Annotated in this window: 376 protein-coding genes, 1 pseudogene and 3 riboswitches (2 of these 380 only partly in view); of the genes and pseudogenes, 189 read left to right on the top strand and 188 right to left on the bottom strand. The window is 66.2% G+C overall.

The window, feature by feature from the left end; genetic code table 11:
• The 8 genes from ACZ1J6_RS08395 to ACZ1J6_RS08360 all read left to right on the top strand — a co-directional run.
• Positions 1–1,567, top strand: partial view of a glycoside hydrolase family 3 N-terminal domain-containing protein gene (locus ACZ1J6_RS08395; protein WP_465127295.1) — the 3' portion only. 830 nt of this gene lie to the left of the window's left edge; only the last 1,567 of its 2,397 coding nucleotides appear in the window; its start codon lies off the left edge, out of view; it ends in the stop codon at positions 1,565–1,567.
• An 11-nt stretch (positions 1,568–1,578) separates the two neighbouring features.
• On the top strand, positions 1,579–2,790 hold the full coding sequence (manD, locus tag ACZ1J6_RS08390; protein ID WP_132267648.1) for a D-mannonate dehydratase ManD: 1,212 nt from the start codon (positions 1,579–1,581) through the stop codon (positions 2,788–2,790).
• Between the two features lie 14 nt (positions 2,791–2,804).
• Positions 2,805–4,106 (top strand): MFS transporter, encoded by a 1,302-nt coding sequence (locus tag ACZ1J6_RS08385; protein ID WP_431568828.1) that lies wholly within the window; start codon positions 2,805–2,807, stop codon positions 4,104–4,106.
• Positions 4,103–5,515: a glucuronate isomerase gene (gene uxaC / locus ACZ1J6_RS08380; RefSeq protein ID WP_465127294.1), complete on the top strand. Its 1,413-nt coding sequence runs from the start codon at positions 4,103–4,105 to the stop codon at positions 5,513–5,515. The genes ACZ1J6_RS08385 and uxaC overlap by 4 nt, the downstream gene beginning before the upstream one ends.
• Positions 5,512–6,972 (top strand): mannitol dehydrogenase family protein, encoded by a 1,461-nt coding sequence (locus ACZ1J6_RS08375; protein WP_465127293.1) that lies wholly within the window; start codon positions 5,512–5,514, stop codon positions 6,970–6,972. The genes uxaC and ACZ1J6_RS08375 overlap by 4 nt, the downstream gene beginning before the upstream one ends.
• Entirely contained in the window at positions 6,969–8,648 is a 1,680-nt protein-coding gene (locus ACZ1J6_RS08370) for a GH35 family beta-galactosidase (RefSeq protein WP_314467358.1), read from the top strand. Before ACZ1J6_RS08375 ends, ACZ1J6_RS08370 begins: the two co-directional genes overlap by 4 nt.
• Before the next feature lie 134 nt (positions 8,649–8,782).
• Positions 8,783–11,698: a TonB-dependent receptor gene (locus ACZ1J6_RS08365; protein WP_465127292.1), complete on the top strand. Its 2,916-nt coding sequence runs from the start codon at positions 8,783–8,785 to the stop codon at positions 11,696–11,698.
• Positions 11,699–11,827: 129 nt separating this feature from the next.
• Complete coding sequence (locus tag ACZ1J6_RS08360) at positions 11,828–13,084, top strand: SGNH/GDSL hydrolase family protein (protein ID WP_465127447.1); 1,257 nt, start codon at positions 11,828–11,830, stop codon at positions 13,082–13,084.
• A 50-nt stretch (positions 13,085–13,134) separates the two neighbouring features.
• Here the strand turns inward: ACZ1J6_RS08360 and ACZ1J6_RS08355 are convergent, their stop codons facing one another.
• The 3 genes from ACZ1J6_RS08355 to ACZ1J6_RS08345 all read right to left on the bottom strand — a co-directional run bounded on the left by ACZ1J6_RS08355 (position 13,135) and on the right by ACZ1J6_RS08345 (position 16,824).
• A complete protein-coding gene (locus tag ACZ1J6_RS08355) occupies positions 13,135–14,055 on the bottom strand; it encodes a polysaccharide deacetylase family protein (protein ID WP_465127291.1) in 921 nt (306 codons plus the stop codon).
• A gap of 298 nt (positions 14,056–14,353) precedes the next feature.
• Positions 14,354–15,415, bottom strand: a complete 1,062-nt coding sequence (locus ACZ1J6_RS08350) for a glycoside hydrolase family 43 protein (RefSeq protein WP_132267924.1) — start codon at positions 15,413–15,415, stop codon at positions 14,354–14,356.
• Positions 15,416–15,552: 137 nt separating this feature from the next.
• Positions 15,553–16,824, bottom strand: a complete 1,272-nt coding sequence (locus ACZ1J6_RS08345; RefSeq protein ID WP_431568834.1) for an MFS transporter — start codon at positions 16,822–16,824, stop codon at positions 15,553–15,555.
• A 105-nt stretch (positions 16,825–16,929) separates the two neighbouring features.
• Between ACZ1J6_RS08345 and ACZ1J6_RS08340 the strand changes: the two genes are divergently transcribed.
• Positions 16,930–17,838 (top strand): LysR substrate-binding domain-containing protein, encoded by a 909-nt coding sequence (locus ACZ1J6_RS08340; RefSeq protein ID WP_431568835.1) that lies wholly within the window; start codon positions 16,930–16,932, stop codon positions 17,836–17,838.
• 54 nt (positions 17,839–17,892) lie between these two features.
• Positions 17,893–18,102 (top strand): hypothetical protein, encoded by a 210-nt coding sequence (locus tag ACZ1J6_RS08335; protein WP_132267633.1) that lies wholly within the window; start codon positions 17,893–17,895, stop codon positions 18,100–18,102.
• A 27-nt stretch (positions 18,103–18,129) separates the two neighbouring features.
• On the opposite strand, the gene ACZ1J6_RS08330 is transcribed toward ACZ1J6_RS08335, so the two are convergent.
• On the bottom strand, positions 18,130–18,315 hold the full coding sequence (locus ACZ1J6_RS08330) for a YbdD/YjiX family protein (RefSeq protein ID WP_431568836.1): 186 nt from the start codon (positions 18,313–18,315) through the stop codon (positions 18,130–18,132).
• Positions 18,312–20,372 carry a carbon starvation CstA family protein gene (locus ACZ1J6_RS08325; protein WP_465127290.1) on the bottom strand — a complete coding sequence of 687 codons (2,061 nt, stop codon included), beginning with the start codon at positions 20,370–20,372 and terminating at the stop codon, positions 18,312–18,314. The genes ACZ1J6_RS08330 and ACZ1J6_RS08325 overlap by 4 nt, the downstream gene beginning before the upstream one ends.
• A 328-nt stretch (positions 20,373–20,700) precedes the next feature.
• Between ACZ1J6_RS08325 and ACZ1J6_RS08320 the strand changes: the two genes are divergently transcribed.
• The 5 genes from ACZ1J6_RS08320 to ACZ1J6_RS08300 all read left to right on the top strand — a co-directional run bounded on the left by ACZ1J6_RS08320 (position 20,701) and on the right by ACZ1J6_RS08300 (position 26,269).
• Positions 20,701–22,077 (top strand): ATP-grasp domain-containing protein, encoded by a 1,377-nt coding sequence (locus ACZ1J6_RS08320; protein WP_132267628.1) that lies wholly within the window; start codon positions 20,701–20,703, stop codon positions 22,075–22,077.
• A complete protein-coding gene (locus ACZ1J6_RS08315) occupies positions 22,074–22,862 on the top strand; it encodes a sulfite exporter TauE/SafE family protein (RefSeq protein ID WP_132267626.1) in 789 nt (262 codons plus the stop codon). The genes ACZ1J6_RS08320 and ACZ1J6_RS08315 overlap by 4 nt, the downstream gene beginning before the upstream one ends.
• A 280-nt stretch (positions 22,863–23,142) precedes the next feature.
• Positions 23,143–23,817 (top strand): CDP-alcohol phosphatidyltransferase family protein, encoded by a 675-nt coding sequence (locus ACZ1J6_RS08310; RefSeq protein ID WP_243654319.1) that lies wholly within the window; start codon positions 23,143–23,145, stop codon positions 23,815–23,817.
• Between the two features lie 170 nt (positions 23,818–23,987).
• Positions 23,988–25,262, top strand: a complete 1,275-nt coding sequence (locus tag ACZ1J6_RS08305) for an MFS transporter (RefSeq protein WP_465127289.1) — start codon at positions 23,988–23,990, stop codon at positions 25,260–25,262.
• A gap of 224 nt (positions 25,263–25,486) precedes the next feature.
• Positions 25,487–26,269: an IclR family transcriptional regulator gene (locus ACZ1J6_RS08300; protein WP_465127288.1), complete on the top strand. Its 783-nt coding sequence runs from the start codon at positions 25,487–25,489 to the stop codon at positions 26,267–26,269.
• Between the two features lie 16 nt (positions 26,270–26,285).
• Here ACZ1J6_RS08300 and ACZ1J6_RS08295 read toward each other — a convergent pair whose 3' ends face one another.
• From ACZ1J6_RS08295 to ACZ1J6_RS08260, 8 genes are all read right to left on the bottom strand, one after another.
• Positions 26,286–28,754, bottom strand: a complete 2,469-nt coding sequence (locus tag ACZ1J6_RS08295) for a beta-galactosidase (RefSeq protein WP_465127287.1) — start codon at positions 28,752–28,754, stop codon at positions 26,286–26,288.
• The gene (locus tag ACZ1J6_RS08290) at positions 28,741–30,300 is read right to left on the bottom strand and encodes an MFS transporter (protein WP_465127286.1); all 1,560 of its coding nucleotides are present in this window, start codon (positions 30,298–30,300) and stop codon (positions 28,741–28,743) included. The genes ACZ1J6_RS08295 and ACZ1J6_RS08290 overlap by 14 nt, the downstream gene beginning before the upstream one ends.
• 67 nt (positions 30,301–30,367) lie before the next feature.
• Positions 30,368–32,884: a glycosyl hydrolase 115 family protein gene (locus tag ACZ1J6_RS08285; protein WP_465127285.1), complete on the bottom strand. Its 2,517-nt coding sequence runs from the start codon at positions 32,882–32,884 to the stop codon at positions 30,368–30,370.
• 2 nt (positions 32,885–32,886) lie between these two features.
• The gene (bglB, locus tag ACZ1J6_RS08280; protein ID WP_465127284.1) at positions 32,887–34,002 is read right to left on the bottom strand and encodes a beta-galactosidase BglB; all 1,116 of its coding nucleotides are present in this window, start codon (positions 34,000–34,002) and stop codon (positions 32,887–32,889) included.
• Between the two features lie 44 nt (positions 34,003–34,046).
• Positions 34,047–35,264: a glycosyl hydrolase 53 family protein gene (locus ACZ1J6_RS08275; RefSeq protein ID WP_431568843.1), complete on the bottom strand. Its 1,218-nt coding sequence runs from the start codon at positions 35,262–35,264 to the stop codon at positions 34,047–34,049.
• A complete protein-coding gene (locus ACZ1J6_RS08270) occupies positions 35,261–38,275 on the bottom strand; it encodes a glycoside hydrolase family 35 protein (protein WP_465127283.1) in 3,015 nt (1,004 codons plus the stop codon). Before ACZ1J6_RS08270 ends, ACZ1J6_RS08275 begins: the two co-directional genes overlap by 4 nt.
• A gap of 5 nt (positions 38,276–38,280) precedes the next feature.
• Entirely contained in the window at positions 38,281–38,574 is a 294-nt protein-coding gene (locus ACZ1J6_RS08265) for an L-rhamnose mutarotase (RefSeq protein WP_431568965.1), read from the bottom strand.
• A 139-nt stretch (positions 38,575–38,713) separates the two neighbouring features.
• Positions 38,714–39,946, bottom strand: coding sequence for a rhamnogalacturonan acetylesterase (locus ACZ1J6_RS08260; RefSeq protein WP_431568845.1), 1,233 nt, complete (start codon positions 39,944–39,946; stop codon positions 38,714–38,716).
• A 274-nt stretch (positions 39,947–40,220) separates the two neighbouring features.
• Here ACZ1J6_RS08260 and ACZ1J6_RS08255 point away from each other — a divergent pair, with 274 nt between their 5' ends.
• Positions 40,221–43,223, top strand: a complete 3,003-nt coding sequence (locus ACZ1J6_RS08255) for a TonB-dependent receptor (RefSeq protein ID WP_431568846.1) — start codon at positions 40,221–40,223, stop codon at positions 43,221–43,223.
• 74 nt (positions 43,224–43,297) lie between these two features.
• Here the strand turns inward: ACZ1J6_RS08255 and ACZ1J6_RS08250 are convergent, their stop codons facing one another.
• Both ACZ1J6_RS08250 and ACZ1J6_RS08245 read right to left on the bottom strand, forming a co-directional pair.
• Positions 43,298–44,254, bottom strand: a complete 957-nt coding sequence (locus ACZ1J6_RS08250) for a glycoside hydrolase family 43 protein (RefSeq protein ID WP_431568847.1) — start codon at positions 44,252–44,254, stop codon at positions 43,298–43,300.
• Positions 44,251–45,267: a family 43 glycosylhydrolase gene (locus ACZ1J6_RS08245; protein WP_431568848.1), complete on the bottom strand. Its 1,017-nt coding sequence runs from the start codon at positions 45,265–45,267 to the stop codon at positions 44,251–44,253. Before ACZ1J6_RS08245 ends, ACZ1J6_RS08250 begins: the two co-directional genes overlap by 4 nt.
• Before the next feature lie 83 nt (positions 45,268–45,350).
• Between ACZ1J6_RS08245 and ACZ1J6_RS08240 the strand changes: the two genes are divergently transcribed.
• Positions 45,351–46,343, top strand: a complete 993-nt coding sequence (locus ACZ1J6_RS08240) for an alpha/beta hydrolase (RefSeq protein ID WP_431568849.1) — start codon at positions 45,351–45,353, stop codon at positions 46,341–46,343.
• A 176-nt stretch (positions 46,344–46,519) separates the two neighbouring features.
• On the opposite strand, the gene ACZ1J6_RS08235 is transcribed toward ACZ1J6_RS08240, so the two are convergent.
• The 3 genes from ACZ1J6_RS08235 to ACZ1J6_RS08225 form a co-directional block, all read right to left on the bottom strand.
• Positions 46,520–47,215, bottom strand: a complete 696-nt coding sequence (locus ACZ1J6_RS08235) for a DUF6250 domain-containing protein (protein WP_431568850.1) — start codon at positions 47,213–47,215, stop codon at positions 46,520–46,522.
• Positions 47,212–49,986 carry an exo-rhamnogalacturonan lyase family protein gene (locus ACZ1J6_RS08230; protein ID WP_465127282.1) on the bottom strand — a complete coding sequence of 925 codons (2,775 nt, stop codon included), beginning with the start codon at positions 49,984–49,986 and terminating at the stop codon, positions 47,212–47,214. The genes ACZ1J6_RS08235 and ACZ1J6_RS08230 overlap by 4 nt, the downstream gene beginning before the upstream one ends.
• Before the next feature lie 271 nt (positions 49,987–50,257).
• On the bottom strand, positions 50,258–52,171 hold the full coding sequence (locus ACZ1J6_RS08225) for a rhamnogalacturonan lyase (protein WP_465127281.1): 1,914 nt from the start codon (positions 52,169–52,171) through the stop codon (positions 50,258–50,260).
• 154 nt (positions 52,172–52,325) lie between these two features.
• Between ACZ1J6_RS08225 and ACZ1J6_RS08220 the strand changes: the two genes are divergently transcribed.
• Entirely contained in the window at positions 52,326–55,499 is a 3,174-nt protein-coding gene (locus ACZ1J6_RS08220) for a TonB-dependent receptor (RefSeq protein ID WP_431568853.1), read from the top strand.
• A 186-nt stretch (positions 55,500–55,685) separates the two neighbouring features.
• On the opposite strand, the gene ACZ1J6_RS08215 is transcribed toward ACZ1J6_RS08220, so the two are convergent.
• The 3 genes from ACZ1J6_RS08215 to ACZ1J6_RS08205 form a co-directional block, all read right to left on the bottom strand.
• The gene (locus tag ACZ1J6_RS08215; RefSeq protein ID WP_431568854.1) at positions 55,686–57,812 is read right to left on the bottom strand and encodes a TonB-dependent receptor domain-containing protein; all 2,127 of its coding nucleotides are present in this window, start codon (positions 57,810–57,812) and stop codon (positions 55,686–55,688) included.
• Positions 57,813–57,942: 130 nt separating this feature from the next.
• A complete protein-coding gene (locus ACZ1J6_RS08210; protein ID WP_465127280.1) occupies positions 57,943–58,458 on the bottom strand; it encodes a CHAP domain-containing protein in 516 nt (171 codons plus the stop codon).
• Between the two features lie 112 nt (positions 58,459–58,570).
• Positions 58,571–59,164: a DUF1826 domain-containing protein gene (locus tag ACZ1J6_RS08205; protein ID WP_431568856.1), complete on the bottom strand. Its 594-nt coding sequence runs from the start codon at positions 59,162–59,164 to the stop codon at positions 58,571–58,573.
• Between the two features lie 105 nt (positions 59,165–59,269).
• Here ACZ1J6_RS08205 and ACZ1J6_RS08200 point away from each other — a divergent pair, with 105 nt between their 5' ends.
• Positions 59,270–59,677, top strand: coding sequence for a MerC domain-containing protein (locus ACZ1J6_RS08200; protein WP_465127279.1), 408 nt, complete (start codon positions 59,270–59,272; stop codon positions 59,675–59,677).
• Between the two features lie 351 nt (positions 59,678–60,028).
• Here the strand turns inward: ACZ1J6_RS08200 and ACZ1J6_RS08195 are convergent, their stop codons facing one another.
• On the bottom strand, positions 60,029–61,408 hold the full coding sequence (locus ACZ1J6_RS08195) for a tetratricopeptide repeat protein (RefSeq protein WP_465127278.1): 1,380 nt from the start codon (positions 61,406–61,408) through the stop codon (positions 60,029–60,031).
• 153 nt (positions 61,409–61,561) lie between these two features.
• On the bottom strand, positions 61,562–62,020 hold the full coding sequence (locus ACZ1J6_RS08190) for a DinB family protein (protein ID WP_132267590.1): 459 nt from the start codon (positions 62,018–62,020) through the stop codon (positions 61,562–61,564).
• Between the two features lie 107 nt (positions 62,021–62,127).
• Between ACZ1J6_RS08190 and ACZ1J6_RS08185 the strand changes: the two genes are divergently transcribed.
• Complete coding sequence (locus ACZ1J6_RS08185) at positions 62,128–62,856, top strand: murein L,D-transpeptidase catalytic domain family protein (RefSeq protein WP_134093391.1); 729 nt, start codon at positions 62,128–62,130, stop codon at positions 62,854–62,856.
• Positions 62,857–62,908: 52 nt separating this feature from the next.
• Here the strand turns inward: ACZ1J6_RS08185 and ACZ1J6_RS08180 are convergent, their stop codons facing one another.
• Together ACZ1J6_RS08180 and ACZ1J6_RS08175 are read right to left on the bottom strand one after the other, a co-directional pair.
• Entirely contained in the window at positions 62,909–63,151 is a 243-nt protein-coding gene (locus ACZ1J6_RS08180; protein ID WP_465127277.1) for a hypothetical protein, read from the bottom strand.
• Positions 63,152–63,504: 353 nt separating this feature from the next.
• Positions 63,505–63,915, bottom strand: coding sequence for a nuclear transport factor 2 family protein (locus ACZ1J6_RS08175; protein ID WP_314467299.1), 411 nt, complete (start codon positions 63,913–63,915; stop codon positions 63,505–63,507).
• A gap of 119 nt (positions 63,916–64,034) precedes the next feature.
• On the opposite strand from ACZ1J6_RS08175, the gene ACZ1J6_RS08170 reads away from it, so the two are divergent.
• From ACZ1J6_RS08170 to pyrC, 4 genes are all read left to right on the top strand, one after another.
• Positions 64,035–65,042, top strand: a complete 1,008-nt coding sequence (locus ACZ1J6_RS08170) for an NADP-dependent oxidoreductase (RefSeq protein ID WP_465127276.1) — start codon at positions 64,035–64,037, stop codon at positions 65,040–65,042.
• A 4-nt stretch (positions 65,043–65,046) separates the two neighbouring features.
• Complete coding sequence (locus ACZ1J6_RS08165; RefSeq protein ID WP_465127275.1) at positions 65,047–65,397, top strand: Rieske (2Fe-2S) protein; 351 nt, start codon at positions 65,047–65,049, stop codon at positions 65,395–65,397.
• A 76-nt stretch (positions 65,398–65,473) separates the two neighbouring features.
• On the top strand, positions 65,474–65,902 hold the full coding sequence (locus ACZ1J6_RS08160; RefSeq protein WP_134093394.1) for a nuclear transport factor 2 family protein: 429 nt from the start codon (positions 65,474–65,476) through the stop codon (positions 65,900–65,902).
• Positions 65,903–66,014: 112 nt separating this feature from the next.
• Positions 66,015–67,052, top strand: a complete 1,038-nt coding sequence (gene pyrC / locus ACZ1J6_RS08155; protein WP_465127274.1) for a dihydroorotase — start codon at positions 66,015–66,017, stop codon at positions 67,050–67,052.
• Between the two features lie 104 nt (positions 67,053–67,156).
• On the opposite strand, the gene ACZ1J6_RS08150 is transcribed toward pyrC, so the two are convergent.
• A complete protein-coding gene (locus ACZ1J6_RS08150) occupies positions 67,157–69,676 on the bottom strand; it encodes a TonB-dependent receptor (RefSeq protein WP_431568862.1) in 2,520 nt (839 codons plus the stop codon).
• A 162-nt stretch (positions 69,677–69,838) separates the two neighbouring features.
• Between ACZ1J6_RS08150 and ACZ1J6_RS08145 the strand changes: the two genes are divergently transcribed.
• Complete coding sequence (locus tag ACZ1J6_RS08145) at positions 69,839–70,849, top strand: NADP-dependent oxidoreductase (protein WP_431568863.1); 1,011 nt, start codon at positions 69,839–69,841, stop codon at positions 70,847–70,849.
• An 87-nt stretch (positions 70,850–70,936) separates the two neighbouring features.
• On the opposite strand, the gene ACZ1J6_RS08140 is transcribed toward ACZ1J6_RS08145, so the two are convergent.
• The gene (locus ACZ1J6_RS08140; protein WP_431568864.1) at positions 70,937–71,701 is read right to left on the bottom strand and encodes an SDR family NAD(P)-dependent oxidoreductase; all 765 of its coding nucleotides are present in this window, start codon (positions 71,699–71,701) and stop codon (positions 70,937–70,939) included.
• Positions 71,702–71,744: 43 nt separating this feature from the next.
• The gene (locus tag ACZ1J6_RS08135) at positions 71,745–74,051 is read right to left on the bottom strand and encodes a TonB-dependent receptor (protein WP_431568865.1); all 2,307 of its coding nucleotides are present in this window, start codon (positions 74,049–74,051) and stop codon (positions 71,745–71,747) included.
• Between the two features lie 151 nt (positions 74,052–74,202).
• Here ACZ1J6_RS08135 and ACZ1J6_RS08130 point away from each other — a divergent pair, with 151 nt between their 5' ends.
• A complete protein-coding gene (locus ACZ1J6_RS08130) occupies positions 74,203–75,216 on the top strand; it encodes an NADP-dependent oxidoreductase (RefSeq protein ID WP_431568866.1) in 1,014 nt (337 codons plus the stop codon).
• A 114-nt stretch (positions 75,217–75,330) separates the two neighbouring features.
• Here ACZ1J6_RS08130 and ACZ1J6_RS08125 read toward each other — a convergent pair whose 3' ends face one another.
• Positions 75,331–76,089, bottom strand: coding sequence for an SDR family NAD(P)-dependent oxidoreductase (locus ACZ1J6_RS08125; RefSeq protein WP_465127273.1), 759 nt, complete (start codon positions 76,087–76,089; stop codon positions 75,331–75,333).
• A 138-nt stretch (positions 76,090–76,227) separates the two neighbouring features.
• On the opposite strand from ACZ1J6_RS08125, the gene ACZ1J6_RS08120 reads away from it, so the two are divergent.
• The gene (locus ACZ1J6_RS08120) at positions 76,228–77,031 is read left to right on the top strand and encodes an SDR family NAD(P)-dependent oxidoreductase (protein WP_465127272.1); all 804 of its coding nucleotides are present in this window, start codon (positions 76,228–76,230) and stop codon (positions 77,029–77,031) included.
• A 39-nt stretch (positions 77,032–77,070) separates the two neighbouring features.
• Here ACZ1J6_RS08120 and ACZ1J6_RS08115 read toward each other — a convergent pair whose 3' ends face one another.
• Entirely contained in the window at positions 77,071–78,699 is a 1,629-nt protein-coding gene (locus tag ACZ1J6_RS08115) for an AMP-binding protein (protein ID WP_465127271.1), read from the bottom strand.
• Between the two features lie 142 nt (positions 78,700–78,841).
• Here ACZ1J6_RS08115 and ACZ1J6_RS08110 point away from each other — a divergent pair, with 142 nt between their 5' ends.
• Genes ACZ1J6_RS08110 through ACZ1J6_RS08100 form a run of 3 tightly spaced genes read left to right on the top strand, consistent with a single transcriptional unit; the run spans position 78,842 to position 81,179 of the window.
• Positions 78,842–80,020 (top strand): aromatic ring-hydroxylating oxygenase subunit alpha, encoded by a 1,179-nt coding sequence (locus tag ACZ1J6_RS08110; protein WP_431568870.1) that lies wholly within the window; start codon positions 78,842–78,844, stop codon positions 80,018–80,020.
• A gap of 14 nt (positions 80,021–80,034) precedes the next feature.
• Positions 80,035–80,829 carry a sugar phosphate isomerase/epimerase family protein gene (locus ACZ1J6_RS08105; RefSeq protein WP_431568871.1) on the top strand — a complete coding sequence of 265 codons (795 nt, stop codon included), beginning with the start codon at positions 80,035–80,037 and terminating at the stop codon, positions 80,827–80,829.
• A complete protein-coding gene (locus ACZ1J6_RS08100; RefSeq protein WP_431568872.1) occupies positions 80,826–81,179 on the top strand; it encodes an EthD domain-containing protein in 354 nt (117 codons plus the stop codon). The genes ACZ1J6_RS08105 and ACZ1J6_RS08100 overlap by 4 nt, the downstream gene beginning before the upstream one ends.
• Here ACZ1J6_RS08100 and ACZ1J6_RS08095 read toward each other — a convergent pair.
• The 9 genes from ACZ1J6_RS08095 to ACZ1J6_RS08055 form a co-directional block, all read right to left on the bottom strand.
• Positions 81,176–81,304 (bottom strand): hypothetical protein, encoded by a 129-nt coding sequence (locus ACZ1J6_RS08095; RefSeq protein ID WP_465127270.1) that lies wholly within the window; start codon positions 81,302–81,304, stop codon positions 81,176–81,178. The two genes, ACZ1J6_RS08100 and ACZ1J6_RS08095, sit on opposite strands and share 4 nt — an antisense overlap.
• A gap of 64 nt (positions 81,305–81,368) precedes the next feature.
• On the bottom strand, positions 81,369–81,581 hold the full coding sequence (locus tag ACZ1J6_RS08090) for a GFA family protein (protein ID WP_465127269.1): 213 nt from the start codon (positions 81,579–81,581) through the stop codon (positions 81,369–81,371).
• 31 nt (positions 81,582–81,612) lie between these two features.
• Complete coding sequence (locus tag ACZ1J6_RS08085; protein WP_431568875.1) at positions 81,613–82,053, bottom strand: nuclear transport factor 2 family protein; 441 nt, start codon at positions 82,051–82,053, stop codon at positions 81,613–81,615.
• A gap of 16 nt (positions 82,054–82,069) precedes the next feature.
• Complete coding sequence (locus tag ACZ1J6_RS08080) at positions 82,070–82,756, bottom strand: SDR family oxidoreductase (protein WP_132267557.1); 687 nt, start codon at positions 82,754–82,756, stop codon at positions 82,070–82,072.
• Between the two features lie 137 nt (positions 82,757–82,893).
• Entirely contained in the window at positions 82,894–84,009 is a 1,116-nt protein-coding gene (locus tag ACZ1J6_RS08075; RefSeq protein ID WP_465127268.1) for an NAD(P)/FAD-dependent oxidoreductase, read from the bottom strand.
• Positions 84,003–84,713, bottom strand: a complete 711-nt coding sequence (locus ACZ1J6_RS08070) for a methyltransferase domain-containing protein (protein ID WP_431568877.1) — start codon at positions 84,711–84,713, stop codon at positions 84,003–84,005. Before ACZ1J6_RS08070 ends, ACZ1J6_RS08075 begins: the two co-directional genes overlap by 7 nt.
• 2 nt (positions 84,714–84,715) lie before the next feature.
• Positions 84,716–85,864: a type III polyketide synthase gene (locus ACZ1J6_RS08065; protein ID WP_431568878.1), complete on the bottom strand. Its 1,149-nt coding sequence runs from the start codon at positions 85,862–85,864 to the stop codon at positions 84,716–84,718.
• Positions 85,861–87,123, bottom strand: coding sequence for a beta-ketoacyl-[acyl-carrier-protein] synthase family protein (locus ACZ1J6_RS08060; RefSeq protein ID WP_431568879.1), 1,263 nt, complete (start codon positions 87,121–87,123; stop codon positions 85,861–85,863). The genes ACZ1J6_RS08065 and ACZ1J6_RS08060 overlap by 4 nt, the downstream gene beginning before the upstream one ends.
• Positions 87,120–87,356, bottom strand: coding sequence for an acyl carrier protein (locus ACZ1J6_RS08055; RefSeq protein ID WP_431568880.1), 237 nt, complete (start codon positions 87,354–87,356; stop codon positions 87,120–87,122). Before ACZ1J6_RS08055 ends, ACZ1J6_RS08060 begins: the two co-directional genes overlap by 4 nt.
• A 441-nt stretch (positions 87,357–87,797) precedes the next feature.
• Here ACZ1J6_RS08055 and ACZ1J6_RS08050 point away from each other — a divergent pair, with 441 nt between their 5' ends.
• Positions 87,798–88,139, top strand: coding sequence for a cupin domain-containing protein (locus ACZ1J6_RS08050; RefSeq protein ID WP_314467263.1), 342 nt, complete (start codon positions 87,798–87,800; stop codon positions 88,137–88,139).
• Positions 88,140–88,262: 123 nt separating this feature from the next.
• Here the strand turns inward: ACZ1J6_RS08050 and ACZ1J6_RS08045 are convergent, their stop codons facing one another.
• The 3 genes from ACZ1J6_RS08045 to ACZ1J6_RS08035 form a co-directional block, all read right to left on the bottom strand.
• Positions 88,263–89,843: a DUF4139 domain-containing protein gene (locus ACZ1J6_RS08045; protein WP_465127267.1), complete on the bottom strand. Its 1,581-nt coding sequence runs from the start codon at positions 89,841–89,843 to the stop codon at positions 88,263–88,265.
• A complete protein-coding gene (locus tag ACZ1J6_RS08040) occupies positions 89,843–91,237 on the bottom strand; it encodes a DUF4139 domain-containing protein (RefSeq protein ID WP_465127446.1) in 1,395 nt (464 codons plus the stop codon). Before ACZ1J6_RS08040 ends, ACZ1J6_RS08045 begins: the two co-directional genes overlap by 1 nt.
• Before the next feature lie 151 nt (positions 91,238–91,388).
• Entirely contained in the window at positions 91,389–92,093 is a 705-nt protein-coding gene (locus tag ACZ1J6_RS08035; RefSeq protein WP_132267545.1) for a TetR/AcrR family transcriptional regulator, read from the bottom strand.
• Positions 92,094–92,288: 195 nt separating this feature from the next.
• On the opposite strand from ACZ1J6_RS08035, the gene ACZ1J6_RS08030 reads away from it, so the two are divergent.
• Genes ACZ1J6_RS08030 through ACZ1J6_RS08020 form a run of 3 tightly spaced genes read left to right on the top strand, consistent with a single transcriptional unit; the run spans position 92,289 to position 94,617 of the window.
• Entirely contained in the window at positions 92,289–92,846 is a 558-nt protein-coding gene (locus ACZ1J6_RS08030; protein ID WP_465127266.1) for a nuclear transport factor 2 family protein, read from the top strand.
• Positions 92,843–94,159 carry an aromatic ring-hydroxylating oxygenase subunit alpha gene (locus ACZ1J6_RS08025; protein WP_465127265.1) on the top strand — a complete coding sequence of 439 codons (1,317 nt, stop codon included), beginning with the start codon at positions 92,843–92,845 and terminating at the stop codon, positions 94,157–94,159. Before ACZ1J6_RS08030 ends, ACZ1J6_RS08025 begins: the two co-directional genes overlap by 4 nt.
• Positions 94,156–94,617: a nuclear transport factor 2 family protein gene (locus ACZ1J6_RS08020; RefSeq protein WP_431568884.1), complete on the top strand. Its 462-nt coding sequence runs from the start codon at positions 94,156–94,158 to the stop codon at positions 94,615–94,617. The genes ACZ1J6_RS08025 and ACZ1J6_RS08020 overlap by 4 nt, the downstream gene beginning before the upstream one ends.
• A 28-nt stretch (positions 94,618–94,645) precedes the next feature.
• Here ACZ1J6_RS08020 and ACZ1J6_RS08015 read toward each other — a convergent pair whose 3' ends face one another.
• From ACZ1J6_RS08015 to ACZ1J6_RS07995, 5 genes are all read right to left on the bottom strand, one after another.
• Complete coding sequence (locus tag ACZ1J6_RS08015; RefSeq protein ID WP_314467249.1) at positions 94,646–95,017, bottom strand: putative quinol monooxygenase; 372 nt, start codon at positions 95,015–95,017, stop codon at positions 94,646–94,648.
• A gap of 11 nt (positions 95,018–95,028) precedes the next feature.
• Complete coding sequence (locus ACZ1J6_RS08010) at positions 95,029–95,544, bottom strand: VOC family protein (protein WP_132267539.1); 516 nt, start codon at positions 95,542–95,544, stop codon at positions 95,029–95,031.
• Positions 95,545–95,569: 25 nt separating this feature from the next.
• Complete coding sequence (locus ACZ1J6_RS08005) at positions 95,570–96,361, bottom strand: SDR family oxidoreductase (protein ID WP_465127264.1); 792 nt, start codon at positions 96,359–96,361, stop codon at positions 95,570–95,572.
• Positions 96,362–96,526: 165 nt separating this feature from the next.
• Positions 96,527–97,345 (bottom strand): glucose 1-dehydrogenase, encoded by an 819-nt coding sequence (locus tag ACZ1J6_RS08000; protein WP_431568886.1) that lies wholly within the window; start codon positions 97,343–97,345, stop codon positions 96,527–96,529.
• A complete protein-coding gene (locus ACZ1J6_RS07995) occupies positions 97,342–98,121 on the bottom strand; it encodes an SDR family NAD(P)-dependent oxidoreductase (RefSeq protein ID WP_431568887.1) in 780 nt (259 codons plus the stop codon). Before ACZ1J6_RS07995 ends, ACZ1J6_RS08000 begins: the two co-directional genes overlap by 4 nt.
• 149 nt (positions 98,122–98,270) lie before the next feature.
• Here ACZ1J6_RS07995 and ACZ1J6_RS07990 point away from each other — a divergent pair, with 149 nt between their 5' ends.
• From ACZ1J6_RS07990 to ACZ1J6_RS07980, 3 genes are read left to right on the top strand one after another with little or no spacing between them, the layout of a single operon-like run.
• Positions 98,271–99,713, top strand: coding sequence for an aromatic ring-hydroxylating oxygenase subunit alpha (locus tag ACZ1J6_RS07990; RefSeq protein ID WP_465127263.1), 1,443 nt, complete (start codon positions 98,271–98,273; stop codon positions 99,711–99,713).
• A gap of 4 nt (positions 99,714–99,717) precedes the next feature.
• Positions 99,718–100,494, top strand: a complete 777-nt coding sequence (locus tag ACZ1J6_RS07985) for a ThuA domain-containing protein (RefSeq protein WP_442045325.1) — start codon at positions 99,718–99,720, stop codon at positions 100,492–100,494.
• Positions 100,495–100,546: 52 nt separating this feature from the next.
• Positions 100,547–101,425 carry an exonuclease domain-containing protein gene (locus ACZ1J6_RS07980; RefSeq protein WP_465127262.1) on the top strand — a complete coding sequence of 293 codons (879 nt, stop codon included), beginning with the start codon at positions 100,547–100,549 and terminating at the stop codon, positions 101,423–101,425.
• Here the strand turns inward: ACZ1J6_RS07980 and ACZ1J6_RS07975 are convergent.
• The 4 genes from ACZ1J6_RS07975 to ACZ1J6_RS07960 all read right to left on the bottom strand — a co-directional run bounded on the left by ACZ1J6_RS07975 (position 101,422) and on the right by ACZ1J6_RS07960 (position 106,742).
• A complete protein-coding gene (locus ACZ1J6_RS07975; protein ID WP_465127261.1) occupies positions 101,422–102,207 on the bottom strand; it encodes a prephenate dehydrogenase/arogenate dehydrogenase family protein in 786 nt (261 codons plus the stop codon). The genes ACZ1J6_RS07980 and ACZ1J6_RS07975 overlap by 4 nt on opposite strands.
• Before the next feature lie 201 nt (positions 102,208–102,408).
• Positions 102,409–104,487 (bottom strand): TonB-dependent receptor plug domain-containing protein, encoded by a 2,079-nt coding sequence (locus ACZ1J6_RS07970; protein ID WP_465127260.1) that lies wholly within the window; start codon positions 104,485–104,487, stop codon positions 102,409–102,411.
• A gap of 156 nt (positions 104,488–104,643) precedes the next feature.
• Positions 104,644–106,041: a sensor histidine kinase gene (locus ACZ1J6_RS07965; RefSeq protein ID WP_465127259.1), complete on the bottom strand. Its 1,398-nt coding sequence runs from the start codon at positions 106,039–106,041 to the stop codon at positions 104,644–104,646.
• Between the two features lie 35 nt (positions 106,042–106,076).
• Entirely contained in the window at positions 106,077–106,742 is a 666-nt protein-coding gene (locus ACZ1J6_RS07960; RefSeq protein ID WP_207913035.1) for a response regulator, read from the bottom strand.
• 135 nt (positions 106,743–106,877) lie between these two features.
• Here ACZ1J6_RS07960 and ACZ1J6_RS07955 point away from each other — a divergent pair, with 135 nt between their 5' ends.
• The 6 genes from ACZ1J6_RS07955 (at position 106,878) to ACZ1J6_RS07930 (ending at position 114,037) form a co-directional block, all read left to right on the top strand.
• Positions 106,878–108,008 (top strand): ABC transporter substrate-binding protein, encoded by a 1,131-nt coding sequence (locus ACZ1J6_RS07955; protein ID WP_465127258.1) that lies wholly within the window; start codon positions 106,878–106,880, stop codon positions 108,006–108,008.
• A complete protein-coding gene (locus ACZ1J6_RS07950; RefSeq protein WP_465127257.1) occupies positions 108,005–109,498 on the top strand; it encodes an OprO/OprP family phosphate-selective porin in 1,494 nt (497 codons plus the stop codon). Before ACZ1J6_RS07955 ends, ACZ1J6_RS07950 begins: the two co-directional genes overlap by 4 nt.
• A 57-nt stretch (positions 109,499–109,555) precedes the next feature.
• The gene (locus ACZ1J6_RS07945) at positions 109,556–110,974 is read left to right on the top strand and encodes a CitMHS family transporter (RefSeq protein WP_465127256.1); all 1,419 of its coding nucleotides are present in this window, start codon (positions 109,556–109,558) and stop codon (positions 110,972–110,974) included.
• A 289-nt stretch (positions 110,975–111,263) separates the two neighbouring features.
• Positions 111,264–112,307, top strand: a complete 1,044-nt coding sequence (locus tag ACZ1J6_RS07940) for an AbrB family transcriptional regulator (RefSeq protein ID WP_465127255.1) — start codon at positions 111,264–111,266, stop codon at positions 112,305–112,307.
• Positions 112,304–113,383 (top strand): ATP-binding protein, encoded by a 1,080-nt coding sequence (locus ACZ1J6_RS07935; RefSeq protein ID WP_431568897.1) that lies wholly within the window; start codon positions 112,304–112,306, stop codon positions 113,381–113,383. Before ACZ1J6_RS07940 ends, ACZ1J6_RS07935 begins: the two co-directional genes overlap by 4 nt.
• Before the next feature lie 6 nt (positions 113,384–113,389).
• Entirely contained in the window at positions 113,390–114,037 is a 648-nt protein-coding gene (locus ACZ1J6_RS07930; RefSeq protein ID WP_132267520.1) for a YjbE family putative metal transport protein, read from the top strand.
• Positions 114,038–114,113: 76 nt separating this feature from the next.
• On the opposite strand, the gene epsC is transcribed toward ACZ1J6_RS07930, so the two are convergent.
• Positions 114,114–115,073 (bottom strand): serine O-acetyltransferase EpsC, encoded by a 960-nt coding sequence (gene epsC, locus ACZ1J6_RS07925; protein WP_465127445.1) that lies wholly within the window; start codon positions 115,071–115,073, stop codon positions 114,114–114,116.
• 417 nt (positions 115,074–115,490) lie between these two features.
• Positions 115,491–115,600: riboswitch (TPP riboswitch) on the top strand.
• A 104-nt stretch (positions 115,601–115,704) separates the two neighbouring features.
• Between epsC and ACZ1J6_RS07920 the strand changes: the two genes are divergently transcribed.
• Genes ACZ1J6_RS07920 through pnuC form a run of 3 tightly spaced genes read left to right on the top strand, consistent with a single transcriptional unit; the run spans position 115,705 to position 119,704 of the window.
• Entirely contained in the window at positions 115,705–117,960 is a 2,256-nt protein-coding gene (locus ACZ1J6_RS07920; RefSeq protein WP_465127444.1) for a TonB-dependent receptor, read from the top strand.
• Between the two features lie 2 nt (positions 117,961–117,962).
• Positions 117,963–119,144 (top strand): phosphotransferase enzyme family protein, encoded by a 1,182-nt coding sequence (locus ACZ1J6_RS07915; RefSeq protein ID WP_465127254.1) that lies wholly within the window; start codon positions 117,963–117,965, stop codon positions 119,142–119,144.
• Positions 119,144–119,704, top strand: a complete 561-nt coding sequence (gene pnuC, locus ACZ1J6_RS07910; protein WP_465127253.1) for a nicotinamide riboside transporter PnuC — start codon at positions 119,144–119,146, stop codon at positions 119,702–119,704. Before ACZ1J6_RS07915 ends, pnuC begins: the two co-directional genes overlap by 1 nt.
• A gap of 819 nt (positions 119,705–120,523) precedes the next feature.
• Here pnuC and ACZ1J6_RS07905 read toward each other — a convergent pair.
• Positions 120,524–120,742 carry a hypothetical protein gene (locus tag ACZ1J6_RS07905; protein ID WP_431568900.1) on the bottom strand — a complete coding sequence of 73 codons (219 nt, stop codon included), beginning with the start codon at positions 120,740–120,742 and terminating at the stop codon, positions 120,524–120,526.
• 97 nt (positions 120,743–120,839) lie between these two features.
• Between ACZ1J6_RS07905 and ACZ1J6_RS07900 the strand changes: the two genes are divergently transcribed.
• The gene (locus ACZ1J6_RS07900; RefSeq protein WP_431568901.1) at positions 120,840–121,262 is read left to right on the top strand and encodes a glycosyltransferase family 2 protein; all 423 of its coding nucleotides are present in this window, start codon (positions 120,840–120,842) and stop codon (positions 121,260–121,262) included.
• A 74-nt stretch (positions 121,263–121,336) separates the two neighbouring features.
• A complete protein-coding gene (locus ACZ1J6_RS07895) occupies positions 121,337–121,696 on the top strand; it encodes a hypothetical protein (protein ID WP_431568902.1) in 360 nt (119 codons plus the stop codon).
• Here ACZ1J6_RS07895 and ACZ1J6_RS07890 read toward each other — a convergent pair.
• From ACZ1J6_RS07890 to ACZ1J6_RS07860, 7 genes are all read right to left on the bottom strand, one after another.
• On the bottom strand, positions 121,693–122,049 hold the full coding sequence (locus ACZ1J6_RS07890) for a hypothetical protein (RefSeq protein ID WP_431568903.1): 357 nt from the start codon (positions 122,047–122,049) through the stop codon (positions 121,693–121,695). The genes ACZ1J6_RS07895 and ACZ1J6_RS07890 overlap by 4 nt on opposite strands.
• Positions 122,050–122,069: 20 nt before the next feature.
• Positions 122,070–122,360 carry a DUF3325 domain-containing protein gene (locus ACZ1J6_RS07885; RefSeq protein WP_465127252.1) on the bottom strand — a complete coding sequence of 97 codons (291 nt, stop codon included), beginning with the start codon at positions 122,358–122,360 and terminating at the stop codon, positions 122,070–122,072.
• Positions 122,357–123,928 (bottom strand): PepSY-associated TM helix domain-containing protein, encoded by a 1,572-nt coding sequence (locus tag ACZ1J6_RS07880; protein ID WP_465127251.1) that lies wholly within the window; start codon positions 123,926–123,928, stop codon positions 122,357–122,359. Before ACZ1J6_RS07880 ends, ACZ1J6_RS07885 begins: the two co-directional genes overlap by 4 nt.
• Before the next feature lie 142 nt (positions 123,929–124,070).
• The gene (locus ACZ1J6_RS07875; RefSeq protein WP_431568906.1) at positions 124,071–126,587 is read right to left on the bottom strand and encodes a TonB-dependent siderophore receptor; all 2,517 of its coding nucleotides are present in this window, start codon (positions 126,585–126,587) and stop codon (positions 124,071–124,073) included.
• A 174-nt stretch (positions 126,588–126,761) separates the two neighbouring features.
• Complete coding sequence (locus ACZ1J6_RS07870) at positions 126,762–127,817, bottom strand: FecR family protein (RefSeq protein WP_431568907.1); 1,056 nt, start codon at positions 127,815–127,817, stop codon at positions 126,762–126,764.
• Between the two features lie 91 nt (positions 127,818–127,908).
• Positions 127,909–128,418, bottom strand: coding sequence for an RNA polymerase sigma factor (locus ACZ1J6_RS07865; RefSeq protein WP_431568908.1), 510 nt, complete (start codon positions 128,416–128,418; stop codon positions 127,909–127,911).
• Positions 128,415–129,122: an energy transducer TonB gene (locus tag ACZ1J6_RS07860; RefSeq protein WP_431568909.1), complete on the bottom strand. Its 708-nt coding sequence runs from the start codon at positions 129,120–129,122 to the stop codon at positions 128,415–128,417. The genes ACZ1J6_RS07865 and ACZ1J6_RS07860 overlap by 4 nt, the downstream gene beginning before the upstream one ends.
• Positions 129,123–129,332: 210 nt before the next feature.
• Between ACZ1J6_RS07860 and ACZ1J6_RS07855 the strand changes: the two genes are divergently transcribed.
• A complete protein-coding gene (locus ACZ1J6_RS07855; protein ID WP_431568910.1) occupies positions 129,333–129,983 on the top strand; it encodes a DsbA family protein in 651 nt (216 codons plus the stop codon).
• 66 nt (positions 129,984–130,049) lie between these two features.
• On the opposite strand, the gene ACZ1J6_RS07850 is transcribed toward ACZ1J6_RS07855, so the two are convergent.
• A complete protein-coding gene (locus ACZ1J6_RS07850; RefSeq protein ID WP_431568911.1) occupies positions 130,050–130,577 on the bottom strand; it encodes a DUF6438 domain-containing protein in 528 nt (175 codons plus the stop codon).
• A gap of 275 nt (positions 130,578–130,852) precedes the next feature.
• Between ACZ1J6_RS07850 and ACZ1J6_RS07845 the strand changes: the two genes are divergently transcribed.
• Complete coding sequence (locus ACZ1J6_RS07845) at positions 130,853–131,809, top strand: response regulator (RefSeq protein ID WP_465127250.1); 957 nt, start codon at positions 130,853–130,855, stop codon at positions 131,807–131,809.
• 26 nt (positions 131,810–131,835) lie between these two features.
• Here the strand turns inward: ACZ1J6_RS07845 and ACZ1J6_RS07840 are convergent, their stop codons facing one another.
• Positions 131,836–133,947, bottom strand: coding sequence for a DNA/RNA non-specific endonuclease (locus ACZ1J6_RS07840; protein WP_431568913.1), 2,112 nt, complete (start codon positions 133,945–133,947; stop codon positions 131,836–131,838).
• Between the two features lie 628 nt (positions 133,948–134,575).
• Between ACZ1J6_RS07840 and ACZ1J6_RS07835 the strand changes: the two genes are divergently transcribed.
• Both ACZ1J6_RS07835 and ACZ1J6_RS07830 read left to right on the top strand, forming a co-directional pair.
• Complete coding sequence (locus ACZ1J6_RS07835; RefSeq protein ID WP_132267896.1) at positions 134,576–134,878, top strand: hypothetical protein; 303 nt, start codon at positions 134,576–134,578, stop codon at positions 134,876–134,878.
• A 92-nt stretch (positions 134,879–134,970) separates the two neighbouring features.
• Positions 134,971–135,681 carry a hypothetical protein gene (locus tag ACZ1J6_RS07830; RefSeq protein ID WP_465127249.1) on the top strand — a complete coding sequence of 237 codons (711 nt, stop codon included), beginning with the start codon at positions 134,971–134,973 and terminating at the stop codon, positions 135,679–135,681.
• A 156-nt stretch (positions 135,682–135,837) separates the two neighbouring features.
• Here the strand turns inward: ACZ1J6_RS07830 and ACZ1J6_RS07825 are convergent, their stop codons facing one another.
• Positions 135,838–136,320, bottom strand: coding sequence for a Ros/MucR family transcriptional regulator (locus tag ACZ1J6_RS07825; protein ID WP_132267893.1), 483 nt, complete (start codon positions 136,318–136,320; stop codon positions 135,838–135,840).
• A gap of 252 nt (positions 136,321–136,572) precedes the next feature.
• Here ACZ1J6_RS07825 and ACZ1J6_RS07820 point away from each other — a divergent pair, with 252 nt between their 5' ends.
• From ACZ1J6_RS07820 to ACZ1J6_RS07790, 7 genes are all read left to right on the top strand, one after another.
• Positions 136,573–137,271 (top strand): YceI family protein, encoded by a 699-nt coding sequence (locus ACZ1J6_RS07820; RefSeq protein ID WP_431568915.1) that lies wholly within the window; start codon positions 136,573–136,575, stop codon positions 137,269–137,271.
• A 207-nt stretch (positions 137,272–137,478) separates the two neighbouring features.
• Positions 137,479–139,548 (top strand): putative bifunctional diguanylate cyclase/phosphodiesterase, encoded by a 2,070-nt coding sequence (locus ACZ1J6_RS07815; RefSeq protein WP_465127248.1) that lies wholly within the window; start codon positions 137,479–137,481, stop codon positions 139,546–139,548.
• A gap of 495 nt (positions 139,549–140,043) precedes the next feature.
• Complete coding sequence (locus ACZ1J6_RS07810; protein WP_465127247.1) at positions 140,044–142,806, top strand: putative bifunctional diguanylate cyclase/phosphodiesterase; 2,763 nt, start codon at positions 140,044–140,046, stop codon at positions 142,804–142,806.
• A gap of 449 nt (positions 142,807–143,255) precedes the next feature.
• Positions 143,256–144,449 carry a winged helix-turn-helix domain-containing protein gene (locus ACZ1J6_RS07805; protein ID WP_431568918.1) on the top strand — a complete coding sequence of 398 codons (1,194 nt, stop codon included), beginning with the start codon at positions 143,256–143,258 and terminating at the stop codon, positions 144,447–144,449.
• Between the two features lie 118 nt (positions 144,450–144,567).
• On the top strand, positions 144,568–145,284 hold the full coding sequence (locus tag ACZ1J6_RS07800; protein ID WP_431568919.1) for a Crp/Fnr family transcriptional regulator: 717 nt from the start codon (positions 144,568–144,570) through the stop codon (positions 145,282–145,284).
• 61 nt (positions 145,285–145,345) lie between these two features.
• Positions 145,346–145,573 (top strand): DUF6894 family protein, encoded by a 228-nt coding sequence (locus ACZ1J6_RS07795; RefSeq protein WP_431568920.1) that lies wholly within the window; start codon positions 145,346–145,348, stop codon positions 145,571–145,573.
• Positions 145,574–145,672: 99 nt separating this feature from the next.
• Positions 145,673–145,885 (top strand): cold-shock protein, encoded by a 213-nt coding sequence (locus ACZ1J6_RS07790; protein ID WP_431568921.1) that lies wholly within the window; start codon positions 145,673–145,675, stop codon positions 145,883–145,885.
• Here ACZ1J6_RS07790 and ACZ1J6_RS07785 read toward each other — a convergent pair.
• Positions 145,875–146,264 carry a response regulator gene (locus ACZ1J6_RS07785; RefSeq protein WP_431568922.1) on the bottom strand — a complete coding sequence of 130 codons (390 nt, stop codon included), beginning with the start codon at positions 146,262–146,264 and terminating at the stop codon, positions 145,875–145,877. The genes ACZ1J6_RS07790 and ACZ1J6_RS07785 overlap by 11 nt on opposite strands.
• A gap of 292 nt (positions 146,265–146,556) precedes the next feature.
• Between ACZ1J6_RS07785 and ACZ1J6_RS07780 the strand changes: the two genes are divergently transcribed.
• Entirely contained in the window at positions 146,557–147,270 is a 714-nt protein-coding gene (locus ACZ1J6_RS07780) for a Crp/Fnr family transcriptional regulator (RefSeq protein ID WP_207913027.1), read from the top strand.
• Positions 147,271–147,319: 49 nt separating this feature from the next.
• On the opposite strand, the gene ACZ1J6_RS07775 is transcribed toward ACZ1J6_RS07780, so the two are convergent.
• The 4 genes from ACZ1J6_RS07775 to ACZ1J6_RS07760 form a co-directional block, all read right to left on the bottom strand.
• Positions 147,320–147,829, bottom strand: a complete 510-nt coding sequence (locus tag ACZ1J6_RS07775) for a GNAT family N-acetyltransferase (protein WP_465127246.1) — start codon at positions 147,827–147,829, stop codon at positions 147,320–147,322.
• Entirely contained in the window at positions 147,826–148,884 is a 1,059-nt protein-coding gene (locus ACZ1J6_RS07770; protein ID WP_134093454.1) for a LacI family DNA-binding transcriptional regulator, read from the bottom strand. The genes ACZ1J6_RS07775 and ACZ1J6_RS07770 overlap by 4 nt, the downstream gene beginning before the upstream one ends.
• 95 nt (positions 148,885–148,979) lie before the next feature.
• Entirely contained in the window at positions 148,980–149,642 is a 663-nt protein-coding gene (locus ACZ1J6_RS07765; RefSeq protein WP_465127245.1) for a pentapeptide repeat-containing protein, read from the bottom strand.
• A gap of 81 nt (positions 149,643–149,723) precedes the next feature.
• A complete protein-coding gene (locus tag ACZ1J6_RS07760; protein WP_431568924.1) occupies positions 149,724–151,484 on the bottom strand; it encodes a chloride channel protein in 1,761 nt (586 codons plus the stop codon).
• 74 nt (positions 151,485–151,558) lie between these two features.
• Between ACZ1J6_RS07760 and ACZ1J6_RS07755 the strand changes: the two genes are divergently transcribed.
• A complete protein-coding gene (locus ACZ1J6_RS07755) occupies positions 151,559–151,996 on the top strand; it encodes a MarR family winged helix-turn-helix transcriptional regulator (RefSeq protein WP_431568925.1) in 438 nt (145 codons plus the stop codon).
• A gap of 22 nt (positions 151,997–152,018) precedes the next feature.
• Here the strand turns inward: ACZ1J6_RS07755 and ACZ1J6_RS07750 are convergent, their stop codons facing one another.
• On the bottom strand, positions 152,019–153,152 hold the full coding sequence (locus ACZ1J6_RS07750) for a glycoside hydrolase family 43 protein (protein ID WP_465127244.1): 1,134 nt from the start codon (positions 153,150–153,152) through the stop codon (positions 152,019–152,021).
• 177 nt (positions 153,153–153,329) lie between these two features.
• On the opposite strand from ACZ1J6_RS07750, the gene ACZ1J6_RS07745 reads away from it, so the two are divergent.
• On the top strand, positions 153,330–154,709 hold the full coding sequence (locus tag ACZ1J6_RS07745) for an MFS transporter (RefSeq protein WP_431568927.1): 1,380 nt from the start codon (positions 153,330–153,332) through the stop codon (positions 154,707–154,709).
• A gap of 876 nt (positions 154,710–155,585) precedes the next feature.
• On the opposite strand, the gene ftsH is transcribed toward ACZ1J6_RS07745, so the two are convergent.
• Complete coding sequence (gene ftsH, locus ACZ1J6_RS07740; protein WP_431568928.1) at positions 155,586–157,517, bottom strand: ATP-dependent zinc metalloprotease FtsH; 1,932 nt, start codon at positions 157,515–157,517, stop codon at positions 155,586–155,588.
• A gap of 110 nt (positions 157,518–157,627) precedes the next feature.
• Positions 157,628–158,701 (bottom strand): sensor histidine kinase, encoded by a 1,074-nt coding sequence (locus ACZ1J6_RS07735; protein ID WP_431568929.1) that lies wholly within the window; start codon positions 158,699–158,701, stop codon positions 157,628–157,630.
• A gap of 290 nt (positions 158,702–158,991) precedes the next feature.
• Between ACZ1J6_RS07735 and ACZ1J6_RS07730 the strand changes: the two genes are divergently transcribed.
• Complete coding sequence (locus tag ACZ1J6_RS07730; RefSeq protein WP_431568930.1) at positions 158,992–160,170, top strand: aminotransferase; 1,179 nt, start codon at positions 158,992–158,994, stop codon at positions 160,168–160,170.
• A gap of 88 nt (positions 160,171–160,258) precedes the next feature.
• On the opposite strand, the gene ACZ1J6_RS07725 is transcribed toward ACZ1J6_RS07730, so the two are convergent.
• On the bottom strand, positions 160,259–160,999 hold the full coding sequence (locus tag ACZ1J6_RS07725; RefSeq protein ID WP_431568931.1) for an SDR family NAD(P)-dependent oxidoreductase: 741 nt from the start codon (positions 160,997–160,999) through the stop codon (positions 160,259–160,261).
• Between the two features lie 31 nt (positions 161,000–161,030).
• Positions 161,031–162,542, bottom strand: a complete 1,512-nt coding sequence (locus tag ACZ1J6_RS07720) for a replicative DNA helicase (protein ID WP_132267440.1) — start codon at positions 162,540–162,542, stop codon at positions 161,031–161,033.
• A 247-nt stretch (positions 162,543–162,789) separates the two neighbouring features.
• Here ACZ1J6_RS07720 and ACZ1J6_RS07715 point away from each other — a divergent pair, with 247 nt between their 5' ends.
• The 4 genes from ACZ1J6_RS07715 (at position 162,790) to ACZ1J6_RS07700 (ending at position 165,252) form a co-directional block, all read left to right on the top strand.
• Positions 162,790–163,272 (top strand): UPF0262 family protein, encoded by a 483-nt coding sequence (locus tag ACZ1J6_RS07715; protein WP_431568933.1) that lies wholly within the window; start codon positions 162,790–162,792, stop codon positions 163,270–163,272.
• 13 nt (positions 163,273–163,285) lie between these two features.
• Complete coding sequence (locus ACZ1J6_RS07710; protein WP_465127243.1) at positions 163,286–164,005, top strand: glycoside hydrolase family 25 protein; 720 nt, start codon at positions 163,286–163,288, stop codon at positions 164,003–164,005.
• The gene (locus ACZ1J6_RS07705) at positions 164,002–164,439 is read left to right on the top strand and encodes a cytidine deaminase (RefSeq protein ID WP_431568935.1); all 438 of its coding nucleotides are present in this window, start codon (positions 164,002–164,004) and stop codon (positions 164,437–164,439) included. The genes ACZ1J6_RS07710 and ACZ1J6_RS07705 overlap by 4 nt, the downstream gene beginning before the upstream one ends.
• 180 nt (positions 164,440–164,619) lie before the next feature.
• Entirely contained in the window at positions 164,620–165,252 is a 633-nt protein-coding gene (locus tag ACZ1J6_RS07700; RefSeq protein WP_132267434.1) for an RBBP9/YdeN family alpha/beta hydrolase, read from the top strand.
• Positions 165,253–165,333: 81 nt separating this feature from the next.
• On the opposite strand, the gene ACZ1J6_RS07695 is transcribed toward ACZ1J6_RS07700, so the two are convergent.
• From ACZ1J6_RS07695 to ACZ1J6_RS07685, 3 genes are all read right to left on the bottom strand, one after another.
• Positions 165,334–166,491, bottom strand: a complete 1,158-nt coding sequence (locus tag ACZ1J6_RS07695) for a M14 family metallopeptidase (protein ID WP_431568936.1) — start codon at positions 166,489–166,491, stop codon at positions 165,334–165,336.
• Complete coding sequence (locus tag ACZ1J6_RS07690) at positions 166,488–167,108, bottom strand: DUF4136 domain-containing protein (RefSeq protein ID WP_314467155.1); 621 nt, start codon at positions 167,106–167,108, stop codon at positions 166,488–166,490. The genes ACZ1J6_RS07695 and ACZ1J6_RS07690 overlap by 4 nt, the downstream gene beginning before the upstream one ends.
• A gap of 137 nt (positions 167,109–167,245) precedes the next feature.
• Entirely contained in the window at positions 167,246–167,962 is a 717-nt protein-coding gene (locus tag ACZ1J6_RS07685) for a DUF4136 domain-containing protein (RefSeq protein WP_243840903.1), read from the bottom strand.
• A gap of 274 nt (positions 167,963–168,236) precedes the next feature.
• Between ACZ1J6_RS07685 and ykgO the strand changes: the two genes are divergently transcribed.
• From ykgO to ACZ1J6_RS07655, 6 genes are all read left to right on the top strand, one after another.
• Positions 168,237–168,362 (top strand): type B 50S ribosomal protein L36, encoded by a 126-nt coding sequence (gene ykgO, locus ACZ1J6_RS07680; RefSeq protein ID WP_021235112.1) that lies wholly within the window; start codon positions 168,237–168,239, stop codon positions 168,360–168,362.
• A 98-nt stretch (positions 168,363–168,460) separates the two neighbouring features.
• On the top strand, positions 168,461–169,123 hold the full coding sequence (locus tag ACZ1J6_RS07675; RefSeq protein ID WP_431568937.1) for an HAD-IA family hydrolase: 663 nt from the start codon (positions 168,461–168,463) through the stop codon (positions 169,121–169,123).
• Positions 169,124–169,359: 236 nt separating this feature from the next.
• A complete protein-coding gene (locus tag ACZ1J6_RS07670) occupies positions 169,360–170,808 on the top strand; it encodes a circularly permuted type 2 ATP-grasp protein (RefSeq protein WP_431568938.1) in 1,449 nt (482 codons plus the stop codon).
• 28 nt (positions 170,809–170,836) lie between these two features.
• Complete coding sequence (locus ACZ1J6_RS07665) at positions 170,837–171,784, top strand: alpha-E domain-containing protein (protein WP_132267426.1); 948 nt, start codon at positions 170,837–170,839, stop codon at positions 171,782–171,784.
• Positions 171,785–171,797: 13 nt separating this feature from the next.
• Positions 171,798–172,661 carry a transglutaminase family protein gene (locus ACZ1J6_RS07660; protein WP_465127242.1) on the top strand — a complete coding sequence of 288 codons (864 nt, stop codon included), beginning with the start codon at positions 171,798–171,800 and terminating at the stop codon, positions 172,659–172,661.
• A 60-nt stretch (positions 172,662–172,721) separates the two neighbouring features.
• Positions 172,722–173,504, top strand: a complete 783-nt coding sequence (locus ACZ1J6_RS07655) for a proteasome-type protease (RefSeq protein WP_132267423.1) — start codon at positions 172,722–172,724, stop codon at positions 173,502–173,504.
• 36 nt (positions 173,505–173,540) lie between these two features.
• On the opposite strand, the gene ACZ1J6_RS07650 is transcribed toward ACZ1J6_RS07655, so the two are convergent.
• From ACZ1J6_RS07650 to ACZ1J6_RS07640, 3 genes are all read right to left on the bottom strand, one after another.
• Complete coding sequence (locus tag ACZ1J6_RS07650; protein ID WP_431568940.1) at positions 173,541–175,184, bottom strand: family 43 glycosylhydrolase; 1,644 nt, start codon at positions 175,182–175,184, stop codon at positions 173,541–173,543.
• Between the two features lie 62 nt (positions 175,185–175,246).
• Entirely contained in the window at positions 175,247–176,287 is a 1,041-nt protein-coding gene (locus tag ACZ1J6_RS07645; protein WP_431568941.1) for an alpha/beta hydrolase, read from the bottom strand.
• Between the two features lie 58 nt (positions 176,288–176,345).
• Positions 176,346–179,234, bottom strand: a complete 2,889-nt coding sequence (locus ACZ1J6_RS07640; RefSeq protein ID WP_431568942.1) for a TonB-dependent receptor — start codon at positions 179,232–179,234, stop codon at positions 176,346–176,348.
• Positions 179,235–179,585: 351 nt separating this feature from the next.
• Between ACZ1J6_RS07640 and ACZ1J6_RS07635 the strand changes: the two genes are divergently transcribed.
• Together ACZ1J6_RS07635 and ACZ1J6_RS07630 are read left to right on the top strand one after the other, a co-directional pair.
• Positions 179,586–180,896 (top strand): pectate lyase family protein, encoded by a 1,311-nt coding sequence (locus tag ACZ1J6_RS07635; protein WP_465127443.1) that lies wholly within the window; start codon positions 179,586–179,588, stop codon positions 180,894–180,896.
• Between the two features lie 17 nt (positions 180,897–180,913).
• Positions 180,914–181,333 carry a cupin domain-containing protein gene (locus tag ACZ1J6_RS07630; protein WP_132267882.1) on the top strand — a complete coding sequence of 140 codons (420 nt, stop codon included), beginning with the start codon at positions 180,914–180,916 and terminating at the stop codon, positions 181,331–181,333.
• Positions 181,334–181,439: 106 nt separating this feature from the next.
• On the opposite strand, the gene ACZ1J6_RS07625 is transcribed toward ACZ1J6_RS07630, so the two are convergent.
• The 5 genes from ACZ1J6_RS07625 to ACZ1J6_RS07605 all read right to left on the bottom strand — a co-directional run bounded on the left by ACZ1J6_RS07625 (position 181,440) and on the right by ACZ1J6_RS07605 (position 186,346).
• Complete coding sequence (locus ACZ1J6_RS07625; protein ID WP_465127241.1) at positions 181,440–182,297, bottom strand: acyl-CoA thioesterase; 858 nt, start codon at positions 182,295–182,297, stop codon at positions 181,440–181,442.
• On the bottom strand, positions 182,294–182,725 hold the full coding sequence (locus tag ACZ1J6_RS07620) for a MerR family transcriptional regulator (protein ID WP_132267880.1): 432 nt from the start codon (positions 182,723–182,725) through the stop codon (positions 182,294–182,296). The genes ACZ1J6_RS07625 and ACZ1J6_RS07620 overlap by 4 nt, the downstream gene beginning before the upstream one ends.
• A 107-nt stretch (positions 182,726–182,832) precedes the next feature.
• The gene (locus ACZ1J6_RS07615) at positions 182,833–184,530 is read right to left on the bottom strand and encodes a long-chain-fatty-acid--CoA ligase (RefSeq protein WP_465127240.1); all 1,698 of its coding nucleotides are present in this window, start codon (positions 184,528–184,530) and stop codon (positions 182,833–182,835) included.
• On the bottom strand, positions 184,530–185,828 hold the full coding sequence (locus ACZ1J6_RS07610) for an OmpP1/FadL family transporter (RefSeq protein ID WP_132267412.1): 1,299 nt from the start codon (positions 185,826–185,828) through the stop codon (positions 184,530–184,532). Before ACZ1J6_RS07610 ends, ACZ1J6_RS07615 begins: the two co-directional genes overlap by 1 nt.
• Positions 185,829–185,884: 56 nt before the next feature.
• A complete protein-coding gene (locus tag ACZ1J6_RS07605; protein WP_465127442.1) occupies positions 185,885–186,346 on the bottom strand; it encodes a DUF2147 domain-containing protein in 462 nt (153 codons plus the stop codon).
• 171 nt (positions 186,347–186,517) lie between these two features.
• On the opposite strand from ACZ1J6_RS07605, the gene ACZ1J6_RS07600 reads away from it, so the two are divergent.
• From ACZ1J6_RS07600 to ACZ1J6_RS07590, 3 genes are all read left to right on the top strand, one after another.
• Complete coding sequence (locus ACZ1J6_RS07600; protein ID WP_132267410.1) at positions 186,518–187,654, top strand: thiolase family protein; 1,137 nt, start codon at positions 186,518–186,520, stop codon at positions 187,652–187,654.
• Complete coding sequence (locus ACZ1J6_RS07595) at positions 187,651–189,978, top strand: 3-hydroxyacyl-CoA dehydrogenase/enoyl-CoA hydratase family protein (protein WP_431568944.1); 2,328 nt, start codon at positions 187,651–187,653, stop codon at positions 189,976–189,978. The genes ACZ1J6_RS07600 and ACZ1J6_RS07595 overlap by 4 nt, the downstream gene beginning before the upstream one ends.
• 218 nt (positions 189,979–190,196) lie before the next feature.
• Positions 190,197–191,987, top strand: coding sequence for an acyl-CoA dehydrogenase C-terminal domain-containing protein (locus ACZ1J6_RS07590; protein WP_132267407.1), 1,791 nt, complete (start codon positions 190,197–190,199; stop codon positions 191,985–191,987).
• 99 nt (positions 191,988–192,086) lie between these two features.
• On the opposite strand, the gene ACZ1J6_RS07585 is transcribed toward ACZ1J6_RS07590, so the two are convergent.
• The 4 genes from ACZ1J6_RS07585 to ACZ1J6_RS07570 all read right to left on the bottom strand — a co-directional run bounded on the left by ACZ1J6_RS07585 (position 192,087) and on the right by ACZ1J6_RS07570 (position 194,958).
• Positions 192,087–192,386 (bottom strand): GIY-YIG nuclease family protein, encoded by a 300-nt coding sequence (locus ACZ1J6_RS07585; protein ID WP_132267405.1) that lies wholly within the window; start codon positions 192,384–192,386, stop codon positions 192,087–192,089.
• Between the two features lie 203 nt (positions 192,387–192,589).
• Positions 192,590–193,261 carry a cytochrome b/b6 domain-containing protein gene (locus ACZ1J6_RS07580; RefSeq protein ID WP_243654305.1) on the bottom strand — a complete coding sequence of 224 codons (672 nt, stop codon included), beginning with the start codon at positions 193,259–193,261 and terminating at the stop codon, positions 192,590–192,592.
• Entirely contained in the window at positions 193,258–193,767 is a 510-nt protein-coding gene (locus tag ACZ1J6_RS07575; RefSeq protein ID WP_132267401.1) for a c-type cytochrome, read from the bottom strand. Before ACZ1J6_RS07575 ends, ACZ1J6_RS07580 begins: the two co-directional genes overlap by 4 nt.
• A gap of 117 nt (positions 193,768–193,884) precedes the next feature.
• Entirely contained in the window at positions 193,885–194,958 is a 1,074-nt protein-coding gene (locus tag ACZ1J6_RS07570; protein ID WP_165921450.1) for a 4-oxalomesaconate tautomerase, read from the bottom strand.
• A 101-nt stretch (positions 194,959–195,059) separates the two neighbouring features.
• Between ACZ1J6_RS07570 and ACZ1J6_RS07565 the strand changes: the two genes are divergently transcribed.
• The 14 genes from ACZ1J6_RS07565 to ACZ1J6_RS07500 all read left to right on the top strand — a co-directional run bounded on the left by ACZ1J6_RS07565 (position 195,060) and on the right by ACZ1J6_RS07500 (position 208,460).
• On the top strand, positions 195,060–196,214 hold the full coding sequence (locus tag ACZ1J6_RS07565; protein WP_132267400.1) for a LysR family transcriptional regulator: 1,155 nt from the start codon (positions 195,060–195,062) through the stop codon (positions 196,212–196,214).
• A 98-nt stretch (positions 196,215–196,312) separates the two neighbouring features.
• A complete protein-coding gene (locus ACZ1J6_RS07560) occupies positions 196,313–197,176 on the top strand; it encodes an NAD(P)-dependent oxidoreductase (RefSeq protein ID WP_132267398.1) in 864 nt (287 codons plus the stop codon).
• A gap of 2 nt (positions 197,177–197,178) precedes the next feature.
• Positions 197,179–198,204, top strand: a complete 1,026-nt coding sequence (locus ACZ1J6_RS07555; protein ID WP_132267397.1) for an amidohydrolase family protein — start codon at positions 197,179–197,181, stop codon at positions 198,202–198,204.
• Positions 198,201–198,614, top strand: coding sequence for a protocatechuate 4,5-dioxygenase subunit alpha (ligA, locus tag ACZ1J6_RS07550; RefSeq protein WP_243654304.1), 414 nt, complete (start codon positions 198,201–198,203; stop codon positions 198,612–198,614). Before ACZ1J6_RS07555 ends, ligA begins: the two co-directional genes overlap by 4 nt.
• A 1-nt stretch (position 198,615) precedes the next feature.
• Positions 198,616–199,521 (top strand): class III extradiol dioxygenase subunit beta, encoded by a 906-nt coding sequence (locus ACZ1J6_RS07545; RefSeq protein WP_132267395.1) that lies wholly within the window; start codon positions 198,616–198,618, stop codon positions 199,519–199,521.
• Between the two features lie 70 nt (positions 199,522–199,591).
• Complete coding sequence (locus tag ACZ1J6_RS07540; RefSeq protein ID WP_431568946.1) at positions 199,592–200,548, top strand: Gfo/Idh/MocA family oxidoreductase; 957 nt, start codon at positions 199,592–199,594, stop codon at positions 200,546–200,548.
• Positions 200,548–201,537 (top strand): aldo/keto reductase, encoded by a 990-nt coding sequence (locus tag ACZ1J6_RS07535; RefSeq protein ID WP_465127239.1) that lies wholly within the window; start codon positions 200,548–200,550, stop codon positions 201,535–201,537. Before ACZ1J6_RS07540 ends, ACZ1J6_RS07535 begins: the two co-directional genes overlap by 1 nt.
• Before the next feature lie 52 nt (positions 201,538–201,589).
• The gene (locus ACZ1J6_RS07530) at positions 201,590–202,543 is read left to right on the top strand and encodes a formate/nitrite transporter family protein (protein ID WP_465127238.1); all 954 of its coding nucleotides are present in this window, start codon (positions 201,590–201,592) and stop codon (positions 202,541–202,543) included.
• Positions 202,544–202,601: 58 nt separating this feature from the next.
• Complete coding sequence (gene fdhD / locus ACZ1J6_RS07525; RefSeq protein ID WP_207913023.1) at positions 202,602–203,450, top strand: formate dehydrogenase accessory sulfurtransferase FdhD; 849 nt, start codon at positions 202,602–202,604, stop codon at positions 203,448–203,450.
• A gap of 92 nt (positions 203,451–203,542) precedes the next feature.
• Positions 203,543–204,757 carry a toxic anion resistance protein gene (locus ACZ1J6_RS07520; protein ID WP_465127237.1) on the top strand — a complete coding sequence of 405 codons (1,215 nt, stop codon included), beginning with the start codon at positions 203,543–203,545 and terminating at the stop codon, positions 204,755–204,757.
• Between the two features lie 5 nt (positions 204,758–204,762).
• On the top strand, positions 204,763–205,482 hold the full coding sequence (locus ACZ1J6_RS07515) for a hypothetical protein (RefSeq protein ID WP_132267388.1): 720 nt from the start codon (positions 204,763–204,765) through the stop codon (positions 205,480–205,482).
• The gene (locus ACZ1J6_RS07510) at positions 205,475–206,137 is read left to right on the top strand and encodes a YqiJ family protein (protein ID WP_465127236.1); all 663 of its coding nucleotides are present in this window, start codon (positions 205,475–205,477) and stop codon (positions 206,135–206,137) included. Before ACZ1J6_RS07515 ends, ACZ1J6_RS07510 begins: the two co-directional genes overlap by 8 nt.
• A 167-nt stretch (positions 206,138–206,304) precedes the next feature.
• Positions 206,305–207,996 (top strand): flotillin family protein, encoded by a 1,692-nt coding sequence (locus tag ACZ1J6_RS07505; RefSeq protein ID WP_465127235.1) that lies wholly within the window; start codon positions 206,305–206,307, stop codon positions 207,994–207,996.
• Between the two features lie 107 nt (positions 207,997–208,103).
• Positions 208,104–208,460: an EthD domain-containing protein gene (locus ACZ1J6_RS07500; RefSeq protein ID WP_132267383.1), complete on the top strand. Its 357-nt coding sequence runs from the start codon at positions 208,104–208,106 to the stop codon at positions 208,458–208,460.
• 194 nt (positions 208,461–208,654) lie between these two features.
• On the opposite strand, the gene ACZ1J6_RS07495 is transcribed toward ACZ1J6_RS07500, so the two are convergent.
• Positions 208,655–209,446, bottom strand: a complete 792-nt coding sequence (locus ACZ1J6_RS07495) for an SDR family NAD(P)-dependent oxidoreductase (RefSeq protein WP_165921449.1) — start codon at positions 209,444–209,446, stop codon at positions 208,655–208,657.
• Between the two features lie 196 nt (positions 209,447–209,642).
• Between ACZ1J6_RS07495 and ACZ1J6_RS07490 the strand changes: the two genes are divergently transcribed.
• The 4 genes from ACZ1J6_RS07490 to ACZ1J6_RS07475 are packed head-to-tail and all read left to right on the top strand — an operon-like array spanning position 209,643 to position 214,505.
• Positions 209,643–210,362, top strand: a complete 720-nt coding sequence (locus ACZ1J6_RS07490) for a CoxG family protein (protein WP_132267380.1) — start codon at positions 209,643–209,645, stop codon at positions 210,360–210,362.
• On the top strand, positions 210,359–211,228 hold the full coding sequence (locus ACZ1J6_RS07485) for an FAD binding domain-containing protein (protein ID WP_132267378.1): 870 nt from the start codon (positions 210,359–210,361) through the stop codon (positions 211,226–211,228). Before ACZ1J6_RS07490 ends, ACZ1J6_RS07485 begins: the two co-directional genes overlap by 4 nt.
• Positions 211,225–211,767 (top strand): (2Fe-2S)-binding protein, encoded by a 543-nt coding sequence (locus ACZ1J6_RS07480; protein WP_132267376.1) that lies wholly within the window; start codon positions 211,225–211,227, stop codon positions 211,765–211,767. Before ACZ1J6_RS07485 ends, ACZ1J6_RS07480 begins: the two co-directional genes overlap by 4 nt.
• Positions 211,764–214,505, top strand: coding sequence for a xanthine dehydrogenase family protein molybdopterin-binding subunit (locus ACZ1J6_RS07475; RefSeq protein WP_465127234.1), 2,742 nt, complete (start codon positions 211,764–211,766; stop codon positions 214,503–214,505). Before ACZ1J6_RS07480 ends, ACZ1J6_RS07475 begins: the two co-directional genes overlap by 4 nt.
• Positions 214,506–214,533: 28 nt before the next feature.
• Here the strand turns inward: ACZ1J6_RS07475 and ACZ1J6_RS07470 are convergent, their stop codons facing one another.
• Positions 214,534–215,004, bottom strand: coding sequence for an Lrp/AsnC family transcriptional regulator (locus tag ACZ1J6_RS07470; RefSeq protein WP_132267373.1), 471 nt, complete (start codon positions 215,002–215,004; stop codon positions 214,534–214,536).
• Positions 215,005–215,102: 98 nt separating this feature from the next.
• Here ACZ1J6_RS07470 and putA point away from each other — a divergent pair, with 98 nt between their 5' ends.
• Positions 215,103–218,720 carry a trifunctional transcriptional regulator/proline dehydrogenase/L-glutamate gamma-semialdehyde dehydrogenase gene (gene putA, locus ACZ1J6_RS07465; protein ID WP_465127233.1) on the top strand — a complete coding sequence of 1,206 codons (3,618 nt, stop codon included), beginning with the start codon at positions 215,103–215,105 and terminating at the stop codon, positions 218,718–218,720.
• Between the two features lie 78 nt (positions 218,721–218,798).
• Here the strand turns inward: putA and ACZ1J6_RS07460 are convergent, their stop codons facing one another.
• The 7 genes from ACZ1J6_RS07460 to ACZ1J6_RS07430 all read right to left on the bottom strand — a co-directional run bounded on the left by ACZ1J6_RS07460 (position 218,799) and on the right by ACZ1J6_RS07430 (position 227,169).
• Positions 218,799–220,010, bottom strand: a complete 1,212-nt coding sequence (locus tag ACZ1J6_RS07460; protein ID WP_132267370.1) for an MFS transporter — start codon at positions 220,008–220,010, stop codon at positions 218,799–218,801.
• 216 nt (positions 220,011–220,226) lie between these two features.
• On the bottom strand, positions 220,227–221,027 hold the full coding sequence (locus ACZ1J6_RS07455) for a phosphoadenylyl-sulfate reductase (protein WP_132267368.1): 801 nt from the start codon (positions 221,025–221,027) through the stop codon (positions 220,227–220,229).
• A 22-nt stretch (positions 221,028–221,049) separates the two neighbouring features.
• Positions 221,050–221,484, bottom strand: a complete 435-nt coding sequence (locus ACZ1J6_RS07450) for a DUF934 domain-containing protein (RefSeq protein WP_132267366.1) — start codon at positions 221,482–221,484, stop codon at positions 221,050–221,052.
• A complete protein-coding gene (locus ACZ1J6_RS07445; protein ID WP_132267364.1) occupies positions 221,477–223,111 on the bottom strand; it encodes a nitrite/sulfite reductase in 1,635 nt (544 codons plus the stop codon). Before ACZ1J6_RS07445 ends, ACZ1J6_RS07450 begins: the two co-directional genes overlap by 8 nt.
• Positions 223,111–223,407, bottom strand: coding sequence for a DUF2849 domain-containing protein (locus ACZ1J6_RS07440; protein ID WP_132267362.1), 297 nt, complete (start codon positions 223,405–223,407; stop codon positions 223,111–223,113). Before ACZ1J6_RS07440 ends, ACZ1J6_RS07445 begins: the two co-directional genes overlap by 1 nt.
• Positions 223,404–224,174 carry a uroporphyrinogen-III C-methyltransferase gene (gene cobA / locus ACZ1J6_RS07435; protein ID WP_132267360.1) on the bottom strand — a complete coding sequence of 257 codons (771 nt, stop codon included), beginning with the start codon at positions 224,172–224,174 and terminating at the stop codon, positions 223,404–223,406. Before cobA ends, ACZ1J6_RS07440 begins: the two co-directional genes overlap by 4 nt.
• A 172-nt stretch (positions 224,175–224,346) precedes the next feature.
• Positions 224,347–227,169: a bifunctional diguanylate cyclase/phosphodiesterase gene (locus ACZ1J6_RS07430; RefSeq protein WP_465127232.1), complete on the bottom strand. Its 2,823-nt coding sequence runs from the start codon at positions 227,167–227,169 to the stop codon at positions 224,347–224,349.
• Between the two features lie 205 nt (positions 227,170–227,374).
• Between ACZ1J6_RS07430 and ACZ1J6_RS07425 the strand changes: the two genes are divergently transcribed.
• Complete coding sequence (locus ACZ1J6_RS07425; protein ID WP_134093497.1) at positions 227,375–228,064, top strand: helix-turn-helix domain-containing protein; 690 nt, start codon at positions 227,375–227,377, stop codon at positions 228,062–228,064.
• Between the two features lie 312 nt (positions 228,065–228,376).
• Positions 228,377–229,267 carry a GGDEF domain-containing protein gene (locus ACZ1J6_RS07420; protein WP_465127231.1) on the top strand — a complete coding sequence of 297 codons (891 nt, stop codon included), beginning with the start codon at positions 228,377–228,379 and terminating at the stop codon, positions 229,265–229,267.
• Between the two features lie 32 nt (positions 229,268–229,299).
• Here ACZ1J6_RS07420 and ACZ1J6_RS07415 read toward each other — a convergent pair whose 3' ends face one another.
• The 7 genes from ACZ1J6_RS07415 to ACZ1J6_RS07385 all read right to left on the bottom strand — a co-directional run bounded on the left by ACZ1J6_RS07415 (position 229,300) and on the right by ACZ1J6_RS07385 (position 239,514).
• Positions 229,300–229,776: a DUF3237 domain-containing protein gene (locus ACZ1J6_RS07415; protein ID WP_132267353.1), complete on the bottom strand. Its 477-nt coding sequence runs from the start codon at positions 229,774–229,776 to the stop codon at positions 229,300–229,302.
• Positions 229,773–231,692 (bottom strand): sulfatase-like hydrolase/transferase, encoded by a 1,920-nt coding sequence (locus ACZ1J6_RS07410; protein ID WP_465127230.1) that lies wholly within the window; start codon positions 231,690–231,692, stop codon positions 229,773–229,775. Before ACZ1J6_RS07410 ends, ACZ1J6_RS07415 begins: the two co-directional genes overlap by 4 nt.
• Positions 231,689–233,407, bottom strand: a complete 1,719-nt coding sequence (locus tag ACZ1J6_RS07405; RefSeq protein WP_465127229.1) for a sulfatase family protein — start codon at positions 233,405–233,407, stop codon at positions 231,689–231,691. Before ACZ1J6_RS07405 ends, ACZ1J6_RS07410 begins: the two co-directional genes overlap by 4 nt.
• Before the next feature lie 12 nt (positions 233,408–233,419).
• A complete protein-coding gene (locus ACZ1J6_RS07400; RefSeq protein ID WP_465127228.1) occupies positions 233,420–234,883 on the bottom strand; it encodes a sulfatase family protein in 1,464 nt (487 codons plus the stop codon).
• Positions 234,883–236,307 (bottom strand): sulfatase-like hydrolase/transferase, encoded by a 1,425-nt coding sequence (locus tag ACZ1J6_RS07395; RefSeq protein WP_465127227.1) that lies wholly within the window; start codon positions 236,305–236,307, stop codon positions 234,883–234,885. Before ACZ1J6_RS07395 ends, ACZ1J6_RS07400 begins: the two co-directional genes overlap by 1 nt.
• Positions 236,304–238,082 carry an arylsulfatase gene (locus tag ACZ1J6_RS07390; protein WP_465127226.1) on the bottom strand — a complete coding sequence of 593 codons (1,779 nt, stop codon included), beginning with the start codon at positions 238,080–238,082 and terminating at the stop codon, positions 236,304–236,306. The genes ACZ1J6_RS07395 and ACZ1J6_RS07390 overlap by 4 nt, the downstream gene beginning before the upstream one ends.
• 64 nt (positions 238,083–238,146) lie before the next feature.
• Positions 238,147–239,514 (bottom strand): spinster family MFS transporter, encoded by a 1,368-nt coding sequence (locus ACZ1J6_RS07385; RefSeq protein ID WP_465127225.1) that lies wholly within the window; start codon positions 239,512–239,514, stop codon positions 238,147–238,149.
• 362 nt (positions 239,515–239,876) lie between these two features.
• Between ACZ1J6_RS07385 and ACZ1J6_RS07380 the strand changes: the two genes are divergently transcribed.
• Genes ACZ1J6_RS07380 through maiA form a run of 6 tightly spaced genes read left to right on the top strand, consistent with a single transcriptional unit; the run spans position 239,877 to position 247,746 of the window.
• On the top strand, positions 239,877–242,258 hold the full coding sequence (locus tag ACZ1J6_RS07380) for a TonB-dependent receptor (protein ID WP_132267347.1): 2,382 nt from the start codon (positions 239,877–239,879) through the stop codon (positions 242,256–242,258).
• A gap of 53 nt (positions 242,259–242,311) precedes the next feature.
• Complete coding sequence (locus ACZ1J6_RS07375; RefSeq protein ID WP_243654299.1) at positions 242,312–243,658, top strand: sulfatase family protein; 1,347 nt, start codon at positions 242,312–242,314, stop codon at positions 243,656–243,658.
• Positions 243,651–245,348 (top strand): glycoside hydrolase family 3 protein, encoded by a 1,698-nt coding sequence (locus ACZ1J6_RS07370; protein ID WP_132267345.1) that lies wholly within the window; start codon positions 243,651–243,653, stop codon positions 245,346–245,348. The genes ACZ1J6_RS07375 and ACZ1J6_RS07370 overlap by 8 nt, the downstream gene beginning before the upstream one ends.
• A gap of 7 nt (positions 245,349–245,355) precedes the next feature.
• Entirely contained in the window at positions 245,356–246,420 is a 1,065-nt protein-coding gene (gene gtdA / locus ACZ1J6_RS07365) for a gentisate 1,2-dioxygenase (RefSeq protein WP_207913021.1), read from the top strand.
• The gene (locus ACZ1J6_RS07360; protein ID WP_132267344.1) at positions 246,417–247,115 is read left to right on the top strand and encodes a fumarylacetoacetate hydrolase family protein; all 699 of its coding nucleotides are present in this window, start codon (positions 246,417–246,419) and stop codon (positions 247,113–247,115) included. Before gtdA ends, ACZ1J6_RS07360 begins: the two co-directional genes overlap by 4 nt.
• Complete coding sequence (gene maiA, locus ACZ1J6_RS07355; protein ID WP_431568955.1) at positions 247,108–247,746, top strand: maleylacetoacetate isomerase; 639 nt, start codon at positions 247,108–247,110, stop codon at positions 247,744–247,746. The genes ACZ1J6_RS07360 and maiA overlap by 8 nt, the downstream gene beginning before the upstream one ends.
• Before the next feature lie 102 nt (positions 247,747–247,848).
• Here the strand turns inward: maiA and ACZ1J6_RS07350 are convergent, their stop codons facing one another.
• Entirely contained in the window at positions 247,849–248,907 is a 1,059-nt protein-coding gene (locus ACZ1J6_RS07350) for a LacI family DNA-binding transcriptional regulator (protein ID WP_431568956.1), read from the bottom strand.
• Positions 248,908–249,119: 212 nt separating this feature from the next.
• On the opposite strand from ACZ1J6_RS07350, the gene ACZ1J6_RS07345 reads away from it, so the two are divergent.
• From ACZ1J6_RS07345 to ACZ1J6_RS07330, 4 genes are read left to right on the top strand one after another with little or no spacing between them, the layout of a single operon-like run.
• Entirely contained in the window at positions 249,120–250,544 is a 1,425-nt protein-coding gene (locus ACZ1J6_RS07345) for an MFS transporter (RefSeq protein ID WP_465127224.1), read from the top strand.
• Positions 250,541–252,466 carry a glycoside hydrolase family 3 protein gene (locus tag ACZ1J6_RS07340; protein ID WP_465127223.1) on the top strand — a complete coding sequence of 642 codons (1,926 nt, stop codon included), beginning with the start codon at positions 250,541–250,543 and terminating at the stop codon, positions 252,464–252,466. The genes ACZ1J6_RS07345 and ACZ1J6_RS07340 overlap by 4 nt, the downstream gene beginning before the upstream one ends.
• Positions 252,467–252,509: 43 nt before the next feature.
• Positions 252,510–252,677: a hypothetical protein gene (locus ACZ1J6_RS07335; RefSeq protein ID WP_431568959.1), complete on the top strand. Its 168-nt coding sequence runs from the start codon at positions 252,510–252,512 to the stop codon at positions 252,675–252,677.
• The gene (locus tag ACZ1J6_RS07330) at positions 252,653–253,108 is read left to right on the top strand and encodes an HAD-IA family hydrolase (protein ID WP_165921447.1); all 456 of its coding nucleotides are present in this window, start codon (positions 252,653–252,655) and stop codon (positions 253,106–253,108) included. The genes ACZ1J6_RS07335 and ACZ1J6_RS07330 overlap by 25 nt, the downstream gene beginning before the upstream one ends.
• Before the next feature lie 28 nt (positions 253,109–253,136).
• On the opposite strand, the gene ACZ1J6_RS07325 is transcribed toward ACZ1J6_RS07330, so the two are convergent.
• From ACZ1J6_RS07325 to ACZ1J6_RS07300, 6 genes are all read right to left on the bottom strand, one after another.
• Positions 253,137–253,319: a hypothetical protein gene (locus tag ACZ1J6_RS07325; RefSeq protein WP_132267334.1), complete on the bottom strand. Its 183-nt coding sequence runs from the start codon at positions 253,317–253,319 to the stop codon at positions 253,137–253,139.
• A 94-nt stretch (positions 253,320–253,413) separates the two neighbouring features.
• Positions 253,414–256,416: a TonB-dependent receptor domain-containing protein gene (locus ACZ1J6_RS07320; RefSeq protein ID WP_431568960.1), complete on the bottom strand. Its 3,003-nt coding sequence runs from the start codon at positions 256,414–256,416 to the stop codon at positions 253,414–253,416.
• A 234-nt stretch (positions 256,417–256,650) separates the two neighbouring features.
• Complete coding sequence (locus tag ACZ1J6_RS07315) at positions 256,651–257,646, bottom strand: N(4)-(beta-N-acetylglucosaminyl)-L-asparaginase (protein WP_132267333.1); 996 nt, start codon at positions 257,644–257,646, stop codon at positions 256,651–256,653.
• Positions 257,647–257,743: 97 nt separating this feature from the next.
• On the bottom strand, positions 257,744–257,923 hold the full coding sequence (locus ACZ1J6_RS07310) for a hypothetical protein (RefSeq protein WP_132267331.1): 180 nt from the start codon (positions 257,921–257,923) through the stop codon (positions 257,744–257,746).
• Positions 257,924–258,013: 90 nt separating this feature from the next.
• Complete coding sequence (locus ACZ1J6_RS07305) at positions 258,014–260,344, bottom strand: GH92 family glycosyl hydrolase (RefSeq protein WP_465127222.1); 2,331 nt, start codon at positions 260,342–260,344, stop codon at positions 258,014–258,016.
• A gap of 146 nt (positions 260,345–260,490) precedes the next feature.
• Positions 260,491–263,178 carry a TonB-dependent receptor gene (locus ACZ1J6_RS07300; protein WP_132267327.1) on the bottom strand — a complete coding sequence of 896 codons (2,688 nt, stop codon included), beginning with the start codon at positions 263,176–263,178 and terminating at the stop codon, positions 260,491–260,493.
• Positions 263,179–263,536: 358 nt separating this feature from the next.
• On the opposite strand from ACZ1J6_RS07300, the gene ACZ1J6_RS07295 reads away from it, so the two are divergent.
• The 5 genes from ACZ1J6_RS07295 to nagE all read left to right on the top strand — a co-directional run bounded on the left by ACZ1J6_RS07295 (position 263,537) and on the right by nagE (position 271,011).
• Positions 263,537–264,274, top strand: coding sequence for a copper homeostasis protein CutC (locus ACZ1J6_RS07295; protein WP_465127221.1), 738 nt, complete (start codon positions 263,537–263,539; stop codon positions 264,272–264,274).
• A 190-nt stretch (positions 264,275–264,464) separates the two neighbouring features.
• Positions 264,465–265,511 (top strand): SIS domain-containing protein, encoded by a 1,047-nt coding sequence (locus ACZ1J6_RS07290; RefSeq protein WP_132267323.1) that lies wholly within the window; start codon positions 264,465–264,467, stop codon positions 265,509–265,511.
• Positions 265,508–266,650: an N-acetylglucosamine-6-phosphate deacetylase gene (nagA, locus tag ACZ1J6_RS07285; RefSeq protein ID WP_465127441.1), complete on the top strand. Its 1,143-nt coding sequence runs from the start codon at positions 265,508–265,510 to the stop codon at positions 266,648–266,650. Before ACZ1J6_RS07290 ends, nagA begins: the two co-directional genes overlap by 4 nt.
• A 27-nt stretch (positions 266,651–266,677) precedes the next feature.
• Positions 266,678–269,272: a phosphoenolpyruvate--protein phosphotransferase gene (gene ptsP, locus ACZ1J6_RS07280; protein ID WP_465127220.1), complete on the top strand. Its 2,595-nt coding sequence runs from the start codon at positions 266,678–266,680 to the stop codon at positions 269,270–269,272.
• Positions 269,269–271,011 carry an N-acetylglucosamine-specific PTS transporter subunit IIBC gene (gene nagE, locus ACZ1J6_RS07275; RefSeq protein WP_132267317.1) on the top strand — a complete coding sequence of 581 codons (1,743 nt, stop codon included), beginning with the start codon at positions 269,269–269,271 and terminating at the stop codon, positions 271,009–271,011. Before ptsP ends, nagE begins: the two co-directional genes overlap by 4 nt.
• Positions 271,012–271,084: 73 nt before the next feature.
• On the opposite strand, the gene galA is transcribed toward nagE, so the two are convergent.
• Positions 271,085–274,015: a beta-galactosidase GalA gene (galA, locus tag ACZ1J6_RS07270; RefSeq protein ID WP_465127219.1), complete on the bottom strand. Its 2,931-nt coding sequence runs from the start codon at positions 274,013–274,015 to the stop codon at positions 271,085–271,087.
• On the bottom strand, positions 274,012–274,752 hold the full coding sequence (locus ACZ1J6_RS07265; protein ID WP_132267313.1) for a GntR family transcriptional regulator: 741 nt from the start codon (positions 274,750–274,752) through the stop codon (positions 274,012–274,014). The genes galA and ACZ1J6_RS07265 overlap by 4 nt, the downstream gene beginning before the upstream one ends.
• 185 nt (positions 274,753–274,937) lie before the next feature.
• Between ACZ1J6_RS07265 and ACZ1J6_RS07260 the strand changes: the two genes are divergently transcribed.
• Genes ACZ1J6_RS07260 through ACZ1J6_RS07240 form a run of 5 tightly spaced genes read left to right on the top strand, consistent with a single transcriptional unit; the run spans position 274,938 to position 285,972 of the window.
• A complete protein-coding gene (locus ACZ1J6_RS07260; RefSeq protein WP_431568210.1) occupies positions 274,938–277,373 on the top strand; it encodes a beta-N-acetylhexosaminidase in 2,436 nt (811 codons plus the stop codon).
• Positions 277,374–277,375: 2 nt separating this feature from the next.
• Positions 277,376–279,982, top strand: a complete 2,607-nt coding sequence (locus tag ACZ1J6_RS07255) for a beta-mannosidase (RefSeq protein WP_465127218.1) — start codon at positions 277,376–277,378, stop codon at positions 279,980–279,982.
• Positions 279,982–282,570 carry a glycoside hydrolase family 3 C-terminal domain-containing protein gene (locus ACZ1J6_RS07250; protein ID WP_465127217.1) on the top strand — a complete coding sequence of 863 codons (2,589 nt, stop codon included), beginning with the start codon at positions 279,982–279,984 and terminating at the stop codon, positions 282,568–282,570. The genes ACZ1J6_RS07255 and ACZ1J6_RS07250 overlap by 1 nt, the downstream gene beginning before the upstream one ends.
• 5 nt (positions 282,571–282,575) lie before the next feature.
• A complete protein-coding gene (locus tag ACZ1J6_RS07245; protein WP_465127440.1) occupies positions 282,576–284,021 on the top strand; it encodes a glycoside hydrolase family 125 protein in 1,446 nt (481 codons plus the stop codon).
• Positions 284,022–284,052: 31 nt separating this feature from the next.
• Complete coding sequence (locus ACZ1J6_RS07240) at positions 284,053–285,972, top strand: alpha-L-fucosidase (protein WP_465127216.1); 1,920 nt, start codon at positions 284,053–284,055, stop codon at positions 285,970–285,972.
• A 6-nt stretch (positions 285,973–285,978) separates the two neighbouring features.
• On the opposite strand, the gene ACZ1J6_RS07235 is transcribed toward ACZ1J6_RS07240, so the two are convergent.
• Together ACZ1J6_RS07235 and ACZ1J6_RS07230 are read right to left on the bottom strand one after the other, a co-directional pair.
• On the bottom strand, positions 285,979–286,587 hold the full coding sequence (locus ACZ1J6_RS07235; protein WP_431568206.1) for a M17 family peptidase N-terminal domain-containing protein: 609 nt from the start codon (positions 286,585–286,587) through the stop codon (positions 285,979–285,981).
• Positions 286,588–286,645: 58 nt separating this feature from the next.
• The gene (locus ACZ1J6_RS07230; RefSeq protein ID WP_431568205.1) at positions 286,646–287,302 is read right to left on the bottom strand and encodes a response regulator transcription factor; all 657 of its coding nucleotides are present in this window, start codon (positions 287,300–287,302) and stop codon (positions 286,646–286,648) included.
• Between the two features lie 109 nt (positions 287,303–287,411).
• Between ACZ1J6_RS07230 and ACZ1J6_RS07225 the strand changes: the two genes are divergently transcribed.
• A complete protein-coding gene (locus ACZ1J6_RS07225; protein ID WP_465127215.1) occupies positions 287,412–288,044 on the top strand; it encodes a response regulator transcription factor in 633 nt (210 codons plus the stop codon).
• Between the two features lie 20 nt (positions 288,045–288,064).
• Here the strand turns inward: ACZ1J6_RS07225 and ACZ1J6_RS07220 are convergent, their stop codons facing one another.
• The 20 genes from ACZ1J6_RS07220 to ACZ1J6_RS07125 all read right to left on the bottom strand — a co-directional run bounded on the left by ACZ1J6_RS07220 (position 288,065) and on the right by ACZ1J6_RS07125 (position 314,517).
• Positions 288,065–291,040: a sensor histidine kinase gene (locus ACZ1J6_RS07220; RefSeq protein ID WP_465127214.1), complete on the bottom strand. Its 2,976-nt coding sequence runs from the start codon at positions 291,038–291,040 to the stop codon at positions 288,065–288,067.
• Between the two features lie 80 nt (positions 291,041–291,120).
• Positions 291,121–292,482 carry an alginate export family protein gene (locus tag ACZ1J6_RS07215; RefSeq protein WP_431568225.1) on the bottom strand — a complete coding sequence of 454 codons (1,362 nt, stop codon included), beginning with the start codon at positions 292,480–292,482 and terminating at the stop codon, positions 291,121–291,123.
• 106 nt (positions 292,483–292,588) lie between these two features.
• A complete protein-coding gene (locus ACZ1J6_RS07210) occupies positions 292,589–293,062 on the bottom strand; it encodes a DoxX family protein (protein ID WP_431568203.1) in 474 nt (157 codons plus the stop codon).
• A gap of 3 nt (positions 293,063–293,065) precedes the next feature.
• The gene (locus ACZ1J6_RS07205) at positions 293,066–293,953 is read right to left on the bottom strand and encodes a glyoxalase (protein WP_465127213.1); all 888 of its coding nucleotides are present in this window, start codon (positions 293,951–293,953) and stop codon (positions 293,066–293,068) included.
• Between the two features lie 197 nt (positions 293,954–294,150).
• A complete protein-coding gene (locus ACZ1J6_RS07200) occupies positions 294,151–295,998 on the bottom strand; it encodes an amidohydrolase (RefSeq protein WP_465127212.1) in 1,848 nt (615 codons plus the stop codon).
• A gap of 89 nt (positions 295,999–296,087) precedes the next feature.
• Entirely contained in the window at positions 296,088–296,360 is a 273-nt protein-coding gene (locus ACZ1J6_RS07195) for a DUF1427 family protein (RefSeq protein ID WP_132267293.1), read from the bottom strand.
• A 144-nt stretch (positions 296,361–296,504) separates the two neighbouring features.
• The gene (locus ACZ1J6_RS07190) at positions 296,505–297,341 is read right to left on the bottom strand and encodes an alpha/beta fold hydrolase (protein ID WP_132267291.1); all 837 of its coding nucleotides are present in this window, start codon (positions 297,339–297,341) and stop codon (positions 296,505–296,507) included.
• A 118-nt stretch (positions 297,342–297,459) separates the two neighbouring features.
• Positions 297,460–298,131, bottom strand: a complete 672-nt coding sequence (locus tag ACZ1J6_RS07185) for a hydrolase (RefSeq protein WP_132267289.1) — start codon at positions 298,129–298,131, stop codon at positions 297,460–297,462.
• A gap of 463 nt (positions 298,132–298,594) precedes the next feature.
• Positions 298,595–299,929 carry an aminotransferase class V-fold PLP-dependent enzyme gene (locus tag ACZ1J6_RS07180; protein WP_465127211.1) on the bottom strand — a complete coding sequence of 445 codons (1,335 nt, stop codon included), beginning with the start codon at positions 299,927–299,929 and terminating at the stop codon, positions 298,595–298,597.
• 17 nt (positions 299,930–299,946) lie between these two features.
• Positions 299,947–302,628 carry a TonB-dependent receptor domain-containing protein gene (locus ACZ1J6_RS07175; RefSeq protein ID WP_465127210.1) on the bottom strand — a complete coding sequence of 894 codons (2,682 nt, stop codon included), beginning with the start codon at positions 302,626–302,628 and terminating at the stop codon, positions 299,947–299,949.
• 94 nt (positions 302,629–302,722) lie between these two features.
• Positions 302,723–303,694, bottom strand: a complete 972-nt coding sequence (locus ACZ1J6_RS07170) for a FecR family protein (RefSeq protein WP_431568198.1) — start codon at positions 303,692–303,694, stop codon at positions 302,723–302,725.
• A gap of 94 nt (positions 303,695–303,788) precedes the next feature.
• Positions 303,789–304,358: an RNA polymerase sigma factor gene (locus tag ACZ1J6_RS07165; RefSeq protein ID WP_431568197.1), complete on the bottom strand. Its 570-nt coding sequence runs from the start codon at positions 304,356–304,358 to the stop codon at positions 303,789–303,791.
• 100 nt (positions 304,359–304,458) lie between these two features.
• Positions 304,459–305,598, bottom strand: a complete 1,140-nt coding sequence (locus ACZ1J6_RS07160; RefSeq protein WP_465127209.1) for a CapA family protein — start codon at positions 305,596–305,598, stop codon at positions 304,459–304,461.
• Complete coding sequence (locus ACZ1J6_RS07155) at positions 305,595–306,779, bottom strand: CaiB/BaiF CoA transferase family protein (RefSeq protein ID WP_465127208.1); 1,185 nt, start codon at positions 306,777–306,779, stop codon at positions 305,595–305,597. Before ACZ1J6_RS07155 ends, ACZ1J6_RS07160 begins: the two co-directional genes overlap by 4 nt.
• The gene (locus ACZ1J6_RS07150; protein WP_465127207.1) at positions 306,776–307,957 is read right to left on the bottom strand and encodes a CaiB/BaiF CoA transferase family protein; all 1,182 of its coding nucleotides are present in this window, start codon (positions 307,955–307,957) and stop codon (positions 306,776–306,778) included. Before ACZ1J6_RS07150 ends, ACZ1J6_RS07155 begins: the two co-directional genes overlap by 4 nt.
• A complete protein-coding gene (locus ACZ1J6_RS07145) occupies positions 307,954–310,389 on the bottom strand; it encodes a 2-hydroxyacyl-CoA dehydratase (RefSeq protein WP_465127206.1) in 2,436 nt (811 codons plus the stop codon). The genes ACZ1J6_RS07150 and ACZ1J6_RS07145 overlap by 4 nt, the downstream gene beginning before the upstream one ends.
• 1 nt (position 310,390) lies before the next feature.
• Positions 310,391–311,629 (bottom strand): CaiB/BaiF CoA transferase family protein, encoded by a 1,239-nt coding sequence (locus tag ACZ1J6_RS07140; RefSeq protein ID WP_465127205.1) that lies wholly within the window; start codon positions 311,627–311,629, stop codon positions 310,391–310,393.
• Positions 311,626–312,699, bottom strand: coding sequence for a TRAP transporter substrate-binding protein DctP (gene dctP, locus ACZ1J6_RS07135; RefSeq protein ID WP_465127204.1), 1,074 nt, complete (start codon positions 312,697–312,699; stop codon positions 311,626–311,628). Before dctP ends, ACZ1J6_RS07140 begins: the two co-directional genes overlap by 4 nt.
• Positions 312,700–312,703: 4 nt before the next feature.
• Positions 312,704–314,008 (bottom strand): TRAP transporter large permease, encoded by a 1,305-nt coding sequence (locus tag ACZ1J6_RS07130; RefSeq protein ID WP_243654293.1) that lies wholly within the window; start codon positions 314,006–314,008, stop codon positions 312,704–312,706.
• Positions 314,005–314,517 carry a TRAP transporter small permease subunit gene (locus ACZ1J6_RS07125; protein WP_465127203.1) on the bottom strand — a complete coding sequence of 171 codons (513 nt, stop codon included), beginning with the start codon at positions 314,515–314,517 and terminating at the stop codon, positions 314,005–314,007. Before ACZ1J6_RS07125 ends, ACZ1J6_RS07130 begins: the two co-directional genes overlap by 4 nt.
• A gap of 130 nt (positions 314,518–314,647) precedes the next feature.
• Here ACZ1J6_RS07125 and ACZ1J6_RS07120 point away from each other — a divergent pair, with 130 nt between their 5' ends.
• From ACZ1J6_RS07120 to ACZ1J6_RS07095, 6 genes are all read left to right on the top strand, one after another.
• Positions 314,648–315,145 carry a MarR family winged helix-turn-helix transcriptional regulator gene (locus tag ACZ1J6_RS07120; RefSeq protein WP_132267272.1) on the top strand — a complete coding sequence of 166 codons (498 nt, stop codon included), beginning with the start codon at positions 314,648–314,650 and terminating at the stop codon, positions 315,143–315,145.
• A 228-nt stretch (positions 315,146–315,373) separates the two neighbouring features.
• Positions 315,374–318,082: a TonB-dependent receptor domain-containing protein gene (locus tag ACZ1J6_RS07115; protein ID WP_465127202.1), complete on the top strand. Its 2,709-nt coding sequence runs from the start codon at positions 315,374–315,376 to the stop codon at positions 318,080–318,082.
• A complete protein-coding gene (locus ACZ1J6_RS07110; RefSeq protein ID WP_465127201.1) occupies positions 318,082–319,638 on the top strand; it encodes an alpha/beta hydrolase domain-containing protein in 1,557 nt (518 codons plus the stop codon). The genes ACZ1J6_RS07115 and ACZ1J6_RS07110 overlap by 1 nt, the downstream gene beginning before the upstream one ends.
• A 58-nt stretch (positions 319,639–319,696) precedes the next feature.
• A complete protein-coding gene (locus tag ACZ1J6_RS07105) occupies positions 319,697–321,442 on the top strand; it encodes a CocE/NonD family hydrolase (RefSeq protein WP_465127200.1) in 1,746 nt (581 codons plus the stop codon).
• A gap of 1 nt (position 321,443) precedes the next feature.
• Complete coding sequence (locus tag ACZ1J6_RS07100) at positions 321,444–322,961, top strand: tannase/feruloyl esterase family alpha/beta hydrolase (RefSeq protein ID WP_465127199.1); 1,518 nt, start codon at positions 321,444–321,446, stop codon at positions 322,959–322,961.
• A gap of 142 nt (positions 322,962–323,103) precedes the next feature.
• A complete protein-coding gene (locus tag ACZ1J6_RS07095) occupies positions 323,104–323,397 on the top strand; it encodes a hypothetical protein (RefSeq protein ID WP_465127198.1) in 294 nt (97 codons plus the stop codon).
• Between the two features lie 28 nt (positions 323,398–323,425).
• Here the strand turns inward: ACZ1J6_RS07095 and ACZ1J6_RS07090 are convergent, their stop codons facing one another.
• Both ACZ1J6_RS07090 and ACZ1J6_RS07085 read right to left on the bottom strand, forming a co-directional pair.
• The gene (locus tag ACZ1J6_RS07090; RefSeq protein ID WP_465127197.1) at positions 323,426–323,998 is read right to left on the bottom strand and encodes a PRC-barrel domain containing protein; all 573 of its coding nucleotides are present in this window, start codon (positions 323,996–323,998) and stop codon (positions 323,426–323,428) included.
• Positions 323,999–324,072: 74 nt separating this feature from the next.
• Entirely contained in the window at positions 324,073–324,375 is a 303-nt protein-coding gene (locus ACZ1J6_RS07085) for a UBP-type zinc finger domain-containing protein (RefSeq protein ID WP_134093543.1), read from the bottom strand.
• Between the two features lie 93 nt (positions 324,376–324,468).
• Here ACZ1J6_RS07085 and ACZ1J6_RS07080 point away from each other — a divergent pair, with 93 nt between their 5' ends.
• From ACZ1J6_RS07080 to ACZ1J6_RS07070, 3 genes are all read left to right on the top strand, one after another.
• Positions 324,469–324,945 (top strand): hypothetical protein, encoded by a 477-nt coding sequence (locus tag ACZ1J6_RS07080; RefSeq protein WP_465127196.1) that lies wholly within the window; start codon positions 324,469–324,471, stop codon positions 324,943–324,945.
• Between the two features lie 117 nt (positions 324,946–325,062).
• On the top strand, positions 325,063–325,965 hold the full coding sequence (locus ACZ1J6_RS07075; protein WP_465127195.1) for a sulfotransferase family protein: 903 nt from the start codon (positions 325,063–325,065) through the stop codon (positions 325,963–325,965).
• Positions 325,962–327,260, top strand: coding sequence for a polysaccharide pyruvyl transferase family protein (locus ACZ1J6_RS07070; RefSeq protein WP_465127194.1), 1,299 nt, complete (start codon positions 325,962–325,964; stop codon positions 327,258–327,260). Before ACZ1J6_RS07075 ends, ACZ1J6_RS07070 begins: the two co-directional genes overlap by 4 nt.
• Positions 327,261–327,413: 153 nt before the next feature.
• Here ACZ1J6_RS07070 and ACZ1J6_RS07065 read toward each other — a convergent pair whose 3' ends face one another.
• Positions 327,414–328,631, bottom strand: a complete 1,218-nt coding sequence (locus ACZ1J6_RS07065; RefSeq protein ID WP_465127193.1) for an amidohydrolase family protein — start codon at positions 328,629–328,631, stop codon at positions 327,414–327,416.
• Positions 328,632–329,032: 401 nt separating this feature from the next.
• On the opposite strand from ACZ1J6_RS07065, the gene ACZ1J6_RS07060 reads away from it, so the two are divergent.
• Together ACZ1J6_RS07060 and ACZ1J6_RS07055 are read left to right on the top strand one after the other, a co-directional pair.
• Positions 329,033–330,541 carry an alpha-N-arabinofuranosidase gene (locus ACZ1J6_RS07060; protein ID WP_465127192.1) on the top strand — a complete coding sequence of 503 codons (1,509 nt, stop codon included), beginning with the start codon at positions 329,033–329,035 and terminating at the stop codon, positions 330,539–330,541.
• 41 nt (positions 330,542–330,582) lie between these two features.
• Complete coding sequence (locus ACZ1J6_RS07055) at positions 330,583–331,704, top strand: glycoside hydrolase family 43 protein (protein ID WP_465127191.1); 1,122 nt, start codon at positions 330,583–330,585, stop codon at positions 331,702–331,704.
• A gap of 374 nt (positions 331,705–332,078) precedes the next feature.
• Here the strand turns inward: ACZ1J6_RS07055 and ACZ1J6_RS07050 are convergent, their stop codons facing one another.
• Positions 332,079–333,218 (bottom strand): IS110 family RNA-guided transposase, encoded by a 1,140-nt coding sequence (locus ACZ1J6_RS07050; RefSeq protein WP_465127190.1) that lies wholly within the window; start codon positions 333,216–333,218, stop codon positions 332,079–332,081.
• 146 nt (positions 333,219–333,364) lie between these two features.
• Here ACZ1J6_RS07050 and ACZ1J6_RS07045 point away from each other — a divergent pair, with 146 nt between their 5' ends.
• From ACZ1J6_RS07045 to ACZ1J6_RS07035, 3 genes are all read left to right on the top strand, one after another.
• A complete protein-coding gene (locus tag ACZ1J6_RS07045; RefSeq protein ID WP_465127189.1) occupies positions 333,365–333,967 on the top strand; it encodes a TetR/AcrR family transcriptional regulator in 603 nt (200 codons plus the stop codon).
• Positions 333,968–334,029: 62 nt separating this feature from the next.
• Complete coding sequence (locus tag ACZ1J6_RS07040) at positions 334,030–335,001, top strand: quinone oxidoreductase family protein (RefSeq protein WP_132270006.1); 972 nt, start codon at positions 334,030–334,032, stop codon at positions 334,999–335,001.
• 38 nt (positions 335,002–335,039) lie between these two features.
• The gene (locus ACZ1J6_RS07035) at positions 335,040–335,618 is read left to right on the top strand and encodes an SDR family NAD(P)-dependent oxidoreductase (RefSeq protein WP_132270071.1); all 579 of its coding nucleotides are present in this window, start codon (positions 335,040–335,042) and stop codon (positions 335,616–335,618) included.
• 176 nt (positions 335,619–335,794) lie between these two features.
• Here ACZ1J6_RS07035 and ACZ1J6_RS07030 read toward each other — a convergent pair whose 3' ends face one another.
• Positions 335,795–336,922 (bottom strand): IS5 family transposase, encoded by a 1,128-nt coding sequence (locus tag ACZ1J6_RS07030; protein ID WP_465127439.1) that lies wholly within the window; start codon positions 336,920–336,922, stop codon positions 335,795–335,797.
• 541 nt (positions 336,923–337,463) lie between these two features.
• Positions 337,464–337,772: a hypothetical protein gene (locus ACZ1J6_RS07025; RefSeq protein ID WP_132270008.1), complete on the bottom strand. Its 309-nt coding sequence runs from the start codon at positions 337,770–337,772 to the stop codon at positions 337,464–337,466.
• A 249-nt stretch (positions 337,773–338,021) separates the two neighbouring features.
• Here ACZ1J6_RS07025 and ACZ1J6_RS07020 point away from each other — a divergent pair, with 249 nt between their 5' ends.
• Positions 338,022–338,927: a HEPN domain-containing protein gene (locus ACZ1J6_RS07020; protein ID WP_132270010.1), complete on the top strand. Its 906-nt coding sequence runs from the start codon at positions 338,022–338,024 to the stop codon at positions 338,925–338,927.
• A gap of 198 nt (positions 338,928–339,125) precedes the next feature.
• Here ACZ1J6_RS07020 and ACZ1J6_RS07015 read toward each other — a convergent pair whose 3' ends face one another.
• The 3 genes from ACZ1J6_RS07015 to ACZ1J6_RS07005 all read right to left on the bottom strand — a co-directional run bounded on the left by ACZ1J6_RS07015 (position 339,126) and on the right by ACZ1J6_RS07005 (position 342,949).
• Positions 339,126–340,214: a mechanosensitive ion channel family protein gene (locus ACZ1J6_RS07015; RefSeq protein ID WP_132270029.1), complete on the bottom strand. Its 1,089-nt coding sequence runs from the start codon at positions 340,212–340,214 to the stop codon at positions 339,126–339,128.
• Complete coding sequence (gene metC, locus ACZ1J6_RS07010; protein WP_465127188.1) at positions 340,211–341,437, bottom strand: cystathionine beta-lyase; 1,227 nt, start codon at positions 341,435–341,437, stop codon at positions 340,211–340,213. The genes ACZ1J6_RS07015 and metC overlap by 4 nt, the downstream gene beginning before the upstream one ends.
• A 156-nt stretch (positions 341,438–341,593) precedes the next feature.
• Positions 341,594–342,949 carry a hypothetical protein gene (locus ACZ1J6_RS07005; RefSeq protein WP_465127187.1) on the bottom strand — a complete coding sequence of 452 codons (1,356 nt, stop codon included), beginning with the start codon at positions 342,947–342,949 and terminating at the stop codon, positions 341,594–341,596.
• A gap of 316 nt (positions 342,950–343,265) precedes the next feature.
• On the opposite strand from ACZ1J6_RS07005, the gene queF reads away from it, so the two are divergent.
• Positions 343,266–343,727, top strand: a complete 462-nt coding sequence (gene queF, locus ACZ1J6_RS07000; RefSeq protein WP_132270033.1) for a preQ(1) synthase — start codon at positions 343,266–343,268, stop codon at positions 343,725–343,727.
• A gap of 158 nt (positions 343,728–343,885) precedes the next feature.
• Here the strand turns inward: queF and ACZ1J6_RS06995 are convergent, their stop codons facing one another.
• Entirely contained in the window at positions 343,886–344,152 is a 267-nt protein-coding gene (locus ACZ1J6_RS06995) for a hypothetical protein (RefSeq protein ID WP_132270035.1), read from the bottom strand.
• 119 nt (positions 344,153–344,271) lie between these two features.
• On the opposite strand from ACZ1J6_RS06995, the gene ACZ1J6_RS06990 reads away from it, so the two are divergent.
• On the top strand, positions 344,272–345,831 hold the full coding sequence (locus tag ACZ1J6_RS06990) for a bifunctional GNAT family N-acetyltransferase/carbon-nitrogen hydrolase family protein (protein ID WP_134093641.1): 1,560 nt from the start codon (positions 344,272–344,274) through the stop codon (positions 345,829–345,831).
• A gap of 31 nt (positions 345,832–345,862) precedes the next feature.
• On the opposite strand, the gene ACZ1J6_RS06985 is transcribed toward ACZ1J6_RS06990, so the two are convergent.
• Positions 345,863–346,432, bottom strand: a complete 570-nt coding sequence (locus tag ACZ1J6_RS06985) for a nucleoside 2-deoxyribosyltransferase domain-containing protein (protein WP_465127186.1) — start codon at positions 346,430–346,432, stop codon at positions 345,863–345,865.
• Positions 346,433–346,526: 94 nt separating this feature from the next.
• A complete protein-coding gene (locus ACZ1J6_RS06980) occupies positions 346,527–348,218 on the bottom strand; it encodes an alpha-amylase family glycosyl hydrolase (RefSeq protein ID WP_465127185.1) in 1,692 nt (563 codons plus the stop codon).
• A 276-nt stretch (positions 348,219–348,494) separates the two neighbouring features.
• Here ACZ1J6_RS06980 and ACZ1J6_RS06975 point away from each other — a divergent pair, with 276 nt between their 5' ends.
• Genes ACZ1J6_RS06975 through glgX form a run of 5 tightly spaced genes read left to right on the top strand, consistent with a single transcriptional unit; the run spans position 348,495 to position 357,651 of the window.
• Positions 348,495–350,876, top strand: coding sequence for a glycogen/starch/alpha-glucan phosphorylase (locus ACZ1J6_RS06975; RefSeq protein ID WP_465127438.1), 2,382 nt, complete (start codon positions 348,495–348,497; stop codon positions 350,874–350,876).
• A complete protein-coding gene (gene glgB / locus ACZ1J6_RS06970) occupies positions 350,873–353,047 on the top strand; it encodes a 1,4-alpha-glucan branching protein GlgB (RefSeq protein ID WP_465127184.1) in 2,175 nt (724 codons plus the stop codon). The genes ACZ1J6_RS06975 and glgB overlap by 4 nt, the downstream gene beginning before the upstream one ends.
• Positions 353,048–353,076: 29 nt before the next feature.
• A complete protein-coding gene (gene glgC / locus ACZ1J6_RS06965; protein ID WP_465127183.1) occupies positions 353,077–354,339 on the top strand; it encodes a glucose-1-phosphate adenylyltransferase in 1,263 nt (420 codons plus the stop codon).
• Between the two features lie 46 nt (positions 354,340–354,385).
• Positions 354,386–355,849: a glycogen synthase GlgA gene (glgA, locus tag ACZ1J6_RS06960; RefSeq protein WP_465127437.1), complete on the top strand. Its 1,464-nt coding sequence runs from the start codon at positions 354,386–354,388 to the stop codon at positions 355,847–355,849.
• Positions 355,846–357,651 (top strand): glycogen debranching protein GlgX, encoded by a 1,806-nt coding sequence (glgX, locus tag ACZ1J6_RS06955; protein ID WP_465127182.1) that lies wholly within the window; start codon positions 355,846–355,848, stop codon positions 357,649–357,651. Before glgA ends, glgX begins: the two co-directional genes overlap by 4 nt.
• Before the next feature lie 73 nt (positions 357,652–357,724).
• On the opposite strand, the gene ACZ1J6_RS06950 is transcribed toward glgX, so the two are convergent.
• Positions 357,725–357,967 (bottom strand): glycosyltransferase, encoded by a 243-nt coding sequence (locus tag ACZ1J6_RS06950; RefSeq protein WP_465127181.1) that lies wholly within the window; start codon positions 357,965–357,967, stop codon positions 357,725–357,727.
• Between the two features lie 85 nt (positions 357,968–358,052).
• Between ACZ1J6_RS06950 and ACZ1J6_RS06945 the strand changes: the two genes are divergently transcribed.
• On the top strand, positions 358,053–358,253 hold the full coding sequence (locus ACZ1J6_RS06945; protein ID WP_465127436.1) for a sugar transferase: 201 nt from the start codon (positions 358,053–358,055) through the stop codon (positions 358,251–358,253).
• 547 nt (positions 358,254–358,800) lie between these two features.
• Here ACZ1J6_RS06945 and ACZ1J6_RS06940 read toward each other — a convergent pair.
• The 5 genes from ACZ1J6_RS06940 to ACZ1J6_RS06920 all read right to left on the bottom strand — a co-directional run bounded on the left by ACZ1J6_RS06940 (position 358,801) and on the right by ACZ1J6_RS06920 (position 364,025).
• A complete protein-coding gene (locus ACZ1J6_RS06940) occupies positions 358,801–360,948 on the bottom strand; it encodes a putative bifunctional diguanylate cyclase/phosphodiesterase (protein WP_431568239.1) in 2,148 nt (715 codons plus the stop codon).
• A gap of 206 nt (positions 360,949–361,154) precedes the next feature.
• Positions 361,155–361,343 carry a hypothetical protein gene (locus tag ACZ1J6_RS06935; protein ID WP_465127180.1) on the bottom strand — a complete coding sequence of 63 codons (189 nt, stop codon included), beginning with the start codon at positions 361,341–361,343 and terminating at the stop codon, positions 361,155–361,157.
• Positions 361,344–361,348: 5 nt separating this feature from the next.
• Complete coding sequence (locus tag ACZ1J6_RS06930) at positions 361,349–361,960, bottom strand: GAF domain-containing protein (protein ID WP_465127179.1); 612 nt, start codon at positions 361,958–361,960, stop codon at positions 361,349–361,351.
• A 129-nt stretch (positions 361,961–362,089) separates the two neighbouring features.
• Entirely contained in the window at positions 362,090–362,758 is a 669-nt protein-coding gene (locus tag ACZ1J6_RS06925) for a glutathione S-transferase family protein (RefSeq protein WP_465127178.1), read from the bottom strand.
• A gap of 94 nt (positions 362,759–362,852) precedes the next feature.
• The gene (locus tag ACZ1J6_RS06920) at positions 362,853–364,025 is read right to left on the bottom strand and encodes a glycerophosphodiester phosphodiesterase (RefSeq protein ID WP_132270056.1); all 1,173 of its coding nucleotides are present in this window, start codon (positions 364,023–364,025) and stop codon (positions 362,853–362,855) included.
• A 286-nt stretch (positions 364,026–364,311) separates the two neighbouring features.
• Here ACZ1J6_RS06920 and ACZ1J6_RS06915 point away from each other — a divergent pair, with 286 nt between their 5' ends.
• The 5 genes from ACZ1J6_RS06915 to cobJ all read left to right on the top strand — a co-directional run bounded on the left by ACZ1J6_RS06915 (position 364,312) and on the right by cobJ (position 368,813).
• Positions 364,312–365,031, top strand: coding sequence for a DUF899 family protein (locus tag ACZ1J6_RS06915; protein WP_132270057.1), 720 nt, complete (start codon positions 364,312–364,314; stop codon positions 365,029–365,031).
• Between the two features lie 122 nt (positions 365,032–365,153).
• A riboswitch (cobalamin riboswitch) is annotated at positions 365,154–365,381 on the top strand.
• Between the two features lie 176 nt (positions 365,382–365,557).
• Complete coding sequence (locus ACZ1J6_RS06910) at positions 365,558–366,691, top strand: cobalamin biosynthesis protein CobG (RefSeq protein WP_465127177.1); 1,134 nt, start codon at positions 365,558–365,560, stop codon at positions 366,689–366,691.
• Positions 366,692–367,321 (top strand): precorrin-8X methylmutase, encoded by a 630-nt coding sequence (locus ACZ1J6_RS06905; protein WP_431568233.1) that lies wholly within the window; start codon positions 366,692–366,694, stop codon positions 367,319–367,321.
• Positions 367,318–368,067, top strand: coding sequence for a precorrin-2 C(20)-methyltransferase (gene cobI, locus ACZ1J6_RS06900; protein WP_134093657.1), 750 nt, complete (start codon positions 367,318–367,320; stop codon positions 368,065–368,067). Before ACZ1J6_RS06905 ends, cobI begins: the two co-directional genes overlap by 4 nt.
• Positions 368,064–368,813 carry a precorrin-3B C(17)-methyltransferase gene (gene cobJ / locus ACZ1J6_RS06895; protein ID WP_431568232.1) on the top strand — a complete coding sequence of 250 codons (750 nt, stop codon included), beginning with the start codon at positions 368,064–368,066 and terminating at the stop codon, positions 368,811–368,813. The genes cobI and cobJ overlap by 4 nt, the downstream gene beginning before the upstream one ends.
• On the opposite strand, the gene ACZ1J6_RS06890 is transcribed toward cobJ, so the two are convergent.
• Positions 368,789–369,538 (bottom strand): cobalt-precorrin-6A reductase, encoded by a 750-nt coding sequence (locus ACZ1J6_RS06890; RefSeq protein ID WP_465127176.1) that lies wholly within the window; start codon positions 369,536–369,538, stop codon positions 368,789–368,791. The two genes, cobJ and ACZ1J6_RS06890, sit on opposite strands and share 25 nt — an antisense overlap.
• Between ACZ1J6_RS06890 and cbiE the strand changes: the two genes are divergently transcribed.
• From cbiE to ACZ1J6_RS06840, 10 genes are all read left to right on the top strand, one after another.
• The gene (gene cbiE, locus ACZ1J6_RS06885) at positions 369,537–370,742 is read left to right on the top strand and encodes a precorrin-6y C5,15-methyltransferase (decarboxylating) subunit CbiE (RefSeq protein WP_431568231.1); all 1,206 of its coding nucleotides are present in this window, start codon (positions 369,537–369,539) and stop codon (positions 370,740–370,742) included. The genes ACZ1J6_RS06890 and cbiE overlap by 2 nt on opposite strands.
• A complete protein-coding gene (locus ACZ1J6_RS06880; protein WP_431568230.1) occupies positions 370,724–371,104 on the top strand; it encodes a cobalamin biosynthesis protein in 381 nt (126 codons plus the stop codon). The genes cbiE and ACZ1J6_RS06880 overlap by 19 nt, the downstream gene beginning before the upstream one ends.
• Complete coding sequence (gene cobM, locus ACZ1J6_RS06875; protein ID WP_132270064.1) at positions 371,101–371,910, top strand: precorrin-4 C(11)-methyltransferase; 810 nt, start codon at positions 371,101–371,103, stop codon at positions 371,908–371,910. The genes ACZ1J6_RS06880 and cobM overlap by 4 nt, the downstream gene beginning before the upstream one ends.
• Complete coding sequence (gene cobF / locus ACZ1J6_RS06870) at positions 371,907–372,677, top strand: precorrin-6A synthase (deacetylating) (protein WP_132270065.1); 771 nt, start codon at positions 371,907–371,909, stop codon at positions 372,675–372,677. The genes cobM and cobF overlap by 4 nt, the downstream gene beginning before the upstream one ends.
• 91 nt (positions 372,678–372,768) lie before the next feature.
• The gene (locus ACZ1J6_RS06865; RefSeq protein ID WP_314468591.1) at positions 372,769–372,987 is read left to right on the top strand and encodes a ParD-like family protein; all 219 of its coding nucleotides are present in this window, start codon (positions 372,769–372,771) and stop codon (positions 372,985–372,987) included.
• Complete coding sequence (map, locus tag ACZ1J6_RS06860) at positions 372,984–373,784, top strand: type I methionyl aminopeptidase (protein ID WP_465127175.1); 801 nt, start codon at positions 372,984–372,986, stop codon at positions 373,782–373,784. Before ACZ1J6_RS06865 ends, map begins: the two co-directional genes overlap by 4 nt.
• A gap of 147 nt (positions 373,785–373,931) precedes the next feature.
• On the top strand, positions 373,932–376,172 hold the full coding sequence (locus tag ACZ1J6_RS06855; RefSeq protein WP_465127174.1) for a catalase: 2,241 nt from the start codon (positions 373,932–373,934) through the stop codon (positions 376,170–376,172).
• A 159-nt stretch (positions 376,173–376,331) separates the two neighbouring features.
• Positions 376,332–376,754, top strand: coding sequence for a hypothetical protein (locus ACZ1J6_RS06850; RefSeq protein WP_132269235.1), 423 nt, complete (start codon positions 376,332–376,334; stop codon positions 376,752–376,754).
• A 63-nt stretch (positions 376,755–376,817) separates the two neighbouring features.
• A complete protein-coding gene (gene yaaA, locus ACZ1J6_RS06845) occupies positions 376,818–377,570 on the top strand; it encodes a peroxide stress protein YaaA (RefSeq protein ID WP_132269236.1) in 753 nt (250 codons plus the stop codon).
• Entirely contained in the window at positions 377,567–378,310 is a 744-nt protein-coding gene (locus ACZ1J6_RS06840; RefSeq protein WP_431567709.1) for an SDR family NAD(P)-dependent oxidoreductase, read from the top strand. Before yaaA ends, ACZ1J6_RS06840 begins: the two co-directional genes overlap by 4 nt.
• Before the next feature lie 53 nt (positions 378,311–378,363).
• Here ACZ1J6_RS06840 and ACZ1J6_RS06835 read toward each other — a convergent pair whose 3' ends face one another.
• Positions 378,364–378,717 (bottom strand): VOC family protein, encoded by a 354-nt coding sequence (locus ACZ1J6_RS06835; protein WP_132269239.1) that lies wholly within the window; start codon positions 378,715–378,717, stop codon positions 378,364–378,366.
• A gap of 220 nt (positions 378,718–378,937) precedes the next feature.
• Between ACZ1J6_RS06835 and ACZ1J6_RS06830 the strand changes: the two genes are divergently transcribed.
• A complete protein-coding gene (locus ACZ1J6_RS06830) occupies positions 378,938–382,102 on the top strand; it encodes a glycoside hydrolase family 2 TIM barrel-domain containing protein (protein ID WP_431567710.1) in 3,165 nt (1,054 codons plus the stop codon).
• Between the two features lie 169 nt (positions 382,103–382,271).
• Here the strand turns inward: ACZ1J6_RS06830 and ACZ1J6_RS06825 are convergent, their stop codons facing one another.
• The 4 genes from ACZ1J6_RS06825 to ACZ1J6_RS06810 form a co-directional block, all read right to left on the bottom strand.
• Positions 382,272–382,652 carry a DUF779 domain-containing protein gene (locus ACZ1J6_RS06825; RefSeq protein ID WP_431567711.1) on the bottom strand — a complete coding sequence of 127 codons (381 nt, stop codon included), beginning with the start codon at positions 382,650–382,652 and terminating at the stop codon, positions 382,272–382,274.
• Between the two features lie 57 nt (positions 382,653–382,709).
• On the bottom strand, positions 382,710–383,741 hold the full coding sequence (gene adhP / locus ACZ1J6_RS06820; RefSeq protein ID WP_132269242.1) for an alcohol dehydrogenase AdhP: 1,032 nt from the start codon (positions 383,739–383,741) through the stop codon (positions 382,710–382,712).
• A gap of 97 nt (positions 383,742–383,838) precedes the next feature.
• Entirely contained in the window at positions 383,839–385,359 is a 1,521-nt protein-coding gene (gene adh / locus ACZ1J6_RS06815; RefSeq protein WP_132269244.1) for an aldehyde dehydrogenase, read from the bottom strand.
• A 166-nt stretch (positions 385,360–385,525) separates the two neighbouring features.
• Entirely contained in the window at positions 385,526–386,497 is a 972-nt protein-coding gene (locus ACZ1J6_RS06810; RefSeq protein WP_431567712.1) for a GAF domain-containing protein, read from the bottom strand.
• A 263-nt stretch (positions 386,498–386,760) separates the two neighbouring features.
• On the opposite strand from ACZ1J6_RS06810, the gene ACZ1J6_RS06805 reads away from it, so the two are divergent.
• The 3 genes from ACZ1J6_RS06805 to ACZ1J6_RS06795 all read left to right on the top strand — a co-directional run bounded on the left by ACZ1J6_RS06805 (position 386,761) and on the right by ACZ1J6_RS06795 (position 390,400).
• A complete protein-coding gene (locus tag ACZ1J6_RS06805; RefSeq protein ID WP_431567713.1) occupies positions 386,761–388,347 on the top strand; it encodes a toll/interleukin-1 receptor domain-containing protein in 1,587 nt (528 codons plus the stop codon).
• 73 nt (positions 388,348–388,420) lie between these two features.
• A complete protein-coding gene (locus ACZ1J6_RS06800; protein WP_431567714.1) occupies positions 388,421–388,900 on the top strand; it encodes a nucleotide synthetase in 480 nt (159 codons plus the stop codon).
• 27 nt (positions 388,901–388,927) lie between these two features.
• Positions 388,928–390,400: a TRAFs-binding domain-containing protein gene (locus tag ACZ1J6_RS06795; RefSeq protein ID WP_431567715.1), complete on the top strand. Its 1,473-nt coding sequence runs from the start codon at positions 388,928–388,930 to the stop codon at positions 390,398–390,400.
• 18 nt (positions 390,401–390,418) lie between these two features.
• On the opposite strand, the gene ACZ1J6_RS06790 is transcribed toward ACZ1J6_RS06795, so the two are convergent.
• The 4 genes from ACZ1J6_RS06790 to ACZ1J6_RS06775 all read right to left on the bottom strand — a co-directional run bounded on the left by ACZ1J6_RS06790 (position 390,419) and on the right by ACZ1J6_RS06775 (position 395,517).
• Complete coding sequence (locus ACZ1J6_RS06790; protein WP_243654419.1) at positions 390,419–391,078, bottom strand: Crp/Fnr family transcriptional regulator; 660 nt, start codon at positions 391,076–391,078, stop codon at positions 390,419–390,421.
• Between the two features lie 716 nt (positions 391,079–391,794).
• Positions 391,795–393,489, bottom strand: coding sequence for a M28 family metallopeptidase (locus ACZ1J6_RS06785; RefSeq protein ID WP_431567716.1), 1,695 nt, complete (start codon positions 393,487–393,489; stop codon positions 391,795–391,797).
• 162 nt (positions 393,490–393,651) lie between these two features.
• Positions 393,652–394,767, bottom strand: coding sequence for an aminotransferase class V-fold PLP-dependent enzyme (locus tag ACZ1J6_RS06780; protein ID WP_431567717.1), 1,116 nt, complete (start codon positions 394,765–394,767; stop codon positions 393,652–393,654).
• Positions 394,768–394,770: 3 nt separating this feature from the next.
• Entirely contained in the window at positions 394,771–395,517 is a 747-nt protein-coding gene (locus tag ACZ1J6_RS06775; RefSeq protein WP_134093678.1) for a tryptophan 2,3-dioxygenase family protein, read from the bottom strand.
• 146 nt (positions 395,518–395,663) lie between these two features.
• Between ACZ1J6_RS06775 and ACZ1J6_RS06770 the strand changes: the two genes are divergently transcribed.
• Positions 395,664–396,122 carry an Lrp/AsnC family transcriptional regulator gene (locus ACZ1J6_RS06770; RefSeq protein WP_465127173.1) on the top strand — a complete coding sequence of 153 codons (459 nt, stop codon included), beginning with the start codon at positions 395,664–395,666 and terminating at the stop codon, positions 396,120–396,122.
• A 36-nt stretch (positions 396,123–396,158) separates the two neighbouring features.
• On the opposite strand, the gene msrB is transcribed toward ACZ1J6_RS06770, so the two are convergent.
• The 5 genes from msrB to ACZ1J6_RS06745 all read right to left on the bottom strand — a co-directional run bounded on the left by msrB (position 396,159) and on the right by ACZ1J6_RS06745 (position 400,471).
• Complete coding sequence (msrB, locus tag ACZ1J6_RS06765) at positions 396,159–396,608, bottom strand: peptide-methionine (R)-S-oxide reductase MsrB (protein ID WP_314468572.1); 450 nt, start codon at positions 396,606–396,608, stop codon at positions 396,159–396,161.
• Between the two features lie 68 nt (positions 396,609–396,676).
• The gene (locus ACZ1J6_RS06760; protein ID WP_431567718.1) at positions 396,677–397,981 is read right to left on the bottom strand and encodes a glycoside hydrolase family 130 protein; all 1,305 of its coding nucleotides are present in this window, start codon (positions 397,979–397,981) and stop codon (positions 396,677–396,679) included.
• Positions 397,982–397,997: 16 nt separating this feature from the next.
• On the bottom strand, positions 397,998–398,726 hold the full coding sequence (locus ACZ1J6_RS06755; RefSeq protein ID WP_132269264.1) for a metallophosphoesterase family protein: 729 nt from the start codon (positions 398,724–398,726) through the stop codon (positions 397,998–398,000).
• Complete coding sequence (locus tag ACZ1J6_RS06750; RefSeq protein WP_431567719.1) at positions 398,710–399,498, bottom strand: nucleotidyltransferase family protein; 789 nt, start codon at positions 399,496–399,498, stop codon at positions 398,710–398,712. Before ACZ1J6_RS06750 ends, ACZ1J6_RS06755 begins: the two co-directional genes overlap by 17 nt.
• Positions 399,499–399,568: 70 nt before the next feature.
• Entirely contained in the window at positions 399,569–400,471 is a 903-nt protein-coding gene (locus ACZ1J6_RS06745) for a LysR substrate-binding domain-containing protein (protein ID WP_431567720.1), read from the bottom strand.
• Between the two features lie 147 nt (positions 400,472–400,618).
• On the opposite strand from ACZ1J6_RS06745, the gene ACZ1J6_RS06740 reads away from it, so the two are divergent.
• The gene (locus tag ACZ1J6_RS06740) at positions 400,619–401,923 is read left to right on the top strand and encodes an N-succinylarginine dihydrolase (protein ID WP_431567721.1); all 1,305 of its coding nucleotides are present in this window, start codon (positions 400,619–400,621) and stop codon (positions 401,921–401,923) included.
• Between the two features lie 69 nt (positions 401,924–401,992).
• On the opposite strand, the gene ACZ1J6_RS06735 is transcribed toward ACZ1J6_RS06740, so the two are convergent.
• The 3 genes from ACZ1J6_RS06735 to ACZ1J6_RS06725 form a co-directional block, all read right to left on the bottom strand.
• Positions 401,993–402,808 (bottom strand): universal stress protein, encoded by an 816-nt coding sequence (locus ACZ1J6_RS06735; protein WP_132269272.1) that lies wholly within the window; start codon positions 402,806–402,808, stop codon positions 401,993–401,995.
• Between the two features lie 67 nt (positions 402,809–402,875).
• Complete coding sequence (nhaA, locus tag ACZ1J6_RS06730; protein ID WP_431567722.1) at positions 402,876–404,063, bottom strand: Na+/H+ antiporter NhaA; 1,188 nt, start codon at positions 404,061–404,063, stop codon at positions 402,876–402,878.
• A 155-nt stretch (positions 404,064–404,218) separates the two neighbouring features.
• Entirely contained in the window at positions 404,219–405,457 is a 1,239-nt protein-coding gene (locus ACZ1J6_RS06725) for an MlaA family lipoprotein (protein ID WP_465127172.1), read from the bottom strand.
• A gap of 202 nt (positions 405,458–405,659) precedes the next feature.
• Positions 405,660–405,767, top strand: a riboswitch (SAM-I-IV-variant riboswitch).
• Positions 405,768–405,801: 34 nt separating this feature from the next.
• On the opposite strand from ACZ1J6_RS06725, the gene ACZ1J6_RS06720 reads away from it, so the two are divergent.
• The 4 genes from ACZ1J6_RS06720 to ACZ1J6_RS06705 all read left to right on the top strand — a co-directional run bounded on the left by ACZ1J6_RS06720 (position 405,802) and on the right by ACZ1J6_RS06705 (position 410,940).
• Positions 405,802–406,782: a homoserine O-succinyltransferase gene (locus ACZ1J6_RS06720; protein WP_431567724.1), complete on the top strand. Its 981-nt coding sequence runs from the start codon at positions 405,802–405,804 to the stop codon at positions 406,780–406,782.
• A gap of 168 nt (positions 406,783–406,950) precedes the next feature.
• Positions 406,951–407,676 carry a TorF family putative porin gene (locus ACZ1J6_RS06715; RefSeq protein ID WP_431567725.1) on the top strand — a complete coding sequence of 242 codons (726 nt, stop codon included), beginning with the start codon at positions 406,951–406,953 and terminating at the stop codon, positions 407,674–407,676.
• A 22-nt stretch (positions 407,677–407,698) separates the two neighbouring features.
• On the top strand, positions 407,699–409,846 hold the full coding sequence (locus ACZ1J6_RS06710) for a methyl-accepting chemotaxis protein (protein WP_465127171.1): 2,148 nt from the start codon (positions 407,699–407,701) through the stop codon (positions 409,844–409,846).
• A gap of 179 nt (positions 409,847–410,025) precedes the next feature.
• Positions 410,026–410,940, top strand: coding sequence for an ROK family protein (locus ACZ1J6_RS06705; protein ID WP_431567061.1), 915 nt, complete (start codon positions 410,026–410,028; stop codon positions 410,938–410,940).
• A gap of 34 nt (positions 410,941–410,974) precedes the next feature.
• On the opposite strand, the gene ACZ1J6_RS06700 is transcribed toward ACZ1J6_RS06705, so the two are convergent.
• Together ACZ1J6_RS06700 and ACZ1J6_RS06695 are read right to left on the bottom strand one after the other, a co-directional pair.
• On the bottom strand, positions 410,975–411,604 hold the full coding sequence (locus tag ACZ1J6_RS06700) for a LysE family translocator (protein WP_132269285.1): 630 nt from the start codon (positions 411,602–411,604) through the stop codon (positions 410,975–410,977).
• Between the two features lie 215 nt (positions 411,605–411,819).
• Positions 411,820–412,593, bottom strand: a complete 774-nt coding sequence (locus ACZ1J6_RS06695; protein WP_431567062.1) for a class I SAM-dependent methyltransferase — start codon at positions 412,591–412,593, stop codon at positions 411,820–411,822.
• A gap of 80 nt (positions 412,594–412,673) precedes the next feature.
• Between ACZ1J6_RS06695 and ACZ1J6_RS06690 the strand changes: the two genes are divergently transcribed.
• The 4 genes from ACZ1J6_RS06690 (at position 412,674) to ACZ1J6_RS06675 (ending at position 419,506) form a co-directional block, all read left to right on the top strand.
• Positions 412,674–413,456, top strand: a complete 783-nt coding sequence (locus ACZ1J6_RS06690) for a helix-turn-helix transcriptional regulator (RefSeq protein WP_431567063.1) — start codon at positions 412,674–412,676, stop codon at positions 413,454–413,456.
• A 261-nt stretch (positions 413,457–413,717) separates the two neighbouring features.
• Positions 413,718–416,915 carry an efflux RND transporter permease subunit gene (locus ACZ1J6_RS06685; RefSeq protein WP_132269291.1) on the top strand — a complete coding sequence of 1,066 codons (3,198 nt, stop codon included), beginning with the start codon at positions 413,718–413,720 and terminating at the stop codon, positions 416,913–416,915.
• A complete protein-coding gene (locus tag ACZ1J6_RS06680; RefSeq protein ID WP_465127170.1) occupies positions 416,908–418,113 on the top strand; it encodes an efflux RND transporter periplasmic adaptor subunit in 1,206 nt (401 codons plus the stop codon). The genes ACZ1J6_RS06685 and ACZ1J6_RS06680 overlap by 8 nt, the downstream gene beginning before the upstream one ends.
• Positions 418,103–419,506 carry an efflux transporter outer membrane subunit gene (locus ACZ1J6_RS06675; protein ID WP_132269294.1) on the top strand — a complete coding sequence of 468 codons (1,404 nt, stop codon included), beginning with the start codon at positions 418,103–418,105 and terminating at the stop codon, positions 419,504–419,506. Before ACZ1J6_RS06680 ends, ACZ1J6_RS06675 begins: the two co-directional genes overlap by 11 nt.
• A 77-nt stretch (positions 419,507–419,583) precedes the next feature.
• Here the strand turns inward: ACZ1J6_RS06675 and ACZ1J6_RS06670 are convergent, their stop codons facing one another.
• The gene (locus ACZ1J6_RS06670; RefSeq protein ID WP_465127169.1) at positions 419,584–420,813 is read right to left on the bottom strand and encodes a glycosyl transferase; all 1,230 of its coding nucleotides are present in this window, start codon (positions 420,811–420,813) and stop codon (positions 419,584–419,586) included.
• A 147-nt stretch (positions 420,814–420,960) separates the two neighbouring features.
• Here ACZ1J6_RS06670 and ACZ1J6_RS06665 point away from each other — a divergent pair, with 147 nt between their 5' ends.
• From ACZ1J6_RS06665 to ACZ1J6_RS06640, 6 genes are all read left to right on the top strand, one after another.
• Positions 420,961–421,638 (top strand): response regulator transcription factor, encoded by a 678-nt coding sequence (locus tag ACZ1J6_RS06665; protein WP_132269296.1) that lies wholly within the window; start codon positions 420,961–420,963, stop codon positions 421,636–421,638.
• Positions 421,639–421,667: 29 nt separating this feature from the next.
• Complete coding sequence (locus ACZ1J6_RS06660) at positions 421,668–423,047, top strand: sensor histidine kinase (protein WP_431567066.1); 1,380 nt, start codon at positions 421,668–421,670, stop codon at positions 423,045–423,047.
• Positions 423,048–423,213: 166 nt separating this feature from the next.
• Entirely contained in the window at positions 423,214–423,942 is a 729-nt protein-coding gene (locus ACZ1J6_RS06655; RefSeq protein WP_132269299.1) for a FadR/GntR family transcriptional regulator, read from the top strand.
• A 90-nt stretch (positions 423,943–424,032) separates the two neighbouring features.
• Complete coding sequence (locus ACZ1J6_RS06650; protein WP_314468537.1) at positions 424,033–426,393, top strand: glycoside hydrolase family 127 protein; 2,361 nt, start codon at positions 424,033–424,035, stop codon at positions 426,391–426,393.
• Between the two features lie 8 nt (positions 426,394–426,401).
• Entirely contained in the window at positions 426,402–429,209 is a 2,808-nt protein-coding gene (locus ACZ1J6_RS06645) for a DUF885 family protein (RefSeq protein WP_465127168.1), read from the top strand.
• A 452-nt stretch (positions 429,210–429,661) separates the two neighbouring features.
• A complete protein-coding gene (locus ACZ1J6_RS06640; protein WP_165921515.1) occupies positions 429,662–429,823 on the top strand; it encodes a hypothetical protein in 162 nt (53 codons plus the stop codon).
• 44 nt (positions 429,824–429,867) lie between these two features.
• Here the strand turns inward: ACZ1J6_RS06640 and ACZ1J6_RS06635 are convergent, their stop codons facing one another.
• The 3 genes from ACZ1J6_RS06635 to ACZ1J6_RS06625 all read right to left on the bottom strand — a co-directional run bounded on the left by ACZ1J6_RS06635 (position 429,868) and on the right by ACZ1J6_RS06625 (position 431,580).
• Positions 429,868–430,134 (bottom strand): DUF2171 domain-containing protein, encoded by a 267-nt coding sequence (locus tag ACZ1J6_RS06635; protein WP_431567068.1) that lies wholly within the window; start codon positions 430,132–430,134, stop codon positions 429,868–429,870.
• 146 nt (positions 430,135–430,280) lie between these two features.
• Positions 430,281–431,138, bottom strand: a complete 858-nt coding sequence (locus tag ACZ1J6_RS06630; RefSeq protein WP_431567069.1) for an oxygenase MpaB family protein — start codon at positions 431,136–431,138, stop codon at positions 430,281–430,283.
• A 40-nt stretch (positions 431,139–431,178) separates the two neighbouring features.
• Entirely contained in the window at positions 431,179–431,580 is a 402-nt protein-coding gene (locus ACZ1J6_RS06625; RefSeq protein ID WP_132269304.1) for a copper resistance protein CopC, read from the bottom strand.
• 174 nt (positions 431,581–431,754) lie between these two features.
• On the opposite strand from ACZ1J6_RS06625, the gene ACZ1J6_RS06620 reads away from it, so the two are divergent.
• The 7 genes from ACZ1J6_RS06620 (at position 431,755) to ACZ1J6_RS06590 (ending at position 438,748) form a co-directional block, all read left to right on the top strand.
• Positions 431,755–432,030 (top strand): hypothetical protein, encoded by a 276-nt coding sequence (locus tag ACZ1J6_RS06620; RefSeq protein WP_134096120.1) that lies wholly within the window; start codon positions 431,755–431,757, stop codon positions 432,028–432,030.
• Positions 432,031–432,032: 2 nt separating this feature from the next.
• Positions 432,033–432,473: a periplasmic heavy metal sensor gene (locus tag ACZ1J6_RS06615; RefSeq protein WP_132269308.1), complete on the top strand. Its 441-nt coding sequence runs from the start codon at positions 432,033–432,035 to the stop codon at positions 432,471–432,473.
• 6 nt (positions 432,474–432,479) lie between these two features.
• Positions 432,480–433,049 (top strand): RNA polymerase sigma factor, encoded by a 570-nt coding sequence (locus ACZ1J6_RS06610; RefSeq protein WP_431567070.1) that lies wholly within the window; start codon positions 432,480–432,482, stop codon positions 433,047–433,049.
• Positions 433,050–433,073: 24 nt separating this feature from the next.
• Positions 433,074–434,567 carry a copper resistance system multicopper oxidase gene (locus ACZ1J6_RS06605; RefSeq protein ID WP_465127167.1) on the top strand — a complete coding sequence of 498 codons (1,494 nt, stop codon included), beginning with the start codon at positions 433,074–433,076 and terminating at the stop codon, positions 434,565–434,567.
• Between the two features lie 143 nt (positions 434,568–434,710).
• On the top strand, positions 434,711–435,919 hold the full coding sequence (locus tag ACZ1J6_RS06600) for a tyrosine-type recombinase/integrase (protein WP_465127166.1): 1,209 nt from the start codon (positions 434,711–434,713) through the stop codon (positions 435,917–435,919).
• A gap of 85 nt (positions 435,920–436,004) precedes the next feature.
• Complete coding sequence (locus ACZ1J6_RS06595; RefSeq protein ID WP_465127165.1) at positions 436,005–437,777, top strand: copper resistance system multicopper oxidase; 1,773 nt, start codon at positions 436,005–436,007, stop codon at positions 437,775–437,777.
• A complete protein-coding gene (locus tag ACZ1J6_RS06590; RefSeq protein WP_465127164.1) occupies positions 437,777–438,748 on the top strand; it encodes a copper resistance protein B in 972 nt (323 codons plus the stop codon). Before ACZ1J6_RS06595 ends, ACZ1J6_RS06590 begins: the two co-directional genes overlap by 1 nt.
• A 178-nt stretch (positions 438,749–438,926) precedes the next feature.
• Here the strand turns inward: ACZ1J6_RS06590 and ACZ1J6_RS06585 are convergent.
• From ACZ1J6_RS06585 to ACZ1J6_RS06540, 10 genes and pseudogenes are all read right to left on the bottom strand, one after another.
• A pseudogene (locus tag ACZ1J6_RS06585) lies at positions 438,927–439,113 on the bottom strand (transposase); the annotation flags it as partial.
• 300 nt (positions 439,114–439,413) lie between these two features.
• Positions 439,414–441,708, bottom strand: a complete 2,295-nt coding sequence (locus ACZ1J6_RS06580; protein WP_465127163.1) for a heparinase II/III domain-containing protein — start codon at positions 441,706–441,708, stop codon at positions 439,414–439,416.
• Positions 441,709–441,766: 58 nt separating this feature from the next.
• A complete protein-coding gene (locus tag ACZ1J6_RS06575) occupies positions 441,767–443,737 on the bottom strand; it encodes a glycoside hydrolase family 97 protein (RefSeq protein ID WP_465127162.1) in 1,971 nt (656 codons plus the stop codon).
• 32 nt (positions 443,738–443,769) lie between these two features.
• Complete coding sequence (locus ACZ1J6_RS06570; protein WP_465127161.1) at positions 443,770–445,206, bottom strand: glycosyl hydrolase family 28 protein; 1,437 nt, start codon at positions 445,204–445,206, stop codon at positions 443,770–443,772.
• 77 nt (positions 445,207–445,283) lie between these two features.
• Positions 445,284–447,944 carry a TonB-dependent receptor gene (locus ACZ1J6_RS06565; protein WP_465127160.1) on the bottom strand — a complete coding sequence of 887 codons (2,661 nt, stop codon included), beginning with the start codon at positions 447,942–447,944 and terminating at the stop codon, positions 445,284–445,286.
• A 125-nt stretch (positions 447,945–448,069) separates the two neighbouring features.
• Positions 448,070–449,080, bottom strand: coding sequence for a sugar kinase (locus tag ACZ1J6_RS06560; RefSeq protein WP_465127159.1), 1,011 nt, complete (start codon positions 449,078–449,080; stop codon positions 448,070–448,072).
• Positions 449,081–449,089: 9 nt separating this feature from the next.
• Entirely contained in the window at positions 449,090–449,845 is a 756-nt protein-coding gene (gene kduD / locus ACZ1J6_RS06555; RefSeq protein WP_465127158.1) for a 2-dehydro-3-deoxy-D-gluconate 5-dehydrogenase KduD, read from the bottom strand.
• 205 nt (positions 449,846–450,050) lie between these two features.
• On the bottom strand, positions 450,051–450,887 hold the full coding sequence (gene kduI / locus ACZ1J6_RS06550; protein ID WP_465127157.1) for a 5-dehydro-4-deoxy-D-glucuronate isomerase: 837 nt from the start codon (positions 450,885–450,887) through the stop codon (positions 450,051–450,053).
• A 36-nt stretch (positions 450,888–450,923) separates the two neighbouring features.
• Positions 450,924–452,102: a glycoside hydrolase family 88 protein gene (locus tag ACZ1J6_RS06545; protein WP_465127156.1), complete on the bottom strand. Its 1,179-nt coding sequence runs from the start codon at positions 452,100–452,102 to the stop codon at positions 450,924–450,926.
• The gene (locus ACZ1J6_RS06540; RefSeq protein WP_465127155.1) at positions 452,102–453,394 is read right to left on the bottom strand and encodes an oligosaccharide MFS transporter; all 1,293 of its coding nucleotides are present in this window, start codon (positions 453,392–453,394) and stop codon (positions 452,102–452,104) included. The genes ACZ1J6_RS06545 and ACZ1J6_RS06540 overlap by 1 nt, the downstream gene beginning before the upstream one ends.
• Before the next feature lie 210 nt (positions 453,395–453,604).
• On the opposite strand from ACZ1J6_RS06540, the gene ACZ1J6_RS06535 reads away from it, so the two are divergent.
• Genes ACZ1J6_RS06535 through ACZ1J6_RS06520 form a run of 4 tightly spaced genes read left to right on the top strand, consistent with a single transcriptional unit; the run spans position 453,605 to position 458,741 of the window.
• Positions 453,605–454,669, top strand: a complete 1,065-nt coding sequence (locus ACZ1J6_RS06535) for a LacI family DNA-binding transcriptional regulator (RefSeq protein ID WP_465127154.1) — start codon at positions 453,605–453,607, stop codon at positions 454,667–454,669.
• 45 nt (positions 454,670–454,714) lie between these two features.
• On the top strand, positions 454,715–455,605 hold the full coding sequence (locus ACZ1J6_RS06530) for an ROK family protein (RefSeq protein ID WP_465127153.1): 891 nt from the start codon (positions 454,715–454,717) through the stop codon (positions 455,603–455,605).
• An 11-nt stretch (positions 455,606–455,616) separates the two neighbouring features.
• Complete coding sequence (locus tag ACZ1J6_RS06525) at positions 455,617–457,326, top strand: glycoside hydrolase family 43 protein (protein ID WP_465127152.1); 1,710 nt, start codon at positions 455,617–455,619, stop codon at positions 457,324–457,326.
• Positions 457,323–458,741: a glycosyl hydrolase family 28 protein gene (locus tag ACZ1J6_RS06520; protein WP_465127151.1), complete on the top strand. Its 1,419-nt coding sequence runs from the start codon at positions 457,323–457,325 to the stop codon at positions 458,739–458,741. Before ACZ1J6_RS06525 ends, ACZ1J6_RS06520 begins: the two co-directional genes overlap by 4 nt.
• Before the next feature lie 90 nt (positions 458,742–458,831).
• On the opposite strand, the gene ACZ1J6_RS06515 is transcribed toward ACZ1J6_RS06520, so the two are convergent.
• A protein-coding gene (locus ACZ1J6_RS06515) for a TonB-dependent receptor (RefSeq protein ID WP_465127150.1) crosses the window boundary here: on the bottom strand, positions 458,832–461,373 show its 3' portion. It continues 368 nt past the right edge of the window; 2,542 of the gene's 2,910 nt are visible here — the last part of the coding sequence; its start codon lies beyond the right edge, outside the window; the stop codon is at positions 458,832–458,834.

Below are 461,373 nucleotides of genomic sequence, written 5' to 3'. Positions count from 1 at the left end.
CGACAGCTTCTTCCCGCCGTTCCGCGAAGTGGTGCGCCGCACCGGCATCGCCGCGGTCATGCCTTCCTACAACGAGATCGACGGCATCCCCAGCCACGCCAACCGCTGGCTGCTGAACGATGTGCTGCGCGGCGAATGGGGCTTCGACGGTGCCATCGTCAGCGACTATGCCGCGATCGGCGAACTGGCGAGCTTCCACCACCTTGCCGCCGATATCCAGGGCGCGGCGCGCCTTGCCCTCCACGCGGGCGTCGATTGCGACCTGCCCGACGGCGAGGCCTATCGCACCCTGGCCGATCAGGTGCGCAAGGGGCTGGTGCCGCTTGCCGCCGTCGATACCGCCTGCCGCCACATGCTGACGCTGAAGTTCCGCGCCGGCATGTTCGAGGCCGGGCCGGTCGATCCCAAGGCTTCCGCAAAGCTCACCGCCAATGCCGAAGCCCGCGCGCTGGCGCTGGAAGCGGCGCGCAAGTCGATCTGCCTGCTCAAGAATACCCAAGGACCAAACGGGGGCGTCCTGCCGCTGACGGCAGGCGCGCAGAAGCGCATCGCCGTGATCGGGCCGAACGCCAATGTCACGCGCCTCGGCGGCTATTCGTCCGAGCCGCGTTCCAGCGTGAACCTTGTCGAAGGCATCAGGGCGCGCGTTGCGGGCAAGGCCGAAGTGGTCTTCGCGCAGGGCGTGTTCATCACGAAAAGCGAGGACCGCTCGGCCAACGAAGTGCTGCTGGCGGACCCCGCCAAGAACCGCGCCCTGATCGCGGAGGCGGCCGAGGTCGCGAACGCCAGCGACGTGATCGTGCTGGCCATCGGCGATACCGAGCAGACCAGCCGCGAAGGCTACGCGAAGAACCACCTCGGCGACCGTACCGACCTCGACCTCGTGGGCGAGCAGAACGAACTGTTCCGCGCCCTCAAGGCGACCGGCAAGCCGGTGATCGTCGTCGCGCTCAACGGCCGCCCGCCTTCATGGCCGACCGTGGCCGAGCAGGCCGACGCGATCCTCGAATGCTGGTATCTCGGCCAGGAAGGCGGCACCGCCATGGCCGAGGCGCTGTTCGGAGATGTCAATCCCGGCGCCAAGCTGCCGGTCACCGTGGTCAAGGACGTCGGGCAGGTGCCCTTCTTCTACAACCACAAGCCCTCGGCCAAGCGCGGCTACCTCTTCACCGAGGCGGCGCCGCTCTATCCGTTCGGCTTCGGCCTCAGCTACACCACCTTCACCGTGGGCGCGCCTAGCCTTTCGGCGCCGCGCATCGGCCTCTCGGGCAATGTCACCGTTTCGGTGGACGTGACCAACACCGGCCAGCGCGCCGGCGATGAAGTGGTGCAGCTCTATGTCCACGATCAGGCCGCGAGCGTAACCCGCCCGGTCATGGAACTGCGCGGTTTCCGCCGTGTCACGCTGAAGCCCGGCGAGACGCGCAGGATCGAATTCACCCTCGGCCCCGACGATTTCAGCCTCTGGAACGAGGATATGCGCGAAGTCGTCGAACCCGGCCTGTTCGATATCCTGGTCGGCGCCAGCAGCGCCGATCTCAAGACCACCACTCTCGAAATCGCCTGAGGATCCTCCCCATGCCCAAGATCGTCGATGCCAAAGTCATCATCACCTGCCCGGGTCGCAACTTCGTCACGCTGAAGATCACCTGCGACGACGGCACCACCGGCGTGGGTGACGCGACCCTCAACGGCCGCGAGCTGTCGGTGGCCAGCTACCTGACCGACCATGTCATCCCCTGCCTGATCGGCCGCGACGCGCACCGTATCGAGGACGTCTGGCAGTACCTCTACAAGGGTGCCTACTGGCGCCGCGGCCCGGTGACGATGACCGCCATCGCCGCCGTCGACATGGCGCTGTGGGACATCAAGGGCAAGATCGCCGGCCTGCCGGTGTACCAGCTGCTCGGCGGTGCGAGCCGTGAAGGCGTGATGGTCTACGGCCACGCCAACGGCACCACGATCGAGGACACGATCAACGTGGCGCTCGACTATCAGAAGCAGGGCTACAAGGCGATCCGCCTCCAGTGCGGCGTGCCGGGCATGGCTTCGACGTACGGCGTCTCCAAGGACAAGTACTTCTACGAGCCCGCCGACGCCGACCTGCCGACCGAGAACGTCTGGAACACCGCGAAGTACCTGCGCGTCGTGCCCGAACTGTTCAAGGCCGCGCGCGAGGCGCTGGGCTGGGACGTGCACCTGCTGCACGACATCCATCACCGCCTGACCCCAATCGAGGCCGGCCGCCTCGGCAAGGACCTAGAGCCCTACCGCCCGTTCTGGCTGGAAGACGCGACGCCTGCCGAAAACCAGGAAGCGTTCAAGCTCATCCGCCAGCACACCACCGCGCCGCTGGCCGTGGGCGAGATCTTCAACTCGATCTGGGACTGCAAGGACCTGATCCAGAACCAGCTGATCGACTACATCCGCGCCACCGTGGTCCATGCGGGCGGCATCACGCACCTTCGCCGCATCGCCGCGCTGGCCGATCTCTACCAGATCCGCACCGGCTGCCACGGCGCCACCGACCTCTCGCCGGTCTGCATGGCCGCCGCGCTGCACTTCGACCTCTCGGTGCCGAACTTCGGCGTGCAGGAATACATGCGCCACACGCCCGAGACCGACGCGGTCTTCCCCCATGCCTATACCTTCGAGAACGGCATGATGCATCCGGGCGAAGCACCGGGCCTGGGCGTGGACATCGATGAGGAACTGGCCGCCGGCTACGAATATAGCCGCGCCTTCCTGCCGGTGAACCGCCTCGAAGACGGCACGATGTACAACTGGTGAGCGTGGTGAACGGCGTGACGCCACTCAAGGCCGCGGCGACCGGCCCGGGGAAACCCGCGGGCCGGGTGCGCTGGATCGTCTGCGCGCTGCTGTTCGCGGCGGTGGTGCTGAGCTATGTGGACAGGCTGGTCCTGCCCACGCTCAAGCCCGAGCTTCAGGCCCGCTACGGCTGGAGCGAGAGCGGCTATGCCGACCTCGCGATCTGGTTCCAGGCGGGCTACGGCATTGCCTATGTCGTGTTCGGCAGGCTGATCGACCGGCTGGGCGCACGGGCGGGCTATGCCCTGGCCGTGACGCTCTGGACGGTGGGCCACATGGCGCACGCGCTATTCACGTCCACCAGCGGCATGCTCCTGGCGCGCATCCCGCTCGCCATCGGCGAGGCGGGGACATTCCCCGCCGCCATCGCCGCCACCAACGAATGGTTCCCCAAGCGCGAGCGCGCTTTCGCCATCGGCATCTTCAACGCCGGCTCCAACGTGGGCGCGATCCTGACGCCGTTGGTGGTGCCGGTGATCGCGCTGACGCTGGGCTGGCGCTGGGCGTTCATCCTCACCGGCCTGCTGACGGTGGTGTGGCTGGCGGCCTGGCTCGGCTTCTATCGCCGCCCGCGCGACAAGAAGAACCTCAGCGCCGAAGAACTGGCCTGGATCGAGGCCGATCCGGTGGAGAAGCCGCGCCCCGTCAAGTGGCGCGCGCTGTTCGGCTATCGCCAGACCTGGGCCTACATGATGGGCCGCTTCCTGATCGATCCGGTCTGGTGGACTTTCCTGTTCTGGCTGCCGGACTTCTTCAACAAGCAGTTCGGCGTGAAGATGCTGGACTTCGGCCCGCCGCTGATCGCGGTCTATATCCTGGCCGACATCGGTTCGGTGCTGGGCGGCTGGACTTCCTCGCGCTTCATCGGCCGGGGCTGGAGCGTCAACCGCTCGCGCAAAACGGCGATGTTCATGGCCGCGCTCTGCGCCGTGCCTATCGCCATGGCGCCGAATGCGCCGGGCCTGTGGACGGCCGTGGCCCTGGTGGGCCTCGCCTGCGCGGGGCACCAGGGCTTCTCCGCCAACCTCTACGCGCTTCCCGGCGATACGATGCCGCGCTGGATGACCGGATCGGTCGTCGGCCTCGGCGGGCTTTCCGGGGCGCTGGGCGGCATGCTCATGGCCAAGTTCGCCGGCGCCATCCTTGAAAGCGTGGGCAGCTACGAGCCGATCTTCGTCGTGGCCTCCTGCGCCTATCTCGTGGCGCTTGGCGTCATTCACCTGATCCTTCCCCGCTACCAGGTCGCCGATCCCGACGGCGAGAAAGTACCCGAATGACTCGTCCCCTCGTTCTCCACCCAGACCGCCTGTTTCCCGCCGATCCGGGCACCCGCGCCATCGCGCGCGCGCTCTACGAAGGCGTGAAGGACCTGCCGATCGTCAGCCCGCACGGTCATACCGACCCGTCCTGGTTCGCCTATGACCAGCCGTTCACCGACCCCGCGTCGCTGCTGATCGTGCCGGACCACTACGTGTTCCGCATGCTCTATTCGCAGGGCGTGGCGCTGGAATCGCTGGGCGTGCCCAGCGTGGACGGCAGCCCGGTGGAGCAGGACCCGCGCAAGATCTGGGCGATCTTCGCCAAGCACTACCACCTGTTCCGCGGCACCCCTTCACGCATGTGGCTGGACTGGGTCTTCGCGGAAGTGTTCGGCCTGGACGTGCTGCTGGATGAGAGCACGGCGGACCATTACTACGAGGTGATCGACGCCGCGCTCAAGACCGAGGCGTTCCGTCCCCGCGCGCTGTTCGAGGCCTTCAACATCGAACTGATCGCCACCACCGAAGGCCCCCTCGACCCGCTCGCCCATCACCGCGCGATCCGGGAAAGCGGCTGGAGCGGCCGCGTCGTCACCGCCTATCGCCCCGATCCGGTCGTCGATCCCGAAACGCCCGGCTTTGCCGCCAAAGTGGCGAAGTTCGGCGAGATGGCGGGCGAGGACGTCTCGACTTACGCGGGCTATCTCGCCGCGCACCGCTTCCACCGCGCCCGCTTCCGCGAGGCCGGAGCCACCTCGACCGACCACGGCCATCCCAGCGCCCGCACCGCCGATCTCTCGCTCGAGGATTGCGAGGCGCTTTACCAGCGTGTCCTGTCGGCACCGAGCAAGGATGACGCCGAACTGTTCCGCGCCCAGCTCCTCACCGAAATGGCCGGGATGAGCGTGGAGGACGGCATGGTCATGCAGCTTCACCCCGCCGTCCATCGCAGCCACAACCAAGCCGTGCTCGACCGCTTCGGGCGTGACAAGGGCGGCGACATTCCGCTGCCCGGCGAATTCGTGCAGGCGCTGAAGCCCCTGCTCGACCGCCATGGCAACGACCCGCGCCTGACCCTGATCCTCTTCACGCTGGACGAGGACGTCTATTCGCGCGAACTGGCGCCGCTCGCCGGGCACTATCCCTCGCTGCGCCTTGGGCCGCCCTGGTGGTTCCACGATTCCCCCGAAGGCATGCGCCGCTTCCGCGAGCGCACGACCGAGACCTCGGGCTTCTACAACACCGTCGGCTTCAACGACGATACCCGCGCCTTCCTCTCGATCCCCGCCCGGCACGACGTGGCCCGCCGCATGGACTGCGCCTGGCTGGCGCAGCTCGTGGCCGAGCACCGCCTGCCCGAGGATGAGGCGCACGAAGTCGCCCGCGCGCTCGCTTACGATCTCGTCAAGGCGGCGTACAAGCTGTGAGGCTTTCCGCAGAGACCCTCGGTCAGGTTCCGGCCTCCGTCGCCCGTCCCGCCTATGACCGCGCGGCGGTCAAGGCGGGGGTCGTCCACCTCGGCATCGGTGCCTTCCACCGCGCGCATCAGGCCGCCGTGTTCGAGGCGGCGCTGGCTTCGGGCGACTTGCGCTGGGGCGTGGTCGGCGTCTCTCTGCGCTCGGCCTCTGTGCGGGACCAGATGGCGCCGCAGGACGGGCTCTACACCCTGCTGGTGCGCGAAGGCGCGGTGCAGACCCCGCAGATCATCGGCGCCGTGCAGCGCGTGCTGGTCGCGCCGGAAGAGCCGGAAGCGGTAGTGGCCGCGCTGGCCTCGCCGGCCACCCACCTCGTCACGCTGACCGTGACCGAGAAAGGCTATTGCCTCGATCGCAGGACCGGCAAGCTCATGGCCGAGGACGCGGACGTCGCCGCCGATCTCGCCGGGCTGGAACGTCCGCGCACGGCGGCGGGCTTCCTTGTCGCGGCGCTCGGGCGCAGGCGGGCAGAGGGCCTTGCCCCGCTTTCGATCCTCTCCTGCGACAACCTGCCCCACAACGGCGCGCTGCTGAAAGGCGCGGTGCTCGCCATGGCCGAGGCGCACGATCCCGCGCTCGCCGCCTGGATCGCGCAAGGCTGCACGTTCCCGGCCACCATGGTCGACCGCATCGTGCCCGCCACCACGGACGACGACATCGCCGGTCTCGCCGCGCTGACCGGCGTGGAAGATCGGGCGATGGTTAAGGCCGAACCCTTCCTGCAATGGGTGATCGAGGACAGCTTCGCAGGCGAGCGGCCTGATTTCGCCGCGCTCGGCGTACAGCTGACCGATGCGGTGGCCCCGTGGGAGGAAGCCAAGCTGCGCCTGCTGAACGGCGCGCATTCGGCCATCGCCTATCTCGGCGGGCTGGCAGGCGATGCGTTCGTCCACGAGTTCGTCGGCACCGCGCAAGGCCGTGCTTTCGTCGAGCGGCTGTGGGACGAAGTGGTGCCCACGCTGAACCCGCCCGCCGGGCTCGACGTGCCGGCCTACCGGCAGGAACTGATGGCCCGCTTCGCCAACAGCGCCCTCCAGCACCGCACCCGCCAGATCGCCATGGACGGATCGCAGAAGCTGCCGCAGCGCCTGCTTGCGCCGCTGGCCGCTGTGGCGGAGCAGGGCGGTTCCTTCGCGGCCATCACGCTGGCCGTTGCCGCATGGGTACGCTGGCAGGCGGGCACGAGCGACGCGGGCGAGAGCTTCGCCATCGACGATCCCGCCGCTGCCGCCCTTGCCGATGCACTGCGCCTTGCGGCCACGCCGCGCGCCCGGGTCACCGCGGCCCTCGGCGTGCTGGGCCATGTGCCCGATGCCGCCGTGCTCGACGCCGTGGTCGCCCATCTCGGCCATCTCGAAACTTCCGGCGCCCGCGCCGTCATCACTGCATTCCTGGGAGAGAACGCATGACCCTCCGCACTGCCCTGCTGGCGGTCTCGGCCCTTGCGGCCAGCCTGAGCCTCGCCGCTCCCGCCCTTGCCGATGCGCCGCGTCTGGAGACCAAGGGCGATACGAAGCAGCTGATCGTGAACGGCAAGCCGATGCTGATGATCGCGGGCGAGCTGAGCAATTCGGCCTCCTCCAGCGCCGCCTACATGGCGCCGCACTGGAAGCGGTTGAAGGAGATGAACCTCGATACCGTGCTGACGCCGGTGTCGTGGGAACTGATCGAACCCACCGAGGGCACGTTCGACTGGTCCTCGGTCGATTCCCAGATCAAGGCGGCGCGCGCCAACAACCTCAAGCTGGTGGTGCTGTGGTTCGGGGCGTGGAAGAACTCCATGTCCACGTACATCCCGGCCTGGGTCAAGCGCGACCAGCAGCGCTTCCCGCGCGCGCAGCTTCCCAATGGTCAGGGCGTGGAGATCCTCTCGACGTTCGGCGCCGAGACGCTGAAGGCCGACGAGCGCGCCTATGCCGCGCTCATGGCGCACCTCAAGGCGGTGGATTCCACGCAGAATACCGTCGTCATGGTGCAAGTGGAGAACGAGATCGGCATGTTGCCGGTCGCGCGCGACTACAGCGCCGCCGCCAATGCCGCCTACCGCGAGCCGGTTCCGGCCGAACTGGTCAACTACCTCGTCGCTCACAAGGACTCGCTGGTTCCGGGCATGCGCCGGATGTGGCTCGAACGCGGCGCGCGTACCAGCGGTTCGTGGGACGAGCTGTTCGGCGGCGGCGATGCCGCGGCGGAGGTCTTCGCGGCCTGGCACTATGCCCGCTTCGCCGACCAGCTCGCCGCGGCGGGCAAGGCGGCTTATCCGATCCCGATGTACGTCAACGTCGCGCTCAACCGGCCGGGCCGCATCCCCGGCGAATACCCGAGCGGCGGCCCGCTGCCGCACTTGCTCGACGTCTGGAAGGCCGGAGGGCCGCACCTCGATTTCCTGGCGCCGGACATCTACTTTTCCAGCTTCGTGGACATCGTGAACGGCTACAAGCGCCCGGACAACGTGCTGTTCATTCCCGAGGCGCACAATTCCACCAATCCGGTGGCGCCCGCCAATGCGTTCTACGCCATCGGCCAGCTCGACGCGATCGGCTTCGGCCCCTTCTCCATCGACTCGGTGGACGAGGATCCCGGCGCGCTCAAGGATGCCTACGGCGTGCTCCAGCAGCTCAAGCCTTACATTCTCGATGCGCAGGGCACCGATCGCATGGTCGGCTTCAAGCCGCGCCAGCTCTATGACGAAACGCTGGTCTACGAGCCGGAAACCCGCGATGTCGGCCCCTATCGCTTCACCATCGCCTATGCCGATATCCAGCGGCCGGTGGCCAATCCCGGCGCCGACGCTTCGGTACCGGGCACCACTGCGGCGATCGCGGCGGCAGGCGGCATGATCATCCAGATCGGACCGGAAGAGTATCTGATCGCCGGGCAGGGCATTACCGTGACGTTCAAGCCCAGGACCGGCAAGGCCGCGCTGGCCGGGATCGATTCGGCGTTCGAGGGCGAATTCGATTCGACCGGCAAATGGGTGCCCGGCCGCCTGCTCAACGGCGACCAGACTCACCAGGGCCGCCACATCCGCCTGGAGTCCGGAAAGTGGCAGATTCAGCGGGTAAAACTCTATGATTACGATTGAAAGATACCGCTAACATAACTGTTGACGCGCGCCGGCACTGGGCATATTAAGGCTTCAATGATAGCGCTACCAGTGTTGGCGCAACCCACGATCCGCTCGGAAGCGGACGTGATTTAAATGGGAGGGGATATCCAATGCGATCCAACCGTATTTCCGTTCGTGCCGTTCTTCTGAGCGCCGCCGCGCTTTCAGGCCTTTCCGCGCCTGCCGCCTTCGCGCAGGACGCTGCGGGCACCACGGCCGCCGACACCGCCGATACGACCGCCGCCCCTCAGGACGATACGCCTTCCGCGGGCGACATCATCGTCACCGGCATCCGCGCCTCGCTGCAGAGCGCAACCAATGCCAAGCGCGATGCCGTGACCTTCGGCGATTCGATCTTCGCCGAAGACATCGGCAAGCTGCCCGCCACCAACCTGGCCGAAACGCTGAACCGCATGCCCGGCGTGCGCCTCAACCGCGACATCAACGGCGAAGGCACCCAGGTCGCCATCCGCGGCCTTGGCCCCAGCTTCACCCGCGTGCTGCTGAACGGCTCGCAGCTCCAGGTCGCGTCCGACGGCGGCACCAACGGCGGCAGCGCCAACCGCGAAGTCGATCTCGACTTCTTCCCGTCCGAACTCTTCACCCGTCTCGACCTTGCCAAGAGTCCTTCGCCCTCGACGCTTGAAGGCGGTATCGCCGGCACCGTCAACCTGCACAACGCCCGCCCCTTCGACAAGGAAGGCACGCACTTCACCGTCGTCGGCCAGGGCCAGTATACCGATAGCAACGGCAAGATCAGCCCGCGCGGCGCGGTCGTCGCCAGCCACACCACGGATACCTTCGGCATTCTCGTCGGCGTGGCCGGCGTGAAGACCAAGACCCGCGTCGATGGCTTCGAATCCGTGGGCTGGACCGACGGCAACCTCGGCGCCGGCGATCCGGGCGGCAACAACTTCTCCTGGGCCTCGGTGGTTCCGACCAATACCGGCCACGGCCTCGTCGCCGGCCAGCCGGTGGACGTGGTCGCCACTTCGGGTCTCACCCGCGACCAGCTCAGCACCGCGCTGATCCCGCGCCTCGGCCGCAACAGCCTGACCAACGGCGACCGTTCGCGCATCTCCGCGCTGGCATCGCTCGAATGGCGTCCCAGCGACGAGCTGCACTTCGCGATCGACGGTATCTGGGCCAAGTCCAAGCGCGACTACTACAAGGTCAACATGAACTGGCAGGTCCGTAACTCGGGCCCGGGCACCAGCGCGCAGTCGACCGGCGGCATGATCCCGATCGACCTTGCGGTCGACGACAACGGCGTGGTCACCAGCGGCACCTTCGCCAACTCCTCGTTCTTCCTCGAAGCGAGCCAGTTCAAGCAGACCACCAAGTTCTGGAACATCGCGCCGAGCGTCACCTGGCAGCCTTCCGGCCGCGTGAAGGTGGAAGCCAATGCCAACTGGTCGAAGAGCAAGTTCTTCCGCGAACAGCCGACCTGGGCCTTCCAGACCACCCCGGGTTCGGGCGTGGACGTCTATTACGACAACAGCGGCGGCAACCAGCCGATCATCACCACCAATGTCGATCTCAACGATCCGAACATGGGCTGGGAATGGTACCGCCAGAACGTGTCGCTGGTTCGCCGCGACACCGAGACCCGCGGTGCCCACCTCGACACCACCATCGGCGACAGCGACTTCAGCGTGAAGTTCGGCGGCGCCTATGACCGGGCCCAGCGTTCGATCCGCGCCTACGACAACAGCCCGGCCTACCAGCTCTCCGTCTGCGGCGCCGGCTGCACCGGCGATACCGGCTCGATCACCACCGGCCAGATCCCGCAGTACCTGACCCAGTTCCCGGTCAGCAACTTCGGCCATCTCGCCAGCGGCAGCGTGGGCTACAATGCCTTCGTCATCCCCGACTTCGATGCCATCAAGCAGGCCACCAACTACGCCAGCTACCGTGACAGCGCGCCGGAAACGCGCGGCGCGGTGACCGGCGGCGCCACGGGCGACATCGACGAGACGGTGCTGGGCGCCTACTTCGAACTGAACGGCACCACCGAACTGTTCGGCCGCGAACTGCACATGAACGGCGGCATGCGCTATGCCCATACCAAGCAGATCGTCGTCGGCCCGAGCCAGGTCGGCACCGCCATCATCGACATCACCTCGCGCTCGAACTACGACAACTTCCTGCCCTCGGTGAATTTCACGTACGATGTGCTGGACAACCTGAAGCTGCGCTTCTCGGCCTCGCGCACGATGACGCGTCCGAATGCCGACCAGATCCTGCCGGGCATCACGTTCTCGGATCCCTCGGCCCTCACGGCCAGCGCGGGCAATCCTGATCTGAAGCCCTACACTTCGGACAACTTCGATATCGGCGGTGAATTCTACACCGGCGGCATCGGTTATGTCGGTGTGTCGGCCTTCCAGAAGAACATCGCCGGCTTCACCGTCACCACGTCCTCGGAAGTGCCCTTCGGTTCGCTCAACATTCCGTACGACAGCCTGATCTCGACCCAGCAGAACGCCCTCAGCGACCGCTCGCTCCAGACCGGCGTGCCGATCGCGAACCTGCCGATCACGGTGACCCGCCCGATCAACCTCAGCGATCTGAAGATCAAGGGCATCGAGGCCACCTGGGTGCAGCCGCTCGACTTCCTGGTGCAGGGCCTGGGCTTCTCGGCCAACGGCACCTACCTGAAGCAGTCCTCGTCCTCGGGCCTCGTTGCCACCGGTGTTTCGCCCTACTCGTACAACCTCCAGGGCTTCTACGAGAACAACGGCCTGTCGGTCAGCGTGAACTACGTCTGGAACGACGCATCGATCGCCGTGAACGGTCCGCAGAACGGCATCCAGAACGCCGCCCTGCGCTCGGACGCCCGTGGCCAGCTCGACATGTCGGCCGGCTACCAGCTGCCCTTCCTGAACAACGCGGTGCGCCTGACGCTCGATGTGCTGAACATCACCAACGAGCCGATCCGCACCACCTTCGAATACGACAATGCCGCTTACTCGGTCTACTATCCAGGCCGTCAGGTCCTGCTGGGTCTGCGCGCCAACTTCTGATTGTTCTTGCAGGGAACTCCTCCTCCCTGAAAACTCCGAGCCGGCGTCCATTCCCTGGATGCCGGCTCATTTCTTTTTATGGGGTCCGCGATGCTGCCGAAGTTCCGTCACCTTGCCCTCACCGCCCGGATGTTGACGGGCCGCCCGTTCAGGCGCGCGCTGATCCCGGCTGCTCTTGTGACGGCCGGGCTGGGCGTCTCGGCGCCTGCGCTGGCGGCGGCCTGCCCCTGGGTTTCGGCCTGGGGATCCTCGCAGATGCTTCCCGATGCCGACAATGCCCTTCCGGCCGAGGCCACGCGCGATGTGACGCTGCGGCAGATCGTGCGGCCCTCGATCGGCGGCACCGGACTGCGCGTGCGCCTGTCCAATGCTTTCGGCGACACGCCGCTGGTGATCGAGGCCGCCACGCTGGCCCGCGCCCGGGCGGCGGACAAGGCAGGGATCGACGCCCGTTCGCTCACGCCGCTGCGCTTCTCCGGCAAGGCCCGCGTGGTGATCCCGCCGGGCGCGGACTGGCTTTCCGACCCCCTGGACCTGCCCGTCCGCGCTTTCGAGGACCTGGCCGTCTCGCTCCACGTCCAGGCCATGCCCCAGCGCCAGACCGCGCATCCCGGCTCGCGCGCGACTTCGTACTGGATCGCGGGCGACCATGTTGCCGATGCCGAACTGGCCGCGGCCAAGCCGATCGACCACTGGTATCTCCTCTCGGGAATCGAGGCGCGGGCCTGCGGGGCGGGCGCAGTGGTGGCGCTGGGCGATTCGATAACCGACGGGCGCGGCTCCACCACCAATGGCAATGACCGCTGGACCGACGTGCTCGCCCGGCGGCTGGCGGGCAGTTCGGCGGGGGTTGCGGCTGGCAGGCGCGCGGTGATCAACCAGGGCATCGGCGGCAACCGCGTGCTGCTTGACGGGCTCGGGCCCAATGCCATGGCCCGGCTCGACCGCGACGTACTGGCGCTGCCCGGCGTCACTCACCTCATCGTGCTGGAAGGCATCAACGACCTGGGCGTCCTTACGCGCGACCACCCGGTGAGCGCTGCGGAACACGCCGCCATGGTGGAGCAGATCACCGGCGCCTACGGCCAAATCGTTGCCCGCGCCCATGCGAAGGGGATCAAGGTCTACGGCGCGACATTGCTGCCGTTCATGGGCATGGACTACTACCATCCGGGCGCCGTCAACGAGGCCGACCGCCAGGCGATCAACGCTTGGATCCGGGCACCGGGCAATTTCGATGCGGTGATCGATTTCGACAAGGTCATGCGCGATCCCGCGCGGCCGGACCGGCTCAATCCCGCCTATGACGTGGGCGACGCGATCCATCCCAACCCGGCCGGCTACAAGGCCATGGGCGAGGCGATACCGCTGGACTTGCTGCGCTAGGAAAGAGCGAGGAGAGGTGCGTCTCCCGGATCAAGTCCGGGATGACGATCTCAGGCCGGGCAGACGTCGTCTCCGGGGCGCGGCAGCGGTGTCGTGCGCAGCAGGGCAGGCGTCGGGCCGGGTCTGGCCGGATCGGTGGCGGCATAGAACGGGTCGCGCTGGGCCTGTTCCAGAGTGACGAACCGAAAGCCCATGTCCCGGTAGAGCGCCAGGAGCCGCGGCATCATCCGCGCATCGAAAGCGCCGACGTGGAGCAGCAGCACATAAGGCACATCGCGGCGGAACCGGGCCTGCGAAGCGGCCCGCGCGGCCTCGGCATCGGCGCGGGCGGCGGAAAGGAAGCGCGCTTCGAGATCGGCGATCGCGGCGGTGTTCCCCTGGGCGGCGCAGCGGGCATAAGGCGCGTTCCAGGCCCAGTCATCGAAGGAAAGGCTGACCCCGGCGATACGATAGTGCCGCTGCGCCAGCGCCGCCCGTACGGCGTCGCGCATGGCCGGGTCCCTGCCCTCGGCGAGGAAGGGGTAGCGTAGCCAGGGCTTCATGCCGCGGGGTGCTAGTGCGGCCTGGTCGCGGTCCAGTTCGGCCACGAATTCCGCCGCGCCCACTTTGTCCAAATTGAGATGCCGGAAGCCGTGATTGCCGAAAGGCAGCCCGGCGGCGCGCCAATGGTCCAGCACGGTATCGAGATCGCCAGCCTCGCCCTTGCCGGCATTGACGAAGCCGAAAGCCGGGGCGCGGGCCTGTTTCAAGGCGGCCAGAATGGCGTCGGTCACCGAGAGCGGGGTATCGCCGCTGGGGTAAGGCGTGTGCAGGGGCAGGTCGTCGAACGTGAGCGCGATCTGCGGCGCGGGGGCGGCAAGCGCGGGATGCGGGGCGAGAACCAGCGCCAGTGCGGCGGCCAGCAGGCGCGTGGATTTTGCGGCTGGCGCCCTGGTTGCCGTTGCGACCTGCGTCGTTACTTCCGCCTGCACGCCCTCTTCCCCCACCTTTTCCTGAACCGTCCCTCCGCACTGCCCATCCCTTATTTCGTCATTGCGAGCGTAGCGAAGCAATCCAGAGTCGCGCAGAGCCGCCCTGGATTGCTTCGCTACGCTCGCAATGACGAGGTGTGTCGGGTGTCGGGTGTCGGATGTCTGTGTTTCCGTCTGTCGGCTGTGCGCGTGGTTCAAGAGACTGCGCGCCCCTTGGGCGATCTCGCATACCCGCACCCCCCACAGGAGCGCCCAAAGGGATGGCGAACCGCGTCTGGTTCGCCATCCCTTCGCCGTATTAGTGAACGAAGGGATCGATCGTCTTGATCGTGCCATCTTCGTTGTAGTGCAGTTCGGTGACCTTGACGTTGCGCAGGCGCGTCTGGCCGGAGAGCTGGCTGTCGGCATAGAACAGCCACCACTTGCCGTCCTTCTCGACGATCGAGTGATGCGAGGTCCAGCCTTCGACCGGGTTCAGGATGCGGCCCTTGTACGTGAAGGGACCGTAGGGGTTATCGCCGATACCGTAAGCGATGTAGTGCGTGTCGCCGGTCGAGTAGCTGAAGTAGTACTTGCCCTTGTACTTGTGCATCCACGAGGCTTCGAAGAACCGGCGGTCATGGTCGCCGCCGAGCAGGAGCTTGCCCTTCTCGTCGACGATCTTCACTTCACGCGGCGCCTCGGCGAATTCCAGCATGTCGCCGGTCATGCGCGCCACGCGCGGGAGCAGGGCGGGCTTGTCGTCGGCCTGGAGGTCGGTCTTCGAACCGTTCGGATCGTACTTGCCGTTCACGTTGCGCTGGAGCTGGCCGCCCCAGATGCCGCCGAAGTACATGTAGCTCTGGCCGTCGTCGTCAGTGAAGACGGCGGGATCCATCGAGTAGCTGCCCTTGATCGGCTGCGGTTCCGCCTTGAACGGGCCCATCGGGTCCTTCGAGGTGGCAACGCCGATGCGGAAGGCGCCCTGCTTGTCCTTGGCCGGGAAGTAGAGGTAGTACGTGCCGTTCTTGAAGGCGGCGTCGGGCGCCCACATCTGCTTCGAGGCCCAGGGCACCTGCTTCACGTCCAGCGCGAGAGGACCGATGGTGACCTTGTCGCCCACCTTGTCCATCGACAGGACGTGGTAGTCGCGCATTTCGAAGTGGCCGCCGAGATCGTCTTCCGGCGTCGGGCCGTCCACGTCGTGGCTGTTGTAGATGTAGAACTTGCCGTTCCAGACATGGGCGGAAGGATCGGCGGTGTACATCTCGCTGACCAGCGGCTGCGAAAGGTACTTCTTGCCCGAAGCGGCGCCGGCTTCGGTGGCATCGGCCGATGCGGCGGCGTCAGGCGCGCCTCCGGTACCATTGCAGGCGGCCATCAGGCCGCAGAAAGCTGTAGCCGCAAGGGCTGCGTAAATTCGCCTCGACACATCTATCTCCCGGTCGGTTTAAACCTTCTATCCGAAAGATAGCGCTAACATCCGTCAGGGGCAACCGGGATATTCTCGCCCCCCGATCAGGCGAATTCCGGCCGCCGAGCGGCGCGAACTCTGCCGATGCCCGCCACGAAAACGAGCGCGGCCACCACGGCGAACGCGCCGGCCAGGGCGAAGGCGGGCGTGTAGGAGCCGGTCAGCTCGCGGATCACCCCGGCGCCGAAAGCGGCCAGCGCGGCGCCCATCTGGTGCGCCACCATTACCCAGCCGAACACGATCGGCGCGTCGCGCTCTCCAAAGGAAAGGTTGGCGAGCTTGAGCGTCGGCGGCACCGTGGCGATCCAGTCCAGCCCGTAGAACACCGCGAAGATGGTCAGGCTGACCGTGCCGAAATCGATGAAGGGCAGGGCCAGCAGCGACAGTCCGCGCAGGCCGTAATAGACGGCCAGGAGGCGGCGCGGGTCGTGGCGATCGGACAGCCAGCCCGACGCGGTCGTGCCGATCAGGTCGAAGAAGCCCATCAGCGAAAGCAGCCCGGCGGCCGCGACCGGGGCGATGCCGTGGTCTCCGCAGAAGGCGATCATATGAGTGCCGACCAGGCCGTTGGTGGTGAGGCCGCAGACGAAGAAGCTTCCCGCCAGCAGCCAGAACACCGGCTTGCGGGCGGCGCGGACGAGCGCCTCGATGGCGAGCCAGGGCGTCGCCGCCTGCTTCATCGGCGGTGCGGGGGCAGTGCCTTCCTCTTCGCCGAAGCGCCGCACGCCGCGGGTCTCGGGACGTTCGGGGACGAACAGGGCCACCACGGGGATAAGCGCGGCGCAGCCCAGGCTGACGGCCAGTGCCACCGGCCGCCAGGCGCCGCCTTCCGACAGCCAGGCCAGGAAGGGCAGGAACACGAGCGCGCCGGTGGCCGTGCTGGCGCTCAGCATGCCCATGACCAGCCCTTGCCGCGAGGCGAACCAGCGGTTGACCACGGCCGCGCCCAGCACCGAGGCGACGGCACCCGAACCGATGCCCGACAGCACGCCCCAGCTCAGCACGAAATGCCAGGGCGCCGTCATCCAGCGGCTGGCGAAAGTGGACAGCGCCATGAGCACGAGGCCTGCCAGCATGGTGCGCTTGATCCCCACGCTCATCATCAGCGCCGCGGCGAAGGGGCCGACGAGGCCGTAGAGCAGGATGCCGATGGCCGCGGAGAACGAGATCGTCGCCCGGTCCCAGCCGAAGTGCAGTTCCAGGGGCAGCATCATCACGCCCGGCGCCGATCGCAGACCGGCCGAGAACAGCAGGGCGAAGAATGTCACGGCCACGACGATCCAGGCGGGGTGCGGGCGGCGGAGGGCAAGGGGCATGGGCAGGTTTCCCGAAAAGGTCGAAGCGGAGAGATAGCGGGAGTCCCGCCGCGATCCGAACGAGAAAGATTGGCGCGGGTTGTGAATTCCAGTAACAACCCGGGCATGTACCGCCCGCCCTCGCTCAACACGCTGCGTGCGCTGGTCGCCGCTGCCCGGCACCGCAGTTTCACGCGGGCGGCCGAGGAACTGGGCGTTACGCACGGCGCGATCAGCCACCGGGTCCGCGAAGTGGAGGAGCGGCTGGGAGAGCCGATGTTCGAGCGGCAGGGCAATTCCATGCAGCCGACCCTGGCGGCGCTGCGCATCCTGCCCACCGTGCGGCAGTCGCTGGAACTGATCGCCAGCGTATTCCCGGAACCGCCCGCGGCGGGGCATGTGGTGCTGAAAGTGGCGGTGCTCCCGTCATTCGCCTCGCACTGGCTGGTGCCGCGATTGGCGGAGTTCCACGAATCCCATCCCGGCATCGCCATCGCGCTCGATCCGCGCATGGACCTCAGCCCGGTCGGCCCGCAGGGGCTGGACGCCGCCATCCGCTATGGCAGCGGCGAGTGGCCGGGGCTGGTGGTCGAACGGCTGATGCAGGACACCGTGTTCCCCGCCTGCTCGCCCGCCTATCGCGAGCGGATGGGGATCGAGAGCGAGCAGGACCTCGGCCGCTGCCGGTTCCTGCGCAATTCCTGGCAGCCTTGGACGCCGTGGTTCCAGCGCGCCGGGCTGGCGCTGCCGGAGCCTACCGATTCGCAGCCCTACGACGATGCCGGTCTGCTGCTGGAAGCGACCGCGGCCGGCCATGGCGTGGCGCTCGTGCGCAAGGTGATCGCGCAGGACGCCATCGCCGCGGGGCGGCTGGTCCGTCTCTCCGCGGTCGAGCATCCCTTTGAAGGCGCCTATCATTTCGTTCGCCATCCCGGCAGTCCTCCGGCCAGGACCGCGGCGGTGCTGGCCTTCGCGGCGTGGCTGAAGCATCGCCTTGATGGTGAGTTTACCGGAGCGAAACTCCAACACCCGTAATTGCCATTGCCGGGACCGCGCCAAGCTGGCACGGGCAGGTCGAGGGCAATGCGAATGACCATCCTGCAAGATATCGAGAAACTCGTCGTCCGGCTCGCACCAGAGCCGGTCTGCGACGATTGCATCACGCAAAGGCTGGGCCTGAGCGTTCTTCACCATGCGGATGTCCAGACCCGCGAACTCGTTGGAACCAACGGTTTCGTGCGGAGCAAGGACGAATGCAGCCTTTGCGGCGAGACCAAGCTGGTGATTCGCCGGCACTGACGGCGCGGCTTGCGCCGCGTCAGTGCCTCAGCAGCACCGTCCGCCGTTCTTGCCGCCGTACCGCGCCTCCTGACGGTCCCGGAAGAACGCCTTGCGGTCCATCACCGGGCGGTCCGGGTGATGCGCGGCCATGTGCCGGACGTAATCGTCGTAGTCCGGCAGGCCCACCATGAGCCGGGCCGTGCGGCGCAGGGTTTGGATCAGGTCGCTCATGCCGGCACCGGCCGCGGGGAGGCCTCATGGGCGGGGATCTCGTTCACGGTCGGCACCGGGCTGCGGCGCGAGGCCATGCAGGTGCGCCAGGTGAAGACCATCAGGGAGAGCACCACCGCCAGGAACACCGCCACCAGCGCGGCGTCGACCCGGTCGTTGAAGACGATGCGCTCCATCTGTTCCAGGGACTTGGCGGGGTTCAGCAGTTCGCCCCGCTCCAGCGCGGCGGAGAACCTGGCGCCGTGCGCCAGGAAGCCGACGGCGGGATCGGCGGAGAACAGCTTCAGCCAGCCCGCCGAAAGCGTGCAGATCAGCAGCCACGCGGTCGGCAGCACGGTGACCCAGGCGTAGCGGTCGCGCTTCATGCGGAACAGCACGGCGGTCGCCAGCATGAGGGCGATGGCGGCGAGCATCTGGTTCGAAATGCCGAACACCGGCCAGAGCGTGTTCACCCCGCCCAGCGGATCGGTGACGCCCTGATAGAGGAAGAACCCCCAGGCCGCCACGCAAAGCGCCGTGGCGACGAGGCCGGGGACCTGGCTCCTGCTCTCGCCGAGGCGGGGCACGGCCAGCGCCATCAGATCCTGCAGCATGAAGCGTCCGGCGCGGGTGCCCGCGTCCACCGCGGTGAGGATGAACAGGGCCTCGAACAGGATCGCGAAATGGTACCAGAAGGCCTTCATCGCCGGCCCGCCAACGACGTGGGAGAAGATCTCCGCCATGGCCACGGCCAGGGTCGGCGCGCCGCCCGCGCGCGAGATGATGGTGTGCTCGCCCACGTCCCGGGCGGTCTGGGCGATGGTCTCGGGGGAGATCGCGAAGCCCATGGCCGTCACCGCGTGGGCGGCGCTGGCGGCGTCGGTTCCGATCAGCGCGGCGGGGCTGTTCATGGTGAAGTAGATGCCCGGATCGAGGATCGAGGCGCCCACCAGCGCCATGATCGCCACGAAGGCCTCCATCAGCATGGCGCCGTAGCCGATCAGCGGGGCATCGCTCTCGCTGGCGATCAGCTTGGGCGTGGTGCCGCTGGCGATCAGGGCGTGGAAGCCGGAGACCGCGCCGCAGGCGATGGTGATGAACAGGAAGGGGAACAGCCCGCCCGAGAAGACCGGCCCGCCGCCAGAGGCAAAGGCGGTGAGCGCGGGCATCCGCAGCGGCGGCGCCATGATGACGATGCCGATGGCGAGCGCGGCGATGGCGCCGATCTTGAGGAAAGTGGAAAGGTAGTCGCGCGGGGCCAGCAGCAGCCAGACCGGCAGGACCGAAGCGACCGCGCCGTAACCGATCAGGATCCAGCAGAGCTGCACTGGCGTGAACGTGAACAGCGGTCCCCACACCGGCGACTGGGCGATGGCCTGGCCATAGACGATGGCGGCCAGCAGCCCGACGAGGCCGAGGATGGAGACTTCCCCGATCCGGCCGGGCCGGATCCAGCGGGTATAAGCGCCCATCAGCATGGCCAGCGGCACGGTGGCGGCCACGGTGAACATCCCCCAGGGGCTCTCCGCCAGGGCCTTCACGACGATCAGCGCCAGCACGGCCAGGATGATGACCATGATCATGAAGGCGCCGAACAGCGCGATGGTCCCGGCCACCTGCCCCATTTCCATGCGGATCAGCTCGCCCAGCGAGCGCCCGTCGCGCCGCATCGAGATGAACAGGACCATGAAGTCCTGCACCGCCCCTGCCAGCACGACGCCGCCGATGATCCAGAGCGTGCCCGGCAGGTAGCCCATCTGCGCCGCCAGCACCGGCCCGACCAGCGGTCCGGCCCCGGCGATTGCGGCGAAATGGTGCCCGAACAGCACGGTGCGGTCGGTCGCGACATAGTCCAGCCCGTCGGCGCGGCGCAGGGCGGGCGTCGGCCGCGACGGGTCCAGCTTCATGACGTGGCGGGCGATGAACAGCGCATAATAGCGATAGGAGACGAGGAAGCAGCAGACGGCGGCCACCACGATCCACAGCGCGTTCACCGCCTCTCCACGCGAAACCGCGACGACGGCGAGCGAAATGGCGCCGACAAGGCCGGTGAGGAGCCAGGGCAAGTGGCGGATCATGGTGCTCTCCTTCTGGCGCCGTCTCCCCGCGCCGATCTCCCCGTGCATAAAGCCTTGGGCCGACGAGGGAACCGGGAAATCGCAACTCGTCGGCCGGGATGTCATCGGAGACCCGTTCGCCGACAGCGACCGGACCTTGGGCGGCGGCTGGCGTTCCGTGGCAATGTGTGACAGGCAACCAAAGAAGATTGGCGGGCGTTGAATTGCGTGGCACCACGGCGCCGCCGACGCGTTTCGGCCTAATCTGCTTTGTTTCTAATGCATTGGCACGCCGCACCTGGCACGGCGGATCGGTCCGCCGCCGTCTATCCTTGGGGGAAATGAAGCCTTGCGTGGCTGGATACTGTTTCATCGCGAGCTTGATCCCGCGAACTCGGAAGTGCCCGAGGTGCTGCGCTTCCAGGAAGCGGCCAGCGCCATGGGCATCGAGCTGCAAGTGCTCCATCCCCACAAGTTCGACCTGGTGGTCGGCTCCGAGGAAGGCTGGAGCACGACTTACCAGGGGCGGCTGGTGGAGCGCCCGGATTTCGTGATCTGCCGCACCGGCGCGGAGACGGACTATTTCACTCTGGCCCTGCTGCGCCATCTGGAGCGGCGCGGCGTGCGGCTGGTCAACGGCCCGGCGACGATCGAGCAGGTGGCGGACAAGCTGCACACCCTGCAGACGCTCAACCGCGCCGGTCTGCCGATCCCGCGCACGATCCTGGGCACTTTCCCCATCGACGTCGACCTCGTGGAGCGCGAACTGGGTTTTCCCGTGATCGTCAAGACGCTGAAGGGCACGCGCGGGGCCGGTGTGCTCAAGTGCGAGGATCGCAACCAGTTCGAGGATCTGGCCGGGCTGCTGGAAAGCGCCGATGCCCAGGCCGACTTCATCCTCCAGCATTACGTCCGCGCCAGCCATGGCCGCGATGTGCGCGTGCTGGTGGTGGGCGGCCGCGTGGTGGCGGCGATGGAGCGGCGCTCGCTGACCGGGGGCTTCAAGTCCAACGTCTCGCTCGGCGGCGTGGGGATCGCTTATAATCCGCCGCCGGAAATGGCCGAACTGGCGGTCCAGGCGGCCGACGTGCTGGGGCTGGACGTGACCGGGATCGACATCCTCTTCGACGAGGAAGGCTACCGGATCTGCGAGGCGAACTCGGCGCCGGGCTTCCAGGGGCTGGAGCGCGCCACCAGCTACGACGTGCCCTCGGCGATCCTCGAATGGGTGATCTCCACCCAGGACGCGGCGGAGCCTGTCACGGCCCCGGCGGCGGAAAGCAATGCCCTGGCCGAACTCGCTTTCGGAGGGCGCGCGGGCCTGCGCGTCCTCAGCGACCGCAACCCCGAATATCGCCGCTTCGCCAGCGCCGTCGGCCTGCGCATGGTCGGCGCCGGGCTGGGCTGCCTGGCCCATGCCAGCCTCCCGCCGATGCTGGTCGACCGCAAGAGCCGGGTCGGCACCGGCCTGCGCACCCTGTTCGACGGCCGGGTCAACGCCGATCTCTCGGCGCTCAACGACACCGAACAGGAAAGGACGCTGATGATCGTGCTGGTGGCGGCGATCTGGGCGGCGGTCCTGCCCTGGCTGGCGGGCGCGGACGTGGTTCCCGGCGCCGTGCTTTCGGTGATCGCCTTGTGCTTCCCCGTGCTGTTCATGACCACCGCGCCGACGGGACGGTTCGGCAGGTCCGCTTCCTCGCTGCGCCGAAGGACCGGCGGATGATCGATCCGGCGACCATTCCCTGGGCCGCGCTCGCCCCGTTCATCATTGCCGGCTTCCTCGCCCAATTGGTCGACGGCGGGTTGGGCATGGGCTTCGGCGTCCTGTCCAACTCGCTGCTGATGCTGCTCGGGGTGCCGCCGGGGGCGGCCTCGGCCGTGACGCACCGGGTGGAGAGCTTCACCAGCGGCGCATCGGGCATCGCCCATGCCTTGCAGCGCAATGTGGACTGGCCGCTGTTCGCGCGGCTGGTCGTGCCGGGCATCGCCGGAGGGCTGCTGGGCGTCTGGGTGCTCACCAGCGTCAGCATGGCGATCCTGCGCCCTGCCGTGCTGGTCTACCTCGCAGCCGTGGGGCTCTACCTGATCTGGCGGGGGCCGCGGCGGCCGCAGTCGTACCGGCGGATGAAGCTGGTCGGTCCGCTCGGCCTCATCGCGGGCTTCCTCGATGCCTCGGGCGGGGGCTGGGGACCGATGGTGACGGGCAACCTCATGGCCCAGGGCATGACCCCGCGCATGGCGATCGGCACGGCCAATGCCGCCGAGTTCTTCGTCACCGTCACCGTGCTCACCGCCTTCATCGGCAGGCTGGGCGTGGAATCGCTGACGATCGCCGCCAGCGGCCTGCTGATCGGCGGCGTGGTGGCCGCACCGTTCGGCGCCCTGCTCACCCGGCGCATTTCCCCGCGCCGGCTGATGGAACTGACCGGCGCGACGCTCGTGGCGCTGAGCCTGGGCGGACTGATCTCCATGATGTTCTCTCCGATCCCGCTGTTTTCGCGGCTTTAATCGGCGAGTGGTGGGCGTGGCGGGATCGCCAAGGGCCCCAAAACTGGCCAATCGGCGCATCGTCGGCTATGGAGGCCGGATCGCCGACTGGAATTTGCGCGCCGGCGACTGAGAGACCAACGAGCTCCCGCATAAAGGAGCCGCTCATGGAACTCTGTAAAATCCTGAGGATTCAAGTCTCGCGCGCCGCGCACGCGGGAAGCGGCTGGCTGTGCCCTGTCCCGATCGACATGGCTTCGACCTCCAGCAACTTCGCCCCCCGATAATCGAGAAGATCCGCATGAACGCCAAGACCACCGCCCATCCCGCCCCGCCGACCCGCATCCAGGAAAACCTGCTGGCACGGCGCGAGCGGCAGCTCCTGCAATGGCTCTGCGCCCGCATGCCCCGCTGGGTGACGCCGGACCTGCTGACCGCCGGGGGCCTGCTGGGCGCGTTCATGACTTTCGCGGGCTATACGGCCAGCAACCTGTCCCCGGGCTGGCTATGGCTGGCCATGGCCGGGTACGTGGTGCAGTGGTTCGGCGATTCCATGGACGGCAGCCTCGCCCGCTTCCGCAAGATCGAGCGTCCCTCCTACGGCTATTTCATCGACCATAGCTGCGACGGCCTGACCACCGCGCTGATCGTCTGGGGCATCGGCACCAGTCCCTATGTCACGATGGACGTGGCGATGGTGGCGCTCGTCGGCTACCTGCTGCTGTCGATCCACGCTTATCTCGCCGCCCGGGTCCTTGGCGAATTCAAGCTCTCGTATCTCCAGGCCGGCCCCACCGAACTGCGCTTCATGCTGATCGGTCTGACCGCGATGATGATGCTGCTGGGCACGGGACGCGGCCTGTTCGGCATGGTTTCGGGCTTCGACCTGTTCGTGGGCTCGGTCGGCGCGATCCTGATGGTGCTCTTCGTGGTGCAGACGCTGGTCACCGGCAAGCGCCTCGCCGCGGCGAGCTGATCCGCGTAATATTGTTGCGCGCATTTCGGCTGTAAACCGGCGAGGCTTGCTCTAAGGCGGGCCGCTTGAAACGAAGCGGCTCCTAGGGCGGAGCCTTGCAGGGGCGCCAAAGTGACGGTTGAAGAGTCGGGTGTGATCGGATGGTGCGGCACGAGCGCGGAGCCGCGGCGATGAACGTCTATCGCAGCAATTCCCGCGTCCTGGCCGCCAGCCTGGTCGGTACCGCCGTCGAATTCTACGACTTCTACATCTACGCCACCGCTGCGGCGCTGGTGTTCGGCCCGCTGTTCTTCCCGGGGGAATCGCCCTCGGTGCAGCGGCTGGCCGCCTATGCCAGCTTCGCGATCGCTTTCATCGCCCGGCCGGTGGGCGCCACGCTGTTCGGCCACTTCGGTGACAGGGTGGGGCGTAAGTCCACGCTGGTCGCCTCGCTGCTGCTGATGGGCGGCGCCACGGTGATCATCGGCCTCCTGCCCACTTACGAGAGCATCGGCTGGTTCGCGCCGCTGCTGCTGTGCCTCATGCGCTTCTCGCAGGGACTGGGCCTCGGCGGCGAGTGGGGTGGTGCCGCGCTGCTGGCGGTGGAGAATGCCCCGCCCGGCTACCGCGCGCGCTTCGGCATGTTTCCCCAGCTCGGCGCGCCGGTGGGCTTCATCGCCGCCAACGGGCTGTTCCTGGTCTTCAGCATGACCCTGAGCGACGCGGACTTCCTCGCCTGGGGCTGGCGCATTCCCTTCCTGCTGAGTTCGGTGCTGGTCGGCCTGGGCCTGTGGATCCGCCTGAAGCTGACGGAAACCCCGGCCTTCGAAGCCGTGCTGGAGGAAACCCCGCCCAAGTCGATCCCGATCGTCGAGCTGTTCCGCACGCATTTGCGCCAGACCCTGGCCGGCACTTTCGCGGTGATCGCCTGCTTCGCGCTTTACTACCTCACCACGACGTTCGCGCTGGGCTATGGCACCGAGACGCTGGGCTACGATCGCCGCAGCTTCCTGGGCGTGCAATTGTTCGCGATCCTGTTCATGGCGCTGGGCATCGTTCTCGCCGGCTATGCGGCGGACCGCTGGAGTTCGCGCGGCGTGCTGATCGCGGGCTGCCTGGGCGCCATGGGGGTGGGCCTGCTGATGGGGCCGATGTTCGCGGCCGGATCGCTCTCGGCCATCGCCGCCTTCCTGTGCCTGGGCCTGTTCACGATGGGCTTCGTCTACGGTCCGGTCGCCTCGCTCCTGCCGCAGCTGTTCGACGCGCGGGTCCGCTATACGGGATCGTCCATCGCCTTCAACGTCGGCGGCATCTTCGGCGGCGGCTTCGCGCCCGCTATCGCTCAGACGCTGGCCGACAAGGGCGGCGTGCTATATGTGGGCACGTATATCTCGGCGGCTGCGATCCTCAGCCTGATCGGCCTGCTGTCGATCCGGCGCAACACCGAGCGGACCTTCACCGCCTAGAACGTCTTCCCATCGGGTGGAATCGCCTGATGACGCGGCAAACCAGAAACCCGAAAGCGGTCGAGCCTCCGCAGCAGGATCGGATCCGCTCCAGACCCGCCCGTCCTGCGGGCGCCTCCGTCTCCGTCTTCTCCCATTGACCGCCGCGCCCGAGGGTATAGAGCAGGTGGAACAAATGGATTCGCGTCCCGCAAAGTGGACCGATCCGGAGAAAGACACGAACGATGACGGCACTTCGCGACGACAAGCCCGAAGTCGAGGTCAAGGGCACGCAAACGTTGATGCGTGCGCTCGACATCATGGACGAAGTGATTGGCGGCCCGATCCGCGCCGCCGATCTCGCCCGCAAGCTGGGCATGAGCAAGACTACCGCGCACCGCCTGGTGCAGGCGCTGAAGTCCCGCGGCTATCTCTCGGTGACGAGCGACGGCTTCGGTCTCGGCCCCAAGCTGCTGGAACTGGGCGTCATGGCCACCGAGCAGATCGACTATGTGCGGGTGGCCCGGCCGTTCATGGAAAAGCTCTCGGAAAAGACGGGTTTCTGCGTTTTCGTGGGCAAGCGCGAGGGGGACTGGTCCCGCCACCTCGACCGCGTGACCGGGCGCCAGCGTCTTCGCGTGGCGACCGCGCCGGGAGACCGCCGCCCCATCGCCGAAACCGGCCTGGGCAAGGCGCTGCTGCTGGACGAGGACGAGAAGGTTTGGGAAGACCTCTACCGTGAAGCCAATGGCGGCAAGGTCTCGGCCAAGGCGGTGAAGGAATACGTGGCGCTGATGCGGGAGCACAAGGCGCATGGCTACGTGCTGCACGACAGCGAGCTGGGCGACGGCGTGCGCTCGATCGCGGTGCCGATCCGCGATGCGCGCCGCGAAATCTGCATCGCCATCTCGATCGCCAGTGCGGCCCATTACCTGACGGACGACATCGTCGACGATCTGGTGGCGGCCATCGTCGCCACCGCGGGGCAGGTCGGCGAGGCCGTGGGCTACCGCGCGCCGCAGGGCTAGTCCGCGAACCGCCGGGTCATGGCCGGGGCGGCCGCACCCTTAGGCGGTGCTCCGGCACCACGCGCAGCGAATCCAGTGTCGCGACCTGCCCGGCAGCGGGCAGCGCGGCCCGCGCCTTGTCGTCCAGGTAGATCGGCGCATCGACGCGCAGCGGCATGATCGAGAGGCGCCAGGGCCGTCCGAGCCGCCCGGCAAAGCGCTTGAGGCCGATGCGCCATAGCTGGCCGTCCCAGAAAGTGTCGTCCAGCAAGTCCATGCCATCGTGCAGGCGCAGGATGTCGCCCTTGCAGGCGATCTCCAGGAAGGCGTCTCCGCCTTCGGGCAGCAGCGCGGGTGAGAGCGTGAATTCCCATGTCGCGGCGGCTTTCCAGGTTTCCGGCAGCGGTTGGAGCACCGTCTTCGCCGGGCCGCCGATCACGGGCGGCGGCGCTTCGCCCGCCGGGCGGATCTGCCGGGCCTCGACGGATGCCGCGAGGGGGCCGGAAACGCGCGCACCATTGTGGCCGCCGTGCCGGGTCAGGGCGGCGTCCGCTGTCATCCCGGGCTCCGGGGGGATCATGGCGAAAGCGAAGTCCCGGTTGCCGCGCTGACGCAGTTCCAGCTCGCCGCCCGCGAACATCACGTCGGCGTCCGTCAGAATCAGCCGTCGTTTACCGCCGAATGCACCTACCCATGTCTGCCCGGCCGAGGCGCGATCGAGCACCAGCAGCCGCACTGCCGCCCCTTGCGCGGTGACGAAGCGCAGCAGCCGTTCCCGTCCGGCCCGGACCTGCCCGATCCAGCGCCCCGCACCGTCGCGGCGGAAGCCCGCCGGCGGGCTCTGGAGGCTCGCGCCGTCGATGGCGAGTTCCACATCGTCGGCAATCGTCGCGGCCAGGACATGGATCGGGCCGTCACCGTCCTCCAGCTGCGTCACCGGCTGCGCGGTGGCCCAGGCGAGGCGCAGGCCGTCGAGGTCGAGGCCGATGGGCCAGGCGAAGCTGGCGCCGCTCGGGATCGTGACCGGCGCGGAGGGCAGCGTCACCGGGCCGCCGGGGAGGCGCACGGTGAACTGGGTGCCGGGATGGCCCGGCGTCGGATATTGGCGGACGTGGTTGTTGACGAAGAGGAAGCCGCTGCCGCCCGCGCTGCGCACCGACCAGCGCAAGGTGGCGAGGTCTGCCTTGTCGCGCGGCTGCACGGCCGGGGCATGGACCTGCATGGGCGAAAGTGCGGCGCCGTGGCTGTCGATCAGGTAGTGGAGCGGGCGCAGGGCGGCATGGGCGGGGCCGGGCAGGCCGTATTGCCCGATCGGCGCCTGGAAGTCGTAGCCGATCACCGGCACGTCGTTGTAGCCGCCCGAACGCTGCGTTTCCTCCAGCGCGCGACCATGGGCGAGCGGGTTTGAGCCGCCGTGGAACATGTAGTAGCCGAGCAGGTTCACGCCCGAGCCCAATTGCGTCAGCACTGCCGCCGCGATGTCGGCCGGGGCGATCAGCGGGCGGCGGCGGTACATGACCGGCACCCCGCCGCCATATTCGGCGCCGAGGAAAGGGGTATCTTCCATGTCGTCGTCGGCATCGCCACGGCCCTTGGCCCGGGTCTGCGCGCCCAGGTCTCCGCTCACGCGGCTGTCGAAGCGGAAGAGGTAGTTTTCCTTGGGCGGCAGGCGATTCGTGCTGGCGGACCAGGGCTCATCCGGATAGCCGCCATGAACGGGCACCACTTCGCCCCTGGGATAGACCGTGCGGTCCCAGCCGGTGACGGTGTAGAGCGGCACGTCGATCCCGATTTCGCGCGCCAGTCCTTTCAGCGCCGCGATATGGGCACGGCCCTGGCCGGGGCCGGAGAGGTTGTATTCGTTCTCCACCTGCATGCCGATCACCGGCCCGCCCTGCTTCCACAGCAGGCCGTCGATCTGCCCGGCCATCGCGCGCCAGAAGCGGGAGACTTCGGCCATGTAGGCAGGATCGTTGGAGCGCGGGTGCGTGGCGGAGACGACCCAGTCGGGTATACCGCCGAAGCGCACTTCGGCATGGCACCAGGGACCGGGGCGCAGGAAGAACAGCAGCCCGTGGCGCGCGCAGAGCGTGACGAAGCGCCGCAAGTCGCGGGTGCCGGTCCAGTCGAGGCGGCTCGGCTCCAGTTCGATATGGTTCCAGATCACGTAGCTGGCGATCACGCCGATCCCGGCGGCCTTCATCTTCGCCAGTTCCTCGTCCCAGTATTCGGCCGGGAAGCGGGTGAAGTGAAATTCGCCCATGATCGGCAGCCACGGCTTGCCGTCGCGGGTGAGGGTGAGGTTGTCGATGCCCAGTATGCCACCCGGCCCCTCGCCCGTGCCCATGCGCAAATGGCCGGATTTCAGCGGGCGGCCGGGGCGGGAAGCGTCGAGTTCCAAAGGCGCGGCCTGCGCGGCGGCGGCAAGGCTTCGGGCGGGCAGGGCCGCGGCAAAGGCGGCTGCGCTGCCCGCCCGAAGCAGGCCGCGGCGGTCAATGCCCGGCATTGACGGGCTTGCCCAGATCGCCGTTCGCACTGTCCTGCTCGACCAGCGGGTTGCGGCCCCAGAGCTGATCGTAGCGCCAGCCGGAGAGGTCCTCCACCACCGCCTGCGCCTCGGGGCTGGTCGGGGTGCGGGCACCTCTGCGCAGATGCTCGATCTCGCGCATCAGCACGGCATGAGTCGCGGGAGAAAGGCGGAAGCGCAGCGAGACGATCACGCCGAACACCAGCATGGCCACGGTGCCCAGCCCCAGCAGCAGCGCGATCGTGAGGATGGCGCCGTGCGATTGCTGCGCCGCGCCGGAAACGAAGCCGCCCGCCTGCATCACGAAGCCCACGCCGGCTACGGCCGCGGCCTGCGTGGCCTTGCGCACGAAGGTCATGACGCCCGCGAAGGCGCCCTCGCGGCGGCGGCCGGTGACGATCTCGTCCACGTCGGCCATGTAGTTGTAGGTCGCCCAGGGAATGTAGTTGAGCGCGCCGCGGCCCAGGCCTGCCAGCGCGATGGGCAGCCAGATCATGGCGCTGGTGGCCGTGATGCCCATGGACCAGAGCCCGATCAGCGTCAGCGCGCCCGCCGCGAAGCCGGCGGCGGCGATCTGGTAGGCACGGCTGGGCGAGGCGCGCAGGGCCATGTTGATGGCGATGATAACGGCCACGAACTGCACGATGTACATCGTGCCCAGCAGCCCGGAGGCGACCGCCGTGGTTCCCGCCAGCGCGAAGATCACGAAGAACGTGAAGGCCGCGTTGAACACGTCCTGGCTGATATAGCCGCCCAGGTACATGCCCAAGTGCAGGCGGAAGGCGCGGATCCGCATGGTCGAGAACAAGTTGCGGTAAAGCGCCTTCAGCGCCTCCAGCGGGCCGGCGGAATGGCGTTGCTCGGGGGGCAGCGGCACGCCTCCGGGCCCGTGACGCTCCCAGCTGAACAGGTAGAGCATGGCCGCCGTCACCATGAACAGCGCGGCGAAGATCAGGCCCATGTAGAAGAAGGTGTCCGCGCTGTCGCGGCCCAGCGCCTCGATCAGCCAGAGCGGCAGGAAGCCCGCCAGGATCGCGGCGGCCTGGCCGAACAGGATGCGGAAGCCCGCGAATTTGGCCTTGGTGCGATAGTCGCTCGACATCTCGGCCGCGAGCGTCTCGAACGGGATGATCTCCATCGCGTAGACCAGTTCGAACAGCACGTAGCTGACGAGGTAGTACCAGAAGCTCTGTCCCGGCAGCCACATCAGCGCGAAGCTGGGCAGCAGGGGAATGGCGGCCAGGATGAAGAAGCGCCGCCGCCCGAACCGGCGGCCCAGCGCGGTCGTGCCGAAGTGGTCGGAAATATAGCCGATCATCGGCGAGGCGAAGGCGTCCAGCACGCGCGCCACCGCGAAGATCGTTGCGGCCTGACCGGCCGAAAGCCCGCAGAACTGGGTGTAGAAGATCAGCACCCAGCCCGAGATCACCGCCATCGACCCGGCCCCGAGCACGTCGTTGGAGCCATAGGCAAGGTAGTTTCTCAGGCGCACCGGACGCGCGGCCACGGACTGGCTTTGGGGCACTACAGGATCCTTCACCGTATTGTTCTTGTCTGGCCCGCCTTCGTGGGCGGACCGATTGGGTCTGATATTATGTCGGAGTAATGGACTTGTCAGCAGGCATGAAGCGAACGGCTTCGATCATCACGGCGGGATCGCCGGATTCAATCGTTACCTTGTGCTGGCCGGCTTCCAGAAGAGCGGAGAGCGGCACGGAAATGCGGTTGTCGAGCACGGCATCGGCCCAGTCGCGGTCACCGGTGCGGCGCGGGATTTCGAGGACCTGCGGCTTGCCGTCGATGCGGATGGTCAGGCGCAGTGCCTCGCCATTGTCGGAGGGATAGGCAGGCAGCAGATCGACCACGGCCTGCCAGCGACCCGCCGGCAGGGTGATCGCGGCCTGCGCGGAGGCGGACGCCGCACCGGCGCCCAGCAGCGCACCGTACCGGCCGAGGCCTTCCACCAGCCGCCATGCTGGGCCGTGCGGGGAGGGGCCGTGCGGGGAGGCGCCGTTCGGGGATGGGCGGCGCGTGAACTGTTCGGGCCGGAGCAGGGGAAGCGCGGATCGCGGCGACGGCTCCGGCGCCGGGGCTGCGATGTCCGGCAAGGCAGCGAGCGCGGGCACGACCGGCGGGGTCTGCCGAAAACTGCGCCACTGCCCATCTGCGGGCTCGACATTCATGATCCCGCGCCATTTGCCGCCCGCGGTGTCGCGGTTGTAGCGGCGCGTCAGGGCTGTCAGCGCCGCGTCCGCCTCGGCGGCGATGCGGGCGCGGCGCCAGCTTTCGGCGGGGGCGGTATCACGTAGCGCGTCGTGGGCCTCGGCGGCGAAGAAGCGCCGGTTGGCGGCGGCGGAGGCCGATACCGGGTAGTCCACGAGTTCGAAGAAGGCATCGGCGCGCTCGGCCGGGACCTGCCGGCGCAGGGCGGCAAGGCGCTGCTCCATCGCCGCGAAACCGGCGAGCCGCGCGTCGGCCTCGGCCGTGGTCAGCGGGCTGGCATGGGGTTTCTGCCCCGGCAGATACCATTGCAGATGCTCGGGCCGGCGCGCGAAGTTGAGGCGGTAGTAGTCGCTCATGACGGCGGCGGCCTGCGGGTCCGTGCCCTCTTCCGCGCCGCGTCCCTGTCCGGTCCCGAGGATGTCTGCGAGCCAATGTCCCATCCATGTCTCGACAGGCTGGGTTCTTGTCCTCTCGATGTCCCATGCAAGGCTGAGGAAGTAGTCGACGCCCAGTTCGGCTGGCTTGATGTCCCCGACATTGACGATCCACATCTTGCGCGCGCCCTTGTCCCACGCGCGTCCCATTTCCTCGCGGATCAGCGCAGGCGGTGTCGTCGAGAGCCAGAGATAGGAGAGCGGCGCGCCGAGGTAGGAGAGGTGGTAGTAGACGCCGTTGCCGCCGCTGCGCGCCCGCTCGGCGGCATCGGGGAGATGGCGGATGTAGCCGAAGTTGTCGTCCGTCCACATCAGGGTGACATCGTCCGGCACTTTCAGCCCGGCCCGGTAGATGTCGAGCACTTCCTTGTAGGGCGTGAAGACTTGCGGGGCGCCGGAAATCCCCGCCTCGCGCAGGAGTTCGCGCTGGTCGCCGAAGACCTGTTCCAGCACCGCGCGGCGCTCCGGGTTGGTCGTGGGGCCGATCATGCCGCTGTCATGGATGCCGCGCAGGCCGAGGGTCCAGATCGTCTCGTCGGCGGCGTTGCTCTTCACCCGCGTGCGCCAGTAGTCGCGCATGGCATTGCGGTTCGTCAGATAGTTGAAGTCTTCCGCCTTGCCGGTCCATTCGCCCACGTTGTTGCGCAGCATCGGTTCGGCATGACTGGTGCCCATGACCACGCCGTAGCGCTCTGCGAGGGCGGCATTGGCGGGATCGGCGTTGAAGGCGCGGCTGGCCTTGTGCATGGCGGGCCAGAGCGTGTTGGCCCGTAGCCGCAGCAGGAGGTCGAAGACTTTGGCATACGTCTTCGGGCCGGGAGCGGGTTCATCGGGTTCGGCGCCCTGGGCCCAGGGAACGAGGCCCCAGTCCTCGTCATTGATGAAGATGCCGCGATACTGCACCGAAGGCGGGCCGAAGCGCCGGGCCTTGGCGGAGACGTAGAGGCTGCCGTGATGCTGGGGTGGGACATCCGCCCACCAGTGCCAGGGCGAGACGCCGATCGCGCGGGAGATCTCGTAGGCGCCGTAGGCGGTGCCGCGCCGGTCGCTGCCCACGATCACCAATGCCTGCTTCACGCCGGGCGCGGGGTTGGAAACCGGCACGATGAGGAAGCTTTCCCAGGCCCCGCGCAGCTTCGCGGCATCGACCCGGCCCGCCGCCACAAGCCGGTCTATCGCGGGATTGCGCCCCAGCGTGCCGATCCAGACCTGCACGTCCGAAGCGGCGTTCGCGCCGGTCACGGCGGCCAGGTCTCCGCGCAAATCCTCGGCGGCGATGCGGACCAGTTCGTGGTCCCCGGCCGAGGTCACGACTTGGGCGACATGTCCGTCCTGCGCCAGCGCGAAGTCGCCGCGCGCGGGCGTGAAATGCACGAACTCCGGGGCGGCCGCCTGCGCCGGATGGGCGAGGGCCAGCCCCGCCGCCACCGCAAGAAAGGCCGCCCCGCGCATCGTCAGATATAGGTCCGCAGGAACTCGGCCAATGCGCAGATCGCGAGGCTCTGGCCATAGGGCATCGAGGTGAGCGCGATGTCCTTGTAGAACTGCAGCGTGTCGCCCATCGCGGTGCCGAAGCTGACTTGCTGAAGCTCTCCGGCATCGTCGATATTGGCGAGCACGCCGCGCACCGCCTTGATGCCCACCGCCTCGTATTCGCGCGGCAGGTAGCCCTTGCGCACCGCCTTCAGGATGCCATAGGCGAAGCCTGCCGTGGCCGAGGCCTCAAGGTAGCTGGTGGGATCGTCGATCAGCGTGTGCCACAGGCCGGTTTCCGCGTCCTGCGTGGCGGCAAGCGTGTGGACCTGTGCGGCCAGCGTGTCGATCAGGAACATGCGGAAGGCATCGCCCGGTTCGAGATCGAGCAGCTCGATGATCTCCGGGATGGCGATCGTCACCCAGCAGTTGCCGCGCGCCCAGAGCGCTTCGGCGAAGTTGTGGCGGCCGGTGAAGTCCCAGCCGTGGAACCACAGGCCGGTCTTCTTGTCGGCCAGATACTTGATATGGACCAGGAACTGGCGCTTGGCTTCCTCGATATACTGCGGGCGGTCCAGCAGCAGGCCGATCTTGGCCAGCGGCAGCACGCTCATCATCAGCGTGTCGTCCCACAGCTCGCCCGGATTCTCGTCGTTGTAGACGATGTGCTGGAAGCCGCCTTCCTCGGTCTTGGGCAGGCCGTCCGGCGCCATCAGCCATTCGGCCCAGGTATCGAGATAGGGGATGTAGCTGGGATCGCCGTCCAGTTCGTAGAGGTAGGCCAGCGTGATGAAGGGGGCCACCGTGTTGATGTTCTTGGTGGGCGTGCCTTCCGCGAAGCGGTCCTCGAACCACTGGCGGATGATCTCCAGCGCCTTTTCATCGCCGGTCTGCTCGAAATAGCGCCACATGCCGAACAGGCCGACGCCGTGGGTCCATTCCCAGCCGGCCCAGCCCTTGGTGTCGATCACCCGGCCGTCTTCGAGGCGGAGCAGGAATTCGCCGGTTTCATCCTTGATGTTGACGAGGTTGTGCATGAGCAGGTCGATCGCCGCGGTGACCTGCTGGCGGGGGATGTCATGGGTAAGGGCGGCCACTCAAGTTCTCCTGTGGGCGATGCTGCGGCGGGGGGCGAGATGGGTCATTTCAGGACTCCGTAATCGCGCGCCATCCGGCGGTAGAGTTGCAGGAAGGCGGGATCGGCGTCGTACCGGCCGCCATGGTTTTCGGGTTGTTTCGGCATGTCGGATGCCAATGCGGGCGTAGCGCCGGGGGCTTCCGCCGCGTTCAGGCCTTGCGAGAGCAGATCGGGCCGCGGGCCTTCGCCGGCGCTTTTGCCGTCTTTCAGGAAGATCGCTTCCTGATGGCGGGTCGGTTCCCAGATGAAGCTGCCCCAGCCGTTCGGGTGGGCATGGATCAGGTCGTTCAGGTAGCGCTTGCGCGACGAATACTCGATCGCGAAGAAGCCCTTGTCCGGATAGCGGCGGCCGAATTCGGTGAACGTCCGCTCCCAGTCGCCTTGTGCGGCCTGCTGGTAGCAGGAGAAGCCCAGCGCATCGAAATCGACGCCGCGCGCGATCAGGCTGTCGGTCCAGTGCTGGACGATCGGCCAATGGCGGCCGAGATGGTTGTGCAGCGCGATCGGTGTTCCCGGAAGCTGCGCGCGGGTGGCGGCGATCCCGGCCTTGAGCAGCAGCGCGAACTTGTCGTAGCCGCCCGCGCCGGGCACGTTCATGTGCACTTGGTCGGTCACCGGGTTGCCGGTGGGAATGGTCAGCGGCACCCGGCCGTCGGGCCAGAGCATGCCGAAGGTCGTCTCGTTGCCCAGGATCGCCAGATCGGGCGCGACGCCTGCCGCCTTCATCGCCGCGAATGTCTCGTCGGTATGGCGGTGGACGGCATCGACCAGCTTGGGGAAGGGTAAGTCGGCCCAGGCTGCGGGCTTGTCCTGATGCTGCGGGTCGGCCCAGGTGTCCGAATAGTGGAGGGTCAACGAGAGGTGAAGACCCGCCGCCTTGATCCGCTGCGCGAACGCGATGGTGCGCGGAAGATCGCACCACGGGCCGCCGGGCTTGTCCTTCGAATAGCCCTTCGCGGGATCGACGAAGAGGCGCAGCTTGATCGCGTTGAACCCGGCATCGCGGAAGATCGCGAGCACGTCCTTTTGCTGGCCGTCGTAATAGGTGGCGCCTGCGGCTTCGTCCTCGGGAATCCAGGAGACATCCGCGCCGATCAGGTAGGGCCACGGGCGGGCGCCTTTTCTGGGGGCAGCACGCACCGCGCCCGGCAGGGCGGCAAGGCAGAGCGCGCCTGCGCCTGCAACGCCCAACTGGCGGCGGGTGAGTGCGGCGCCGGTCATTTCAACTGATCCGGGCGCGTCGGCGCAGCGACCATCTGCACCGGCACTCCGCCGCGAACGTTGCGGAGGGTGACGAGCTTGACCGCCTCCAGCGCATCGCCGGGCGCACCGTCGCTGGTCACGGCAAGGGCGACGTGGTTGGTGCCGTGGTGGTTGAGCACGCCCTCGGGGATCGGGAACACGCGCTGCGGGCCGACATGGGCGACGAACTGGCCCATGTTCCAGCCGTTGACGAAGATCAGCACGCGGTATTTCGCGGCCGAGCGCGGGCTTTCGGTGTCACCGAAAGCGAGCCCGATCGTGGCGTCCTGTCCCTTGGGCACGGCAAGGTCGAAGGCGGTGCGCAGCCATGTCGTGCCGGGCGCGGCGCTACTCGCGGGGACTTGCGCGGCGGTCCACCGGCGGTCGTCGAAGGCAGGCAAGTGCCAGCCCATGCGCTCGCCATAGAGGCCGCCGTTATTGGCAGGGCCACGCACGGGGTCTGCAAGGTCCTCGCCGCCGCGCTTGCCCTGGATCTTCCACGCGATCGGCACTGCAAAGCTGCGCCCGCCGGGCTGCGAGATCGAGGCGGAGATCAGCCCGCGCGCTTCCTTGTGGAAGTCGTCGGCGTCGAGGTCCCAGTTATGGCCGTTGTTGCGCACCATGACCGAGAGGACGTGGCCGCCGCCCGCCTGCGCTTCGGGCGGCAGGTTCAGCGTGACGGTGCCGGTGGTGATCGGGCGGGGGAGGCCGCTCGGCGTCTCGGCCTGGCCGATGAACTTGCCGTCGAGCCATGCTTGCACGAGGCCCGATCCGCCCGCGCCGTAGAACAGCGAGACGGTTTTCGCGCCGGGATTGCCCTCGAACTTGCCGCGATACCAGACGTCGCCTTCATGGAAGCCATAGGCGTCCATGGCGAGGTTCGGCTGGCCGTCGGGGCGCTGGGTAATGCTGGCGTTGGGGCGACTGCCGCCGACCGCTTGCCATGCGCTGTCGTCGAACTGCGGATCAGCCTCGGGCGACCCCTTGGCCATGCGCCAGCCGGTCAGCGCGGGAAGCACGACCGGCGCGGGGCCGGGCAGGGGGACGGTGGAGGCGAGGCTACCGATGGCGGAAGGCTTGGCGGCGATACGCGCGCCGTTCCACGAGAGCGAGCGCGCCGCGCCGGGCGCCCAGATTTCGATGGCGCCCGCCGCGGCGGTGTCGCCGGTCAGCGTGAGTGCGCCGGACTTCAGCGAAGCGTGACGGACCAACTGCGGCCCGCGCACCAGAACGGGACCGCTCGCGGTGTCGGCGCGGGTATAGCGACTGCCTTCGGCCTCGTCGGCAAGGATCAGCACAAGGTCGCCGCGTCCGCCGCCGGTCACCCGCAGGACAGTGCGGCCCGTGTGCGTGTAGGTGACTTTCAGGTCGCCCTTGGCGGCGTCGAAGGCGCTGGTGGCCGCGCCTTCCACAACCTCGACTTTCGGGGCCGAGGCATAGCGCAGCACGGTCTCGCCGGACTCACCCGCGCGGCCGTAAAGCAGCAGCAGATCACCGCTCCCCGCCTTTGACGCGGATTGCAGTTCGGAGGTCGAATAGACCAGCCGCTGCCCGCCCAGACTGACGCCCGCGACCAGCCACTTGGCGTCGAAGCCATTGAGCCGCATCGGGAAAGTATAGCGGCCATCGGGCAGCGCGGCGGTCACGGTGAAGCTGTCGTCGGTCTGGCCGTTGGACGGCTTGTGCGTCACCATCAGGAAGCGCGCGTCGGTTTCCGGGCTCTTGTTGTGATAGACCTGGATGTTGGGCGAGGAGATCTCGGGCGCGTCCGCCGGGATCATGCCCGCAAGGTCGGGTACGGAGGCGATCAGCCCGCCCAGCTGCTTCATCTCCAGCGCCTTTTCGCGAAGCTCTCGCGCTTCGGAAATGGCCGCGCCGTAGTCGTAGCTTGTGAACACCACCGGGGCGGGCAGCCAGCCCCAGCTGGTGCCGCCATAGACCATGTAGAAGCTCTGGATGCCGATGCCGTTGGCCAGGTTGGTGCCGTAGAACACCCGCTGGAACCGCTTGCCGCGCTGGACCGCGTTGCACTCGTAGCTGCCGTTGGAGCCCCAGTAGTCGAACCAGCCGCCGCCGAATTCCGCTAGGAAGCCGGGCGTCTTCGGCGAAGCGGAAGCGCCGCCTTTCGCGCCGCCGGTTCCGTAGAAGCCCCAGTCCGGCGCGGCCACGCTGCGGGTCGGCTTGCCTTCCACGGTGCAAGTGCCGCCGGGATAGCCGTCGAAGGCGTACATGTCGTTGGGGCCGTGGACGACTTTGTCGACGGAGGAACCTTCCGGCACCCAGTAGCCGTTGCGGCCTTGGTCGTTGTGGAAGATCGGCACGGTGATGCCGTCGGCGCGGGCCTTGGCGTAGATATGATCCATGTATCGGCGCTGGGCCGGGGTGGTCAGCGCCAGTTCGTTCTCGATCTGGTGAAGGATGACGGTGCCCTTGTGGCCCTTGCCGTCGCCGTTGATCTGGTGGCGGGCGATGATCGCATTGATCTGCGTCAGCCACTCGTCGGCGGCGGCCATGTATTCGGGATCGTCGGTGCGGGCGCGGCCCTTTTGGTTGACCAGCCAGCCCGGGAAGCCGCCGCGCGACACTTCCGCGTTCACGTAAGGCCCGGCGCGGGTCATGACCAGCAGGCCTTCTTCCTCGGCCATGGTCAGCAGCCGGTCGAGATCGCGGATGCCGCTGAAGTCGTAGACGCCTTGTTTCGGCGAATGGTAGCCCCAGTCGAAATAGAGCGCGACGGTGTTGAACCCGCTGGCCTTCATCTTCTGCAGCACGTCGCGCCAGAGGTCCGGGCTGGGCAGGCGGAAGGGATGGAATTCGCCCGACCAGATCACCTGGCGCTTGCCGTCGATCATCAGCGAGCGCGCATCGAAGGAGACGCGGCCGAACGTCTGGACCGGCGCGGAAAGATCGGCCGTGGGCTTCGCCTCTTGCGCAAATGCAGGAAGCGGCAGGGCCGTAAGCAGCAGAGCGGTGAGGAACGCGCGCTTCATGCCGCTCAATCCATGTGGAACAGCAGGGGGAGCGGCCATTCGACCGGACGGTTGCCCGGTTCCACTTCCATCAGCGGCGCCATGTAGTCCCACCAGCGGCGCATCACCGGATGGTCGGGCAGGGTTTCGCGGCTGTTGTCCGGCGTCACGCGCAGGACGGCGAAGAGCGACAGGCTATCCTCGTCGAGGAAGATCGAATAGTCGCGGATGCCGCCCTCGGTCAGCAGGGCGGAGAGTTCTGGCCAGATCGCGTCGTGACGGCGGCGATATTCCTCGACCGTGCCCGGCTTCAACTGCATCCTGAAAGCGTGGATCGACCCCGTCCCAGTATCCGGCACATCACTCTCCCGTCAGTTCCATTATGTGGATACCAATACCGATATTTGGTAACTCGTCCACAGGCGTCCGTCAATTGAGATTCTGGCGGCGAATGCCGGGTCAGCTTCCCTCCGGCTTGTTTTCCTCCAGCGCGATGCTGGGTGCGATCGGCAGATCCTCGGGCAGCGGCGGATGGGCGGGATCGAAGTCCTTCAGCAGGACGTGGGACGCCAGTTCGGGGATTTTCTCGCGCACCTGACGGGCGATGGCCGCGGCGAACAGCCAGGCGCCGTAGTTGTCGTTATGAGTCCTGTCCTTGCCGTTCTCGGCAAAGGCGCGGGGCGATACTTCCGGCCCCAGGGCCTGCATGATGGCGATGCTGTCGCGGTTGAGGTCGATCAGCGGCACGTTCTCCTCGGCTGCCACCTTGCGCACGGCGGCGGCATAGGCGCCCAGCGTGTCCTTGATCTTTCCCGCCTCGTCGAAATTACGGCGCTCGGGCGAAGTGACCAGCACCGGATGGACGCCGCGCCGGCGGGCCTCGGCGATATAGCTGCGCAAGTAGGCGGGATAAGTCAGCTCGGGATCGAGGTAGGTCATCGGCCATTCGGCCTTCTGGTCGTTGTGGCCGAACTGGATGAACAGCCAGTCGCCCTTGCGGACCTGCGTGAGCACTTTGGAAAAGCGGAGCTGGGCGATGAAGGATTTCAGCGTCGCGCCGGACTTGGCGTGATTGGCCACGGCAATGCGATCGTCCAGCATCGCGGGCAGCATCTGGCCCCAGCTGGTGAAAGGCTCGGTATACTGATCGGCCACGGTCGAATCGCCGGCCAGGAACAGGCGCGGGGCGTCGGCGGGCTCGATATGGATGGCGGAGACGCGCGGCTGGCCGAGGAATTCGAAGGTCAGCTTGTCGTCCCAGCTGAAGCTGGCAAGGTCGCGCTCGTCCAGCAGCACGGACTGGCCGAAGCGCGGCGCGCCTGCGGGCTGGGCGGGCAGGCGGGCGTCGCGCACATCGACCAGGAAGCTGCGCGTCACCGTCTGTCCGCGCCGGGTGGCGACGTCGCGCAGGAACAGGCGGCGGCTTTCGGCCTTCACCGTGGTGAGCCCCGCGCTGCGCCGGTCTCCCAGGGTCAGCGTCACGCGGTAAGTGCCCTGGGGCAGCGCCACCGAATAGAGGAACCCGCCCGAAGCATCGCGGCGTTCGATCCCGCTCCGGCCGACTTCGGCCTGGCCCGGCCGGTAGTCGGGCATCTGCGCGGGGGTCTTGCCGGCCAGGTCGATGTCGATCGCGGGCGGCGGGGCGGAAGTGCCGGCGGCCAGGGCCAGGGCGAGAGCCGAACTCAGGGACATTTCGGATGATCCTCTCTTTGGTCTCTGGCCAGATTCGTTCCGGCGCGTTATCCCACATGACGGTTCGCAAGGGCATATATCGGGAACGATCAGAGTCAATCACTCCCGGTCACCTCACTCACGACGAAGCGGTGCTTCCATGCGTGGAATTTCGGATGAGGAACCGGTGGGAAGCGATTTTGACTGGAACTGAGCGAAAATGTCATATATTGTGTAACTCAATCCCACATAGTGGGCAATGTTCGAAGCAAGAACAAGATTTGGGAGTGAGGAAATGAGAAGGGCTTTCTCGAAATCCGTCATGCGCAGCCGCGCCTCGGCTCCGGCCCTGGTGGCCGCCTTCCTCTTCGCCGCGCCGCACATGGCCGCCGCGCAGGATGGCGCAGCCGATGCCGCCGTGCAGGACGGCGCGCAGAGCGCCGCAGCGACCGACGCCCAGTCGGCCGGCGCCGGCAACACGCCCAGCCCTTCCGAGATCATCGTCACCGGCTTCCGGGCCTCGCTGAACGCGGCCCTGGCCGACAAGCGCATGGAAACGGCGGCGATCGACACCATCAAGGCCGAGGATCTGGGCAAGTTCCCCGATTCCAACCTGGCGGAATCGATGCAGCGCATCCCCGGCGTGGCGCTCCAGCGCGGTGACGGCGGCGAAGGCAAGAACATCTCGGTCCGCGGCCTCGGCGCCGACTTCACCCGCGTGCGCATCAACGGCATGGAAGCCGCCGCGCAGACCGGCGGCTCGGACATCTACGGGGCCGGCAACAATGGCCGCAGCTTCGACTTCAACGTTTTCCCGACCGAAATCTTCTCGGCCCTGACCGTGCGCAAGACGCCCTCGGCGGATGTCGAGGAAGGCTCGCTGGGCGCCACGGTGGACCTCAGCGCGCCCAAGCCGATGGACCAGGCGAAGGACTTCGTGCTCTCCGCCACGGGACGCGGCGTCTGGAACGAACTGTCGAAGAAAGTTGATCCGCGCGCGTCGGTGCTCGTGTCCAAGCAGTTCGGAGACAGCGGCTTCGGCGTGCTCGGCTCGCTCGCCTATCAGAAGCGCCACACGCGCGAAGTGGGCTATTCGGCGGTGGACATCCTTTCGGCCAACCAGAACGGCATGTTCTGCTCGCCGCTGGGCTTCACCCCGCAGAACCCCGGCAACAGTGCCGCGTCCGGCGCCAGCGCCACCAATTGCTCCACCGGCAACCCGCGCACCGGCGACGCTGCGGCCTACCAGACCGTCTACGACGCCCGCCGAGACGACATGCCGAACACCCCCGGCAGCGGCGCCTTCTTCCCGCGCATCCCGCGCTACCTGAATTCCGAGCAGACGCAGGAACGCATCGGCGGCACGCTGACCCTGCAGTACAAGCCCGACGACGATACCGACATCTCGCTGGACCTGCTCTACTCACGCTTCAACGTGACCCGTGACGACAACTACATCGAGGCGATTTCGTTCGGCCGCTCGGCATCGAACCAGGGCTATCCGATGATGTCGCTGAAGGACGTGCAGCTTTCCGACCTCGGCTCGGTGGAATATGCCCTGCTGGACGGCGTGGACGTGCGCTCGGAAGGGCTGCACTCGAAGTATTCGACCACGTTCAAGCAGGCGAACCTCAATTTCATGCACCGGTTCAACGACCGGTTGACCGTTGACGCCAAGTTCGGCCTCAACGAGTCCGTGTGGAAGGACAAGGTCCGCATGCAGTACTTCATGGATGCGCTGGATACCGACAACTTCGCGATCGACTATACCGGCGGCGGGCAGACGCCCGTGCTGGGCTTCGGTTTCGACGTGTCCGATCCGTCCAACTTCCTCTATGGCCCGACGCCGGGCGCCGGCGTCGTCACCGGCGGCTTCAGCCTCCAGGGCAAGCCGGCCAGCAACACCACCAAGGGTACGCTGGGCGAAGTCAACGCGCATTACGAGTTCTCCGATGCGTTCAAGCTGCACTTCGGCGGCCAGTTCCGCTCCAGCGAGTTCCAGCAGCGCTTCACCACTTATTACACCGCCGATACGCTGGTTCAGGCCTTGCCGGCCGGAACCTCGCTGGCCGACCTGACGACGCAGATCACCGGCGTGGACAGCCTCTGGGGCCACGGCGCGCCGTCGAGTTGGGCCAGCCTGGACTGGCAGAAGCTGGCCGATGCCTACAACCTCTTCGACGCCCGCACCTGCACCGGCTGCGGCGAGACCAATCCGGGCGTGAAGGAAGAACAGAGCAGCGCCTTCATGATGGGCACGTTCGACTTCAGCGATGCGGTGGGCTTCGGCCTGCGCGGCGATGTGGGCCTGCGCTACATCCATACCTGGCAGCGTTCCTCGGGCTTCATCAACTTGTCCGACCCCACTTCGCCCACCGGCCTCAGCGGCCAGTACCGCGCGGTCGCGCGCAGCTATGACGACTGGCTGCCTTCCGCCAACCTCGTGATCGAGCCGGTGCAGAACCTGCTCGTGCGCCTTTCGGCCGCCAAGGTTCTCTCGCGCCCGGCGCTTACGCAGCTGGTGCCGACCGTGGCCATCAATGCGACCACGCGCTCGGGATCGCTGGGCAATCCCCTGCTCGAACCGATCCGCGCCAACACGTTCGATGCGGCGGTGGAATGGTACTTCCGTCCCGGGTCGCTGCTGTCGGCAGCGTTCTTCTACAAGGACATCAAGACTTACGTGCAGAGCGTGAACGCGCTGGTTCCGTTCAGCTCGCTGGGCCTGCCGAACGAACTGCTGACCGGCAGCAACACCACCCCGGACGAGCTGTTCAACATCGCCACGCCCACCAATACGCCGGGCGGCCCGCTCAAGGGGATCGAGCTGAACGCGCAGATCCCGTTCAACTTCGCGTCGGGCTTCATCAGCCACTTCGGCGTGCTGGCGAACTACACGCACGTCATGTCGAAGATCAATTACTGCCTCTCCAGCTCGGGCGGCGTCTGCACCGTTACCGTGAAGGACGATCTGGTCGGCCTGTCCAAGGACACGGCTTCGGGCACGCTGTTCTGGGAGAACGACAAGTTCTCCATCCGCGGCACGATCAATTATCGCGGACCGTTCATCCGCGGCATCCCCGCCTCGCCCGGCAGCGACCTGGTGGGCAACCGCGCGACCACTTATGTCGATGCCTCGGCTTCGTACAACATCTCGGATGCGATCAAGCTGATCGTCGAGGGCACCAACCTCACCGACGAGCAGAACAGCCTCTACACCGACAGCCAGCGCCAGGACACGCTGTTCCAGACCCGCGTGGGTCGCACGATCTCGGCAGGCGTCAACGTGAAGTTCTGATCTTGAAGAATACGGCGGGGCCCTCCCACGCCGGAACTATCGGCTCCCGGATCCTCCATCCGGGAGCCGCCTTTTCAGGTCTCCAGCGCCCCCAGCATTTTCCGGTCGATCCGCACCAGCGAGCCGTGCCGCGCGCCTTGCGGCATCGCCAGACGGTTGCTCACATCCTGCCAGGTCGCCATGTCGCGCGTGGACTTCGCGCCCCAGCGGCCGTCGCGGTAGACGTCGTAATAGCAGACCAGGTCCTCGCCGATCCGCGCGGTCATCGGGCCTTCCACCCAGGAGGCGGTGAACGGTTCGCCCAGCGGCGCGAAGGGGCCGATCGGGCTCCGCGCGGAGGCCGCGCGCAGCCATTTGCGCGGAGGTTCGACCGTCTCGTCCTTCACCACCAGCCAGAGCCCGCCGTCCGGGGCCGCGGCGAATGTGCCGTCGATCACGCTGAAGCCGGGGTCGTAGAGCACCTGGGGCGGGGCGAAGCTCTCGAAATCGGCGGTGGTCGTGTACCAGAGGCGGTGGTTGTAGCCGCCTTCCGAGGTTCCGGCCGTCTCGGCGAAGCGGCCGGTCACGGTGCTGGACCAGAAGATGACCGTGCGCCGCGTGGCGGGATCGAAGATTGCTTCCGGCGCCCAGCAATTGCGGGTCCCGGGCACCGAGGCCATGACCGGGATCGCGCGCTGGGGCGTCCAGTTCACGAAGTCGCGCGTGGTGGCATGGCCGATGGTCACGCCTTCCCAGGCGGTGGTCCAGACGCAGTGCCACGGGGCGTCCACCCCCTCGCCGCGCCACAGGAAGGGGTCGCGCAGCAGCTTCTTCTCGCCCACTTGCGGCACGAGGAACGGCTTGCCGCCGCCAAGCGTGCGGAAGGCGAAGCCATCCTCGCTGACGGCCAGTTTCAGCCCGTCCGCTTCGCCTTTGCCCGTGCTGAAATAGGCGAAGAGCAGCGGGCCTTCCGGTTCCGCGGGCGCGATACGCGCGGTGGCGCAGCCCGCGAGAGCCGCCCCGCCAAGGCAGAGGCTGCGGCGGTCGATCATCGTCTCGGCTCCTTCGGGGGCAGCAGAGGCGCGTACTCTGGCGGCAGTAGCCGCACATGGGTAGGGCTGTCGCGGTCCACGGAGATCACGCCGTCCTTCTCCTTCAGTTCCGCGATCTGGAGCACGCTGCGGCGGTGCCAGTCGGGGTTGGCCTTGGCCTCGTCCTCTCCGCTCTGATGCACGAAGTAGACGATATAGGCCCGGTCGCCGGAGACGATCACGTCGGGGTGCTGCCCCTTGGCGCGGTCGGTCGGCGCTTGTCCGGGCGTGGCGAGGATGTGGCCGGGCTGGGTGGTCCAGTGTTCTCCGTCCTCGCTGCGCATGACCAGCAGGCCCTTCCACGCATCCGAAACCAGCCACCAGCGGCCCTTCCAGCGGAAGGCCTTGGGGCCTTCGCCGGGCGTGGTGGTCAGGCGGTCCTTCACCGCCCAGTGGACGAGATCGGTGCTGTCCGCCGTGCGGATCGCCTTGCCCATGCGCTCGTCGTTGAAGAACAGGCGGTAGCCGCCCTTGGGCAGCGCGACGACGCTGGCGTCGATCACCCGGTCGGAGCCGAGATCAAGCTTGTCACCGCAGGTCCACGACTTCAGGTCGTTGCTGGTGAGGTGGACGATGAAGCGCGGCGCGTTCCAGTCGCGGTAGACGCCGGGCACCACCGTCAGCCACATGTGCCACTGGCCGTTGAAGCGCTCGATATCGGGTGCCCAGAGCGTCGCGCCGGTGCAGCTTTCCGGGATCGCGGCCGTGCTGCCGTAGCGCCAGTGCACGCCGTCCTTCGAGCGCGCCGTGCCGATCGCCGTGCCGTGGACCCAACGCACGTCCTTCTCGTCCTCCATCGGCAGGTCGGCGCGCCGGTTCGTATAGAACATCACCCATTCGCGCGTGGCGGGATCGTAGACCGTGCTGGGATCGGCGGCGCCGTCATGCACCGGGTCGCGGAACAGCGGCTTCGGGGCCACGTCGGGGGCCGAAGCCATCGCGGCGGCGAGCAGGAGAAACGAGGCGCCGATCATGCCGAGGGCTCCCAGTGCGACAAAGTCCGAATGATTTTCAACATGTTCCGATACATAGAATGACCTTTCGGGGAGAGTGCAATATGTCGAGTGATCGCCGTCAATTCCTGGGTTCGCTGAGCGCGCTGGCTGCCGCGCCCTTGTTGTCCGGCCGCGCCTTGGCGCAAAGCGGCGAGAATACGCCTGCCTTCGAGCGGTTTCCGATCTGGCCGGGCTCGCCGCCGGGGCTGCCTTCGGGCGGCGTGAAGGAGGAGCGCGTGCTGCGCACCAACAAGGGCAACCCGGACGATTTCGCCTGGCCGCATGTCGCCACGCCGATGCTGACGGTCTGCCCCGCCGCCAAGCCGACCGGCGCGGCGGTGCTGACATTCCCCGGCGGCGGCTATGCGCGCGTGGCCATGGGCACCAGGCCCTCCGCGACTTCGCGCTGGTTCGCCAGCCAGGGGGTGACCGCCTTCGAACTGCTCTACCGCCTGCCGCATGACGGCTGGACCGGCGGCCCGGACACGCCCTTGCAGGACGCCCAGCGCGCCATGCGCGTGATCCGCGCCCGTGCCGCGAAGTGGGGCGTCGATCCTGCCAATGTGGCGACCATCGGCTTCTCGGCAGGTGGACACTTGTGCGGCAGCATCGCCACGCGGTTTGCCGCGAAAGTCTACGATCCGGTCGACGCCGCCGATGCGCTGGACGCGCGGCCGCTGGTGGCGGGGATGTTCTTCCCGGTGGTCAGCATGGTGCCGCCGCTCGCCCATGCGCAATCGCGCAGCGAGCTGTTGGGCGCGAACCCGAGCGAGGCGTTGTCGCGGCGTTACTCGGTCAACGTCGAGGTTCCTGCGACCACGCCGCCGATCCTGCTTGGCCATGCGGCGGACGATACGGTGGTCGATTGCGGCAACAGCCTGGCCATGTTCGAAGGGTGCCGGGCCGCGAAGATTCCCAGCGAGCTTTACGTGATCGAGAAGGGCGGTCACGGCGCGCCGCTGTTCGAACCGGACGGCCGCGCGGGATTGTGGCTGACCCGCTTCGCCCGCTTTGCGGCGCGGCATGGCCTGCGGATTCCCTCCGAAGGGGCGTGAGGCTTTTCGGCTGCTTCCGAAGCGCTCCGTCGTCCCTGCGCATGCGCGGGGACGACGGGATGATGTTGCGGAACGGCGCGGGTTCGCTTTGCGCAAAGGCACAAATGCGCAGCGCGTTCGCGTGCAGCTCAACCTTCGAAAGCGCCGATGGGATGCACTCTCGGTGGGGGCGGCCATCACGGCGCGGCGCCGCTGCGTTTCTGCGCGCCCAGGGGCACGATCCGGAAATTGCGGATGCGCAGGTGGCTCTTGGTCGTGCGCAAGGCGAACCAGCCTCGGGCGTAAGGCGCGGGGTCGTCCATAGCGAAGAGGCGCTTGCCGCCGAAATCCACCGTGATCCGTCCGCCCTCGACGGCGACGCGCATGGGCGTCCAGCGGTTCGGTGTCAGCATGGCCGCGGGGTCTGCGCGGTCGTGCTCGGGCAGGAGCGGGCGGTTGCCTGGTTCGCCCACATAGCGCCGCATCCGGGTGGTGGTGTTGCGGTTGCCGCCGATGCCCACGTAGTAGGTCTTCAGCGTATCGTATTCCGCGAAAGCCCCGCTGCGCGGATGGGCGAGCGGCGATCCATCCGGTGCGGTGGGGTCACGGGCCATCCAGAAGGCGTTGACGTCGCTTACCGCGTCGTTCGGCCCGCCTTCCGAAACAGCCATGACCTCGTATTCGATGGCGACGGGGCCGGTCAGTTCGGCGGTCCACCAGAGCGAAATGCCCTTCGGCGCGTCGATGTCCAGGACGCCGTCCTGGGCGCTAACGCGCGAGGGCGCTTCGGCCTCGACACGCCAGTGCGCAAGGCCGCGATGAAAGTCTTCCGTCGGCGGGTTCGCCGCCGCCGAAAGCAGCATGAGCAGCAAGGCGGCGGCGAAGCGCTTCATTCCAGCACGTCCCCGATCAGCGTCAGGTTCACGGTGGCGGCGATGCCCCACTGCGCGGCATCGTTGGTGGAGACTTCCGCGATCTCGTCCACCGGCTTGAGCACGGCGGCGCCGGTCACCTTGTGCGCGCCGCGCGTCTGGTCGCGGCCTTCGCGGTCGCCCGCGCCGAAGAATTCGCCCCAGGCCCGCTTGACCAGCTCCGGCTTGCGCAGCTGCACCCCCGCATAGGCAGTGTAGCGCGAATGGGCCTGCGTCAGCGCGCGGCCCTTGCCCGATGCGCCGGTGCGGGCGCGGAACTCCGCCTCGGGCGCGTTGTAGAGTTCGCAGTAGTCCAGCCAGACCTTGCGGAAAGCCGGCTCATCGACGAGTTCGAGCAGTTCGGCAGTGATCTCGAACACCCCGAACACGCCGTTGAGGTGGCTCATGTTCACTTCGTTTCCTGGCCCCACGAAGCGCCCGGAGGCCAGGTCGAAGGCGGCCCCGCCCGCCAGCCAGCCCTTGGGCAGGGCGGCGATGGAGCGCATGCCCGCAACGATCCGGTCGCGCCAGCGGGTGTCGCGCGTGCGTTCCCATTCGGTCAGCCAGGCGCCCAGCATCGAACCCCAGACGGTGCCGAACTGCATGAAGATCTGGCCGTCGGGCAGCGGCTGTTCGGCCACTACGGCGCCGGTTCCGGCAGGCGGCTTGCTGGCGTCGGCGCGGTGCATGACCTTGCGGCCGATGTCGACCGTCTTCAGCGCATAGTCGCTGTCCACCAGCGCGCGCATCAGGTCTCCGCAGCGTTCGTCGGTGGTGAGGTAGTAGTAGAAGCGGCGATAGGCGGCGTTGGAAATGCGCTGCTGCTTCGAACTGTCCGCCCAGTGTTGGACGCCATGGCGGGTGCCGAGGCCCTTGAACCGGCCGGAGTGGTAGACGTCCACTTCGCCGGTGTGGCGCGTCATCGCCTCGGCCAGGCGGAACACGTCGGCCCGGCCGCTGCGCAGGAAGCCGTACCAGAGCCACAAGTCGGTGGAGAGTTCGCTGTTGTCCCACGCGAAACCGCCGATGTCGTAGCGCCAGACGTGCCGGTCGTTGTCATAGCTGTGCATGACATCGCCGTAGTTCCAGAACCCGTACCAGCGGCGCTGGTCAACTTGCCCGATGTAGAAATCGAGTTCCTGCTTGGCGCGCGTCTCGATCTTGCCGCGCAAGGGGCCGCCCGAGGCGATCGGGCTCCACGGGCCGAACAGCCTGGCCGCATGGACCCGCGCGACATTGGCGACCATGCGCGGCGGCGTGGCCAGTCCTGCGCCCATCGCGGCCAGCCGCTCGCGCGGGGGCGTGGCGGGCAGGGCCCAGATGCGGAATTCAGTGGTGCGGGCGATCCCGGAGGCGTCGCCCCAGCCCGGCTCGTAGTCCTCGTAAGTCACGTCGAGGCCCAGGTTCTGCGCCTCGTAGCTCTCCATGCCCATGACGTCGTGATAGAAGCGCAAGTCCATCGCCGGGGCATCGGGGGCGTGATACCAGACCGTGAAGCGTGCGGTGTCGCTGGCGGCGTCGGCGACGTCGAGGCCGACCGGGCAGCGCTGCCAGAAGTCGTGCATGCCGAAAGCGACGCCGCCCGAAGGCCCGCCGATATAGCCCAGGCCCGGCGCGCGGCCTGCGGTATCGACGTCGATCCAACCGAAGCCGGGCTTGGTGCGCTTGACGATCGAGAAGCCGTCCGCATTGGGCTGGCGCAAGCGGAAGTCGCCCCAGGCGGGGATGTAGTCCAGGTTCTGGCGCACGGCCGCGCCCATCTGGTCAAGCGACGGCGTGGCCGCGCCCGCCACTTGCGCGTCGCGGAAGGCCTTGCCGGGATCGCGGCGCAGACCCGTTAGCGGGCGCACCGCCTCGCCCCAGAGGCCGCCTTTCTCGCCCGCGAAGCGGACGTGGCGGTCGTGCAGCTTGTCGCGCATCGGCACCGTGCCTTCGAGGCCCAGGCCGCGAAGGAAGCGCTTGGCGGGATCGCCGTCGAAGATCATCGAATGGACCAGCCGCACGCTGTCCGATCCGGCGTGGAAATAGAGGCGGACGGAGAAGGGCATCCAGTCGCCTTCGGTTCCGCGATGGCGGCCGTCCAGCTTGACGACGGCGCGGATCGGGCCGCTCTGTTCGACCGTGGCGCTTTCGATCGTGCCGGTCCAGCGGGCGAGATTGGGCGCGCCGTCCTCGTCGTCGGCCCGGTCCTGCGCGCTGGCGAGCAGGCGCACCGATTGCAGCACTTCGGCATTGCCGACGCGCGCGGAGCGGATCAACGCTTCGCCTGAGCGGCCCAGGGTCCAGACGGTCTGGCCGACGGTGACGGTCACGGCATCGGCAGCCTCGCGCACGGAGAGGGTCTGCGCGGGTCTGGCGCTGCCGGCGACCACGCGCAGGCCATTGGCGCGCCCGCCGTTCGCCCCGGTCGCATGGCCGGTCCACTTGATCGAACCGTCCGGCCACCACGCCATCGGCCAGGTCTGCACCGCTTCACGCGTGCCGCCCGTGCCTTCGAGCACGTAACCGCGCTTGTCGAACCGCGTGCCGCGCGGCCAAGGCTGGCCCCAGGACTGACCTTCGTGGGCGGAGGGAGCACCGCCGTCGAGCCAGACCACGTCGTCGCCCGGCGCGATGCCGGAGCCCAGCGGCTCCACCGGCCCCGTCGCGGCCGCATCCGCGCGGCCCGCCATCAGTGCCATCGAACCAGCGACCGCGGTAGTGGCCAGGCTTTGGGCCAGCATCTCACGGCGGCTCCAGACCAGCTTGCTCATCGTCTCTCCCTTGGATGTGGCGCTTCGTAAGCGCCTTATGTGGGATGATATTTCATTATGTGGATCGAATCGTCAACAGGGCGCGGCGGTATTTGTGCTTGCTCGGCCCTTCCGGCTGTCTTCCCCCACCCCTTCGTCACCCGCGAGGAGGCGAAGCCGACGCGGCAATTCAGAGCGGCGCAGAACTGCCCTGGATTGCTTCGCTACGCTCGCAATGACGAAGGGGAAAGTCAGTAGCGGGCGGCCGAAGAATGCCGCTATCCGCCTCTCCCTATCGCTCGCCTTTCGGCCCCGCGCCCAGATAGAACCCGGTATGCGGCGGCTGGTTGTAAGCGGTGTTCTGCCAGGCGACGCCCAGGCGGTAGACCGGGTCCTGCATCAGCGTGACGAAGCGGTGCGGCGTGGCGAAAGGCGTGGTGTAGATGCGCAGTTCGCGGTTGTCGGCGCGGCGCCAGATCACTTCCTCGCGCCAGTCACCGATGAGATCGGCCTGGAGCGCGGGATTGGCCTTGGTGCCGTTGTTGGAGGCAAGCCCCTCGGGGGCAAGCAGCGTGTCCGATGTGCCCTGCTCCCAGTTCCACTTGGAGATGGTGGTGCCGTCCAGCAGTTCGCGCAGGAGGTCTCCATCCCACCAGATCGCGAAGTTCATCTGGCGCGGGCGGGCGCCGATCGGCTGGCCCTTGGTATCGTAGAGGCGGTCGGAATTGGAGCCCCAGAACTCGGCGCCGTAGTGGCGCGGGTCGATATCGGCGGCAACACCGCGGCCGGTGTCCTGCTCTGCCGGGGTGGTCCAGAGCACTTCGCCCGTGCGCGCATCGAGCAGCGCCGAGCCCAGCCCGCCGTTGCGGCGAATGTCCTCGAACACACCGAACTTTTCGAGGCCCGGCCGCGCCGGATCGAGGTCGCTGACGTGCATGGTGTCGCCGTGGAACAGCGGCCTGGTCCAGAGGCCCTTGCCGTCGTCGTCCACTGCCATGGAGCCGTAGATCACCTCGTCGCGCCCGTCGCCATCGACATCGGCGACGGAAAGCTGGTGGTTGCCGCGCCCGGCATAGTCCTCGTTGCCGGTGGCGGAGCTGTCGAACAGCCAGCGCTGCGTCAGTTTGCCGCCGCGCCAGTCCCAGGCGGCCAGCGCGGTGCGCGCGTAGTAGCCGCGGCCGAAGACCATGCTGGGCATATGCCCGTCGAGATAGGCGACCCCGGCCAGGAAGCGATCGGAGCGATTGGCATAGCCGTCGCCCCAGGAGGCGGCGAGCTGCTCGGGCGTGGGATTGCCGCCGGGATAGCGCGGCGGATCGTAAGGCGCGGTGGCCAGCGTCTTGCCGGTCAGCCCTTCGAACACGGTGAGGTATTCCGGCCCCTTGACGATGCGGCCCTGCATCGGCGCCACCTTGGTGCCGTCCGCCAGCACTTTCGCGCCGGTGCGATCCTGCTGCGGCACTTCCCCGCCGCTGCTGCGCCAGTCGGCATTCGCATCGCCGATGACCTTGCCGGTGCCGTCGACCGTGCCGTCGCCCGTCTTCAGCGTCACTTCGGCGCGGCCGTCGCCATCGAAGTCGAAGACCAGGAACTGCGTGTAGTGCGCCCCGGCGCGCACGTTGCGGCCAAGGTCGATGCGCCAGAGCCGAGTGCCGTCGAGGCGGTAGGCATCGAGGAAGACGTTGCCGGTATAGCCGGTATGGGCATTGTCGTGGCTGTTGCTCGGATCCCACTTCAGCACGATCTCATACTGCCCGTCTCCGTCGAGATCGCCCAGGCTGGCGTCGTTGGCCGTGTAGGAATAGGCCTCCCCGGCGGGCGTCACGCCGTCCGCGGGTGGGGAGAGCGGGATCGGGAGATAGCCCTTGTCCCACATCATGGCACGCTGCGGACCGGCGCGGTCGCCTATGCGTTCCACCGCATAGCTGCTGTCGGTGGTTCCCGATGTGTCGACGAAGGCCGTCGCCTCGCCCGTCCGGGTAACGTGCACCGGCTTGCCGCCGCGCAGCACGCGGAAGCGCGCATTCTTCGGATCGTCCCCCAGAAACCGCCAGGTCACGAGGATTCCGCCGTCCCTGGCCGGCAGCGCCACGGCCCCGCGGCCGAGCCGCTCCGCGGCCGGTCGTGAGGGCGGAGTCGCGGCGAAAGCGGGAGTGGATGAAACGAGGCCCAGGATCAGGGCCAGCGCGCGGATTTGGGCCGCCATTTGCAACATCCTCCGGTTATGGAACCACTCTGGTCCAAATTATAGCATTGCATCCCACATATCGGTTCAATAAGTGTCCGTCTAGAAACTGATTCGATCGAACGATGCAAAAGCGTCGAAACAAGATCGACAGGGCTAAAAGAGGGGATAGGATATGCGCAAGCATACCGTTGGAAATACGAGGAATTCGCAAGCAACGAAGCTCGGTCGCCATGCCTTTAGAGGGGTATCGGGCCTGGCTCTCGCCGGATCTCTGGCGGTTTCCATCCCCGCATATGCTCAGACTAATTCCGAAACGCCGGCGCCGGAAGCGGCGCAGGATGCGCCGCGACGGATCGACGACAAGACTGCCGAAAAAGTCATCACGACTGCCAACGACATCGTCGTCGTCGGCACCCGCGCCTCGCTGCAATCGGCCATCAACCGCAAGAAGCAGGCGAATACCGTCGTCGACTCGATCGTTGCCGACGACATCGCCAGTTTCCCGGACAAGAACATCGGCGACTCGCTGGCCCGCATCACCGGCGTCCAGCTCAGCCGCGACTTCGGCGAGGGCGTGAAAGTCTCCATCCGCGGCGTCGAGCCTGACCTCAACCGCGTGGAAATCAACGGCGTCAGCCAGGTCAGCGCCCTCGGTGAGCGCTCCGGCGACTTCCGCGAACTGGCGACGGAACTGGTCAAGTCGATCGACGTCTACAAGGGCTATGCCGTGGACCTGACCGAAGGCGGCATCGGCGGCACGGTGCGCGTGGAAACGCGCAAGCCGCTCGACCTGCTGAAGCCGATCCTTTCGGCAACCGTATCGGGCCAGCACCTCGACACCACCGAGACCTGGCGTCCGCGCGTGTCGTTCTTCGCCGGAACACCGAAGTTCCTGATCGACGGCCTGGGGATCCTGTTCAACGGTACCTACAGCGACGTGAACACGCGCCAGGACTACATCAGCAACACGAACTGGGGCCGTATCGCCGACTTCGATCATTCGACCGAAAAGACCGTCGCCGATCCGCTCTACGATGCCTACAACACTTACGAAAGCTGCGCCGGCGTGGGTGGCTCCACGACCGCCAAGGCCACCGCGAACCGCCTGGCCTGCGAGACGCAGTTCTTCGACTGGGCGCCCAAAGTGCCGCGCTACCGCCACCTCGTGCGCAACGACAAGCGCATCTCGGGTGACCTGACGCTGCAATACCAGGTGGCGCCCAACTTCCGCGCTTATGCCAACGTGCAGGTCAACAAGCGCAACCAGAACCTGCAGGACGTCAACTATTCGGTCGATCTGGGCGCGATCCAGCGCTTCAATCTCGATCCGCAGCTGGCCGCAGGCGCGGGTGGCGGCACTTCGCGCCAGCAAGTGGCGCTGGGCAGCTCGACGGTGAACGAGAACCATGTCGTCACCGGCGTGACCACGGCGCTCAACGCCGTGAATCTGGGCACGGCAGCGGCTCCGAACTGGAACGGCGCCGCGAACATCATCGGTGTGCAGCGCCGCGATTTCTCCTACGATCAGGACTCGAAGTACTTCTCGGGCGGTTTCCGCTGGGACTTCGACCGGGTTCACATCGACTTCATGGGGTCGCACGCCAAGGCGCATACCGATTCCCAGACGAACCTGATCTCGCTGGGCACGAGCGTGTCGGGCATCGTGATCGACCGCAACAACGCGCAGGGTATCCCGGTCTTCCAGTTCCCGTCGAACTTCGACCCTTCCGATCCGGGCGTCTATTCCGACTTCACGCGCACGGGCGCCAATGGCCAGGTGCTTCCGGTCTACGGCCCGACCGTGCAATACCGTCCTGCCGAATATAACAACACCGAAGACCAGTTGAAGCTGGACCTGGACTGGGAGATCGATCACCCGATCATCAGCAAGTTCGAATTCGGTGCCCAGGCGCGTCGGCAGAAGTTCCTGAACTACCTGGGCGGCGGCTCGATCCTGATCGATCCGGCCACCATGACCTACCAGTCAAGCGCCAACGTGTCCTACACCACGACGATCCAGAACAATCCGGCCGTAGCGCGCAACGGCAACACTTATTTCATCACGCCGGCGCAGTACGGCTCGCTGATCTCGTCGATTGGCGGGGTGACGGGCGGCGCGCCGCTCTACACCGGCCTCAAGAACGCGCCTTCGGGCATTCCCAGCCGCCTGGCCTTCCCCAATTTCAATTCCGACGTGCTGTCGCAGATCTACGATCTCTCCGGTTTCGATCACGACCTCGTACGCTTCGCAGACGGCTATCCGCAGATCCCGAGCGCCCAGATCACCGAGAAGGTGTTCTCGGGCTATGCGATGATGGACGTCGATACCGAGATCCTTGGCATGCGGCTCACCGGCAATGCCGGCCTGCGCTTCACCCATACCGAGGACAAGGGGCTTGGCACCAATATCAGCCGGGTGACGCGCTTCAACGCGACCGGCGGCACCGAAACCGTGGTCATCGCCGCGCAGCAGTTGTCGCTTTCCAACAGCTACACCGATTTCCTGCCGGCGTTCAACGCCAACCTCGAACTCCAGCCCAACCTCTACCTGCGCGCCAACTATGCCAAGAACCTGGCCCGGCCGAGGCCGCTCGATCTGGTGCCGAACATCAACTGCGTGGACGACCAGACCATCTCCGGCACTGACGACATCTGCACGGCCGGCAACCCGGAACTGAAGCCCTACCGCGCGGACCAGTGGGAACTGAACCTGGCCTGGTATCCCAATGCGGATACGATGCTGAGCCTGGGCTACTACAAGAAGTACGAATCGAGCTTCGTGATCGGCAACACCGTGCGCAACGGGGTGGACCTGTTCCAGGACGGCATCACGTACACGGTTCGCCAGCCGGTCAACGGCCAGGGCGCCCTGCTCGACGGTATCGAGGCGAGCGCGCAGACGGTGTTCACTTTCCTGCCCAAGCCGCTGGACGGCTTCGGCGCCTCGGGCAACTTCACTTATGCCCGCGCCATTCGCACCAACCTGACCAATGCCGCGACCAACGAGCCGCTCAAGGAATATCCGGGCCTTTCGTCCTACACCTACAATGCGAGCTTCTTCTACGACAAGGACTGGCTCAACTTCCGCATGAGCTACAACTATCGTTCGAAGTGGCTGGATAACGCGCTGGACGCCAATAACGGCAACAACCCGATCTACCGCAAGGGCGAAGGCTACCTCGATGGCAAGATCACGCTGCGCTTCCCGAAGTATCACTTCGATGTCTTCTTCGAGATGCAGAACATCACCAAGGAATATTCGAAGACCTATATCAACAAGGACATGCCGGTGGAGCTGTACTACCCCGGCCAGCGTATCTTCGTGGGTATGCAGGCCAAGCTCTGAACCGGTTGCAGGCCCGGTTGCAGGGGAGAGCGGGAACTCTCCCCTTCATCCTGCCGTGCCGCTCGCCACGGGACCCGGCGAACGGCGCGGCAGGAAACGGACCCGGGCAGATGCAGCGCCCTCCAGCCGCATCTGCCCGGGTCTTCACGTTTGCGACCAGCCAAAGGCCCCTGGAGCAGTGATCCTCTAGAACCCGGTGCGCAGGCCGAACACCACGTTGCGTCCGCGCAAGGGCGAGGCGTCCTTCACGAAGGAAGCATGGTTGAGCGCGAAGGAATTCGTGAGGTTGCTGCCCCGCGCGAAGACTTCCGCCCAGCGCCCGGCACCGAGGCCCAGCTTGTAGGCAAGGGTGAGGTTCAGCATGTCGTAGCCGGGGCTTTCGGTCTCGAAGTCGGCGATGCGGTCCTGCCTGAACGTGCGGTAGTATTCGGCATTGGCGGTGAAAGGCCCGGTCGCGGCGTCCACCCGCGTGCCGAGGCGGCCGGGCGGGATGCGCGGCAGGTTGCCGCGATCGTCCGTCAGCTTGGCGCGGACATAGTCGCCGAACACGGCCACCCCTACCTCGGGCATGACCTGGTGCCGCACTTCGCCGTCGACCCCGGTGAAGGTGGCATCGGCCGCGACATAGTGGATCAGGCGGAAGTCCTCATACTGGTCGAGGGTCTGGCCGTAGATGTAGTTGTCCACCTTCTGAAGGTAGGCGCCCAGGGTGAAGGTGGTGGCGCCGCTGGTCTTGCGGAAGGTCAGGTTGATCGACTTGCCCGTTTCCAGCCGGTTTTCGGAGGAGGCCATGCCGTTGAAGGTGCGGCCGGTGACCATGCCGATCTCATAAGTGTTCGACGCGAAGTGCGGACCGAAGGCATAAAGCTCCTGCACGTTCGGCGCGCGCTGCGAGCGGGCGAGCGACAGCGCCAGCGAGTAGCCCTCCGTCACTTTCCAGAGCGCCGATGCCGAAACCGAGAAGGGATCGTGCGCAGTGGCCGGCATGAAGGCGGACAGAGCGGTCTGCGGGCGGATGCGCTGCCATTCCTGGCGCAGGGCGGCCTCGATGCGGACCGGGCCGAAGTCGCGGCTTTCGTGCAGGAACAGCGCGGTGTTGTCGATGTCGAACGGGGTATAGGTCTTGACGTCGTTCTCGGTCACGGCGTGGATGCCGCTGAAAGTGCTGTCCGCGTGCTGGACGCCAAAGACGCCGCGGAAGCCCGCCAGCGGCTTGTGAGTCAGTTCGAAGCGGAGGTCGAAGGCCTTGTTGCGATAAGTCGTGGCGATCTCGTCATGCTCGATCTCGTCATGGCGGTAGGTCGTGTGGGCCATGCGGACGCGGACGCGTTCGAAACCGGGCAGCGGATCGCGATAGTCGCTGCGAATGTCGAAGCGCTCGCTGCGCAGCTTGACGAAGATGCTTTCGTCCTCGTGGTCATGATCGTGGCCATCCTCGTGGTCATGGCCCTCTTCGTCATGCCCCTCTTCCGAATGATCGTGCGACCCGCAGTGGAGGCTGATGCCGTGGGTGTGGCAGCCTTCGTATTCGTGGCTGTGGCCCGGCAAGCCGTATTCGCTGCGCACGCGCGTATAGCTGGCGCCGAGATAGCCGTCGGGACCGATCCAGGCGCCGCCCGCCGTGAACGTGGAGCTTTCGCTCCAGGATCCGGGCACGCGGCTTTCGCCGAAGGCGCGCGGCACCCGGTAGTCGTCGGTCTCGCGGTGAGCGCCCTCCACGCGCAGGGCCAGTGAGCCGGTTCCCACGGTCACGCCGCCGACGGCCGAGCGCTCGTCGTCGCCCGTGCCCAGCCGCGCTTCGGCAGATCCGGTGAAGCCGCCCACCGGCACTTCGGTGGGGATCTTGGTATCCAGCAGGTTCACGGCCCCGCCGATCGCGCCGCCGCCGTAAAGCAGGGCCGATGGGCCGCGCAGCACTTCGATGCCGCGCAGGAGCAGCGGCTCGCCGGTAATGGCGTGGTCGGCCGAGATGCCCGAAGCGTCCTGCACATTGGTGCTGTCCGAAAGGACCTGCACGCGCGGCGAGGTCTGCCCGCGGATGACCGGACGGCTGGCGCCGCCGCCGAAGTTGTCGAAGTGGATGCCGGGCTGGCCTGCCAGCGTCTCGCCCAGCGTGCCCTGGCGGCGATGGGCGAGTTCGTCGCCGGTCAGCGTGATCACGGGTGTCGCGGTTTCGTCGGCGCTTTCCTGCAGCGGCGCGGAAGTGACCAGGATCTCACGCGGGGCGGAAGGCGCTGCTTCCTCGGCAAAGGCGGCGGCGGGAACCAGCGCAAGAAGCGAGACGGCGGATCGGTGCAGAATGCGAACGGACAAGAAAAAACCCCCTGGGATCGGCTAGGAGGCTTCGTCTAATGTGATGTAATAACATTACTCAATACGCGATCGAGCGTGTTATCAATATGTTACAAATGGGACATCTTGCAGTGACGCCGGTTCGCGGAACTCAGCCGGCGCTGCTGGCCTCGTCGTCATCCCTGGCCGTGGCGAGTTCGGTGGCCGAACCGGTGCCGCTGCTGCCATAGATGAAGCCGAAGGTGGGGTTCTCACGCGAACCGAGGGCGTGGCTGGGGCCGTACCAGACGCGCACGTTGCTCCAGTCGCCCGCCTCGGAAACGTCCTCGGCCAGCGCGCTGTGTTCGATCACACCGGGGCCGGACCAGTTGGCATGATCGAGCAGGACATGGCGGGCGTCCACGACTTCGCGGATCATCGCGACATGGCCATAAGGCATGGCCGAAGTGGACTTGAACACGAGGACGGAGCCGATCTGCGGCAAGTGGCCGCGCTTGTAGCTGCCCTGGGCCTGTTCCCACCAGGTGGCCGCATTGCCATGGATGCCGATCCCCGACTGCGCGCGAGCATAAGGCACGCATTGCAGGTGCTGCGCCAGAGCCGGGCTGGCAAAGGCTTGAGCGGCAAGGGAAAGGAGGGTGGCAGCGACCAGGGAGACCTTCTTCATGAGGGGACGTTATAACGTCTCTGATTTTGGAAGGTAGCCCGGCCCCGGCGAGATGATCGCACGGGGCGCACCGTTCGTCGCTCTGCGGGGAACCGAATCGGTGGAGCAGCGCTTAGCGGCTCGGGTTCGAATCGATAACCAGCACCAGGCGGGTTTCACCGGAGTCTGCGATGGGCGGTGACCGGTGCAGGATGGACGGTTGTTCGCGCAGCAGCCTGCCTTTGAACACGCCCACTTCTCCCGCTTTCAGCGCATGGATGCGTTCATGGTCCACGCGTTTCCACTGCGTTCCGACCCCGCGATAAGTGGTGATCGTGCGGAGCGTGACATAGTCGGCGTGGAACTTGCGGCAGGCGTCGGTCTCGACCACTTCGAGGCGGATCGTCACCCCCGGCGTTCCGGCAACCCGGGCGTGGAGGCGGGCCAGCAGCGCCACGTCGGCCAGCAGGGCCGGGCAGGGTGCATGGCCGCTTTCAATCAGGCGCGGGGCCAGCGCCGCTGCGGCCTGGTCCGCAAGGCACGTCAGCAGCACATCGTCGGCACGGTCGAGATCGAGCGTCTGAACCTCTTGCGCCAGGGCGGTGTCCAACGCGCGGGTCCAGATTGCCAGGTCCACGTCGCCGCACGCAATGTCGTGAAGCGCCTCGGCGTCCGGTCCCACGGACAGGGCCGTGCACGCGTCCGGGCGCTCCCGTTCTTCCTTCATGGCAGTTTTTCTCACGGCAGGCCCTTTTCAACGGAGATCGCATCGCCAAGTAATAGCCAGAATGTAATGTTGTATCATCACTTGATCAAGCAGGAGCCGAATTCGATGAGCGAGCGTTGCGAAAGCCGGGACCATGTCCGGGGGGGGCTCCTGGCGGACATTGTGGAATCGACGGCGATCTCGGCCTCGACGCTCTGCATGATCCACTGCCTGGCGCTGCCGCTCTTGCTGTTCCTGCTGCCGGGGCTGCTGGGCGCGTTCTTCCAGTCCGAACTGTTCCATATTGCCGCGCTGGGGCTGGTGGCCCCGGCGGCGCTGGCAGCTTTCCTGCTGGGCTATCGCCGGCACGGCGCTGCTGGGCCGGCGATCCTGGGCGTGGGCGGGATCGCCTGTCTCGTGCTGGCGATCCTGAACAGCGATCATGCCCTTCTGGGCGAGACGGCGCTGACGGTGATCGGCAGCCTGCTGCTCGTCGCGGGCCATGGCTGGAACTGGCGCAAGCGGGTGGTCTGATCGCCGCGCGACGTGCGGATGTGAAAAGCAGGCTCCGGACGCAAAAAGTAGGCCCCGCGGGTCCTACACCCGACGGGGCCAGTTTATGGGTCGCTTTCTGCAAGCGCCGGCCGGTCAGATCCCCCGATCCCCGCAACTTCGTTGGAAGTTGCCGCCCCCGGCGCCCATGCACACGTCATACAACGAAACGCGTGATTCTATGATGATGCAAATTGCTGCAAATTGCGGAAGAGCGCTGAATTGCATCAGAAAGTCAGAAAGATAAGGGCGTGGTATCCCTGCCGAACGTGCGCATGAACACAGATCGAAAATCCGGCCTTTCAAGGCATTCCGCCTGACCCGATTTTCCTCTCAGGGAAGGGCCTGCCTGGGCACTGGCGGCACCAGTTGCTTAAGCAGGTCCATGACCTCGCGGTCGTCCTTCCACCCTGCTTCGATCCGGCGGGTGACCGGGCGCGAGTACCAGTGCTCGCCCAGCATGACGGCCTCGTGCATCAATTCCACCAGTTGCTCACGGTCTTTCATTGACGCGGCGTAGAAGGCCGGTGTCTGGCGAATGCGCCGTCCACCCTGCGCGATTTCGGAAAGGGCATCGGCAATCATCAGGCGGTGGGCATGGGCGGGATCGTCGGCGACCGCGCGGGTCATCCGGACGGAGAGTCGCTCGGTGGCGGGATCGTGGCGCAGGCGGGCGAAGTCTGCGAATTCCCGCGCGAAGCCGTGGATGTCGCCCTGGCCAAGATAGATCCACGATAGGCAGCTGCTGACCGTGGCGTCCTGCGGATAGGTGCGCTTGAGATCGAGCAGAGCCGCCAGCGCCTGCGCATCATGGCCGGCCTGCCATCTGGCCCAGGCGTGCTCCACCGCGATCGGCTGGGATCCGGGCAGGAGCGCCACGGCGCGCTGGTAATAGCGCTCCGCCCGGTCGCTTTCTCCAAGGTCGGAAAGGATGTTGGCCAGCCAGAAGTACGTCAGCCCGTCGTTGTCGTCGTCATGCAGGGCGTCGGCGAAGGCCTTGAGCGCGGCGGCGGGGTCGTTGTCCCACCAGTAGTCGATGAACCCCTCGGCGCGGTGTGCGCTGGCGAGGCCCGAATCGAGTTCGAGCGCCTTGGCCGCGGCGATCCTGGCCTTGCCGAAGGCTTCCGCGTCGCTGACATCGCCATATTCACGGTAGATCAGCCAGGTTTCGGCCAGTCCGGCGCGCGCGGGGGCATAGTCCGGCTCGCGTGCGATCACCGCGCCGTAAAGCTGGATCGCCGCTTCCAGGTCCTTGGGGCGGCGATGGGCCCAGGCGTCCCGCGCAGCGATGAAGTCGCGCGCGGCCGCCGGATCGCGGGGAAGCTGCTCATGCCGGTTTTTCGGCCAGGCCAGCAGTCCCGCCGCCAGCAGAAGCGGCAGCGCAATAACCAGCGCCATGGGCCAGGACCAGCGCTTGCGGGCCGGAATGGGCGCGGCGAGAGGCAGGGACGGCAGGGGTAGGGATGTCGATGCGGCCGGGGGTGGCGCGGCTTCGGCGGCAGGTCCGGCAGCGCCTTCTTCCACGCCGGGATTGCGGCTTTCCCATTCCGCCAGTTCGTGCCGATAGGCGAAGACGGTTTTCTGCTTGCCGCCGGGAAGCTGGTGGATCGGCAGTCCCCGTTCGCGCGCCCACCGCGCGACCGTGGTGCGGTCCCTGCCGAAATAGGCCGCTATCGCTTTCCAGCCATCCAACCGGCGTTCGTCTGAAGTCATGCAGTTTCGCGACCCTGTGCCTGGCGCCAGCCTAGCTACTCAGGGCGAGGCGCTCAAGCCGGCACGCAAGCGAGGCGAATCGGGCAGGCAGGGCGGAATGGCGGCTTTCCGGGCACGCGGGTCCCGCCGCGTCCCATTTCCGGACGGTTGCCGTCAGCGTATAGCCTCGGCGCGGGCAATCAGCGCGTCGAGCGCCGTGCGGCCGTGGCGCAGTTCCTCGATGATCTTGCGCAGCTCCGCCACGGTGATCCGCGAGCCGCCTTCGCTGTCCACGGACTGGACCTCGACGATTCGGTGCAGGGCTTCGACGATGGCGAGGACGGGGTCCATCGGCAGGGTGGCATCGGCCAGCGGCACGGCGCGCACTTTGCCAAGGGCCAGGAAGGGGTCGATCGCGCCCGGTCCGAACTCCTGTTCGATTCGCGCGAGAATCAGTGGATCGAGGCTCGTCGCCCGGCCGCGCGCATTGCGGATCGTCCCGGTGGAGCAGCCCAGTCGGGTAGCCAGCTGGGCGTCGGACAAATCCCCGTTCTTCTGGAGGTTACGGATGATCGAAGCGACCGCCAGGCGGTAGTCCTCGCTCGAAAGTCTAGCGGATCGGCCTGTCGTCATGGTGTATGAACCTTTCACGTCTTTCGATGCGGGGACAAGAGCTTGTGGCGAAGGAGACGAATCTGGCCAAGACTTTGTCGACGGAATCGCTATATGGCACCGAGGATATGAAGTTCAGCCGTCGCAATCTGATCGTTGCAGCCACCGCGTTCGCAGCGACATCGTCCTCTGCAGCCCGCGCCATCTCGTCCGCATTGCCGGAGCGGGGGCGTGGTGCTTCGCTTGTCCTCCCCAATGTCGGGCCCAAGACCGGGCCGAACGCGGGCTCGATCGCGCCGGTGTCCCCGGCAGCCTTGCCGCCGGTGCCCGCACCGTTCCAGCCCGAGGGAATCCGCGCCGAGCTGTTCGATGCGGCGATGAAGGCGCTGGACCGCCACGATCGGCGCGTGAAGCGCGACCGGATCGGCGTGGTGGATTTCTCGGCCTCGTCCTCGCAGCCGCGCTTCCATCTGGTGGACCTGGACAATCGCAAGATCACGTCGCTGCCCGTGGCCCACGGCAGCGGTTCCGATCCCGGCCATACCGGCTGGTTGCAGCGGTTCTCGAACCGTCCCGGCTCCAACGCCAGCAGCGAAGGCGCCTATCTCACCGCCGACTATTACTACGGCGGCCACGGCCGTTCGCAGCGGCTTGTGGGCCTGGACGATACCAACAGCAACGCGCTGGAACGGGCGATCGTCATCCACGGGGCCTGGTATGCGGAGCCGAACATGATCGGGGCTCATGGCAAGCTCGGCCGCAGCCAGGGTTGCCTCGCGGTGGGGGACAGCCTCCTGGGCCGCGCCTTCGACCACCTCGGCGAGGGCCGGATGATCTACGCGGCCAAGATGGCCTGACCGGTCCGCCGCTGCCTTGCGGCCGCCGAGAAATCCCGGCGGCGCGGCAGCTTCAGATCGTCACCAGCGCGCTCACCCGGTGCGAGAAGGGATGATTGGGCGTCGATCCCCGGCTGATCTGCGAGAACATTCCTTCGCCCAGATCGGCCAGCTTGGCTTCCACCAGCGGCAGGTCCTCGCCCCGCTTGACGTCGAGATTGACGTGGAGCTTGCCCTTGAATTCCAGCGTCACGTCGTCCGCCTCGGCGATCCGCTCGCGCAGGTCACCCAGGATGGCGGAAAGCTGTTCGTTCAATGACGGTCTGGACGAGCCGGTCCGGGGGTTCGTGGAATCGATCGAGTAAACCGTTGCGTCCTTCGGCATTCGTGGTCCCATGCTGATTGCTGCCAATGCGAGCATAACATTTCAGCGCCGATAAAGAACGTTCCGGCGAACCTTTCTGTGCATTTCTTTTGGAGTAGGGGACGGTTTTCCGCCGTTCCTGACGCCTCTCGCCCTGGTTTCATCGGCCGAGTCGGGGTGTTTTCGCGCTGAATTCAGACGAGATTTTCGCTGCGGCGCACCCCGCTGTGGCATCTTTGCCGCAATCGTTGGCGCTGTTATCGCCGGAGCCCCGGTGCGACCCGGAGGGCATCCCGGCCTGCTTCTCAGGCCTGGGCCGTCTTGGCGCGACTGGCTGCCACGAAGGGAGCGGCGTCGTAGTAGAACGGCTTGATCTCGCAGCACTTTCCGTCGCGAAAGCGGAAACGCTCGCAGATCTCGGCGGGCGGCAGGGCGGGATCGGCGAAGCGCAGCGACAGGATCGTCACCGCATAGTCCTTGCCCGCCGTGGTTTCGATCCGGTCGAGCGCGACCACGTCGCACAGGCCCATGACTTTGGCGTAGAGTTCACGCAACCCGTTGCGGCCGCGATATTCGCCGGCCATCGGCAGGCTGTCCGCCTCGTGAGCCACGAAATCCTCGGTGAGCATGGCCGATGCCGTGTCCCAGTCGCCCGCGCCGGTGGCGGCATAGAGGCGGTCGACGAAATCGATCATCTGTTCGGGACTCATGGTCATGGCAATGCTCCTCTTCCCGCGCTCTGCTTGTGGCCGGGACTGTGACAAAGGCCGGAATTTCCCGAACCTAGCGTTTCGACTAGCAGTCCCCGCGGCCGCGCGGCGTCTAAGCTGCGCGGATGGGAAAGGTCAGACAGATAGTCCTGGCGAGGCGGCCGCAAGGCGTGCCCGTGGGGGAGGATTTCCGCCTTACGGAAACCGAATTGGCACCGCCCGGACCGGGCGAGTTCCTGGTGGCGATGCGGGTGGGCTCGGTCGATCCCGCGATCCGGGGCTTCCTTGACGACCGGCCCAGCTACGTCGAGCCGGTGGCGCTGGGCGCACCGATCAAGGGCATGTCGCTGGGCGAGGTCGTGGCATCCCGGCATGCGGACTATCCCGTGGGCACTTTCGTGCGCGCTTTCGCGACCTGGTCTGACCACTACGTTCTTTCCGGCGAGGCCTGGGGGCTGGAAAAGGTCAACCGGCAGACCGATACCGAACTGCATCACTACATGGGCGCGCTTGGCCCGGTGGGGTTGACGGCATGGGTCGGCCTGTTCGCCGTGGGCGAGGCGAAGCCGGGCGAAACCGTGGTGGTCAGCTCCGCCGCGGGCGCGACCGGTTCCACCGTCGGCCAGATCGCCCGGGCGCGGGGCTGCAAGGTGATCGGCATCGTCGGCTCGCCCGAGAAGGCGCAAGTGATCCGCGACCTCGGCTTCGACGCCGCCATCGACTATCGCGCCACGCCGGACATCGCCGCCGAAATCGCCAGGGCCGCGCCCGAGGGCGTGGACGTCTATTTCGACAATGTCGGCGGCGAAGTGCTGGAGGCGGTCCTGCCGCTGATGCGTCTTCATGGCCGCGTCGCCGTCTGCGGCATGGTCGGCCAATACAACGATGCCGACCATCCCCACGGCGTGCGTACGCTCTGGCAGCTCGTCGTCAACCGCATCCGCATGCAGGGCTTCATCACTTACGACTACCCGCAAGTGTTGGGGCAGGCGCAGGCCGAGCTGGACGCCTGGGTGGCGGAAGGCAAGCTGAAGCCGCTCGCCAATGTGCGCGACGGGTTCGAGACGCTCCCCCAGGCCTTCATCGACCTGATGTCGGGCCGCACCATAGGAAAGACTCTTGTCCGGATCTGAGACCATGAGCGAAACCTGGCATCCCCTGCTTGCCGAGGCCGATTTCCCCGAAGAAGGCAAGCTGGCGGCGCGCGTGGCCGGGTGGAGCGTGCTGGTGCTGCGCACCGAGGAAGGCTTCAATGCCGTCAACGATCGCTGCACCCACCAGGCGGCGCGGCTCTCCGGCGGGAAAGTGCGGCGCGGCGCGATCATGTGCCCGCTGCACGGCGCGCGGTTCGAGGCGGCGACCGGCCGCTGCATCGGCGGTGCCTATGCGGACTTGCGAAGGTTCGAACTGCGGATCGCGGACGGCATGATCGCGGTGGCCGTGCCCGATACCCCGCCCGGCCCAGACGAGCGCCCGGTGGAAACCTGAAAAGCGCCGGTGCCGCCACGATGTGCCCGGCAGGCATGGGCGGACCGATTTGCGAGAACCAGAACAGGAGACGACGATGCCCTACACCGGACCGTTCGAGGACCGCCTCGCCATTCGCGAGCTGCTGGAGACTTATGCCGATGCGGTGACGCGCCGCGATGCGGAGGACTGGGGCGCGACCTGGGCCGAGGATGCCGAATGGTCGCTGCCGGACTATCCCGAACTGGGCACGACGCGGGGCCGCCCGGCCATCGTCGCCATGTGGACCGAGGCGATGAAGGCCTATCCCGGCATCCTGTTCCAGGCCTGGCCCGGCTCCATCGAAGTCTCCGGCGACAGCGCGACAATGCGCAGCTACACGGCGGAAGTCTATGACCACGACGGCGTGACCAAGCGCGACCGCGGCGTCTACGAGGACCGCTGCGTGAAAGTGGACGGGCGCTGGCTGTTCAGCAGCCGCTCTTTCCGCAATGTCCACCGCCAGCATGGGCCGAAGGGCTGCTGAGAAGGGCAGGGCTGCCATGACGATCCTTGGGCCGATATTCGCGTCTTCCCCCGCTGCGGATTGCGCCAAATCCGGAATCGACGCCGCGCATCCAAGCGCGTAGAGCGCAGACATGACCTCGCAGATAACGATCCGCCGCCCCGACGACTGGCATGTGCATCTCCGCGATGGCGAGATGCTGGAAGCCGTCGTCGGCTATACCGCGCGCCAGTTCGCGCGCGCCATCGTCATGCCCAACCTCACGCCGCCGGTCATCACCGTCGCCGCGGCAGAGGCCTATCGCGGGCGTATCCTGGATGCGCTGCCCGCCGGTGCGGACTTCACGCCGCTGATGGTCTGCTATCTCACCGATGACGCCGATCCGGCCGAAATCGCCCGCGGCTACGAGCAGGGCGTGTTCGCGGCCTGCAAGCTCTACCCCGCCCATGCCACCACCAATTCCGCCCATGGCGTCACCGATATCCGCAAGCTCACCGGCCTGCTGGAAACCATGCAGCGGATCGGCATGCCGCTGCTGATCCATGGCGAAGTGACGGACCGCGATATCGACATCTTCGACCGCGAGGCCGTGTTCATCGAGCGCGTGCTGACGCCGCTGGTGCGCGACTTCCCCGCGCTGAAGATCGTGCTGGAACACATCACCACGGCCGAGGCGGCCGAGTTCGTGGCCAGCAGCGGGCCGCAGATCGGCGCGACGATCACGCCGCAGCACCTCATCATCAACCGCAACGCCATCTTCGACGGCGGCATTCGCCCCCATGCCTATTGCCTGCCCGTGGCCAAGCGCGAACGGCACCGGCTGGCAGTGCGCAAGGCGGCGGTCGCGGGTTCGCCCAAGTTCTTCCTGGGCACTGACAGCGCGCCGCACGGCATCGGCCGCAAGGAAGCCGCCTGCGGCTGTGCGGGCATCTTCAACGCGCCCTATGCGATGGAAAGCTACGCGCAAGTCTTCGACGAGGAAGGCGTGCTGGACCGGCTGGAAGGCTTCGCGTCCGAGCATGGCCCGAACTTCTACGGCCTGCCCCTGAACGAAGGCACGGTGACGCTGAAGCGCGAGGACGTGACCGTGGAGGACGTGGTGACTCACGGCGACATCCGCGTCGTGCCCTTCCACGCGGGCGAGACCATGCGCTGGCGCTTCGTCGGCTGAGCGCCTGACACCGCCTTTTGCGCTACGCCACGGCGCGCGGTGGAAGCGGATAGGAAAAGGCCCGGCCTCCTTGCGGAGGACCGGGCCTTTTCCTTGCGCGGGGATCAGAACTTCTTGGTGACTTCGACCATGACCGTGCGGGGCAGGGTGCCGAAGCCGAGCTGGTCGGCCTTCACCCCTGCCGGCGTGCCGGTGCCGCTGCCAGTGGAAGGACCGTCGACCACGCCGGTGACGTAGAAGCGGTTGGTGAGGTTCTTGCCGATCACGGCCAGCTGCCAGTTGTCGTCTTCGGCCCCGAAGCGGATGCCCGCATCGAGCGTGACGTATTTGCCCTGCTTCGAAAGCGGATTGCCGAAGGCCGAGGCATAGTAGCTGTCCGAGTACTTGGCATCGACGTTCATGCCCAGCTTCATCGCCGAGCCGACCGCCATCTCGTAGTTGATGCCCAGGTTGCCGGTCCAGCGCGGTGCGACCGAGAGCGACTTGCCGCCGAGGTCCTGGCGGCTGTTGCCCGCCAGGTTGCAGCCTTCCGCGGGGGTCTGCCCGGCGTAGCAGGGGGCCAGCGGGAAGTCGGTGTAGCGGGCCTTGTCGTAGTTGATGGAGCCGTGCAGGTCGAGCCCGGGCACGCCATTGGGCGCGAACTGGAATTCGGCTTCCACGCCCTTGGTCCGCGCATCGGCGGTCAGCGTCTGGAAGGCGAAGATCGGCGAGTTGAAGAAGTCCACCTGCAGGTTCTTGTACTTGTAGTTGAAGGCCGTGACGTTGAAGCGCAGCTGGCGGTCCAGCAGGGTGGACTTGAAGCCCAGCTCGTAGCCCTGCGCCTTCTCGGGGTCGAACGTCAGGTCGGCGTTGGGATCGGTCGACAGCTTCGAATTGATGCCGCCGTTGGAGAACCCGCCCGACTTGTAGGCGGTCTTGTACGCCGCATAGACCATCAGGTCGTCGGTCGGCTTCCAGGTCAGCGTCGCTTCCGGGGACCAGTTGGTGAAATGCTGGCGCGCGGTCACTTCGCCCAGCCCGTCGGGGTCGTTCCGGTCGCGGAAGATGCCGGTCAGCAGGGGGTTGTTGTAAGGCTGGGTGAAGAAGCTGTTCTTGGTCTCGTCCGAATAGCGCACGCCGCCGGCCAGTTCGAGGGTGGGCACGATCTTGTAGGTGAGCTGGCCGAATACGGCCATGGTCTCGCCCTTGGTGAAGCTGCTCTTGGCGCTGGCGACATATTCGAGACCGGCCGGCGCGGCCGAGTTGGAGACGCCGCCGGTCATCACGTATTGCTCGAAATCGCGCTTGGTCTTCTGGTAGAGCATGCCCAGCATCATGTTGAACGGCCCGTCGAACTGCGTAAGGGCGCGGAATTCCTGGCTGAAGGCCTTCCACGAGGAGTTCTCGGTCGCCCAGGTGCTGCCCGGGCCGGTGCCGCTGTTGCTGGACTGGAAGTCGCAGGCGCAGGTCCAGCGGTTGTTGTTCCACTGGTAGTTGGTGACGGAGGAGAGCTGGAGCAGGTCGGCGTCATACGTCACGTTGAGCGTGCCGCCCGCCGAACGGTAGCGGTTGTAGAGCTGGCCGTCCTTCTTGGCGAAAGGATAGGTGGCGGCGACGTCCGCCGGCATGTTGTTCTGGTGCGTGACGAAATCCTTGCCGCAGGGATAGCCGTTGAGCTGCGAGGTCTGCCCGTTGCCGCAGGCATAGGCCACGTAGTTCCACGAGGAATTGTTGACCTCGTTGAAGTCCACCGTGCCCTTGAGGCTGACGGTCAGGCGGCTTGTCGGTTCCCATTTCAGAGTGCCGCGGGCCAGGAATTCCTCTTCGCCCGGCGCCTTGTGCGCGGCAGGCGTGGCGATATGCGAGGTGGGATTGCCATTGCCGCCTGCCAGGATGCTGACGGCATCGATGTCGGTGAAGGTGACGTCTTCGGCGACGTTGCGATAATAACCGCCGTCCATCTTGGAATAGCGCGCAGCCAGGCGAATGCCGAGAGTTTCGGTCAGCGGCATCGAGGCATAGCCTTCGACGCGGTATTGCTGGCTGCGGAATTCGTAGCCGCCCTTGATCTGGAACTCGGGCGTGGGGGTGGGATCGGCGGTGGTGATCGAGATCACGCCGGCCGTGGCGTTCTTGCCGAAGAACAGCGCCTGCGGGCCTTTCAACACTTCCACGCGGGCGAGATCGAAGAAGCCCTCCTGGATCACGCGGCCCTGCCCGTAATAGGCCCCGTCCACCACGACCGCCACCGATTGCTCGATGCCGATGGAGGTCGAGGACGAGCCGATGCCGCGCAAGGTGAGCTGCGCGCCCGAGCCGTTGGACGCACGCCCGACGTTGAACTGCGGCGCGATGGCGGCGATCTTCTCCACGCTGGTGATATCGCGCGAGGCGATCTGTTCGGCGGAGATCGCGGTGACGGCCACCGGCACGTCCTGCGCGGTTTCCTGTCGCTTGCGCGCGGTGACGATGATGTCGTGGATGCCGCCTGTCGCCACGGGGCTGCCGGTGGTCGATTCGCCCTGCGTTGCCGGGGGCGCGGCGCTCGGCGTCGATGGGGCTGTATCCTGCGCGGCGGCGGGCAGCGCCATGAGCGTCATGGTCAGCGTCGTCGACGTGAGCAGGATCGATTTCGAGAATCGCATTTCAGGACCTCCCACATGTTCTTCTTGTCCTGCCTTGGTAGGCCCGGCGGCGCGCGCGGCGGCCTGTGCAAACGGATAGTCCTATCAGTTTGCACAGGTGGCGGGCCGGGGCGGCGCGGGCGACGGTGGCGGTTCGGCCCGCGCGGCCCATGGAGAGGCACCTTGACCGGCAATCGTTTCTGGCGGCTCGACCGTCATCCCGAAGGCAATAGGGATTTCGCCCGTTTCCTGACCCTGTGCGAGGAAGCCCCGGCGCCGCTGGCACCCGGCGAAGTGCGCATTGCCACCGCGTGGCTGTCCATGGACGCGGGCACCCGCATGTGGATGAGCCCGCGTACAGACGGCTATCAGCCGCCCTTGCCGCTGGGCGCCAGGATGGTGGGCCTGGTGCTCGGCCGGGTCAGCGAGACGCGCGATCCTGCCTTTCCGGTCGGCACCCTGGTGCGCGGCTTCGGGCAATGGGCGGAACAGGCGGTGGTCGTGCCTGCGCTCGCCGGGCTGGAAGCGGTGGACGAGGGGTTGGCCGATCCGCGCCAGCACTTCGGCGCGCTGGGGATGAATGCCTGGACGGCCTATGTCGGCGTGAAGGAAGTGGCGGCGGTGCGCCCCGGTGAATGGCTCGCCGTTTCCGCCGCAGCCGGAGCCACCGGCAGCCTGGCCTGCCAGGTCGGCCGCAATCTCGGTGCGAAAGTGGTGGGCATCGCCGGCGGCGCCGAGAAATGCCGCTGGCTGGTCGAGGACCTGGGCGTCGATATGGCCATCGACTATCGCGGCGAAGACGTGGCGGCGCGGCTGGCCACGATCGACGGCGGGATCGGCGCTTTCTTCGACAATGTCGGTGGGCCGATCCTCGATGCGGTGCTGCCCCATATGGCGCACTACGGGCGGGTGGCGATCTGCGGCATGGTGGCGGGCTATGACGGCGATGCGCCGATGCCCGGGCCGACGCGCTTCGACCAGATCCTGATGCGGCGCCTGCGGGTCGAGGGGTTCTTCATTCCCGACTTCCTGGAGCGCGGCGCCGAGTTCCTGCCGGTGCTGCGCGGGTGGCTCGATGCCGGGAAGCTGGCGATGCGTTTCGACGAGACGGCGGGGATCGAGAACGTGCTCACCGCCTACGAGCGGATGCTGACCGGGAAGAACATCGGCAAAGTGGTGGTGAAAGTGGCCTGAAGGCGGAACGCGCGGTTCATGGAAACGTCGCCCCGGATCCGATCCGGGACGACGCGATCCACACTCGTCCTTTCCCGACCGCGCCGGTCACATCGCGGTGACGCCCCCGTCCACCACGAATTCGCCGCCGGTGATGTAATTGGCTTCATCGCTGGCGAGGAACAGGATCATGTTGGCGATGTCCAGCGGCGCGCCCATGCGCTTCATCGGGATCGAGGCGACGATCTCCTTGAAGCCTTCCGGGTTGTCGCTGCGGGCGACGTCCTGCATGGCCGTCTCGATCATGCCGGGGTGAACCGAGTTGCAGCGGATGCCCTCGGCCGCGCATTCCATCGCCACCACCTTGGAGAAGATCCGCACCCCGCCCTTGGCCGCGCCGTAGGCTCCGCACATCGGCACGCCCACGAGGCCGCCGATGGAGGAGAGGTTGACGATCGATCCCCCGCCGCCGGTCTTGCGCATCAGCTCCACGGCCCGGCGGGTGCCCAGGAATACGCTGTCGAGATTGACCTTGTTCTGCTTCTCCCAGTCGGCCAGCGACAGCGCGGTCAGCGGCTTGAGCACGGCGATGCCGGCATTGTTCACCAGCACGTCGAGCCGGCCGTGGCCTTTCTCGATGGCCTGGAACAGGTCTTCCCATCCCGCTTCGCTGGTCACGTCCTGCGCCAGCGCCTCGGCCTGGCCGCCGGCATCGCACAGGGCCGCCGCGACGCTTTCGGCGCCGCCCGCGTCAAGGTCGGTGACATAGACGAAGGCCCCTTCTTCCGCGAAGCGCCGCGCGGTGGCGGCGCCCAGGCCGCGTTCGTTCCCGGCCCCGGTAACCAGCGTGATCTTGCCTTCCAGACGACCCATGCTTTCGATCCTTCCAAATTGCCTGCCGCTCCTGAACCAGGAGCTAGAATTTCACGCCGACCGTGGCGCCGTATGTCCGCGGTTCCAGCGCCATGCCGAACGAGAACAGCCCGGCGACGGTGAAGGCGTGAGTGGTGGTCTTCTCGTTGAGGAGGTTGCGGCCGAACACGCGGAAGTAGGCTTCCTTGTCGCCGATATCGAAGTTGAAGGTCAGGCTGCTGTCGACCAGATCCTGCGTGGTGGTGCGCACGCGCGGGTCGTTGCCATTGACCACGACGCTGGTGACCGTGCCGGCGCTGTCCGTCGCCAGGGTGAGCGGCCCGAGCGAGATCTGCTCGTCATAAGGGCTGATATGGCGCCAGCCCGCCGTGGCAACAATCTTGCCGAAGCTGGTGGGCACCGAATAGTCGGCATTGACCGAGCCGGTGAACTTGGGGGCGTAGATCAGCCTGTTGGCGGAATAGTCGAAGGGCACGATCAGCGCGCCGTTGATGCCGTCGGTCACGAAGTTGCGGAAGTGGGACTTCATGTAGGCGGAGGAGGCGGTGATCGTCAGTTCGGGCGTGATGCGCAAGGTGGCATCCATCTCGATGCCCTTGATGATCGCGCCGCCCGGCACGTTGCCGGTGATCGTCTGGTTGCCCAGCGGGCCGCCCGGCACGGTCAGGTTCTGCTGCATGTCCTTGTAGTCGGAGATGTAGCCGGCGATGTTGACTTCCACCCGCTTGTCGAAGGCGGCAAGCTTGGCGCCGATTTCATAGGCATCCACCGTTTCGGGCTGGAACGGCGTGCCGGCGGTCTGCGCCGTCGCCGCGCGCGGGCTGAAGCCGCCCGAACGGTACCCGCGCGACCAGGAGGCATAGAGCATCACGTCGTCGTTCGGGCGATAGTCGACGCCGATCTTGGGCGTGAACTTGGTGAAGTTGGCATCGCCCGAGCCGATCAGCCCGGCCTGCGCGAAGCTGTTGGTCAGCTTCTTGTTGTCATGCGACCAGCGGCCGCCGAACGAGAGGCGCCACTTGTCGGCAAAGGCCCAGTTGAAGTCTCCGAAGAAGGCGTAGCTGGTAGTCTTGCCGACATTGGTCTGGGGATTCTGGTCGAATTCCATCGGCGGGATCGAGGGATCGAAGCCGAAGAAGCGCGTCCACTGGGTCAGGTCGTACTTCGAATGGAAGTAGTAGCCGCCCACCACATAGTCGAAACCGGTGAAGAGATTGCCCGCCGCGCGCAGTTCCTGGCTCCACTGGGTATAGTGCTGGCGGCGGTCCACGTAGTAGAGATCGGTGGAGGAACCGTCGAAGTCCTGGGTCTGGGCTTCCTTGCTGTGGCGCCAGCCGGTGATCGAGCTGAGCTTCACCGCGCCCAGGTCGTAATTCATCTGCAACGTGGCGTTGGGCGCACGGTACTTGCTCTTCGCGGGAAGCGTGAAGACGGTGTAGAGATCGCTGGTGTTGTTGCGGTTGCACTCGTTGGCCGGGATCAGTCCGCAGAACAGTTCGGTGCTGTTGGTGAGGTTGCTCACCACCGGCTCGAAGTCCTGCACCACGTTCTCGACGCTGAGCTGGGCGTCGAAACCGCTGCCGGTGGGCTGGAACAGCAGGCTGGCGCCGTAGCTGTCTCCCTTGCTGCCGCCCGCGCGGGTGTCGCGGATGGCGTTGTGGTAGAAGCCGTCGGATTCGTTGTGGAAGTACCAGCCCTTGATGCCCCAGGTCTCTCCGTCGCCGTAATTGACGATGGCCTTGGCCGCCCAGGTGTTCCAGCGGCCATAGGTGAATTCGGCCTTTACGCCGGGTTCCATGGTCGGCTTGGTGCGGGTGATGTTGATGACGCCGCCGATGGTGTTGGCGCCGAACAGCGTGCCTTGCGGGCCGCGCAGAACTTCGATCTGGGCAATGTCGAACGCGTCCTGGAGCTGGCCGGTGCTGGTGCCGATCGTCACCCCGTCCACCACCACGCCCACGGTGGGCGTCTGGGACTTTTCGATATCGGCGTAAGTCAGGCCGCGGATCGAGATATTGGCCGCCTGCGCGCCCGAATTCTGCTGGGTGATGAGCAGGCCCGGTGCCGCGCCCTGCAAGTCGCCGATGTTGACGGCCGCCTTGTTTTCCAGCATCGCGGCGTTGACCGCGGTGATGGCCACGGGCGTGGACTGCAGCGTTTCCGCGCGGCGGCGGGCGGTGACGATGATCTCGGTCGCGCCGATGGGAGATGGCTGCGCGGCGGCTTCCGAAGTGGGGGCAGGTGCCTCTCCCGGAATTTCGCTTTGCGCCTGTGCCGGAGATACGATGCAAGTGAGCGCGCTTGTCGACAATGCGACAAGCCACGCTCCGCGACGACGTGCGGATGCCATTGGTTTCCTCCCTCTCCCCGACTATTTGTGTAGCCGACTTTACTTGATCACTATGCTACGATTTCGAGAGATACCCGAACTGACCATTTGCACAGGTGCGGCGGGGCCAGTGAACGACAAGTCAAGGCAGGCTGGAGAGGAGAACCTTGTCATGACTGCCAACCGCCGTTTCCTGCTTGCGCGCCGCCCCCGGGGAGAACCCGCAGCGGAAGACTTCGCCCTTGTGGAAACAGCGGTGCCGGCGGCTCCGCCCGGCGGTATCCTGGTGCGCAACCACTACGCCTCTCTCGATCCCGCGCAGCGCGGGTGGATGGACGATGCGCCGAGCTACATGCCGCCGATCCCGCTGGGCGATGCGGTTCGCGCGACCACGGTGGGCGTGGTGCATGCCTCGGACAATCCAGAGTTCCGCGTGGGTCAATGGGTGATGGGGCTGAACGCGCTGGAGGACTATTCGGTGGCGATGCCGGGCGGGTTCACCATGGCGATCGACATCGCTGCGGTGGCCTCCCCCTCGAACTATCTCTCGGCGCTGGGCGCGGTGGGGCTGACGGCCTATTTCGGCCTGCTGGAAGTGGCCCAGCCGCGCGAAGGCGAGACGCTGCTGGTGTCCGGTGCGGCCGGAGCAGTGGGGTCCGCCGTGGGCCAGCTTGGCAAGATCGCCGGTTGCCGGGTGGTCGGCATCGCGGGCGGGGCGGAGAAGTGCCGCCGCCTGATCGAGGACTACGGTTTCGACGCCGCCGTGGACTACAAGGGCAAGGACCACGCAGCCCTCGTCGCCGCGATTGCCGAAGCGGCGCCGGACGGCGCCGATATCGTGTTCGAGAACGTGGGCGGGCCGGTGCTGGAGGCGGAAGTGTTCAACCTCGCGCTTCATGCGCGGATCGTGCTCTGCGGACTCATCAGCGAATACAACGCGCCGGAGAAGCTGGGCCTGCGCAATCTCTGGCAGGTGCTGACGCGGCGGGCGACGGTGCACGGCTTCCTGATCGCCGACTACGCCCACCGCTTTGCCGAGGGCGGCGCGCAGATGGCGCAGTGGCTGGCGGAAGGCCGGCTCCGCGCGGATGAGGACGTGCAGGAAGGGCTGGAGAACGCCTATGCGGCGTTCATGCGGCTGTTTTCCGGGGCGAATACCGGCAAGCTGGTGCTGCGGATCGCCTGAGCGCGGGCCTGCGAGCGGCCGATCAACCGAAGACCTCGTCGCTCCGCGCGCCACCGCGAAAAAAGACGGCGGACCTTGCGGTCCGCCGTCAGCTCCGTGCTTGGAGGGTAACGCCTAGAACTGCACGCGCTTGGTATAGCCGCCATCGACCACGACATTGGTGCCGGTGGTGTAGGACGAGGCTGCGCTGGCGAGGAAGACGATGGTGCGCGCCACTTCCTCCGGCCCCCCCCAGCGGCCCAGTGCGAAAGCGGCTTCGGTGGCCTGGTAAAGCTCGGGCATGGCCTGGCCGATGGCTTCCCAGTTGCCGCCGGGGAACTTGATCGGGCCGGGCGAGACGCAGTTCACGCGAATGCCCATCGGGCCGACCATCTGGCTGAGCTGACCGGAATAGGCGATCAGCGCCGCCTTCATCGCGTTGAAGGCCTGGGGCACGATGAACGTCTCGGTCCCGGCGGTGGAGGCCATGATGACGATGGCGCCGGCGCCCGATTTCTCCAGCCAGGGCTGCAAGGTCTCGCAGCCGAGCACGGTGCCCTTGATGTCGGCGGCGAAGCAGGCTTCCCAGTCTCCGGTCGCGCCGGAGCCGGAGGCGCTGGCGCCGGGCACGAACACGTCGCAGCCGCCGAGCTTTTCAGCGGCGGATTTCAGCCATTCGACGTAAGCGTCGTGGTTCAGCATGTCGAGCGCCTCACCGACCACGATGCCGCCGTGGCGGGCGAGCGACTCGACGGTTTCCGCCACTTGTTCGGCATTGCGCGAGAAGAATGCGATGTCGCAGCCCTCCTCCGCGAAGACTTCCAGCGCCGCACGGCCGATGCCGCGGCTGCCGCCGGTGAGAATGACTTTCTTGCCCTTCAGTCCAAGATCCATGGCTGCCTGTCCTCTGCCTTCGCGCGTTGTTCTGTGCGCCGGTTGTCGCCTCTCGAAGGGGCGGGGGCCACTCCTATTTTGGTCAGGAACGGCGCGCCGCCCGCCGTGCTAGCCCCATGGAACAACCGGGAGAGAACGATGGGACGACTGCAAGGCAAGCGCGCCGTGATTCTGGGCGCCAGCAGCCCGGACAACATGGGCCAGCACATCGCCCGGCGCTTCATCGCGGAGGGCGCGCGCGTGCTCGTTTCGGGCCGCAAGGAAGCGGTTCTGGCCGAGTTCTCTGCGCGCAACCACTGCGAATGGGCCGCGTGCGACCTCACCGACGCGCAGAGCGTGGAGGGGCTGGCCGAGACCGCCGCCGCGAAGCTGGGCGGCATCGACATTGCCCTCAACGCCACGGGCTGGGGGCTGCTGAAGCCGTTCCTGGACACCACGCACGAGGACGTGATGGCGATGACCATGCTCCAGTACGTCGGGCCGTTCCATTTCTTCCAGGCGATCCTGCGGCGCATGGCGCGCAGCCGGGGCGGCGAGGGCGGCTCGATCATCCAGATCAGTTCCGCCACGGCAACGATCATGCTGGACGACCACGCCGCCTACATGGGCACCAAGGCGGGGACCGACCATGTGATCCGCTGCGTCGCCAACGAGTTCGGGCGCGAGGGCGTGCGGGCAAACTCGATCTCGCCGGGTCTGACCGATACGCCGATGACCGCCGATGCCAAGCAGGTGCCCGGCCTGTTCGACGCGTTCCTCGCCGGCTATCCGCTCGGCCGCATCGGCACGTCCGACGACATCGCCGCCGCCGCCGTCTGGCTCGCCAGCGACGAGTGCTTCATGACCGGCGAGAATCTGCAGGTGAACGGCGGCCTGACCTTGCGGCGCAATCCGATGAAGAGCGAGATCGACGCGGCCGTGGCGGCAGCCATGGAAGGATAGACCGGGGGCGGTTCCGCCCGGATCAGGTCCCGGGCGGCGTCACCGCACGCACATCTTCGCCCGCACATCCTCACGCAGCAGGTCCTTGCGCACTTTGCCGGAGGCAGTGCGCGGGAAATCCTCGCGGAATTCGAAGCGCTCCGGGATCTTCTGCCGCGCCAGGCCGCTCCCCGCGACATGGGCGGCCAGATCCTCGGCTGAAATCAGGCCCTCCGCCGCGATCACGTAAGCGCAGACGCCTTCACCCAGCCGCGCATGCGGCATGGCGACGACGGCCGCCTCGCGCACAAGCGGATGGGCGTGGAGCACGTCCTCGATCTCCTTGGCGGAGATATTCTCGCCGCCGCGGATGATCAGGTCCTTCTTGCGGCCGGTCACCGTGATTGCCCCCTCGGCCGTGCGCACGCCGAGGTCGCCGGTGCGGAAGAAGCCGTCCGCGGTGATCGCCTCGCGCGTCTGGCCGGCGTCGGCATAGCCCAGCAACATGCCGGGCCCGCGCGCAAGGATTTCGCCCTCCTGGCCATCGGGCAGGGCGTGGTCCTCGTCATCGACGATGCGGACCTCGTAATCGACCACTTTGCCGTCGGTAATGGCGGCCAGGTGCTCGTCGCGCGGCCAGCCGAACGTCACCAGCGGCACTTCCGAGGCACCGAAGACGCGGAAGGCGCGGCACTGCGCGAAGGCGGCGTTGGCAGCGGGGATGAGGTCGGCCGGAACCGCCGCGCCGCCGCAAGCGAAGAAGCGGAACGAGGGAAGCGGATTGCCCGATTCGCGTGCCGCCGCCGCCAATTCGACCAGGAACGGGGTCGCCGCCACCGTGCCGACCAGCCGGTGCCGGTCGATCAGTGCCAGCGCCTCGCCGGCGTTCCAGCTTTCCATCAGCACCGTGCGCGTGCCGCAGACGAAAGGCGCTTCCAGTCCGTTGGCATAGCCGGAGACATGTGTGACGGGCGAGGGCATCAGCGCCGCCTCGCCGGACGCGAAGCCCCAGTGCGTGGCGCTTGTCCGCAGGATGCGGGCGATGGACACATGGCTATGCAGCACGCCCTTGGGCCTGCCGGTGGTGCCCGAGGTGTAGAGAACCATCTTCACGCCCAGCGGATCGACGGCGGGCCGGTCGAAGCGAGCGCCGCGCCCTTCCGCGACCAGCGCGGCATAGTCGTTTCCGCCGCTGTCGCGCACCGTGAAGACATGGCGCAAGTCCGGCAGATCGGCGGCGATGCGCGCGGCCATGGCGGCATAGTCGAACTTGCGGAAGGCGGCCGGCACGAACAGCGCGGCGGCGCGGCAGTCGGCCAGCATCTGCGTGACTTCATGGTCGCGGTAGATCGGCACGATCGGGTTGACGACCAGGCCCGACATCGCGGCGGCCAGGTTGATGACCATTGCCTCGCGCCAGTTCGGCACCTGGAAGGCCAGCACGTCGCCCGGCCGCAATCCGCGCGCATGGAGCGCGGCCGAAAGAGCCTCGGCATCGGCCAGCGCCTGCGCGCGGGTGACGGAAACATCGCCGTCGACCAGGGCCACGAAGTCTGGGTCCGCCTCGGCCAGCGCGGCGGCCTGCTGCGCGATCGTGCGTTCGTCCCAGACGCCGGTACCGGCATAGGCGGCAAGGTGCTGCGGCGGCGTTTCGGGCCACGCCCAGGGGCTGTCGTTCCTCTCCATCATCGCCGATGACTGCCCTTGCCGGTGGTCGCGGCCAACTGGCCAAAGTACCAAGCTTTCTGTTCGACCTATCACCTTGCGCAGCTTGCCGCCACTCGCGGCGGCGCACAGGATCGCAGCCGATAACGATGCGGGAGAGGACCGAGTGGACCGCGTGAAGCAGATTGGCGATGTCGCCGAAATCATGCTCGACTATGTCGAGAACAGGAAGACCTTCCAGACGGACCGGACGTTCAAGGTCCCCACCGCCAGCTATACCGACAGGGACCAGTTCAACGCCGAGATGGAGCTGGTGTTCAAGCGCGTGCCGCTGATGCTGGCCTTCACGGCGGAAATGCCCAGGCCCGGCGATTACAAGGCGATGGAGGCCGTTGGCCTGCCGGTGCTGATCACCCGCGACAAGCAGGGGCAGGTGCGCGCCTTCCTCAACGTCTGTTCGCATCGCGGTGCGCCCGTGGCCGCCGACGGACACGGCAACTGCGCGCGCTTCACCTGCAAGTACCACGCCTGGACTTACGGGGCGGACGGCCGCCTGCTCGGCATTTCCGAGGCGAGCACGTTCGGCCAGGTCGACAAGGCCGAAATGGGCCTGCGCCAGCTTCCCTGCGAGGAGCGCAGCGGCATGATCTTCGTCTGCCTCACGCCCAATGCGCCGATGGACCTCGACAACCATTTCCGGGGCTTCCTGGAGGATTTCGACGCGCTGGACTTCGCGGACTGGACCTATCTGGGCAACCGCACCATCGAGGGGGCGAACTGGAAGATCGCTTTCGACGGCTATCTGGAAGGCTATCACTTCCAGTCGCTCCATCCCGAAACGATCTTCCCGCGCACGCCGTCCAACTGCACGCATTACGAGGGCTTCGGGCCGAACATCCGCATCGGTTTTCCCCAGCACTCGATCGCCGAGCAGCTGAAGGACGTGCCGCGCGCGGAATGGGGTAACAAGGAGAACTATGGCTACGATTTCGTGCGCATCTTCTTCCCCAATGTCTCGATCTTCATCGCGCCGGAGATCACCCAGGTCGCCCAGCTCTTCCCGGGGTCGACGCCGGACCGCAACCGCACGGTGCTGAACTACCTGCGCCGCGATCCCATCCGCGACGAGGCCGACCGCGAGGGCGTGGAAGCGGCCATGAACTTCTTCCGCGATGTGACCTATCAGGAAGACTACGTGATCGGGCTAGAGATCCAGAAAGGCCTGGAATCCGGCGCACACGACGACCTGACTTTCGGCCGCAATGAAAGAGGCAACCAGTACTTCCACGAATGGCTGAACTGGTACCTCCAGGATGACGCCTCCCTTCCCGAACCGCAGATGTAGGGCGGGCGGGACAGATGGCGCGCAAGCTCTCGCTCGCCTCGGGCGTGCTGCCCGAATTCGGCGCGGTCGACGTGGTGGAGGCCGGTGCGGCGACGGGTTTCGACGCCGTCGGTCTCTGGATAGACCCCGAGACATGGAGCGCACAGCACACCCGCGAGGCCCGCGCGGCGCTGGCGCGCACCGGGATGCCGGTGCTCGACGTGGAAGTGGTGTGGATCAAGCCGGACTCCGCGCTGGACGATCATCGCCGCGTGATCGATGTGGGCGCGGAGCTCGGCGCTGGGAACGTGCTCTGCGTTTCCTCCGATCCCGACCACGGCGCCGCGGCGGCGAAGCTGTCAGCACTGTGCCGCCATGCCGAGGGTTCCGGGATGCGCGTGGCGCTGGAGTTCGGCATCTTTACCGAGGTCCGGAACCTGAAGCAGGCGCTCGCGGTGATCGGGCGCGTGGATCATCCGCTGGCGGCGGTGCTGGTCGATCCCATCCATGTCGACCGCTCGGGCACGACGGCGGCCGAAGTGGCCGCGATCGATCCGGCGCTGCTGCCTTATGCCCAGTTCTGCGACGCGCGGGCGACGCGGCCCGATCCCGCCGATTTTGCCGCCGTGATCGCCGATGCCGTGGACTTTCGCGAGCAATGCGGGGAGGGCGCTCTGCCCCTGGCGGCGCTGCTGGAAGCGCTGCCGGCGGACGTGCCGCTCTCCATCGAACTGCGCTCGGCTGCGCTGCGCGAGGCGTTCAGCCATCCGACCTTGCGCGCCAAGGCCGTGCTCGATGCCACGCGCGGCTGGTTGGACAGGCTGGCATGACCGTCACCGTCATCACCCTGCTCAAGCGCCGCGAGGGCATGAGCCGGGAGCAATTCCGCGCCTATTACGAAAGCCACCACCGCCGCATCGGCGAACGCGTGCTGGCCGGCCATGCCACGCGCTACGTGCGCCGCTACCTCGCCCCGCTCGACGGCGTGGACCAGCCTTGCGATGCCGACGTGGTGATGGAGATCGACTTTTCCGACGAAGCTGCGCGCGATGCCTGCTTCGCCGCCCTGGCCGAGTCCGAGACCCAGGCGATGATCGCCGAGGACGAGGCGCGCCTGTTCGACCGCGAGCGGATCCGGGCTTTCAGCGTAAGCGAGTCGGTGTCCGCCCTCGATCCCTAGTCGGGAGGCAATGCGTCGAACATCGGCAGGCCGTCGCAGATCGGGTCCCAGTCGGCCTTGGAACCGGCGAAGATATGCGCGCTGGGCCGGATGGTCGGGCTGTCCAGCAAAGTGCCCAGCGTCACATGGACATATCGCTGTTCGCGAACGAGGGAGAACAGCAGCGATCCGCAGCGCGCGCAGTGGCCGTCATGGCTGCCCCGTTCGCCCTCGCCACTCTCGCCATAGCGCAGAAGCCGCTCGGGCGCGCAGCCGCTCTGCCCGAATTCCGGCGAAAGGCTTGGACCCTGCTCCCGTCGCCCGGCGGCACTGCGAGCAGTGGCAGATCAGCGCATATTCGAAGTCGTCCTCCACCTCGTACGTGCAAGCGCCGCAGAGGCAGGAGCCCTGAAGGATTCGCATGTCGGAAGGTATCTGCCGTTCAGCCGCCGTTTCAATCCTCCCGCGCGTCCATCGTGGTATATTCGCGGCGCGTGAAGCGCCAGGATCCCTCGATCCGCGCCAATTTGTCGGCATAGCGGCCGCGAAGGCGCAGGGTCTTGCCGGAAGCGGGGTCTTCGAAGATTTCCGAGGTATAGGAGATCGCGGTCGCGGCATCGCCCGCGACGCGAATCTCGCCGGGGTGGGCGACATAGATCATCGCTCGCTCGCCGCCGCCCAGCCCATAGCGTTTCATCGATTCCACCCAGGCCGCGACAATGGCCGCCTTGCCCGAATAGCCGCCGAGGTCCGGGAACTCGGGAAGCGCCCAATAGGCATCCTCCGCCCAGGTTCCGCCCCAGGTTTCGGCATCGCGCGTCATCACGCCGTGGGCATATGTGTCCAGCAGTTCGCGGATCAGGATGCGGTCTTCCAGCGGTCCGGTAAAGGCCATTGCAGGGTTCTCCCGGTTACCAGGCGTGGGTTTCGCCGTTCCACTTGTAGAACCCGCCGGACATTTCCGGGGTCAGCCGCTGCGCCAGAGCGGCGATGCCCTGCGCGCTTTCCAGCGGGGTGAGTTCGGCGGCGGGGCCGCCCATGTCGGTCTGGACCCAGCCGGGGTGCACGCTGATCGCGATGATGCCGCGGTCTTTGGTGCCCAGGGCCACCGAAACCATCAGCCGGTGCAGGGCGGCCTTGGAGGCGGAATAGGCCTCGTAGCCCGGGTAGGGCCAGGTCGAGGCGCCGACCTGGCTGCCGAAGCTCACCACTTTCGCGCCGGATCCGAGGCGCGGCAGGAAGGCCTGGAACACCCGCATCGGGCCATTGACGTTGACGTTGAACACATCCAGCCAGTCAGCAAAATCGGCGCTCTCCAGCTCGGAATCGGTGCTGCCGGAAACGCCCGCGACATTGTAGAGCACATCGATCGCGGCATCGCCGGTATCGGCCGCGCCTGCCTTTACCGAGGCATCGTCGGCCACGTCCATGGCGTGAAGCGTCACTTTCCCGCCCGAGCCTGCGGCAACGCCGCGAAGTGCGTCCGCACCATCGGGATCGCGCAGCAGGGCGAAGACACGGTCGCCCTTCGCCAGGTGCAGTTTGACGAGTTCCAGCGCGATGCCGCGCCCCGCCCCGGTGATTGCCACGTTCGCCATCGACAGATCCTTTCACAGGGCGATTTTTCCAGCGCCCACCAGCCGTTATCATCCTCTTGCGCGCAAGCCTATCAAAGGGCGGCGGCGGGCTGACCTCTCCATTCGATCAGGGCGCTGTGGTGGTTCAACCGAGCGCCTCAACGCGAGGCGCTCTCCCGCAGCCGGGTCGCCGCGGCGAGACGGCCGAGCAGGGGCGGCCATAGCCCGAGCAGGCCCGAGGCCAGCCGCGCCGCGATCGGCAGGCCCGTCACCCGGTGGAGCGCCATGGCCTTGCGGACTTGCGGCGCCACTTCGCGGCGCAGGCGGCGGGTATAGTCGGCGGAAGAAAGCCCGGCGAGCCATGCCTCCACCGCCAGGGCCGCGCTGCGCAAGGCGATGGCCATGCCGTCCCCGGTGAGCGGCGCGGTGAGCACGGCCTGGTCGCCCAGCCGGAACAGGCCGTCGCGATCTTCCGATGGGCGGTGGACATAGCCGTAAGGCAGGCCGGCGATCGAGCAGGGCCGCTCGAACAGTTCGCTGGCGCCGTCGAGCCGCCGCGCGACATGCTCGTCGCGCCCGAGTTCGGCCAGCAGCGCGCTCCAGGAACCGCCGAAGCGGTCCTTGCGGACCAGCACGCAGAAATTCATCACCCGCGCGGCCACGCGCTGCAGCCCCAGATAGCCGCCCTCAACGAACACTAGTTCCACGGCATTGCCCAGCGCGGCGTCCTGCTCGGGCGTGATGCGCCAGTGCATCTTGAAACCCACGTAGCCGGAGCTGCCGCCACCAGCGGGCTCCCTTCCGGCACCGCGAATATCGTGCTTGCCGGTGGCGAGGAACCGCGCCGGCGCATCGAACCGGCCCGCGCTGGTGTCCATGCCCGCCGCGTCCAGGCCGATCACTTTCACCCCGCGCCGCACTTCGGCCCCGGCCGCTTCCGCGGCTTCCAGCAGGGCCTCGTCGAGGAGCCGCCGGCTCACCCCGAGCCCGGTGAAGGGCAGGCGCGATTCCGCGCTGCTGCGCCCGTTGACCAGCCGCACCCGGTCGATCGCCACGGCGCCCAGCCGAAGCGGCTCGAAGGCCATGTCGCGCAAGTCACGCTGGGCTTCCACCGACAGGAATTCGCCGCAGACCTTGTGGTGCGGCCCGGCCTGGCGCTCGAACAGCTGGACGCCCGCCCCCGCCCGCGCCAGCCGCAAGGCGGCCGAGGCACCCGCGGGGCCGCCGCCCAGCACGGCGACCTCCGATCCGGCCGGATCGTCCGGGCCTACCATTTCCGCCGCTCCACGCAGTAGCGGAACGGGAAGCGCCAATGGACCTGGGCGCGATCCTCCAGCCCCGCTGCGGCCAGCAGCAGGGCCCAGTCCTCGCGGCGAAAGGCGCGGGCGATGGAGAGCGGCCCGTCGTGGCGGACGAAAGGATGCCAGCGCACCGCCCCCGCCAGCAGCGAGAAGCCGTGATAGGCGAACCAGTGCCGGTGCAGGTCGTTGACGAACCAGCCGAGCGCGGCCTTGCGCTCCATCCATTGCAGGAATGCCACGATCCCGGCGTCGTCCATGTGGTGCGTGACGAGCGAACTCACCACCAGATCCACCGGCTCGTCCGCCGCCATGGCGAAAGCGTCTCCGGTGCGGAAGTCGATGGCAAGATCGGGCTGCGTCAGGCGGCGGGCCACGGGTTCGCTGCGGGGGTTGATGTCGAAGCCGATCAGCCGCAGCGAACGCCCCCGTTTCCGCCCGTGCCGCGCCAGCGCGCGCAGCATGTCGCCCGCGCCGTAGCCCACATCCACCACGGTCAGCGTGCGGGCGGGCGGCGTGGCGGCGAAAGCACGGTCCAGGAAGGTCAGGGTCGGCGGGCGCGCCAGGGTGACGGTGTTGACCTGGGCCAGGTCCTCGATGCAGGCGGCGAATTCCTGCGCGGTCACGGCTTCGCCATCCATCCATTCCGCCTCGTGGGAGCGATGGCGAAGGCCGCGCATGGCTAGCGGGGGACCATTCTGAACCGGAAGCTCTCGGCCGCGAGTCCGGGGCCGAAGGCCATGGCGATGCCCTTGCCATTGCCGTTGCCTTTGGCCTTTGCTTTGCCGAAGTCGCCCTCATCGTCCTGCGGCGCCGCGCCCGCATGGCTCTCGATCATCGCTGCCAGCACGAACATCAGTGTGGCCGAGGACATGTTGCCATAGCGCCGCAGCACGTCGCGCGAGGGGCCGAGCGCTGCGGGGGGCAACTCCAGCGCGCGTTCCACCGCGTCCAGGATCGTGCGGCCACCGGCATGGACCGCCCAGAGGTCGTAGTCTTCCGGCGCCAGATCCCGGAAGATTCCCTGATCGTCGTTGCGGCTGCGCTCGGCGCGAAGGGCATTGGCGATGAAACTGGGCACGCGCCCATCGAGGTGCATGTCGAAGCCCTGGTCGCCGATGCGCCAGGTGATCGCCTCGGCCGAGCCGGCTATCGCGGCGGAACGGAAATCGGTGAGCGCCACGCCCCTGGGTTCGGCGGTGACCAGCGCCGCAGCCGCGCCGTCTCCGAACAGCAGCATGGACAGCAGCTTTTCGAGGTCCTGCGTGCGCTGGAAATGGATCGTGCACAGCTCCAGGTTCACCACCAGCACCCGGGCTTCCGGTTCGGAGCGCACGATATGATGCGCCAGCCGCAGGGCGTTCACCGCGGCATAGCACCCCATGAATCCGACCACGGTGCGTTCGACGGCGGGATCGATGCCGGTCTGCGCCACCAGCAACTGGTCCAGCCCCGGCGCGACGAAGCCGGTGCAGGATGCCATGACGAGATGCGTGATCCCCTCGGCGGCGATGTCGGGGCTGAGCGCCCGCACCGCCTGGAGCGCCAGCGCCGGGGCGTCTCGTTCGTAGCGGGCCATGCGCTCGGCCGTAGAGGGCCAGTCGCCAAGGCCGTAGAAACGTTCGCGGTCGGTGAGCTGCCCGTCGGGCAGCACTTCCGGCTCGATGAACGAGAATCGCCGGTCGATCCCCGAGCGCGACACCATGCGGTCGAACAGGCGCAAATGCGCCGGCTCCCGAAGGGCCGAGCGCACGAAGGCGACGAAGGCGTCGTGGACCTGGTGAGGCGGAACGGCGGTGCCGATGGCGTTGATATGGGCGGTTGCGGTCATGACGGGAGCCGGCCGATCAGCACGGCGTTGAGGCCGCCGAAGGCGAAGCTGTTCGAGACCAGCACCCGGTGGTCTATCGGTACGGCGCCGGGCGAGGCTTCGGCAAGGGCCAGCGGCAGATCGCAATCCGGGGCGGCGCCGAGATGGTTGAGCACCGGCGGCGCAGCCCCGCGTGCGAGGGCCTCCATGCCGATGACGAATTCCATGGCCGCCGTCGCGCCGATCAGGTGGCCGTGGGCGGACTTGGTGGCGATCACCGTGCTTGCTTCCAGGAAGCGGCCGTAGATCGCCCGGATCGCCGCGGCTTCCACGGGGTCGTTCAGCCGCGTGCCGGTTCCGTGCGTGGAGATCAGCGCGGGCACTTCCGGAGCGATCCCGGCGTCCTCGTGCGCGGCGCGGATCGCGGTTTCTATGCCTTCGCGGTCCGGCGCGGTCATGTCGGCGGCGTCGCTGCTGGTGCCGTAGCCTGCCAGTTCGCCCAGGATATTCGCGCCCCGCGCCCGGGCATGGTCTTCGCTTTCCAGCACCACCACGGCTGCGCCTTCGCCCAGCACCATGCCCTTGCGGTCTTTCGAGAAGGGCCGGCAGGTATCGTCCGCCATCACTCCCACCGCGCTCCACGCCGTCCACGAGCCGAGCGTGAGGCAGGCCTCGCTGCCCCCGGCGATGGCCACGTCCGCGCGGCCGGAACGGATCATGTGCATCGCCTCTCCCAGGGCATGGGCGGAAGAGGCGCAGGCGCTGGCGATCACGAACGTCGGCCCGTGAACGCCCAGCACCATGGCCAGGTGGCTGGCGGGGGCCGAGATCATCGAAGCGGGGATCGTCTGCGGATGAACTTTCGCCAGGTCGCGGCCGTAGAGGCGTTCGTAGGCCTGGTCCATGGTGGCATTGCCGCCGCTGCCGCAGCCGATCAGGATGGCCGTGCGCCGCGCCAGCGAGGGATGGCCGCGCAGCCCGGCGGCCTCTACCGCCTCCAGCCCGGCTGTCAGCGCGTGGAGCGACAGGGGATCGAGCTGCCCCAGCGGCCGGAGGTCGTCCTTGTCGCCCACCGCCTGTTCCAGGGCCATGCGGCAGGCCTCGGCGTCGACACGGGCGGCGGGGCCGTCGATCCGCCAGGCGGGATGGCCTTCGGGCGCCTCGCGCCGCCAGGGCCGGATCGCCCCTTCGCCTGCGGCCAGCTTGCGCCAGGTCTGCGCCAGGCCGATGCCCAGGCCGCTGACGCAGCCGAAGCCGGTCAGGACGACCTTGCGGCTCACGAAGGGGCCAGTCGCATCACGAGGTCCACGAAATCGGCGATGGTGGAACTGGGATCGAGCTTGTCGGGATCGACTTCCACGCCGAACTTGTCCTCGATGATGAAGAGCGTGCTGGCGACGTCGAGCGAGCCTATGTCGAGCTGTTCGAACGTGGCGTCAGGCCGCAAGGCAGCGGGATCGAGCCCGGACTCTTCCGCAATGACACCCAGGATCGCTTCCTTGGAAACCGTCATGCCGCTGCTTTCCCCTTCCATGTTTTGGGTTTCGGTGAACCGTTATCCGGCCTGTCTTGCCGATGCCGGGCCGTCTTTGCCTGCGGGCCGCTCATGCGGTGCCCTGCGCATCGGTGAGACGGGCGGCGGCGGGCCAGTTCGTCGCTGGCGGGCCTGCCGGGGCCGCAAGGGACGCGATCGAAACCAGGGCGAGCAATGCCTTCATGACGATCCTCCACCATGGCCGAAATGTCGGGCCGGAGGAGACGGTATCACGCACAATCAGCCGCGTACATGGAATTGCGCCCGTGAAGACAGGGTCATGCGGAATGGTCGGGCGGCCCGATCCGGCATGCTCCGGCGGCGGCAGGATTGTCGGCGCGGCGAAGGTGATCTAGGCCCCGCAGATGGCAGGGCAGACAAGCAGGGCGGACAGTTGGGCGATCAGGTTGGGGAAAGACGATGACGGACGTGCTGAAACTCCTGCCGATCCTGTCCGGCGCGGATGAGGGGGAGCGCTTCGACGATCTGCTGCGCCGGCCGGGTGTCCGCATCGAGCGGATCGAATCCCATGGCCACGTCACCCCGGCCGACCAGCCCTATGTGCAGGACTGGGACGAATGGGTCCTGGTTCTCTCCGGCGCGGCGGAACTGGATCTGGACGGCACGGGGCCGTGCAGGCTGGGCATGGGCGAGGCGCTGTTGATCCCGGCAGGCACGGCGCACCGCGTCACCTATACCGCCGATCCGACGATCTGGCTGGCCATCCACTTGGGCGAGACCGAGCCGCCCGCTGCCGGGTAGGAGAGAGCGGTCTGCACGGGCCTGGTTCGGGACCACGGCCGGAAACGGGTTCTCCCTCGGCGGGGCGCCTGTTTTCGCCTCAAGTTCGCCAACGGTGCCGGACGACGACAACCTTAAGCGGGTTCAGAAACCGTAGCGCAATTCGGCGGTGCCGCGTGGCGGCAGGGTGAGCGACCAGGTCGCCACGCCGTCGATCCGTTCAAGACTCTGTCCTTCTGCGGTAATGTCCTGCCCGGCGGAACCGATCGGCACATCGACCGCGACGGGAAAGGGATTGGCGTTGGTCAGGCTGAGCACGGCGCCCTTTGGCGAGGTTTGGCGCTGCGACACCAGCACTTGCGTGCTGGTTTTGGCTGAAAGGCGGAAGGTCTCGCCTTCGGCGCGGTCAGTGAGTGAACCCAGGCCGAGGAGCTGCGTGCCGGTTCCGGGCGCCTGCGCATAGAGGGCGGTGCTGCCGGCGGGAAGCGCAAGGCCCAGCCCCGCTTCACTCTTGTTGCGCAGCACCAGGACCACGGTGCTCGGCGCATTGTCCAGCCTCTGCCCCGGATAGACCGCGCGCCGGTAGCGTCGCTCGAAAGGAACGGCGCTGCGGGTGAGCAGGGCCACCTGCTTCTGCCCGCGCGGGGAGACGGTGACGCGTTCGGGCACACGGTAGAGCTTGAGATCGCCCAAGTCTTCCGGTGGCGGCGGGGGAGGCGGCGGCGGTGGGGGCGGCGGCGCAGGTGCTGCCATGAGGGGCGGGGGCGGCGCTCCGGCGCGCATGGCCGTGACGAAGATTTCCTCGGCCTGCGGAACGATCCGGCGCAAGTCGGAAGTGGTGGTGCCCAGGGGATAGCAGACGAGGCGCAGTGCCGAGACCGCGGCGCGCAAGGAGGGCGTGTAGACCCGGTTGAGGCGCCCGGCGACGGCGTTCACTTCGGCATCGGCGAAAGCCTGTCCGTTGCCGTTGGCCAGCGTCAGCCAGGCGAAGAGATCCAGCGAGCGACCGTCCGCGGCCTGGGTCGCGACATAGCTGGCGCGCCAGTCGAAGCCCGAGGCGATGTAGCTGAGGCGCACGGTGACCGTGCGCGCAGCCGGGCTTTCGGTGGTCACGCTCAGCACCGGCTTGCTCGAAAGGCCGGCCGGCACACCGTCGTAATGCAGCTGTTCGGGCAGTCCCGAACAGCGCAGCGTCTCGATCCCCGCCTTCGTCTGGAGCACGACACCGGGCTGAGGCCCTGCAACGATGGTGGCATCCTCGCTCACCGGGCGGCCAGTGGCCTTGTCCGTGCGCGTCAGCGTGACCTGTCGCCCCAGCGTGCCGTCCACCAGCGAGGCGGGCGAGAGCAGGCGGGCATCGCGGTTATTCTCGATCGTGCCGCCGGGCAGGCCCTCGATCACGGCGCTGACCGGGATCACGCCCTCCGCCACGCCTTCGAAGCGCAGCACCGCCCGGCCGCGCGGCAGGCGGACCTTGCGCGTTTCCGTCACCATGGCGAACCCGTCGAGGTTGCGCAGGTTCAGCGATCCCCCTCCGTTCGGCGCGCGGTAGACGGTCAGCGAAACCCGGTCGGGCCTGGGCGAGGTGACGGTGATGTTCGACCGGGCGCGCTGCGGCGCGGCGCGCGGGGCCGGGGCGCTGTCCTGCACCCGATCCTGCGCTTCCAGCGCAGGCGCCGCAAGCGACGCAGGCAGCAGGACCGCCAGGCAGAGCCGCCGGAACATCAGTAGCGCGTGTCGAACGTGGCGGTGACGACCGCCTCTCCATTGGCGGGGACCGGCACCTGCCAGACCGTGGAGCCTGCATCGCGGCGCTCGCTCTTGCGGTTTTCCTCGGTCACGCGCGTATCCGTCCAGTCCAGGCCGCTCTGGACCAGTTCGACGGTGGCCGGCCGGCCCCGCGCATTGGTCAGGCGGTAGCGCATCTGGGTGCGCCAGCGCTGGTCGCCCAGCTTGGTGCGGGCGACCACGGTGGGCTGCACTTTCACGTCGAAAGCGTCGCCGGTGGGCAGGGAGATCGTCGATCCCTGCGGGGTGTGATCGATGCTGTTCTCGCCAGTGAACTGCGGCTGGCCGCGCGCGTCGCGCACATAGACGCGCACCGTGCCGGCGGGCAGCGCGTCTCCCAGGCCGGCGGCGCCGGAATTGGCGAAGCGCAGCACGCTCTGGGCGCTGCGGCTCTCGTTCGCGCTACCCAGCCAGCCGTTCTCGAACCGGTATCCGGCGCTGGCGGCCACGCCCTTCGCGTCAAGGAAGCTGACCTGCTTGGTCTGCTTGTCGGCAATGGTGGTGCGCTCTGCCAAAGGATAGAGATAGAAATCGCCCAGTTGCTCGCGCTCGGCACTTTCGGTGCCGGGCTGCACGCGGGTCATGCGGCGGGGCTGGGGCATGTAGCTGTTGCGATCGTTCGTATTGCCCACTTCGCCGGCCACCAGCAGGGTGCGCGCATTGTTGAACGTGGTGCCGCTGGTGTTGGTCAGGGTGACCCAGCCCTGCACGTCCACTTTCCCGCTCTTGTCGTCGAACAGGGCGACATAGTCCGCGCTCCAGCCCAGGCCGCCGCTGAGATAGGAGAGCGTTGCCGGCCGCGTGCCCGACCGCGTGCTGGCGAGCGTGACGGACAGCGTGGGGCGGGCACGGAGCGATTCGGGCACGCGGTCGAACACGGCGCGCACCGGCAGACCATCGTCCCGCAGCACTTCGACATGACCGCCGACGTCCAGCACCACGCCGCCGTTTACCGCCAGGACTTTCGCCTTTTCGCGCGTTTCGGCGCCGGTGGCGGGATTGGTGCGGATGAGAGTGATCGTTTCTCCCTGCGCCTTTTCCATGAGGCTGGACGGGGTGAGCAGGTCGAAGTCGAAATTCTGCTCCACGATGGCGGCATCGGCCACGGTGAGCGAGACAGTCTCGGGCCGGATGCGGGCGCTGACATCGGGGAAGTTCTGCCGCACGCGGCCGCTGGCGAGGCTGAGCTGGCGCACGTCCTGCACCAGGGCGACATCGTTGTTGTAGATCGTGACCGAGAGATCGCCCTGCGCCGTGGGTGCATTGGGCGTGGCGGGGTCCGTGGGGGCAGGCGCCTGAGCCGTTCCCTGCGCCGCCAGCGGCAGTGGCATGAGGCAGAGGGCCAGGATCGGCACGGCCCCTATCGGAACCACACGCGCGAAACGACCGGCCAGAAACGTGCGCATCGAATTCCCCTCTGCCATGACCGCTCCTTCATGCCGGTCCGCAGCGCGTCATTCAATGCACACTTGCTGTAAGATTTTACGAAAACGGACCTTTCTCCGCCTTGACCGGCTCGCGATGCTCGTTGAGGTCCTGCATGGTGCGGGCGGCGAAGCGGTGCAGGCGGGCCAGTCGTTCGCCGCTGCCGAAGATCGGCCGGTGCAGCAGCATGCCCATGTGCATGGCGCTGGTGAAATCGTGCGCCAGCTTGAGATTGTCCCAGTCGTCGCGCCACTGCGGGAAGGCCTCGATCATCTCACCCATCCAGATCTCGTCGTAGCGGCGGGCAACGGGATCGAAGATGGCTGCCAGTTCTGCGTTCGTCCGCGCCGCCACAGTCAGTTCCAGCCAGGCGGCATATTCGCGCGTCTGCACGGAGCGCCAGTGCGCCTCGCAGGCCAACTCGATCTTCGGTTCGCCGGCGCGGCGGGACAGCAAGTCGAGATAATCGTCCAGGAAGCTGCGCATGCGGTGGTAGACGGCGTGGTCGAGCACGGCGCCGACCAGCGCCAGCCGCGAAGGAAAGTGGTGGTGCATGGCCCCGCGCGAAACGTCGCAGCGCGCCGCGACGGCGGCCGTAGCGAGGCCGGGATAGCCGTGTTCGACCAGGCAGTCGATCGCCGCCGAAACCAGCCGCTCGCGCATCCGCGCGCTCTTGCGTTGCTGCCATTTGACGGGCGGTTCGGCATGGATTTCCGGGGCCAGGGCGCTGAGGATGCGGTCCTGAAGGGTTTCGCTGTTCATGGCCTCTCCTTGGCCCTCATTGCTGCCTCACGTTGCTGCCCCTCTGGGCATGCGAACGCCACCTAGCCTTAGTCGCAGGTGAGGGACTGGGCCGCCTCATACCATAAAACCGGCAGTTGAGTCGGTTTTGGACGGCTCATCGGGCCCATCCAGACATGCCGCGAAGGCATGCGGGGACGGAGAGGAAGGCAGACCATGACCGAGGCGCAACTGGCGACAGCCTACGATATTGCGGCGGAAGTGCGCGACCTTGCCGCAAGGCGCGACATTGCCGAGGCGGCACACCGCTACATGCGCGGGCTGGACCGGCTCGACGCGGCGCTCCAGCGCCAGGCCTTCCACGATGACGCCATGATCGACTGCGGGCTGATGAAGGGCCCGGCGGACGAATTCGTGGCCTTCTGCCAGGATCTGCTCGGCACGATGGAAGCGACGCATCACCTGCTGGGCCAGCACCGCATCGAGATATCGGGCGAGAGCGCAACGGGAGAGGCCTATTTCCAGGCCTGGCACGGCGTGCGCGACGAGTCGGGCGGGGTGCGCGACCTCTTCATCGCCGGGCGCTATCTGGACGAATACGCCTGCCGGGACGGCGAATGGCGCATCACTTCGCGCCTGCTCGTGACCGACTGGGTCAAGGACGACCCCGGCTCGCTCGATTTCTTCGCCGCCAATCCCGGCGCCGTTCGTGGCGGGCGCCACGGCGCGGATCCCAGTTACACCCAGGCCCGACAGGCAGGAGCAGGTTCATGAACCTCCAGAGCAAGGTTTCCCGCTATTCGCAGGAATTCGATCCGCCGGTGCGCGGCGATACCATCACTGCCGACCGCTATATCTCCAGGGAGTGGATGGCAGGCGAGATGAAGAACCTCTGGCCCAAGGTCTGGCACCTGGGCGGCGTGCTGGCCGATCTGGAGGAGCCGGGCGACGTGATCCGGCACAATTTCGCCAAGGAATCCGTCATCATGGTGCGGCAGGAGGACGATTCCGTCCGCGCCTTCTACAATTCCTGCCCCCATCGCGGAAACCGGCTGATCCTGGCCGATGTGACCAGCGTGCCGCGCATCACCTGCGGCTATCACAACTGGACCTACGACTTGGACGGCACGCTGATCAAGGTGCAGGATCCGGACGACTTCGAGGGCGGCAGCCCCTGCGGCAAAGTCCATTTGTCCGAACTGCGCTGCGAGACCTGGGGCCCGTTCGTGTTCTGGTGCATGGACGACGACGTCGCCCCGCTGCACGAATGGCTCGCGCCTTTCCCCGAGCGTCTGGCCGGCTACGGCATCGAGAACTGGGTGCGCGTGCTCAACCTCTCGGCCGATTGCGAGTTCAACTGGAAGATCATCCGGGACAATTTCAACGAGAGCTACCACCTGCCGACCATTCACCCGGAACTGGCGACTTTCATCAACGACGGGCTGCCGGACACACTGTTCGAGATGTACCCATCGGGCCACAACTCGATGTGGATGAAGGGCCATCAGGCCACCACCCGCGTCGATTACCACACCACCGAAGTCCCCGCCCCGCTCGACCAGATCGCGCGGGCCTGGGGTATCGACCCGGAGGCCTACGCCGGCCACACCGGCGACTTGCGCGCCGCGGTGATCGAGGCGAAGCGGCGGCTGGGGCCGGGCCGGGGCTTCACCAACTACGATAGGATGAGCGACCAGCAGCTGGTGGACTATTTCCACTGCACGCTGTTCCCCAACCTGACGCTGACCATGAGCCCCGAACAGCTCCAGGTCCTGCGCACGGAGCCGCATCCCACCGATCCCGAGAAGTGCGTGTTCCAGCACTGGTGCCTCTATCCGCCGGTGGAAGGCATGCGCGAGGTGGAGACTCCGCTCGGCACCGTGCCGCTGCGGCATGACGCGGTGGCGCGCCATTCGGTCTATGGCGACGGCGTTTCGGTGGGCTTCGTGGCGGATCAGGACCTCTCGATCGGCACCAGCCAGCAGCAGGGCCTCAATTCGCGCGGCTTCAAGGGCTGCATCCTGCCGGGCCAGGAAAAGCGCGTGCAGCGCTTCCACGAACTGCTCAACGACATGGTGCAGGGGTGAGCCCGGCGCCGCCCCGTCTCATCGAAGCATGCCCGATCGAGGACAGGCTGGCGATCCAGGACCTGCTGATCGCCTATGCCCATGCGGTGGACAGCCTCCACGACATCGACGGCATCCTCGCCGTCTTCGTGGAGGATGCGGTGTTCGACCTGTCGGGCATCGGTTTTCCGGCTCTGGAGGGGCACGGGGCGATCGGCGGGTTCTTCCGCGATACGTTCGCGGCGATGGCCGCGCACGCGCATTACCTCAGCAACTTCGCGATCACCGCCTACGAAGGCGACCGGGCCTCGATCCGTGCCTATGTCACCGGCATGGGCCGGTACGCGGCCGGTGGCGGAATCACCGTCCACGGGCGCTATTACTTCGATGTCGTGCGCACGGCGGCGGGCTGGAAGGCCGTGCGCTATACGATGGATTTCCTGATGCCGCCGGAAGGCGCGGTGCCGGTCGAGGGATAGCCCCGGCCGGCTTGCCGCCCGCGGGCGGTCAGTCGACCGAGTCCTGGAGCGTGACGCCGAAAATCTCCCTGCGCGGCCAGCCATCCTCGTCGTAGACCGGCTCCACGCCTGTGGCTGCGTAGATCTGCACCGCAAAGCCCGTAAGCTCGTAGCGGCCGAGATGTTCGCGCATGGCGGCATAGGAGCTGTGCGCGAAGTGGCCGAGCAGGGCGCGTTCGCTCTCCCATTCCTCGTAGACGTGGATCAGGCCGGGATCGAGCGGATCGACCGCCCAGTTGTAGGCCGTGCAGCCCTGTTCCTCGCGGCTGGAGGCGATATGGGCGGCGCCGCCGCGGATGATCTCGCCGCAGAGCGCGTCGTCGCCCGCAAAGCGAAGGGTTCCGGCCACGATGATGCGCATGATGAGTCCTTTCAGATCGGGCGGATGGCCGGTGTCTCGTGGATTTCCAGGATTTCGAAGACGTTGCCGAAGAAGTCGCGGCAATACGTTCCCGCGTAGCCGTGCCGGCTGCCGTCGGCATCGGTGGTGATGGTGGCCAGTTCCGGCGGGGCGTGCACGGGAAGCCCGGCCGCGACGATACGCGCGTGGACGGCGGCAAGGTCCTGCACCTGCAAGGCGATATGGGTATAGCCATATTCGTTGACGCCGCGGCGCGGGTCCTGCGGCTGCTGCTTCGGCGCGCTATATTCGAAGACCTCGATCTGCACATTGCCGAGGCGGCAGAAGAACTGCTCCGCCGCGCTGCCCTGCAAGCCGACGATCTCGTCGATGAAGGGATTGTCGGCCCAGTGCAGGGGCTCCACTTCTTCGACCGCGCCGAGGATGCCCAGGTAGAATTCACGCGCCTTGCCGAGATCGGGCACCGAGACCCCGATGTGATGAATGCCGAGAATGCCGGGAAGCGGGGCGGGGGAGCTGGGTGTCATGGGATCTCTCCGGAAGGACCTTCGGTCAGACCTGGCTGAACCCTCCGTCCATCACGAGTTCGTCGCAGGTCATGAAGCTGGAGGCCTCGCTGGCGAGGAAGACCACGCCGCCGGCCATTTCCTCCGGCCTGCCGAGGCGGCCGATGGGGTGGGTGGTGTTCATCGCCGCCAGTGAAGCCTCGCGCGAGGGCGAGGCGCCGAGTTCGACATAGCGGTCCATGATCGAGGCCAGCATCGGCGTCTCGATGCCGCCGGGGTGCACCGAATTGACGCGGATATTGTACTTGAGCGCCGCGAATTCAGCGCCGAGACACTTGGACAGCATCTTGATCGCCGCCTTGCTGACGCAATAGGCCGCATTGAACGCCGCGCCGCGCAGGCCGCCGACGCTGGAGAAGTTGATTATCGAGGCCCCGCCCTTACGAGCCTTGCCGCCCGCCTTGAGCAGATCCAGCAGCACTTGCGTGCCGATGATCGCGGAATCGACGTTGATCGCGTTGATCCGGTGGAATTCGGAGAGCGGGGTCTCCTCGAACCTGGTGACGATCGAGAGGCCGGCGTTGTTCACCAGCACGTCGAGCCGGCCGTAGCTTTCGCGAACCAGCGCCTCCACCGCGCGCCAGTCGGCCTCGCTGGTGACGTCGTGCTTCAGGTAGTGGTCGGCGCCTTCGATCTCCGCCCCGTCCTTCAGATCGGTGGCGATGACGGTGGCGCCGGCAGCCTTCAGGGCCTTGACGATCTCGCGGCCGATACCGCCTGCCGCGCCGGTGACGACGGCAATGGCGTCGGGAAGGGCGCCGGGTGAGGGTGCGGTCATCGTAAGTTTCTCCAGAAGGCTGTCATTTCGTTGGTCCTTCCCTCGCCTTTCGTCATTGCGAGGCCCGAAGGGCCGCGGCAACCCAGAGCGCAATGGCGCCGCCCTGGATTGCTTCGTCAGCTTGGCCTCCTCGCAATGACGAAGGGGGGAGAGTGTCCGGAAGGGTCACTGCGCGGTCCAGCCGCCGTCGATGACCAGCTCCGCGCCGGTCATGTAGGAACTGTCCGCAGAGGCGAGGAAGAACACCGCGCTCGCCAGCTCGGAAGGATCGGCAAGGCGGCCGATCGGCGTCCGGCTCGACATCAGGTCCACCAGATCCTGCGGCTTTTCGGCGACGCCCTTGTCCACCCAGCGCTGGAAGCCTTCCCTGAGCAAGGGCGTCATCACGAAGCCTGGATGCAGCGAATTGGCGCGGATCGGCATCTTCTTCTCGGCGAATTCCAGCGCGATCGACTTGGTGAACAGCCGCACCGCGCCCTTGCTGGCGTTGTAGCCGGAAACCTCGCTCATGCCGACGAGGCCCATGATCGAGCTGACATTGATGATCGAGGCGCCGCCCGCCACGTCCGCGCCGCTGGCAGCCATCAGCGGCACGAAGGTGCGCACGCCCAGGAACACACCGTCGACATTGATGCTCATGATCCGCCGCCAGCCCTCCAGCGAGGTTTCCGCGACCGGGCCGGTCAGGTCGATGCCCGCGTTGTTGACCAGGATGTGCAGCTTGCCGTGGCGCCGGGTTACGGCATCGAGCACGGCGGTCCAATCCTGCTCGCTGGTGACGTTGGCCTGCACGTAGCTCGCCGCCTGTCCAAGTCGGCCCAGCGTCTCGACCACCAGCGCACTGTCCTGCGCCTCAAGGTCGGTAAGCACGACTTCCGCGCCCTCGGCCAGGAAGCGCTCCACGCAGGCGAGGCCGATGCCGCGAAGGCCGCCCGAAACCAGCGCCACGCGGCCGTTCAGCCGCTGCGAACCCAGATCGCTCATACGCCCATCATCCCTGCCGTGGTTGCCCCGTCGATCACGTATTCGCTGCCCGAGACGAACTGCGATTCGTCCGAGGCGAACCAGGCGACCAGCCCGGCGATCTCCTCCACGCGCGCCATCCGGCCGAACGGGGACAGGCCCTCGTAAGCGGCGCGGGTGGTCGCCGGATCGCCCGAAGTCTCGATCAGGTTGCGGATCAGCGCCGTCTCCACCACGCCGGGCAGGATCGCATTGACGCGGATGCCGTACTTGCGATTGCCCGCGTGGACCGCCGCCGACTTCACCAGCGCGACGACTGCTGCCTTCGACACCGAATAGGCCACGAAATTACCCATCGCCCGGTGCGCGTTCATCGAGGAATTGACGAGGATCGACCCGGTCGGCCCATCCGGGTTTTTGGCCATCAGCCGCATCGCGTGCTGCACGGTGAGCATGGCGCCGGTCTGGTTGACGCCGATGACGTTCTCCCAGCCCTCCAGCGAGATGTCCTCCACGCTGCCGTCGCCATGCTCGGTGCCGGCATTGGCGAAGGCGAAGTCCAGGCGGCCGTAATCGTTCTCGATCCGCGCGGAGAGCGCATCCCATGCGGCGCCGTCGCGCACGTTGTGGCTGACGAATTCGGCGCCGGTCTGGCTGCACACCGCGTCCGCGGCATTGCGGTTGGAGCCGGTGAACACGACCCGCGCGCCTTCCGCGCAGAGCCGCTGCACGGCCCCGGCGCCGATGCCGGATGTGCCTCCGGTGACGAGGGCCACCTTGCCTTCAAGCCGCTTCACGGCATTCTCCCAGCTGTTCGTTGCTTTCGAACATGGCGGATCTGCGTGATGGGGCAACCTATGATTAGAGCAAGGTGACTTCCCCTTCCCGCCGGTCCAGACATGCCCCAAACAGGGAAAAACGAAACAGGTTGGGAGACCTTGGAGCCATGGCCGAACGCGACCTTGAATTGGGCCGAGATCTGGGAGAGGACCGCAGCGAGGGCATCAGCTGGGCCGAACTCATGGCGCAGGATTCGCGGCAAGCGCCCGCGATCCTGACGCAGGAAAGCTATAGCTATCGCGGGTCGGACCCGATCCCGGCGGAGCGCTACATCAGCGAAGACTTCGCGCGCCTGGAACGCGAGCGGATGTGGCCCTACGTCTGGCAGTTCGTGGCGCGCGAGGAAGACCTGCCCGAAACGGGCGACTTCATCGTCTACGAGAACGCGGGCCGGTCCTACCTCGTCAGCCGGCAGGACGATGGATCGATCCGGGCGATGCACAATGTCTGCCTCCATCGCGGCCGCAAGCTGCGGACCGAGGACGGCCATGCCGACAAGTTCGTCTGCCCGTTCCACGGCTTTGCCTGGAACAAGGACGCCAGCTTCCATTCGATGCCCTGCCAGTGGGATTTCCCGCATCTGGCCGAACAGAACCTCGACTTGCCCGAGGCCGAAGTGGGCCGCTGGGCCGGCTATGTCTTCATCCGAGAGGAGAAGGGCGGGCCGAGCCTGGAGGAATTCCTCAGCCCCTTGCCCGAGCATTTCAAGCGCTGGCGGCATGAGGAATGCGCCAGCGTCATGCGCGTGGCCAAGGAAGTGCCGGCCAACTGGAAAGTGGTGATGGAGGCCTTCATGGAAGCCTGGCACACCATCGTCACGCACCCGCAACTCCTGCCGTTCACCGGCGATTCCAATGCCGCCTACTGGACCTGGGGAGACAACGTGAACGTCAACCTCGTGCCCTTCGGCGTGATGAGCCCGCATATCGAGCAGGGTCAGGGCGAGCAGTGGATCGTCGACGAATTCGTCAAGTACAACGGCCGCTCGGGCGACAATTACGAGGGCGAGGCTTCGGCCAATCCCATGGCGATCCGGGTGCCCGAGGGCGTCACCGCCCGCGCCGCACTGGGTGCGGCGATGCGCGCGGCCTATACCGAGAGCACCGGCTACGACCACGGCGAGGCGACCGACGCCGAACTGCTCGACGCGCTGGTCTACAACGTCTTTCCCAATTTCGCGCCCTGGGGCGGCTATATGCCGAACATCGTCTACAACTGGCTGCCCGGTAAGACGCCGGATACTTGCGTGATGGAAGTGCGCGTGCTGGCGCGCATTCCCAAGGGCCAGCCGATCCCGCGCGGTGCGCCGCTCAAGATGCTGCGGCTGGACCAGAAATGGACCGAGGCGCCCGAACTCGGCATCCTGGGTGACGTGTTCGAACAGGACATGGACAACCTGCCTTATGTGCAGGAAGGGCTCCATGCCTCGAAGACGGGCAAGGTGAACCTCGGCAATTATCAGGAAATCCGCATCCGCCAGTTCCAGGACACGCTGATGAAATATATCGGCGGCGAACTGGGCGGTTCGAAGTCGGGCGGGGCAGATTAAATCCATGAGCGACACTGCTGAAAGCCACCCGCCGCGCATCGACTGCGTGCTGATCTGCGGCGGGGTGTGGCACGACATGGACTTCGCCCGGCTGGAACTGCTCAAGCTGCTGGCCGAGGATCCCGCCGTGCGGACCCGGGTGTTCGAGGACTACGAGAACCTTGACGCCATCCGCGGCGCCGATGTGCTGATAACGTACACCTGCGACGTCACGCCCTCGCTGGCGGCGCAGGAAGTGCTGCGAGACTGGCTCTCTGCGGGCGGGCGCTGGTATGCGCTTCACGGCACCAATTCGGTGCTGCGCCTGCTGGCGGACGGACCCGATGCGGGCTTGTGGGACGCGCCGCGCTGGGCGCCGCTGTTCATGGACCTGCTGGGCAGCCAGTTCGTCAGCCACCCGCCGATCGCGCCTTACACGGTCAGGGTGGCCGATCCCGGCCATCCGCTGGTGCAGGGCATCGCGCCCTTCGACACGACCGACGAACTCTACCACATGGAGCGGCACGGCGACCTGCATGTCCTGCTCGAAACCGAATGCACCGAGGAAGGCACCGGCTTTGTCGAGGCGGCGGATGCCATCGGCACGCACCCGGTCATGTACATCAAGCAGCACGGCAAGGGCGCGGTGCTCTACAATACGCTCGGCCATTGCCGGGGCCATTACGACCTGCAGCCCATGCTGGACTGGTGGCCCACGGTGGACCGCTGCGCCTGGGACCTGCCGGTGTTCTACGAACTGCTGCGCCGCGGGATCGGCTGGATCAAGCAGCGCGAGCGGTAGCGCACCTGCCGGGGCCTCGCGCTCGCAGGCTCCGGCTGCTACAGGGCGCGGCATGAAGTTCCCGGACTCGAATCCGCTCCCCGCTTCCGCCTCAGGCCCCGCTTCCGACGAACCCGACTTCGTGGTGGTCGACGTCGAGACCGCTTGCGCGCGGGTCAGCAGCATCTGCCAGATCGGCATCGTGGGATTCCGCCAGGGCCGCGAAGTCTTCGCCTACGAAACGCTCGTCGACCCCTGCGACGAGTTCTCCACGTTCAACATCCGCATTCACGGCATCTCGCCCGAGCATGTCGCGGGCAAGCCCACCTTCGGGGACATCCATGGCCTCGTCGCGGGCCACCTGACTGGCCGCATCACCGTGGCCCACTCCGGCTTCGACAAGGGCGCGCTCTCGGCCGCCTGCCGGATCGCCGAGCTGGCCGCGATCGAGACCACCTGGCTGGACAGCGTGCGCGTGGCGAAGCGTGCCTGGCCGCAGCTTTCCAGCCACCGCCTCAACGTGCTGTCGCGCCACCTCGGGATACGGCACCGGCATCACGACGCGCTCAGCGATGCGCGGGCGGCGGGCATGGTGATCGTGCGCGCCATGGAAGAGACCGGCATCGACCTGCAGGGCTGGATGGCGCGGCCGGGCAAGCAGGGCAAGGCGCCCGCCGCCGCGGAAGCGGGCCCGCTGAAGGGGCAGCGCATCGCCATCCTCGGCGAGCCGCGCCACGGCGCGCTGGCGCAGTTCGTGGCCGGGGCGGGCGGGCGCGTGCTCACTGCCGTGGGCGCGACCACCACCATGCTCGTCATCAGCGGGCGCCAGCCTTACGGGCGCTGGGTGACGGCCGATGCCCAGCACCGCAAGGCCGAGGAACTGCGCAGCGCCGGGGCGCGCATCGAAATCCTGACAGAGGCGGAACTCCGCGCAAGGCTCGCCGGGGCCTAGCCGCCGGCAGCGGCGCCGGCATCGTTGGCCTCCGGCGCCAGTTCGCGGCGGACGGCCTCCATTTCGGCGAAGAACCGGTTGCGCGCGCCTTGGGCGAAAGGGTTGCTTTCGATGGCATGGCTGACGCCGGGCGCATCGTGGCGCACCATGTCCACCGCCTGCCGGATCAGGTCGAAACTGCGCGTGGTGATGCGGTCGGGCAGGTGATCCATGCGCAGCAGCGCCTTGGCGATCAGGTGCGTCAGCCCCTGCGTCAGCGCGGCCTCGCGGTCATGTTCCTCGGGTGAGGCGATGAGCACGGCCAGTCCGAAGCGCAGCCGCAGGAAGGCCGCGATACGCGGCGCCGAGCGCCCGCGCAGAGGGCAGATCACCACTTTCAGCCCGCGCGTACCCGCGGCAATGCTTTGCGGGCCGAACATGGGATGAGTCGCGACGAGATCGACGTGGGGCGGCAGTTCGGCCAGCAGGATCCCGGCGGGCTCCACTTTGGTGGAGCAGACGTCCATGACCACCGTGCCGGGGCGCAGCAGCGGCGCGATGGCGCGGCACACTTCGGCCAGGGCGGAGAGCGGCACGGCGATCACCACCAGGTCGCAGCGGCAGACGCGGTCCAGCGCGGCCATCTCCACCCCCGGAAGCGGCGATTCCGTCACCAGCGGATCGGCCGCGAGCACGCGGAAATAGGGCAAGAGATAGCGCGCGGAGAGCTGCCCGAAGGCTCCGAATCCGATGATGCCCAGCGAGGGGCCATGCTGCGGCTGACTGCATTCCACGATTGTCACGACCAGGGGGCCTTCGAATGGGGCTCCGTAACCGTGGGTCTTGCTGGGAAGAGTTCAACCGCTGGTCACGCAGCGGTTGAGAACGACAAGGTGCCCACCGCCAATCAGCGGTAGTAATAGCTTCCTGCAAGGGCGGGCATCTTCGTCATGGCGTTCGAGCTAGGCGGGCGGCGTGAGCCTGTCAATCCTCGAGCGTCCATCCTAGAGCGCCCGCGACAGCACCAGGGTGAGCGCGCTGCCGTCCCGCATCGTGCGCGCATCGGTGCCGGAAAGGGGGTAGGCGCGGGTCGGGCTGTGGAAGCGGCGCAGGCGGTTGCTGTGCACCCCGCCGATGGCGCTGGCCTTGAGCGAGAGCTTGACGCCGGCCAGGGCCGTGGTCTCGACATAGGCGCCCCATTCCTCGCCGTTGTTGGAGGTGAGGTGTTCGTCCACGTAGTAGATGTCGTAGCGTTCGGACACGGTGTAGCTCACGCCCCAGGAACTGCGCAGATGGGGCAGGTCGTGCCGGAATTCGGCAGTGAGGGCGCGGGGGGCCAGGTCGTCGATGCGGCGGTCCCGTCCGGTGATCGGATCGCGCAGCCGCGTCTTGCGCCAGGTGCCGTCCAGTGTCAGCCGTGCGCCCGGAAGCACCACGGACAGCGGCAGGCTGGCCTGCGCGGTGGCGCCCCATTGGCGGGCATTGCCCAGAGTGCCCAGCGCCTGGTCCCCCGAGGGCAGCAGGATATAGCCGAGCATTCCCTGGTGGCGTTGGTGGAAGGCCTCCACCGCAATGGCGCCGCCCTTGCCCCAGCGGTGATCGATGCGCAGCAGCGCGCGGCTGATCCGGGCCGGACGCAGGCGGGCATTGCCGCCCAGCGGCCGTCCGTCCGCCTGGTTCACGGAGGCGGCGAAGTCGCTGAAGTCCAGCTGGTCCACCGTCCGCCGCCAGCCCAGCCGCACTTGCGTGGACTTGCCCGGCGACCAGACGAGCGCGCCGGAGGGCTTGAGGTAGGACAGGCTCTGGCTCTGGTTGCTGTCTCCGGTGACGCGGATGCGAGAGAATTCCACGGCCAGCCCGGCTTCGGCCTCCAGGTTCCCGGAAAGGCGCAAGTTGGCATTGGCGAAAGCCTCGCCGCGCAGTTCGGTCACGCGGGTATCGGCATTGGTCAGGTCCACCGGGACCATCGTGCCGCTGCCCGCGTCCTCGCCGTAAGCGAGCTGGCTGGCGAGGCGGTTGTAGGCCAGTTCCGCGCCGAATTCCGGGCGCAGGGCGTGGCTCCCTTCGCGCGAGACGGTGGTGCGGGCGACGAGTTCCAGCGGCTTCTGGTCCTGCTCGGACAAGCTGCGGAACGTACCCTGCCGGTAATCCTCGTCCACCGAGGCCCGCTCGATCCGGGCCAGGCCGACGAGCTTGGTGTTCCAGTCCGCGCCGAGCGGCCGTGTCCAGTCGGCGCCGAATTCGCCGCTGGTGGACGTCTCGCCGTAGTCGATCAGGCGTTCCGCCGAGGGGGCGCCGGAGGATCCGCTTCCGTCCTCGCCTTCGCGAATGGCGATCTTGCGGTGAGAGGCATATTCATCGTGGTTGAGCCGCAAGTTGAGCGTCAGCGTGCCGCCGGCCAGCGGGCGCGAGGCCGAGGCGGTCAGGCCATATTCGGGCGCCTTGGCCCGGATGCTCTCCGCGCGCGATTCCTGCAGCGTGCCGTCCGCGCCGCGGGTGCGATAGTCGGCCTCGGTGACGTAGCGCTCGTTGATGGCAGAGAGTTCGAGGCTGGCCTGCCACGCACCGATGCGGCGGGCATGGCTGATCCGCGCCGTGGGCGAGATCCGTCCCTCCTCGGTGCGTGCCAGTTCCAGCACGGCATTGCCCGAGCCCGCCGCATCGGTCTTGCGGATCACATTGGCCACCAGCGGCTGGCCTTGCGCTTCGGCCGCCTCGCTGCCGCGCAGCAGGACGATCCGGTCCACCTGCCGCGCGCCGATCCGCCGTAGCACTTCGGTAATGCCGCCTGCCTTGACGGTGGGGCGCTGCCCGTCGATCAGGACATTGCCCGCAGCCCCGCCGAAACCGCGCACCGCACTGCCTTCGGAGAGCAGGAAGCCGGGCGTGCGCTCCAGCATGTCGAGCGCGGTCTGGGGCTGGAAGGCGGCGTAGAAGGCGGCGGGATAGACGGGGTCCGGCCCGGTCGGCACGAAGGGCGCCTGGCTCTCCCCATCCGGCCGGTGCACCGCGTCCTGCGCTTCGGCATCGAGCGGCCCGGCGGTCATGGCCAGGCCCGCCAGCATCCATCGTATCGTCGTCATCGGTCGTTTCCGGGAAATTCGGGAAGCCGGGCGGATACGCCGCGGCCTCGTTGCAAAACTCGTTCCTGCTATTAAGACGTATTAGCAACAGAAATAACGACACGAGACGTGCGAATTTTCGAAAAAATGTCCCGCCGGTCCAGCGGGATGCGGGTTTCAGGCGGGGAAGGTGACGATGACGCGCAGGCCCGGCGCGGCGTCTTCCAGCGCGAGGCCGGCGCCCAGTCGCTCGGCGGAAGACTGCACGATGGCCAGCCCCAGGCCGCTGCCGGAAGGGCCGTTCTCGCCCTGGAGGCGGGCGAAACGCGACATGGCCTGCGCGCGCAGTTCGGCCGGGATGCCGGGGCCGTCGTCGCTGACGATCAGATGCACGTTCGCTTCGTCCTTCCGCAAGGCGATGGTCACTTTGCCGCCTGGCCGGTTGTAGCGGATGGCGTTGTCCACGAGGTTGGACAGCATCTCGTAGACCAGCGAACGATGGCCCTGGACGTGGAAGGCGGCGTCCTGCTCATCGTCGAGCAGGAGTTCGACATCGGCCTCGATGGCCTGGCGGATGCGGCGCGAAATCGTCCGGCGGCTCACTTCCACCAGGTCGACCTGTTCCAGCGGCGGCAGGGTGCCGGCCTCGTCCGCGCGGGCGAGGGTGAGCAACTGGGTGAGCAGCCGCTCCAGCCGGTCGGTCGCCTCGTCGATCTCGCGCAGGGCATCGTCGGAGCCGCGCCGGGCCAGCGCGACCTGGAGTTTCAGCACCGAAAGCGGCGTGCGCATCTGGTGCGAGGCATCGGCGGTAAAGCGGCGCGTGGCCGTGGTCGCATCGTCGAGCCGGGTCAGCAGGCGGTCGAACGAGCGCGAGAGGGGTTGCAGTTCGGCGGGCAGGGGGCCGGTCTGCAAGGGCGAGAGGTCGGGCGCGGCGCGGGTGTCGCGGGCCTCGATGGCGGCGCGCAGTTCGGCCAGCGGGCGCAGGCTCCAGCCCAGCGCCGGGCGGATCAGCGCCAGCGCCACGCCGACCAGCACCATTTCGCCGACCAGGAGCGCCGTCATCAACCGGCGGCGCAAGGCGTTCCGGTTGTCGAGCGTCTCGGCCACCTGTACCACCACCGGGCCGGAGACGCGGGGCAGGTCGCGCCGCACTTCGCCGATGCGGATGCGCTGGCCGCGATATTCGGCGTAGCGGAAGCGCGGTTCCTCGGTGGAGAGCGTGGCGATATCCGGCGCGGGCAGGTCGGCATAGCCGGTCAGCAGTTCGCGGCCCACGGCGATGCGGTAGTAGACATTGTCGCGCTCGGCGTTCTCCAGCATGCCGAAGGCGGCGGGCGGCAGGTCCAGCGTTACTTCGCCGCGCTCCACTTCGACCGTCTCGGCAATGGCGCCCAATGCGCCGCCGAGCACGCGGTCGTTGGTGCGGCGCACGACGTCGGAGATCAGCGCCCAGCCGAACAGGCCCAGTGCCAGCGCCGCGATCGCCAGCGGGCCGAGCATGGCGATGCCCAGCCGGAGCCGCAGCGAGACCGATCCCGCCCGGCCGCCTGCCGGGCCGCCCGGCCGCCCGCCCATCGGGCCGGTCTTCCCTGCCCTGTCGTCCCCGGGCTTCACGAACGGTCGAGCATGTAGCCGACGCCGCGCACGGTGCGGATCGCCGGGCCGTCCGGCGCGAGCTTGCTGCGCAGGCGCGTGACGTTGACCTCCAGCGCGTTGGAGCCGACCGGATCGTCGAATCCGAAGACTTCGGCCTGCAAGGTCTCGCGCGAGACGATCTGCCCCGCGCGGGCTGCCAGCGCTTCCAGCACGGCCCATTCGCGGCGGCGCAGCTCGATCGGGCGGGTCCCCACTTCGACGCGCCCGGTGGAGCGGTTGATGGTCATGGCCCCGATCCGCATTTCCGGCGCCGCGTCTCCGCCACGCCGACGGCCGAGCGCACGGACGCGGGCTTCCAGTTCCTCCACGTCGAAGGGCTTGCGCAGATAGTCGTCGGCGCCGAGGTCCAGCCCGCGCACGCGGTCATCCAGACCGTCGCGTGCGGTGAGCATCAGCACCTGCACCCGGTCGCCCCGCGCGCGCAGCCGGGCCAGGACTTCGAAACCGTCGATGTCCGGCAGGCCGACGTCCAGGATCACCAGCGAATAGGGCTCAGTCGCGGCCACCGACAGCGCGTCCTCGCCATTGGCGACGTGGTCGATCGCGTGACCCGCCGCGCGCAGCAGCGAGACCACCCCGCGCGCGAGCTGCGCGTCATCCTCGACGATCAGGATGCGCACGAGGACATCCCGATCCGCGGTTTTTCGTCAGCCGGGCTGTGAAAGTTTTCATGAAAGGTGGGTGACAGCTTCGGATCGTAGGGCATGACCAGCAGCTTATCCGACATGAGACCCGGAAAGCGAGAGGATACGGGAATGCGCAGCTTCATCACGGTTTTGATACTTGCAGCGATGGTCGCATTTCCCGCGATGACGGCGCCTGCCGATGCCCAGCGCCAGAGTGGGCAGGTCCAGGGCGGGCAGGTCCAGCGGCCGGCGGGCTATCCGCGCTCTTATGACGGTCTCATCGCCGATGCCCGCGCCGAGGGCACCGTGCGCATCTATGCCAATGCGGACAAGGCCGAGATGGTGCCTGTCGTCGCGGCCTTCCGCCGCGCCTATCCGGGCATCCAGGTGCTTTACGCCGATCTCGGATCGGCCGAACTCTATCGCCGCTACACCGCGGAGACGCGGGCGAAGCAGTATTCCGCCGACATCGTCTGGTCCTCGGCGATGGACCAGCAGATCAAGCTCATCAACGACGGCTATGCGCAGCAGTACGCCAGCCCCGAGAAGCCTGCCCTGCCGGCCACGGCCGTGTGGAAGAACATGGGCTTCGGCGTCACCGCCGAGCCGATCGGCATGGCCTATAACAAGAAGCTGGTCCCCGCGGCGCTGGTGCCGCAGAGCCACCAGCAGCTCGAACAGCTCCTGCGCCATCGCCGCTCCGCTTTCATGGGCAAAGTGGCGACGTTCGATCCGGCGCGCTCGAACGTGGGCTATCTCTATCTTTCGCAGGACTTCCAGATCACCCGCGACACCCGCAGCCTGGCGGAGGCGATCGCGGCGACGCGCCCGGTGCTGGCCACGCATACCGAGGAAATGCTGCAGGGCGTCGCTTCGGGCAAGCTGGCCATCGCCTACAACGTGATCGGGTCCTACGCGCTGGAACGGGCGCGGCGCGATCCGAACATCGGCGTGATCTTCCCGCACGACTACACCATCGTCACCTCGCGCATCGCCTTCATCGCGCGCGAGGCGCGCCATCCGGCGGCCGCGCGGCTGTTCCTGGACTTTCTTCTCTCCCGCGCCGGGCAGTCCCAGCTCGCCCGGCACAGCCTCTGGCCTGTGCGCACCGACGTGCCTGCTTCCCACCGCCTTCCTGCCGGCCAGGCCCGCCCCGTGCGCGTCGGCCCGCAGCTTCTTGTCAATCTCGATCGCCTGACCCGCGCGCGCTTCCTGCGCGACTGGAACGCGATACTCGCCTCCGGACACAAGACTCCATGAAGATGTTTGCATCGGGCACCGCGCTCCTCGCCCTGATCGCGGCGACCCCGGCGCTGGCCCAGGAACCGAGCAAGGAAGACCTTGCCGAACTGGTGCGCGCGCAGGCCGCCGAAATCGCCTCGCTGCGCCAGCGGGTGGAGAAACTGGAAGCCGGGGCCACGCCCGCTCCCGCGATGGCCGCCGCTCCGCAAGCGCCCGCGGCGCCTGCTCCCGAACCCGCGCCGCCCGAACCCGCCCCGCAAGTCGTGGTGACGCAGCCTTATGCCCCGCAGCTCGTTCCGCCGGGACCGGCCGAGCGCGATGTCGAGCGCGTGCGCGCCGCCGCCGTCTCGGCCTCGGGCGTCAGCACCGAATGGGGCGCTGGCCTGCCGGTGTTCCACTCGGCGGACGGCATGTTCAGCTTCAAGCCGCGCGGGCGCATCATCACCGATGTCAGCACCACCACCGGCTCGAAATACAGCGGCCGCAACCTCACCACCACCGGCATGCGCGCGCTGCGCATGGGCCTGGAAGGCACGGTGGGCACGCACTTCTTCTACCAGTTCGAGAGCGATTTCTCGGAGAACGAGGTGGACGTCGTCACCGCCTTCATGGGCTGGCGCAACCGCATCGCGCCAGGCATGGACTATGACGTGCGCGTCGGCCACTTGTTCAACGACCGCAGCTTCGAAGGCTCCACGGGTTCGGACTCGACCCCCTTCACCGAACGCTCGGTTGTCGCCACCGCGATTATCCCGCAGCGCGCCTTCTACGGCCTCGGCATCATGCCGCGCCTGTTCTGGAAGACCGGCCACGCCTCGCTGACCGTGACCGGCGACCGCATCGACGGTGACCAGAGCACGTCCGACAATCGCACCGTGCTCGCCCGCGCGCACTGGAATCCGCTGAAGACCGACCGGCAGGTGCTGCACCTCGGCGTGTGGGGCTTCGACGAGATGCTCCACCCCGGCAAGAACACGCTGACCCGCAACACCGTGATCGGCGGCCGCTTCAACGGCGCGCTCCGCCTTTCTACCGGCACGCTGATCGGCGGCACCGGCACCACCGGCTACGGCGTGGAACTGGGCGGCTATTCCGGCCCGCTGTGGATCATGGGCGAAGCGGGCGAGCGCCATGCCCGCCTCGACAACGGCCGCCCCGATTTCGTCACCCGCGCCTTGAGCGTTTCGGGCGGCTGGTTCCTTACCGGGGATCTTCCTCCCTACAACCCGCGCCTCGGCAGCTTCGGCCAGCCCAAGGTGCTGCGCCCGGTCTTCGAAGGCGGCCCCGGCGCGATCGAACTGACCGCGCGCTACGAGAATCTCGAATTCGACGACATCGTCACGCCCGCCCAGGGCTGGGCGGCGACGCTGGGCGTGAACTGGTATCTCAACAGCTTCACGCGCTTCCAGCTCAACGCGATCCACTGGAACACCCAGAACACTGCCGGTGCCTATACCGGCAAGGACGATGGACAGACCCTGACGGCACGCGTCGGCGTCACGTTCTGATCATGCGGCACCGGCCCCAAGTTGGATTCAGGCGCCCCCACCCGACCTCCCACAGCAGTGTACCCTGGATGGGAGGTCGGGTGGGGGCGTGGGCCGGTGCCGCACCGAAAATGCCCCTCGGGGCATTTTCCAGACAGCTCCCTTCACATCCATGACAGACATTCGGGGACAATCATGAGTCTCGCCCTTATCGGCTTCCTGATGGTGGCCACTTTCATGACGCTCATCATGACCAAGCGGATGACGCCGCTGGTCGCGCTGATCGTCGTGCCTACGCTGTTCGCACTGCTCGCCGGGTTCCACTCGGGGCTGGGCGACATGATGATCGAGGGCCTGACCAAGCTGGCGCCCACCGGCGTCATGCTTCTCTTCGCCATCCTGTTCTTCAGCACGATGACCGACACCGGCCTGTTCGACCCGCTGGTGGGCCGCCTGATCCGGCTGGTGCACGGCGATCCGATGCTGATCCTGATCGGTTCGGTGGTGCTTTGCGCGCTGGTCAGCCTCGATGGCGACGGATCGACGACCTACATCATCACGATGGCCGCCATGCTGCCGCTCTACAAGCGCTACGACATGAACCGGCTCTACCTCGTCTGCCTGCTGATGGTGACGAGCGGGGTGATGAACCTCACCCCCTGGGGCGGGCCGACCGCGCGCGCCGCCAGTGCGCTCAAGCTCGATCCCTCGACGCTGTTCGTGCCGCTGATCCCCGGCATGGTCGCGGGCCTGGCCTTCCTGGTGCTGCTGGCGATCCACTTCGGGCGCAAGGAACGCCGCCGCATCGGCCGCGTTCACGCCGCGACACCGCAGGAACTGGCCGACTTCGCGGTTTCGCAGTGGCCTGAGGCGCGCCGTCCAAAGATGATCTGGTTCAATGCCGCGCTCGTCGTGGCGCTGCTGGTCCTGCTGGTCTGGGGCGTGCTGCCGCTGCCGATCCTGATGATGCTGGCCTTCGCCATCTCGATGATCGCCAACTATCCCCATGTGAAGGAGCAGAAGGAGCGCATCGCTGCCCATGCCGGCAACGTGCTGGCGGTGGTCTCGCTGATCTTCGCGGCGGGCATCTTCACCGGCATCCTTTCGGGCACCGGCATGGTCGAGGCGATGAGCCGCGAGGTCGTGAACTTCATCCCGCCCTTCCTCGGCCCCTACATGGCGCCGATCACCGCGCTCATCAGCCTGCCGGGCACGTTCTTCATCTCGAACGACGCCTTCTACTTCGGCATGCTGCCCATCCTGGCCGAAGCCGGCGCGCACTACGGCGTGGAGCCCATGGCCATCGCCCGCGCCTCGCTGATGGGCCAGCCGGTCCACCTGCTCAGCCCGCTGGTGCCATCGACCTACCTGCTGGTCAGCCTTGCCGGCGTGGACCTGGCCGACCACCAGCGCTTCACCCTGGTCCCGGCAGCGCTGTGCTGCCTGGTCATGACGGTGGTGGGCATGCTGGTGCTGGCGTTCCCGTTCGTGGGGTAACAGTGTTGCACCAGCCTCGGTTTCGTCATTGCGGCCCTGCTCGTCACTGCGAGGGTAGCCCGCCCCTTCGTCATTGCGAGGGTAGCCCCCTCTCTCGTCATTGCGAGCGTAGCGAAGCAATCCAGGGCGGTGCCGCACCGCTCTGGATTGCCGCGCCCCTGCGGGGCTCGCAATGACGAAGGATGGGACGAGAGCGAGGCCGAGGCCGAGGCTGGCGGCGGAAACGGAAACGGAAACGAAGCCGAAGCCGAAGCCGAAGACCAGCCCGGGGCCGATCACCATTACGGTCATGATCCTGCGCTTTCTTGCCGCGCTCGCGCTGGGCGCGGCGGGGGGCGCGCTGTTCTGGGCGGTGGGCGCGCCGCTGCCCTGGGTGCTTGGCGCGATGATCGCCTGCGCGGCGGGCAGTATCGCCCGCCTGCCGATAGCCGCCTCTTCCGCCACCCGCCGCCCGATGTCGGCGGTGATCGGCGTGGTGCTGGGCAGCGCCTTCCATCCCGGCCTGCTCGCACAGGCGGCGGCGTGGATCGTGCCCATCGCGCTGCTGCCGCTGTTTCTTGCCAGCGCCGCGTTCCTCTGCGTCATCTATTTCCGCCGCGTCGCCCGCTTCGACCCGCCGACCGCCTATTTCGCCGGAATGCCCGGCGGCATTGCCGAAATGGTGCTGATGGGCTCCGAACGCGGCGCGGACGAGCGCATGGTCGGCCTGATCCACGGCGCGCGGATATTCCTGGTGGTCTTCATCTTGCCCTTCCTGATCCGGGCTTTCGAGGCGGACGTCCATGCGCCCCCGTTGGTGACCGCGCTGGCCGCGCCGGTGACGACGGAAGCCACCGGCTGGCCGCTGCTGTTCTGGGGCCTTGGCTGCGCGGTCATCGGTAGTCTCCTCGGCCGGACCTTGCGCCTGCCGGCATGGCACCTGATGGGGCCGCTTTTCGTCAGCGCGCTGGTGCACCTGACCGGCCTTTCCGATTTCCACATCCCCGCCTGGGCCGTCGCCGCCGCGCAAGTCGGCCTTGGCGCGACCATCGGCTGCCGGTTCGTCGGCCTCGACCTGGCGACATTGGCGCGCACCCTGCTGCTGGCAGCCGGATCGACGGCGATCCTGCTTGTCATAACCTTCGGCTGGGCCTTTGCGATCGGCTGGGCTACGGGGCTCAACCCGGCGCTCGTCGCGTTGGCCTATTCACCCGGCGGGGTCGCGGAAATGAGCATGGTCGCCCTCAGCCTCTCGCTGGAGGCGGGCTTCGTCATCGTCCACCACCTCGTGCGCGTGATGCTGGTCATCGTCGGCGCGCCGCTTTCCTTCCGCATCATGGGAGCCCCCCGATGACCCCAGTGCCCGACCCCCGCGAACAGACCATCGCCATCCTCTACCAGGCGCTCGAACCGCCGGTGATCGACGGCGCGCGCAAGGAAGCCAAGCCCGGCGGCTATTCGGACAGCGGGGCGGACATCGGCGTGGCGCTCCTCGCCGCCGGGTGCACCCTGGCGACGCCGGTGGCAGACCCCGACCCTACCCGCGTGTTCGACTGGGTCTGGCCCGATACCGAGGAAGGCATCGCCGCCGCGCTGAACGCAGGGGCAACGCTGCTATGGGCCAATACCGTGGTCTTCGCCGGCCACCCCATCGAGGCGGCCAGCCGCAAGGCGTGGGTCGTCGGGCCGGACCCCCGCGCCATGCAGGAGATCGACGACAAGGCCGCCACCAATGCCCGGCTGCTCGACGCGGGCCTGCCGGTCGCGCGGTCCTGGCTGATCGATGGCGACGGCGATCTCGATGCCCAGCTCGCGCCTTTCGCGCAGGCCGTGCCGATCGTGGTGAAGCCCTTGCGGGGTCGCGGCAGCCAGGGCGTGGGCGTGGCGCGGACGCGTGAGGAACTGGCCCAGCAGGTTCGCGAACTGGCGGAAAGCCGCCGCTTCGGCGCGGCGATCATGCTGGAGCAGTTCCTGCCCGGCCAGGAAATCACCATTACCGTGATGCCCGCCGCCTGCCGCGCGGGCGAAGCCGGTCCTTTCGCCTTGCCGCCGGTGCGCCGCTTCGACCAGATCGGCGATGTGGCGCCCTATAACGGCGACGTGCCCGTCAGCCGTAACAGCGCCGCGATGACGCGCGAGGAATGCGCCGATCCCGCCATCGCCGCAGTCACGGCGGCCTGCGAAAAAGCCGCCGCGCTCCTCGAAATCCGTGCGACCATGCGGATCGACTGCCGGGCGGATGCCCAGGGCGCCTATTTCCTTTTCGACGTCAACGCCAAGCCCAACCTGACCGGGGCCGGCAGGCCAGGGCGCGAGGACGAAGACAGCCTTTCCACCATTGCCGCCGCCGCCTGCGGCTGGACCTATCCGGACTTTCTCCTGGCTGCCGCTCGCGGCGCCTGGAGAAGCCCCCAAGACCAACAGGGATAATACCACATGACCGACCTGTGGCAGCACATCGTTGCCGATTTCTCCAACCTCGGCTCGCCCACGGCGCTGGCCGCCTTCGGGCAAGTCGTGCTGATCGACGTGATGCTGGCGGCTGACAATGCCATCGTCGTCGGCGCCCTTGCCGCCGGACTTCCCGCGGCCATGCGCCGCAAGGTGATCCTGATCGGCGTGCTCGCCGCGCTGGTCCTGCGCATCGCCTTCGCGCTTGTCGTCACCCAGCTGATGCAGCTTGTCGGCCTGGTCTTCGCCGGCGGCCTGCTGCTGGTCTGGGTGGCGTGGAAGATGTGGCGCGAACTGCGCGAGGACGCGGGCGGAGAGGGCGATCCCGTCGCCAGCGCCGCGCCGCGTTCCTTCGCGGCGGCGGCCTGGGCCGTGGCCGTGGCCGACATCAGCATGAGCCTCGACAACGTGCTGGCCGTGGCCGGTGCCGCGCGCGACCATCCCGGCATCTTGGCCATCGGCCTGATCCTCTCGGTGGCCCTGATGGGTCTTGCCGCCAACCTGCTGGCGCGCGTGATCGAGCGCTATCGCTGGATCGCCTACGTCGGCCTGCTCGTGATCCTCTGGGTCGCCGGCAAGATGATCTGGGAAGGCCTGGTAGACCCCTCGCGCGGGTTGCTGGTGCTGTTCTGACAATGAGCTTCGGGGCCGCGGTGCATCCTGCGCCGCGGTCCCGGGCTTCCCATGCGCGCCTGCCGTCGGGGGCCGCTCAGTTGAGCGGTGTGGGCGGCGGCACCGCGTTGCCGGTCTGCCCGTTCGTTACCAGGGCCCGCGCCTGCGATACCCGGCTATACGGCGGCACGCTGTGCGTCAGCCAGACATTGCCGCCGATCTCCGAGCCCCTGCCGATCGTCACGCGCCCCAGGATCGTGGCGGCGGCGTAGATCACCCCGTCGTCCTCGACGATGGGGTGGCGCGGCAGCGCGCGGACCAGCGCGCCCGAACTCTCCGTCGTGAAGTCCTTCGCGCCCAGGGTGACGCCCTGATAGAGCCGGACATTGTCCCCCACGATCGCCGTCTCGCCCACGACCACGCCGGTGCCGTGATCGATGAAGAAGCCGCGCCCGATCCGGGCGGCGGGGTGGATGTCGATGCCGGTGGCGCCATGGGCGATTTCCGAGAGGATGCGCGCCACCAGCGGCGCACCCAGCCCGTGAAGGGTATGGGCAAGCCGGTGGTGGATGATCGCCAGCAGGCCGGGATAGCAGATCAGCACTTCGTCCAGGCTGCGCGCGGCCGGATCGCCGCGAAAGGCGGCATCGATGTCGAGGTCCAGCAGGCGGCGGATATCCGGCAGGCGGCGCGAGAATTCCAGCACCAGCGCGTCGGCACGCTGCTCCACGGCCTGCCGCGCCTCCTTTGCGGCATAGAGCAGTTCCAGCCGGACTTGCGCCTGCAACCGGCTGAGCGCGATCTGCAGGGACTGGGTGACGAAAGTCGCTTCATTGTGACGCCGCACGAAGTCCGGGCCGAGCCGCAGCGGGAACAGCGCCCCGCAGAGTTCCTCGGCCACTTTCGCCAGCCGCACGCGCGAAGGGAAGCCCTCCGCCCCGTGCTCGGCATGCTGGCGGCCTTCCGCGCGCCGGCTGCGGCGGATTTCGGAGAGTTCGCCGGCAATATCCTCGACGTTCCAGAAGTCGTCACCGGGGGTGGCGGCGCCGTCCGCCACCTGCCCATCGCCCGCCGCTGGAGGTCCGCCGCTCGTGGCCAGGGAGAGCGCGCCGCCGGGACGGGAATCGGCGGCGCTCGTGTCGCCGGAATTCGGGGAAGCCATCGTTTTCACCTCGTTGCTGAGGGATCACGACGCTTGGCGTTGTCGCCCCAGCATCGCGCGCTTTAGCGGTTGGTAACGCGGAGCAAGCTGCATCCCGATCAAATGCCGCGGGTCGACAAAGTGCGATGACGGGTATCGCCGACCGGACGCCCGTACTCCGGTTATTCGGGCAGAGCGCGCCGCCGTCAAGCAAGCGCGGGCCGTCCGGCAATAGAAAATCTGGCCGGTGCGAAACGCGAAGTTGCGCCGCGCACCGCGGGGGCGCTGCCATGCGATTGGCCCTTCCCACGGCGCCTTTCAGCGCCTAGAGGCGGCTCATCCCCGGGGGGCCGCTGACGCGCGGCTGAGAGGTGGTCAGCAGACCACGACCCGCTGAACCTGATCCGGTTGGTACCGGCGTAGGGAGGGCTGGCGGCAGAACCGTTGTCCCTCCGATTGGAGTGGACGCGACGCAATGAATACCCTTTCCCGCTGCATGGGCCATGCCATGCTGACTCTCCCGGCCCTGTTCCTCGCGCCTTCCGCCATGGCGGAAACCGAAGCGGATGCGCGCGACGACGCCGCGCCCGACAGCATCGAAGTGATCGGCCACCCCGATCCCGAGGGCCTGCTGCCCGACCAGACCGCGCCCAAGGCCGTCAGCGCGATCTCCACCGACTTCATCGTCAAGCAGGCACCCACGCTCAATGCCTTCCAGCTGGTCAATCTCCTGCCCGGCGCCAATGTCTCCTCCAGCGACCCTTACGGCCTCTCCACCAGTTCCAGCCTGACCCTGCGCGGCCTGGGGCAGGACCAGATCGGCGTGCTGATGGAAGGCGCGCCGCAGAACGACATCGGCTATTTCTACGCCTATCCCTCCCAGTTCGCCGATGCCGAAAACGTGCGGCAGATCACCCTGGCGCAGGGCGCGGTGGACATCGACGCGCCGGTCGTGGCCGCCGCCGGAGGGCTGCTTTCGCTCTCGCTCGACGATCCCCGGTCGGAGATGGGCGGCCTGGTCAATCTCTCGGTCGGGTCCTACGACCAGCGCCGCGCCTTCCTGCGCTTCGATACCGGCACGATCGGCAAGACCGGCCTCAAGGCCTTCGTTTCCTATTCGAACAACCGCGCGGACAACTGGCGCGGCGCGGGCTACGACCAGCGCCAGCATGTCGATGCCAAGCTGCTGGGCGAATGGGGCGATGGCAACCGTGCCAGCCTGTCGCTCTCGTTCAACGAGGCCAAGACTTCCGCTTATCCCAGCCCCACCATGGCCGACTGGCAGGCCGCCGGACGCGGTTTTAACCACGATGAGCGCTACGATCCGACGGGCGCCTCGGGCAGCCTGGGGGGGACGAACTACTGGCGCCTCTACCGCGCGCCGTTCCGCAACTTCTATGCCGCCGCCCCGGTGCACCTGAAGCTGAACGACCGGCTGACGTTCGACAGCAGCGCCTATCTCCAGCTCGGCCATGGCAATGCGCCCTACGGCACGCAGCTCAGCGAAACCGGCAATTTCCTGGGCACCGAGGAACTGGCCCAGCCGATCACCTTGCCGGGTGCCGTGGACGGCGTGGCCACCGTGCTCGGCAACTGGACGGGCAAGCAGTTCCGCGTGGGCGATGTGAGCAAGCTGACTTTCGAGGCCGGCGCGCACCGGATCACCGCCGGGCTGTGGTTCGATTACGGCACGGACCGCGTCACCCAGTCCTACACCTCGATCGATGCCCAAGGCCACCCGCTCGACCAGTGGGGCTACCAGGACGAGGCGATCCGCACTGCCGACGGCCGCCTGCTCGCTTACGAGAACGCCCGGACCGAGACGGTCACCAAGGCCTTCTTCCTGGCCGACAGCATCACCGTGACCCCGCGCCTCGTCGTCGATCTGGGCTTCAAGGGCGTGGACGTGCTGCGCAACGGCCGCAATTATCTGCCGGGGCCGCAGCAGACCGTGCGCACGGACAGCTTCGCGGCCCTGCCCCGCGCGGCCCTGCACTATACCCTGAACGACCGGCAGCAGCTGTTCGCCAATATCACCACCAGCTTCCGCACGCCCAACGAGTTCGCGCTCTACAACAGCTACTATGGCGGCGAGATCGTGGGCGCGGGCACGACGAGCCTCAAGAACGAGTACTCGGTCTCGCAGGAACTGGGCTATCGCTACATCGGCCCCAGCCTGTCCTTCTCGCTGACGGCCTTCCACTACCACTTCCGCAACCGGCAGGTGGCCACGGTGGTGAACAGCGGCGGCGCCCTGGTGAATTCCACCGTAAATGGCGGCAGCCAGACCTCCTACGGGCTGGACGGCGAGATCGACTATCGCCCGGCCAAGGGTGTCAGCGTCTATCTCTCGGGCGAATATCTGCACGCGCGTCTCGATGACGACTTGCCGGTCGGCGGCGATTTCCTGCCTACCAAGGGCAAGCACGCGGTTTCCAGCCCCAGCTTCCAGTTCGCCATGGGCAGCACGTACGACGATGGCCGCCTGTTCGGCAGCACCGCGCTGAAATACGTGGTCCGCCAGTACGCCACTTTCATGAACGACGAGAGTATCAAGGGTTACGCCACGCTCGACCTCTCGGTAGGCGTGCACCTGGCCGGCCTGATCGATGCACAGCGCATGGACTTGCGGCTCAACGCGATCAATGTGACCAACCCGCATGTGCTGTCCGGCGTCTATGCCGTCAGCACCAATGCGCAGGACACGGTGGGCCGTGGCGGCACGGTCATTTCGGGCGCGGCGCCGGCCTATTACGTGGGAAGCGGCCGCGCCTTCGTGGCAACGCTGAGCCGCGCCTTCTGATCGTGAGCGGCGCAGCGCCTCATCTCGTCCACGGCATGGGCACGGCGCTGGAAGCCCCGGCCTGGCCCGCCATCACGCCGGATGAGGCGGAAATGGTGCTTGCGCGCTTCCCGCTCGCTGGGCGCGCTGCCGCGCTGCGCTGGCATTCGCCGCGACCCTTCTCGGCCGCCGCCCTGGTCGAGACGGAGCGCGGGGCGTTCTTTCTCAAGCGCCACCATCGCCGAGTCCGTTCGCCCGCCGCCCTGGCCGAGGAACATACCTTCATCGCCCACTTGCGCGGCGCAGGACTGGCCGTGCCGCAAGTCGTCGCCGCGCAAGTGGGAAGCGGGCAGGACGGGAGCGGGCAGGATGGACTGGGGCACGACGGGACCGGCATCGTCTCGCAAGGCGAGTGGACCTACGAGCTTCTCCGAAGGGCGGAGGGGATCGATCTCTACCGCGATCACCAGTCCTGGACGCCCTTCCTCGCGGCGGGCCATGCCCGCGAGGCGGGCGCTGCGCTGGCGCGCCTGCATCTGGCAGCGCGCGACTTCGGCGCGGCTCCACGGGGCAAGCATCCGCTCGTCGCCAGCCTCACCATCCTGCCGGCACCGGACCCGCTTGCGGCGGCCGAAGCCTATGTTTCCGCCCGCCCGGCGCTGGCCGGTTACCTGGCCGACAAGCCCTGGCGCGGCGCGCTGGCGCGTCTTTTCGCGGCGCAGGCAGGCGGGCTCTCCACGCGGCTGGCGCAGCAACCGTCGCTGTGGACGCACAATGACTGGCATCCCTCCAACCTGCTCTGGTCTGCCGATGGCCGTGTAAGCAGCGTCATCGACTTCGGGCTGGCGACGCGGACTTGCGCGCTGCACGATCTCGCCACAGCGATCGAGCGGACGGCGGTGGCTTGGCTGGAGCCCCGGGGCGGTGATTTCACGGCGGATGCGCAGGCCGCCCAGGCGCTCCTTGCGGGATACCATGCGGTACTTTCCCTGACCCGAACCGATGTGGAGACGCTCACCCGGCTCCTGCCGCTGGTACACATCGAGTTCGCCTTGTCCGAGGCCGACTACTTCGCCGGTATCCTGAACGACCGCGCGCAGGCGGACATGGCATGGCAGGACTATCTGCTCGGTCATGCCGAATGGTTTCTTTCCGCCGCCGGGCAGGCCTTCCTTCGGGCGATCGAGCAGGGGGTGACGGCGTGATGTCGGCGCTGGAAATCACGGCGGTCGCGGTCAGCTTCCTGGGCATCTGGCTTACGGCGCGGCGGCAACTGCTGTGCTGGCCGGTCAGCCTCATGGCCTGCGCGCTCTATTTCAAGCTGTTCCTCGACGTGCGGCTCTATTCCGACATGGTGCTGCAGGCGTTGTTCGGGATCGCTATCGTTTATGGCTGGATCGTATGGGCGCGCGGCAAGGACGACGCCGGAGAGGTGATCGTCAGCCCGCTGCCGCCTGGCCGGGCGCTGATCGGGCTGGCGGCCGGCGCCGTGGGGGCCATCGCCATAGGCTGGTTCACGAGTCGTTTCACCAACGCCGCGCTGCCCTGGATGGATGCGGGGCTGAGCAGCTTCAGCCTGGTGGCACAGTATTGGACCGCCCGGCGCCACGCGGCCAGCTGGCTGCTCTGGATCCTGGTGGACGTGCTCTACGTCGGCATGTTCGTTTTCAAGGAATTGTGGCTGACGGCCGGCCTCTATGCGGCGATGGTGGGACTGGCCGTTCTGGGCTATCGGCGCTGGCAGCAGGCGCGCAGCCTGTACTGACCCCGCGTATTGCGGCCAGAATGCCGCTATTCCAGGCCTTGAAGCGCGGACGAGGTTCCCGATCATCGAACGCGCCTGGTTGGCACGGTCCGGCGCGCGAGCATGCGCGGCCTTACCAGATCCCGCCCCGGCAAGGCGCTCGATCTGAAGCTCCACCCGGCAAGCGGCGCGGCTGCAGGACGGCTCACGCATCGGCATAGGGTTGCTTCATACCGTTGGTCTCCGGGGAGCCGGGATGGCATTCTGGCCCGTGCGCCATTGTCGCTGGCCTTGGCGGCGGGGCATCGCCTCCGCCTTCGCCTTTCTCTTCGGATAAGGCCAAGACGCTGCGGTAATGGCCGATGGTCTGCGTTATCCAGTCCTCCGGCGTGTTGCAAAGCGCAAGATATCCCGCGTGTCCATGGCCCGCCGCATTCTCGGCGATCAGCGCGGTGGTTGATCACGGCGCGCACGCCCGAACCGATGGCTTCGAGTGCGACGAAGCCCGAATGGCTGTGCCCAGCGGCTCGGCATGACCGCCAGGCGCGCCGTGGAAACCGCCTGCGCCATGCCGTGACGGTCCTGCCGCCCCAGGAGAACCGCCTTGGGATTCAGCCGCTGGACGATATCCCGCTCGCTGCCCTCGCCCGCGAACGTGATCGGAATACCCGCCCGGGCGGCAGCGCTCGCTGCCAGGTCCGCCCAGCCCTTGCGGGGCGGCGCCGACGGGTGGCAGCTCGGTCGTGGGCGTCACGCCGCAGCCTGCCAACAGGGCGCTCAAGACCAGCAAGAGCGATCGTTTTACCATGAAATCTCCTGGAGAGAATGGCACGGCCATCGTCAGGCCACGCGTTCAACAGAGCGACGCAGTGCGTCCCGCGCTTGCAACATGCCGCGATCGAATACGTCCGGCGCAAAGCGGCGGGCGTTACTCATGGCGGTTTCGGGCCGGAAGGAAGGCAGCCAGCCTTCCAGTCTGCGAATGGCATCGCACAGGGAATCGACGCTCTGTTCGCGGTAGAACAGTCCGGTTTCTCCATCGACGATGGAGTCGGTCACCCCGCCTCGCCCGAAAATCGACCGGATGCGTTGAAAGCCGCGCCGGTGGCTGGGTGCCGACAATCCGAGCAAGGGCCGGAAAACGGAGAGCGAGCGCGTGAATGCGATCAACGATGGCGAGCATCTCAGCGTGGCTGTCGTGGTGGCCAGCCTTGGCCGGCCGCAACTCGTGGCGCAGATGCACCAGCTCATGCTGGAGCAATCCTGCCCGCGCGATGTGCTGGTGTTTTCGGTCGTTGGCGAAGGAGACATTCCCGAAGGCTATGATGGCCGGCAGGATCTGCACGTTCTTCGTGGGAGCAAGGGGCTCTGCGCCCAGCGGAACCGCGCGCTGGATTGGCTGGCCGCAGACTATGATCTCATCGTTTTTTACGATGACGATTTCGTGCCCTCGAGGAACAGTGTCGATCGGATCAAGCGGTTCTTTGCCGCTCATCCGGAAGTCGTGGGGGCGACGGGCAATGTCATTCGCGATGGCATAAAGGGCCCGGCATATCCTTCGAACTGGCAAGGGACCTGATCGCCGGGCACGAGAAGAAAGACTTCAGCCCCAATTGCATCGTCACCAGCCTTGAGGGGCTTTACGGTTGCAACATGGTCTATCGCGCCTCGGCCATTGGGTCATGCCGGTTCGACGAGCGGCTGCGGCTTTACGGCTGGCAGGAAGACGTCGACTTCGCTGCCTCGCTGTCGTCGCGGGGGCGGATCGTCAAGACTTTTGCCTTTTCCGGGGTGCATCAGGCCGTGAAATATGGCCGTACTTCGGGCGTCCGGCTGGGCTATTCGCAAGTCGTCAATCCGCTCTATCTGGTGCGCAACGTGCTGGCCAATCATCTCAAGACCTTCAAGCCCGAACCGTGGATTGACCGTGCCGGACGCATGAAGGGTAACTGGATCGCCTTCCGCGACCTGATGCTCGGCAGACTGATGCCGGAGAGGATCGAGGCGCTCTAGAGGAGGGGCTGGGCAGCCGGCATCAGCAGCCGGGCAAGAAGCATCAGCGGCAGGGCTGCCGCGGTCAGGCCGAGCCAGGCGCGCAGGGCGCTTTTCGCGTGGAACACGGTCATGGCCACGACGGCGAAGAGGGCGTAGCTCCCCAGGGTGGCGGCCGTGACCGCTTCCGCCCGGTTCATGCCGAACGCTGCCAGAATGAGGGAGAGGGCAACCGTGGCGAGGGCGGTGACGCCATAGGCGCCCAGCGTTCCTGCCAGCGTTCGCGCCGCTACCGACCAGCGGTAGCGGGCGGCTTCGCCGGGCATGAGCAAGCGGGCGCCGGATAGGGAAAGACGGGAAGGAGCCTTGGGCATGACGGGGTCCTTCGGTTCCATTATTGGCGCCACCGGGCAAGGATGCGCTCGCGATTGGTCTGGGCGGTGAGGGTGATGGCGGCGCCGGCCGAGAGCCATCCGCACCAGGCGACAGTGCCGTAGCCCCAGCCCAGGCCTTGCCCTGCCAGGGCGAAGCCGGCCGCGAGCAGGGCCAGTCCGCCCAGTTTCAGCAGACGGCTCGTACCTGGCGGCAACTTGCGTCGCAGCCAGTCCTGTTGATGGCGCGGCATCGCCATGAGCAGGAGCGCGAAGCCTGCCAGTGAAAGGAGCTCCGTGGCGAGATGGATCATGCGGCGGCCTCCACAGGGGGGCGCTGCTTGCGCGCCGGTGCCGAACGGGGCTTGTGGCTAGCGACCTTCCGGGCCGTGAAGGCGAAGCCTGCGGCCAGGGCCAGCATGGCCAAGTCGAAGGCCGCGAAAGTCCAGTCTGCGCTGGGCAGGCTCTGGAGCAGCCCGCGCGCGGTCGTCATTTGGTTGAGCAGTGGCACGGCGGCGAAAAGCGCGGCGCAGGCGGCCAGCGTTTCGACCCACGCCCGCTTGGCCAGACGGGAAAACGCCCAGACCAGGGAGCCGCCCCAGGCGATGAACAACGCGTTGACTTCCCAGTCAGCGCGGTGGGCCATGGCTTGCGGCAGCAGCCGGTTGGCGATGAAATAGGCGGCGATACCGAGCGGGGCACCGGCGATGAAACCGATGTTCAGTCGCTCGACCAGTCGGAAACCGAAGTGGGGGCGGGCGGGGTCGGGCAACTTGGCGCGCCGCTTGACGCACCACAGGCAGAGGCCGGTCGCGGCCATGGCGGTGCCGCCGAGCCCGGAAAGGAAGTAGAGCCAGCGCAGGCCGTAGCCGGCGAACCAGGCGGTGTGTAGGTCCACCATCACGCGGTGGGTCGCCGTGGCGCCGCCGGGCGCGGCGCGGGTGGAGGGCAGGACCCTGCCGCTCGCGCCGTCGAGGTAGAGTGTGTCGAGGCGGTCGTTTTTCCAGTCTTCGCGGCGGGCGTAGAGGGAGGCCGTGGCGGCGGCGTCTCCGGGGTTGTCGATGCCGACGTAGCTGGGCACGGCGCCGCGCCACTCCCGGCCTGCCGCGGCGACCATCTGTGCGAGCGGGACCGTGGCTGCAGGCATGCCGCTGGCTTCGCGTTCGGGACTGGAGGCAAAGACGCTGCGGTAGAATTCCTGCCGGTCCGGGAAGTTGGCGGAGATTGCCCAGGGCATCAGCGTGAACAGCAGGGTCGCAAGGCCGGTATACGTGATCATCAGATGGAACGGCAGGACCAGCACGGCCGTGGCGTTGTGCGCGTCCAGCCAGCTGCGCTGCCCCTTGCCGAAGCGCATCATGAAGAAGTCGGTGAAGATCTTCTTGTGCGTCACCACGCCGGAAAGAATCGCGACCAGCATGGCGAGCGCCGCCACGCAGACGAGATAGCGCGCCCAACTGACCGGCATGTAGTGGAGATCGAAATGGAAGCGGTAGAGGTAGAGGAAGAAACCGCCCTTTGTCTCGCGAAGCTGGATCTCCTGGCCGGTTTCGGGGTCCAGAACCAGGGACGTCCGATCGTGCCGGTCGGCACCCGGCATCCGCCACGAAAGAATGAGGCCGCTGCCACCGCGGGGCGAGGGCATGGAAACGGACCAGCTCTTCGCGCCCGCCCCCCGCGCCCGCAGCGCCGCATCTGCCGAGGCCAGGGCGCGCGGCGTCACTTGCGTGCCGGACGAGAGTTCGGGGCGCATCCAGGCGTCGATCTCGTTCTGGAAGAACGCTGCCGTCCCGAACACGAAGATGACGTAGAGCACCCATCCGGGAACGAGCCCCACCCAGGTGTGCAGCCATGCCATCGATTGGCGCAAGCCCTGCTTCATGACGGTATCACTCTTGTTTCGTCCCCGATTGCAGCGCGTCGCGGCCTGCAGCCGGTCGCGGGGAATGGGAATTGGCGCAATGCACGCAGGCGCCGGAGCGCGCCTGCGTGCATTGCTTTTCAGCGGATTTCCGGAAGGAGGGTCAGAACCCGAACTTCATCGAGAACGCCACGTTGCGCGGGATGCCGAGCTGGCTGGTGGTGATCCAGTAGTTCTTGTCGGTTAGGTTGGTGGCGCTGAGATCGAAGCGCACGGCGTGGCCGTCGATGCGCGTGGCGTAGTGCAGGCCAAGGTCGAAGACCGTGTTGCCCTGAATCTCCTGAAGATTGGCGGGGTCCTTGTACATCTTACCCGAGTGATAGGCACCGGCGCTGACGGAAAGGCCGGGAACCACGGGGATGGCGTAGTCGAGGTAGATCTTGGCCAGCATGTCGCTTACCCCGGTGGGGCGCTTGCCGGCGAGAGCGGCATTGGTGGCTTTCTTCACCGCAAGGTCCATGATCGATCCGCCCACCAGGACGGACAGGTTGCCGGTGACATGGCCGGTCGCGGTCAGCTCGATGCCCTTGTGCACCTGCAAGCCGTCTTGGTTGATGGTGATCTTGCCGTCCGAAGACCGGTCCTCGTAGGAATTGGCCTTTTCGATCCGGTAGATCGCGGCGGTAATCAGCAGCGCATCGATCGGCGCATATTTGGCGCCAAGCTCGACCTGTTTGGAGATGAACGGCTTCAGAATCTGCCCGGGATTGTTGTAGAGCGTGGCATCGTCGGGAACGGTCGATCCCTGTTCCAGGCCCTGCATGTAACTGGCGTAAGTCGTCACGCGCGGGACCGGCTTGAACACCAGCGAGACGGTCGGCGTATAGGCGGTCTTGTCGTAGCCCGACGAAACAGCGCCCGTGGCCGTGTAGTTCTTCGAGACCAGCGTGGTGCGGTTCACGCCGACCAGCGCGCCGAACTGTTCGGTGAACTGGATGTCGTCGCCAAGGACCACATTGGTGTTCTTCGAGAAGGCTGACCGATAGAGAGCGCCCCAATCGTATGTATTGAGCGCATCGGGCATGGCCCAGGTCATGAGATCGTTGGGATCGGTGTAGGCCGGGGACTGCACCGCGCTGACGGAGCTGACGACATGCCGCTTCACGCGCAGCACGTCTCCCGAGACGCCCAGGGTCAGACGGTGCCGGATGCCGCCGGTATGGAATTCGCTGTCGAGATAGGCATAGGCGCCCTGCGCGATGTTGTAGGAGGGCGCGCTGCGCGAGGGCCAGCCGTTCACGAAGCCGGAATCCGCGAAGAAGGCAGGATAGATGTTGAGCGATTCCTGAGCGTCGCGCTTGTAGATGTAAGCGGTTCTCAGGCTGAAGGTATCGTCGATCTTCCACTTGGCGTTGACGCCGATCCGGTCGGTCTTGACCTGGAGAAAGGTCCAGGGCGGCGTGTAGGTCTGGTCGTTTTCGAGCGGGTCGATCCAGTAGTTCAGCGCGCCGTAGCTGCTGTTCGCATAGGCGTAGAAGCGGGAATCGATGCCGTCGATGCGGTAGTAGGTATGCGCGCCCTCGACCTGGACGAGGAGGTTTGGAGTGACGTTCCAGTCCACTGCCCCGCTGATCAGCGTCCGCGCGATGTTCTGGTTCTTCTTGGCGGTTTCGCCGTCCTGATAGGCGACGTTCAGCCGATAGGCGAGCACGCCGTCCGCGTCGATCCGGTTGCCCATGTCGAGGTGCGCGAAGAACTGCTCGTTGCCGTAATTGCCCAGGGTCACGTCCATGGTGCGGCTGTAGGTGGGGCGCTTGAGGACATAGTTGGTGACGCCGCCCGGATTGCCCGCGCCGTACATGAAGCCGGACAGGCCGTTCATGATCTCGACCTGCTGCAATTCCTCCATCGAGATGCCGGTAAGGGTGGAGGAGAGGCGCAGCCCGTCGACCACGCCCTTCTGGGAATCGAAGCCGCGGATCGTGACGTAAGGCGTGCCGTAGACCGTGGAGGGCGCCGAGTTCTGGACCACCGGGTTCATCTTGAACATCTGGTCCATGCTGGAAGCGACGACGTTCTCGATCAGGTCGCTCGACGTGACGTTGATCGAATAGGGCGTGTCGACGATGGCCTTGCCGCCCCAGGGACCGGTGCTGGCGGCGACGTCGATCTGCTGGTTGTGGCCAGTGACGAGGATCGGCGAGTTGCGTCCGGCGCGTTCGTCCTCGTCATAGTCCGCGGCATTCCCTTCGTCCGTGCCGGCCGCCAGGGCAGTGGCGGCGCGGCCTTCGACTTCCAGGGTGTCGAGCGTCATCGCGCCGGTCGTGGCGCGGCCGATGGTGACGGCATCGGCGCCCGTCGTGCGCGGGACCAGGCCGGTGTTCGAGAGCAGCCGGGCCAGGGCGTCGCGCCAGGGCATCTGGCCGGCGAGCCCGGAACTGGTGCGGCCCTGCGTCAGCGCGGCATCGTAGTTGAGCTGCAAGCCGCTCTGTTCGGCAAAACGGTTCAGGGCATCGCTCAGCGTTCCGGCGGGAATTGCATAGGCATGCGTCTCTCCGGAAGCCTGCGCCGCTGCGGGTGCTGCGAACAGCGTGGCGCCGCTCGTCATTGCCGTACCCGCAAGCAAAGCCGCGGCCATCAGGCGCGCGCCATCGCGGCGATTCCCCATCTTAGCGATCATTGAACGTGTTCCCTCACTGCTCGTTTCGAGGCGTGCATTATGCTGTTGCGACGCATTCTCAGAACCAAGACGGAGTTGGGAGGAAAATGACGACCAGGGCGGCGAAATTTTTTCTGCCCGGTCGCGCTGAGTCAGGAGCGCCCTGGTCCAGCCCAGCCGGACCCGATCCGCGCCTCAGCGATGAAGCACGATCAGGCGGCTGGACAGGCGGAACGAGGCAAGGCCCAGGCTTCGCTCGATGCTGTCGATCGCGGCGAGCGGGTGGTCGAGGTCGTAGACGCCGCTTACCCGCATCGTGGCGGCGGGGCCGGTTACGCCGATGTAACCGTGCCGATAGCGCGCGATTTCCGACAAGACTTCTCCCAGCGGCCGGTCGACCACCACCAGCCGCCCGCGTGTCCAGGCGGTGGCGCCGCTGCCGGCCGGTTCGACCGGGCCGAGCCGGTCCGCCGCGAAATCGGCGCGCTGCCCTTCGCCGACGACGTGCGAGCGGCCTTGCCCGGCCACCCGGACCCGGTGCTCGGTCACGACGATTTCGGCGTACTTGCCGCTTTCGCGTATGGCGAAGACCGTGCCGAGCGCGGTGGCGCGGCCGCCCGCTGCCGCCACGGTGAAGGGCCGGGCGCGGTCCGGTGCGACCCGGAACTCGGCCGCGCCAGCCAGGAGCCGAACGCCGCGCCGGGCGGAGGAAAAGTCCAGAGCAATGGCCGAGCCGCTGTCGAGTTCGACGGTCGAACCATCTTCGAGCGCGACGGTTTTCCGCTCGCCGATAGCGGTGGCATAGTCCGCCTGCAGCCACGTCGCCCAGTCCTGCACCGTGCCCAGCACGACCAGCGCGAGCGAAGCGGCCAGGGCAGCGCCTCTGCGGATGGCATGTTTGCGCGGGCGAGGCGCTGTACTCCGGCCGCGTGCTGCCCAGCGCTTATGGGGGCGCTGGCGCGGAGAGGGCAGGGCGGATTGCGGTGGCGCCCGTTCCAGGTTCTCCGCTGCCGGCCGCGGCGCCTCCCGTTCGGTCGGCATCGCCGGTTCGCCGTCCAGGATGCCCCAAAGCACTTCCATCCGCTCGAAAGCCCGCCGATGCGCGGGCTCGGCGCGCCAGGCGTCGAAAGCGCGGATCTCTTCGGGCGAGAGGTCGCCCCCGTCGCGGCGCACGATCCAATCGGCCGCCGTCTCGGCAAGGGAGCGCGGAATCGCGGGGTTCTCGGCAGGAGTTGCCGGGGTCTCGTTCACGGCAGGGTCCCTTTCGCGAGCGGCTTCGATTCCCATGACGCAGCCGGCGGGCAAAACACGACATCGCACCCCGTTCTTTTCGGGTTTCGCATCATCCTGCCTCGTCGATTTCGCCAAGACGCGCGGCCAGCACGAGCAGGGCGTGGCGCAGCTGTTTCTCCACCGCGCCGCGGGTAATGCCGAAGCGGGCGGCGATCTCCGCCTGATCGAGACCATCGAACTTGCGCAAGGCAAATATCTCGCGGCAACGGGGCGGCAGGTCCTCCACGAGTTCCAACACCAGCCGCAGCCGGTCCTGCGCCAGGGCGTGGCGTTCGGGCGAGGGGGTATCGTCCGCCACGACCGCGCCGGCCTCCTCGCCGGCCAGCCAGGGCATCCATTTCCGCCGGTCGCGCGCGCGGTCGTTCACCAGATTGCGGGCCACGCGGTAGAGGAAGGCGCGCGGATTCTCGACCGTGCCGGCGCGCAGCGAGGGAATGGCCCGCGCCCAGGTTTCCTGCACGATGTCGGCGGCGGCGGGCGGCGAATCGACCAGCGAGCCGACATAGGCCGCCAGCGACTTGTGATAGTGGTCGAAGATTCGCGCGTCCGTGCCGCTCATGGCGCCGATGCCGTGGCCGTGCGGGGCGGCGTCCGGTTCTCGATCAGGAAGGACACCGGCATGGTGATGGCCAGTTCGTCCGGCAGGGCATCGGGGATCGCGGGGAAGGGGGCGGCACGCCTGACGATCTCGGCCGCCGCGCGGTCGAGTTCGGCGCGGCCGGTGCCGGAGACGAGAGTGGCATCGAGCAGGCGCCCGCTGCGTTCGATGCGGAAGAGAACGGCGCCATCGCCCTGCCATCCGGCGCGAAGCGCGGCATCGGGATAGCGGCGGCTCTCCTCCAGCCGGGCCATGATCGCCCGGCGATAGGCCTGCGTGACTTGCGCCAGATCCGTGTCGCGTCCGCCCTGTTCGCCCGCCGGAGCGGCCTCGCCCGGATCCTGCGACAGGGCAGCGGCGGGCGCCGTGCGCGGGTGATCGGCCTTCACCGGCAGCAGGGCCGCCTTCTCCGGCCTTTCCGCCGCGCCGGAGCGGAGCCTGTCGTGCGGCAGGTCCTGCGCGCGCAGCGTGAAAGTGGGCAGCGTGGCCGGGACCGTGCGGTCCTGACGGCCTGCGTTCTGCCAGGAGAGCGCCACCGCCGCCACGGCCACGGCGACCAGATGCAGCGCCCCGGTCACGCCCAATGCCACGACCCGCACCGAGCGGGTATTTCCCCGAGGCGCGGAAGTAGCGTGGAACGCGGGGTCAGGACGCGGCGCGGTCATGCTTCGGCCCTGTATAATATTGCGAATGGTTTGCAACAAACTATTTGGCTGGGTTTGCCAGACACCGCCGGGCCAAACACCGCCGGTCCTTCGGCGCGGGGCGTGCGCGGCACATTCGGGGTGGCATTCCCGCCGCGCACCTGCTTCTAGGGCGGTTTACGATCTAAGGGTCTGGCGCGCCGCGTGCTACCATCGAAGGAACTGGGAATGATGAAATGGCGGGCTCGGGGTCTGACCCGGATCGCAGCAGCATGGATGGCCTGCGCGGCGCTGGCGTTCGGCCTTGGCGCGGTTTCGGTTCAACCCGCCTTCGCCGCGCCGGACGGGCGCGCGGCCCTGCTCAAATCGCTGCAGGACGATCCGGCGATGCCGAGCGTGGCCCCGGCCGGTTACGACGTCACCATCGTCGTCTTCTCCGACTACCAGTGCCCTTATTGCCGCAAGCTCCACGTTTCGCTGAAGCAGTTCCTGCAGCAGGACAAGAAGGTCCGCGTGGTCTATCGCGACTGGCCGATCTTCGGGGCGCCCTCCATCGAGGCGGCCCGCGCGGCACTGGCGTCGCGCTATCAGGGCAAGCACGCCGCCTTCAACGATGCGCTGATGGAAACCAGCGGGCGGCTCGATTCCCAGGCCATCCAGCTTGCCGCCCAGCGAGCCGGGGTCGACCGCACGCGCCTCAATGCCGACCTGGCCGCGCACAAGGCCGATATCGACGCCGCGCTGGCCCGCACCGCCCGGCTGGCCGAGGGCATGGACCTGACCGGAACGCCGGCCATGGTCATCGGCTCCTACCTGCTACCCGGCGCGGCGACGGCCGAAATGCTGGTCAAGGCCGTGGAGATCGCGCGCAAGCCCGCCTGAGCCCCAGCCTGACCTCAGCCGGCCGCGTCGTGGCAGCTGGCTCAGGCTCAGCTGGGCACCCGGCGATCAGCCCCGCGATTCGCCCGGCCGGGTAATCTGCTTTGCCCAGTCCTCGATCCCCAACCGCGCGGGTACCTCTTGCAGCAGGCCGTCCAGCGCCTGACCCGGCCCGCCCCGGCAACCGCGCTGGTGGCGGGCCACGGTCTTGCCGCCACGCGGATCGGTCCAGGTGATGGTATACGTGGACGTGTCGCTGATCGCCGCCTCGCATTCGACGGTGGCCGTCGTTCCGGTCTGCGGACGGTAGGGCGCGAGATCGGCGGCCAGGGCGCGGTAGCTCGCCTCGCCTGCGGCGCGCTGGCGCTCGCCCAGCACCACGGTGTGGCGCATGCCGTTGAACGTGACCGCGCCGGTGGGGGCGATGGCCGCTTCGTAGACCGGGCAGAAGCCGAAGCAGGGGCCGACCGAGATGGCGATGGTTTCCGCCTCGCCTGTCGCTGCGGGGGCTGCGCCGTCCTGCGGCAAAGTCGCGCAGGCGCCCAGCAACACGGCGCTTGCGAGCCCGAGATGATGCCATGCCTTGAAAATCTTCACCGGGTCAGACTCCTTGTTTCATCGCCCGCGAATGCAGCGATCCCGATTGCAAGACGGAGCCGCGCGCATCCGGCCTTGGCGAAGCGTACACTTTTGCGAATAGCCGCCGTTTTACGCGCGACCTTGCGACAAGACTGTAGCGACGAAGATGATCGCAAGATGAATTCTTGCGATTCTTTCGTTGCAGATAACCTAGATTGTCGCCGCGCCTTTCGTTTCTCCTATGTGCCGCCGCGGGGCAACGGGCCCGAAAGTCGCCAGAGAAAAACGGTTACATGACGTTGGATGCGATGTTGGGGAGGGACGATGCCGTCCTGGTCCTCGATCTTGATGAAGACTCCAAATCCCAGTGCCTCGCCGAAGTCCGGCGCCTTGGTTTCAACAGCATTTCCGCCAGCGACGCGCGCGAGGCTCATGCCTTGCTGGAGCGAGGCGAGGCAGGCGTCGCCGCTGTCGACAGCGGCTTTCCCGGCACGGGAGAGCTGTCTTTCGTCGACGCGCTTGCCCGCGAGAATCCCTATGGGCGGGGGCAGGGGAGGGGCGCGCCGAAAGTGATTCTCACCGCGGCGCGGCCGAGCAAGGAACTCGTGCTAACGGCCTTGCGCGCCTCCGTGGTGGACCTGCTGGAAAAGCCCCTCGTGCCCGACAGCCTCGCCCGTGCCCTGCGCCGAGCCATGAAAGGCGCGCCGGGGGGCGGGGCGTCACTGTCCGATCGCCTGCTCGACCTGTCGCGCGATCTCAACCGCGTGGCCGGGCTGATCGAACCGCGCAAGGCGGAGCCGCGTGCTGCACCGGGCACCGCGGCAACCTACCCGGCGCCGATGTCCGGCCTTGCTCTTGAGGAACCGGCTCGGTCGGAATCCCCGCCCATGGCGCTGCCCGAATATCTCCGCGGCCTGCTGCGCGACGCGGCGGTCCGGCGCGCGATCGGCGGCGGAGAGCTGTTCGGCGATCCCGCCTGGGAAATGCTGCTGGACCTGTTGCTGGCCCGGTTCGAGGATCGCAAGGTCTCCGTTACCAGCGCCTGCATTGCATCGGGTGCGCCGATGACGACCGCGCTTCGCCTGGTGCGGCGGCTGGTGGAGCAGGGTGTGCTCGTTCGTTATCCCGATGCGCTGGATCGGCGGCGGGAGTTTCTGACGCTGCACCCTTCGGTGGCCAAGGCGCTGGTGGACTATGTGCGCGGTGAATGCCCCTCTGGCGCCCTCACGCTTCAATCGCCCTCGCGTTGAAAGTTCGGCGGCAAGGCAATGGCCGATCAGGCGTCCGCGTGCTGGTCAATCTCCGCCAGGGCCGCCAGGTCCAGCCAGCCGCGCAGTTCGCGGGCGATGGCGCTGACCGGCTTCCAGGCCGCCAGCCAGTTGTCGGTGACGTGGAATTCCTGCTCGGTCACGGCGCGGACGTCCTGCTCCAGGATGAAGCCATAGGCCTTGAAGCCGGCATCGTCCCGGACCACGACGATTTTCCAGAACCGGTCCGGGATCTGGATACGCGCGTGGCCGGCCGCGTCCTTGCCGTGAAACCACCGGTCGGCAGCGCCGAAGATCGGGCCGGCGAAGATGCAGGCCGCTTCGGTGTCCTGCCGGGTGACGGCGGCGATCGCGGTTTCTAGATCGCCCCAATTGTCCTGCCCGGCAGCGCCCTGGTTGAAGGCCTTGGTCTGCGGCGAGCAATTGGTGACATGGAACGTGTCGCCATTGGCCATTTGGATTTCGTCGAAGTGCTCGCCCCAGCATACGTCATCGCGGCGGACGATATGGCCCTTGTCGAAGGCGCCGCGGTCTTCGGTGTAAAACACATCCGGCAACTGGTAGCGGGAATCGAGCCGGGGGTCCTCGGCCCAGAGTTCCGCGAAATTGCGGTTCGGCGGCCAGCCGGCTAGGGAAGCGCGGGTCGTCGCCCGGCCGTCGACGATTTTCGCGCGCTTGCGCCAGTCGACATTGGCGGCGGTGTAGAGCCCCAGGCGCCGCTCCTTGTGCATCCAGATGGAGAAATGTCGGTAGCGCAGTTCGGGGTCGTCGCCCTCCAGCAGGGGCGCGAGCACCGCCTTGCCCGCCTCGGAGACGAAGGGCGCGGGCACCGGAACCGCGCCGCCCAGGAAGAGCGGATCGAAACCGGGCCTTTCGCTGAGCCCGTCATGGATCAGCGGCGTGCGCATCTCGTAGGCTTCCGCCTCGATGCCCCCGGATGTTGTGGGCGCGGCCGACGAGATGGAGGCGCTGCCGGTCTCGATCGAGATTCGCAACTTGAGCGGAATGACGATGCTTGTCCCGCCCATCGGAGTCCAGTCCAGCGGCGGGTTGGCTGGCGTTAGGATGGCCGCCTCGACAACATCTCGTGGGCGCCATTCGCTCTCCAGGCGCGGCGCCGCGCCGGGCGCAATGGCGGTCTGCTCGTCGAGAGCTCGGATCGTGCTCGACATCACGTCGCCGCCGCGCATGGCCGCTTCCACGTCGGCCAGGCGTGCCGGCCAGTTCGCGCGCACGCCTTCCAGGAGGCTGCGGCTGATCCGGCTGATGCGGAAGCCGACATTGGCTTCCCAGATCACGTCGCTCTCGCTCAATCCCTCCAGCGTCTCGGCGGTGCCGCCGGTCGCCAGGACATAGCCGCCGCCTTCGCGCCGAATCCGGCCATTGGCATGAAGCGCGACCAGTTGCAGGCTGTCGTTGAACACGGGTGAGCCGGACGATCCGTGGGCCGTGTCGGCCTTGTACCAGAGGTAGGGCTCATCCTCGGCGGCGCGGATCACCTCGTTTTCGCGCAGGGCGATCTGCATCGGTACGCCGTCCGGATGCTGAAGGAGAGTGACGAAATCGCCCTCCTTGGCCTTGCCGCTTTCGGGGATCATGCGAAGATAGCCGCGCCGGCTGATTTCCGCGCCCGCCAGCGACCGGGGCACCACGGCCACTGCGGCATAGTCGAGATCGGGGTCGCTTACATAGAGCAGGCCCGGGTTCAGGTCGTATTCGTCCGGCTCGCTGGGGCGATTGCCGGAAACGTCGAACCAGTAGTCGAAGCCGATGCGCGAATTCGCAACCGATGCGGTATCCGGAAAGACGTGGTGGTTGGTGAGAATCACGCCGGGCGCGATCAGGAAGCCGGTCGCCCATCCCTGCCGTCCGCCGCCCTGGACCCGGATGCGGCCGACGCAGCGGCGCGCCATCATGCAGCGGTCGAGGAAGTTGACGTCGAGCAGGTCGTTCTGCCCAAGCAGCGCCTCCTGTTCGAGCGGCGTCGCGGTCTGGCCGTCGGCGGTGAGAAACCTGAACCGCTTGGCGACCAGACTGGCCGAGGGCGCCCCGGCAGGCACCGGATCGGCGGCCGGCGCTTCCGGCGCGAACTTGGCAAGATCGATGGCACTCAGTTTCATGACGGGCCTTTCGCTGTCATCCTATCGGTGCATGGCTTCGCGAATATTACAGGCCTGTACCCGCCTTGCATTTCCCGTTGCAGCAGAGATCGGGACCCGGCCTACTGCCGAAGTCATGGCTTCTGGTTCGCAGGCGATACTTGGGATGCCGCCTGTCATTCTGCCGCACATCGAGAAGCATCGCAATTCGCCGTCGCGTTCGCGCGCGATAGCCTCGCTGCTTACTGCAACTTCGAGCCGCCTGTCCTGCAAACGACCCTAGTAAAAACCCCAAGGCGGGGCCGGAGCGCAACCTTAACGTGTCCACTTTCGTTCATATCGTGTCCATCCTCGCCCGTTCATACCGCGCCTAACAACGAGGCCCGGAATTGCGGCCCGAGGGAGGAAGTCATGTCTGGAGCCGAGCGCCGCAGCGCTTCGGAGCCCAAGCATGCGTTTACAAAAAATCTGCTAAATACAAGTATTTCCGATGTGTCGGGAACAATTGGTGATGTGCGTTCTTGGGTGTTCAAGTACCTATTGGCATCAATTCAACTGACGCCATGCACATTCGAACAGAATCATATTGTCGAACCGCTGCGCCTGCGCTTGGGAAAATGGGTTGAAACTAACCAATTGGAGAAAATCCATGTCGCCGTCTATGACGAAACTTGCCCCCGCTGTCGTAATGCTGGTAGGCGCTCTGGGTCTGGGTGGCTGCGCCACCAAGGGTTTCGTGCGCGAACAGGTCGCGGTTGTTAACCAACGGGTCGACGGTCTCGAAACCAAGCTACAGGCCACCGACACGACGGCACAGCAGGCCCTTTCCGAAGCGCAGGCCGCTTCCGGTCAGGCTCAGCAGAATGGCCAGCGTCTGGACCAGCTGAACGCCCGTGTCGACGGTGTCGAGCAGCAGCTCCAGCAGGCCCAGCGCAAGCGCGCCCGCAACTAAGGTCGCCTTTCGGCCCCGAATGATATAGAATCCTGACGTTCCCGCGTCGGCGCTCTTCTGGCGCCGACCGTTTCCCTGAGTGCTATACGAAAATGATCAATGTTCTCCCGGCGCTTGCTGGATTGGCGCTTCTTGCTGCCCTGCCCGCGGGTGCGGCGCAAAGCGCACCGGCAGAGGCGCCGTCGCACGCGGACGACTCCGACAAACCGGAGGCGCCCGCAGAGGCGAAGGCTGGAAGATCGGATGAGGCCACGCGCGTCGCCGACTGGATCGCCTCGTCGGGGGACAACCGGTCGTTGCCCTATGTCATCGTCGACAAGAAGGCCGCCAGGGCCTATTTGTTCAGCGCAAAGGGCAAGGCACTCAGCGATGCGCCGGTCCTGATCGGCGTAGCCCTTGGTGACGAGGCCACACCCGGCATCGGCACCAAGTCCCTTTCCGAAATCGGCCCGGCAGAGCGCACCACGCCTGCCGGCCGCTTCCTGGCGAAGTTCGGATTGGCGGCAGGAAACCACAAGGTTCTCTGGGTCGACTATGCGACTTCCGTGGCGCTCCACACGATCCCCGTAGGAAACCCGAAGGAAAAGCGACGCGAACGGATGTTGTCCAAGACTATCGAGGACAATCGCATCACGTTCGGTTGCATCAATGTTCCCAAGGTCTTCTACAACAAGGGGGTCCAGCCCCTGTTCCAGAAGAAGGGTGGGTACGTATACGTACTACCGGACATCAAGCCGCTGGAAGAGGTCTTCCCTCGCCTGCGGGTCCAGCCCTTCCTGGAGGCTGCTGCGGCCTCGTCCTGAGGCTGCAGGTCCGAGGATTGCCCGGCTAAAACGAAAAAGCCGCTTCGAGCCTTTCGAAGCGGCTTTTTTGTCGTCCGGGATGGAAGGGTTCGGCGCGAAACGGGAAAGGGGACACCCCCGTTTCTGGCCGACCGCCAGCCTTTCGTTACTGGCCGGTCATTCGCCTTCGGCGGCGACGACGGCTTTCTTGCGCGGAGCCTTCTTCGGCTTGGCAGGCGCCTTTTCGGCAACCTTTTCCGCCTCTTCCACCTGCGGCTTGCGGCCCAGGCCGATCTTGTGTGCCAGTTCCTTGCGGCGCTGGGCATATTCGGGCGCCACCAGCGGATAATCGGCCGGCAGATTCCAGCGGGCACGATAATCGTCCGGCGAGAGCCCGTGGTCGGTCATGAGATGGCGCTTGAGCATCTTCAGCTTTTCGCCGCACTCCAGGCACGTCACCGTATCCGGCTTGACCGAAGAGCGAACCGAAACGGCCGGCTTGCGCTGTTCCTCGACCGGCTCGGGCGCCTGACCGAGCTTCGCGAGCGAGCCATATACGGCCTGGATCAGCGACGGCAGGCGGTCTGCCTCCACCGAATTGTTGCTGACATGCGCCGTGATGATATCGGCGGCGAGTTCAAGAAGAGCTTCATTGACCATAGTATCGTGCATACCCGTTTCGTTTGACGCTTCCCCCGACCTGTCTTGAGCACTACAAATGCCTTCGCGCAAGTCTTTCGATATTTGATACGCATCGAATTTTTCCGAATGATACGTTTTGAGACAGCTATTCGCGTCCGGCGTTCTTGTCACACGCCATGAATTGCCACCAAAACAGCCATAAATGGTTTTGACAGGCCGTGGCGTGCGCGGCAGCATCGCACCGAACAACAGACTCACCGGGGAACCTGCATGCGACGCACTCTGGCTCTTTCCGCCGCCTTCGGCCTTGCTGCAGTTGCTGCCGCCCTAGCCACGGCGCCGATTCTGGCGCAGGGCGGCGGCTCCAGGACCCAGTCGGCGCAAGCGCCCGCGATGGAAGCTCCCGGCAAGCGCGACTCCAGCCTCGTTCGCGCCGGTACCTACCAGGCCGATCCCGATCACACTCTGGTCGAATGGCAAGTTGGTCACCTCGGCTTCTCGCCTTATTTCGGACTGTTCGGCGACATTACCGGCACTTTGCAGATCGATCCCAAGGCGCCAGAAAAGGCCAGCGTCTCGGTGACGATACCTGTCGCGAAAGTGACGACGGCCAGTGCCGGCCTTACGGCGCATCTCCTGGCCAAGCCCAAGGAAGCCGGCGGAAAGGCAGACTTTTTCGGGCCCACGCCTACTGACGCAACGTTCGTCTCCACTGCCGTGAAGCGCAAGGGCGCGGATGAAGCGGACGTGATGGGCAACCTCACACTGAACGGCATAACTCGCCCGGTCACACTGGCGGCGCGCTTCTACGGCGCAGGTTCGATGCCGCCGCAGATGGGCGGCGGCGATAACGTCGGGTTCGAGGGCACGACCAAAATCAAGCGCAGCGATTTCGGCCTGGGATTCGGCGTGCCGATGGTATCGGACGAAGTGCAACTGAAGATCGCGGCTGCCTTCACGCACAAATAGCCCGAACTTTACGGCAAGATGCCGAACTAATCGCCGAATGTCCCGCCAGAGGCAAATATCCGGGTGGGCGACAGAGCAATTATTACAGAATAATGACGCTTACGGAAATTAAATCTCTGACAAGATTAGTTTTTGTTAGCCATTAGGGCGTAGCCGCACCAGACGAACGGCAGCGGATCGGGGCAGATCCGCGCAAAATTCGGGTGCATGATGTCTAATACGAATTCGGGATTCGCGCGTTTCTTCGCATCGCTGGAAACGAGGCTGGTTGGCGCACTTTGCCTGATCGCGGCGCTGAGCGTGCTCTTGCAGGTCGTCACGCAGCGGGAAGCCTTTGCGCTTCGCAAGGAAAGCGACGGTCTTATCGCGGTATCCGCACTCGCCGAAAACGCGGACCAGTTCGCCGAGGCGGTCGGCAAGCTGCGCATGGCGACCAATCGCGGGCTGGTAGCCAGCAATGCCACCAGCACCAGCGACGAGCTTACCGATTCTGCCATCGCCATCGGCGACCAACTCGCCAAGCTGCGCAGCAGCGGTGCAGCGCTGTCCGACCTCCCGGAGGCATCGAACCCCTTCGCCGACCTCGATCGGCACGTCTCCGCGATCCTTGAGGTCCAGGCTGGCGGAGCCGGCGGAAAGCATCTGATCGCCCGGATCGAAAGCCGCAACAATTCCATGGGCCGCTTGGCCGATGCGCTCGTGCTGCGCATTCATGCCAATCGGGAGGCGGCGCAGAAGCGGTTGATCGCCTCGATCGAACGCTGGCAGATGCTCGTATTCGGCACTGGGCTGGTAACCATTCTTGTGGTTTTGCTCGTGCTCTTCGACATCCTGCGCAACATTTTGCCCGCGATCCGCCGCATGCACGGCTATCTTCAAGGCCTCGCGGATGGCGACCTCGATCTGGAGATCGGCGCGTTCAAGCTGAAGGAACTCAAGGCTCTGTCCGGCCCGCTGGAAACTTTCCGCAAGAATGCCAAGGCCGTGAAGAACCTGGCGTTCAGCGACGCGGCGACCGGCCTGCCCAACCGCCGCGCGTTTCAGGAAGACGTCGGCCGGCTGCTCGCAGCCGGAGAAGACCGCCGCTTCGCCTGCATGCTGATCGATATCGATCGCTTCAAGCATATCAACGACGATTACGGTCACGCTGCCGGAGACGAGCTGGTGCGCCTGATCGGGCTGCGCATGAAGGCGATCCTCGGCCCGGACGGCATCATCGCGCGGGTGGGCGGGGACGAATTCGCCCTCTGCCTGCCGCTGCAACCCGAGCGTGACGGCCTGGACCTCGCCAACCGACTGGTCGATGCCGCGCGGGAGCCGTTCAGTCTGGGCGAATATGCGGTGGCCATCACCGCTTCGCTGGGCGTGGTCGATATTGCGGGCGCGCAGGAAGTCGAGATCGACGAAACGCTGCGCAATGCCGATATGGCGCTTTACGCCTCCAAGAAAAACGGCCGCAACTGCGCGACGGCGTTTTCGCCCTCGATGGCCGAAGAGCGGGCGGTCGATCGGGCCCTGGAGAAGGACCTGGAGTCCGCGTTCGAGAAACAGCAGCTTCGCATGGTCTATCAGCCGATCCACTCGGTTCATGGCAATACCCGCGAAGTCGAGGCGCTGGTCCGCTGGCGCCATCCGGAACTGGGCGACGTGCCCCCGTCCACGTTCATCCCCGCCGCGGAGCGCAGCGGCTTGATGGTGCGGCTGGGCGAATGGATCATCCAGCGCGCGCTGAACGACTTTGCGCGGTGGCCCGACATGGACATGAGCATCAACCTATCGCCCCTGCAATTGCAGCACGACGGGTTCAGCGCCTTCCTGGTCGACTGCTGCGCGCGTTATGGCGTCGATCCGCGCCGCCTGTTCCTGGAAGTGACGGAATCGCTGTCGATAGAGCGCAATACCCGTGCCCTGCTGACGCTCAACATGCTACGCAACCTGGGTTTCCGCATCGCGCTCGACGATTTCGGCACGGGCTATTCGTCGCTGTCGATGGTCAAGAGCTTCAAGTTCGACCGCATGAAGCTGGACCGCAGCCTGGTGATGGACCTGGGGCAGGACCCGGCCTCGGTCGCGGTTCTGGAGGCTGCCGTCACCATGGCGCGCCATGTCGGGGCCGAAGTCGTCGCGGAAGGGATCAGCGATGCCCATCTGATCGGCGCGACCAAGAGCGCGGGCTGCACGCATCTGCAGGGCTACTTCTACAGCCGCCCGATCGAGGCAGACGATGTGTCCGGCTACTTCGAAAGCAGCGGCGAGCGGACGGCCGAATTGGCCTGAGGCAAAGCGAGACGTTCCCGGCGGCGCCGCTCGCTGTCGCTGACTGGGAGCGTCTGCGAAGACGCGTAGACGCGCGAGACGGAAGCTCCGCGCGCCTGATAGAAGGCGCGGCGGCGGTTTCTTGCCTGCCGAACGCAGCGACCGAAGTTCCGGACCGGTTCGGCTCGCCTGGGCGGCAAGACCGGGGGAGCCAACATGCACGGCCTGCCCCTGGCGCCGAGCGCTGCAGCATCACGCCCATAAGCCGCGCCGGCCGCGCCGCTTCCTCTTCGCCGGTGGCATGGACGTCCGAACCCGCCAATGGCTGCGTTCCGGGGCAAATATTGTGCCATTCACGAGCGCGCCGCAGTGGTAATGCCTTAATATATCGACCTAAAGTCCGGGATGACACTTTGCGTACGCAAAATCTGTGCGGAAATGGACGCATCTATAGGCGAACAATATTAATTAATCTGTGAGAACGTATTCCCGGAACGCCATGCTATAAATTCGAGGGTGAAAATCTTAGAGAGTCTTAGGGAGCCGGAAGGGCAGTCGGAAGCCCTGCTTCGGGAGCAATACCTGAGCCTGCGTCAGCAGATCCCGCTCATGTACTTGCTCATGACGATCAATGCCGCTTTTCTGGCGGCGGTCGCCAGTCGCGACGTTGCACCCATGCTCAGCATCGGCGTGCCGGCCGCGCTTATCCTCGTAACATCCTTGCGCGCCTTGGTCTGGGTCACGCGGCGGCGCAGCGATCCCTCGATTGAAACCATCCGCCGCCGGCTTCGCGGAACGAAGCTGGCCGCCGTGGTGCTGAGCATGCTGTTCGGCGCCTGGGGCCTGTTGCTCTTTGCCCAGGCCGATCCATTGCGCGGCAGTTCCATCGCGCTCTACGTCTTCGTCGGCGCGATCGGGTGTTGTTACTGCCTGCAGGCGCTGCCCTCGGCGGCCAGGCTGGTCTTGCTGTTCGGGGCGGCGCCGGTTACGCTGCGCCTGCTGCTTTCCGGGGACTGGTACCTGGTCGGCACCGGCCTGACTTTCCTGTTGGCCGCCGCGGTGATCTTGCGCACCCTGGCCACGAACCGCTCCGCCTTTTCCGAAGTGCTGCGCTCGCGATCCGAGATGAGCGACTTGTTGCACGCGCTTGAACAGAGCCAGGAACACTATCGCTATTCGGTGGATCTCAATCCGCAAATACCATGGACCAGCGATCCCGACGGCTCGATCTGCGACATCGGCATGCGCTGGACGGTGCTGACCGGGATGTCGATCGAGGATGGCATGGGCTCTGGCTGGATCCGCGCCGTTCACCCGGATGACCTGGAGCGCGTCCTCGACCAGTGGCGCGCGGTGCTCGAATCCGAGGACCATCCCATGGCGGATTTGCGCTATCGCCTGCGACGGGCCGACGGTCACTATTGCTGGGTTCGCGCGCGTTCCTATCCTCGCCACGATGCCGCCGGCCGGGTCGTGAAGTGGTACGGCAACCTGGAGGATATCGACGACCAAGTCGCCGCGGAAACTGCGCTGAGGGACAGCGAGGAACGCTACCGGCTGGCCTCGCGCGCAACCAACGACCTTATCTGGGACTGGTGCCATGGCACCGATCATATCGACTGGGCCGACAGTGCCGACAGCATATACGGCCATGTCGAAGCGGCGGAAGGGACCACGGTAGGCTGGTGGCGCCGCCATATTCACCCCGAAGACGTGGCGAGCGTGGATGCCATGACGGCGCAAGTCTATGGGGGCGAATGCGATAGCTGGAGCCACGAATTCCGCTTCCGCTCGGGTGACGGCTCCTATGTGCACTTGCTCTCGCGCGGTTACGTGCTGCGCGGCGAGGACGGGCGGCCGCGCCGTTCCATCGGGGCCTTGCAGGACGTGACCCAGTCCCGCCGCGCCGAAGGGGAACTGCGGCGTGCTGCCTATCACGACGTCCTGACCGATCTGCCCAATCGTGCCTATTTCGCGGTGCAGCTGGAAAAGACGCTGGACCGGGCGCGCGAACATGAAACGCGGGTCGGCGTGGTAGTTTTCGACGTCGACAATTTCAAGGCGATCAACGACAGCCTCGGCCACGGTGCAGGCGATGCCGTCCTGCGGGCCGTGGCCCAACGGCTGTCGGACGGATTGACCGAAGGCGCCTTCGCGGCTCGCCTCGGCGGGGACGAGTTTGCAATCATCCTGCCCGACCTCGACGAGGGCACGCCGGTCCTGATCAAGGACCTGCTGGAAGCGGTCGCGCGGCCCATGACGGTGGACGAGAGCGTCGTGGAAGTGGGCGTCAGCGCAGGCGCGGCCATATGGCCGAACGACGGCGCCAATGCCGAGGCGATCCTCAAGAGCGCGGACCTTGCGCTCTACACCGCCAAGGCCCGGAGCGGAGGCGATGTGGAGAGCTTCCATCCCGAGCTGCGCCATGCCGTGGAGACGCGCAATTCCATGCTGCGAGAGGCGCGCGACGCGCTGCGCGATGAGCGCATCATACCCTTCTACCAGCCCAAGGTCTGCCTGGGCAACGGCGCCATCGTCGGCTTCGAGGCGCTGCTGCGCTGGCATCACCGTGAGCGTGGCTTGCAACCTCCGGGAACCATCCTGGCCGCTTTCGAGGACAGCGCCCTTTCCACGCAGCTCACCGACCGCATGCTGGACCGGGTGCTGCGCGACATGGCGGACTGGCAGGAGCGAGGCTACGAAACCGGCCGCATCGCCATCAACGGATCGCCGGTGGATTTCCGGCGCGACGACTTTGCCGAACGCATCCTGTCCCGCTTCCACGCCCACGGCCTTCCGCCCACGCTGCTGGAACTGGAAGTGACCGAAAGCGTCTTCCTAGGCCGGATCGCCGATACCGTGGAGCGGGCGCTGCGGACGCTGGCGCAGGAGGGCGTAACGATCGCGCTCGACGATTTCGGCACCGGCTATGCCTCGCTCACGCATCTCCAGCAGTTTCCGGTGGACGTGCTCAAGATCGACCGTTCCTTCGTTTCGCGTCTCGACAGCACTAACAGCGCGGATTTCGCCATCGTCCATGGCATCATCGATATCGCGCAGCGCATGGACATTCGCACGGTGGCGGAAGGCGTGGAGAACGAGGCCCAGTTGGACCGTCTCTGCGAACTGGGCTGCGACATCGCACAAGGATTCCTCTTCGGCCGGGCGCTCGACAGCAGCCGGGTCGGTCCGTTCGTGCAGGGCTGGCCGCAGGCGCGCACGGCCTATTGCTTCCATCCGTCCGAAGCCTCCCGCGCGCGCGTCTCCGGCCAGAGATAGATTCGAAGCTGGACCACGCTTCGCTGCGAATGGCGAAAGCAAAGGATTGCAGGGAAAGCCGCCGGTTCTTCAGTTGAGAACGGCGTGCAACAAGCTGCGTATTTGCCGGACCTGCGGCAGTTCGGCGCGCCTCACTCACGAGTCGTCGAATGAGAGGATTGTGCACATTTGCACTCTTCGTCTAGGGGCCCGCTGCGGCTCGGTTGCGCCCCAATGCAGCCCGCCGCCCTCGAGGAAAGGACCGTCACGGCCCCCCGGGCGGTCCTTTTTTCGGCCCCCGTCTTTTCCCGGTTCCGGAGCGTTTCCCTATTGGGTGGAATCGCCCGATGACGCGGCAATCCAAAACCCTAGAGGGGTCGGACTGACGCAGCAGGATCGGATTCCGCTCCAGCGCCGATTTTCACGACATGCCCTTTACGGGGCGGCGCCTTACCGCCTAGCGTGGGTGAGTGACGGATTTGGAGCGCATCGGTTTGCCCCAGGCGCGGCGCATCGCGCTCGCCGCACAGGGTTTTGCAGCAAGGCATCCGGCGCAGCCCGGCCCGGCCCGGTTGCGGCGCGTGCTGGACGGCCTCCACTTGTTCCAGATCGACAGCGTGAACGTGCTCTCCCGCGCGCACTATCTTCCGGCTTTCTCGCGGATCGGCGCTTATGGCCGGGCGGACCTCGATCGCCTGGCCTGGGGTATCGGCGCGGGGGCGAAGGTCGGCACGGGACGTGTGCGCGGCCGAAAGCTGTTCGAATACTGGGCGCATGAGGCCTCGCTGCTGCCCTTCGAAACCCATCCGCTCCTGCGCTGGCGCATGGCACAGGCCGATCGCGCCGAGGCGGGCTGGACCCGGATGCGCGACTATGCGCGGGAGCGCCGGCCCGAGGCCATGGCCCTGCTCGACCGCATCCGCCTGGACGGACCGCTCGCCACTTCGGACTTCGAAGCGCACCGGGGACAGTCGGGCTGGTGGGAGTGGAGCGACACCAAGCGCGCGCTCGAATGGCTGTTCTGGGCGGGCCATATCACCACCGCCACGCGGCGCGGCAATTTCGAGCGGGTCTATGACCTGACCGAGCGTGTCATACCCGGCGAGGTGCTTTCGCTTCCCACGCCCGCCGATGCCGATGCGCACCGCGCGCTCATCGAGAAGGCGGCGGCGGCCCACGGCATTGCGACCGGCGCCGAATTGCGAGACTACTTCCGCCTGTCGCCGGACCAGGCGGCGCCCGCCATCCGCGCCTTGGCGGAGGACGGCATTCTGGTCCCCGTCGACATTCCGGGGTGGCGCCATGCCTGGCTGCACCGCGACGCCCGCCGTCCGCGCCGGATCGAGGCCCGCGCCCTGCTGGCGCCCTTCGATCCGCTGATATGGGCGCGCGACCGCACGGAGCGGCTTTTCGGGTTCCACTACCGGATCGAGATCTACGTTCCGGCCGAGAAGCGTCGGCATGGCTACTATGTCCTGCCGTTCCTGCTGGGCGACAGCCTGGTCGCGCGTGTCGATCTCAAGGCCGACCGGCAGGCCAGCCGGCTGATCGTGCAGTCCACCCATTTCGAGCCCGACGCTCCCGGCCATTCAGGGGAGGCGCTGGCGGAGGAACTGGAGCGCATGGCGGGTTGGCTCGGCCTGGCGTCTGTCCAGCGCCCGTGATGCCGGAAGCCGCGGTACCCCCGGCATGAGGCCACGCATTAGGCAGACAGGGGGTGGAAATGGGAATAGGCTGGCCGCCGGCGCCGGGCGATTCCATCCGGCTGGGCGAGGAACGATCTTGAGCAATCCCCTCCTGCGGAAGCTGGAAAGCTTCGTGAAACTTCACGACGGCGACGTGGACCTGCTCAATCGCCTCGTGGCCCGGACGCGGGAGTATCGCACGGGCACCGATCTCATCCGCGAGGGCGACCGGCCGGACGACGTGTTCCTGCTCGTGGAAGGCTGGGCCTATCGCTACAAGATCCTGCCTGACGGCAGCCGCCAGATCATCGCCTACCTCATCCCCGGGGACCTCTGCGACATACACATCTTCATCCTCAAGGAAATGGATCATGCCATCGGCCTGCTCAGCGATGCGCGGGTGGCCTCCGTTTCGCGGGCCGAGATGCAGCAGATCCTGGACGAGCACCCGGCCATCGCGCAGGCACTGTTCTGGTCGACCCTGGTGGACGAGGCGGTGCTGCGCGAATGGCTGGTGAACATGGGGCAGCGCGATGCGTATAGCCGCATCGCCCATTTGTTCTGCGAGATGTGGCTGAGGATGCAGCAGGTGGACCTGGCTTCCGGCAACGAGTTCTTCCTGCCGCTGACCCAGGAGCAGCTGGGCGATACGATCGGGCTGACCAAGGTTCACGTCAACCGGGTGATCCAGCGCATGCGCGGCGAAGGGCTGATCTCCCTGACCGACCGCACGCTGACCATCCATGATGCGCAAAGACTCAGGGAAATCGCCGAGTTCGATCCCAACTATCTCCACATCTACCGGCGGAACTGATCGGCCGGGCACGAAACGCGTCTTCGCGTCGTTCTTTCCATGAGGCGGAAAGTCGACGGCAATGCGCTACTTTTTCAGAGTGACGAACGGTGTCCGCGAACTGGACCTGGCCGGGACGGAGCTTCTCGACGAGGCCATGGCGCGCCGGGAGGCCGTGCGTTTCGCCGGGGAACTGCTGAAGGACGATCCGGCCCTGCTGGACCATGGCCAGTTGCTGGTGTCCGTCCATAACGAGGACCGTTCGGTGGAATTCGTCATCACCGTTCGCCTAGAGGTGAAGGCGATCTGATGCTTCCCCGCGGCGGCAGTGCGGGCATCGTTTATATCATGGATTATAGACGGCCGGCGCGCAGTCGCTACCCCCGGTGGGGGGAGTTGGGGGGCGATCATGCCGAGTGGGACTGTGGTCTTTTTCAGCGCGGCCAAGGGGTATGGCTTCATTTCGCCCGATGCGGGCGGGCAAGATTGCTTCGTCCACCTTACCGCCGTCCAGGCCTCGCAATTGCCTGAACTGACCAAGGGTCAGCGGCTGCGGTTCGAGGTTCAGGTGGCGCGCAACGGCAAGCAGTCTGCCGTCAACCTGGCCCCGATCACAGAGTGACGGCCTCGCGGCGGCGCCGGAGATTCCGGGTGAATTCGCGCAGGATTTCGGCGCTCCCGGTCGGTTTCTCGCAGCGGGGAATGTCGATGAAGCGGTCCGGGATCTCGCGCGCGTCGCATCCGGTCGAAAACAGGAAAGGCACGGCATCGTGCTGCAGCGTGTCGGCAAGGGGAAACACGGAATCGCCGCGCAAGTTGATGTCCAGGATCGCACCGTCGATGCGGCCGGCGGCCCGCCGCAGCTGCTCGCCCTCGGCCAGGGATGAGGCCGGTCCGATCACCGCGGCGCCTTCGTCCTCCAGGGCGGAGGCCAGTTCGATGGCAATGAGATATTCATCTTCCACGACAAGGACATGGATGTCGGCAAGTTCGGCGGACATGGGCTCTCCAATCGGTCACTTCGAAGCGCGCCGGTGATTTCGCCGATAGCTTCGAATGCACGGCATGCATTGGCAACCGATGGACGCTACTCCTGAAAATCCCCCAATGCTTTGATCTAGGTTATTGACCTGCAAAGTCCTCCTGGCGCGATCAGGGGATCGCGCTCGGCGGGGAGCCGATAAGATTCTGCAGAGTGGTGGGCGCGTCGCTCGGGATTAACGCATGTGAATGTGGCGCCGTTGGGGACCGCGCAAGGAAGGGCATAACCTTCTCTCGGGGAACGGAAATTCATTGACGTTGCACCTTTCCGCTTTTGTCAGGCTCGCCAGTGCTGACCGCGAAATCCTGACCCAAGCGCTGCAACGGCGTGTCCGCATCCTCGAACCCCGCCAGGATATCATCCGCGAAGGCGAGCGGCCGCGTTTCGTCAATGTCATTCTCGAAGGCTGGGCGCAGCGCTACAAGCAGCTTGCGGACGGGCGCCGGCAGATACTTTCGTTCTTCATTGCCGGCGACTTGTGCGATGCCAATGTCTTCATCCTCAAGCAGATGGACCATTCGCTTTCGACGGTGACGCGGGTGAAGCTGGCGGAAATCTCGCAGAACGAGTTTCAGGAAATCATGGAGCGATCGCCTCGCATCGCCCAGGCACTGTGGTGGAACGAGCTGGTCACCGTGGCGATCCAGCGCGAGTGGACCACCAATATCGGGCAGCGCACGGCCTACGAACGCATCGCGCATCTGTTCTGCGAGATGTTCGTGCGCCTGCGCACCACGGGCCGCACCGATGACGACGAATGCGAATTCCCGCTGACCCAGTCAGAGATCGCCGAAGCCACGGGCCTTACCCAGGTCCACGTCAATCGCACGATCCAGGAGATGCGCCGGGACCAGCTGATAGAGCTGCGGAACAAGCGGCTGAAAGTCTTCGATCTCGATCGGCTGATGTCGGTGGCGCTGTTCAACCCGAACTACCTGCACCTCGATCATGAGGGCATTACCTGAGGGGCATAGGGCCTGAAACCGGCGCGGCGGAACCGTCGGCGAGCGGGTGTCAGCCCTCCAGGTCGCGCCGGTAGAACCGGGTGTCCACGGCCATGCGCGGGAAGGCCCCTGGCAAGGTTTCGGGCGGGCAGGGCGAAAACCCGTGCTTTTCGTAGAAGCGGTGAGCGGCCACGAACTTGTCCGTCGTGCCCAGATAGACGCGCCGGATGCCGCGCGCGCCAGCAAGCTCCAGCAGCGCTTCCAGCAGCCGCGCGGCCAGGCCGGTGCCGGAAGCGGCGCCGCGATGGGCGGCGGCCACGAACATCTTGCGAAGCGCGCCCTCATCGCTGCCGATGTCCTTCATCCCGATCGTGCCGACGATGCGGCCCCGGTCCTCGGCGACCACAAACGCGCCCTTGCCGCTCTGATAGAAGGCGGGGATCGCGTCGAGGTCAGGCTGGTCTTCGGCCGTGATGGCAATGCCGAATTCTTCGCGCTGGATCGGCAGGATCACGTCGATCACCCCTTGCCGGTCGGCGGGAACGAAGGGGCGGATCAGGATGCCGTCCGGCGTGTTCAACGGTCAATCCGGGGCACGGCGTCCGACTGGCGGCGGCGCAGTTCGAAGGGAAGGTGAAGATGCTGTGGCAGCGCGTCCAGTTCGTCCTGCCCCTCGGGCCAGAGCCGGGCGCAGAGCATCTCCATCGCCTTCTGGCTCATTTCCTTGATTGGCTGGCGGATCGTGGTCAGCCGCGGCCAGATCGCGTCGGCCAAGGGCGTATCGTCGAAGCCGCAGATCGAGAGTTCGCCCGGCACGCTGATCTTGTGCTGGTGCGCGATGGTGACGGCGGCGGCGGCCATGTCGTCGTTGCAGGCGAAGATCGCGGTGGGCGGCTCTGCGCGCGCCAGCAGCTGTTCCGCCGCGATCAGGCCGGAGCGGTAGGAGAAGTCTCCGGCGACGATCAGCTCCTCGTCCACCGGGATCTCATGGTCGCGCAGAGCATCCATGTAGCCGTGGCGGCGCCGGGTGCTGCTGCGGTGACGATTGGTGCCTTCCACGAAGGCGATCCGGCGGTGGCCCAGTTCGATGAGGTGGCGGGTCATCTCGTAGGCGGCGCCCCGGTCGTCCGTGGAGACCGAGGCGATGGCTTCGGCCTCCTGGTCCGGCGCCACGGCGACCACCGCGATGCGCGCGGCGGCAAGCCCGGCGAGCAGCTCGTGCCGGTCGCAGAGCGGCGGGGGTAGGATCACCCCGGCAACATGCGCCTCGACGATCTGGGCCACCAGTTCCTCCATCGAGGCGCGCTCGGGGCACTGTTCGACGGTGAGGTGGACGTTGCGGGCCGGTGCCTCGTTAAGCGCGCCGAGCAGCAGTTCGCCCAGATAGGCCGAAGTCGTGGCGCCGCCGTGCAGCAGCGCAATCCGCCGCACGGTGCGGCCCGCGAGCATTCGGGCCGAAGTGTTCGGCACATAGCCAAGTTCGGCCACGGCCCGCGCAACGGCCTCACGCGTTTCGGCGCTGACGCGCGGCTTCCCGTTCAGCGCGCGCGAGGCGGTCATGGCCGAAACCCCCGCGCGTTCCGCTACGTCGTGAAGGGTGGGAGGCTTGGGCCTGCTGGCGTCATGTCTGGACATTGGACTATGCCTTTAGCGCAAGTGTCCCGCAGGTAAACGAAGAAGGCGGGCGCTACGACGAAAGACGCATATCCGTTTGCGCAACGTCGCCCGGATCAGCGCACTTCCAGCCCTAGCTGCGACAGCAGTTCCGCCGCCTGCACGCGGGAGATCACCGCGCCGCGAAACAGGCGGGCATCCCGCAGTTCGATGCCGCCCAGGTCCGCGCCGCGCAAGTCCGCCTGCTCGAACCGGCAGCCGTCGAGACTGGCGTTGCGCAGCGAACAGTCCTCCAGCACGGCCAGGCGGAAGTCGCATTTGCGCAAGTCCGCTTCGGAAAAGTCGATGCGCTGGAGGCGGGCCTTGCGGAACGACATGCCGGGCAGCTTGGCGAAAGACAGCAGGACTTCGGCGAATGTCGCGCCCAGCAGGCCGGCATCGGTCAGGTCGGCCCCGGTCAGCTTGGTGCCTTCCAGCCGCGTGGAAGTCATGCGGGCGCGGCGAAACAGGCCATTGCTGAAATCGCATCCGGTGATCACCGCATCGGCGAGATCGGCCTGCACGAAGGATGCCTCCGAGCCCCGGCAGTTCCGGAAACGCGCGCCGGTCAGGGTGGCGCTGTCGAAACGCACGCGCTTCATCGAGCAGCGCTCGAATGTGATATCGGTCAGGTCGATGCCGGAGAAATCGCCGTCGTCGAGCGTGCATTCGGTCAGGGTCCGAGGGCCTTCGCTGCAGGGCTCCAGCAAAGTCTCGCGCGTGACGGTGGCCTGGTTCATGCGGGCCTTATGGCGCAGCACGCGATATTGGCAAGCGCGCGGGGGACGCGAGGGAGGGCCTCGCCCCGCCTCGCCCCTTGCCTAGCCTGCCCGGGGCTGGCTGCGGTCGCGTTCGAGCGTGCGGTGGTGATGGCGGACCTTGAGCATGTCGTGCCGGGTGAGAATGCCCACGACCTTGCGGGTGGCCGGATCGACGATCGGCACTCGGCCCGAACCCGATTCTACCATGAGATCGGCTATCCGTGCCAGCGGGTCCGTCGGCGCTCCGCTGGGCTGCGAGGCGTCGGACAGGGCTTCTCCCAGCGAGGCGGAGGAAGGGGCTCCGTCCACCCGCCAGCGCAGGATGTCCGAGCGCGAGAGTAGGCCGGAAAGCCGCTCCTGCCCGTCGACCACGGGATAGCTGCGATGCCGCGCGTCGCCGTCGAAGAAGGCCATGGCCTCGGCCACGGTCATCGCCTCGGGCAGGGTCTCGGGCGCGGGGGTCATGACCTGTTCGGCCTGGAGGAAGTCGAGCGGGTCCACGGTATATTCCTGAAGGATGTGGCGGCCGCGCCGGGCGATCTTCTCGGTCAGGATCGAGCGGCGCATCACCAGCACGCTGACCGCATAGGCGCCGGCCGAGGCGGCCAGGGTCAGCGGCAACATCGCGAAATCGCCGGTCAGTTCGGCAGCGAAGAGCGACGCCATCAACGGCGCGCGCATTGCGCCGCTGAGGATGCCCGCCATGCCTGCCAGGGCCCAGAGCGCGCTGCCGCCGGGCAGATAGTGGCCGATCAGGAAGCCGGAGGCGCCGCCCAGCAGGAGCAGGGGGGCCAGCACGCCGCCCGAGGTTCCCGAGCCGAGCGCCACCAGCCAGACGGTCGCCTTCACCAGCAGCAGCACCACGGCCACGCGGATGGCCAGCGATCCGTCCAGCAGGCCGCGAATGCTCTCGTATCCCGCGCCCAGGACATGGGCATCGATCAGGCCGCCCAGTCCTACGACGAGGCCGCCCAGCGCCGGCCACCACATCCAGTGCAGCGGCAGATGTTCGAACACATCCTCCACCTTGTAGAGTAGCGACGAGAGCAGCGCGGCCATCGCTCCCGTCATGGCGCCCATGACGAGAGCGATGGCCAGCAGCAGCGAGTTCAGATTTACGGCGTGGTGCACCGGGAACAGCGGTCCGGCGTCGATCAGCAGCGGCCGCCAGAGGAAGGACACCAGCACGGCCAGGACCACCGGCACGAAACTGCGCGGCTTCCATTCGAACAGCAGGACCTCGATCGCGAGCAGGATCGCGGCCATGGGCGTGCCGAAGATCGCGGTCATGCCGGCGGCCGCGCCGGCCACCAGCAGCGTCTTGCGCTCGGCCGCGCTGAGATTGAACGATTGCGCAAAAAGCGACCCGATCGCGCCGCCGGTCATGATGATCGGGCCTTCCGCCCCGAACGGTCCGCCGCTGCCGATCGAGATGGCGGAGGACAGCGGCTTGAGCAGGGCGACTTTCAGCGAGAGGCGGCTTTCGCCGAACAGGATCGCTTCGATCGCTTCGGGAATGCCGTGGCCGCGGATCTTGTCCGAGCCGAATCGCGCCATGAGCCCCACGATCAGGCTGCCGACCACCGGGATCGCCACCAGCCAGGGGCCCAGCGCATTGTCCGTGATCGCGGCCGGCGCCGCAGAGAAGCGGCCGAACCAGAACAAATTGATGGCTATGGCGATCGACTTGAGCAGCACCCAGGCCCCCAGCGCGCCGCCGCTTCCCACGACCAGGGCGGCCATGGCCAGCATGAGCATGCGGCGGTCTGCGCTGTGATCGGCGAGTGGACGATGGGGCGTCTGGAGAATCGATGAAGACATGGTGTGGCGCACTTATATCGTAGTACGATATTTATCAAGATTGACAGGAGGGCCCCATGGCGCGGACTTGAAGGATGCCTTCACCTCGCGATCCTGCCGCTTCCGAACCTGCCAAGCTGACCGTCGCCGACTATGCGGCGCTGGCGGCCTTCCGCTTCTCTCTTCGCGAGTTCCAGGCCTTCAGCGAAACGCGCGCGGCGGAGTGCGGCCTGACGCCGCAGCAGCACCAGGCTTTGCTGGTCATCCGCGCCGCGGCGCCGGGTACGGCGACGGTGGGACATGTGGCGGAGCGCCTGATCCTGAAGCCCCACAGCGCGACGGGGCTGGTCGACCGCCTGGTCACGCTCGATCTCGTCGTGCGGCGACCTTCGCCCAGCGACAAGCGGCAGGCCCTGCTGGAACTGACACCGCTGGCGCATGGCAAGCTGGAGACCCTCAGCGCGACCCATCGCGAGGAAATCCGCCGCCTGCGGCCACTGCTGGTGGACTTGCTGGAGAAGCTGGAGGGCTAAGGCTCCCTCGGCACCGATCTGTTCAGCACGGTGCCGTGCCGGCGGGGCTGTCGCTTGCCGACGTATGGGTAGGGCAAGTCTCGCCATCAAGTTCGGTGGCTTCGCGAACCACTGTCAGCCGTTCGCCGTCATCGCGCATTTCGTAGAGCTTGCCCCGCGCATTGTGGAACGGGCGATGGACGATCATCATCGATCGCCCGTCGAAGGCCCGGAACAGCATGCCGTGGCCGCTGTCTCGCTCGACCAGCGTGCCGAGCTGTTCCCATGGCCCTTCGATCAGGCCGGTCCGCGAACGGGCAAGCCCTTCCACATAGCCCTTTTCACCGTAGCTGGACCAGAGCATGAGCAGCCGCCCTGTCCGCGTGCGGTAAAGCTGCGGACCATCGGTGACGAACACGGTATCGCCCGCAGGCTGCTTCTGTCCCCGCACCCAGGGCCCCTCGCTGGCATGGAAGAGCCTCTTGGCCGGGCCAGCCGGGGCCAGATCGTCGGAGAGCGGCATGGCTTCCATCGTGCCGTCGCCCATCTGCAGCCATTCGTGCGCATAGACCAGCCAGGGCCGGCCCTTCGCATCGACATGCAGCGTTCCGTCAAGGGTCATCTCGGAAGCCGGAACGATGGGTTCTCCCTTGCGGACAAGACGATAGGGATCCTCTGGACGGTCGGCCACGGCCAGCACCGTTCCGCGGCGATAGGTCGGACGCGGCGCTTTCGGCTTGGCGGCCCCGGGCAGGGGGAGCGCTTCGTTGTGAAGCGTGGTGAACAGGTACCACCGCCCTTTCCAGCGGTGAACTTCGGGTGCCCAGGCGCCGCCATCCGCCCAGATATCTTTCGGAACGGAGAAGACGATGCGCGGCCGGGTCCAGTGCTTCAGGTCGCGGCTGGTGTAGACCATGATGCCGAGCCGCCCGTCGCCTGTCATCGCGGCGTCGTTGCTGGTGAAGAGGTAGTACGTCCTGCTTTTCGCGTCCGCGACGATCCAGGGATCGTGCAGCGGCATGTCCGGCAAGCTCAACGGTGCCTGGGCCGGGGATTGCGGCGCGGCCGTGCGGGATTTGGCGGACGTGTTCGAGACCACCCCGACGTCCGAAATCAGCGCCAGCGCCAGACCCGCAAGGAACAGGGGGAAGCGTGTCCTGCGATCAGCCTGCGGCAAAACCTTCTCCTGTCCCGGTCGAGCGTGCTTTCACGCCGAATGAAGACTAGCTTTCCGGTGCTGAAAATGAAGTGCAATTCCTCTAAATGGGACTTTTTCTGAACCGGCACTTCGCCGGACAGGCTCTGCGCAGTTGCGGTCACGCGAATGTCATCGAGCCGCTTTAGTCGTTCGCGCGTGAACCCTGGCATTTCCTCGCGCGTATGGCGCAAGTCCGGAATCGCCGGTCCGCGCCGAGGCCTGGGTCTTGCCGGGCTGGCCGTGTTTTCGCTGCCCGTGCTGCTGTTCCAGGCCGTCGAACTGGCCTGGCGTGCCTATCTGCCGGCTTTCCTGACGCAATGGGTGGGCGTGACTCTGGCCGCCGCGGGCGCCCTGATGTTGGGGGTCCGCATCATGGACGCCTTTGCCGACATCGTACTGGGATGGCTCAGCGACCATGTGAAGACCCGATTCGGGCGCCGAGCACCATGGATGGCGGCCGGCGCACTGCTCGTTCCCGTCGGCGCGATTCTGCTGTTTTTCGCACCATCGGGCGCCGGGATTGTCCGCGTGGTAGGCGCGAGCCTGCTGCTCCACATGGGCTATTCATTCATCGTCACCCCGCATGGCGGCTGGGGCCTCGAACTGTCGGACGACGAGGCCGAGCGCACCCGCATCATGGGGGCGAAAGTCTGGTTCGGCGTGCTGGGATCGATCGGCATGCTGGCAGTCATAGGCCTGCTGGAGCGGCAATTCGGCTTCGGCATTCGTTCGCTGGCGGCCACCCTGGGGCTTGTCATCGCCGTCGCCGCGCCGATCACGGTGCTGACCGTCCTGGCGGTTTTCCGGGAGCCGGCGGCCGTGCCTGGGGCGCCCGGCGCCGTCATGTCCCGCGCGTCGCTGCAGCGCCTGCTTGCCGGAATGACGCGCGACCCGGCCTTGCGGCGGATTCTACTCCTCTACCTGCTATGCGGCATTGCCGATGCCTCCACCGCCAGTACGTTCCTGTTCCTGGCCGAACCCGTGCTGGGGCTGGAGGGGCAGGGCGCCATGCTCCTGCTGATCCAGCCGGTCATGGCGCTGTTCACCCTGCCGTTCTGGGCGACGATGGCCGACCGGCTCGGACGGTGCCGCGTGCTGACGATCGGCTTCGCCTGGCAGGCCCTGACGATGCCGTTGGCGCTGCTGGTGCCGGCCGGAAGCGCAACCCTCTTCGGTCTGTTCCTGGTACTGCGCGGGCTGGCCTGGGGCATCGACTATATGTTGCTGCGCGCCATGGTGGCCGATGTCGCCGAGAAGGGCGCGGGTAGCGGCGCGCGCATGTCGGGAAGTTACTATGCCCTGTCCAGTGTCACGCTGAAGTTGGCGCTCGGCCTTGGTGCGGGGCTCGTCCTCTGGTTGATCGGGGCTTCGGGTTTCCATGCGGGAGATCCTGCCGGAGCGGCGGCCAGCCTCGCGATTCGCATGGCCTACGTCCTGCCCTCGGTTCTTTCGGGCCTGTGCGGATTGCTGGTCCTGAACCGTTCAAGTGGACGTCCATCCGCGCCGACCGGACTGGGAACCTCGGCCTTGTCCTGAAGCTCGCTCCGGAACGCAACAGCGGGTGCATGATTTGCAATTGTGGCCGCGCCGTCCCGAGGCCAAAGAGAGCCTGCCTTTCAGGCATCCTCTCCCAAAGACTTTCCAAGCCGGCCCTTGTGGCCGGCTTTCTTTTTGCCTCCTGCGCAGCGCCCGTTCGCAAAGCATCCCTTTGAGGATGGCCCGGACCCACCGGTGTGGCGAAAGCATCTTGATCAGCGCAAATTCTGCAACGCCTGAAAGCCCGGCATAGTCCCGGTTCTTCGAAAGTCGCTCACCCTCTAGTCCTTAATCGGCGGCAGGTCCCCCGAGCTTTGATCCGTTCCGGAATCGAAACGGCTGTTCGAGCAAGCGAAGGGAAATTAACGAGAAGGAGATCGAGTTCATATCGCCATCCTTACTCCGCACGACCCTCTTCCGCATCTGCCTACCCAGTTCGACCGACGGCCTTCGTACGTTTTTCAAAGACGGCCGACAGGCCGCTGCGCGGACTGCCAACTTGCCGAGTTTTAGAAATCCGAGGAGAAATCTCCAGTCGGCAGCTTCGCAGATCCCTCCCCACGATGGTAGAGCCAGAGTATTGCGGTTGCTGCACCCGTAACAGGCTCCTCGACCCATTTGGCGGGCGAATACGCCGGGTTCTTCCATCCCTACGATCACGGTCATAGTACGAGAAGCTCCGTTAACAGCCTGCCAAAGTAGCACCGGCGGAATGGCCGGCCGAGTTCGAATCGGCTCAAGATGTTAAAGCGGACCGAACGGGCGCCGGACCAAATCCTCACGGCGCTAACGGCAAAGGGGCGCAAGACCGTTAAGCCTTGCGCCACCTCCTGCATTCTCCCGAAGGAGAACTCGTGTTCCGGGATGTCTGTTCCGTCAGGCGCCCTGCGGGGTGGCGCTGCCGGAGAAGCGGCGGCCAGCCTTGGGGATCGAAGAGCCGGTCAGCGGTCGCGGTGCACCGGGGCCGCGCGGTTCGCTCGGACGATCGAGCTTGCCGGTTTCCAGCAGCTGGTTGATCTCGTCGCCCGAGAGCGTCTCATATTCCAGCAGGGCTTGGGCCAGGGATTCCAGCTGCTCGCTATACTCGTTGAGCAGCTGCGTGGCGCGGGCATGCGCATTGTCGACCAGGCCGCGGATTTCGCTGTCGATCAGCTTGTTGGTATCCACCGAACTCATGGTACGCTGAGTGCCGCCCATACCAAGGTAGCCTTCCTGGCTTTCCTCGTACTGGATCGGCCCCAGCTTATCCGACATGCCCCACTTGGTGACCATGTTGCGGGCCAGGCTGGTGGCATACTGGATGTCAGACGAGGCACCTGACGAAACCTTGTCGTAGCCGAAGATGATCTCTTCCGCCACGCGGCCGCCCATGGCAACCGAGAGGTTCGCCAGCATCTTGTCGCGATGATACGAGTAGCTGTCACGCTCTGGCAGGCGCATGACCATGCCCAGCGCGCGGCCGCGCGGGATGATTGTAGCCTTGTGGATCGGGTCGGATGCCGGTTCATGCAGCGAAACGAGCGCGTGGCCGGCCTCGTGATAAGCGGTCATCTTCTTCTCGTCGTCGGTCATGACCATCGAGCGGCGTTCCGCGCCCATCATGACCTTGTCCTTGGCGTCCTCGAACTCCTGCATGGCGACCAGGCGCTTGTTGCGGCGCGCCGCGAGCAGGGCGGCTTCGTTGACGAGGTTGGCCAGATCGGCGCCCGAGAAGCCCGGCGTACCGCGCGCGATCACGCGCGGGTTGACGTCGGGCGCCAGCGGCACCTTCTTCATGTGCACGGCCAGGATCTTCTCGCGGCCTTCGATATCCGGCACCGGCACCACGACCTGACGGTCGAAGCGGCCCGGGCGCAGCAGCGCGGGATCCAGCACGTCAGGGCGGTTGGTCGCCGCGATGATGATGATACCCTCGTTGGCCTCGAAGCCGTCCATTTCGACCAGAAGCTGGTTCAGCGTCTGCTCACGTTCGTCGTTCGAGTTGCCGAGGCCATGACCGCGATGGCGGCCGACCGCGTCGATTTCGTCGATGAAGACAATGCAGGGCGCGTTCTTCTTGGCCTGTTCGAACATGTCGCGCACGCGGCTGGCGCCGACGCCCACGAACATCTCGACGAAGTCCGAGCCGGAGATCGTGAAGAACGGCACGCCCGCCTCACCGGCGATGGCACGGGCGAGCAGGGTCTTGCCGGTACCCGGCGAACCGACCAGCAGCGCGCCCTTCGGGATCTGACCGCCCAGCTTCGAGAAGCGGGTGGGATCGCGCAGGAACTCGACGATTTCCTCCAGTTCCTCCCGCGCTTCGTCGATGCCGGCGACATCGTCGAAAGTCACGCGGCCCGAACGCTCGGTCAGCATTTTGGCCTTGGACTTGCCGAAGCCCATCGCGCCCGAACCGCCGCCCTTCTGGACCTGGCGCAGCGCGAAGAACGCAATGCCGACGATCAACAGGAAGGGAAGGGTCTGCGCGAGGATGTAGACGAGCAGGCTGCCTTCCTCGGGCGTCTTGCCGGCATATTGCACGCCGCCCTGCTGAAGCAGCGGAGTGAGCGTGGTGTCTCCGGGGACGGGGACGGTGCGGAACGTATCGCCGTTCTTCATCTTCCCATCGATGCTGTCCTCTCCCACTTCCACGCTCTGGACGCTGCCTTCGGCAACTTTCGCGCGGAAATCGGAATAGGCGATCATGGGCCCGCTCTCGCTGCGGGTGTTGAACATGGATACCACCATGAGAAGCGCGAGAAAGATGCCGCCCCATACGAGCAGGCTCTTAACCCAGGGATTGCCGCTAGGCTGATCGTCGTTCATCTTGGGAGAAACCGTCCTTTCGCCCGCCAATGTAGGGTCGGGCGGCTGAATCGCAAGTTAGCAGAGCGGGTCAGTGTAATCGTTTCGGCTCAGAGATGCGACATTGCTGATCATTCCGCTTCGGCAAAACGGCTTGGCGGCAGGTGAAGGGTCATTTTTGCCCCGCTGCGACCCGAATCGCAGGGCAGATTTTCCAACGTGAGCCGGGCTTCCAGCTGGCGACTCAGGACACGGGAAATCCGCAGCCCGATCGATTCGGCTTGGTCGGGCTGGAAATCCGGCGCCAGGCCCGCGCCGTCGTCTTCCACGCTGAGGGCGATGCCTTCGTTCTGGCGGCGCACGTCGATGCGAATGAGGCCGCTGTCGCGCGCAGCCAGGCCGTGTTCCAGCGCATTGGCCATGGCTTCGGAGAGAATCAGGGCCACGGGCACGGCGGCATCGGGCCGCAGTACGATGCCGGGCTCCACGGCGACCTTGCAGGAAATGTCTTCCCGGCCGCTCGAATCCATGACTTGTCCCGAGAGATCGTGGACGAAGCGGTCGAGGGGCACGAGTTCGCCGTCCGGACGATAGAGCTGGCGCTGGATGCGGCCGATCACCTGCAGCCGGCCGGCGGCATTGGCGATGGCGCGGCGGGCGGTCGGTTCCTCCAGCCCGCGCAATTGCAGCGACAGGACGGCGCCGATCATCTGCAGGTTGTTGCCCACCCGGTGCTGAAGCTCCTGGAACAGTAGCTCGGTGCGTTCCGCCAGCACGCCGCGCTCTTCGGCCAGCAGGCGGACTTCCTCCCGCGCGAGGTGAAGGCGCGCGTTGAACCGTTGCATCAGATGCACGAGGGCAATGTCCACCGCTACCACGCCGGTGTAGAAGGCCAGCGAAACCAGCGACTTGTAATCTAGCGCCAGCCCGAAACGGGGCGGGATGAACAAGTACCAGGCAAAGAACCCGCAGATCACCGCAGCCATGATCCCCGGCCGGGGGCCGAACAGGAACGAGGAAAGGATCACGGCGGGAAAGAACGTGAGATAAGGATAGCCCGGCGGAAAGGCGGCATCCAGTTCCCACCGCAGCCAGGCCGCCAGGATGCAGAGCGCCGCCGTGGTGCCGTAGCGCATCAGTGGCCGCTCTGGGATCAGGGGCAGCCGTTCGATGAACGGGGTAGAGAACAGCACTGGTCGGTTCATGTCGGGCAAGTCTCTCGCTTCGCCGGGAGCAGCGAGTGTCCGTCCGGGCTGCGCGGGGATGTGTGCGTGCTATATCCTCCCGGCGCAAGCGGAAGGCGATTTCCATCAAGCCAATGACGCGTGGTGGGCGCGCTGGTTCCCTGTGGCTCGGGCATTCGGCGCGGCTCGTGCCGATTTCGCTCCGGCGTGCAGCGCTCTTGCTCTCGCGGGCGGTTTGTCGGAGGTAAGGCGCCGGAGGGCCGGGCACTGGCGTGGCAACGGCCCGGACAAGATGGGGAGCCCCTGCGGGCATGAAGACAGCCGACCGCATTCATCCGGTCTATGCGGAAATGGAGCGCACGGTGTTCGACCGCATGTCGGCGCTCGCGCGCGAACATGGGGCGATCAACCTGGGGCAGGGATTTCCGGACGGGGCGCCGCCGCCCGCCCTGCTGGAGGCGGCAAGCCGCGCCCTGTTCGAACGGTCGAACCAGTATCCGCCCGGCGCGGGCCTGATCGAACTGCGAGAGGCGATCTGCGGCTATTACGGGCGGCGGCAGGGCCTGCCGGTTACCGCGGAGCAAGTCACCGTAACTTCGGGCGCGACGGAGGCGCTGGCTGCGGCCATCTTCGCCTTCGTGCAGCCGGGGGACGAGGTGATCCTGTTCCAGCCCGCTTATGACGCTTATGCGCCGCTGGTGCGCCGGGCGGGCGGCGTTCCAGTCTCGATCCCGCTGTTGCCGCAGGAATTCCGCTACCCTGCCGAGGCGCTGGAGGCAGCGATTACGCCGCGGACGCGGGTGCTGATGTTCAACGACCCGCTCAACCCGGCGGGCACGGTCGCCAGCCACGAGGAACTCGCCGCGATCGCGCGGGCCTGCACCGCGCACGATCTCATCGCGATTAGCGACGAGGTCTGGGAAGATGTGCGTTTCGACGGGGTTGCGCACCGCTCGCTCATGGCGTTCCCCGGCATGGCCGACCGGACGGTTAAGATCGGCTCGGCAGGCAAGATCTTCGGGCTGACGGGCTGGAAGATCGGCTGGATGATCGCCGCCGATGCGCTGGGCACGGCGATTTCGCGCGCGCACCAGTTCCTGACTTATGCCACGGCGGTGCCGCTGCAATGGGCCGTGGCTGAAGGGCTCTCGCTGCCGGATGCGGTGCTGGCGGGTCAACGGGCGCAATGGGCGGAATCCCGCGAGCAGCTGAAGGCGGGGCTGGCGCAGGCGGGCTTCGTCGTTCTGCCGAACGCGGCGACCTGGTTCCTCAATGTCGACTTGTCCGCTTCGGGCATCGGCCTTGCGGACCGGATTTTCAGCGAGCGGGCGGTGGTGGAGGCCGGGGTGGCGACCGTGCCGGTTTCCGCGCTCTACCAGGGCGCGCAGGCACCGGGCCATTTGGTCCGCTTCTGCTTCACCAAGCCGGCGGAAGTGCTGGACGAGGCCGTGCAGCGCCTTGCACGGTTTCGGCATGCGTTGGCCGGATGAGACGCGCGCGCGATCGTTGAGAAATTCCCATGCGGGCATTTCTTGAGACGGCACCGGCCCGCACCCCGAATTCGCGGGTCGCGAATTCTCAGGCGTTCAGGCCGCCGTTCACGCTGATGACTTGCCCGGTGATCTTCGCGGCCCCGTCGGAACAGAGGAACAGGGCCAGCGGCGCGATGTCGTCCGCGGTCGGCAGCCCCAGGCCGGCGCGGCGGGCGGCGCGGGCCATCCGCTCCGATCCCATGCGGATGGCGCTTTCGCTGCCCTCGACGAAGCTGGTGGACAGGGCGTGGGCGCGGATGCCGTCACGCGCGGCTTCGACCGCGAAATTGCGCACGAAGCCGATGGTCCCGGCCCGGGCCGCGCCGATCAGGCTCTGGCGCGCCGCCGCGTAGATACCCGCGTCGGAGACGAGGGCGATGAACGTGCCGCCCTGCGTCCCCAGAAAACCGTAGCTGGCGAGCGCGAGCCGCTCGACCCAGCCGACGGAGACATTGAGGAAATCGCCGAAGGTCTCGGGCGCGGTCTCGGGCAGCAGTCCGGTTATGCCGAGCGGCCCGGTGGAGACGCAATCGATCACCGCGTCGATCCGGCCATATTGCTCGCCCACTTCGGCGATCAGGGTTTCCGCCGCGTCCTCTTCCCATACATCGGCAATGAAGCCGTCCACGGTGCCAAGGTAGGAAAGCCCGGTGACGAGCGCCGTCACTCTTTCCTGGGTGCGTCCATGAAGAGCGACCTTCCAGCCATGGGCCAGGGCCTGGCGGGCGATGGCACTGCCGATCGAACCGCTGCCGCCGGCGAGAAGCAGGACTTTCTGGTCGCTCATCGTATCCTTTTCGGCTTGCCCGTGGGAATGGTCAGTCGCTTTCGAACGCCGCGCGCATGTCGTCGTCGGCCAGATCGGAGAACTTGGTGATCCGCGCTTCGAAGCGCAGGCGCACCTTGCCGGTGGCGCCGTGGCGCTGCTTGGCGATGATCAGCTCGGACAGGCCGGTGATGCGCTCCATGTGCTCGCGCCATTCGTTCCACTTGGCGTGGACGTCTGGCGGATCGTTATCGCCCGGTTCGCGCGGTTCGACGCCCTTGGCGTAGTAATCCTCGCGGAACACGAACCAGACCATGTCCGCGTCCTGCTCGATCGAGCCCGATTCGCGAAGGTCGGAAAGCATCGGCCGCTTGTCCTCGCGCGATTCCACCGCACGAGAAAGCTGCGACAGCGCGATCACCGGAACGTGCAGTTCCTTGGCGAGCGTTTTCAATCCGCGCGAGATTTCCGAGATTTCGTTGACGCGGTTGTCGTTGGCGCGGCCGGAGCCCTGGAGCAGCTGCAGGTAGTCGATGATCACCAGGCCGATATTGTGGCGGCGCTTCAGGCGGCGCGCACGGGTGCGCAGGCCGGCGATGGTGAGGCCGGGCGTATCGTCGATATAGAGCGGCAGTTCGGCCAGGCGCTGGCTGGCGAAGGAGAGCTGCTGGAAATCCTCGCGGCTGATCTTGCCCATGCGCAGCGCTTCGGAGCTGATGCCCGACTGTTCGGCCAGGATACGTGTGGCCAGCTGGTCGGCGCTCATTTCGAGGCTGAAGAAGGCCGTTGCCGCGCCGACCGATTTCTCGGCCGGAATGCCGTCGGCCAGATCGCGCTGCAGCCGGTCGGAGGCGTTGAAGGCGATGTTGGTGACGAGCGAGGTCTTGCCCATGCCGGGACGGCCGGCAAGGATGATAAGGTCGGAATCGTGCAGGCCGCCGATCTTGCCGTTGACCGAATTGAGGCCCGTGGTCTTGCCCGAGATATGGCCGCCCGAATTGAACGCCTTCTCGATGGCGCCGATGGCGGTGCGGGTGGCGGCGGCGAAGCTCTTGGCCTCGTTCGCGGTCGAAGCGCCTTCGGCCACTTTGTACAGTGCGGCTTCCGCGCGTTCCACCTGCTCCATCGGTTCGACCGATTCGGAGGTGTCCATCGCCTCGGCCACCAGATTGCGGCCCACCGAGATCAGTTCGCGCAGCAGGGCGAGGTCGTAGATCTGGTCCGCCAGCTCGCGCGGGGCCAGCAGGCCCTGTCCGTCGGCCGTGAGGCGGGCGAGGTAGGACACGCCGCCCAGCGCCTTCAGCGCTTCGTCCGATTCGAAATAGGGGCGCAGGGTAACCGGCGTCACCACCGCCTTGCGATCGAGCAGTTGCAGGATGCGCTCGTAGATCCGGGCATGGACCGGTTCGTAGAAGTGCATCGGGGTGAGCTGCGTCTGCAGTTCCTCGATCACCCGGTTGTCGATCAGGACGGCGCCCAGGAATGCGGCCTCGGCCTCGACGTTGGCGGGCAGACTGCGGGCTTCGGCCTCGGGTGCGAGGGCAATGGCGGCTTGTTGTGACATGAGGGGGCGGACAATGCCCCATCTCGCCCCCCGGCAGCAAGCGAGCAGAAGAGTGATATTAATCCACAGGGTGTTGAGGAGCGGTTTTGGGCCGGGATGACGTCTTCACCGGGGGCGCCTTCGACATCCGGTGCCGCTCGAATCGGGCGGACACCTGTTTTTGCCTGACCGTGCGGTTGGACAAAAACGCCCACGCGACAACGCCCCTTGCGACCCCATGCTGCGAACGCGTAAAGGGCAAGGGAACATGTCCGATCCGCGCATCTCCCATATCGAGCTGGACGACGCGACCATCCTGTGGCGCAACGCCGATATCGAGCAGGAGCGGCGCATTGCCATTTTCGACCTCATCGAAGACAACGTCTTCAAGCCGGTCCGCGCCTTCGAGGCGGGGCACGAGGGGCCTTACCGGCTGCGCCTCTCCGTTCGCGACGGTCGCCTCTCGCTGGAACTGGGAGACGAATTCGGCAATCCGCTGGAGACCATGATGCTGGGGCTGGCCCGTTTCCGCCGGCCCGTGCGCGAATATTTCGCCGTTTGCGAAAGTTACTACCAGGCGATTCGCAAGGCTTCCGCCCAGGAAATCGAGACGATCGACATGGCCCGGCGCGGCATCCACGATTCGGCCGCCGAACTCCTGCTCGAAAGGCTGGACGGCAAAGTCGCCACCGATCACCCCACCGCACGCAGGCTTTTCACGCTGATCTGCGTCCTGCATATTCGCGGCTGAAGGGGGCTTCACGATGACGAGGAAGGGTTTGGCCGCCAAGGCGCGCGCGCGCATCCTGTGGCGTATCGCCGCGCTGCTGTTGCTGCTGGCGCTTGTCGCCGGGGGCTGGGGCTGGTGGCATCTGCGCCACTGGACGCCCGACCGTTCGATCTATCCCATGCAGGGCGTGGAAATCGGCGCCGCCGACGGCGAAGTGAACTGGAAGTCGCTCAAGGCGGTCGGCGTGGACTTCGCCTATATCGATGCCAGCGCCAGCGTCAGCGCCTTTGCGCGCGATCCGCGCTTCGTCGCCAATTTCGTGGCAGCCAAGGCGGCGGGGCTGCAAGTAGGGGCCGTCCACCGCTACGATCCCTGCCAGCCGGCGGAAATGCAGTCCGCCAATTTCGTCACCACCGTGCCGCGCGATTCGGCATTGCTGCCACCGGCCATCGACCTCGACATCCTGGCGGACGGCTGCCCCACCAACGTGTCCGACGCCAAAGTCGAAAGCGAGTTGATGACTTTCATCAACCAGATCGAGACGCACGCAGGCAAGCCGGTGATTCTCAAGGTCAGCAAGGCTTTCGAGGACCGCTACCGCATCGCGGCCAAGCTGGATCGCAACCTCTGGCTGGTGCGCGATCGCATGTTGCCCGACTATGGCGGCCGGCCGTGGTCCCTGTGGACGGCGAACGGCTCGCTCGCGAGCGAGATTGCGCAAGGGGGGCTGCGCTGGGTAGTGGTGCAGCCATGACTTTCACCACTCAACAGCGCGACGCCCTGCTCGTGGCCGCGCGCGAGGCCGCGTCGCGCGCCTATGCGCCCTATTCGAAGTTCCATGTCGGCGCCGCGCTGCTCATGGCGGACGGCTCGGTGGTCACCGGTGCCAATGTCGAAAACGCCAGCTACGGCCTGTCGCTCTGCGCGGAAACGGTTGCGGTTTCCGCGATCCTGTCGTCCGGGCAGCCCGGAAAGCTGGAAGCCCTGGCCGTGACCGGCGGCGCTCCGGGCGCGGCGGGGCAGGGCGATACCGTCACCCCCTGCGGGCGCTGCCGCCAGATCCTCAACGAGATCGCGCAAGTCGGCGGCACCGACCCGGTGGTCTGGTGCGACGGCGCGGAAGGTGTGCTGGAAACGACGCTGTCCGCGCTGCTCCCTCACGCTTTCGGACCTGCCAACCTCCTGTAGGACAAAGGGTTTCCCCCCTTTGACGATGCACACGCCGCCGCGCGGCCTTTTCGAAGCGGCGCGGCAGCGCATCGCTTTGTCGGAATCCTATTGTCAACCAAATCAGTTGAGTTATGGTGCGTCTGGTCGGGACGTAGACAGAGTCGACCGGCGGTATCCCCAACAGCGTTGGAGCACCCCATGACACACTACCGTTATCCCCGCGCGCAGGACCATGTACCGCTGATTCTCCTGGTGCCCGGCGCGCCCCTTGCCGAAGGGCACTGGATGAACCGCTGGGCGCGCTGGAGCGAGCATTGCCGGGTGCTGGAGCTGGGCCTCTGGGACGAGCCGCACCGCAATACCTGGGTCAACAAGCTCAACCTCGCGGTTCGCCGTGCCGACCGGCCGGTGGTGATCGTCACTGACGACATCGCCGCCCTCGCGCTTGCCTGGTGGGTGGAGTTCGAGGGACTGGGCGCGGAAAACCCGGTGCTCGGCGCGATCGTCGTCAATCCGCCGAACATGGACCTGCCGGGCGCTGACCGCCGCCTTTCGCGCTTCGGTGCCTGTCCGCGCCAGGCGCTGCCCTTCACTTCGTTCATGGTCGGCGATCTGGATGCATCGATGGCGCAGCAACGCTCGATGATCCGGCTGGCCAAGGACTGGGATTCGTTCCCCGTCTGCGACGACACGCGCGGCGACTGGGCCTCGGGCTGGATGATGCTGCAGAGCGTGCTCGGCGAAGTGCCGGCGGCCGCCGTCTCGCCGTCCTGGAGCTACGACGAGAACCTTGCCGTCAGGCAGGCCTTGCGGCAGTGGGCCGGGATCTGATCCGGTGAACGGGTAGTTCCCTTCACCGCGGCGGGCTTGGGATGCCGAACCTTCAGGCGTCCCAAGCCCGCGCGGCCGTTCTTACTTGCCGTCCTGCTCGACCAGCCATTCCAGCAGCGCGCCCATGCAGTCCTTGCCAAGCTGGGCCGAGCGTTCCGGGCTCCAGCCCTGGCGCGGGTCGGCGGCTTCGTCATGGTCCTTGAACGGCATTTCCAGCGTCATGGACACGGCGCCGAAGCGCTCGGCGACCTGATTGGTGGACATCGTCAGGTTGCCCTTGCCCGGCTGGGCGGTGGAGTAGCCGAGGCGGGTCTGGAAGTCCGGCGTGCGGCGTTCCAGGATCGTCGCGTAGCGGTCGTAACCCTGCTTCTGCTCGGCCTTGAGCGAGGGGATGCCCTCGAAACCGGCCAGGAAGACGGCGGGGATGGCTTCGTCGCCGTGGATGTCCATGGCGAAGTGCACGCCGGTTTCGTCCATGGCGGCCAGGATCGCGAGCACTTCGGGAGACCTCTCGGCGCTTGGCTCGGCCCATTCGCGGTTGAGGTTCACGCCCGCCGCATTGGTGCGCAAGTGACCGCGCGCCGAACCATCCGGGTTCATGTTGGGCACGACGTGGAAGCGGCAGCGCTTGCGCAGTTCGCGCCCGACCGAATCGGCTGGATCGGCCAGCACTTCCAGAGCGCCTTCCATCCACCATTCGGCCATCGATTCGCCGGGATGCTGGCGGGCATAGAGCCAGACCTGCTTGAGCCCGTCGCCCATGGAGAGGCAATCGAGCGGGCGGCCGTCTAGCGTGGTGCCGAGCAGGCGATAATCCACTTCCTCAAGCCCTGCGAGCGAGGCGACGAGGTCGTGATGGCGCTCCATCGAATAGGGCGCGAAATAGGCGAACCAGGCCAGTTCGCTATCGGGCGTGTGGCGGATGGTGAGGGTTCCGCCGTCCTTGCCGCCGTCCCAGGTGGTTTCGGCGCGGCCCCAGAACTGGCGGTCTTCCGAGGCGCAGGCGCGGTACCCAGGCCAGCCCAGCGGATAGGCCGAGGCGTTGAGGCCGGTGATCTTCAGCGTCAGTTCCTCGCCCGCGATGCTCTGGCCGGGGGCGGCGCTGACGCGGAAGTGGAACCACTGGAGGAAGTCCGATTCGTGATCCGGCCGGATCTTGAGTCGCGCGGTGGTGCCGTCGATGGAAAGGACTTCGATGTTGCCGGAATCGAATGCGGAGGAGATCTGGATGCTGGTCATTTCACCAGGATAGTTTCACCCGACTTGCCCGGAAACCCCTTGAACAACGCTTCGGCCATTTTTGCAGCGCCCAGCGAAGTTTGCGCCACGGGAGACTTGGAGCCGACAGTGAAGGCAGCGCGGCCTTCCCAGATGGTGCGGCCGTCCGGGCGGTCCTTGATCATCACGTGCATGCGGGTATCCACCTGGTCCTGTGGCTTGCCGGCCAGGTTGATGCCCAGCCCCAAGCCGAGGCCCGATCCGTAGCTGCCGGTACTGCCGCCCACGCCCACCGAGACGGGACTGCGGCGCGCCCCGGGCTGATAGACCTGCCGCTCCACCGAGAGCACCGCAACTTGCGTGTCGCGCACGGCTTCTCCGGGAAGGGCCTGGCGGTAGCCGACTTTCGCCAGCTCCTGCGCCACGGCGGCGGCGTAAGTCCGGAATTCCAGGCTGGAGGCATCCTGCGCATTGGCAGGATCGACGCGAATCACCCCGCGTCCGAGCATCGATGCGTCCGGAGCGCTGAACCGCGTGACTTCCACCGGCCCGACTTGCGCGGCGCAGCCGCCCAGAGCCAGCGCTCCGGCGAGAAGGGGGGCCATGAACAGGGGGGCGAATGGACGGATGCGGATCATGTCAGGCTCTCCTGAGGCGGTTCCTCATGCAATAAACCCCCGTGAAGGGAGAAAGTCGCACGGGCGGCTTGCGGGGTTGCGCTTGGTCGGCGGGGCCAGTCTGCCGGCGGGCAGGCGCGCGCCCCGGCGCGGCACTTTCAGCCCTGGGGGGCGGACACGCCGACCGGGTCGGCTTTGGGGAAGCCGTCGAACAGGGCGGCGGCCAGCTTACCGGCAATGCGGTAGTCCGGCCAGTTGTCGTCACCTTCGCGCGTGGCGATCGTGGCATAGCCTTCCCACAGCACTTTGCCGCTCGCCTTGTCGACGATCCGGGTGTCGAGCCGGGTGCCGATCAGCGCCGTGCGGGGCTTGGTGAGGTCCACGTTCACGGCCAGCCCGTAGGCCGAGCCGCGATTGCTGACGCCCATGGCCGCGGTGCCGCTGACCGGATTGCGCTTTTCCTCGGCAGGGGTCAGGACCTGGCGGCTGATCTTCAGCTCGGCCACTTGCCCGCCATTGTCTTCCTTGTGCTGGGTGTCGTAGCCCGCGCCGACGAGGGCATCGACGATGGCGGCCTCATAAGCGGCGCGCTCCGCGCCGGGCACCCACTGGCCTTCGCCCGAATCGGACTGAACCGAAACCACGCCGTGGCCGAGATCGGCCGCTTGCGGATCCTGGGCAACGAATCGGCTCACTTCCACGCGGCCTTCGCGCGAATCCTTCGTGCGGCTGGAAGACATCGGCGCGCCGACCGGGCCGCCCATCAGCGGGTCGCCCCATCGATCGCCCCAGCCGGAACCCCAGCCCGAACCATAACCGCCACCCCAGCCGGGACGGGCCTGAAGCGCGGGAGCGGCAAGCAACGTTGCGACCATTCCAGTAGCGAAAATCGCGGTTTTTAGCGTCTTCATTGTTCGTTGGGGTCCGAAAAGGCGATTGGCGAAGAATCGGTTGGGTCGCACCCGAACCTGGGTTATGGGCGCTTGCGATTGCCTTGGGATGAACGGCAAAACGAAGCTCTTGCACGAGGTGGAATGGCCCCTCGGGCTTGACTTTGCAAGCCGCTCCCACTAACGGCGCCACTTCCTATTTTGCGGCGGCCCCAGTTTGCTTGGTGCAACCGCCGGACCACGCAAGACGAGACTAGACATGAAGATTACGAACAGCCTGAAGTCGCTCAAGGGTCGTCACCGGGACAACCGCGTGATCCGCCGTCGCGGCCGCACTTACGTCATCAACAAGACCAACCGTCGCTTCAAGGCCCGCCAGGGCTGATTCGTCTGTCTGTCCCTGCCATCGGGCGGGGATGACCAAGGCGGACGGGCGATTGCGTCTGACGACATGAGGCCCCCGCCAGGTGCGGGGGTCTTGTCATGTCTGCTGTCCAAGAAAACCATCCGGCCGAAGCGCGCGGGCCTGTAGCGGCGCCTGTAGCGGCTGTCGTGTTCGATGTCGGGCGCGTCCTCGTCGAGTGGGACATGCGCCTGCTTTTCGCCAAGCTGATCCCCGAGCCGGAGCGGCTGGACTGGTTCTGCACCACCGTCGTCACCGAGGAATGGCACTTCGAGCATGATGCCGGGCGCGATCTGGCGGAACTGGTGGCCGAGCGAAAGGCCGCGTTCCCGGGCAACGACGCCCTGATAGACGCTTATGCCACGCGGTTCCTGGAAACGATCCCCGGCAACGTCCCGGGCAGCCACGACATCGTTCGCGAGCTTGCGGCACAGGCCGTGCCGCTCTTTGCCATCACCAACTTCGCCAGCCCGTTCTGGCGCGAGTACCGCGCGGCGGAGCCGCTGTTCGACCTGTTCGGCGACATCGTCGTCTCCGGGGACGAGAAGCTGGCCAAGCCCGACGCGCGCATCTTCGATATGGCGGCGAAACGCTTCGGCCACGACCCGCAGGCGATGCTGTTCATCGACGACAATGCCGCCAACATCGCTTCGGCGCGGGCGCTGGGCTGGCAGGTGCATCATTTCCAAGGCGCCCCGGCGCTGCGCGCCGACCTGACGGCGCGGGGCCTGCTGGAAGCCTAGGCAAGGCGAAATACGAAAGCCCCGCAGATTCCCGCGCCAGGATCAGTGGATTAGCCAACTGCACTTAGCCTCTGCAGCGCACGCATTTACTGTCGGAGATTGCGCGGGAAAGCGTGCTCCATACCAATCGGTCCGAATTCCGCCGATACTCGCAGGAATTTTTCTTTCGCACTTGCAGCGTAGCCGCTTGGCAAGCTCGTTTCCGTGTTGCATCACATGGACAAACGGGAGTCACAATGACGGCTACGGGCGGAACCAACTACGACGAGATGCTCAACGAGGATGGGTCGGTGAGACCTGCCTACGCCGACTTTCGAAAATGGTACGACTCGCAGGACAAGGCCTGGCTGAAACGGCAGGACGCCGAGGCGGAGCGCTTCTTCCGCCGCATCGGCATCACCTTCAACGTCTACGGGGACGATGCTGCCGAGGAGCGGCTCATTCCCTTCGACATGATCCCCCGCATCATCACCGCCCGCGAGTGGCGCAAGCTGACGCAGGGCATCGAGCAGCGGGTGCGGGCGCTCAACGCCTTCCTGCAGGACCTCTACCACCGCCAGGAGATCATCCGCTCCGGCCGCCTGCCGATCTCCGCGCTCCGCAACAACGAGGCGTTCCTGTCGCAGATGATCGGGATGACGCCGCCGGGGGGCGTCTATACCCATATCGTCGGCATCGATCTCGTCCGCACCGGGCCGGAAGAGTTCATGGTGCTGGAAGACAATGCCCGCACGCCGTCCGGCGTCTCGTACATGCTCGAGAACCGCGAGACGATGATGGCGATGTTCCCGGAGCTGTTCACGCGCATCCCGGTGCGCCCGGTTTCCGACTATCCGCGCCGTCTGGCCCGCTCGCTGCGGGCCTGCGCGCCGCCGGCGTACGATGGCGGAAAGGGCGGCGGCACCCGTCCTACCGTGGCCGTACTGACGCCGGGCATCTACAATTCCGCTTATTTCGAGCACGCTTTCCTGGCCGACCAGATGGGCGCGGAGCTGGTGGAAGGCCGCGATCTTCGCGTGGTGGACGGCCGCGTCGCCATGCGCACGACCACGGGCTACAAGGCGATCGACGTGATCTATCGCCGCGTCGACGACGATTATCTCGATCCCCTGAGTTTCCAGCCCGATTCGGCGCTGGGCGTTTCGGGGATCATGGACGTCTACCGCGCGGGCGGCATTACCATCGCCAATGCGCCGGGCACCGGCATCGCCGACGACAAGGCGATCTACAGCTACATGCCCGAGATCGTCGAATTCTATACCGGCGAGAAACCGATCCTGGCCAATGTGCCGACCTGGCGCTGCTCGGAAAGCGATTCCCTGGCCTATGTGCTCGACAATCTGGCCGAACTGGTGGTCAAGGAGGTTCATGGCTCGGGCGGCTACGGCATGCTGATCGGCCCGGCCGCCTCGAAGAAGGAACTGGCCGATTTCGAGGCCAAGCTGCGCGCGCGGCCGGACAATTACATCGCCCAGCCGACCCTTTCGCTCTCCACCGTGCCGATCTTCACCAAGGAGGGACTGGCGCCGCGCCATGTGGACCTCAGGCCTTTCGTGCTGGTTTCGCCCGAAGGCATCGACATCACGCCGGGCGGGCTCACCCGCGTGGCGCTGAAGAAGGGATCGCTGGTGGTCAATTCCTCGCAAGGTGGCGGCACCAAGGATTCGTGGGTGCTGGACGAATGAGGGCTATGGGACGGGTGAGGGCGCGCTGATGCTGGGACGGGCCGCCAACGGCGTATACTGGATGAGCCGCTATCTCGAACGGGCGGAAAACACCGCGCGCCTAATCGACGTGGGTTTCCATCTCGCGCTGACGCGGGGCAACAAGCATTCGCAGGACGAGGAGTGGAAGTCGGTCCTGACCACCACCGGGCTGGTGGGGAACTATTGCCGCGTCCACGGCGGGTTCAACGGGCCCCAGGTGTTCAACTTCCTGCTGCGCGACAAGGACAATCCCGGCTCGGTCCTGGCCATGGTCGAGAACGCGCGCACCAATGCCCGCATGGTGCGCAACAGCCTGACCAACGCCGTATGGGAAACCACCAACGAAGGCTGGATGCATTTGCGCGACCTGCTCGCGCGGCCGGTTCGGGAGACCAACCTGGGCGAAGTGCTGGGCCAGATCCGCCGCACCGGCACGCTCGTGCGCGGGGCGCTGGAAGGAACGATGCTGCGCAACGAGGTGTTCAACTTCTCGCGCATCGGCACGTTCATCGAGCGGGCGGACAGCACCGCGCGCATCCTCGACGTGAAATACTACGTCCTGCTGCCCTCGGCGGCCTGGGTCGGCTCCAGCCTGGACAACGTCCAGTGGGACACGCTGCTGCGCTCGGTGGCGGGCAACCGTGCCTATTCCTGGCTCAACGCCGGCGCCATGGATTCGCGCGGGATCGCCCGGTTCCTGATCCTGGACGGGCAATTTCCGCGCAGTCTGGTCTTCTGCTACGACAAGCTTCGCAGCAACATGGCAGGCCTCGCCAAGGAATATGGCGGAGAGACATCCGCGCACGCGCTTCTGCGCGCCACCGGCGGCGCGCTTCAGGAAACCTCGATCGAGGCGATCTTCGAGATGGGCCTGCACGAATTCCTGCAGGACTTCATCGGCAAGACCAGCCGGCTCGGCAGTGCCATCGCCGCCGATTACCGCTTCAACGAATAGGACGGCTTGTTCCATGCTTCTGACCGTCACGCACACTACGCGCTACGCTTTCGCCGCTCCCGTCACGCACGGATTGCAGCGGCTTCGGCTGCGGCCCAAGACCACTCACGGGCAGGAAGTGCTCGACTGGACGATGGAACTGACCGGCGCGCGCCACGAGGTGGGCTACGACGATCAGCACCAGAACCACACCTCGCTCGTTTCCATCGAACCGGGCGCCCGGGAAGTCACCGTCACCTGCGCGGGCACGGTGCGCACGAGCGACAACAACGGCATCACTGGCGCGCATGGCGGGCATGCTCCGCTCTGGTGCTTCCTGCGCGCGACGCCGCTGACACGCGCCGGCAAGGGGGTGCGTTCGCTGCTGGCCTCCGTCGATGCCGACAAGTCGGACCTCGTGGGGTTCCTCCATGTCCTTTCCAGCGCCATCGCCGCGCGCGTTGCCTATGTGCCGGGCGCCACGGACGTGCGCACGACGGCGGAACAGGCGCTGATGGCAGGAAAAGGCGTCTGCCAGGACCACGCCCATATCTTCATCAGCGCCGGGCGCCTGCTGGACATCCCGATGCGCTATGTCGGCGGCTATCTGCGGATGAACGACCGGGTGGAGCAGGATGCCGGGCACGGCTGGGCAGAGGCGCACGTTCCGGGGCTGGGCTGGGTCGGATTTGACGTTTCCAACGCGATCTGCCCGGATGAAAGGTATATCCGCGTAGCCAGCGGCTCAGACTATGCAGAGGCCGCTCCGGTTACGGGTGTGGCCACGGGCGCGGGGGAAACCCGGCTGGACGTGCATTTGTCCGTGGAGGAGAACCTGCTAGGACAGCAGCAGCAGCAGTCCGCAGACGGCGGGCAGCGGCAGATACAAGGCGGCTGAAACGGCCGCGGTCCCGTGAATGGTCGCGCGGGACGCAGGAATTCAGGGGTTTTTGATTCCATGACCTATTGTGTAGGCATGATGCTGGATCGCGGACTCGTCTTGATGAGTGACACCCGCACCAATTCGGGCGTCGACAATATCTCCACGTTCCAGAAGATGTATCACTGGGAAATCCCGGGAGAGCGCATCATCACCCTGATGACGGCGGGCAACCTGGCCACCACCCAGGCGGTCATCAGCCAGTTGGAAGAGCGCAACAAGGCCCCGGCGGAGCGGCACAATTCCCTGCTGGAGGCGCCCACCATGTTCCAGGTGGCCACGGTGGTCGGCAATCTCCTCCAGGACATCATCACCGAGCGCGCCAGCGACAATGGCCAGAAGGCCGCGACCGGCACCTTCAGCGCCTCGATGATCGTGGCCGGGCAGATCAAGGGCATGGAGCCGCGGCTTTTCCTGATCTACCCCGAGGGCAATTTCATCGAAGCCAGCTTCGATACGCCTTTCTTCCAGATCGGCGAGACCAAGTACGGCCGCCCGATCCTGATCCGCGGCTACGACCGGAGCATGACCTTCGAGCAGGCGGTGAAGCTGATGTGCGTCTCCTTCGATTCGACCGTGAAGGCGAACCTTTCGGTCGGCCTGCCGCTGGACCTGCTGGTGCTGGAACAGGACCGCTTCACCCCCCTCCACGACCGGCGGATCGAGCCGAACGATCCGTATTTCCAGTCGATTTCGGACGGCTGGGGAGAGGCGCTGCGCCAGGCGCTGGATGCCCTGCCGGACTACCGGATGGAAACCAGGCTCGATACCTCGGGCAATGGCGGCACCGGAAAGTCCTGAGCGTTCAGCGGCGCGGCTCCTTCCGCCGTGCCGAACTCAGTCCTCCAGTGCCGTGAAACGGAAGTCGCGGAACGTCGCTTCGCCGGGACCGGCCGCATAGAGGCCGGGCCGGAGCATCAGGAAACCGCCGCGCACATTGTGGTGGTAACCCGAAACTTCCATGCCGCGATCGAAGCGCTTCCAGGTACGGCCGCCGTCTGCCGAGGTGTGGAAGGCGATGATGTGCCGCCGGTTGGTGAGGCGCATTTTCATGCGGCCGCCATGGGGATTGGCGGGCCGGCCGCGCTCGATGCCATATTGGTGCGTGACGAAGCGCGCCTCGTCGAAGCCGAGGCCGGCGTAGAGCTTGTCGTCGTAGAACAGCAGGAGGCCCGCCGTGCCGCCGGGGGCCAGTTCGATGTCGCATTCGAACTGATAGCTGGTGTCGCCCGCAATCAGCAGCAGCGGCGAGCCGCTCGACGGGGCCAGGCCCTTGCCTTTGAGATGCAGGGCGCCGTCTGCGACGCGCACGCGGGCCGCCTCGTCAGGCGCGGGACGGAAGAACGACCATTTCGAACCCATCGCCAGCGGCTTGGCGAAATCGTCCGACAGCGCCATGCCGTGGGGCAGGGAATCGGCCACTTTCGGCGCGGGCAGCGGCTGCGACAGGTCTCCGCCGGTCATCCTGAACCAGCCGTCCGGCGTCCATTCGATTGTGTCGAGCAGGCATTGGCGGCCGAGCGTCCAGAAGCCGTTCTCGAAGCCGTGGTAAAGCGTGTACCACTGCTTGTCCGGCCCTTCGACCAGCGAGGCGTGGCCGCGCGACCACCAGGCTTCGGACTGGCTTTCGGTGCGGACCAGCGGGTTCCCGGGGTGTTGTTCCCAAGGGCCATGGATCGAGCGGGCGCGGGCGGCGATCACCATATGGCCGGTGGGCGGCCCGGCCGTGCCGCCGACCGCCGTGAGCATGTAGAACCAGTCGCCATGGCGGTGGATCTTGGGGCCCTCGGGCGAGAAACCTTCCACGTCCCAATCCTCGGGATAGTGCCAGGGATCGTAGACGTGCTCGACCTTGCCGGACAGCGACAGCCCGTCTTCGGAAAGCCGCACCCGGTCCCCGCCCGAGAGGAACAGCCAGCGCGAGCCGTCCTCGCCCACGGCATGGCAGGGGTCGATATGGTCGTGCAGGCCCAGGGGCTTCGGGTCGCTCCACGGGCCGTCGATATGATCCGCCCAGATCACGTAAATCTCGTTGGGCTCGGCCTTGACCGGGATGTAGAGGAAGTAGCGTCCCTCGTGCTTCTCCAGGCTTACGGCCCATACCGAGCCGATATTGCGGGTCAGCGCCGGTTTGCGGGGCTGCCAGTTCACCAGGTCGCGGCTGTGCCAGATGGTGAGGCCGGGGTAGGAATCGAAGCTGGAGAAAGTGAGATAATAATCTTCGCCGTCCTTGAGGATGGCGGGGTCGGGCCGGTCGCCCGAAAGGACGGGGTTGAGCATCCTGCCACCGCCGAGGCTGGAAATGCGCTGGTTGTCGAAGCCGCGGCGCCAGTTGCGGGCGGGCGCCGCCGGGGCGGACGGCGGAGCGCTACCCGTTCCGGGCGCCTTTGCGGTAGCCTCTCCGCTTGCGAGAATGGGGGCCGCAAGGCCGATGCCGCCGAGCAGGGCGGTCTTGAGTGCGTCGCGTCTGTCCATTGTCATCCCATTCTGCCCCGAATGTTTAGGCCGGTTCTTTCCGGTCATTTACCTTAGCCCCAGGTACTTCAGGCTAGGCCGACCGAGCGGGCCCAGGCCCGCCAGAGATCGGGCCACGCCTCGACCGGCTTGCCGATCGTGCCGCGCAGCCCGAAGCCGTGGCCGCCTTGCGCGAAAAGGTGGGTTTCCACCGGCACGCCTTGCGCGCGGAGGGCGGCGCGCAGGCGCAGGCTGTTCTCTACCGGGACGACGGGATCGTCGTCGGCGTGAAGCAGGAAGTGCGGCGGCGCGCCCTTGGGCACCGTGCGCTCCGGCGAGTGCGCGGCTTCCAGCGCCGCTGTGGGCGAGGGGCCGAGCAGCAGGTCGCGGGATCCGGCATGGGCAATGGCCGGGTCCATCGAGACCACCGGATAGACCGGGGCCGCGCAGAACGGGCGCGCGGAAAGTCTGTCCGCCGCATCGACCGGTGCGTAGGCTTTCGCGTCGAAGCGAGTGGAGAGGCTGGCGCAGACATGGCCGCCGGCCGAAAAACCCATGGCGGCGACGCGCTCCGGCTGGATCCCGAAGTCTTTCGCACGGTGGCGGATCAGGCGCATGGCGCGCTGGGCATCGGCCAGCGGCACGTCCTGCCGATCCGCCCAGCCTTCCCCGGGGAGGCGGTAGAACAGCACGAAGGCCGTGAAGCCGCGCGCGGCAAGCCAGCGTGCCACTTCGTAGCCTTCCTTGTCGATCACGACGAGCCGGTAGCCGCCGCCCGGGGCGATCAGCACCGCCGCGCCGTTGGGCCGGTCGGGCCGGAACACCACCATGCGCGGATGGGTGGTGCCGGTGACGGAGCGATCGTTGACCTGCCCATTGGCAGAGCGTTCGGTGACGGTTTCGACCGGCGGCGCTCCGGGCATTCCCGGCGCACCTTTCGGCCAGAGGTCGATCGTCTCGGTGGGTTCCGGCAAGCCTGGCGGCGGCGCCTTGGCGGCATCGGCCGGAGGCGGTGTCATGCCGGTATCGCCCGGCCTTCCGGTTTGGGCCAAGGCCTGGCCGGCGCTCAATCCAGGCAGCAGCCCGGAGGCGAGCGAAGCCGCCATGAACGATCGGCGGTCGATGGTCATGGCGGCTTCCTCTTCGTTATTTCAGTTCATGGCATTCGGCAGATGTATCGGCCGAACATCAATACTTTGCGCGCGCGCCGAACAGGATCGTGCGGCCGAAGTGGTTGTTTTCGTAGTTGCGCTCCGCGAAGACGTCATTGAAGCGATAGCGATAGGCATCAGTCAGGTTGTTGCCGTCGATCGAGAGTTCCAGCCACTCCGTGGCCTTGTAGCGGATCGCCGCATCGATGCTGGTGTAGGAGCCATAGCCTTCGAAGATATTGCCCGTGGCGCTGGTCGCATCCACGAAGGGCCCGCGATAACTGACCGAACCGCGAATGCTGAACTTGCCGTCGTCATAGTAGAGCGTGGCGTTGGCCGCCTTCTTGGACACGCCCAGCAGGGTCTGGGTATAGACCGCCGAGACGCCGGTGAGGGCGCAGGCGCCTGTCGTGGCGTTGCGGGTACAGGCCGAAGTGGCCGGGCCGGTGATCGTGTAGTCCGCCTTGCTCTTGATGAAGGTGGCGTTGCCCTGGAAGCCCGTGTGGCTGAGGATGCCGGGCAGGAAGGTGAAGGGCAGTTGCAGGGCCACTTCCACGCCCTTCAGCGTCGCGCCCTGGCCGTTGACCTGCGAGGAGACGACATATTCCTGGTTGGGATCGTAGTTGATGTAGGCAGGCGTGCTCTGGCCCAGCACGTCGCGGCCGAGGCCGAGCTGCGGCAGGGTGGCCACATAAGTGCCGGCGACCGGGAAGCTTTCGATCTTCTTGATGAAGGCCGCCACCGACAGCAGGGCCTGCGGGGCGAAGTACCATTCGGCCGAAAGGTCGAAATTGGTCGCGCGATAGGGATCGAGGAACGGGTTGCCGAACGTGACGCGGTAGTTGAAGCCGTCCACCGAGCCGCCCGGGTTGAGGTTGCCCAGCGAAGGCCGGGTGATGACCTTGGCGATGGCGCCGCGCAGGATCACGTCGTGGCGCGGGTAGAGCGCGATGTTCATGGCCGGGAGCCAGTCGTCGTAATTGCGCTCCACGGTGGCGGCGACGCCGGCGGTGTAGCCGGTCGATTTCTGGCCGGTATGGGCATAGCGCATGCCGAAGTTGCCGGCATATTCGAGCCCGAAGATGTCGCCCTTCACGTCGAACTGGAGGTACCCGCCCGACGTCGTCTCCTGCACGCGGCGGTTGTTGCCCAGGTCCTCGATGGCGGTCCGGCCATAGAGGTTGGTATAGTCTGCCGCATTGGCGATGTTGGCGACGAGCCAGGAATCGGTGGTTCCGTTCGGCTGGCCCGCGTCGCCCAGGTTGGCGACCTGCGAGATGTCCGAAGTGACGGGCAGGCCGTAGACCGAAGCCGAGCAGGTCACCTGGCCGAGGATCAGGTCCTTCGTGCCGTTGGCGCCGCAGGCGGCGGTGTCGCGCTGGAACAATTGCGTACGGAAGTTGTAGCGCCGCCAGACCGCGCCGGTCTTGACCGTGAAGCCTTCGGCAAGGTCCCACTCGGTGCGCAATTGCGCGGTCTTGAAGCGGTTCTTCACATAGGAAGGCCGGTCGCGGATTTCGGCGAGCTGGAAGTTCGCCGGATTGGTCACGTCGAGGCCGTAGTTCAGCACCGGCGTCTTCATGTCCGAATAGTCGTAGCTGAAACCGTTGGCGTTGCGGTTGTCATAGGCGAAAGTCGTTTCGACCGGGATGTCCGCGTTTGATTGCGACATGCCGCCCAGCAGGGTGAAGCGGAAGCTGTCGCTGACGTCCTGGTCCAGCGTCGCGCCGATCTGGTAGAATTCGGTCTTCGACTTGCGCAAGTAGCTTTCCGTGCGGACATAGGCGTTGTTGAACGTGGCGCTGACCATGTTGCCGTTGTCGTCGTAGACCGGGTCCACCACGTCGAAGCGGCGCTCGTTGGAGCGGGCGAGCACTTCCAGCCACTGTTCCGCGCGGTCTTCCTTGAACGAGGAATAGAGGCCGTCGATCGAGAGCTTGGTGCGGTCGGTCGGCTCGAACTGGATGGATCCGGTCAGGCCCAGGCGCTTGCGGTCATGCTCGACCACGCCGTAGCGCGGGATGCGCGGGTGGAACGAGAGCGAGGCCGCGTCGCAGGCGGCGGAGGGGCGATAGCCGCCGCCCGTGCCGACCGGGTTGCCGCCGGTCGGGCCGACGTTGGAATAGTAGCACGGCGTGCCGTTCACCGAGTTGAAGTAGGCCTGGGCCCAGCGCACCGAGTTGTTGCCGGTTTCCAGCGTGTCGGTGTGCGAATAGGCGGCCGAGAGATTGACGCCGAACGTGCCCGCGTCGTTCCTCCAGGACAGCAGGCCGGCGATGCGCGGGCCGACATTGTCCGACAGGTCGTTGTAAGAACCCTGGACGTTGAGCACGGCGGAAAGGCCGGCCTTGCCCGCCAGCGGGTTGCCGGTGTTGAGGTCCACCACGGCGCCCAGCGAACCTTCGTCGAGGCTGGCTTCGGCGGTCTTGTGGACCACCAGGCTGCTGAACAGTTCCGAGGCGAAGACGTTGAAGTCGAACGAACGGTCGCGGTTGGCGGAGGCGCCGTCGGAGCTGGTGGCGATGGTCTCCAGGCCGTTCACGCGCACGCGGGTGAACTGGGCGCTGAGGCCGCGCACGGTGATCGCGCGGCCTTCGCCGCCGTCCTTCTGGATGGAGATGCCGGGAATGCGCTGGAGCGATTCGGCAAGGTTCTGGTCGGGGAACTTGGCCATGTCCTCGGCCACGACGGCATCGACCGCGCTGACCGATTCCCGCTTCACGTTGAGCGCGGCTTCCAGCGACTGGCGGAAGCCGGTGACGATGATTTCCTGGGCGGTCGTGCTGTCCTGCGGGGCCGTCTGGGCGGCGGCGCCGGTATTATCTGCGGCCGTGTCCTGCGCGAAGGCGGCGTGCGGCAATGCCAGCGCGCTGCCCGCGACCAGCGCTGCCTTCAGTAGCGAAATCCTCGAAACATGCCTTTGCATGATCACTCCCCCTGTAGCCTTCCGGCTCACTGGCCTTCCCAGCCTATTGATACCGGTGTCAAAGAGGGTCGCGCCTTGGGCGCTTCCTTTCTTCGGCACCTGCTCCCAGTACCTTGCGGTACTTTCCTCAACGCCTTTGCGGCGCACTCGATTGAACTGCGTATCGTCCTTGTTGCGCAATCGTCAGTTCGTTCTTGCCGGTCTTGGTAACCGGTGTCATTAGTTATTGCCGCAGGGACGCCACCCTGTCAAGAACGCTGTAACAAGCCTGGCAAGAACCGGATCAAACGGGAGAGAGCAGTGAAAGCAACGAGGCAGTTCGGCCGTCTTACCCTGGCCGCATCGGCCGCCATTCTGGCGATTTCGGCGGTCTCCCCCATGGCGATGGCGCAAGCGGCAGACCCTACGAAAGGCGGCGACGGCGGGCGAATCATCCGCGTCACCACGCTCGCCAAGGATGGCCCCGGATCGCTCAAGGCGGCGGTCGAGGCGAAGGGCAAGCGCACCGTGGTGTTCGAGGTGGGCGGCGTGATCGACCTGGGGCGCACGGTGCTGGAAATCGATGAGCCTTATCTCACCATCGCCGGGCAGACGGCGCCTTCGCCGGGCGTGACGATCGTGCGCGGCGGGATCGACCTCAAGGGGCACGACGTGAAGATCAGCCATGTTCGCGTGATGACCGGGGTGGATGGCCAGCCCAAGCTCTCCGGCTGGGAGGCCGATGCCTTCTCCACCGTCGCCGCGCACAATGTGGTGATCGAGCATTGCAGCTTCTTCTGGGCGATCGACGAGAACATGTCGACGTCGGGTCCGCGCTTCAACGGCAAGACCGTGAAGGAATGGCGCGAGGCCACCAGCCACGACGTGCTGTTTCGCGAGAACCTGGCCGCGGAAGGGCTGGCCGACGCCAGCCACCCCAAGGGCGAGCATTCCAAGGGCTCGCTGGTGCACGACAATGCCACCGGCATCGTCTTCTACCGCAATGTCTGGGCGCACAACATGGAGCGCTCGCCGCTGGTGAAGGGCGGTGCGCAAGTGCTGATGATCAACAACATGATCTACGATCCCGGCCACCGCGCGGTGCACTACAACCTGATGAACCTGGAATGGGCGGGCCATCCCTATGTGACCGGAGAGATCACGGCCGTCGGCAATGTCATGCGGGCGGGCAATTCCACCGCGCCGGGCCTGCCGTTCCTGACTCTGGGCGGCGACGGCGACCTCGCCTGGTTCAGCAAGGACAACATCAACGTCGATCGTTGGGGCAATCCCGCGCCGATGCTCGGCCGCTACGGCGTGACCAAGGCCAAGGTCATCGAAGCGCCGGCACCGCTCGCCAGCCTCGACGGCTACAAGGTCATGCCCGCCGCCGACCTCGAAACCGACCTGCTAGGCTCGGTCGGCGCCCGCCCGTGGGACCGCGCGCCCGACGACATCCGCGTGTTGTTCTTCGTGGCCGAGGGCCGCGGCGAAGTGATCGACGACGAGAAAGTCGTCGGCGGCTATCCGCATCCGGCGCCGACCCAGGCCGCCTTCGTGGAGAAGGACTGGAATCTCGGCACGATGACGCCGAAGTCGGGCCTCTATCCCGGGCAGAAGGCCGGACCGCAGGAGAAGCTCTCCGCGCGGGACAGGGAAATGCGCGAAGGGGCGGCGAAGTGATCGCGGGGCTGCTGCTGATGGCGGCTTCCACTACCGGCGCCCCGGCTCCGGCCCCGCCTCCACCCTCGGCCCCGCCCATGGCCGTCATCGACGAAAAGGACACCGTGCGCGAGGAAGCCCCTCCGCACGGCGCCATCGGCATGAGCACGGCCTATCGCATTTCGGATGCCGTGCCCGCACCGCGCGCGATGGAGTTCCGCCGCCGGGTCTTGCACAAGGGCGCGGCCATCGGCGCGCATCCCATCGCGCACGATGAGGTCTATTACGTCCTGTCGGGCGAGGGCGAAGTGGTGTCGGACGGCCAGCGCGCGGTGCTGCGGCCGGGCATGACGGCCTATCTCTACAACGGCGCGGTCGTGGGCATCTGGCAGCGCGGCGAAGCACCGCTTTCGCTCGTCATCGCTTATCCCAACCCGCCCGTGGCTGCCGGAAAGTAAGGCGCCCCGAGGCATTTCTAGCGGGGCACCGGCTTTTTTCTCCACCCGGTCATGGGCTTGGAGAAAGGGCCGGCGCCCTGAAGTCAGCGAATTTCCAAGCGGACGGTCAGGCCTGGGGATTGACGCGGAGCAGGCCCTCCTGCGCGACGCTGGCGACCAGTTCGCCCGAGCGCGTGTAGATCGCGCCGCGGGCAAAGCCGCGGGCATGGCCGGACCAGGGGCTGTCCATGGCATAGAGCAGCCAGTCGTCGATCGGCGGGGTCTGGTGGAACCAGATCGCGTGGTCGAGGCTGGCGCCGGTCACGCCGGGCGAGAAGAACCCCAGCCCGTGCGGCATCAGCGCCGTGGAAACGAGCCCGAAGTCGCTGGCATAGGCCAGGAGCACCCGCTGCATCGTGTCATCGCTGCCGAGCGGCCGGGCCAGCCGGAACCATTCCTGGCGCTGGGGCAGATCGCCGCCGCGCACCGGGGGGCAGGGGCGGATGTCGAAGGCCGCGAGCCGGTCCAGCAGGAAAGACGGCAATTTCTGTCCGGCAGCGGCCAGGGCGTCCCGGAAATCCGGGCACTCGTCCGGCGCCGGGACGTCCGGCATGGGCACCGCGTGGGACAGTCCTTCCTCGGGCCGGTGGAAGGAAGCCGCCAGGTTGAGGATCGGCTTGCCGCCCTGCATGGCGACCACGCGGCGGTTGGAGAAGCTGCCACCGTCGAAGTCAGGCAGGACGCGGTAGATGATCGGGCGGGCGGAATCGCCGGCGCGCAGGAAATAGGCGTGGAGCGAGTGGGCCTGCCGCTCGGGATCGACGCCCCGCGCGGCGGCGGCCAGCGCCTGGGCCACGACCTGGCCGCCATAGACGCGGCCCATTTCCTCGGCCGAGGCGGCGCCTCGGAAGATGCCGGTATCGATCTCTTCCACGTCGAGCAGGTCGCGCAGTTCTTCCACGGCGCGGCGGGCGTCTTCACTCATGGCTGGTCTCCGGGCCGTTCTTCAGGCGGCGGGGCCGATGCCGGGCCGCTGCGGACTTCCACCGGCATGCCCTTGAGCCAGGCCAGCGACTGCCGCTCGATGGACAGCAGTTCTTCCAGTGTCTGTTCGATCGCGGTCTTCTGCTGGCGCAGTTCGTCAATACGGTCGGTGACCCGGGTCAGTAGCGCGCGGACCTGTTCGTGGTGCTCGGGATCGACGTCGTAGAGATCGAGGAATTCCTTGATCTCGCGGATCGAGAAGCCGAGCCGCTTGCCGCGCAGGATCAGCTGCATCCTGCCCATTTCGCGGCGCGAATAGATGCGGGTGGTGCCGACGCGCTGCGGGGCGATCAGGTCCTTGTCCTCATAGAAGCGCAAGGTGCGCATGGTCACGCCCAGTTCGGTGGCGGCTTCCTGGATGCCGAGCATGTCGCCGCCCGGCTCTCCCCCTTCCGGGTTCTCGCGCGGGGCTGCCGCCTGCGCGCCTGCTGCGGGGAGGGGCGCGCCGTTCGGAGTGAGTGCGGCTCCGGTGCCGCTCACGAATCCTGTCCCGAGGCGCGGCGCGCGGCCTCTTCCTCGACCAGCTCCTTCTTGGAGAGCTTGCCGACCAGCGTCTTGGGCAGGCTGTCGCGGAATTCGATCTGGCTTGGCATCTCGATCTTGTTGAGCCGTTCCTTGAGGAAGGCCATCAGGGTTTCCTGGTCCAGCGTATCGCCGGGATGGAGCGCCACGAAGGCCTTGGGCGCCTGCCCGCGATAGGTATCGGGAATGCCGATCACGATCGCCTCGTGCACCATCGGATGCTCGTAGAGCGCATCCTCGATCGTTCTCGGATAGACATTGTACCCCCCGCAGAGGATCATGTCCTTGATCCTGTCCACCAGGAACAGATAGCCGTCTTCGTCGAGATAGCCAACGTCTCCCGTGCGCAAGGCACCGTAGATGAAGGTCTTTTCCGATTCCTCGGGCCGGTTCCAGTAGCCGGACATGACTTGCGGGCCGCGCGCGCAGACTTCGCCGCGCTCGCCCTGGGGCATGACCTTATGCAGGTTGTCCGGATCGCGGATTTCCAGCACGGTTCCGGGGAAGGCCGGGCCGCAGGAATTGTTCTTCACGTCGCCTTCCAGCGGATTGCAGGCGATGATCGGCGAGGCTTCGGACAGGCCGTAGCCTTCCACCACGCGCACGCCGGTGCGCTGCTCGAACTTCTGGCGCACTTCCAGCGGCAGCGGCGCCCCGCCCGAGATGCAGACGCGCACCTGGTCGAACTCGCCGTGGAGCTGCTGGTTGTTGAGCGCGGTATAGAGCGTGGGAACCCCGAAGAACTGCGTCGGTCTGGTGCGCTTGGCGGTGGCCAGGAACGACTTCATCTCGAAACGCGGCAGCAGGATCATCTCGGCGGCGGTGTCCACCGAGTAGTTGAGCACCGTGGTCAGCGCGAAGACGTGGAACAACGGCAGGACGCCCAGCGTGCGCTCCTGCGTCTCCGGCATGTGGCCGACATGGGCGATCATCTGTGCCGAATTGGCGGCGAGGTTCGCGTGGCTGAGCATCGCGCCCTTGGGCACGCCGGTGGTGCCGCCAGTATATTGCAGCACGGCAAGGTCCGAGGGCGAGCGTTCGACGGGATCGGGATCGGCGTCGCGCGCGATCAGGTCCGCAAAGCGCAGGAAACGCAAGTCGTGCGGCTCACGCGCGATGTCCTTGCGCTTGAGCAGGCGATAGGCGCGGCCCTTCAGCTTGGGCAGGGCATCGGCGATCGGGCAGACGATCACGCGGCGCAGCGCGCCTTTTCCGACCAGCGGCTCGATCTTGGGAAGCGAGAGCGCAAGGTCGGAGGCGACGATGAATTCCGCGCCGGAATCGTTGACCAGATGCGCCATCTCGCGCTCGGTGTAGAGCGGGTTGAAGTTCACCACGATCCCGCCGATGCGCAGGATCGCGAAGTAGCAGATCACGTAGTAGGGCGTATTGGGCAGGCACAGGCCCACCCGCGTCCCCCGCTTGACGCCGAGGTCCTGCAACCCCCGCGCCGCGCGGCGGGACAGGTCGCCGATCTCCTTGTAGGTCCACTTGCGGCCCATGAAGTCGATCGCCGGCCAGGCGCCGTGAGCTTCCACGGCATGGTCGAGCAGGTCGGTGAGCAACCGCGGCGCGATCGGCGGCATCTCTTCCGGAAGTTGGGAGGAGGTCTCCGGGGCGGAGTGTCCGCCGATCGTCGCCGCGGCTCCCATCAGAAGGCCACCCGCGCGCCGAGCGAGAAGACCATGGCGTAAGCATCCTGGAGGCTGCCGTTGGTGATCACGGGGGTCTGTGCCGCCGTGCCCGGATAGGCCGCGGTGATGCGGTCGATCGGCGCGTCCTTGAACGTGATGTACGAGGCGGCCGCGTCGATCGCGATCTTCTCGCTCATGTTCCAGGTGGTGCCGGCCGAGAAGTTCCAGCGGTTGCTGTCAGGCACGCGGGCATCGCGGTCGCCGCTGCTGGTCGGCGTCTCGCCGTACTGGATGCCGCCGCGCACGGTCCACTTCGGATTGACGTCGTAGTCCATGCCGAAGGCGTAGGAGAAGCCGTCCTTGTAGTTCTCGGGGATCTGCTGGTTGATCGGGGCGCCGAGATCGATGGTGTCGAACTTGCTCCAGCCGAAGGCCACGACTTGCGCGTTCAGCGTCAGCTGCTTGGTGGCGTGGATGCGGCCGGACATGATCGCCTGCCACGGGGTGGTGAATTCGGCCGTGGCGTCGAGCGTCCGGTTCTGCGCGGCAAGCGGGCCGAGCAGGCCGTCGATGGTCAGCGAGCCGTCGAGCTTGTGCTTGATGGCCGACTTGTAGGCGACGCCGATCGAGGCGGGGCCGTTATGGTACTGGGCGCCGACCGACCAGCCCACGTCCCAGCCGCTGCCCTTGAGCTGCTGATGGCCGTCCGCCAGCAGCGGCGAGAGGTTGGGCAGGTAGTTGCCGAGGGTGGCGTCGACATGTTCGACGTTGGCAGCCGCGCCGATATAGAGGCCTTCGACCGGCTGGAAGGCGACGCTGGGCTGGATGTCGATCGTGCGCAGCTTGGTCTTGTCCGCGGAATAGCGGGCCCAGCTGTCGGCATCGTAATTGGTGGTGAAGGAATAAGGCGAGGTCACCGTCAGGCCGAAGGCGAACTTGCCGGTGCCGTAGGCGATCGAGCCGGAGGGCAGCACGCCGTTGTCGATGGGGTTTTTGGCCAGGCCATTGCCGCCGACCGGGGCAGGTGCCTGCCCGGGGCGGACGATCACGGTACCGTCGTCCACCACTTTGCCGCGCGGCAGGATGACGCTGGCGTGGACCGAAGCCTGGCCGCCTTCGAGTCCGCCGATCGCAGCCGGGTTCCACCACAGCGAGTCGACGCCGGTATCGGCGGCCTCACCCGAGAAGGCGCGGCCCTGTGCGCGTACCGACTGTTCCTGAAGGTAGAAGGCCTGTGCATGGGCGGCGCCGGCAAAGCCGAACACGATGGCCGATGCGGTGCCCGCGAGAAGAATGCGGCCCGAAGTGCGTTTCATATCCTTGAACTCCCTTAATTCTCTTATGCCCTGAACCTTCGTGTACCCGGTGCGCCTCAGGGGATGCGCGTCCAGGTCTGGGTCTTGCACAAGGGCCAGACGATGCAGCCCTTGAGCTTGAGGCTATTGGCCCCCGAAGGCGTTATCGTCGCCTTGTAGGTGCCGCCGTCCTCAGGATTGTAGATCTGTCCTTCGACCCATTCGTTCCCTTTGGCCTTGAAACCACCGACAATTTGCAGGCCCTTGATCTTGCGGCCACGCTGCGCGGTGTCCTTATTGTTCACGTCGCGCAGGTCGGGGTTGGTCTTCAGGCCGTCCGAATCGACGAGCCGGCCGCAGACCGATTCGCCGCAGCGCCTGAGTTCGACGACCCCGTGCTTGGAAGGTGTGCGCCACTTGCCGACGACGGAGTCGCCGCCGGCCGCCAATGCCGGATTCGCGCCGGGAATTGCGATCAGGGCCGCGGCAACAAATGCCAGCCCCGCAGGTTTCCACTGTTTCATGAGCGACCTCTCCATCGTCTCCAACCGGACATCTTCTCACCGGCGGGACGGGGCCCTTACGGTGGGATGTTGATTTGTCGTAACCGATAATTTGCTTGACGTATAGGGAAAGAATTGCACCCTTAGGGAAGAAGACGGCGCAGCCTGGGGAAGAGCCCTCGGCGCGTCGGCCCACGGAGAGAGTGCATGCAAAGTGTCGTGATCGCGGGTTACGCCCGCTCGCCCTTCCACTTGGCCAACAAGGGCGCGCTGGCGCGGGTCCGTCCGGACGACCTTGCCGCCCAGGTGATTCGCGGCCTCATCGCCAAGACCGGCGTGGAAGCTGCCGATATCGAAGACGTCATCGTCGGCTGCGCGTTCCCCGAGGGCGAGCAGGGCTTCAACGTCGCGCGCCTGATCGGCCTGCTGGCGGACCTGCCGATCTCGGTGGGCGGCATGACTGTGAACCGTTTCTGCGGCTCGTCGATGAGCTCGATTCACTACGCCATGGGCCAGATCGCCATCGGCGCGGGCGAAGTCTTCGTCTGCGCGGGCGTCGAATCGATGAGCCGCGTGCCGATGATGGGCTTCAACCCGCTGCCCAATCCGGAGCTGGCGAAGAAGAGCGCCGCCTACATGTCGATGGGCGAAACCGCCGAAAACGTCGCCACCAAGTACCAGATTCCCCGCGCCGATCAGGAAGCGCTGGCTGTTTCCAGCCAACAGAAGGCCGCCGCCGCGCGTGACGCCGGCAAGCTGACCGACGAGATCGTGCCGATCCAGACCAAGGGCGGCGTGGTGAGCGAAGACGGCACCATTCGCGGCGAAACCACCGCGGAGGGCCTTGCCGGTCTGAAGCCCGCGTTCGATGCGGCAGGGTCGGTGACTGCCGGCACCTCCTCGCCGCTGACCGATGGCGCCAGCGCCGTGCTCGTCACCACCGAGGAATATGCCCGCGCCCACGGCTTGCCGATCCTCGCCCGCATCAAATCGGTCGCGGTGTCGGGCTGCGCGCCGGAAACCATGGGCCTCGGCCCGATCCTCTCCAGCCAGAAGGCGCTTGAGCGTGCCGGTATCTCGGCGGGCGATCTCGACGTGGTCGAACTGAACGAGGCCTTCGCTTCGCAGGCGCTGGCTTGCATCAAGGACCTTGGCCTCGACGTGGCCAAGGTGAACATCGACGGCGGCGCCATCGCCATCGGCCACCCGCTGGGCGCCACCGGCGCGCGCATCGTCGGCAAGGCGGCCTCGCTGCTGAAGCGCGAAGGCGGCAAGTACGCGCTCGCCAGCCAGTGCATCGGCGGCGGTCAGGGCATCGCCACGATCCTGGAGTCGGTGGAATGAGCGACAACAACATCAAAAAGGTCTGCGTGATCGGCGCTGGCACCATGGGTGCCGGGATCGCCGCCCAGGTCGCCAATGCGGGCGTGCCGGTGCTGCTGCTCGACATCGTTCCCAAGGATGCGACCAATCGCAATGTCGTCGCCGAGGGCGCCGTGGCGAAGATGCTCAAGACCGAGCCTGCGCCGTTCATGAGCAAGTCCGCCGCCAAGCTAGTCGAGACCGGCAATATCGAAGACCACCTCGACAAAGTTGCCGAATGCGACTGGGTGATCGAGGCGGTGATCGAGCGTCTCGACATCAAGCAGGGCCTCTACGCCAAGCTGGAAGCGGTGAAGCGCGACGGCACCGCCGTTTCGTCCAACACCTCGACGATCCCGCTCGCCAATCTAGTGGAAGGGCGTTCGGACGCGTTCAAACGCGACTTCCTGATCACCCACTTCTTCAACCCGCCGCGCTACATGCGCCTGCTGGAAATCGTCACCGGCCCGGCAACCGACGCTGCCGTCGCCGCGACGGTCGAGCAGTTCGCCGACGTTTCCATGGGCAAGACGGTGGTCAGGGCCAAGGATACCCCGGGCTTCATCGCCAACCGCATCGGCACCTACTGGATCCAGCTTGGCCTCAACGCCGCGTTCGACATGGGAATCACCATCGAACTGGCCGATGCCATCGCGGGCAAGCCGATGGGCGTGCCGAAGACCGGTATCTTCGGTCTTGTCGATCTGGTCGGCATCGACCTCATGCCGCACTTGCAGGCCAGCCTCACCTCGACGCTGCCCGCAGGGGACCTCTACCACGGCATCGCCCGCGACATTCCGCTGATCAACAAGATGATCGGCGAGGGCTATACCGGCCGCAAGGGCAAGGGCGGCTTCTATCGCCTCAACAAGGAAGCCGGTCGCCGCAAGGAAACCATCGACCTTCAGACCGGCGAATACCGTCCCACCATCACCGCACAGGGACCGCGAGGCGCCGCCTCGAAGGGTGACCTCAAGGCACTCGTCGAAAACAAGGGCGACATCGGTGCCTACGCCTGGGCCGTGCTGGGCGATACGCTGGCCTATGCCGCCAGCCTCGTGCCCGATGCCGCCTCGGACGTGGTTGCCGTCGATGACGCGATGAAGCTGGGTTACAACTGGAAGGCCGGCCCCTTCGAGATGATCGACAAGCTGGGCGCCAAGTACCTCGCCGATCGCCTTGCCGCCGAAGGCAAGGCCGTGCCCGCGATCCTGACCGTGGCGGGCGACCGCACGTTCTACCGGATCGAGAACGGCAAGCGCCAGTTCCTGGGCCTCGATGGCGAATACCGCGACATCGTCCGCCCCGAAGGCGTGATGCGCCTGGCCGACGTGAAGCTTTCGTCCAAGCCGATCATCCGCAATGCCTCGGCCGCGCTTTGGGACATCGGCGACGGCGTCGTCTGCCTTGAATTCACCGGCAAGATGAACGCGCTCGACGGCGAAGTCATGAAGCTGATCGGGCAGGCCATCCCGCTGGTGGCGGCGCAATACAAGGCGCTGGTGGTCTACAACGATGCCGACACCTTCTCGGCAGGAGCCAACTTGGGCCTCGCGCTTTTCGCGGTGAACATCGCGGCCTGGGGCGAGATCGAGAAGCTCGTGGCGGGCGGACAGCTGGCTTACAAGGGCCTGAAGTACGCGCCGTTCCCGGTGGTCGGCGCACCGGCGGGCCTCGCGCTCGGCGGTGGGTGCGAGATCCTGCTCCACTGCGACGCGATCCAGGCCCATGCCGAACTCTACTGCGGCCTTGTGGAATGCGGCGTCGGCCTCGTTCCCGGCTGGGGCGGCAATGGCGAGATGATCGACCGCTGGCGCAATGCCCCCGGCATGCCGAAGGGCCCGATGCCGGCCGTGGCCAAGGTGTTCGAGATGGTCTCGACCGCGCAAGTCTCAAAGTCTGCCCAGCAGGCGCGCGAGATGATGATCCTGCGGGGGGGCGACGGCATTTCGATGAACCGCGACCGCCTGCTGCATGACGCCAAGCAGAAGGCTCTGTCGCTGGTCGAGGGCTATACCCCACCCGAGGCGCCCGAGTTCAAGCTGCCCGGTGCCGGTGGCCGCACCGCACTCGGCCTTGCTGTCGAAGGCTTCCACAAGCGCGGCATGGCGACCGACTACGACGTGGTCGTCTCGGGCATTCTGGCCGACGTGTTGACCGGCGGCGAGTTCGACCTCGTCGACACCGTGAGCGAGGGCGAACTGCTCAAGCTGGAGCGCGATGCCTTCATGGGCCGCCTGCGCGACGACCGCTCGGTCGCCCGCGTCGAGCACATGCTCGAAACCGGCAAGCCGCTGCGTAACTGAACCAAAGGAAAACCGGGCCGAGAGCGTGACCTGCCACCCCATCCTCCTTTCCTCGTTCCTTCCCTCGTCATTGCGAGCGGCGAAGCCGCGCGGCAATCCAGGGGCGTCGCAAACCGCCCTGGATTGCTTCGCTTCGCTCGCAATGACGAAGTGCGGGATGCGACAGGAAGCGGGACGGGTTAGTGCGAGTTCATCTCTCGACCTGCGAGGAGAGTGACATGCAAGTCTACGAAGCGCCTTTGCGCGACATGAAGTTCGTGCTCCACGAACTCCACACCGACGATGGCTTCGGCAATCTCGAAGCCCTGGCCGAATTCACCCCCGACCTTGTCGACGCGGTGCTGGAAGAAGCCGCGAAGGTGGCGCAGGAAGTCCTGCTGCCGCTGAACCGCAGCGGTGATATCGAGGGCTGCACGCTGGAAAACGGCGTGGTCCGCACCCCCAAGGGCTTCAAGGAAGCCTACGACATGTTCCGCGAAGGCGGCTGGTGCGCGCTGGCGTCCGATCCCGAATGGGGCGGGCAGGGGCTTCCCGAAGCGCTGAACAAGCTGACCGAGGAGATGATCTGCTCCGCCAACCTGTCGTTCAGCCTCTATCCCGGCCTCACCCACGGTGCGACCACCGCGATCGAGGGCTATGCCAGCGACGAACTGAAGCAGGCCTACCTGCCCAAGATGGTCGAAGGCACCTGGTCGGGCACGATGTGCCTTACCGAACCGCATTGCGGCACGGACCTTGGCATGCTGCGCACCAAGGCGGTGCCGCAGGGTGATGACAGCTACAAGATCTCCGGCGCGAAGATCTTCATTTCGGCGGGCGAGCACGACCTGACCGAGAACATCATCCACCTCGTCCTCGCCCGGCTTCCCGATGCGCCGGAAGGCGTGAAGGGCATCAGCCTGTTCCTGGTGCCGAAGTACCTGCCCAAGGAAGACGGCACGCCGGGCCCGTCCAACGGCGTTTCGGTCGCCGCGATCGAACACAAGATGGGCCTCAAGGCCTCGGCCACCTGCCAGCTCAACTTCGACGATTCGATCGGCTGGCTGGTCGGCAGCGCGAACAAGGGCATGGAAGCCATGTTCAAGATGATGAACACCGAGCGCGTTTCGGTGGGCATCCAGGGCCTTGGCGTGGGTGAAGCGGCCTATCAGTCGGCCGTGTGGTACGCCAAGGACCGCGTGCAGGGCCGCTCGCTGTCGGGCGTGAAGAATCCCAAGGGTCCGGCCGATCCGATCATCGTCCACCCCGACGTGCGCCGCATGCTGATGACCGCCCGCGCCTACAACGAAGGCAGCCGCGCTGTCGGCGCCTGGGTCAGCCGCGCGCTCGATGCCGAAAAGCACGCGACCGATCCGGCCGTGAAGGCCCGCGCGGAAGACTTCATCGCGCTAATGACCCCGGTGGTGAAGGCGCTCTTCACCGATTGCGGCTATGAAAGCGCCAATCTGGCCGTGCAGGTCTATGGCGGTCACGGCTACATCGCCGAAAGCGGCGTGGAGCAGTTCGTGCGCGATGCCCGCATCGCCATGATCTACGAAGGCACCAACGGCATCCAGGCGCTCGACCTTGTCGGCCGCAAGATGCCCGCGCATGCCGGCCGCTATCTGCGCTCGTTCTTCCATCCCGTCTCGGACTTCATCGAGGCGAACAAGGCGGACGAGACCTTCGGCAAGATGATCGAGGGGCTGGAAAAGGCCTTCGGCGCGCTTCAGCTTTCGACCGGAACGATTGCCCAGAAGGGCATGAAGGATCCCGAGGAAGCCGGCGCCGCCGCGACCGACTATCTGCGCCTGATCGGCCTTGTCGCCGTAGGCTACACGTTTGCCAAGGCGGCGCTGATCGCCAAGGCCAAGCTTGACCAGGGCACCGAGGACACGGCGTTCTACACCGCCAAGATTGGCACCGCACGGTTCTTCTTCGACCGTCTGCTGCCGCAGGCGACCGCCGCGTTCCTGGCGATCAAGTCGGGCAAGGCCTCGATGATGGCGCTGGACGTGGATATGTTCTGAGGCTGGGGCCTACTCGCCCCACCCCACCCTCGTCATTGCGAGGAGGCGAAGCGGACGAAGCAATCCAGAGCGGCACAGCGCTGCTTCTGGATTGCTTCGTCAGCCGCAGATAATCTCGAACAGATCGTCCCACAGCGGATTCTCCGTCTCGATCAGTGTGGTCTTCCGTTTCCGCGAGCCGCCCTTGAGCTGCTTTTCGCGCAGGATGGCGTGTTCCATGGTGGAATGCACTTCGAACCACACAAGGTGCTTGCAGCCGTAGCGCTTGGAAAACCCGTCGATGACGCCCTCGCGGTGCTGGAATGCGCGTTGGCGTAAGTTGGATGTTACGCCCACGTAAAGAGTGCCGTTGCGGGCGCTGGCGACGATGTAGACTGCGGGTTGGAAGTCGCGCTTCATCGCTCTGGATTGCTTCGTCGCTTCGCTCCTCGCAATGACGAAGGGAGTTATAATTCTGTCATAGCGCTATTTGGGGCGTGCCACGCTCACGTCACGCCACGCCACGCCCAACCGCAACCCAAACCTACCCTACCCTACCCTCAGCCTTCGTCATTGCGCGCGTAGCGAAGCAATCCAGAGCGGCCCACCCCGCCGCCCGATCCTCACGCAGCCCCGACCCAAACCACCCAGCCCACCAGCCAAGCCGCGACCACGCAGGCGATCAGCCGCCACACCGGCGCTTTCACCATGCCGGTCGTGCCGGCAGGCATCGCGCGTGAGCCGGTCACCATGGCCCCGATCAGCCGGTCCCGCTTCACCACGCGGTAATAGAGGATCGCGCCCAGATGCAGCACGATCATCGCCAGGATCAGATAGAACACCACGCCATGCAGCTCCGTCATCCGGCTGGCGGTGGAGGAGGACACCAGGTGATTGAGCGGCCCGGTGGTGCCGTCGTCGGGGTCACCGGAGAAAAGGCCCAGCGTGACCTGCAGGGCCATGAGGCCGAGCATCGCCAGCACACTCCAGCCGCCCGCCGGGTTGTGGCCGGGGGTGGGTTCGTGAGCGCCCGACCGCAAATGCGCCAGCACCGCGCCCGGCCCTCGCACGAAGCCCGAAAACCGCGCGGTAGAACTTCCCACGAAGCCCCAGAGCACGCGGATCACCAGAAGCTGCATCAGCACCGTGCCGATGCTGGTGTGCCAGCCCATCTCGCCGTTTTCGGCCGTCCACCAGAGCGCCGGAATCAGTGCCGCGAAGCTCCAGTGGATCACGCGGACGGGCCAGTCCCACAGGTGGGTGCGGACATCTGCCGCACCCTCGTGGCTGTTCACTGCTTCTTCTCGCGGAAGTTCTCGTGGCATCCCTTGCAGGCGCCGCCGATCTCACCCATCGCCATCTGGGCGCCTGCGGCATCCTTGGCGTCGGCTGCGATCTTGAGCTTGCCGGCAGCGGCGGCCAGCTTGTCGGCCGCGGCCGTGAATTCGGCGGGCTTGTCCCAGATGGCGGGGAGGGCCTGGGTCTTCTCGCCCGATTCCTTGCCGCTGCCCTTGGGGAACAGACCGACGATCTTGCCCGCGTCCGTCTGGATCGAGGTGGCCGAAGCAGAGACGGCCGCGAAGTCCGGCGCGGAATCTTCCAAGGCTTCCTTGGCGGCCTTGTTGGCCTTGGCGATGGCCTTGAAATTGGCCTCTCGCGCTTCGATGGTGTCGGAAACCTTGACCGGGGCGCCGGAAGCGTCGGTCGTGGTCGCGGCCGGTTCCGAGCCCTTGCAGCCGGTCACGGCGGCTGCAAGGGCAAAGGCGGCTAGGGTGGTCGTCACGAATGTCTTCGATGCCATGTCGCTGCTCCTGGCAGTTATCTTTGAGCGGGAGGCCGTACTTTGCTTGCCCGTCGGCCCTGGTCCCAAGCGCTTGATAACCGCTGTTGTTGCTTTGCAGCGAATGGTTTTTCGCGCTTACCCGAAAACCACCCCGTCCATCAGCTTGCGCGCGGTGCGAAGGAGGGCGGCGCTCGTAACGGCGCCGCCCTCGTCCGTGTCGAGGACACAGGACATCTCGCCGGTCGGATGCTCGACCGACAGTGTCTTGCGGCGACCCTCGGGGATCTCAGCGACTTCAGCGGCGGGCGAGCCTTCGATCAGGCAAGCGGTCGCCACCGAGACCGCGCCGAGCACGCCGATGGTGGCATGGGCGCGGTGGGGAATGAAGCTGCGCACGGTTACCGCGCCGCCATGCTTGGGCGGGGCGACCAGCATCATCTTGGGGACCGACTTGTCCTTCACGTCGCCGAGGTTCATCCGCTCGCCCACGGCCAGGCGGATGGCCTCGATCTTCGCCTTCAGCTCGCTATTGGCGTCCAGGCTCTCGCGGTCCTCGTAGCCGGTGATCCCGACGTCCTCGGCCTTCATGACCACGCAGGGCATGCCGTTGTCGATCAAGGTCACGCGCACGCCGTTCACTTTGTCGGCCGCGTTGCCGGTGGGCAGCAGCGCGCCGCAGGAGGAGCCGGCGGTGTCGCGGAATTCCAGCGGGATCGGCGCATGAGTGCCCGGCACGCCGTCGATCGCGGCCTCGCCCTTGTATGAAACCACGCCGCCCGGCGTCTGCACGGTGGCGACGGCGACCTGGCCGGTGTTTTCCATGAAGATGGCGACGTTCGTCTCATCGCCTTTCGCCTCGATCAGCCCGCGCTCGATGGCGAAGGGGCCGATCCCGGCGAGGATATTGCCGCAGTTCTGCTGGTCGCTGACAAGCGCCTGGTCGACGAAAACCTGCAAGAACAGGTAGTCCACGTCGATGCCCTCGCGGTCGGATTTACTGACGACGGCGACCTTGCTGGTCAGCGGATCGGCGCCGCCCATGCCGTCGATCTGGCGCGGGTCGGGCGATCCCATGATGGAGAGAAGGAAAGCGTCGCGCGCCGCGGCATCGGCGGGGAGGTCGCTCTTGAGGAAATAGCCGCCCTTGGAAGTGCCGCCGCGCATCCACATGCAGCGTACGCCTGCTTGGTCGGCTTGGATGGCACTCATGGCATTTCTCCTTTTCCCGCAGTCGGCCTCCTGCCGGAGCAGCGGGGCAGGGGGAAAGAGAAACTTTGGACCTGCCATAGGATTTGGCTAAGAGTGCCTCCATGGACATCTGGAACTTCAACCTTCGCCACTTGCGTGCAGTCGCCAAGATTGCCGAATTGGGGACGGTGAACGCGGCCGCACTGGCCGTGAACCTCAGTCAGCCCGCGATAACACAGGCGTTGGGACGACTCGAGGCGATGATCGGCCTGCCTTTGTTCGAGCGCCGTCACGACGGCATGATTCCCACGCGCGCCGGAGAGATCCTGGCGCCACGCATCGGCGCGGCGCTGTCCCATATCCAGAGCCCGCACGTCACCATGTCGCGCCTGCGGGCCCTGCTCGCGCTGGCCGAGACGGGCAGCTATGCCGGGGCCGGGCAGGAAACCGGGCTGTCGCTTCCCTCGATCCACCGCGCGGTCAACGATCTCGCCTTGGCGCTGCGCCGCCCGCTGGTGGCGCGGCAGGGCAAGTTCGTCATCACCACCGAGGCGGGCACCCAGCTCGCCCGCGAATTCCGCCTCGCCAAAGTCGAGCTGGAGGCGGGGCTGTCCGAAGTCGAAGCGCTGCGCGGGCTGGAGACGCGGCGCATCGCCATCGGCGCCATGCCGCTCTCGCGCGCCCGCATTCTCCCGGCCGCCGTGGCGCGGTTCCTGGCGCGGCGGCCCCGGGTGAAGCTCACCATCGTCGAAGGCTCGCGCGCCGAGCTGGTGGAGCCGCTGCGCAACGGCACGCTGGACCTCATGGTGGGCGCGCTGCGCGATCCGCTGGTGGAAGGCGATCTGGTGCAGCATCCGCTCTTCGAGGACCGGCCGGCGGTCTATGGCCGCAAGGGGCACCCGCTGGAAGGTACCGATCCCGGCGCGGCCGAGGTGGCCAGCTACCCCTTCACCCTGCCGCCGCGCGGAACGCCGCTGCGCGACAGTTTCGAGCGCTATTTTCGCGAACACGATGTGGCGCTTCCGGACGTGCCGGTCGAATCGGGCTCCGTCATGATGATCCGTCAGGTGATGATGGGCGGCGATTTCCTCACCGTGCTCTCGCCCGATCAGGTCACGGTCGAAGTGGAGGCGGGCTGGCTTTGCGCATTATCGCGGCTTCCGGCTGAATTTACCCGCCATATCGGTATGACCACCCGCGCGTCGCTGCGGCCGACCGAGGTGCAGAGCGAGTTCTTCGCCGACCTGGAGTGGGCGGCGAAGGAGGTTTCGCGGTAGAGGGCGCGAGCACGGCATGACGCGCTTATTGCACTGAGCTTATAGCTTCCGGGTGGTTCCGATTGGCGGCTTCCGGGCAATCGGGCCAGACTGGCAGCATGAACAGGTCCATTGCCCTTATCGGGTTCGGAGAGGCCGGATCGACGTTTGCGGGAGCTGGGGACTGGGCCGGACAGGCTCGTGCCTTCGATATCCTTCCCGAACGCCGCGACGTCATGACCGAACTCGGCATCACCGTTTGCGACAGTGCCGCCGAAGCGCTTGAGGGCGCCGAACTGGTGTTGTCGCTCGTCACCGCTGACGGCGCGCCGAAAGTGGCCGAGGCCGTCGCGCCCCTGCTGGGCGAGGGCGCGCTGTTCTGCGACATGAACTCGGTGGCGCCGGGCACCAAGCGCGCCGCCGCCAAGGCCATCGCCAAGGGCAAGGGGCGTTACGTGGACGTGGCCGTGCTCGCCCCCGTAAACCCCGCGCGCATGAAGGTGCCGCTGCTGGTGGCCGGGCCTGACGCCGCCGAGACGCAGGCCGCGCTGGAGGCGGTGGGCTTCACCCATGTCCGCACCGTGGGCGCCGATGTCGGCCGCGCTTCGGCGATCAAGTTGGTGCGCTCGGTCATGGTGAAGGGGCTTGAGGCGCTGACCGCCGAGATGATGATGGCCGCCCATGCAGAGGGCGTGGCGGACGAAGTGCTTGCCTCGCTCGACGCCAGCGAGAAGGCCATTTCCTGGACGGAGCGGGCGGACTACAATCTCGACCGCATGCTGGTCCACGGCCGCCGCCGCGCCGCCGAGATGGACGAAGCCGCGGAAATGCTGCGTTCGCTGGGCATTCCGCCGCTGATGACCGAAAATACCGTCGCCTGGCAGCAGGCGCTGGGCGTGCTTGGCATCGTGCCGCCGCCCGAAGGATTCGAAGCCAAGCTTGCGGCAGCTGTCGCGGCGGGCGTACTCAAGGGAGAGAATTGAGCATGTCGCTCATCATCGACTGTCACGGTCACTATACCGTCCTGCCCAAGGCGCACGACGCTTGGCGCGAGGCGCAGATCGCCGCTTTCAAAGCCGGTGAAGAAGCGCCGCCGTACCCCGAGATTTCCGATGCGGAGATCCGCCAGACCATCGAGGACAACCAGCTTCGCCTTATCAAGGAGCGCGGCGCCGATCTTACCGTGTTCAGCCCGCGCGCCAGCGCGATGGCGCACCATGTTGGCGATTCTGCGGTTTCCGAGGCCTGGGCGGTCCACTGCAACAATCTTATCGCCCGCGTGGTGAACATGTTCCCCGAGACGTTCGTGGGCGTGTGCATGCTGCCGCAGAGCCCCAAGGCGGACCTTTCCGCCTCGGTGAAGGAGCTGCGCCGCTGCGTCGAGGAACTGGGCTTCATCGGTTGCAACCTCAATCCCGATCCGGGCGGCGGCCACTTCGAGCATCCGCCGCTGACCGACGAATACTGGTTCCCGATCTACGAGGCGATGAGCGAGCTGGACGTTCCGGCGATGATCCACGTCTCGGGTTCGTGCAACCCGGCGATGCACGCCACCGGCGGCTTCTACATCGCGGCGGATACCGTGGCCTTCATGCAGCTGATGCAGGGCGACCTCTTCGCGAAGTTCCCCAAGCTGCGCTTCATCATTCCGCATGGCGGCGGCGCGGTGCCGTACCACTGGGGTCGCTATCGCGGGTTGGCGGACATGCTGAAGAAGCCTTCGCTCGACGAATACATCATGAACAACGTGTTCTTCGATACCTGCGTCTACCACCAGCCGGGCGTGAACCTGCTGGCCGACGTGATCGACAACAAGAACATCCTGTTCGGTTCCGAAATGGTCGGCGCGGTGCGCGGGATCGACCCGCAGACCGGCTTCTACTTCGACGATACCAAGCGCTATGTCGACGCGCTCGACATCTCGGACGAGGAGCGCCACGCGATCTTCGAAGGCAATGTGCGCAAGGTCTTCCCGCGCCTTGACGCCAAGCTGAAGGAACGCGGCCTGTGACGGACAAGATCACCGACATCCACGCCTATCTCGGCGAGTTCGACGATATTCCGGGCACGCGCGTCTACACGGCGAAGCGTGCGCGTCAGGGCTATCACCTGAACCAGTTCGCGATGAGCCTGATGAAGGCGGAAAACCGCGAGCGCTGGAAGGCCGACGAGCGCGCCTATCTCGACGAATGGCCGATGACCGAGGACCAGAAGCTGGCCGTGCTCGCGCGCGACTACAACCGCCTGCTGGATCTGGGCGGCAACATCTATTTCCTCGCCAAGGTCTTCTCGACCGATGGCCTGAGCTTCCTTCAGGCCGTCTCGACGATGACCGGCATGTCGGTTGAGGATTATCAGGCGATGATGATCGCCGGCGGCCGTTCGCCCGAGGGCGTGCGGTCGATCAAGGAGCACCGCTAAGATGGCCCGCATTACGCACGGCATCGCCTGTAGCCACATCCCGGCGCTCGGCGTCGCCAGCGACTTCGACAAGTGGGAAGATCCCTACTGGAAGCCGATCCAGGAAGGCTTCGCACCCACGCAGGCGTGGGAAGCGGAGAACCTGCCGGACGTCGTGATCCTGGTCTACAACGACCACGCTTCAGCCTTCGACATGAAGATCATCCCGACCTTCGCGATCGGGTGCGGCGAAAGCTACAAGCCTGCGGACGAGGGCTGGGGCCCGCGCGCGGTGCCCGACGTGGAAGGCCATCCAGACCTTGCCTGGCACATCGCGCAGAGCCTGATCCTCGACGAGTTCGACATGACCATCATCAACGAGATGGACGTCGACCACGGCCTTACCGTTCCGCTGTCGATGATGTTCGGAAAGCCCGCCAAGTGGCCGGTGAAGGTGATCCCGCTGGCGGTCAACGTCGTCACTTATCCGCCGCCGTCGGGCAACCGCTGCTGGGCGCTGGGCGAGGCGATCGCGCGTGCCGTGGAAAGCTTCGATGAAGACCTGAACGTGCAGGTCTGGGGCACTGGCGGCATGAGCCACCAGCTTCAGGGCCCGCGCGCGGGCCTCATCAACCGCGAGTGGGACCAGATGTTCCTCGACAAGCTGTCGGGCGACACGCAGGAACTACGGTGCATTCCGCATATCGAATACCTGCGCGAAACCGGCAGCGAAGGCATCGAGATGGTGATGTGGCTGATCATGCGCGGCGCATTGGGCAAGGAAACGCGCGAACTGCGCCGCTTCTACCACGTGCCCGCCAGCAACACGGCCGTCGGCCATATCGTGCTGGAGCCGGTGAACGGCGATGTTCCGCCCTCGACCACCGTCGAAGGCAACAATGCCGAAGCTCAAAACCTGATCGACTGACTGATTCCGCGTGCCGGTGGTTGACGCCGGCACGCCCTTTGTCTTTGACAGACACCCCAAGGAGATTCCCATGCGTATTGCCCTCGTAGGCGCCGGCGCTTTCGGTGAAAAGCACCTCGACGGCCTCAAGAACATCGACGGCGTAGAGATCGCCTCGGTCATCAGCCGCTCGGCCGAACAGGCTGCCGAAGTGGCCGTCAAGTACGGCGCGCCGCACTCCGGCACCGATCTGGCCGAAGTGCTGGCCATGCCGGACGTCGATGCCGTGATCCTGTGCACCCCCACGCAGATGCACGCCGAACAGGCCATCGCCTGCATGAACGCGGGCAAGCACGTGCAGGTCGAAATTCCGCTGTCGGACAGCTGGGCCGATGCCGAGGCGGTCGTCGCCAAGCAGAAGGAAACCGGGCTGGTCTGCATGGTCGGCCACACCCGCCGCTTCAATCCTTCGCACCAGTACGTGCACAACAAGATCACTGCGGGTGAGTTCAACGTCCAGCAGATGGACGTGCAGACCTACTTCTTCCGCCGCAAGAACATGAACGCCAAGGGCCAGCCGCGCTCCTGGACGGACCACCTGCTGTGGCACCACGCCGCGCACACGATCGACCTGTTCGCCTACCAGTCGGGCAAGATCGTCGCCGCCAACGCGCTGCAGGGCCCGAAGCACCCCGAACTGGGCATCGCCATGGACATGTCGATCCAGCTGAAGGCGGAAACCGGCGCGATCTGCACGCTCTCGCTCTCGTTCAACAACAATGGCCCGCTCGGCACGTTCTTCCGCTACATCGGCGACAGCGAGACCTACATCGCGCGTTACGACGATCTGGTGAACGGCCGTGAAGAGCCGATCGACCTCACCGGCGTCACCGTGTCGAACAATGGCATCGAGCTGCAGGACCGCGAATTCGTGGCTGCCATCCGCGAAGGGCGTGAGCCCAATTCGTCGGTCGGCAAGGTGCTCGATTGCTACCGCGTGATCGGCGAACTGGCCGAGAGCCTCGAAGCGCAGGACGGCTGGTCCTGATGACAAAACGCCTCCTCGCGGGCCGTCCGGTCCACTCCGTCGGTCTCGGCTGCATGAATGTGGCCTGGGCCTACGGCAATCCGCCGTCTCGCGAGGAGGCGGTCGCCCTGTTCCGCCATGCGCTGGATGCGGGCTGCGATCACTTCGACACCGCCAACATCTACGGCATGGGGCTGAGCGAGGAGATCCTTGGCGAAGCGATCATGGACCGCCGGGACGAATTCCTGTTGGCCTCCAAGACCGGCATCCTGATCGACGGCGCCCGCCGCGGGATCGATTGCGCGCCAGACAGCATCACCGCCTCGCTCGACGCCAGCCTGAAGCGGCTGGGCACCGATCACATCGACCTGTTCTACATGCACCGCTTCGACCCGAAGGTGCCGATCTCCGACTCGGTGGGCGCCATGGTGCGGGCGATCGAGGCGGGCAAGATCGGCGCCTATGGCGTGTCCGAATGGTCCGCCGCGCATATCCGCGAGGCGCATGCCGTGCATCCGGTGGCGGCGGTGCAAACCGAATATTCGCTCTGGACCCGTAATGTGGAACTCGGCGTGATGGACGCCACGCGCAAACTCGGGATCGCGCTCGTCGCCTTCTCGCCGGTCGCGCGCGGGGCACTGGGCGGTGAACTGACCGATGTGAACACGCTCACCGAGAAGGACCTGCGCCGCAATTTCCCGCGCTTTGTGGGCGAGAACTGGGCGCACAACCTGGCGCTGATCGAGGAATTCAACGCGCTGGCCGCTTCGGTCCAGGCAACCCCGGCGCAGCTCGCGCTCGCCTGGGTGCTGGCGCAGGGCGAGCACGTCCACGCAATTCCGGGCACCCGATCGATCCCGCATTTCGACCAGAACCATGCCGCCGCCGATCTCGCGATCGACGCCGCCGTTCTGGAAAAGGCGGGCGAGCTGATGAACCAGCAGACCATTGCCGGCCATCGCTACCCGGACACGATCAAGCCCAGCATCGATACCGAGGACTACGTCTGACCCGCTTCTGCGGCGCGGGGTAAGCCTCCGCCGCATCCGGGTATAAGGAACCATGCGTTCCGGGGGCGGTTCTGACGGCATGGACAATGCCGCCGAAACCGCCCCCAAGTCCGACTCGGCCCAATTTGGCTCCGACGACGAGCGCGACCTCTCGCACGACGATCCCGAGCGGCAGGAAACCGACCGCGACATAGAGCAGGACGAATCCGGCCTGACCGGCCACGAGCGCGGCCAGATCAAGGACAACTTGCGGCTTTCCGCAATCACCGTCTTCTCGGTGATCCGCCGTGAGGGCGAAGAGGAACTGCACCGCCCGGCGATGTCGCTATGGTTTTCGGGGATCGCCGCCGGGATCGGCATTTCCACCTCTGTCTTCGGGCAGGGCCTGCTGCATCACGCTTATGCGGACCACCCGCAGCGCGAGCTGATCGCCGCTTTCGGCTATGCCATGGGCTTCGTGCTGGTGGTGCTCTCGCGCCTCCAGCTCTTCACCGAGAACACCCTGACGGCGGTGCTGCCGCTGCTCGCCAGCCCGAACCTGGAGCGCCTCTGGCGCACCGGGCGGCTCTGGGCGATCGTGCTGGCGGCCAATCTCCTGGGCACGTTCCTGACCGCGCTGCTGGTCGACATCTTCGCCGATCCCGCCCATCCCACCGTGGCGGGCATGCTCGACGTCTCCCGCAAGGCCGCCGAGGCACAGGGCTGGACGGCGCTGCTGGACGGCGTACCGGCCGGCTTCTTCATCGCGGCATTCGTGTGGATGCTGCCCAGTTCCAAGGGCTTCGAGATCTTCGTGGTCGCCCTGTTCGCCTGGCTGATCTCGGCCGGCGGCTTCGCGCATGTCGTGGCGGGGTCGACCGAGATGTTCCTGCTGGTGCTTCACGGAGAGCTGCCGATCCTGGACGCTTTCACCTTGCATCTGGCGCCCACGCTGCTGGGCAATGTGATCGGCGGCACCGGCCTTTTCGCGCTGCTGGCCTTCGGACAGATCAAGGCGGAGATTTGACCCGTTCCAATCCGGCAGGGGGGATGACCGCGGCCGGCCGCCCGGCTAGAAAACGCGTATGAACGGTGCAGAGACGATCAGGGTCCGGCGCAGTGCCTATGGCGCGCGGATGCCCGCGGAAAACCCCGCGGGAGAGGCTTTCGCGATCCCCGTGGAAGCGCCGGTAGCGATAGAGACCAACGGCATCGCTTACGCAGTGATGATGGCGACCCCGCTGCAGATCGAGGATTTCGTGACCGGTTTCCTCATGGCCGAAGGGTTGGCCGCCGCCGATGAAGTGGGCGAGGTGGCCGTTCACGCGGTGGAGAACGGGGACTGGGGCGCCGGCTACGTCGCCCGCGTGAACCTGCCGCCGGAACGGCTGGGCCTGATCGTCGAGCGGGCGCGGCGCCGCGTGGGAGACAGCTCCTGCGGCATCTGCGGCATCGAGGGTGTGGAAGCGGCCCTGCGGCCCCTGCCGCTGCTGACCCGGCGCAGCCGGGCGGGGGCCCCGGCGATCCGGCGCGGGCTCGATGCCTTGCGCGCCGGCCAGGTGTTGGGGCGCGAAACCCACGCCACCCATGCGGCCGCCTTCTGCGACGAGGCGGGCAATGTCATCGCGCTGCGCGAGGACGTGGGCCGCCACAATGCGCTCGACAAGCTGGTGGGCGCGCTTGCGCGTGCAGGGGTCGATCCGGCGCAGGGCTTCATTATCGTCACCTCGCGCTGCTCCTACGAACTGGTGGAGAAGACGGCGCGCGCCGGTTGTCCGCTGCTGGTGGCGATCTCCGCCCCCACGGATCTGGCCGTCCGCCGGGCGCGGGCGGCGGGGCTCAGGCTCTGCTTCGTGGCGCGGGACGATACGATGCTGATGATGCCGGACGGCGCGGAGACCGACGAAGGGGCCACCCCGCTCGTCGAACCGTAAAGCGACGCCTTCCTGTTTTGCTTGCAGTATTCGCCGGCAATCCTAGATTCGTTGGCCAGGACACATTTCTTGAAGGACGGGGATTTTCTTTCATGGCGACGACGACCGATCAGGCAGTTGGGGGTGAGTTGAAGCTGACGCCTCCCGATCCGGTGCCCGTGGTCCAGCCCGAGAAGGCGGCCGGTCTCGTGCCCGTGGGGGATGAGCAGAAGTCCAAGCTGCAGGTCCGGGTGGACGAGTTCGTGGCCGATCTCGTGTCGCAGGACGTGAACTCGCCCGAATTCGGCCGCCGTGTCGACCAGATCACCAGCATGGGCCGCAAGGAGATTTCCGAGGCTTCGGGCCAGTCCAACCGTTTCCTCGACCGCCCGGTGCGCGCGATGGACAAGGACGCCGGTGTCGGCGCCGACCTTGCCGAACTGCGCCGCACGGTGGAAGACCTTGACCCCTCCACCAAGGGCGACCTGCTCTCGCGCCGGAAGATCTTCGGGATCATCCCGATGGGCAACAAGCTGCGCAACTATTTCGACGGCTACCAGAGCGCGCAGGGCCACATCGGTGCGATCCTCGCCCGCCTGCAGGGCGGCAAGGACGAGCTGCTGATGGACAACGCCTCCATCGACGTGGAGCGCCAGAACCTCTGGGCAGCGATGGGCAAGCTCGAACAGATGATCTTCATGTCGAAGGCGCTGGACGAGACGCTGGAACAGAAGGCCGCCGATCTCGACCATGTCGATCCCGCCAAGGCCAAGGCCGTGCGCGAGAGCGCACTGTTCTACGTGCGCCAGCGCACGCAGGACCTGCTGACGCAGATGGCCGTCTCGGTGCAGGGCTACCTCGCGCTCGATCTGGTGAAGAAGAACAATGTCGAGCTGATCAAGGGCGTCGACCGCGCGTCCACCACCACCGTCGGCGCGCTGCGCACCGCCGTCACGGTGGCGCAGGCGATGGCCAACCAGAAGCTGGTGCTGGACCAGATCACCGCGCTCAACACCACGACCGCGCGGATCATCGACGGCACCGGCCAGATGCTGAAGGACAACACCGCGCGCATCCACGAGCAGGCGGCGAACGCCACGATCCCCCTGGAGACGCTCAGCCGCGCCTTCCAGAACATCTACGACACGATGGATTCGATCGACACCTTCAAGATGCAGGCGCTCGATTCCATGAAGCAGACCGTGCAGTCGCTGGAGGGTGAGGTCACCAAGTCCAAGGCCTATATCGCCCGCGCGCAAGGCCAGGCCGAAGGCACGGCGCTGGGCAGCGACAAGACGGCGAAGGCCATGCTTGAGGCGCTCGACTGACAGCCATGGCCAATTCCGTCACGCCCCGCAGTCGCAATGCCGCGAACCAGGAAGTGATCCGTGCCGCACGCCGCCAGCGCGCGGCGCGGCTTTACAATGCCCGCAAGGAGCGCTGGAGCTTTCGCTGGCGCCGCATTCGCCGTGCTTTCCTGGCGCTGTTCGGCATCTTCATCGTGGCCCTGACCGCCGGGCTGATCCTCGGCGGGCTGTCTTTCACCACCACGGTGCTGACGACGCTACTGGCCTTCGCGGTGTTTCTGGTGCTCTCGATCTATCCCGCCACGCCCAAGCTCCGTGCCGAGGAACTGGGCAGCGCGACACTGCCCGAACTGGCCGGATCGGCGGAACTCTGGCTGGAAACCCGCCGCCGCGCCTTGCCCAATGCCGCGGTCGATGCCGTGGACATGATCGGTGTGCGCCTCGAACAGCTGGCGCCGCAGCTTGCCACCTTGCAGGACAACGGCCCCGCCGCGCATGAAGTGCGCAAGCTGCTGTCGGAACACCTGCCTTCGCTGGTGGACAGCTATACCCGCATTCCCGCCGAGCTGCGCAACAAGACCCATGCCGGCAGCACGCCTTCGCAGCAGTTGGTGGAAGGGCTCAACGTCATCGCCGGCCAGATCGAGGCGATGAGCCTGGACCTCTCGCGCGGAGACCTGGATGCGCTGGCGACGCGCGGCCGTTTCCTCGAGACCAAGTATATCGACGCGAGCGACGATGGTTGAGCTGCTGACGAGGGCGGGGAGCCTGCCGTTTTCGGTCGCCCTGGCGCTGATGCTGATGTTCGCCCTGCTCCAGATCGTCGGTCTCGGCGATTTTCTCGGCGGCGATACCCACCTCGATGTCCATGCCGATGTTCATGCGGGCGTCCATGGGACCCTTCACGGGCATGGCGGCGTCGATGCAGGGCTGCTGTCGGTGCTCGGTCTCGGCCGGGTGCCGTTCCTGATGTGGCTCATGCTGCTGCTCACCGTGTTCGGCCTGATCGGCATTTCCGCGCAGGAGCTGCTACTCTCGCTGACCGGGAGCGCTTGGAGCGCGTGGCTCGTCGCGCCCGTCGTTGCCCTCGTTTCACTGCCGATCACTGGCGCGCTGTCACGGGGGCTCGGCCGGATCATCCCGCAGGACGAGACGAGCGCGATCGACGTGTCGGCGCTGGTCGGGCGGGAAGCGGAAATCCTGGTCGGGACCGCGCTGGCCGGAAGCCCGGCGCGCGGGCGCGTGTTCGATCACTACGGCCAATCGCATAATGTCATGGTGGAGCCCGATCTGCACGACCAGCGCTTCGTGCAAGGCGAAAAGGTGCTGCTGGTGCGGCGCGAGGGCGAATTGTTCAAGGCCATTGCGCGCGGCGACCACTACCTGCCGCGCCTGGACTGAAAAGGGCCGTGCGTCAGGGCGTGACAACTGCGGTTAACGCTTTGAAAGCGCGGCGCGTCAGGCCGGTTTTCCTGGGAGATCCGCGCCTGTTCTGCTAGCTTTCCTGTCTATTTGATTGCGTGGTCCCGGGCTTTGGCCGGACGACGCCTGGGGGGAGTATCGAAGACATGCAAGATCTCGTCGGCATCGGAATTCTAGCCGGCATCGCCCTCGTCCTGTTCCTGGCGCTGGGCCTGATGCTCGCGCGGCTCTACAAGCGCGCGTCCAAGGAAATCGGCTTCGTGCGCACGGGCTTCGGCGGCGAGCGTGTGGTCATGAACGGCGGCGCGCTGGTCCTGCCGGTCTTCCACGAGACCATGCCCGTCAACATGAACACCGTGCGCCTGGCGGTGGAGCGCAAGAACCAGGATGCGCTCATCACGCTGGACCGCCTGCGCATCGACGTGAAGGCCGAATTCTACGTGCGTGTCCGCCCCGATGCCGGTGCCATCGCCATGGCGGCGCAGACCCTGGGCGCCCGCACCATGCATCCCGAAGCGCTGAAGGAACTGGTCGAAGGCAAGTTCGTCGATGCGCTGCGCTCGGTCGCGGCGGGCATGACGATGAACCAGCTTCACGAACAGCGCGCGGACTTCGTGCAGAAGGTGCAGCAGGTTTCCTCGTCCGATCTCGCGATGAACGGGCTTGAGCTGGAATCGGTGTCGCTGACCGGGCTGGACCAGACCTCGATCGAGCACTTCAATGCCAACAACGCCTTCGATGCCGAGGGTCTCACCAAGCTGACCGAGCAGATCGAACTGCGCAAGAAAGCGCGGAACGACATCAAGCAGGACACCCGCGTCCAGATCGAAACCAAGAACCTGGAAGCGGAGCGCCAGTCGCTCTCGATCCAGCGCGACAACGAATTCGCCAAGCTGGAGCAGGAGCGCGAGATCGAGATGCGCCGGGCCGAGCAGGCGGCCGAAGTCGCGCGCGAGCAGGCCTTGCGGGGGCGCGAGGCCGAGGAAGCGCGGATCATCGCCAAGCAGCAGGTCGATTCGCAGCAGATCGAATCGGATCGCACCATCCAGCAGGCCAAGATCGCGCAGGCTCAGGCCGTCGAACTGGCGCGCCAGGGGCAGCAGATCGCCATCCAGAACAAGAGCCGGGAGGAAAGCCAGGCCAAGGCTGACGCCGACGAGGCCCGCGCCAAGGCGGTTGCCGCCGAGGAACAGGTCATCACCAGCCGTGAGACCGAGATCGCCGAGCGCGCCAAGCGCATCGAACTGATCGAGGCCAGCAAGGAAGCCGAGCGGCAGGCGATCTCGGTCAAGGTGGAAGCCGAAGCCGAACGCGAAGCCGCCGCCAACCGCGCCGAGGCCTTCCGCCTTGCCGCCGAAGGCGAGGCCGAGGCCGAGAAGCTCCGCGCCGAAGCCGCGCGCGTGCGTTTCGAAGTGGAAGCGGCGGGTCAGCGCGCGGTCAACGAAGCGGCGAACCTGCTCTCGTCCGACCAGATCTCGCTGCAGATGAAGCTCGCCCTGCTCAAGGTTCTGCCGGAAGTCGTGCGCGAATCCGTGCGGCCGCTGGAGGCGATCGATTCGATCAAGATCGTGCAGGTCGACGGTCTGACACAGAAGGGCGGTTCATCGGCTTCGTCGGCTTCGGTCGGCGGATCGGGCAACCTGGCCAACGACGCAGTCAGTGCCGCGCTTGCGTACCGTGCGCAGGCCCCGGTGATCGACGGGCTGATGAAGGAGCTTGGCCTTGACGGTGCGTCGCTGGCCAATCTCGTGCAGGGCGCGGCGCAGGTTCCGGTGGCGCCCGCCATCCATGCCCCGGCGAACGACGCCAGCGCGGGCGTTGTGCGCGAAGCGGAGTGAATCCGGGCGGGCGGCGCCCGCCCGCTCATCGCCCCGGCGACCCGGCTCCCGGTGTCGCCGGGGAGACCGCGTGCTAGCTCTCGGCCTGGACGAGAAGGAGGCCCGCGATGGACCGGCAATTCCACAAGATCCTGCTGTTCATGAAACGGCGCGCCGACCTGACGCCGCAGCAGTTCCGCGACTACTACGAGACGCGGCATGCGCCCCTCGCGGAGCGCTATTCGCGGGGCGTCAGCCGCTACATCCGGCGCTATGTCGATCCCCAGCCGCATCCCGAAACCGGCGATTTCACCGATGGGCCGGACGTCATCACCGAACTCTGGTTCGAGGACGAAGCGGTGTTCCGCAAGACCCTGGCCTATATTACGCAGAACCTCATGCCCGACGAGATCGTCGCGGATGAGCGCAATCTGTTCGACCGGGCCTCCTTCCGCATCGCGACGGTCATGGAGTGCGAGAGCTAGGACGCAAGGGCACGGTTTCCGGCAGGAATTCCGGCCTCTCTGGGAGAGTACAAGATTTCTCAGAGCTGCCGTTTGCGCAGGCGCTGGCGGAACTTGGCATCACGACCGGGCGGGCCAGCGCATTTCAGCGCTTCCCGCCCGTAGTGTCATCGTCTCAGGGGGCCTCCGTCTCAGGGGGTCACCGTCTCAGGGGATCACAGGCCCAGGCGGCCCAGTATCCCCCCATCCACCTTGATGTCGCAGCCGCTGACATAGGATGCGGCCGGCGAGCAGAGGAACTCCGCCACGGAGGCGATTTCGTCGCCCAGTCCCTGCCGCCCGAGCGGGGTCATACCCATCATCCGCACCATCTGCTCGCTCGCCTTGGCTTCGGCGCGGCTCATTTCGGTGTCGATGAAGCCGGGCGCGATGGAGGTGATGCGCAGGCCGCGCTCCCCGAAGGCCGCCGCTTCCCGCCCGACCAGCCCGATCACCCCGCGCTTGGACAGCGTATAGCCCATGCCAGGATTGGTGGAGAAACGGTCGACATCTTCCCGCCCCTTGCCCGCGACGAGGTCCTGCACGGCCGCGACCATCGCCGGATCGGGGATGAGATAGGCCGACATCGAGGAGATCAGCACCGCGCATCCGCCCTCCTCGAATCGCGGCAGGAGCGCGGCCACGAGGCGCTCGGTGGCGAAATAGTTCACTTCGAGGATGCGCGGCGCCTCTGCCATCGTCGGCGAGAGACCGGCTGTATGGACCAGCGCGAAGAGCGGCGCTTCGCCCAGGGTATCGAGCAGGCGCTGCGGGAATTCAGGCGCGGCAATGTCCCCGGCCAGCGTCGAGACGGGCACGCCGTCCCGGCGCAGTTCGGCGGCCACGGCCTCCAGCCTTTCGGCATTCACGTCGCTCAGCAGCAAGGGGCGGCCTTGCGCGGCGAAGCGGGCGGCGACCGGGCGGCCCATGCCTCCGGCGGCTCCGGTGACGATGACGGTAGCGTTCATGATCTCTCCCATTCGCCGTTCGCCGGCCTTGCGCAGATGTCGTAACCGCCGCCCCGCCCTCCGGCCAGCGCCAGCGCGACTCATCGCTCCGGGGAATAAGATACAGTGTCGCTCATAGTTCTTGCATTGCGGGCCGTCCCGTCGTTTCATCGCCAAAGCCGGAAAACGGGCCGGGCAGGGAAGCGGGAGAGCGCGAATGCAGATGACGGGCGAGCAGCGGGTCGCGGCGCCGCGCCGGAAGGTGTGGGAAGCGCTCAACGATCCCGTCGTTCTCGCCCAGTGCATTCCGGGTTGCCAGAGCCTGGAGCGAGAGGGGGGCGATCGCTTCGTTGCCGTGGCGGAAGTGAAGATCGGGCCCATCGGCGCGCGGTTTCGGGGGCAGGTGCACCTCTCCGATCTCGATGCGCCCAATGGCTATACGATAACCGGCTCGGGCAACGGGGGCATTGCCGGAAGCGCCCGGGGCGGCGCGAAAGTGCGGCTCAGTGACGGCGAAGATGGCGGGACGCTGGTCGCTTACGAAGTCGAGGCGGAAGTGGGCGGCCGCATGGCCCAGCTGGGCGGGCCGATCATCGATGCGACGGCGAAGAATCTCGCCGGCAAGTTTTTTACCAGGTTCGGGGAGGTCGTCACGGGGGGCGCTCCGGCGCCGGTTGCAGCGGGGGAGCTTGCAGCCGGCGCCGGGCAGGGGGCGACTGCCACGGCGCCGGTGCTTTCCGCGCCGCTCGTCCCCGGGGCGCGTGCCGTGCCGGGAGGAACTGTCTGGGGCTGGGTGGCCGCGCTCGTGCTGGCACTGGTGGCAGGTTTCATGCTGGGTGTGAAAGGACTGCACGCAGAGTTCCTGGGCGTGGCGGTGCTGCTGGTGGTCACGGCCGCCGCCGCCTTCGAGGCCGGGCGCCGGGGAGCGCCGCGATGAAGCCCGCGCCGTTCGACTATGTCCGCCCGGCCACCGTTGCCGAGGCCTGCCGGGTGCTGGCGGAGGCCGGCGGGGGAGCGACGGTGCTGGCAGGCGGGCAAACGCTCATGCCCTTGCTGAACTTGCGGATGAGCCAGCCTTTCATCCTCGTCGACCTTGGCGGCATCGCGGAGCTGCGCGGTGTTTCCGAAGTCGCGGGCGGGATTCGCGTGGGCGCCATGACGCGGCAGGCCGAGGCCCTGGCCGATGCAACGCTCGCCCGGCGGCTCCCGGCGTTGGTCACGGCTCTGGGCCATGTCGGACACCACCAGACGCGCAACCGCGGGACGGTGGGCGGATCGATCGCGCTCGGCGAGCCGGCGGCGGAAATGCCCGCGACGGCGATCGCGCTGGGCGCCACGCTGGAGATCATCTCGACAAGGGGCACGCGGCACGTCGCGGCGGCGGACTTCTATCTCGGCCCCTACATGACGGTGCTGGAGCCGGACGAACTGCTGACGGCCGTGGTCTATCCCGACTGGGCGGCGGGTCATCTGGTGCTGTTTCGCGAAGTGGCGCAGCGGCCCGGAGACTTCGCGCTGGTCGGCATGGTCGGCGCGCTGGTGCTGGAAGACGGCAAGGTGGCGCGGGCCGGGCTCGCCTGGTTCGGCATGGGGCCGACACCGATCCGCATGCGCCGGGCCGAAGAGGCACTGCTCGGCACGGCCTTGGCCGAGCTCGACGTCGAGGCCGTGGCGGGACTGGCCGTGGCGGAGAGCGCGCCTTTCGACGATCACCACGCCAGTGCGGAATACCGCCGTACTGTCGGCCGCCGCATCTTCGCACGGGGACTGCGCGAGGTTCTGGACCTGAGGGAAGCCGCATGAGCGAACACGCCATCGCATGGACCGTCAACGGCCACCGCCGTCATGACCGGGTGGAGGCGCGCACCAGCCTTGCGGACCATCTGCGACTGGAGGCGGGCTGCACAGGGGTGCACCTGGGATGCGAGCATGGCGTTTGCGGCGCCTGCACGGTCCTGGTCGACGGTCGGGCCGTGCGCGCCTGCCTGATGCTGGCGGTCCAGGCAGACGGAGCGGACGTGACCACCGTGGAGGGCCTCGCCGCGCCGGACGGCACGTTCCATCCGGCGCAGGACGCCATGCGCGAGGCCCACGGGCTGCAATGCGGCTTCTGCACGCCGGGCGTGCTGATGACTTTCGCGGCGCTGACGGCGGGTGAGGAACCCGCGGACGAGGCGACGATGATCGCCGCCATGTCCGGCCATGTCTGCCGCTGCACGGGCTATCAGGGCATCCGGCGCGCTGCCCGGGCCCTGGCGGAGGGCAGGTACGGAGGCGGGGCCGAGCGCATAAGCGGAGACGGGGCGACCGGCCCCGCCGCCGGCAAGGGGCAGGCGGCATGAATGCGCAGGCGCCCGGCGGTGGGCTCGGTGCCACGCGCTGGATCGGCAAACGCGCGCTTCGCAAGGAAGATCCGCGCCTGCTGACCGGGCGCGGGCAGTTCGTGGACGACGTGACCCTGCCCGGCATGCTCCATGTCGCTTTCGCCCGCAGCCCCGTGGCGCGTGGGCGCATCCTGTCCATCCAAAGTGAATTCGCCCGCGAGATGCCCGGTGTCCATGCCGTGCTGACCGCGGCGGACCTCGCCGCGCGGCCGATCCGCATGCTCTCGTTCTTCTTTACCGAGGCGGAGATTGCGATTGCGCCGCTTGCGGACGGTCAGGTGGCCTATGTCGGCGAGCCGGTGGTCATGGTCGCCGCGGAGACGCGCGCCATGGCGGAAGACGCCGCCTCCCTGATCGAGGTCGAGTACGAGGAGCACGATCCCGTCGTCACGATCGCGCAGGCCAGGTCGTCCGCGGCGATCCATGCCGGGATGGACAGCAATGTCGCGGCCGAAATCGGCGACGAAGACATCGAGGAGGAGCTGGAACGCAAGCTCGCCGGATCGGTGCTGCGGCTCAGCCACAAGGTGGTCCACCAGCGCATCTCGCAGGCGCCCATGGAGACGCGCGGGGTGATCGCCGCGCGCGACGGATCGGAGGAACTTACGCTCTGGAGTACCTGCCAGAGCCCGCATCTCGTGGCGCGCTGGGTCAGCCTGGCGCTGGATCTGCCGGATACCGCGATCCGGGTCATCGCCAAGGACGTGGGCGGCGCCTTCGGGCTGAAGAACCATCCGTGGAAGGAGGAAAGCGCGGTCATCGTCGCGGCGCTGCTGCTGGGCCGGCCGCTCAAGTGGATAGAGGACCGCTACGAGGCGCTCACCGCATCCAACCAGGCACGCGAGGCGGAGATGACCCTGCAGGCGGGGTTCGACGCGGAAGGTCGGCTCACCGGTTCCCACGGCATCTACGACTGCAACAACGGTGCCTTCCCGCAAGGCGCGGACAGCAATATCGCCGTGCACATGTTCGTCTGGGCGGCCTACAAGCAGCCTGCCTACGCCTTCGTCTCGCGCGGATGGTACACCAACACCAACGGCCTTGCCGCCTATCGCGGGCCCTGGGCGATGGAATCGCTGGTCCGCGAGACCCTGCTGGACAAGGCGGCGCGCAAGCTGGGGATCGATCCGGTGGAGATCCGCCGCCGCAATCTCGTCTACCTTGCCGACCAGCCCGCCGTAACCAGCATGGGCATTCCGCTGCAGGACATCACGCCCGGCGAATGCCTGGAAAAGCTGCTCCAGCACTTCGACATGGCGCAGTTCCGCCGCGAACAGGCGGGCGCGCGGCAGGAGGGGCGCTATCTGGGCGTGGGCCTGGCGTCCTATGTCGAACCGACCGGCTCGGCGGGATCGATGGCGCCGATGACCGGCGAACTGGCGCAAGTGCGGATCGAACCGACGGGCAAGGTCACCGCGACGATGTCCACCCATTCGCAGGGCCACGGCACGGCCACGACGATGGCCCAGTGCATCGCAGACCGGCTGGGCGTGCGGTACGAGGATGTGACCGTGTTCGAGGGCGACAGCTCGCGCGGTGGCTTCAGCCCCGGAGCGGCAGGAAGCCGTCAGGGCGTGATTGCGGGCGGGGCGGCGATCCGGTGCTCGGAACTGCTGGCGGAAAAAGTGCGTGCCGTGGCCGCGCACTTGCTCAATGCCAGTGCCGAAAGCGTGGTGCTGGACGCGGGCATGGTCCGGGTAGAGGGCGCGCCGGAAATGGCGCGGCCGCTCGCGGAGATTGCCGCCATCGCCTATGGCGAGCCCGACCGTCTGCCGCCGGGGCTGGAAACCGGGCTGGAGATGCAGTTCCGTTATCAGCCGCCGCCGATGACATTCACCAGCGCCACCCATCTTGCCGTGGTGGAAGTGGATGTGGACACCGGCTTCGTCTCGATCCTGCGCTGGATCTCGTCCGAGGATTGCGGGACGGTCATCAACCCGGCCGTGGTCGAGGGGCAGATTTCCGGCGGGCTGGCACAGGCCATCGGCATGGTCCTGCTGGAGGAGATGCCTTACGACGCGCGGGGCAATCCGCAGGCGGCGACTTTCAAGGACTACCTCCTGCCGTCGATTTCCGACGTGCCGGTGTTCGAATTCGTCCACGCCAATACCCCGTCGCAGACCATCGGCGGCATGCGCGGCGTGGGGGAGGGCGGCGCGATCATCGGTCCGCCCACGCTGGTGAACGCCATCGCCGATGCCCTTTCGCCGTTCGGGGAGATCGAGGACCTTGTCCTGCCGCTGACGCCGGGCCGCATTCTCGACGTGATCGAACAGCGCGACGTATCGGGCCTGCACAAGCCGGAGCCGGTGCGCGCCGAGCCGGCGCCTGCCGCCGCCATCGCGCCGGAACCGGAACCGAACCCCGGGCCGAAAGATGAGCAGCCCGCCGCTGCGAGCGGCCCTGGGGGAGACTGGAACATGGTGCTCAAGACGCCGATGGGGGCGCAGGCGATGCTGGCGCACTTCGACGTGGAGGGCAGCGCCGTCAGCGGCTACCTGTCATCGCCGGAAGGCAGGCAGGACTTCGGCGGCGGCACGTTCGAGGCCGGGCGCCTGCGGTTCGATCTCAAGGTGGAGAAACCGATGAAGATCACGCTCAAATACGATCTGGAACTGCGCGGAGACACTCTCGGCGGGAAGTGCAAGATGGGCATGTTCGGATCGGCGAAAGTCACGGGCGAGCGGGTACCGTGAGGCATGCCGCCCGGCCTGATCGGCCGGGCTAGCTGCTGGCGTCCTTCACCGTTTCCATGGCCACATATGTGGACGTGCTGGAAACATGCGGCAGGTTCGACAGTTTTTCGCCCAGAACCTCGCGGTAACGGCGGATGTCGGTGGTGCGGACTTTCAGCAGGTAGTCGAAATGGCTGGCGAGCATGTGGCACTCCTCCACTTCGGGAATGCGGCGGACGGCGGCGTTGAATTCCTTCAGCGCCTGCTCGCGCGTGTCCGACAGCTTGACCTCGGTGAAGGCGACATGGTCAAGGCCCAGGCTGGCCGGATCGACCACGGCGCGGAAGCCCCGGATCACCCCCGAATCGATCAGCCGCCGCATGCGGACCTGGCAAGGCGTCTTGGAAAGCCCTACGTTCTGCGCAAGGTCGGTGACGCTCATGCGGCCGTCGGCGCGCAAGGCGGCGATGATCTTGCGATCGAGTTCGTCCAGATCGACGTGTTTTACGCGATTTGCCATCCGTTTGGCCTGCAAGATCCCGAAAGATAAGTTCAGATGAACCAATCTGTGCCTGTGAAAAGTCGGATTGCCAAGCGGCCTTGGGATATTGGCGATTCATGACCCACACGCCCGCCCGCACGCCCCTCTTCGGCGCCTTCGCCCCCGCCGTCAGCGAACCGACCCCGCTTCGCCGCGCGATCACCGATGCTTTCCGCCGCGACGAGGCCGCCTGCATGGCGCCGCTGCTTGACGCAGCGACGCTGCCCGAGGCGCAGCGCCAGGCGGTTCGCGAGACGGCCATCCACCTGGTGTCCACCTTGCGCGCCAATCACAAGGGCACCGGCGTCGAAGGTCTGGTGCAGGAATATTCGCTGTCCAGCCAGGAAGGCGTGGCGCTCATGTGCCTGGCCGAGGCGCTGCTGCGCATTCCCGACAATGCCACCCGCGATGCGCTCATCCGCGACAAGATCTCCGACGGAGACTGGAGCGCGCACCTCGGCGGCGGCAAGTCGCTCTTCGTCAATGCCGCGACCTGGGGGCTGGTGGTGACGGGCAAGCTGGTCGGCTCGGTCGACGACAAGGGCCTCGGCTCGGCCCTGACGCGGCTGGTCGCCCGCGCAGGCGAGCCGGTGATCCGCCGCGGCGTCGATCTGGCGATGCGCCTGATGGGCGAGCAGTTCGTGACCGGCGAAACGATCGGTGAAGCCGTGAAGCGCGCGCGCGCGCTGGAGGAAAAAGGCTTCGGCTACAGCTACGACATGCTGGGCGAAGCCGCCACCACCGCCGCCGATGCCAACCGCTACAACACCGATTATGTGAACGCCATCCACGCCATCGGCAAGGCGAGCGCCGGGCGCGGCATCTACCGGGGGCCGGGCATCTCGATCAAGCTCTCGGCGCTCCACCCGCGCTACAGCCGTGCCCAGGCGGAGCGCGTGATGGGCGAACTGCTGCCGCGCGTGAAGGCGCTGGCCGTGCTCGCGCGCGGCTACGACATCGGCTTCAACATCGATGCCGAGGAAGCGGACCGCCTCGAACTCTCGCTGGACCTGCTGGAGGCGCTGGCCCTCGATCCCGAACTCCAGGGCTGGGACGGGCTGGGCTTCGTGGTCCAGGCCTATGGCAAGCGCTGCCCCTTCGTGCTCGACTGGATCATCGATCTGGGCCGCCGCGCCGGGCGCCGCATGATGGTGCGCCTGGTGAAGGGCGCTTATTGGGACGCCGAGATCAAACGCGCGCAAGTGGACGGGCTGGCCGATTTCCCGGTGTTCACCCGCAAGGTCCACACGGACGTGTCCTATGTCGCCTGCGCGAAGAAGCTGCTGGCTGCGCCGGACGCAGTGTTCCCGCAGTTCGCCACTCACAATGCGCAGACGCTGGCCACGATCTACCATCTGGCCGGACCGGACTTCGCGATCGGCCAGTACGAGTTCCAGTGCCTCCACGGCATGGGCGAGCCGCTCTATTCGCAAGTCGTCGGCGCCGGCGAATCCGGGAACAACCTCGACCGGCCCTGCCGCATCTACGCGCCGGTCGGCACGCATGAGACGTTGCTGGCCTATCTCGTGCGCCGTCTCCTGGAAAACGGCGCGAACTCCTCGTTCGTGAACCGCATCGCCGATCCGGCCGTGCCCGTGGAAGAGATGGTGGGCGATCCCGTAGACGTCGTGCGCGCCATGCCCGATCCGGGCGCGCGGCACGACCTGATCCCGCTGGCTGCCGACCTCTACCCCGGCCGCCGCAATTCGGACGGCATCGACATGGCCGACGAGGCGGCGCTGGCCGTGCTGTCGCAAGACCTGCGCCGTTCCGCCGCGCGCGAATGGTTCGCCATGCCCGCCAATGCCCAGGGCGGCGAGCGCGCCGTGCTCAACCCCGCCGATCACGCGGACGTGGTGGGCCGGGTGATCGAAGTGGCCCCGGAAGCCGCCTCCGTCGCCGTCGCTCGCGCCGCGATCAGCCGTTGGAGCCAGGTATCCGTGGACGAGCGCGCGGCCATGCTGGAGGCTGCCGCCGATGCCATGCAGGGCCGGATCGGCCTGCTCATGGGCCTTGTCATCCGCGAGGCGGGGAAGTCGGCCGCCAATGCCATCGCCGAAGTGCGCGAAGCGATCGACTTCCTGCGCTATTATGCGAAGCAGGCCCGCGAGACGTTCGGCGCCGATCAGGTGCCGCTGGGGCCGGTGGTCTGCATCAGCCCCTGGAACTTCCCGCTGGCGATCTTCGCAGGGCAAGTCGCGGCGGCGCTGGTGGCAGGCAACCCGGTGCTGGCCAAGCCGGCCGAGGAAACGCCGCTGATCGCTGCCGAAGCCGTGCGCCTGCTGCACGAGGCCGGCGTGCCCAAGGACGCGCTCCAACTGCTGCCGGGCGACGGCAAGCTGGGCGCCGCGCTGGTGGCGGCGCCGCAAGTGGCGGCAGTGATGTTCACCGGCTCCACCGAAGTGGCGCGCCTCATCCAGAAGCAGCTGGCCGGACGGGTTTCGGCCCATGGCCATGCCGTTCCCTTCATCGCCGAGACCGGCGGCCAGAACGCGATGATCGTCGATTCCTCGGCTCTGGCCGAGCAGGTGGTTGCCGACGTGATCGCCTCGGCCTTCGATTCGGCCGGACAGCGCTGCTCGGCGCTGCGGGTGCTCTGCCTCCAGGAGGAAGTGGCGGACCGCACGCTGGTCATGCTTAAGGGCGCGCTGGCGGAGCTGCGGGTCGGCAATACGCAGGAACTCGCGGTCGACATCGGGCCGGTGATCACGGCCGAGGCCAAGGGCATGATCGACGGCCACGTCGCCCGCATGAAGGCGCGCGGCTGCAAGGTCGAGCAAGTGGCGATCCCCGCGACGTGTGCATCGGGCACTTTCGTGGCGCCCACGATCATCGAGATCTCGACGATCGACCAGATCGAACGGGAGGTGTTCGGGCCGGTGCTGCATGTCCTGCGCTTCAAGCGCGACGAACTGCCCGCGCTGATAAAGGCGATCAACGCCACCGGCTACGGGTTGACGTTCGGCCTCCACACGCGCCTCGACGCGACGGTGGAGCAAGTGACTTCGGCCATCCGCGCGGGCAATCTCTACGTCAATCGCAACACCATCGGCGCGATCGTCGGCGTGCAGCCTTTCGGCGGCCGCGGGCTCTCGGGCACGGGTCCGAAGGCGGGCGGTCCGCTCTATCTCGGGCGACTGGCGCGGCAGGCGCCGCAAGTGCTGGATACGCCCGCCAGGACGGCGCCGCTGGTGGAGGCTTTCGCGACCTGGCTGTCCGGGCAGGGCGATGCCGCTTCCGCGGCGGCGGCGCGCGGCCTGGCGGCCGGATCGGGGCTGGGCATGGAGCTGAGCCTGCCGGGCCCGGTGGGCGAGATCAATCTCTATGCCCTTCACCCGCGCGGCCGCATCCTGCTGCGCCCGGCGACGCAGGAAGGGCTCTACGGGCAAATGGCGGCCGTGCTGGCCACCGGCAATACCGCGACGGTCGAGGGCATGGCGCTTCCGGCCGGACTGCCCGAAACCGTGGCCGCCCGTTTCGCTCCCGATGCCGGCGCACATTTCGCTGCCTGCCTGGTGGAAGGCGATGCCGAGGCGGTTCGCGCGGCCTGCAAGGCCGTGGCCGAACTGCCCGGGCCGATCGTGCCCGTCCACCGCACGCCGGGGCCGAACCTGGTCTGGCTGCTGGAGGAAGTCTCCACCTCGATCAACACCACGGCGGCGGGTGGCAATGCCAGCCTCATGATGATCGGCTGACGCCTCTGCCAGCCGGACACGAAAAGGCCCGCGAGTGACGAACTCGCGGGCCTTTCTTCATGCGGTGCGCGGAAGGCCTCAGCAGGCCGGGACCGGCTGCCCGGCCATGGCGCCTTCGTGCTCGCGCTTGTGCAGGGTCAGGGTCACCAGGAAGATCGCCAGCCCGCCCAGCGACAGGCCCATGCCGATCCAGCCGGTCGAGGTCAGGCCGTAGCCTGCCGAAATGGCCAGGCCGCCGAGCCAGGGGCCAAGCGCATTGGCCATGTTGAAGGCGCTGTGGTGCGCCGCCGCCGCCAGGGCCTGCGCGTCGCCCGCCACGTCCATCAGGCGCGTCTGGAGAATGGTGCCGAGGCCGCCGGCAAAACCGATCATCACCACCACCACGCTCAGCGTCCAGACGTTGCTCGCGGCCATCGGGAACAGCGCAAGGGCGAAGGCGCTGAACAGCAGCGCACCGATCGCGGCCTTGTTCAGCGAGCGGTCGGCCGCCCAGGCCCAGAACAGGTTGCCCACCGTCATGCCCACGCCGAACACGGCCAGGACCACCGGCACGAGGTGCTCGGACACTTTGGTCACTTCGATCATGGTCGAGGCGATGTAGGTGTAGACCGCGAAGAGGCCGCCGAAACCGATGGCGCCGGTCAGCAGGGTCAGCAGCACTTGCGGACGGCGCAGCGCGCCCAGTTCGCGCATCGGGCTGGCGCCTTCGGCCGCCTTCTGGTGCGGGGCGAAGAGCGCGACGAGCGCCATGGTGATGACGGCCAGCACCGAGACGATGGCGAAGCCGGTGCGCCAGCCGAAGGCCTGGCCCAGCCAGTTGGCCAGCGGCACGCCGATGATTGTCGCCACCGTCAGGCCGGACATGACCAGCGCCACCGACTGGGCGCGGCGGTTTGCCGGCACCATCGAGGCGGCCACCAGCGCGGCGATGCCGAAGTAGGCACCGTGCGGCAGCCCGCTGATGAAGCGGAACAGCAGCAGCAGCGGATATGTGGGCGCCATGGCCGAAAGCGCGTTGCCCACCGCGAAGAGCGCCATGAGGCCGATCAGCAAGGCCCGCCGGGGCAATTTCGCGGCCAGAACGGCGATGATCGGCGCGCCGACCACGACGCCCAGCGCATAGGTGCTGATGGCATGGCCCGCCTCGGGCTCGGTCAGGCCGAGATCCCGCGCGAAATAGGGCACGAGGCTCATCGCGGCGAATTCGGTCGTGCCGATGGCGAAGGCACCCATCGCCAAGGCGAGGATGACGAGCGCGGGGTGAGTATGGGCCTTTTGCTGATCGGTCATGTTGCACTGCAATATTTTGGGGGCAAGTGCGATCTAGTGGACCCCGGCGCCATGCCAACCCCGACCAGGAGTGCAATAATTGCACTCCTGGTCTTGTTTGTTGCAATGGGTTGCGCGGCTGTGGCTCTGCCGGAGTCCCGGCGAAAGGCCCAGGGCAAGGTCCTGCTTCAGCCAGGGGAGTGCTCCAGGCAAGCCCTTCCCCAAGCGAACCCTTGCTCAGAGCCCCGGATCGAACTCGGGTGCGTTCTTGGTCGTGTAGTCCGAATGAGTGGCGACGTGGATGCCGCATTCGGTCTTGTTCCAGCCGCGCCAGCGGCCCGAGCGCGGGTCTTCGCCTGCGGCGACCTTGCTGGTGCAGGGCATGCAGCCGATCGAAGGATAGCCCTCGGCGACCAGCGGATGGGCCGGCAAGTCGTGTTCGGCGATATAGGCGGCGATCCGCTCGGGCGACCAGTCGATCAGCGGGTTCACCTTGAGGCGGCCCTGCGCGTCAGTGGTGTCCACCTCGAAGCGGGGCAGGGTGGCGCGGGTGGAGGCCTGGAACGCCTTGCGGCCGCTGAACGAGGCATCGAAGCCCAGCAGGGCCTTTTCCAGCGGCTTCACCTTGCGGATTTCGCAGCAGCCGTCGGGATCGTAGGACCAGCGCAGTCCGTTTTCGTCCTTCTTCGCCAGTTCCTCGGCATCGGGGACGAGGTTGCGCAAGTCCTTCAGTCCCAGTCGCTCGATCAGCAGGTCGCGATAGGCCAGGGTCTCGGGGAAATGCTTGCCGGTTTCGAGGAACAGCACCGGCACCGTGGGATCGACGCGGCTGACGAGATGCAGCAGCACCGCCGATTCCGCACCGAAGCTGGACACGATCGCGATATCGCCCACCATGCGTTCCTTGAGCACCGTTTCGAGCATCTCGCTCGTTTCGGTGCCGCGGAAGAGGCGGTTGAGGCGAACGGCATCGGCCTCGTCGAAACGAGGGCCGGTGTCGATCAGGTCGCGAATACGGGCAGCTTCGGTCTGGGGCATCGGTGGTTCCCTATAGGGACGGTTACGCCGGGTGGCGCTTCGCCCAGATCGCCGGGCGACCGTCGACGACGGTGGCCTGGTAGACGTTGTCCCAGCGATCGAACGCATTGCGGGCGTCCTGTTCGTTGAGGGCCTTGTCGGGCGCGAAGGCATCGAAGCCGCAGCGCTTGAGGTGCGAAAGCATGTCGATCACCAGATCGCCCACGGCCCGCATCTCGCCCTGGTAGCCCGCTTCGCGAAGCAGGCGCGCCGAGGAATAGCCGCGGCCGTCGGTCCAAGCCGGGAAGCTCACTTCGACGAGCGAGAGCCGGTCGAGGTAGGGCAGCAGGTCGCGCGCATCGTCGCCCGGCTCGATGCGGACGGCGGAGGCGTTGGACTGTTCGGAGAACGAATCCACGGTGACGGCGGGGTCGTTGACGGTTTCGTCGTCACGGAAACGGAACTGGACCTCAACCATAGATGGCCTCCTTGAACGGATCCATGCCGATACGGCGATAGGTGTCGAGGAAGCGCTCCTCGCCTTCCTTGTTGGCGAGATAGACTTCGGTGGCCTTTTCGATGGCGTCGACGACGCCGTCCTCGGTGAAGCCGGGGCCGATGATCTTCGCGAGCGAGGTATCCGCCCCCTCGCTGCCGCCGAACAGGAGCTGGTAGTTTTCCAGGCCCTTCTTGTCGACGCCGAGGATGCCGATGTGGCCGGCATGGTGGTGACCGCAGGCATTGATGCAGCCCGAGATCTTCAGCTTCAGCTCACCGATCTCGGCCTGGCGCTGGGCGCTGCCGAAGCGTTCGGAGATCTTCTGCGCGACCGGGATCGAGCGGGCATTGGCCAGCGAGCAATAGTCGAGGCCGGGGCAGGCGATGATGTCGCCCACGGTGTCGAGGTTGGCAGTGGCGAGGCCGGCTTCGTCGAGCGCCTGCCACACGGTGTAGAGGTCGGCCTTGCGGACGTGCGGGAAGACGATGTTCTGGGCGTGAGTGACGCGCAGTTCGTCGAAACTGTAGTCCTTGGCCAGCTGCGCCATCAGGCGGATCTGGTCGGCCGTTGCGTCACCGGGGATGCCGCCTACGGGCTTCAAGCTGACGGTGGCGATCACGTAGCCCGCCTGCTTGTGGGCATGCGTGTTGCGCTCCACCCAGAGGCGGAAGTCGGGATCGGTCAGGTCCAGATCGTCCGACGCGGCGGTTTCGTAAGCCGGGGCGGTGAAGTGCGCCTTGATGCGCTCCAGTTCGGCCAGCGGCGGCTCGATCGGCTGGGTCAGCAGGTGCGCGAACTCTTCCTCGACCTGGCGGACGTATTCGTCGCGGCCCAGTTCGTGGACGAGGATCTTGATGCGCGCCTTGTACTTGTTGTCGCGGCGGCCGTAGCGGTTGTAGACGCGCAGGCATGCTTCCGAGAACGTGATGAGCTGGTCCAGCGGCACGAATTCGCGGATCAGGGGCGCGATCATCGGGGTGCGGCCCATGCCGCCACCGGCGTAGAACTGGGCGCCGATCTCGCCGGCGTCATTCTTCACCATCTTGATGCCGATGTCGTGCAGGCGCATCGCCGCGCGGTCCGTTTCGGAGGCGATGACGGCGATCTTGAACTTCCGCGGCAGCACCAGGAATTCCGGGTGGAAGCTGGACCACTGGCGCAGCAGTTCCGCATAAGGACGCGGATCGACGATCTCGTCTGCGGCGGCACCGGCGAACTGGTCGGAGCTGATATTGCGGATGCAGTTGCCGCTGGTCTGGATGGCATGCATCTCCACCTTGGCGAGTTCGGCCAGGATGTCGGGCGTGTCTTCCAGCTTGATCCAGTTATACTGGATGTTCTGGCGCGTGGTGAAGTGGCCGTAGCCGCGGTCGTACTTGTCCGCGATGTCGCCCAGCAGCGTCATCTGCGCCGAGTTCAGCGTGCCGTAAGGCACCGCGACGCGCAGCATGTAGGCATGCAGCTGGAGGTAGAGGCCGTTCTGCAGGCGCAGCGGCTTGAACTGGTCCTCGGTCAGGTCACCGGCAAGGCGGCGGCGGACCTGGTCACGGAATTCCGCGACGCGCGTATCGACCATCTGCTGGTCGTATTCGTCGTACTTGTACATCAGATCACCCAGTCTGCGGCTGCGGGGTCGGAGGCTTTCGGCGTCAGGTCGAGGCGCACCGTCGGCCCGAGGGCGCGGATGCGCTCCTTGATATGGGCGGGGCGGATGCCTTCAGCGGTCTTCTCGCCATCGACGACATAAGCGGCGACGGCGTGCTGGGCGCCTTCCTCGCGCGCCACCAGGGCGGCGCCATGCTCGCCCACATCGGCGGATTCGTTGACGTCGAGCGACCAGCCCACGCCGGTCCACCAGATGACCGCTCCGGTCTTCAGGTCGTTGCCCGTCAGGATCTTCACTTTGTTGCCTCCAGCGCCAGGGCGCGAATGGTGTTGTCGGGTTCTGCGGTGACGTGCCCGATAACGATAAGCGCGGGACTTTGCACCTTCGCATCCGCGATCAGGTCGGCAAGTCCGGCGAGCGGTCCGCGCAGCACGCGCATGGCCGAGCGGGTGGCGTTCTCTATCACCGCTACCGGCACGTCCGGCGCCAGGCCGTCGGCCATGAGCTTCTCGGCGATCTGGGCGGAGGTGGCGATGCCCATGAAGATCACCAGGGTGCGGCCCTTGCCGGCAAGGCCGGACCAGTCCTGATCGGCCAGCCCCTTGCACTGGCCCGCCACGAAAGTGACGATCGAGGCGTGGTCGCGGTGGGTAAGCGGGATCTGCGCGGCGGCCGAAGCCCCCAGCGCGGAGGAAATGCCCGGCACCACTTCCACGGGAACGCCGGCGGCATGGCAGGCTTCCGCCTCTTCGCCGCCGCGGCCGAACACGAAGGGATCGCCGCCCTTGAGGCGCACGACGTCGCTTCCGGCCAGGGCTTCGCGCACGAGCAGGGCGTTGATCTCTTCCTGCTTCATGGTGTGGCGGGCGCGGCTCTTGGCGACCGAGACCAGCCGAGCGGAAGGCTTGGCCATCGCCAGGATGGCCGGATCGACCAGCCCGTCATGCACGATGAGCGCGGCATTCATCAGCAGCCGCGCGGCGCGCAGGGTCAGGAGATCGGGGTCTCCGGGACCGGCGCCGACCAGATAGACTCGGCCGATAGAGGCGGGAATCGCTTGCATGGTGCGGCAGATGATACTCCCGGCCCCGGATTGCCAACCAGAATGGCTTTGTCCGGGGCAAGGGAGTCTTTAGCGGCGGTTTACGAGCGGCGTTATGACAGGGCTCGCGATGGGCATTCCGGCGCGAGGCCGTGCCCCGGAATTCGGCCTCGATGAATGTGCCGAGGCCCGCTCAGGCGACTTCGTCCTCTAGGAAAGCCGACGGGATCCGCAGCGGTTCGGGCTTCAGGCTGGGCGCGCGGTCGGGGCGGCCGAGGAAATAGCCCTGGGCTTCCTCGCAGCCTTCGCGGATCAGCAGCTCGAACTGGCTGGCGGTCTCCACGCCTTCCGCCAGGACCGGGATGCGCAGCGACTGGCCCAGCGCCAGGACCGCGCGGATGATGGCGCGGGCCTGTTCGTTCTCGTCCGATTCCAGCAGGAACGACTTGTCGATCTTGATCTTGTCGAACGGGAAGGAGTGGAGGGTGTCCAGCGAGGAATAGCCGGTGCCGAAATCGTCCATGGCGATGGCGACGCCCAGTTCCTTGAGCTGGCGCAAGTTGTTGAGCGCGCGCGCCTTGTCGGTGATGATCGCGCTTTCGGTGATCTCCAGTTCCAGCCTGCGGGCAGGGAGGCCGGTCTCGATCAGGATCCGCGCCACCATCGGCGCCAGATCCTGCTGGACGAGCTGGATGGGCGAGACGTTGACGGCGATGCGGTGCTCGGAATGCCAGCTCACCGCTTCCCGGCAGGCCTGCGTCAGGACCCATTCGCCGATCGACAGGATGGCGCCCGATTCTTCGGCGATCGGGATGAATTCGCTGGGCGATACCAGCCCGCGCTGCGGGTGATGCCAGCGCACCAGCGCTTCGTAGCCGGACAGCTCGCCGCTGCGCAGCTGGCATTGGGGCTGGTAGAGCAGCACCAGCTCCTCGCGCTCGATGGCCAGGCGCAAGTCGTTGGCAAGCTGACGGCGCGCGCGGGCGGTCTCGTCCATGCCCGGTTCGTAATAGCAGATGCGCTCGCCGATCTGCGCCTTGGCGCGGTACATGGCGAGGTCGGCATTGTTGAGAAGCGCTTCGCGGTCGGCCCCGTCGTGCGGATAGGCCGCAACGCCCAGGCTCGCGCCGAAGCTGAGTTCCTGCTTCTCGTGCTCGACGGGCATGTTGAAGCAATGTTCCACCCGGCGCAGGAATTCGGCAAGCTGCTCGTCCGTGTCGAACAGCTTGGCAATGCCGAATTCGTCGCCGCCGAGGCGCGCGGCGATCTCATCCTCGCCGATCACGGACTGCAGGCGCTGGGCCAGTTCCGCCAGCACCACGTCGCCCCAGGAGTGGCCGTAAGTGTCGTTGATTTCCTTGAAGCGGTCGAGGTCGATGGCGGTTACGCCCAGGCGCTTGCCGATGCGGCTGGCCCGTTCGAGTCGCTCGTCGATCCACAAGTTGAAGCGGGTGCGGTTGGGCAGCCCGGTCAATCCGTCGTGCATCGCCATGTGGGCGATCTGGGCTTCGGATTCGTGCTGGCGGGTAATGTCGTCGAAGGTGGAGACCCAGCCGCCCTCCGGCATGCGCCGGCTGGCGATGGAGACCACCGTGCCGTCCGGGTATTCGGCCAGGATCGGCGGCGAGGACGGCCCTGCGAGATTGTCCAGAATGGCGCGCTGCGAAAGCAGGACGCGCTCCGCGATCACCTCCGGTGCGAAGCGGCCGAGGCTGCTGCGGCGGATCACTTCGGAAAGGTGCATGCCCGGCACGAGGCTGTCGGGCGCCAGGCCGTACATCTCCAGGAAGCGCGGGTTGCAGAGCACCAGCTTCTCATCGGCATCGAACAGGCAGAGGCCCTGGTGCATGTGGCCGAGCGCGGCATCGCGCTGGCGGCTGGCTTCGGCGATGCGGTCCTGCGCCTCCTTGAAGCGTGACATGTCGCGGGTGATCTTGGCGAAGCCGATGGGCTGGCCCTGCTCGTCCAGCATGGGCTCCATGGTCACATGGGCCCAGAACCGCGTGCCGTCGCGGCGCACGCGCCAGCCTTCGCCGTAATAGCGGCCGTGGTTGGCGGCCGCTTCCAGGGCGACGCGGTCGAGCGCGGCTTCGCGGTCTTCGGGGGTGTAGAAGCTGGAAACGTGAAGGCCCAGCGCTTCGGCTTCCGGATATCCCTTCAGGCGCTGGGCGCCGGCGTTCCAGTTCATCACCCGGCCGTCGAGATCGAGCATGTAGATCGCGCAGTCCGAAATGCCGCGCACCAGGAACGAGAAATTGCGCTCGCTGATCGCCACGACCGCGGCGGTGCGGCGGCTGATCGCCAGCGAGATCGCCGAGACCGCGACCAGCAGGAACGTCACCGCGGTGACGGCAGCGGCCATTTCCCGCGGGGAAATGAGCTGCTCGGGCACCTGCATCCGCGTGGGGATGAGGGTGAGGCCGGTCATGCCGGTGAAGTGCAGGGAGACCACGGAGAGGGACAGCAGCCCGGTCGCCGCCAGCAGGCCGCGGAGGCGGCGGCCGTCGAGAGCGAGCGAAAAGGCGGGGTAGAGCGGCAGGAAGGCCAGGATCACCGAGGTGACGATGAAGCCGGTCTGCCAGCGCATCGTTGCCGGCACTTCCAGCGCCAGCATGCCGGTGTAGTGCATCGCGGCGATGCCTGCCGCTGCCACGGCCGAGGCCAGGACGAGTGCCAGGCGGCCCCGCGCTTCCGCCGCCAGTCCGAAGGCCATGGCAAGGGCGGTGACGGGAATGACGAGCGAGGCCAGTGTCAGGCCCGGCTCGAACCCGACCACCATGCCCGGCGCATAGCCCAGCATGGCCACGAAATGCGTGGCCCAGATGCCGAAGCCGGCGCTCACGCCTGCCAGGGCCCACCAGCGCCGCCGCATACCCAGGAGTTGCTCCGCCGTGCAGCCCGCCGCCTGTCGCAGCAGGGCAAGCGCCGTCAGCGAAGAAAGTAGACAGATCAACGCCGCGAGCAGGACGAATTTCAGGTCATGCCCGTCACGGATGCAAAGATAGATGTTGAACACTGCAACCCCAATTAATTCCCCGGAAAACTACGGATAAATGCGTTAGGAAGTGATTAACAAGAATTTCATTGTGTTGGCCCGGCCAGACGATGTTAGAGTCGATCTGCGGGTTTTTGCGAATAGTGCGGCAAGGAAAATTAGCCGACATGCTAACCGATTCTTAATCCCTGTAGGGACAGGGTGCGATTCTCTTGGAGATTGCGCCATGCCGATTGCGGCACATTTTGAAGACAAGCCCACCGAGAACGGCCAGCAGGCCGGAAAGCCGCGCGCCACGCGCAAACGGCTGACGATCGAAACGCAGGGCTCCCTGCCTTCCGGCGTCGAGACTCCGGTCACCATTCACAACTTCTCCGAAACGGGTCTCCTGCTGGAAACGCGGGTGGACATGGAGATCGGCGAAGCGCTGGAGATCGACCTTCCGGAGGCCGGTATCACGCGCGCGCGGGTGGTCTGGGCCAGCGGACGGCTGTTCGGCTGCGCTTTCGATACGCCGCTCCATCCCGCCGTCCTCAGCGCGGCACAGCTTCGCAGCGTCACGCAGGACGTCGAACTGGCGCCGCCGCCGCTCGTATCCGCTCCGGCCGCCATCGGCGGCGAGAGCTTCGGTGAGCGCCTGCACCGCCTGCGCAAGCTGCGCGGGCTGACTCAGGGCGAACTGGCTTCGCGGCTCGGCGTTTCCAAGCCGACCGTCTGGGCCTGGGAACAGGGCCGCGCCCGCCCGATCGAGGAACGGCTGGACGCCATTGCCGAGGAACTGGGCGTCACGGCCGCCGAACTGCGCCCCGGCCGGACCGTAGCCGGATTGCCGGAACTCATCGCCCGCTGCCGCGAACAGATCGCCGCGGCCGTGGAGACGAGCCCCGACAAGATCAGGATCATGATCGAACTCTGAAATTTCCAGTCCTTGCCGGATTTGAGCGGCGCTCTGCCCAGCCCTGTGCAGGAACAGGGTAAATGCGCTTTCCGACTCAATTCAGCGATGGTAAATACATCAATAACAATAACTTGAGATTCGAACTGTTAGATAACAGGGCTAACAATTCTTGTTGAAATTTATTGCAAGGGTCGCCGGAAAACGGAAGTTGTATGCTTGGAAGTGGTCATTTGAGCGCTCTGACGTCTGCTAACGCAATCCGAATCACGGGCCCGATTTTCGTTGGATCGCTTTGCGGTCCCTCTGATCCGGGGCAATACCAAGATGGGCATGAATTTCACCGTTCAGGAAAGCTCCGCACTTTACGGGCTGCTGGCGGAAACGACCTCTGACGTCATCCTCAAGACGGACCTTGCTGGTGTGATCGTCCATGCCTCGCCCGGCATCCGCAAGCTGGGCGTGCAGGTTCGCGCCGAGGCCGGTCCCCATCTGCTGGACCTTGTCGCCGCGCAGGCCCGGGATGCCGTGTCGCGGGCGCTGTCGGCCGCCATCGAGGGGCGGCAAGGCGCGCAATGGGTCGAATTTCCCGCCGTGACGCCTGATGCCCGCGAAAGCTGGTTCGAGATCCGCATCCGTCCGCTCACGGAAGAGGGCGGGGCGGTCTACGGCGTGCTGGCAGTGATGCGCTCCATCGACGAGCGCCGCAGCCTGCGCGAGCAGCTGTTCGCGGCGACTTACACCGACCCGCTGACCCAGCTGACCAATCGCGCCGCTTTCATCTCCATGCTCGAACACATGGTCGCGCAGGGGATGGAGGGGTGCCTGGCCATGTTCAGCATCGACTTCTTCCGCACGATCAACATGAAGCACGGCCAGACGACCGGGGACGAAGTGCTGCGCGTCTTCGCCGACCTGCTGCGCGAAATGCTGCGTTCGGACGACATCATCTCCCGGGTCGGGTCGGAGCGCTTCGCCGTCCTGCTGCCGCGCACGAATGCCGAACAGGCGCAGGCGATCTGCACCCGCGTGGTCACGACCCTGGCCGATTTGCGCCAGAAAGTGGGCGACAGCCGGCTGGCGATCACCACCAGCGGCAGCGTCGCGCGCATCGCCGACAGCATGGACAGCACTATCGAGCGCGCCGAACTGGCACTGTTCTGCGCCAAGGCCAAGGGCCGCAATCGGCTGGAGATGGAAAAGCCCCGCCGCGTCTCCGTCTGAAGCCCAAGCGGAACCGAGCGTTCCGGGCCGGATCATTCTACCCGGTAGAAATCGATCACGACCTCTTCGGGATGGCGTACGCCGCGGGCGATGAACATCGTCTGCCGCAGCCAGGCGTGAGGCCCGTCGCGCACTTCGAAGCGCGGGGCGGTGCGGAAGTAGTAGCTGCCGGGATCGACCGGCTCCCCGCGCGCGATGCGCTCGCTCACATCGACGCTGGCCACCCGCACGCCCGCATTGCGCACGTCGATGATCGTCCCGTCGCTGGCCTGCAGCGCATAATGGGCATCGACCAGAGTGGAGCCGTCAGTGCCGATCGCCTGCCAATCGCCGCCGCCGGGCAGAACCACGCCTTCGAGATCCGGGCCGGAGACCGTGCCGCCGCTGATCGGCACGAAGCGGCGGCGGCGCCCTTCGACGATGCCGTGGTCGATCGGATCGAGCAGTTCCACCCTTGCGGAGAAGGCATAGGCGAGGGTGGGTGCGGGGGCGGCAGGGCCAGTGCTCATGGCGCGCCTCCGGCCTTGATCCGGGCCTGCATGCCCTCCCAGTCGAACACTGGGGTGGCGGGGGTGTAGGTGCCGGTCAGCTTCAGCATGAGATACTTGCCCGCGCTCTTCAGGTATTCGTTGGATCCGGCCATCGCCTGTTTCGCCGTATCGAGGGCCGGAGCTGCCGCCGCGCCGACATAAGTAAGGGCATTGATGGCATGGAGCCGCACCTGCCAGGGGCGATCCTCCGCGCAGAGGGCGATGAGCGTGGCCACCGCCGTCTGGCTCGCGGGGGCCTGCGGCTCGCTCATGCGCGCCAGCGCCTCGCCCAGGGCGATGCGGACATGGGGCGATGTCTCCCGCGCCAGGGCAGCCAGCATCTCCGCCTTGGCCGGCGCGGCTTTCGCGCTGAGGATCAGCAGGCCCATGGCCGACCAGTAGCGCAGCACTTCGACCGGGCTCGTCAGCGAAGCGCGCAGCGAGGGCAGGCCCTCGATCCGGCCCATGGCGGCGGTGCGGGCGAGCGCCATGACCGTCTTGAGCGGATAGACGGCGGGATCGCGGCTGGCCTCCCATCCTTCGCCGACCATCGTCTCGGGCAGGAAGCCGTTGTCGTGGATCGCCAGCATATGCGCGTCCAGCGCTTGGCTCAGCGTCTTGCGCAAGGCGCGGTGGGCAGGCTCTGCGGCGAGATTGTGCAGCTCCAGTGGATCCGCCTTGAGGTCGTAGAGTTCCTCGAAGACCTTGGGCTGGAAGAAACGCGCCTGGGCTTCGGTCAGCTTGCCGTCGAGATAGGCCTGCTCCCATTCTTGGTAGCCCTTGGCGAGCCATTCGAAGGCCTGGTGCTGGCCCAGCGGCCGGTGCGGCATGTAGTTGCGGATATAGCGCCAGCGACCGTCAGTGACGGTGCGCTGGAAGTCGATCCGCTCGTCCATGCGGTTGCGCATGCCGAAAGCGTACTTCTGCGGCGCGGCCTTGGGGCCGAGGAAGGCCTTCCCGGTCATCTGCGCGGGCTGCGCGGCCCCGGCCAGGGCCAGCACCGTGGGCGCAAGGTCGATGAAGCTGACCGGCGAGGCGATCTCGATGCCCGGGCGGCCGGGCATCAGGTGCTGCCACTTCTCCGGGACATAGACCACCATCTCGCAGCGCAGGCCTTCGTCATAGCAGTAGCGCTTGGACCGGCCGAGGACGCCGCCATTGTCGGAATAGTGGAAGACGATGGTGTCCTCGCTCAGGCCGTCTGCCTCCAGCTCGGCAAGACGTTCGGCAAGCTCGCCGTCCATCTTTTCCATCAGGTTGTAGTAGCTGGCGAAGTCCTGGCGGATGCCGGGCGTGTCCGGCAGGAACGCCGGAACCTTGATCATGTCCGGCGTCACGCGGCCCTGGGTGGGCTTGAAGATCTTCGATTCGTGCGTGGTCTCGTAATTGAACACGGCCATGAACGGCTGGCTCTTGTCTTCGCGCGAGCGCCAGTGCGCGGCTTTGCCTTGTCCGTCCCAGATCGCCTGCGGATCCACGTCGCAATTGTAGTCGGTCTTGGCGCTGTTGGTGCAGAAATAGCCCGCGGCCCGCATCAGCTCGGGATATGTCCGGAACGCCTTCGGCAGCTTGCCCACCGCGCGCATCTGGTTCGCCGGGGCGCAGCTTTCGGGATAGACCCCGGTGAGGATGCCGAAGCGCGACGGCGCGCAGACCGGGGCATTGGAATAGACGTTGCGGAACAGCAGGCCCCTGGCCGCCAGCCCGTCGATCGTGGGCGTATGGGCCAGCTTGTCGCCATAGGCGCCGACGTAGGGGTTGTTGTCCTCGCTGACGATCCACAAGATGTTGGGCCGCTGGACCGGCGCGGCGGCGCGGGCGGCGGTGCCCGTGGCCGCCAGCGTGGTGGCGCCGGCGATGGAGCCCAGGACGGCGCGGCGCGATACCACGGTCACTGGCCTGCGCTCCCGACCTGCTTCACCAATTCGTCCTTCAGCGGCGGGGTGTAGATCAGCGGCTTGCCTTCGGCCTGCGCCTTGAGCTTGGCCGGTCCATCGGGAAGGATCGGATCGAGCCGGTCGGTCGGATTCGGCTTGATGTACCACGATGCGGGGAAGTCCGCCGCGCGGCTGCCGTTCACGTCACGCCGCACCGCGCCGGTCGAGAGACGCGCGCCGTAGGGGATCATGTGCTTTCCGTCCCGGTTGGCGAGCTGGTCGTAAAGCGCGATGCGCAGTTCCTGTTTCTTGGCCGCCCACTTGGGATCGTCCACCAGGTTGTGCATTTCCTCGGGATCGCTCTTGAGGTCGTAGAGTTCGTCGGTGTCGTAGACGCCGTAGTACTGGATGTATTTCACCCGGTCCCGCTCGATGGCGAAAGTGCCCGGCGTCATGGGGAAGTTGTATTCCCAGTAGTATTCGTAAGTGAAGTCGCCCGGCTTCCAGTCGCTCGGGGCCTGTTTGCCTGCCCAGAGGTTCCAGGCGCTCGTGCCTTCGAACTGCTGCGGACGCTGGGCGCCTGCCACGTCGAGGAACGTCGGTGCGAAGTCGAGATTGCGGATGCGGCCCGGGTTGACCTTGTTCGCGGGCACGGTGCCCGGCTCCCACACCACCAGCGGCACGCGGATCGAGGCTTCGTAGGCGTTGCGCTTGTCGATCAGGCCATGCTCGCCGACCATGTAGCCGTTGTCGGAGGTGAACACGACCAGCGTGTCCTTCTCCAGGTGGTTCTTGCGCAGATAGTCCATGATCCGGCCGAGGCTGTCGTCGATCGCGGAGAGCGTGCCGTAGTAGTACTTGAGATACTCGGTCATCGGCACGTCGGCATTGTAGAAGAAGTCGATGCCGTGCCAGGAATTGCGCTGGTTCTGCACCCAGACCGGCTTGCCGGCGTTGTTCTCCGGCGTATTGGCGGCGCTGGCGGGCAGGGTGAACTTCGCCTTGTCGTACTGGTGGGCGTAGCGCGGCGGCGGCAGCGGGTCGGAATGGACGCCCTTGTGGCTGAGGTAGAGGAAGAAGGGCTTCTTCGGATCGCGCTCCTTCGTCAGCCAGTCCATCGCATAATTGGTCAGTTCGTCAGTGATGTAGCCCTTCTGGGGCACTTCCTTGCCGTCGACGTTGAGGTCGGGCGAGGAATGGGCGGTGGTCGCCTTGGTGGGCCAGTAATTGCCCTGGCCCATGAAGCTCACCCACTTGTCGAAACCGGGACGCGGCGCATCGGTGCTGCTGCCCATGTGCCACTTGCCGAAGAAGGCGGTGTCGTAGCCGGCTTGCTGGAGATAGCTGGGGAAATAGGTGAGCCCGGCTTCGGAGCCGTCGTTGTTGTCGACGATGCCGTGATTGCGCGCGGTCTGCCCGGTCAGGATCGTGGCGCGGCTGGGGCTGCAGAGCGAGGAAGTGACGACGGCGTTCGGGAAGTAGGTTCCCTCTTTCGCCATGCGGTCGATATTCGGCGTCTTCAGCAGGCCGGGCTGGAGGAAGCCCATGCCGTCATAGCGCAAGTCGTCGACGAGGACGAAGATGATGTTGCGCGGGCGGGCTTCCTGCGTCGCGGGCGCGGCGGCGGGCGCCTTGGCCTGCGCGGCAAGCGGCGACAATAGTACAAGTGCTGGGGCGGCGAAGCAGGCGGCACCGGCAAGCGCGCGGGCGAGGAGAGCGGTTCTGGTCTTCATCGGGGTTCCTCGTCAGTAGACCCATTCGGTCTCGCGACCGTTGACGGTGGTCTTGCGGGTGAAGTGAAGTTTCCAGCGCGGATCGGGCAGGCCCGCGCGGAAACGCTCGATTTCGGCGGAGAGATCGGCCGCGCCTGCAGGGTCGGCGGCGGAGAGGTCGTTCATCTCGGCCGGGTCGCGGTTCAGGTCGTAGAGGTGGGAGGTCTTCCAGTCGTGCGAGACCCAGAGCTTGCGGGCGCCGCGCCGGGCGGCATAGACCGGCTCCTGCCCCCAGACGAGCAGACGGTCGGGATCGGGATGGCGGGCGGTTTCCACCAGGTCGCGTCCGTCCAGTTCGGCGGGCAGGGGGCTGCGGGGGGATGCCGCGTGAAGCACGGTGGCGGCGATGTCCACCGAGGAGACCGGGCTGTCGCTGATCCCCTGCGGCTTCAGGCCCGCGGGCCAGGACAGCACGAAAGGCACGCGTACGCCGCCTTCGAGATAAGTGAACTTCCCCGAGCCCCAGGGATGGTCCGGGTTGCAGAAGCCGAAGCGGGTCGGGCAGCCGTTGTCGGAGAGAAACACGACTATGGTATTGTCGCGTAGCCCGCGCGATTCAAGACTGTCGAGAATACGGCCGATGCCATCGTCCATCGCCGCGATCATGGCGATGTAGGTTCGGCGCACCGGATCCTGCACTTGCGGGAAGCGATCATAATAGGCCTGTGGAACCTGCAACGGCCAATGCGGCGCGTTATAGGCGACATAGGTGAAGAAGGGGTGGTCCCGGTCCCCGGCGGAACGGTCGATGAAGTCCACGGCCCGGTCGGTGATCTGGTCGGTCAGGTAGCGGGTGAAATCGTCGGCAGGCCTGGCCTCCGGGCCTTCGACCATGGCGTGATGGCCGGTGCGCGGGGTGATCGGGTACTTGTCCGCCTTGGTGGGCGTGGTGACGATGCCCGGCGTCTTCGGGTCGACGTAGTTGGTTTCGCCCGCGATGAAGCCGAAGAATTCGTCGAAGCCGCGTTCGGTGGGATAGAACTGTCGCTCCGCGCCCTGGTGCCACTTGCCGAAGGCGGCCGTGCGGTAGCCCAGCGGCTTCAGACGCTCTGCCAGGGTCTTCTGGTCGACGGACAATCCCGCGCCTTCATCGCCTTCGTCGTTGATGTTGTAGGTGAAGCCGAAGCGCTGCGGCATTCGTCCGGTCAGCAGCCCCGCGCGGCTGACCGCGCAGACCGAGGCGGTGACATAGCCGCTGGAGAAGGCCACGCCGGTCTTCGCGATCCGGTCTATGTTCGGCGTCGGCACGTCGGCGCGGCCGTACGTGGAGACATCCGCCCAGTCGAGATCGTCGGCCAGGATGACGACGACGTTGGGGCGTCCGGCGGCAGGTCGTTGCGCCGAGGCAGTGTGGGTCGGGACGGCGTTCGTCGTGCAGCCGGACAGGCCGAGCAGGCATGTGCCTGCCAGCATTGCGGAAACGAGCGTGCGGTGCATCATTCTTCTCCTCCCGGCGTCCTGCCGCAGCCGGCGACGGTGGCGGGCTGGCCGGGATCGACGGATGGCTGCCCTTCGCACCAGGGGTAGCGCGTGGGATCGAGCGGGCCGTCGTGGGTATCGGCCAGAACCTTGCGTAGGGCCGCGTAATGACGCGCGGCCTCGCCCTTGCGCCGGGCGGCGGGCACTTCGGTCTCGACGCCGGAAACCGGGTCCATCGCCACGAAGCGACCGTCTCCGTAAAGCTTCCACCGGGCGTCGAAAGCGAAGCGCTCCGGCTTGAACAGCCACATCGGCGCATAGTGCATGAAGATCGCACTGCGCGCGGCGCTCGCCTTGCCTGCTATGACCGGCCACTGGCTCACGCCGTCGACCTTGCCGGCAAGAGCAGGTTGTCCGGCCATGTCGGCGAACGTGGGCAGCAGGTCGGTGAAATCGACCAGCGCCTCGCTCGCCTTGCCCATGGGGACGCCCGGACCCCAGGCGATGAAGGGGACGTGGGTGCCGTTGATAGTGGTCGCCCCCTTGCCGCCGCGAACCGGGTGACCATCGCGCATGGAGGTGATCTGGCGGTTGGTGCCGTTGTCTCCGGTGAAGATGACGATAGTGTTCCGGTCCAGCCCCTCCGCCTTGAGGCGCGCCATCAGGTCTCCCACCAGCCGGTCCATGTAGGACACCATGCCGTTGAAACGGTCCGCAGCCCCTTCGGCGGTCATCGAATCCGGGGTCTGCACCCAGGGATTATGGACCAGGACCATCGGGTAATAGAGGAAGAACGGCTTGTCCTTGTGGCGCGAGATGAAGTCCAGCGCCTTCCTGCTGTCGAAATCGGGGCCGAAGCCTTCCTCGCTGATCTTCGGCGTGCCGTTGGCGGCGCGGGTCGGACCCCAGTAGCGCGAGCCCTTGGACGTCAGCGCCTGGAGCTGCCACAAGTAGCTTTCGTCGAACCCGGCGGCCTCGGGCGTGATGCCGGTGCGGCCGTCGAAGCCGTTGCCCATGAGCTGCCATTTGCCGACGATGCCGGTAACGTAGCCCGCCTCCTTCATGACATTGCCGAACGTGCGCTGGCCGGGGGCGAGGTAGCCGAAGGCCTCGTAATTGCGCCAGTTCTCCTGCCCGGTCATCAGCCGCACGCGCGAGGGCGAGCAGAGCGGCATGGCGTGGGCATTGTCGAAACGGGTGCCTTCGGCGGCGAGCCGGTCGACATGGGGCGTGTGGTATTCGCCGCCATAGGCATTGATGCCTTCCACCCCGAAGTCGTCGGCCAGGATCAGGATGATGTTGGGCGGGCCGGACGTGCGCGCAGCCGGGGCAGGAGCGCTGGCAGGAGCCGTGGCGGGAACGGCGGCGAGAGCGGGCGGAATGCCGCCGATCATGGTGCTCAGGGCGAGCGCGGCGAGTGCCGTGGCAAACCGCGGGCTCACTTCGGTTCTTCCCCGGCCGGGGCAGCCGTGCGGTCGCCGCTGCCGTCGAACATCTCGCGGTAGCGGAAGGGCTTGGGCGCCTCGGCAAGCGGCGGATCGGAATATTTGCGCGCCTCCGACCACCAGAGCGCCTGGAGTTCCTTGAGCTTGGCGGGCATCGCGGCGGCCAGGTCGTGGTTTTCCGCCGGGTCCGCCTCGGTATCGAAGAGCTGCCAGACGTCCTTGGCGAAATCGCCGTCGCGCGGGTGGACCGCCAGGGCCCGCCACTTGCCCTGAGTGATGGCCCGGTTGCCGCGCAGTTCGAAGTACTGGACGGTGCGGGCGGCAGGCGCGGATGGATTGGCGATCGTCGGCAGGATCGACTTGCCCGCCACCGCGATTTCCGCGCGCCCCGCGACCGCCTTGGGGAAGGCGGTGCCGGCCGCGGCGGCCAGGGTGGGGGCGATGTCCACTGCGTCTACGTACTGGCTGCGGACCTGCCCGCCGTCATGAATGCGGCCGGGCCAGCTCACCACCATCGGCGTGCGCACGCCGCCGAGCTGCGGCCAGATCTTGTAGCGCTTGTACGGGGTGGAACCGAGGTAGGCCCAGGGGCGCTGGTATTCGCTCTGCGTCTTGTCCGTGCCGAGTTCGTCGAGGCGGGCCAGCATCTGCTCGGGGGTCAGGGTATTGGGCCGGTACATCCGGTCGAACGAACCCTTCTGCCCGGCTTCCGAAGCCGCGCCATTGTCCGAGACCAGGATGATGAGCGTATTGTCGAACTGCCCGGTGTCCTTGAGGTGCTGGACCAGCCGCCCGATCTGTTCGTCGGTATGGGTGATGAAACCGGCGTAAGTGGCCATGAAGCGGGCGAAGACGGTCTTTTCGGCAGGCGTCAGGTCCGCCCAGGCGCGGTCGCCGTCGGCGCGGGGGGACAGTTCCGCCTGGGGCGGCATGATGCCCATCAGCTTCTGGCGCGCCAGACGGTCGTGCCGCAGGGCGTCCCAGCCCTTTTCATAGATCCCGGCGTAAGCGTCGATGTTCGCCTTGGGCACCTGGATCGGCGCATGGGCGGCGCCGAAGGCGAGGTAGACGAACTGCGGCTGCGCCGGGTTCGCAGAGAGCGCCTTGATCGCGTGGTCGGTGATGTCGACCGAGAAGTGGTAGCCGGGCCGGTCGGGCTTGGGGAGCGTGCGGTTCCCCTCAATCAGGTCCGGGTGGTACTGGTCGGACCAGCCCAGGAAGAAGCCGTAGAAATCGTCGAAGCCGCGCTGGAGCGGCCACGAGCCGTTATGTCCGGGCGATCCGTCCTCGTCCTCGGGGGCGAGGTGCCACTTGCCGTAGCCATGGGTGGCGTAGCCGGCGCGGTGGAGAACCTGGGCGATGGTGCTGGCGTTCTGCGGCAACTCGCCCCGGTCGCGCGTCATGTCCGCGGGGTTGAGCACTTTGGCGGGCAGGTCGGCCATGCGCACGGTCTGCGGGTTGCGCCCGGTCAGCAGTGCGGCGCGGGTGGGGGAGCAGACCGCCTTGGTGTCGAAGTGGTTGTAGCGCAGCCCGCCAGCGGCGAGGGCATCGATGTTGGGTGTGCGGATTTCCGAACCGAAGGCGCCGATGTCCGAGAAGCCCGTATCGTCCAGCACGATCAGCACGATATTGGGGCGCGTCTGGGCCGAAGTCGGGGCCGGAGCGGCTGCGGATGCCGGTGCCTTGGCAAGACCCGGCTGCGACGCGAGCGATCCGGCGACGATCAGGGCGGCGGTACAGGCCAGGCGAGTCATGCGATTCAGCTTCGACATTGGGTTCCTCATCCTGTTGTTCCGGTGCGTCCGGTCGCCCGGCGTCCTATGCGTGAAAGCAGTCTCAGGCCCTGGCGGCAATCGCGTCGGCAAGCGGGTCGGCTGTAGGGGCGGCGATGGCGCGGCCGTAGCCCCTCAGGCCCAGCAGCAGGGCCGCCACCGAAAGGGGCGAAGCCACGGCGCAGACGATGGTGATGGCGTTGGGCAGGGCGGCGGGATCGCCGTACCAATAGTCGGTGACCAGCGCGATCGCGAAGGGGCCGCCGGCGGCGCCGATCAGGTTCACCATCAGCATGTAACAAGCCGATATCGACGCGCGCATCCGGTTCGGGGTGATCTCCTGAAGCGCGGCCAGGCCGCCGCCGAAATTGAACCCGGCCAGGAAGTTCATCGCGCCGATCAGCGCCAGCGAGAGCGACGCATTGGCCGCCTGCGGGAAAAGCGTGGTGACCGGGATCAGCGCCACGAAGCCGAACAGGGCGACCAGCAGGTTGGCGCGCTCGAACCCGCGGCGGCGCAGGGCGGCTGCGGCGAATCCGCCTGCCAGCGTGCCGCTGACGCCGCAGACTGCGGTAATGAGGCCGTAGATGCCGCCGATCTCTGCAGTCGTCAGCCCGTATTTGCGTTCGAGGAAAGCGGGGATCCAGGCACCGGTGGCGTTGCCCACCAGGATCATCAGGGCAAAGCCGCAGCTTATGCCGAGGTAGGCCTGCCAATGGCGCACGACATGGGCGGCCAGTTCGGAGAAGGGCGGGCTTGCCGCAGCGGCGGTGCCGTCGAGGCCCATGCGGACGGGCTCGCGCACCAGCAGCATGGCGCCGGAAAGCACGATGCCGGGAATGCCGAGCATCAGGAACACCAGGTGCCAGCCCTTCACCGCGCCGATCACCGGCAGCAGGACCACGCTGCCCGGCGGCACGACGCTGGCCAGGAAACCGCCCAGAATGAGGGCAGCGGCGCCGCCGACGTAGATACCCATCTGATAGACACCCATGGCCGCGGCGAGGCGCTCCTTGGGGAAATAGTCGGCCAGGATCGAATAGGCGGCGGGGCTGAGCCCGCCTTCACCGGCACCGACGCCGATCCGGGCCACGAACAGCGTTCCGAAACTACGCGCAAAGCCGCAGAGGGCGGTGGCGATGCTCCAGATGAACACGGCGCCCGCCACGATGTTGCGGCGGTTTGCCCGGTCCGCCAGCCGCGCGACGGGAATCCCGACCAGCACGTAGAACATCGTGAAGCTGAGGCCGTAGAGCAGGCTCATCGCCGTGTCGGAGGCCTGGAGGTCTTCCTTGATCGGCTGGACGAGGAGGGCGAGCGCCTGGCGGTCCACGAAGGCCAGCGTGTTCGCCGCTGCCAGCATCCCGGCAGCGAACCACGCCCGTTTCGGCGAAGGCCACTGGCGGCCGTCGCTTTCGCACTGTTCCCTCACGATCCCCTCCACTTGGTATGGCCCGTCTTTCTCAGCGGCCGATATTTAACGCTAAAACAGCAAGTGTGTCCGAAGATGTCAACCGGGTAATTGCGCAGCTCCCTAATGAAGGCCGGGCTGGCTGTTGCACGAAGGACACGCCCCGCTGCTCGTCGTATCCGTCGCCGGACAGCAATGCACGGAAACGCGCCGCTTTCGCGCCAGCCACAGAGAAAAGCCGATATTAGCGGTAAAATAAATCGTTGACACCGGCCGGGCGGTTGGAGTTTAGCGTTACATGAATCAGGTGATTCGAACCCGGCGCGAATGTCCAGAAGTCCTGGGCAGCAAAGATGCCGGGAACCCAAGTGGAGGGGAAAAGCATGTCTCTGAAGACCATTTTTGGTGCGTCTACCGTTTCCGTCACCGCGCTCGGCGCCGCCATCATGTGGGCCGCACCCGCCATGGCGCAGGATGTCGCCGCGCCTGACGGCACCATGCCCGGCGATATCGTCGTTACCGCGCAGAAGCGCGCCGAGCGCCTCCAGGACGTGCCGCTGGCCGTCACTGCGGTGAGCGCCGACATGCTGGCTGCGCGCCAGATCAACGACACCACCTCGCTGGTCACCGCCATTCCCTCGCTCTCGTTCCAGCAGGGCGCCAACCCCACCAACACCAGCTTCCGCATCCGCGGCATCGGCACGGCCCTGTTCGGGCAGGGCGTCGAATCCTCGGTCTCGGTGGTTGTCGACGGCGTCGTCGCCGTGCGCTCGGCCCAGGGCTTCTCGGAACTCGCCGACATCGAGCGCATCGAAGTGCTCCGCGGCCCGCAGGGCACGCTGTTCGGCAAGAACGCATCCGCCGGCGTCATCAGCGTGACCACTGCGCGCCCGTCCGACACGTTCGAGGGCAAGGGCGAAATCACCATTGCCGAGCATAACGAATATCGCGCGCGCGGCACCGTGTCCGGCCCCATCACCGACACCCTGCGCGCCCGCGTCTCCGGCTTCTACAGCGACGTCCAGGGCGTGACGCGCAACATCGGCACTGACAAGTGGGTCAACGGCTCCAAGAGCTGGGGCGTGCGCGGCAAGCTGGAATGGGAAGCCACGCCCAACCTCACCTTCCTGCTCGCCGGCGAATACAAGAAGACCGACGCGGATTGCTGCGCCTCGACGCTGATCTCCATCGTCAACCCGGTGCTGCAGCAGGTCGTCGGCCCGATCGACGCCAGCCGCAAGAACCGCACGATCAACGAAGACACCGACACTTACGCCAACAGCAAGTCGCAGACCTATTCGCTGCAGGCCGACTGGGACCTCGGCGCCGCGTCGATCACCTCGATCACGGCCTACCAGAAGTACGATCTGGAAGTGAACCAGCCGATCGACCGCATCAACGCCACTTCGCCGCTCTATCTGGGTACGGCCGCTTTCGCGCCCTATACCTTCTGGAACCAGAACCACGGCATCGTCGACCTGAGCGCCTGGTCGCAGGAACTGCGCATCGCCAATAACGGCAAGTCGGACCTCAATTACGTCGTCGGTGCGTTCTACATGCACAGCGACATCCTGCGGCCCTTCGACCGCCGCCGTGCCCGCTGCACCGCCGGCATCGTCGGCCAGCCTTGCGCCACCACCAATATCGTGTGGCAGTCCGCCGAGAGCCGCATCCGCCTGAAGCAGGACAGCATCGCCGCCTTCGGCCAGGCCGACTATCTCATCGTCGGCGGGCTTCGCGCCATCGGCGGCATCCGCGTCCAGTACGAAAAGGGCACCAATAGCGGCACCCGCACCGCCCCGATCGTCGCCGGAGACATGGTGTTCCCGGGCAATGCCAGCACCAGCGGCAGCTTCTCGGCCCACGACACCGCCGTTACCGGCAAGGCCGGTTTGCAGTACGAGTTCAGCCGCAATGCGCAGGTCTATGCGACCTATACCCGCGGCTACAAGGGCTTGGGCTACGAGATGGAAATCTCGGCCAACCTCGCCAACCAGTCCGCGATCCAGCCCGAGCACGTCAACGCCTATGAAATCGGCTTCAAGGGCAGCACGTCCGACCGTACGCTGACGTTCTCGGCCGCGCTGTTCCAGGCGGACTATTCGAACCTGCAGGTCCAGGCCAACCGTTCCGACCCGACCACCGGCGTCATCCAGTTCGTGACCACCAATGCCGGTTCGTCGCGCAGCCGCGGCTTCGAAATCGAAGCGACGATGCGTCCCTCGGACTCGTTCTCGGTCAATGCCGGCGTCACGTACGCGCAGTCGCGCATCAATATCGACGGCCTGAACTGCCCGCTGCAGCTGCAGGCTGCCGCACCGGTGATGACCGGCACGCCGATCAACGTGTGCTACCGCACCGCCCCCGGCGCGACCCCGCAGCAGAACCTGCGCGATCGTCCGCTCCAGGCGAGCCCCGACTGGCGCATCACCCTGTCGCCGCGCTACGACTACGAAGGCGACAAGTTCAGCGCCTTCGCACAACTGGGCGTGAACTTCACCAGCGCGCAGTACTTCACCTCGGAACTCGATCCGCTGACGCGCCAGCCGTCCTACACGCTGGTCGACGCCACGGTCGGCGTTGCCACGCCGGACAAGCGCTACAGCATTTCGGTCTTCGTGAAGAACCTGTTCGACACCAACTACCTGACCAGCATCGGCCACAACTCGCTGATGTCCACCACGGCCAACCCCTACGATCTGGTCGGCACCTACAACAAGGACTCCAGCCGCTACTTCGGTGCGACCTTCGGCGCCCGTTTCTGAGACCCACCTTGGGCCGGGCGCCAGCGCCCGGCCGCTTCTTGAAGGATCGCGCCTTGGATCGACGCAAATTCCTGGCCTCCAGCGCCGCCGCCGCGGCAGCCTGTTCGGCGCCGGCCGCCATGGCCGCGGGGAAGCGCCGCCCGCGCAACGTCGTCGTGATCCTCTGCGACGATCTCGGCTACGGCGATCTTGGCATGACCGGCGCCCGCGGCATCGCCACGCCGAACATCGACGCCATGGCCCGCGAAGGGCTGACCTTCTCCGAATTCTATGCCGCCGCCAATTTGTGCACGCCCTCGCGGGCGGGCCTGCTCACCGGACGCTATCCCGTGCGGACCGGCCTTGGCGACAAGGTCATCCTCTACAACGACGACCGCGTCCTGCCGAAATCCGAAGTGACCATAGCCGAGGCGCTCAAGCCCGCCGGGTATGCGACCGGCCTGTTCGGCAAGTGGCACCTCGGCCATCGCGGACCGGACTGGCTGCCCACGCACCACGGCTTCGACCGCTTCGTGGGCATCCCCTATAGCCACGACATGAGCCCTCTGGTGCTGGTGCACGCCGAGGCCGGGCGCGAGGCCGTGCAGGCGCCTGTCGAGATCACGCCGCTTCAGCAGATCTTCTGCGAGGAGGCCGAGAAATTCATCACCGAGAACGCCGCAAGGCCGTTCTTCGTGGAACTGGCGCTCAGCGCGCCGCACTTGCCCTGCCGTCCGCCCGCGCCCTTCGCGGGCCGCTCGAACGCGGGAGCTTACGGCGATTCCGTGGAGGAAGTGGACGACAAGGTCGGCCGCATCCTTGCCCTGCTGCGCAAGCTGAAGATCGACCGCGAGACGCTGGTGCTGTTCACCTCCGACAATGGACCCTGGTACGAAGGGTCGAGCGGCCCCCTGCGCCAGCGCAAGGGCGGCGGCGGCTACGACGGTGCCAGCAAGGTGCCGCTGATCGCCTGGTGCCCAAGTTCGATCTCCGCTTCCGGCCACAGCGATGCGATCGCCATGGCCATCGACTTTCTCCCCACCTGCTGCGCGCTCGCCGGCGTCGCCCTCCCCGACGCGGAACTGGACGGAAAGGACATTTCCTCCGTCCTGTTCGGCGGCGCGCAGCAGTCTCCCCATGAGGAACTTGTCCTGTTCAACAATGAAGACCCGGTGGCGATCCGCACGCAGCGCTGGAAATACGTCTCCGGCGACTACTTCCTGGCCGGCTTCCGGCCCACCGATCCCAAGTACCCGCAGCTCTACGACCTGAACGCAGACCCCGCCGAGAACTACAGCGTGGCCGACCGCCACCCGGATGTCCTTGCCGACATGCGCGGCCGTCTTGCTGCCGCCCGCACCCGCTTCGCGCCGTTCAAGCGCGGCCCGGTGGCCGTGACTTCGGGAACTTTCCATGACTGATATTGCCCCCGCTTCCCTCGACACCGTCGATCCCCTCGCCATCGATGCCAAGGCCCAGGCCTGGGTGGAGCGCACCCGCGACGCGATGAGCACCGAGGAGAAGATCGGCCAGCTCTTCGTCTTCTCCACCTCGCAGGACAGCCGCGAGGAACTGGCGCCGCTGCTTGCGCTGAAGCCCGGCGGCATCAACCGCTTCCCCCGGCGCGACCTTGCCGCCTTCCGTGAGGCGACGATGTTCACGGTCGAAAGCGCCAGCGTGCCGCCGATCTTCACCGGCGACATCGAGGGCGGCACTATCAGCTATCCCTTCGCCACTGCCGTGCCCAATATCATGGGGCTGGCCGCCTGCGACGATCTGGCCACGACCGAGGCTGTCGCCCGCCTCGTCGCGCGCGAGAGCAGGGTGCTGGGCTACGACTGGTCGTTCGGCCCGGTGGTGGACATCAACGAGGCGTTCCGCAGCGCAATCGTGGGCACCCGTTCCTTCGGCTCCGACCCTCAAAGGGTGCTGGCGCAAGCCGGCGCCTATGCCCGCGTCCTTCAGGAAGAGGGCGTGGCCGCCTGCCTCAAGCACTGGCCGGGCGACGGTTTCGATGAGCGCGACCAGCACCTCGTCACCAGCGTCAACCCGCTCTCGGTGGAGGAATGGCATGCGCTCTACGGCCGCATCTACGGAACGCTGATCCGGGCCGGGGTCATGACGGTGATGTCCGCGCATATCGCCTTCCCCGCCTATATCCGTTCGCGCCTGCCCGATGCCGGCAGGGAAGCCTTCCAGCCTGCGACCGTCTCGCGCCTGCTCAACCAGGACCTGCTGCGCGGGGAACTGGGCTTCAAGGGCCTCATCATCTCCGACGCCACCGGCATGGGCGGGCTCACGGGCTGGATGGAGCGCGCCGAGACGGTGCCCACCGTGATCGAGAACGGCTGCGACATCTTCCTATTCAGCCGCGCGCCCGAGCGGGACTACGGCTTCATGCTGGACGGTCTGCGCAAGGGCCTGCTGTCGGAAGCGCGGCTGGAGGAGGCGGTCACGCGCATCCTCACGCTCAAGGCGAAGCTGGGGCTGCACTTGCGCGAGCCTTCGGAGCGGCTCATGCCGCTGGCCGAGATGCAGGCGGCGCTTCAGGCCCCCGCAGACCTTGAAACGGCCCGCGCCGCGGCGGGGCAGAGCGTCACTCTGGTCAAGGACGTGCAGGACCTCCTGCCGCTCGATCCCGTGAAGCACCGCCGGGTCGTGGTGATCGAGGAGGAGGGCTTCAGCTTCTGGGACGGCTCGCTCGATCGCGGCTATGGCCCTGTGTTTGCCGAGCTGGAACAGCGCGGTTTCGAGGTGCGCAGGTTCGATCCCGAGATGATGCCCTCGCGTGAGGACACCGACCTCGTCCTCTATCTGGTCGGGCAGGAAGCGACGCCCAGCGCCTCGCGCATCTTCCTCGATTTCGCGAAGCTGCACGGCAACAACCGCAAGGCGATGACGCAGTATTCGCGCGAAATCCCGACGCTGATGGTCTCCTTCGGCCAGCCCTATTACCTGTTCGATGCGCCGCACATGCAGACATGCGTGAACGCCTATAGCGCGATCGAGCCGGTGCAGCGCGAAACGGTCCGCCGCCTGACCGGCGAGGCACCGTTCACCGGCGTCAGCCCGGTCGATCCGTTCTGCGGCCTCGAACAGCTCAAGTGGTGAGGGCGGTATGAGCCAAGGCGAGATGACCCAAGGCGCCAACGACCAGCGTTCGCAGCTTGAAGCGCTCTACGCCGCGATGGCGCCGCAGGGCCTCCAGCCCTTGTGGGAGAGCCTTCATGCACTGGTCCTGACGGAACCCCGCTCGCCCGCCAGGCCCTGGTGCTGGGACTATGCGGAGACCCGCAGCTTCCTGATGCGGGCCGGCGACATCATCAGCGCCGAGCAGGCCGAGCGCCGGGTGCTGATCATGGAGAACCCCGGCCTGGCGGGCCAGGCGGCGATCACACCCAGCCTCTATGCCGGACTTCAGCTGATCCTGCCGGGCGAAGTGGCGCCCTGCCACCGCCATGCGCAGAACGCGCTGCGCTTCGTCATGGAAGGCAGCGGTGCCTTCACCGCGCTCGACGGCGAGAAAGCGGTGATGGAGCAGTTCGACCTGGTGCTGACGCCGGCCTACCAGTGGCACGATCACGGCAATGACGGCGATGCGCCGATGATCTGGCTCGACGGCCTGGACATCCCGACCGTGCGCCTGTTCGATGCCAGCTTTGCCGAGCGCCTCGGCTCTGCGGCCCATCCCGAGACGGCCACACCGGGCGACACTCTGGCGCGCTACGGCCACAACATGCGCCCGATGCGCGGCAGCGCGGCAGACCGGCGACCGGCAGGACGGCCGCTGTTCCACTATCCTTATGCCGACTGGCGCCCCGCGCTCCAGTCGCTGGCGACCGGGGGCGAGATCGACCCGCACTTCGGCCACGCGCTGGAATTCACCAATCCCGCCGACGGCGGCCCGGTGCTCTCCACCATCTCCGCCCATGTCCGGCTGCTGCCCGCAGGCTTCGAGAGCCGCACCCGCCAGGCGACGGACGGCACCGTCTTCGTCGTCTGCGAAGGTACGGGCGAACTGCGGCTGGGCGAGGAAACCATCGCCCTGAAGCCCAGGGACGTGGTGGTGGTGCCCTCCTGGGTGCCGCACCGCTTCCTCGCCGCGACCGAGCTGGTCCTGTTCGCCTATTCCGACAAGGCTTCGCAAGTGAAGCTCGATCTCTACCGGGAGTTCAACCATTGACTTATCTGTTCGACCCGCTGCCGCCCGTCCTTGCGAAGACCAGCGACGGTCACGACTATCCGGTCCGCCGGGTGTTCTGCATCGGCCGCAACTATGCTGACCATGCCAAGGAAATGGGCGTCGAGGTTGACCGCGAGGCGCCGTTCTACTTCACCAAGTGGGCGGAGACCGTGATCCCCAGCGGGTCGGTCATGGCCTACCCGCCGTCGACGGCGAACTTCCATTACGAGGCCGAACTGGTCGTCGCCATCGGCAAGGGCGGGCGCAGCATCGCCGCGGCCGACGCCCTGGACCACGTCTACGGCTATGCCACCGGGCTCGACATGACGCGCCGCGACCTCCAGCTGGAAGCGCGGGCCAAGGGCCGCCCCTGGGATGCCGGCAAGAACGTGGAGGAATCCTCTCCGCTCGGCCTGATCCATCCCATCGCCGAAACCGGCCCGCTGAACGAAGGCGCGATCCGCCTGACGGTGAACGGCGAAGTCAGGCAGGAGGCAGACCTTGCCGAGTTGATCCACCCGGTTGCGGATCTCATCGCCTTCCTCTCGAACGCCTACCGCCTGGAGCCGGGCGACCTCATCTACACCGGCACGCCCGCCGGCGTGGGCGCAGTGGTGCCGGGCGACGAAATCGTCATTTCGGTGGCCGGCCTCAGCGATACCGTGGTGAAGGTGGGGCCGCCGGCCGGTGCCTGACCCGCTGGTCCTCCACACGTTCTGGCGGTCGTCCTCTTCGTGGCGCGTGCGCATCGCGCTCGCTCTCAAGGGGCTGGACTGGAGCGGGCGCACCTATCGGCTGCGCGCGGGCGAACAGCGCGCGCCGGAATACCTCCGGCTCAACCCACAGGGCCTCGTACCCAGCCTGGAAGTCGGTGGTGCGGTGCTGACGCAGAGTCTCGCCATCTGCGAGTATCTCGACGAGATCCGGCCCGATCCGGCGCTGCTTCCGGCAGATCCGCTGGAACGCGCGAAAGTCCGCGCCGCGGCCCAACTGATCGCCTGCGAAGTGCATCCCCTCCAGAACCTCAAGGTGCTCGACATGCTGCGCGCGCGCGGTCTGGACGAGGAATCCGTGACCGGGTGGGCGCGCGAAGTGATCGAGACCGGGCTGGAAGCCTTCTCCGCGATGATTGCGGCGAACGAAGGCCCTTATTGCTTCGGCGCGCAAGTCACGCTGGCCGACATCTGCCTCGTGCCGCAGCTCGGCAATGCGCGGCGCTTCGGCGCGCGGTTCGACTTTCCGAGGATTGCGGAAGTGGAAGCTGCCTGCAACGCCCTGCCGGCATTTCAGGTTGCCGTCCCGTCCCGTCAGCCGGACGCGGAGTAGTATCGATACCTTGGGGCGACCGCTCGACCTCCTCCTCCCGAGCCGGTTGCCCATGCGGCGGTGGACGCAAGTCCGCCGCCGCCTTTTTATCTGTCCTGCCGCTTATCCGTCTTTGGGAGGCACGCCGACCGAATTGCGCTCGATCACGGTGAAGTCCACGTAGCTGGCCTCCACCGCGGCGCTTTTCCCGCCTTCTTCGCGCAAGATGCTGACGAGGCGCTCGGTGGCCCTTTCGGCGATCAGCGCCAGCGGCTGGCGCACGGTCGTCAGCGCAGGCCAGATCTTCACGGCGATCGGCGTATCGTCGAAGCCGATGATCGAGACGTCGCCGGGCACGGACAGGTTGTTGCGCAAGGCCACGTTGACGAAGGCCGCGGCCATATCGTCGTTACCGGCGATCACGGCCGTCACGCGGCGGTCGTCGATCAGCACGCGCTGCGCCAGATCGAGCCCGGCATCGAAGGTCGGGCGCGCCTCCCAGACCAGGCTCATGTCAGGAATGACGCTCTGCTCGCCCAGCGCGCGCAAATAGCCGCGCAGTCGCGAAACCGCCACCAGCGCGCCGGGCAGGGTGACGAAGCCGATCCGGCGGTGGCCCTTTTCCAGCAGGATCCGCGTCACTTCGTAAGCGGCCTGTTCGTCGTCGATCCGCACGCAGTCCATGTTGCGGAGATCGCCGCCGGGCGCCAGGGCGATCATCGCGGTATCGTGACGCTCCGGAATGCCCGCGGCGCTGACCATTTCACAGAGCGGCGGCGGCAGCAGCAGCCCGTCCAGCCCGGTCTTCAGGAAAGCCTCCACGCCGCCGACCGGATCGGCCAGGTCGTAGGAGTTGATGATGAGCTGCGCGCCCAGGCGCGAGGCGGCCTTGAGCGAGCCGACCAGGATCGCGCTGAGCAGGGCGCTTTCGGCATCGCTGTGGACCAGCCCGATCCGCAGGGTGGCGGCGCTGGCCAGGGCCCGCGCGGCGCTGTTGGGCGTGTAGTTGAGCGCCTTCACGGCCTTGAGCACGGCATCGCGGGTGTCGGCATGGACGACCGGCCGGTTGTTCAGCACGTTGGAGACGGTCATCGTCGATACGCCTGCCAGCTCGGCCACTTCGGCAATCGTGGGGCCGCCGCCGCCGCGCCGTCGTTTTCGAGGGGTCGTACCGCTTGTCATAATCGCCCCTGTCATAGGTTCCGGCCGCAATTTGGCAAGGATGTGCCCGGCCGATGCGATTTGGTTCGAATTGACCAACAACTGCGTTGACAATCCCGGGAATGCGGTTAGTTGTAGCGCTAAATACTCGCTTGTCCATTGCCTTTCGGGTCGCACCAGAAAGGCGCCGCACGAACGGCGCCGGGCAAGACAAGAATACAGGGATGGGGACTATGCTGCAGACCGCGAAGGATGCCGCGCTGAGGACGGCGCCGGAGATGACGGTTCCCGATCCGGTTTTTGATCCGGTTCCCGATCCTGATGGTGGCAGCTGGCCCCCCGCGCGCGAAGCCTGGACGGCGGCGATCCTGCTCATGCTGGCCTATACCCTGGCCTTCGTTGATCGCCAGGCGCTGGCGCTGCTCGTGCAGCCGATCAAGGAAGACCTCGGCGCCTCCGACACCGCGGTGAGCCTGCTCTACGGGTTGAGCTTCACCCTGTTCTACGTGATCGTCGGTATCCCGGTGGCCTGGCTGGCAGACCGGTCCAACCGCCGCAACATCATCGTCGTGTCGATCTTCGTCTGGAGCCTCGCCACCGCGGCCTGCGGCATGACCCGCAGCTACGGCGGCCTCTTCGCCGCGCGCGTCGCGGTGGGCACCGGGGAGGGGGGACTGAGCCCTGCCGCCTACTCGATCCTGGCGGACTATTTCCCGAAGAACCGGCTGGCGCTGGCCATGGGCGTCTACAACATGGGCGTCTACCTCGGCGGGGCCGGTGCCCTGATCCTGGGCGGGCTGATCGCCGGGGCGGTGCCGCCGTCCTCGGAAATCGCCATACCGGTGCTGGGGACGATGAAAGGCTGGCACATCATCTTCCTGGCGCTCGGCATTCCCGGCGCGCTGCTGTCGCTGGCGATGCTGTTCGTGCGCGAACCCGTTCGCCGTGGCGGCGTGCCGAAGCTCGCGGAGCCGGCCGGGCATGAGAATCCCGGACGGAAGGGAAGCGCAAGCGTGGCCCAGCTGTTCGGCCAGCTCTCCGCCCACGGACGCGCCTACTTCGGCATCATCGTCGGCTTCGCGCTCATGATCTTCGTGGGGAACGGCACCGGCGCGTGGATCCCGGCCTTCCTCGAACGCTCCTACGGCATGTCGATTTCGCAGATCGGCGCCTCCTACGGCTGGATGGTGTTCTTCTGCGGTACGAGCGGCGCGCTCTGCGGCGGCTTCGCCGGCTCCTGGCTGCAAAAGCGCGGATTGGTGAACGGCAACCTCCTGGCCGCGGTGATCGGGTTCACCGCGCTCATTCCCCTGACGATCGGTTTCCCGCTCATGCCGACGGCCGGGCTCGCGCTGGCGGGTGTGGGCGGCATGAACTTCTTTGCCGGCTTCAACTTCGGCGGCGGACTGGCCACGCTCCAGTCGCTGACCCCCAACCGCATGCGCGCGCAAGTCTCGGTGATCTACATGCTGGCCATCAACCTGGTCGGCTCGACCCTGGGGCCGACTTCGGTGGCTCTGGTTACCGACATGGTCTTCGCCGATCCTTCGCGCCTGGGCCTGTCGATCTCCATCGTCTGCGCCGTGGCCTCGCCGCTGGCGCTGGCGGCGCTGCTGTTCGGCATGTCCGGCCTGCCGCGCCGGGAGCGCGCGGCATGAAGGGGCGGCGGACCAAGGGCCTGCTCGGCGGCCTAGTACTGGCGGCGCTCTGCAGCGGATCGGCGCAGGCGGCCGAATGGCGCGACCTGAACCACAACGGGCAGAAGGACCCTTACGAGGATCCCGAAGCCCCGATCGAGCGCCGCGTCGAGGACCTGCTCGGCCGGATGACGCTGGAGGAGAAGACCGGCACGCTGGCGCATGGCACGCTTCCGGGCGCCGGGCCGACGCCGGGGGCGGCGATCGGCATTTCCGCCGGCGGCTACGACATGGCCAAAGTCCGCGACCTGGTGGGCCGGGATCACATGTCCAGCTTCATCACCCGGCTGGACCTGCCCCCCGCCCAGTTCGCCGAGCAGAACAATGCCGTCCAGCGCGCGGCAGAGGAGAGCCGCCTCGGCATTCCGGCCACGATCAGCACCGATCCGCGCAACCATTTCCAGGCGGTTGTCGGCGCCAGCACACGCGGCAAGGGCTTTTCCGCCTGGCCGGAGACGCTCGGCTTCGCAGCGCTGCGCGACGAGGCGCTGGTGCGGCGCTTCGGCGCGGCGGCGGCGCGCGAATATCGCGCCGTGGGCATCCACATGGCGCTTTCCCCGCAGGCCGACATCGGCGTGGAGCCGCGCTGGCCGCGCATCACCGCCACCTTCGGGTCCGATCCGTCGCTCGTGTCGCGCATGGCCGGGGCTTATGTGGAAGGCTTCCAGGGCGGACGGGACGGGGTGACGCACAGCGGCGTCGCCACCATCGTCAAGCACTGGGTTGGCTATGGCGCCGCGACAGAGGGCTATGACGGGCACAATTACTATGGCCGCAACGTCACGCTCGACAACCGCGAACTGGCCGAGCACATCCGCGCCTTCGACGGCGCCCTAACCGCTCACAGCGCGGGCGTGATGCCCACTTACGTCGTGCTGCACGGCGTGACGCTGGACGGAAAGCCGGCCGAGCCGGTGGGGGCCGGTTTCAGCAAGCCGTTGCTGACCGGGCTGCTGCGCGGCGGCAAGGGGTTCGACGGGCTGATCGTCTCCGACTGGTCGATCACGCGCGATTGCCCGGAACGCTGCTCGGCGCCGAGCGCCGAGGCACCGCAGATGCCCGGCGCGATCGGCATGCCCTGGGGCGTGGAGGGGCTGACCGTGGTGCAGCGCTTCGCCAAGGGCATCGATGCCGGGCTCGACCAGTTCGGCGGCATCGACAGTCCCGATCCGATCACCCAGGCGGTGAAGCAGGGGCTGGTGAGCGAGGCGCGGATCGACGAATCCGTGCGCCGGGTGCTGCGCCTGAAGTTCGAACTCGGCCTGTTCGACCAGCCTTTCGTCGATCCCCGCCGCGCGGAGCAAGTGCTGGGCGATCCTGCCGTGAAGGCCGAGGCCGACGCTGCCCAGCGCGCCAGCCAGGTCCTGCTTCGGAACGAAGGCGGTATCCTGCCGCTGCGCCGCGGCGCGCGGGTCTGGCTGCAGGGCCTCGATCCCGAGGCGGCACGGGCGGCCGGGCTGGAAGTGGTGACGCGGCTGGAGGATGCCGATGCGGCCATCGTTCGCAGCGCGGCGCCGTTCGAGACGCTTCACCCTTATCACTTCTTCGGATCGCGCCAGCATGAAGGCAGGCTCGAATTTCGCGATACCGATCCGGATATGCAGGCGATCCGGACCGCGGCGTCCCGGGTTCCGGTCGTCGTCGCAATCGAGATGGACCGCCCCGCCGTGCTGACGGCGATGGTCCCCCATACGCGGGCCATTCTCGCGACCTTCGGCGCCAGCGATGCCGCCGTCTCGGACGTTGTCGCCGGAAAAGCCCGGGCGCGCGGGCGCCTGCCCTTCGACTTGCCCCGCTTTCCGGTCACCACCGCAAGCAGGACCGCGGGGGACAAGCCCCTCTATCCGCGCGGGAGCGGCCTCGGCGCGGCGCCTGGGGACTGACCACCGCCTTTCCATTCGCGCCGCAGGGCAATAGGCTGGGGTCATGCCTCAGTTCCAGAACCGTGATTTCGCCGCCTTCCTGTTCGACATGGACGGCACCATGGTCGATTCATCGCGGGTCGTCGAACGGGTCTGGACCGCGTGGGCCCAGCGGCACGGCATCGATCCCCAGCCGTTGCTGGCGGTTTGCCACTGCAGGGCAAGGACCTGATCCGGCGCTTCGGCGGCAGCGGCCTCGATCTGGCAGCCGAACTGAAAGGCATCGAAGCGGCGGAGATCGCCGATCTCGACGGCGTGGTGGCGATCGCGGGGATCGCGGATTTCGTGAAGCGGCTTGCGCCCGGATCCTGGGCCATCGTCACATCGGCACCGCGCGCACTGGCGGTGAAACGGCTTGAGGCCGTGGGCGTGCCTTTGCCGCAGATCATGGTGGCGGCAGAAGACGTGACTTGCGGCAAGCCCGATCCGGAAGGCTTCCTCAAGGGTGCGGACCTGTTGGGCGTTCCCATCGAAGCGTGCCTGGTCTTCGAGGATTCTCCCGCCGGCGTCGCTGCTGCGCGGGCCTCCGGGGCACGGGTGGCGATCGTGGGTGACTGCGTCGAGGCGGGCGAGCACGAACCGGTGCTTTACCGTTATCCCTGAGCGGGCAGGCCGGGCGGGCTTTGCGCGGTCAGAAGTCGGGATCGAAGCCGGCTACCGCCTGGAGTGTCTTGCGCCTTGCGGGCGGAGCATCCGCAGTGCCCTGCTGCTCGTCCTGCACCGGCGATACCGGCTCCGGATTCCCGGCCGAAACCGGGTCCTTCCCATGCGGCGAAGGGTGCGGCGGGGCCGTGGTGGCTTTATCGCCTGTCATGACGCTTCCTCATGATGCTTCCTGCTTCGATGCAGCGCGGGGGAAAACCGGAACCCGCGGCGGCGGGCTCCGGTTCGTTCCTGCGTCTTGCCGGTCAGAAGTTGACCGTGGCGCCGATCGCGAGCTGGCGGCCCAGCGAGTCATAGCGTGCCGACAGCGTGTTGCTGCGCGACAGGCCGTAGCCGTAGGAGTTCGGCAGCAGCGGCGGCAGCTTGTCGAAGATGTTGTTCGCCGACATGCGGAGCGAGAACGCCTCGTTCACGCGGAACGTCAGCGCCAGGTCGAAGTAGTTCTGCGCGCCGATGCGGTAGAACGTCTCACGCTCGGTGTCGGCATTCCCACCCAGTGCCGGATCGTTCGAGTTGCTGACGTTGGTCAGCGGACCGACATAGCGCCAGTTGAACGAGGCGTTGAAGAAGCGATCCTCGGTCGTGTACGTGGCGCGCAGCGAATGCGTCCACTTGGGGATCAGCTGGCCGCAAGTGCCGCCGTAATATCCGGCGCAGTTGTACTTCGGCAGGATCGGTGAGTCCTGGCCGCCGGCCAAAGTGGTCAGCGAGCCAGCGAAGTCCAGCGCCAGCGTGCCGTACTTGCCGAGACCCGTGGAATACTGGCCCTGGAAGTCCCAGCCGTGCGACTTGCTCTTGTAGTAGTTGGTCGTGCCGCCGCGAATGTAGCCGCTGGTCGGGTTGGTGCTGGGGTTGCTGGACAGCGTGCCGTCGGCATTGCGCACGAACATCGAGCAGAAGAACTCGCTGCCGGTCTGGAGGCAGCCGTTCGAGAAGTAGTCGTAGTTGTTGTAGCCGATGGAATCGTCGAGATCGATCAGGAAGCGATCGACCGAGACGACCAGGCCGGGCACGAACGAGGGCTTGAGCACGACGCCGAAGGTCTTGGTGTAGGCCGTTTCCGGGTTGACCGTGTAGCCGCCCGAGCGAACGGTGCAGCCGACGTCGGTCGGGCAGACCAGGGTCGGGCTGCCGTAGAGGCTGTCCGCCAGACCGGTGGCGGCGCAGACTTCGCGCGAGGCGGCCGGGGCGCCGTAGACGGGTACCTGCTGGCCGTTGGCGCCGGTGGTGTAAGTGACCGTCGGCGCGCAGATATCGTTGTAGGTCGGCGTGATCCGGTCGTAGCTGATGTTGGAGCCCTGGTAGGCTTCCACCACGGTCGGCGCGCGCTGGGCCTTGTTGATCGAGCCGCGGAAGGTGATGTCCGAAATCGGCGACCAGATCGCTTCGGCCTTCCAGGTGGAGAAGGTGTCCGGGTTGGAGCTGTACTTCGACAGACGGAACGCGCCGTTGAACTGGAGGAGTTCGGCGAAGGGCTTGTGCTCTACGATCGGAACCTGAACTTCGACGTTGCCTTCCCAGGCATTCTGGGAAAGGTTGCTGTTCGATCCGCCCCAGTTCTTGCGCCAGACGTCGTCGGCGTAGCTCTTCAGCTTGTCCTCGCGGAATTCGGCGCCGATCGCGATCGCCACGCCCTGATCGGCCCAGGGCGACTGGATGCCGTAAGTGCCCAGGTCGCCCTGTACGGTGGCAACCGCGTTATAGAGGGTGTTGATCGTGGTGCTGGTGCCGAACTCGGTCAGGTAGTCCAACAGGGCCTGGCCGTTGGTGGCCGAGTTGGCGCTGAAGGCGTCGAAGGGAAGGCAGCCATCGGCCGAGCCGGCGGCGCACTGCAGCTGACCGTTGACGCTGACGACATTGAGGGCGTTGTTGACACGGTCGTAGTTGGGGCGGCCCCAGGTGGTGTCCATGCGGTTGCGGGCGTAGACGCCGCCCACGTCGTAGCTCCAGCCCTGTGCGAACTGGCCGCGCACGCCGGCGGTCGCGCGCAGGCCCAGGTTGAGGTAGGAATCGGAGACCGGGCGCGCATTGTTGAAGCGATAGCGCACGTCGAGCGGGGCGAGCGTACCCGTGCCTGCATCGGCACCACAGATGGTTTGCGCCTGCGAGGCCGACATCAGCGGATTGTTGCAGTTGACGAAGTATGTCGTGCCTTCGCCATAAGTCTCGGAATTCAGCACGCGCGCCGGATAGGGATTGGACGAGCTGTCGCGGAACCACATGACGCTGCCGTAGAGTTCGGCGGCGTCGGACAGTTCGAAGGACGTGAAGCCGCCCGCATTCCAGCGCTTGTTGGCGCGCTGGAAGGAATAACCGTCATAGGGATTCGCGGCATAGGCGTCGCCATAAGGCAGGAGAGTGCCTGAGCCGTCCGGATTGTTGACGAACTGTTGGCCGTTGGCGGCGCCCGAACGGGGCGAAATGTAGCCGTAGGGCGTATACGTCGAGGTCGTGCACCCCAGCGGGCCGTCCTTGCCGGTCTGAATGAGTTCGCAACCTGCCGTCTCGCGCGCGGTGAACGGCACCAGCGCCGCTTCGCGATAGTTGACGTAGCCGCTGATGTGGAAGCGGCCGTCGAACAGCTTCTTGCCGACCGTCAGCGAGATATCGGAACGGCCGCCGTCGATCGCGTTGCCGCGCGCCGGCTGGTCGAAGCCGTACTGGCTGGCGACGTCCGAAATCAGCGTGCGCTTGTTCTTGTGCAGGTAGAAGTTGTAGTTGCCGTTGAGCTGGATGCCTTCGAAATCGTCATCCATGATGAAGTTGACGACGCCGGCGACCGCATCCGAACCGTAGACGGCGGAAGCACCGCCGGTCAGCACGTCGACGCGCTTGATCAGCGAGGTCGGGATCATGTTGGCGTCCACGCCGTTCATGGTGCCCACGCGCTTGCCGTCGATCAGGGTCAGGGTGCGTTCGAAGCCGAGGTTGCGCAGCTTGATGCGCTGGCGGCCATCGGAATCCGAATAGTTCTGCTGGCTGTCCGGTGCGATCTGCGGAATGCGGTTGAGCACTTCCTCGATGTTGACGGCGGCCTGGGCGCGGATCGCGTCGTTGGTGACGGAAGTGATCGGCGCGGCGGCCGTGGAGTTCGGGCGGTTGATGCGCGAACCCGTGACGACGATCGAGCCTGCCGAACTGCCCGCGCTATCGGCTGCCTCGGCCGGTGCCGCATCCTGCGCCATGGCCGGCGTGGCCAGACCGGCCATGCAGGTGGTGGCCAAGAGTATCCTGGTGATCTTCCTCATTCGAGAACCCTTTTTCCCTGAAGTGATGGGCCGCCGTGTGCAGGTCGGCCTTGGCGCCAGCCGGTCGTTATCGACCGGACTTGTCGGTCCCCGGTCGTTATCGACCGGACTTGTCGGTCCCCGGTCGTTATCGACCGGACTTGTCGGTCCCGGTCGTTATCGACCGGATTTGTTGGTGCCCGGTCGTTGCCGGCATTTCCTCTTGCGTTATCGATCGATTCCAGGTCGGCGCGGTCAGGCGCGGCGCAGGCTGTCCGACGGGTGGACGGCCGTGCGACCGGCGACGTCCGTCACCGCGAAAGTGAATCCGGGCTGGATGGCGAAAGCGCCGACGCGGCCGTCCTTGTCGATCGCCAGGAATGCGACCTGGGCGTCCTTCACGGCGTCTCCGCGCAGCTTGACGATATGTTCGACGGCTTCGCGGCATGCGGCCATCGCCGACATGCCCATCCGCATCGAGCCGACCACGCGGGCCGCCCCCGCGATGCGCGTCACTTCCTCGCCCACGCCCGTGGCCGTGGCGGCGCCGACACCCGGCTCCACCAGCAGTCCGCAGCCCGATTGCGGGGAATCGCCGACCCGGCCGCGCAGCTTGTAGGCCATGCCGGAGGTCGTGCAGGCGCCCGCCAGCCGTCCCTCCGGGCTGCGCGCGAGAATACCAATCGTGTCATGGTCCAGCTTGGAACCGCGCTGGTTCTCGATATTGGCGACGGGTTTGTATTCGGCCGTCCTGAGCCATTCCTTCCAGGCGGCTTCCGCCTCGGGAGTCAGCAGGTTCTGTGCCGCGAAGCCCTGTTCGCGCGCGAATTGCGCGGCGCCTTCCCCCACCAGCATCGTGTGCGGCGTACGCTCCATCACGCGCCGGGCGACCGAAATGGCGTGGACGTAACCTTCCAGCGCGGCGACGGCGCCGGCGTGGCCGCGATCGTCCATGATGATGGCGTCCAGCGTGACATGGCCGTCCCGGTCCGGATAGCCGCCCATGCCCACGGAGTGGTTGGAAAGGTCCGCCTCCGGCACTTGCGCGCCGGCCTCGACCGCGTCGATCAGCGTTCCGCCGGCCTTCCAGCGGCCATAGGCGGCCGCATTCGCCGCGGCGCCGAAGTCCCATGTGGAAACCACGAGGGCCGGGCTGTGGCTTTCGTTCGACGGTGCGGCCGCGCGCGCCGTTCCAGCCACGGCGGCTCCGGCCAGGGCCATGCCCAAGGTATCGCGACGCGAGATTCCCATGCCCAGTTCCTCAGCCAATACCGCCGCTTCCCTTTTCGGCGGCTGAAACCGGCAGGCCCTTCCCAAAGCCTGTCCTGCAACAGAGCTGTCATAGGTATTAAATAAATTCAATTCCAAAAATCAAATTGGCATTATATTTTTCCGTAATTTGGCGAAATATGTCGCTAATTGGTCTCACGCAAACGCCAGAACGCGAAGCGCCGCGCCGAGCCATCGCCTGCTCCGCGCGGTTAAGTTTTCCTTTTTTCCGAAACACCTTGCGTGCTGCCACCTGCATGGAAACGCGCGCCCGAGCCGCCGCCGGGATCCAGTCCGGCGGCGGCAATGAGGGGGCAAAGTGCAGGCGGCCCTCAGTCCCGGAGGGCCATCATTCCTGGCGGGGAGGACGGCTCTGCAGGCGCTGTCCGAACGAAAGCTCGGGCACGTTCTGCATGTGGAATGTCAGGCGGCCACCCTTCATCAACTCCTCGTGGCGGATCCAGCAGCGGTCCAGCGACTTGCCGTTCCATTCCACTCGGGCGTAATAGGGCCGGTCCGAGCGGTTGCCCGGTGCGCTCACGATCAGCTCGCGGCCGTTGCCCAGCCTGACGCGCGCTTCCTCGAACAGCGGGCTGCCGAAGATATAGACGCCGCTGACGGGATCGACCGGATAGAACCCCAGCGCCGAAAGCACGTACCACGCGCTCATCTGCCCGCAATCGTCGTTGCCGATCACGCCTGCCGGTCGGGCTCGGTACATGAGCGCGAGCAGGCGGCGAACCATGGCCTGCGTCTTCCAGTGCGCGCCCGTCCAGGCATAGAGGTAGGCGACGTGGTGCGAGGGTTCGTTGCCATGGGCATATTGGCCGACCATGCCGCTGATGTCCGGTGGTGCGTTCCTGGGGAGCGTGGAAGGCGCGTTGAAGAAGGCATCGAGCTTGGCCTCCAGCCCGGCCGGACCGCCCATCGCCTCGGCAAGGCCGTGGACGTCGTGCTGGTTGAGGAAGGTCGCCTGCCAGCCGTTGCTTTCGGTGAAGTCGCGCCACTTGTCCGAATGGCCGAGTTCCACCGGATCGTAAGGCTCGGTCCAGGCGCCGTTGTCCAGCCGGGGCCGGGCGAAGCCGGTGGCGGTGTCGAACACGTTCTTCCAGTTGCCGGAGCGCGCCTTCAGCCGTGCGGCGTCGTCCGCGGCGCCTGCTGCCCGGGCGATCCGGGCGGCGGCATAGTCGTCATAGGCATATTCGAGCGTGCGGCTCACGCTCTCGAACACCTTGTCCGCCGGGACATAACCCTTGGCGTCGTAGTCCGGGATGCCGCGCGCATTGTCGAGCACGGGCATGGTGAAGTCGAACGAACGGCGGCGGATGTTCGGCCAGGCGGCGGCGTAGTCTCCGGGAATGCCCTTGGCCATGGCTTCGGCCAGTACCGGCACCGCATGCCAGCCCATCATGCAGCCGGTCTCCACGCCCTGGAGCGGCCAGACGGGCGGGCCATAGGGGCTCTGCTGCGTCTGGCGAACGAGGTCGGCCACGAATTCCCCGACTCGCGCCGGGCGCAGCAAGGTCTGCAAGGGATGGAAGGCGCGATAGGTGTCCCATAGCGAATAGGCGCTATAGGCCGTCTCGCCGGGCGCCAACTGGTGCACCTTGCGGTCAAGCCCCATGGTCCGGCCGTCCACGTCCGAGAACAGGGTAGGTCCGATGGCGGCGTGATAGAGCGCGGTGGCCATGATCGTGCGCTGTTCCGCGCTGCCGCCCGTCACCGAGACATGGGACAGTTCGCTGGCCCAGGCGCGGGCAGCGGCCTGGCGATAGAGGTCGAAGTCGAAGTGCGTCGCTTCCGCCGCCAGGTTCGCGCGGGCGCCCGCGACATCCACGGCCGAGACGGCCGTGCGCACGACGATGGGCGCGCTGCCGGCATCGTCGAAATGGACCGCGGCCTTCAGGCGCCGGCCCTTCACTTGCGCGCTGCCCGCGGCTTGCGGGGCATCGTCGTCGCCGAAGAAATCGATGCGGCTCGGCGGGCGCGAGAACTGCATGGCGAAGTGAATGCGCCGCCCCTTGGCCCAGCGGAACACCCGCCGCTGCCCGGTGAGCGTGCCGTCCGCATTCAGGGCGAGTTCCGCATCGTCGATCAGCGGATGCTTGTCCGAGGAATCCAGCACGAGGTGCGAGAGATCGATCAGCAGATGCCCGCCGCTGCCATCGGCGGGATAGACATGGCGCTGGATGCCGGTGCGCAGCGTTGCGGTCAGTTCGCTGGCGACGCCGTTTTCCAGCTGTACTCGGTAATAGCCGGGCTCCGCCGCCTCGTCGCTGTAGCGCAGGCGATAGCCTTCGTCCGGGCTGTCGAGCGGTCCCGGCCGGAGGCGCACTTCGCCGCGGCAGGGCATGACGAGCACGTCCAGCATGTCGCCGATGCCGGTGCCGGACAGATGGGTATGCGAAAAGCCCAGCAGCGAGGCGTCGCCGTGATGATAGCCCGAGCAGGTGTCCCAGCGCGCGGTATCGGTATCCGGGCTCAACTGCACCATGCCGAAAGGCAGGGTGGCGCCGGGGAAAGTATGACCATCACCGCCGGTGCCGATGAAGGGATCGGCTTTCGCGGCCGGCTCCGCCTCGGCGGCCAGAAGCCGCGTCGGGGCGGCGGGAACGGCGGCGGCCAGCAGCGCGAGGCGGCAGGATCCGGACATCAGGCGGCGGCGGGAAAGCGCGGTCATTCAGGCATCCATTCAACTTTCAAAGGCCGTTACGACCCGAAAAGGGCGGCGCCTGTCCGCCGGGTCAAGCCCGTGGACAGGCGCCGGCCCGTGTGCCTGCAGGTCTCAAGGAGGAGGAGAGGGACCTGCACGCTTTTGCACGGGACTTAGAAGCTGAACTGGGCGGTCGCGGCGAAGACGCGCCCGTTCTTGTAGAAGGCCGTCGGCGCGCTCTTGCTGCCACTGTAGGAATAATATGTCGAATCGAGCAGGTTCTGCGCGTTGGCCTGGACCGTGAAGTGGTCGTTGATCTTGTAGGAGATCGATGCGTCCAGCTGGTGATAGCCGTCGGTCGAATCCACCGAGTCCAGGCGGCCGATGCCGGTGAAGTAGTGGCTGCGCCAGTTCCAGCTGACCCGGGCCTGGAACGGGCCCTTCTCGAAGTAGGGGATCACGTTGATCGTGTGCTTCGAGAGATAGGGCAGGTTCAGCACCGCGCCGTTTTCGCCCGTGCCGCCCTTGGCATCGGCGAAGGTGTAGTTGGTCAGGATGCCGAAGCCGCCCCAGATCGGGGTCTGGAAGCCCAGCGACACGCCGTTGACGGTGGCGTTCGAGGCGTTGACCGGGCTGGAGACGATATAGGTCTCGTTCTGCTGGGTCAGGTTGTTGAACAGCACCTGCTGGCTGGTGGTGGTGACGATGTAGGATGAGATCTCGCGGCGGAAATACTCGGCCGAAAGCAGCGCGCTGTGGCCGAAGTACCATTCGGCCGAAAGCTCGTAGTTCGTCGAGGCATAAGGCTTGAGGTCGGTGTTGCCGCCGCTGGCCGTCAGCTGCGTGTCGTTGCGGCTGAAGGCGCCGGCGAGCTGGCCGTAGCGGGGACGGGCGATGACCTTGGCGATCGAGCCGCGGACCTTGATCTGGTCGTTGACGTCCCAGCTCACGTTGATGCTGGGCAGGCCCTTGAGATAGTCGTTCTTCGCACGGGCCGGCGAATAGCTGTCGCTCTCCGCGGTGTAGAGGTAATAGTCCGAGACGTCCTGGGTATAGACCGCGCGGTAGCCCAGGTTGCCGCGTATCGGCCCGGTCTCGAAGTCCAGCTGGACGTAAGCGGCGGCCGACTTCTCGTGCACCTTGAACGAAGTGCCCTCGTCAAGGCCGGTGTCGACGTAGAGGCCGTTTTCCAGCGTGTCGATCACATCTCCGCTGCGCAAGGTGGCGAACTGGTTGGCGTTGCCGCCCGAGCCCAGGCCCTTGAACAGGCCCGAGGGCGTGAGCGTGTAGTCGTAGTCCGCCAGGCTGATCGGATCGGTCAGATAGACCTGGGAGCCGGTGGCCCTCAGGCTGTTGACGTGGTCGGATGCCTTCACGCCCATGCGCACGGACTTGAAGAAGCCGTCCTCGACGTCCCACTTGGCGTCAAGCTGACCGTAGGTTTCCTTGTCGCGCTGGCGGGACGTGGCGATGCCGCCGATCTGGTAGGCTTGCACCGTGCTGCCATCGGGCAGGGTGACAGGCCGCAGGTCCGAGCGGAAGAAGGCCGTCGGATCGGTGGGCGCGGTGGAATACGTCACTGCAGTCTGGTTCTGCCCGTAGCTGTAGCTGAAGGGCATGTTGGACTGGAGGTTCATCAGGTATTCGGGATCGGTGCCGCCCGTGGCCTTGGTCCAGCCCACATTGCCGGAAAGAGTCAGGCTGTCGTTCGCCTTCCAGGTGGAGGCGAGGTTGTAGCTGTCCGTCCGCACTTTGGTCTTGCGGTAGTTCATGTCCAGCTGCGAACTGGTGGAGGGCAGGTCGGTCGCGCCGAAGGAGGCGTTAGTGACGAGGCCGTTCGAGATCGTCGCCGATTGCAGCGCCCCGGCGGCCCAGGTGGGTACGACGTACTGAGACTGGCTGAAGTTGTTGTAGGTGCCTTCGATGTGAAGGCCGGTCAGGTCGAATTCGAGGCGGTCGCTCGGCGCCCACTGCACGGCGAACTGGCCGCCGATGCGCTCGCGCGTCTGCTTGAAGTAGGCATGGTTGATGCCATAGGGATAGCGCGCAGCGGCAAGGTCCGCCGCCGTGCCGCCGGTCAGCACGGCATCGGGATTGTTGAGCGTGACGTTCCCGGCCGCATCGGTCGAGGTGAAGTCGGAACCGCTGTTGTAGCCGAAGTATTCGACGCCCGCGCGGGCCAGCGAGTCCTTGTCGTAAGTCCCGGCGACGAGAATGCCGAAGGTCGCGCTGTCGTTCTTCCAGCTATAGAGCAGCGAGCCGCGCGGATTACCGATTTCGGAGCGGTCGTTGTAGCCGAAGCCGATCGAGCCGTTGATGGTGTTCTTGTCGAGGTCCAGCGGCTTGCGGGTGCGCACGATCACGGTGCCGCCCAGCGAGCCGTCGTCGATGCGCGGTTCGGGCGACTTGAACACCTCGATCTGCGAGACGATTTCCGGCGCGAGCAGGGAATAGTTGAACGTGCGTCCGGTCACATCGCCGGCATTGCCGCCCCAGTCGGCCGAAGCGATGGAATGGCCGTCGATCAGGACGCGGTTGAGCGCGGGATCGGTGCCCTGGATCGAGACGCGCTCGCCGATGCCGAACTGCCGGTCGACGCTGACGCCGGGAATGTGCGACAGCGATTCCGCGACGTTGCGGTCGGGAAACTTGCCGATGCCTTCGGCGGTGATGACATCCACGACCGCATCGGCATTGCGTTTCACGTTGATGGCATTGGTCAGCGCGTCGCGGATGCCGGTGACGACGATGGCGCCCGCGTCTTCCGGTGCTGCCGGCTGCTGGCCGTCCTGGGCAAACGCAGGGGCGGCGAATGCCACGGTGGCGCCGGTGGCCAGCAAAGTCGCGCGTGCGAATTTCATCATTGTTTCCCTCATGGCCCGAACCTGTCCGCGCGCTTCAGCATCTGTTTTGTGAGGAATGCGCGCCGATTATTTCCTGTGACAATGCCAATATCATTCCAATGTCATGGTTGAATGTCACCAAAATAGATCCTGATGTCTATCGGAAATTTTCTCGTCATCGGGCAATGGTGGCCGTGGCGCGTTAAACCGCGGAAATGCGTGGCAAGCGCTGGTGGCGCTGTTGCCCAAGCGGTGAAGCGCTCAGGCAGTCGACGCGGGATGGGGTAGTGCGAAAGGCCAAACTATGTCCAATTCGTCGACAACCGAATCGCCCCGGAGAAAATCGCGGGGCGTAGCGTCATGAGGAAGCGGCGAAGTGCTTGAAGTCTGTGTCGAAGATGCCGCGGGCATTGCCGCGGCGGTTGCCGGCGGGGGAGACCGCATCGAGCTTTGCAGCGGGCTCGCCCTGGGCGGTCTGACGCCTGCGCAATCGCTGGTCCACCTTGCAGCGGCCGCGCCGATCCCGGTCCACATGCTCTGCCGCCCGCGTGAGGGCGACTTCGTCTATGATGCGCGGGAAGTCGGTCAGGTGATTGGCGATATTGATCTGGCGGCGCAAGCCGGGCTGGCCGGCGTCGTGATCGGCGCCGGGTCGGCGCAGGGTCTGGACCTTGCGGTTCTGGGCGCGTGGATCGACCATGTACGGCGCGCCGGCAGCGCGCGCGGGGCTCGGCTTTCCCTGACCCTGCACCGGGTCTTTGATCTGCTGGATGATATGGAGGCGGGTCTGGAGCAGGCCGTGGCCCTGGGCTTCGATCGGATCCTGACTTCGGGCGGGGCTGTCCGGGCGCCCGACGGCGTGACCATGCTGGCGCACCTGCAGGAACTGGCGGCCGGCCGGATCGTCATCCTGGCCGGCGCGGGGGTGTCCCCGGAAGCCGTTCCCGCGCTTCGCTCGGCTGGAATCGCGGAGTTTCACGCCTCTTGCCGCACGCCGGGAGAGGCAGGTTCGGGCGGTGCGCGGCTGGAGGAACTGGGCTTCCAGAAGGGGCCAAGGGCGGTGACCAGTCCTGCGCAAGTGGCCCGGTTGAAACGCGCTATCGAACGGACGTGATGGGGGTGAGCGGGGCTGGAAAACCCGCGCTCTACTGGGAGACGTGAAGAAAACGGGCGGAGCCGGTGCAAAACAGTTTGCGCATCGATCGGACTTCGGGAATACCAATATAGAACTTATACCAGATTGGTAGGCCGTCGCTTCCGGCTCGACTTCAGCCGGCGACGATGCGCAGGAGAGTCCCCCAAAGATGCTGACTGACACCGCAAGCCCTTCGACCTCCCTCATGGCCCGGGAAGCGGCCGAGGCTGCAGAGGCCGTCCGCCGTTTCCTGGAAAACAACCGCGCCGCTCTTGCCGCCCTGGCAGAGGATCTGCGCGCCAATCCGCCCTCTGTGGTGGTCACTTGCGCGCGGGGTTCGTCTGACAATGCCGCGACTTATGCGAAGTACCTGATCGAGACGCTGGCCGGCATCCCGGTTTCCTCTTCCGCGCTCAGCGTGTCTTCCGTGTTCGGCGCGGAGATGCAGCCGGGGCGGGTTCTCGTCCTGGCGATCTCGCAAAGCGGCCGCAGCCCCGATCTGCTGGCCGCTGTGGAGGCGCATCGCCGTGCCGGGGCGCGGGTGGTCGCGCTCGTCAATGACGCTTCCGCGCCGCTGGCCGACCTTGCGCACTGGGTGCTGCCGCTTCACGCCGGCCCGGAAAAATCGGTGGCCGCGACCAAGTCGTTCATCGCCTCGCTGGCCGGGGTGGCGGCGCTGACAGCGCAGTGGACGGGTGATGCCGCGCTCGGCACGGCGCTCGAACGGCTGCCCGCGGGGCTGGAAATCGCTGCTCGCACGGCACCCTTCGATCTGGTGGAAGGGCTTTCCGGTGCGAGCAATCTCTTCGTGATCGCGCGCGGATACGGTTTTGCCGTGGCGCAGGAAGGGGCGCTCAAGCTCAAGGAAACCTGCGCGCTTCACGCCGAGGCCTATAGCGCTGCTGAAGTGCGCCACGGCCCGATGACGATCATCGATGCGGGCTTCCCCATCATCGCCTTCGCCACGTCGGACGCCAGCGGCGAAAGCGTGCGCGAGGCTGCCCGTGAATTCGCGGGGCGCGGCGCGCAAGTCACTCTGCTCGACGCCGCGCAGCCCTCTGGCGAGAGCACGCTGGCCGCGCTTGCGGGCCATGCGGCGCTGGAGCCGTTGCTGATGATCCAGGCCTTCTATCCGCAAGTGAACGCGGTTTCGCTTGCACGCGGGCTCGACCCGGACAATCCAGCCCACTTGCGCAAGGTCACCGAGACACTCTGATGAAGATCGCCTTCGCCAACGGCAACGTCTACCTGGGCCGCGCATGGTCGCGGGATGCGATCGTGACCGTGGAGCAGGGGCGCATCGCCGCGGTCGCGGCGGGGCACGCGCCCGACGAGGCCGACGAAGTCATCGATCTCGCCGGCGGCTGGCTGCTGCCGGGCTTCATCGACGTTCAGGTCAACGGCGGCGGCGGGGTGCTGCTCAACGACGCGCCGACCCCGGAAGGTATCGCCGCGATCGCCGCCGCCCACGCGCGGTTCGGCACGACGGCGATGCTGCCCACCCTCATCAGCGCCACGCCCGACGTGATTGCGAGAGGTCTCGACGCCACCGACGAGGCCATTGCGGCGGGGGTTCCCGGCTGCATCGGCATCCACGTCGAAGGGCCGGTGCTCAACGCGAAGCGGCGCGGCATCCATTCCGAGGGCAACTTGCGCAAGCTGGACGACGCCATGGTCGACCTGCTCATCAGGCCCCGCGCGGGCCGCGTGCTCTTCACCATCGCGCCGGAATATCTCCACGCCGATCAGGCCAGGGCGCTGATCGCGGCGGGAGTCGTGCTGGCGATGGGTCACTCCGACGCCGATTACGAGACCGCGCGCGCGGCCTTCGGCATGGGCGTGACGGGCGTGACGCACTTGTTCAATGCCATGTCGGCGCTGCACCATCGCAATCCCGGCATGGTCGGCGCGGCGCTGGAGAACCGCTCGGCCTGGTGCGGGCTGATCGCCGACGGCTACCATGTCCATCCCGCCGTCATGCGCATCGCATTGGCGAGCCGCCCGCTCGACCGTTTCGTGCTGGTCACCGACGCCATGCCCTGCGTGGGTTCGGACCGTGAGCGTTTCACGCTCGACGGCCGCGAGATCACCGTGGCGGATGGGCGCTGCGTGGGCGCCGACGGCACGCTGGCGGGGGCCTCGCTGGATATGGCCGGCGCGGTGCGCAATGCCGTGGACATGGCGGGCCTCTCGGTGGCGCAGGCGGTCGACATGGCCACCGTGCAACCGGCCGAATTCCTGGGCATCGCCGGGGAAAGAGGCACGATTGCCGCCGGACGCACCGCCGACTTCGTCCAACTCGACCGCGCCATGGCGCCGCAGGCGACCTGGATCGCGGGCGAGCGGGTATTCTGATCCGATCACGGGGAAATAGCCAATCCGATGACCGCCGCCGTTGCCCATACCATGACCGCCGACCGCACCAGCCCGTCCGGTGAAGCCGTGATCACGATCCTTGCCCCGCTCGAAGGCTGGCTGGCGCCGCTCGATGAGATTCCCGATCCGGTCTTTGCCGGGGGCATGGTGGGCGATGGCGTGGCCATCGATCCGACAGGGTCCATGCTTCATGCGCCTTGCGCGGGCATCGTGGCCTCGCTCGCCGCGACCGGTCATGCCGTGACCCTTCGCCTCGAAGAAGGCGCGGAAGTGCTGGTCCACCTCGGCGTCGATACCGTGGCCATGGCCGGACGTGGTTTCACGCCGCTGGTGGTGGCGGATGCGGCCGTGGCGGCAGGCGACCCGCTGGTGCGCTTCGATCTCGACGCCGTGGTGACCGGCGCGCCGAGCGCGATGACGCCGGTGCTCCTGTTGGCGGGCGAGGAATGGGCGCTGGACTGGAAGCGCGCGCCGGGCCCGGTCGCGGTGGGCGAGGCAGTGATGACCTTGCGCCGCTTGGCCGCTTCCGCGAACGGCGCGGTGGAACAGCCCGAAACACCTGACGGGGAACTGGTGCGCGAGCTGCTCGTGCCGCTGCGCCACGGTATCCATGCCCGCCCGGCCGCACGTCTGCGGCAAGTGGCGACCTCCTTCGAGGCGGCCGTGCGCGTGGAGATCGCGGGCAGGTCCGCCAGCTTGCGCAGCCCAGTGGGCGTCCTGGCGCTGGGGATCGCGCTGGGCGACCGGATTTCGCTTCACGCGCGCGGCGCGCAGGCCGCCGAAGTGCTCGACGCCTTGGCCGCCCTGATCGCTGGCGGCATGGGCGAACTGGCGGAAGAGGGCGAGCAAGCCGCCCCGCCGCCGGTGCGCGCGGCCGCAGCGCCGGTGCAGCGCCGCGTCACGCAGGTTGCGGCTGATGGCACGGTGGCCGGAGTGGTCGCCGCGCCGGGCCTGGCCGTTGGTCGCGCGGTCCACTACCGCCTGGGCGAGATCGCGGTATCCGCAGGCTCCGGCGATCCTGCCACCGAACGCGCGGCGCTGGACCAGGCCTTGGCGGCCTTGCGCGCAAAGATCGCGCGCGAGAGCGAAGGCGCGGCGCAGCATGCGGCCTCGATCCTCGCGGCTCATGCCGTCATGTTGGAGGACGAGGATCTGCTCGCCGCCGCGCATGAAGCCATGGCACAAGGCAAGAGCGCCGGGGCGGCCTGGCGGCTTGCCATCGGCGAGCAAGTCGATCTCCTGCTGCGTTCCGGCGATCCCCGACTGGCCGAGCGGGTGGACGACATGCGCGATCTGGAACGGCAGGTGTTGGCGGGGCTGAGCGGCGGCGATGCCACGGGCTTCGCGCTTCCCGAGCAGGCGGTGCTTCTGGCCGAAGACCTGCTGCCTTCGCAGCTCATGGCGCTCGATGCCGGGCATCTCGCCGCGATCTGCCTGATCAACGGCGGCCCGACCTCGCATGTCGCCATCCTCGCGGCCGGCCTGGGCGTGCCGATGCTGGTGGCCATGGGTACCGCGCTCGACGACATCGCGGACGGTGCGCCGCTGGTGGTCGATGCCGTCGCTGCCCGGCTGGAGACGGCCGCGTCGCAGGCGCGGATCGACGGCGTTCGTGCGCAGATCGCCGCGCAGGCCGCGCGCCGCGCCGCAGCGCTGGAAGCGACCGGCCCCTGCCACACCGCAGACGGCAACCGCATCGAAGTCTTCGCCAATCTCGGCTCGCTGGCCGATGCACGGCAGGCCATGGCGAACGGCGCCGAGGGATGCGGTCTGCTGCGCAGCGAATTCCTGTTCGTGGACCAGCCCCGCGCGCCCAGCGCCGCCGAACAGGTCGAAACGTACCAGGCGATCGCCGATGCCCTGGAAGGTCGCCCGCTGATCGTGCGCCTGCTGGATATCGGCGGCGACAAGCCCGCGCCCTTCCTGCCGATGCCGCAGGAGGAAAACCCGGCCCTGGGCCTGCGCGGCATTCGCGTCGGCCTTGCCCATCCCGACTTGCTGGAAGCGCAGGTCGAGGCGATCCTGCGGGTGCGTCCGGCCGGGCAATGCCGGATCATGGTGCCGATGGTGGCGAGCCTTTCCGAACTGCGCGCCGTGCGGGCGGTGGTGGAAAGCGTGGCGGCCCGTCTCGGACTGGTGGAGCCGGTTTCGCTGGGCATCATGGTGGAAACGCCCGCCGCCGCCGCCACGGCGGACATCCTGGCGCGAGAGGCCGATTTCCTCTCGGTCGGCACGAACGATCTCACCCAATACGCCCTGGCCATGGACCGCGGCAATGCGGCTGTGGCCTCTGCCATCGACGGTCTGCACCCGGCGGTGCTGCGCCTGATCGGCCTTACATGCGAAGGCGGCGCGCGCCATGGCCGCTGGACCGGCGTTTGCGGCTCGCTGGCATCGGACCCGCTGGCCGTGCCGCTGTTGCTGGGTCTCGGCGTGGGGGAACTGTCCGCCACGCCGGCGCAAGTTCCCGATATCAAGGCGCTGGTTTCGGCGCTGAGCCTGGAGGACTGCCGCGGGCTTGCAGCACGGGCGCTGGAATGCGCCTCGGCCGGGGAGGTGCGCGCATTGTCACGCGAATTTCTGAAGGAGCAGGGGGCATGAGGCGGGTTCTCGAAACATTGCAGCCGCTGGGCCGTGCGCTCATGCTGCCGATCGCGGTCCTGCCGGTAGCGGGCCTGCTGTTGCGGCTAGGTCAGCCCGATCTGCTCGACATCGCGCTGCTGAGCGCGGCGGGCGATGCGCTGTTTTCGCACCTCGGCCTGTTGTTCTCCATCGGCGTCGCCACCGGCTATGCGCGGGACGGCAATGGCGCGGCCTGCCTTGCGGGCATCGTCTGCTTCCTGGTCGCTACCGAAGGCGCCAAAGTGCTCATGCCGGTACCGCCCGGGATCGATCCCGCGCTGTCGAAGGATGCTTTCGCGGCGGCGGTAGCGGCGGCCAAGAGCCAGGCCATCGGGCGGCTCGACGTGCCGATCGGCATCGTCTCGGGCCTGATCGGCGGCAATTTCTACAACCGCTTCTCGGGCATGAAGCTGCCGGAATACCTAGCGTTCTTCGGCGGGCGCCGGTTCGTGCCGATCGTCTCGGGCGTGGCCGGCCTGCTCCTGGCCTGCCTGGTCGGCCTGGGCTTCCAGCCAATCGCAACCGGGATCGACGGCGTCAGCCACGGCATCACCGGCCTGGGCGGAGCGGGCCTGTTCCTGTTCGGCCTGATCAACCGCCTGCTACTGGTGACGGGTCTTCATCACGTCTTCAACAACCTGTTCTGGTTCGTGTTTGGCGACTACAACGGCGCCCACGGTGACATCCGCCGCTTCTTCGCGGGCGATCCGACCGCCGGCAGCTTCATGACCGGCTTCTTCCCGGTCATGATGTTCGGCCTGCCCGCGGCCTGCCTGGCGATGTACCGCGCGGCGCGGCCCGAGCGGCGCAAGGCGGTGGGCGGCATGTTCTTCAGCCTGGCCCTGACCTCGCTGCTGACCGGCGTTACCGAGCCCATCGAATTCAGCTTCATGTTCCTCGCCCCGGTGCTTTACGCGATCCATGCGGTGCTGACCGGCCTTTCGATGTGGCTGACCGATGCCCTTGGCATGCATCTGGGCTTCGGATTTTCGGCGGGGCTGTTCGACTATGTCCTGAACTTCGGCAAGGCGACGCGCCCGCTGCTGCTGCTGCCGGTGGGGCTGGTCTATTTCGCGGTCTATTACGGCGTCTTCGCTTTCGCCATCCGCAAGCTGGACCTCAAGACCCCCGGGCGCGAGGACGAGGATGTGGCGGCTCCGGCCCCGACCTCGGCCCTGGCCGCCGGAGAGAACCCGGCTGGCGACACGCGCGGCGGCGCCTACCTCGCCGCGCTGGGCGGCAGCGGCAATCTGGTGGAGGTTTCCGCCTGCACCACGCGCCTCCGCCTCATCATCGTCGATCACGGCGCGGTGGACGAAGCGCGGCTCAAGGCGCTGGGTGCGCGCGGAGTGATCCGCCCTTCGGACAAGGCGCTGCAGGTAATCCTCGGCCCCGTGGCCGACATCGTTTCGGTGGAGATCCGGGAAGCCATGGCGGCGGGCCCCGCGCCCATGCCGCAAGTCGCGCGCGTCGCGAGGGCTGCGCAGGGCGCACAGAAGATGCCGCTTCCGGCGGTTCTGGTCGAAGCTCTCGGCGGCGCGGCCAACTTGCGCGGTGCGGCTCGGTACGGCAATCGCCTGAGAGTGGAACTCGTGGATACCGCCGCCATCGACGCGCCCGCGCTCACCGCCGCGGGTGTCCGCGCCCTGGGCACGACGGAAGCTGCGGCGATCCACTTGCTGTTCGCGGCGGCCGATCTGGACCGGCTCGCCGCCTGACCCTTTGCTTCGGCCGCCCATGCCCCCGGGGGTTCCGGGACCATGGGCGGCCGATCAAAGGGCGGCGCCTGGATCAGGCGGAGACGTAGACCCTGCCGGTCAGCCCGCTCGCGGGGCCTTGCGCGGCCTCGATCAGGACCACCAGCGCGCGCGCGCCGGTGCCGGCGGAAAGGGGCGCGCTCAGGGCTGCCGGTGCGGCATCCGTCTTGCGGGCGACGAGCTTTCCGTCGAGCCAGACTTCGGCCGTTCCCGTGATCTGCGCGAAGTGGAGCGTTCCGCCTTCGCCCGCGACTTTGCGCCAGGGCGTGAAGCGGGTGCGGTAACTGCGCCAGCCGCTGCTGCCGGCAGGTGCGGCGATGCCGGAGCGCACGAAGTCCCAGGAATTGTTGTCTCCATCCACCGGCGCGAAAGCGGGATCGGGCTTCTGCGCGAAACTGGCCGAGCGGCGCCAGTCGGTGATCGGCATTTCGGCCGGCACCGGCGGCACTTGCGGGCGCGGCGCCCGCGGCGCGCGGGCCAGGGCGAGGCGGGCCGGACGCAGGCCGGCGGTGCTGGCCTCCAGCGTCAGGCGGCGGCCGCTGGCATCACCCTCGACGATCACTTGCGCCAGGCCGTTGAAGAGCGCGCGTTTGCTGCCCTTTTCGCTGGCATGGTCGTTGGGATTGCCGTTGCCGAGGCCGATGATCCGCCCGCCGGAGATCGTGAAATCCACCGGCAGGTTGGCGGTGGGGACGTGGCGCCCCCTGGAATCGACGCAGTCCACGGTGATCGCCTGCACATCCTCGCCGTCGCTGGCCAGGGCCTGTCGGGCCGGCGTCAGGCGCAGCGCCACGGGGGCGCCGGTGGTCTCGTGGACCGCACGGGCCACGACTTTGCCGCCGCGCAGGGCCAACGCCTCGATCCGGCCGGGGCGGTAGGGCACCTGGAAGGTATGGCCCATGATGCGGTCGGCCGCGGGGACGCGCTCGATCACTTCCCCGTTTAGGCGCAGTTCGATGGCTTCGGCATTGGTGATCGCGAAGACCTCCAGCGTCTGCCCTTCGCGGCCCGGCGCTTCGTATTCGGGCCAGGTCCAGTGTGGGGCCAGCCAGATCACCGGGGCATCGTCGCGCCAGTGGGCCGAATGGATGCCGAAGGCGGTCTTGGGGAAGCCGCAAAGGTCCATGATGCCGAAGAAGCTGCTGACCGTGGGCCAGGCGTAAGGCGTAGGCTCGCCGTGGTAGTCGAAGCCGGTCCAGACGAAGCCGCCGGCCACGTAGGGCCGCTCGGCGATCATCTTCCAGGTGTCGCGGTGAGTGGCGCCCCAGGAGGCGGCTTCCTTGTCGAACGAGGTGATGACCTGCTGCGCCGGGATGCTCCCGAAAGCGCCGCGCGTTTCATAGGCGCTGGTGTCTTCGGAACTGGTGATCGGCTTGTCGGGGTGCAGGGCGTGGAACTTGTCGTAGTCGCCCTGGTAGTAATTGAAGCCCATGACATCGACGACCGAGGAGACGTTCTCGGGGTTGTAGAACGAGCCGTTCATCGCCGCCGTCACCGGCCGCTGCCTGTCCAGCTTGCGCACGGCGGCGCGCATGCGGCGCACCATCTCGACGCCGGCATGGGTGCCCTGCATCGGTTCTTCGTTGAACACCGACCAGAGCACGATCGAGGGATGGTTCCGATCGCGCCGCACCATCCATTCGAGCTGTGCCAGATAGTCCGGCGCGGGGTTGAACAGGCGGTTCTCGCCCATGACGACGAAGCCCAGTCGGTCGCACCAGTCCAGCACTTCCTTGGCGGGGGCATTGTGCGACATGCGGATGGCGTTGCAGCCCATCGCCTTCAGCCGCTGCAAGCGCCAGAGCGCCAGCGCATCCGGGATCGCCGTGCCCACGCCGGTATGGTCCTGGTGGATGCAGACGCCCTTGAGCTTGGTCTCCACGCCGTTGAGCACCATCCCGCGCGCGGGATCGAAGCGCACGGTGCGGAAACCGATGAACTGGCGGCGGGTGTCGACCACCTCTCCGTCGTGCAGCAGGTCCACCTCGATACAGTAGAGCACCGGGCTGTCGGGCGACCAGAGCTTGACCGTGCCGGGATCGAACCTGTTGACGACCTGGGCCTGTTCGAGCGGGGGAACCGAGATCCGGCCTCCCGTGCGATGGATTTCCCGGCCGTCGGGATCGAGCAGGCGCGTCGATATTTCCGCCTCGGCCATGTTCTCGCCGACGTTGCTCAGGCTGACCTGGACGGGCACGAGCCATGTGCCGTCATCCTGATGGACCGGGTCGCAATAGACGCCGTCCGTCTCGATCGACACGGCAGGGCGACTGACCAGCCAGACATGGCGGTAGAGCCCCGCGCCTTCGTACCACCAGCCCTCGCGCGCGGTGGCATCGACGCGCACGGCGATCCAGTTCAACTCGTCCCCGAAGCGGGCGAAAGGCGTGAGATCGACGATCACGCTGCTGTAGCCGGACCAGGAATGCGCCACTTCGCTGCCGTTCACCCAGATCGTGGCATGCGTGGCGATGCCGTCGAAATGGAGTTCGAGGCGGCGGCCCTTCTGGCTCTTGTCCAGCCGCAGCAGGCGGCGATACCAGCCGATGCCGCGCGGACGGTAGCCTTGCGAGACATTGGCACTTTCGCGCACGTCCTGTGCAATGGCCCAGTCATGCGGGAGATCGACCGCCTGCCAGTCGGAATCGTCGAAAGCGAGGGCCGCGGCGCCGCGCGCGTTGCCGGCTTTCACCGAGAGGTAAGTGGCATTGTGATCGGCCGGTTCGGCAATCGCCACCTCGCCCTCGTGGAAGCGCCAGCCGCGTTCGAGCAGGGTGCGCGAGGGGTCGGTTTCCGGCAGGCGCGGCGATGGTCCGGCAAGAGGCGGGGGCATCGGCAGCCCGTCCGGCATGCCCGGTCCGAATTGCGGTGTGGGCGCGGCAAGGCTTGAGGTCGAAAGGGCAGGCAGCAGGGTCGCGACGGCGCCGGTGGAGGCGCCGCGCAGCAGCAATTCGCGTCTTTTCATGAACCCTCGATCAACTCGGCAACGAAGTCATAGGAATCGCCGCGGTAATAGGAGCGGGTGAATTCCACCGTGCGCCCGTCGCGCAGGAAGCCGTGCCGTTCGATCAGCAGGCCGGCATGGCCGGATTCCACGCCCAGCATCTTGGCGTGTTCGGCGCCGAAGGGCACCGCGCGCAACCGCTGGAGCGCCCGGACCGGCCGGTTGCCGCTCTTTTCCAGCGCGGCATAGAGCGAGTCCCCCACGACATCGAGGCTGGCCAGGCAATATCCCGCAATCGTCGAGATTTCGAGCGCGAGCGGCTCGTCGTCGGCATAGCGGATGCGGGTGAAGCGCAGGACGGTGCTTCCGGGGGCAAGCCCCAGCGCCATCGATTCCTCGGGATTGACCGGGCCGGTCATGCGCGAAACCCAGGCGCTGGACGCGCGCTTGCCGCGCGCGGCCATGTCCTCGCTGAACGAGGTCAGCTTGGAAAAGCTCTTTTCCACGCGAGAGGCCACGAACGTTCCCGCACCGCGCCGCCGCGTCAGCAGGCCTTCCTCGACCAGACCGGCGATCGCCTTGCGCACGGTGATGCGCGAGACATCGTATTCGATGGCAAGGTTGCGTTCCGGCGGGATCGCCTCGGTCTGACTGAGCACGCCTTCGGATATGGCATCGCGGATCAGCTGCTGGAGCTGGATATACAGCGGTGCGGCGTTGTCTTCGCGCAGACGACCAATCCGGTCGGAAAATGACATTCGATCCCCCTTCGGCCCATTCTCTGGGAATGGCTTTACATTGGTCATGTTGGGGTGACAATCGCAGTAAATTGTCGCAGTTCAAGGTCAATTCGCAGGAATGGGATAAGACCTATTGCGATAAAGGATATATTTTGGTTACCTTGCCTGCTCTGGTCACAAGAAAATGAGGGGCAGGTATGGGCATGACGGCAAGGGGTTATCGGCGCGTGCGCGGCAGCAGCGCGGCAGGTGCCTCGATCCTGGCGGCGGCATTCTCCCTGGCGGCTTTCTCTCTGGCGACTCCGGCCCTCGCGGCACCTGGCTCCGCTGCATCTCCTTCCGCACCGGCGCTCACGCCCTGGCCCGCATCGGTCGAGCAGGGGCAGGGGACCTTGCTGGTCGCATCGGGATCGGCGATCGCCATCCCCTCCGGTGATGCCGACGCGGCTGCGGCCGCAAAGCTCCTGGCAGATCATGTGAAGCGCGCCAGCGGCCTCGTGCTCGCCGCGGCGGAGTCCGCTTCGCCGGCCGCGCCCGTCCGTTTCGAGCGCGATGCGGGGATCGCCGGCGCCGAGGCCTATCGGCTGCGGATCACGCCGAAGGGCGCGGTCATTTCGGCATCGGCCAAGTCCGGCTTCGTCTACGGCGCGATGACGCTGCTGCAACTCTTGACCCCCCACGCGGGCGCGGACGGCAAGGCCGTAGCGGTTCCCGTGCTGACCATCCAGGATTCGCCCCGCTTTTCCTGGCGCGGGGTGATGGTCGATCCCTCGCGCCACTTCCAGCCCATCGAATCCGTCTATGCCATCGTCGACCGCATGGTCGAGGTGAAGCTCAACACGTTGCACTTCCACCTCACCGACGACCAGGGCTGGCGCTTCGAAGTGAAGCGCTATCCCGAACTCACCCGCATCGGCGCATGGCGCCTGCCGCCCGATACCGGCGGCGGGCCCGGCCCGAAGCACGGCGGCTTCTATACGCAGGAGCAGCTCAAGGCGCTGGTCGCCTATGCCGCAGAGCGCGGCATCACCGTGGTCCCGGAGATCGACCTGCCGGGCCACGCCCAGGCGCTGGTCGCCTCTTATCCCGAATTCGGCGTGCTGGGCGACCGTCCGGCCGTGTCGCACGACTGGGGCGTCAATCCCTGGCTGTTCAATCCGAACGATGCGGGCATGACGTTCGTGCGCAACGTGCTGGACGAGCTGATGGCCGTCTTCCCCTCGCAGTTCATCCACATCGGCGGCGATGAGGCGGTGAAGGACCAGTGGGAGCGTTCGCCCGAAGTCCAGTCGCAGATGCGCAAATTGGGCATCAAGACCGAGAACGAGATGCAGAGCTGGATGATCGACCGGTTCGGCGAATATCTCGCGCAGCATGGCCGCCGCCTGATCGGCTGGGACGAGATCCTGGAAGGCGGCCTGCCTGCCTCCGCCTCGGTGATGAGCTGGCGCGGCGAGCAGGGCGCGGTGGATGCGGCCAATGCCGGGCACGACGTGGTGCTCTCGCCCGCGCCCAACCTCTATCTCGACAATCTGGAATCGACCCTGCCGGACGAGGCGCCGGGGCGCATCTCGATCCAGACGATGGAAGCGGTCTATCGCTACGATCCGATGCCCAAGGGCATCGATGCCGCCAAGGCGAAGCATGTCCTGGGCGTGCAGGGCAATGCCTGGAGCGAATATATCGTCACGCCCTGGCAGCTGCAGCACAAGCTGTTCCCGCGCGTGGGCGCGATTGCCGAGACCGCATGGTCGCCGCAAGTCACGGGAGAGAAGGACTATCCGGGCTTCCTCGCGCGCCTAACGCCGCAGATCCAGCGCTGGAAGCAGGGCGGCTTCGAAGTGTCCGACAGCGCCTTCGGTGTTGCCTTCACCCCCACCCAGGGGCGCGGCGCCCAACTTGAGGCGACGCGTATCGGCATGTCGCTGGCCAACCAGGCCGCTTACGGCACGATCCGCTACACGCTGGACGGCAAGGAACCGGGGGCGAAGTCTCCCGCCTATGCCAGGCCGCTTGCCGTGAAGCCGGGCACGGTCGTCACCGCCGCCAGCTTCGCGCCGGACGGCACCCGGCTTTCCGCGCCGCGCCGCTACGATACCGCGCGCGAGACGCTGCTGACTTCCACCGCCTCCGCGCTCGCGGCCTGCCCGCGCGGCGCACAGGGCCTGCGCGTGCCGCTCTCGGCCGATGCCACGAGCAATGGCCCGGCCTATAACGTCAACATCTTCGACACCTGCCAGGCGGACGATCACGCGCCGCTCGCCCATGCGAAGTCGATCACCGTCTCGGTCGCGCGCCTGCCGCGCAACTACGGCCTGGCGCATGATGCTTCGGCGCTGATCGGGCACATCGCGGTGACGACGCACGGCGAACTCGTCATCAGCGCGGGCTGCCGCGCGGCGGAGAAGAATGCCGATCGCAAGCAGAAGGAGCATGCGCCGATGCCCGGAGCAACCGTCCTCGCCGCGTTCCCGCTGCCCGATCCCGAGACGTCGCCGCAGCAGTTCACTTTCACCGCGAACCTGCCGGACCGGCCGGAACTCAAGGACGAGGCCGATGTATGCTTCCAGTTCACCTCGCCGCTTTCCGATCCGTTCTACGCGGTGGAAAAGGTCGTCTATGGCGAGAAGGTGAAGTGAGCATGGGAAGAGCATTCGCAAAGGGTGCGCTGGCCATCTGGCTGGCCGGCGCTTCTGCGGCCGTGTTGGCCGCTCCTCCCAGCCAGACTGCGCTGGACGAGGGCTGGCAGGTCCGCGTCGCGCCGAGCGACAGCGCTGCCGTCAAGGCGCATCCCAAGGCGGCGCGCTGGTTTCGGGCGCAAGTGCCCGGCACGGTCCAGCAGGACCTGATCGCCGCGCGGCAGGTGCCCGATCCCTTCCTTGGCACCAACGAGGCGGCGATCCAGTGGGCGGGCCTGACCGACTGGGAACTGCGCCGCACGCTCGACGTCAGCGCGGCTTCGATGAGCCGCGGGCATCTGGACCTCGTGTTCGACGGGCTGGACACGTTCGCGACCGTGTTCATCAACGGCCGGCAGGTGCTCAAGGCCGATAATGGCCACCGGCAGTGGCGCGTCGCGGCCAAGCCCTTCCTGAAGCAGGGACGCAACGAGATTCTCGTGCGCTTCGCCTCGCCGATCCGCACCTTGCAGCCGATGGTGCTGGCCGAGGCCCATCCGCTGCCGGGTGAATACGATTCCGCCTTCGGGGACGAGCCCAAGGGCAAGCAGACCTCCGCCTATATCCGCAAGCCCAAGTACCATTACGGATGGGACTGGGGCCCGCGCATCGTGAACCAGGGCATTTCCGGGCCGGTGCGCCTGGAAGCCTGGGACGAGGCGCGGCTCGGCGCTTTCGAAGTGGTGCAGGAGGCGCTCGGCAAGGACGAGGCGCGGCTGGTCGCGAAGTTCCGCGTCGTGGCGGACAAGCCGGGCAGGGCGCAGTTCACCGCACGCATGACCGGGCCGGACGGGCAGGCGCTCGCTCCGGTCTCACGCGAGGCTTCGTTCGATGCGGGCGAAAGTGTCGTCACCGTGCCGCTGACCATTGCCGCGCCGAAGCGCTGGTGGCCGGTCGGCTACGGCGCGCAGCCGCTCTACAAGGTCTCGGGCGAGATCGCCTCGGGCGCGGGCGCCGGATCGAAGGCGGCCCGCAACCTGGGCCTGCGCGATGTCGAACTCGTGCGCGGAGACGGCGCTTTCGGGTTCCGCGTCAACGGCGTGACCGTTTTCGCCAAGGGCGCGAACCTCATTCCCTTCGACATGTTCCCCTCGCGCGTCACCGACGCGAAGATGCGCGGCTTGCTGGAGGATTCCCTCGCGGCGAACATGAACATGATCCGCGTCTGGGGCGGCGGCTACTATCTGCCGGACAGCTTCTACGACATGGCGGACCGCATGGGCCTGATGGTCTGGCAGGACTTCATGTTCGGCGGCGCGCTGCCGCCCGCCGATTCGGCCTACCGCGAGAACGTGCGGATCGAGGCCGATCAGCAGGTCGAGCGGCTGGGATCGCACCCCTCCATCGTCATCTGGGCGGGCGGCAACGAAGTGCTGTCCGGCTGGGAGACCTGGAGCGACCGCAAGGCCTGGAAGAAGGCCGTCGGCGCCGACGAGCATGAGCGCATGGCGACTTCCATGACCGTGCTGTTCGACCGCGTGCTGCGCGGCGCCGTGAGCGATCACGCGCCGACGACGCCCTATTGGCCGGGTTCGCCTTCGACCGATTACGAAGGTCCGGTCGATACCGATGCCGCAGGCGACCGCCATTTCTGGGATGTCTGGTCGGGCTCCAAGCCGGTCGAGAACTATACGCTCTCCTGCCCGCGCTTCATGTCGGAATATGGCTTCCAGGCGATGCCGGTCATGGCGACGATCCGCGGTTTTGCGGGCGATGCGGCTGAGGCGCCGGACAGTCCGGTGATGAAGGCGCACCAGAAGTTCCTCGCGGGCGAGGGCAACGAGCGCCTCAGGTTCTACCTCGACGCCCGGCTGCGTCCCGCCAAGGACTTGGCGGACTTCGTCTACCTGACGCAAGTGAACCAGGCGCAGGCCATCGATCTGGCCGCGCGTCATCACCGTGCCTGCGCGCCGGTGACGCTGGGTTCGCTCTACTGGCAGCTCAACGACGTCTGGCCTTCGATCTCCTGGGCGAGCGTGGACTATGACGGTCGCTGGAAGCTGCTGCACTATGCCGCGCGGCGGTTCTTCGCGCCGCAGGTGGTGGTGGCCGAGCACAAGCAGGGCGCCACCAAGGTCAGCTTCGCGTCGGACGCGACCAGCCCGGTCGCGGCCGAGTGGCGGTTGACCGGCTATGCCATGGACGGCGCGAAGCTGGGCGAAGCGGGCGGGGCGGTGACGCTGGCTCCCACGACCGCCACTGCCGTTCCCGATGTGTCGGACGCGCAAGTCTTCGCGAGCGCTCCGGCAGAGGCAAGCTATGCGGTGGCGGAACTGGTGGTGGGCGGCAAGACCGTCTCGCGCCAGATTGTCGAGCGCGCCTTGCCCAAGGCCATGGCCTATCCCGCGCCCGGCCTTTCCGCCACCTGGGACGGCAAGGCGGTGACCATCACCGCCAAGGCGCTGGCCCGCGCGGTCATGCTCGATTTCGGCGCGGTGGATGCGAGGGCCTCGGACAATGGCTTCGATCTGCTGCCGGGCGAAAGCCTGCGGATCGAGATCAGCTCGAAGGCCGATGCGGCAGCTCTGCGCAAGGCGCTGGTGCTGCGTACTCTGGCGGGAGAAAAGTGATGAAGGCCCTGTTCCCGATCACGCTCGCCATGGCACTGGCCGCGCCTCCGGTCGCGGCGCAGGAGGCCGAGGCGGATCAGGCCGTGCTTGCCGCCATCGCCAAGGCCGATTTGGCCGAAAAGGCGGACCAGCTCCAGAGCACCGCCCCCGCCGCCAAGGCCATGGGCCTGCCCGCCTACGACTGGTGGAACGAGGGCCTCCACGGCCTCGCCCGCAACGGCGTCGCCACGGTGTTCCCGCAGGCGGTCGGCCTCGCCGCCACTTTCGATCCGGCGCTGATGGAGCAAGTGGGCACGGTGGTCTCCACCGAGGCGCGGGCGAAATTCAATGCGAAACCCGTGAATGCCGACCGGCGCATCTACGAGGGCCTGACCATCTGGTCGCCCAACATCAACATCTTCCGCGACCCGCGCTGGGGCCGGGGGCAGGAGACCTACGGCGAGGACCCGTTCCTCACCGGCTCGCTGGCAGTGGGCTTCATCAGGGGCTTGCAAGGGCCGGACCCGCTCCACCCCCGCGTGATCGCGACGCCCAAGCACCTCGCCGTCCACTCCGGCCCCGAGGCCGGGCGCGACAGTTTCGACGTGGACGTCAGCCCGCAGGACCGCGAGGCGACTTATCTCCCCGCCTTCCGCAAGGCGGTGACCGAGGCCAAGCCGCTTTCGCTGATGTGCGCCTACAACTCGACGCACGGCGTGCCCGTCTGCGCCGACGAAGCGCTGCTCAACGGCACCTTGCGCCGCGACTGGGGCTTCAAGGGCTTTGTCGTATCGGACTGCGATGCCGTGGCGAACATCTGGATGTTCCACAATTACCGCTATGACGCCGCCGAGGCTTCGGCAGCCGCGATCAAGGCAGGCACCGACTTCGACTGCGGCACGACGTATGCCGCGCTCACCCAGTCCGTGGCGCGCGGGCTGCTCAGCGAGCCCGAAGTGGACCGCGCACTCGCCCGCTCGCTGGAGGCCCGCTACAAGCTTGGTATCGCTTTCGGCGCGAGCAATCCGTGGGCGAAGATCAAGCCTTCCCAGGTCGGCACGCCCGCCCACCGCGCCCTCGCGCTGGAGGCTGCGCGCAAGTCGGTGGTGCTGCTCCAGAACGAGAACGGCCGACTGCCGCTGAAGGCCGGCACCCGCCTCGCGGTGATCGGCACCAATGCCGACGATCTCGCGGTGATCGAGGCCAATTACCACGGCACCGCCGCCGATGCCGTGACCCCGCTGGAAGGCATCCGCCGCCAGTTCGGCGCGGCCAATGTCGCTTATGCGCAAGGCTCGGTACTGGCCGAGGGCGCGCCGGTGGTCGTGCCGGAAACCGCGCTTGTCGCGGACGGCAAGCCGGGGCTCAAGGCCGAATATTTCGACATGTCCGGCAAGCGCGTGCTGGCGCGGCAAGATCGCCGGGTGGACTTCAACCTCACCCGCACCGCGCCCAAGGGGCTGGATGCCAAGGGCTTCAAGGTGCGCTGGACCGGCGCGCTGGTTCCGCCGGGGCCGGGCACGTATCGCGTCGCGCTCGACATTCCGGCCTGCTGGAAGGACTGCACGCGTCACGACGACGTGCGCCTGACCTTGGGCGGCAAGGCACTCCACGCCGGGGTTCTCGGCAAGCAGCGGGTCGAATTCGACGTCGTTTCGGACGGCACGCCGCAACCGATCAGTCTCGAACTCGACCACTACGGCGAAGACGAGGGCCTGCGCCTGATGTGGCTGCCGCCCGCCGATATCCAGCGCGCGGAGGCGGTGAAGGCGGCCGCGCAGGCCGACGCCATCGTCGCCGTGCTGGGCCTCTCACCCGATCTCGAAGGCGAGGCGCTGCAAGTGCAAGTGCCCGGCTTCGTCGGCGGCGACCGCAGCGACATCGCCTTGCCCGAGCCGCAGGCCGAACTGCTGGCCGCACTCCACGCCACCGGCAAGCCGGTGATAGTCGTGCTGACGAGCGGCAGCGCGGTTTCGATCGATCCTGCGATGGCCGATGCGGTGATGGAGGCCTGGTATCCGGGCGAGGCGGGCGGCACTGCCATTGCCGAGACGCTGGCCGGGCGCAACAACCCCTCGGGCCGCCTGCCGGTGACTTTCTACAAGTCCACCAGCGACCTGCCGGCATTCGTCGACTATTCGATGAAGGAACGCACTTATCGCTACTTCACCGGCACGCCGCTCTGGGGCTTCGGCCACGGGTTGAGCTATACGACTTACGGCTACGAAGGTGCCAAAGTCTCCGCGCCCGCCCTGGGTCAGTCGGTGACGGTCACGGCCACCTTGCGCAACCTCGGCGGCATGGCGGGCGAGGAAGTGGTGCAGGCCTATGTCGTGCCGCCCGTGATCGAACCGCATCCGATCATGACGCAGGGTGTGCTTCAGCGCCAGCTTGCGGCCTTCACGCGGGTGTCGCTGGCGGCGGGCAAGTCGCGGGAAGTCTCGCTGACCATCGATCCGCGCAGCCTTTCGGTCGTGGACCGCCGGGGCACGCGCCGGGTCGTTCCGGGCGATTACAAAGTGTGGATCGGCGGCGGCCAGCCGGGTGACGGCGCGGGTGCATGGGTGCAGTTCACCTTAACCGGACAGGCTCAGGAGCTGCCGAAGTGACAAGCATGACGAACCTCGATCGCCGCACCACGCTTGCCGGGATGGCAGGCGCCGCCGCGCTGGCCCTTCCGGCCACGGCCCGCGCGGCGACCATCCCCATGCCGCAAGGCGGAGGCCGTCCGGCCCTAGCGGATCGCCGTTACGTCAGCCGCGCGGTGGAAGCGGAGATCGACCGCGTCTCGCGCAAGATCGCCGACCCCAAGCTGCGCGCGATGTTCGTGGGCTGCTATCCGAACACGCTCGACACCACCGTCTACATGGACACGGTGGACGGCCGCCCGGATGCTTTCGTCATCACCGGCGACATCCCCTGCCTCTGGCTGCGCGACAGCACGGCGCAAGTGCTGCCCTACCTCCATCTGGTGAACAAGGACCCGGCGCTCACCGCGCTGTTCCGGGGCCTGATCTCCCGCCAGTCGCGCTCGATCCTGATCGATCCTTACGCCAATGCCTTCATGCGCGATCCCGCGGCGAAGACGAACCTCTCGTGGTCCCTGAAAGACCAGACCGAGATGAAGCCCGGCGTCGCCGAGCGCAAATGGGAGATCGACTCGCTCTGCTATGCGATGCGGCTGGGCTTTCGTTACTGGCGCCAGACGCAGGACAAGTTGCCTTTCGACGAGACCTGGGCCGAAGCCTCGCGCGCCTGTGTGCGCACCTTGCGCGAACAGCAACGCAAGGGCTCGCCCGGTCCCTATCGCTTCCTGCGCATCAGCAACCGGCCGACCGAGACCATGCAGCTCGACGGCTGGGGCGCGCCGAGCCGTGCGGTCGGGCTGATCCACTGCGGCTTCCGCCCTTCGGACGATTCCTGCACCTATCCGTTCCTGATCCCGGCCAACCTCTTCGCGGTGACATCGCTGCGCGAGATGGCCAGCGTTGCCGAGCAGGCGCGGGGAGATACGGCACTCGCCAAGGACGCCCGTGCTCTGGCGAACGAAGTGGAGGCGGCGCTGCGGCAATGGGGCACGATGCTGCTGCCGGACGGCCGCCGGGTCTGGGCCTACGAGGTCGACGGCTTCGGCAACGCGATGTTCATGGACGATGCCAATGTCCCCTCGCTGCTGGGCCTCGCCTTCCTGGAATGCGTGCCTGCCAGCGATCCGCTCTGGAAGGCCACGGCGGAGGCCTGCTGGTCCGAAGCCAACCCTTATTTCTTCCGGGGATCGAAAGTGGAGGGCATTGGCGGGCCGCATGTCGGGCTCGGGCAAGTCTGGCCGATGAGCCTGATCGTGCGCGCGCTGTCGAGCAGCGACGACCAGGTGATCCGCGCCATGCTGCGCATGCTGCGCGACAGCGACGCGGGCACCGGCTTCATCCACGAGGCGGTGGACAGCAACGACCCCTCGAAATTCACGCGCGACTGGTTCGCCTGGGCCAACGGCCTCTTCGGCGAACTCCTGGTCAAGCTGGCCGACACCCGGCCGCAACTGCTCTCCGCGCCGCTTTGACGCGCGGCAGTCGTTATTAAGGGACTGAACGATGGACTTCTCCCGCCGCCATTTCCTCGCCACTTCCGCCGTCGGGGCCGCCGCGTTCGGCGCAGATGCTGTGCAGGCCGCGCGCGAGCCCGCTGCGCCTCAGCCCTCCGGCGCCGTCCCTTCGCCGCGGCAGTGGAACTGGCACCAACACGAAATGTACGCCTTCGTTCATTTCGCGATGAACACCTTCACTGACAAGGAATGGGGCTTCGGAGACGAGGACCCGAAGTGGTTCAACCCCACCGATTTCGACCCCGACCAGATCGTCGCGGCGGCGAAAGTGGCGGGCATGCGCGGGGTCATCCTCACCGCCAAGCACCACGACGGGTTCTGCCTCTGGCAGACCCGGCTTACCGAGCATTCGATCCGCAACAGCCCCTACAAGCAGGGCAAGGGCGATATCGTCGCGGAAATGTCCGAGGCCTGCCTCAAGGCGGATATGCTGTTCGGCGTCTACCTCTCGCCCTGGGACCGCAATCACGCCGAATACGGCCGCCCGGCCTATATCGACTATTACCGCCAGCAATTGACCGAACTCTGCACCCGCTACGGCAAGCTGTTCGAAGTCTGGTTCGACGGCGCCAACGGCGGTGACGGCTACTACGGCGGCGCGCGCGAGGCGCGCAAGATCGATGCGCCGAAGTATTACAACTGGCCCTCGATCGTGAAGCTGGTGCACGAGCTTCAGCCCGATGCCTGCACTTTCGATCCGCTCGGCGCGGATATCCGCTGGGTCGGCAATGAGGACGGCGTGGCGGGCGATCCCTGCTGGCCGACGATGCCCAACGTGCCTTACGAGCAGGCGACTGGCAATTCCGGCTTGCGCGGCGGCGAGATCTGGTGGCCTGCCGAGACCGACGTGTCGATCCGTCCCGGCTGGTTCTATCACGCCGACGAGGATTCCAAGGTCAAGGACCCGGCGCGCCTGATCCGCCTCTACGACGAATCCGTGGGGCGCGGCACCAACCTCAACCTGAACCTGCCGCCCGACCGCCGTGGCCGGATCGCCGACCAGGACGTGAAGATCCTGAAGTCGTTCGGCGATGCGATCCGCGCGACTTTCGCGAAGGACCTTGCGCGGGCCAGTATCGCTCACGCCAGCGCCTCGCGCGGGGGCCGGTTCGTCCCCGCCAACGCGACGGACGGGCAGCGCGAGACTTTCTGGTCCACCCCCGACGGCGTGCTCACGCCCACACTGACGCTGGACCTCGCGCCCGGAACGCGCTTCGATGTCGTGCGGCTGCGCGAATATCTGCCGCTGGGCATCCGCGTGACCCGCTTCGCCGTGGAGGCGGAGATCGACGGCCAGTGGCAGCGCCTTGCCGAGAAGGCATGCATCGGTGCCCAGCGCATCCTCCGCCTGCCGCAACCGATCGCGCCGCGCCGGGTGCGGCTGGTCGTGCTGGAAGGCAGTGCGGCCCCGGCCATCTCGGAATTTGCGCTGTTCGCCAGCGCGGCGCCGGTAGACGTGCCGCCGATCGTCTCCACCGACCCTACCGTGCTCGACTCCACGAAATGGTCGATCGTCGCGGCCAGCGCGCCGGGCGCGGAGCGCCTGCTGGACAATGACGCGGCGACGATCTGGAAACAGCCCGCGCCCCAGGCCGGCAAGCCCGCGCGCGTCACTGTCGATCTCGGCGCGCGCAGTCCGCTGGCCGGTTTCACGCTGACGCCTTCGCGGCAGGTCATGGCCGATGCCGCTCCGCCCAAGGGCTTCGTTGCCGAGACCAGCCGCGACGGCGAGACCTGGACGCGGGCCGCAGCCGGAGAGTTCGGCAATATCGCCTATGCCCTGGCCACCCAGCGCATCGCTTTCGCGAAACCGGTGGATGCGCGTTACTTGCGGCTCACTTTCGCGGAAACGGCGCTTCCCGCGGGCAATCTGGCGATCGCCGGGATCGGCGGCTTCGTCGCTCGATAGGCGCGCCTAGCTCCCGGTGTCGGCAGTCGCGGCGAGTTTGTCCTGGAACTGCTGCGCGGCCTGCTCCAGCCGGGCCGCACCGACATCGAAAGTCCAGCGGCGCAAGGCGGGTGGCCCGGCCAGGCCGAGCTGCTGGAGCCGGCGGTGCGACCGCAAGGCCGAGACGAGGCCGTCCACCATGTGCCCCGGCGCGCCGGCGGTGGCCGCCGCGGGGATGCCGCTGTCGAGCATGCCGGGCGCGAAAGCGGCGCTGTCTGCCCCGAGCGCCAGAGCGAATGTCGCTGCTGCCCGCATGGCCTCCTCAAGGCAGGCGCTCGACCATCCCTCCGGCTCGCCGAGGCCGACGAGCAGGAGGCGTTTCGCCGCAAGAGGCTGCGGGGGCGCCGCGATCAGCAGGCATTCGCCGAGCCTGCCGCGGAAATGCCCTTCGCGTCTCAACTGCAGGAGCTTTCCCTGAAGGGCCGTGTCGAGGTGCGCCAGGCCTCCGGTGAGGCTGCCTGCCGGCTCGCGGGCGAACATCCCGGCGCAGGAGAGGTCCACTTCGGCACCGACCGCGTCCCAGGCCGCGACGTCGATGGACGTGCCGAAGGCCGCGCCGATCTTCCGTAGATTCACCGTATCTCTCCGTTGTCGCTGCCGGGCGGGGGAAGCCTGAGACAGCCTGGGCGGCCGGTCAATGCACGGACAGCGAGAAGGAGGCACGCACCAGGTCAGCCACCGAACGCAGTTCCATCTTGCGCATGAGGCTGGAGCGGTGGAGTTTTACCGTGATCTCGCTGATTTCGAGTTCCCAGGCGATCTGCTTGTTCATCAGGCCGCGGACGACGCCTTCCATGACCTGGCGCTCGCGCGGTGTCAGCCGGTCGAAGCGCTGCGTCAGCGCGTGCCGGGTGCGGTTCGCGCTGCGGCGCTCGGTGTCGATCTCCAGCGCATAGTCGATGGCGCCCAGCAGGTCGCCCTCGTCGAAGGGGCGCGGCAGGAAGTCCACCGCGCCGGCCTTCATCGCGCGGACGGAGAGCGGGACTTCGGCATGGTCGGTGACGAAGACGACCGGGATCGGTTCGCAGCGGCTCTTCAGCCGGGCGATGAGTTCGAGCCCGTCGATCGAGGGCATGCGCACGTCCGCCACGATGCAGCAGGGCGCCTCGGGCAGTGGCTGATCGAGCAGCGCCCCGGCCCAGGCGAACGTCTCCACGGCATAGCCTTCCTCGCGCAGCAGCGAGCGGAGGTGCGAGCGGGCTTCGCTATCGGCATCGACGATCAGGACGCGTCCCCGGGTGGTGGCTTCCTCCACACCACCGTGCATCGCTTCGCTTGTCACATGAATCATCGCACTACTCCTGCTGGCGGCGCAGAAATGGTTCAAAGTGAACACAACGGGCAATCCCCTCTTTTGGGGGGAATTGCCATCACGCGGCGGGAGAGCGTAGAGGGAAGCCATGGAAAACAGCGATTTTCAGACCCCCATCCGCATCGCCGTGGTGGACGACCACCCCCTGCTGCGCGACGGGATCATCGCCGTGTTCTCGACCCAGCCCGACCTGGAACTCGTGGCTGCAGGCGAGGATGGAGAGGCTGCCGTGCGCCTCTTCCGCGAGCACCGGCCAGACGTCATGCTGCTCGACCTGCAGATGCCGAATGTCGACGGGGTGGAGGCGATGACGCGGATCCTCGCCGAGTTTCCGGAGGCGCGGATCCTCGTGCTGACCACATATTCGGGCGACGGCCGCGCCACGCAGGCGATCAAGGCCGGGGCCTCGGGCTATCTGCTGAAGAACAGCCTGCGTACCGAACTGCTAGACGCGATCCGGTCGATCCACCGCGGCGGCACGCATTTCGACCGGCAGGTGTTCGGCGCGGCGGACCGCGAGGCCAAGCGCCTCACCGCGCGCGAAAGCGACGTGCTGCAACTGGCCGCCTCGGGCAATTCGAACAAGCAGATCGCGGCGCGGCTGTCGCTCTCCGAAGAGACGGTCAAGGGCTACATGAAGGCGATCTTCGCGCGGCTGGGCGCGATGGACCGCACCCATGCCGTGGCGATCGCCGTGCGCAACGGCTTGATCGAACTCTAGATCGGATCGGCAGCCGGGGGCTAGCGATAGGCGATCTTCGCGGGCAGGGTCAGCCGGATCGAAGTGCCTTGGCCGGCGGCCCTGGCGATGGCGAAGGATCCGCCCAGCCGCTCCAGCCGCTCGCGCATGCCGGTAAGGCCGAAGTGCCCGTCGCGCCCACCTGCGGCGCGCACCTCTTCCGGCAGGCCGATGCCATCGTCCACCACGCGCAGGGAAAGGCGGTCGCGGCCGTGGTGGATCTCGATGCGCACCAGGCTCGCCTGCGCGTGCTTGACGGCATTGGCCAGCGCCTCGCCCACGGCGAGTTCGATTTCCTCCGCTACCGGCGCGCCGACGAGCTGCTCGGGACCGTCCACCCGCACTTCCCAGGGCAGGGCATCGCGCACCACCCGCTGGGCGCAGGCGCGCAGGGTTTCGGCGATGCACTTGGGTTCGGCATCCTCGCGCAGGCCGCGCACCCGTTCGCGGCCGTGCAGGAGCACGTCGTCGGCCCGCTCCAGCGCGTCCTCGATGGCGGTATGCGCGGGGGTGCCGGGCGTGGTCAGGTGAAGCACGGTCTGGAAGCGCAGCATCAGGCCCTGGAAGCCCTGGAGCAGCGTGTCGTGCAGGTCCTGCGCGATGCGCTCGCGTTCGGTCACGCGTTCCTCGATGCGATCGCGCATGGCCTGCATGGCCAGCCGCATGCGCCAGCGGAACAGCGCATAGATGCCCAGTGCCAAACTGAGGAACACGGCCAGCCGGAACCAGCCGGTCTGCCAGAAATAGGGCGCGATGACGAAGCTCGTCACCGCCTCGCGCCGGGCCCAGGGACCGTCGCCGGTGGCGGCGGTGACGTGGAAGCGATACGTGCCCGGGCCAAGGCCCGCATAGTCCACGCGGCGGCGCCCTCCGGCATCGACCCAGCCCTGGTCGACGCCGTCCAGCCGGTAGCGGTACCGGTTGCCTTCCGCGTCGGCCAGGCTCAGTCCCACGTAGGACAGGCTGACGCGGGACGTTCCCGCCGGCAGGCGCGTGCCGGTGAGCGGATAGCCGCGGCCGTCCACTTCCAGCGCGGTGACGTGGACCGGCATCTCGGCCTGCCCGGCGGCGATGCGCGAGGGGTCGACCTGCACCACGCCGGTGCTCGTCACGAACCACAGCCGCCCTTGCGCGTCCACGGCGGCATCGTTGGCGGAATAGGGTTCGGTACGGGCGCGGATCGCGCCGTTCTGGCCGAAGCGGGCGAGCGGGATCGGCCTGCCCGGGCGCGCGAAAGCGGCCTCCAGGTCCGGTTCGGCGATGCGGATGATCCCGCCCGAGGAGATCAGCCAGTAATGCCCCGCCACCCGGACGATCCCCATGACCCCGGCAAGCCAGGGGTAGGTCCGCGCGCTCAGTTGCTGGACGCGGCGCCCGTCATAGCGCGCCAGCCCCGCCTCGCCGCCGATCCAGGTCCTGCCGTCCATCTGCTTGAGCATCCGCACGAATCCCACGCCGGTCTTTTCTTTCTCCCCGTCGTGTCCTTCGTCGTCGCTTCCCGGCCAGAGGGGCGTCGTCTTGCCGTCCTGCACGCGGGCGAGCAACCGCAGCGGCTGGTTGATGACGAAAGTGTTCGGGCCGGTGACGACGAAGGTGGTGGCCGGCGGTAGGCTTTCGTCCTTGATCCAGCGCCGGCCTTCCAGTCGGAACATGCCGGAGGCCGATACCGATTCCCACAGACGCCCCTGGTGATCGGCGGCGCAGGCCTGGCCGAACTGGCGCTCATGTTCGAGCGGGCCGATGATCCGGGTCAGGGTCGACCCGCGCACGAGATACTCGTTCTTGTAGGTCAGGGCGTAGGCGCCCACCCCTGCCACCGAGCAGACTTCGGACAGCAGGCTGGAACGCAGGATCAGGTCCGCCTTGCCGTCGATGATCCGGTACAGGCCCTCGTCGCCGCCGATATAGAGCGAGCCGTCCGGCCCCGTCGCGATGCCGGTGCGGACCCCCTTGATCGCGGAATAGTGTATGACCGGGGAGCGCACGAAGCGGTGCAGACCGTCCGGCGCGCCGCCCCAGATGGTGCCTTCGGAATCGCGCAGCAGCGTGGAGACCTGAACGGGATAGGTCTCCGCCCGGCTCATGGACAGATCGCTGCCCGGCACTGTCGCCAGCCCGGCGGCATTGCCCGCGACCCACAGCAGATTGTCGGCATCGAACAGCAGGTTGCGGATGCCGTCGCCGCCGCCCAGCGGCTCGCCGAACGCGATGCCGGTGGGCAGGAAGCCGCGCGGGCCGAGCTTCTGGAGCCCGTCGCTCGAAAAGAACCACATGGTGCCGGCGCGGTCCTGGCCGAAGGCGGGGCCAAGGTTCATCAGGCCCGGCACGACCTCGAAAGTGCGGCTGTCGCGGGGCAGGCGGCGCAGTTCGGGGTTCGATGCGATCCACATCGTGCCGTCGTTCTGGCGGAACATGCGCACCAGCGGACCGTCCACGTCGATCACGTCCCAGCGACCCTTCACCAGGTGGCGAAGCTGCGATCCGAAGCCGCTCCACGCCGAGACCCAGACACTGCCGTCCGGCGCGGCGACGATGTCGGTAACGCGTCCGCGCGGCTTCCTTTCCGGGTTGGCGCCGCGCAGCTTGCCGTCCTTCAGCCGGGCGATGCCGCCGAAGGCGTAGCCCACCCACAGGCTGCCGTCGGGCGCCGCGGCCAGGGCCGTGACCTGCCGGGCGCGGAAGTTGTCGAAGTCCTCGGGATCGAGGCGCTGGAATTTCAGCCCGTCGAAGCGATAGAGCCCGTCGCCCGAGCCCAGCCAGAGGAAGCCGTCGCGCGTGCGGGCCATGGCGCGGATGTCGGGCGGGGCGCCGTCGGCCAATGACCAGTGACGGCTGCTGTAGCCCGGGATCTCCGTGGCCGGGGATGCCTGGACGGCGGGTGCCGGGACGACCGCCCCGAAAATGACGGGGCCGACCAGGGCCGCCAGCGACGCCAGCCTGTGGAGAAAGGGTCGGGCAGGGGCTCGATCGGGACGCATGGCGTGCGCATTGCATGGCGGCCGGCGGTGGACAAGCAAACCTTGGTATGGCCCTGCGCACAAGGCGAAATGGGGCGCTTTCAGAACCGGAAATTGCTTTCGAGGCCAAGCATGTGGATGGTCTTGGCCGATCCGGTCTCGCGGATGAAAGCGCCGGGTGCGAAAGCGGAAAGCGAGGCGGAGATTTCCAGTTCGGCGCTCGCCTGCCAGGCCAGCGTCATCTCCACTTCCTTGCCGACGAACTTCGCGCGGCTGTCTCCGGCGTCGCGGATCAGGTTGCCCGGGACGTCGTAGATCCCGTCCTCGCGGGAATAGCGCCAGTAGGCCATGGCCGCGAGGCTGGCCGAGACGGTGGGGGCCAGTTGCAGGCCCAGCGAGGAATAGGCATTGACGATGTTGTAGGGTCCGACCGGCGAGAGTTCGCCGAAATACTTGCCCTTGGGAAACATGGCATTGAAAGTGCCGAGGCGGCTGTCCTGGCGCGTGTCCCCGGACTTGTCGCCGCTCACCACATTGACGCGCAGGGTAAGGTCGGGCGCCAGCGGCGCGTCTGGGAAGGCGCGGCCCAGTTCGGTGCCCAGCGTCCAGGCCGAGATCGGGCCATTCGCGAAGCGGCCGAACTGGTAGACGCCCTCGACGTTCCAGTGCCAGTCCTCCCGGCTGCCGTGCCAGCGGGCACCCAGGCTGTGGCGGGTCTCGGTGCCGCCGCGCGTGCCCCAGTGCGCGGCATCGTTGCGATAGCCGAGGTAGTAGAGGTCGAGGGCGGGCAGCGCGGCATAGGCACCCCAGAGCGCCTCGTCAGGCGAGGTGCGGTCGTTGAGATCCCCCTTGCGCGCCTGCACCGGCCTTACCGCCAGCAGGCTGACCGTCGCCGCGCCCAGGGCCACGTCCGCGCGAAGACCATCGAAGGCGAGCGGCACGTTGGGGCCGTAGCGTGTGCCGACCAGCCGCTCCGTGCCGAGCGACAGCATCTGCCGCCCGCCGCGCAGGGTTACGGGGCCGAGGTCGGCCTCGGCAAAACCCTGCAGGAGATCGATGCCCGACCCGTCGACCGGGCCGGGCGCTGGCGCGACGCCCGCCGAGGTCGAGGCGATGGGCTGCACGAAGGCGCGGAGCTTGCCGAGGTGGAGATCGGCATAAGGCAGGGCGCGAAACCAGACATAGCCGTCGTCAGGCGCCTCGGCGCTGCCCCAGAGGTTGTCGTCGTAGTTCTCGTTCCGCACGCGCAGTTCGATGCCGGTGGAGAGCCAGGCGTCGTCGCCGAGAGGGATGTACTTGAACGGGCCGGTCCAGTGGTGATCGCGCTTCTCGGCGTCTTCTAGGTCCGACCAGTCCTCGTCGTAGCGCGTGATGGACAGGGTGGGGGCCTCCCACGCTTCCTTCGGCGCGGCCTGGGCGGTGGTGGGCAGCAGGGCCGCGAGAGAAAGCGACAGCGCCGCCAGCCGTCGTCCCGGACCCGATCCGGGACCGCTGGCCGCGCCGCGCCATGCCCGCGAAAGGGCGCCTGAGGACAGGCGCCGGTCCCGGATCGGGCCCGGGACGACGAGGTCAGGCACCGCCGGCCCCCTTGCGCGCCAGGATCGCCACGAGCACGAACCCGCCGACAAGGCCCATATGCTCGAAGAAGGCGTTCATCGCACCGAAGCGCTCGGGGCCTTCGGGCATGGTCCAGAAGGCATTGGCCACCAGCGCCGCGAGGAAAGTGAACACGCCGAGCATCCCCGCGCCCAGCCAGACCAGCCGGCCCTGCAGGACCAGCCGCCCTCCAAGGACGAGAAACGCGCCGATCAGTTCGACGGCGATGGTCAGCCCGGCCCAGAGCGCGGGCGGGGTCAGGCCGAAGTGGCTCTGCTCCGCCAGCGCTGCGGGCCAGTCGCCCAGCTTGTCCATCCCGCCCACCAGGTAAGCGCTCACCAGCGCGAGGCGGGCGAGGAAGGCGGTCGGCTTGAAGTCCAGCACGGCGCCCACGAATGCGAGCCGCTCTGCCGGAGGCGTGCGATCGATCGAAGGGAGGCCGGACATGGCTTATGCTCCCTGGTGGATTTCGGCGACGTAGCCGCCGGGGAAGCGCACGATGGCGGTCTGGCGGTGGTTCGCGGTGACGGGTGCGACCAGGGTCTCGGCGCCTGCCGCCTTGGCCTTGGCGAGAGTGGCAGCGAGATCGCTCACGGCATAGCCGGTCATGTCGCGGCCGTAAGGCCAGGGCAACTGGCCGTCGGAAACGTAGACCACCATCTTGCCGTAGCCGCTGTTGATCGAGACGCGGCGGACGGTCTTGCCGGGTTCGCCGATCTCGGCGCCGCTGGCGGCCTTGTCGTCGGCGGTGACTTTGGCATGGGCGAAGCCGGTCCAGCTCCTGATGAAGGCATCGGCGGCATCGACGGTCAGGTAGATACGGTTTTCCGGCACGGTTGCGAGCTTGGCGTAGTTCGGCTTGGCGGTGTGCCAATAGAGCTGCATGTTCACGCCGCCCGGCCATTGCACCACCGAATCCCGGCCGATCGGATCGGGGAAAGTCTCCAGACGGCGCACCGCGCCGTGGCTCCGGGCCGACTTCACGGCGGCGTCGATGTCGGTGACCAGATATCCGGTGCGCTCGTCGCCGAAGGGATAGGGGATCGGCGTCTTGAAGCCGAAGACCGAGATCGTGCCCGCGGGCGTCAGTACCAGTTGCGACTTGGTGAGGCTCGTGGTCGGCGTCACCTGGAATTCGCCCTGCTTGCTGGTGGTGCCGCCGAAGGTGGCGACGAAGCTGGCGACGAAAGTGTCGAACTGGTCCTGCGGCACGTAGACGTGCGTGGTGTCGTACTGGGCGCCGACCGAATAGTCCGCCGTCGGGGCCGCGAAGGCGGGGGTGACGATGGGGCTGGCCGCCATTACGGCAGTGGCAAAAAGGAGGGCAAAGCGCTTCATCGAAGGTCTCCTTGAGAAATTTCCGGGGGGCACGTTTCGTCGTCGTCTCGGTCGGCCCTCGCTGTGTGAGCGGGGCTTGCGAGATCGGTTTAAGGTGCGGACGAACAGCTATCGATCCGAATAATATCGTCCGATATGTTCGATATTTTGGAATAGTATGTGATGAACCCCGCCGCATGCGGCAGGGCTCGTCGAAGCTAGACGGCCCAGCAACCGCAGCCGAGTGCGCCCCAGAACGTCTGGACATCGGCGGCCGGGACATTGGCGCCCAGTGCAGAGGCGTGGTCATGGCCGTGCACGCCGCAGGAACTGGCGCAGCCGCAGGCCGAGGCGAGCTTCTGCCTGGCTTCGGGCGTCTGGTAATAGCCGCCGAACGTCGCGACCGGCGACCAGTCGGGCATCGGGCGCGGCAGTTCCGGGGCGAGCGGGCGATAGTCGCCCTCGCCGTGGACGACCTTGCCGCCCAGCACGGTCAGCACTGCGCGAATATGGACGATGTCATGCTCGGGCACGGAGAAGAAGTCGTCGGAGAGCAGGGCGAGGTCGGCAAGCTGGCCGGCCTTGATCTGGCCCTTCTTGCCGATCTCGTTCGAGAACCAGGTGTTCTCGTGCGTCCACATCGCCAGCGCCTTTTCGCGGGTGACGCGGTTGGCGTTGGGGTAGAGGCGCAGGCCGCCCACGGTGCGGCCGGAAACCAGCCAGGAGAGCGAGACCCAGGGGTTGTAGCTGGCGACGCGGGTGGCGTCGGTGCCGGCGCCCACGGGGATTCCGGCGGAGATCATCTTGGCGATCGGCGGCGTGCGCTCGGCCGCCTTGGCGCCGTAGCGCTCGACGAAATCCTCGCCTTGATAGGCCATGCGGTGCTGCACGGCGATGCCGCCGCCCAGCGCGGCGATGCGGTCGATATTGCGGTCGCTGATGGTCTCGGCATGGTCGAAGAACCAGTTGATGCCTTCGAGCGGAATGTCGCGGTTGACCTTTTCGTAGACGTCGAGCGCGCGGCCGATGGTCTCGTCATAAGTCGCGTGCAGGCGCCAGGGCCAGCGGTGCTCGGCGAGCAGGCGGATGACGGGTTCCAGATCGCCTTCCATGCTGGGCGCCATGTCGGGGCGGGGCTGGCGGAAATCCTCGAAGTCGGCGGCGGAATAGACCAGCATCTCGCCCGCGCCGTTGTGGCGGTAGGTGTCGTCGCCCTGTCCCGGCGTGACCTGCTTTACCCAGCCGGCGAAGTCCGCGAGTTCCTCTTTCGGCTTCTGCGTGAAGAGGTTGTAGCTGATGCGGACGGTCAGCTGATCTTCGGCGTGGAGCTTCTCGATGATCTCGTAATCGTCGGGATAGTTCTGGAAGCCGCCGCCCGCGTCGATCACGCCGGTGACGCCGAGCGCGTTGACTTCGCGCATGAAGTGGCGGGTGGAATTGACCTGGTATTCCTGCGGCAGCTTGGGGCCCTTGGCCAGCGTGGAATAGAGGATCGTGGCGTTGGGCTGGGCCAGCAGCAGGCCGGTGGGGTTGCCCGAAGCATCGCGCACGATCTCGCCGCCCGGCGGGTTCGGCGTATCCTTGGTATAGCCGACGATGCGCAGCGCGGCGGCATTGAGCAGGGCGCGGTCGTAGAGGTGAAGGATGAACACCGGCGTATCGGGCGCGACCGCGTTCAGTTCCGCGATCGTCGGCAGGCGCTTTTCGGCGAACTGGTGCTCGGTGAAGCCGCCGACCACGCGGACCCACTGCGGGGCGGGGGTGTTGTCGACCTGCTTCTTCAGCATGGCCATGGCGTCGGCCAGGGTCGGCACGCCGTCCCAGCGCAGTTCCATGTTGAAGTTCAGACCGCCGCGGATGATGTGCATGTGGCTGTCGATCAGGCCGGGGATCAGGCGGCGGCCCTTGGCGTCGATCACGGCGGCGCCGGGCGCGGCGGCCTCGCGCGCTTCCTGTTCGCTGCCTACGGTCAGGAACTTGCCGTCGCGGATGACCACGGCTTCGGCCTGCGGATTTTCGCGGTCGAGGGTGGTGACCTTGGCGTTGACGATGATCGTGTCGGTCATGACGGCTTCCTTGGAACGTGCGGATTGGGAGAATAGTGAGGGCAGGAGCGAGCTGGCAGCCGCTCCGGCTATGGTCTGTCGGCGGGTGATCATGCTTCGGCCTTGTGGTCGGCCGTGCGGCAGGGGAACTTGTCCCCTGGCAGGCGTCCCAGGACGTGCTTGCGGCAATCTGTCTGCACGTAGTGGGCGACTTCCTCGTGCGCCCAGATCTTCTTCGCGAGCGGGACGATCTGTTCGCCGAGGAGAATGCCGAGCAGTCCCAGCAGGGCGATCATCGGCGGGGCGGGCGAACGCACGCCGAGGAGACTGTAGACCACACCCACCAGCAGCCCGGCAGCGATCGAGAGAAGGTAGGCTTTCATGGCTTTGGGTTCCTCGAACGTTCAATCGGTTCCCCGTGTCGTCATTGCGAGGGCCTATGGCCCGCGGCAATCCAGAGCGGCGGAAACCGCCCTGGATTGCTTCGCTACGCTCGCAATGACGAACGATGGAAAGCGACGTTCCTATCAGCCCTGCACGAAGGCGAGCAGGTCGGGGTTGATCATGTCGGCATGGGTGGTCAGCATGCCGTGCGGATAGCCCTCGTAGATCTTGAGCGTGGCGTTCGGCAGGATTTCCGCCTGGAGCACGCCGGCGTTCTTGTAGGGGACGACCTGGTCGTCATCGCCGTGGAGGACCAGCGTGGGGACGGTGATCGCCTTCAGGTCGTCGGTCTGGTCGGTTTCCGAGAAGGCCTTGATCCCTTCGTAATGGGCCTTGGCGCTGCCCATCATGCCCTGGCGCCACCAGTTGTCGATCACGGCGGGCTTCACGTCCGCGCCTTCGCGGTTGAAGCCGTAGAACGGCCCTGCGGCGACATCGCGGAAGAACTCGGCGCGGTTGGCGGCAAGGCCGGCGCGCAGGCCGTCGAACACGTCCATGGGCAGGCCGCCGGGGTAGGCCTCCGTCTTGAGCATGATCGGCGGCACGGCGCTGACCAGCACGGCCTTGGCGACGCGGCCCTGCGGAATGCCGTAGCGGGCGACATAGGCCGCAACTTCGCCGCCGCCGGTGGAGTGGCCGATGTGCACGGCGTTCCTGAGGTCGAGGTGTTCGGCGACGGCGGAAGCGTCGGCGGCGTAGTGCGCCATGTCGTGGCCCTCGCTCACCTGCTCGGAGCGGCCGTGGCCGCGGCGGTCATGGGCGACGACGCGGAAGCCCTTGGAGAGGAAGAACAGCATCTGCGTGTCCCAGTCGTCAGACGAGAGCGGCCAGCCGTGGTGGAAGACGATGGGCTGGGCGTCCTTCGGGCCCCAGTCCTTGAAGAAGATTTCGACGCCGTCCTTGGTGGTTACGTAACCCATGATGCTGATCCTTCGATGTTGAGAGTGAAGTCTTCGCGGGAAAAAGGAGGTAGGGACCGGAAGCCTTGTCCGTGAGGGCCGGATGGGGGGTATCTGGCCGCCGGTCCCGAGCTTCAAATCAGTGACCGCCTTCGGATGCGCCGAACATGGTCTTGGCGTAGTTGATACCGATACCGTAGGCGCCGCCCCACTTCTTGGCGATTCCGGTGGTGCTATCGTAGGTTTCGGTGCGGGCCCAGTCGCGCTGCAGTTCGAGCAGGTACTGCAGCGAGGTCATCGGCACGGCGCCGAGCTGGATCATGCGCTCCACCGCGCGTTCATGCGCTTCAGTGGAAATGTCGCCGCAGGCATCGGTGATGACATAGGCCTCGAAGCCCTGGTCGATGGCGGAAGCGACCGGCCCGACGATGCAGACCGAGGTCCAGAGACCGGCAAAGACGATGCGGGGCTTGGCGATGCGGTTGATCTCGCAGATCACGGCTTCGTCTTCCCAGGTGTTCATCGAAGTGCGGTCGAGCATTTCCTGGCCGTCGAAGGCTTCGGTGATCTCTTCGAACATCGGACCGGAAAAGCTCTTTTCGGCAACCGTGGTGAGGATGGTCGGAACATTGAAGGACTTGGCGCCGCGCGAGATCAGGGCGGCGTTGTTTCGCAGCAGTTCGGCCGAGATCGACTTGGTGGCGAAGGCCATCTGCGACTGGAAGTCGATCAGGACAAGCGCGTGATTGTCGGGCGAGATCAGCGACTTGCCGGGGGTGGCGGTGGCGGTCGGCGTAGCGGTGATGGTCATTGCGGGTCTTCCTGTCTGCTGGCCGTCGCGGCCCGGTGAGAGTGTTCTGGAGCGAATTGGCCGTTCCAGAAAGACGTATAAAATCGATCCGATAGTTCGATTAAATTGAAATGTACGAAAGGTCGGGTGTTGCTGTTGCGACTTGCGAGCAGCATTTGACCCCAAACGCGGCCCGAGCGAAATTAACCGTTGGTATAGCCCTCGAACGGGGGGAGACCCGGTCCGATTGGGGCGGGGCTTTTCGGGGACAGCGGGGCAGGAAGCGCCGCGAAAGACGGGGGCCGGGAAGGTGGCGTGTGGTGGTTATGCCCGGGCGCGGGTCTATCGGCGGCGCCTGTCGAAGGCGCGCGGATCATCGCGGCGCGGGTCGCTGCCCGGTCGTGGGCGCCAGCACCGTCGGCGTCAGCACCGTCGGCGTCATCCCGCAGGACGGCGGGGTAGCAATGGGAGCGCGGCCGGGCCGTCAGCCCGCCAGTGTCTTCAGCGCGGCGACGAGGCGGTCGATATCGGCCTCCGCCGTGAAGATCGCGGGGGTCACGCGCACACAGGCGCCGCTGGCAAGGCCTTCGCGGTGGACGGTGAAGATGCCGAAGCGATCGAGCAGCGTGGCCGCCAGCGCCTTGTTCTGTGCCACGCTGGTCTGTCCGCGCAGGCGGAACGAGGTGAGGGCGCTGGTCAGGCGCGGATCGGCGGGCGTCAGGATTTCCAGGCCGGGGTGGCCGCGCAGCGCCTCGGCCCAGCGGTCGCGCAGGAAGCGCAGGCGTGCCTCCTTGGCGCGGATGCCGATGGCCTCGTGGAAGTCGAGCGCGTCGGCAAGCGCGAGATAGCCCGCGAAACTGGCCGTGCCGGTATGGACGCGGCTCTGCGTGCCATGGTCGGGATTGCCGACCTCGCTCATGTTGGGATCGATCGCGTCCAGCCGGTCCTTGCGGATGTAGACCAGCCCCACGCCCATCGGCGCACCGATCCACTTCTGGCAGGTAAGCCCCACGAAATCGGCCCCCAGTTCGGGGAGCGTGAAATCGAGCTGGCCCCAGGCATGGGCGGAATCGAGAATCACGTCGACCCCGCGCGCGCGGGCAAGAGCAACGATTTCCTTCACCGGCGTGACCAGGCCGCTGCGATGGCCGACATGGGTCAGCAGCATCAGGCGCACTTTGGGGTTCGCCTCGAGCGCACGGGCATAGGCGTCGATCAGGCCCTGGTGAGTGGCGGGTTCCGGCAGCGCGAAAGTCACAAGGTCGGCGCCGCGGCGCTGCTTGAGCCAGCGGAACGCGGCCTGGGTGCTGTCGTAGTCGAGGTCGGAATAGAGCACCTGGTCGCCGGGACGCAGGTGGTTGTAGCCGGCGATCAGGGTTTGCAGCGCCTCGGTGGCGCCGCGGGTGAAGGCGATTTCTTCCGGCTCCACGCCGAGGATGGCCGCGGCGCGGGCGCGGACCGGCAGGATGTCCTGCCAGAACCCGCGCCGGGCGTAGTAGGAATTCTCGGCATTCACCTTGGCCAGCTTGCGGGCATAGGCCTGCTCGACCGGGCGGGCCATCGAACCCCAGTTGCCGTTTTCGAGCTGCACGATGGCTTTCGTGACATCGAACTGCGCGGCAACTTGTGCCCAGTAGGCACTGTCCTGGGGGTCGATGGCTTGAGGATCGGCGGGAACGGCGCGCCGAAGCTGCGACCCGAGGGGCGCCGTTCCCGCACTCGCGCCGGCCGAAGCGGCCGGGGCGGCGAACAGGGGAGAGAGAAGGCCGGTAGCCATGGCCCCGGAGATCAGGGTGCGGCGATGAATCTCGGTAGCCATGGCCTTGGACCTCCTGCTCAGAACGACACGTCGACGCGGGCGTAGTAATTGCCGCCGTTGGTGTCGTAGGGGGCGTTGCGTGAGTAGACGAGGCCGCGGCTGGCCTGGAACGTCGCCTTCTCCGGGTACTTGTTGAACAGGTTCTCCGCGCCGACGCGCATGGACAGGCCGGGGCGGAATTCGTAGGTCACCCCTGCATCGACGAAGGCGATGCCGCCGAAGTCCTGGAAGATGTCGCCGCTGGCATTGCCGCTCGAATCCGTCCAGCCACCGTAATAGCGAAGGCGTCCCATCAGCGAGACCTTGCCCAGCGTGTAGTTGAGCGTGGCCACGGCATTATGCTCGGGCAGGCCCTTTTCGTACTTCACGCGGGTGGTGTCGCTCTGGGCGATCTGGCTGGAGACCACCTTGGTCTGGGTGTAGCTGTAGGACGCCGTGGCATCGAGCACGCCCGGGCCGACCGGGTGCTTGTACGAAACCACGAAGTCCACGCCGCGCGTGCGGGTATCGTAGTCGTTGGTGAAGAACGTGATCGTGCGGTAGTCGGCCGCCTGGCTGATGCCCTGGGCGATGAGGCTGGCCTTGATCGCGTCGGTCAGGACATAGCTGGGCGAGACGCTGAAGCGGTTGTCGACCTTGATCTGATAGGCGTCCACCGATCCGGACAGGCCGAAGCCCGTGCGCCAGACGAAGCCTGCCGTGGCCGTCTTCGAGGTTTCCGGCTCCAGCGCGGTGGCGCCGAAATACTGCGCGACGGGGTTGAGCGGCGAGAGGCGGCCGGTCGTGTAGAGCAGCAGCGTGGTGGTATCGAGGCCCTGCGAGGTGCTGGTCGAGTTGATCTGCGCCGGGGTCGGGGCCTTGAAGCCGGTGGAATAGGACCCGCGAACCGCCAGGGCGGGCGAGAGTTCGTAGCGAGTGGAGAACTTGTAGTTGAAGCTGTTGCCGAAGCTGGAATAGTCCTCGTCGCGCAGCGCGGCTTCCACGCTCCAGGCCTCGGTGACGGGGACCGTCACGTCGAGATAACCGGCATAGCTGGTCTGGCTCCACGAGCCGGCCTGAAGATCGGAGAAGCCCGGGAAGCCGTTCGACCCGGCGGCCAGGCCGTAGGCCGCACCTTCGCCCACGGCATAGGAGGCCTCGTCCCCGGCGCGGATCCGGTAGGTTTCCACGCGGCGTTCGGCGCCGAAGGCCACGGTCACCGGCTTGGCGAAGATGGGCAGCGACAGGTTATAGACGCCGTCGGCGTTGAGGTTGAACTCGCGCTGGATGTTGCGGCCGAGGTAGAAGTTCAGCGGGCTGTCCGGGCCGAGCGAGGCATTGATCGAGTTGTGCAGGTAGAACGCGGTGGCGTTCTGGCCGAACGAGCCCGAGAGGTCCCAGCGGAAATCGTCCGACTGGCCGCCGCGAATGCCGCCCACCGTCTGGAAGTCGGTATAGCGCACGCCTTCGCTGGGTGCGAAACCGGCGGGGTAGATGTCGTTGACGTCGAAGCCGGGGAAGGCGGCCGTCTGGTTGTAGACCGAGGTGGTGGTCGCCGGGTTGCGCCAGTTGATGTCGGACCAGCCCTTGCCCTTGCCGAACGTGCCGAAGCCGTAGACTTCCACATCGTCGCCGATGGGTTCGGCGGCATCGACCGCGAACTTGATGGTCTGGAGCTGCGGGTTGCCCCAGCGCTGGACCGGGTCCTTCACGGCGATGCCGGTGGCGTTCGAGAAGTCGATCGCGTCCTGGCGCTGCTGGCTGCGCGAGGTGGGGTTGGTGTCCGCGAATTCGCCCGTCACCACGAAGTGGCCGCCGCCGGGAAGGGCAAAGCCCGCGCGCCCGCCAAGCTGCACCTGCTCGCCGTCGCCCTTGTAGTATTGCGACCCTTGCGCATAGGCCGAGAAGCCGGGCTTGGTGTCGAACATCACGTTGATGACGCCGGCGATCGCGTCGGAGCCGTATTGCGCCGAGGCGCCGTCGCGCAGCACTTCGACATGGCCGATCGCGAACGAGGGGATCTGCGCCAGGTCGGTCGCCTGGGCGCCGCTGTTGAGGAATGACGAGCGGTGGAAGCGCTTGCCGTTGACCATCACCAGGGTCATGTCGGGCGAGAGGTTGTTGAGCGAGGCCGGGCGGATGAATTCAGGGCCGTCCGAAGCGGGCAGCTTCTGGACGATGAAGGCCGGCACAAGCTGCGTCAGCTTCTCGTCCAGGCGCGCGGTGACCGTGGACTTGACCTGCTTTTCGGACAGCGTGTCCACCGGCGAAAGCGCGGTGAACACGGTCTGCGCCTGCGCACGGGTGCCGGTGACGATGATGTCGCTGCCCGCGTCATCGGTGGGCGTGGCGGCCCGGCCGCCGCGCGGGGCGGGCTCCGAGCGGTCTTCCTGCAGGCCGAGGACCACGGTCTTGCCGTCATCCTTCTTCACGGCGAGACCGGTCCCGGCGATCAGGCGGCCCAAGGCGACCTGGCGCGTCATGTGGCCGCTCAGCGCCGGAGCGCGCAGGGTGCCGATGGTGGCGCTGGGGAAGAAGATCTGGACTTGCGCCTGGCGGGCGAACTGCGTCAGCGCGCTGGAGAGCGGCTGCGCGGGAATGGCGAAGGCATGGGCCTCGGCGGCCATGGCAGGCGCGGCGAAGACGGCAGACGTGGCGCAGACAGCAGACGTGGCAAGCAACGCCGCGAAAAGCGGCGCGCGGCGAAACCGTGCGGACATGGATGAACGACCCTTTTGAAAGGCGCCGATCTGCGCCTCTGCCCTTCCAGACGATCCGGCCGGTCGGAACCGCCAAGGGCCGGTTAAAAAATTTTCAGCGGGTCAGAATGAAGCCGCCTTCATGCGGTGTCGCGCGGATATCCAGCCCCAGCTCCAGCGCCGAAAGGAAAGCCGCCGGATCGGTGGAGGTGAAGCGGCCGCCCACGGGAATGCCGGTGAGGTCCGGATCGGCGATCACGATCTTGCCGGGCAGGTAGCGGTTGTATTCCTGCACCGCAGTTTGCAGCGGCTCGTTGTCGAACACGATCTCGCCCTGCTGCCAGGCGACCGTCGCGGCCATGTGCTGGGGGCTGGCCGGGCGGACCGAGGGATCCGCTGCGGAGAGCAGCAGCCCTTCGTTCGGCGCGGCGACCTCTGCGGGGCGCGGGCTCCCGATGGCGCTGGAGGGCGCGGAGGTGGAGGTGGAGGCGGCGGCGCGGCCGGTCAGCACCGTCACGTCCATCGCGCCGGTCTGGAGCCGCACGTTGAAGCGGCCGGTGGAGAGCGCGGCGGTCAGGCCCTGGCCATGGACGCGGGCGGGAATGCCGGGAAGCAGTTCCAGCGCCACTTCGCCGCGGGCGATCCAGAGACTGCGCTCTGTATCGGAAAAACGCCATTGCAGGAGGCTGTCGGTATTGAGCATGGCGCGGCTGCCGTCCGGCAGGATCAGGCGCCGGCATTCCCCGATACCGGAGCGGGCGCTGTCCCAGGCATAAGCGCGCGTGGCGACGCCGCCCGCCGCGAGCAGGCCGACCAGCCCCATGCCGCCGAATGCACCCAGGGCGCGGCGACGGGAGAGGCCCGCGGCCGCGAGAGGCTGCGCCTGCGGCAGGGAGGAAGAGGGCGTCTCGGCAGCGCGCCATACCGACAGGGCGCGGGCAAAGGCTATGGCGTTTCCGGGATGTGCGGCGCGCCACGCCTCGAAGCGCGCTTCGTCGATCGTGCCGGCTTCGTGTCGCGCGAGCCAGCCCGCCGCTTCGCGGGTTGCCTTGCGGCGTATATGCCGTTGATCGTTGAAGATGCTCATTTTTCCGGATGCGGTAATTTCGAAGGCCGGAATAGCAGACGAATGGCGAAGTCAAACCCGCCAAGCCGCTCCGATCTTTTTTTCGGGTTTCGCTTCAGCGCCTGCCTTGCGCGTCGCAGGTCTCGGCACCGTCGCCGGCCGTCTCGGTCTCGCCGCCGAGATGGGCGCGGGAAAGCAGTTCGATGGCGCGGGCCAGTCGCTTCTCGTAAGTCGAGAGGCTGATGCCCAGGTCCTGCGCGATGGCTTTCGAGGATTCGCCCTCGATCCTGCGGCGGACGAAGACCGTGCGGCAGCGCTCGGGCAAGCTGGCGATCAGGTCGGAGACGCGGCGCAGGCCTTCCCGTCCGGCCGCGATCCGGTGCTGGTCGGGCGTCTCGTCGACCAGGGTGAGGTGGTCGGCATCGGCAAGCTGGCGGAAATCGACGATGCGCTGGCGCCGCAGGCGTTCGATGGCGATATGGCGCAGCATACGCACGACATAGGCGCGCGGGTTGTCGATCGCGGCCCAGCCTTCCAGCGTGAACAGACGGGTGAAGGCTTCCTGCACGAGGTCCTCGGCTTCCTCGCGCGAGCCCGAAATGCGCAGGGCAGCGGCCAGGAAACGGTCTTCGTGGGGAAAGACTTCGTCTGCAAACCAGATATCGATCGGGCGGATGACGGGCACGGGAAACCAGCTTGAGGTGATGAGGTGGCCGCCCTCCTATTTCTCGCCGGTGTCAAATCGATGACGGTATACGGTGCTGCCGTGCCAGCCCCGCCGCGATCTACAGCGCTGGTGCCGCGTCAGACGCGAATGAGCCGAGGTGGATCCAGCCGTTATCGTCCAAGATTTCGAGCGGCGGCAGCCCCGCCGCAAGGCCGATCCGATCGATATAGGCGGCGACGGCGTCCTTTAGGGCTCCGTCCGGAACGACCGGGCGGCCCGGCGGCGCAAACCGAATGGGGAGGAAGCCGGTCTCCACCCTGCCGCCGGCATGGATGCGGCAGCGCCCGATCAACCCGTTGACCGCCTCGGGATGGAACGGGGCCAGCGGATAGGCCGGATCGGGCTCGAACCCGAACATCTTCTTGCGCCGCTCCGCCCATTCCGCGCGGGCCGGATGGTCCTGCGCCGGGGTGAGTGCATGCGTGACGACGCAGCCGTTGCCAAGGCCGTGGAAGATCGGCCGGCCGCGATGGAACTCGATGCCGCGCGCGATGTGAGCGTGATGGCCGACCACGATGTCGGCGCCCGCCTCGATGGCGGCATGGGCCAGCGGGCGCTCGTAAGGTGCGAGCGCGGCGGGGCGGTGAGTGATGCCCTTGTGAAGAGCCACCACGATTACGTCCGCTTCAAGCCTTGCCGCCGCGATGTCCGCCTGCATCTGCGCCACTGACCCGGGATCGGCGGCGACGAGTTCGGCCTGCGGGCGCGAGGGGCCGCCGTCGGCGGCGAGGACGTTGACATAGGCGCTGCCCGCCCGGCTCCCGGTGGCCCAGCTGATTTCCGGGCCGACGCAGTTGTAGCTGAGCAGCGCGATCCGCCGCCCCTGGCGCGCGACCACGGCAGGCCTGCGGGCGAGGGCGAGGTTCGCGTCGGCACCGGCATGGGCGATGCCGAGGCGATCGAGTTCGGCTATGGTGTCGGCAATGCCGATCGCGCCGCAATCCGCGATATGATTGCCCGCCATCGACAGCATGCCGATGTTGGCGCGCGCCAGTGCCGCCAGATGCGCGGGTTCGGCGCCAGGGGCGGGAACGTCGCCTTCCAGCTCCTCGCCGCGCAGGGTGTGCGGGACTTCGAGGTGGCCGATGACCAGGTCGGCCGCGCGGGTCACTTCGGCGATGCCCGAAAGCCAGTGGTCGGGATCGGGAACGTCGAGGATGATGTCGCCGAGGAACAGGAGATCGATCGGGCGGCTCATGCCAGTGCTCCTTCCTGGCGCAAGGCGGCGATGGCGGCCGCGTCGTACCCCAGTTCGGCCAGCACGGCCTCCCCGTCGGCGCCGAGCACCGGCACGCGCCGCGCGGCGAGCGGATCGGTGGCGAAGCCCGGCCCCATCGTCGCCAGTGGCCGGTCGTGGCCGGGCAGGTCCACCGCCTGCAGCGAGCCGCGCTGGGCCATGTGCGGATGCTGCACGATCTGGCCGACCTCGCGAATCATCGCCGCGGGCACTTTCGCGGCGGTGAGGCGCGCTTCGAGGTCTTCGGCGCCCCAGCGGGAAAGTGCCTGCTCCAGCCAGTTCCGCACGAAATCGTAATTCGCCACGCGCGCGGCGTGGTCGGCCATGCGCGGGTCGGCAAGCATGGCTTCTTCGCCCAGCACCCGCAGCAGCGCCTCGACCTGGGCCTGGTTGTTGGCGCCGAGCGCGATCCAGCCATCGGCGGTGGGATAGAACTCGGACGTGGGCACCATGCGAAAGCCCCGGTTGCCGGTGCCGCCGGGCGTCTGCCCGGTATAGCTGTGCACCGATACGGTCTGGTTCGCCAGCTTGAGCGCCGCGTCGAGCATGGCCACGTCGACATGTTCGCCCTCGCCGGTGGCGTCGCGGCGGCGAAGAGCGGCCAGGGCGGCGATCACGGCGATATAGCCGGTGAAACTGTCGATGATCGGCAGGCCGATCTTGCGCGGCTCACCGTCCACGGCACCCAGCGCGGCAATGCCGGAAATGGCCTGCGCGATGTGGTCGTAAGCGCCCCACTGGGCCAGCGGGCCGCTCTGGCCGAAGCCGGTGATCGAGATCACGATGAGGCGCGGATTGCGGCGGCGCAGTTCCTCGACCGGGAAGCCGAGCCGCGCCAGCACGCCGGGGCGGTAGTTCTCGACCAGGAAGTCGGCCTGCTCCACCAGCTTCCACAAGGCGGCCCGGGCGCCATCGGTCTTGAGGTCCAGTGCGATCGAGCGCTTGCCGGCGTTGATCGAGGCGAAGGGAACGCTGAGCAGCGGCTCGCCCGCATGCTCGGTATAGTGGCGGAAGCCGTCGCCCACATGCGGCGGCTCCACTTTCACGACCTCGGCGCCCATCTGGACCAGCGCATTGGTGCAGGTCGGACCGGAAATGGCGTGCGTGAGGTCGACCACCCTGATGCCGTCGAGCGCGTTCATCGGCTGGCTCCCGCGCCGCTGGAAAACAGGCCGGTCGCCTCCAGCGCCGCGGCATCGAAGCCCAGTTCGGCGAGGATTGCGGCATTGTCCGCGCCCGGCAGGGGCGCGGGGCGATGTGCGACGGGTGGATGACCGGAAAGGTGGAAGGGCGTACCGATCTGCTCGACAGTGCCGGCCGGCGTGAGCAGCGCAACATGCATGCCGCGCGCTTCGGCGTGGGGGTGGCGCAGCGCTTCCCCCGGGGTGAGCACGGGCATGGCCTGGGTGTCGGCCGCTTCCAGCAGGCCGAGCCAGTGCGCGCGGGACTGCGCCGCGAACAGGGCGGCAAGGTCTTCCTGCATGGCCGGATGGGCGGCGGTGTCGAACTGGCGCGCCGCATAGTGCGGGCGGCCCACGGCCTCGCAGAAGCGCGCCCAGTAGCGCGGTTCCATGTCGGTGGTGCAGAGCCACTCCCCGTCGCCGCAGAGCCAGACGCCGCCCTTGGGATGCCAGGCGCCGGTGGGAAAGCCGATGGCGGCAGGGTCCTCGGCGCGGCCGAGCGCGACCATCAGCAGCGGCATGGCGGCTTCGGTCATGGCCACGTCGACATGCTGGCCCTTTCCGCTGGCATGGCGGGCCTGGAGCGCGGTGAGCACGGCGATGGCGGCATGGGCGCCTGCCAGCACATCGGCGACTTGTGCGCCCGGCAAAGTGGGCACGGGCGTGCCGTTGAGGCGGGACAGCGCGCCGGCGAGTGCCAAGGCGGCGGGATCGTGCCCGGCCCGGCCTGCCAACGGTCCGGTCTGCCCGGCGAAGGACACCGAGCAGTAGACCAGGCGCGGATTGATCGCCGCCAGCGCCTCGTAGCCGAGGCCCATCGTCGCCATCACGCCGGGGCGATAGTCCTCCAGCAGCACATCCGTCCGCTCGACCAGGGCATGGATGACCTGCGCGGCCTCGGGATGGCCGGGGTTGAGCAGCAGCGAGCGCTTGTTGCGGGTATAAGTCGGCCGGGCGCGGCGCAGGGTCTCCGCGTCCTCGCCCGCACCGGCGCCGAACATCGTCTTCGCCTTGGCCAGTTCGCGGGGGTGCTCGATGCGGATGACGTCCGCCCCCATGTCGCCCGCCAGCCAGCCGAAATAGGCGCCGGGCAGGAAGCGCGAGAAGTCCAGGACCGTCAGCCCACCAAGCGCCGTCATGCCACTGCCTTTCGGCGGGCTTCGGCCATCTGCATGCAGGGGCCTTCGATGAAAGCGGCGATGCGGGCTTCGAGGTCCGCGCCGTCCGCGCGGTCCAGCGCATAGTTGTCCACGCCCAGTTCCAGCACCGGGATCTCGGCGGCGGCAAGGGCGCGCAGCACGAAGGGATCGGCGTCGCTCAGGGCCACGGCCCCGTGGACGCCGTGGGTCTCGGCCTCGTGGACATGCCAGGGCGCGGCCCAACTCGGCATGCGCAGTTCGTCTCCCATCGTGAGGAAACGGGCGGCCAGCGCGCGCAGGGGATCGCGCCCGCCCGTTCCGTCCGCATCGAAGCTGCGGATATAGCCGTCCGCCGCCAGCGAAAGGTACATGGACCAGACGAAGACCGCCCCGTGGCTGTCCTCCCACTTCTGATAGAACGCGGTATTGCTCCAGAGACCCCGGCCGACCCACATGAGGCGAACCTTCTCTTCGGCGACCGCGCCAAGGCCCTCGGCGGCGCGCGCGGCGACTTCCTCGTAAAGCGCCCTGGCGGCATCGCGCGCCCATTCGGTGCCGCGATGCCACTGCGGCACCATCGTCGCCGGCATGGAATCGACGAGGCCGATGGGAGCTGGCACGGTGCGGGCGATCAGGTCGCGCGTCTTGCGGTAATATTCTTCCTGCTCGTTGACGAGGTTCATCACCTCGACAAAGCGGGCCTCGTCGAAAGGATGGCCGGTGCGCTTCTCCACGGCAGCGATCACGTCGCGCAGTTCGCTCACCAGAAGATCGAGCCGCGCGGGCTCCAGCACTTCGTCCCAGCGGTGCGGCAGGGCGTCCCACCAGCGGGTTTCGATCTCCCACCGCGGGTCCACCGTGCGCTCGTAGAGGTAGGGGGCGGCGCCGCTTTCCCCGGCCCATGCCTCGAAGATGCCGGGCGTGGCGTCGCTCGAAGCGATGGCCTGCACGAAGTCCGGTCGCGGCAGCCCGCCCCAGGGCGCCTGTTCGGCGTCATGGTCCAGCGCGGCGGCGAGGCCCTGGGCGCTGTAGGCTTCGGCGTCGGTAGGGTAGTTGCGGCCGCGCAGGAGGCGGCGATAGCGCCCGCTCTGCTGCTTGGCGGCGACGATCGAGGCCCACCATTGGTTGACCACGAACGGCACGCCCAGCGCGCGCAGGATTTCCTGCGGGGCATTGGCGTTGACCACCGCGAAGGGCGAGCCTTGCGCGACCTGCTCGCGCACGGAGGCGAACCACGCGCGCTGATAGTCGCCCGAGGAAGCCGATGCCTGCAGGACCTTGCGGCTGCGCAGGCGCGGTGTCGATGGCGCCGTTTGCGGCTTTGGAGCGGCAGGGCGCGGCGGTTCTTCCCCGCGCAGGGACAGGGCCAGCTCGCCGGTGTCGCCCAGAGCGCTCTGGAGCGCGAGGATCTCATGGGAAGGCAGCGCGCTGCGGAGCGCGGCCAGGGTCCAGGGGGCGGCTTCGTCGCCGTCCACGGTCAGGTGCAGGATGCGTTCGATACCGCGGCGGCCGGCCATTTCGAGCGCCTGCTGCGCCAGAGCGGCGCTCTGGGCAGCGGCGGCCGGCACGGCGTAAGCGGGGTCGGTCCACTCGGCCATCGTGCGCGGGGCGGGGCGGGCGGCGCGCGTCATGCCCCAGTCCTGCACCTCTCCGACGATGCGCAGGCCCTCGGCTTCGATTGCTGCGTAATGCAGGTCCGTCTCCTGGGGCGAGCCGGCGAGGAGCACGGGCCGGCCGATCGCTTCCGGAAGGGAGGCGCTTTCGTCGCGCAGGGCGCGCAGCAGGGGCAGCAGTTCCTCCGGCGGGAGAATGGCGGAGGCGCCCAGGCATTGCAGCATCTGCGTGCCGGAGAAGCGCGGCCGCAGCGCGTCGAGATCGCACAGGAGGGCGTTCACGGCGTCGGCCGTGTCGGCCTCGCGCGCAAGGTCCTCATCGGTGAAGGCGCAGCCGCCTTCGGCCGTCAGCCATTTGCGCAGTTGTGCGAGGCGCGCCTCGTTGTAGCGGCGGCTGGAGGGGCGATCGATGTGCAGCAGATCCAGCAGCGTCGCCTTGCGCGGCCCCGGCACGCCCAGTCCCAGCCCTTGCAGGCGCGCGTTCTCGCGGATGGCGGAGAAGACTTGGGCCTGCTCGGCATCGGCGCGGGTGAACAGCACCGGGTCGGTCATGGCAGGGTCCAGCAGCAGTTCCACCAGGTGATGCGCGCGGCGGCGGCCGGTCGATGGGCCGAGCAGGGCATCGGCGCGCGGCGTTGCCATCTCCGGACGCGGCGCCATGCGGACCGGCGCGAAACCTGCCGCGCGCAGGAGCGGCAGGGGCGCATCGCTGCCGATCACGCGAAGCACGGCGCGCCCTTCCGCGCGCAGGCGGGCTGCCACACCTTCCGCGTCGCGATAGGCGGCGGCGATCGTGTCGAGAGCGCTGCTGGCCGGCACCTCAGATGACTCCGGCGGCGCGCAGATCGGCGATCTTTTCCGCCGAGTAGCCGAGATGGCCGGTCAGGATCGTCTCTGCATGTTCGCCGACGCGCACGGGAAGCACATCGTCGAAGCCGGTGCGCGCGCCCGAAAAGACGATGGGAATACCCGCGGTGCGCAAGTCGATATGCGTGTCGTAGCTGGGGTGATGGACTTCCATCGTCTCGGCGCGGGCGACCACGCGCGGATCGACCAAGGCGTCTTCCGGGTGGCGCACCGGCGCGACGGGCACGCCTTCGGCTTCGAGCAGGGCGACGACTTCGGCCGTCGGCAGGCTGCGCGACCAGGCGTTGATGCGGGCTTCCAGCACTGCGGCATTGGCAACGCGCGAATCCCGGTTGGCAAAGCGCGGGTCGGCCGAGAGCGCCGGCTCGCCCATGGCGCGGAACAGGCCTTGCGCCAGCTTTTCATGCACGGCGACCACGGCGACATAGCCGTCCGCGCATTCGAACACGCCGAAGGGCGAGAGCCGCTGCACGGTGAGTCCGGTGCGGGCCTGCATGCCCGCCGCGGCCATGGCCGACCAGTTCTCGATCGCGACGAAGCTGGTGAGGGCGCCCAGCATGGATACGTCGATGTGCTGGCCGGTGCCGGTGCGGTGGCGCTGCTCCAGCGCGGAAAGAATGCCGATCACCGCGAAGACGGGGGCGAGCATGTCGGCAATGGGAATGCCGATGCGCACGGGCGGCTCGTCATGCCCGCCGCTGGCGAACATCGCGCCGGACAGGGCCTGGATGATGATGTCCATCGCCTTGCCGTCCGCTGCCGTGGCGCCGAAGCCGCTGAGCGAGCAGTAGATCACGTCGGGGTTCTCGGCGCGCGCCACTTCATAGCCGATGCCCAGGCGGTCGGCCGTGCCGGCGGTGAAGTTCTCGACGACGATGTCGGCCGAGCGCACGAGGTCGCGGAAGACCTCCTGCGAGCCGGGCTTCTTGAAATCCAGCGCGACGCCGTATTTGCCGCGGGCGCGGGTGAGGTGGGACACGGAGACGTCGTCCTCGTGCCGGCGTTCCACGACGATGCCGTCGCGCCCCACGTAAGGGCTGTTCTCGCGGGCCAGGTCGCCGCCGCGCGGGTCCTCGATCTTGATGACTTCGGCGCCGAGGCCGGCCAGCAGGAGCGTGGCATAGGGGCCGGCCAGGGCGCGGGTAAGGTCGATGACGCGCAGGCCCTCAAGCGGACGTTCGGTAGTGGTCATGGGCGGTCCTCCGTCGGCGCGCATTGATGGGCGGTGCCGGTGGTGATGAGTTGCTGGGCGGCCCGGAACACGGGCACGCCGTCGATGCCGACTTGCGACAGGCGTTGGGCCTGGCCGAAGGCGTCGGCGTTGTAGAGCCGGTCGAAGCGCGCTTGCTCGCCGGCGGGGAGGGGAGAGAAATCGACGCCGTCAGTCTTGCCGAAGGCGATGCCGGCCGCTTCGGCCGCGATCAGTTCGCGGTTGAGCGCGGCTTCCCAGTCCTTGCGCGAAGCGATCAGCAAACGCTGCAAGTCGGGCGGCAGGCGGCGCCAGGCCTGGTCGGACACGGCGCGGGCCGGATAGGCGCCGCGGCTGAAGCGGATCGAGGTGAAGTGCTTGGCCACTTCCGAGAAGTGCAGGCTCTTGATCGTGTCGGCCGGGGCGACGACACCGTCGATCACCCCCTTGGCCAGCGCCGAATAGACCTCGCTCATGGGCATGTTGACGGGATCGGCGCCCAGTTGCTTGAGCACGTCCACCGCGTCGCTCTGGGCGCGCAGGCGCAGGCCCCGGAAGTCTTCGAGGTGGCGGATCGGCCGCGTCCGGGTGAGCACGCCGGGGAAGTTGCCGCCTTGCACGGCCAGGACGTGGAGGCCGTGCAATTCCCTGCCGAAACCGGGGAAGCGGGCGGCCAAGCAATCGTAGACCGCGATCTGCTCGCCGATGTCGCGCACGCCGCCGTAGAAGCCCGACTGGACCCGCAGCAGATGCGCGCCGCCCTTGGCGTAGATCGGCGTTATCAGGCCGATGTCGGCAACGCCGTGGCGGATCTCCTCCATGCTCATGTCGCTGGAGAGCAGCGCGCCGGACCAGTAGGGCCGGAAGGCGAGCCGGCCCTGGCTGGCCTTCTCGACCTGGGCCATCCACTCCTGGTCGGCCCGGCTGAAAGGATGGCTGGGCGGATAGGGGCTGGCATATGTCAGCGTATATTTGGCCTGCGCCTGGCCCTGCGGAGCCGGCGCCGCACTGCAGCCGGCGAGAGAGCCGGAAAGCGCCAGGGCCGCGGCGGCGAAAAGGAACTTTGGACGCATCGGATCAGCCTCCCGTCACGCTGGGCAGCCACAGGGTCAGCGCGGGCACCGCGATGATGAGGGCGAGATGGAGGAAGTCCGCGAGCAGGAACGGCAGGATGCCTCTGAAGATCGCGGAAAGCGGGATGTCCTTGGCGATGCCCTGGATGACGTAAACGTTGAGGCCGAGCGGAGGATGGACGAAGCCGATTTCCATCGTGCGCGTCAGGAAAATGCCGAACCAGATCGCGCTGTAGCCCAGTTCCTGCGCGATCGGCAGGAAGATCGGGGTAGTCAGCAGCATCAGCGCCAGACCGTCCAGGAACGAGCCGAGCAGCAGCAGCAGCAGGGCCATGGCGATGATCGCGAGAACCGGGCTGGCGTGCATGTCGCGCACCCAGGCGGACATGACGTCGGCGATGCCGGTGGTGCTGATGAAGGTCGCGAACAGAATGGCGCCGATGATGACGACGTAGATCATGCCCGAGGTGCGCAGGGTGGATGCCACGGCGCTGCCGATGGCCTGGCGGTTGAAGGCGCCGCGCAGGGCGCAGAGGCCAAGCGCCGCGACCACGCCCACGGAGGCCGCCTCGGTGGGGGTGAACCAGCCGATCATCAGCCCGCCGATCACGAACACCACCAGCGCGATGACGTCGACGATGCGGCCGATGCCGATCAGGCGGTCGCGCCAGCCCACGCGCTCGGACTTGGGGCCGAGCAAGGGGTTGAGGTGACACAAGACGCTGATCGTTATCATGTAGAACAGCGCCTGGGTCAGGCCGGGAATGATCGAGGCGGCGAAGAGCTTGCCGATCGACTGTTCGGCGATGATGCCGAAGACGATCAACGCGCCCGAAGGGGGAACCAGCGATCCCAGCGTGCCGCCCGCGGCCAGCGCACCGGCGGCGAAGCCGGGTTGGTACTTGGCGCGGCGCATTTCCGGCAGGGCGGCCGCGCCCACGGTGGCGACGGTGGCGAGGCTGGAGCCGCTGATCGCGCCGAAGCCTGCGCATCCGGCGATGGAGGCGAGCGCCAATCCGCCCTTGCGGTGCCCGACGAAGCGCGCGGCGACGTCGAAGAAGTCCCGGCTGGCGCCCGCCGCGAAGCACAAGTGCGCCATGAGCAGGAACAGCGGCAGGACGCCCAGTTCATACTTCATCACGGTTTCGAAAGCGACGACGCCGCCCTTGATCACGGCCGCCTCGGGCGAGATCAGCACGGCCAGGCCGAGCAGGCCCACGCCTGCAAGGCCCACGCCGATGGGCACGCCGGCCGCCAGCAGGGCGAGAAGCGCGGCAATGCCGAGAAGTCCGATCATTTCCGGGCTCATCGTGCGCTCCTGCGAAGCGCGTTGCGCAGGAACAGCAGGGCGACGAAGGCCAGCGCGGCGATCTGAAGGAGGCGCAGCGGGGTGATCGGGATGTGCAGCAACTCGGTCCTCTCATGACCGTTCCAGAGGTCGGCGACGAGCCAGAAGCAGCCTGCCGCCAGGACCAGGAACAGGGCCGCGGAAAGCGCCGAGGCGACGCTGGCCAGGCGCTGGACGGTGGGGGCGCTCAGGCGCTCGGTAAGGATGTGGACGGCGGCATGGGAGCCTTTGAGCGTCGCGAAGATCATGGCCGATGAGGCGATGAGGACGATGCAGGTCTGGACCACTTCGATCGAGCCCAGCAGGGTAAATCCGGTGTGGCGGCCCAGTACGGCAATGGCGTCGGTAGCCATGGCCACGAACAGGCCGGTGCCGCCGACGAGATAGGCCGCGCGTGTCGCGGCGCTTTCCGCTTCGGGCTTTTCAAGCGCCGGAGGCGATTCCTCGCCTGTGTCCAGGTCGTTCTGCATCTTCCTCTCCTGAAGGCCGCCTTATTGACAGCCCTGCGGTTCAACCGTCTAATAACGCGATCGGCATGATGGTAGAGAAATTCAACTATCTGTCAACTACACTAAACCAGATTAAGGCAGGGACGGAACAGTGACGCGCGGCGGCAGCAAGCGGGCAGAGGCGCAAGCAGCGGATTCGGGCATCAAGCTCGGCCGGCTCGACGAATTCATCGGCTTTCGCCTGCGGCGAATCCAGAACCAGCTCTCGCGGGATTTCGCCGCGGCAACGGCGGATCGCAACATGCGTTCGGGCCTGTTCTCCTCGCTTTCGATCGTGGCGGCGAATCCGGGGATTTCACAGAACGAACTCTCCAAGGCGGTGGGTCTGGACAAGTCGATCACGGTGCAGATCGTGGACGAGCTGGAGAAGCGCGAACTGGCCGTGCGCGAACGTTCGCCCACTGACCGCCGCCGCCATGCGCTGTTCGTGACCGAAGCCGGCAAGACTTATCTGGACGAACTGTTCGGGATCCTGGCGGAAACGGAAGATGCCGTTCTGCATCAGCTGACAAAGGCCGAACTGGCGCTTCTGCGCGAGCTGCTGGACCGTATGTATCTGGCTTATGACGAGCCGGGGATATCGCTATAAAGAAAAACAATACCGTCCTATCAAAAGATAGTTGACAATCTCCACGATCTAGCCCCATCATTGTGTTGTCGATGGCGCCAAGGAGCGCCTGCGGACGGCGATAACGCCGCTGCGACGGGTGGAGAGGTCGTGTCGTGCCTGGTCGGGCACCCTGCTGTTGCTCCCTTCGCGCCGGTGAGATCGCCGAAACGATAAATGCCCGGTGCTGCCGGGTTGGGAGGTCAATACATGTCGCGCATTACCTTGCGTCACCCCGTTTCCCGCCTGGTTTCTCGTCGGGCCATGGCCGTTTTCGCGCTCGTGGCGACGCCGGCCTGGGCCCAGGATGCGGCTCCGCAGCCGCAGGCAGAGGAAGCCGAAGCGCCGACGATCCAGGAAATCATCGTTACCGGCACCAGCATTCGCGGGGCTGCCCCGGTCGGTTCCCCGCTGGTTGCCGTGGGCCGCGCGGAGATCGAGCAGTCGGCGGCGACCACCACGATCAAGGTGCTTCAGGAAACCCCGCAGATCACCAATTACGGCGTTTCCGATACCAGCCGCAGCGGTGCGGGCGGCGCGGGCAACGTGGTCTATGGCAACTCCATCAATTTGCGCGGCATCGGCCCTTATGCCACGCTGACGCTCATCAACGGCCGCCGCGCGGTGCCGCAAGGCACGACCGGGGCCACGATCGACCCCTCCACCATCCCCACCCTGGCGCTCGAGCGCGTGGAAGTGATCGCGGACGGTGCCTCGGCGGTCTACGGTTCTGACGCGGTGGCGGGCGTTGCCAACCTGATCCTGCGCCGGAACTACGAAGGCGCGCAGATCGAAGTCCAGCACGGCGTCGCGGATCACTACCTGGAAAGCCAGATCGGCATGATCGCCGGCCACAAGTGGTCGACCGGCCAGGTCACCGCAACCTTCCAGCACACGTATCGCAGCAACCTGAGCGGCCAGGACCGCGACTTCTACGGCGCCGACCTGACCGCGCGCGGGGGTGCGGACTACCGCGTGACCCAGTGCGCGCCGGGCAATATCGTGACCGGCGGCCGCAGCTACGCGATCCCCGCGGGCGGCGCGACGCCGGGCGGCCTCGTCGCGGGCACCAGCAACAAGTGCGACAACCTGAAGGCCATCGATCTGGTGCCGCAGCAGGAGATCAACGCGGGCACCATCAACTTCGACCAGGACATCACGGACGGGATCCGCTTCTACGCCGATGTCTATGCCTCTCGGCGCGATGCCGTGCGGCGGGGACAAGTGGCGGCGCAGAACCTGAACGTGCCGCGCAGCAACGCCTTCTTCGTGGCCCCTGCCGGAACCAGCCCTGCCAGCGAGATCGTGCAGTATTCCTTCGTCAACGACTACGGCCCTTATTCGACCTCGGACATCACCTCCAAGACGATCCAGGGCACGGCGGGGATCACCGCGGACCTGTTCGGAGACTGGCAGCTGGACGCCTACGGCAGCTACGGCTGGAACAAGGACAGGGTGTTCACCCAGGGCAGCCAGACGGATTCCGCCGCACTGGCTGCCGCTCTGGCCAGCAGCAACCCGGCCATGGCCTTCAATCCCTTCGGCACTTCGGTCAACGATCCCGACGTGATCGCCGCGATCATGAACAACGTCAGCACCACGCAGGGCATCAGCCGCATGAAGGCGGCGGAGGCGAAGCTGGACGGCACCCTGTTCACGCTGCCCGGCGGTGACGTGAAGCTGGCCATCGGCGCGGAATACTACCAGCTCAAATTGCGCACGGGGCAGCTGCGCGGGCGGCTGGAAGCCCAGACCGGCACTGACCTCCGCCTCTCGCGCAACGTGAAGTCGGCCTATGCCGAAGTGCTGGTGCCGATCTTCGGACCGGGCAATGCCATCCCGGGCTTCCACAACCTGCAGCTCGACGTGGCCGGCCGTATCGACAAGTACAGCGACGTGGGCACCACCAAGAACCCCAAGATCGGCATCAACTGGGAACCGGTGGCGGACCTGAAGCTGCACGGCAGCTACGGCGAATCCTTCCGCGCGCCCTTGCTCACGCAGCTGGTGAGTGCCGGCGGCACCCAGCTCTATATCCAGAACTACTACGACCCCACCGTCGGCACCACGGTGCAGGGCGTGGCGCTTTCGGGCGGCAATACCGATCTGAAGCCCGAGACGGCGCGGACCTGGTCGTTCGGCGGCGAATATTCGCCGGCCTTCCTGCCGCGCGCCGTGTTCAGCCTGAACTATTTCGACATCGTCTACGAAGGGCAGATCAATGGGTATCTGTCGAACCTGAACGTGCTGCGTCAGGAGAACCTGTTCGGCTCGATCATCACGCGGGGCGCGGCGGCACAGTCCCGCATCGCGGATCTGGTGGCCTCGGGTCTCAACGTCAACGGCGGCACGGCGGCCAATGCGCAGGCGGCCGGGGTCTTCATCGACGGGCGCCCCAGCAACCTGGGCACGACGATCACGCGCGGTCTCGACTTCGGGCTTTCGGTCCCGATCCCGACCGAGAGCGCGGGCGATTTCCGCTTCTCGCTGCGGGGGACGCACTTCTTCACCTACAAGGTCGGCATCACACCGGACAGCCCGGTGATCGATCAGGCCAACAATATCGACTATCCGCTCAAGTGGCGGGCACGCGGCATCGCCGGCTGGTCCAAGGGCGGGTTCGACGGCAGCGTGGTGGTGGCCTGGCAGAACGGCTACAACAACACGTATGTCACCCCGGTCGAGCGCATCAAGTCCTACACCACCGTGGATCTGCGCTTGTCCTACGATCTGGAGGGCACCGGCATTCCCGGCACCGAGGGCGTGAAGATCGGACTGGACGTGCAGAACCTGTTCGACCGCGACCCGCCGTTCGTGGACCTTGCGCCGACCTCCAACGGCGGCGGCGGCGGCTTCGATCCGCAGACCACCAGTGCCATCGGCCGCATGGTCTCCCTCTCGCTGAGCAAGACGTTCTGATGGCGGGTCCGATGCGCCGGGCGGTGTGCGGCCCGATGATGATCCTGGCCGGGGCGCTCACGGCCTCGGTCCCGGCCTGGGCGGGGATCGACAAGGTCGACGGTCCGATCCCCGTCACGGCGGACAGCCGGGTCTACAACACGGCCTGGGTGCCGGGCGCGGTACCGGCCGTGGACCTGGCCGCGGCGGGCTATGTCGAGGAGGAATACTTCCTCCACGGCACGGCCGATGCCTACCGGCGCGATCCCTCGGGCGTGCTGGCGGTGCTGGCCAAGGACATTCCCTATGGCACCCGCATCATCGTGCGGCGCCCGAAGGATCCCGCGAAGTTCAGCGGCGTCGTGCATTTCGAGCCGATCCACCCCTCCCAGGGCGGCACGTCGCACTGGGTGGCGATGTCCGGCTACATGATGGCGCATGGCGACATCTACGTGGCGGCGGGGCTGGGCGACGATGCACCCTCGCGCGTGATCTCGGCCAAGGGACCGGTGCCGACCGCGCAGAGCCAGGTGCTCCAGTGGTTCGAGCCCCAGCGCTACGGCGCGATCCAGTGGCCGAAGGAGGACGGCATCCGCTATCAGGTCATGGCGGATATCGGCGCCCTGCTGCGGAGCGACCGCGCGGAGAACCCTTTGCGCGGGTTGAAGGTTCGGCGCATGCTGGTGGGCGGCTGGTCCTTCACCGGCAGCGTCCAGCGGACCTTCATCAATGAGGGCTTCCATGACCGCGCGCGCCTGCCGAACGGCAGGCCGGTGTTCGACGGCTACCTGATCGGCATATCCTCGCGCTGGAATGGCGGCGGCTATATCCCGCTCAACAGCGAGGAAGCGCAGACCCGCAACGACGATCCGCGCCGCAGCCTGAAGCCGATTGACGTGCCGGTGATCGAATTCATGTCCGAGTTTGAGGTGGGCACCGGCCCCGGACCGCAGACGCCCGACAGCGACGCCAGAGTGGGGGCGCACCGGATCTACCAGCTCGGCGCGGTGGTCCACAGCGCCAGCATGATCGACGGCAATCCACCGCGCGAGAAGCGCCCGAATTTCCTGCAGCTGGCGGCCAAGGGCTATCCGCTGGCGGGCGTGAAGGGGGAGGACGCGCTCAACACCTGCCGCCTGCCGATCAGCGATGTCCCTCATGGCGCACTGGCGCGCGCGGCGGTCGAGAACTTGCGGCAATGGGCGGACAAGGGCGTTGCGCCGCCGCACGCGCCGCTGCTGGCGTGGGACGGCGACAAGATCCGCCGCGATGCCACGGGCAATCCGGTGGGCGGGCTTCCGGTGGCGGAGTTCAAGGTGCCGCTGGCCTCCTACGGCCCCTACAAGGGCACTGACCTGCCTGCCTGCACGCCTGCCAAGGGTCGCCCGATCTTCGTGCGGACCAATCTGGACGCCGCGACGCTCAAGGCCCGATACCGCTCGGCGCAGGCTTTCGTCCGCCGCTACGATACGCAAGTCGACGCCATGGTGAAGCAGCGCTGGCTGCTGCCCGAGGATGCCGCCGCGCTCAAGGCCAAGGCCCGCCGCGATGCCGAGGCCCAGTTCCCGGTGCAGTGATCCGCCTGCTCCCCGTGCCTGATCCTGTGTGTCTCCATTCGAGAGTACGTCTGAAATGATGAAGCCGCTGTCCGCATCTCTTCTCGCCCCCTCTCTCGTCATGGCAGCCCTCTCGGCCGGGACGGCGCATGCCCAAGTTCCGCAGAGCAGCTTCGGCCATTACCAGCCCGCCGCCACTTATGACGGCATGGCGTCCTCCTCGCGCTATGTGGAGATGCGCGACGGGGTGAAGCTGGCGATCCGGGTGGACCGCCCGACCAGGAACGGCCAGCCGGTCGACGGCCGTTTCCCGGTGATCTGGCACCACACGCTGTCGATCTCGCAGCAGACCGCCGACGGGGCGGGCGAGCGGGTGAGCGACTATCGCCGCATCCAGGAACTCACCCGCTACGGCTATGTCGTGGTGCAAGTGGCGCGGCGGGGGAACGGCCAGTCCACCGGCGTGCGGCGCGGCTATCACGATCGCAACGAGGCGCAGGACGCCTTCGACATGACGCAGTGGCTGGCGTCGCAGCCCTGGTCGGACGGCAAGGTGGGGGTCTACGGCTGCTCGAACACCGGCGATGCGGCGATGCATGTCATGACCATGCGTCCGCCCGCGCTCAAGGCTGTCTTCGCGGGCTGCTTCTCTTGGAACAAGTACGATGCCTTCCGCCGCGGCGGCATCTTCGCGCAGTGGGGCACCGGCCCGACGCGCACGATCGAGAACGACATGAAGGTCTCGCCCGTCGATGGGGACGAGAACAAGGTGATCCTGCGTCAGGCCGCCGAGGAACACCAGCTTTCCACGCCGCTCTACGACATGTGGAAGCAGCTTCCCTATCGCGACAGCTGGTCGTCTCTGGTCGCCAGCCGGTTCTGGGCGGAAGGCAGCGCGTCCAGCTATGCCGACCAGATCCGTCTCGGCGGGGTGCCGCTCTACATCCAGGGCGGGTGGAATGACGAACTGCGCGACCAGGCCTTCATCGCCCATGCCAATATTCCCGGATCGCGCGTCGTCATCGGCCCGTGGAAGCACTGCAACAGCGACGATTTCGCGCTGCTCGAAGAGATGCACCGCTTCTACGATCGCTATCTGAAGGGCATCGAGACCGGCGTGGAGAAGGACGCGCCGATCCACTACTTCACCGTCAACGCCGCTCCCGGAACCGAATGGCGGGCGACGACGGACTGGCCGCTCAGGCAGACGCAGATGCGCGCCTTCTTCCTCGACGGCGCAAAACTCTCGGCCGCAGCGGGGCGCGGCAAGCCGGTGACTTTCACCGCCAACTACGACGTGAAGTGCCCCGATGCCGGTTCGGGATCGCAAGTGCAGCCCTGCCATGTCGCGGGCAACGGGGTGAGCATGGCGGGCGCCGTGCTTCCGGCGGATACCGAGGTGACCGGCAATGCCATCGCCGACCTCTGGATCTCGGCCGACCAGCCCGACGCCAATGTCTTCGCCTACCTGGAAGACGTGGGACCGGACGGTGCGGTGCATGTCGTTACCGAAGGGCGGCTGAAGGCCTCGCTGCGCAAGGAGGCGCCGTCGCCCTGGAAGATGCCGGCCGGCGTGCCCTGGCACCGCGCCTACAAGGAAGACGCCCAGCCGCTGAAGCCGGGCGAGGCCGTTCGCCTGCACTTCGACATGATGCCCACCTCCTGGGTGTTCCGGAGGGGCCACCGCATGCAGATCACCGTCACCGGTTCGGACCACCGCGAGCGCGCGCGCGACATTGCCACCCCGCCGCGCATCACCGTCTATTTCGACCGGACCCATGCCTCCTCCGTCGCCCTTCCCGTGATCCCGGCAAAGGAAGGCTGAGATGACCTTGCTGGCGCTGCTCGCGGCCACGTCGCTGGGCGCCGGGCCGGTGGAGGCGGGTGGGGCCTGCGACGGTGCGGTCCGGATCGCGGTGCCGGACTTGCGGATCACGCGGGCCAGCCCGGTCGCGGCGGGGAGCGGCTTTGCCTCGCCCGATGTCCGCGCGCCGAAAGTGCAGGCCGGGTTCTGCCGCATCGAAGGCGTGATCGAGAAGGAGATCGGCTTCGAGCTATGGCTGCCGGTGAAGCGCGCGTGGAACGGCCATCTCTTGACCGGCGGCGTCGGCGGGCAGGCTGGCAGCTTCAACTACCGGGAACTGGCACGCGGCGTGTCGCGCGGCTATGCCGCCGCCAGCACAGACACCGGCCACAAGGCAAGCGACCCGCACTGGCTGCTGGGCGATCCGCAGCGCGCGGCGAACTATGCGGAGCGTGCCAATCACCTGCTGGCCGTGAAGGCCAAGGCGGCGATCGTCGGCTTCTACGAAAAGCCGGTGCGCCGCGCGATCTTCTCTGGCTGTTCGGGCGGGGGCCGCCAGGCCATGACCGAGGCGCAGCGCTATCCCGGCGACTACGACGGCATCCTGGCCGGTGCACCCGGCGTCAACACCCCCGCCATGAGCGCGCGGCGCATGTGGGAGATGATCGAGCACCGTCGCCATGCCGGGCTGATGTCCGCGGCCGACTGGACGCTCGTGGCCCGCAGGGGTGCCGCCCGGTGCGATGGCGACGACGGCGTGAGGGACGGTCTTGTCTCGAACCCGGCCGCCTGCCGTTTCGACCTGGGCGAACTGCTCTGCCGCCCCGGCTCCGGCGCGTGCCTCAGCGCCGCGCAGATCGCTTTCGCCCGGCGGATCTATGGTCCGCTTCACGACGAGAACGGCAAGCGCATCGATTCCGGCATTCTGCCCGGCGTTCCCGTCAGCGCCACGCCGCTGCCCGAGCCGTTCACGCCGGGGCCTCCCTATCTGGCGGTGTCGCTGTTCGGAGACGGGGTTCATCGCGACCGGACCTGGGATGCCGCCACCTTCCGCATTGCCGACGATCTGCCCGCCATCGACCGGGTGATGAACCTCCATGCCGACAATCCCGATCTCACCGCCTTTCGCGCGCGGGGCGGCAAGCTGTTGATGTACCAGGGCTGGGCCGATCCGCTGGTGCTGGCGCAGTCGACCACCGGCTATTTCCACGCGGTGACGGCGCGGATGGGCGGGGTGTCGGACTTCCTGCGGCTCTACATGGTGCCGGGCATGGACCACTGCGTGGGCGGCACCGGCCCCGACCTGTTCGGCGCCACCGGCGGCGAGGGCTTGGACCGGGCGCCCGAGCATGACATGCTCTCCGCGCTGGAACGCTGGCTCGACACGGGCACGGTCCCCGGCGCGATCCTGTCGATCAAGCGCGAAAACGGCAAAGTCGCGGCAGAGCGCCCGCTATGCCCTTATCCCCAGGCCGCCCGCTACCTTGGCAGCGGAGACCCGAAGCGCGCCGCCAGCTTCCGGTGCGCGGGGCCGCAGTAATCGGCCGGGGCGTTGAACGGGGCGGCCGCACCCGATCTTTCTTGCCTTTCCGGCCCGATTGCCATTCACACTACATATTCCGCCTCCTGAGAGACGGACTTTCGAACCGCTACGAACACCCGTTCATAAACGATGGGATCACGTGGATGTGATCCTGGGCTCCGTGCGGGCCGGTGCCCCGGACAGCCATGTGCCGAAGCGCCATGTGCTGTCGGAAAAGCAGGTGAACAGGGGCGAGGTCGTCGTCGATTTCCCGCTGCCGCCAGCCTCGACGCCCTATTACATCCGGCTTCGCGGCACCAATACCGGAGAGGGCGAACCGGTCCTCGACGCAGAGGGCGAAGACCCCGATGCCGATCGGTGGTGCTATTCTAACCCGGTGTGGATCACGCAGGACCCCTCGCCCGGCGCTGGGCCTGCCATCGTTCCCCGATAGTTTTGGCAGGGCGCTCTGGCAGCGGTTTCTATTCCGGCGCGGGTGGCCAGTCGCCATCGGCCAGCGGCGGCAAGGCCTGGAACCAGGCCGCTTCGCGCCGCAGTTTCAGACTGTCGCCTGCAAAGGTGAGGTCGGCCCGGGCGACGGCGCGCAGTTCCTCGCCAATCCCGCCGACACCGCTCGACGCGATCACGACATAGCTCAGCGCCGCGTCCTCGCAAGCGATCAGCGCCTCGACGGCTTTGCCGATGGATGTTCCGTCTCTGGCGGTCACGGGCATTCCGGCGATCCCGCTGGCGGTGAACAGCGTGGGAGAGGCAGAGCGCCGGCTCTCCTCGGTGGCGGACTTGTCGCCGTCCTCATAGGCGCGCTGCTTGCCGAGCCAGCGCCAGACGCCAATCAGGCTCACCAGCGTCAGGAAGCCATTGGTGGCAAGCAGGTTGGTCTGGCCGGACGAGAGCCCGATCACCGACCAGGCGATGGAGCCGAGGGTAAACACGACAAAGCCCCATCCCGTCACGCGGGCGCCGAGGTTGGACGCGGTCATGATGGCCTCGATCATCGTTGCGGCGGGGGCGATCCAACCAGCGGCTTCTTCCAAGGATGGGCGCCATCATGCAACGACCGGGAGACTGCTCAACGCCCCTCGGCCGCCTTGGTACCTGCGTTCACGCCCTAGTAGTAGCGCGGAATCGGCCCCAGCTGCGGCGTCTGGTCGGGCAGGTCGATCATTTCCTCGTCGACGTAGCACCAGCCCCAGCCTTCGGGCGGGTCGTATCCCTCGATGATAGGATGGTGTGCCGCGTGGAAGTGCGCGGTGGCGTGGCGGTGCGGGGACTGGTCGCAGCAGCCGACGTGGCCACAGCTGCGGCAGATGCGCAAGTGCAGCCAGGGGCTCCCGATCTTGAGGCATTCCTCGCAGCCGCGCGCGCTTGGCGTGACCTGATTGATGGTGCTGCTATGGGGGCACGATGTCATGATCTGTCTCCGTCGAGTTCAGCAATCTTCGCGTGGATATGGGCTATGGCCGGGGACCGCCTCGTGAAGCCGCTCCGAACATCGGCTACCGTAATGGCGTCGATCCCCGCGCCCGGCAAGCGCGCTTTTGCGCCGTCGCTAGCTCCGCGCGGCGGTGGCGTCGACCGTGATCTGGTCTTAGGACCACAGGGCCTCGAAGAAGGCTCGGGCACGATCCTTTGCCTCGCCTCCCGCGATCTCGACGATCCCGCCGATCGTGCATTCGCCATCGATGGCGTCCAGAACCGCCTTTCAGCCGGGCCGACTGGCAGGATCATCTTTCATGCCGGTGGCCCTGCTTGCGGAACAACCTTAACGGACGCATTGGGTCTAAGCCAAAAGAACACTTCTTGTTTCGACTGCGCTTCACCTATGTTTTCCAAACGCAATTTGGGAGTTGTTGTGCGCCGCGATTCAGCGATCTTCGGTAAATGCGTTTGGTGTGCCCGGCAGGACAATCGTGGTCGCTGCCATTATGTTGTGCGCGTCGGAAGGAGCCGTTCCAACGCCGAGCGCGACATGGACGATTGAAACCCCGAAGACAGTGCTTGCCGGAGCCAGCTTACGCAAGGCCGACCGCATTTGCGCGGTATCATCGAGGTGCACCGCTCCCCGTACCAGCGCATTAACTGGAGGCGCCAGTATACTATGCAGTTCGACAAAATTGACTTCATCATTATCGGCGCGGCGAAATCGGCAACCACCTGGCTTCAGGCACAGCTGCAGTCGGATCCGGCCGTTTACATGCCCGATCCGGAGTTGCATTATTTTTCCAGGGAATACGGCCGGGGAGAAGATTGGTATCTGTCGCAGTTCAGCGAGGAGGGGGCCGGCAAGATCGTCGGCGAGAAGTCCAACTCCTACCTCTATGTGCCCGAAGCAGCGGCCCGCCTCCACCGCCACCTGCCGCATGTGAAACTGATTGTACAGCTACGCAACCCGGTCGAGCGGGCCTATTCCGACTACTGCATGCTGTTCAGGCGCGGCGAGGTGGGGGGAGATATAGGAAACTACCTCGATCCCTCGCTGGGCGAGAATTTGCGGTTCCTGGTTGCCGGCAACTTTGCCTCGCATTTGCAGTCCTATATCGAGCTTTATGGGCGTGAGGCTCTTCTTACCCTCTTCTTCGAGGGTGTGGCAGGCGACCCGGAAACGCAGATGTCGCGGATCCGGGCGCATCTGGGCTTGCCGCCGCGGCCTCTGGCACCGGGCGGACAGGATAAAGTGAAGGACAAGACGGTGCCGGTCGTGCCCGCTGGATTGCGCAAGCGTCTTGCCTGGATGAAACCGATCGCCCGTCCCTTGCGAGGCACCACCGCATTCCGGGCCGTTCGCAATCTTATCGCGCAAGAAATCCAGTACCCGCCGCTAACCGATGAGTTGCGAAAGCGTCTTAACGATTATTATGGTCCCTCGATCGAGGTATTAGAGCAGATGAGTGGCCAATCGCTCAGTCATTGGTACGGACCGGTGGGACGTTCGAAGAAGGACATGACTGGTACCGACACGCTGAGACGGATCAATTATCAAGGGGCGGGGTCGGTAATATGAAGACGTTCATCATTACCGGGATCCAGATGAGAAACAAAGGCGCGCAGGCCATGTTTCTCTCCCTGAGCTATTCCTTGAAATCGATCTACGGCGAGTGCGAAGTAATCGGTTTCGCGAGCAAATACGACGATCCGGAACAGTATACCTTCCCGCTACTGCCATACGACGATTTCACGCGCCCTGCTTTGAGATACGGTTTGTACAAGGTGCCGTTCCTGGTGCCGATAGCGACCGGCATCGTCGGGTACCTTAGGAAAAGCGACAAGTGGCGCAACAAGATCACGGACATGAAGAAGGCCCTGCAAAGAGCGGACGCTATCTTCGATGCGAGTGGATACACGCTGGGCTCCGGGTGGCCCAAGCAAAGCGGGCGAATGTTGTTGGACACAATCAGGATCGCTCGCCGCTTCAACAAGAAGATCATCCTCATGCCGCAGAGCTTCGGTCCATTCGACTGGGGTGAGAAAGAGGATTCCGACTTCATCGACGAGGTAAAGAAAGAACTGACGTACCCCTTGAAGATATATGCGCGCGAGTGCGAGGGGTATGAATGCCTGACTTCTCTTGGCCTGCAGAATGTCGAATTGTCGGCAGACATGGTGATAAGGGGAAAGATTTTTCCCAGCGCCAGCCAAATCTCCACCAGGCACAGAGACGTAAAGGAATATTACCCAGCGCCAAACTCCATTGGCTTCATTATAAACAAGAACGTATTCAGGATCGGTGACGCTTCCGCGGTAATCGATCTCTATGCGAAAATGCTCCAGAGATTGCTCGAAAATGGCGAAAATGTCTACATTCTGAACACGTCCACCGCTGACACGGATCTGGTCAAGCAAGTCCTTGGCAAAGTGAGAAATAGCCAGAAGGTTCAGGTAATTTCCGGAGAGTTCTCAAGTCCGGAGCTGATCGACATCCTCGCGCGATTCAAATATGTCGTCGCGTCGCGCTATCATTCGGTGGTATTCGCTTACAGAAGCGGTGTCCCTGCAGTCGTACTCGGGTGGGCCAGCAAATATACTGACCTTGCGGCACTCTTCCAGCAGCAGGACTATGTCTTCGACATAAGAAGCACCACTGCCGCGGAAATTCTGGATGGCGTGGACAAAATGGGCTCAAATTACGTGGAAGAGGCGAGACGTATAAGGGAGTGTCTGGTAGGCGTTCAAGCCACGTCCGTAGTCCAACAGGCCATAAGTGCCCTGGAGGAACAAGGCATATCGGCAACGGTCACGACCCATCGCCAGATCCCATCCTTACGCGGAAACGGGAAAGCTACCGCGATGACTGTGTGAGCGGTTCAAGGGCCTTTCAGCCGAAGTAAAGTTGCCTGCCGTCCCTTTCGTAGTCTCCGGCGGGGCAGGTTTCTCGCGATAGCGCTGGCCGCAAGCAGCGACTTGTGCCGGAAACGGCCGCGTCTTCCCGGCAGGCGGAAGATGTGCACACTCTCACTCTATCGAGGAAAGGATTTCCCCCGCGCGGATCGTCACGGCGACTTTTGCGAAGGCCGCCGTGTCCAGTGCAGGGTCGCCATCGAGCAAGACCATGTCGGCTGCCAATCCCCGCCCGATCCGGCCCCGCACATGGGATTGACCGAAGCGCCGCGCCGGGGTGGTGGTGAGTGCCGCCAGCACATGGCGCCAGTCCATCGCCTGCGCCATCAGGCGATACTCCGCGCTTGGGTCGAACACGTCCATGAAGCCGGCGTCGGTGCCGAACAGGACCTCGCCGCCGCCCTCGCTGAGTGCGCGGACCTGCTGGACGACAGTGGCGACCGGCGTGCTGTCTGCCGGATAGACTTCGAACAGCATCATCGTCGGCACCAGCGCGACATGGGCCGAGACCAACTTGCGCACTTGCGCCGCATCCCAGGGACCCGCGATCGGCGTGGCGTGGGCGAGCACGTCGACGCCGTTCTCCACCGCCGCGTTCATGCCCTCGCGATTGGTGGGATGCGCGAAGACCGGCAGGCGATGGCGATGCGCTGCGGCCGTCAGCGCGCGGATCTGGTCTGCCGGCATGACCATGACGTCCTCGGCGCCCAGAATGGCGCCGGTGAACAGTTTTACGCCGTCCACACCCGCCTGCGCCTGCCGATCGAGCCGCGCTACGGCCTCTGGCGTCGAGCGTATCTCGGGCACCGCAATATGCTCCGCCTCATAGACCGGACGCGCGTAGACCGGCGTGCCGTTCTTCGCGAAGAAGGGATCACCTACCGTGAGTATTTGGGGCCCGGCAAACCGTCCTTCTTGGATCATGCGCCGTAGCGTGGTCGCACTGGCGGTGCTGGAGGTGAGATCGAACACCGTCGTGAAGCCCCAGCGCGTGAACATGTCACGCAGTTGCCCTTCCAGCTTCGCAGGGTCGGCCGCGTCCGGGTGAAGCAAGTCATGCGTCATCAGATGGACGTGGCTGTTCCAGAAACCCGCGACGAGCGTGCGTCCTGCACCCGGGATGGTCTTCATCCCCTGGGGCACCGATACTTGCGCGCGGGAGCCGACGGCGGCGATCCGGCCGTCGCGGACGATCACGACGCCATTTTCGAGAGCTTTTGCTTGGGGATCGGCATAGATCCGGGCGCCCACTACGGCGAAATCCTCTGCCAGCGCAGACCCGGTCACGCACCATGCGGCAAGAAATGCCGCCACCATTGCCAGACTTTTCATTCTCGCCCCCGTCGGCCGTCGCACCGCGGCCAGGAGACAACGAAAGCGCAATGCACGGCGGGGCGTAAGTTGGCATTCATCCCAGGCCGATGAGCGCGCCGAGACGCGACCTTCCGGACGCTTCCCGAAGGGTCAGGCTGAACGGATGAAGGCGCTTGCAGATGCAAGCTCTGGCATCTCGATCTTCGCCGGCCCTCTATGTGGACTGGTGTTCCGCTTAGCAATTGACCTCAGCCAGTTTAAGGCATTAATACTCCGACAATTGGGAGAAAAGGATGTTTCGAACATTCAGACGGTGGCCGGGACGGGTCACGATGGTTCTCGCTGCAGGCAGTCTTTGCGTTTCTCCGAGCGGAAAGGCTCAGGACTCGGAGGAGGCGGCGAAGCCGTTGCGTTCGGAGGTGTCTATTTCGGTAGACAGCGGCGGCCCGACGATCGATCCCAGCATCTACGGCCAATTTGTCGAGCATCTCGGGCGAGGCGTGTACGAGGGGATCTGGGTAGGCACAGGTTCCACCATCCCGAATGTGCGTGGCATTCGCTCGGACGTGGTCAGCGCCTTGCGCCGCATCAAGGTTCCGAACATCCGCTGGCCGGGCGGCTGTTTTGCGGACGGCTATCATTGGCGGGATGGCATCGGTCCCGCAGAAAAGCGGCCGCGCGGGATCAATGCCGCCTGGGACAAATCTCCGGAAACCAATGCCTTCGGCACGCATGAGTTCATGGATTTCCTGGACCAGATCGGCGCCAGGCCGTTCGTTTCGGTGAACCTCGGCAGCGGCAGCGTTCGTGAGGCCGACGACTGGCTTCGCTACATGACCGCCCCGCAGGACAGTGCGCCGGGGCAGGAGCGGGCAGCGAACGGTCATGCGGCACCCTGGGAAGTGCCTTTCATCGGCGTCGGCAATGAGAGCTGGGGTTGCGGCGGCAATATGACCGCGGACACTTATGCCGCGGCCTTCCGGCATTATGCCGCTTTCCTGCGCACATACTCCGGCGAGCGGGCGAAACTCATCGCCGTGGGCGCAGATACCGACGATTATGCGTGGACGGACCGCGTGATGGCGCAGGCGATGAAGTGGCGCCCGCAGCCGACCCCCTTGTCGCTGACGACGGACCGGCCGCTGCTCTGGGGCCTCTCGCTGCACTTCTACACCTTCGCCGGCAACGACTGGCATGCCAAGGGACGGAACGTGGGCTTCGACGAAGCCGGCTGGGCGGCGGCTCTGGCGCGTGCTGACCTTACCGACGATCTGATCCGCCGCCATTCGGAGGTCATGGATCGCTACGATCCCGAAAAGCGCGTCGCGCTCGCGGTGGACGAATGGGGTGCCTGGTTCCAGAGCGAGAAGAACGCCCCTTCGCAGCTCTATCTGGAAAGCACCCTGCGTGATGCGCTGATCGCAGCGAAGAGCCTCAATATCTTCAACCGCCATGCCGACCGGGTGAGAATGGCGAACCTGGCGCAGATGGTGAACGTCATCCAGTCGCTGGTGCTGACGCAAGGCTCGAAGATGGTGGTCACCCCGACATACCACGTCTTCGAGATGTACCAGGTCCATCAGGGGGCGCAGGCCTTGCCCGCCACGGTGCGGACGCCGGATTACGTGCAGGGCGACGTTCGCTTGCCCTCCATCGACGTTTCGGCATCGCGCGATGCGAGCGGCAAGCTGCATGTGACGATCGCCAATCTCGATCCGGCCCGCGCTAACCGGCTGAACATCCGCCTGGATGGCGGCCGCTGGCACCGCGCGAACGCCCGGGTGCTCACCGCCGACCGGATCGATACCCGTATCACGTTCGACAAGGCGGACCCGTTCGTCCCGCGTCCGCTGCCGGCCCGCCTCGCCGGCGGCGGCGTGGACCTCGAACTGCCGGCCAAGTCGGTAACGGTGCTGGAAGTGGAATGAGATGCGCTGACGGGCCATCGAGGGGAGTCAGGAAAATGAAGGTGAAGTTTGCCTGTCTGGCGGCGATCGGGCTTGCTGCCCTCGGCGCTCCGGGGACGTTTGGCATGGCGCAGCCCGGCGGCGGCGTGCCAGAAAAGCAGCTTGAGATCGTGCAGGGCCTTGCCGATCAAAAAGCCTCGCCGGTTCCTTCGGCTTCTGCGCTTACCGCTTATCTGTTGGTCTACTTCAAGGACGAGACCCATTCCCTGCACATCGCGGTCTCGCGCGACGGCTATTCGTTCACGGACGTCAACGGCGGCAAGCCGGTGCTGGACGGCCGCGACATCGCCGAACAGAAGGGCATCCGCGATCCCCATATCATGCGCGGCCCCGATGGCGCCTTCTACCTCAGCATGACCGATCTTCACATTAACGCGCAGCGGGAGGGACTGCGGGAAACGGAATGGGAACGGCCGAAGGAAACATATGGCTGGGGCAACAACCGCTCGCTCATATTCATGAAGTCCTGCGATCTGATCCACTGGACTCATGCCATCGTCCCGGTCGACAAGCTTTTTTCCGAAACTTCTCGCCTCGGCGCGGCCTGGGCGCCAGAGACGCTCTACGATCCCAAGGCCCGCAAGATGATGGTCTATTACACCACGCGCGACGGAGCCGGGACGGAGCACATGGTCTATTCCTATGCCGACGACGCGTTCACGACGCTTACCCAGCCACCGCGTCCGCTGTTCACGTACCCGAAGGCCAATGTCGGCTCAATCGATGGAGACATCAGCCGCGTCGGAAAAAAGTATCGCCTGTTCTATGTCGCTCACGAGAAGCCCGGCCATCTTCGCCAGGCCGTCTCCGACAGGATCGACGGCGGCTATCGTTTCGATCCCAAACCCGTCGATCCCGAGACCGTGGGAACCGAGGCACCCAATCTCTGGCGCCGGGCCGGAACGAACACCTATGTGCTGATGTACGACGTGTTTGGAGCCAGGCCGAACAACATGGGCTTCTCCGAAACGAGCGACTTCAAGCATTTCCGCAACCTCGGCCGGTTCAACGACGCCGGCTCGCCGATGAAGGCCACCAACTTCGCCGGTCCGAAGCACGGCGCGGTAATGCCGATCACGCCCGGCGAAGCCGCGCGCCTCGAGCGGCATTTTGCAGGGGGGTGATGGATAGAAGCGAGGTCGGCTCGCGGTATCTTTCCCATGGTCCTGTGAAGTCGGCAGCTTATTCAGGATCCGATTTATATGTGGCGTCTCGTGTCAAGTGGCGCGCGCAGAACCTGCGGCAGACCTTGTCCGGTTGCCTTTTTCATTCTGTCGAGATCGGCGGGGTTGATCGTCTTCGTGCAGGCGTGCGCCTGGCGCATCAACTTATATCCGGCAGCTCCATGACGGCTTGCCACAATCCTGCATGCACAGCTCAGACGTTCAAGGGGACGGTTTCACACTTTTTGTCGGTGCATTCGCACCAATCGTACTCTCGAAGCCCGTCACCCCGCTTTCAGGCCCTGGCCGGGGCCTGAACTCTCAAAGGCTGATTATCAGGCCGCAGCAGCCTTGTCTGGTATCACCAATCCTTCAGGTATGAGGCCAGTTTCGACATAGCGCCACAGCGTGATTGCCAGCTTGCGGGCCATAGCCACCAACATGATCCGGCGCATGCGCGGCGATTGCCCCTGTGTTCGCGCCCTGAACCATTTCGTCAGCGGACTTTCGGGATGTTTGTGCTGCCAGATCCAGGCGATCTCGATGAGGATGCGCCGAGCCCAGCTGTTGCCAGCTTTTGAGATGCCCTGACATTTCGTCGTCGAGCCGCTGTCGTAGGCACTCGGTGTCAGCCCGAGATAGGAACCCAGGTGCGAGCGGCTGCTGAACTGCCGTGAGAAGATTTCCCGCGCCATGATGGCGGCAGTCGTTCCGCCGATTCCGGGGAGCAGGCGAAGCATCTGGCGCTTCTGCTCGATGGCGGGGTCTTGCGCATCAGCCATGTCGCGCTCCTTCTCGACGCAGCGGATTTGCTCTTCGACCAAAGCCAGCCGTGCATATTCACGTTCGAGTTCATGGCGTAGGCGTTCGGGAAGCGATTTACCTTCGGCGGTGACAAGGGAGGCAAAATCAATCCGGGTCGCGCGCAGCTTTGGTTCGATACCCCTGATCCCTTGTCCAAAAAGCAGGCCCTTGATCCGGTTGATGTGGGCTGTGCGCTCGTGGATTAGACGTTGCCGTTCCCGGTGCGATCGGCGCGCATCTTCTTCTTCGACATCGGGAACGCGCACGACAGCACATACATGATGATCGCCCCGGTCAATCGCGATGACGGCCCGGAGCAGCATCAGGGCATCGATGCGATCCGTCTTCACCCTGCGTGCACGACGGTTCACCTGCAGGCTGGCGGGATCCAGTACCCGGCACTCGATCCCTGAACTGGTCAGGCGGCGCGCCAGCCAGAACCCATCGTAGCCCGCCTCATAACAGATCACGATTCTCGGGATCGATCCGGCGACCTTGCGAAGCCGCGTCACCAAGGCATCAAAATCGCCGCCTGGCAGACGATAGATGCTCGGCTTGGGCTGGTCAGGGTGGGCTACGGATATGACCCAACTCTTCTTGCTCAGCTCGATTGCCGCATAAACGGTTTCGCTGGTCGCCGATCGGAAGGCAAGCTCCTGTTCTGTCGTCATGGCCAATCTCCTGAATGACACTGCCGTCAGAATACCGACTCAGACTGGCGGCCTACATAGGATCTTTTTGCTCCAAGCGTGGACAGGCTGCCTTGGCTTCCTGAAAGGCGAGGACTGCCGCAAACCGGGCATCCATTCATCAATACTTGACTGATCGTTCCATAACGCCTATCTGGCACTTCATGGCAAGACCAAGGGAATTCGATCAGGACAAAGCGCTGAACGCAGCCATGGCGGTATTTCGCGAACATGGCTTCGAGGGCACGTCGGCCGGGATGTTGGTCGATGCCATGGGCATTGGGAGGCAGAGTCTTTACAACACCTTTGGCGATAAATGGCAGCTCTACCAGATGGCGCTGCGCCGCTATGCCGCCGATGAAACCGGCGAGCATATCGCCATGCTGCAAAGCAAGCCGCGCGCCATCGACGGTATCCAGACGATGGTCGACCGGGTGGTCGACAATGCCCGGGATGCCTGTCTCGGCGTCGGCTCGATCTGCGAATTCGGCCGTAGCCGGCCGGAACTGGTCGCCATCCGCGACGCTGCCGACGCTGCCATGCGGGCAATCCTGACCGATACTATAGCGCGCGCGCAGGCCGAGGGGGATGTTGCCCAGGATGTGTCTGCCGATACGATCGCTTCGTTCATCGTGATGAGCTTTTCCGGTTTGCGGATTGCCGCGCGGGCCGGTGCGGGAGACGAGGACTTGCGTGCTCTTGGCGATCTGGCCCTACGCGCTTTGCGATAGGCGCCGGGCGTCTTTTTATTTGCCTAATTATGGAACGATCATTCAACAAAAGGATACGGAAAATGAAAGCCATTGTGATGACCGGAGTGGGCGGGGCGGACGTGCTTGATCTTGCTGACGTTCCCGATCCGCCTGCCACACCCGGAGCGGGCGAGGTTCTCGTCGAGATTACCGCTGCCGGGGTCAATTTCATGGACATCGGCGTTCGCCAGGGGATGGCTTGGGCGGAAATGCCCAATCCCAAGATCCTGGGTGTGGAAGGTGCAGGCCGCATCGTCGCGGTGGGCGCGGGTGTTGCTATGGCTGTCGGCCAGCGCGTCGCCTGGGTCTACGCCCCGGGCAGCTATGCCGGGAAGATCATGCTGCCGGCAGAAGCGCTCGTGGCCATCCCCGATGGGCTGGATGACAGAACCGCAGCCGCGATCATGATGCAGGGGCTTACGGCCAGCCATTTCGCCACGGATTTCCACTCTGTGCAGGCAGGCGAGATCGCCCTTGTTCATGCGGCGGCGGGCGGACTGGGGTTGCTGCTGACCCAGATCGTGAAACTGCGGGGAGGAACCGTTATCGGCCGCGTGTCGAGCGCGGACAAAGTGGCCGCCGCCAGGGAAGCGGGCGCAGACCATGTCATCGTCGATGCCAAGGGGGATTTTGCCTCGCAAGTGCTGGCGCTGACCGGCGGCGAAGGCGTGCATGTGGTTTATGACGGCTCCGGGCCGACGACATTTCAAGGATCGATCGATTCTCTCCGGCGGAGCGGGACCTTCTGCTGGTACGGCCCCGTTCTGGGCGGCCCTGGCCCGATCGATCTCCTTGCCCTGCCCCGCAGCATCAAGCTCGGCTACGCAGTCTTCTCCGATCATATCCATAGCCCCGAACGGTTTCGGGAGCACGCCGCGCGCCTGTTCGATTGGGTCCTGAAAGGCGATCTCAAGGTGCGGTTCGGCGGCGTCTACCCGATGGCCGATGCGGCCCAGGCGCACCGCGACATGGAAAGCCGCGCGACCACCGGCAAGCTGCTGCTGATCCCCTGATTTTCCTTACCATCATTCTCAAGAAGGACTTGCCATGAATATCGAACCCGCGATCAGGACTGCGCTCGTCTTCGGCGGGATCACGCGGCATCGGCGCTGGAGCCGTCAAACGACTGGCGCAGGACGGTTATTCCGTTGGCTTTACTTACGTCAATAGCGAAGAACAGGCCGGGGCGCTGGCCGAGACGATCGCCGCGCAAGGCGGCGAGGCACTGGCAATTCGCGCCGATAGCGAAGACACGGCCGCGATCACTGCAGCCGTTGCTTGCTTCGTCGATCGTCTCGAAAAGATCGTTCTCGTCAAAGGCGGCTTGTTTCGCATGAACACGCTCGAGGCGGTGGCGCCCGATGAACTGGACGTCATGCTGGCAGTGAACGTCCGCGGCGTCTATGGCGGCGGCGCACATCGTCGGTGGCGGAGGCATCGTCATGATCAGCAGCGATGTCGGGATCTGCATCGTCATAACCATTTGCGACGTGCGCAAGCCGGACAAGGCCGCAGTGGAGCTCGTCGAGTCTATCATGGAACGGCTTGTCGACTTATCCGGCCATTCCCGATTCCAATCAGTTCACGTTCTTTCCCTTACGAGAGACGGGCCAGCGCGATCGATCGGTAGGTCCGCATAGGTCTACGTTTCAATCGCCTGTCGCTTAGCACGCCGCGGAAAAAGTCAGCTTCGGACCGTTTGAGCGCCGGATTTTGATTAGGTTTAGCGCCAACGGGGTGGTGTCATCGGTATCTGTTGACTGCCGCGCTTGCCAGGACCCTTCTTTCTGCGGATTTCGGGCACAGTTATGCTGCCACCAGCAGCTTCGGCAGCCTGATGAGATTGTAAGCCGCAGCGGTCAATGTGAAGTTCCACCCCACGCGGGCTTGCCCTCGATGTCGGGTCTTGCGCAGGTTTCCGCTGGTCTTGGCCCAGCCAAAGACCTCTTCGATCCGTTTCCTGATCCGCTGAGAAACGGCGTAACCAGGGTGGCGGGTGGTGCGCCCATCAATGGCGGAGCGCCTGCCATTGACGTTCTGTGCCACGTGCGGGGTAACTCCGATCTCGCGCAACGCGGCGACGAAGTGGACGGTATCGTAGGCTTTGTCTGCCGCCAGCGTGATGCGATGACGCCCCTTCATACGGCTAAGCATGGTCAGCGCGGCCTCCCGTTCGGCCGTGCCCGTGGCATGGGTGAGCGTTGCATCCACAACCAGACCGTGCCGGTTTTCCATGAGGACATGGGCCATGTGGCACAGCTTCGCGGCCTGACCGCGTGCCTTCTTGAATAGCCGGGCATCAGGATCGGTGGTTGAGGCGTGGGTGAGGTTGCTCCACTTCTCGCCATGGAAATCGCGTTCAGCATTGCGCCCCTTGGCCTTGGCGTGAGCGTTTTGTCCGGTACCCGAAGCGCTGTCGTCGTCGTCACCGTCCGAGGCGGTGTCATCCTTGGGCCTGAAGCTCTTTATGCTCGCCCAGGCTTCGATCAGCGTACCGTCCACCGAGAAGTGGTCGTCTGACAGCAGCGCCTGCACGCGCGGTTGCCCTACGATCGCGGACAGAAACTTGGCGGCGATATCGCCGCCAAGCAGCCTCTCGCGGTTCTTGGTGAAGACCGTCACATCCCAGATCGGCGCATCCATCGCCAGCCCTACGAACCAGCGGAAAAGCAGATTGTAATCCATCTGCTCCATCAGCTGGCGTTCCGAGCGGATCGTATAGAAGGCCTGCAGAAGCAGCGCACGCAGCAGCTTCTCGGGCGGGATCGACGGCCGGCCGATACGCGAGTACATCGCGTCGAAATCCCCCGACATCACCTCAAGCGCCTCGTCGACAATTGCACGGATTGCCCGCAGCGGATGATCCGCCGGTACCCGAGCTTCGCAGCTCACGTAAGAAAACAGCCCTTCGCTCCGGTGATCGCCGCCGCGCATCTTCAATCCTTCAACCTCGGTCGAGGCGACTTGAATCACCTCAACGGCCTCAAGGGAAGTTCCTTTTTCCGCAGGCTGTTAGACTTCTAATTGGCCTTTCGATGGTGCCGAAAAGACGGTAAGGGCAAGATCTGAGCGGGCGATCTGCGTTAACAGCTACCAGCAAAGCCTAGCCGGGCAAGCATGAACTGGATGTCGCAGCTGCCTCGTCGGTACAAGCGGGAGAAAGCGCATTTTTCCGCGCACATGCGGTGGCGTTGAGATCCTTGCCCTCTCGATGAGTTCGGTGAGGTAGGCGCGAACGCCAAGCTCGATCTCGGTAGCATAGATGGTCCGTGCAAATGCATTGATAGTTTCGCACTGCATGCGCAGCGCTTCCCACTTGCCCAATATCCCGCCCCCAGTTCCCCTGGGCGCCTTACAGGTCGAGAGGCAGGAGGTACCGGCGGACTAATGAGTGGATCAGACTATGGATGAGCCCGTATGGCTAAGGCTGGGCTGGGGTGGGGACAGCACTCCGCGGGCGTCATGTCGCAACTGGCTAGTCGTTTTCCGCAATTATGAAGGGCCACCAAGTGCCGTCGTCGTCGTAGGCATGCTCGGCCCAACTTTCCGTCAGATAGCCGTCGCCGATGTGGACGGGGGCGTATTCTGCTTGTTCCTCGTCTATTTCGTGAAGCACTACTGTGCCTCCGAACACGAATCCGCCGGGAGGCATGGATTTGAATTCGCAGGCGTTAGGATCGCAGACTTCGTCCACGAGGTGGATGAGGTCATCCGAGGAACAGGCAAAGATGCCGACAGATACTTTGTTGCGCTTCACGCGAACTATCCAGACGCCGTTAGCCAATCATCCGCTCCCTCTGATCCTCACCGTCTTATCAAAACCCGCGGAGATTGAATGTCAAATCCTTGGGCAGAGGGTTATGGACAATTCGATGATCAGGCCCTCGTGCAATGGAGGAGTACGGTCATGGAACCCTGCCGACTGACCGCGCCGTCCGCGCCGATCTCCGCGCTGGAAACGGCGCAGGGATTTCTTCCCGTGCAGCAACGCTGCGGTTGTTCTTGAGCCAAAGTTGACTAGTATCAGGCGACTATGAAGACCGATCTCGACCATCTTCCTGAAGACAAGCGCACCGACCTGAAGCGCGTGGTGAAGATTATCTTCTCCGAATTCGAGGACGTTTTGGCTCTCGCAATGCAGGGCTGGAAGAAGCAGGGGCGGATCATGAAGATCATCCTCTACGGCTCGTACGCGCGCGGCGACTGGGTTGCGGACCCTGTAGGTCGATACTATTCGGACTACGATATTCTTGTGGTGGTGAATGACGAACGCCTTGCCGACGAAGCCGAATACTGGGGCAAGGCCAAGGATCATCTGAACCGGGCCTACGATATAGCCCATGTGATCTCCGCTCCGGTAGGACTGACGGTCCATTCGATGGCGGACGCCAACTTTCAGCTTTCGCGCGGACGGCCTTTCTTCGTCGACGTCGTGCGCGAGGGTATAGTGCTGTATGAACTAGAAGCGCAGCAATTCGAGTTGCCGAGGCTCCTTGATACTGGCCTCGCGCACGTAGAGGCGGAGAACCATTTCAAACAGTGGTTCGAAAGCGCGAGCGCCTTCCTTCGGGCCGCTAAATTTCTCATTTCCGATGGCGCCGGAAACCAGGCGGCGTTCCTGCTTCATCAGGCGACCGAGAACTTTTACCACACCGTGCTTCTTGTGCTGAAACTGTACAGCCCCAAGTCGCACAACCTCAAATTCCTGCGGGGTCGAGGAGAGGATATCGCTCGCGACCTGATCCCCATTTGGCCTCGCAATACCAAGTTCGCAAACCGGTGCTGGGAACTGCTCTATCAGGCCTATGTCAAGGGTCGCTACTCGCCCCACTACGTCATTCGGGACGTTGAATTGGAGTGGCTTGTGGAGCGCATCGAACTGCTGGAAACCGAAGTGAAGGCGATCTGCAAAGAACGTCTCGGCAAGATGTCTGATTGACATCCAGCCGCATGCGTTCGGTGTGCTTAAGACACGATGATGCCACCGTACTGCTGTAGACGGATAAAGTATCGATTTCGCGCGGATTTCCCGGCTCCGGCCGTGCTGGCGACCCGAGGGCGTCCGCTAGGCGAGCAGCTGCTTGCGCGGAAACGGTGGCTCGGATCTGCCCGATGGATATCTGCCGAGGAAGCGAGATCAAGTGCTAACCGAAGGGTCAGTGGGTGAGCGCGTCTGGTGTGTTCCACGCAGCGCTTCGATCACCTGGCGCATCGTTTCGGTGTCGCGCACGTTGAGATCGCGCTGCGGGTAGGGGACTTCGATGCCTTGCTCGCGCATGAGGCGCCAGAGCGCCTTCAAGACGTCGGACCGCACATTTCCGACGCCTTCCTCGGGATCGGTGATCCAGACGTGGATCACGAAGCTGACGCCGCGCTCCGCGAAACTGTCGAGCCAGACGGTAGGCGGCGGAGCGGCCAGGACGCGCCTTACCGACTTGGCGGCGTCCAACATGAGATGTTCCACGCGTTCGATATCGCAGGCGTAGGGCATGACCACGGGAACCTGGATACGCACGTTCTTGCTCGAATAGGACCAGTTCTCGACCTGATTGATCATCAGGTTCTCGTTCGGGATCAGGTACTCCTTCTGATCGCGCGTGGTCAGCGATACGGCGCGGATGCCGATGCGGCGGATCTGGCCGAAAGTGGACATTCCGGCGGCATCCGTGATGGTGATGACGTCGCCGGGCTTGATAGACTTGTCCATCAGGAGGATGATTCCGGCGATCAGGTTGCCAAACGTCTTCTGCAGGCCGAAGCCGATGGCAAGGCCGAAGGCGCCGGAGAACACCGTCAGTGCGGTGAGGTCTATGCCCAGAACGTCGATGCCGACGAGGATCGCGATCGTCCAGATCAGCAGGCTGACCAGCTTTTCCGCCAGCAGGCGCTGGGTCTGGTCGAGCCCTGTTGCCGAGCGGAGCACACGGCTGGAAAGGCGGCTGGCACCCCAGGCGATGGAGATGACCAGCCCCAGCACGAAGAGCAGGACGACGAGATCCCAGACCGAAATCCTGCTGGAGCCGACCTGCACCGCCAGCCGGTCCAGCGTGTCCACCAGATCGCTGAGAAAGCCGCCGTGCGAGGTTACTGCGTTCTTGAGGCCGTCCGCTCCCGCCAGCGGCTGGTCTGCCCCCGTACGGCCTGCCGCATGGGTCGCAGCCTCAGCCGTGCCGCTGGGCGACGGCGTCGGGCTGGGCATCACCATGCGGACGACCGGGTTGGTCATGTCGCCGAGCCGGTCCGCTTCATGGCCGCGAGCGCCTGTTCGAGATCGGCAATGAGATCGTCCGTGTCTTCCAGCCCGACGGCGAGGCGCACGCCGTAGTGGTCGGACGCCTCGTGCTGGCCCGGAGGCCAGGGCATGATCTCGCGGTGCCGGGTCGGTTCGATCGGCACGACCAGGCTTTCGAATCCGCCCCAGGAATAGCCGATGGCGAAGAGGTTCAGGGCGTCGATGAAGCGGTTGCGGTCGGCCATGGTGCCGCCGTTGAACACGAAGCTGAAGAGGCCGCAGCCGCCAGTGAAGTCACGCCTCCAGATGTCGTGGCCGGGCGAGCCGGGCAGCATCGGACAGAGCACTTGCGCCACTTCCGGGCGAGCTTCCAGCCAGCGCGCTATCTTCAGCGCGGATTCGGCTTCCTGGCGCAAACGCACGCCCAGGGTGCGCAGCCCGCGAAGGGCGAGTGCCGCATCGTCGGGCGAGACGACGATGCCGAGATCCTGCGCGCGTTTGCGGAGCTTCTCATAGAGTTCCTCGCCCGCGCTGGCGCTGCCCATCATCAGGTCCGAATGGCCGCCGACATGCTTGGTGAGCGCCATGACGGTCACGTCCACGCCCTTTTCCAGTCCGGCAAAACCGAGCGGGCTGGCCCAGGTGTTGTCCAGAACGGAGACGGCGCCTTTCGCGCGCGCGATGCGGGCCAGTTCGGGAACGTCGCAAACTTCCATCGACAGGCTGCCCGGCGCCTCGATCAGGACGGCGCGGGTCCGTTCGCAGAACAAGTCTTCGTAGGCGGGAATGTTGAGCGGATCGTAGAAACGGGTCTCGATCCCGAAGTCGGCAAGCATGCCGGTGCCCATCGAGCGGGTGGGATCGTAGGCATTGTCAGTGATGAGCACGACGTCGCCCGGACGGAGCAGCGCGAGCATGACTCCGGCGATCGCGGCGACGCCCGAGGGATAGATGACCGTTCCGTAAGCGCCGGGCTCGATCTTGGTCAGGGCCTCGCAAAGCGCCCATTGCGTGGGAGCGCCGCGGCGACCGTAGAAGAACCGGCCGTCTTCGTTCCGGCGCGGGCCTTCCGCGAGTGCGGCGGTGTTTTCGTAGAGATGCGTGCTCGCGCGCCAGACCGGCGGGTTGACGACGGCGCCGGTCCACTCCTTGCGGCGGCCTCCGCCGACCAGCTTGGTGAATGGGGCGAGGTCGTCGAAATTGTCCAAATCGCTCAAAGTGCTCTCCGCTCTTGCGCTTCCAGCACTACCGCCCCGCGGGGCGGGGGTCGAGAGGCAAGACGGCCAGCGGACGCCGTGATGGCGCCGGCTGCTTCATGGCGGCAGGTGGCCGAAGCGGTAATTGGCCCGCTCAGGCCCCGGCATGCCTGAGAATCAGGCGAGGCGGCGCATCGGGGAATTGGGATCCTGCCCGATGTCGCGGGCGGCTTCGACTTCACGGGCGGCGATCGTGGCATGGTCGCGCGGGCCGGTGTCGAGGCGGATGGGGGCGAGCCGGACAGTCGCGGGATCCGGACCTTCGCCCGGAACGCCCAGCGAGAACACGCGGCGCTCGGCATGGCCATGCTCGTCCACGAGGCACAGGCGCACGAGCGGCACGAAGAGGCTGGCCTGTCCCTGGCGCATCACGCGAATCGCGTTGAGCGGCAATTGCAGTTCGCCCTTGAACGTGCGCGTTTCGCCGGGGGCGAGCGCTTCGAGGGTGTGGCGCAGCGGCAAGGCGGCAGGTTCGGGCGCGAGCTGCTCTACTTGCGATAGCGAGGCGTGGGCGGAGATCATGTCGCCTAGCACGCGCCAGGGCTCGGCAAGGCCGCTTTCCGGCGCGGCCAAGGTCAGGCGATATTGCAGCGTGGCGTAGACGAGCGACAGGCGCAGCGTCACCGGTTCGAAATCGACTGCGATCACGCCCGGACCGGACGGCGCCGGGGCCCTTGCCGGCGCCGGATTAGGGGTCGGTATCGCAGCTGGTGCCGGCTGCGACGGCGATTGCGGCCCGGGATTGCGCAGCGGCTGCACGCGGGGGGCCGGCGAAACGGGGGCTACGGGGTCGAGCGCGGCGATGGCGGCGGCTGCGACGGGGGCATCGGCCGTCTCCTGGACGATTTCGTCCTCGGGCTCGGCTTCAGGTTCGAGACCGGCTTCTTCCCAGGCCGTGGCAGGTGCGCGGCGGCGGCGAAGGAGCAGGAAGACGCCGACCCCGGCCGCGACCAAGGCAGCGGGGATGGCCAGCCACCACTCCGGCCAATGCGGCGTGGCTGCGGGCGGGCCTGCGAGGTCCGCTTCCGGCGCGGCGGAAGGCTGGGCCGGCAGAGCGGCGCTTTCGCTCGCTGTCGGCGTGGGGGCGGGTGCCAGCGCCGGAGCCGGAGCCGGCAGCTGGGCCGAGGGGGTGACGGCGGGTGAGGGCGCGGCGGCGGCGGGTTCCGTGCGCGATGGCTCCGCCGGACGAGCGGGCGTGGCCGTGGCGGCCGGCTGGGTCGCACGCTGCTGCGGGCGGTCGCTGGCGCGCGCGGTGGGCGGCGGCGGGGCGGCGATGGTCGGCACCGGTGTCGGCCGCGAAGTGGGCGCTGCGGCGGGGGCTGCGGCCGGTGCATCGGGAGCGGTGTCGCGCGGGGTGACGGTGGGGTTCTGCGGGTCCACCGGACCTTGCGGGCGCGGCGCGCCCTGGCCTTCCTGCTGGCCGGGCGGCAGGCTCCAGGTCGATTGCGCGAAAGCCGTCGTCGGTCCCGCCATGAGGCCGAGCGCAAGTGCCGCGCGTGAAAGTGGTGTCGCGAATTTAGTCACATCGGCCCCGCATCAAACTCCCAGCCCCACATTAGACCATGCGCTGAACCCGCGGTTAATGCTCCGCTCCAGCGCGGCGAGACGTGAGCGATCATAGCCCAATGCGGGGCGCGCGGGCAATCGCGCCCTTGGCGCATTTCCCCGCCGCACTTGCGGCGGCCCGCATTGCAGGGTCGGATGTCCGTCACGGTTCCGGTCCCGGTCCCGGCCGCCGTCTCGGTCGCATGGCTTGAAGCGCGGCGCCGGGGCACCTATCAATGGCGACATGACTGACACCACCATGACTCCGCTGCATCTGGGCCAGAACAGCGCGCTGCCGACGTCTCCCGAAGACGCCGTGCTGGACTACGTGCCGAACCCGCGCCAGGGCAGCCTCTATCTGGTGCGCTTCGCCGCGCCCGAATTCACCTCGCTCTGCCCGGTTACCGGCCAGCCCGATTTCGCGCACCTGGTGATCGACTATGCACCGGGGGAAACCATCGTCGAATCCAAGAGCCTCAAGCTGTTCCTCGGCGCGTTCCGCAACCACAACGGCTTCCACGAGGACGTCACTGTCGGTATCGGCCAGCGCCTGTTCGACGAGATGAAGCCCCATTGGCTGCGCATCGGCGGCTACTGGTATCCGCGCGGCGGCATTCCCATCGACGTGTTCTGGCAATCCGGCGCGGCGCCGGAAGGGCTCTGGGTTCCCGACCAGGGCGTGCAGGGCTACCGTGGCCGCGGCTGACCGGCTCGGTCAGCCCGTGCCGGGCACCGGTTTTTGGTTTCGGTATGATGAGCAGGGGCGCCGGCTTGTGCCGACGCCCCTATGCCCCGAGCTTTCCCTCAGGGTTTCGCGAGAAGTTGCCCCCACGCTTCCCAAGGTCCGTGCCGGGTTACGTAACGCTATCTGGCGGCGAACTGGACGCCGTTCACGCGCCTGAGATCGACAGTTCCCTTGCCAAGCGAGGCCATCTGGCGGTTGCTCAGGCACTGGGCGTAAACCGTGGGCGCTTCCGCCTTCAACGCGGCTTCCGTAGCCAGGGCGTCATCGAGGCGTGCGGTACATTCGGCGCGCGATTCGTAAGTTTGCACAGGCGTCGATAGCCTCTCGCAAGCTGATCCGTCATCGCTGCAGCCAAACAGGGCGAGGGCAATGAGTGTAGCGCTCATTCGTCTCTCCTTTCGAAGGGGATAACGGGCGCCCGGCCGAAAATATCCCGCAAGCGACGGGAAAAGAGTCATTTTCGAGGCTGGAACCTCTGCCGGTCTCATGCGTAGGAAACGCCTTCATGGACCAGACAAAAGCCAAGCTCATCATCCGCCCCGCCACTGTAGCCGATGCACCCGCGATCGCGCGGCTCTCGGTGAAAGTCTACGGCAAGGCCGATGCCTTCACCCGCGCCGAGATCCGGGGCCAGGTCATCAATTTTCCGGAAGGACAGTTCGTTGCCGAATATGACGGCAAGGTCGTCGGCCACTGCGCGACGATGATCGTCACCGCCGCCCAGGCCTTCCGCCCGCATACCTGGGAGGAGATCAGCAACGGCGGTTATGGCCGTCCGCCGTCGGACGATGGCGACGTGCTCTACGGTTTCGAGGTTTGCGTGGACCCCGATTACCGCCGCCTGCGCATCGGCCAGCGGCTCTATCGCAAGCGCAAGGAAGTCTGCCAGTATTTCGAGCTGAAGGGCATCGCCTTCGCCGGGCGCATGCCGGGCTATTCGCGGCGCATGCGCCAATATCCCGACCCGGCCGACTACCTCCAGGCCGTGCGCGACAAGAAAGTGCGCGACCAGGTGATCCAGTTCCAGATGAACGAGGGTTACGAGCCGCGCGAAATTCTGCCGGACTACATCCCGAACGACAAGGAAAGCGGCGGCAACGCGGTCCTGATGTACTGGACCAACCCGCTCGCCCCGCGCGATACGGGCAAGGCGGTGCCCGGCTTCAAGGAGCGCGTGCCTTCGACCGTGCGGGTGGCCACCGTCCAGTTCATGATGCGCAAGATCGAACAGATCGACCAGTTCGAGGAGCAGGTGGAATACTGGATCGACGTGGCCGCCGATTACGAGAGCGATTTCGTGGTCTTCCCCGAGCTGTTCACGCTGGAGCTGCTGTCGATCGAAGAGACCAAGCTGGAACCCGCGGCTGCGATCGAGAAGATCGCGGACTACACCGAGCGTTTCGTGGAATTCATGCAGCGCATGGCGGTGAGCTACAACATCAACATCATCGGCGGTTCGCATCCCACCCGCGTCAAGCTGGGCCAGGGCAAGAGCGAGATCCGCAATATCGCCTATACCTTCCTGCGCGACGGTGCGGTGCACGAGACGCAGAAGCTGCATCCCACCCCGTCCGAGCGGCGCTGGTGGAACATCAAGGGCGGCTACGGCGCCAACGTAATCCCCACCGATTGCGGCCCGATCGGCGTGATGATCTGCTATGACAGCGAGTTCCCCGAGCTTTCCCGCCACCTCGTGAACCAGGGGGCGCTGATGCTGTTCGTGCCGTTCTGCACCGATGAGCGCCGCGGCTTCCTGCGCGTGCGGTATTGCTGCCAGGCCCGCGCGGTGGAGAACCAGTGCTACGTCGTGACCTCGGGCGTGGTCGGCAACCTGCCCAACGTGGAGAACATGGACGTCCACTACGCGGAAAGCGCGATCCTTACGCCGTCTGATTTCCCCTTCGCGCGCGACGGAGTGGCGGCGGACACCGCGGCCAATACCGAGACGATCGCCATCGCCGACCTCAGCCTGGATGCGCTGCTGACGGCCCGTCAGTCAGGCGCGGTGCAGAACCTGAAGGACCGGCGCTTCGACCTCTACCGGGTGGAGTGGACGCAGCAGTAGGCAACGGAACCGCGGGATCGGGCGGCGCGGGTCATTTCTCGGCCGTGAGGCCCTGCGCTGCCGCCGCTACGCGCAGGCGCGTCTCGGCGATCAGTTCGTCGAGGCTGGTCACCTGCTTCACGCCGTATCGCGCGCCGGTGATGTCGACATTGCCCTTTCGCCAGAAACCCGGCGGGCAGAGCAGCACGACTTTGCCGGAGCGTGCATGCAGCCCCAGTTCCAACAGGCTCACCGGGCTTTGCGATCCGGGCGCGAGGTAGAGCACGATCACGTCGGCACTGTCGAGCGCGGCCAGTTCCCATTCGACCTGGCGGCGGAACTCCGGCTCGCTGGCCTCGGGCTTCCAGGCTGGGTTCCAGTCCGGGCGGCGCGGATTGAGCAGGACCACGTCCTCGCCGCGAAGCGCCTCGATCACCTGCTTCTGCCAGTCGGGCGCGGAGCCCATGTCGATGCTGCCTCCCAGGAACACCCGCGGGCGATCGTGCCGGGGCGGAAGCGGCTCGGGCGAAGTCACCACGGCGGTTTCCGCCAGGGCCGCAGCGGGAGCCGCGGAAAGCAGGAGCGCGGAGAGCAGCAGGGCAAGGGAAGGCGCTTTGATCATGCCGGCCCTCTAGACAATGCGCAGCCGTGCCAGCCAGCGAAATCGTTGGTCGGCGCGTGCCAGGAAGGGCGGCCGCGGCGGTTCTTCGCGCCCCTTATCGGGCCCTCACCCAGAGCACGCCGTAAGGCGGGAGGGCAGCCGGCGCCGCGCCGTTGATGGCAAGAACGATATCGCCCTGCACCGCAAGGGCCTGGAGTGCGGGGCTGGGCGCCAGCGGCTCGGGCGAGAGATTGAACTGGCAGAGCAGGCGCTCCTCCCCTTCCACGCGCAGGAAGGACAGCAGTTCGCCGTCGCAGGCGAGATCCTCCAGCGCGCCGTGCCGCAGCACCGGGCTCGACTGGCGCAGGGCCAGCAGCTTGCGCGTGAAATGGAGCAGCGAGGCGGGATCGCTCTCCTGGATGGCGACTGCGCGGGTGAGGTTCTCCGCGGAAAGCGGCAGCCAGGGCGACACCGGCGTGAAGCCGCCGAGGGGGAGGTCCTCCCAGGGCAGCGGCGTGCGGGCACCGTCGCGCGAGAGGGTCAGTGGCCAGTTGGCGATGGCTTCGGGATCCTGCAACTGCTCGAAGGCGATCTCGTCCTGAAGCAGCCCTAGCTCCTCGCCCTGGTAGAGGATCACATTGCCGCGCAGGGCCATGAGCAGAGCCATCTTCGTCCGGGCGAAGATGGCCCGGTGCTCTGGCGCGCACCAGCGGGAGAGGGCACGGGGGGCATCGTGATTTTCGAAGGCCCAGCTCGGCCAGCCGCCGTTCTCGTCCGGGGCAAGCTCCCAGCGCTGCAAGGTCTCCGCCACGAAGCGGGCGGTGAGGGCGGGGGCGTAGAGGAAGTCGAAACCATAGGCGCTGTTCAGCCGGTGTTCCCCGGCGGTATAGCCGCGCCGGTCCGCCTGCGGATGGTCTCCTCCGATCTCGGCCACGGTGTGGATGGCGCCATATTCGTCGCAGACCGCCCGCAACCGCTCGACGAAGCCGATCATGTCGGGGTGGGACTGGCTGTAGGTCTTGAGCTGGAAGTCGAAGGGGCGGGTGCGGAGGCGGCCGTCGGCCGGGGCGGGAGGATTGTCGCGCAGCAGCGGATCGTGCATCGCGTGGTTGAGCGCGTCCAGCCGGAAGCCGTCCACGCCGCGCTCCAGCCAGAACCGGGCCGCCTGCAGCACCGCGTCCTGCACCGCGGGATTGTGCATGTTGAGCTGCGGCTGCTCCTTCAGGAAAGTATGCATGTAATATTGGCGGCGGCGGCCATCCCAGGTCCAGGCCGGGCCGCCGAACACCGATTGCCAGTTGCAGGGCGGGGTGCCGTCTTCGCGGGGATCGTGCCAGACGTACCAGTCCGCTCTGGGATTGCCGCGGTCCGAGCGGCTTTCCGCGAACCAGGAGTGGAGGTCCGAGGTATGGGCATAGACCTGGTCGATGATGACCCTGAGGCCCAGGTCGTGAGCGTGGGCAACCAGCGCGTCGAAATCGGCCATGGTGCCGAAGACCGGGTCGATCCCGCAATAGTCCGCGACGTCGTAGCCGAAGTCGCGCATCGGAGAAGTGAAGAAGGGCGAAATCCAGATCGCGTCCACGCCCAGCCGGGCGACATGGTGCAGGCGGCGGGTGATGCCGGGAAGATCGCCCACGCCGTCGCCGTTGGAATCCTGGAAGCTGCGCGGATAGATCTGGTAGATCGCCGCGCCTTGCCACCAGGGGGAACGGGTCGAATCGAGGGCTGGAGAAGCGGAGGGAAGGCCGGAAGCGGCGCCAGGAATGGAAGGGGTTGGGGCGACGTCGGATTCGATCAGGCTCATGAGCACCTTTCGCGGGTATTTGCGGGCGATCATATCACCAGCGGGGCAGCCCGGCGCGAATTTTTTGCGGCACTGCACAATGCCCCTTGCCGCAAGCGGGCGCTGTGCTAGCCATGATCAGGAAGCGCGGGAAAGTGCAGCGGTCCGCTTTTGCTTCCCTGACGCTAAACCATACGGATTGCAGGATTTTTCAAACCATCCTGCACGTCCAATACCAGGAGTGTGCCCGTGGCGACCGAACCTGTTTCCAACAGCAAGGCCGAAGCGCCCTCGGAAATGGACAAGCACATCGTCAGGGTGCTTCGCCAGCGCGTCGGCAAGGACGAACGGGCGGCCAAGCAGCATGACTGGTACACCGCCTCGATCCTCGCCCTGCGCGACGAAATCATCGAGAAGTGGATCGATTCCACCCGCCGCACTTACGATTCCCAGGGCAAGCGGGTCTATTATCTCTCGATGGAGTTCCTGATCGGTCGCTTGCTGCGCGACGCGCTCTCGAACATGGGCATGACCCGCGAGTTCGAAGCCGCGTTGAAGGGCCACGGCCTTGACCTTGCGGCTCTGGAGGAACTGGAACCCGATGCGGCGCTCGGCAACGGCGGTCTCGGCCGGCTGGCAGCCTGCTTCATGGAGAGCCTCGCCACGCTGGATATTCCGGCTTACGGCTATGGCATCCGCTACGTGAACGGCATGTTCCGCCAGCGCGTGGACGACGGCTGGCAGGTGGAGCTGCCGGAAACCTGGCTGGCCCACGGCAATCCCTGGGAGTTTGAGCGGCTTGAGAGCACTTACCGCATCGGTTTCGGCGGCGAGGTCGTGGCCGAAGGGGACGGCGTGTTCTGGCACCCGGCCGAGCAGGTCGAGGCCACGGCGATCGACACGCCGGTGGTCGGCTGGCGTGGCAAGCGCGTGAACACCCTGCGCCTCTGGACCGCCAGCCCGCTCGATCCGATCAAGCTCGACGCCTTCAACGCCGGCGACCACTTCGGCGCGCTGGCCGAGCAGGTCCGCGCCGACAGCCTCGTGCGGGTGCTCTATCCCGCGGATTCCAGCCCGGCCGGACAGGAACTGCGGCTGCGGCAGGAGTATTTCTTCACCGCCGCCTCGATCCAGGACATCGTGCGCCGTCACGTCCAGTACCTGGGCGATATCCGCACCCTGCCGGAGCAGGCGGCGATACAGCTCAACGATACCCATCCCTCGGTGGCCGTCGCCGAGCTGATGCGCCTGCTGGTCGATGAAAACGGCCTTGAATTCAACGAAGCCTGGGACATCTGCCGCCGCACGGTGTCCTATACCAATCACACGCTCCTGCCGGAGGCGCTGGAATCCTGGCCGCTGCCGCTGTTCGAGCGCTTGCTGCCGCGCCACATGCAGATCATCTACGCGATCAACAGCCGCGTCCTGCGCGAAGCACGCAAGGCCGGCTGCAGCGATGCCGAAATCTCGGCGATCTCGCTGATCGACGAGAACGGAGAGCGCCGCGTACGCATGGCCAACCTGGCCTTCGTGGGAGCCCATTCGGTCAACGGCGTGGCCGCGCTTCATACCGACCTGATGAAGAAGACGGTCTTCGCGGACCTTCACAAGCTCTATCCCGACAGGATCAACAACAAGACCAACGGCGTCACGCCGCGCCGCTGGCTGCAGCAGTGCAATCCGGGGCTGACCTCGGTGATCCGCGAGGCGATCGGGGACGGCTTCCTCGACGATGCGGAAAAGCTCTCCGACCTCAACGCTTTCGCGGCCGATGCGCAGTTCGGCGCGCGGGTGGCCGACGTGAAGCGCGCCAACAAGATGGCGCTGTCGGACTACATCAAGAAGACAATGGGCATCCGGCTCGATCCCGACGCTCTGTTCGACGTGCAGATCAAGCGCATCCACGAATACAAGCGCCAGCTGCTGAACCTGATCGAGACGGTGGCGCTCTATGACCAGATCCGCAGCCATCCCGAACGGGACTGGGTGCCGCGCGTGAAGATCTTCGCGGGCAAGGCCGCGCCGAGCTACCACAACGCCAAGCTGGTCATCAAACTGGCCAATGACATCGCCCGGCGCGTTAATGCCGATCCCTCGGTCGGCGGGCTGCTGAAAGTGGTCTTCGTGCCCAATTACAACGTCAGCCTGGGGGCGCGCATCTTCCCGGCGGCTGACTTGTCCGAACAGATCTCGACCGCGGGCATGGAAGCTTCCGGCACCGGCAACATGAAGTTCGCGCTCAACGGCGCTCTCACCATCGGCACGCTCGACGGCGCCAATGTCGAGATCAAGGACCATGTGGGAGACGACAATATTGTTATCTTCGGCCTCACGGCGGAAGAAGTGGCAGCCAAGCGCGCGAGCGGCTACAACCCGCGCGAAGTGATCGACGGATCGCGCGAACTGCGCCAGGCGCTCTCGGCGATTTCCTCGGGCGTGTTCTCGCCCGACGACCCGGATCGCTACAAGGACCTCATCGGCGGCATCTACGACCACGACTGGTTCATGTGCGCTGCCGATTTCGACAGCTATGCCGCCGCCCAGCGCTCGATCGACGCCCGGTGGGAAGACATGGCGGGCTGGCATTCGGCAACTATCAGGAACATCGCCAATGTCGGTTGGTTCTCCTCGGATCGGACTATCTCCGAGTATGCCAAAGACATCTGGAAGGTCCTGTGAAGCCACCCGAAAGCGCTATCGAGTCCCTGCTGCAAGGCGTCCACGCCGATCCGTTCTCGCTTCTCGGCCTCCATCCCGGGCCTGACGGGTGTTACGCACGCGCCATCCTGCCTGGCGCGGAGACGGTCGAGGCCTTCAGCCTGGACGGCCGCCGGCTCGGCATGCTGGGCAAAGTGGACGACCGCTTCCTGTTCGAGGGCAAGCTGCTCGGCAATCCGCAGCCTGTCCGCTATCGCTGCACCGCCGGCGACAGCGACTGGCTGGTCACCGATCCCTACACGTTCGGGCCGGTGCTGGGCCCCATCGACGACCTGCTGATCGCGCAGGGCACGCATTTTCGCCTGTTCGATAAGCTCGGCGCGCATATCATGCGGCACGAGGGCGCCAACGGGGTCCATTTCGCCGTCTGGGCACCCAACGCCCGCCTAGTGAGCGTGGTGGGTGATTTCAACGACTGGGATCACCGCCGCCACCTCATGCGCAGCCGCAAGGACATCGGCGTCTGGGAGATATTCATCCCCGACATCGCTGATTACCGTGCCTACAAGTATCATATCGTCGGCGCGGACGGCAGCGTGCAGCCGCTCAAGGCCGATCCATTCGCCTTCATGTCGGAAATCCGTCCGGCCACCGCGTCGATGACCGCTCACCCCGCCAAGCTCGAATGGGGTGACGAGGCCCATCGCGATCACTGGGCATCGGTCGATCCGCGCAAGGTGCCGGTATCGATCTACGAGGTCCACGCCGGGTCCTGGCAGCGCGACCGCTTCAACTGGTTCCTCAATTGGGACGACATGGCGGACAAGCTCATCCCCTATGTCGTGGAGATGGGCTTCACCCATATCGAATTCCTGCCCATCAGCGAGCACCCCTACGATCCGTCCTGGGGCTACCAGACGACCGGGCTCTATGCCCCCAGCGCCCGCTTCGGCGAACCCGCGGGGTTTGCGCGTTTCGTGGACGGCGCGCATCGGGCGGGGATCGGTGTCATCCTGGACTGGGTGCCGGCGCATTTTCCGAAAGACGATCACGGGTTGGTCCGCTTCGACGGCACCGCACTCTACGAGCACCAGGACCCGCGGCTGGGCTTCCAACCGGACTGGAACACCCTGATCTACAACTTCGGGCGGCGCGAGGTGCAGAGCTTCCTCGTCAACAACGCGCTGTTCTGGGCCGATCGCTATCACGTCGACGGGCTGCGCGTTGATGCCGTCGCCTCGATGCTCTACCGCGATTATTCGCGCAAGGCCGGCGAGTGGATCCCGAACGAGCAGGGTGGGCGCGAGAACTGGGAAGCGGTGGATTTCCTGCGCGCCACCAACCGCGCGCTTTATGGCCAGTATCCCGGAGTCTTCACCATCGCCGAGGAATCGACCGCATGGCCCGGAGTCACCCAGCCGGCCTATGACGTGCCGGAAGGCGAGCATGCTTCCGCGCTGGGCTTCGGCTTCAAGTGGAACATGGGCTTCATGCACGACACGCTGCGCTACATGGCCCGTGATCCGGTGCACCGGCGCTATCACCACAACGACATCACTTTCGGCCTGGTCTACGCGTTTTCCGAAAATTACGTCCTGCCGCTCAGCCATGACGAAGTGGTCCATGGCAAGGGCTCGCTGCTGAACAAGATGAGCGGGGACGATTGGCAGAAATTCGCCAACTTGCGCGCCTATTACGGCATGATGTGGGGCTATCCGGGCAAGAAGCTGCTGTTCATGGGCCAGGAGTTCGCCCAGCGCCGCGAATGGAGCGAGGAACGCGCGCTCGACTGGGACTTGCGCGACGCCCCTGCACATGAAGGCATCCGCAACCTGGTGAAGGACCTCAACCACCTCTACCGCGACAAGCCCGCGCTTCACTGCGGCGATTGCGATGGCGACGGCTTCGAATGGCTGGTGGTCGACGATGCGGCCAATTCTGTCTTCGCCTGGCTGCGCAAGGCGCCCGGTGCGACGCCGATCGCGATCATCTCGAATATGACCCCGGCCATGCACACGGATTATAGACTGCCGCTGCCTTGCGGCGGCACATGGAACGAGATCTTGAACAGCGATTCTCCCCATTACGGGGGAACCGGCAAGGGTAACCTGGGCCAAGTCGAAGCCGCAGACGGTCATGCCTTGGTCACACTGCCGCCGTTGGCAACCATTATGCTCGAATACGCCGGTTGAAAACGGCGACACGAAGGAGAGTGAGTGCAATGAGGACGCCGACCGGATCGCCACTCGCGCGCGATGCCATGGCCTATGTGCTGGCAGGGGGGCGAGGCAGCCGACTTGCGGAATTGACCGACAACCGCGCCAAGCCTGCGGTCTATTTCGGGGGAATGAGCCGCATCATCGACTTTGCCCTGTCGAACGCGATCAATTCCGGCATTCGCCGCATCGGCGTGGCCACGCAGTACAAGGCGCATAGCCTAATCCGGCACATGAACCGCGCCTGGAACTTCATGCGGCCCGAACGCAACGAAAGCTTCGACATCCTGCCCGCCAGCCAGCGTATATCCGAGCTGCTCTGGTACGAAGGCACGGCTGACGCGGTGTTCCAGAACATCGACATCATCGCCTCCTACACGCCGAAGTACATGGTCATCCTGGCCGGCGATCACATCTACAAGATGGATTACGAATTGATGCTGCAGCAGCACGTCAATTCGGGCGCGGACGTGACGGTGGGCTGCCTGGTGGTGCCGCGCAAGGATGCGAGGGCTTTTGGCGTGATACATGTCGACGAGAACGACGTGATCACCTCGTTCCTGGAAAAGCCCAAGGATCCCCCCTCGATTCCGGGCGATCCCGCTCACGCCCTGGCATCCATGGGCATCTACGTGTTCGACACCGAGTTCCTGTTCGAGCAATTGCGCCGCGACGCTGCCGACCCGGATTCCAAGCGCGATTTCGGCGGGGACATCATTCCCTACATCGTCAAGCACGGAAAGGCGCAGGCGCACCGCTTCACCAATTCCTGCATCCGCGCTAGTGAGGAAATCGAGGAATATTGGCGCGACGTCGGCACCGTCGACGCCTATTTCGAGGCCAATCTCGACCTGACCGACACCGTGCCCAAGCTCGACATGTACGACCGCGATTGGCCGATCTGGACCGATACCGTCGTGGCCGCCCCCGCCAAGTTCGTCCATGACGAGGAAGGACGGCGCGGCCAGGCGATTTCCTCGCTGATTAGCCAGGATTGCATCGTCTCCGGCTCGCTCGCGCGGCGCTCGCTGCTGTTCACAGGCGTGAAGATGGGGAGCTTTTCCTCGGTGAACGAGGCGGTGATCCTGCCCTATTGCAACATCGGCCGCCATGCCCGCCTTTCGCGCGTGGTGATCGATTCCGGAGTGCGCATCCCGGAAGGACTGGTGGTGGGCGAGGATCCTGAACTCGACGGCCGCCGCTTCCGCCGGACGGACAATGGCGTCTGCCTCATTACCAAGCCCATGATCGATCGCCTGAATCTGTGAAAGTGATGTCTGTGAGGGTCATGTCTGCGATCGCGGCCTGCGGGGAATCCGCTTGAAAGTCCTGTCCGTAGCTTCCGAGGCCGTGCCGCTGGTTAAGACCGGCGGTCTCGCGGATGTCGTCGGCGCACTCCCCGCCGCGCTGGCGGGCCACGGGGTGGAAATGACGACGCTTCTGCCGGGCTACCCCTCAGTGCTGAAGGCGATCGGCCGCGCCCGTTCCGTACATGCCTGGGATTTGCTGCTTGGCGTTCCCGCGCGGCTGCTGTCGGGCAAGATCGACGGATATCCTTTGCTCGTCCTCGATGCTCCCGCGCTCTATGCCCGTGACGGTGCGCCCTATGCCGATGTTGCCGGGCAGGACTGGGGCGATAACTGGCAGCGTTTTTCGGCGCTGGGCCGCGCCGCTGCCGATATTGCCGGCGGGGCCATGGTGGCCCGCGGCAAGCCCCGGCGCTTCGATCTCGTCCATGCGCATGACTGGCAGGCCGCCATGGCGCCGGCCTATCTCCACTTCGCACCTTTCGGCGGCGAGGCGGGCCGCGTGCCCTCGATCGTGACCATCCACAACATGGCGTTCCAGGGCTGGTTCGGCGCTGAAGTCTTCCCGCGCCTTGGCCTCCCGCGCGAGGCCTGGTCGATCGACGGGGTCGAGTATCACGGCGGCCTCGGCATGCTGAAAGCCGGTCTCGCTTGCGCCGATGCCGTGACGACGGTCAGCCCCACTTACGCCCGCGAAATCCGCTCCGCTGCTTTCGGCATGGGGCTGGAAGGCCTGATCGTAGCGCGGGGCCGGGCAGTGTCCGGCATTCTCAACGGCATCGACACCGGCCTCTGGGACCCGTCGCGAGACCCGGCTTTGGCCGCCCCTTACGAGGCGAAGAAGCTGGAGCGGCGCACGGCCAACAAACGCGCGCTGGAAGCTGAATTCGGCCTGGAGATCGACGAGGGGCCGCTGTTCATCGTCGTTACCCGGCTGACCTGGCAGAAGGGCATGGACGTCCTGCTGGAAGTGCTCGACCATCTCGTCGGCCTTGGCGGACGCCTGGCCCTGCTGGGTTCGGGCGACAGCGCCATCGAAGAGGCCCTGCATCAGGCCGCCGCGCGTCATCCGGGGCGCATCGCTGTGCGGATCGGCTACGACGAAGCGCTCTCGCACCGGATGCAGGGCGGCGGCGACGCCATCCTGGTGCCATCGCGGTTCGAGCCTTGCGGCCTGACGCAGCTCTATGGTCTCGCTTATGGCTGTGTGCCGGTGGTGGCGCGCACGGGCGGCCTGGCCGATACCGTGATCGATGCCAATCCGGCGGCTTTGGCCGCGGGCGTGGCCACTGGCGTCCAATTCGACGGCATCCATTACGATGCGTTTGCAGCCGCACTGACCCGTACGGTGGACCTCTATAACCGCGCTGAGCAGTGGCGCACGATCCAGAAGAACGCGATGAAGTGCGACTTCTCATGGAAGGCCAGCGGCCAGGCCTATGCCGACCTCTACCGCGCCCTGACAGCATGATTCCGCTCGGCGTGTCGGTCTGCGAAGGCATGACCCGTTTCGCCTTGCGCAGTCCCCTTGCGTCGGCAGTCTGGCTCTGCCTCTTCGACGGCGAGGGGGAACGACGTTACGCCATGGTGCGAAACGGCCCGAACTGGGTGCTGGAAATGCCGGGCGACCTCACCGGCGCGCGCTACGGCTATCGGGCGGAGGGGGAATGGGCGCCCGATCGCGGGCTCTGGTTCGATCCCGCAAAACTGCTCGTCGATCCCTACGCCGTGGAACTGGACCGCCGCTTCGTCCAAAGCCCCAGGCTCGCTACATTCGGCGACGATACCGCCGATATCGTCCCGCGCGCGCTCGTGCCTCCCCTCGTCGAACCCGCGTTGATTGAGCCCCCGCGTTTCGTCGTCGGCGGACTGGTTTACGAACTCAACGTCCGGGCTTTCACGCGTCTGCATCCCGAAGTGCCCGCACCCTTGCGTGGAACCGTAGCAGCGCTCGCTCATCCCGCCGTGATCGCGCACTTGAAGAAGCTGCACGTCACGGCCGTCGAACTCATGCCGATCGTCGCCTGGATCGACGAGCGCCACCTGCCGCCGCTCGGGCTCGTCAACGCCTGGGGCTATAATCCGGTGGCGATGATGGCGCTCGATCCCGGTCTTTGCCCCGGCGGAACTGCCGAACTGCAATCGACGGTAGCGGCCCTCCACGCCGAAGGCATCGGCGTCCTGCTGGACCTGGTGTTCAACCATAGCGGCGAAAGCGACGTGGATGGCGGCGTCCTGTCCCTGCGCGGCCTCGACAATGCAGCTTATGCCCATGCGCCGGACGGATCGCTGATCAACGACACCGGATGCGGCAATACTCTCGATTTCGCCAATCCGGCGGTGCGCCGCCTGACCCTCGATGCCATGCGGCACTTTGCGGGAACCTGCGGCGTCGACGGGTTCCGCTTCGACCTTGCCCCTATCCTCGCGCGTGGCCCCGGTTTCGATCCTGCAGCGCCGATCTTTACGGAAATTGCGGCCGATCCGATCCTGTCCACCCGTGTCATGATCGCAGAGCCTTGGGACATCGGGCCTTCCGGTTACCAACTCGGTCAGTTTCCGCCAAACTGGCTGGAATGGAACGATCGGTTCCGTGACGACGTGCGCCGTTTCTGGAAGCATGAGGAGGGCATTGGAAAACTGGCGACGCGGCTTGCAGGCTCGTCAGATCTGTTCGGACCGATGGAAGATGCTTGCCGCTCGATCAATTTCCTGGCCGCTCATGACGGCTTCACGTTGGCCGATACAGTATCTTACCTGGAACGCCACAACTGGGCCAATGGCGAGCAAAACCGCGACGGGCACGGTGAGAATTTCAGCTGGAACAACGGTGCGGAGGGTGCGACATCCGTGCCCGGTATAGTGGCGGCCCGCCGCGCAGACATGAAGGCAATGCTCGGCACGCTTTTCGCCTCCACAGGCACCATCATGTTGACCGCCGGCGATGAATTCGGCCGAACCCAGCAAGGTAACAACAATGCCTATTGCCAGGATAATGCCATCGGCTGGGTTGACTGGGAATACCGCGACCGGGAGATGGAAGATCACGTCGCTGGACTTTCCGCCATTCGAGCCGCCCGTCCGGGGCAGTTCGCTCGTCTCGCCCCGAACCTCCGGTGGCTGAACGCACAGGACGCCGAGATGTCCCTGCAGGATTGGGAGGCGCCGGGCGCAGACTGGCTGGCCTGGCAGGCAAACGACTTGCGAGTCACGGTGAACCGGGCCGGCCGCGACGTTCAGACGGAGGTTCTTCCCGAAGTATCCTCGAGATGATCGTGTGAAGCCGCTCGCCGGCATGGTCCCAGGTCAATTGGCCGGCGCGGATACGCCCGCGTAAGGAGAGTGCCTAGCCTAAGGCGGGACCTTCCAGAACGGCCAGGATCGCCTCTTTGAAAGAACCGGCCGAGTCGGCATCGACGAGAAGGGCGGCATCCCCGCAAACTTCCGGCATGGCGCCTGCCCGTGCCGCGACAACCGGCGCGCCGCAATGCATGGCTTCGATCGGGGGAAGACCGAAGCCCTCGGTCAAGGATGGAAAAACGAAAATGGCCTCGGCTTCGTAGAGCGCGCGTAGCTCCGCATCGGACACGAACCGGTGAATGTCGTGCCTCGCGGCGAGCGCTAACCCTTAGCAATATGAATTTCTGCAATTGCTCAATGTTCTGTCGGGTGAAGTGAGCCTGGCAGGACCCAGGCCGATCGTCGGGCAGGAAATCCAGAAATACAGGTCCTATTTCAAGCATTATTGCCGTGTCAGGCCCAGTCTCACGGGCATTTGGCAAACCAGTGGCAGAAGCGACACTTCCTATCAGCAACGCGTCACCATGGATGTGGCTTACGTGAGCAGTAAAAGAGTGGCGTTCGCTCGTGGTTGATGGCCAAGACGTTGCCGGGGGTTCTGGCGGCGAAAGGGTCTCATTGAAAGAATAAACACGGTTGCGCTGGCCGTGAATTTGCAGCCGCATCGTAGGTGGCAGAGGGCGAAATTACTTGGTGCGATTTTGGCAGCGTTTGTACGTGATCGGGCGGGGAACGAATGGATATTTATAAATATCGTGTCGGTATGGGATCATTGCGACTTATGTGAGCACTCTGTATCTGCGTCGAGGGTGCGGAAGTGGCGGCGCACGCAAATCTTGGCGCTGCCATTTCCCCACAGCTGCTTGACGCTAAGTCCGGCGCGGGTCGTGGTGTGATAAAAATGGCATTTGCGCTTCTGATGCACTTCGGGCGCGATATCCGTGATTGCGGGCATTGCCATAGCTGCAAGGCCAGCGGTGCTAGTGATTTCTACGTACCGCGATTGCTAGCCGTTTTGCTGTTGAACGCCAATGACAGGCGCCGTCGGTGGCTATGTTGCAGGGAGGATCAAGCGAGTGGACGGCGAAGTTAGGAGGCCAACAATCTGGTGCCCGGTCTCAGTTAGAGCACGCCCAGGATCGGCTCGCCCGTGCGGTAATCGACGATGGCGGCGGCGTTGTTCTGGAGGGTGATGAGGTTTTGCGCGGCGATCCTGGCGGGGGCGGGCTTGCCGAACTGATAGCCCTGGGCGAAATCGCATCCCCATTGGCGCAGGGTGGCGGCTTCCGCGATTTCCTCGATGCCCTCTGCGACAACGTCGATATTCAGCTTGTGGCAGATGTCGATCACGCCCTGGATCAGCGTGGCGCTGCGCATCTCGATCAGGCGGCCGCCGCGAACGAAGCTCTGGTCCAGTTTCAGTCGGTGAATTTCGAATTCGGAGAGGTAGCTGAGTGATGAGTATCCCGTGCCGAAGTCATCAAGAGCGATCACGTAACCGCGGTCGCGCAGACCCTGGAGGTTGTCGTGAACGGTGGGCGACTTGTTCAGGAGGACGCCTTCGGTGATCTCGAATCCGATCGATTTTGGGGAAACGTCGAACCGGGCGCGGTTGAAGTCGATCTGATCGAGCAGCGCCGGGTTCTCGAGCTGGAGCGGGGAGAGATTGATCGAGGTCCGCAGGTCCGGCCAGCGACGGCTATCGCGGAAGGCTTGCTGGATGATCCAAGCGCCGAGTTGCGGCATGAGACCGAGCTTTTCGATCACCGGGACGAAAACGGCGGGCGTGTCCTTGGCGCCGCGCTTCAGCCGCAACAGCGCCTCCACCCCGGCTGGCTTCATGGTGCGCAGGCTGATGATCGGCTGATAGAACAGCTCGAAGCCTTCGTCCTCGATGGCCTTCTTCATCCGCGCTTCCAGGCCCTTGCGGCTCTTGAAGGCCTCCCCAAGTGCGGGATCGTAGACGACGTGGCGTTCCGGTCCTGCCGTCTTGGCAGCGCCGAGGGCGATGTCGGCATGGCGCATCAGGTCGCTGGCGGTATGACCATGTTCCGGAGCAGCGGCGATGCCCGCTGAGATCGTGACGGCGACGGTTGTTCCGTCGCGCGTTTCGCGTGTGATGGCGATGCCGGTGGCACGGGGGCCGAGCGTGAAGATGTCCGAATTGCCGACGATCAGCACGGCGAACTCATCCCCGTCGAGCCGCGAGACGAGGCACTGGGAACCCTGGAATTCCTTGAGCAACTGCTTGCCGAAGTCGAGGATGACTTGATCCCCGGCGCGATGGCCCAATTCTTCGTTGATGGCGCTGAAATCGTCGATGTCCAGCAGGATGAGCTGGCAGGCCTGAGAGCCGGCGATCTGCTCAAGCTGCTTGATGAAAGTCGTGCGGTTCACCAGCCCCGTGATGGGGTCGAAAAGTTCGAGATAACGCGCGCGCTGCGAGTTCGTTTCGGCCTCGTCCTTCAGGTTGCTCGCACGATAGGCTACCATGAGGAACAGGCCGAGCACGGCTGCGCCGATCGCCAGGGTGGCCGGGATAACGTATTCTCGGATTGCTTCCCCCGGCATGGCCGGCCGCCATGCGAGGCGGCCCAGCGAGGTGCCGTCCGAGGCTGACAACTGGACGCTTCGCATGTTGGACGGCGCAGCGGTGCGCGGGCCAAGGGCCGTGAACCCATCCAGCATTAGCGTGCTGGACCAACGATTGAGCAGGGGATCGTCGAGGTACGTGATGGTCACCAGCGACAAAGGCTCTCCCGCCGCGGGAATGCGGGACGCAGCGACGACGACGGGAACGCCGCGAACCGAGGCGAGATCAGCCTTGGCATCCGGCGCTGCCTTGGCGGCTGTTCCTTCCGAGGCAGGCGATGCGTGGAGCGAGCTGGCGAGATCCTTGGCCGTGTCCTGGATTTCCTCCAGATCGGCCTCGTCGGCCCGGCCGCCGCGGGTATAGCCGTAGATCGCGCCGGAACGGGAGAGGATGGCCACGGTCCGGGTGGTTTCAGCGCTGACGGTCGGCCGTCCCAGCTCATTGTCCAGCCAGTTGGCGGCTTCGTCCGGGCCGAGCGCTGCGATTCGCTGCGCAGGTTCCATGCGCGCGCTGGTGGCCGCGGCCTGGGCTGCAGCACCGGAAAGTGTGCGCGCGATGGTCTTTTCGACTTGCTGCTGCTGTCGGTTTGCCGCGATTCGGTCCATGGACTGCGAGGTCACGAAAAGTGCCGCCGAACCGCCCAGCGTCAGCCCGAGAAGACCAACTATCGCTGCCACCCCCCGGTGACCCGCTAATTTATGGCCGTTAAGCATTCGCGATCCCTACTTGGTCCCCGACTTTCTGGGTCCTTCGAAGCGATTGCATTAACCTGCTTTCGTCAACAAATCGCAACCAGACAGTCGGGTGCCGGAAATATCTTCGCTACCCTGGGACAGCGGCTGTCTCGCCCCGCGCGCCCTTTTTCCTATTATAGGCGAAAAATTCAGGCGCAGGCGCGCAGCATTGTCAGGCTGCTCTCATCTTCGATCAGGCGAAGCCCCGGCTGGCCGGCGACGATGTCCCGGAAGCTTGAGAAACGGGGCGACTTGAGCAGATATCCCGCCGCGCCGAGTTCGACCGAGCGCCGCTGGTCCGGCCCATAGTCGGAGCCGCTGCACATGATGACTAGCATGTCCCTCAATCGCTTGTCTGTTGCTCGCTGATGCGCCGCTGCTGTTCCTGGAGGCGATGCACCTTGCCCTGGAGGCGGGTGTAGTGTTCGGCGTTTTCCAGCGTGACCGAGGTGGTGTCGGCCAAGGCCTGGAGAATGGCCAGTTCCTCGGCCGTCGTCGCGCGGCGGGACGACCAGTAGTTGCCGATGGCGCCGATGGGCGAGGTGCGGCGGATCGGCACCATCGCCATGCTCTTCACGAACGTGGGGCGATAGGCTTCGACCGGGACGCGCGGATCGGCGTAGATATCCTCGATCACCGCGCTCTGTGCATTGATCATCACCCAGCCGCTGACACATGTGCTCATCGGGAAGCGGCGGCCCTTCCACAAGGGCGCTATGGCGTTCTCCTCCGCGTAGTAGCACATGTCGCCGTCCCGCAGGACGAACGTGGCGCCATCAGCTCCGGTCAGGTTGCGCGCGGCGTCCCGGACGATGGCGGTGACGGCGTCCAGATCGCGCGCGTGGGACAAGTCCTGCACCGCGGCGACGAGGCGCTCCATGGCCGAAATGTACCACGACGAGGGCTCGGCGGGCGATCCCGGGGCACTGGGGGGAGAAAACAGGATGGCGTCCATGGCAAGCGCCTTCGGTTTCGATCGTGACTGCACCGCACGCGGGTCTAGCGCGCGAAACCTTCCGCAAGCCTAACCCGGCGATATGTATTCTTTCGGGGGTGCCGGAAAGGCGCGGTCAGGGGCAGGCGTTCAGGCCGGTGCTTCGGGGCCGGCGCAGGATGCGGCTTCGAATACCGCGCGCTGGTCGGCAAAGGCGCGTTGGTAGGCGGGGCGTGCTTCGGCGCGGGCGATATAGGCCAGCAGTGGGGGCCAGGCGTCGAGGAGGTTGGAACTGACCAGTCGGCGCAGCACGGTCACCATCATTAGGTCTCCCGCGCTGAAGGCACCGTCCAGCCATTCGGCGCTCCCAAGCGAGGCGGTCAGTTGCTGGAGGCGGGCCTGCACGCGCTTTTCGAGCATCGGCTGCCGCGCTGCGAACCAGGCCTGCTCCCGCTCGAATATCATCGCCATGGTGCATTCGACGATGGGTGGCTCCACCGTGTTGAGCGCCGCGACGAGCCAGGCGACGGCGCGGGCACGGGCATCGGCATCCTCGGGCAGGAGACCGGGGTGTGTGCCGGCGAGGTGGAGGACGATGGCGCCGGATTCGAACAGCACGAGATCGCCGTCTTCCAGGCTGGGGATCTGCCCGAAGGGCTGGTGCGCGAGATGTTCGGGCCTCTTGAGCGCTTCGAACGAAAGCAACCGCACTTCGTAAGGCAGGCCCAGTTCCTCCAGCGCCCAGCGTACCCGCATGTCCCGCGCGAGGCCCCGCCCCCGGTCGGGCGAGTTTTCGAAAGCGGTGATGGTGATCGTCATGGCGAGGCTCCCGGCAATGCGGGATCCTACCATGCAGCGAAGCGACAGGCGATCCGGGTTCGTGTGGGCGGGCGGCTTGCCGAAGAGTGCTGTGTCAGGCCGTGCCGTCCACGGCCGCACGTCCGAGGCCCGGATCGTCGGTGAAGAAGGAATCGACACCCGCCGCGATGAAGCGGCGCATGAATTCGATGCAGGCCTTGTCCTGACGCGCCGAATCGCCGCCCGGGCCGCGGAAGTCCGTGGGCAGGAAGCTGTTTTCCGGCCGCACCGTCCAGGTCGAGACGAGCAGGCCGGCCGCATGGGCATCGCGCACCAGCGTGCTCGGCTTGCCCAGCGGGCCGGACTTGCCCGTGGCATCGCCGAAGGGGATGATCCCCTGGAGCACGGGGGCGATCCAGTCGGCATAAGTCCTGACTTCGGCCAGACCGGCGGGCGTGAGCATCTGCTTGAACGTGAGGCTGCCCCCGGAGGCGGCGACATCGGCGGGGTGCATGTCCAGAGGCACGGTCAGTTGCAGGAGTTGCAGGCTGCGATAGGTTGCGATGCGCGGGCGCAGCCACTTGAGATTGGCCACCTCGAAGCTCTGGACGATCACCGGGGCGGTCGAGAGATAATGGCTAGCGGCCACGCGGTCGAGGAAGCGCTGTTCTTGCGGCAGGCCGATCCCGGCGAAATAGGTGGAGTGCTTGATCTCGGGAATGAGGCCGATCTTGCGGCCGCGTGCGGCGGATTCCGCGGCCACGAAGTCCGCGATTTCCTCAAGCGTGAGCAGTTGGAACTGGCCGTCGTAGCTCTTGCTTTCGGGGCGCATGGCGCCGAGCCGTTCGACTGCGCGCAGGGTCTTGATCTCTGCGAGGGTGAAATCCTCGGTGAACCAGCCGGTGACCTTTTCCCCGTCGATCACCTTGGTCGTGCGGCGCTGGGCGAATTCGGGATGGTCCGCGACATTGGTAGTTTCGGCGATGTTGTTCTCATGCCGGGCGATCAGGGCACCGTCCTTGGTCGAGACGAGATCCGGCTCCACGAAGTCCGCGCCCTGGTCGATGGCCTTGGCGTAGGACGCCAGGGTGTGCTCTGGCCGCAGCGCCGAGCAGCCGCGGTGGCCGATCACCAGCGGCTTCTTGCGCGCGCCTCCAGTATGCGCGACCGAATTCTGCGGCGCCGCCAGTGCGGGGCCCTGGCCGAGAAGCGTGGCGGCGCCTGCCCCAGCGCCGGCAAGGAGCATGCCGCGGCGGGACAGGGTGGTTTCGGCCGGGTGGTGGTTCATCGCGGTAATCTCCGGGCTCAAGGCAGGGATCGCGGGCAGCGTACCCCGTGCAGAAGCGCGGCGCTGCGGCCATGATCCCGCCTCCTGGCGGGGCGGCAGGGTGTGTCCCTTGCGCGACTAGCCCCGGATCATGACAGCACGGGGTCGGAATATCGCCTTGCGTCAGGGGCTTGCCGCGTTGCCGGAAGGGGGCGGCGATTTGCCGCTCCTTTGCGTGAACTCATGCCTTCGTTCGGGCGTTCAGGCTGCGAGCGTCAGGGGAGCAACCGGAGGGAGGAGCCCGATCATGGAACATCTCAGTTTTCCCAACGAAAGCGCCGAATACCGCCGCGCGCGCAACGAACTGCTCGACGCCGAAATGGACCTGCGCCGCCAGACGGAAACGGTTGCGGCGATGCGCCGGGCGCTGCCCCCCGGCGGGACGATCAAGGAGGACTACGTCTTCGAACGCGTCGGGGATCATCAGCGCCCGGAGCAGGTGCGGCTGTCGGAATTGTTCGCGGGGAAGCCCAGCCTGATCCTCTACAGCTACATGTTCGGTCCCGAGCGCGACGAGCCTTGCACCGGTTGCACGCATCTGCTCGACGGGCTGGACGGGGCCGCACGGCATGTCCCGCAGGCTGCGGCGTTCTACGTCGTCGCCCGTTCGCCTTTGGCCCGTCTGGTGGCCTGGGCGCGTGAGCGCCGCTGGCCGCATCTCCGGTTCCTCTCGGCCGAAGGCAGCAGCTACACACGGGACTATTTCGGCAACACGGCCGGCGTAACCCCCGCCATGCGCCAGGAGCGCGGGTACGAGGACGGAAAGGACTGGGACGAGCCGATGATCAATGTCTTCCGTAAGGACGGCGGCGAGGTTCGGCATTTTTGGGGCGGCGAACTGCTCTACGCCCCGGAGGAGCCGGACCAGCACCATCGCTCGCTGGATGCTTTGGACCCGGTCTGGGGCTTGCTGGACCTGCTGCCCGAGGGGCGCGGAGATTTCTTCCCGAAGCTGAGCTACCGCTGACCGGGGGTCTCTAACCACGTTCCCGGCGCGCGTCCCTGTTTGGACGTGGCTCCATGAGACTTGCGGATCGGCATTTCCTGCGTTAGCGCCCCGGTGCCCGCCCGATCCGTCAGGATCGGCGGGCAAGATCGCGCCGGTGCCTCGAACGAGGCTTAATAGGGAACGCGGTGAGAGGGTTCGTCCCTCGAATCCGCGGCTGTCCCTGCAACTGTGAGCGGTGAGCAAGATGCCGTGGCTTCCCCCGGGGAGCCGGCCACTGGATCGCGGGCGCCCGGCGCCACGGACCGGGAAGGCCGAGCATCGCGCTTTGACCCGCAAGCCAGGAGACCTGCCGGCGCATCGGTCGCTCTTGCCCTGGCCCAGGGATAGGCCAAGGCTCGGTACTCCGCGTGAGCGACGAAGCCGTGCGGCTGGGGCTGCATCGGCGCGCAGGACGGGCGTTCATCGCGCCCGCCCGTCGTTGCGTGCGGACCGACGCCCGTCGGCAAGCCCCGGTCATCGTCGCTGCGCGCGAGAGGATGATGCCGTGGGGCAGGATGAAACGCGCGTCCCGATGACAGGCTTCGCCTTGCGCGGATGGTGCCCGGATGCCTGGCGTCCGATGATGGCCGGAGACGGGCTGATCGTGCGCGTGAAGCCCCGGCTGGCGCGCCTGACCGCGGCCGAGATCGCGGTGCTTGCTGATCTGGCGCGCCGTTTCGGCAGCGGTGCGATAGACATCACCAATCGCGCCAATCTCCAGATCCGCGGTGTCCGCGAGCAGGGCTGGCAGGATCTGCTGCGCGCCCTGGTCGACCGGGGCCTGGTCGATTCCGACGCTGCTCTGGAGGGGCGGCGCAACCTCCTTGTCGCACCCGGCTGGGATCGCGGGGACGATACCGCGCGGATCGCGGAAGAACTCCTGGGCCGTCTGGGCGAGTTGCCCGAATTGCCCGGAAAGATGGGCATCGCGGTCGATGCCGGCCCCGTCGCCACGCTGCTGGACAGCCCTGCGGATTTCCGCATCGAGCGCGCGGAAGCCGGCGGCCTGCTGCTCCGCCTCGACGGGCGCGAGAGCGGGGTTTCCATCCTGCCGGAAGAGGCCACAGACCGCCTGATCGCGCTCGCGCACTGGTTCGTGGAGACAGGCGGCGCCGCTGCCCGCCGGGCCTCGCGCCACACGGCCGCTCTTCCACAATGGGCGCGGGGGGATGGCCGTCCCGCCGTCGGAGCCGCTGCGCCGCATGGCTACGGGGTGCCGTTCGGGCGGATCGAGGGGGAGGCAATGGTGCGGCTGATGGCAGCGACCGGCGCTGCGGCGCTTCGCGTTACGTCTTGGCGGCAGCTTCTGGCCGAATCCGAGGTGCGAGAGCCGGTGGAGGGCTTCATTCGCGATCCCGGCGACCCGCTGCTGCGCGCCGATGCCTGTCCGGGCGCGCCGACATGCCCGCAGGCGACGGTCGAAACGCGCGAACTGGCGCGCCGGTTGGCGCCGCATGTGTCCGGGCGCCTGCACGTTTCCGGCTGCGCGAAAGGCTGCGCGCGCGCACGACCGAGCGACGTGGTCCTGACCGGGCGCGACGGCGTCTTCGACCTCGCCCTCCGTGGCCGCGCGGGCGACCCGCCGACGCTGGGCGGCCTTTCTCCCGACCATGTCCTTGCTCATTTCGGAGCCTCATGAATGGCGCATATCTACGAAAAGGATGGCGCGGCCATCTATCGCCAGTCGTTTGCGACGATCCGCGCCGAGGCGGACCTCGCCGCCTTTCCCGCTGACGAGGAGCGCATCGCGGTCCGCATGATCCACGCCTCGGGGCTGGTGGAGCTGGCGCGGCACATCCGCTTCTCGCCCGGATTCGCCCGCGCGGCGATGGCGGCGCTGGAGGCGGGTGCGCCGATCCTGTGCGATGCGCGCATGGTGGGCGAAGGGATCACTCGCGCCCGGCTTCCCGCGGACAATGCGGTGATCTGCACGCTCCAGGATCCGCAAGTCCCGCAAATGGCGCAGGCGATGGCCAATACCCGCTCGGCGGCGGCGCTCGAACTCTGGCCGCCGCACCTTGGCGGGGCCGTGGTGGCCATCGGCAATGCGCCCACCGCGCTGTTCCACTTGCTCGACATGCTGGAGGACCCCGATTGCCCGCGCCCGGCAGCGATCATTGGCTGTCCCGTCGGCTTCGTGGGGGCGGCCGAGTCCAAGGCCGCCCTCTGGGATGCCTGCCCGGTGCCCTGCTGCATCGTCGAAGGAAGGCTGGGCGGCAGCGCGATCACCGTGGCCGCGGTCAACGCCATCGCGAGCAGCGCGGAATGAGCGTGGGAACCGTACACGGCGTCGGACTGGGCCCCGGCGCGCAGGACCTGCTGAGCGTTCGCGCCGACCGATTGGTGCGCGGAGCCAGGCATGTCGCCTATTTCCGCAAGGCCGGCCGGCCCGGTCAGGCGCGGCGGATCGTCGAGGGCATGCTCCGCGCCGATGTCGTCGAGCATGCGATGGAATATCCGGTGACCACGGAGATTCCGCTGGGAGACCCGCGCTACAACGCCTGCCTTTCCCGCTTCTACGCAAGCTGGACCGAGCAACTGGCGAAGCTCGTCCGCGAGGGCGAGGATGTCGTGGTGCTCTGCGAGGGCGACCCCTTCTTCTACGGCTCGTTCATGCACCTCTATACCCGCCTGGCCGAAGCAGGGGGCCATGCAGGGCCGGCACCGGTGCCGGTCGCCGTCGTGCCGGGGATCACCGGAATGTCGGGCGCCTGGACGGCATGCGGCGCGCCGATGACCTGGGGCGACGATGTCCTCACCGTCCTCACCGCCACGCTACCGGAGGCAGATCTGGCGCGGCGCATTCGCGATACCGACGCGCTCGTGGTCATGAAGATCGGCCGCAACCTGGCCAAGCTGCGCCGCGCCGTCATCGCTGCCGGGCGCGAGGGGGAGGCCTGGCTGGTGGAGCATGCCGCGATGGCCGAGCAGCGGGTGACGCCGCTCGCCGAGGCGGAAGCCGTGACGCCCTACTTCTCGATCCTGCTGATCCACGGACAGGGGCGCCGGCCATGAGCGGCTGGCTCGCCATCGCCGGGCTGGGGCCGGGCGACGAGGCGCTCGTCACGCCCGAGGCCTCTGCGGCCCTGAATGCCGCCACCGACGTGATCGGCTACGGCCCTTATGTCGCCCGGGTGGCGCCGCGCGCGGGCCTGCGCTTCCATGCCAGCGACAACCGCGTCGAATTGGAGCGCGCGGCCCATGCGCTTTCGCTCGCGGCCGAGGGGCAGCGCGTGGTGGTGGTCTCCTCCGGGGATCCGGGCGTCTTCGCCATGGCGGCGGCCGTGTACGAGGCCTGGGAGCAGGGCCCTGCCGACTGGCGCGAACTCGATATCCGGGTCTTGCCGGGCATCACCGCCATGCTGGCGGCGAGCGCGCGGGCGGGCGCGCCGCTGGGCCATGACTTCTGCGCCATCAACCTTTCCGATAATCTCAAGCCCTGGGCACTCATTGAGCGCCGATTGCGGCTGGCGGCGGAAGCGGACTTCGCCATGGCCTTCTACAACCCGCGCTCGAAGGCGCGGCCGGAAGGTTTCGCGCGCGTCCTTGAGATCCTGCGCGAGGCTTGCGGGCCAGAGCGCCCGATCCTTTTCGCCCGCGCCGTCTCCACGCCCGAGGAAGTCCTGACCTTCGTGCCGCTGGCCGAGGCGCGGGCGGAGATGGCGGACATGCGCACCATGGTCATCGTCGGATCGAGCCGCACCCGGCTTGTGGCGCGAGACCGGGGCCCGGTGCTCTACACGCCGCGGTGGGCGGAATGAGCGAGCCAGTCCAGCACTTGCTCCACCCGTTCCAGCGCGCGGCGGGGCGGGATCGCGGGGCGGTCTATCATCGTCACGGCAAGCCCCAGCTCCCGCGCGGCATCGAGCTTGGCCGACGCGCCGGAGCCGCCCGCGTTCTTGCAGACCAGCAGGTCGATCCGGTGCGCACGGAGCAAGTCCGTGTCGCGCTCCGGCGTGAAGGGTCCGCGGTCGATCACGAGGTCGTGATGCGGCAGGGACGGCGCTTCGGTGGGTGCATCCACGAAGCGCAGCAGATAGCGGTGCTGGGGCTGGGCCGCGAAAGCCTCGACGTGCATCCGGCCGAGCGCCAGCATCACCCGGCGCGGCGGACCCTCCAGGCTGGCGACGGCGGCGGCAAGGTCTGGGACCCGGTGCCAGCGATCCCCGCCGCGCGGTGCCCAGGGCGCCCGCGTCAGCGCCGCCAGCGCAATGCCGGCGGCCTTGGCGGCGACAATGGCATGAGCGCTCATCGTGGCCGCGAAGGGATGGGTAGCGTCGACCAGATGGGTGACGGCGGTTTCGCGCAGATAGCGCTCCAGCCCGGCAATGCCGCCGAAGCCGCCCACGCGGACCGGCACCGGCTGGCTTCGCGGGCTGGCCACCCGTCCGGCATAGCTCAGCACGGCTTCGATCTCGCGCTCGGCCAATGCCGCGGCGAGGGCGCTCGCCTGGGTGGTGCCGCCCAGAATGAGGACGCGGGTCATGTCTGAAGCTCCCCAAAAGCCATGGCTGACGATCGTCGGTATCGGCGAGGACGGTCTGTCCGGCCTCGGCGAGGCGGCGCGCGCCGCCCTTGCGGCGGCCGAAGTGGTGACCGGCGCCGCCCGCCACCTCGGCCTGCTGGCGGGGCTTAGTGCGGAATGTCGGACATGGCCAGTGCCGTTCGAGAGCGGGCTGGCCGCGCTGCTGGCGCTGCGGGGGCGGCAGGTGGTCATGCTGGCTTCCGGCGATCCGTTCTGGTTCGGCGCGGGTTCGGTGGTGACACGGGCGCTCGACCGCTCGGAATGGACCGCGCACCCTGTGCCCTCGACTTTCGCCCTCGCGGCCTCGCGGCTGGGCTGGCCGGTCGAGGCGACACCGTGTCTGGGGCTCCACGCGGCGCCGCTGTCGCGGTTGCGTCCGCACCTTGCGCCGGGGCAGCGGGCCTTGGTGCTGTTGCGCGAGGGGGCGGCTGCCGCGGAACTGGCCGATTATCTCGCGGCGGAAGGGTTCGGGGCATCGCAGCTCACGGTGCTCGAAGCGCTGGGCGGCCCGCGCGAACGGATCCGGCAGGCGGCGGCCGAGGGCTTCGATCTGACCGACGTGGCTCATCCCGTCGCCGTGGGCGTGCTCTGTGCGGGGGAAGGCCGCGTCCTGCCCCGGACGTCCGGACGCGGCGATGACTGGTTCGCGAACGACGGGCAGATCAGCAAGCGCCCGCTGCGCGCCCTGGCGCTCTCGGCGCTCGCGCCCCGGCCCGGCGAGATGCTTTGGGACATCGGCACGGGATCGGGCTCGATCGCGATAGAATGGCTGCTCACTCACCGCGACATGCGGGCCGTGGGCTTCGAGGTCGATCGCGAGCGCGCGGCGCGGGCGCGGGGCAATGCCCTGGCGCTGGGCGTCGATCATCTGCGCGTGGTGGAAGGACGCGCCCCTGAGGTGCTGGAAAACCAGCCCCTGCCGGATGCCGTCTTCGTGGGCGGCGGGCTGGGGACGCCCCTGCTGGAGCGGCTCTGCGGTCTCCCCGCTGGCACCCGGCTGGTGGCCCATGCCGTCACGCTGGAAAGCGAGGCTCTGCTGGCCAGGGTCCATGGCGAGGTGGGCGGCACGCTGCTGCGCATCGAACTGGCGCAGGCCGCGCCGCTGGGCACGCGGCGCGGCTGGAAAGCCCACTATCCCGTCGTACAATGGAGCGTGACCTTGTGATCGTGGCCGGCTTCGGATTTCGCGCAGGCGCATCCCTCTCCTCCTTGCGTGACGCTCTGGCGCGGGCCTGCGCGGATGGCGCCGAACCGGACGTTCTGACCGCGCCTGCCGACAAGATCGCGCCGCTGCGCTTGCTTGCTCAGGAGCGACAGGTTCCGGCAGTCCCCGTCGCTGGCGAAGCGCTGGAAGCGGCGGCGACGGTGACTCTGTCCGCCGCCAGCCTTGCCGCTCGCCGTACCGGCAGCGTTGCCGAAGCCTCGGCCCTGGCGGCGGCCGGTCCCGGCGCCCGGTTGCTGACGGCCCGCCATATCTCGTCCGATCGCATGGCCACTTGCGCCATGGCCCAGGGAGCCAGTTCATGACCGTACACTTCATCGGCGCCGGTCCGGGCGCGCCAGACCTGCTGACCTTGCGCGGCCGCGACCTGATCGCGTCGAGCCCGGTGTGCCTCTATGCGGGCTCGCTGGTGCCCGCTGCCGTGCTGGAGCATTGCCCGCCCGGCGCGCGGATCGTGAACACCGCGTCCCTGGATCTCGACGCGATCCTCGCGGAGATCGCGCAGGCCCATGCCGAGGGCCATGACGTGGCCCGTCTCCATTCCGGCGACCCCTCGATCTGGTCCGCCATGGGCGAGCAGATCCGCCGCCTTCGCGCGCTGCGCATCCCCATCAGCGTGACGCCGGGCGTACCGGCCTTCGCCGCCGCTGCGGCGGCGCTGGAGACCGAGTTGACGGTGCCGCGTCTGGCGCAGTCGCTGGTGCTGACGCGGACACCGGGCCGGGCCAGCGCGATGCCGGAGCGCGAAAGCCTTTCCGCCTTCGCCGCGACCGGCAGCACTCTGGCGATCCACCTTTCGATCCACAACCTTGCCGCGGTGGTCGCGGATCTCGTGCCACACTACGGCGCGGATTGCCCGGTGGCGGTGGTCTGGCGGGCGAGCTGGCCGGACGAGAAAGTCGTGCGGGCGCGGCTGGACGGTGTGGAGCAAGCCGTGGCGGGAACGATGGAGCGCACCGCCCTCATCCTGGTGGGACGGGCTCTGGACGTGGAAGAGGGCGTGGCGGCGGAAAGCAGCCTCTATGCCCCCGACTACGATCGCCGCTTCCGGCCGCAATCGGCGCAATCGCCTTTCGCTTCCTCGGGCTTGGCCGGGGAGCTGGAGCCATGACCGGCACGGTGGATCTTCACCTGATCGGCATCGGCACCGGCAACACGGACCACCTGACGCTTGCGGCCATCCGCGCGATGAACGGGGCGGACCTGATCCTGCTGCCCCGCAAGGGCGAGGCGAAGTCCGATCTGCTCGATCTGCGCCGGTCGATCTGCGACAGCGTGCTGACGGAAGAGACGCGGGTCGTGGAGTTCGATCTCCCCGTCCGTTCGGAAAACCCGCCCTACCTCGAAGCCGTGGATGCCTGGCACGCCGCGATTGCCGAGGTCTGGGCGAGTCAGATCGACCGGCACCTGCCGGAAGGCGGCACGCTGGCGCTGCTGGTCTGGGGCGACCCCTCGCTATACGACAGCACCCTTCGGATCGCGGAGCGGCTGCAGCGCGGGGGGCGGGCGCTGAGGGTTCATGTCGTGCCGGGCATCACCAGCATCCAGGTCCTCACGGCGGCTCACGGCATTGCGCTGAACGGTCTGGGAGCGCCCGTGACGATCACGACGGGACGGCGCCTGCGCGACGGCGGATGGCCAGCCGACGCGGAAACCCTGGTGGTCATGCTCGACGGCACTTGCGCCTTCGCCGCGCTGCCGCCGGAGGGCCTGTCGATCTGGTGGGGCGCTTACCTCGGCATGCCGCAACAATGCCTGATCGCGGGCGACCTAACGCAAATCGGCCCGCAGATCGTGCGTCGCCGTGCCGCGCTTCGTGCGGAGCATGGCTGGATCATGGATGTCTACTTGCTGCGAAAGTCCGGTTCAGACGCCTAGCCCGGAAGAAGCTGCCCCTTGCCCGAACTCGTCGGCTTGCATATGAACCATTTATGATTCGTATATGTTTCATATGGTAAAGGCCGGTTGCATGGGTATCGTCAATATCGAGGATGAGCTGCACGACCAGCTCCGCAAGGCCAGCAAGGCGTCCTATCGTTCGATCAACGCGCAGGCGGCTTTCTGGATCAGGATCGGCATGCTCTGTGAGTTGAACCCCCAGCTCACGTTCCAGCAGATCGTCATTCGCGAACTCAGGGAGGCGGGAGTCGACCCTGACGATCTGGCCTGCGGGGCGCGCGTGCCATGATCAAGACGCCGGAGGAAATCGAACTCATGGCCGAATCCGGCCGTCTTCTGGCATCGGTGTTCACGTTCCTCGATGGACAGCCGCTCGCCGGGCGGACGACGATGGAGATCAACGACCTGGTGGAGCACATGATCGTCCACCCACTGGCGGCGCGGCCCGCCAGCAAGGGGCAGTACGGCTATGGCTATGTGCTGAACTGCTCCCGCAATGATGTCGTGTGCCACGGGGTCCCTTCCGAGACCGAGACGTTGCGGGCGGGAGACATCGTCAATTTCGACATCACCCTTGAAAAGAACGGCTTCATTGCCGATTCCAGCAAGACTTATGCCGTCGGCGAGATCGCGCCTGCGGCCGCGCGTCTGGTGAAGACGACATATGAGGCCATGTGGAAAGGCATCCAGGCGGTTCGGCCCGGTGCGCGGCTGGGCGATGTCGGCCACGCCATCGAACATCACGCCAAGAAAGCCGGCTATTCGATCGTACGGGAATATTGCGGACACGGCATCGGCCGGGAAATGCACGAGAAGCCCGAAGTGCTCCATTTCGGCCGGCCGGGTACCGGCGTGAGACTGGAAGAAGGCATGGTCTTCACGATCGAGCCGATGCTGAACCAGGGACGGCGCCTGGTCCGCACAGAGGATGACGGTTGGACGGTGGTGACGGTGGACGGCAAGCTGTCCGCCCAGTTCGAGCACACGGTGGCAGTCACCCGGAATGGCGTGCGCGTCCTCACCCTGCGGCCCGAGGAGAGGCTTCCGTCGCGCGGGAAGACCGCCTTGCGCCCGGCCCGGGCATAATCGCGATGACCTAGGTTAATTTCGGCGGATCGGCGGCAACTCCCCTTCGCGGGCGGGGTTATCGGGCACAGACACCGAGCATGCAGGTATGCTGAAGCGGCGGCCTGCGAGAGCATCGGTGCCATCTCATCCCAGCGAGGATAGCCCATGGCCAAGACCCCCACGAAAGCTTCCGCGAAGCGTGCACCTGCCCAGAAGAGCCCGTCGAAGACGCCATCGAAGAAGGCCCCATCCGACGTCACCGCCGCCGATATCGGCGGCGAAACGCCCGCCAAGGCCGACCCGGTTCCGGCTGACGCCGCGATCTCCCATAGCTACGCCGAGACGCAAGGATCCGGCGGAGAAACCCGCCAGAGCGCCGGGGAGGGCGTTGCGGCGCTGACGACCCAGCAGGGCGTGCCGGTTTCGGACGACCAGAACAGCCTGAAGCAGGGCGCGCGCGGGCCGACGCTTCTGGAAGACTTCCATTTCCGCGAGAAGATCTTCCACTTCGACCATGAGCGCATCCCCGAGCGTGTCGTCCACGCGCGCGGCTACGGCGCTCACGGCTACTTCGAATTGACGGATAGCCTGGCCGATGTCAGCCGGGCCGACGTGTTCCAGCGCGTCGGCGAGCGCACGCCCGCCTTCGTCCGCTTTTCCACCGTGGCCGGATCGAAGGGTTCGTTCGACCTCGCGCGGGACGTGCGCGGCTTTGCGGTCAAGATCTACACCCAGGAGGGCAACTGGGACCTGGTAGGCAACAACATCCCGGTCTTCTTCATCCAGGACGCGATGAAGTTCCCCGATCTCGTCCATGCCGCCAAGCCCGAACCGGATCGCAATTTCCCGCAGGCCCAGACCGCGCACGACAATTTCTGGGACTTCGTCAGCCTGACGCCGGAAAGCTTCCACATGATCATGTGGACCATGTCGGACCGCGCCATTCCGCGCTCTTTCCGCACCATGGAAGGCTTCGGCGTGCACACCTTCCGGTTGCTGGACGCCGAGGGCAAGTCCACGTTCGTCAAGTTCCACTGGAAGCCGAAGCAGGGGCTGCAATCGGTGGTCTGGAACGAGGCGGTCAAGATCAACGGCGCCGATCCGGACTTCCATCGCCGCGACTTGTGGGACGCCATCAACGCGGGTGACTTCCCCGAATGGGAACTGGGCGTCCAGTTGTTCGACGATGCCTTTGCCGACAGCTTCGACTTCGACGTGCTCGACGCCACCAAGCTCATCCCCGAGGAACTCGTGCCGATCCGCGTCGTCGGCCGCCTGGTGCTCGACCGGGTGGTGGACAACTTCTTCGCCGAGACCGAGCAAGTGGCCTTCTGCACCCAGAACGTGCCCCCGGGGATCGATTTCTCGAACGACCCGCTGCTTCAGGGCCGCAATTTCTCCTACCTCGACACCCAGATCAAGCGGCTGGGCGGACCCAACTTCACGCATATTCCGATCAACGCGCCCAAGTGCCCCATGGCTCATTTCCAGCAGGACGGGCACATGGCCATGCGCAATCCCAAGGGTCGGGCGAATTACGAACCGAACAGCTGGGGCGCCGAGCAGGGCGGCCCGCGCGAGGATCCCGTGCGCGGTTTCACCAGCTATGCCGAGACGGCAGATGGCCCGAAGCAGCGGGTGCGGTCGGAAACCTTCGCCGATCACTATAGCCAGGCACGGCAGTTCTTCGTGAGCCAGACGCCCGTCGAGCAGAAGCACATTGCCGATGCCCTCGTGTTCGAGCTGTCGAAAGTGGAGCGCCCGGACATTCGCGCGCGTACCGTCTCCCACCTGATCCGCATCGACCCCGGGCTGGCAGGCACCGTGGCCGATGGGCTGGGCCTGCCGTTGCCCGATCCCGCGGTCGCGGCGCGCGAGCCGATCGCGAACCTTCCCGCTTCGGACAAGCTGAGCATCGTCAAGAACGGTCCAGCGGACTTCAAGGGCCGCAAGCTGGGCATCCTCGTGAGTGACGGCGCCGACGCGGCGGTGCTCTCTGCCCTGCTCGAAGCGGTGGAGGCCGAGGGCGCCGTCTATGAGGTGGTTGCACCCAAAGTCGGCGGCGTGACGCTGTCGGACGGGACCCGTCTGGCCGCCAAGCACAAGATCGACGGCGGCCCCTCGGTGCTGTTCGATGCCGTGGCTCTGGTGGTGTCCGGGGAGGGCGCGGGGCTGCTCGCGATGGATGCGGCGGCGAAGGATTTCGTCACTGACGCCTTCGCGCATTGCAAGTTCATCGGTTACACCGGCGCGGCGGAGGCGATCTTCGCCAAGGCCGGGATCGCCGGCGATCTCGACGAGGCCTGCCTGAAACTGGACGGTGCAAAGGATGCCGGCGCCTTCCTCAAGGCCTGCCGCGCGCTGCGTCGCTGGCCGCGCGAAATGGCGGTCGATCTCGACGCGTAACGGGCTGGCGCAAACGCCGGTTTTCGCCGCGGCCCGGTCTCGGTTTCCCTGTTTGGAACCGGGCCGGGCCGCTGGTCGTTTCTCAGCCTCGACGCCGTTCCCGTTTGCGGATTAGTGTCATCCGCGAGCGACCCCGACGATTACCGAAGGAATCCATTTATGAGACGCATCCGCAACCTGTCCCTGCTGGCTTCCGCGCTTGTTCTGGTGCCTGTCAGCGTGCTGGCCCAACCGGAGCCCACTGCCGGCGCGCATCGTGAAAAGGTTGCAGGGCAGAGCGTGGCCGAGATGGGTCTGCCTCAGGGCGCCGAGGCGGGCGACGCAGAAGCGCGGCGCAAGGCACTGAACGAGCAGCAGGCGCAGGCGGCGCGGGCGCAAGTCGAGGACAACGTGGCGCGCGAACAGGCGCGTGAAGCCGCCATCGCCACGGAGACCGCGCGGCAGGACCGCGAGCAGGCGGCCTATGCCGAAGCCGTGCGCCAGCACGACGCGGCCGTGCAGGACTACCAGGCGGCCCGCACGACCTGGGAACGCGCCAATCCCGCCTGCAAGCGCAACGACCCGGTGAAGTGCCCCCGCTGACCGGGCTTCCGAGGCATGCGGGGCGGTTTGACGTGGTCGTCCGCCCCCGCTACCGCGCGATCGATGATCGCTCTCCTGTCTCCCGCGAAAACGCTCGATTTCGAGCGCGCCCTGCCGCCCCTTGCCGTCACCACCCCGCATTTCGCTGAGGAGGCGGGCAGCCTGGCACGGTCTGCGGCGAACCTGACGCAGAAGCGGCTTTCCGAGCTGATGCACATCTCGCCGCGTCTCGCCAAGCTCAACGCCGATCGCTTTCGCGACTTCGCGGAACTGCCCGAACGGCAGGCGCTCTTCGCTTTTGCCGGCGATGTCTACACCGGCTTCGAGGCGCATACCCTGGACGAGGCAGGGGTCGCCTTCGCGCAGGATCATGTTCGCATGCTTTCCGGCCTTTACGGACTCTTGCGCCCTCTCGACGCGATCCGGCCCTACCGACTGGAAATGGGCACGCGCTGGGCGCCGCGCCACAAGAGCCTGACCGACTGGTGGGGCAATCGCATCGCCGGGTTCCTGCTGGAGCAACTGGCGGAAGAGGGTTCGGAAACCGTGCTCAACCTGGCCAGCCAGGAGTATTTCGCGGCCGTCTCCGGAAAGTTGCCGGGCGTCCGGGTGATCGAGGTGGAGTTCCGTGAGCCCGGCCCGAACGGCCCGCGCTTCGTCAGCTTCAACGCCAAGCGCGCACGCGGCATGATGGCGCGCTGGCTTTGCGAACATCATGTCACCGAGATCGACGCTATGCGCGGTTTCGACAGCGACGGCTATCGCTTCGATGCCGCCGAGAGCGATGCCGACCGCTGGCGGTTCACGCGCTCGTGAGCAACGCGGGCCGGTCCTCCGCCGTCGTCATCGGCGCATCCGGCGGGATCGGCGCCGCGTTCGAGGCGGCCCTGATCGAGGAAGGCGCTTACGAGGTCGTCCATGGCTTCGCGCGATCGCGTACCGGAGCGGATCACCTCGACCTGCTTGACGAGGCCAGCATTGCCGCTGCCGCCGCCCGCGTGGCCGCAGGGCCGCCGCCGGGGCTGGTGATCGTGGCCACCGGGCTGCTCCACGAGGAGGACCACGGCCCGGAGAAGGCGCTGCGCGATCTCGATCCTGCATGGCTGGCCCGGCTCTATGCGGTCAATGCCATCGGGCCGGCGCTGGTGGCGAAGCATTTCCTGCCGCTCATGCCCAGGACGCGGACGGGACCGGGGGCGGGAACCGGCAGCAGGGCGCCATCGGTATTCGCGGCGCTCTCGGCCCGGGTCGGTTCGATCAGCGACAACCGGCTGGGCGGCTGGCACGGCTATCGTGCGTCGAAAGCGGCGCTCAACATGCTGGTGCGCAATCTCGCCATCGAGGAACGGCGCCGCAGCGAGCGCACCATCGTGGTGGCGCTCCATCCCGGCACGGTCGACACGGCCCTGTCGCGTCCGTTCCAGGGCAACGTTCCGGCCGGCAGCCTGTTCGATGCCGAACGCGCGGCGCTGCAGTTGCTGGACGTGATCGAAGAGCTGAAAGTGACTGACAGCGGCAAGCTCTTCGATTTCGAAGGCAAGGAAATCGCATTCTGAGGCAGGCCGGCCCAGGCTGAGGGGTCGGCAGGGATGGGGGCCGGACTTCGGGCCTAGTCGTCAGGTTGCCACAATTCTAGCGGGTTGCCTTCCGGATCATGGATGCGGGCGAAGCGGCCGACGCCCGGCATGTTCCATTCGGGATTGGTCGCCACGGCCACGCCCGAGGCCAGCAGCCGCGCGCAAAGCGCGTCGAGATCGTCCACCCGCAAGTTCAGCATCCACGCCTTTTCGGCCGCGAAATAGTCGCTATCGGCGGGGAAGGGTGCGAAAACACTTGGGCCGGCCTGGGTATCCCAGGCGCCATGCGGCGATGCGCCGACGCCGAGATGTTCGGCATACCAATTCTTCAGCGCCTCCGGGTCCTTCGCCCGGAAGAAGAAGCCGCCGATACCCGTCACGCCCATTCCCGTGCTCCCGATCCGAATGGCATGGCCATACCACAGTCCGCGCGGCTCAGCGAATGCTTCCTCGGCAGAGGAAAGCCGCTGCCCGCTGCCTTGCAATTCGCCTCACGAAGTATACGATATATCAAGCGGCCGGCTCGATCCGGCTTTCACGGTTTCATTCCCGCGAGGGGCGTCCCGGCGCGGGGCGGCCCGGTGGGAGTCGGCAAGGGGCGGATTGGTGCGACATTTCCTGAACAGCTGCGCGGTGGGCGGGCTCATGACCGGGCTCCTGCTGGCGCAAGCCGCCATGGCCCAGACCGCCACGACCCAGCCCGCCGCGGCGTCTCCGGCCGATCGTTCGGCCCCGGCAGAATGGGAACAGCCCCAGGTGGTCCGGCAAGGCGCCGAGCCCATGCGCACCACGTTCGACGGCTTCGAGACACGCGCCGGTGCCCTTTCGCGCGACGTGGCGAAATCGCGCTATCACTTGTCGCTGGACGGGGACTGGAAGTTCCATCTCTCCCCCACGCCGGAAAGCCGCCCGGCCGAATTCTTCAAGCCCGATTTCGACGTGAGCGGCTGGGGCACCATGAAAGTGCCGGGCATTCTCCAGGCCGATGGGCACGGCCGCCCGGTCTTCGTCGGCAGCGGCTATCCCTTCCCGCGCGACCAGCCATGGATCGACCATCGCCTCAATGAAGTCGGCTCCTATCGCCGCGACTTCACGGTGCCTGCGAACTGGTCCGGCCGCCGCCTCTTGCTGACGGTGGGCGCGGCGGGCGCGGCCTATTACATCTGGGTCAACGGCCAGCGCGTCGGTTACTCCGAGGATTCAAAGCTCCCCGCCGAGTTCGACGTGACCCGCTATGCCCATGCTGGCAGCAACACCGTCGCCATCGAACTCTACCGCTTCGCCGATGGCAGCTATCTGGAAGATCAGGACTTCTGGCGCGTCAACGGGATCGAGCGGAGCGTGACGCTCTACGCGGCGCCGGCCACGCATATCCGCGATCTCACGGTCGATGCCGGGCTGGAGAACGGTTATCGCGACGGCAAGCTGACCGTGAAAGTCGACCTGGCTGGCCAGTCCGAGGCGATGCGCCTGCGCGCGACGCTGCTCGACGGCAAGCGGGAAGTGCTGACGCGCGGCGGCACGGCGCAAGGGGGCACGGTGTCCCTTGAGGCGGGCGTTCCCGCGGTGCGGACATGGTCGGCCGAGGACCCGCAGCTCTACACATTGCTTGTCGAACTGCTCGACGCCGACGGCAAGCTGGTGGAGGCCACCAGCCGCCGCATCGGCTTCCGCACCGTGGAGATCGCCGGGGGCGAAGTGCGCGTGAACGGCAAGCGCGTGATGATCCGCGGCGTCAATCGCCACGAGCACGACCCGAAGACCTTCCACGTCGTCTCCGAAGAGACGATGCGCCGCGACATCGAACTGATGAAGGCGGCGAACGTCAATGCCGTGCGCACCTCGCACTATCCCAACGACCCGCGCTGGTACGACCTTGCCGACGAATATGGCCTCTACGTCATGGACGAGGCCAATATCGAGAGCCACGGCTACCTCAGCCTCTCGCAGGAACATGGCAACGATCCCCAGTACCTGCTGGGCAACGATCCCAAGTGGCAGGCCGCGCATCTCGACCGGGTGGAGCGCATGGTTCGGCGCGACCGCAACCACCCCTCGATCATCTTCTGGTCGCTGGGCAACGAGACCGGCATCGGCACCAATTTCGAAGCCGCCGCCAAGTGGGTGCGGGCGAACGATCCCAGCCGCCTGATCAACTTCCTCGGCTGGAGCATGAGCAACTGGCGCCACCCGGTGAACAGCTATGTCGACATCTTCGCGCCGATGTACGACGACGTGCCGAAGATGATCGACTACGCTCAGGACCCGGCGTTCACCCAGCCCCTGATCCTGTGCGAATATGCCCATTCGATGGGCAACAGCCTGGGCGATCTCCAGGGTTACTGGGATACGATGCGTCGCTACCCCAAGCTGCAGGGCGGCTTCATCTGGGACTGGGTGGACCAGACCATGGAGTTGAAGGACAAGGACGGGCGGGCCTATTGGGGTCAGGGCCTGGACTACGATCCCGATCCGAAGGACGGGGGCCTGCACGGCGACGACAGCCCGGTGGGCGACGGCGTGATCCAGTCCGACCGGACGCCCGATCCCGAATATTACGAACTCGCCAAGGTCCAGGCGCCCATCGCCTTCACCCACGATGCGGGCGGCTACCGCGTGGTCAATCGCCACGACCATATCGACCTTTCGCGCTTCACGCTCGACTGGACGGTCATGGAGAACGGCAAGGATGTCGCCAGCGGCGCTCTGGCGACGCCGGACGTGGCCGCGGGGGGATCTGCTGCGCTGGTGGTGCCGGTTCCGGCGGCCAGGAACGGCTCGGCCGAGCGCATCCTCGTGCTGCGTGCCCGCGCCAAGGCCGGCGCCGTGCCGACGCAGCCCGCCGGGCATGTGGTGGGCTGGGAGCAGTTCGCCTTGACCGCGCCGGCCGTCGTCGCGGCGGCGGCAGGCACGGTCGCGCCCAGTGAAACCGCATCTGCCATGCGCCTCGCCTCGGGCGATGCCGTGCTGGAGATCGACAAGGCGACCGGCCTCGTCACCCGCTACGCGCGCGGCGGCAAGCTGCTGCTTACGGGAGGAGCGCCCAATTTCTGGCGATCGCCCACTGACAACGATGTCGGCGCTGGCGTACCCAAGAGCCACGCTATGTGGCAGTATTTCTCCGAGCATCGCCGCGTCGAGGCGGTCGAGCGGGACGGCAATGCCGTGGTCGTGCGCCATGACATGGGTGTGGGCTCGGTGAAGACCGAAACGCGCTGGACCATGGCCGCCGACGGCTCGGTGGGGGTCACTGTCCATTTCGAGCCGCTGCGCGACACGCTGCCCGATCCGCTCCGCCTGGGCCTGGCTTTCGAGACGCCCGCCGTGCTCGACCAGGTTCGCTGGTTCGGCCGCGGTCCGCAGGAGACTTACGCCGATCGCAAGACCGGCGGCCTCGTCGCCCAGTGGCAGGGCACCCTCGCGGACCAGTTCCACGATTACGCAAGGCCGCAGGAATCGGGCAACAAGACCGACGTGCGCTGGATCGAACTGACAGGCGCCAGGACCGGACTTCGCGTCACCGGCGCGCAGCCGCTGTCGGTCAATGCGCTTGCTTTCCCTTATGCGGACCTCGCCATGAAGCCGCCCGGGCAGGCCCATAGCGCCGACATCCGCCCGCATGGCAACGGCACCCTGCTGATCGATGCGGCGCAGGCGGGCGTGGGCGGGGACACCGGCTGGAACCTCGATGGCCGGGCGCACATGCCCTATCGCATCGCGCTGAAGCCGCTGACATATGCGTTCACCATCGGCGCGCCGGGGCCCCGCTGAAGCGGCCGGCGGAACGCGCATGTGCCGTTTCGCAGGACGCTTCGTTTCTTGGCAGCAGCGGGATCCTAGTCGTGTTTCAGGATCCGTTGTCGGGGTTGCTGCGGCGCGCGGGGTCTGCGGGCGCTCTGGGTGACGTTGCGGTTGCCAGCGCAGCGGGCAGCGCCAGCCTTCAGGGCGTGCCCGAACCCTTGTCCAACTGCCGCAACTCGTCCTCGGTGAAGACGCGGCCGCGCGTCAGGAAGCGGCGTTCGCGGCCGTTGTCCAGGCTGAACATGCCGCCCCGGCCGGGAACGACGTCCAGGATGAGCTGGGTATGCGCCCAGGCCATGCCTTGTGCCCGGCCGATGTAAACGGGCGCGCCGCTCACTTCGCCGAGCAGGATGTCGCCCTCGCCGATGCGGAACTCGCCTTGCGGGTAGCACATGGGGGAAGACCCGTCGCAGCAGCCGCCCGATTGGTGGAACAGCACCGGACCGTACTCGGCGGTCAGTTCCGCGACCAGTTCAAGTGCCGCCGGGGTGGCGGCGACCCGTTTTACCTCATTCGTCACCCCGGCGAACTCCTGTTCTCTTCGTTCGACCTTGCGTCGTTCCGCCTTGCTGCAGCCTCATCCGGCCATGTCGAGGACGACGCGCCCTTCGATCTGGCCCTTGTGCATGCGATCGAAGATGGTGTTGATGTCCTCGATCTTCGCGGTCTCGACCGTTGCCCTGACTTTGCCTTGCGCTGCGAAATCTATGGATTCCTGTAAGTCCAGCCGGGTGCCGACGATCGAGCCGCGCACGGTGATGCCGTTGAGCACCATGCCGAAGATGTTGAGCGGGAAGTCGCCGGGTGGCAGGCCGTTGAGCGCCACGGTGCCGCCGCGTGCGGTCACGCCGATGGCCTGTTCGAAGGCTTTCTCGCTTACCGCCGTCACCAGCACGCCGTTGACCCCGCCGCCGGTCTCGCGCTTGATGATCGTGGCCGGATCCTCGTTGCGGGCATTGACCGTGATCGTCGCGCCCAGCCTGCGGGCAAGGTCCAGCTTGCCGTCGTCGATGTCGATCGCCGCGACGTTGAGGCCCATGGCAACGGCATATTGCACGGCCATGTGGCCCAGCCCGCCGATGCCGCTGATCGCCACGTAGTCGCCGGGCCTGGTGTCGGTCATCTTCAGGCCCTTGTAGACCGTGACGCCTGCGCAGAGCACCGGCGCGATCTCGGTGAAGCTGATATTGCCGGGCAGATGGCCGACATAGTTGGGATCGGCGACCACATAGTCCGCAAAGCCGCCGTTGACCGAGTAGCCGGTGTTGAGCTGGGTTTCGCAAAGGGTTTCCCATCCGCCCAGGCAATGCACGCAGTGGCCGCAGGCGGTGTAGAGCCAGGGCACGCCCACCCGGTCGCCCTCCTTCACATGAGTGACGCCCGCGCCGACCTGGCTGACATAGCCTACGCCTTCGTGGCCCGGAATGAACGGCGGGTTGGGCTTCACCGGCCAGTCGCCCTCGGCGGCATGAAGGTCGGTGTGGCAGACGCCGGAGGCCTGGATCGCCACCTGGATCTGGCCGGGGCCGACTTCGGGAACCGGTACTTCATCGATCGTCAGCGGTTTTCCGAATTCACGCACGACGGCAGCCTTCATGGTCTTGGCCATTGCAACACTCCTCTCGGGGGATAGTCAAGTGATCGGGGGTTGGGGGGCGCGCGCCGCGAGCGGGAGAGAGCGGTGCGGCGCGCGCCGGGGGTGAAGCTCAGAAGAATCCGAGCTTCCGGGGGCTGTAGCTGACCAGCATGTTCTTCGTCTGTTGGTAGTGGTCCAGCATCATCTTGTGGGTCTCGCGCCCGATGCCCGACTGCTTGTAGCCGCCGAAGGCCGCATGGGCCGGGTAGGCGTGATAGCAGTTGGTCCAGACGCGCCCGGCCTTGATCTCGCGGCCGAAGCGGTAGCAGGTGTTGGCGTCGCGGCTCCACACGCCCGCGCCGAGCCCGTAAAGCGTGTCGTTGGCGATGGAGAGCGCTTCGTCCGCGTCCTTGAAGGTGGTGACCGAAACCACGGGGCCGAAGATCTCCTCCTGGAAGATCCGCATCTTGTTATGGCCCTTGAACACCGTCGGCTTGACGTAATAGCCGCCCGCAAGTTCGCCTTCCAGCTGCGCCGCCTCGCCGCCGATCAGGATCTCGGCGCCTTCCTGGCGGCCGATGTCGAAGTAGGAGAGGATCTTCTCGCGTTGTTCGGAGGATGCCTGCGCGCCGATCATCGTCGCGGGATCGAGCGGGTTGCCCTGGACGATGGCGGCCACGCGCTGCAGGGCGCGCTCCATGAAGCGATCGTAGATGCTTTCCTGGATCAGCGCGCGGCTGGGGCAGGTGCAGACTTCGCCCTGGTTCAGCGCGAACATCACGAAGCCCTCGATCGCTTTGTCGAAGAAGTCGTCATCGGCGGCGGCCACGTCCTCGAAGAAGATGTTGGGAGACTTGCCGCCCAGCTCCAGTGTCACCGGGATGAGGTTCTCGCTGGCGTATTGCATGATGAGGCGGCCGGTCGTGGTCTCGCCGGTGAAGGCGATCTTGGCGATGCGGCTGGACGAGGCGAGCGGCTTGCCCGCCTCCAGGCCGAAGCCGTTGACGATGTTGAGCACGCCCGGCGGCAGCAGGTCGCCGACGATCTCCGCCCAGACCATGATCGAGGCCGGCGTCTGCTCCGCGGGCTTGAGCACCACGCAATTGCCTGCCGCCAGGGCCGGGGCAAGCTTCCAGGCGGCCATCAGCAGCGGGAAGTTCCAGGGAATGATCTGGCCGACCACGCCCAGCGGCTCGTGGAAATGGTAGGCGACGGTGTCCTGGTCGATCTCGCTGATCGAGCCTTCCTGACCCCGGATCACACCGGCGTAATAGCGGAAATGGTCGATGGCGAGAGGTACGTCGGCGGCCAGGGTCTCGCGGATCGGCTTGCCGTTGTCCCAGGTCTCGGCCGTGGCGAGGCGCTGCAGGTTCTCTTCCATGCGGTCGGCGATGAGATTGAGCACGCGTGCGCGTTCGGCGACGGAGGCCTTGCCCCAGGCGTCCTTGGCGGCATGAGCGGCGTCGAGCGCGGCCTCGATGTCGGAAGCGTCCGAGCGGGCGATCCGGCCCACGACCTGCCCGGTGATCGGGGAGATATTGTCGAAGTAGCGACCGGCCTTCGGCGCGACCCAGGCACCGCCGATGAAGTTGTCGTAGCGTTCTGCGAAGGGGGCCTGGAGTGCGGTCCGGTCCTGAACAAGTGCGTCCACGGATATATCCTCTCTTGCGGCGCCTGATGGCGTCTCGTCGAGGATGAGTGTTGCGCAGTGGAAAGGATTGCGGAAGCGGGTGGGGGCGGGCAAGCCGGCCTTGGTGTCTCACCCGCGAGACAGTTTGCGGATTTCTCCTGGGCCCGATGACCTGAGCCCGATGGCGCTAGCGCGAGAGGCCGGCCTTGGCCATGCGGCGATAGAGGGTGGCGCGGCCCACGCCCAGGATGCGCGCCGCCGAACTGGCGTTGCCTCCGGCCTGCGCCAGCGCCTGGCGCAGGACGGTGCGGTCGCCGTCCTCGAAGGAAGGGCCGGACGACGCCGCGCCCAGCACCTGGTCAAGCGGACGGGGGCGGCAGAGCATGGCGTCCGTGAGCCGCAGCCGCGTACGCGCCCCGCGGCTGGCGCCGATCACCAGGTCGTCGCGGTCGGTGGCCAGGAGAGCCGTGCCGTGAACCGGATCGTCGGCCAGGAACACGATGCGCGAACCGGCGAAATGCTGGCAGAAGTAATCGCGTTCGATCCGGCGGGCCGCGTCACGCACCAGGGCGGAGACGAGTTCCGCCATCGCGGGGCCATGGTCCTGGCGGTAGCTGGAGACGTCGAGAGCGCCCGCCAGCCGCCCGTGCGGATCGTGGAGCGGGGCGTCCATGCAACTGATGCCGACATTGCGGCTGGCAAAGTGCTGGTCGCGGTGAATGACGACGGGCTGGTCCTCGAAGAGGCAGGTGCCGATGCCGTTGGTGCCTTCCTCCGCCTCGCCCCAGCGGCCGCCTTCCACAAGGCCCACCGCGTCGAACTCGGCGGCGTCGCCATCGCCCACCCGGCGGTCGAGCACGATGCCGGTCGGATCGCTGAGCACCACGCCGCAGCCCGATCTGCCGACGGAACGGTACATCTGGTCCAGCACCGGGCCTGCCACGGCCAGCAGGGCGGCATGTTCGCTGCGCCGATGGCCAAGGGTGGCAAGGTCCACGCGGGCGCGCTTGGCGCCCGTGCCGGGATCGAGTCCATGGTGGAGGAGAGAGCGGCACCATGACGCCGTCACGGCCGAAACACCGGCGCTGCTCGGCGAACGTACCGCGTCGATAACCACATCGATGTGGCGCAGCTCGGGGCTGGGGCCGTTCCGACTCATCGCATCTCCTGCGCGCAGGATCACGGTTGCAACCGATGAAGTCAAACGGCTCCTCTGGGAACGGCGCGATCTCAGGGAAAATCCCGGTTCACGCGCGAAATTTCGCAGCGCTTTTCGAACGTTGCACCGCCCTGCCCATCTGGTAGGGGAGAAGACGGCGGGACTCTGGGGCGACGAACAGGCGGCGGGCCGCTATTGAACCATAAGGGATGGAGCCGATTCAAAGGCTTTCAGGGGCGTTGGCAGATGGTCGTTTATTGCCGATGACGGCGGAACAGGACATCGCGGGGAATGAGGGAACGCGCCGCTACCGCGCGTTCCTGAGCTATAGCCATGCCGACGAGCGCTTTGCCGGCCAGTTGCATCGCTGGCTGGAATCCTATCGCATCCCTGCGCACCTGGTCGGCACCGTCACCCGCGCGGGGGAAGTTCCGCGCCGCGTCACGCCGATCTTCCGCGATCGCGCCGAACTGCCCGCGGCCTCCAGCCTCGACCAGGAAGTGCGCCAGGCGCTGTCGCAATCCGATGTGCTGCTGGTGCTGTGCTCCCCCGCGGCGCGCAATTCGCGCTGGGTCGATGCCGAGATCGAGCTGTTCCGCAGCCTCCATCCCGACCGGCCGGTGATCGCCGCGCTGCTGGAGGGAGAACCGGAGGACAGCTTCCCGGTCTCGCTGGTCGGTCCCGATGCGAACGGCGTGGTCCACGAACCGATCGCGGCGGATTTCCGCGCCGAGCATGATGGGCGCAAGCTGGCCCGGCTCAAGATCGTCGCCGGCCTTACCGGCATCGCGCTGGACCAGATCATCCAGCGCGATGCGCAACGTCAATTGCGCCGTGTGATTGCCATCACGCTCCTTACGGTGCTGCTTACTTTATCCATGGCCCTGATGCTTATCTTTGCGCTGCGTGCGCAAATGGAGGCGGAACATCAGCGACAGCAGGCCGAAGGATTGATCGAGTTCATGTTGACGGATCTCAGACAGCGGCTGGAAGGCGTGGGCCGCCTGGATGTGCTGCAATCGGTCAACGAACGCGCGCTCGATTTCTATGCCGACCAGTCGGACCTCAAGGCCCTCCCGGCCGACTCGCTGGAACGCCGCGCCCGCATCCTCCATGCAATGGGGGAAGACGACCACAAGCGCGGCGACCATGCCGGCGCCCTGGCCAAGTTCAGCGAGGCGCACCGCGTCACCGGCACTTTGCTGACAGCCGATCCGCGCGATCCCTCGCGCATCTTCGCCCATGCCCAGAGCGAATTCTGGCTCGGCTACGTGGACTTCATCGCCAAGCGCTACGACAAGGCCCTGCCGCGGTTCCTGGCCTATCGGGCGCTGGCGGAACACCTCGTGCGCCTGGTGCCCGGCAACCAGGCCTATTGGCGCGAACTGGCCTATGCGGAAGGCAATATCTGCACGATCGCCGTCACCCGGAAGGGGCCGGAAGAGCAGCTTGCCGAATGCGGCAATGCGCTTCGCACGATGGAGCGGGTGGCCCGGATGGAGCCGCAGGACCGCAGCCTCGATGCCGATATCGCCAACCGTCACGCCTGGATGGCGGACGCCCTGCGCGCGCAGGGGCGCGACGTGGAAGCGCTTGGGGAGCGGGCGAAGCAGGCGGCCATCGTGCAGCGCCTGGTGCGGGAAGATCCCAAGAACGCCACCTATCAGCAGGACTGGATGCTGGCGCGCTATTCGAATGCGCAATTGCTCTATAGTCTCGGCGAGAAGGGGCGTGCGGAACAGTTGCGGGACGAAGCGCGGGACGATGTCGCCCGGCTCATCGCATCCGATCCGGAAAACAACGACTGGCGGCTCTGGCAGATGAAGCTGGCCCGTCCGTTGGAAGACTGATCCGAATCCGGGCCTCCCTTCAGAAGCCGGCGGCTTCTGAAGGGAGGCTTTTCAGAAGTTTAGAGGAAAACGCATGTCTACGCTCAATTATACCCAGTACGGCCTCTCGCCGTCCTTCGATCTCGGCCTGTCGGACGATGCCACTGTCGTGCCGTTCCGCGTGACGCTCGAAGTCGTGGATGAGCAGATTTCGCTGCATTACGAAGTGGTGGACGGCAAGGATCTGGACTACATTCCCATCACTTGCGACAGCAAGGTGGAGATCGAACTGGTAGGCGACCAGCTCTATTTCTCGAAGCAGTGGGATGCCATCACCACCAAGGAAGCGCTCTCCTCATTCTATGGCGGCCTTGAATACAGCAAATACGACGAGGAACTCGATCGCTACAAGGTCGTCCGTTTCCAGGCGCGTTTCAATCGCGGCGGGAAGTTCGGGACCAGGCACCCGTTCAACATCAACGTCGACCTGCTGCAGGGCACCCGCTGCGACCCCCGCTGGATCGGTCTTACCATCGATCCCGACATCAAGAACCCGCCGCCGCAGCGCTTCTGAATTTCCAATCCTCCAAGGGGTGCGCCCGTGACTCTTCCTGCCCTTGCCAGAATCAGGCAGATCGCGCGTGCGGGCGACACCCTGCGGGCCTGGCGCATGTTCGAGGAAACGGGCCTCGGCGCCTCTTCCGCCCCCGATGCGCTCAGCCTCAAGGGCCGGCTGCTCAAGGATCGCGGGCTGCGCAGCCTGGGCGGCGACCGGGCCAGCCTGCTCGAACAGGCTCAGGAGGCCTACCTGCAGGCCGCGGGCGGCCGCCCGGCAACTTATCCGCTCATCAATGCGGCCACCATCGCCTTCCTCAACGACCGTCCCAAGGAGGCGCGGGATATCGCCAGCCGTATCCTGGACATCCTGGCGAGCGGCGCACACGAGCCGGAGACACGCTACTGGCTGGGCGCGACCGAGGCCGAGGCGCTGCTGCTGCTGGACGATCCGCAGGCGAGCCGCGAAGCGCTGGAACGGGCCATGCAGGCGGCCCCGGAGGCCTGGGAAGACCACGCGGTAACGCTGCGGCAGTTTCGGCAGATACTCGAACGGCTGGGCCGGTCGCCCGACTTGTTCGATCATCTTCAGCCGCCGCCCAGCCTCTATTTCTACGGGATCATCGGTCTTCCGGACGACGAGGCCGAAGTGCGCGCGAAGCTGGAAAGCGTGCTCGACGAGATCCGGCCGGGCGCCGTCTTCGGCGCATTGGCGGCCGGTGCGGACATCCTCGTGGCGGAAATGACCCTGGCGCGCGGCGCCAGGCTTCATGTCGTGCTGCCGACGGCGATTGCACGGTTCCGGGAAATTTCGGTCGCGCAATACGACAGCCAGTGGGGCGAGCGGTTCGATCGCCTGATCGAGGAGGCCGACGTGGTCGAGGTGCTGGGCGGCAATGCCGGCCTGTCCGAGGCGGCGATCCTGAACGGCGCGCGCGTGGCCATGGGTCTTGCCTTGCGCCATGCACGAAGTCTGGCGACACGGGCCTTGGCGCTCCATGTCTCGCGCCCGACCGACGATCCGGCGCTTGCCGAAACCGAATGGCGCGCACAGGACCTGCCGGTCTGCAAGGTGAACCTCGAAAACTGGCTACCGGCACGGGGCGGGGCACTGGACCCGGCCTCGAACCTGGCGATCGTTGCTTCCGCGGAGCCGCTGCCCGCGATTGCCGGTCATGAACCTGTCGCGCAGGTGCATGGGGAAGGCGGTGAAATCCTGGGCTTTGCAGACCTGGTGACGGCCATGAGCTATGCGGAGGCGGCCCTGCGACTCGCGCCGGAGGTCCGTCTGGGGCTCGACAGTCGGGCCGTGGCGGTGGAGGAAGCCTTGGAAGCTTCGGGCGAACTGGCCGTTCTGCTGGCCCGCGCGGCCCCGCCGGGCAGCATCTGTGCATCGTGGCCGCAAGTGGCCGCGCTGGATATCCTGGCGCCGCGCTACCGTTTCGAATCGGCGGGGGAGATCGTCACGAGCCTTGGCGACGTGCCGATCGGGTTGTTCTGCCGCCTCACTGCCGCCTGATCGCAGCGCGAATCGTTTTCAGCAGATCAACTCGGCCAGCATGCGCGGTGCATGGATGGTGAGTTGCTCGTCGTCGCGGCTGATGATCCCGCGGCGGATCAAGGCGGCGATGGCGCGCGACGCCGTTTCGCGGGTGGTGTTGGCGCCGAGCGCCAGAGTGGTGACCCGGGGCGAGGGCACGATCCGGTCGCGACCGTCGGCCAAAGCGACCAGTTCGGCATAGACCCGCCCGGCCGCACTATACGTCATGCGGGTTACCATGCGGTCCAGCGCGCGGTCCAGCTGGCGGGCGAGGAGCCGCGCCATACCCGCCGCGATCTGGACGTTTCCGGCCACGAGTTCGGCAATTTTCGGGGCTTCGGCGCAGAGTAGCTGGCAATCCAGCAAGGCGCTGATCTCGGCGCGGTGCACCGTGGCGGCCGGATAGGCGCCGAAGAATTCTCCAGGCCCATGCTGCGCCACCTGCTGGCGCTGCCCTTCCAGCCCATATGTCTCGACTCGCAGTGCGCCGTCGATGACCAGCCAGCAATTGTGCGAGGGTTCGCCCTGGCGGGCCAGGATGTCCTTGGTGGCCAGGCGCTGCGGAATCAGGACGCGGGCAAGGGACTCGGCAGATTGCCGATCGCACCGAAAAATCGCCCCGATAGCCTCGATCTGACTTTCGAAATCCAAAGACACAGCCCCTTAGCCGATGCGGCGAACGCCGCACGACTGCATCGGGCTTAACCCATCCAGGCGGGTTAGGGGAAGAAGCTAGGTGTCGATTCCTGATGAGGCGTGATCCCCGTCACGCGCCAAGGGCAATTCAAGGCGTACACAAATGGCGCGACCCGAAGGCGGCTCGTACAGAGCAGCCCTATTCCTTGGCCCGGAGGTCTTTATGGCCTTCGGGCCATTTTTTTATGTGCCGACGTGCTCGTCGAGGGCTTCATGAAGCGCCTTTGCGAGTTTCCCGGCCGGGCGATGCAGTTTCAGGCTTCGGTATCGAAGGGCCTTGTTTCGGCCTCTTTATCGGCGTGCGAACGTTTCGAAGTGCGACCCGAGGACGGGTTTGGAAGTGCGGCTAGTTCTTGTTTCGTCGCAATGAATTGCTGCCGCAGAGCTGCGATCCGAACAAGTGAAAAAAAAGTCATTGCGGTGTTAAAAAGGCAGTATTCCGAAGGACATCGGGAATGTCTGCTGGTGCCGTTGCACCTGACCGAATGTGCCGGTCTTGGCGGAACTCCTTCATTCCATTCGAAGAAAAGGATCCGGGGCCGTGGTTTGCACGGTTCCGGACAGAGTAGACCGGAACGGTCCTTTCTTGAACGCGGCGGCAACTGGCCCGGCCGGCTGCATGGCCCCGACGCCGTTTTCCGGCGCCGGGGCAATGCATCGACCTGGCTTTGCCTGCCTTACTTGCGCGAGGCGGAAGTCGCGTCGCGGGCGGCGCGGAACTCGCTGTCCTGCGACCAGTTAGGCCAGTCGCGGCCGTTAGCCAGGCGGTTGCCGACGCTGTAGAGCAGCGTCATGTCGCTGTTCCAGCCGGACGTGTTCCAGTTCGGATCGTATTCGTCGGCCGGCTGGTGGTACTTGTCGCGCGTGTAGATGTCCGACAGTTCCTTGCCGCGGGCGTCGCCGCCGTTGACGAGTTCACGGCCCGGGCTGAACGAAATCGCCGGGACGCCGCGCTTCGCCATCGGGAAGTGGTCCGAACGGTAGAAGCTTCCCGCTTCCGGGCGCGCATCGGGGGTATAGTGGCGGCCCAGCTTCTGGCCTTCCTCGGTCAGCATGGTCAGCAGATCGAGCTTGGCCGCGCCCGAGATGCTGAAGTTGGTGGTCTTCTCGATCGAGAGCGGGCCGTCCATGTTGATGACGCCGGCCGTCGTCGCCAGCGGGCGCAGCGGGTTGTCGGCATAGTATTCCGAGCCGAGCAGGCCCTTTTCTTCCGCTGTCACGGCCAGGAACAGCACCGAGCGTTCCGGCTTCGACCTGGCGAAAGTCCGCGCCAGTTCGAGCAGCGCTGCCGTGCCGGAGGCGTTGTCGCGCGCGCCGTTGTAGATGCGGTCTCCCTTGGCATCGGGCAGGCCGACGCCGAGGTGGTCCCAGTGGGCCGAGTAGATCACGGTTTCGTCCGGATACTTCGAGCCGCGCACCAGCCCGGCCACGTTGTGCGAGGTGATGATCTCCGACTTCACCGCATAGTCCGCGCTCATCGTTGCCTTCAGCGGCATGGCCTTGAAGTCCGTCTTGCGCGCAGCGGCCTTGGCGGCTTCGAAGTCCAGACCCGAAGCCTTGAAGAGCTGCACGGCGAGGTCCTTCTGGATCCAGCCTTCCATCTGCGTATGCGCGGCCTTCGGATCGGCGCGGACGATGTCGAACATCGTGTTGGTGTTGCTGTTCTTGACCGTCGCCCAGCCGTAGGAGGCGGGCTCGCTCTCGTGGATCACCAGCACGCCGGCCGCGCCCTGGCGGGCGGCTTCCTCGTACTTGTAGGTCCAGCGGCCGTAATAGGTCATCAGCTTGCCGCCGAAATCGGCCCCGCCATCAGCCGCACCGCCGCCTTCGAAATCGGGATCGTTGACCAGCACGACCATGATCTTGCCCTTGAGGTCCACGCCCTTGAAGTCATCCCAGCCGCGTTCCGGGGCCTTGACGCCGTAGCCGACGAAGACCAGCGGCAGGTCCTTGATGGCCACCGAGGACTGCCCCGTTTCCGCAGCGCGGACGGCGATCTGCTGGCCCTGCGACAGGGGCGTGGCGGCACCGCCGATGGTCATCGCCAGGCTGGGCGCGCCGACGATCTCCGACTTGCGCAGCGGTACGTCCTGGAACCAGGTGCCCTTCTGCCCGGCCGGCTGGAGGCCCGCGGCCTTCATCTGCGCGGCGATGTAGTCGATGGTCTTCTTTTCCGCCGGGGTGGCCGGGCCGCGTCCTTCGAAGGCGTCGCTGGAGAGCGTCTTGATGTCGTTCGAAATGCGGGCGACGTCGAAGGCGGGTGCGGCAGGCGCCGCCAGGGCCACGGAAGCCATGGCCGATGCCGAAAGAAGGCCGCCGAGGGCCAGAGCGCGCAGGGCGCTGCGCGAGGCGCGGAACGTGGGGGAGGTCATCGATACTCCTTGGCCGGTCGGCCGTTGATGGCGTGCTGAATCGGGTCGATCCAAGGCGGCCGATGATGCCGATCCCCCAACGTATGTCGATATGTATACCTTATGATTTCGACAGTCGCGGACGCCGAATGCCTGCACTATCGACGATGGACCGCGGTCCGATCACGAAACGAGGCGAAACTCCAGCCCGGCTTCGGTGATCGCCCGGCCCAGTGCCTGCGCTTCTTCCGGGCTGTTCCAGGCGTGGAACGAGGCCCGCAGGCAGCGGCCGCGCACGTCGTAGCGGAAATCGCCGGGCGCGAGCACCGCGTGAAGACGGTCGACATCGGCGAATTCCAGGCAGAGCGTTCCGCCGCGGCCGGTCATGTCGATCGGCCGGTCCACGGCCTCGGCAAAGGCGGCGATGCAGTCCCGGTTGTGGCGCAGGATCCTGTCCTGCCCCAGCGCGGTCACCGTCTCGATGCCGGCAAGGGCGAGCGCGAAAGGCGCGATGGACGGGCTGCCGCCCTGGAACCGGCGCGCGTCGGCAGCGGGGCGGAAGCTGCGGATGTCGAATTCGTAAGGGTCTTCGTGGCCGAACCAGCCGAGGTCGAGCGGCTCGATGCCGGGCGTCAGATCGCCGCGCAGCCAGAGCCACGCGGCGCCGGGGCCGCCGCAGAGCCATTTCACGCTCGATCCGATCACAGCGTCCGCGCCCCAGGCGTGCGGTGCTACCGGCAGGATCCCGGCGGACTGGGCGGCATCGACGATGGAGAGCGCCCCGTGGCGACGGGCCATCGCCGCGATCTCGGCAAGCGGAGAGGTGACGCCGGTGTTCGAGTGAACGTGCATGGCGACGACCGCCGCCACGCTCTCGTCGAAATGGCTTTCCCAGGTGGCGGCGTCGCCGGGCGACTGGGCCGCGGGGATCAGCCGTGTCTCGAAGCCCAGTCGTTCCAGTCCCTGCGCGACGTAGCCCACGGTCGGAAAGGCCTGCTCCGACATCAGCACACGGTTGCGCTCCGGGGTCGGTCGCAGCCCGGAGAGGAGCGAGAACAGCGCGGAGGAGACACTCTGCTGCGGCGCGACTTCGTTCGCCGCCACGCCGATCAGCCCGGCGAGGGCGGCGCGGAACTTCTCGATCGTTTCCAGCCATGGCCACCAGGCAGCGCCGCCGGTGGTCTGCCATGGTTCGAGATAGCACGCGTCCAGCGCGGCGCGCGCCGCGCGCGGCAGGCAGCCGACCGAGTGGCTCATCAGATAAGGGCCACCCTCGGGAACATGGAACAGGTCACGCATCGATCACTGGCTCGCCTTTTCCGCAATGCTGTCGCGCACGCGGCCATAGTCATGGCCCCATTCGTCGGTCATTTCCACGCGCACGTCCCAGAGCTGGGGGAAAAAGCGATGTTTCGCACCGGCTTGGAGCAGATCGACGGAGCGCCCCTTCAGCGAAGCCGAGCCCATGCCGATCGATCGGTGGATGAGGAACAAGTGATGCCAGCGGAACTTGCCGAAAAGCTCGTCCAACTCCATCAGCGCCTCGGCGACGGCGTAAGCTTCGTCATGCGCATAGCCATGATCGTAGATGTCGCGCACCGTCCGCCCGGCGCCGGAGACGTAAGCCGCGTCGAAAGTCTGCCAGAGATCGGGGATGATGCGGAGCAGCACGCGGAAGCCCGGCGATTCCTGGCCGCTGCCGTTGCCGAGCTGGAGGCGGATCTGCTGGTATTCCTTGGGCGACATGGTTTCCAGCAGGTCGAGCTGCTCGGTCATCATACGCATGATGCGGTGGCAGCGGCCGAGCAGGGTGGTCACCCGAAACGCCTGCTTCGCGCGCAAGTGCTCGTCCACGGCGACGATCGTATAAGCCATGAGCTTCATCCACAGCTCCTCGACCTGGTGGACGATCTGGAACTGCAGTTCGTCGGCATTGGCCAGATCGTCGAAGGGCTTCTGGCAGGTCAGCAGACGATCGGTCTGGAGATAGAGTTCGTAGTCGAGCGCGGCGGGCGCTTCGAGCAGTTCGTAGACCTTGCGGCGTTCCATGTTGTCTTCCCGGGCTTGCTGTGAGAGGACATTAGCACTGGCCGGGCGGGACATTGGTCCCAATCCACAAGCCATGGGCTATTCCAGAAGAACGATTGGCGCGGTGCGGTGACGATGAGAGAACGGACGTTTCGGTGGAGAAGAGCATGACCCTCGACGCGGCGGACAAGCGCATCCTGGCGGCGCTGGAGCAGGACGCGCGGCTCAGTTTTGCGGGGCTGGGCGAGGTGGCGGGGCTGTCCAAGACGCCAAGCTGGAAGCGGGTCCAGGCCATGGAGAAGGCTGGCGTCATCACCGGCTATCGTGCGGTGATCGACCCGGCAGCGATCGGGCTGGGCACCAGCGCCTTCGTCCATGTTTCTATCAAATTCGACCGGCACGAGGCGTTCGAACGCGCGGTGCTGGATGAAGCGGCGGTGCTGACGTGCCACGCTGTCGTCGGGGATTTCGACTATCTGCTTCTGGTGATGACCGGCGGTGTTCCCGACCTGGACGACTTCCTGCGCAACCGCCTGCGCCGGCTTCCGGGCGTGCGCCACTTCAACACGACGCTGGCCATGCGCGACGTGAAGCCGCGCGCCTACCTCACCGATGCCGCAAGCTGACAGCAAGGGCACGGTGAGGCATGCGGTCGGGCCGGATCAGTCGATGTCTTCGACCTGGTCGATGTAGCTGGCGTAGCCTTCGTCCTCCATGTCCTCGCGGGGGACGAAGCGCAGCGAGGCGGAATTGATGCAGTAGCGCAGGCCGCCCCGATCGCGCGGGCCGTCCTCGAAGACGTGGCCAAGATGGCTGTCGCCATGGGCCGAGCGCACTTCGGTGCGGGTCATGCCATGGGTGTGGTCCACCAGGTTGTTCACGTTCGCCGGTTCGATCGGCTTGGTGAAGCTGGGCCAGCCGCATCCGGATTCGTACTTGTCCGAGGACGCGAAGAGCGGTTCGCCCGAGACGATATCGACGTAGATGCCGGGCTTCTTGTTGTTCAGGTATTCGCCCGATCCGGGGCGTTCGGTGCCGCTGCGCTGAGTGACGTGGAACTGCTCGGGCGTCAGGCGCGCGATGGCTTCTTCGGTCTTTTCGTAAGTCGGCATGGATCGGTTCTCCTTGCGGGCGAAGATGGTGATCGAAGCGGGCCGTGAGAAGGGGGGCTTCGACGTTGTCAGGCCGGAACCAGCACGCCGAGCAGATCGTCCAGCGAGCAGGTGGCGAAGCCGGTAAGCTCATCGCCGATGCCGTAAGGCAGAAGCACGCGCCGCCCGTGGATGAGGGCGCCGCAACTGTAGGTCACATTCGGAACGTAGCCGCCGCGCTGTTCGGCGCTGGGAAAGACCAGCGGCGCCCGGGTGCGCTTCAGCACGCGCGAGGGATCGTCGCGGTCGAGCAGGCAGGCGCCGATGCAATAGCCGCGGACCATGCCGACGCCGTGCGTGAACACCAGCCAACCCTCGTCGATCTCTATGGGCGATCCGCAATTGCCCATCTGCACGAATTCCCAGGGGTAGGCCGGCCCGAGGATCGGCTCCCCGCTTTCCCAGGTGAACAGGTCGTCCGAGCGCAGCAGCCAGATGTTCTCGCCATCCTGCCGCCCGAGCATGACGTACTGGCCGTCGATCCGGCGGGGGAACAGGGCCATGCCCTTGTATCCGGTCATCCGGCCTGCCAGCGCGCGCATCTCGAAGGTCCGCAAGTCCACGCCGCGCAGCATCTCCTGCCGCGTGTTCTGGCCGTCGTAGGCCGTGTAAGTGCCGATCAGGAAGCGCTGGCCGTCGTCCTCCACGAACATGACCATGCGGAGGTCCTCCACCCCCTGCCGCTGTTCGGGCAGGACCGGGAAGATCACGGTTTCCGATACGTCCTGGCTGTCTTCGCACTGGAGGCGGACCCAGCCCTCGTTGTCGCTTTCGATGCGGGGCGGGATGCAATGCGGCCACGCCGGGTCGATGGTGACGGTCTCGCCGCCGTCCCAGGAACCGGTGCGGAAGGTTACCGAGGAAATGTGCCCCTCGCCGATGCCGCGCAGCGAGAGCAGGAAGCGCAGGGGCGCGCCGGGGGCAAGCGCCTCCTGCGCTTGCGCCTCGATCGGGATCCGCACGATGCTGGGATTGAACAGGGCGGCGGATTCGAAAGCGTATTCCTGGCTGAAATAGGCGCCCAGCAGCAGGCGGTCGCGGTGGTTCAGCGCGGAGATATCGCCCAGTTCGCCGGCCAGGCTGTCGACCTGGCGCAGGAAGAAGGCGTCGGCGTGGCAATGGCGCTCGCGCATCGGACCCATCACGAAGCCGATCATCCGCTCGCGCACGTCCTCGTCCAGCGAGAGGATGCGCTGGACGATGACCTGGGGCTTGGGCGGGTGGTGATCCGCGAAGGCGGCAGGATAGGCGAAGTGGAAGGGCCGTATCACCGTGCGCGCGGGATCGGGCCGCAGCTCCAGGTCCAGCTTGGTGAAGACGTCGGCGGCTTCCATGCTCCGGCGCTGTCGCTCAGACGTCCAGCAGGGCGTAAGGGCGCCCGAACCGGGCGGAGACCACGAACTGCGCGCAATTGTAGACCGGCACGCCGCGCGTGGTCTTGCCCTCGTACGTGCCGCGATGGGCGTGGCCGTGGACCACGGCCTTGACGTTCTCGAACCGGTCCACGGCATCGGCAAGGCGGGAGGAGCCCAGGAACGGGAAGATTTCCGGCGGTTCGCCCGCGACCGTTTCCGGGATCGGGGCATAATGGAGCACGGCCACCGTCCGCTCCGTCCGCAGCGAGCGCAGGCCGTTCTCCAGCTTGCGCGCCTCGTTGAGCGATTCGTCGACGAAGCTCTTGATCGCCGCCTCTCCGAAGGCCCCCAGCTCGCCGCGCCCGAAGCCGCCGACGAACCCCTTCACCCCCGCAAAGCCCACGTCCTTCACCACAACGGCCTGATCGTCGAGGATGGTGACGCCGCCCTGGCGCAGGATATTGGCGACTTCCTCCGGCTGTCCGCATTCGTAGTCATGGTTGCCCAGCACGCCCACGACGGGGATCGAGCAAGCCGAGAGATCGGCCGCCAGGCGCTCGGCCTCGCCGGTCTTGCCGAAATTGGTGAGGTCTCCGCACAGCGCCAGGACTTCGGCATTGTCGGAGATTTCGCGGAACAGGTCGCGGTAGGAGCCGCCGTCCTGCTCGGTGACGTGAAGGTCGCCGATCGCCGCCAGGCGGAGCGTGTCAGACATGTCGTTCATGCTTCTCGTCCAGTCCTTTTCCTACCAGGTCCGCAAAACCCCATTCGCTGATGTCGATCACGTAGTCCCGCGGGGAAAACAGGCGTCCGCGGCAGATCCGCACTTCGGCGGGGGGCAGCTCGGCCTGGGCGCGGATGCGTTCGATCAGCGTGTCGAACAGCCAGCGCGGGATCGCCTCGCGCTCGGTGGGGTAGATGAAGCGGAAGTTGAGCACATGGAGCAGCAGGACTTCCCAGTGCAGTTCCATCAGCGAGAGGAGGCGGTGCCAGTCGATCGCGTCATGCTTGCGCAGGATGGTATGGGCGATGTCCGCTCCGTCGTACCGATAGCGATCCTGGATGAAGGCCTTGGAGACGATGAATTCGGTCGGCGGGGTGATGCGGACCTGGGTGCCATAGACCTCGGCCGTGAAAACATCGCTGAACCAGGCGTCTGTGATCGGGATCGATGCGGAGGACATGTTGAAGATCACATCGAAGAAGTTCTTTCCGGACCATACTTTGGCGATCCAGCGCTCGTCCTCCACGGTGACGTCGTAACCCTCCTGCTTGAAGCGGGCGAGCAGCCGGGGGGCGTCTCCCGGCTTGCAGAACACGTCGATATCCTTGGTCGGGCGGACGACGCCGGTGTGGCAGGTCAGCGCATATGTGCCGGACAGCAGGTAGGGGATGTCCCAGGACCCCAGCAGTTTCAGGCTGTCGGCATAGAACGCCGCCGCCTCGGGGGGCGGGTCGAAACTGTGCGGTTCGGTCGGCGTCGGAATTTCGAGCATGCTAGGGGGTGCGCCTGATAGAGGGTGTCCCCGATCAACCTTGCGCCGCGCCGCTTTGTTCCATGACAGATCATGGCTGGGGCCGGCACTCCTGCGCCAGCCATGCCCGAAAGCGGCCCAGCGCGGGGCTTCTGCGCGCGTGTTCGGGGTAGGCCAGCCAATAGCTGCGGTCTTCGGCCAGCGGGGCGTCGATGGGGATCACCAGCTCGCCGGCTTCCAGTTCGGGCGCGATCAGGAAGCTGGGGAGGAGTGCCGCGCCGCCGCCGGCCTTTACCGCCTGCGCCAGCATCAGGAAATGGCCGAGGCCGGGCAGTCCCTCCATGGCCGGCGCAGCGATCCCGAACATCGCGAACCAGCGCGACCAGGCATCGCGCCGCGCGGACTGCACCAGCAGCGGCACGCGCAGCAGGTCCTCCGGTGCGGCGATCCCGTGGCTGTCGCGCAGGCCTGGCGCGACGACGGGCACGACATGCTCCTGGAACAGCAGGTCGTGCTCCGCGCCCGGCCAGTCCGCTGCGCCAACGTGGATGGCGGCGTGGAAGGGCTCGGCGGAGAAATCGAAGATGTCGGTGCGCGCGGCGATGTTGACCACCAGGTCCGGGTGCTGCCGGGTGAGCCGCGGCAGGCGGGGGGCGAGCCAGCGCATGCCGAAGCCCGGCAGGACGGCCAGTTCGATCACATGCTCCGGTTCGGGGTCGATCAGGCGGCCGGTGGCGCGCCGAATTGCGGCGAGCGCGGGGGCAATCTCCTCCAGATAGGCGCTTCCGCCCGCGTTCAGCACCACGCGGCGGCCATGCCGGTCGAACAGCGCGGTGCCGAGCCAGCTTTCGAGATTGGCGACATGGCGGCTCACCGCGCCTTGCGTCAGCCCGATCGCCTCCGCGGCGCGGGAGAAGGATCCGAGGCGGGCCGCGGTCTCGAAAGCGTGCAGCATGGCCATCGGTGGCAGGTAGCGGCGGTCCTCCGGCTTCATTCCATTCGCTCACATCGTCATGCGTGGAATTGGGGTTATTAGCGGAAAAGATATCGGCCAACATGCCAAATATGCATGAAGATCGCCGCGCTTGGCCGCGCGGACCCCTTGTGCGACGGTGTTGCAGGGGCTGGAAGGAGCTGCGGGATGCGCGAGATCAATTTCGACGGGCTGGTCGGGCCCAGCCACAACTATGCGGGCCTTTCGCTGGGCAACATCGCTTCCGCTTCCAATGCCGGCGCCACGTCGGCCCCGCGCATGGCGGCGCTGCAAGGGCTGGGCAAGATGCGGCGCATGCTGGCACTGGGCCTGCCGCAGGGGCTGCTCCTGCCGCAGGACCGGCCCGATGCGGACTGGCTGCGCAAGCTGGGCTTTTCGGGCAGCGACGATGCGGTTCTGCGCGCCGCCTGGGAGCAGGACCCGGCGCTGCTGCGCAATGCGTTCTCGGCCTCATCGATGTGGACCGCCAATGCCGCCACCGTCTCGCCCGCGCCGGATACGGCGGACGGACGCTGCCATCTGAGCGTGGCCAACCTCTCCACCATGCTCCACCGCGGCATCGAGCATGACCAGACCTTCCGCCAGTTGCGGCTGGCCTTTGCCGACGCGCGCTTCTTTGCGGTTCATCCGGCCCTGCCGCCCGGTCTGGGGGATGAAGGCGCCGCCAATTTCATGCGTCTGGGCGAAAGCCACGCGGAGCGGAGCCTGGAGGTCTTCGTCTACGGAGAGCGCGCGGTCCAGGGCAGTGCAGGGCAGGTCTTTCCTGCCCGTCAGCACCGCGCGGCCAGCGCGGCCATCGCCCGTCGCCACGGCCTTGCCGCCGCCGATCATACGCTCGTCCCGCAAGGCGAGATCGCCATCGCGGCGGGAGCCTTCCACAATGACGTGGTAGCCGTAGCCAATGAAAACGTGCTGTTCACTCACGAACAGGCCTTTGCCGACCGCGATCTGGTCTACCGCGTCCTGCGCCAGCGAGTGCCGGGCGCGGTCATCGTCGAGGCACCGGCCGCGCGGATAAGCCTCGACCTCGCGATCCGCACTTACTTGTTCAATTCGCAGCTGGTGACGCTGCCCGGCGGAGACATGGCGCTGATCCTGCCGCAGGAGGCGCGGGAGGCCTCTGCTGTCTGGGAATGGCTGGAGGAAGTGGTCGCGGCGGACAATCCCATTCGCCGTCTGGAAGTGGTCGACGTGCGCGAATCCATGCGCAACGGCGGCGGCCCGGCCTGCCTTCGCCTGCGCGTTGCGGTGTCGCGGGAAGCCCATGCCGCCATCGATCCGCGGTTCCTGCTGGACGAGCACGCCTGCGACCGGATCGAGGCGGTGATCGCGCGGGAATGGCCGGAAAACATCGCCCCTGAGGACCTCGGCGAGCCGGACTTGTGGCACCGCTGCCGCTCCGCGCGCGCGGCCTTGCTCGATGTGCTGGGCTTCGCAGCCGGAGAGCTTTGAGGCGGGCCAGGTTTCTGGTTCGCCGGATCTTCCAGGTCATCAGGTGATTCCACCCGATTGGAACATGCTTCAGCCTTCGGGTGTCTTTTTGACGACAAGCGTATCGGCGGCAATCCAGCCCAGCAGCGCCGAAGTGTTGCTGCCGAAAGTCGCCTGCGCCAGTCCGCTCCGGTCGCGGCTGCCCACGACCACGAGATCGGGCGCGAACTGCGTTATGGCGCGGGCGAGCACTTCGTCGGGCGCGCCGAGTTCCAGGCGCGGCGTGATCCTGGCGGCAAGCGCCGCCGGCAGGGCTTCGTTAGCGAGAAATTCGTCGAGCCGCGCGCCTGCCTCGCGCCGCAGTTCCTCGCGCATGCCGTCGGAATCGACCCAGCCGCGAAACGGTACGTGATAGGCGTGAACCACCTCGATCGGTACCTGGGGGAAGAGTTCGCCGGCAGTGCGCAAGGTCCGCAAGGCATCGACCGACAAGTCGACGGCCACCAGCATGCGCCGGTACGGCGTGCGGGCGCGTTGCTTGACCACCAGCACCGGAGCGGCGGCATTGCGGATGATATGGTCTACCGCCGTGCCCAGGAAATAGTCGCCGAGGTGATTGAACCGGGCGATGCCGGTCACGATGAGCGAGGGGGCAAGGTCCTGCGCCACGTCGGCAATGGTGTCGGGGGCGGGACCGGCGGGCAGGAGGATGCGGACATTGCCGGGATCGGCCGGCAGCGTCTGGCGCACGTCGTCTTCGGCCACGCGTTCCTCGGGGCGGAGGGCGTGGAGCACGCACGTCTCCACCTGCCATTGTCCGCCGAGCATGAGCGCCCGATCCACCGCGCGGTCGCTTCGCGGGCTGAGATCCGTGGCGACGAGTACCGGTCCCCGTTGTTCTGCCATGCGCGGTCCCTTCTCTTTCTTCGTTCCCGGGCCGTCCGGCCTTGCGGCGCCCGGATGTTCAGTCCTTTCAGGCCGCTTCGACCGGAGCCTTCCGGCGCGAAGCCGTGAGGCGCAGGACGGCGAATCCGGCCAGGGCGGACACGATGGAGCCGCCCAGCACGCCGATCTTGACCTCGTCGATGAGGATCGGATCGCTGAAGGCCAGTCCGCCCACGAAGAGGCTCATGGTGAAGCCGATGCCGCAGAGCAGGCACATGCCGTAAGTCTGCATCCAGGTGGCGCCGCTGGGCCGCTTGGCGATGCTCAGACGGGCGCAGAGCCAGAGCGCCAGGAACACGCCGATCTGCTTGCCCAGGAACAGGCCCCCCGCCACGCCCATGGGAAGCGGCGCGATCAGATGCTCCATGCCCAGCCCCGCCAGCGAAACCCCGGCATTGGCGAAACCGAACAGCGGCACGATGGCATAAGCCACCCAGCCGTGAAGCCCGTGTTCGAGGCGGTGCAGCGGCGATTCCTCGCTGTCCGGCGCGCCGGGCGTGGCGCGGATCGGGATCAGGCTTGCGGCCAGGACGCCGGCGATGGTCGCATGAACGCCCGACAGCAGCACGGCCAGCCAGAGCGCCGCGGCCAGGATCAGGTAGGGCCACAAGGCCTTCACGCCCACGCGGTTGAGCACGAACATGACGCCCATGATGACGCCGGCCGCCAGCAGGGCGGCGCCGTTGATCTCGCTGGTATAGGCCAGCGCGATCACCGCGACGGCGCCCATGTCGTCGACGATGGCCACCGTCGTCAGGAACAGCTTGAGCGAGGCGGGCACGCGCTTGCCGAGCAGCGCCATGACGCCGATGGCGAACGCGATGTCGGTAGCGGCGGGAATGGCCCAGCCGCGCGCTAGTCCGGGCGTGGACCCGGCGATGGCGAGGTAGATCGCCGCCGGGCAGACCATGCCGGCGGCCGCGGCGATCGCGGGCAGCGCGCGATCGGACCAGGTGGACAAATGTCCGTCGACGAACTCGCGCTTGATCTCCAGGCCGACGAGCAGGAAGAACAGCGCCATCAGCCCGTCGTTGATCCAGTGGGCGAGAGACATCGGCCCGATCATGACGTGCAGCGTGTGGAAATAGGTGTCGGCAAGCGGGCTGTTGGCCACGATCAGCGCCAAAGCTGCCGCGACCATCAGCAGGATGCCGCCGGACGCCTCACTGTGCAGGAAGGCGCGCAGGGCGGAACGGGGGCGCTTGAGCAGGGGCATCGATGTCGAGCGTTCTCGTCGGGATGGCGGGTGGGAAAAGGCGGCGGACATGGCCCGATGCCTTTGCAGATACCGGCCAGCCTAACCGGGATGTGGCCCGAAGGCCACCCCAAGCGCTGCACTCCCCGCCGGTTTCCGGCAGGAGCCTCCGTACTTTAGGGCGTGGGTACCGTTTCGAGGGTGGGCACGGGAGCGGCAGGAGCGGCGGTGGTGGCAGGAGCGGGGGCGGGCTCGGAAGGGGCCGGCTGGACCGGGGCCGCGGGGGGACTGCCCTGCGGTGCGGGCACGGCGGGCTGTGCCGGTGTCTGCTCCGCCGCGTCCTTCGTCGCTTCGGCCTTGGCTTTGGCTTCCGCTTCCGCTTCCGCTTCCTTCGCCTTGGCCTCGTCCTTGTTGTCGGCCGTCTTCATGCTCGGGCCGTAGACCGGCACCACGTCGGGCGTGATCCGGCCGTGGAGCGCCTCGATCTCCGCCTTGCGCTGCCTCAGGTAGAGTTCGCGGTAGGCGGCGTAAGGCTTGTCTTCCTTGCGGATCTTGTTGATCCGCTCGTCGAAGGCCGCGCGCTCGCCCAGTTGGTCGACGATGGTCATCGGCAGCACGACCGCCGGATTGGTGAAGGGCTTGCCGACGACGGCGGGCACCAGCAGCCTGTCCACCGAATCGCCGATGATGTCGCGCAGCGTCGTCGGGCCGACGATCGGCAAATAGAAGAACGGACCGGGGCCGACGCCGTAATAGCCCAGCGTATTGGCCAGCCCATTGGGGCGATAGGGCAGGTTGAACGGCTTCTTCTTGGCCACGTCCACCAGGCCGGCCACGCCTAGCGTTGTGTTGATCGCGAAGCGGCCTGCGGTCTCCGCCGCCTTGCCGGGCTTGAACTGCAACAGGTAGGCGGCGAAGACCACCGGCTCGCTCAGGTTGGTGAAGAAATTGCGCAGCCCCTGGCGGACGGGGCGCGGCAGGCCCTTGTTGTAGGCCTTGGCGACCGGCTCCAGCACGGCCTGGTCGACGGCCTGGACCGCCTTGAAGGATTCGATGTTCAGCTTCTGCAGCGGATCGCCCGGCGGTGCCGGTTCGGGCGCAGTGACGACGATGACCGATTCGGGCTCGTCGGAAGCGGCTTCCGGCGGGGTGGCAGAGGCGGCCGGCGCAGACGCGTCAGGAACCGTCGGGGCCGGATTTACCGGGGCCGGATTTACCGGGGCCGCAGGATCGGAGACCGGCGGAGTGGTCTCATCGGCAGGCTGAAGTGCCGCCAACTGAAGGGCGCCAACTTGCGGGTTGCCAACTTGCAGATCACCCGCCTCTGCCGCGGTATCGACGGCGAAGTGAACAGGAGCGTCGGGCACCGACGGGCCCGTCATCAACAACGCCACGGCGGCAGCCGGCAAACTCATTCGATGGTCCTTAGCATATCGCGGTCTCTGCAGCGAAGACGATTTTTCCGCGATCAGGCAATTCCGCTGGGCTTTCCGGCCGCTAGGCTCGATTTACGCTTTCGTCAATTGGACCGGCCGATGGCTGTCGCATCGCCCAAGCGCCCATTCGCCGCCTCTCGGACAGGCCGTTGCAAGATCGGGCCGAAGCGCTTATGACGCTTCCCAGCATCAAGAGTTGGGATGACGCCCAACGCCAACCTGCCGATCCGGGCAAGGTGGCACTCCCCTTGGGGAGGATGTGGCCGACCCGGCAATCAACGGATCAAGCCACCAGCGTCATCCCCGAAAGAGGACCGACGCAAGTGCCCATCAAGATTCCCGACGATCTGCCCGCCCGCTCCATCCTGGAAGCCGAAGGCGTGGCCGTGATGCGCGAAAGCGATGCGGTGCGGCAGGATATCCGTCCGCTGCGGATCGGGCTGCTCAACCTCATGCCCGACAAGGTCAGCACGGAAACGCAGCTCGCCCGCCTGCTGGGCGCCACGCCCTTGCAGATCGAGCTGACCCTGGTGCGGATCAGCGACCATGTCGCCCGCAATACCTCGGCCGAGCATCTCGAAGCGTTCTACCGCCCCTGGTGCGATGTCCAGCACGAGCGGTTCGACGGTTTCATCATCACCGGCGCCCCGGTGGAGCGCATGGCCTTCGAGGAAGTGCGCTACTGGCCGGAGCTGCGCCGCATCTTCGACTGGACGCGTACGCACGTCCATAGCTGCCTGACGATCTGCTGGGCCGCGCAGGCCTTCCTCCACCACTTCCACGGCGTGCCCAAGCATGCGCTCGACGCCAAGGCCTTCGGCGTATTCCCCCATCGCAACCGCGCGCCGAACTCGCCGTTCCTGCGCGGCATCTCGGACGAATTCGCAGTGCCGGTCTCGCGCTGGACGCAAGTGCGCCGCGCCGACCTGCCAGAGGGCGGCGATTTGCGGGTGCTGGCGGAGAGCGACGACAGCGGGCTCTGCCTGCTCCACGATCCGGCCCGCCGCGCGCTGCTGATGTTCAACCATCTGGAGTACGACGGCGACACGCTGGCCAACGAATACAACAGGGATGGCGGCCCGATCCCGGCAAACTACTACCCGAACGACGATCCCTCGCTGCCGCCGATCAATGCCTGGCGTAGCCATGGCCACTTGTTCTTCGGCAACTGGATCAACGAGATCTACCAGACGACACCTTTCGAGGCCGCGTCCATCGGCCAGTCTGCGCGGGGCGAGGCGGCAGCGGATGAACGGGCCGCAATCGAGCAGGCCGGTGGGCCGGTAGACCTGGCCCCGGCGTAACTTCGATGCCGCGCCCGGCCCGGCCGGTCGCGGAATTTTTTCCAGTCGAATGAAGCATTTGTAAATTTCTGTTGCCGGGATCGGCGGGGAGCGACGCGCATCCCGGCCGTCCGGGGGCATGGCGTCCTATAATGCCACTGCCCCCTATCGTCCCATAACAGGACTTCCATGCATTTCGCTTCTTCCGCCGGGTTGGTCCTGGCGCTGTTCTTCCTGCCCGTCACTGCCCAGGCCGCCGACGATACGCCCGACTTTTCTGTCTCGGGTGCCGCCACGATCATCAGCGACTATCGCTTTCGCGGAATTTCGCTGACCGGCAAGGATCCGGCGGTCCAGGCGACGATCAATCTCTCGCACAAGAGCGGGGTCTACCTCGGAACCTGGGCCTCCTCGCTCGACATGGGCGATCGCTACGGCCCCACGGAGGTGGATTTCTACGGCGGTTGGGCCGGGACGGTGGCTGCCGCCACCACGCTCGATGTCGCCCTGGCCTATTACAGCTATCCCGGCGGCGAACGCCCGGCGACGGGGAGCGGCGCGGCGAAGATCGAGTATTTCGAGACGACCGCCCGGCTCACTCACGATTTCGGCCCGCTCAGTGCCACGGTCGGTTCCGGCTATAGCTGGGACCAATCGGCACTCGGCGGCGACCACCTCTATCTCTTCGGAGAGACCGCCGCGCCGATCCCCGGCACGCCGCTGACGCTGAGAGCGCACGGTGGCCGCAGCAAGGGCGCGATCAGCCCGAAACCCGGCGGATATTACGACTGGTCGCTGGGCGCCGACGCGGCTCTCGGACCCGTCACCCTGGGCCTTGCCTATGTTGACACCGATCTGGGCAGCGCCTCCGCTGCCGATGCCGCCGCGCTCTTCTCGCTTACCGCGGCCTTCTGAAGATACCTCCTGGAGCTGGAAAATGAGAGACGTTTTCAACCGCATGCATATAGCGGGCAAGCTGATGACGGTCGCCGGACTGGCCATCGCCGTGCTGCTGCTGCTGGGCTTCACCGCCGTGGTGGTGGAGACCGGCTCGGCCGTGGGTGCCTTGTCGGACCAGTCCGCCGTGGCGCAGGCCGATGCCGAGGGCAATCGGGTAGAGACCGAAGTCGCGACTTTCGCGGGAACCGCCCGCGCGCTGGCCTCGACCTTGGGTGACATGCACGCGCGCGGCACGCGCGATCGCGGCCTGGCGGTGAGCGTGCTGAAGACCGACCTGCTCAAGTCCAAGGTCGCCCAGGGCAGCTGGGCCATGATCGCGCCGGACCAGTGGGACGGCGGCGACGCCGGCAAGGGCGGCCAGCCCGGATCGGGCAGCAATGGCAGCTTCAGCCCTTATTGGGTCAAGGCTGCCGGCGTGCTGACGATGTCTCCGAACAACGAGGCGGATGCTTATGAAAAGCCTTATTTCCGCAAGTCCTTCGAAAGCGGCGCGGGCGCCATCGTCGACCCCTATTCCTATGACGTGAACGGCACGACGATGCTGATGACGTCGATCACTTATCCGGTCCGCTCGGGCGAGCGCGTGATCGGCGTCGTCGGTGTCGACATGGACCTCGGCGGCGTGTCCGAGCGCCTGTCCAAGCTCAAGCCGTTCGGCACGGGCCGGGTCATGCTCCTTTCCGCCTCGGCAACCTGGGTCGCCAATCCCGATTCCTCCAAGCTCAGCAAGCCTTACGAAGGCGCGGGCCTTGACGAAGTGAAGGCCGCGCTCACCAGCGGCCAGGTGCAAGTCGTGTCCGATATCGACGTCGACGGCGTGGCCACCCGCCGCGTGGTCCGACCGATCGCGTTCGAAGGCCTGAACACCACCTGGGCGCTGGTTCTGGACGTTCCCGAGGCGACGATTGCCGCGCCTGCACGCAGCATGGCCTGGCAGCTGGTGATCGGTGGCCTGGTGATCGTTGCGGCGGTGCTGGCCACGCTGTTCTATGCGGCCGGCGGCATCATCGGCCGTCCCATGGCCAAGCTTTCGGGCGCGGTGGACCGTCTGGCCAAGGGCGAGCACTGCGCCATTCCCGAACTGGGCCGCGAGGACGAGATCGGCACCATGGCCCGCGCCGCCGACGTGTTCCGCCAGGCCGCGGCCGACCGCGCGGAAGCCGACCGCCGCTCGGCCGAGGAGCAGAAGATCGTCACCAGCGCCGTGGGCGACGGGCTCGACGCACTGCGCCAGGGTGACCTCACGCGCGACATCACCGAAGCCTTCCCGGCCGGCTATGCCGCGCTGAAGGACAACTTCAACGCCGCCCTGGCCGAACTGCGCCGCATGATCGGTGCGGTCGCGGGCAGCGCCAGCGGCATCCAGACCGGCTCGGCGGAAATCGCCCAGGCTTCCGAGGATCTCGCCCGCCGCACCGAGGCCAATGCCGCCAGCCTGGAGGAAACGTCCGCCGCGCTGGTGCAGATCGACCAGCGCCTCAAGGCCTCGGCTTCGGCCTCGACCCGGACGGTGCGCCGTGCCGACGAGGCACTCTCCACGGTCTCGGGCGGACGTGCCGTGGCCGGTGAGGCGGTGGCGGCGATGGACCGCGTCAGCCAGAGCGCCAAGGGCATCGATTCGGTGATCGAGGGCGTCGACAAGATCGCCTTCCAGACCCGCGTGCTGGCCATGAATGCCGCTGTCGAGGCGGGCCGGGCCGGCGATGCCGGGCGCGGCTTCGCGGTCGTGGCCGATCTCGTCTCGGCGCTGGCCATGCGCTCGGAAGAGGAAGCCAAGCGTGCCCGCGAGCAGTTGACCGCCACCCAGACCGACATCGGCACCGCGGTCGATGCCGTCCAGCGCGTCGATGGCGCCTTCGAGACGATCTCGGAAGGCGTGGGCGAGGTCCATGCCCTGCTCGGCCAGATGGCGCAGGACAACCAGGCGCAGTCCACCGCGATCACCCAGATCAGCGTGGCGGTCTCGACGATGGACCATTCGACGCAGCAGAACGCGGCGATGGTGGAGGAAACTTCCGCCGCCGCCCGCAATCTCACCACCGAGGCCGGATCGCTCAACGACCAGGCCGCCCGCTTCGATACCGGCGCACGCAGGCAGGAGTTCCGTCTCTCCTCCGTGGCCTGACGTCTCCAACGCTCCTTTCTGCGCCCGCGAGTCCAGCCGGATCCGCGGGCGCAGCTTTATCGGCGGTCAAGACGGTTGCAGCCTGCCCATCGGCAATGGCACAGGCGAAATGGAGAAGATGAAGCGGCGCGGGACATTGCTGTTCCCGTCCGTGTCGAAACTGCAGGATGATCCAGCGCATGACGATCCATGGAGCGATAGAGGCCGGCGGCACCAAGTTCGTCTGCGCCGTGGGCGCCGCCGAAACGGGCTCGCTCCGCACGGCCACGATTGCCACGCGCGATCCCGACAGCACTTTCGCCGAAGTGGCGGCCTTCTTCGAGGATGCCGCCGATCTGGGCCCGGTTTCGGGGATCGGCATCGCCAGCTTCGGGCCCGTGGGCGTCGATCCGGCCTCGCCCGATTACGGCAGGATCCTGGCGACTCCCAAGCCGGGCTGGGAAGGGACCGACCTGCTCGCCCGCGTCCGCGCATTCCGCGATGTCCCGCTTGCCATCGACACTGACGTCAATGCCGCGGCATTGGCCGAAGTCGAAGCGGTGGGCGGTGACTTGCGCCAGCTTGCCTATGTCACGGTCGGCACCGGGATCGGCGTCGGACTGGTCAGCGAGGGCAGGGCGGTCCACGGCATCGGCCATCCCGAGGCCGGCCATATCCTGGTCCGCCGCCATCCCGCGCATGGGAATTTCGCCGGAACCTGCCCCTTCCATGGCGACTGCCTGGAAGGCCTTGCCGCCGGACCCGCCGTCAGCGCGGCATGGGGCTCTCCCGCTTCGGAGCTGCCGGCCGATCATCCCTTCTGGGCGGTGGAAGCCGACTATCTTGCGCAGCTCTGCATGACGCTGTTCCTGACGATGGCGCCGGAGCGCATCGTCATGGGCGGCGGGGTGATGAAGCAGGAGCGGCTGCTGCCGCTGATCCGGGCGCGAACCGCCGAACTGCTGGACGGCTATGTGCAGGGCGCGCGCGACATGGCGGCGATGGAGCAGCGGATCGTCGGCCCCGCCTGCCGCGAGCCCTCGGGCCTTGTCGGCGCTTTCCTGCTGGCGGAACGGGCCGCGCGCCACCATGCCGGCACGGCCAGCCGCGCTTGAAGCCAGCCGCGCTTGAAGCTTGGCGAGCTGCGCCTCAGGCCGTGCGGGAGGTAAGCAGCGCCGCTCCGAAGCCGACGAAGATCGATCCGGTGACGCGGTTGAACAGCCGCTTCACCGAAGGCTTGCGCAAATGGGTGGAAAGCGATCCGCCCGCCAGCGCGTAAGTGCAGTACCAGAGCATTTCGATCACCGCGAACGTACCGACGAGCAGGGCGAACTGCGGCGCCTTGGGCTCGGCGGGATTGATGAACTGGGGGAAGAAGGCCGCCGCGAACAGCAACAGCTTGGGGTTGCTGATGGCGATCGTGAAGCCGCCGCGGAACAGTGCGGCGGGCGAACTGCGGCGGGTCAGCCCTTCGTCGACCACGGTTTCGGCAGAGACTTTCGCACGCCAGGACTTGATGCCGAGATAGACGAGGTAGGCGACGCCAAAGTAGCGCAGCACTTCGAAGGCACCGGGGATCGCCTTGAGCAGGGCGGTCAGGCCCGCGGCCGAGGCGGCCAGGACCAGCGTGATGGCCAGCATGCAGCCCGCCATGGCCGCCATGCTGCGGCGGAAGCCGAATTCCACGCTTCGCGTCATGACGTGAAGCATGTTCGGTCCGGGCGTGCCGGAAAGTAGGAAAACGGCGAAGGCGTAAAGCCACCATGTCTGGAATGTCATAATTCGTCTCTGCAGGTTTGTCCGTTTCGCGTAGGCCCAGGGGCGGGGGATCGCAATGGTCTTGGTGATCCGCGCCTGCGCCCTTGCCGCGTATCGGCGGCGCGGACTTCGCGCTGGCGGCCCGACGGATTGGCGATGCGGGGCACTGCGTTCGACGACCGGCTGGAGCCGCCTCCGTGCACGAACGCCGGTTCGCGCGCGGAGGCTTCGGCGGCTCAGACCGCTTCGATCAGGAGCGTGTCGATGGTGAAGGAACCGTCAGGTTCGATCTCGAAGTGCGCCCATACCTCGCTGCTCGCGGCCAACTGGAGCGCGCGGATGGCGGCGATCTGGGCGGGCGGGGTCTGCATGCGGCCGGTCCAGTCGGCGAAGTCCATACGCAGGCGCGAGCTGGTCATCCGGGTGACGGCAAAGCCTGCGCCGCCCAGCATGGCCAGCCATTGCGCCGCGGAATAGTCGCGAACGTGCGAGAGATCGCGCAGCAGTTCGACTGCCTGGAGATGCGTGTCCGCCGCCGGATCGGCCGGTGCGACCACGTCCATGAATATGGCCGGGCTGTTCGGCGCGAGCACGCGGCGCGCCTCGCGCAGGCCCGCTTCCGCGCCGCGCCAGTGATGGGTCGAGAAACGGCAGGCGAGGAAATCGAAGGTGCCGTCGGCAAAAGGCAGCGCCTCGGCAGCAGCGGGCTGAACGGCGATATTGGCGAGGCCGCGGCGCTCCGCCTCGGCGGACACCACTTCCAGCATTCTCGGCGCCAGATCGCAGGCGGTCACTTTTCCGGCATGCGGTGCCATGGCGTACCCGGCATGACCGCCGCCTGCGCCGAGGTCCAGCGCGTGGGCGGGCCGCGCTTCTCGCGCCCGCTCGGCAATGCGGTCGAGATCGGCGCCGGCGGCGTGGACCTTGCTGGTGACGTAGGCGGCGGCCGTGGCGCCGAACTGGCGGTCCACCAGCGCATGCCGGCTGGGTTTGGTCTGGTCTTCAGTCATGGGTTTCTCCTTGCGAAGCCCCGATCGGCGCAACTATAGCCTGTTACAATGAACATTGTTATCCTGTTATAAAGGCTACCATGCGGAACGAGGAGCAAAGACGGCTGCTGGGCGCTTTCGTCCGCACCCGGCGCGAGAGCATGACGCCCGAGGGACACGACCGGCGCCGCCGCACGCCCGGGCTGCGGCGCGAGGAGCTTGCGGCCCGCGCGGCCATCGGCACCACCTGGGTAGCCTGGATCGAGCAGGGCCGCGACGTGCGTCCCTCGGCCGAAACACTGGCGCGGCTGGCCTCCGGGCTGAGCCTGTCGGCGGCGGAGCGCGACTATCTTTTCTCTCTCGCCGGGCGGCACGATCCGGTCGATCCCTTTGCCGATGCAGGGCAGGCGGCTCCCCCGGCCATCGCCGCCCTGGTGGGGGAGATCGCGTGGCCGTGCTATGCACTCGACCCGGCATGGACGCTCTGCGCCGCGAATCCGGCGGCGCGGCAGCTGTTCGTCGGGCTGTTCGAGGACGATCCCGCGCCGAACCTGCTGCGCTATGTCTTCACGCACCCGGCCGCACGCGCGCTTCTGCCCGACTGGAACGCCCGCGCCGGGCGCTTGCTCGCGGAGTTCCGGCGCGACTACAGCCACGGCCTGGCAGATCCGCGCGTGCAGGGCGTGGTCCAGTGGCTGCAGGAACAGAGCCCCGAGTTTCGGGAGTCGTGGAACGCGCAGACGGTGCTGGCGCGGGAGGGCGGAACGCGAAGTTTTCGCCACCCCGATCGGGGCTTACTGCATTTTACCCAGCATACGCTGGCGGACGTGGAGCGTGGCGATTTCCGGGTGGTCTTCCTGCAACCCGCGGAAACGCGCGGCTGAATCGCCTCGCCACTAGGTCGGCGGCGATACGGACCAGCAACAATCATGAAATCGATTCATGAGAGTATTCCGTTCAGCGCATTTTTCTATCGCCGAGAGGGTCGTTAGGGGCTTAACTATTCCAGCAGGATTTCCCGTCCGTTTCCGCTGCCCCGGCAGAGGAGGGTCGCAGCGGCGGGGACTCAACCAAAAAATGATTCGGAGAGGAATTCGCCTGTCCGGTGCGCGTGTCCGCGTGCCGGGCGGCCTATGGAGTTCTCGATGCTAGGTATCGTCAAGACCGCGCTGCACCGCCCCCTGACATTCATCGTCATGGCCATCATCATCGCCATCGGCGGCTTGCTGGCGGCCTTCCGCACGCCGGTCGACATCTTTCCCGAAATCAAGGTGCCGGTCATCGCGGTGGCCTGGACCTATTCGGGTCTCGCCCCGCAGGACATGACGGATCGCATCATCACGCCATACGAGCGCGTGCTGACGACGACCGTCAACGATATCGAGCATATCGAGAGCCAGTCGTTCCAGGGCATGGGGATCGTCAAGATCTACTTCCAGCCCGGCGCCGACATCCGCACCGCCACGGCGCAGGTCACCTCGGTTTCGCAGACGGTGCTGCGCCAGATGCCGCCCGGCATCACGCCGCCGCTGATCCTGAACTACAGCGCCTCTACCGTGCCGATCCTCCAGCTGGCATTGTCCGGCGAGGGGATGACCGAGCAGCAGCTCTTCGACATCGGCCAGAACCAGATCCGCACCGGCCTCGTCACCATTCCGGGCCTGGCCATGCCGTTCCCCTCGGGCGGCCGCCAGCGCCAGGTCCAGATCGACCTCGATCCGCAGGCGCTCCAGTCCAAGGGCCTTTCCGCGGTCGACGTGGGCAATGCCATTGCCGCGCAGAACCAGATCAACCCGGCGGGCTTCGTCAAGATCGGCGCCACCCAGTATTCGGTTCGCCTGAACAACACCCCGGATTCGATCGCGGCGCTCAATGACCTGCCGGTCAAGGTCGTGAACGGCGCCACCATCTACATGCGCGACGTGGCCTTCGTGCGCGACGGCAGCGCCCAGCAGCAGAACGTCGTCCATGTGGAAGGCCGTCGCTCGGCCCTGCTGACCGTGCTCAAGAACGGCGCCACCTCCACTCTTTCGATCGTCGACGGCGTGAAGTCGGCCCTGCCCAAGATCGCCGAGACCCTGCCGGACAATCTCAAGATCCTGCCGGTGGGCGACCAGTCGCTCTTCGTGAAGGCCGCGGTCAACGGCGTGATCCACGAAGGCGCCATTGCCGCCGCGCTGACCTCGCTGATGATCCTGCTGTTCCTGGGCTCCTGGCGCTCGACGGTCATCATCGCGCTGTCGATCCCGCTGGCGGTGCTGGCCGCGATCGCCATGCTGGCGGTCTTCGGGCAGACCCTCAACGTGATGACGCTGGGCGGATTGGCGCTGGCGGTCGGCATCCTCGTCGACGACGCGACCGTGACCATCGAGAACATCAACTGGCACCTCGAACAGGGCAAGGGCGTGATGGAGGCGATCCTCGACGGCGCCGCCCAGATCGTCACCCCGGCCTTCGTCTCGCTGCTCTGCATCTGCATCGTCTTCGTGCCGATGTTCTTCCTGCCGGGCGTCGCAGGCTACCTCTTCGTGCCGATGGCGCTTTCGGTGGTCTTCGCGATGATCGCCTCGTTCATCCTGTCGCGCACCCTGGTGCCGACCATGGCGATGTACCTGTTGAAGCCGCACGCCCCGCATGGCGAGAATTCGCACAATGCCGGCGCGCCGGATTCGCGCAATCCGCTGGTCCGTTTCCAGCGCGGTTTCGAAGCCCGCTTCGAGAAGCTGCGCGACGGCTATCTCGGCCTGCTGCACCGGGCGCTTCAGGGGCAGCGGACTTTCATGATCGGCTTCCTGGCGGTCGTCGTCATCTCGTTCGGACTGATGCCGTTCCTGGGTAGCAACTTCTTCCCCACCGTCGATTCCGGCCAGATCGCCATGCACGTCCGCGTGCCGGTCGGCACCCGCATCGACGAGACGGCGCTGCGCTTCGAACGCATCGGCGCGCAAGTGCGGCAGATGATCCCCGCGGCCGAAGTGGCCTCGATCACCGACAATATCGGCCTGCCGGTCAGCTCCATCAACACCGTCTACAACAACAGCGGCACCATCGGTCCGCAGGACGGCGACATGCTGATCACGCTGAACAAGGGCCATGCCCCGACCGACGGCTATGTCGAGCGGCTGCGCCGCGAACTGCCGCGCGCGTTCCCCGGCACCCAGTTCTCGTTCCTGCCCGCCGACATCACCAGCCAGATCCTGAACTTCGGTTCGCCTTCGCCGATCGACGTGCAGATCGCCGGCAAGGATCTGGCCGCCTCGCGCGTCTATGCGCGCAAGCTCATGGCCAAGCTGACGCGCATCCCCGGCCTTGCCGACATGCGCCTCCAGCAGCCGGCGAACTCGCCGCAACTCGACGTCGACGTCGATCGCGCCCGCGCCGGTCAATATGGCCTCACCGAAAAGGACGTGACCACCAGCCTCGGCAACTCGCTGGCAGGAACCTCGCAGACCGCGCCGGTGTTCTTCGTGAATCCCGACAACGGCGTGCAATATGCCGTGGTGGCGCAGGCGCCGGAATATGCGGTGGATTCCATGAGCAAGCTGTCGAACCTGCCGGTTTCAGGGGCCGCCGCCGGTACCCGCCCGCAGCCGCTTGGCGCGCTGGCCACGCTGACCCGCTCGACCACGGCCCCGGTCGTCTCGCACTACAACATCGCGCCGGTGATCGACATCTACGGCACGCCGCAGGGCCGTGACCTCGGCGCCGTGGCAGGCGACGTGCAGCGCGCGATCGACTCGCTCAAGGCCGAGGCGCCCAAGGGCTCGACGATCACCATCCGCGGCCAGTACCAGACGATGAACACCGCCTTCTCCGGCCTCGGCTGGGGGCTGCTGGCGGCGGTCGTGCTGATCTACCTGCTGATCGTGGTCAACTTCCAGTCCTGGCTCGATCCCTTCGTCATCATCACCGCGCTGCCAGCCGCCCTGGCAGGGATCGTGTGGATGCTGTTCGCGACCGGAACCACGCTGTCGGTCCCGGCCCTGACAGGCGCGATCATGTGCATGGGCGTGGCCACGGCCAACTCGATCCTGGTCGTCAGCTTCGCGCGCGAGAAGCTCGCGGAAAGCGGCGACGCGGTGAAGGCGGCCATGGAGGCGGGCCTCGTCCGCTTCCGTCCGGTGCTCATGACCGCGCTGGCGATGATCATCGGCATGGGCCCCATGGCACTCGGCCTTGGCGAGGGCGGCGAGCAGAACGCTCCGCTCGGCCGCGCCGTCGTCGGCGGCCTGATCTGCGCCACTATCGCAACCCTTCTTTTCGTTCCCACCGTCTTCGCCTTCGTCCACGGCCGTCGCCGCGAGAAGGCCGCCCCCCAGGAAGTGCAGGCCGCCCATGCATGATTCGACCTCTGAACCTGCTCCCCAGTCCACCGGACCGGAGAGCCGCACCCTCAAGCGCGTCGGAATCGGCGCCGCGGTGATCGCGCTGGCAGTGGTCGGCGCGGGCATCGCCAGCCGCCTGAGCGCCACGCGCGATCTGGAAGTCGTGGCCGAAGACGCGGCGGTGCCCACCGTCGCGGTCGTCTCTCCGGCCGGCGCGGCCGATGCCGGCGGCCTTGCGCTGCCCGGCACCGCGCAGGCCTTCAACAGCGCGGCGATCTATGCCCGCACCAACGGCTACGTGCGCAGCTGGCAGGCCGACATCGGCGACAAGGTGGGGGCCGGACAGACCCTGGCCGTGCTCGACGCACCGGAAGTGGACCAGCAGCTGGCGCAGGCCAAGGCCGACTATCAGACCGCGCTGGCCAACCAGCGCCTTGCCGCCACGACGTCGAAGCGCTGGAGCGCCATGCTCAAGCAGGACGCGGTCTCGCAGCAGGAAGTGGACGAGAAGGCGGGCGATCTCGCCGCCAAGACCGCGCTTGCCAATGCCGCGCTCGCCAGCGTGCGCGAGCTTGAGGCCACGCGCGGCTTCACCCGGCTCTCCGCGCCGTTCGCAGGTATCGTGACCAGCCGTTCGGCGCAGATCGGCGCGCTTGTCGTGGCCGGCAATGCCGCTGCGCAGCCGCTGTTCACCGTGTCCGACGTCCACCGCATGCGCGTCTATGTCCGCGTGCCGCAGATATACTCGGCGCAAGTCAAGCAGGGCGTCGGCGTCGACCTGAGCTTGCCCGAATATCCGGGCCGCACGTTCCCCGGCACCGTCACCCGCAGCGCCGGGGCCGTCGATGCCCAGTCCGGCGCCGTGCTCGTGGAAGTGCAGGCGGACAACAGCGAAGGCGCGCTGAAGCCGGGCGCCTTCGTCCAGGCCCACTTCGACGTGGCAGGCGGCGTGCAGGGCCTGACCCTGCCGGGCAGCACGATCCTCTACACCGACAAGGGCCCGAGCGTGGCCATCGTCGGCGCCAACAACCGCGTGACGGTGCGCCCGGTCACCATCGCCCGCGATCTGGGCAAGACGGTGGTGGTCTCGGTCGGCGTCAAGCAGGGCGAGCGGGTGGTGGACAGCCCGCCGGATTCGATGCGCAGCGGGGACGCGGTGAAGATCCAGAAGCCTGCAGCCCCTGCCGATGCCAAGGGCGCGGCCCATGGCGGCTAGGTTCGGCGCAGCCGCTGCGCTGCTGCTTGCCGGGTGCTCGATGGCCGGGTGCTCCATGGCGCCCGACTATCATGCGCCGGAAACCGCTGCTCCGCCCGCTTTCCGCGAGGTTGCGGGCTGGTCGCAGGCCGCCCCGCGCGATGCCGAGGCCCGCGGTGACTGGTGGACGATGTTCGGCGATCCCACGCTGGACGATCTGGAAAAGCGCGCAGAGACCGCCAGCCCCACGCTGGCCGCCGCGCTCGCCCGCTACGACCAGGCCCGCGCCGCTGCCGGTGTCACCGCATCGGACCTTTATCCCACGGTCGGCGTCAGCGGCGAAGCCTCGCGCGATCGCGTCTCGGCGGGCCGGCCGCTGTCGACCGGCTCGGCACGAACCTACAACGACTATGTGGTCGGCGGCAGCCTGTCCTACGAACTCGATCTCTGGGGCCGGGTGCGCAATTCGGTGAAGGCAGCCGATGCGGAAGCGGTCGCTACCGGCGGGGATCTCGCCTCGGCGCGGCTCAGCCTGCAGGCTTCGGTGGCGGACGCCTATCTGCGTCTGCGCGGGCTGGATGCGCAGGCAGACCTGTTGAACCGCTCGGTGGAGGCGTTCGAAAGGGCGCTGAAGCTTACCGATACGCGCCATTCGGGCGGTATCGCCTCGGGCATCGACGTCAACCGCGCCCGCACTGTGCTCGGCAATGCCCGCGCCCAAGTCTCGGCCGTCGCCAACGAACGCGCGGCGACCGAGCATGAACTGGCCGCGCTGATCGGGCTGACGCCGGCCGAATTCTCCCTGCCGATGCGCAGCGAGCCGCTCGACGTGCCGGGCGTTTCCGTGGGCGTGCCGTCGGAGCTGCTCCAGCGCCGTCCTGACATCGCGGCGGCAGAGCGCCGGGTCTTTGCCGCCAATGCCCGTATCGGCGTGGCGAAAGCGGCATGGTTCCCGTCGATCGGCCTTGGCGCGGCAGGGGGCTGGCAGACGACGCATGGCGATCTGCTGAAGACGCCCAACACGTTCTGGTCGCTCGGCCCGGTCTCGGCATTGCTGACGCTGTTCGACGGCGGCGCGCGCAAGTCGCAGGTCAAGATGTCGCGTGCGGAGTACGAGGAAGTGGCGGCGAACTATCGCTCCACCGTGCTGGGCGCGTTCCAGGACGTGGAGGATGCGATCGCGGCCATGCATCACCTCGAAAACCAGGCCGGCGCGCAGAGCGAGGCGGCCCAGGCGGCCAAGCGCACCAGCGAGATCGCGCTCTCGCGCTACCGCGACGGCGCGGCGGACTATCTCGAAGTGGTGACGGCGCAGACCGACGCGCTGGACGCGCAGCGTTCGTGGATCAGCGTCCAGACGTCGCGAATGCGGGCCAATGTGGCTTATGTCCGCGCCATGGGCGGGATGAGCTAGGGCTCACACCGCTCGGACGACGAATGAAGTGCAAGGAAATGCGCCCGTGCCGGAAGGAGCGGGCGCATTTCCGCGTTTCAGGCCGCCGCGGGTTGCAGCCCGGCCGTGCGCGAGACGATATCCGCCGCAATGCGGATCGGATCCTCGCCGGCGATGAAGGGGGTGCCGTCGGGCTTCCAGTCGAGGCCGCCGATCGAATAGCGCATCCGTTCCTTCTGCCAGGCCACGTAGGCGCGGTGATCGGCGAAAGCCTGGTCGATCGCGGCGATCGGGTCGGCATCGGGCGTGACGACATCCCCGAAGTGCCACATGGCGTAGTCCTCGCAGTCCTGCCAGTCGGCGCCATGGGCATTGACGAAGAGGCACGCGCGCGGGCGGATCAGGAACTCGTAGACCTGGCTGCTGACATCGCCCAGGTAGAGATCCGCGCCGCAGGTATACGTCATGTCGTTGCAGCGCGGAGAGCCCAGGTCGACGATCACTTGCCCCGGCACGGCCAGCGCTTCCCATTCGCGGCGCTGGCGCGCGGACCAGCGCGCGGCCATGCGTACGTGCGGCGCGACGACCAGGTTGTAGCGGCCGTCCTTGACCACGGCCTCGATCAGTTTCCGGGCGAAAGCGTCGAAGGAATTGAGCTTCCTGGTGAAGTGCGGGTTGTAAAGGATCGTCTTGCGCCCGTTCGCGAACAGCGGCGCGCGGTCGATCCCCGTTCGCAGCATCGCGGCGAGCTTGATCGGGCCGGCGGCGGTGCAGCGTTCCGGGGTGACGAGACCGGCCTCCAGCAGGCGGTCGCGGTCCTTGGCGCCGGCCACGATGACGTGATCGAACAGCTCGAAGCGCTTCTCGAAACCGACGGCGCGGTCTCCGGCACCGTGGGGAATGTGCACGAGCGGCGGGCATTGCTTCCATAGCCGCGGCAGGATCGTCGAGGTTCGCTCGGCGCAGAGGATCAGTTCGGCATCGCGCAGCAGCGGCGACCAGTAGAGCAGGCGGGCCAGCTTGCGCGCGAAGCCCGGAACGATCGCGCCGAGTGCGGGCGGAAGGCGCATCTCCACCAGGGCCGGCAGCGGCAGCCCCATGCCGGCGGCAAGATCGCGCACTGCGCGGGCATCGGCGGCCTTGGGCACGAAGATCTTCACCGTGCCCGGATGGCGCCGCTCCAGTTCGCAGGCCACCGGGACGATATGAGGCAACTGATGCGCGCCGCCGATCGCCAGGACATGGATGAGGCCGGGCTTCGCGCCCCGCAGCGTGGTGGCGGGTGGCGGCATGGGAACGTGCGAGGGGGCTGCAATCAAAGCGGACATCCTGCCTCCATGCGCGATTTCCGTCGCGGGATGATTGCGGAAACATTTGGATTTGCCCATCTTGCCGCGCCGACCCCGCTCTCGACGGCGCGGCCTCGTGCCGGTACGAGCACGATTCCCGTCCTTAATCCCGCCCGGACACGAACAATGCAGATACTGCTGGTCGAAGACGATGAAAGCCTGGCCGCCCATGTCGCGGCAGGCCTTCGCGAGGCCGGGCATGTCGTGGAACACTGCGCGGATGGGCGCGAGGGCCTGGTCCAGGCGACTTGCGAGATCTACGACGTGATCGTGCTGGACCGCATGCTCCCTTCGCTCGACGGGCTCAAGCTGCTGGCGGCGCTGCGGGCGACGGAGAACGCCACGCCGGTGCTGATCGTCAGTGCGCTGGGCGATGTGGACGAGCGCGTGCGCGGCCTGCGCGCGGGCGGGGACGACTACATGGCCAAGCCCTTCGCCATGTCCGAACTGCTCGCCCGGGTCGAGAGCCTGGGCAGGCGCGGCGCGGCGGTTGCGGAGCCGAGCGACCATTTGCGGGTGGCGGACCTGGAGATCGACCTTGTCGCCCATGTCGTCTCGCGCGCCGGGCGCCGGATCAACCTGACCCTGCGGGAACTGCGAATCCTGGCCTATCTGGCGCGCAATGCCGGGCGGGTGGTGACGCGGTCCATGCTGCTGGAGAACGTCTGGGACTACAATTTCGACCCCCAGACCAATATCATCGACCAGCACATCTCGAAGCTGCGGCAGAAGATCGCGCGGGAGGACGAGGCGCCGCTGATCCATACGATCAGGGGCCTCGGCTATGTCATGCGCCCCGAATGACCGCGGCCTGATACCGGGATGATGCGGCCATGACCCGCCTTTTTCGCAGCCTGTCGTTCCGTCTGGCGCTGACCTATGCACTGCTGTTCAGCCTGTCCGTCGGCCTGCTGTTCGGCGCGGGGTACTGGTGGCGCGTGGTGCGGCCGATGGCGGACGTACGGGCCACGGTGGAGGCCGAGGCGGGCGAGGTGGCGCGGATCTATCGCAAGTCGGGGATCGCTGCGGCCCGCGCGGCGCTGGACCGGCGCGCGCATACCGCTGCGGCGCGCGTGCCCTTTCATGTGCTGGTCGCGCCCGATGGCGAGATCGTGGCCGCTAATCTGCCGAGCTGGCCGCCGCGGCCGGCGCGGGATCTTTCGGTGATCGAGGCGGACAAGTTCGTCGACGGGTTCGAGATCGACCATTCCGCTTTCGTCCGCGACCGGGCCATGCCGGACGGCGCGCGTGTGATCGTGGGGCGCGACGTGCAGGACATCGTCGATGACGAGGACCTGCTGCGCACCGGCGCTCTCTGGATGCTCTTCGGCTCGCTGGCGCTGGGCATAACCGGCGGCTGGCTGATGAGCCAGGCCATCGGCAAGCGGATCGAGGCGGTGGTGAACACCGCGCTCCAGGTGATGGAGGGGGACTTGTCCGGCCGTGTCCCGGTGCGCGGCACGCGCGACGATTTCGACCGGCTCTGCGCGACGCTCAACCTGATGCTGTCGCGGATCGAGACCCTGTTCGAGGCGGTGCGGCGCGTGTCCGACAATGTCGCGCACGAGTTGCGCACCCCGCTGGCGCGTCTGGCGGGCAAGCTGGAAGTGCTGGAACACGATCTTGGCGAGGATTTCAGAGGCGATCCCGCCGCGCGGCAGGCGGTGGCCGAAGCCATCGTCGAGGCCAACCGGCTGCGGGCGATCTTCGCAGCCCTGATCCGCATCTCGCGGCTGGAAGGCGGCCGGGCGACGGTGCATCTTCAGCGCACAGACGTCGTGCAACTGCTGGAAGACGTGGTGGAATTCTACCAGCCGGAGGCCGAGCGGCGCGCTATCGATCTGGTGCTCGACGCGCGGCGGCCGCTGGTGGCGGATCTCGATCTGGACATGGTGTTCCAGGCGATGTCCAACCTGCTCGACAATGCCCTGAAGCATGTGCCGGACGGCAGCCGCGTCGATGTGCGGGCCGGGCGGCAGGGCGCTGAGCTTCTGCTGGCCGTGGCGGACAACGGGCCGGGCCTGTCCCCGGCCGATCTTGCGCGGGTGACCGAGCCGTTCTACCGCGCCGAGGGTTCGGCGGGAATCCCCGGTGAAGGGCTTGGGCTCAGCATGGTCGCCGCGATCGCGCAAGTTCACGGGGCGAGGGTCGTCTTCAGCGACAATCGTCCGGGCCTGAGCGTGGTGCTGCGCTTTCCCGTCAGGCCATTATAGCATGCCGTTGCAGGGCCATCTTCCACCCGCCATTCGACGTTCTTGATGCCTTAAAAAAATATACGATATATAATCTGTTCATTTTCAGGCTAGCCAGATCGGTTTCGATATTACAGACCAAATGCAAACGACGAGAGCGAGCATGATGGCAAACAAGAGGCCGGGCATGGAATCAGGCGAGGCCGGCGAAGCGCTTCCGCTGTTGAGCGGGCGCCTGCATCATGCAGTGGCCCAGAGACTGGCCACGCATGTCGTCAATGGCGACTATCCTCCGGGGCACGTATTCCCGGCCGAAGTGGAGCATGCCGAATTGCTCGGCGTCTCGCGCTCGGTCCTGCGCGAGGCGTTTCGCATGTTGACGGCGAAGGGCCTGGTCAGCAGCAGGCCCAAGGCGGGGACTCGCGTGAATGAGCGGCGCAAGTGGAACCTGCTCGATCCCGATGTGCTCTCCTGGCAGATCCAGTGCGGCGCCAGTGACGAATTCCTGCGCGACTTGTTCGAACTGCGCATGGTGGTGGAGCCGCAAGCAGCGGAAATGGCTGCCCTGCGGCGAGACGAGCGGCAATTGCTGGACATGGCCAACGCGCTGGATTCGATGGAGCGCTATACCCTCACCAGCCCCAAGGGCCGGGCGGCGGACATCCGCTTCCACGAACTGCTGATGGAGGCCACCCGCAACGAGATGCTGCTGGCGCTGTCCAACTCGATCTCGACCGCCATCGCCTCGACGACGGCGATCAAGCACGGCATGCAGGACAGTCCGCGCGATCCTATGCCCGAGCATCACGCCCTCTATGCGCAGATCGCCGAGGGCAATCCCGCAAAGGCCCGCAAGGCGATGATTACGCTGATCGAACTCGCCCATGCCGATACCCAAGTGGCGCTGCGCCGCTGAAGTCGTGACGGAATTGCTGCAAAGAAAGGATTGACTCCAGACCCCCTCGTTCTATCAATACCGTATACGATATTCGATAGGGGTTTTAAAATGCAGGCCAATCGGCGCGAATGGATGGCTGGCGTGGCGGCGCTGGCTATTTGCTCTGTCCCTCTCAAGGGCTTTGCGGCCGTCGTCGCTCCCAAGCTGCCGATCAAGGCGAAGCCGCTGCCGCTGACCGACGTGCGCCTGGCGCCGTCGGACTATGCCACGGCGGTGGACGTCAATGTCGACTACCTGATGTCGCTCAGCCCCGATCGCTTCCTGCACAACTTCCGCAAGTACGCCGGGCTGGAGCCCAAGGCGCCGATCTACGGCGGCTGGGAATCCGATACCATCGCCGGCCATACGCTGGGCCACTACATGACCGCGCTGGTGCTGACCTGGCAGCAGACCGGCAACCCCGAATGCCGCCGCCGCGCCGACTATATCGTCGACGAACTGGCGCTGTGCCAGGCGCAGCGCACGGACGGCTACATCGGTGCGCTCGGCCGCAAGACCAAGGACGGCAAGGTCGTCGACGGGCAGGAAATCTTCCCCGAGGTCATGCGCGGCGAGATCAAGTCCGGCGGGTTCGACCTCAACGGATCGTGGTCGCCGCTCTACACCGTGCACAAGTACTTCGCGGGCCTGCTCGATATCCATTCGGCCTGGGGCAATGCCAAGGCGCTGGAAGTGGTCATCGGCCTCGGCGGGTACTTCGAGAAGGTCTTCGCCGCGCTTGACGACAAGCAGATGCAGGAACTGCTGGGCTGCGAATATGGCGGCCTCAACGAAAGCTATGCCGAACTCTACGCCCAGACCGGCGACCTGCGCTGGCTCAAGGTGGCGGAGCGCATCTACGACAAGAAGGTGCTCGATCCGCTGGTGGCGCAGGAGGACAAGCTCTCCAACTTCCACGCCAATACCCAGGTGCCCAAGCTGATCGGCCTGGCGCGCATCCACGAGCTGACCGGCAAGGACGAGCCGGGCCGCGCCGCCCGCTTCTTCTGGGAACGCGTGACCCAGCACCACAGCTACGTGATCGGCGGCAATGCCGACCGCGAGTATTTCTTCGAGCCCGATACCGTCGCGTTGCACCTCACGGAATCCACTTGCGAGCATTGCAACACCTACAACATGCTCAAGCTGACCCGTCAGCTCTACGCGTGGCAGCCGGACGGCGCGCTGTTCGACTATTACGAACGCGCGCACCTCAACCACGTCATGTCGGCACAGAACCCCGAGACGGGCGGCTTCACGTACATGACCCCGATGATGAGCGGCGCCCCGCGCGGCTATTCGGGCCCGGGCGAGGAAGCCTTCTGGTGCTGCGTCGGCTCGGGCATGGAAAGCCATTCCAAGCACGGGGATTCGATCTTCTGGGAAGGCGATGACACGTTCTTCGTCAACCTCTACATCCCCTCGACCGGACAGTGGAAGGCCAAGGGCGCGGCCTTCACCATTGCCACCGAATATCCCTTCAAGTCGGACGTGAAGATCACGCTGGACGCGGTGAAGCAGGGCAAGTTCGCCGTGGCGCTGCGCATTCCGGGCTGGTCGAACGGCAAGGCCACCATCACCGTCAACGGCGCTCCGGTGCCCGCCACGCCGGTCGGCGGCTATGCCGTGATCGACCGCCGCTGGAAGAAGGGCGACGTGATCGCGCTCAACCTGCCGCTGGAACTGCGCCTTGAAACCGCGCAGGGCTCGCAGGACGTGGTGGCCGTGGTGCGCGGCCCGATGGTCATGGCCGCCGATCTCGGCCCGGCCGAAATGGAGTTCACCGGGGTCGAGCCCGCCATGGTCGGCGACAATCCGCTGGCCGCCTTCGCGCCGATGGTCTCGGACCGTCCGCGTTACCAGACCACCGGCATCATCCGCCCGGGCGACCGCATGTTCGCGCCGTTCTACAGCCAGTACGACCGCCGCAGCGCCGTCTACTTCAAGCGCTTCACCGAAAGCGGCTGGAAGACGGAAGAAGCCGCGTTCCTGGCCGAACAGGCGCGCCAGAAGGACCTCGCCGCCCGCTCGATCGACGTCATGCACCTGGGCGAAATGCAGCCTGAGCGCGACCACGAGCTGACCTCGGAAATCTCGTACCCAGTCTCCTATCGTGGCCGCAATGGACGCGATGCCCGCTCAGGCGGCTTCTTCGAGTTCAAGATGAAGGTGAAGCCCGGCCCGCTGCTGCTTCAGGCGAGCTATTGGGGCAGCGAGCGTTCGCGCGTGTTCGACATCCTCGTCGATAACGTGAAGATCGCCACCCAGAAGCTCGACAACGATGCGGCGGGCAAGTTCTTCGACGTCGATTATCCGCTGCCCGAGGCGCTAACCAAGGGCAAGAGCAGCGTGAAGGTGCGCTTCGTGCCGCATGATCGCAGCTCGGCCGGTCCGGTCTTCGGCGTGCGCCTGTTTACCGAGAAGAAGTGAGCCTATCCTTGAGTGAAGACGTTGCCCTGACGATAGCCGAGGCGGACGAACTCGCCCGCACGGTGCTCGAAGCCTGGGGTCTTGCGCCCGATCATGCCGCCGCGGTCGCCCACACCATGGTGTCGGGCGAGCGGGACGGCTGCACCTCGCACGGGCTTTACCGCCTCCTCGTCGCCGCCAATTCGGTCGAGCGCGGGGTCGTGGTGCCGGATGCGGTGCCCGAAGTGAGCGAGCCTGCCCAGGCGCTGGTGCGCGTGGACGGGAAGGGCGGCTTCGCCCAGCTTCCCTTCGAGCGCGGCATGCCGCTTTTGGTGGAAAAGGCGCGGAAGTTCGGCATCGCCGCGATGGCGCTGAACAATGTCGTCCACTTTGCCGCGCTCTGGCCCGAGGTCGAGGCGCTGGCCGAGCAGGGTCTCGTCGCCTTCGCTTTCACGCCGAGCCATTCCTGGGTGGCGCCTGCGGGCGGGACCAAGCCGGTGTTCGGCACCAATCCGATCGCTTTCGGCTGGCCGCGCCCCGATCGCGCGCCTTTCGTGTTCGACTTCGCCACCAGCGCGGTGGCGCGCGGCGAGATCGAACTGCACCGCCGCGCGGGCAAGGAAATTCCGCTCGACTGGGGCTATGACGCGGAGGGCAATCCGTCGAGCGATGCCAAGGCCGTGCTCGACGGCGCCATGCGCACCTTCGGCGGCCACAAGGGCTCGGCGCTCGCGGCGATGGTCGAACTGCTGGCAGGTCCGCTGATCGGCGACATGACCAGCGCGGAATCTATGGCGGCCGATCAGGACCGCGGCGGCTCTCCCATCGGCGGCGAATTCATCATCGCCATCGACCCTGCAGGCTTCCTGGGCGCGGGTGTGGAGGAGCATCTGCGCCGCGCCGAAGCCATGTTCGACATGATCGAAGGGCAGGGCGCGCGCCTGCCGGGATCGCGCCGCCTGATCGCGCGCGCGCGATCCGACAAGGAGGGGCTGCGCATTCCGGCGAAGCTCCACCAGGACATTCTCGAGGTTCTCGAAAGGGGAAATGACGTGAAGAATTCGGTTGGCCGGGCCATGTTGCTGGCCGGCGCCGCTCTGGCCGCCTCGCCCTCCATGGTTGCCGCCGCTCCTGCCGCCCAGCATGCCGTGAAGCAGACCGCCGACCAGGCGTTCGAGGCGGTCTACACGGCGGAATATACCTGGCGCCAGAGCCAGTTCGCGCCCTGCGAGGACACGCCGAAGGACTGCAAGGTCACCCTGCCCGACCTCGGCCCCAAGGCGCAGGCCGAACGCCTCGCGCGCTGGGAGCAGGTGGAAGGCCAGCTTGCCGCCATCGACCAGAAGCAGCTCTCGCCCGCCAACCGCGTGAACTTCGCCGTCTACAAGGGCCAGGTCGACGCGCTCCTCGCCTCGCAGCGCTTCCGCGATTACGAGAAGCCGTTCAACGCCGACACCAGCTTCTGGGGCGATCTGGCCGACTGGGCGCGCAACCCGGTCAAGGACCAGGCCGCCGCCGAGAACTACCTGGCGATGCTGCGCGAGATCCCGCGCTATTACGACCAGCAGATCGAGAACATGCGCGCGGGCCTGAAGCGCGGCTTCACCGGCCCGCAAGTGACGTTGACCGGGCGTGACAAGGGCATCGAGCTGGTGGTCCAGGCCAAGACGGCGGAAGCCTCGCCATTCTATGAGCCGCTGCGCAAGCTGCCTTCGACCATCCCTGCCGCCGAGCAGGAAAAGCTGCGCGCCGAGGCCCGCACGCTCATTTCCGGCGGCGTCGTGCCGGCCCATGCCAAGCTGCTCACCTTCATGCGCAGCGAATACGAGGTCGGCGCGCGCAAGTCGCTGGCGGCCTACGACCTGCCGGACGGCAAGGCCTATTACCAGTCGAAGATCGCCGAGTTCGTCACGCTCGACAGGACGCCGGAGCAGATCCACCAGATCGGCCTCAGCGAAATGGCGCGCATCCGTTCGCAGATGGCCGAGGTGATGCAGCAGGTGGAGTTCAAGGGCGACCTCAAGGCGTTCCTGCACTTCCTGCGCACCGATCCGCAGTTCTATCCCAAGACTCCGAACGAGCTGCTCTATCGCGCTGCCTGGATCGCCAAGACCTTTGACGGCAAGGCGGACCAGTTCTTCGGCCACATGCCGCGCAGCCGCTTTGCCATCAAGCCGGTGCCGGACGACATCGCGCCCTTCTACACCGGTGGCCGCGGTGGTCCCGGCATCTATCTGGTCAACACGTACGACCTGCCCAGCCGCCCGTTCTACTCGCAGATCGCGCTGACCCTGCACGAATCCGCGCCGGGCCATGCCATGCAGATGCCGCTGGCGATGGAGAACAAGGACCTGCCGGCCTTCCGCCGCGACAGCTACCTCTCGGCCTACGGCGAAGGCTGGGCGCTCTATTGCGAGGCGCTGGGCGAGGACATGGGCATGTACGAAACGCCCTACGACCGCTTCGGCATGCTCAGCTACCAGGCCTGGCGCGCCTCGCGCCTGGTGGTCGATACCGGTATCCACGCCATGGGCTGGACCCGCGAGCAGGCTCAGCAGTACTTGCGCGACAACACGGCGCTTTCCGATCACGAGATCGAGACCGAGGTGGACCGCTACATCTCCTGGCCCGGGCAGGCCCTGTCCTACTACATGGGCCAGCTCGCCTTCGTGGACGCGCGCAAGAAGGCGGAGACCGCGCTTGGTCCCAAGTTCAATATCCGCGCCTTCCATGACGCCGTGCTGGAACTAGGCGGCGTGCCGCTGCCCCTGATCGACCAGCGCGTGGACCAGCTTATCAAGGATGGCGGCAAGGGCCCTTATCCGGACGAGGAATAAGCCGAGGACCGCCGCGCCCACCCGGCGCGGCGGTCGACTCGCAAAGATTGCCGGTCTGTTTCGCTTCGCACATGCAAAATTGCGTTTTACGCAATATCGGATCGCGGTCTGAGTTTTCGCGGCACCGAGCCGATTTTTGCCGCTCCCAACCGTATAGGCAGCCGGGTTTGTCCGGCCGAACCGTCCCGTCTTTCTTCATGAAGGGGATAACGGTGCAAGGGGCAGGGAGCTCACTTTGCCCGGCTTGCACGATCAAGCTTGCATTAGCGTCAATTGCGACGCTTTGCCGAAAATGGCGGCGCTGGGCGCGACATCTCTACAGCCGTGCCAGCCTTCAATTGCGCAATATGCAACCCCAAGCGAAGTGCTTGCATTTGCAGCAAGCGCAAGTTGGGATCACATAGCGGGAATGTTGCAATGCAGCACTGCGCTGCACGCCAAAGGTATTCCCGATGTTCTCGCTTGTTTCGCTCTATTTCGCCTATCGCCGTGATGTCGTCATGGCCGAACGCCACATCCCCGCGCTGGCGCAGGCTACTGCCCAGGCCGAAACGCCTGCGGCGACCGAAGCCGAAGCTCCTGCCGCCGCACGCGAACTGCCTCTCGCTGCCTGATCAGCCTGCCTGATCGCGCAGCTTGATCCGGCGTATTGCGCCGATCAGGCGCGATGGTCGGAAATGGCTTCGCCGCCCTGTTCCTCTTCAAACAGGAGCGCCACGTCACCCGCGGCCGAGAGGCGGACCTGTCCGTCCGACACCGCAGCGACCAGTCCGCCCGGGATGTAGTGGTGGTGGCTGCCGTGGGAGCCGCTGTCGGCCTTGGTCATCTTGATCCGGTCGCCCTCGACATGATCGACGGTGCCGATGTGGACGCCGTCGGCGCCGATGATTTCCATGTGATCGGCGATTGCGCTGAGATCTGCCATGTGAACTTCCTTTTCTGTGACGAGCTTGTCGGACGCGAGCTGGTCGGACATGGAAGAAGAACGCGGGCGGAAGCGCGATATATCCCCGCCGGCCGACCGTTCGGCCCGCGCAGGGCGCCGTTCCTCGCGCGCCGCCTGCGCTGCGCTTAGCGGCTCCCCGCGAAGGCCCAGCGAATGGCGCCGGCCATGGCGCGGGTTCCGGCCAGTGCGGGAATGGCCGAGAGGCCCGGCCGCTGCAGTTCCAGCATCGTGCGGGCGAAGGGCGGCAGCAGGTCGACGGCCGCCGCGCCCAGCGCGCGCATGGCGGCGCCGGGCCGCCGTGCTCCCTCTCCCTCCAGCAGGAACGCGGCAACCTCGCGGGCTGCCGCGCTGCCGCGCAGGTCCTGCCGCATTTCCGACATCAGCGCCGCCGCTTCCGCGCGATCGCGCGGGACCGGCGCGGCGCCCAGCATCTCGGCGACCACGGCGCTTTGCTCGAAATAGCGGTCCTGCGCCTCGGGTGGCATGGCGGGGTTGCCGTAGGCGAGATAGGCTTCGAGGAAGCTGGTCGCCTCTGCCAGATGCACCCAGGCGAGCACACGCGGATCGGTGGCCGAATAAGCCGTGCCGTCTGGCAGGGTCCCCATGACGCGCGAATGGATGGCGTTCACCACCCCGACCACGCGTGCCGCCTCGTCCCGGTGGCCATAGGTGGTCACGGCGATGAAGCGCGCGGTGCGGCGCAGGCGGCCTTCCACGTCTTCCCGGAAATCGGAATGGTCCAGCACCCCCTGAAGCGCGGCCGGATGCAGCATCTGCAGCAGCAGGGCGCGCATGCCGCCCACCATCATCGCCACGACATCGGCATGAACCATGCGGATGGGACTGTCCGGTTCGAACAGGGCATGCCGGGAGGGCACGACCGGCGTTTCGCCCTTGCTGCGATCGTTGAACACGGCGCGAACCTGCCGCACGAGCAGGTTGCGCAGGGCCTGGGTGGGCCCGGGGATCCTCAGCGCGGCCATGGGGTGACTGTGCCCCAATTCGCCGCGCCGGAACAGAGGTTCAACGCACCGTGAAGCTGTAGCTGCCCGTGGCACCGTCGCGATCGGCGCCGGCGGCATGCCAGGTCAGGAGGTAAGTGCCGGCCGGCAGGGCACGGGGCAGCGCGGCGGCGATCCTGCGGTCTTCGACCTTCACCGGGAAGCCCTTGATCGGCATCGGCTGATGGTGGGCCATGCCAGGCATCGCGGTCATGACAAGGTCCAGTCCCGAGAGCGGCGCGTCGAGCGCTTCGGAGAACGTCAGGGTCAGGACAGTCGGCTTGGTCACGGCGGCATCGGCAGCGGGATCGGCGGCGACGAGGGCGGGGCGGGCGAATGCCGCGGGTGCCAGCCCGGCCGCGCCCAGGGCAAGGTGCAGGGCCAGGACGGATCGCAGGGAAAGCGGGAATGCAGGAAAACGCATGAAAGCTCCGATAAGGGGGGCGGGCGATGCTGCTTGCTCCGGCTTGCCTGAAACCATACGCAGGGCCGCAGCCGATCCCTTGCGCGCTCGACAGGAATTTTTACCCGCGGCCTTCAAGGGATGCGCTACGCCCGTGCGTATCGCGAGCAGAAGGTTGGAAATGGAACCGGGCCGATGAACGAACTCGACGACATGCTGGCGCGGCTGCGCCGGGAATCCGTGCCCGCGGCGCTCGGCGGGCTGGAGGGGCCGGTCATGGCAGGCCTGGCCGCCGGACGGGAGCGACTGTCGGCGCGGCGCGGCTTCGTGCTGGCCTGCGGCGTGGCGGCGGTGGTCGGGCTCTGGGGCGGCTTGTCGATGCCGCTGGCACCGACGCAGCATCGCCATGCCCATGTCGAACCGCTGCTGGGCATGCCGGCGGCTGCTCCCTCGCACTTGCTGGCCTCCTGATCGTGCGGCAGGCCTATCGCTATGGACTTGTCGCCCTGCTGTCCTTCCTGGTGGCGCTGGCCGCCTTGTGGATCGGCCAGAAGCTGCGCGCCGATGCGCCGGACGAAAGCCGCATTCACGCCTTGCTCCACGGCGAACTCGATCTGGACGCTGGCCAGAAGCGCCGGATAGACGGATTGGAGCAGGATTTCGCCGGGCGGCGGAAGCAGCTCGAAGGCGAATTGACGGCTGCCAACGCCGATCTCGCCCGCGCCATCGCACATGAACATGCCTATGGCCCGGACGTGGAGAAAGCGGTCGACCGTTCGCACGTCGCCATGGGCGAATTGCAGAAAGCCACGCTCCGGCACGTCTTCGCCATGCGCGCGGTGCTGCGCGCCGACCAGACCGCTCGCTTCGACCGGGCCGTCGCCCAGGCATTGACCACCGCGCCGCAGGACTGACCCGGCGTGTCCGGGGCAGCCACGCAAGCGGTCCGCTGGGAGGCCGAAGCGGCCGCGGCGGCGCTGGCCGGGCGGCAGGCCGGTTTTTCCGCGCTGATGGAGGGGCACCGCGACGCGGTGTTCCGCATGGTACGCGGCCATCTCGGCAACGAGGCCGATGCGCTCGACGTGACGCAGGAGAGCTTCGTCGCCGCCTTCCTGGCGCTGCGCCGTTACGATCCGGCGCGTCCGTTTCGCGGGTGGGTCCTGCGCATCGCCCTCAACAAATGCCACGACTGGGCGCGCCGGCGCAAAGTGCGGCGCTTCTTCGCCTTCGCCCTGCCGATCGAGGCGGCGGCCGGCCTTGTCGACCCGGCGCCCGGCCCGGAGGAAACGCTCTCCTCCCGCCGCGCGGTGGAGCGCATTCACGCTGCCGTTGCCGCACTGCCCGATGCCCTGAAGGAGCCGTTGCTGCTCTGCGCCGTGGAGGGGCTTTCTCAGGAAGAGGCCGCCGCGATCCTGGGCATCAGCCGCAAGGCCGTGGAAACGCGGATCTACCGCGCGCGGCAGAAATTGTCGTTTCTGTCCGAGGGATAGCGCGCCGCGCCGCGTATCGGGTGCATGTCGCTCCACGATAGTCAGTTTCGCCTCCTGCTGGAACGCAGGCGTTTTCTCGCTCTCGGCGGTGCCGTGGCCGGAACGCTCGGTATGTTTCCCGCCTGGGCGCGCAGCGGGACGGCTGGACTGGCTCACGCCCGCGCGGGATCGGAAGTGCTCTATGGAGACAACATCGCGCTGGAGATCGGCGAGAGCCACTTCACCACCGGAGGCCGCTCTACCCATGCCGTGACCGTGAACGGCACGCTGCCCGCGCCGCTGCTGCGCCTGCGGGAAGGTCGCAAGGTGCGGATCGCCGTCACCAATCGCCTGAAGGTGCAAAGTTCGATCCACTGGCACGGTCTGCTCGTACCGTTCCAGATGGACGGCGTTCCCGGCGTCAGCTTCCCCGGCATCGAACCGGGCGAGACTTTCCTCTACGAGTTCCCGCTCACCCATTCCGGCACGTTCTGGTACCATTCGCACTCCGGCATGCAGGAAGCCGAAGGGCTGTTCGGGCCCATCGTGATCGATCCTGCGGGCGTCGATCCGCTGGCTTGCGACCGCGAGCATGTGCTGGTGCTGTCGGACTGGAGCCCGATCCATCCGCACAAGCAGATGCGCCGGCTCAAGATGCGGGGCGGCTATTTCAACCGGCAGAGGCAGACGCTTTCGGGCCTGCTCGCCGGGCGGGACCAGACCCTGGCCGAGCGGCTTGCCTGGGCGCAGATGCGGATGGACGCCACTGACATTTCGGACGTGACCGGCTCCACTTACAGCTTCCTCATCAACGGCCACGGCCATGCCGAGAACTGGACCGGGCTCTTCGCGCCGGGCGAGAGAGTGCGCCTGCGCGTCATCAATGCCTCTTCGATGACCAATTTCAATTTCCGCATTCCCGGCCTGCCGCTGACGGTGGTGGCGGCGGACGGCAATCCCGTGCAGCCGGTCGAGACCGACGAAGTCCAGATCGCCATTGCCGAGACCTACGATTTCATCGTCGAGCCGGGGACGGCCCCAAGCCATGCCATCGTGGCGGAGGCGATAGACCGTTCCGGCCTCGTCCGCGCCACGCTGGCGCAGCGACCGGGCCTGGTGGCCGAGGCGCCGAAGCTGCGCGCCCGCCCGGTGCTCACCATGCGCGACATGGGTATGGATATGTCCGGCATGGACATGGGAGCCGGCGGCGTCATCGACCTCAGCCAGCCGGCGTCCGGCGAAATGACCGGCCACATGGAGGGTCACTCGATGTCAATGCGCGACCCGTCCGTCGCGCCGGGCGTGAAGATGGGTCCGGGGGTCGCGATGCTGTCGCCGATGCCGGTGGACCGGCTGGCTGATCGGCCGACCGGGCTGGAGACGGTGGAACACCGCGTCCTGACATATGCGCAGCTGCGCGCACGCGACGCCAATCCCGATCCGCGCACGCCGAGCCGCCAGATCGACGTCCACCTCACCGCCAACATGGAGCGCTACATGCAATTTCGATCTACCATCGGCTCAGCTGGAGTACGATGAACTAAGATAAATGTCTATTTTTCAGGGGTTTGAAAAAGCTTATAATACTCTGGCCTTGGAACACTTTCGCTCGAGCTTGATGTCGCGTGGCTCCCATGTGGCTCCCAGATTTGAGCGCTTTCGGAGGTCCGAAAATGCCCACGTTGAAGCTGACCAAGCGTACCTTAGAAGCGGCTGAACCCAAATCCAAGCCGTATGAATTGCGGGACACCGAAGTCGTCGGTCTTCTGTGCAAGGTTTCGCCCGCCGGTCGCAAGACCTTCATGCTGCAGTATCGCAATTATGAGGGCGTCAAGCGAAAGCCGGCGCTTGGGCTGTTTGGCGATTTAACCGTCGAGCAAGCTCGAACGATCGCTCAGAAATGGCTTGCGGAGGTGCGTGAGGGTGGAGATCCTTCACGCACTCGGGCGGAACGGCGTGCCAGCGTGACCGTCCGAGAATTCGAGGAGATATTCTACCAACGCTGGACATTGGTGCGGAATAAAAAGAGCTCCCAAAAATTGCACAGATATATGTTCGAAAAATACATATCGAAGAGGTTGGGTTATTGTAAAATTGATTCCGTTAGTAAGAAGGAAATCAGAGAATTCGTGGATGATCTTAGCTTTGCCCCCGGCATGGCTTACATCTCCCTTGGAATTTTAAGTTCCATGTTCAAGCGGGCAGAGGAGTGGGGTTATCGAGCTGAGGATACGAACCCCTGCAAGGGCGTCACTACGCTCGCAAAAAAGAAGCGCCCTAGACTTATCCGTCAGGAAGAAATGGTTCGATTGATGGACTATCTCGAGTTGCCGGAAGGAGAAGGCGGGGGCAGATCGGCGTACACCCTGGCTATGAGACTTCAGTTTGCGTTTGCAGCGCGGGTGTCTGAAATTCTCCAACTGCGTTGGGCATGGGTGGACTTTGAGAGGCGGAGGGTCGATTGGCCCGATAGTAAGACTGGCCCAATTTGGAAGCCCATCTCGAAAGAGGCCCTAACTCTGCTTCAACTCGCAGCATCTGCCGCTGGCGATTCCCCTTTTGTCATCCCGAATCCAAACGACCCAAGCCGACCGGCAATGTACGGCGCGTATCATCGTGCATGGCGGAAGGCGTTAGCAGTGTCAGGGATTGAGCACGTCGGGACTCATGGCATACGTCATCGCGCTGCGACCGATATCGCAAATTCAGGAGTGCCGCTCAAGCTGGGTATGGCGTTGACCGCGCATCGCCGCGTTGAGGTTTTTATGGGGTACGTTCATCTCGAGGAGCCAATGCTGTACGATGCCGCTGACCAAGTTGCTGAAAGTCGAATGGCGAAATTGGAGGCGGCCAGGTCCAATGTGACTTGCGGGTTGCGACCGGTTGATTGAGCAAGCCGATGTCGGCAGTTCTTTCAGGTAACAAAAATTGTCACGCGTTGGTGCGGGATAGACCTGTTTGCCGCGTATCCCTGGAATGACGCCGAATGACAGCTTCCATCGCTCCCTGCTTCAGCGCAGACGTTTCCTGGTCCTTGGGGGGGGGCTCGCCGGAAGCCTCGGCGTCGGTGGCTTGTTCCCGGCTTGGGCGCGAAGCGGTGCGCCGGGTATCGTTCATGCCGGCAACGATGCCCGCGTCCTGACAGGCAATTCCATCGCGCTTCAAATCGGCGAGAGCCATTTTTCGACCGGCGGCCGTTCGGGCCACGCGGTTACCGTCAACGGCACGCTGCCCGCCCCGCTGCTGCGCCTGCGCGAAGGCGAGACGGTGCGCATTGCCGTCACCAACCGCCTGAAAGTGCAAACCTCTATCCATTGGCACGGGCTGCTGGTACCGTTCCAGATGGACGGCGTGCCGGGCGTCAGCTTCCCGGGCATCGATCCGGGTGAGACGTTCGTCTACGAGTTCCCGCTCACTCACTCGGGCACGTTCTGGTACCACTCGCATTCGGGCATGCAGGAGGCGGAAGGGCTGTTCGGCCCGATCGTGATCGATCCCGCCGGCCCCGATCCGATCGCCTGCGACCGCGAGCATGTGCTGGTCCTCTCGGACTGGAGCCCGATCCACCCGCACGAACAGATGCGCCGCCTGAAGATGACGAGCGGCTACTTCAACCGCCAGCGCCAGACGCTCGCGGGGCTGCTGGCAGGCAAGGACCAGTCGCTGGCCGACCGCCTTGCCTGGGGGCAGATGCGCATGGACGCCACCGATATCTCGGACGTAACCGGATCGACCTACAGCTTCCTCGTCAACGGCCATGGCAATGCCGAGAACTGGACCGGACTTTTTGCTCCAGGCGAGAAAGTGAGGCTACGCGTCATCAACGCATCATCGATGACCAACTTCAACTTCCGCATTCCCGGACTGCCGCTGACCGTGGTGGCCGCGGATGGCAATCTCGTGCAACCGGTCGAGACAGACGAAGTGCAGATCGCGATTGCCGAAACCTACGACTTCATCGTCGAGCCGGGCGCGGCGGAGAGCTACGGCGTGATCGCCGAGGCTATCGACCGCTCTGGGCTCGTGCGCGCTACACTGGCCCAGCGGCCCGGCCTTGTCGGTGAAACGCCGAAACTACGTGAGCGGCCTGTTCTTACCATGCGCGACATGGGCATGGACATGGACGGCATGGACATGGGTGAGGGCAGCGTGATCGACCTCAGCAAGCCTGCCAATAGTTCCATGAGCGGCCATTCGATGTCCATGCGCGATCCTTCCGTCGCGCCGGGCGTGAAGATGGGGCCGGGCGTCGCCACCCTCTCGCCGATGCCGGTGGAACGGCTTGCCGACCGCCCGACCGGACTGGAAAACGTCGATCACCGCGTGCTGACCTATGCGGACTTGCGCTCGCACGATGCCAATCCCGATCCCCGCGTGCCGAGCCGTCAAATCGATGTGCATCTGACCGCGGCGATGGAGCGGTATATGTGGAGTATGGACGGTGAGACGATGTCGGAAAACCCGGCACCGATCCCTTTCCGTCTGGGCGAGCGCGTGCGCGTCAATCTCATAAACGACACGATGATGCCGCATCCGATCCACATTCACGGCCATTTCTTCGAACTGGTCAGTGGCGAGCCAGGGAGCCGTGCGCGCAAACACACTGTCAACGTGTTGCCGGGCGGCAAGGTCTCGTTCGATTTGACCGCCGATGCCGAAGGCGACTGGGCCTTCCACTGTCACATGCTGCTGCACATGCACGCAGGCATGATGCGCGTCGTTACCGTGCGCCGGGAGGGTGAAGCCTGATGGCTCGGCTCTTCCCGGTCCTCACCTCGCTGCTGCTGGCGACTTGCCCTTTGGCCGTGAAGGCACAAGAGACCGGCTCCACACTGCCGCAGGCCGACGAACATGCCGGGATGGACCATGGCAGCATGGATCATTCGCAGATGGACATGTCCGGCATGGATATGAGCGCGCCGGACATGAAGGGCATGGATCACTCAGCCCACGCCATGCCCGCAAGCACCGTCTCCGACGAACCGGGCGATGCCCCGCCGCCCCCGGTGCCGACAGACTTTCTTGCCGAGCGCTTTTTCGCGTCCGACCGCATGTCGGCCTCGCGCGCGGCGATGCTGAAGGAGATGAAATTCAACACCTTTGCGCTTCACGTCGACCAGTTGGAATTTCGCACCGGCAAAAGCGGCGACGGCTTCGGCTGGGAGGGACAGGCGTGGTACGGCGGCGATATCGACCGAATCGTCCTGGCCAGTGAGGGGGAGGGCACATTCCGCGAGCGAGCCGAGCGTATCGAACTTAATGCCTACTGGCGTCACGCGCTGGATCCCTGGTTTAATCTCCAACTCGGCATGCGACAGGATTTCCGGCCCGATCCGCAGCGCACTTACGCGCTAATCGGAATCGAGGGACTGGCGCCGTACTGGTTCGAATTGCAAGGGCAGTTGCTCGTCTCGAACAAGGGCCACATCCATGCGCGGGGCAAGGCGGGCTATACCCAGCGCATCACCCGGTCGCTGGTGGTCGAGCCTGAGGTCGAGGTGGATTTTGCACTTCAGGACGTACCGGCTCTGAACGTCGGGGCAGGGTTTGAGCGCCTCGAACTGGGCGCACGTCTTCGGTACGAGCGTAACCGATCGCTGGCGCCTTATGTGGGCGTCAATTGGGAGCGCAAGCTTGGCGGAACGGCAAATCTAGCACGCGCTTCGGGTGAGGGTGTGTCCGGTGTCTCGGCAGTCTTCGGTGTGCGCGCGATGTTCTGATTACGGCTGCTATATCGTACAGGAATGAGCGCACTTTGTAATGGTTGCGATCCCCCGCAACCATCTGAAATCACAAATCGACGATCGCCCTTCGACGCTGCCTGAGCCTTTCGTTTCGAACGGCGCTTTTTCTTATCAAGCGCAATCGTCAAGATGGCCGTAACCGTCCGATTGGGCTTGCTCTTACCGCTGTCCACCTCGGCCTTCTTCACCCATTCGAGCAAAGTATGGCCGGAGCAGCCGATCTTCTCGGCCACCGATGTGACTGCCGCCCAGCGGGAAGGATGATCACCCTCGTGATCCAAAACCATCCGGATCGCTCGCTCACGAACCTCAGGCGCAAACTTGTTTGTCGTCTTGCTCATCGTAGACCCTTTCTCTCAGGAGTTAGGGCGTCCGGCAATCCCGGTGCGGTTCAGTTCGGTATCCCAACTAGAGGTTCTCTCCATATGCCAGTCAAAGGGAACTGGCCCTACGGCGCGGCAGAAATTGAGAAACACTTCCTTGATCGTTCTGCGATGGGTTATGACGCAGACGCGCGGTCCGAAAGTACACTGGAGAGGACGTGGCACTATCGCGAATACTGGGTAACGGGAGTTCCCCCGACTTTTTGGGGAGTGGGACGCCTTCGTCCCCGGGGGGCTGAGGCGAGGGCCGTCCCCGTTTCAATTCGTGCGCTGCAAAAGGGCTTTACCGTTCAAGCATTCGACCGACACCTCCTGAGAAGTGACGTGCACGGAAGTAGAACATGCCACCCGGATGTTTCCGTGCGGGCCATCAAAATGAATTTTTGTAGGATCTTTGAGCTTGAGGTGCGCGGTGAACTTGGAGATAGAATCGATAAGGGCCTTGCCCGGACGACGAAGGTAACTTGCATCGACGAGCGTTACCTCGTCAAATTCTGAGTTGATCGGGCTCGCGGCTGGACGACTGAAAGCAATGAGGTAAGCGTCCGTTTCCATGCCGGCGATATTTGCATTAGCGTTACGGTGACGAACACGCCCATCGGCCAGGAGATTTAAATAAATTTCGGTTATGCGTTCCGTTCCAGTGATGCGCACACCAATCCAATTCGGCCCCTCGAGGCGTTCAAGGCGCGAAGGGGCCTTGCCGTCGATGCGAGGTTGCAATGCAACGATGAACTTCTCGCGGTCAGTTTTGCCGCTCGGCTGAAAACCGATGTAAGTTTTTTTCTCTTTGGGATTTTCGTCGGCGAGGCCCTCGTGCGTTACGAGACGGAGCGCGTAAGGGTAATCGGTCGGTAAACCGCCTTCGGGGAGGGGTTCTGGAAATAGCGGCGTTACATCTACCCCTGCAACGCCTTCGCGTACTTCTACGGTTCGGCCGTTGACGGAAGCGGTGCCTCCGTGATGCAAAAGCCATTCGAACTGTCCGGCATCGCGGCTCCGTAAATCATCGACGATAACGATGGTATCGTCCGTCCACAGGAAGCTACGATAATTGCGCTGGAAATAGCGGCTCGTTGGCCCTGTGGCATCGGCCCAAGCATATCGGAGGTTTGGTGTATCGAGGACGTGGTCAATGGTGCCCCTAGAGGCTGAGCCATCGTAGAGATCACTGCTCGGCTCGGCATGACCATCTATGGTGACGACATTGTGTGCCTCACTCTGACGGTAGTAGCCGTCGTACTCTGGGGTCGAATAGCTCGAATGTCCTGAATCGGCCAGCAGCGTGTGCCCTTGGTGATAGAGTATGAAGCTGCCCGCATCGGCGTGGTTGTGGTTCCAGGTGAAACCAGACTTTACCGCGAGGAGGGTGGCATCGGCCAACCAGCTGTCGCGCATGGTCAGCAGACCTTGGTCGTGTGACACAAAGGTGAGAGGAGCGGTAATTGGCGCGGAGGCGGCTGCACGCGCTGCTGCATCCGGGAAATAGGGAAGGTTGGTGGCGTCCTTCCAGGCGTCCTTCGCTTTAACTCCAGCATAGCCCGCGATGTATTTGAGGTACTCGGGCTTTCGGTCGCCCAGCGCCCACATGTCGGCCAATGTGTAACAACCACAGCTGGGAGGCCGACTATCGCCGAAGTTGAGCGAGACCCAGCCTTGGCTGCGCGGATAGCCTGCTGCGAGGAAGTAGTCAGCGACCTTGTCTAGGCCTTTGATCTGGGAAGGCGGGCCGTCCATCGCTTCGGTCCACGAGCGGCGGAAGAGCATGAGGCTATGCAGCGCTAACTCTGCATAGGATACAGTCTCCGAATAGGTGCCATCGCTTCCAAAAGTGGGAGGTTTCGTCCCGATGCGTGTGCCTGGGAACTCGAACCATTCGACGCTTGCCTCGTCAATGCGGCGAGCCCATTCCATTCCTCGGAAATCGTCGTCTCGCACGGCGAGTGCGGCCACGCCGGCGCCGAACACGATGTGAGCCCACCAGTTGTGGCCCATCGTGTCGAGGGTGTGGATGCGCGTGGCCCCGTCTACCCAGTCATTCATAATCGGCAAGATTGCGCCTCGGATCAGCCCCTGGGTAATCGTCTGGCGGTCGGCGGCAGACAGCGTTTCGCGTACGGCGTCGTAGGCGATACCGGTGCTGGCGGCCGCGTAACCCATTCCAAGGTCGGATTTCCAGGGCGGATCGCGGCGGGCAAGCGGAGTGTCGCTCAGCCAGTCCGCCTTCGTCGCGCGCTGAAGGAGAAGGGTTCTGGCACCGCGTGCATACTTCACCTGTCCGGTGACGCGGAATGCTAGTGCGAGAGATTCCAGCGCTGCGTCGATCTCACGCTCGCCCTTCGGAGGCGTGGTAAGAGCCGTGTCTGCGACCTTCTGCGAGGCCTTCCATCGGCCGCGCGCTTCGGCGTCGCTGGTGATGAGTTGTTTCACGCGCGCGATGTTGGTCGGATTGAACGCAAGTCTGGGAGGCATGGCCGCTGCATCCTGCGCCTTCCCCATCACGGGGACAGTCGCGATCGTCAGGGCTGCGACCGCCAAAGCGATATGCTTCATCTCAGTTATTCCTTCGCCCTGCCGGCGACACGGCGGGTCCTTGCTTGGTTGACCAGGATTAAATCAGCTTTTCGAACAGGATTGCCTGACCGCCGCTCGGCTGCATCTTGACGCTGATGGTCGCAGCGGCGTCGACTTCGTGCTGAGAGATGTCGACGGCAGTCAGGTGAGGCGTCTCCACCTGTGCGCCGTCTGCATAGATCGTTGCCCGCCACTTTCCTTCGCCGAGGAAGTTGAGAGGGACTTCGACCGCCCGTGCTTCCTCGTTGGTCATGGCTCCGAAGAACCAGCGCGTCCCGCTTCTCCTTGCGACCGCGACATACTCGCCAGGTTCGCCACTGATTGCGCGGGTCTCGTCCCAGGTGGTTGGACACTCGTCAAACCAATGCAGTGCGGGCCAAGCCCCCACCTGGTATTTAGCGGGTGTGTCATACCAGTAGAGGAATGTAAGCGGGTTATAATAGACCGCGGCCATCGCCAGCTGGTGCGCGTTTGTGGTCTTATTCATGTAATGATCGTAGCAAATCGTGTAGTCGATGGGCCCGGATAGTGCCCGGGTAAAGGGCAGTGTGACGTTATGGCGCGCAGTGGGAAACTGTTCGTTTCCGCGGACACCTTCGAGAGCGACATAATTCGGAAGGGTTCGCTCCAGTCCAGCCGGACGCAGGTTGTCATGCAGATTCACCAGCAGGTGATTGTCTCCACATGTCTTCACGAGGTTGTAGATCCAGTCTACGTCTTCCTGCCGTCCTTCCCAGATGAAGCCGAACTTGATCCCTGCGATGCCCCATCCACGATATGTGGCCACGATCGCATCGAGTTGGCGCATGGCGGGCACGCGATCGACGTAGACGATAGTGCCGAGGCCTTTTTCGCGAGCGGCGGTGACGATGCTTTCGATGTCGAAGCCATCGATGGGGCGCGTGGCGTCGCTGGGGTCGGTGCCATCGCCGTACCAGTGCGCGTCGAACTCGATGTAGTCGAGCTTACGCGCATGGGCAAAAGCAATGCCTTCCATAGCGCCTATGTTGGAGTAGGGCTTGCGAATGCGGAACGCCCGGCCTGGGCGGATCCAACTATCGGATTTAAGTCTGTCTGGCGATGCGAGCGTTGGCACAAGCCCAGCCTTGTCGATCAGCGCCGCGGGACGATTGGCAACCATGATAATGCGCCACGGCGTAGTAAAAGGTGCTTCAACTGTGAACACCGGCGCTGCATGGGTATCACCAGGACCGGAATAACCGGTGGCGCGGCCCGGGAAGTGCATTAGACGGCTAACCGTGGTGTGCTCGTCGGCGCCGGGCGCGAACATCAGGCGCGGATAATGCAATCGGTCCGACTCGCTCAGTAATAGTGCAAGGCCCGAGGGGGTTTGGGCAAGAACCGGAGTATCGGCAAATGCGCCTTTGTCCGTACTGGCGGTTAGTTCAGGGTGCGGGACTGGGGCGATCTGACCGGGTCGGGAAATAGCGTATTCGCCTTCGTCGCGACTGGTCCAAACGCGGGTCCCGGCGGGCATGCGGAATTCGATTTGTTCACCTCCGAGTTTGACTTTTCGCTGCGGTGCGGAAAGCAAGACAAAGCGGCAGGCGATCCCGTCATTGTGCGCCAGGAGGCGGATCGAGAAGCGAATGCCCGACTTGCGATCTTCGAACCGGGCATCCAACTGATTGGCCTTGCCGTCATAGCTTGCCGCAATGCCGTAAGGTGGCCGCCAAGTGTCATCGATAGACACTACCTCGGCGCCAAGGAATTTCGCATTTGGCCCAAGACGCCTGCCATCTGCCAGCACCAGCGCCATTTGCGAGGGCTCAAGCATGATTGCATCGCCGTGACGCGCCGCCCAGCGCGGGTGATCTCCGCGCGATGCGGGAACGAGCAGTTCCAGCGTGGTCCGGCCGTCGGGCGATGAAACGGTCAGGCGCTGCGCTTCTGCTGGAGCGGCAGCACGGACAAGGGGGATAGTCGTGGCCATCCCGGTAGCGGCGGCGCCAAGGCTTGCAAGGATGGTTCGACGGTTCGTCTTCATGCTGTTTCTCTCTCCCGATGCCCGCCCTGGTATTAGCGGATGCGTAGCTGTTCTACGTGCTTTCCGACGAATATGTCGGCCGCTTGAGGGGTGTCGATTCGCTGACCGCTGATGTTAAGGTTCTCAATTGTCGCATTGCGAACGGCAGTTTGAGCCGATAGACCCGAGATAATCGACTGGCTCGGCATACCTTCGCCGCTATAGGTGACGTTGCGTATGGTCACCCCGTCGATCCCACGTCCGGGGGCTTTGTTGTACCGGGCATTGTTGCCGGCGACGATGTTGATCAGCTTGCCTTCTTCGATCCGGTCTACGCGAATGTTGTTGAAAGTAATGTTTCTTATCAGGGTGCTGTCACCTGAATAGGCCGCGATCGCACCTTCCCAATCAGGGTCATCCTCATCAAGATTGGCGATATCGATGTTATCGAAGGTCACGTCGCGGATTGTTCGCGGATTGGTATTGTCGCCGAAGTGTCCAATGTAGAGCGCGTGGGCAACGTCATTCCAGATGCGCAGGTTGCGAACGGTGATATCGAACGTATCACCCGGCGGGTTGATGTCTGGAATTCCAGTCTGCGCTGTGCGTTGGCGACACAATGGACAGTCGGCTACGGCGTAGATGACCACTGCATCGTCTGAAACGCGAAGGTAGCCACTATCGACGGAGATGTGCTGCGACGTGGATATGTTGATCCCGTCGGACCATTTTCCCGATGTGAAGCCGGTCAAATTGCGCAGCGAGACGTTGCTGGAATTGCGGATGTTCATGACCCGCGCGGCATCCTTGCGGTCGCTGTTGACCATTATAAGATCTGAGATCACGATGTTTTTTGCCTTCTCCACGTCGATCGCACGCCCTGGATCCCAGAGCATTCCTCGGCCGGAAATGCTGACATCGTGAACGCCTTCCAGAGCGAACGCGCCCTTCAGAACCGCGCCACCCTCGAGGTAGATTCGCTCGCCGGACTTGACGGGGAACACATCGGTGCCTTCCGGCGGGACGTGCATCCCGGGACCAAATACGCGCACATTGGGACCAGTAGGCGTCGGCGCCGGCAGAGCACCGGCAATGACGTGCAGATTATGCAGCCGATCATCATCGAACTGGAGCGAAAAGCTTTCCGGGCGGGTTAGTGTCATGTGCACGACACTGCCCCTACGTTGCGGGCCGAGCGTGCTTGACAGCGGCGCTACGGATACCTTCTGGAAGTCGCCGTTGTTCTTCTGGACTTCGAGCTCAACGGTTCCCGCGAAATCGAAGTAGACCATGGATGCATTTTGCTTTGTATCGGTATCGACCTGAATACGATACTCGTACAAATCCTGCCAATTGCCGCCAGGCTGTCGGACGCGTACCGTGTAGTCATCATTGTGGGCTGAGTATAACAGGCCCCTAGGTACGTCGTAGACTCGCAAGACATCCTCTCCAGCGCTCGCAATGGGGGCATAACCGCCGGTCAGCGTCATCACCGCAAATCCGAGTGTCAGCCGGCGGAAGATAGGGTTTCGAGGCATCGCAATCGCTCGCGCGTGAAGCTGGTGCATTAGAAATTCGCTGTACCGGTAAGGAAGAATGAGCGGGGTTGTGTCGTCAAGATACCCGTCGTTGCATCAGGGTACATGCTGATGATCTGCGCTTGCGAGAGGCCAGAGATGGGTAAATTCGGGTTTTGGATAGAAAAAATACCGATGTCGTTGAACACGTTGTTCACGTTCAAGCCGAGGCGGAAGTCCGGTGACACATCATAGGACAACGAGAGATCCGTCTGGCTTTGCGCCGGGAATTTGGTCAAGCCCGTGAAACTCGAAGGGCGAGAGCCTAGGTAGGTGAAATTGACAAGCGCGGAGAACGGACCGGTGGCATACTCGACGCCGATGCGGCCCTGCATTTTGGCAAGATTCTCAAGCGCGCTGTTGGGGTAGGCCTCCAGGCGGTCGTCAGCGCGGCCCGTCTGCCCCATGTTCCAGTTGTACCATTCGAGGGCCTTGCCTTTCTGCAGTGTGACCGCAGCTGTCAGATGCAACTGCCGGGTTATTCGGGCATCGCCTTCGATCTCGACACCGTAAACCCTCGTCTTGTTGAATGCCGGAGCGGTAACATAGGTCGTCCCGTCAAGATCGGTGCCCTGTCCTACTACGTTCACCTTGTCGAGGAGCGTAAGGAAGGGGGTGAGGGTCAAGCGAACGGCCGGGCTCACATAGCTGAAACCGGCTTCGTACTGCGTAATCAGTGGCGGGGTGATCGGTTGGTTCTCCGCCTTGAACACGGTGTCGTACCCTCCCCAAAGGCCATCACCGTTCTTCTTCCCGCGCGCATAGCGAACGTAGGCGGAGAAACGATCGGAGAAGCGGTAGTTTGCCGCCGCCGTGTAGTTCACGAAGTTCAGCTTCTTGTCGAAAGGAACCTCGCGATTGAGCACGCCGATCAGGTTATCATAAATTGTCAACGGATCGCCATCGACGCCGCCGTAAGTACGATCGCGCGCTTGCGGATTTGCAGACGCCAGCAGATTGGTGCCCTTGTAGCCAAAGCTTTCGTAGCGAATACCAAAATCAAGGGTAAGCTTGTCGGTCGTCTTCCAATTGAGTCCGCCGAATAATGACGTAGAACGGTTTTTAACGTAATTTCGTGCTGGCGCCGTGGCAACGGAACCGAATCCGGCGGCATTGGTCAGCTGGTATACTTTGCCCGTGGCGGCATCGGTAAACGTGACTTGCGCGGCCTCCATGTCAGACTGGATCGGCGCGATGTAACCGCCAGGGGGAAGCAATTCACGTACGAACTTGGAGCGCGAGAGATAACCTCCCGCCGTCGCGGTCAAGCGTCCGATGCGCTTGGAGATCGTCAGCTGGTCGATAAACGACTGCTCATCGAAGTCGGTCGATGTGCCGGCTCCGGAGATGACCCCGTTGGCCAGAACCTGCTGGTTCGGAAGGTTGTTGGCCAGTACCGTATAACCACTGGCAGCGCTGGCCACGCGCGCCAGCACCTGCCCGTTGCTGCCGGCAACGGTAATCGTGCCCGGCACGCGGCTGAGGCCCGCGGCGCTGAAACCGAGGTTGTTCCATAGGTTCTGGTTGTCGAGCCCAAACGTACCGACGCCGTTCTGGTTCAGTTTCAGACGATTGTCGTTGAAACGAAAATGGTTGTTGATCTGCAGTGTGTCATCGATGTCGTGCTCCCATTTCAGGCCCACGGTGCGGGCCACGGCATGGTCGAGATTGTCCGGATCAAAGCGCTGGCTACTCACCACGCCCGATCCTGGTATGGTGAAGGCGGATTTGCGGCCCAGCGTATAGTTGTCGTAGCGCGATAGGCCCGGCGCAATCTGAGGGTTGTCGAAGCCGATTGATGGGATGCGCTCGGAATCGTAGGATCCATTGTGATCGTCGAGGTACTTGCCGTAAAGTACCAGCGACCCAGAACCGTAGATCCAGCCAAGCGATGCCTTCAACTGGCCGCCGCGGTTAAAGGGATATGCGGTTGGCCTTGATCCAAATGAACGGCGATAAAAGCCGCCGATTGAGCCATAGACCCCGCTCTCGCCGAACTCGGTCCCGTAGTAAGCGTCGGCACGCTGATAGGGCTGGCTCCTGCCTTCGAGCCCGATGCGAACTGATGCGACCCCGCCATCATGATCCGTGAGCGCGTTTTTGGAGATGTAGTTGAATAGGCCGCCAGGCGCGTTAGGGCCTGTGACGGTCGCGCTGCCGCCGCGAAGCGCTTCTACGCGCTTCAAGGTCAAATCCTGGCGGTAGAAGCTGTCGGGTTGGAAACCGCTACCCTGAATGCCGATGACCGGCAAACCGTCATCGAGCAGCGCCACGAAATAGTATCCTGAGGTCGCCGACTGCGTGCCGACCGACAGGCCTCGTGCGTAGACGATGTTGCGGGCCTCGCCAATCGACGAGTTAACGTAGACGCCGGGTACGTTCTTAAGAAGGTCGGCAGCGCTGACCGGGGCTGAGCGTTGGATGGTCGCGGAATCGATCGTCGAGACGGCTACAGCGGCATCTCGCTTGGCGGTGCTGTTAAGCACGCCCGTGACGATGATTTCGTCGGTAGTTGCTTCCTGCGGGCTCGTACCGGCGACATTATCCTGAGCAAAGACAGGTAGCGCCGAACAGGAGGCGAGCAGGAAAGGGGTCAGCTTGGCGGTCGCGTAAACGCATCCGCCGGGACGGAGCAAGGTTTTGAAACTCATTAGCGCTCTCCCAAGGGCGTCCAGTTGTTAAAAGGTCTGATATCGATATCAGTGGGGGGGTGCAAGTGGGTATCGATACCAGAGATGATTTGGCATTTTCGCCGGGTTACGCAGACGGGTTTCGTTTACCGCCGCACGTCACCGCCATTTTTTGACAAGGCATCGAGTTCTCCCGGTCCGATCAGGCACATGTCTCCGGGCAGGGAGTGCTTCAGCACCCTATAGGCCAGCCCGGCCTGTGCCATTTTCTGAATATCAGCGCCGTTCAGCCAGCCGTGCAGCACGCCCGCCGCGAAGGCATCTCCGGTACCGATGCGGTCGACGATCTGCGTCACTTCGACCTCGTCGGTCTGGTATCCGCTTTCGCGGGAGTCGATCCGCGCGGCGATGCGGTGATGCGCTGCGTTGACCACATGGCGCGCGGTGGAGGCGATGATCCTGAGGTTCGAGAAAGCGGCGAAGGCAGCGTCGGCAGCTTCGCGGCGGCGGTCCTCGCCGTCGCCGGAGAAAGTCTTGCCCAGCAGCAGCGAGATATCGCGGTGGTTGCCGATCATCACCGTGGCGGCGGAGACCAGTTCGGTCAGCACCTCGCGCGGGTTGCTGTCCCAGCTTTCCCAGACCAGCGCGCGATAATTGCCGTCGAAGCAGATTGGCACGCCGGCTTCCTGCGCCGCACGCACCGCCGCCTTGGCAAGCGCGCCACCGCCGGGGCCGAGCGCCGGGGTGATACCGGAGAGGTGCAGCAGCCGCGCACCGTCAAACGCGGCGGCGAAGTCGAAGTCCTGTGGCGCACTTGTCGCGAAGGTGCTGCCCACCCGGTCGTAAGTGATTGCGGAAGGGCGCAGGCCCGCGCCGCTTTCGAGGAAGTACAGCCCCATGCGGCCTGCTCCGCCGGTGAAATGGCGCGTATCCACGCCCGCCGCGCCGAGAGCCGCGCGGGCCTTGTCGCCCAGCGGACTGGCGGGGAGGCGCGTGACCATGCGCACCGCATGGCCGAGCGCGGCGAGGCCGGAGGCGACATTCGCCTCGGCACCGCCCACCACCATGTCGAGCGTGTCACACTGCACCATCAGGCGGTGCGCGGGGGTGGTGAAGCGCAGCAGGACTTCGCCGAAGCAGGTCACATGTCCGGTCATCGTGTCAGATCAGCGCGCCAGCCAGCCGCCGTCGACGGCGAGAAAGTGGCCGTTGACGTAGTCGGATGCGGCCGAAGCCAAGAACACCGCGGCACCGGCGATATCCTTGGGGTCGCCCCAGCGTCCGGTCGGGATGCGTTCCAGGATCTGGCGGTTGCGCGTCTCGTCGCCTTGCAGGGCTGCGGTGTTGTTGGTGGAGATGTAGCCCGGCGCGATGGCGTTCACCTGCACGCCCTTGGCGGCCAGTTCGTTGGCCATGGCCTTGGTCACGCCGCCCACGCCCGACTTCGCCGCCGCATAGCTGGGCACGCGGATGCCGCCCTGGAAGGTGAGCAGCGAGGCGATGTTGACGATCTTTCCGGCGCCTCTTTCCACCATGCCCTTCGCGGCGGCCTGGCTGAGGAAGAACAGGGTCTTGAGGTTGGTGTCGATCACCGCGTCCCAGTCCGCTTCGGAGAACTGGAGCAGGTCGTCGCGGCGGATGATCCCGGCATTGTTGACGAGAATGTCCACTTTGCCGAGCCCGGCCACCGCCTCGTCGATCACCCGGCCGACGGGTTCGATCGAGGAGAGGTCGGCCTTGATGTTCACCGCCTTGCGGCCGGTCTCTGCGATCAGCGCGAGAGTCTCGGCCGGTTCGCTGCGACCCGCGAGGGCGACGTCGGCGCCCGCTTCGGCAAGCGCCACGGCAATGGCCTGCCCGATCCCGGTATTGGCGCCCGTCACGAGCGCGGCCTTGCCTTCGAGGCCGAAGGAAATCGCCATTAGTTCCGTCCTGTCCCAATCCGACCGACCAAACAAGGATCGGTCCTATGTGGCCTTAACCCAGACGTTCCATCCCCTCAGTTCGTCATTGCGAGCGTAGCGAAGCAATCCAGCGGCGGTTTACGCGGCTCTGGATTGCTTTGTCGCCATGCTCCTCGCAATGACGAAGGGAGGGAGGGATCGAACCGGGGCCAAGCCGCTACGCTTACTGAAGCTGGCAGATGTCCAGCACGTTGAGGTCTGTATAGTCGAGGTTTTCCCCGCCCATGGCCCAGATAAAGGCGTACTTCTTGGTGCCCGAACCCATGTGGATCGACCAGGGGGGGCTGATGACCGCCTCTTCGTTGGCTATCACGATGTGGCGCATCTGGTCCGGCTCGCCCATGTAGTGGAAGATGCGGTCGTTCTCTTCGGGCAGGTCGAAATAGAGGTAGATTTCGCTGCGACGGTCGTGGAGGTGCGGCGGCATGGTGTTCCAGACCGAGCCTTCCTCCAGCACGGTGAGGCCGAGCAGCAGCTGCGCGCTCTCGCAGACGCCGGGGATGACGAGCTGGTAGATCGTGCGCTGGTTCGAATTGGCAAGGTCGCCGCGGGCCAGCGGCTTGGCCTGTTCCAGCGTGATGTGCTTGATCCGGCAGGCCTTGTGGGCGGGAACGGAGGCGATGTAGTAGCGCGCGGTCTCGCCTTCGAAGATCACCTCGTCGGTGCCCATCGGCAGGTAGAGGCATTCCTTGTTCTGCATCTCGAAGCGCTGGCCGTCCACCGTGATCGCGCCGGGGCCGCCGATGTTGATGATGCCTGCTTCGCGGCGTTCGAGGAAGGGATGACCCTCGGCGCTCTTCGGTTCGGTCTGCGGGGGCAGCTTGAGGGGGCCCTGCGAGGGCACCGCGCCGCCGATTAAGAAGCGTTCGTTGTGCGAGTAATTGAGGTTGACCTTGCCGTCCTCGAACATGTCGCCCACGAGGTAGCGATCGCGCAGTTCCTCGTTGGAGACGCACTCCATCATGTCGGGATGGGTGGCGTGGTAGGTCTTGCAGAACATGCGATAAGCTCCAGAATTAGAGAGATTCGTGAGGGCTCACGCCCAGTAAGGTTGCCAGGGACGGCGCAGGCGCATCAAAGCTTCCAGGTAGAAATAATCGCCCCAGATGCAGGCTTCATCAACGCCGGCCTTGTTCGGCATGTGGTAGACAGCATGGAGTAGAACGGCGTTCGATCCGTCGATCGGAGCAAGATATTTGTTTCCGAGCGTCTCGACGATCGCGACGGCCCATGCTTCATAGGTTTCGCGAAGAGCGTCAGAGAGTGGAAGCGCCTGAGCCAGTTCCAACAGGCCGCACGCGGCGATAGCTGCTGCAGAGCTGTCGCGATCTACATCCGTGTCAGAATTGAAAATGAGATCCCAGCAACAAATGCCGTCCTCGGGAAGGCGATTGAGGAAATGGTTCGCAAGGCGCGAAGCAAGATCTAGGTAGTGTTGTTTACCGGTATGGCGCCAAGCGAGGGCAAAACCGTAGATGCCCCAAGCCTGGCCGCGGGCCCAGCTGCTATCGTCCGAGAAGCCCTGATGTGTACTACCATGAAGCGGTTCACCGGTGATGGTATCGACATAGTATGTATGGAATGTCGAGGCATCCGGCCGAACCAAGAGATGTGCGGCCTGCTCAATGTGCTGATCGGCCGCCTCTGCAAATCGCCTGTCACCGGTTTCGCGCGTTGCCCAGTAAAGAAGGGGAAGGTTGAGATTACAGTCGATAATCATGCGGCCCCGCTCTGCAGGAACATTCATGTCCCCCCAGGCCTGGATAACCTTTGCTACCGGATCAAAGCGCGACAGCAGTTGAGCAGCAGCAGAGATTCCGGCGTCCCTCGCTGCGCGATCGCCCGTTAACCGATACCCTGCGCAGGACGATAGGGTATAAAGGAAGCCCAGATCATGATGATCGACGTTGATGCGTTTCTCGATCCGGTTGGCGAACGAGGCAAGGTTTTGTGCCGCAACATTGCGATATTTGTCGGCCCCAGAGAATTCCCACGAAAGCCAAAGCATCCCTGTCCAGAAGCCATTGGTCCATTCGACGTTGTCGATCGGAGCGTAGATATTGCTTTCGCTCGACGGGGCAGGGAAGTGCGAGCCGAACTGTGGCACCATGCGATCGATGCGTGCAATCGCCGCTTCAATCCAGGTGTCGAGCGTTTCTGGAGTTGGACTTTCAAGCGCGCGGTGCGGCAAGGGTTCGAAGGCAACTTCACTCATCAATGAGCATCCTCGTAGCGGCGCGCGTCCGCAGGGGACGAAATCGCGGCGGTTTCAGGCACCTGCTCAGTCTTGAGGCTGGCGGGCGAATATTCAGGGGGGGTCGGCTCGAGAGCCATTGCGGACCATATCCAAAAGACAAGCGCAAAGCCTGCGATCAGGAAGTAGGTGTGCTGGAAGCCGACCAAGTCATAGCCAATGCCCGCAAGAGGCGAGAGAACCGCAAGCCCCAGCGAGTGGCCAAAGCTGACACCGACCATGTAGACCGTGGCGGCAAACCGGGCCTCGAAATGATAGGCGATGTAGCGGAAAATCGACACGGCCAAGATGGGCAGCTCCACCGCATGCGCCATTTTGCACAGCGAGATCGTGATCGGTCCGATAGCGAAGCCGGATCCAGCGATGCGGACAATCATGATTAGGGCCGCTAACAATAGGCCGCGTGTCGCACCAATCCTGCGGACTATAAGCGGCGCCACGAACATGCCGCCGGCTTCTACGAAAATCTGCGCTGCGTTCAGGTAACCGAACATCGCATTGCCCTCTTTCGGGGAGGGGAAGAGGGAGGAGAAGTAGAAAGGAAACTGTTGGTCGTAGACGAGATAGAGATTGGTGACCCCGAGGATCAGGATCATGAAGCGCCAGAAGCGAGGCTGTTTGAACAGCGTGAGAGTGTCCCGCAGCCTTAGTTGGTCGGCAGCATTCTGCGCTTGCTCGTCTGGTTCGACGCGGGCGAGGCGGATCAAAGGAAGCAATGCCAGCCCGGCGAGACTGGCGAGGAAGAAGTTTATCGCTGGGTCGACGTTATACAACCGGCCCGAGAACGCAGCCGCCGTTGCGAAGCCGATCGATCCCCACAGTCTCGTGCGGCTGTATTCAAAGCCATAGCGCCTTCCGACGCGGTCTACATAACTCTCAAGAGCATAGCTGCCTGCCATGAACGTGAAGCCGAGGTAGATACCGCCTGTGACCGCACCGAGCGGAAGGCTCCAACGCAGCATGGGAGCATAGACATACAGGAAAAACGGCCCGGCAAGGATCACGAGCGAGGCGATCACGATCGGCACGACCTTACGGAAGCCCATTCGATCGGAGAGAAAGCCATAGGCGGGCTGTGCCAGCATCGCACCAATTGAATTGACTGCGAAAACCGTGCCAGCCTGCGCACCATTCAGTTGAAGGGAGCGCGTCAACCAGATGGATAGCAATGACATCGCCATCGCTTGCGCGAAGAAGAACGCAAACAGGAAGGCGCTTAAAACAGCGTAATTTCGTTGTCGATTAGCAAGCACGGCACCCTCTCAGGTTTCATCGTCCGGCAGCTGCATTCGAATTCTCTAAGGCGCTGCATTCTGTTATCGATATCAAATATGCCGGGCAGATTCCCGTTTGGCAAGGGCCTAACTTGACACAAGGTCAAGACCAGTTATCGATATCAGAAAGGGAAGCGCGCCATCGGAACAGATGGTCGCCGGCCGCCGTGGCCCTGGAGAGGCAATTTGATGACAAAAGAGACGAAGCGCAAGGACGGCGTAGCCAAGAGCGCGCATCGTCCCGTCGTGACAATCCACGACGTGGCCCGCCATGCCGGGGTGTCATCAATGACAGTTTCTCGTGTGATGACGGGCAAACGGCATGTCAGCGAGGCGATGCGCGAGCGCGTGAATGCCGCGATATCCGAATTGGAGTATTCGCCCAATCTTAATGCCCGCAGCTTTTCCAGTGCGGTACGGGTAGGCGCGATCTATTCGAACCCCTCGTCATCTAACCTTGGTACTTTCCTGATGGGCGCGTTTCGCCAGAGCGGCGAAAGCGGTTGCCAGTTTCTTATCGAGCCAGGGGCAACCGAAGCCGAGGCAATCGCCAGCCTCCATCGCCTCGTCGAAGCACGGATAGGTGGGGTCATCCTGCCGCCACCACTTTGCGATTCCCAAGCGCTTATCGATTTGGCCGCCAGCGCAGACGTGATCCCGCTGGCATTTGCGACCGCCATCCCACGGGAGGGCATCTCAGCTATTATCGTTGACGATTATAAGGGCGCGTTCGACATGACGCGGTATCTCATCGGCTTGGGGCACCGCGCGATCGGCTTCATCCAAGGAGATCCTGCGCATTCCCCTTCCCAGCGCCGAGAGCAAGGATACCGAGCGGCCATGGCCGGTGCATCGTTGACGATCCGTGACGAATGGATAGCGCCTGGTCTGTTCAACTATCGCTCGGGCCTGGATGCGGCACACAAATTGTTGGACCAACCCAATCGTCCGACCGCAATTTTCGCCAGCAACGACGACATGGCCGCAGCCGTGACCGCCGTTGCCCATGGTCTCAATCTGCGTATCCCCGGCGATCTCAGCGTTGCTGGATTCGACGATGCACAAATTGCTGCCACCATCTGGCCGGAACTCACCACCATACGCCAGCCGATTTCGGACATGGCATCGCGGGCTGTTGCATTGCTGAGCGATCAAGTTCGCGAGGCTCGTTCGGGGGCAAGCCCAGAAGTGCGGCACGTGCGCGAGATGCTGACTCTCGTTGAAAGAGCTTCGACCGGCGCGCCGGCCGACTGAACCAGCTGCGCTGCAAGCAATCAGAAAATTCAAAAGGATGACCGGATGACCACCTTCGGTGCGATCGAAGCGGGCGGGACGAAGTTCGTCTGCGCGATAGGTAGTTCCAGCGGCGGTTCGCTACGCTCGACAACCATCCCGACGCGCGATCCCGACAGCACTTTTGCTGACGTTGCTGATTTTTTCCGTTCCGCCGCGGATCTCGGGCCCATCGGGGGCCTCGGCATCGCGAGCTTCGGTCCCGTCGGGGTGGATCCAGCTTCGCCGCAATATGGAAAAATTCTGGCAACTCCGAAACCACGATGGGAGGGGACGGATATCATCGAGCGCGCAAGCGGGCTTGTCGATGTTCCGATCGGATTGGACACTGACGTAAATGCGGCTGCTCTCGCGGAACTCGCGGCGATCGGTGGGGGGCTGCAACATCTTGCCTACGTCACGGTCGGCACGGGCATCGGCGTCGGGCTGGTAAGCTCTGGGCGTGCCATCCACGGCATCGGGCATCCTGAGGCCGGGCATATACCGGTTCGGCGTCATCCGGTGCATGGTGATTTCGCCGGCCTATGTCCATTCCATGGCGATTGCCTGGAGGGATTGGCGGCGGGGCCGGCCGTGGCTGCAGCTTGGGCACTAAAACCTTCCCATATTCCTGACGACCATCCGTTCTGGGAAGTCGAGGCCAGTTATCTTGCGCAGCTGTGCGCGTCCTTGTTTTTGACGACGGGGCCTGAACGAATCGTGCTTGGCGGCGGGGTTATGAAGCAAGAGCGCTTGTTCCCTCTAATCCGGGAGCGCACGCTCAACCTTCTCGGTGGCTATGTTCATGCGCTGCGCAGCATGGAGGCCATGGAGCGATCGATTGTAGCTCCCGTGTGCCGCGAACCGTCGGGATTGGTAGGCGCTTTCCTGCTTGCCGAAGGTGCCGCAAACGAGTGAGGAGGGTAACTATGGTCAGTAGGACCGCGCTTTCATTTGCCGCTCTTGCAATATGTTTTTCCGTGGAGGCAGGGGCAAATGCCGGAGAAGGCCCCTGGCATTCCGACCAAGGCGATGGCACCTATCGCAATCCCGTGCTCTCGGGAGACTATTCGGATCCGGATGTCGTTCGCGTCGGAGACGATTTCTATCTTGTTTCGTCCTCGTTTACGGATGTTCCGGGGCTGCCCATCCTCCATTCCCGCGATCTTGTAAATTGGACGCTGATTGGACATGCGCTGAGCCGCATTTCCCCGGACGACCATTATCGCACCGTCCGGCGCGGCGGCGGCGTATGGGCGCCAGCGATCCGTCACCACGATGGCCGCTTCTCAATCTACTATCCGGACCCCGACAGGGGCATCTTTATGGTTTCGTCAATAGACCCGAAAGGGCCTTGGAGCGAACCGGTTTTGGTCGATGGCACTAACGGAGCGATTGACCCGGCACCTTTCTGGGATGACGACGGTACCGGTTGGCTGGCTTACGCTTTTGCCAAAAGTCGGGCGGGGAAATCAAACCTGATCGCGCTTAAGAGGCTGGACGTACAAGGTACGAAGACAGAAGGGCCGGAGCACATCATCATCGATGCGGAGCGCATGCCTAAAATCGCGACCAGCTTAGGGCCACGCCCTTGGCAGACCACTGAAGGACCGAAACTCTACAAGCGTGACGGTTGGTACTACGTCTTTGTCCCCAGTGGCAGCGTCAAGGGCGGATGGCAGGGCGTCTTTCGCAGCCGGAGCATCATGGGCCCTTACGAAGGGCGTAACGTGATGGATCAAGGTAGCACCCTTATCAATGGGCCGCACCAGGGAGCATGGGTTGATACCTCGGGCGGTGAGGACTGGTTTCTCCATTTCCAGGATCGCGACGCGTACGGACGCATCATTCATCTTCAACCAGTGCGCTGGATTAACGGCTGGCCGGTGATCGGGGCCGATCCCGACGGCGACGGGCGCGGCGAACCAGTCCTCGCGTATCGCAAGCCTGGTGTTACGGCGCAGTCGCCTGCTGCGCCCGTGGCCGACGACGAGTTCGATGGAAGCTATTCGCTTGCCTGGCAGTTTGGCAGCAACCCGGCAAGTGACTGGGTTAGCATACGCGACGGTTGGTTGCGGCTGAAATCGGTGACGGGATCTCCAGATCTCTACGAAACCGGCGCGGTGCTATCGCAGAAACTGCCGGGCCTGACCTTTTGTGTAAACACATTGATGAGATTCGCCCCCTTGAGGGTTGGGGAGCGGGGTGGGCTGACCGTGCACGGCATTAACTTCGCATGGATCGGGTTGGAAAACCGGGCCGAAGGTGTGCGGGTGGTCCAGGTGCACAAAGACGACGAGCGCCCCGGCGCGCCAATCGAATTGACGAGCGGCCCTGTGCTCCATCAGGATCATATCTGGCTCAAGGCATGCGCCAAGCCAGCTAGGGTCGACGTGCCGCCTCCTGATTTCAAGCCTTACTGGCCCTCGATGCTGCAGGAAACACGCATGAACGTGAGTTTCTCGTACAGCCTCGATGGCGTGAACTATGCCGGCCTGGGACCGTCGTTTGAGGCCAAGCAGGGACGTTGGGTCGGCGCGCAGGTCGGCCTCTTCGGGCAGGCCGCTCTCGGAACGCCGGCGGCCGTTGCCACTACCGTCGGCTACGCCGAGTTCGACTGGTGGAAAGTCGGTGAATGAGGCTGCTTGCGGTCCCATTAGCACTCAGCGCGCTGGTTCTCGCGGTTCCTGCAGTAGGCGCGCCGGCTAAGGCGCCTGAGGCCCTCGACGTCTACCCACCGCCGCCCGGGAACGACTACTACTCCTCGTCCAACGACACTTTTACGGTGCGCGTGCGACAGCCTGGAGGAAAGTGGCAGGACCTGTACGAGTTCCGTGTCATGGTCGACCTTGACAATCCGCAACCCGCATCGATGGTTACGTTCGGAACGAGTGGCCCAGTCGAGGTGGCGATCCAGAAAAACAATGGGGTGGTTCACCATGTCGCCGTGCGCCCAGCCTCATCGGGAGTGACGGCCAGGCTGGTCGGTTCAATTGCTTATCTGACGCTAAATGGTCCCGCCAATCTGTCGGTAGAATTCGACGGTGACCGGCTCCATAACCTTCACCTGTTCGCCAATCCGAAATATCCGGCTTCTGAGCCAGTGAAGGGCCGAAAGGTGGTAACGTTTGGCCCGGGCATCCATCTCCCACCAAAAGGGCAGAAGGTCTTCCGCTTCGATTCGAACACAGACGTGAACCTCGAAGGCGGCGCAATCCTTGATGGACAGGTCAATGTCGTCGACGCTCACGGGGTTCGCATCGTCGGCCCGGGGATTCTTAGAGGCGGGAAGGAGGGGGTCACGGTTCTCCATTCCGAAGCGGTCGAGATCGATGGTCCGATCGTCGTCAATCCAGAGCATTATACCCTGATGTGTGGTCAGTCACGTGGTCTGCAGATACGGAACCTGCGTACCTTTAGTGCAGGTGGATGGACTGACGGCATCGACCTGATGGCGTGTTCAGATGTTCTCATCGACGGAGTATTTCTGCGCACGTCAGACGATACTGTGGCCATCTACGGTGATCGTTGGGACTACCATGGCGATGCGCGAAATTATCTTGTCGAAAACTCAACCCTCTGGGCGGACGTTGCGCATGCCGTGAACATCGGTCTTCACGGCAGCAGAGATAAGCCTCGCACGATCGAAAACCTAGTATTTCGCAATATCGACATTCTCGACCACGACGAGGACGATCGCGACTATCAAGGTGCGCTGGCGATCACCGACGGTGACAACAACTTGGTACGCAACGTGGTCTTCGATGACATTCGCGTCGATCGGATCGAAGAAGGTATGCTGTTCAATTTCAAAGTGGTTTTCAACCAGAAGTACAGTCTCGCACCGGGGCGCGGCATCGAGAATGTCGTAGTGCACAAACTGTCCTTGCGGCAGGGTGCTGCCAACCGTCCCGTCATTGCAGGGTTCAACCCTCAAAGGTCCGTACGGGGGATCAAACTGATTGGTGTTACCGGGCCGAAGGAGGCCCTGAGTCTCAAGGACATCGACGTTGGTGCGTACGTGGAAAGCGTCTCCGTCTCGCCCCAAAGATGAAAAATGGGTCGCCGGCGGAGGAGGAGTGCCGGCGACCCGTGAGGTTTAAGAGGGTTTCTTTGGGAGGATTCCCCTCTCGCTCGAGAAGCATCAGCTTCCGAAGTTGTAGCGCAGTGTTGCCCCATAGTTGCGGCCATTCATGAAGTGCTGGCGCTCAATGCCGGTTGCGAAATCCGGTTCCCCTACGAAGCGGTCCGCAGCCTGGTTCGTGAGATTCGACGCTGTGATAGCGAGTGAGAAATTGTGCCCCAGGTTGAAGTTGACCGATGCGTCGAGCAAGCCGAAGCTACGGATGTAGCGGCCGTCGATTGGGTTCGCTGCTAGGCCAAACAGAATGGCCTTGGAGCGCCAAGTGTAAACAAGACGTGCCGAAATCGTCTCGTCTTCGTAGAGCCCGGTTACGGAATACGAGTACTTCGACGTGAGCGGCTGCATCGTGTTGACGCGCTGTCCGTTGAGCGTCAGCGGATTTTTCGTCTCGACGTAGGTGAACGAACCTTGCACGCCGAGATGGTGGGCGAAGTCAGGAAGGAATTCATAATCGAAGAATGTCTGCCCAGCGAGTTCGATGCCCTTCGCCGTTCCCTTCTCGGCGTTAATGGTCTGTGTGATGAAGTACTGGTTGCCCGAGCAGCTGGTGTTGGTTGTTGGCGTCGGGGCACCAGCCACATTCTGGCAGGAGGACACGCCGCTAAAGAAACCGTCGATTTTCTTGTAAAATAGCGCGGCCGAGACGTAGTTCACCGGCGAGAAATAATGCTCCAACGAGATATCGAAGCTGTTCGCAGTTTGTGGCTTGAGATCGGGATTGCCGACGGTGCCCACACCGCTGACGGTGTTGATGATGAGCGATGGATTGAGGGCTGAAAACTCGGGGCGGGTTATTCCTTTGCCGTAGCCGAAGCGCAAAAGCGTGTCTGGCGTTATGTAGCCGGTCAGGTTGAAACTTGGCAGGGCGTAAGTGTATGAAGATGTGCTTGCGCTTGGCGTGATGGTGCCTGAATTGGTAGGATCAATCATGGCGCGCACAAAGGTGTCGGTCTTGATCACGCGGACCCCGGCGTTGCCCTTGATCCGATCATCGAGGAACCCGAAGTCTGCCACGGCATAGCCAGCATAGCTCTTCTCGCTGAAATATCGGCGGTTGAGCACGATTTCGGCAAGCGAATCTTCCGGCAAGATTCCCGCGTTGGGGAAACGAGCGCTTACGTTGTCGCCCAGCAGTTGGTCAGGGGAAAACACCAGATATCCGCCCGAATAGCCTGCCTGGCCATCCATGAAGTTAGTCGGCGATGTTTCGACCAGGTCGGCCATCGACGAAACCGATATGGCGTTGGAGCGATCGGCCGCCAAAGCGAGGCCGTTCGTGGTCAGGTTCCGGTTACTGAACGAATAGTTGCTGTACCGATCCTTCTGCGTAGCATATCGTGCTCCGACCTTGATGTCCTTCAGGAAGGAATTGTCGAACTTGTAGACGAGATCGAGCGCTGCGGCGATGCCATCGTCGTGGAATACCTGGTTGGTGGCATTCGAGTAGTTGTTGAAGACCCATGAGCTGGCCGAGGACAAATCAGATCCGGTGATTGAAACCTGCTGTGGGCGTCCAAGGTCGCGCGTGATGTCCCACGTCAGTCCAGCAGCCGATGCAAGCGTGACGGACCGATTGTCCTGTGACTGGTCTGCCTTGACATAGGAAAAGTCAAAATTGACATCGAGGTGGTCGGTCGCGGCCCATTTGGTGCCCCCCGCGATCACGAACGTCTTGTAACGGCGATGCTCGTCACCACCGGTAGTCGAGAGCCCTGAATTCAGGAAGGTGCCGCCGGTAATGCGTTGACCCGAGAGCAGATCGTTTGAGCCGCCGTTAGCATTGCGGTTGGCCAGCAACTCATCGATTGTGAACGCCTGAGCGGAGAGATTCTGTGCGTAGCGGCTGTCCGTCGCGTTAAGGAAGCGATAGCTCTGGTGATAGAGATAGGAATTGTAGTTCCCCTCGACATAGAATTCCAGATCAGGGCTTGGTCGCCATTGCAGCGCGCCGTTGAGGCCCTTGCGGGTGCGAGCGTAGTCCTCCTGGGCGATGTTGGCCTGGACACCCACCGACGTCAGAAGGTTCTGGCGTTCACTTGCGGAGACGGTGGTAGGATCAACGTCCGCCAGATAGGTGACGTCGGAGCGGCCTAGATAGGCAGGATTAAGGTTCCGTCCTGTTCCGATGTTGGCCGCGTACTCGGCACTGTCACCGCGAATGGCGCGGCGGAACTGCGTTCCGCCCACCGCTGGCGTATTGTCCCCGCGGTTGAAACTCTTGGAATAGCTGGCCGCCAGCAATACGCCGAGTTCCCCGCCGCCTGGCAGATCCCACCGGTTCGACACCATCCCGAAATATTCGGGGGTGAGTTTCTTGCCAAGATCGTTGTAGCGCCCGCCTGCAGCGGCGGATACTGCCAGTCCCTTGAAGTCGAACGGTTTGCGGGTGCGGATATTCACCAAACCACCGATTGCACCTTCGATGTGCTCAGCAGACGGGTTTTTGAACACGTCGAGACCAGCCACCATGCCTGGGCTGGCGCCTTCAACGTTGAATTCTCGGCTACCAGCGGTGAAATAGGCCCTGCCGTCCACTCGCGAT

The sequence above is a fragment of the Novosphingobium sp. BL-S-21 genome, from assembly GCF_055521655.1.
Note: the sequence above shows the minus strand (reverse complement) of the source record. Positions and strands in the feature narration are given on the sequence as shown.

What these genes read in the sequence shown, in the direction of transcription:
- manD (WP_132267648.1), top strand. Translation starts at nt 1,579, where the DNA reads ATGCCCAAGATCGTCGATGCCAAAGTCATCATCACCTGCCCGGGTCGC.
- uxaC (WP_465127294.1), top strand. Translation starts at nt 4,103, where the DNA reads ATGACTCGTCCCCTCGTTCTCCACCCAGACCGCCTGTTTCCCGCCGAT.
- ACZ1J6_RS08370 (WP_314467358.1), top strand. Translation starts at nt 6,969, where the DNA reads ATGACCCTCCGCACTGCCCTGCTGGCGGTCTCGGCCCTTGCGGCCAGC.
- ACZ1J6_RS08365 (WP_465127292.1), top strand. Translation starts at nt 8,783, where the DNA reads ATGCGATCCAACCGTATTTCCGTTCGTGCCGTTCTTCTGAGCGCCGCC.
- ACZ1J6_RS08360 (WP_465127447.1), top strand. Translation starts at nt 11,828, where the DNA reads ATGTTGACGGGCCGCCCGTTCAGGCGCGCGCTGATCCCGGCTGCTCTT.
- ACZ1J6_RS08350 (WP_132267924.1), bottom strand. Translation starts at nt 15,415, where the DNA reads ATGGCCGCCTGCAATGGTACCGGAGGCGCGCCTGACGCCGCCGCATCG.
- ACZ1J6_RS08345 (WP_431568834.1), bottom strand. Translation starts at nt 16,824, where the DNA reads ATGCCCCTTGCCCTCCGCCGCCCGCACCCCGCCTGGATCGTCGTGGCC.
- ACZ1J6_RS08340 (WP_431568835.1), top strand. Translation starts at nt 16,930, where the DNA reads ATGTACCGCCCGCCCTCGCTCAACACGCTGCGTGCGCTGGTCGCCGCT.
- ACZ1J6_RS08335 (WP_132267633.1), top strand. Translation starts at nt 17,893, where the DNA reads ATGACCATCCTGCAAGATATCGAGAAACTCGTCGTCCGGCTCGCACCA.
- ACZ1J6_RS08330 (WP_431568836.1), bottom strand. Translation starts at nt 18,315, where the DNA reads ATGAGCGACCTGATCCAAACCCTGCGCCGCACGGCCCGGCTCATGGTG.
- ACZ1J6_RS08325 (WP_465127290.1), bottom strand. Translation starts at nt 20,372, where the DNA reads ATGATCCGCCACTTGCCCTGGCTCCTCACCGGCCTTGTCGGCGCCATT.
- ACZ1J6_RS08315 (WP_132267626.1), top strand. Translation starts at nt 22,074, where the DNA reads ATGATCGATCCGGCGACCATTCCCTGGGCCGCGCTCGCCCCGTTCATC.
- ACZ1J6_RS08310 (WP_243654319.1), top strand. Translation starts at nt 23,143, where the DNA reads ATGAACGCCAAGACCACCGCCCATCCCGCCCCGCCGACCCGCATCCAG.
- ACZ1J6_RS08305 (WP_465127289.1), top strand. Translation starts at nt 23,988, where the DNA reads ATGAACGTCTATCGCAGCAATTCCCGCGTCCTGGCCGCCAGCCTGGTC.
- ACZ1J6_RS08300 (WP_465127288.1), top strand. Translation starts at nt 25,487, where the DNA reads ATGACGGCACTTCGCGACGACAAGCCCGAAGTCGAGGTCAAGGGCACG.
- ACZ1J6_RS08295 (WP_465127287.1), bottom strand. Translation starts at nt 28,754, where the DNA reads ATGCCGGGCATTGACCGCCGCGGCCTGCTTCGGGCGGGCAGCGCAGCC.
- ACZ1J6_RS08285 (WP_465127285.1), bottom strand. Translation starts at nt 32,884, where the DNA reads ATGCGCGGGGCGGCCTTTCTTGCGGTGGCGGCGGGGCTGGCCCTCGCC.
- ACZ1J6_RS08275 (WP_431568843.1), bottom strand. Translation starts at nt 35,264, where the DNA reads ATGACCGGCGCCGCACTCACCCGCCGCCAGTTGGGCGTTGCAGGCGCA.
- ACZ1J6_RS08270 (WP_465127283.1), bottom strand. Translation starts at nt 38,275, where the DNA reads ATGAAGCGCGCGTTCCTCACCGCTCTGCTGCTTACGGCCCTGCCGCTT.
- ACZ1J6_RS08265 (WP_431568965.1), bottom strand. Translation starts at nt 38,574, where the DNA reads ATGCAGTTGAAGCCGGGCACGGTCGAGGAATATCGCCGCCGTCACGAC.
- ACZ1J6_RS08260 (WP_431568845.1), bottom strand. Translation starts at nt 39,946, where the DNA reads ATGTCCCTGAGTTCGGCTCTCGCCCTGGCCCTGGCCGCCGGCACTTCC.
- ACZ1J6_RS08255 (WP_431568846.1), top strand. Translation starts at nt 40,221, where the DNA reads ATGAGAAGGGCTTTCTCGAAATCCGTCATGCGCAGCCGCGCCTCGGCT.
- ACZ1J6_RS08250 (WP_431568847.1), bottom strand. Translation starts at nt 44,254, where the DNA reads ATGATCGACCGCCGCAGCCTCTGCCTTGGCGGGGCGGCTCTCGCGGGC.
- ACZ1J6_RS08245 (WP_431568848.1), bottom strand. Translation starts at nt 45,267, where the DNA reads ATGATCGGCGCCTCGTTTCTCCTGCTCGCCGCCGCGATGGCTTCGGCC.
- ACZ1J6_RS08240 (WP_431568849.1), top strand. Translation starts at nt 45,351, where the DNA reads ATGTCGAGTGATCGCCGTCAATTCCTGGGTTCGCTGAGCGCGCTGGCT.
- ACZ1J6_RS08235 (WP_431568850.1), bottom strand. Translation starts at nt 47,215, where the DNA reads ATGAAGCGCTTCGCCGCCGCCTTGCTGCTCATGCTGCTTTCGGCGGCG.
- ACZ1J6_RS08230 (WP_465127282.1), bottom strand. Translation starts at nt 49,986, where the DNA reads ATGAGCAAGCTGGTCTGGAGCCGCCGTGAGATGCTGGCCCAAAGCCTG.
- ACZ1J6_RS08225 (WP_465127281.1), bottom strand. Translation starts at nt 52,171, where the DNA reads ATGGCGGCCCAAATCCGCGCGCTGGCCCTGATCCTGGGCCTCGTTTCA.
- ACZ1J6_RS08220 (WP_431568853.1), top strand. Translation starts at nt 52,326, where the DNA reads ATGCGCAAGCATACCGTTGGAAATACGAGGAATTCGCAAGCAACGAAG.
- ACZ1J6_RS08210 (WP_465127280.1), bottom strand. Translation starts at nt 58,458, where the DNA reads ATGAAGAAGGTCTCCCTGGTCGCTGCCACCCTCCTTTCCCTTGCCGCT.
- ACZ1J6_RS08205 (WP_431568856.1), bottom strand. Translation starts at nt 59,164, where the DNA reads ATGAAGGAAGAACGGGAGCGCCCGGACGCGTGCACGGCCCTGTCCGTG.
- ACZ1J6_RS08200 (WP_465127279.1), top strand. Translation starts at nt 59,270, where the DNA reads ATGAGCGAGCGTTGCGAAAGCCGGGACCATGTCCGGGGGGGGCTCCTG.
- ACZ1J6_RS08195 (WP_465127278.1), bottom strand. Translation starts at nt 61,408, where the DNA reads ATGACTTCAGACGAACGCCGGTTGGATGGCTGGAAAGCGATAGCGGCC.
- ACZ1J6_RS08190 (WP_132267590.1), bottom strand. Translation starts at nt 62,020, where the DNA reads ATGACGACAGGCCGATCCGCTAGACTTTCGAGCGAGGACTACCGCCTG.
- ACZ1J6_RS08185 (WP_134093391.1), top strand. Translation starts at nt 62,128, where the DNA reads ATGAAGTTCAGCCGTCGCAATCTGATCGTTGCAGCCACCGCGTTCGCA.
- ACZ1J6_RS08175 (WP_314467299.1), bottom strand. Translation starts at nt 63,915, where the DNA reads ATGACCATGAGTCCCGAACAGATGATCGATTTCGTCGACCGCCTCTAT.
- ACZ1J6_RS08170 (WP_465127276.1), top strand. Translation starts at nt 64,035, where the DNA reads ATGGGAAAGGTCAGACAGATAGTCCTGGCGAGGCGGCCGCAAGGCGTG.
- ACZ1J6_RS08165 (WP_465127275.1), top strand. Translation starts at nt 65,047, where the DNA reads ATGAGCGAAACCTGGCATCCCCTGCTTGCCGAGGCCGATTTCCCCGAA.
- ACZ1J6_RS08160 (WP_134093394.1), top strand. Translation starts at nt 65,474, where the DNA reads ATGCCCTACACCGGACCGTTCGAGGACCGCCTCGCCATTCGCGAGCTG.
- pyrC (WP_465127274.1), top strand. Translation starts at nt 66,015, where the DNA reads ATGACCTCGCAGATAACGATCCGCCGCCCCGACGACTGGCATGTGCAT.
- ACZ1J6_RS08150 (WP_431568862.1), bottom strand. Translation starts at nt 69,676, where the DNA reads ATGCGATTCTCGAAATCGATCCTGCTCACGTCGACGACGCTGACCATG.
- ACZ1J6_RS08140 (WP_431568864.1), bottom strand. Translation starts at nt 71,701, where the DNA reads ATGGGTCGTCTGGAAGGCAAGATCACGCTGGTTACCGGGGCCGGGAAC.
- ACZ1J6_RS08135 (WP_431568865.1), bottom strand. Translation starts at nt 74,051, where the DNA reads ATGGCATCCGCACGTCGTCGCGGAGCGTGGCTTGTCGCATTGTCGACA.
- ACZ1J6_RS08130 (WP_431568866.1), top strand. Translation starts at nt 74,203, where the DNA reads ATGACTGCCAACCGCCGTTTCCTGCTTGCGCGCCGCCCCCGGGGAGAA.
- ACZ1J6_RS08125 (WP_465127273.1), bottom strand. Translation starts at nt 76,089, where the DNA reads ATGGATCTTGGACTGAAGGGCAAGAAAGTCATTCTCACCGGCGGCAGC.
- ACZ1J6_RS08120 (WP_465127272.1), top strand. Translation starts at nt 76,228, where the DNA reads ATGGGACGACTGCAAGGCAAGCGCGCCGTGATTCTGGGCGCCAGCAGC.
- ACZ1J6_RS08115 (WP_465127271.1), bottom strand. Translation starts at nt 78,699, where the DNA reads ATGATGGAGAGGAACGACAGCCCCTGGGCGTGGCCCGAAACGCCGCCG.
- ACZ1J6_RS08105 (WP_431568871.1), top strand. Translation starts at nt 80,035, where the DNA reads ATGGCGCGCAAGCTCTCGCTCGCCTCGGGCGTGCTGCCCGAATTCGGC.
- ACZ1J6_RS08100 (WP_431568872.1), top strand. Translation starts at nt 80,826, where the DNA reads ATGACCGTCACCGTCATCACCCTGCTCAAGCGCCGCGAGGGCATGAGC.
- ACZ1J6_RS08090 (WP_465127269.1), bottom strand. Translation starts at nt 81,581, where the DNA reads ATGCGAATCCTTCAGGGCTCCTGCCTCTGCGGCGCTTGCACGTACGAG.
- ACZ1J6_RS08085 (WP_431568875.1), bottom strand. Translation starts at nt 82,053, where the DNA reads ATGGCCTTTACCGGACCGCTGGAAGACCGCATCCTGATCCGCGAACTG.
- ACZ1J6_RS08080 (WP_132267557.1), bottom strand. Translation starts at nt 82,756, where the DNA reads ATGGCGAACGTGGCAATCACCGGGGCGGGGCGCGGCATCGCGCTGGAA.
- ACZ1J6_RS08075 (WP_465127268.1), bottom strand. Translation starts at nt 84,009, where the DNA reads ATGGTAGGCCCGGACGATCCGGCCGGATCGGAGGTCGCCGTGCTGGGC.
- ACZ1J6_RS08070 (WP_431568877.1), bottom strand. Translation starts at nt 84,713, where the DNA reads ATGCGCGGCCTTCGCCATCGCTCCCACGAGGCGGAATGGATGGATGGC.
- ACZ1J6_RS08065 (WP_431568878.1), bottom strand. Translation starts at nt 85,864, where the DNA reads ATGACCGCAACCGCCCATATCAACGCCATCGGCACCGCCGTTCCGCCT.
- ACZ1J6_RS08055 (WP_431568880.1), bottom strand. Translation starts at nt 87,356, where the DNA reads ATGACGGTTTCCAAGGAAGCGATCCTGGGTGTCATTGCGGAAGAGTCC.
- ACZ1J6_RS08050 (WP_314467263.1), top strand. Translation starts at nt 87,798, where the DNA reads ATGACGGACGTGCTGAAACTCCTGCCGATCCTGTCCGGCGCGGATGAG.
- ACZ1J6_RS08045 (WP_465127267.1), bottom strand. Translation starts at nt 89,843, where the DNA reads ATGTTCCGGCGGCTCTGCCTGGCGGTCCTGCTGCCTGCGTCGCTTGCG.
- ACZ1J6_RS08040 (WP_465127446.1), bottom strand. Translation starts at nt 91,237, where the DNA reads ATGCCACTGCCGCTGGCGGCGCAGGGAACGGCTCAGGCGCCTGCCCCC.
- ACZ1J6_RS08035 (WP_132267545.1), bottom strand. Translation starts at nt 92,093, where the DNA reads ATGAACAGCGAAACCCTTCAGGACCGCATCCTCAGCGCCCTGGCCCCG.
- ACZ1J6_RS08030 (WP_465127266.1), top strand. Translation starts at nt 92,289, where the DNA reads ATGACCGAGGCGCAACTGGCGACAGCCTACGATATTGCGGCGGAAGTG.
- ACZ1J6_RS08025 (WP_465127265.1), top strand. Translation starts at nt 92,843, where the DNA reads ATGAACCTCCAGAGCAAGGTTTCCCGCTATTCGCAGGAATTCGATCCG.
- ACZ1J6_RS08015 (WP_314467249.1), bottom strand. Translation starts at nt 95,017, where the DNA reads ATGCGCATCATCGTGGCCGGAACCCTTCGCTTTGCGGGCGACGACGCG.
- ACZ1J6_RS08010 (WP_132267539.1), bottom strand. Translation starts at nt 95,544, where the DNA reads ATGACACCCAGCTCCCCCGCCCCGCTTCCCGGCATTCTCGGCATTCAT.
- ACZ1J6_RS08005 (WP_465127264.1), bottom strand. Translation starts at nt 96,361, where the DNA reads ATGACCGCACCCTCACCCGGCGCCCTTCCCGACGCCATTGCCGTCGTC.
- ACZ1J6_RS08000 (WP_431568886.1), bottom strand. Translation starts at nt 97,345, where the DNA reads ATGAGCGATCTGGGTTCGCAGCGGCTGAACGGCCGCGTGGCGCTGGTT.
- ACZ1J6_RS07990 (WP_465127263.1), top strand. Translation starts at nt 98,271, where the DNA reads ATGGCCGAACGCGACCTTGAATTGGGCCGAGATCTGGGAGAGGACCGC.
- ACZ1J6_RS07985 (WP_442045325.1), top strand. Translation starts at nt 99,718, where the DNA reads ATGAGCGACACTGCTGAAAGCCACCCGCCGCGCATCGACTGCGTGCTG.
- ACZ1J6_RS07980 (WP_465127262.1), top strand. Translation starts at nt 100,547, where the DNA reads ATGAAGTTCCCGGACTCGAATCCGCTCCCCGCTTCCGCCTCAGGCCCC.
- ACZ1J6_RS07970 (WP_465127260.1), bottom strand. Translation starts at nt 104,487, where the DNA reads ATGACGACGATACGATGGATGCTGGCGGGCCTGGCCATGACCGCCGGG.
- ACZ1J6_RS07965 (WP_465127259.1), bottom strand. Translation starts at nt 106,041, where the DNA reads ATGGGCGGGCGGCCGGGCGGCCCGGCAGGCGGCCGGGCGGGATCGGTC.
- ACZ1J6_RS07955 (WP_465127258.1), top strand. Translation starts at nt 106,878, where the DNA reads ATGCGCAGCTTCATCACGGTTTTGATACTTGCAGCGATGGTCGCATTT.
- ACZ1J6_RS07950 (WP_465127257.1), top strand. Translation starts at nt 108,005, where the DNA reads ATGAAGATGTTTGCATCGGGCACCGCGCTCCTCGCCCTGATCGCGGCG.
- ACZ1J6_RS07940 (WP_465127255.1), top strand. Translation starts at nt 111,264, where the DNA reads ATGATCCTGCGCTTTCTTGCCGCGCTCGCGCTGGGCGCGGCGGGGGGC.
- ACZ1J6_RS07935 (WP_431568897.1), top strand. Translation starts at nt 112,304, where the DNA reads ATGACCCCAGTGCCCGACCCCCGCGAACAGACCATCGCCATCCTCTAC.
- ACZ1J6_RS07930 (WP_132267520.1), top strand. Translation starts at nt 113,390, where the DNA reads ATGACCGACCTGTGGCAGCACATCGTTGCCGATTTCTCCAACCTCGGC.
- ACZ1J6_RS07920 (WP_465127444.1), top strand. Translation starts at nt 115,705, where the DNA reads ATGGCGGAAACCGAAGCGGATGCGCGCGACGACGCCGCGCCCGACAGC.
- pnuC (WP_465127253.1), top strand. Translation starts at nt 119,144, where the DNA reads ATGTCGGCGCTGGAAATCACGGCGGTCGCGGTCAGCTTCCTGGGCATC.
- ACZ1J6_RS07895 (WP_431568902.1), top strand. Translation starts at nt 121,337, where the DNA reads ATGGTCTATCGCGCCTCGGCCATTGGGTCATGCCGGTTCGACGAGCGG.
- ACZ1J6_RS07890 (WP_431568903.1), bottom strand. Translation starts at nt 122,049, where the DNA reads ATGCCCAAGGCTCCTTCCCGTCTTTCCCTATCCGGCGCCCGCTTGCTC.
- ACZ1J6_RS07885 (WP_465127252.1), bottom strand. Translation starts at nt 122,360, where the DNA reads ATGATCCATCTCGCCACGGAGCTCCTTTCACTGGCAGGCTTCGCGCTC.
- ACZ1J6_RS07880 (WP_465127251.1), bottom strand. Translation starts at nt 123,928, where the DNA reads ATGAAGCAGGGCTTGCGCCAATCGATGGCATGGCTGCACACCTGGGTG.
- ACZ1J6_RS07875 (WP_431568906.1), bottom strand. Translation starts at nt 126,587, where the DNA reads ATGATCGCTAAGATGGGGAATCGCCGCGATGGCGCGCGCCTGATGGCC.
- ACZ1J6_RS07865 (WP_431568908.1), bottom strand. Translation starts at nt 128,418, where the DNA reads ATGAGCGGCACGGACGCGCGAATCTTCGACCACTATCACAAGTCGCTG.
- ACZ1J6_RS07860 (WP_431568909.1), bottom strand. Translation starts at nt 129,122, where the DNA reads ATGACCGCGCCGCGTCCTGACCCCGCGTTCCACGCTACTTCCGCGCCT.
- ACZ1J6_RS07855 (WP_431568910.1), top strand. Translation starts at nt 129,333, where the DNA reads ATGAAATGGCGGGCTCGGGGTCTGACCCGGATCGCAGCAGCATGGATG.
- ACZ1J6_RS07845 (WP_465127250.1), top strand. Translation starts at nt 130,853, where the DNA reads ATGACGTTGGATGCGATGTTGGGGAGGGACGATGCCGTCCTGGTCCTC.
- ACZ1J6_RS07840 (WP_431568913.1), bottom strand. Translation starts at nt 133,947, where the DNA reads ATGAAACTGAGTGCCATCGATCTTGCCAAGTTCGCGCCGGAAGCGCCG.
- ACZ1J6_RS07835 (WP_132267896.1), top strand. Translation starts at nt 134,576, where the DNA reads ATGTCGCCGTCTATGACGAAACTTGCCCCCGCTGTCGTAATGCTGGTA.
- ACZ1J6_RS07830 (WP_465127249.1), top strand. Translation starts at nt 134,971, where the DNA reads ATGATCAATGTTCTCCCGGCGCTTGCTGGATTGGCGCTTCTTGCTGCC.
- ACZ1J6_RS07825 (WP_132267893.1), bottom strand. Translation starts at nt 136,320, where the DNA reads ATGGTCAATGAAGCTCTTCTTGAACTCGCCGCCGATATCATCACGGCG.
- ACZ1J6_RS07820 (WP_431568915.1), top strand. Translation starts at nt 136,573, where the DNA reads ATGCGACGCACTCTGGCTCTTTCCGCCGCCTTCGGCCTTGCTGCAGTT.
- ACZ1J6_RS07815 (WP_465127248.1), top strand. Translation starts at nt 137,479, where the DNA reads ATGATGTCTAATACGAATTCGGGATTCGCGCGTTTCTTCGCATCGCTG.
- ACZ1J6_RS07795 (WP_431568920.1), top strand. Translation starts at nt 145,346, where the DNA reads ATGCGCTACTTTTTCAGAGTGACGAACGGTGTCCGCGAACTGGACCTG.
- ACZ1J6_RS07790 (WP_431568921.1), top strand. Translation starts at nt 145,673, where the DNA reads ATGCCGAGTGGGACTGTGGTCTTTTTCAGCGCGGCCAAGGGGTATGGC.
- ACZ1J6_RS07785 (WP_431568922.1), bottom strand. Translation starts at nt 146,264, where the DNA reads ATGTCCGCCGAACTTGCCGACATCCATGTCCTTGTCGTGGAAGATGAA.
- ACZ1J6_RS07770 (WP_134093454.1), bottom strand. Translation starts at nt 148,884, where the DNA reads ATGTCCAGACATGACGCCAGCAGGCCCAAGCCTCCCACCCTTCACGAC.
- ACZ1J6_RS07765 (WP_465127245.1), bottom strand. Translation starts at nt 149,642, where the DNA reads ATGAACCAGGCCACCGTCACGCGCGAGACTTTGCTGGAGCCCTGCAGC.
- ACZ1J6_RS07760 (WP_431568924.1), bottom strand. Translation starts at nt 151,484, where the DNA reads ATGTCTTCATCGATTCTCCAGACGCCCCATCGTCCACTCGCCGATCAC.
- ACZ1J6_RS07755 (WP_431568925.1), top strand. Translation starts at nt 151,559, where the DNA reads ATGCCTTCACCTCGCGATCCTGCCGCTTCCGAACCTGCCAAGCTGACC.
- ftsH (WP_431568928.1), bottom strand. Translation starts at nt 157,517, where the DNA reads ATGAACGACGATCAGCCTAGCGGCAATCCCTGGGTTAAGAGCCTGCTC.
- ACZ1J6_RS07735 (WP_431568929.1), bottom strand. Translation starts at nt 158,701, where the DNA reads ATGAACCGACCAGTGCTGTTCTCTACCCCGTTCATCGAACGGCTGCCC.
- ACZ1J6_RS07730 (WP_431568930.1), top strand. Translation starts at nt 158,992, where the DNA reads ATGAAGACAGCCGACCGCATTCATCCGGTCTATGCGGAAATGGAGCGC.
- ACZ1J6_RS07725 (WP_431568931.1), bottom strand. Translation starts at nt 160,999, where the DNA reads ATGAGCGACCAGAAAGTCCTGCTTCTCGCCGGCGGCAGCGGTTCGATC.
- ACZ1J6_RS07720 (WP_132267440.1), bottom strand. Translation starts at nt 162,542, where the DNA reads ATGTCACAACAAGCCGCCATTGCCCTCGCACCCGAGGCCGAAGCCCGC.
- ACZ1J6_RS07715 (WP_431568933.1), top strand. Translation starts at nt 162,790, where the DNA reads ATGTCCGATCCGCGCATCTCCCATATCGAGCTGGACGACGCGACCATC.
- ACZ1J6_RS07710 (WP_465127243.1), top strand. Translation starts at nt 163,286, where the DNA reads ATGACGAGGAAGGGTTTGGCCGCCAAGGCGCGCGCGCGCATCCTGTGG.
- ACZ1J6_RS07705 (WP_431568935.1), top strand. Translation starts at nt 164,002, where the DNA reads ATGACTTTCACCACTCAACAGCGCGACGCCCTGCTCGTGGCCGCGCGC.
- ACZ1J6_RS07700 (WP_132267434.1), top strand. Translation starts at nt 164,620, where the DNA reads ATGACACACTACCGTTATCCCCGCGCGCAGGACCATGTACCGCTGATT.
- ACZ1J6_RS07695 (WP_431568936.1), bottom strand. Translation starts at nt 166,491, where the DNA reads ATGACCAGCATCCAGATCTCCTCCGCATTCGATTCCGGCAACATCGAA.
- ACZ1J6_RS07690 (WP_314467155.1), bottom strand. Translation starts at nt 167,108, where the DNA reads ATGATCCGCATCCGTCCATTCGCCCCCCTGTTCATGGCCCCCCTTCTC.
- ACZ1J6_RS07685 (WP_243840903.1), bottom strand. Translation starts at nt 167,962, where the DNA reads ATGGTCGCAACGTTGCTTGCCGCTCCCGCGCTTCAGGCCCGTCCCGGC.
- ykgO (WP_021235112.1), top strand. Translation starts at nt 168,237, where the DNA reads ATGAAGATTACGAACAGCCTGAAGTCGCTCAAGGGTCGTCACCGGGAC.
- ACZ1J6_RS07675 (WP_431568937.1), top strand. Translation starts at nt 168,461, where the DNA reads ATGTCTGCTGTCCAAGAAAACCATCCGGCCGAAGCGCGCGGGCCTGTA.
- ACZ1J6_RS07670 (WP_431568938.1), top strand. Translation starts at nt 169,360, where the DNA reads ATGACGGCTACGGGCGGAACCAACTACGACGAGATGCTCAACGAGGAT.
- ACZ1J6_RS07665 (WP_132267426.1), top strand. Translation starts at nt 170,837, where the DNA reads ATGCTGGGACGGGCCGCCAACGGCGTATACTGGATGAGCCGCTATCTC.
- ACZ1J6_RS07660 (WP_465127242.1), top strand. Translation starts at nt 171,798, where the DNA reads ATGCTTCTGACCGTCACGCACACTACGCGCTACGCTTTCGCCGCTCCC.
- ACZ1J6_RS07655 (WP_132267423.1), top strand. Translation starts at nt 172,722, where the DNA reads ATGACCTATTGTGTAGGCATGATGCTGGATCGCGGACTCGTCTTGATG.
- ACZ1J6_RS07650 (WP_431568940.1), bottom strand. Translation starts at nt 175,184, where the DNA reads ATGACAATGGACAGACGCGACGCACTCAAGACCGCCCTGCTCGGCGGC.
- ACZ1J6_RS07645 (WP_431568941.1), bottom strand. Translation starts at nt 176,287, where the DNA reads ATGACCATCGACCGCCGATCGTTCATGGCGGCTTCGCTCGCCTCCGGG.
- ACZ1J6_RS07640 (WP_431568942.1), bottom strand. Translation starts at nt 179,234, where the DNA reads ATGCAAAGGCATGTTTCGAGGATTTCGCTACTGAAGGCAGCGCTGGTC.
- ACZ1J6_RS07630 (WP_132267882.1), top strand. Translation starts at nt 180,914, where the DNA reads ATGGCGGCTTCCACTACCGGCGCCCCGGCTCCGGCCCCGCCTCCACCC.
- ACZ1J6_RS07625 (WP_465127241.1), bottom strand. Translation starts at nt 182,297, where the DNA reads ATGAGTGAAGACGCCCGCCGCGCCGTGGAAGAACTGCGCGACCTGCTC.
- ACZ1J6_RS07620 (WP_132267880.1), bottom strand. Translation starts at nt 182,725, where the DNA reads ATGCTCGGCATCCAGGAAGCCGCCACCGAACTGGGCGTGACCATGCGC.
- ACZ1J6_RS07615 (WP_465127240.1), bottom strand. Translation starts at nt 184,530, where the DNA reads ATGGGAGCCGCGGCGACGATCGGCGGACACTCCGCCCCGGAGACCTCC.
- ACZ1J6_RS07610 (WP_132267412.1), bottom strand. Translation starts at nt 185,828, where the DNA reads ATGAAACGCACTTCGGGCCGCATTCTTCTCGCGGGCACCGCATCGGCC.
- ACZ1J6_RS07605 (WP_465127442.1), bottom strand. Translation starts at nt 186,346, where the DNA reads ATGGAGAGGTCGCTCATGAAACAGTGGAAACCTGCGGGGCTGGCATTT.
- ACZ1J6_RS07600 (WP_132267410.1), top strand. Translation starts at nt 186,518, where the DNA reads ATGCAAAGTGTCGTGATCGCGGGTTACGCCCGCTCGCCCTTCCACTTG.
- ACZ1J6_RS07595 (WP_431568944.1), top strand. Translation starts at nt 187,651, where the DNA reads ATGAGCGACAACAACATCAAAAAGGTCTGCGTGATCGGCGCTGGCACC.
- ACZ1J6_RS07590 (WP_132267407.1), top strand. Translation starts at nt 190,197, where the DNA reads ATGCAAGTCTACGAAGCGCCTTTGCGCGACATGAAGTTCGTGCTCCAC.
- ACZ1J6_RS07585 (WP_132267405.1), bottom strand. Translation starts at nt 192,386, where the DNA reads ATGAAGCGCGACTTCCAACCCGCAGTCTACATCGTCGCCAGCGCCCGC.
- ACZ1J6_RS07575 (WP_132267401.1), bottom strand. Translation starts at nt 193,767, where the DNA reads ATGGCATCGAAGACATTCGTGACGACCACCCTAGCCGCCTTTGCCCTT.
- ACZ1J6_RS07570 (WP_165921450.1), bottom strand. Translation starts at nt 194,958, where the DNA reads ATGAGTGCCATCCAAGCCGACCAAGCAGGCGTACGCTGCATGTGGATG.
- ACZ1J6_RS07565 (WP_132267400.1), top strand. Translation starts at nt 195,060, where the DNA reads ATGGACATCTGGAACTTCAACCTTCGCCACTTGCGTGCAGTCGCCAAG.
- ACZ1J6_RS07560 (WP_132267398.1), top strand. Translation starts at nt 196,313, where the DNA reads ATGAACAGGTCCATTGCCCTTATCGGGTTCGGAGAGGCCGGATCGACG.
- ACZ1J6_RS07555 (WP_132267397.1), top strand. Translation starts at nt 197,179, where the DNA reads ATGTCGCTCATCATCGACTGTCACGGTCACTATACCGTCCTGCCCAAG.
- ACZ1J6_RS07545 (WP_132267395.1), top strand. Translation starts at nt 198,616, where the DNA reads ATGGCCCGCATTACGCACGGCATCGCCTGTAGCCACATCCCGGCGCTC.
- ACZ1J6_RS07540 (WP_431568946.1), top strand. Translation starts at nt 199,592, where the DNA reads ATGCGTATTGCCCTCGTAGGCGCCGGCGCTTTCGGTGAAAAGCACCTC.
- ACZ1J6_RS07535 (WP_465127239.1), top strand. Translation starts at nt 200,548, where the DNA reads ATGACAAAACGCCTCCTCGCGGGCCGTCCGGTCCACTCCGTCGGTCTC.
- ACZ1J6_RS07530 (WP_465127238.1), top strand. Translation starts at nt 201,590, where the DNA reads ATGCGTTCCGGGGGCGGTTCTGACGGCATGGACAATGCCGCCGAAACC.
- fdhD (WP_207913023.1), top strand. Translation starts at nt 202,602, where the DNA reads ATGAACGGTGCAGAGACGATCAGGGTCCGGCGCAGTGCCTATGGCGCG.
- ACZ1J6_RS07520 (WP_465127237.1), top strand. Translation starts at nt 203,543, where the DNA reads ATGGCGACGACGACCGATCAGGCAGTTGGGGGTGAGTTGAAGCTGACG.
- ACZ1J6_RS07515 (WP_132267388.1), top strand. Translation starts at nt 204,763, where the DNA reads ATGGCCAATTCCGTCACGCCCCGCAGTCGCAATGCCGCGAACCAGGAA.
- ACZ1J6_RS07510 (WP_465127236.1), top strand. Translation starts at nt 205,475, where the DNA reads ATGGTTGAGCTGCTGACGAGGGCGGGGAGCCTGCCGTTTTCGGTCGCC.
- ACZ1J6_RS07505 (WP_465127235.1), top strand. Translation starts at nt 206,305, where the DNA reads ATGCAAGATCTCGTCGGCATCGGAATTCTAGCCGGCATCGCCCTCGTC.
- ACZ1J6_RS07500 (WP_132267383.1), top strand. Translation starts at nt 208,104, where the DNA reads ATGGACCGGCAATTCCACAAGATCCTGCTGTTCATGAAACGGCGCGCC.
- ACZ1J6_RS07495 (WP_165921449.1), bottom strand. Translation starts at nt 209,446, where the DNA reads ATGAACGCTACCGTCATCGTCACCGGAGCCGCCGGAGGCATGGGCCGC.
- ACZ1J6_RS07490 (WP_132267380.1), top strand. Translation starts at nt 209,643, where the DNA reads ATGCAGATGACGGGCGAGCAGCGGGTCGCGGCGCCGCGCCGGAAGGTG.
- ACZ1J6_RS07485 (WP_132267378.1), top strand. Translation starts at nt 210,359, where the DNA reads ATGAAGCCCGCGCCGTTCGACTATGTCCGCCCGGCCACCGTTGCCGAG.
- ACZ1J6_RS07480 (WP_132267376.1), top strand. Translation starts at nt 211,225, where the DNA reads ATGAGCGAACACGCCATCGCATGGACCGTCAACGGCCACCGCCGTCAT.
- ACZ1J6_RS07475 (WP_465127234.1), top strand. Translation starts at nt 211,764, where the DNA reads ATGAATGCGCAGGCGCCCGGCGGTGGGCTCGGTGCCACGCGCTGGATC.
- ACZ1J6_RS07470 (WP_132267373.1), bottom strand. Translation starts at nt 215,004, where the DNA reads ATGGCAAATCGCGTAAAACACGTCGATCTGGACGAACTCGATCGCAAG.
- putA (WP_465127233.1), top strand. Translation starts at nt 215,103, where the DNA reads ATGACCCACACGCCCGCCCGCACGCCCCTCTTCGGCGCCTTCGCCCCC.
- ACZ1J6_RS07460 (WP_132267370.1), bottom strand. Translation starts at nt 220,010, where the DNA reads ATGACCGATCAGCAAAAGGCCCATACTCACCCCGCGCTCGTCATCCTC.
- ACZ1J6_RS07455 (WP_132267368.1), bottom strand. Translation starts at nt 221,027, where the DNA reads ATGCCCCAGACCGAAGCTGCCCGTATTCGCGACCTGATCGACACCGGC.
- ACZ1J6_RS07450 (WP_132267366.1), bottom strand. Translation starts at nt 221,484, where the DNA reads ATGGTTGAGGTCCAGTTCCGTTTCCGTGACGACGAAACCGTCAACGAC.
- ACZ1J6_RS07445 (WP_132267364.1), bottom strand. Translation starts at nt 223,111, where the DNA reads ATGTACAAGTACGACGAATACGACCAGCAGATGGTCGATACGCGCGTC.
- cobA (WP_132267360.1), bottom strand. Translation starts at nt 224,174, where the DNA reads ATGCAAGCGATTCCCGCCTCTATCGGCCGAGTCTATCTGGTCGGCGCC.
- ACZ1J6_RS07425 (WP_134093497.1), top strand. Translation starts at nt 227,375, where the DNA reads ATGCCGATTGCGGCACATTTTGAAGACAAGCCCACCGAGAACGGCCAG.
- ACZ1J6_RS07420 (WP_465127231.1), top strand. Translation starts at nt 228,377, where the DNA reads ATGAATTTCACCGTTCAGGAAAGCTCCGCACTTTACGGGCTGCTGGCG.
- ACZ1J6_RS07415 (WP_132267353.1), bottom strand. Translation starts at nt 229,776, where the DNA reads ATGAGCACTGGCCCTGCCGCCCCCGCACCCACCCTCGCCTATGCCTTC.
- ACZ1J6_RS07405 (WP_465127229.1), bottom strand. Translation starts at nt 233,407, where the DNA reads ATGAAGACCAGAACCGCTCTCCTCGCCCGCGCGCTTGCCGGTGCCGCC.
- ACZ1J6_RS07400 (WP_465127228.1), bottom strand. Translation starts at nt 234,883, where the DNA reads ATGCACCGCACGCTCGTTTCCGCAATGCTGGCAGGCACATGCCTGCTC.
- ACZ1J6_RS07390 (WP_465127226.1), bottom strand. Translation starts at nt 238,082, where the DNA reads ATGTCGAAGCTGAATCGCATGACTCGCCTGGCCTGTACCGCCGCCCTG.
- ACZ1J6_RS07380 (WP_132267347.1), top strand. Translation starts at nt 239,877, where the DNA reads ATGTCTCTGAAGACCATTTTTGGTGCGTCTACCGTTTCCGTCACCGCG.
- ACZ1J6_RS07370 (WP_132267345.1), top strand. Translation starts at nt 243,651, where the DNA reads ATGACTGATATTGCCCCCGCTTCCCTCGACACCGTCGATCCCCTCGCC.
- gtdA (WP_207913021.1), top strand. Translation starts at nt 245,356, where the DNA reads ATGAGCCAAGGCGAGATGACCCAAGGCGCCAACGACCAGCGTTCGCAG.
- ACZ1J6_RS07350 (WP_431568956.1), bottom strand. Translation starts at nt 248,907, where the DNA reads ATGACAAGCGGTACGACCCCTCGAAAACGACGGCGCGGCGGCGGCGGC.
- ACZ1J6_RS07345 (WP_465127224.1), top strand. Translation starts at nt 249,120, where the DNA reads ATGCTGCAGACCGCGAAGGATGCCGCGCTGAGGACGGCGCCGGAGATG.
- ACZ1J6_RS07340 (WP_465127223.1), top strand. Translation starts at nt 250,541, where the DNA reads ATGAAGGGGCGGCGGACCAAGGGCCTGCTCGGCGGCCTAGTACTGGCG.
- ACZ1J6_RS07335 (WP_431568959.1), top strand. Translation starts at nt 252,510, where the DNA reads ATGCCTCAGTTCCAGAACCGTGATTTCGCCGCCTTCCTGTTCGACATG.
- ACZ1J6_RS07325 (WP_132267334.1), bottom strand. Translation starts at nt 253,319, where the DNA reads ATGACAGGCGATAAAGCCACCACGGCCCCGCCGCACCCTTCGCCGCAT.
- ACZ1J6_RS07320 (WP_431568960.1), bottom strand. Translation starts at nt 256,416, where the DNA reads ATGAGGAAGATCACCAGGATACTCTTGGCCACCACCTGCATGGCCGGT.
- ACZ1J6_RS07315 (WP_132267333.1), bottom strand. Translation starts at nt 257,646, where the DNA reads ATGGGAATCTCGCGTCGCGATACCTTGGGCATGGCCCTGGCCGGAGCC.
- ACZ1J6_RS07310 (WP_132267331.1), bottom strand. Translation starts at nt 257,923, where the DNA reads ATGCAGGTGGCAGCACGCAAGGTGTTTCGGAAAAAAGGAAAACTTAAC.
- ACZ1J6_RS07305 (WP_465127222.1), bottom strand. Translation starts at nt 260,344, where the DNA reads ATGACCGCGCTTTCCCGCCGCCGCCTGATGTCCGGATCCTGCCGCCTC.
- ACZ1J6_RS07300 (WP_132267327.1), bottom strand. Translation starts at nt 263,178, where the DNA reads ATGAAATTCGCACGCGCGACTTTGCTGGCCACCGGCGCCACCGTGGCA.
- ACZ1J6_RS07290 (WP_132267323.1), top strand. Translation starts at nt 264,465, where the DNA reads ATGCTGACTGACACCGCAAGCCCTTCGACCTCCCTCATGGCCCGGGAA.
- ptsP (WP_465127220.1), top strand. Translation starts at nt 266,678, where the DNA reads ATGACCGCCGCCGTTGCCCATACCATGACCGCCGACCGCACCAGCCCG.
- nagE (WP_132267317.1), top strand. Translation starts at nt 269,269, where the DNA reads ATGAGGCGGGTTCTCGAAACATTGCAGCCGCTGGGCCGTGCGCTCATG.
- galA (WP_465127219.1), bottom strand. Translation starts at nt 274,015, where the DNA reads ATGAAAAGACGCGAATTGCTGCTGCGCGGCGCCTCCACCGGCGCCGTC.
- ACZ1J6_RS07265 (WP_132267313.1), bottom strand. Translation starts at nt 274,752, where the DNA reads ATGTCATTTTCCGACCGGATTGGTCGTCTGCGCGAAGACAACGCCGCA.
- ACZ1J6_RS07260 (WP_431568210.1), top strand. Translation starts at nt 274,938, where the DNA reads ATGACGGCAAGGGGTTATCGGCGCGTGCGCGGCAGCAGCGCGGCAGGT.
- ACZ1J6_RS07255 (WP_465127218.1), top strand. Translation starts at nt 277,376, where the DNA reads ATGGGAAGAGCATTCGCAAAGGGTGCGCTGGCCATCTGGCTGGCCGGC.
- ACZ1J6_RS07250 (WP_465127217.1), top strand. Translation starts at nt 279,982, where the DNA reads ATGAAGGCCCTGTTCCCGATCACGCTCGCCATGGCACTGGCCGCGCCT.
- ACZ1J6_RS07245 (WP_465127440.1), top strand. Translation starts at nt 282,576, where the DNA reads ATGACGAACCTCGATCGCCGCACCACGCTTGCCGGGATGGCAGGCGCC.
- ACZ1J6_RS07240 (WP_465127216.1), top strand. Translation starts at nt 284,053, where the DNA reads ATGGACTTCTCCCGCCGCCATTTCCTCGCCACTTCCGCCGTCGGGGCC.
- ACZ1J6_RS07230 (WP_431568205.1), bottom strand. Translation starts at nt 287,302, where the DNA reads ATGATTCATGTGACAAGCGAAGCGATGCACGGTGGTGTGGAGGAAGCC.
- ACZ1J6_RS07225 (WP_465127215.1), top strand. Translation starts at nt 287,412, where the DNA reads ATGGAAAACAGCGATTTTCAGACCCCCATCCGCATCGCCGTGGTGGAC.
- ACZ1J6_RS07220 (WP_465127214.1), bottom strand. Translation starts at nt 291,040, where the DNA reads ATGCGTCCCGATCGAGCCCCTGCCCGACCCTTTCTCCACAGGCTGGCG.
- ACZ1J6_RS07210 (WP_431568203.1), bottom strand. Translation starts at nt 293,062, where the DNA reads ATGTCCGGCCTCCCTTCGATCGATCGCACGCCTCCGGCAGAGCGGCTC.
- ACZ1J6_RS07205 (WP_465127213.1), bottom strand. Translation starts at nt 293,953, where the DNA reads ATGAAGCGCTTTGCCCTCCTTTTTGCCACTGCCGTAATGGCGGCCAGC.
- ACZ1J6_RS07200 (WP_465127212.1), bottom strand. Translation starts at nt 295,998, where the DNA reads ATGACCGACACGATCATCGTCAACGCCAAGGTCACCACCCTCGACCGC.
- ACZ1J6_RS07195 (WP_132267293.1), bottom strand. Translation starts at nt 296,360, where the DNA reads ATGAAAGCCTACCTTCTCTCGATCGCTGCCGGGCTGCTGGTGGGTGTG.
- ACZ1J6_RS07190 (WP_132267291.1), bottom strand. Translation starts at nt 297,341, where the DNA reads ATGGGTTACGTAACCACCAAGGACGGCGTCGAAATCTTCTTCAAGGAC.
- ACZ1J6_RS07185 (WP_132267289.1), bottom strand. Translation starts at nt 298,131, where the DNA reads ATGACCATCACCGCTACGCCGACCGCCACCGCCACCCCCGGCAAGTCG.
- ACZ1J6_RS07180 (WP_465127211.1), bottom strand. Translation starts at nt 299,929, where the DNA reads ATGGCTACCGAGATTCATCGCCGCACCCTGATCTCCGGGGCCATGGCT.
- ACZ1J6_RS07175 (WP_465127210.1), bottom strand. Translation starts at nt 302,628, where the DNA reads ATGTCCGCACGGTTTCGCCGCGCGCCGCTTTTCGCGGCGTTGCTTGCC.
- ACZ1J6_RS07170 (WP_431568198.1), bottom strand. Translation starts at nt 303,694, where the DNA reads ATGAGCATCTTCAACGATCAACGGCATATACGCCGCAAGGCAACCCGC.
- ACZ1J6_RS07160 (WP_465127209.1), bottom strand. Translation starts at nt 305,598, where the DNA reads ATGAGCCGCCCGATCGATCTCCTGTTCCTCGGCGACATCATCCTCGAC.
- ACZ1J6_RS07155 (WP_465127208.1), bottom strand. Translation starts at nt 306,779, where the DNA reads ATGAACGCGCTCGACGGCATCAGGGTGGTCGACCTCACGCACGCCATT.
- ACZ1J6_RS07150 (WP_465127207.1), bottom strand. Translation starts at nt 307,957, where the DNA reads ATGACGGCGCTTGGTGGGCTGACGGTCCTGGACTTCTCGCGCTTCCTG.
- ACZ1J6_RS07140 (WP_465127205.1), bottom strand. Translation starts at nt 311,629, where the DNA reads ATGACCACTACCGAACGTCCGCTTGAGGGCCTGCGCGTCATCGACCTT.
- dctP (WP_465127204.1), bottom strand. Translation starts at nt 312,699, where the DNA reads ATGCGTCCAAAGTTCCTTTTCGCCGCCGCGGCCCTGGCGCTTTCCGGC.
- ACZ1J6_RS07130 (WP_243654293.1), bottom strand. Translation starts at nt 314,008, where the DNA reads ATGAGCCCGGAAATGATCGGACTTCTCGGCATTGCCGCGCTTCTCGCC.
- ACZ1J6_RS07125 (WP_465127203.1), bottom strand. Translation starts at nt 314,517, where the DNA reads ATGCAGAACGACCTGGACACAGGCGAGGAATCGCCTCCGGCGCTTGAA.
- ACZ1J6_RS07115 (WP_465127202.1), top strand. Translation starts at nt 315,374, where the DNA reads ATGTCGCGCATTACCTTGCGTCACCCCGTTTCCCGCCTGGTTTCTCGT.
- ACZ1J6_RS07110 (WP_465127201.1), top strand. Translation starts at nt 318,082, where the DNA reads ATGGCGGGTCCGATGCGCCGGGCGGTGTGCGGCCCGATGATGATCCTG.
- ACZ1J6_RS07105 (WP_465127200.1), top strand. Translation starts at nt 319,697, where the DNA reads ATGAAGCCGCTGTCCGCATCTCTTCTCGCCCCCTCTCTCGTCATGGCA.
- ACZ1J6_RS07100 (WP_465127199.1), top strand. Translation starts at nt 321,444, where the DNA reads ATGACCTTGCTGGCGCTGCTCGCGGCCACGTCGCTGGGCGCCGGGCCG.
- ACZ1J6_RS07085 (WP_134093543.1), bottom strand. Translation starts at nt 324,375, where the DNA reads ATGACATCGTGCCCCCATAGCAGCACCATCAATCAGGTCACGCCAAGC.
- ACZ1J6_RS07080 (WP_465127196.1), top strand. Translation starts at nt 324,469, where the DNA reads ATGGCGTCGATCCCCGCGCCCGGCAAGCGCGCTTTTGCGCCGTCGCTA.
- ACZ1J6_RS07075 (WP_465127195.1), top strand. Translation starts at nt 325,063, where the DNA reads ATGCAGTTCGACAAAATTGACTTCATCATTATCGGCGCGGCGAAATCG.
- ACZ1J6_RS07070 (WP_465127194.1), top strand. Translation starts at nt 325,962, where the DNA reads ATGAAGACGTTCATCATTACCGGGATCCAGATGAGAAACAAAGGCGCG.
- ACZ1J6_RS07065 (WP_465127193.1), bottom strand. Translation starts at nt 328,631, where the DNA reads ATGAAAAGTCTGGCAATGGTGGCGGCATTTCTTGCCGCATGGTGCGTG.
- ACZ1J6_RS07050 (WP_465127190.1), bottom strand. Translation starts at nt 333,218, where the DNA reads ATGACGACAGAACAGGAGCTTGCCTTCCGATCGGCGACCAGCGAAACC.
- ACZ1J6_RS07040 (WP_132270006.1), top strand. Translation starts at nt 334,030, where the DNA reads ATGAAAGCCATTGTGATGACCGGAGTGGGCGGGGCGGACGTGCTTGAT.
- ACZ1J6_RS07030 (WP_465127439.1), bottom strand. Translation starts at nt 336,922, where the DNA reads ATGCGCGGCGGCGATCACCGGAGCGAAGGGCTGTTTTCTTACGTGAGC.
- ACZ1J6_RS07020 (WP_132270010.1), top strand. Translation starts at nt 338,022, where the DNA reads ATGAAGACCGATCTCGACCATCTTCCTGAAGACAAGCGCACCGACCTG.
- ACZ1J6_RS07015 (WP_132270029.1), bottom strand. Translation starts at nt 340,214, where the DNA reads ATGACCAACCCGGTCGTCCGCATGGTGATGCCCAGCCCGACGCCGTCG.
- ACZ1J6_RS07005 (WP_465127187.1), bottom strand. Translation starts at nt 342,949, where the DNA reads ATGGCGGGACCGACGACGGCTTTCGCGCAATCGACCTGGAGCCTGCCG.
- queF (WP_132270033.1), top strand. Translation starts at nt 343,266, where the DNA reads ATGACTGACACCACCATGACTCCGCTGCATCTGGGCCAGAACAGCGCG.
- ACZ1J6_RS06995 (WP_132270035.1), bottom strand. Translation starts at nt 344,152, where the DNA reads ATGAGCGCTACACTCATTGCCCTCGCCCTGTTTGGCTGCAGCGATGAC.
- ACZ1J6_RS06990 (WP_134093641.1), top strand. Translation starts at nt 344,272, where the DNA reads ATGGACCAGACAAAAGCCAAGCTCATCATCCGCCCCGCCACTGTAGCC.
- ACZ1J6_RS06985 (WP_465127186.1), bottom strand. Translation starts at nt 346,432, where the DNA reads ATGATCAAAGCGCCTTCCCTTGCCCTGCTGCTCTCCGCGCTCCTGCTT.
- ACZ1J6_RS06980 (WP_465127185.1), bottom strand. Translation starts at nt 348,218, where the DNA reads ATGAGCCTGATCGAATCCGACGTCGCCCCAACCCCTTCCATTCCTGGC.
- ACZ1J6_RS06975 (WP_465127438.1), top strand. Translation starts at nt 348,495, where the DNA reads ATGGACAAGCACATCGTCAGGGTGCTTCGCCAGCGCGTCGGCAAGGAC.
- glgC (WP_465127183.1), top strand. Translation starts at nt 353,077, where the DNA reads ATGAGGACGCCGACCGGATCGCCACTCGCGCGCGATGCCATGGCCTAT.
- glgX (WP_465127182.1), top strand. Translation starts at nt 355,846, where the DNA reads ATGATTCCGCTCGGCGTGTCGGTCTGCGAAGGCATGACCCGTTTCGCC.
- ACZ1J6_RS06935 (WP_465127180.1), bottom strand. Translation starts at nt 361,343, where the DNA reads ATGCTAGTCATCATGTGCAGCGGCTCCGACTATGGGCCGGACCAGCGG.
- ACZ1J6_RS06930 (WP_465127179.1), bottom strand. Translation starts at nt 361,960, where the DNA reads ATGGACGCCATCCTGTTTTCTCCCCCCAGTGCCCCGGGATCGCCCGCC.
- ACZ1J6_RS06925 (WP_465127178.1), bottom strand. Translation starts at nt 362,758, where the DNA reads ATGACGATCACCATCACCGCTTTCGAAAACTCGCCCGACCGGGGGCGG.
- ACZ1J6_RS06920 (WP_132270056.1), bottom strand. Translation starts at nt 364,025, where the DNA reads ATGAACCACCACCCGGCCGAAACCACCCTGTCCCGCCGCGGCATGCTC.
- ACZ1J6_RS06915 (WP_132270057.1), top strand. Translation starts at nt 364,312, where the DNA reads ATGGAACATCTCAGTTTTCCCAACGAAAGCGCCGAATACCGCCGCGCG.
- ACZ1J6_RS06905 (WP_431568233.1), top strand. Translation starts at nt 366,692, where the DNA reads ATGGCGCATATCTACGAAAAGGATGGCGCGGCCATCTATCGCCAGTCG.
- cobI (WP_134093657.1), top strand. Translation starts at nt 367,318, where the DNA reads ATGAGCGTGGGAACCGTACACGGCGTCGGACTGGGCCCCGGCGCGCAG.
- cobJ (WP_431568232.1), top strand. Translation starts at nt 368,064, where the DNA reads ATGAGCGGCTGGCTCGCCATCGCCGGGCTGGGGCCGGGCGACGAGGCG.
- cbiE (WP_431568231.1), top strand. Translation starts at nt 369,537, where the DNA reads ATGTCTGAAGCTCCCCAAAAGCCATGGCTGACGATCGTCGGTATCGGC.
- ACZ1J6_RS06890 (WP_465127176.1), bottom strand. Translation starts at nt 369,538, where the DNA reads ATGACCCGCGTCCTCATTCTGGGCGGCACCACCCAGGCGAGCGCCCTC.
- ACZ1J6_RS06880 (WP_431568230.1), top strand. Translation starts at nt 370,724, where the DNA reads ATGGAGCGTGACCTTGTGATCGTGGCCGGCTTCGGATTTCGCGCAGGC.
- cobM (WP_132270064.1), top strand. Translation starts at nt 371,101, where the DNA reads ATGACCGTACACTTCATCGGCGCCGGTCCGGGCGCGCCAGACCTGCTG.
- cobF (WP_132270065.1), top strand. Translation starts at nt 371,907, where the DNA reads ATGACCGGCACGGTGGATCTTCACCTGATCGGCATCGGCACCGGCAAC.
- ACZ1J6_RS06865 (WP_314468591.1), top strand. Translation starts at nt 372,769, where the DNA reads ATGGGTATCGTCAATATCGAGGATGAGCTGCACGACCAGCTCCGCAAG.
- map (WP_465127175.1), top strand. Translation starts at nt 372,984, where the DNA reads ATGATCAAGACGCCGGAGGAAATCGAACTCATGGCCGAATCCGGCCGT.
- ACZ1J6_RS06855 (WP_465127174.1), top strand. Translation starts at nt 373,932, where the DNA reads ATGGCCAAGACCCCCACGAAAGCTTCCGCGAAGCGTGCACCTGCCCAG.
- ACZ1J6_RS06850 (WP_132269235.1), top strand. Translation starts at nt 376,332, where the DNA reads ATGAGACGCATCCGCAACCTGTCCCTGCTGGCTTCCGCGCTTGTTCTG.
- yaaA (WP_132269236.1), top strand. Translation starts at nt 376,818, where the DNA reads ATGATCGCTCTCCTGTCTCCCGCGAAAACGCTCGATTTCGAGCGCGCC.
- ACZ1J6_RS06835 (WP_132269239.1), bottom strand. Translation starts at nt 378,717, where the DNA reads ATGGGCGTGACGGGTATCGGCGGCTTCTTCTTCCGGGCGAAGGACCCG.
- adhP (WP_132269242.1), bottom strand. Translation starts at nt 383,741, where the DNA reads ATGGCCAAGACCATGAAGGCTGCCGTCGTGCGTGAATTCGGAAAACCG.
- ACZ1J6_RS06810 (WP_431567712.1), bottom strand. Translation starts at nt 386,497, where the DNA reads ATGAGTCGGAACGGCCCCAGCCCCGAGCTGCGCCACATCGATGTGGTT.
- ACZ1J6_RS06805 (WP_431567713.1), top strand. Translation starts at nt 386,761, where the DNA reads ATGACGGCGGAACAGGACATCGCGGGGAATGAGGGAACGCGCCGCTAC.
- ACZ1J6_RS06800 (WP_431567714.1), top strand. Translation starts at nt 388,421, where the DNA reads ATGTCTACGCTCAATTATACCCAGTACGGCCTCTCGCCGTCCTTCGAT.
- ACZ1J6_RS06785 (WP_431567716.1), bottom strand. Translation starts at nt 393,489, where the DNA reads ATGACCTCCCCCACGTTCCGCGCCTCGCGCAGCGCCCTGCGCGCTCTG.
- ACZ1J6_RS06780 (WP_431567717.1), bottom strand. Translation starts at nt 394,767, where the DNA reads ATGCGTGACCTGTTCCATGTTCCCGAGGGTGGCCCTTATCTGATGAGC.
- ACZ1J6_RS06775 (WP_134093678.1), bottom strand. Translation starts at nt 395,517, where the DNA reads ATGGAACGCCGCAAGGTCTACGAACTGCTCGAAGCGCCCGCCGCGCTC.
- ACZ1J6_RS06770 (WP_465127173.1), top strand. Translation starts at nt 395,664, where the DNA reads ATGACCCTCGACGCGGCGGACAAGCGCATCCTGGCGGCGCTGGAGCAG.
- msrB (WP_314468572.1), bottom strand. Translation starts at nt 396,608, where the DNA reads ATGCCGACTTACGAAAAGACCGAAGAAGCCATCGCGCGCCTGACGCCC.
- ACZ1J6_RS06760 (WP_431567718.1), bottom strand. Translation starts at nt 397,981, where the DNA reads ATGGAAGCCGCCGACGTCTTCACCAAGCTGGACCTGGAGCTGCGGCCC.
- ACZ1J6_RS06755 (WP_132269264.1), bottom strand. Translation starts at nt 398,726, where the DNA reads ATGAACGACATGTCTGACACGCTCCGCCTGGCGGCGATCGGCGACCTT.
- ACZ1J6_RS06750 (WP_431567719.1), bottom strand. Translation starts at nt 399,498, where the DNA reads ATGCTCGAAATTCCGACGCCGACCGAACCGCACAGTTTCGACCCGCCC.
- ACZ1J6_RS06745 (WP_431567720.1), bottom strand. Translation starts at nt 400,471, where the DNA reads ATGAAGCCGGAGGACCGCCGCTACCTGCCACCGATGGCCATGCTGCAC.
- ACZ1J6_RS06740 (WP_431567721.1), top strand. Translation starts at nt 400,619, where the DNA reads ATGCGCGAGATCAATTTCGACGGGCTGGTCGGGCCCAGCCACAACTAT.
- ACZ1J6_RS06735 (WP_132269272.1), bottom strand. Translation starts at nt 402,808, where the DNA reads ATGGCAGAACAACGGGGACCGGTACTCGTCGCCACGGATCTCAGCCCG.
- nhaA (WP_431567722.1), bottom strand. Translation starts at nt 404,063, where the DNA reads ATGCCCCTGCTCAAGCGCCCCCGTTCCGCCCTGCGCGCCTTCCTGCAC.
- ACZ1J6_RS06725 (WP_465127172.1), bottom strand. Translation starts at nt 405,457, where the DNA reads ATGAGTTTGCCGGCTGCCGCCGTGGCGTTGTTGATGACGGGCCCGTCG.
- ACZ1J6_RS06715 (WP_431567725.1), top strand. Translation starts at nt 406,951, where the DNA reads ATGCATTTCGCTTCTTCCGCCGGGTTGGTCCTGGCGCTGTTCTTCCTG.
- ACZ1J6_RS06710 (WP_465127171.1), top strand. Translation starts at nt 407,699, where the DNA reads ATGAGAGACGTTTTCAACCGCATGCATATAGCGGGCAAGCTGATGACG.
- ACZ1J6_RS06705 (WP_431567061.1), top strand. Translation starts at nt 410,026, where the DNA reads ATGACGATCCATGGAGCGATAGAGGCCGGCGGCACCAAGTTCGTCTGC.
- ACZ1J6_RS06700 (WP_132269285.1), bottom strand. Translation starts at nt 411,604, where the DNA reads ATGACATTCCAGACATGGTGGCTTTACGCCTTCGCCGTTTTCCTACTT.
- ACZ1J6_RS06695 (WP_431567062.1), bottom strand. Translation starts at nt 412,593, where the DNA reads ATGACTGAAGACCAGACCAAACCCAGCCGGCATGCGCTGGTGGACCGC.
- ACZ1J6_RS06690 (WP_431567063.1), top strand. Translation starts at nt 412,674, where the DNA reads ATGCGGAACGAGGAGCAAAGACGGCTGCTGGGCGCTTTCGTCCGCACC.
- ACZ1J6_RS06685 (WP_132269291.1), top strand. Translation starts at nt 413,718, where the DNA reads ATGCTAGGTATCGTCAAGACCGCGCTGCACCGCCCCCTGACATTCATC.
- ACZ1J6_RS06680 (WP_465127170.1), top strand. Translation starts at nt 416,908, where the DNA reads ATGCATGATTCGACCTCTGAACCTGCTCCCCAGTCCACCGGACCGGAG.
- ACZ1J6_RS06675 (WP_132269294.1), top strand. Translation starts at nt 418,103, where the DNA reads ATGGCGGCTAGGTTCGGCGCAGCCGCTGCGCTGCTGCTTGCCGGGTGC.
- ACZ1J6_RS06670 (WP_465127169.1), bottom strand. Translation starts at nt 420,813, where the DNA reads ATGTCCGCTTTGATTGCAGCCCCCTCGCACGTTCCCATGCCGCCACCC.
- ACZ1J6_RS06665 (WP_132269296.1), top strand. Translation starts at nt 420,961, where the DNA reads ATGCAGATACTGCTGGTCGAAGACGATGAAAGCCTGGCCGCCCATGTC.
- ACZ1J6_RS06660 (WP_431567066.1), top strand. Translation starts at nt 421,668, where the DNA reads ATGACCCGCCTTTTTCGCAGCCTGTCGTTCCGTCTGGCGCTGACCTAT.
- ACZ1J6_RS06655 (WP_132269299.1), top strand. Translation starts at nt 423,214, where the DNA reads ATGGAATCAGGCGAGGCCGGCGAAGCGCTTCCGCTGTTGAGCGGGCGC.
- ACZ1J6_RS06650 (WP_314468537.1), top strand. Translation starts at nt 424,033, where the DNA reads ATGCAGGCCAATCGGCGCGAATGGATGGCTGGCGTGGCGGCGCTGGCT.
- ACZ1J6_RS06640 (WP_165921515.1), top strand. Translation starts at nt 429,662, where the DNA reads ATGTTCTCGCTTGTTTCGCTCTATTTCGCCTATCGCCGTGATGTCGTC.
- ACZ1J6_RS06635 (WP_431567068.1), bottom strand. Translation starts at nt 430,134, where the DNA reads ATGGCAGATCTCAGCGCAATCGCCGATCACATGGAAATCATCGGCGCC.
- ACZ1J6_RS06630 (WP_431567069.1), bottom strand. Translation starts at nt 431,138, where the DNA reads ATGGCCGCGCTGAGGATCCCCGGGCCCACCCAGGCCCTGCGCAACCTG.
- ACZ1J6_RS06625 (WP_132269304.1), bottom strand. Translation starts at nt 431,580, where the DNA reads ATGCGTTTTCCTGCATTCCCGCTTTCCCTGCGATCCGTCCTGGCCCTG.
- ACZ1J6_RS06620 (WP_134096120.1), top strand. Translation starts at nt 431,755, where the DNA reads ATGAACGAACTCGACGACATGCTGGCGCGGCTGCGCCGGGAATCCGTG.
- ACZ1J6_RS06605 (WP_465127167.1), top strand. Translation starts at nt 433,074, where the DNA reads ATGTCGCTCCACGATAGTCAGTTTCGCCTCCTGCTGGAACGCAGGCGT.
- ACZ1J6_RS06595 (WP_465127165.1), top strand. Translation starts at nt 436,005, where the DNA reads ATGACGCCGAATGACAGCTTCCATCGCTCCCTGCTTCAGCGCAGACGT.
- ACZ1J6_RS06590 (WP_465127164.1), top strand. Translation starts at nt 437,777, where the DNA reads ATGGCTCGGCTCTTCCCGGTCCTCACCTCGCTGCTGCTGGCGACTTGC.
- ACZ1J6_RS06580 (WP_465127163.1), bottom strand. Translation starts at nt 441,708, where the DNA reads ATGAAGCATATCGCTTTGGCGGTCGCAGCCCTGACGATCGCGACTGTC.
- ACZ1J6_RS06575 (WP_465127162.1), bottom strand. Translation starts at nt 443,737, where the DNA reads ATGAAGACGAACCGTCGAACCATCCTTGCAAGCCTTGGCGCCGCCGCT.
- ACZ1J6_RS06570 (WP_465127161.1), bottom strand. Translation starts at nt 445,206, where the DNA reads ATGACGCTGACCGGCGGTTATGCCCCCATTGCGAGCGCTGGAGAGGAT.
- ACZ1J6_RS06565 (WP_465127160.1), bottom strand. Translation starts at nt 447,944, where the DNA reads ATGAGTTTCAAAACCTTGCTCCGTCCCGGCGGATGCGTTTACGCGACC.
- ACZ1J6_RS06560 (WP_465127159.1), bottom strand. Translation starts at nt 449,080, where the DNA reads ATGACCGGACATGTGACCTGCTTCGGCGAAGTCCTGCTGCGCTTCACC.
- kduD (WP_465127158.1), bottom strand. Translation starts at nt 449,845, where the DNA reads ATGGCGATTTCCTTCGGCCTCGAAGGCAAGGCCGCGCTCGTGACGGGC.
- kduI (WP_465127157.1), bottom strand. Translation starts at nt 450,887, where the DNA reads ATGTTCTGCAAGACCTACCACGCCACCCATCCCGACATGATGGAGTGC.
- ACZ1J6_RS06545 (WP_465127156.1), bottom strand. Translation starts at nt 452,102, where the DNA reads ATGAGTGAAGTTGCCTTCGAACCCTTGCCGCACCGCGCGCTTGAAAGT.
- ACZ1J6_RS06535 (WP_465127154.1), top strand. Translation starts at nt 453,605, where the DNA reads ATGACAAAAGAGACGAAGCGCAAGGACGGCGTAGCCAAGAGCGCGCAT.
- ACZ1J6_RS06530 (WP_465127153.1), top strand. Translation starts at nt 454,715, where the DNA reads ATGACCACCTTCGGTGCGATCGAAGCGGGCGGGACGAAGTTCGTCTGC.
- ACZ1J6_RS06525 (WP_465127152.1), top strand. Translation starts at nt 455,617, where the DNA reads ATGGTCAGTAGGACCGCGCTTTCATTTGCCGCTCTTGCAATATGTTTT.
- ACZ1J6_RS06520 (WP_465127151.1), top strand. Translation starts at nt 457,323, where the DNA reads ATGAGGCTGCTTGCGGTCCCATTAGCACTCAGCGCGCTGGTTCTCGCG.